Raw genomic sequence first — 461,373 nt, forward strand, 5'->3', positions numbered from 1 at the left:
CAAAGCCTAAACCTATCCATAGCAAACCTTCTGGGCGCACAACGGTATCGAGGAAGTCTTTACCAGCATCCAAGCCTAAGCACGCCAGATAGAGTGATAAGCCCAACTTACGAAGCATGAGTGAGGCACTACGCGTCGTATAAGCAATGAAATGCAAACGAGGACCAAAGGCTCCAGCCAATATACCCATGATGATTGGACCACCAGCAATACCCAATCGGATTGGTGAGTCCATACCAGGAATGTTGAGAGGGATTGTTCCTAAAGCCAAACCAAGAAGCATTCCGAGGAAGATGACAGCAAGATTAGGTTCGTTAAGCGTCTTAACAGAGTTGCCCAAGAAGGTCTCTGCATGATCAATAGCCTCTGGTTGACCCACCAAGGTAAGGCGGTCACCATAACGAAGGACAAGGTCTTGCGTTGCCAACAGCTTGATATCAGCACGAATAACACGGCTCACATTGACATTATAAGCATCTCGCAAATGAAGTTGACCAAGCTTTTTACCATTTAACACACCGTTTGACAAGATGATAACACGGCTCTCCACCTTCGTATCAAGATGGTTCCAATCCACCTGTTCCTTATTCAAGTCGCGGTTAACCTGCTTTCCGAAGAGTATCTCCATAGCTGGAACTTCTTCGCGTTTGGACGCTACAAGCAGATTATCATTAGCTTGTAGGACCGTTGTACTCATCGGAACGATGACTTCATCACCACGCCAAATACGTGAGATAATAAACTTTCGATGTGTTCCTTTTGCTATCTCAGCGATTGTTTTACCATTAACGGCTGGATTAAGAACAACAAACTGTCCGATATAAGTATGATCGTCTTCTGCTCCCGAATGTACTACTAAGTCGGAAGGCTTCACAAAGAACTTACGAAGAAATATCATGGCAAAGATAACACCGACAACACCTAATGGATAAGTAACGGCTGTTGCCAATGCTGCCGGACCACCACTATGCCCCGCATGTTGCAATGCTTGCTGTGCTGCACCAAGTGCTGGCGTATTCGTTGTAGCACCACAAAGGATACCAACCATGCTTGACATCGGTACATTCATTGCATATGAGAGCACGACAGACATAATGGTTCCCAAGAAGATAACGCCTAAACTCCACAGATTAAACAAGGTTCCTTCATGTCGGAAAGAGCCAAAGAAGGTTGGTCCTACACTCAGTCCGAGTGTATAGACGAAGATAACCAATCCGAAAGTCTCACAGTAATTAAGCATCTGCTCATCTACCTGCAAGCCAAAACTACCCGCAGCAATACCAAAAAAGAATACAAAGGCAATACCAAGTGATATGCCTGCTACTCTAATCTTACCTAAGCCCAATCCCACTGTACAAACCAGCGAGAGGACCACGACTGCCTGTAGGGCAGAAGGAATGGCAAATAGTCCGTTAATCCAGTCCATAATTTATTGTTACAAGACACCAAGATACTTCTCCAAAGGGATTCCCCTGTTTTTGTCTTTGTTGTCTTTATTGAGATCTATCAGTTTATAAACGCCATCAATAGCCTTCTGTGTACTTGGAATTAACTCTTCACCGTCTAACAGATGACCAATGAGGATTGCCGAGAAGATATCACCCGTACCTGGGAAATGTACTGGTATCTCGGTATAAGGTAGTGTAAAATACTTATCTGTTGCATGGTTATAACCTACAACAGACGGTGTACCATCAACGAGAATAGAAGTAATCATTGCCGACTTTGTACCTATCAGTCGCAAACCATCCAGCAATCGTTTAGCTTCTTCGAAACTAACTCCCTTCTCATCATACTTACTTGATGTAAGATAACACGCTTCTGTGTAATTAGGGAAAGTAAGGTCGGCTACGCTAATCATCTCTCGCATAGAGTTGATTGTTGCAGCTGTCACACCATTATAGAGCTTTCCTTCATCACCCATAATCGGGTCTACAAAGATAGTCGTACCACGTTCAGCCTGCTCACGACAATAGTCTGCTACCAGTTTTGCCTGTCGTTCTGAAGCGATAAAGCCCGTCGCAATCGCATCAAAGCTAAAGCCAAGTTCCTTCCATACTGGGAATACGCCTTTGATATAGTCGGTTGTCTCAAGGATATTGAACTTACCATAGTCGAGCGTATTGGATACCAACGCTGTAGGGAGGTTATAAACGGGATGTCCCAAGTAGGACAATATAGGAAGCATGGCTGCCGTTGCAACCTTTCCGTATCCTGCTATGTCATTAACGAGGAGTATATGTTTCTTACTCATTATATCTTTCTTAATTGGACTACAAAGGTAGTGCAAACCACATGAACGGCAAAATAAAAACCAATAAATCACCATAATAAGTCTTGCTTTCCCTTTTCTGGCGTGGTCTCGATGCTGCGCACATGTGGTGCGGACGCCCCGCACACATCGTGCGGAGGGTTAACACGCACTGTGCGGAGGGTAAACAGCAATGAGAAGGAGGGTTATATCTATAGAAGATTATTAACAGTGAAAGGAGATAATAACCAGTAAGCGTATGAACATTGAAGCCACATGACACCACCGTTCATGGATTTTGGGACTCTTACACCTTATACTCTACAAATTATTCTCATGTAAATAATTTGTAAGCTAACACTTATAACAAGCCAAACTACCATTATATCAGCTTATTGCTGTCCGGTAAAAATAAACTGAAAGTTCTGTATCTCTTTATTCATCGGTGTTGCAGCCGTTTTACTTATCCAGGGGCTTGGTTTTTAGTTTTAAACTGTAAGCATTATAAAATGCGCTTATATTGACAAGGAAAGCCCTATAATAACCAAATAAATTAATGAAATCATAAGTTTAAGCCTATTTTATCTAACACAGATAACTCCAAAAAAGTTTTATCGGACACCAATAATATCAGCTATCATTTATGCGCAACAGAGTCACAATTCAGTCCTTTAAGGTATACGAAAACAACCCGCTACCATTGCTGGTAACGGGCTGTTATATATAATAAGGTGTAAAACCTTAGTTCTGACTATCTATTGATTAAGCCTCAACTGGATCCTCTGCAAGTTCCTTTGAATGCTTCTCAATCTTCTTACCCAATACGAGGTAAGCAACAGGAGATGCAATGAAGATTGAACTCAAAGTACCGATAATAATACCGATAATCATTGCAAATGAGAAACTACGGATGCTATCACCACCGAGGATGAAGATAGACACGAGCACGATCAATGTTGATACAGATGTATTGATAGTACGTGAGAGGGTCTGGTTGATAGAATCATTGAAGATCTTTTGGATATCAGCCTTTGCAAGATTATGCTTATGCTTACCCAAGTTCTCACGGATACGGTCGTAAACAACCACGGTATCGTTGATATCATAACCGATTACGGTCAAGATAGCACCGATGAAGGTCTGGTCTATCTCAAGTGAGAAACCAATCCAACCATAGCACAACGAGAAGCAACCGATAACGATTGTGGTATCGAGAACCAAACCAACGATTGAACCAACAGAGAAACCAATGTTGCGGAAACGCAAGAGGATATACAAGAAGATGAAGAAGATAGCCAACAATACGCTCATGATAGCATTATAAGTAATGCTCTTAGCGATTGAAGGACCAACCTTTGCACTCTGAATAATAGAGCCACCCTCACGAATATCTGGGTTCTTGAAGTTCTGTACACTTGCCTGACTAACAAAGCCACCCTTCTTCAATGCATTGTAAAGGATTGTCTCAGCCTTGTCATCCTCAGCAGGATTGTTAGAATCAATATTGTAGTTGGTTGATACACGAACAGTCTTACCATCTGTACCCAATGCAATAACAGTTGTTGTAGCAGGCTTACCTGCATTCTCACCAACAGTATTTACGAAGGCTCCTTGCATCACTTTACGAACGTCCTCTACATGGGTAGGCTTGTTTAATGTGACAACATAGTTGCGACCACCAGTGAAGTCAATACTGCGACTCAAGCCACGAACAGCAAAGCTGACGATACATACCAAGACAGCAACACCCCAAATAGTGAAGGTTGTCTTATACATGCTAAGGAAGTGATAGTTCTTACCCTGCATGAAGTTCTTAGAGAAGCCTGTTGTGAAAGTCTGATTCAACCACTTATCCTTGCTTACACGGTTCTCAAATACAAGACGTGTGAGGAATACTGCAGTGAAGAATGAGATAACGATACCAATGATCCAAGTTGTAGCGAAACCACGGATAGGACCAGTACCAGTCACAAGAAGGATAACACCTGTAATGAGTGATGTCAAGTTAGAGTCGAAGATAGCTGAGAAAGCATTTCCATAACCCTCATTCAAAGCCTGCTTCATACCCTTACCAAGTTTCAACTCCTCCTTAATACGCTCGTAGATAAGCACGTTAGCATCCACAGCTGTACCCAAGGTCAACACGATACCGGCAATACCTGGCATAGTCAATGCCGACTGGAAGGACGCTAAGACACCCAACGTGAAGAAGAGGTTGGCTATCAAAGCAAGGTTAGCCATCATACCAGGAATGAAGTTGTACATGACAATCATGTAAAGCATCAAGAGGACGAAAGCAATAGCAAAAGAGATAAGACCCTGCTCAATTGACTGTGCACCAAGTGTAGGACCTACGACTTCCTCCTGTACAATCTTCGCAGGAGCAGGCATACGACCTGACTTCAATGTGTTAGCCAAGTCCTTAGTATCCTCAATTGTGAAGTTACCAGAGATAGATGACTGACCACCAGCAATTTCACCGTCAACACGTGGAGCAGAATAAACAACGCCATCGAGTACGATTGCGATTGCCTTACCTACATTTGCCTTTGTCAAAGCAGCCCACTCACGAGCACCTTCAGAGTTCATTGTCATGCTAACCCTTGGACGACCATGCTCATCAAAATCGTCTTTAGCAGTTGTAACAACGTCACCCTCAAGGCGAGCACGGCCATCAGAAGTAGTAATCTTCAAAGCATAAAGACCATATACGTTCTTCTTATTGAGTCCGTCTTCTGGCTTAGCGCTCCAAAGAAGCTTCAAGTCGCTTGGCAAAATCTGCTTAGCAAGTGAACCATAAATCATCTTATTGATAGCAGCTGTATCACGAACGTTTGCATAACCTACGAGGCTAAGTGCATCACCAGGGATAGTCTGCAACATAGAGAGCAATGGGTGCATCTTCTTCAATGCTGCCATCTGAGCATCTTCGCCCTTTACAGCATTGTTCTTGTTGAGTGCAAACTTTGGAGTTGCAGCAGCCTTTGCCTGTACTTTCTTAGTAGAATCAGTAGCAGCAGTGTCAACCTTTGTCTCACCATTAGCCAAACGCTGATCGAGCTGAGTGAGATAAGGAGTTATTTCTTGGTTGTTATAAGTCTCCCAGAACTCAAGGTTAGCAGAACCCTGGAGGAGCTTACGCATACGCTCTGGCTCACGAATACCAGGCATTTCAACCATGAGTCGACCTTCCTGACCTTCCAACTTCTGGATATTTGGCTGTACAACACCATACTGGTCGATACGATTTGTTACGACATTGTATGAGTTATCGATGGCTGAAGCAACCTCTTCACGGAGTGCTTTCTCAACCTCTTCGTCTGTACTCTGTGTGCTAACCTTGCCTTTGAGCTGCTGTGTAGCGAAGATCTCAGCAAGCTTATGACCCGGAGCATCCTTGTGGAAAGCATCTACAAAGAGAGAGATAAAGTCCTTTGGACTATGCATCTCTTCCTGCTTTGCTGTTTCCAAAGCCTTCTGATAAGCAGCATCCTGCTTGTGATCTGCCAAGAAATCAACAACATCAGGTACCGAAATCTCGAGTACAACGTTCATACCGCCCTTCAAGTCAAGACCAAGACCGATCTGTGTTTCAAGGCATTTCTGGTAAGAGTAGAGCCCCAAATACTTTACAGAATCCTTATAATCCTGTTGCGCAATAGGGTCTTTAATCTTTGCTGCCTGACCATCATAGTAGCTTGTCGCTACTGAAAATGACAGGTAGAAGATACTTGCGAGCGTCAAGAGAATGGCTACGCAAATTACTAATCCTTTGTTTTGCATTTTATTTGATTGTTTTTAATTATTGTTTCGCTACACTTGATAGACGTGCAAAGATAAGCAAATTTTCACACTTTGGGAAATTTATACCTTATAAATGTGTGTTTTTTAAGGTTTTGGGCGGTATTTAAGCCAACAATAGATGGGATAATGGTCGGAAGTAGTCACACTATTGTCGACCTTTGCCCCATACGACTCAAAATCGTCGGAACGAAAGATATGGTCAATACGGAAGTACATCCCACTTTTATGATAGCTTATTCCAGGTCCGTTTCCACTCTCAACAAAGCAGTCATTCAGTTCTTTTGCGATGGTTCGATGTGTGTAACTTAACGGACTATCATTGAAGTCTCCACAGAGAATAACAGGCACTTTCTTATCAAGATATTTCTTAACATAACGTGCAACAGTCTCCGCTTGCGGTGCTCTACGTGCTGAAACGTCGCCTAACTTAGTGATTAAGTGGACTGATTGTCTTTTCGCTTCGCCAGTCTTCAGTTCACCTTTTACGAGTGTCTTAAACCCTTCTTTGTCGCCAGAGCTCAATCCATTACTCTCGAAATGATTATTCACAACGAGTGTATTAGTCCCTTTAATATCAAGCATATAAGCCACACTCTGATTACTACTTGAGCCATATGGGATAGTATCTTGCCAAAGGATTGGATACTTACTCAGCAATACCATGTAATCAGCACCAGGTGCTTTTTTAATCATCAACTTGAAATATGGGTAGTGTTTCTTCAGTGTTGAGTAGATATGATCTTTGTCTTCTAATGTCGCTTGTGCCTCTTGCAAACAGACAATATCTGCCTTACTCTTAACGATATAATCAACAATTGGATTCTTCTTAGCATCTGGCTCGCTCCATGAAGAGAACATAAAGACGTTATACGACAGTACTTTTATAGCGCCATGTGGCTTATCTTCTGGAATATTGAATGGTGAATACGTACGGATAGGACCATAACAGAGCAGGAAACCTAACAATGGCAACCAAATAGTACGTAATCGGAGAAAACACCAGACAACAAGGAATACAAAATTAAACACAAGGAGTATCGGAAAGCCCAGTCCTAAATTAGCCAACAAGGGATAATCAACAGGATTAAACCTACCTATATTTCCGACAAACAACATCAACAGAATCACTATGATATTGCCTACCAACAACATTCTATATGTAAGCTTCTTAAATTTGCTAAACATCTTAATTCAAAACATTCAGGTGGTCCCTACCCCTGTATTTTTTAAGCTTTACGAATAAAATAAATAGTTACCAAGTGGTTATATAACAAGCAGATAGACTTGAAGTTATAACAAGTTCCTATCCACTCATATTCTAACAAGTTGCTGATTAAGAACATTTTTGTTATAACCAACAACACATTTCTTTGTCAATCGACCAGCGACTTAACTTTTACTACTATCAAAGAGCTTTTGTTTCTCGTCTTTTGTCAAGCTATCGTAACCACTCTTACGAATCTTATCAAGGATGCGATCAACTTCTTCTTGCTGTTGTTTCTTCTGGGCATTGTAATCCCAATCACTTCTATTATTAGCATTATTGCTCTGAGAAGTGTTCGACCAAGACCCACTGTTGCCATTCGTAGCATTACGAGAATCACGCCCTCCACGTTGTTCCCACGTATTCTTCATACGATCAAAGAACTGATGTCCCCGATTCATGCCGAAGTCTCCATAACCAGAATACGGATGTTTCTTCCAATAACGGATAAGAATAAAACCAAAGAGCATACCACCTAAGTGTGCCAAATGCGCTACTCCATCATTGCTTGTGCCTATCGCAGAGAACAATTCTACAACGATTGAACCCATTACAATCCACTTTGCCTTAATAGGAACAGGGATAGGAATAATGAACATACGCTCTTCTGGGAATAGCATTCCGAAGGCAAGTAGTACACCATAGATGGCTCCAGAGGCACCAACAGTGTTCATCATATTCAGATAAACATTCATAGGAAGAACTGTAGTACCGATTTTTACAGATTCATATTGTGCCAATCCCTCTACAAGATAAGTTCCATATTGTGCCAACTCCTGACAGAGTCCTGCGCCAACACCACAGACAATGTAATAAAAAAGGAACTTTCTTGGACCCCATACATTCTCAACAACCATACCAAACATCCACAGCATAAACATGTTCATTAGGATATGTGTAAACCCACCATGCATGAACATATAAGTGAAGAACTGCCAGATACGGAAGTCAGAGGCTAAAAAGAAATGTAAGCCAAGAATATCATTCAAATCAATATTCAATCCTCTTAAAACGTATGTGGCTATGAACACCAGAATATTGATAATAAGAAGATTCTTTGTTACAACAGGTATATTTCGCATTTACGTTATGTCTTATTCTTTACAATATATCATTTAAACAATGCAAAATTACGAAAATCTCTCGGTATTAAGCAGAAAATAAGCGAGATAACGACTTTTTTTTTATAAAATTCTACATTTTTCCCATGATTTTATTTGTTTTATAAAAGGAAACAACTATATTTGCAACATAATCTTGTATATCACTCATAAAATTAATCAATAAATAAATCAAAATTATGAACAAAACAGAATTGATCGAGAAGATTGCAGCTAACGCTGAGGTAAGTAAGGCTGTCGCTAAGAAAGCTTTGGATGCTACTACAGAAGCTATTAAGGAAGCACTTGCTGCTGGTGATAAGGTACAACTCGTAGGTTTTGGTACTTTCGCTACAACTGAGCGCCCAGCTCACGAGGGTATTAATCCAAGATCAAAGGAGAAGATTAAGATTGCTGCTAAGAAGGTTGCTAAGTTCAAGGCTGGTGCTGAGTTAGCAGACGCAGTAAACAAATAATATGTAAAGATATTACATAATATATTAAGGCAAGCCATGGGTTTGCCTTTTTTGTTTTATAGGCTTGCCTTCTTGTTTTATGAAAGTCTAAAGAGCATCTTACCATAGCTTAAAAAGTCCTTCCGTTAATAGCATAGATTGGAAATAGATAAAGACTTATCCACTTGTATGGTATAATTATCCCAATTTAGATAACCTTACAAGCGGACATAAACTATAGGATAAAATGCAAATTGAGACTATGTCTATTCGTCTTCCATAAACATCCCATCCCTACATCTTTGATTTTTGTAAACTATTTTCACTCAACTCAAAACCAATACATGCTCTTTTGGCTTCTAAAAGACGCCTAATTGACTTGCAAAAGACGCCCTTTAAGACCCTTACTAACGCCCTCTTGAAGTCCAATTAAGCACCTTTTCTCACACCATTTTATAACCAGCTGATTTCCTGATGGTTACAAACCTGCTTTTTACACATGTTTTATCCTTATTTATAGATGTTTTATTTGAATTTATGTAATGATTTTTCAAATCCTTATCTACCTCTTCGAAGAGTTAAAAAGGAAAAAGGTCCTCCATGTCAGAAACATGATAATTGAATAGAAAGACCTTTTCCAATAACGAGTTAGATTGTATTTTCAATACCCTAAGGGTACACCCATGCAGCTATCCACTATAAAATACCCGTCTGTTTATTCCCTTCATGCTGCACTTTCTTATCAATCTCTTTATAGCTTTTACCCTTTGATAACTTCCAACTGAACCTGAGAGTTATCATGTTACCCAAGTCTCTGCTACGATAAATATACTCTTTATGGAGATTTTCATTCAGTACTTTACCACGCTGTATAGCGGGATGCTGCTGGAAAGGATGCTGCATAAAGAGTGACAAACTACACGTTTTCCACCTGTAACTAACGCCCAAATAGACTGCTGGACCATTCCTTCCCTCATGCTCTCCTTCAACAAATTTCCAACCATTATCGGCATATCCCGTGAGTGTCCAGCGTCCAAGATAAGCCTGAACATTACCACCATAGTTGTAACTTGTAAGATGATGACGGTACAGACTACTGATGTTAAAGAATCGATTGATAACTCCGAAAAGTGTTACAGACAAACGCTCTGGCACTACATCATACCTCACATAATTCTGTACAACAAACATCATGATATTACCAATGTTCTGTTGTGAATAAAGAAACTCATCTGTTGCCGTACGTTCATACACACTCATATTGCTCCCAAGGTCACGTCGATACTCCATATTCATCCCACAGCCCACACGTTTACCATTATAACTGACATCAATAATGTTCTTAAGGACCCGAGAAGGTTGCAAATTAGGATTTCCAACCTTCCATTCACGGCTATTTTCTCTGACTTTTGCATCGCTCACCATAGCGTGTGAAGACACACGACGATAGGTTTCAAAGCTGTAACTTGCATTTAATCCTGCCAAAATCTCGTAACTCAACGTAAGTTTTGGACGAAAGGTCCAGTAGTCAAAGATATAGTTTTCTTGCGAATAGGTCTTATTAGCAACCCCAACACCTGCCGAATAGCCTATTCGTTTCCACCGTCCTTTCATCTCAGAGAATAGATAAAGTTCTCCTCTCCGCATCTTGTTAAGAGCAGAGACATCGCCAGTATATTCATTATTCGTAAACGACACCGAGTGTTCCAAACCTGCAGAAAGGGTGAAAGGCTTGAGTTTATTCTCATAAATAGCTTCACTCTCCAGCGACCAAGTACGCCCATTTACCTCATAGGCATAATCTCCTTCTTCTCCATTATATCCTTGCTTGTCCGTATAAATACTCGAACCAACAACGTTAGCTGTAATACTCTGATGTTTACCAAGCTGATGAAAGAAGTAAAGGTCAAGTGTAGGGGCGAAACTACTTGCCACATCAATCGTCCGAAAAGACTTTTCTATCGTTCCATCCCGATACACAAAATCAGCATAATTACCAGGCGTATTGCCTCCTCCCACTGACAGATTCGCTTGGAAAACATACGTAGCCGAGTCTGCAAGACTGTACTTTATCTCAAACTGATAACCAAAACGACGACTTCTGCCAGCGGTCTGATTACGTGAAACAAGATAATGACTACCGTTGTTCAAGGTATAGTCAGCCGATTCTGAAGACCGAAAACCACGATGGTCTTTATAAGAAGAATTGAAGGTTAAAGCCAGTTCTGAATTCTTATGATTGAGCTTTGCATAGACCGTATTATCACCATTCAACGTTGTGACAGCATTCGATAAGTCAGCCCCAAGCACGTAACCAGTGGTGTTACGCTTCGTCCGAATATCAATAACATAGCCTATTCCGTCACCATATCTGACTCCCGGATTATCGATGAAATCGATGTTTTTTACAAGTTTTGGGTCCAGTGAAAGTAGGTCTTCTTTACTTGCCAAGCTTCCATTCAGCCTAAGTTGAACACTTCCATTATTCGTCAAAGGCACAATGGTACGCATCACCTCGTCTACTCTGATGCGTGGAAGAGACAGCTTTCCAAGCAGACTATAACCGTCCGTTGCTGCTTCTCGTTGTGCATCAGACGGTACAATCAGCAGCCCATCTATCTTTTTCGTCACTCGTGCAGCCTCAACTGTCACCTCTTTCATCTCTACACTCTTTGCCGTCTTATCGCTTTCTTTCTCATTCTGGGCACCAACTGGCAGTGCAAGAAAGCATAGCAACAGTAACCATAAACCTTTTCTCATAGTCTTTGTTTTTTGCTACAAAGATAGAATCCACCTACTATTAGGGCAAAATTAGTTACTGACAATTACCTGACAATAGCTAATTGAGGTCTGGTAAACAAGAAAAAGCACAACAAAAAACTACTCAATAACCCCCTACTAGGCATAATATTCCAATAAAGAATGCCTAAGATATATATTTTAAAGATGACACCTATTCCATTTAGAAAGACTATCCGACATTTTCTTTGAAGATGAATCAGAAGCCAATCGGTAGCCATCACCCCTGTCAGCCACAATCTTTAATCCGCAACGCTCACTGACAATAGGCTTCAAACGACGGATAAGCGTGTAGAGAGTTTCGCTTGCATCGGGTTTCTTGGGCCAAAGCGTTTCACAGATAACTGCCTTCGACAACTTTCTATCAGTTGCATTGATAAACAGCTCCATCAGTTGCTGTTGCATCGGAGTAAAGGCTATTTTCTCCCCATGCCAGTCACGAAAACTATGATCAGAAGCGGCATATACCATCCTACCCAGCACCAATCTGCCTGCGCGATGACGACGAAAATACACGATAGATACAGTCATCCAAACCAAGGCTAACAATAGGAAAGCAAAGGGTAAACGCTGATCTGACAAGCCCCATACCGTAGCGAAGGAACAATCAGCATAACTTTGGAATAAAAGCGAATGACCAGCCGACTGCCACCTCATCTGTCTACTGCACAGCGAATGACTATCTTCACCCAACGCATATGACACAAACGAACGACGTCTAAGGTCGGCTATCTGTAAATATTGCCGATAACTTTGTATGGTATCGGGCGTAATCCACGCCTCACGTTTCCCAGCGAGTGTCTTCGACAAAGCCTGATTCATATCCTGTACAATAGCCGTTTCAGCACAGTGATAGCTGGCAAAGCCAGCCCATACTGCCGAGCAGACGAGTAGTAAAAATATGATAACTGACGATATAGGTCTCATAGACTTGTATAAAACAAAGTGATAGAATGTTCCAAACTATAGTATGTTACAAAGATAGTATTTTCTCTCATGAACACCAAAAAGAATGGAAGAAATATCATATAAAGTAAGATTAAACCGAGTGTTATTTGCTGCGCAATGACGGTAAATGCGTAAAATTATACAGCAAAATTTGTGCATTAGACTAAAAAACACTATCTTTGCATCCGCAATTGTCCTATGGTGTAATGGTAGCACTACAGTTTTTGGTTCTGTCAGTGGTGGTTCGAATCCGCCTGGGACAACACAGAAAATCCGCGGATTCTTTATGATTCTGCGGATTTTTTAGTATCAGCTAATTCCTAAATTATAATTATAATGATTGAGCAACTATCTAAACTTCGTAAATCACTTTTGTTTATTGCAGCCTTTTTACTGACATCATTGCACATGACTGCTACCAATCGTGACTCATTAGCACTGACACCTCCAATGGGTTTTATGACCTGGAACAAATATAAGGAGGACATCAACGAACAGCTTATTCGACAAATTGCTGATAAGATGGCGGCTGATGGCTATGCTGAAGCTGGATATAAATACATCTTCATTGATGATGCATGGCAGGGAGGACGCGACAAACGCAATAATATCATACCAGACCCAAAGAAGTTCCCAAGCGGAATAAAGGCACTTGCCGACTATGTTCACTCAAAGGGTTTACTACTCGGTATCTACTCTGATGCCGCTCAGCTCACTTGTGCAGGCTACACTGCCAGCTACGGTTTTGAGGAACAAGATGCCAAGACCTTTGCTGAATGGGGAATAGACTATCTAAAATACGACTACTGCCACGCACCTTCTGACAGTGCCGTTGCCCACGAACGCTATAAGAAGATGGCTGATGCACTACAGAATTCAGGTCGTAAGATTGCCTTGGGTGTCTGCGAATGGGGACAGCTGAACCCTGAGTTGTGGGCTCGTCAGGCTGGCGGTTCGCTCTGGCGTGTGAGCTTTGATGTGCGTGATATGTGGAAAGACATCGTGAAGCAGGGAGGTATGGGTATCATTGATATCATTAACATTACCGAACCACTTTATAAATACGCAGGACCAGGTCACTGGCTCGACATGGATATGCTCGTCGTTGGACTTGACGGAAAGGGTGGACCATCAAGCGATTTAGGTGGTGTAGGCTGTACTTATACTGAATATCAGACCCAGATGTCAATGTGGTGCATGTTTGCTTCGCCTTTAGCAGTGAGCCACGACATCTTGAACGAGAACGCTGAAACACGTCGCATCCTCCTCAATAAGGAGATTATTGCCATCAACCAAGACGCCCTTGGCGAGGCAGCCCATAGAGTTGACTTCCCTGGTGCATGCCGTGTGTACCTCAGAAACCTAAGCGGAAACCGTCAGGCAATTGCCATCATGAATCCTTCAGACACTCCTCAGCGTGTTCAGTTGCCACTTTCTATCCTCGGCAATGCGAAGGAATACAATTTCAGAGACGTATGGGAGCACAAGACAACACGTCAACGTAAGGCTTGGCAAGCCACCTTACAACCGCATGAGACAAAGGTTTTTACGGTTACAACACGATAATCCGCAAAATCATTTGTAAAGAAAAGCATTAAAGATAACATCTTTTTATCCCCAACAACTGGCACAGCATATTCCTGCTGTGCCAGTTTTGTATTCCAATAACACCCTCTTTGTATCATTCTTAGCTATTATTTCACATCGTGTTATTGGTCCGCACCAATGGTGCGAACGGCAAACACCAATGGTGTGGATGCTTAGCACCAATAGTGCGGAGAATAAAACATCTTGCAATTTGTTGTTAGTATAGAAGTAACTTCCGCCTACATCGAGTTACGATTACCCTTTTCGGTAATCACTCCCCTCTCCTTTCGGAGAGGGGTTGGGGGTGAGGCTTCTCTTTCTTTTGGTAGGGTCGGGGGTGAGGCTTTTTATTTAATTTCCCCTATTCATTTGCCAATATCATACTTTTTGTCTATATTTGTACTTTGTAACAAATACAAATTAGATAAATTCAGCAAAAAAATGAAAGCTATAGAGATTCTTTTTCCTGTCTTCTTTATGATGTTCCTCGGTTGGTTGAGTCACAGAAGAGGTTGGGTAACAGCAGGACAGAACGAAGGAGCAAAGTCATTGGTATTTAATATTCTTTTCCCACTGCTCGTCTTTCACGTGCTTGTAAAAGCAGAGTTATCGACGAATTTCATTTATGAGATTCTCTTTTTAGATGCCGCTTGGATTCTTGTCTATCTGATAGGTAAGAGCATAGCAAAGCCCATTAGTGGTCGTTATGCCCAATTAGCACCCTTCCTACTGATGACTTGTGAGGGAGGCAGCGTTGCCCTACCCCTTTATATCGCATTGGTAGGAGCAGAACACGCAGTGAATATCATCACTTTTGACGTTGCTGGTATCCTCATCAACTTTGGACTTGTGCCAGCACTCATCACGCGACAGACATCAAGGGATGTGGCTTTCCTTCCTATGGCAAAACGAATTATTACAGCACCATTCATCGTTGCCGTTATCGTGGGTATTCTCGTTAATATGTCGGGCTTGTACCAATGGCTGATAGAGAACGAACTTCACAGAATCTATGACGGTACGATGAACATGGCAATGACACCTATTGCGAGCATTATCCTCTTCACCCTCGGCTATGGTTTCCACCTACGGGCAGCACAGCTCAAGCCGCTTTTGGCATTGACAGTGGTGCGCCTTCTATTGTGTGGGGCTATCATAGGAGCCTTCTTCTTGCTGTTCCCCGAATTGATGGCAGTGAAAATATTCCTTGTTGGCGTATTACTTTACTTTGCTTGTCCGACGGGATTCCCCGTACCGCTACAGATAGAAAGCCTATGCAAGGATGAGGATGACAAAAGCTTTATGTCGGCTTTCATCTCTATCTTTATCGTGGTGGCAATGATTGTTTACACATTGATTACATTGCTATTGATATAAATTTAAGGAGTTAAGGAGTGAAAGGGGATAAGACTATAGTTTTAATAGTAATATAAATAATGGAGTTAAGGAGTAAAAGAACATGAACGATAACGTAAAAAGTCCGTGGCCAGGACCAGCGGGAATGATACCCGTAACAAGTGGCAAAGCAGATGATGCAAATGTATTTAACCGCAATTACTTGGATTCTATCCATGTGGAGATGCGTGTTATTGATGCCATTGAGCCAATATTGAAGACAGTTATCTTCGGCGAAGAGTTCGATTCACCAATTATGATGCCTGCCTTCTCACATCTGAATAAGGTGTTGAAAGACGGCAAGAAACCAATGTTAGAGTATGCGCGTGCTGCCAAAAAGCTGAATACAGTTAACTGGGTGGGTATGGAACCTAACGAGGAATATGCTGAAATCGCAGCTGAAGGAGCAAGAACAGTGAGAATCATTAAGCCATTTGCTGACCATAATATTATTTTGGACGAGATTCAGTTTGCTATCAAACACGGTGCGATAGCTGTCGGCGTAGACATTGACCACGTTCCTGGTACAGACGGGCGGTATGATGTTGTAGACGGTATTCCACTTGGTCCTGTCATGCTTTCCGACCTCAAAGAATACGTGAAGGCTGCAGGCTCAGTTCCATTCGTTGCCAAAGGTGTACTCTCTGTGCAGGATGCCTTGAAGTGTAAGGAGGCTGGCTGTGCAGCGATTGTAATCTCTCATCACCACGGACGTATTCCTTTCGGTGTTGCTCCCGTGATGGTTCTGCCTAAGATTAAGGCAGCATTAGAGGGAAGTGGCATCGCAATCTTCGTTGACTGTGGTATTGATACCGGTTATGATGCTTACAAAGCACTTGCATTAGGGGCTGATGCGGTTGCTGTGGGCAGAGGAATTCTTAAGCCATTGCTGCAACAAGGAGCAGAAGGAGTTGAGGAGAAGGTACAAAAAATGAACGAACAACTTTCAGAGCTGATGATGTACACCTGCGTGAAAGATACTCGTTCATTCGATGCGTCTGTGCTTTACATCTAAGAAAATAGCATCTATAGGAACTGCTTAGTATTCCTATAGATGCTATTTTAATCTTAATGCGTAGCCTGATAATAACGGTTACGACTAAGAGAACTTGTCACATTCAAGTTGGTTGATGGGTCAGATATTGTTATACCAGAATAAGTCTGGATAGGTATTACATCTCCACTACGACTACGAATAGCGGTATAATATGATGTTGTATTGCCTTTCTCAGGAACAAGGAGGTTGAGTTGTTGATTAAATCTCGTCAACAGTTGTGGTTCGTTCTGCGCAAGTTTACGCACGTAATCGCCCATATCATAGAATATTGAAGGGATGTAACCATCCATACTCTGAATGTCACTCTCCACAACGGTTGCGAGAGGACTTGATGCGTTTATCTCCTTCATGATGTTAAGCATGCCCTCAACCTGCGAACAATCGATTACACTAATAGTACCATAAGGATAAGGAGTATTCCCATACTTGTAGTTACTATAGAAGTTGATGAAGTTAGTACAGATACTATGATAATCTGGATTCACCTTTGAGAGTTCATTCCACAGCAGTTTATAAGGCATACCATAAGCCATAATCTCCGTTGGACTACCAATGATATGGTGCGTTGCATTACAGAGTTCGTAGGCTACTTCGATACCTGTCATATTACAGTCGTCAAAGAGTATGTACTGGAACTTACCAATACCAGAGTCTTCTATACCCTTGTCGAATTCTGAAATATTCGTCTGATAAGCATCACCACCCAACCAACGCGTTGGAGGTCCAGGCTTACCAGCATTTTTATTAAGTCCGAAAGGTGAGGCTACAGAACGATTAAGGCGTGTGCTTGGCTTGGCAGGTATCCATCCCATACCATGACAACCGACTATCATTGAGTAATGCTTAGCTGGTGCTTCTTGTTTAACTCGCTTCAACAGGGTTGTTATCCACTCTGCAGAATTCAGCTTTAAGCCAGCTAATTTATTGTTGTAGATAGCAACGGTATCGTCTACACAGCTTCCATTCTTATACTGAACATTAATCAGAGCACCCTTATTCACCTTCGTAGAGATAAATATCATAAGTCTCTTGTTGCCAAGTCCACCTTGGTTAACAATCGCACTCTTTATGTCTTGTATATTGGTGAGGAAGTAGCTATAAAGCCCAGAATCGGTATCACTAACACCCGACCATGGCATATAAACAAAGATAGTATTCTCTACCTCGGTACCTGGTTGAGGTATTGGTTCTGGGTCTTCACTGCTACAAGAGGCAAAAAAAACAAGCATTGCCAGCTGTAAAAATAGGAAGATTTTCTTCATAATGAATCTTTTTAGCCCCATGAATATTATGTAGGAATTCAAGGGGAGTGGTTAATTAAAAAGCCTTGCAACGCCACAATGGACGTAGTAAGGCTTTTCATAGTTATGTATTGATAGTTTGTGAAAACTTATTTCACAATAATCAGAGAGTAATTCTTCTTACCTTTCTGTACGAGGAGATACTTACCATCAATAAGGTCCTCAGCTGTTACTGGCTGGTCAAAAGCTGCGAGTTTTTCCTTGTTGAGCGCTACGCCACCGCCCTTAACGAGCTTACGCATCTCACTCTTGCTTGGGAATATCTGCATACCTTCCTGATTGAAGACATCAACTGCAGGCTGACCAAGTACGTCCTTTGATACCTCGTAATGTGGAACATCCTTGAAGACATCAGTAAAGGTCTGCTCGTCTAACTGCAACAAGTTCTCCTTTGTACTCTTACCAAAGAGGATGTTAGAGGCTGCTATCGCCATATCAAGGTCTTCCTGAGAGTGAACCATACGGGTAACTTCCTCTGCAAGACGGTACTGAAGTGTACGACGACCTGGGTCTTGACGATGCTCTTCAATAAGATTATCGATAACATCCTTCTCCAAAGAAGTAAAGATCTTTATATACTTCTCGGCATCATCATCACTAACATTCAACCAGAACTGATAGAAGGCATATGGTGTTGTACGGTTGCGATCGAGCCATATATTACCGCTTTCGGTCTTACCAAACTTCTTACCATCCGCCTTTGTTATTAGTGGACAAGTAAGGCAATATGTCTCAGTTTCGTTACCTAAAGTACGACGGATAAGCTCTGTACCAGTAGTCATATTACCCCACTGGTCATTACCACCCAACTGCAACTTAACACCAAACTTCTCAAAAAGATAGAGGAAATCGTAACCCTGCAGAAGTTGATAGGTGAACTCAGTAAAGCTAAGTCCATCGTGACTCTCGCCACTCAAGCGCTTCTTCACACTATCCTTAGCCATCATGTAGTTGACAGTGATGTGCTTACCAACCAATCGAGCGAAGTCAAGGAAGGTGAAGTCCTTCATCCAGTCATAGTTATTAACCATCTCAGCCTTGTTTGGCTCGTTACCATCGAAGTCAAGGAACTTACTTACCTGCTTCTTGATAGCCTCTTGGTTATGGTAAAGTGTTTCTGTATCAAGGAGGTTACGCTCCTGACTCTTACCAGAAGGGTCACCAATCATACCCGTAGCACCACCAACGAGGAGGTAAGGCTTGTGTCCACAACGCTGCAAATGACGCAACATCATGATACCACAAAGGTGACCGATGTGCAATGAGTCAGCTGTTGGGTCAGTACCCAAGTAAGCTGAAACCATCTCTTTCTGAAGCATTTCCTCAGTACCTGGCATCATTTGAGCCAGCATACCACGCCAACGGAGTTCTTCTACAAAGTTCTTCATCTATATCTTTATACTTTAAGGAGTCAAGGGATAGAAGACTTTAAAAGCGTTCTGCCCTATCTTCATAAGCCTCAACTCTGTATTAATATTCTATTGTGAGCATCGTTAGGGCACTGGGTCATAACCACTACCGCCCCACGGATTGCATCTTAATATACGCCAAATTGTAAGTGCCAAACCCTTAAAAGGTCCATGCTTTAGGATAGCTTGTCTACCATACTCCGAACAAGTAGGAGTGAAGCGACAAGAAGGTGGCGTAAAAGGAGATATGAACTGGCGATAAAAGAGTATCGGAAGTATCAACAGCCATGATAAAACACGTGTGAAAAGACGCCATAGCTTGGCAAATACATTTTGAGATTGCTGCTCACATGGCATACTCTCGTTTCTCTCCTTCTCATCCATCATATCCGTTCTCCTATTCTTTGAAGCAGGTTACAGACCCGCTGTTCAATTGTAACAGAATCTATCAATTCGTTTGAAAGCCATATAAAAGCTATCAACAACTGCTTATCTGTTTGTTCATTCACACGGAGCGTGACAAAACTCTTGTGCTTACGATAAGCCTCACGTACCTGCCGTTTCACCCTATTGCGCTTTACGGCACGTTTGAAATGCTTCTTCGGAACACTGACTAACACCTGTACATTTGGCTCCTCAGCCGTTTTATCCGACACAGAAGTCTCTGACTTACTATCAATCAGTCTATATACAGCCTTCAAAGGGAATGCTGTCATCGCATGACTTCCACCAGTTCCAAAGAGCGTATCTATGAGCTTCTTGCTACATAGACGTTCTCCTTTTCTTAGTCTTTCTTCATGCTTTTCCATTCCTTATCAGCCTTTATTTACCGTATGTCCGGTACTGATGTCGGCTCCTTCCCCATCCTTTCAGATGAGGCAGAAGCCGTTATATTATTTATTCTTCTTCTCTTTCTCCAAGAAAGCACGCAATGCACCTGTCATAGAAGGATACTCCTGAGATGGAGCCTGAAGGTCAAGTCTTAATCCTTGTGCCTCAACTTCCTTCGCTGTAGCAGGACCAAAGGCAGCTATCTTTATGTCTCCCTGCTCAAAGTTAGGGATATTCTCTTTCAGAGCCTTTACTCCTGTTGGGCTAAAGAAGACAAGCATATCATAATCAAAGTTCTTAACTTCTTCCTCTGTTAAGCCATTGCTCACCGTACGATACATCACACATTCCTTGTGCTTGAGCTTATTTGCATCCAACAACTCGCTCAGAGCCTCCGTATGTACAGAACTCTGCGGAACAAGGTACTTCTCAGTCTTATGCTTAGTCATTGTAGGGATAAGACTATCAATCTTTCCCGTATTACCAAAGAACACCTTACGTTTGCGGTACTGAACATACTTCTGGATATAAAGAGCAATCGTTTCAATCACACAGAAATACTTCATATCCTCTGGGATAGTGACACGCATTTCCTTAGCGAGATTAAAATAATTGTCTACAGCATGACGAGAAGTAAATACCACAGCGGTATAATCCAACAGGTTTATCTTCTGCTGACGGAACTCTTTCGCTGAGAGTCCTTCCACTTTAAAAAATGGTCTGAAAACCAGTTCCACTCCCAAGTCTTCCGTTATGTCGTAATATGGCGACTTATCGCTTGACGGCTTTGGCTGTGAAACCAAGATCTTTTTTATCATCGTGTCCTAAAAGTTTATTATCAAATAGTTATCTGTAATGAACAAAACGCCCCACAATACCATCAACGGCATCAATTCGAGCGCACAAAAGTACAAAATTATTTGCAGACTGGCACCCATTCTCTTAAAAAAGATACTGTAACTCTTATAAAAAGCAAGCATTTTGACGCATAACATAACAATTAGTGTATAAATCAATGCTGTATGGAGTGACAAAGAGAAGTAAACCAGCAAGAGTACTATCGGGAACAATAAGACTCCTTCCAAAGAGGAAAGAAACACCTGTGTTCGCCTCCATTGTCCATTATTTTTCCTATCAAAGAACACCCAGTTTACGAATCCATAGACCAAATACTTGAATAGGAAATAAGCGACAAACACGCCAAAAAAGCATCCTATCGCTCCAAGTTGTGTATCATTCGGAAGCCTACCGCCCCCTAAATTTCGCGCAAATAAATAATAGAGAATACTTCCTAACAAAGAGGTTTGTGCTATCAAGATAGTCTGAAAGCGCATCTCTTCATTCGTTTCAATAGCCAACTCCTTACTGCGACTTACACGAAAGAAACTCTTTATCTGTCGTTCTATGAAATTTCTCGATAGAGAAAACGCCACCATCGCCATCACAAAACAACCTAAGAGCATTGCTGCAATAACATTATCATTGCTTACAGCATAAGGAGCAAGAACGCCCAAAACTCCATCAGCATGATTGTTTCCTCGTTCTAACTTGAAAAACTTATTCCCTTTAAAGTAGCCTTCTTCTGCAAATTTGAAGTCCGTCAGCTGAAACTTCTTCTGTTTTTTAGGGCGCAACAAGATAGACGAGTCAGTTTTCTGACCCGCCTTACCCTCAGAATCGACATTCGCCTTCTTCCCTGCTGCCAATGTTGACTTTAGCAATAGAGAAGGGCGAACAATGGAATCAGTTGTCGGCATTATCTATTAGAGTCCGAATGTCTTTTTAATATCCTCTACTCGATCGAGCTTTTCCCATGTGAAAAGTTCAACATCAACTGTCTTCTTCTCATGATAACGACTTTCAAAGGTCTTCTTAACAACCTCATTCTGACGCCCCATATGACCATAAGCAGCTGTCTCCAGATACATTGGCTGACGAAGTTTCAGTATCTTCTCAATAGCCTTTGGACGAAGATCAAACAGTTTCTTCACCATCTCAGCTATCTCACCATCAGTAGCCTTCACATGTGAACGACCATAGGTATTCACATAAACACTAACAGGCTCGGCAACACCAATGGCATAAGCCAACTGTACGAGAATCTCATCGCTCAAACCAGCTGCCACCATATTCTTTGCAATATAGCGTGCTGCATAGGCTGCAGAACGGTCTACCTTACTTGAGTCCTTACCAGAGAAGGCACCACCACCATGACCGCCTTTACCGCCATAAGTATCAACGATAATCTTACGACCAGTCAAACCAGTATCACCATGAGGACCACCAATCACGAACTTACCCGTTGGATTGACAAGATACTTGATATTATCGTTGAACAAGGCAAGTACTTTCTCCGATGTTATCTGTGCCTTTACGCGTGGCATAAGAATCTCAAGTACATCCTTATGAATCTGCTCAACCATCTCTTTATCAGCCTTCAACTGTGCCTCACGTGAGTCGTCAGCAGGCTTGATAAAGTCGTCGTGCTGTGTTGAAACAACAATAGTGTCAATTCGCTGTGGGATATTGTCATCGCTATACTCCACTGTCACCTGACTCTTTGAGTCTGGACGGAGATAAGTCATCTGCTTACCTTCCTTGCGGATGTCAGCCAACGTGGTCATAAGGAGGTGTGCCAAGTCGAGTGTCACAGGCATATAATTGTCTGTCTCGTTACATGCATAACCAAACATCATACCCTGATCACCAGCTCCCTGATTCTCAGCATCACCATTGTCAACACCACGGTTGATATCATCACTCTGCTCATGAATAGCAGAAAGAACACCGCAGCTATTGCCATCAAACTGATACTCAGCCTTTGTATAACCGATTTTGTTAATTGTCCTACGAGCAATTGTCTGAAGGTCAACATATTCCTTAGACCTTACCTCACCCATAATCACTACCTGACCTGTAGTATTAAAGGTTTCTATAGCGCAACGTGCATCCTCGTCGTAAGCCAAGAACTGGTCGAGCAATGCGTCGCTTATCTGGTCGGCAACCTTATCTGGGTGTCCCTCAGATACTGATTCCGATGAAAACAAATATGCCATATATTTATCTACTTTTTATGTTTGTATTTACTATTAACTCTCTGTTTAAGAGTGCAAAGTTACTGCAACTTAGCGGGATAACAAAATAAATAGGTAAGATTTATACATTATTGGGTGATAGATGATGGGTGATGGGCGGTGAATGTTGGGTGATGATGAGCAGTAGTATTCGGTGTTAAAAGGTGAATGATGAAGAAAATACAATCAAAGATTACCCTTTCAAAATCCACTTTATTTGAGAAGTCAATAATTACATCGGAGCTATTTTAGTATTATTGTCGCATAATTTGCGACGATATAAACCTTAAATCGTCGCATAAAATGGTTCTTCTGTTAAATATGTGGACGCTTTTCGTATTGCTTTAACAGAAGAACCATAGCTACTCATTAAACAAAAACATGGCTACGACAGTCAACTATCTATCCTATTATTATCCTCTGTTATTGAAAATATTTTCGTTTTAAGACTTCAAAAATATGCAGACAAGGGCTTGAAAAATCATTACATAATCTCAAATAAGACATCAAAAAATAACAGCAAAACCACATATAAGAGGCAGGTTTGCAATCAACAGAGTATCAATTAGTTACCAAATAACAAAATAAAAGGTGCTTAATTGGACTTCAAAAGGGCGTTAGTAAGAGCCTTAAAGGGCATCTTTTGCAACCCAAAAGGGCGTCTTTTAGAAGCCAAAAGAGCATGTATTGGGTTTGATCTGTACGAAAATAATTTACAAATATAATTTAACAAGGGAATAAGCAGGTTGTAGATGACAAATAGACATCGCACCTAATTACATTTATTATATAGTTACCCCCCTTATAAAACCATCTTATTGGAGGTAAGCTTACCATGTATGTGGATTAATCTCATTCTATTAACAATCTATACATTTAACGGAAGAGCCAAATATTGGGTGGTAATGAACAGTAGATATTAGGTGTTAAATGATGGAGGATGACGAATATAGCTATCCTACATTTCTTCTCCAAGAACGTCGCAAAATATGCGTTATTTGAGAATTTATTTGGAGTTTCGGCATTATTTAAGTATTTTTGTCGCATAATTTGCGACGATATGAGACACAAATCGCCGCATAAATGATATAATAAGGATGATGTATATACACGAAAGAGACAATTGGACTGACTTCCGTTGGGACACTTCAAAGGTGGAACTACTCCAAGAAGAGGTATTCCGTAAACAGGGTTTGCTTTATGGGAGATTGGCTTCACTGGGCTTTGACAGCAAAATACATGCTATGGCAGAGAACCTTACTTATGATATAGTGTATTCTTCAGAAGTTGAAGGCATCCGCCTCAACGTGGATCAGGTCCGTTCTTCCATAGCAAGAAAACTTGGGATTGAGAACGTAAAACAGACTGCACCATCTCACTATGTTGACTCTGTTGTCAACGTAATGCTCGAAGCTGTACAGCATTATGACATGATTCTCACAAAAGAAAGATTATATGCTTGGCAAGCTGCATTCTTCCCTTCTGGCTACAGTGAAGGTAGCCAGATAGAGATTGGACAGTACCGAACAAACGAGGAGCATATAGTCAGTGGAATATTTGGACGCGAGAAAATTCACTATATTGCTCCTTCTCCAGACCGTATTGAAGAAGAAATGCAAAAGTTCCTCAGATGGTTTAATAAAGAAGAACCTGTAAGTAGTGTCATACGTTCCGCCATTGCTCATTTTTGGTTTGTAAGCGTTCATCCATTTGAGGATGGAAACGGACGATTAGCACGTATTCTTTCAGATATGCTCTTGGCACGCGGCGAGAAAAGTAGGTTCCGTTTCTACAATATTTCATCACAGATAAACAAGGATAAGAAGCACTACTACGACATTCTCGAACGAATGCAGCGTGGAGATGGCGACGTTACGGAGTGGTTAGTGTGGTATATGCAGAAATTGGTGGATGCACTTGACGAAGCTGGTGCCACCGTCACAACAATCTTAAACAAGAGCTTCTTCTGGCAGAAAGCATCGGTTGTGCCTATGACAGAACGACAAACACAAATGCTCAATCTATTTCTTGACGGCTATGAGGCAAAGATAACATCAAGGACATGGGCAACGTTAGCAAAATGTTCGAAGGACACTGCCATTCGTGACATCCAAGATCTGGTTGACAAGAATATCCTTGTAGAAAGTATACCTGGCGCAAAACGACCAAGCTATTCCATCGTTTATGACAAAGAAGATTTAACTCAATTCTTCACGGATGTGAACATAACAGAGGAAAATGGCGTACCATATCTTCATGCATTATTTAAGGCTAAGAAGCCTATACGCGAAAGAATTACAAAGCTTGATGCTGACCGTTACCTGAAAGGTGATTTGTTATTGAATGATTTGCTCAATAAATACTGTTCGTATATGGTTGCCGACAATAAAGACTGATGACTCTCTATCTATGCAAATGAAGTATATAAATACAAAGGAAGATGATAGTTCCGTGTGCATAAAAAGTAGACATCGTAAAATCGATAGGTTCTACAAGCATTTTATCGACTAAAGAAAGAGAGTCCATTTGCCAGAAATGACAAATGGACTCTCTTTCTTTTAAATGATAAAAAGCTATCTCCTACAAATTCTTTTCATGAAGAAAAAGATTTATTTACATGAAGAGAAATATTTATTTTCACGACAATAAATATTTATTTTCATGAAAATAATTCGCAGTTGATAGTCTATTGAATGAAAAAGGACCCATGAGAGTCCTTTTTCATACACAGAATACGTATTATTTCGCTGGTGTCATCACCACTTCGGCATGGTTACCTGCTGCCAAGATTTGCTTCAAATGAGCAGCAAGCTTAGCTGGAGTGATAGCCTCAATGGTCTTTTTGTAGTTAGTATGAAAGTCTACACCTGTCATAATATAAGTATAGAGAACACTCATCCATGCGCCATTATTCTTAGCAGCAAGGTCTGCATTCTTCAGCATCAAGTCTTTAACTTTCTGAACCTTGTCGGCATCCATCTTGACAGTGTTGTCATTCATACCCTCAGCAAGGAGCTTAACAGCAAGCTCAGCCTTCTCTGGATCCATCGGACAGTAGCTCTGAACAATAGCGACAGCCTTGTTACCAAGACGGCGTAACCTGCCGCTTGCGCTTACAGAATAAGCTGCGCTGGCATCTTCACGAATGCTCTTCAAGTAAACCATTGAGAGCACCTGAGCTGCAGCATCAGTAAGAACGTCGTTCTCAAGCGTGTAAGCCATTGGCGCATGCCACATCTCGAAGGCAATCGCTTTTGGTGTTTCAGATTTATTTGTGAACTTACTAACGACCTTACCATTCACATAGCTTGGCACTTCCTTCCAATTCTCAACTTTACCCTTAGGCAGACATGCAATGTACTTCTCAATCAATGGACGGAGTGTAGCCTCATCAAAGTTACCTACGAAGTAGTAAACGAACTGACCAGGATTAGCAAAACGCTCCTTCCAAATCTGTAAGATACGGTCGTAATTAACGTTCTTCAATGTGTTCAATGTCATTGGAGCGAAACGTGCTTCGTGACCATAAATAGTCAAACTGAGCGAATCGCCGAATACGCTCTCAGGTGAGAGGTCCTTGTTCTTCAGTGCCAACTCCATTTGTGCCATCAATGCCTTGTAAGAATCTTCGTCCTTAGCAATATTGGTGAAGTTGAGGTAAAGCAACTGCATCATCGTCTCAATGTCCTTTGGAACACATGAACCAGCTACTGTCTGATAGTAGTTTGACATGCTGCAGCCCATTGAGGCCTGCTTACCAGAGAGTGCCTTCTGCAATTCCTGACGTGAGAAATTACCCAAACCACTGTAACCGAGGACAGCATCAAAGAGTTGTAAGTTGCTAAAGTCAGCCTTACCATAGAGCCCCTTACCGCCCTTCGCAGAAGCTTGGAACTGAATTTCATTGTCCTTGAAGTCGGTCTTCTTCAGAATAACACGTGCGCCATTGCTCAGTGTCAACTCCTTATAACCAAGTACCTTATTCTCCTTCTCACTGACAATCTTACCAGCCTTAGGGAGTTTCTTCTCATCGAGCAGTGGCTCCTGCTTTACGTTGTCAACGTATGGCTCAATCTTCTCAGCACGTACAGTACTGATTGTCTGTGCCATCTGAGCCTCTGTTGGGTAAGTAGCACCAGCCTTCTCCTGTGCAAAGATATAAGCTACGAAGTTACTATCCTTATCCGTGATGAGTTCCTGTGCATACTTATTGATAACGTCAACGTTCAATGCAGGCATCTCAACCAACTGCTTCATAATCTGATAATCATCCTCCTTGCTTGGGATTGGTTCGTTAGCAAGATAGTGATCACGGAGCTCATCGCCATACTGTGCATTCTTAATCTTATTACGGTTTACGTAAGCCGACTCAATTTGAGAGAGGTATTCAGCCTTCATACGGTCGTACTCGCCTGCTGTAAAGCCATACTGACGAACGCGCTGTGCCTCACGATAGATAGCTGCAAGTGCTTCGAGGTCCTTGCCTTCCTTTGCATCAGCTGCCATATTGAAGGCTGCCTTTGGCTTAGAAAGCATGTAATCGCCATCGTAAGAATAAGCACCAGTGAAAGGACAGTCAGCCTTCTGAGCCAACTCAGAGAGTCGCTGATTGAGCATCATGGTAATGATGTTCTTTGCATAAGAGTCTACATAGTAGTACATATCGCCCTTCTGTGCGTCAGGGAAGGCGTCATGCTTCATACTGAAACCAACCTGACTGTAAGGCATCTCCTTATCTTTACCAAACACGTAGATAGCGTCCTTGGTGTCTGGCACAGCCTCTTCTACAACCTGTGCAGCATTGGCAGGAACAGTAGCGTTTGCCCAAAGCTTCTTAATCTCATTCTCAGTGTGGTCTACATCAATATCACCTACAACGATGATACACTGATTATCTGGACGATACCACTTCTTATAATAATCGCGGAGGTCCTGATAAGGGAACTTGTCAACAATGCTCATCAAACCTATTGGCATACGATGACCATACTTTGAGTTAGGATAGAACTTTGGCAACACGTCATCATAGATTCGCATCACTGGTGTACGGCGCAGCTGCCACTCCTGATGAATAACACCACGTTCCTTATCTATCTCCTTGTCAGCAAGTGTCAAGCCGTTTGACCAGTCCTTAAGAATCAACAGACAAGAGTCGAGTGCTGTCTGACGAGCAGTAGGTACGTCGCAAATACGATAGACAGTCTGGTCAATACTGGTGTAAGCATTCAAGTTGCTACCGAACTCAACACCGAGTGAACGGGTGAATTCGAGGAGCGTTGAGTCAGGGAAATGCTCTGAACCATTGAATGCCATGTGCTCAAGGAAGTGAGCCAAACCACGCTGATTATCGTTCTCTTGAATAGAACCAACACGTTGTGCAATGTAGAAGTTAGCTACATGCTCTGGCCATTCGTTGTGAAGGATGTAGTAAGTTAAGCCATTGCTGAGCTTACCTTGTCTTACGTTCTTATTCACAGGGATAGGTCCCATCTGCTGTGCAGAGACCATTCCAGTGACAAAGAGTAAGACGATTAAGAATAAATGTTTGATTTTCATCTTAAACGTTGTTTGTAATTTAATATTAGTTTTATGGCGCAAAGATACATAAAAATCCGTTACGCAATCCGATTTTTTTATTTTTTATATATTGACAAACCCAAATCGTTCATTAGAGCCTAAACATATTTTGTTTTATTATCGAGCAGATTGTTTGGTTTTGGAACGCAGGCGTAGCGGGCTACGTCAAGTTACAAAGACACACAAGATGCCGATAAGAAAATAAAAGATGTTAGGAAACAATACCATAGTAATAAGAACAATACATATTGTGATCTAATGATCGATTTAGGTTAAAGTATCAATAAAGATTATTCTGTCAATAAGTCCATCTGCTGATGCTCGTTATACTGGATATTACGAGGGTGATGTTCGAGTATTTCTTGTCGTAGTGTAGAGGTATCAATATGCGTGTAAATCTCTGTTGTTCCGATACTTTCGTGTCCCAACATTGCCTGAATTGCACGCAAGTCGGCACCACCTTCGAGCAAGGAAGTGGCAAAGGAGTGGCGAAGGGTATGTGGGGAAATTGTTTTCTTAATACCAGCTTCAACCGCATATCGCTTAATCATGATAAGAATCATCGTACGAGTCAGGTGCTGTCCACGACGATTTAGGAAGACATAATCCTCCTCTCCGGGTTTGATTTTCATCACATTACGATCGGCAAACCAATAGTTTAGCTCGTCTAAAGCACGCGGTGAGATTGGAACCAAGCGTTCCTTCGAACCTTTACCCATCACTCGGATATACTGTTCTTCAATATATAGGTTGGAAAGTTTTAGGTTGGTGAGCTCCGACACACGCAGTCCACAAGAGAACAAGACTTCGATAATGGCACGATTGCGATGTCCTTCCCATTTTGATAGGTCTATCGCTTGCTCTAAGAGGTCTACTTCAGCCGTGGAAAGAACCTCTGGTAGGTGGTCAGGTTGCTTTGGTGACTCTAACAACTCAGTCGGATCTACTTCTAAATAACCATCAATAACGAGGAAACGATAGAACTGGCGCACCCCACTGAGAATGCGTGCCAAAGAGCGAGGACCAATACCAAGGTCGGAGATAAAGGCTGCAAAGTATTCTAAATCTTCTAACTTCACATCCAACACATCGACCTGTTCCACAGCAAGATAGCGAAAGAGCTTATCCACATCACGCATATAAGCATCCAACGTATTCGCCGAGTAGCCTTTCTCTAACTTCAGATAACGGCGGTAACGGCTGACAATATCCTTTGAATTCTTGTCTGTTTCCATTTAATTTCTTATTTTTGCATACTGCAATTTATATGCAAAGATACATCAAAAAACGATATTTGAGAAGAAAGAGATATGAAAGTAATCATTATTAATGGTCCCAACTTGAACCTGTTAGGGGTGCGTGAACCTGAGATATATGGTAGTCTGTCTATGGACACCTTCCTTTCACAACTGCGTGAAAGCTATCCTAACTGTACTATTGACTATTATCAAAGTAATGTTGAGGGCGAACTCATCAACAAACTACAGGAGACTGGCTTCTCATATGATGGCATTATCCTCAATGCTGGGGCTTATACACATACAAGTATTGCGCTTTTAGATTGCATTCGCTCTCTACAAACGCCAGTGATTGAAGTACATATCAGCAATGTTAACGACCGCGAGGACTTCCGTCGCCACTCTATGATTGCCCCAGCCTGCAAGGGAACTATTCAGGGCTTTGGTCTTAACAGCTACAGATTGGCTATAGAAGCATTGTCGCTCCTATAACCTTTCAACACTCATCATCCCCATTATAACCCATGCCAACAACCAACACCTATACTTCTCTCACTGACGAAGCGGGCTGCGATGCCTATCTTGCCTCGCATATTGATCCAGAAGGCGATTATCTTTATCGTCTTTATCGTGCCACAAATATTCATACTATTCACGGACGTATGGCAAGCGGACACCTGCAAGGTCGTCTCTTGAAGATGCTTGTACAGATGATACGTCCTAAGAATATCCTCGAAGTGGGTACTTTCAGTGGATACTCGGCTATCTGTATGGCGGAGGGATTGGAGGAAGATGGCAAACTCTATACCTTTGAAATCAATGACGAGATGGAAGATTTCACCCGTCCTTGGATTGAAGGGTCGCCTGTTGCCGACAAGATTGACTTCCGTATCGGTGACGCTGCAGAAGAGGCTCCGAAGTTGGGGATTCTATTTGATATGGCTTTCGTTGATGGTGACAAGCGCAATTATACGGAGGTATATGAGAAACTGCTACCTATCATCCGTTCTGGTGGCTATATCCTCGCTGACAACACACTGTGGGATTGGCACGTCATCGACCCAGCCTACGACCACGACCAACAAACGATTGGCATCCGCCGTTTCAATGACTTTATTGCTAAAGACGACCGAATCGAAAAGGTTATTCTCCCATTACGCGATGGGTTAACGCTGATTAGGAAGAAATAAAAGCTACACCCAAAAGCCTCACCCCCAACCCCTCTCCAAAAGGAGAGGGGAGTGATCACCGCAAAGGGATAACCTTAACGATTTTATAATCCATTCGTCGCATTTGGTTTCATAACCGATAGCAATGTGGTTAGCCCTCAACACCACTGGTGCTTACCATCCGCACCACACGTGCGGGGCGTTCGCACCACATGTGCAGAGCCTCAACACCAAACATCCAAAGCCCAACTTCCATCCCCAAACATCCGCATTTCATCACCACCCAACACCCATTATCCAACACCCAACACCTAACAGCCAGCATAAAAGTTTGTGTTTTTTTCAAACTTTCAGTACCTTTGCAGGATAAAACAATAAATAGATAAGACAATGCAAGAGACAAGACAAAACCGCATATCACGTCTCCTTCAGAAGGAGTTAGCAAGTATTTTCCAAACACAGACACGCATGATGCATGGTGTTTTGGTTAGTGTAACACGCGTAAAGGTGAGCCCAGACCTCAGTATCTGTACCGCCTACCTCAGTATTTTCCCATCTGAAAAGGGAGACGAAATACTGAAAAACATCAATGCCAATGAGAAGACTATCCGCTATGACTTAGGTCAGCGCGTGCATAATCAGCTGCGTATCATCCCTGAACTCCGCTTCTTCATTGACGACTCCCTCGACTATTTGGAGCGTATTGATGAGTTACTAAAGAAGTAGGAGGTGGGTGATGGGTGTTGAATGTTGGGTGTTGATGAATTGTTGATAAGTATTAAGAGGTTGGTGTTAACGATTAGTAGATAGGTACCAAAGCCTATTCAGAAACTCACCACCCCCATTTATCAATTCATCAACACCCAACATTCAACACCCATCACCCTACACACCCATCATTCAACACCTAACACCCTACCCATCATCACCCAACATTCAACACCCAACACCCATCATGAACTTCCCTTTTTACATTGCCCGCCGTTACCTCTTTTCAAAGAAGAGTACACATGCTATTAACGTTATCAGCCTCATCTCCGTACTCGGTGTGTCTGTAGCAACAATGGCATTGGTCGTTGTATTGAGCGGATTTAATGGATTCTCAGACCTTGTAGCGTCCTTTTTTACCAACTTCGATCCACAAATAAAGATTGAAGCAGCAAAGGGTAAGGCTATGTCGGCTAACGCCCCCTTACTTTTAAAGGTTAAAAAACTACCTTCAGTAGAGGTGGCTACAGAATGTGTAGAGGACCAAGCATTGGCTATTTATCACGACAAACAAGCCATGGTCAATGTGAAGGGTGTGGAGGATAACTTCGATTCGCTGACACATATCAGCAATATTCTATATGGTGAGGGTGACTTTAGACTTCATACAGCCAATCTACAATATGGGGTTCTCGGTATTAGATTGGCACAAGACCTCGGTACTGGAGTTGCATGGCCAGACTACTTACACATCTATGCGCCCCAGCGTGAAGGACAGTATGATGCTTCTAATCCTACAGATGCCTTCGTAAAAGACTCATTGATATCTCCGGGAGTACTCTTCCAAGTAAAGCAGATGAAGTATGACAAGGGTTATATCATTACCTCTCTCGACTTTGCACGTCGTATCTTCAACCGACAGGGAGAAATGACTTCTCTTGAGTTACGCATGAAACTGGGTGTCGACATTGACAAGGCAAAGGACGAAATACAAACCCTTCTCGGTGATAAATATAAGGTATTAGATCGCTATGAGCAGCAAGCTGACACGTTTAATATCATGCGTATAGAGAAGCTCTTTGCCTATATCTTCCTCACGTTTATCCTTATGGTGGCGTGCTTTAACATCATTGGTTCACTCTCTATGCTCATCATCGACAAGAAGAATGACGTCATCACCCTGCGTAACCTCGGTGCAACAGATAGTCAGATACGTCGTATCTTCCTCTTTGAAGGTAGAATGATTTCTGCTGCTGGTGCTGTTATCGGTATTGTGCTCGGCTTATTACTTTGCTGGTTACAGCAGACATACGGTCTTGTACAGCTCGGTGATCAAGCAGGAAACTTTGTTGTCAATGCCTATCCTATTAGCGTTCATCCAGAAGATATCATCACAATCTTCCTCACAGTTATCCTTGTTGGCTGGCTTTCTGTGTGGTATCCCGTACGTTATATGAGTCGTAAACTGACGAGGGATTAGACCATCCCTCGCCTATCGACTAACAACTATAAACCTAAACAACATGACTGAAAACCTAAACGACAAAATTATCATCTATCAAAGTGAAGATGGTAAGACCCAACTTGATGTGAAGTTGGAAGGAGAAACGGTATGGCTTACGCAGGCTCAGATGGTAGAACTATTTCAAACAAGCAAGCAGAATGTAAGCCTACACATCAACAATATCTACAAAGAAGGTGAACTGGAGAAAGAGGCAACTGTCAAGGATTACTTGACAGTTCAATCAGAAGGGGCAAGAACCATCCATCGCAGGGTAAATTACTATAATCTCGACATGATTATATCTGTGGGATATCGAGTAAATACGAAGAGGGGTATCCGTTTCCGCCAATGGGCAAACTCTGTTCTCAAGCAATATCTTGTCAAAGGCTATGCTATCAATGAGGATATTCGCAAACATCAGATTGCAGAATTGCGCCAACTCATACAAGTCTTAGGCAGAACTATCCAGCAACAACCTGCAAAGACGACGGACGAAAGCAATGCACTCTTTGATGTTGTAGTGGACTATACCTACGCACTCGACACACTCGACAACTATGATTACCAGCGACTCCATATCGCCAAGACTACCAAAGAAGAACCCTTCCATGCCACATATGAGAATGCTATGCACGAGATAGATATACTTCGACAGAAGTTTGGTGGTTCTGTACTCTTTGGTAATGAGAAGGATGAGTCCTTCAAAAGTTCTATCGGACAAATCTATCAGACCTTCGATGGCACAGAACTTTATCCGAGTGTGGAGGAGAAAGCGGCTATGCTTCTCTATCTTGTCACCAAGAACCACTCTTTCAGTGATGGTAACAAGCGCATTGCAGCCACTCTCTTCCTATGGTTTATGAACAACAATGCCATCCTCTATCATCCCGATGGCACCAAACGAATTGCTGACAACACACTCGTTGCCCTCACTCTCATGATTGCCGAGAACAAAACAGAGGAAAAGGATATAATGGTAAAGGTAGTGGTGAACCTTATCAACCAAGCCAATTAACCTGCATTGCTATAAACTTTTCGTAGACAGATAGTAGTATTTCGGAAAATAATTCATATATTTGTCGTGAATATAATGAACAAAGTATGTCAAGAGAGGAAACAAATCAAATACGCTACATCGTCGCTTTAATAGCAGAGTTTGCCAAAAAGTTTAATCTTGGTCAGCGACAGGCATACAATTACCTTAAGCGTTTTAAGGGAATAGACTACTTGATGTCCTTTTATGATGTTCTGCACACACAGTCCTTTGAGGATGCTATTCATGACATTTCTATCATCTGTCAGAGGAATGGCGGTGCACTAAAATGATAAAGCCTATGATTCTCTATCATGGTTCTAATGTTGATATTGACAAGATTGATCTTACAAAGTCCAAACCATACAAGGACTTTGGCAAAGGCTTTTATCTGTCAGCCGATAAGCAGCAGGCACAACGCATGGCAGAACAAAGAACATCAATCTTACTTGAAGGAAAGCCTACACTCAATAAATACCAATTTGATGAGACAATACTTGATGATAACAGCTTAAAGATTCTGCGCTTTGAAAAATACAGCAAGGAATGGGCTAATTTTGTTCTTAAGAACAGAGACATCAACATAGAACAACCTTGCCATAACTATGATATTGTTTATGGACCTATCGCTGATGATGGTGTAACCTTTCAACTACGACGATATAAAACAGGGATGATAAGTCTGGAACAACTCGTCAACGAACTGAAGTACTCACAAGGTATAACATTTCAATATTACTTCGGAACTGAATTAGCAATATCAAAACTAAAGAAATTATGAAACTAACTGATGAACAGATTGATATGATGAAAGAGGATGTATGTGCAGAACTTATAGCCTTATTGATGAAAGACAGACATTGTACTATGCCCGAAGCAATTGATATGCTCTATAACTCTGACACTTACAGCCGTATTCAGGACCAATCAACAGGATTGTATTATCAAAGTCCGGGCTATACATACGCTTTTCTACAACAGGAATTATTGACGGGTGACTATCGAAGGGAAATGTTCTAAAAGAAACACAGAACAAAGCGAAGCTATGATATAAAGCTAATTGCTGACTTTTTCACCCTAAACTAATAAAATTATAGTATAGAAACATATCACTGAAAAAATAAATTTATATATTTGCAACAGAGAACAAAAGCACAAGCCAATGAGTTGACAAGAATGTGCCAATTACTAATTATAACACAAAAACGGGACAATGAAAAAGACTATTACAATCGCACTTCTTACTGCAGCAGTAATAGGTGCAACATCTTTTTTTTCATCATGCAGTAACAAAAACGATGATGACTGGATTATTGATCGCCGGCCAGATCCTGTAACAATTGACCTTTCAAAGGTATTCACTAATGGCATGCCTAAAGAGGTGGACAGTATGACTATCCAAACAGATGAAAGAGGATTAGTTACAAGTATTAAGACTAAGGATGAAATGGTATCTTTCAAATACATTAATACAAAAACACGTGCTATTGTAATCCCAAATGTCTTCATGAAAGTAGAACGTAATGGGAAAGCAACAGTCTATATAATGTATCTGAACAACAACGGTTTTGTTAGAGGATGCATGATAGAGCAAAAGGAAAATACAAAGGAAGATACATGGAGGTTCACTTATAACGATAATGACCAACTAATTAATATAATCCATTCAGCAGATGACTACAAAAAATTTACTTTGACTTATAAAGATAGCAACATCTCTGAAATAGAGACAAAAACTATCGTCTCACAAACAACAACAAGAAAAAAAGATACTTGCAAAGTTGCTTATACGTCAACTGCCACCCCTACTCCTATAGTGAACAAGGGTAACATTATGCTCTTCAATACAACGTTTGGTATTGACATTGGCGCAATGAAATACGCCTACTATGCAGGATTGCTTGGAAAAGCAACTAAGAACTTGCCTCTACAGCTTATTGATAAGAACGGCAACAAAAACAACTTTACGTGGACTGTCAATAGTAATGGTTTCCCAACTGCAATGACAAGCGGTAGCCATCAATACAAGTTCGTGTGGTAAAAAAATATTTTATATCATTACATATATTTATCATCCCCCTTCTATAAAGTACACTCGGAAAGTAAATCAATAGGGGGTTACTTTCAAACCATAGCTCTCAGACCATACCCCACGCTGGTCTGAGAGCTTTTCTTTTACCCTTTTACCTACCCATCCCAAATCTACACCCACGCAAAATAGCACAAATACACAGATTACTACATAGCTTATACTTGCCAAGCAACCATTGAAACAGTATCTTTGCAGCATGAATCACGAATTATTTTCATGAAAAGAAATATTTTTCTTCATGAAAAGAAAGATTTATTTTCACGTAAATAATTTCTTTCTTTCGTGAAAAGAATTCTGCCTAAGCTAAAAGTATGTGATTATAGAGACTCGTTTCACACACTAACGGCTCACGAAAAAGATGATTATTAACCCTTATTACAAACGTAAAGCTATGACTGTAAATTACAAACTATTAAGAACAAGCGGTAAACTCGCACAACGTAAAGCACTAAGAATCGTACCTATCAAGAAAGATGTCACGGGAATAGAGAGAATCTGTCAGCATATCCAACAAGCAACAACGCTTACAACAGCCGACATTCTCGGGACTATCGCTGCATTAAAAACAGAATTAGCAGAGGAGCTAAAAAGTGGGAATACAGTCCATCTACTGGGCATTGGATTCTTCTCGCTTGCCCTTAAAGGCGACATGTACGAAGACCCTAAGACGCATCGTCACCATCTCCGTAATGTTGCTGTGCGCAAAATTAGATTCCGCCCCGATAAGGATTTTCACGAAGCGTTAGGAAAGATGATTTTTGAAAACAAAACCTACAAAGACGGTACATCCACACTTCCTATAAAATCAGCCGTTAACGCTGCACTAAAAGAGTTGTTTGAAGAGAGTCCGATAATCACTGTTAACGACCTCCGTCGCCGTCTGAACCTTTCTACAACCTACGCCTATCAACTTACAGCACAGTTAGAACGTGAAAAGAAAATCATTAACATCGGTTCACGTTATCGCAAAATCTACAGAAAGGCATAGAACGAAAAACCGTAGACGGACGACATCCGTCGTGCCGTATAAAGTAATCTGAAAGGTAGAAAATATCTTCCGAATACTTTGTTTTTCAGAAGAAAAATATTATTTTTGTAGAAATATAAAAACTGACAGTCTATGCCTGCAACAGCGCAACTAACACTTAACGGTCATCATTATGACATTGAACTGCTCAACCAGAGTTTTTACCTATCCACAGGCTGGAATGGTCACCCCAGAAATACCTTGCCTGGTGACGGACAGCTGTGTATACAGATGAATACGCCTGCTGACAACTTCATTCTGGAATTGATGATGAAGACTGAAGAGACTCCCCTTGCTGAGGGACAATTAGAAATATATGATGCAAAGAGCGATATGCCTGTTCGCCAGATTAAGTTTAGTAAAGCGTACATCACAGAATTTCGAGAGACGTTCAACCTACTCGATGATGACAGGATGACTACTTACGTGAAAATATCTCCGATGGAGATGACAATCAACAAAAGAATCAAGATTGAGAGGAGACTATTCTGGCTTTGGTCTAAGGCTTTACAGGAACCTATGAAGATGGCAGAAGTAGTAGCCGATACAGATGTGCACCTCAACGATGCCTACTGGATAAAACCAGATGGGGAGAAATGCAGAGAGTTTCCTATTGGAGAAGTTGTAAAACTCTATTTAGTTCTTGGTAATTACAACGTAGGGCAAACTGTCCAGTTCGACTTTGAGGAAGAGACCGACGAAGGGGTATACCATGCCTCATGTTCGGGAGAAACTAATGACAATGGGATGATTATTATAGAGGATTTTGAATTTAAAAGGAAAGAATAAAAGATGGCTATAATTAAAGTTACATCACCACAAGCAGTTGGAAGCGTGAAGTTGAAAGTAACAGGCAGACCTAAACTGATCTTGGTAAATGGGCATTGGAATAGATTGTTGAACCTTGTTAATATGTCACCAGGGGAAGATAGTGAGAATTACTGGATTTATTTTCTTGGCGGCGGAAATATATTAAAAGAATTTATAGAAAATGCACAAAAATATTTCAAAGATAATAATTATCAAGACAAACCTTTCTATGTCGATGGAAGTTCTCTTTTGGGTGGTGATCAGAGCGGAAATGATAGAAAAATAAAAGGATATAAATTTGCAATGCAACATATAGCAGCAATAACAAAAGGGGTGGGAAACGAAAAGTTTTATTTTATTTCTCATAGTGAAGGGGCTGCATACGCTGCAGGCATGGCAAAGGCACTTATAGAGAAAGGTTACAAAGTTGGTGAGTCTGTCATGTTATCTGCAGATGAAGGTGACGAGTTTACTGTTGAAGGAAACTATCCCTGCTATCAGATAACTGCAGGATATATTGAAGAAGAAGAATATCTACTTTCCTATATAAGCCCAATTCACCCATCTACAATCAAAAAACCTAAACGAAAGTTTCACATAGATCCCATTGTAGGCGATCACAGAATACAGGGAGTAAACAGATATGGAGTGTATATCAGCTTTAACACAAAGTTTGAAACAGTACATGGGTCTACTATTGATGTTCAAATATTTAATATCCTTAAGAGGCTTAAAAAACTAAAAGTAATTCCTCAAAAGCTAAAAGGGAAAACAGTGTACATGATAGCTGATGGAAATATTATCTGGCATAAGATAGACAACACAGTTGTAGTTAATAAAAACATAGACATATATTAAGTATGGAAAAGGAAAGAAAAACTAAAACAAGGAAGAGAATTATCCTTCAGATTCTAATGTGGACCTGTATTCTATTCTCTGTGGGTACTTGTACACGTTATATTCTGTGGGTCTCATTGCATAGAGCTAAGCCCAACAACCAGCCAGAGTATTCAGCAAAAGAAGAATGTTATTTCAAGGAGTTGGAGAAAAAGGATAATTGGAAGTCTCCAAGTAGATACCTTTATAATATTGATAAAAAAGGAAAAGCATTAGTCAGTGACTCTGTTTTTTTGAACACCCCCTATGCATATTCTCTTCGTATTGAGATAAAAGACTCCACAACATTCTTTTCGTTACCGAGTAAAACTGGAGATACAATTGCCTTATATTTATATAATCATGTAGTTGACAGAAATCCTGAACTACAGAGAATTATCATTGGTTTCTCTTATATTGAACGAATAGACGAACGAGCAAGTATTGGACACTCACGAACAGAAGAGTATGCAGTTCGTGGGAAAAGGCTTGTAAAATTAAAATACGATATGGAGTAAAATCATCAGCTAACAAAGAAACATATACATATTCCAAAAGTTCCATGCTGAAAAACTCGTTTTATCTGGCATAAGATAGACAACACATTTGTAGTTAATAAGAACATAGATATATATTAAGTATGGAAAAGAAAAGAAGTATAAAGACAAAGAACATTTTACGGTTTGCAATATGGATATTGATTCTTTCCTTTGTGGTTATTTGTGTATGCTATCTTTCATGGGCTGCACTATTCCGACCTATGCCAGGGAATCAGCCGGAGTTATCTGTCAAAGAAAAAAAATACTTCAATGAAATGGAAGGAAAAGAGGGGTGGGATTACGTGCGTAGGAGCGTATACAATATAAATAAAAGCGGTGAATCATTACATCAACGTTTAGTTGATTTGGATAAAGATTACGCTTATATGTTTCGTACAAAAATAAATGATTCCATAACATTCTTTTCTTTACCAAATAAAACAGAAGACACTATTGCATTGCATCTATATAATCACATAATCCACAAAAGTCCTCGATTAAAGAAAATTATAATAATATTCAATTATGAAGAAGATTTAAACGAACGAGCAAGTATTGGACACTCACGAACAGAAGAATATGCAGTTCGTGGAAAAAGGCTTGTAAAATTAAAACACGATATGGAGTGAAATCATCAGCTAACAAAGAAATATATACATATTCCAAAAGTTCCATGCTGAAAAACTCGTTTTATCTGGCATAAGATAGACAACACAGTTGTAGTTAATAAAAACATAGACATATATTAAGTATGGAAAAGGAAAGAAAAACTAAAACAAGGAAGAGAATTATCCTTCAGATTGTAATGTGGACCTGTATTCTCATCTCTGTGGGCACTTGCACACGTTATATTCTGTGGGTCTTGCCGCGTAGCCCTAAACCTAATAACCAACCAAAGTATTCATCAAAAGAAGAATCTTATTTCAAGGAGTTGGAGAAAAGGAATAATTGGAAGAATCCAGATAGATACATCTATAATATAAATGAAAAAGGAGAACCTTTGCCCAATGATTCTGTTTTTCTTAACAAAGATTATACATATTCCCTTGGTATAAAGATAGAAGACTCTACAACTTTCTTTTCCTTACCTACTAAAATAGAAGACACTATAGCCTTATATTTATATAATCATGTGGTTGAAAGAACACCAGAACTGCAGAAAATAAAAATAATATTCAACTATGAAGAAGATTTAGATGAACGGGCAAGCATAGGACATTCTCGCAAAAGTGAATATGCAGTTCGTGGAAAAAGGCTTGTAAAATTAAAACACGATATGGAGTGAAATCATCAGCTAACAAAGAAATATATACATATTCCAAAAGTTCCATGCTGAAAAACTCGTTTTATTGGGCATAAGATTAACAACACATTTGTAGTTAATAAGAACATAGATATATATTAAGTATGGAAAAGAAAAGAAGTATAAAGACAAAAAACATTTTGCGAGTTGTAATATGGATATTGATTCTTTCCTTTGTGGTTATTTGTGTATCCTATCTTTCATGGGCTGCACTATTCCGACCCGTACCAGGGAATCAGCCGGAGCTATCTGTCAAGGAAAAAGAGTACTTCAATAAAATGGAAGGAAAAGAGGGATGGGAGTACGTGCGTAGGAACGTATACAATATAGATAAAAGCGGTGAGTCATTACATCAACGTTTGGTTAATTTGAATAAAAATTATGCCTATATGCTTTGTGTAGAAATAGAGGATTCTGTAACTTTCTATTCTTTACCAAGTAAAACAGAAGATACCATAGCATTGCATCTATATAACCATGTGATTGGAAGGACTCCTAAACTAAAGAAAATAGTAATATTATTCGAGTATGAAGAATGGTTAAACGAACGTTCAAGTTTAGGACATTCTCGCAAAAGTGAATATGCAGTCCGTGGGAAAAAACTTGTTAAATTAAAACACGATACAGAGTAATATATTCAGTTAAAAGATAAATATATTCCAAGGGTTCCGTACTGAAAAGTTCGTTTTAACTGGTATAAGACTGGCAACACAGTTGTAGTTAATAAGAACATAGATATATATTAAGTATGGAAAAGAAAAGAAGTATAAAGACAAAGAACATTTTGCGAGTTGTAATATGGATATTGATTCTTTCCTTTGTGGTTATTTGTGTATCCTATCTTTCATGGGCTGCACTATTCCGACCTGTGCCAGGGAATCAGCCAGAGCTATCTACTAAGGAGAAAGAGTACTTCAATGAAATGGAAGGAAAAGAGGGGTGGGATTACGTGCAAAGAAGCATATATAATATAGAGGTAAACGGAGATCCCTCAAATCAGCATTTAATTAATCTGAATAAAAATTATGCCTATATGTTTCATACAAAAATAGAAGACTCCGCAACTTTCTACTCTTTACCTATTAAGATTGAGGACACAATTACCTTGCATTTATATAATCACATTATCCACAAAAGCCCTCGATTAAAGAGAATTGTAATTGATTTCTCTTATGTAGAACGGTTAGGAGATGGTGCAAGTATAGGACACTCACGAACAGAAGAGTATGCTGTCCATGGTAAAAGGCTTGTTAAATTAAAGCATGATACAGAGTAATATCTTCAGTTAAAAAATATATGTTCCGAGAATTCTGTGCTGAAAAGTCTGTTTTACATGGCATAACATTGTAGTTAATAAGAACATAGACATATATTAAGTATGGAAAAGAAAAGAAAAACAAGGAAGAGATTTATCCTTCAAATTGTAATATGGAGCTGTATTCTCCTCTCTGTGGGTACTTGCACACGTTATATTCTGTGGGTCTCATTGCATAGAGCTAAGCCCAACAACCAGCCAAAGTATTCATCAAAAGAAGAATCTTATTTCAAGGAGTTGGAGAAAAGGAATAATTGGAAAAATCCAGATAGATACATCTATAATATAAATGAAAAAGGAGAACCTTTGCCCAATGATTCTGTTTTATTTAATAAGATCTATGCATATTCATTCGGTGTTGATATTGAGGATTCTACAACATTTTTTTCATTACCAGCAAACACAGAAGACACTATTGCCTTGTATTTATATAATCATGTGATTGACAGAACACCTCAACTACGAAGAATAGAAATAATATTCAATTATGAAGAAGATTTAGATGAACGGGCAAGCATAGGACATTCTCGCAAAAGTGAATATGCAGTTCGTGGAAAAAGGCTTGTAAAATTAAAACACGATATGGAGTGAAATCATCAGCTAACAAAGAAATATATACATATTCCAAAAGTTCCATGCTGAAAAACTCGTTTTATCTGGCATAAGATTGACAACACATTTGTAGTTAATAAGAACGTAGATACATATTAGGTATGAAAAAGAAAAGAAGTATAAAGACAAAGAACATTTTACGAGTTGTAATATGGATATTGATTCTTTCCTTTGTGGTTATTTGTGTATGCTATCTTTCATGTGCTGCACTATTCCGACCAGCGTCAGGGAATCAGCCAGAGCTATCTGTCAAGGAGAAAGAGTACTTCAATGAAATGGAAGGAAAAGAGGGATGGGATTACGTGCGTAGGAACATATACAATATAGATAAAAGCGGTGAATCATTACATCAACGTTTGGTTAATTTGAATAAAAATTATGCCTATATGCTTTGTGTAGAAATAGAGGATTCTGTAACTTTCTATTCTTTACCAAGTAAAACAGAAGATACCATAGCATTGCATCTATATAACCATGTGATTGGAAGGACTCCTAAACTGAAGAAAATAGTAATATTATTCGAGTATGAAGAATGGTTAAACGAACGTTCAAGTTTAGGACATTCTCGCAAAAGTGAGTATGCAGTCCGTGGAAAAAGGCTTGTGAAATTAAAACACGATATGGAGTAAAATCATCAGCTAACAAAGAAATATATACATGTTCCAAAAGTTCCATGCTGAAAAACTCGTTTTATCTGGTATAAGATTGACAACACATTTGTAGTTAATAAGAACATAGATATATATTAAGTATGGAAAAGAAAAGAAGATAAAGAACTAAATACTTCGCATAAACACACAAAAAAGCCATTCCCAACCCTTTTCAGAGCATAGGAATGGCTTTTATTTATTGAGTAGTCCTCAGACTATTTTTATCCAATCCACTTCACGTAAGCGAAGTCCTGACGGTGTGGCAGGAGATCGTTCTTAGGACACATACGGACAGCGTACTTGTAAGCACCTGCTTCTGTTGCATCGAAAGTAGCCTCAAAAGTATAGTGATTACCCTCAGTCTTCACCATCTTGAATGGGATTACCTTGTGGATGTTAACGTCATCAACTGGTGCATTCTTCAAGAATACAAGCTCAAGACCTACAGCATTGTTCAAGCCCTGCTCGTCGATAACGTAAGTAACCTTAATCTTATGACCTGTAGAAATGTCCTGCAGTGCATCCTCGTCCTTAGAAACAACATAGATGCTGTCCCAACGCTCTGCTACAGACTCCTTCCAAAGAGCAATCTCCTTAGCAAGTTTATTGTCATTAGCCTCGAGCTTATGAGAACGCTTAGCCTGACTCTCATAGAACTTGTCATAGTAGTCATCAAGCTGACGCTTCATTGTATAGTGAGGAGCGATAGTTGCAATAGAGTTCTTTACAACCTTAACCCAATCCTCTGAGTAGCCATCTTGATTCTTATTGAAGTAAAGAGGAGCAATCTCATTCTCGAGAAGACCATAGATTGTAGCTGCATCAAGTTGGTCCTGATAGCCCTGATTCTGATAGGTACGCTTCTCTGGCAATGCCCATCCAGCTCCCTCGCGGTAGCCTTCAACCCACCAGCCATCAAGTACTGAGAGGTTAACAACACCGTTCATTTCTGCCTTCTCACCAGATGTACCACTTGCCTCGAGTGGACGAGTTGGTGTATTCATCCAGATATCAACACCAGAAACGAGACGACGAGCCAACTGCATATCGTAATCCTCAAGGAAGATAATCTTACCGAGGAACTGTGGCATACGTGAAATCTCAAAGATACGCTTGATAAGTCCCTGTCCTGCACCATCAGCTGGGTGAGCCTTACCTGAGAAGAAGAACAGAACAGGACGCTCTGGGTTATTTACAATCTTCTCCAAACGCTCAAGGTCAGTGAAGAGCAAGTGTGCACGCTTATACGTTGCAAAGCGACGGCAGAAACCAATCATCAATGCGTTAGGGTTGATACGCTCAAGGATAGAAACCACCTTAGCTGGATCACCCTGGTTGCGGAGCCACTGCTTGGTGAACTTATCACGGATATACTTGATAAGTTTCTGCTTCAATGCCATACGTGTCTCCCAGATTTCTGAATCAGGAACATTATAGATTGCATGCCAGATAGACTCGTTACTCTGGTCGCTCATGAAGCTTTCATCGAAGTACTTATCGTAAACCTTACGCCACTCTGTTGCGGTCCATGTTGGGAGGTGTACACCATTGGTTACATAACCTACAGCATTCTCCTCTGGGAAGTAACCCTTCCACAATGGAGCAAACATCTTCTGACTTACCCAACCGTGAAGCTTTGACACACCATTGACCTCCTGACAGGTGTTACAAGCGAAGGTACTCATACAGAAACGCTCGCTGTGATCATCAGGATTGGTACGCCCCATACCGATGAACTCATCCCACGAGATACCAAGTTTAGCAGGATAATCACCCATATACTTGCCGAAGAGTTCCTCGTCGAAGTAGTCGTGACCTGCTGGTACAGGAGTATGAACGGTATAAAGTGATGAGGCACGTACAAGCTCCATAGCTTGATTAAATGTCAAGCCACTCTCAATGTAGTCGCAAAGACGCTGGAGGTTGCAAAGTGCTGCATGACCTTCATTGCAGTGATAGATATCCTTCTTGATACCCAATTTCTTCAAAGTAAGAATACCACCGATACCGAGCAGAATCTCTTGCTTCAAACGGTTCTCCCAGTCACCACCATAGAGAGAGTGAGTGATAGGACGGTCGAACTCAGAGTTCATATCGTTGTCTGTATCGAGCAAGTAAAGCTTAATACGTCCAACGTTTACACGCCATACAAGTGCGTGTACCATATAGTTGCGGTAAGGTACATCAACAACAACCTGATTGCCGTTCTCATCGAGCTCACGCTCAATAGGAAGAGAGTTGAAGTTTTGTGCATCATACTTAGCAATCTGCTGGCCATCCATAGAAAGACTCTGTGTGAAGTAGCCAAAGCGATAGAGGAAACCTACAGCACAGAAGTCTACGTTAGAGTCAGAAGCCTCCTTAATGTAGTCACCTGCCAAGATACCAAGACCACCAGAATAAATCTTCAAAGCCTGGTTAAGACCAAACTCCATACAGAAGTAAGCAACAGAAGCACGTTTCTTATTAGGCTTAACGTCAATATAAGTACGGAACTTCTTATAGACATCACTCACCTGCTTCATCAGCTTTTTGTCCTTTACAATAGCTTCCTTACGGTCATAGCTAAGACGCTCAAGGAGCTGGACAGGATTATGTCCAACCTCTTCATAGAGTTCCTCATCAAGAGCTTTGAACATGTTGCGTGCTTCGTAATTCCATGCCCACCACATATTGTGAGCAAGCTCATCAAGACATGCCAGTTCCTTTGGCAGAGTTGACTTTACAGTTACCTCTTTCCACTGAGGTTCGTTGGAATAATCTGATTTAATTTTCATAACTTATTATAGTTTTGACTGTTATTTCGTTATTTTGTTACTAAGCAGTTATCACTTGTTTCTTGCAGCTGCTTTCTTTAATGCTATGTCGTAAGCCTGCTCATAATAGATGATAAACTCACTCCAAAGAGCCTTACGAGAGAGCTTCTCGGCATTTGAACGACACTTGTTCACCTCCGTCTTCGTAAAGCAAGAGTAACGGGCTATGGTATCCTTAATACCATCAGCTACCTCTGAATAATTATAATCTGTACGATGTAATACTTTCACACCATCTTCTATCTCGCTATATTTTCCCTTCTCTGTATTTGCCCACAAACCGAAACCAGCAAGGTCGGTTGTAATACAAGGTACCTTAAAGGCTATTGACTCTAATGGTGTATAGCCCCATGGCTCATAGTATGAAGGATAGACACAGAGGTCATTGCCCAACACAAGGTCATAATAGCTCATATTCATAATACCATCATCTCCTGTCAGATAGCAAGGCAAGAGGATGACCTTCACCTTATCTCCCTTTGCATTGTTTATACCGAGAGAACTGAGCATATTAAGTACATTGTCATGGTCCATATTGTGGAGCCAGTGCGTAAGTACAGGCTTCTCCAATGGTGTGTCAAACTGTTTACCACTGTTGAGACGCTCCACAAGGTCCTGACGTGGACCCGCTACCCAGCCTGGAACCTCAATGAAGGCTACAACCTGCTTCTTCAAGTTCTCATCATAACGCAAGCGGTTCATTGATTCTATGAACACATCAATACCTTTATTGCGGAACTCATATCGTCCGCTGGTTGATACGATTAACGCATCATCTTGTATATCGTCACCTGTCAACGCATTGGCAACATCAAGCAAACGCTTACGCGCTGCCTTGCGCTTCTTTGTGAAGGTTGTACCCTTTGGTACAAAGTCGTTCTCAAAACCATTTGGGAGAACCAAATCAACTGGTTTATCAAGTAACTCTTTACATTCTGTTGCAGTGATGTCACTCACAGTCGTGAAGCAATCAACATAATACGCAGTCTGCTTCTCAATGGAATGCTTACTCTCCATATTCAACTCTGAAGCCATCTGATCACCATTATATGCCCAGAGATATTCGTACAAGGGCTTGTTATTACCCGCTATACTACGCCCAATACCCGTTGCGTGAGTAGTAAAGATAGATGCTATCTGTGGCAAACGATGCTGTAATACAAGTGCGGAAAAGCCTGTTTGCCATTCGTTTGCATGGAAGACAACCTTATCTTTCTCACTAAGATAGAATCTATAGAAACTCTCTACGACAAGTGCCGTAGCATAAGCAAACATTGCTGATTCATCATAATCGCCGTAAGCATGAAGACTATCAACACGATAATACTCCCAAAGCTTACCATAGAATTCTTCCTTATGATCAAAGCATGACTGAAAATCAACGAGCATAGCAATTGGCTCACCAGGAATATCCCAACGACCTACCTTTACCGATAGACCCTCAGAGGCGGCTTTCTGCTGCCATTCAGCAAATAGCTTCTTATCCTCCTTAAAGTAAGGGGACGGTGTCTCTTGCCAGCAGTCAGGACCAAGGAAGATAACATGATCCTTTATCTTTTCTTGTAATGTCTTTGCACGAGTAGAAAGTACTGTATAAATTCCTCCGACCTTATTACATACTTCCCAGCTGGTCTCAAAAATATAATCTGGAAACAACATCTTCTCCTTTAAAATATTTGATACATACCGCTACAAAGGTAATACAAAATAAGTAAAGCAACAATTTAATCCGTACATTTTTAAAGAATTCATAGTATTAATTAATTAAAATCATTAACTTTGCAACTAACCAACATTCATAGACATGAAACAAAAGATTGTACTGACAATAATGGCTATGTTGGCTTTCTCAACCAACATATCAGCTCAAAGTAACTTATCCACTACAAAGACAGAAACTTCTTCTTCAAAAACAGGAAAGATAGCACAGAAAAATGACTCTATCTTTAAAGCGCATCTTGTGAATGATGAATTTCAAGTGTGGATGGATATTGATTTCTATCATAACAATATTACCGTACCACGACAAGAGATATTCGGAGAGGTTCCAGGCTACTTTGGTGCAGTACGTGATACTCGTAAGTGGATTATCTCTGATGCTACCATAAAAGGGAGAAAGGCTATCTTAACCATCATCAATGACTATGGTAGTGAAGATCTCAAAGCCGAACTAAAGCATAATTCAAATGGTACCTACACGCTAACAAAACTTGATGGTAGCACGATGAAGATTGTGGTTAATAATAAATGGGTGAAGATTCCTAAGGATTTAATCTTCTATTGTAAATAATCACGGTTCTCAGGACTATACAAGTAGACCCTACTAATGACAAATTGGTGCTCATTAGTAGGGTCTTCTTTTATATTTGATTTCCAAATGTTATCCTTATAAACTATTTTAATTAGTTAGAATAGTCCTATCAACCACTTAAACATGTCAATTAGTAAAGTCCACGTCCATTCCGTAACGCCTATCAATAACCTAAAGACAAAATAAATAATTACACTAAGAATGATAATAAGAAAAGTTGTTAGCAATGCTTTCGACCTCACCTGACATATTGTTTTCTTATCTCCTTCTACATAGCGTGTAATTAAATCTAAGTTCTTTACGTGTGCTTTGCTAAAAAAATCTATAGCATCACCAATAAAAAAAGGAATACTTCCCAACAATATATCTACTAAATAGTTATAGATAACAGCCAATGTAAGCGGAATTGACTTGACTTTAAACAAAGTAACGTATATAAACGGCAAACCAAAAATAGATGAAACAAGATCTCCTACTGATGGTACTAAACCTAAGAGTGCATCTAAGAAATATTTATCGGCTAAAGTTGTTACTGTACTAATAAACTTATAAGCCTTTGATGCTTTTAAATTTCGAATTTCTTTCTCCCTTCTTTGTCGGCGAACTTCTTCTTTACGATTAGCATCACCACCCTTATCAAGAGAATCTCTATCATCAATAAGAGAGTAAGAGTCATTCAATACAATCTCTCCATCTTGTTGCCCTAAAGTCTTATGAGCATCATAATTCAACTCATTCTCTAATATATTCTTTCCTTCCATCCTAAATCAATAAATAAAAAACAAATTATAATAACCTAAAAACTATAACGCTTAAACACATAAAATATTATCATAAGAGCTTTAATCAATAAAAACACCTTTTTACTGCTCAAAAATAAATTTGAAATGTAATAAAAGAGCCAGTTAACAACTAATTTTAGTTTTACTTTTACTTGCTTCCATTTTTAATACTTCGTAAAATTATCTATTACCAAACAAATTAAGAAGCAAATATGGATGACGGTAGTGACAGCAAATAACAAATTAAATAAAATAATTACCCCACTAAATTCAAGCGACTAAATACCACTTTTAAGTCATATTTGCCTTATATACCCAATTATTGCTGTCCGATAAAACCTCCATATACTGCAATATCCTCTCTCAATCCTGCTGAAATAGGCATGATTAGTTCTAATTTCAAATTCCAAGCCCCCTAGAATAATGACAACTCTTCTGGTGGGGCTTTTACTTGGGTAATCAATCTATCCCAGTCTCTATGTGGCTGCTCAAAGAAACTTTGTATTGCGACATAACTCATAAGTAAAATTCTTATCATTGTTGCCAAGCCTGAGAAGCTCCAAGGTCTCTTTATTTTGTTCTTCACTAGGGTTATAAGCAGATTGGCTATAAGCGTAATCCATATTTGTATTTTTATAGCATTCGCACTCTCTCCATAGAAGTATCTTAGCGGGAAATTCTGTTTTATTTGTTTAAATAAGGTTTCTATTTGCCATCGTCTCTTATAGATAGCTATAATATCTTCTGCCGACATCTGAAAATCATTGGTCAGCAGTGATATGAATCTGATTTTCCCTTTCTTGGTCTTATCCTGATATGTGATTTTTCTTGCTTTATGGTAAATATCTTTTCCTTTGTATGCTTATGGAAGAGAATGGTTTCTACGCGTACAACTCCATAATCTGTAGTCATCTGGTAATCCGTATCAGCAATCCTTTCAAAGCTAAGATTATTTTTCATCTTAGTTACATATATAACGCCTCTTTGAGTCAGTTCAGAGAACTTTTCATAGTTTATATAGGCTCTGTCAAAAGCAATCAGTTCCTCATTGGCGTATCGTTCTGGGATAAGTGCAAATTGATCATGACTAGCTGCAGATGTGAACTTGATATCGCTTGGAACATTCTCATTGGCAAATATCTCTGTATGTACTTTTATTCCACCCTTCTTCTTACCAGTTTTGGGATTACGTCCTACTCCTTTAAAGACCAGGTTAGAAAACAGACTGATTGTCGTAGAATCTATTATCTTTAGATTCTTCAGCCATTTGGGCTGTCCACAATTTCGGCTGTCCGAGTAAAGTTCATGGCGATATTTCTCATATAAGTTCATATAGATCGAACCGAATATCTCGGAATCTCGGCGTTTGTTTGCATCTGACAAGGTACTTCGACAAGGAAAATGCTTTAAACCAAGATGATTAAAGCGATTAACATTAGCAAAGAGAGAGGCCTTTATCTCACGCAGAGAGTCTAAACGCATCATTACTGCATAAAGCATGACGACAAGATGATGCCATGCATCAAACTTCTTTATATAGTGTTCACCTCCCTGAGCTTGGCTCAGAGAGAGAATTTTATCACGATTAAAATAGTTTAACAGTTGAACATATAGTGGCTGTCCGATAAAATGTGTACTTTTGTTCATCTTATTTCATTGTTTTATTTTGACAACTACAAAGGAAATAAGAAGGGCTGAATGTGCAAAACAATCAGCCCGTTTTTTTTATTATTCTGAATTAAAAAGATATGAACGCAAAAAAAGTTTTATCGGACACCAATAATACCCAATTAGCCCTATTTACCTATTAGGGTAATAAGCCCTATTAGCCTAATTAGCCCTATCCGCCCTATAAGCCTTATTAGCCCAATATAATATTGCAGCTTCAGTCCTACCAACACTTCATCAATACCTAACATCCAACACCCATCACCCAACAACAAAAAGAGCCTTGAAGATTTCTCTTCAAGGCTCTCGTAAAAGGAGGCGGCCACCTACTCTCCCGCATTGCATTGCAGTACCATCGGCGCAAACGGGCTTAACTTCTCTGTTCGGAATGGGAAGAGGTGGGACCCCGCCGCAATAACCACCTGATATTTCTTTCGGATGACTTTACTTAAAGTTACATATACTTTGCGTATATCTCTTAAGTTTTCGTTCTCAAGTAGACAAGATTTAATTTCTCTACTGATAGTTGTCAGCCGTATAAGGTGACGTATTTCCACAAGCAAAACATGATAGAACTTTTCTCCTTCAAGAAGAATACACAGCTCAAAGTCTGAGTCACCGGTCCCCGCACTCCAGACTCTGGAGGCGGGAGACCCGAAGAAAGTTTCGGGCAATTAGTAGTGCTCGGCTTTGACGTCACCGTCTTTACACCTACACCCTATCAACGTCATCGTCTATGACGACCCTTATGAGGAGTTCTCATCTTGCGGCTGGCTTCGCACTTAGATGCTTTCAGCGCTTATCCAATCCAGACTCAGATACCCAGCGGTGCACCTGGCGGCACAACTGGTAAACCGGAGGTCTGTCCAACACGGTCCTCTCGTACTAGTGTCAGCACCACGCAAAACTCCAACGCCCACGATAGATAGAGACCGAACTGTCTCACGACGTTCTGAACCCAGCTCGCGTGCCACTTTAATGGGCGAACAGCCCAACCCTTGGGACCTTCTCCAGCCCCAGGATGTGACGAGCCGACATCGAGGTGCCAAACCACCCCGTCGATATGAGCTCTTGGGGGGGATCAGCCTGTTATCCCCGGAGTACCTTTTATCCTTTGAGCGACGGAGTTTCCATACACGTCCGCCGGATCACTATGCCCCAGTTTCCTGCCTGCTCGGCATGTCTGCCTCCCAGTCAAGCGCCCTTATGCCATTGCACTCTATAAGGCCGGTTACCAATCGGCCCGAGGGCACCTTTGGAAGCCTCCGTTACGCTTTTGGAGGCGACCACCCCAGTCAAACTACCCACCAAGCAGTGTCCGCACCTCAGGCGCGTTAGACCTCAGACAGCCAAAGGGCCGTATTTCAAGGATGGCTCCACGAATGCTGGCGCACCCGATTCAAAGCCTCCGGCCTATCCTACACATCGGATGACCAAGGTCAATGCTAAGCTGTAGTAAAGGTTCACGGGGTCTTTTCGTCCCATCGCGGGTAATCGGCATCTTCACCGATACTACAATTTCACTGAGCTCATGGTTGAGACAGCGTCCAGATCATTACACCATTCGTGCAGGTCGGAACTTACCCGACAAGGAATTTCGCTACCTTAGGACCGTTATAGTTACGGCCGCCGTTTACCGGGGCTTCAATTCAATGCTTCCCATTGCTGGTGACATCTCCTCTTAACCTTCCGGCACCGGGCAGGTGTCAGGCTGTATACCTCATCTTTCGAGTTTGCACAGCCCTGTGTTTTTGTTAAACAGTTGCCTGGACCGATTCTCTGCGCCTCATATTGCTATGAGGACCCCTTATCCCGAAGTTACGGGGTCAATTTGCCTAGTTCCTTAACCATGAATCTCTCAACGCCTTAGTATATTCTACCCGACCACGTGTGTCCGTTTGCGGTACGGGTCGCACATACATTAAGTTTAGCGGATTTTCTCGGAAGTATGATTACCTGCACTCAAGTTATCCCGAAGGATTACCTGTACTTTCATGGTTCAACTCGGAAGGTGGATTTGCCTGCCTCCCTCATAGCCTACGCACTTAAACGCCCTATTCCGTCAGGGCGCGGCAGTGTCACTGCTCCGTCTCCACATCACTGTATATGCGAGTTGCGGAATATTAACCGCATCTGCCATCGCCTTCGCCGTTCGGCTGAGACTTAGGACCCGACTAACCCCGGGCTGATTGGCATCGCCCGGGAAACCTCGGTCTTTCGGCGAAAGGGAATCTCACCCTTTTTATCGTTACTTATACCTACATTTGCTTTTCCATAAACTCCAGGATCGGTTACCCTCACCATTCAACGCCAATGGAATGCTCCCCTACCGATACTTTTAATATACATTACTATCCCGCGCCTTCGGTATCTGACTTATACCCGATTATTATCCATGCCCGGACCCTCGACTAGTGAGCTGTTACGCACTCTTTGAATGAATGGCTGCTTCCAAGCCAACATCCTAGCTGTCACGGGGACCAGACTTCGTTAGACTAACTTAGACAGAATTTCGGGACCTTAGACGGCGGTCTGGATTCTTCTCCTCTCGGGGACGGACCTTAGCACCCGCCCCTTACTGCACGACTGCAGTCCATAAGCATTCGGAGTTCGTCAGGTCTCGATAGGCGGTGAAGCCCTCTTGACCTATCGGTCGCTCTACCTCTTATGGAGATCGTCGCACGCGGCACCTAAATGCCTTTCGGGGAGTACGAGCTATCTCCAAGTTTGATTGGCCTTTCACTCCTACACTCACCTCATCGGGAAGCTTTTCAACGCTTATCCGTGCGGTCCTCCATCCGGTGTTACCCGGACTTCAACCTGGGCAAGTGTAGATCACTTGGTTTCGCGTCTACCCCATCTGACTCGACGCCCTTTTCAGGCTCGCTTTCACTGCGGATGCGCGTCTCATGACGCTTATCCTTGCCAGACATGGTAACTCGTAGGTTCATTATGCAAAAGGCACGCCGTCACCGCTTACGCGGCTCCGACCGCTTGTAGGCGCATGGTTTCAGGAACTATTTCACTCTCCTCATCGGAGTGCTTTTCACCTTTCCTTCACAGTACTCGTTCACTATCGGTCTCACGGGAGTATTTAGCCTTACCGGATGGTCCCGGCGGATTCGCGCAGAATTTCACGTGTTCCGCGTTACTCAGGATACCACTACGTCTCGTCATGCTTCGAATACGGGATTATCACCCTCTATGATTGTTCTTTCCAGAACATTCTTCTCACAATCTAAGTACGACAGCGTGGTCCTACAACCCCTGCTAAGCGTTGCCACAAAGCAGGTTTAGGCTCCTCCCCGTTCGCTCGCCACTACTAGGGGAATCATTATTTATTTTCTCTTCCTAAAGGTACTAAGATGTTTCAGTTCCCTTCGTTCGCCTCACTACGTCTGTAGTGATAACAGGTCTTCAACCTGTTGGGTTGTCCCATTCGGAAATCCTTGGATCAAAGGTTATTTGCACCTACCCAAGGCTTATCGCAGCTTATCACGTCCTTCATCGCCTCCGTGAGCCAAGGCATCCGCCATGCGCCCTTTCTTACTTTCTTCGCCTTCTATGTAATTGCTTACAGAGAATGTAGCTCATACTTTCAGCTGTTGTGTGATTCTAAAGAATTTGAAGTTGTTTCTTCAATAATTAGAATACTAATTCTTCCTTTTTAAAGAAAGAATAGTTCTACATTACAGTCTTGCTTGTGTCAATATGTCAAAGATCTTGTGCTGTTGTTCTGTGTGTTCTGAGGCAATGCCTCAGAAGCATAGAACAGCGAAGTGGAGAATAACGGATTCGAACCGTTGACCCCCTGCGTGCAAAGCAGGTGCTCTAGCCAACTGAGCTAATCCCCCCAAGGGATAGAGAAAGTATCAAAGCACTTTAAGTCTGTCACACATGGCTTAGCGCCAATGTGTAGTCCCAGGCAGACTTGAACTGCCGACCTCCACATTATCAGTGTGGCGCTCTAACCAACTGAGCTATAGGACTGAGTTGGAAGAAAGCACTGCGGCTTCTCATGCCAGACTTCCTTTCTCTTATTCTTAAAACAGTGTCAGTGAGTACAAGAAGAAAAATGAACCAAAGGTTCTTTTATTTGCTTGATTACCGTTAACTTGTTGACTTGTATACTTAAATACTTATCAACTAAATCAACGAATAAGCGAACTCTCCAGAAAGGAGGTGTTCCAGCCGCACCTTCCGGTACGGCTACCTTGTTACGACTTAGCCCCAATCACCAGTTTTGCCCTAGGCCGATCCTTGCGGTCACGGACTTCAGGCACCCCCGGCTTTCATGGCTTGACGGGCGGTGTGTACAAGGCCCGGGAACGTATTCACCGCGCCATGGCTGATGCGCGATTACTAGCGAATCCAGCTTCGTGGGGTCGGGTTGCAGACCCCAGTCCGAACTGGGACCGGCTTTCAAGATTTGATGCAATTTGCATTACACCATCCCTCTGTACCGGCCATTGTAACACGTGTGTAGCCCCGGACGTAAGGGCCGTGCTGATTTGACGTCATCCCCACCTTCCTCACACCTTACGGTGGCAGTGTCTCCAGAGTGCCCAGCATAACCTGATGGCAACTGAAGAGAGGGGTTGCGCTCGTTATGGCACTTAAGCCGACACCTCACGGCACGAGCTGACGACAACCATGCAGCACCTTCACAGAGACCCCGAAGGGCGTCATTATCTCTAAATCCTTCCTCTGCAATTCAAGCCCGGGTAAGGTTCCTCGCGTATCATCGAATTAAACCACATGTTCCTCCGCTTGTGCGGGCCCCCGTCAATTCCTTTGAGTTTCACCGTTGCCGGCGTACTCCCCAGGTGGGATGCTTAATGCTTTCGCTTAGCCGCTGATACCAGGTACCAACAGCGGGCATCCATCGTTTACTGTGCGGACTACCAGGGTATCTAATCCTGTTTGATACCCGCACCTTCGAGCTTAAGCGTCAGTTGCGCTCCCGTCAGCTGCCTTCGCAATCGGAGTTCTTCGTCATATCTAAGCATTTCACCGCTACACGACGAATTCCGCCAACGTTGTGCGTACTCAAGGAAACCAGTATGCGCTGCAAGTCAGACGTTGAGCGTCTACATTTCACAACACACTTAATATCCAGCCTACGCTCCCTTTAAACCCAATAAATCCGGATAACGCCTGGACCTTCCGTATTACCGCGGCTGCTGGCACGGAATTAGCCGGTCCTTATTCGTATGGTACCTGCAAATAGGGACACGTCCCTAACTTTATCCCCATACAAAAGCAGTTTACAACCCATAGGGCCGTCATCCTGCACGCTACTTGGCTGGTTCAGACTTACGTCCATTGACCAATATTCCTCACTGCTGCCTCCCGTAGGAGTTTGGACCGTGTCTCAGTTCCAATGTGGGGGACCTTCCTCTCAGAACCCCTACTGATCGTTGCCTTGGTGGGCCGTTACCCCGCCAACAAGCTAATCAGACGCATCCCCATCCATTACCGATAAATCTTTACTTCAAATCTGATGCCGTCATCGAAGACTATGCGGTATTAGTCTGCCTTTCGGCAGGTTATCCCACAGTAATGGGAAGGTTGGATACGCGTTACTCACCCGTGCGCCGGTCGACGTCCAAAGAGTGCAAGCACTCAATGCCGTTTCCCCTCGACTTGCATGTGTTAAGCCTGTAGCTAGCGTTCATCCTGAGCCAGGATCAAACTCTCCATTGTAAAATATGTGTTGGTGATAAGTGATGGGTGATAAATGATAATGGATACCAATATTTCCCAAGCACTCCACCGAGTAACCTCTGTTTCAGAACGCTTATCCTAAAAGTATCAAGTAAAAAGCACCTTTTCTTTTGTTCCTTAATTGTTTTGAGACGATGTCTCAAAAGTAGGAACAACGAATTGATCGGTTCATTTCTTTTACCCATCCATTTGATATAAAACCAAACAGACGCTTCTTGTACTACTTCTCTGTTTATGTAAATCTTTTCAAAGAACTCTTTCTTAAATGCTTTAAGTAACTTGCCAGGTGGCTTGTTTTGTAAATCGAGTGCAAAGGTATACAGAATTTCCGTTACCACCAAATGTTTTGAAGATTATTTTTCAAGAAATGAACTTTTTTTATTTAAAATTGATCCAAATCAACTGATTTGTTTAAAATTGATTATTTTTGTACCCTAAAATAAGATTAAAAAAGTATGAGACATAAAAAGGAGATTGTTGAGATTGGAGAGCACACTTGCATCCTACATAGCGAAGAAAACGCAAAGTTTTTCATTATTCAGCCTGTTGATAGTAATGATACAGCGGAGTTGGAGCGACAAATCACCTACATAGAAGACAACTCACAGGCATCTTTCATTCATATTGCCATTCGCATAAATAAATGGAATGCCGAGCTAACCCCTTGGCCTGCTCCCCCTGTATTTGGAAAGGTTCCCTTTGGTGATGGCGCTCATTCCACCTTATTATATATAATAGAACAACTTATCCCAACCTTAAAGACACAATTTTCTTTAGAACTCAATAAAAGCAATACCATCTTAGGAGGATATTCATTAGCAGGCCTTTTTAGCCTTTGGGCAGGTTACCAACAGAATGTTCCTTTCCGTGGAATTGTCTCAGCATCCCCCTCTGCATGGTATACAGGTTGGTTAGACTATGCCAACTCTCACCAGCCACAAGTAGAACATGCATATCTAAGCCTTGGCGACAAAGAAGAGAAAACAAAAACAAAATTGATGTCAACTATCAATAAAGACATCCTTCGCCAAGAACAAATATTCAAAGATAAAGGTGTCAATTGTAAGATGGAATGGAATGAAGGCAACCATTTCCAAGACAACGGAGTCAGAATTGCAAAAGGATTTGTTTGGTTGATGCACCAATAAAAACACTGACCATTCCCTTCAAAAGAGAGAATAGTCAGTGAAAAGGGCTAATGAAAAGTCATTTCTCAACTTCAAAGCCAAATATAATTCAATCCAACTTACAGAAGTTACTTAATCCCTGCAAGGCGTCTTGCCTCAGGCGAAAGGAACTTTCCTATCTTCTTATAAGGAACAGTAAAGGTAGGCATTCCGATAGCATAAGCACCAATCTCATAGAATCCATAGACAAACACCACACCCTCTGGAGAAAGATAAACACCACTCCCCGGTAATGGGATAATCCCATTTTCAATAAAGAGTTCGTCCATATCTGTCTTAACACGACTTTCAACATTACCTTCACCATCAGCCTCAACACATCTCCTAAAATAACTTTCAACACCAGCTCTAAGGATAGGTTGAAGTGATTTAACATCCTTCGGATTCAATACATTCCGCAGCATAACACCCGTCTTCTTGTCGAAAGTAGCCCCATATTCTGAAGCCATTCCATGCGCACCACCCGAATATGTGTAAAAAGTAGAATAGTACGTAACATAACGATCCGTTTCATTTAGCTTCATTACAAACATAGAAATTGCTGGCTTCCAATCCACTTCTGGGTCGTCAATTTCATCTAAAGTTTTGCTTATACTCTTATAAGCATTCTTAGCATAGTAGTTTATCATTCCCTTACCATCTGCAAAATTGCTATAAGGTTTAGACTCTACGTCCTCATCACTATAGCTATCTCCAACCCATACCATCTCAGACGAGAGGTAAGCACGGAGAGAATCGACCAGCGGTTGAGGACCAGACACAGGGAAGGAATAAGCAAGATCAACGTCAACCTTCTCTGTACTATAAGACTTACCAATAGAATCAACCACCAATGGTACGTCTTTCTTTTTTACAACAGAGTCAGCTATCAAAGAAGGAGAAGTCACAGAGTCCCTCACTTTCTCCGCAGCTGATGCCTTCTCACCTTTGCATCCAGCCATAGTAGTAATAAACAAAAGAGATGCTAAAAGGAATGAAAAATTTTTATTATTCATATCAACTAATGCTTGTTAAGAGACAACAAAAATAGTCATTTCCCCTATTATTTGGAAAACATTTCCTACTTTTGTTGTATAAGGAAAGTAACGAAGCACATTCTATAGACTTCACCCACCGAAAAAAAGCCCATAGAACATGCTCTTAAAAAGCTATAGAAAAGATGAAGATTAGTATTGTAGGGACAGGGATGATAGCTACAGAAGTTATCTCACTGCTCAAGACAGAAGTCAAAGGGATAGAAATCACCAGTATATTCTCACATAGCAATGAGGAAAAAGCAGAACTTCTTGCGAAGATGAATCATATTGGACGTATATATACCGACTATGCTCAATTGCTAAAAGAAGACAAAGCTGACTTCGTTTATATCGCTTTAGTCAACAATGCCCATTACGAATTTACGCGTATGGCATTAGAGGCTGGTAGGAATGTAATTGTAGAAAAGCCTTTCACTCTCACGGTTGCCGAAGCAGAAGAGATTGCAGCAATGGCACGAGAAAGAAAGCTCTACCTCTTTGAAGCTATCTCTCCACTCCATACACCTAACTTCCGTATGGTCAAAGATAGCCTAAAGAAGATAGGTCCTATCCACTTTGTGCAGTGTAATTTCTCACAATATTCAAGTAAGTTCGAACGCTATTTACAGGGTGATATTGCCCCTGCATTCAACCCTGAATTAGGAGGTGGTGCACTGAACGACCTCAATGTCTACAATATCAATATTGTCATCGGTCTTTTCGGACAACCTACCGCAACACAATATTTTGCCAACCGTGGTCACAATGGTATTGATACCTCAGGTGTAATGGTACTCTCCTACCCTACAATGACGGCAACCTGTACAGCTGCAAAGGACTCCAGTAGCCCATCTTTTATCCTCATACAAGGAGAAAAGGGATGGATACATATCCCAACACCAGCTAACGAGTTTGGTAGTGTGGAGATGATGAAACAAGGAAAGCTAACCAGCTATCGTCGTAACGCCTATGAAAGTCGCCTTGCCCATGAGTTTATCGACTTCAAGGATGTATGGGAGAAGAAGGATTATAAACAAATGGAGGCATGGCTGGATAGGTCAGTAGAAGTGATGAGGGTGCTAAGGTAAAAAAAGCCTCACCCCAAAACAGCCTCACCCCCAACCCCTCTCCGAAAGGAGAGGGGAGTAATTACCGAAGAGGGAAAATAGGTTGAACTACTTCAGGGAAGGATGTTTTATAAAATTATAAAATCAAAAAGGACACTCAATAACTGAGCATCTTTTTTTATATCCTTATTGTGTATTACTTCAATGCTTGCTCAAGATCGGCAATGATGTCCTCTACGTTTTCAATACCCACTGAAAGGCGGATTAAGTCAGGTGCAATACCAGCCTCACGAAGTTGTTCATCTGTCAACTGACGATGAGTGTGGCTCGCTGGATGCAGCACACAAGTACGTGCATCAGCCACATGCGTTACGATAGAAACGAAATCAAGACGATCCATAAACTTGATGGCGTCTTCTCGTGAACCTTTCAAACCAAAGGCTATGACACCACATGAACCATTTGGAAGATACTTCTGTCCTAACGCGTAATACTTATCGGAAGGAAGACCACAATAGTTCACCCATGCCACCTTCTCATTCTTTTCCAACCACTCAGCTACTTTCTGTGCATTATCACAATGCTGCCTCATACGAAGATGCAAGGTCTCAAGACCAATATTAAGCAGATATGAATTCTGCGGTGCAGGAATACTTCCAAGGTCTCTCATCAACTGAGTAACGAGCTTCGTTATATATGCCAATTTACCAAACGACTTCGTATAAACAAGTCCATGATAACTCTCATCAGGAGTTGTCAATCCTTGGAACTTCTCACTATATGCTTCCCAATCAAAGTTACCAGAATCGACAACAACACCACCAACCTGTGAGGCATGTCCATCCATATACTTTGTCGTAGAATGAGTGACGATATCACAACCCCAATCAAAAGGACGACAGTTGATTGGTGTAGCAAATGTATTGTCAACTATCAGTGGTACACCATGCTTATGAGCTATTCCTGCAAAGCGTTCGATGTCAAACACCTTACCTCCTGGGTTAGAAATCGTCTCACCAAAGAAACATTTTGTATTTGGTTGAAAGGCTGCCACAATCTTTTCATCATCCCACTCAGGATCAATGAAGGTACACTCAATGCCCAACTTCTTCAGTGTTACACCAAAGAGATTATACGTTCCGCCATAGATTGTGTTAGAAGTCACTAAATGGTCGCCTGCTCCACAAATATTAATGATAGCATAGAAGTTAGCAGCCTGACCCGAAGAAGTCAATACAGCACCAACGCCACCTTCAAGGGCTGCAATCTTCTTGGCTACAGCATCATTGGTAGGATTTGCCAAACGAGTATAGAAATAACCGCTATCCTCCAAGTCGAACAAACGTGCCATCTGCTCACTGGTCTCATATCTAAAAGTTGTACTCTGATAAATTGGTAGCTGCTGAGGTTCACCTTTCTTAGGTTGCCAGCCACCATGAATACATATAGTTTCAAGATTCCTTTTCATATCATTATTTGCTTTATTGTTTTTATTCTTGAGTTCGATTGCAAAGATATAACAAAACCATTTACTATCAAAATTTACTGTATAATTCAGAAAAATATACTATCTTTACCCCATATTTCAAACAAACAGTAGAATAATATTCTGCAAAAACAAAATATATCGAAATGAACAACAATGAGACTTTAGATGAAACCGACCGTAAAATACTACGTATTCTACAGCGCAATTCTGATCTTACGGTAAAAGAATTAGCTGCAAAACTCCACCTTTCAACCTCACCCACGTTTGAGCGACAGAAGCGATTGGAGCGTGATGGCTATATAGAAAGATACATGGCGGTTGTGAATCCTCATAAGGTTGGCAATGGTATTATGGTATTATGTAATATCAGACTGAAACAACACTCTCAAGAACTCATACAAGAGTTTATGAACGTTGTGCAGAATCTTGAGGAAATAACAGAGTGTTATAACACCAGTGGCGACTACGATTTTCTTATTAAAGTCTATGCGCGTGACATGAAAAGCTATCAACAATTCATGCTCAACACCCTTGGAACAATTAATTGTATAGGAAGTTTACATAGTATCTTTATCATTGACGAAACAAAGAACACACATGGAGTTCCTATCTCTATGCTTTGAGTTGTGAGGAGTTAATGGCTTATCGAAATCGGCAATGATGTCCTTAACTGGTCTTTCGGTCCCTAATAGTTATCGTGCGGACGCTCCGCACATGTTGTGTTGATGGTGAACACATGTTGTGCGAATGGCGAACACCAAATGTGTTGAAGATTAAATGAACTGCTCTATGTGGTTAATGAAAGTGCAACCGAATGTTAGAACCCGTCAAGTGGTGATACTATAAGCATTCAAGAGATGGAAGTCATGATATAGTAAAGGCAAGGACACACATTGATGCCCCTGCCTTTATCTTGTTTAATCATACTCAAAATTTTATGCGTCTTGCTGTCGAACACCCATACGAGCCTCAACAACATTGACTACATAGTCGCCTAATTTCTCGCACTCCTGAATGATGTCCATGTACATTGTTCCTACTGCATAGGTGTACTTATGGTCGTTCACATCGTTGATATTCTGCGAGCGTAACTGGTTGCGGTAGTTGTTAATCTCGGTCTCAATATTGAACGAACGGTTCACATCGTTGTCCTGACGGTGACCAACAAGAATACGATTCATCTGTGTCAGAGCATCGTCTGTCAACTCAAACATCTGGTGCATGTGGTCATACTGCTCCTGTGTGAAGTCTTCCTTACTATTGACAAGACGGCTGCAAGTACGAGCAATATTATAACAAGCATCTCCGATACTCTCCAACTCAGAGATTTCACGAAGCATAGAGCGCACCTTCTCCTTGGTTTCATCACTCAGGTGAGCATTAGAAACTTGGTCGAGATACTTCGCAATCTCTATCTCCATATTATCAGAAATACCTTCATACTTCTCAATACGACTATAGAGTTTGGTGAATTTATCTGTATCTTTCTCGCCAAGTAGCTCACGAACCATACCGAACATACGCTGAATACGCTCAGCAAACGACTTTATCTCCTTTGAAGCCTCAAGCACAGAAAGTTCTGGAGTCTTCATGATACCAACCTGAATAAAGTGCAGACGGAACTCGTCTTCGTCCTTGTTTGCCTTTGGTTTGATAATAATGCAGACAAGCTTCTCTAAATACTTGATTGGTCCAACGAGGATAGCTGTGTTGGCAAGGTTGAATGTGGTATGGAAAGCAGCAAGCACAAAACTTAGTTTGGCAGCATTAGCCGCAAAACCAGGCGCGCCCTTTGGCATATTTACATCATAACCCACCCAATCGCATACCATATTGATAAAAGGATGGAAAACACATAATACCCAGAGAACACCAAAGACATTGAACACCATGTGAGCCATAGCAGCTCGGCGAGCCTGCGTGTTTGCAGTCAAAGCAGCAAGGTTTGAGGTTACTGTCGTACCGATATTTTCACCCATTACGAGTGCAATACCCTGGTAAATAGGCAATACTCCCGTTGAACAAAGAATCATCGTGATAGCCATAATGGCTGCAGAACTCTGCACACACATGGTCAGCACACTACCAATAAGTAGGAAAACGATAGTTGTGATGAAGCTTTGTGGGTCGAAATGACTAAAGAAATCGAGTACAGCCTGATTGTGCGCAAGGTCCATATCGATACCTGTCTGACGTAGGGTTCCCAATCCCAAGAACATAAATGAGATACCAAAGAGGAAGTCACCAATGAGTTTACGTCTCTTAGAGTAGATCAGTACGATACCAATAAAGAATGCTGGCCATACAAAATCAGTAATGTTAAACGAGAAACCAGCCGACATAATCCATGCCGTCAGCGTCGTTCCAATGTTCGCTCCCATGATAACAGAGATGGCTTGCACCAATGTTAGCAATCCAGCATTCACAAAACTGACTGTCATTACAGTAGTTGCAGTTGACGACTGTACGGCAGCTGTGATGAATGTACCCGTAAGAATACCCGTAAAACGATTAGTTGTCATTGCACCAAGGATGTGGCGCAACTGCGGACCTGCCATTTTCTGCAGTGCCTCACTCATTGCCTTCATACCGAACATCAGCAAAGCTAATGCACCAATGAGCTTAAAGAAAATCCAAATCGACATATAATAACTTAATTTGTGATGTCTGTTTCTTGGATATTTGCAAAACTTTCCCTAACTTTACAATCCTATTTACCAAAGGACAATATTGTTCCCTGACATAATTTTAACCATCAATGATTATGAGACAAGTACTGCATATCCGTTGCAAAAATAATAAAAAAACTCAAGAAGTCCCAATTGGAAGTACACTTTCTGACATTTATGAAGAAATTAATCTTCAAATGCCTTATGGACCAGTGAGTGCAAAAGTGAATAATAAGGTGGAAGGACTCCATTATCGTGTCTATCATAATAAGGATGTAGAGTTCCTCGATTTGCTTACTCCATCAGGTATTCGCACTTACACCCGCTCGCTCTTCTTAGTGCTTTGCAAGGCTGTTCACGACCTTTATACGGGTAGTCAAGTGGTCATAGATATTCCTGTTTCAAATGGTTACTACTGTAACTTGCAGCTCGGACATGAGATTACAACAGAGGATGTTGACCGCATCCGTACACGAATGCAGGAGATTATTGATGCTAAGATGCCTATTCAACGTTACGAAACAACGACTGAAGAGGCTGTTAAGATGTTCACAGAATTAGGCGATATACAAAAGGCTAAGCTCCTTAAAAGCAGCGGCAGCCTTTATTGTGTCTATTATGTGCTTGAGGATTATAAGGATTATTACTATGGTTCGATGCTTACCAACACGAGCCAACTTCATCTCTTTGGTTTGGAGCCTTACTTTGATGGAGTCCTCTTGCGTATCCCTTCCACACAAGACCCATCTAAATTAGGTGAATTGATACGCCAAGATAAGATGTTCGAGGTGTTCAAGGAGCATCATAGATGGCAGAGTATCTTAGGTATTAAGACTGTAGGTGACTTCAACGAGGCGGTAAAGAATGGACAGGCAACCGACCTTATCAATGTCAGTGAGGCACTGCAAGAAAAGAAGATATCGCAGATTGCCGACACAATTGCTGCACGAAAAGAGATAAAGGTAGTACTCATAGCTGGTCCATCATCAAGCGGTAAGACAACTTTCTGCAAACGTCTTTCTGTCCAACTATTAGCAAGTGGTGTGAAACCTGTACAGATATCCTTAGATGATTACTTCGTTAACAGGGCGGAAACACCGAAAGACGAGAATGGAGAACTTGATTATGAGAGTATCTATGCACTGAATATTCCACTTATCAACGAGCAATTCAATGCTCTTTTCCGTGGTGAAGAGGTGGAATTACCAAAGTATAATTTCCAAACTGGAATGAGTGAAAAGAGCGGTAAAAAGCTGCATCTTGGAGAGAATAACATACTACTTGTGGAAGGTATTCACGCACTCAACCCAGCACTGACAGAGCAGATTGCAGACGATAAGAAGTTTAAAATCTACGCATCTGCCCTCACTACAATCCTGTTAGACGACCATAACTATATCCCAACAACCGACAATCGTCTGCTTCGTCGTATTGTTCGCGATTACAAGTATCGTGGTTGTTCTGCACAAGAAACCATTCACCGCTGGCCAAGTGTGCGTGCTGGTGAGAACAAGTGGATTTTCCCTTATCAAGAGCAGGCAGATGTAATGTTCAATACAGCAATGCTTTTTGAGCTTGCTGTCATCAAACCGCAAGCGGAAGAGGTGTTGGAACAAGTGCCAGAGAACTGTGAGGAATATGCTGAAGCCTATCGTCTGCGCAAGTTCCTCAAGTATTTTGCGCCTCTACCTTTCCGCAATCTCCCTCCAACCTCCCTACTAAGAGAGTTTTTAGGAGGCAGTTCGTTTAAGTATTAAAGGGGGCTATTGACTATTAGTAGCTGATTTACCAATAGTAAACACAGCAACCATCAGAAAGCATTAAACCTCTTCCAAAATAACAAACAAGGAAAAAACAATGAAACATATAGTCGCTTTACTCATAACTCTCTGCTTACTTTCGATAGAAACCAAGGCACAGCAGACACTTTCCTTTCCCGATGTTGATGCCATTGGATATAGTGCAAATTCCGCTTCCATAGAACTGTATACAGCTATCGGACATAACCAGTACTGCACGAGAAGCCTGCGTACTAACAAGAAGTATGTAGATTTGGAAGGAGACTCAGATATGAAACTCGTCTATTGGGACTGTACAGAGGAGGATAATCATGTAACGAAGGAGCAGATTCTCTCTGATAAAAAAACTTTCCTCAATGTTAACGACCTGCCATCTACCTCATTGAATGATTATATCGGAAAGATATTCTACATCGATGAGAAGGGAACATGGAGGCGTGAGCATGAGAAAACATCGCTTATCCTGAAGTTCCTCAACCAAGGAACAGCCTCTATACAGGAAGTGTATTATGGTATTGAAGATGATCCCTATAATCGCCGTGCTGCCTCAACCACTCTTCCTGAATCCATGAAGACATGGCGTGTAAGCAGAGCAGACTTTTACACCCCACTGACACTGAAGTTTAAAGACAATAAAGAGATAGTTGTCCTCACTTCCATATGGGGTCAAGACTTTGATTATCTACTTATTCCAAGCAACGACAAAGATATTCTTATTAAGAATTCATCAGACCGTCCCATTGTCAATATTACAGAGGCTACAGAGAAATACGCCGACACAAAGTCACATGATTTCACCCAATACTTTATCAAATTCTACTATGGTCTAAGGAAAACTGAAAACAACAAAGTTCAGTTAATAAACCGATTAGGCGAGAACGTACTGGGAGAAGACTATGACCATATTAGCTACGCTGACCGCTTTATCATCGCCCAGACGAAAGACAAGATAGATGTCTTCAATCTATATTTGAATAAACTCAATCTTGGTAAGGTCAAAGTAGTAAGAGAGGTACCAAGGAGTGTCTACGGACGTATCGAGGTGCTGAACGATGAAGGTGCTGCCTATTATGACGAATTTCAACAAAAGGCATCCAAGCCTATCCGTAGAATCTTAGGTGTATGCGGCACTGTAAGTCACTGGTCATATGACATAGTCAATGAAAAGGGCGTATATATGATGCAAAAAACCAGCACCGGACCGGGTTGGGGATACCAAGAAAAGGTTAAGTTTATCTTAACTGACTGCCAGCCTGGCGACTCTGTTTCAATTATTGACGGAAGTAAGAACTTCAGCTATAATGCAAACTATGGCATCAATGGTGAGATTGAGATTAATCCTTCCTTAATCAAGGTTGGAAGAAATGGGAAATTCGGTATCCTGCGTTACGATTATGACTTTGACAAGAACATACAACCAAAGATTGTGGCAAACAAACCAGACAATTATCCTTTGGAGTTACATTACTATCCAACGCAGAAGATCAAAGGAAAAGTCTTACTGCCCATCGAGAATGATTCAATAGTCATGCAGCAAGACGGTATGATATTATTCTATAAAGATGGGAAAATCGGTATCGTCGAACGGGATAAATCCCCTGTATTTGAAGAGCTGACACAGCAGACCAAGTCGTTCTATTACTTCAGAAAGGACGGTAAAGAAGGCTGGATTGACAGGGAAACTGACACCGAGTACTTCAAGGAATAATAACGAAAACAGCATATAAGCTCTTTAAAATAAAGTAAACATTCCTGTTTAAAAGCCAATCTTGAAGGGTGAAAAAGTAAAAGAATAAAAAGGTGAAAACCAAGGTTCTGAACCTTAAGAATTACCATTTGCCGAATTATTTTCACGAAAAGAAGAATTTATTTTCATGAAAATAAATATTTTTCTTCATGAAAAGAAATATTTTTTTCATGAAAATAATTTGCAAGAGAGGGCTTATCATAGACTAAAAGACTACCAGAACTTTTGTAAACAAACTTCGTGTAATGCTTTAAAGTGTGTCAAAACAAAGGGCAAATCAGGCTTTTAATTTTCGAGAAAGAGTGGAGTTCTTTGGCAAGGGCATATCAACTTGACAAGAAAGAAATAACAAAAGGACAGCTATTCCGTGTATAGTGAATCGCATCACTGGTACAACACTGGAATAACTGTCCTTTGTTTTGTTAATATTTACAGGCAGATAGAAGTATCCACCACTCACACCATGCTAATTTCAGCGGGTTGCCTTTAACAGAGTTGGGACTGAAAGAACCTGCACCTTATCGGTCAAGTTTCCACGTAACACCGTCCTTGGTGTCCTTAACTTGGAAGCCAGCCTCAGCGAGAGCATCACGAATCTGGTCGCTAACAGCCCAATTCTTCTCTGCTTTCGCCTTTGCACGGAGGTCGAGAACCATATCGACAACCTTGCCGTAAGCCTCCTCACGAGCATCGTTATTGGCTCCACGCTCATTCTGAAGACCAAGGATATCAAAGGCAAAGAGCTGCATTGCCTCAGTAAGTTCCTTAAGGTCGTCGACTGAAATCTGTGCCTTATGGTCAATGAGGATGTTCACCAAGTGGCAAGCCTCAAAGAGAGTTGAGATGACAGCAGGGGTCATCAAGTCGTCGTTCATTGCATCATAGCACTTCTGACGGAAGCCTGCAACAAACTTCTTTGTATTCTCGTCTGACGCTGCAGCAGGCTGAATGCGTGCCAAATCCTCAATCCCATTCATCAAACGCTCGTAACCCTTCTCAGCAGCCTGTAGTGCCTCGTTAGAGAAGTCAACAGTTCCACGATAGTGAGCAGAGAGAATGAAGAAACGAATCGTCATTGGAGAGTAAGCCTGTGTGAGCGTGTCATGCTCGCCAGTAAAGAACTGCTCAAGCGTAATGAAGTTGCCAAGAGACTTGCCCATCTTCTGTCCGTTGATGGTAATCATATTGTTGTGCATCCAATACTTCACCATTTCATCACCTTGTGAGGCTACAGCTTGCGCAATCTCGCACTCATGGTGAGGGAAAATAAGGTCCATACCGCCACCGTGGATATCGAAGTGATCGCCCAAATACTTGCGTCCCATCGCTGTACACTCGCAGTGCCAACCAGGGAAACCATCGCTCCAAGGAGATGGCCAACGCATGATATGCTCTGGCATAGCACGTTTCCAAAGGGCAAAGTCAATCTGATTACGCTTCTCACCAACGCCTGCCAACTCACGAGAATTGTTTATCATGTCAGTGATATTACGACCAGAAAGAACGCCATAGTGATGGTCTTTATCGTATTTCTCTACATCGAAGTAGATACTTCCATTGCTTTCATAGGCATAGCCGTTGGCAAGAATCTGTTTTACTAACTCTTCCTGCTCTATGATATGACCAGTTGCATGTGGTTCGATGCTTGGTGGAAGAACGTTGAGCGAACGCATAGCATCGTGATAGCGGTTGGTATAGTGCTGCGCAATCTCCATTGGTTCCAACTGCTCAAGACGTGCCTTCTTCTCAATCTTGTCATCACCCTCGTCAGCATCATGCTCCAAATGGCCCACGTCCGTGATGTTACGAACATAACGAACCTTGTACCCTATGTGTTTAAGATAGCGGAAAAGAATATCAAAGGTGATAGCAGGACGTGCATGTCCGAGGTGTGGATCGCCATAAACAGTTGGTCCACAGACATACATTCCTACGTTAGGAGCTGCAATCGGTTGGAAGAGTTCCTTCTTACGATGCAGTGTATTGTAAATTACTAAGTCTTGCATAATGCCGTTGTTTATATCTTAATGATGCAAAATTACAAAATAATTATCATCTACACCACTGTTGTTCTAACTTTTTATAACCTACACGAATTACCAAACTTAATGGGTCTGATAGGCATAATCAAGCTAAAAAGAGTAATAAAAGGATGTTATTAAACACCTTATTCATCAAAACCTATTGGACGAAACTGATGCTGTTCCTCGCTATAGACATAGCCTGCTTCACGCAAGTTGGCTTTGAGTTTCTCTATATCTTCATTGAAATTGTAACAAAGTGACTCTAAAGAATCAAACTCTTCATCACGTAGTAGCATATTAACACTGCTTACTAATATTGCTGGGTCTTTTGGTAAATACTCCATAATTACTATTTATTGAAAACAAAAGGGCTACTTCATGGATTCCCCTAAGAACTGGAGAGGCAAGAGGTCCTTTACACTATTGATAACATATATGCCTGCCGTACCATAAAGAAGGATACGAATAGGCTGTTTATAACGGTCTTCTATTTCTAAAATAACTTGTCGACAGGCTCCACAAGGCACTATCGGGTCTCGCATCAAACCATACTCATTGGCTGCAGCAATGGCAAGTGTGGTCACTGCTTGGTCTGGATAGACAGACTGAGCAGCAAAGATTGCTGAGCGTTCAGCACATAAGCCTGATGGAAAAGCAGCATTCTCCTGATTGGCTCCAATAACTTCTGTACCGTTAGCAAGCAACAACGCTGCGCCAACACGGAAGCGGCTATAAGGAGAATAACTATTACCAGTTGCCTCCACAGCTCTTTGAATAAGGTGCTGATCAGCCTCCGAGAGTTCATCTTGTTGGCAAAAACCAATCTTGATGCTTATGTCTATTGTTTTCATTGTTGATATTTATTATTGATGGTGAGGGTTATTAGGCTAATTGGACTAATTAGCCTAATAGGGCTAATAAGGCAAATAAGCCTAATGCCTTTAATTAGCAATCAGCTCATAACAGCCGATATCTGGTTTACTATCACGCTGCTTACCATCATGATCAGTTGCAAAACGAGTATCGCCAAGGGAAAGTCCTGTATTAATAGCAGGATACTTCTCACCTTTTTCAGCCTTCTTTAGATGGAAATCGTACTTCTGTTTGTCGCCATCTACGAGTAAAAACTGCTTTGAGCCACCATCTGGATAATCCTTACTATTCTCCCAAATGACGTCTGTGAAGTTTGCTAACAAAGCCGTTTCCTTAGGTTTTGGCGTACGAAGAATACAATTATAGAAGTGATAATTAGCTGTCACACCCTCCTTGTTATTAGCCATAAGCACATCATCAGCATAGCCTGTCACAAGCGAGTTGACAACGTGGAAGGTCTGAAGAGGATAATCCTTGTTGTCAATATGGTTGCCAAAACTCAACGCCGCACCACGATTACTATCGAAAGGATAGAACTGTGCGAAGGTACAATGCGTCAAAGTAACCTCACCACCCACAAAGGATGCACAGTCCATCAGCGTGTTAGAGAACTGAGAGTTATAAGCAACAACCTTACTGTTTATCGCTTGTAAGCCATAGCCTTGACAGTTATGAACAGTAGAGTTAGCAATCGTCAACTTCGTACGAGTCGCTGTTGCCGTATCACAGAAAATACCATTATAAGTCGAATGGATATCCGTATGCGTAAGAACATTATCGTAACTATCCTTATGAAAGCGCACTCCCTGCCACTGACCACTAACCCTGTCGTAAGGAAGATACTTAAACATCTTATCCAATCGGTCGCCACGCAGTGTCACAGGATTGTCTGCTGTGCCTTCACAACGCAGTGTTCCGTAAACATCAAGGGCAGCCTTCTGAGAGAAGTACACGGTTGTTCCAGCAGGAATTGTCAGTGTAGCACCAGCTTCTACCTTCAATGTATCTTGGAAAACAATCGGTTTTGTACTGGTCAAAGTAGTATTAGATGTAATCTTGCGACCCTTTACCAACTCTGCATCCCAGCTGTAGACACGTAAGTTTACCTTCTGTTGTACACCACTTTCGAGCGTAAACAAAAGATTATCAACGACCTCTTGCGGTGTTGCAGCATTATTAAAAGGTGATGTCATCTCAACGAATACCTGAATACTATCCTTGTTGCGTACTTCCAAATCGCCTACTCGATAGCCATTAGCAGCCGAGAGTTCCACACCATCTACATTCACACGGAAACCCGTTTGATTACCTTGTGCCAGACGTACATTGGTTAATCGCAATCCATCACCCGACTTATTATACACCCAGAAAATCTTAGTAGATGTCGGAACGTTGGAGAAAGTGGTGTCAAGTCGTAGTGTGTCAGTTGAGAAAGAGAGCAGATTGCTCCGTGATGTTGTGAAAGTATCATCATCAGAGCAGGCTGCCATGATTATGACAACTGACATAAAAAACAATATAGATAACTTTTTCATCTTTTACTTTTTGTTCTTATCTAACGACTCAACAGGCTGTTTTATTGTCCGTTTCGAGCTTATTCCAAGTCTACATGCTCCACATTAACCTGCTCATGCAGGAAGATGCGTGCCGTTTCTTTGAACTTTTCGGGGTTTTCTGTGGTGTAATACTTCACTGTAGCATTCTTCGTACAACGTGCATCCATGTCTGGATGGCGACGGAAATAGTCTTGCAGACTCTCCGCTACATACTCTCCTTGTGGTACGATACGCACCCCACGTGGCACATGCTTCAATATCTTCGGCATGAGAATAGGATAATGCGTACAACCAAGGATGAGCGTATCAATCTCTGGATCAAGTCGCATGATATGGTCGATACGCTTCTTTACGAAGTAATCAGCACCGGGACTGTCTGCTTCATTGTTCTCAATGATTGGCACCCACAGCGGACAAGGAACACCCGTTACCTTTACATCCCCCCACAGCTTTTGTATTTCAAGGTTATAACTATCACTCTTAATAGTTCCTTCAGTTGCCAACACACCTACATGTCGTGAGTGGGTAAGCTTGCCAATTACCTCTGCCGTAGGGCGAATTACACCCAACACGCGCCTATCTGGGTCAAGATTGGGCAAGTCATTCTGCTGAATCGTACGGAGCGCTTTGGCAGATGCGGTGTTACAACCTAAGATAACCAACTGGCAACCGAGCTCGAAGAGTTTCATCACAGCCTGACGTGTGAACTGATAGACAACATCAAAGGAGCGTGAACCATATGGAGCACGCGCATTATCGCCCAAATAAAGATAGTCATACTCTGGGAGCAGCTGACGAATACCATGCAGAATGGTTAGTCCACCATACCCAGAATCAAAAATACCGATAGGTCCCGGCTGTTTAGAATACTTTGTCATTAGTCTTTTTAAATACAATTAATCGTCGTCCGATATCACCACATACAGAGTGGTGCGGACGCTCCGCACATCCTGTGCGGATGCCCAGCACGCTTTGTGCTAAGCATCAACACCACCCATGCAAAGCCTTTTCTGCGGGTAAAGTCTTTTATTTCAAAGCAGCTATCAAAGCCTCTGTAACATCTTCTCCCATCGCTGTATTAACGAATGGGACACTATTGTTATCTGCATTCAGAATGAAAGCGTAACCGCTTTCCTTTCCCATCTGACGTACAGCGTTGTTTAACTTTGCGTGAACAGGTGCATAGATATCTTCTTCAGCCTTCTTCAACAGACGCTCAGACTCCTTACGAAAGGCGATGTTGCGGTCCATCAATTCCTCTAACTCTGCCTGACGCTTGCGAAGAATAGATGGTTCCAACTTGCGCTGTACGTCGAGGAAGTCTTCATAACGGCTATTGAAATCCTCTACAGAACGCTTTGTCTCGGCATCATACTTTGCCTTAAGGTCGTTATAACTGCGTGTAGCTGTGGCATAGTCAGCCATTGCATGAAGCACCTTATCATAGCTAAAGTATGCAAACTTAAATGCTGGAACACTCTGTTGTGCCATTGCCAAGAGCGGCAAAAGCATGAAAACAAAGGAAAAGAATAGTTTTTTCATTATCTCTTTTATTATCTCTTCAATATATAAACAAAAATGAGGTCATCGCAAGAACATATATCCGTGCGGTGACCTCACCCTTTTATCTCCTCAGAAACAGTGTTAGTTAGTTAATTGGAAAAGCTCTTTTCCGACCCCTTCGACTGTCTTTTCTAAATTCTTTTCATGAAGAAAAATATTTTTTTTCACGTAAATAAATTCTTCTTGTCATGAAAATAATTCCGAGTTATCGTAATGACAGACTCTCAAAGACGAGCCATAACAGGAATACTTGCCTATCTCAAAAACTTAAAAAACCGCTAAATCAAGGAGAATCAACTACGGGGCAAAGGCACCCGCAATGTATTACTTCATCTTAGCCAACTGAGCCTTTACCTCTGCAGTGATATCCTTGCTGAGTGCCTCGTTGATATACAATGGCTGACCAGCTGCCTTCTCCATGATGTAAACATAGTTACCTGCCTTAGCAACAGCAGCGATAGCGTTACGAACCTTCTCAAGAACAGGACCGAGCTGCTTCTGCTGCTCCTCATTGAAAGCCTTCTGGTTGTCCTGAGCAGTCTGCTGGATCTTGTTGTACATATCCTGCAAGCTCTTCTCGGTCTCAGCCTGCTTTGTAGCGTTCATTGTGCTCTTAGACTTGTCATAAGCCTCTGCCTGACGCTGCAACTCTGACTGCATGTCTTCAATCTGCTTCTGATACTCCTTACCCTTAGCTTCCAACTTACTCTGAACAGCTGTAGCCTCTGGCAGTGACTGGAGGAGAGCCTGTGAGTCAAGGTGACCAAACTTCTGTGCAAACAATGTCATTGGTGCGCAAAGCATCAACATCAAAAATAACTTCTTCATTTCTTTTTATTGTTTAATTGTTTATTAATTTACTTTTTATCTGCGGTGATAGTATTTCTAACTCACCCAGTGTGACTATAATTTCTATAGTAGATAGGCTTCCTAAGATGGTTAGTTTACTTAGCACAAAGACTACTTACTGATAAGAATATCCCAACTTCTGCAGTACCTCATTACTGATATCCACCTTTGGTGAACCATAGATAATACCAGCGGCATTGCTTGAACGGTCGATAACTAAACTATAACCGCGCTGGTCAGAGATATCCTTTACTGCGTTATAAATCTCGTCCTGTATAGGAGTAATCAGACTGGTACGCTTCTTGAAGAGCTCGCCTTCTGGACCGAAGTACTTACGCTTGAGGTCGGATGCCTGCTTTTCCTTAGCCATAATCGCCTCTTGTCTCTTCTTTTTCTGGTCCTGAGAAAGGAAGACTACCTCATTCTGATAATTCTTATACATGGTAGAAGCCTCTGTGTTGAGTGCTTCAACCTCAGCCTGCCACTTCTTACTTACCTGATTCAACTGCTCGTTTGCACGCTCATAAGCTGGCACATTCTTGAGGATATACTCCATATCAATCAGTGCAAACTTCTGTGCTGAAGCCATTAAAGGCATAAGAGTAAACACACAAAGAGGTAAAACGTATCGCAATACACTCTTAAACATATTCTTCTTCATCTCTTTTAATTCACAATTCATAATTCACAATTCACAATTATGATTACCGATACTCACTTAGTTTATTGCTGCAAACAACTCGTTCACTCGTCAACTTGTCAACTCGTCAACTAAACTAAAACTCCTGTCCAAGGATAAAGTGGAACTGGCTGCCACCCTTTGTACCAAATACCTTGTCGAAGCCATAAGCCCAGTCGATACCCATCATACCCACCATTGGTAGGAATATACGAACACCAAGACCAGCAGAACGTTTCATATCAAATGGATTGAACTTACTTGTCTCTGTCCATGCGTTACCAGCCTCAACGAATCCAAGACCATAAATGGTTGTATTACCCAAGAGGAATGGATAACGAAGCTCCAATGACATACGGCTGTAAGCATAACCCTCAGCACCACGAGGAGTAAGTGAACCGTTCTCGTAACCACGAAGACCGATTGTTTCCTCAGCGTAACCAGTAGTATATCCACTCATACCATCACCACCCATGTAGTAGGTTTCAAACGGACTTTTCTTGTTTTTATTGTAACTACCCAACAAACCAAACTCAACACGAGTCATCAAGACGAAGCATTTCTGACCGCTTGTAAGGGCTGTAAAGGTGCGAGCCTTGAACTTCCACTTGTGATATTCTATCCAACGATACTTCTCCTGCTGCTCTTGCAAGAAGGTTGGAGAGTTGCTGTCTTTTGCCAAGTTTGCATAGTCCTTACCGTCCCACTTAGACCAAGGTGGAGTAATGGTCAATGATACTGAGAAGTCAGAACCACGGCGTGGGAAGAGTTGGTTGTCAGTTGACGTACGATTAAGTGCGATGTTGAGATTCAAGTTGTTCGCTGAACCATTCGACATAATGAAGTAACGCCAATTACGCAACATGTAGCGCTGATACTGTAGCTGGAGTGATAAGGTGAAATAGTCATCAGGCCAGCTCAAGCGCTTACCCCAACCAGCATAGATACTAAAGAGTTTCACATACTTGTCTGGGTCATAATAGTTCTCGTAGCTATTGTAATTATAGTTACCATAACCGTAACGATAGTTGTTATAGTTATTCATGTAACCACTGTTATAATAGTTGCTTGATACGTCTGTCTGCTTTGAATATGACATACCCACATTGAATTGGATAGGACGTTTACCTCCCAACCAGTTGGTTGAGTATTGAGCATTGTATGACTGGTAGTAAGTACCGTTGGTCTGTGCACCCAATGAAAGTGTCTCACCATCACCGATAGGCATAATACCACGATGTTCGCGGTTCCTATGGAAGAGGTTTGCCATTGAGAAGTTATTCAACTTCAAACCGACACGACCGATAACACCCGTCTGACCCCAACCAAGTGAAAGTTCAACCTGGTCGTTTGATTTCTGCTTGAGGTTATAATTGATGTCAACAGTTCCGTCCTCATAGTTTGGCTCTGGTACTGGGTTAATAGCCTCTGGGTCGAAGTGTCCCATAGAAGCCAACTCACGTGCAGAACGCTGAAGTGCTTCCTTAGAGAAGAGGTCGCCTGGCTTTGTACGCAACTCACGACGAACAACATTCTCGTAAAGGCGGTCGTTACCATTAATCTTCACACGGTTAATATGTGCCTGCTGTCCTTCAACGATACGCATCTCAAGGTCGATAGAGTCACCGACAATATTCACCTCTGTTGGTTGAAGGTTATAGAAGAGGTAGCCATTGTTCCAATAAGCATTGCCCACAGCATCCTCATCCTGTGAAAGACGCTTGTTCAAATAGGTTTGGTTATATACGTCACCTTTCTTCATATCGAGCAAACGAGACAGATAGTCGGTTGAGTAAACAGTATTACCTACCCATTTGATGTTACGGATATAATATTTCTTACCCTCATCTACCTTTACATAGATATCTACATGCTTTGGATCAACGTTCCATACACTATCTTTCAGAATGATAGCATCACGATATCCATATTCGTTATACTTCGTGATAAGGTTCTTCTTATCCTCAGCCCAACGCTCTGGAGTGAACTTCTTTGACTTTAAAAGATTAGAAAGCTTACCAGCCTCATGGGTTTTAGCAAAGGCACCCTTGCTAAACAGGGTTCCTTTAATCTTCTTTTCACCCAACTGGTTGTCGCCATCAATCGTAATCGTACGCACCTTCAGCTTCTCCTTCTTATCTACATCGATATCAAGGATAACCTGATTCTTAGCTGCTACATCGTCACGCTGACGGATGAAGACCTCAGCATTCTTATAACCCTTGTCTTCAAAGTACTTCTTTGCAAGTATCTTCGCACGGTCAATCATGTTAGGCGTAATCTGTCCACCCTTCAAGAGACCGAGTTTCTTTTCCATATCCTCACGCTCTGTCTTCTTCAGTCCATTATAGTTAATGGTAGAAATACGAGGACGTGGTGCGAGGTGTATCTTCAAATAGATATTATCTCCCACAATAGAGTCAGCCGAAATGGAAACATCTGAGAAGAGTCCATGCTTCCAGTAACGCTTCACAGCATCTGTGATAGCCGTACCCGGAACCTCCAACTCCTGTCCAACAGTGAGTCCTGAGATACCAGTGAGGACATAATCCTCGTAGCCCTCGATACCAGTAACCGTCAGTCCTGCCAACTTGTAAGTCTTAGGAGTACCTGAATAAGTGATGTCTGGGTTTACAATCTTCTGCTGTGCACTCATTGTGAGCGAAACTCCAGAGAGTGCAAGGAGCATTAACACCTTATTTATTTTAGTCATCTATCGCGTAACTTAATTGTTTTCGTTTTCTTCTACTTGTTTCTCTGTCTTTCCAAAGCGACGTTGTCTGCTCTGGAAACTCACAATGGCTTTCTGCAAGTCCTGCTCATCAAAGTCAGGCCAATAGGTATCACAGAAGTACAGCTCAGAGTAAGCTATCTGCCATAAGAGGTAATTTGAGATGCGAAGCTCACCACCCGTTCTAATCAAGAGGTCTGGGTCAGGCATAAAGTTTGTCTCTAAATGCTCGCTAATCACCTCTTCTGTAATCGTTTCTGGGCGCAAAGGTTCAGAGCTGTTAGCCTGATGCTCTGCGACAATCTCCCTCATTGCTTTGGCTATCTCCCAACGTGCACTGTAGCTAAGCGCCACAACCATTGTCATTGCAGAGTTCTTTGCGGTATGCTCTTCAGTCTCACACAACTTCTTCTGCACTTCTTCTGGCAGACGTGCCATGTCACCAATAACACGGAAACGCACATTATTCTTCACGAAGATTTCATCTTCCAAAGACGTAAGCACAAGTCCCATCAACGCTGCAATCTCATCCGTAGGACGATTCCAGTTCTCTGTTGAGAAGGTATAGAGCGTGAGAAACTTCACACCCAATCGTACACATTCTGATGTTATGCGACGAACGGTATCTACTCCTGCCTGATGTCCGTAGGAGCGTGGCTTATTGCGTTCGGTTGCCCAACGTCCATTACCATCCATTGTGATGGCAATATGCTGGGGTATTCGTGTCATATCTAATTCTTCTGCCATATCTTTTGAAGAGATAAACCTATGTTTTGTTCTGTACAGCACTTACGTCTGCACGCTTTAGACATTACCTATATTATAATAGGTGGAAACTAACTTCCCTTACTCGTCCTCGTTATGACAAGTCTTACACTTTGCCATGAAACTATAAGAGAACGTCAGTTGTAGGGTTGAATAGCTGTCTGTATTCTTAAAGAGTCCACTACTCTTAATGCTGTAAGGGTCTTTCTGTCCGTCTAACTCATCGCTGAGCGAGAAGTGTAATGCCCATTCCAATCCTACGTTCATTCGTTCATTTACCTTATACTTCACACCCAATCCGATTGGGAGATTCGCAGTGAGCACCGACTTTCGGTCGCCACCCTTAATATTAACGTAGGTGGTACCCAATCCTATCATTGCATAAGGCGACAAACGCTGTGCACCACGATAGTCACGACCGGTACCATACGGCAGGAAGTTATATTCGTATGCAAAGCCTACATCAACCAATGAATTGTCAAATGTATAGGGAGCTGAGGCAAAACGTGGATAGTAAGTCTTGACATCAGCCGACGAACCTTTCATCTTTCCAAACGATACGTTCATCTTTAATCCCATATAAGGACTGAGATTATATCTTGCCAGCACCGTTCCCATCGGCTGTAGGTCTTTGAACAACGACTCATTAAAGTCGCCTAAGTAACCCATCATACCGACACCGGTACCTATCTCCATCTTATACTCCGGATCCGACTGCGCCCATAGAGGCGTAGCAGCAAGGAAAAGGAGGAGGTTGATGAAGATACGTTTCATTGTTGTCCTGTTTGAATAGCTTATTCAGCCAATCGACTAAGGTTCAATGCCCAGCCTACTCGATTGAGTCTACCACGCCAAACCTTTGTACCACTGATTACCCAGAGGTATTCGTCGCTATCAACTGTTGCTGCAAAAGTCGTTGCAGCCTGTACACCTGTTGGATAAGTGAAGCTCTTATCACTCTTCCATGTGATACCCCCATCACGAGAGAGAAGCATAGAAGCCAACTTACCACTACTATTAAGACCTAATGCAAGGGCTGCCTTATCATAGTTTACAACAGAAAGGCTCTTGTAAAGAGGAAGTTGGAACTTATCCGCATTACTCTCTACATAGCTCCACTGCTCATTCTGACGATAAGAAAGCTTCGTCCATGCAGCATTCTTTGTACCATTTGACAGTGTACCAACAAGCAGTATGCGATACAAGTCAGATGAAACTGCTGTAAGTGAAGAACCAATATTGCTTACTGGGAGTAGTGATGCGTTGCTATCTAATGACTCGTTAGTCCAAGTAACACCATTGTTCTTTGAAGCCAACAACATACCTGACGTTGAAAGAGCAAACAACTCTGCTGGTGACGCTGCCACCAACTGCTTCAAACTGCTGTTTGTAGCCACTGTAGTCCAGCTGCTGCCGTCTGTAGAGCTATAAACCGTACCATTGTCGATGACGAAAAACTTAGCACCCTGCACAGCCACACTCTTATAAGCATTTGCTGTAAAAGTCTTGCTGAGCTTTGTCCAGCTGTTGCCATTGTCCTTTGACGCTGCATAAACAACAGTCTGACTACCATTTGTTCCGAAGACAAACACCTTACTACCCGCACTCACAGCCTTCATTGTTGTGAACGAAGCGAAATTGCTGTTTGACTGCAGTGCCTGCCAGCTAAACACATTACCCCTCTGCTTATGAACATTCACAGAAACCTTATAATCTCTGTACTCACTTCCCTTGTTTGAATAAACACGGAAAACGCGTGGGGTACTAAAATTGATGGAATCATTGTTGCGGTAATAAGTGAACTTCTCGTCAGTTGTTGACTTGATAACAATAGTACCGCTATTCTTTGCCACAACCTTTGCCAACGCACTGGCTGGATTCGTACCATATGGCAAAGAATCAGGGTTATAAATCAAACCCTGAGCCTGATCAATATAGAACTTAACTTTAGCAGCATTGAACTTGCCTGTATAAGTACTATCCTTGCCATTCTTAGCAATGGTATCACGCACTTGTTTCAACTGTCCCAAAGAAAAGCTCAATATAGCCGTGTCTTTGTAACTTACGCTGGTTTTCTCGTCGTCGTCCTTAAGACAAGAAGTCATTGTCAAAGTAGCCATCATTAAAGCTACGAGAATATATATCTTATTACGCATCAGATACTAATAATTGAATTTAGCTGCAAATTTAATCAGAATTCTTCAGAATCAACGTCTTTAACGAGGTTAATTATGTAAAATATCGAAAATAACTGCGTTTTTTTAAGTTTGTTTAGTAAGTATTGCCAAAGTAACGATAAACTTGAAGAAAAATGACCAATAAATCACATCTGATAAGATTCTGCTATCTTCCTTACCTTCACATGAACTTCTCAACTGACACTATTGTCTTTCCACACGCCTTTTCTCGACTTAAAACCTTATCCCTCTTCAACTTTTCTGCGCCTTTGATTGTCTACTTATTTTACATTACATCACACCACCATTTGCCCTCATTGCGGAAAAAATCGTATAAGAAGCAAAAAAGACCCTAACAATACTGAGAAGTGTTTTTTATTTGTTACTTTTGCTGATATAATAACTAAAAATATGAATACATCAAAGAAGATAACAGTACAGAGTACAGAAATATCTGTGCTGATAGGAAATGAGAGCGACTACATTTGCCTAACAGATATGGCACATTTCAAAGACAAAGAAAGGACGGATTATGTCATACAGAACTGGTTACGCACAAGAAGCACAATAGAATATTTGGGAGCATGGGAACAGCTTTACAACCCTAATTTTAATCCCACCGAATTCGATGGGTTTAGAAATAGCGCAGGATTAAACTCATTTACTCTAACGGCAAAGCAATGGATACAAAAGACAAATGCGATAGGTATTATGTCTAAGGCTGGCAGGTATGGTGGAACTTACGCACACAAGGATATAGCCTTTAATTTTGGCATGTGGCTAAGTCCTACATTCCAACTTTATATTGTAAAGGAATACCAGCGGTTAAAAGAACAAGAGAGCAATCCGCTTTCATTAGAGTGGAACGCAAAGCGAATACTATCCAAAACCAATTATACACTTCATACCGATGCTATTAAAAACGTGATTATTCCTAAGATGGACATTAAGGATATCAAGCAAGGAATTATCTATGCAACCGAAGCTGATATGTTAAATATCATTCTTTTTGGTTGTAAAGCAAAAGAATGGGCTCAAGCGAACCCGAATTTGGCATCTAAAGGAATAAATATTAGAGAAACTGCAAGCATCAACCAGTTAGTAGTATTATCTAATATGGAATCTGCTAATTCTGAAATGATAAAACAAGGGGTATCAAGAAAGCAACGTTTTGAGATTCTCCATAAAATGGCAAAAGAACAGTTAAAGGTACTTGACACGAATAATATAGAACAAAAATTTAGAAAAATATTACCTGATAGCACAAAGAAAATAGAGTAATTAGTATCGAAATAGTTTACACATTTAAGGAATTATATTCGCCTTAATAGTCTACTGCTACTCAAATAAAAATCTATCGTAGCTCATTCTACTTCTTTCAGTCAACGTAATGATGCTTCGCACATCTTGTACGGACGTCCCGCACAGGTCGTGCGGAGGCTGAACACGAGTGGTGCGGAGTACTTAACACATTCGCCACCATATCCATAAGAATCTGAACAATTAGATGAGAACAATTAAGCAAGTCTACTACATGATAAACCATATTGAAAAGCAGAGAGAAGTGAGGGGGCTGAATGTCTATAATAAGAAATGATAGCAGAGATTTTCTGTCTGAAAATTCAGTCATAACCAAGGGTGATAACTTTTCCAAAACAAAGTTTGCTGTCACTCCTGTCACTCAAAACCACCACTTAACTCATTAACAATCAGCACAATTACACGAAGTGTTAAAAGTGACAGCAAAACAAAATTAAAATTACTGTAGTAATAGTACGTTATATTTCTACCTAAAATTAGCGGTCTTACTGTTCTCTATTACAGAAGGACAAACAAAAACTCCCACCCGTATTGCTACGGATGGGAGTCATTATTATCTATTCAGAAATATTCCGAAAGGATTAGAGCTGTGGACCAGCTGCTACGAGAGCCTTACCAGCCTCGTTATTCTCGTACTTCTTGAAGTTCTTGATGAAACGCTCTGCGAGGTCCTTAGCCCTCTTATCCCACTCAGCTGCATCAGCGTAAGTGTCACGTGGATCGAGGATATCAGTTGCAACACCTTCGAGCTTTGTAGGAACAGTGAAGTCGAAGTAAGGAATCTGCTTTGTTGGAGCAGCGTCGATTGAGTGGTTCAAGATAGCGTCGATGATACCACGAGTATCGCGGATAGAGATACGCTTGCCTGTACCATTCCAACCAGTGTTAACCAAGTAAGCCTTAGCGCCACTCTGCTGCATCTTCTTAACCAACTCCTCAGCATACTTTGTTGGGTGGAGTTCCAAGAATGCCTGACCGAAGCAAGCAGAGAATGTTGGAGTAGGCTCAGTGATACCACGCTCTGTACCAGCCAACTTAGCTGTGAAACCAGAGAGGAAGTAGTACTTAGTCTGCTCTGGAGTCAAGATAGATACTGGAGGCAATACACCGAATGCATCAGCTGAAAGGAAGATAACCTGCTTAGCAGCTGGACCCTGAGACTCAGGACGCTGGATGTTCTTAATGTGGTAGATTGGGTAAGATACACGAGTGTTCTCTGTTACGCTCTTATCAGCGAAGTCAATCTTACCATTCTCGTCAACTGTTACGTTCTCGAGGAGAGCGTCACGTGTGATAGCGCCATAGATGTCTGGCTCAGACTCCTTGTCAAGGTTGATAACCTTAGCATAGCAACCACCCTCGTAGTTGAAGATACCCTTGTCATCCCATCCGTGCTCGTCATCACCGATGAGCTTACGCTTTGGATCGGTAGAAAGAGTAGTTTTACCAGTACCAGAAAGACCGAAGAAGATAGCTGTGTTCTCACCGTTCATGTCAGTGTTAGCAGAGCAGTGCATAGAAGCCATACCCTTCAATGGCAAGAAGTAGTTCATCATAGAGAACATACCCTTCTTCATCTCACCACCATACCATGTGTTAACGATTACCTGCTCCTTAGTTGTTACGTTGAACATAACGCAAGTCTCTGAATGAAGACCGAGCTCCTTCCAGTTCTCAACCTTAGCCTTAGAAGCGTTGTAAACGATGAAGTCTGGCTCCTGATCGAAGTCTGCCTCTGACTTTGGACGGATGAACATGTTTGTTACAAAGTGAGCCTGCCAAGCAACCTCAACGATGAAACGAATCTTCATACGTGTATCCTTGTGAGTACCGCAGAAACCATCAACTACGAAAAGACGCTTGTTAGAAAGTTCCTTCTTAGCGATGTCCTTAACAGCTGTCCAAGCTTCCTTAGAAGCACGGTGGTTGTCGTTATGGTATTCCTCAGAATCCCACCATACTGTATCGTGAGAGTTCTCATCATCAACGATGAACTTATCCTTAGGAGAACGACCAGTGTAGATACCAGTCATTACGTTTACTGCACCAAGCTCAGTCTCCTGACCTCTTTCATAGCCCTGAAGACTCTCTTTTGTTTCTTCATTGAACAATACTTCGTAAGAAGGATTGTAAAGTACTTCTGTTGTACCTGTAATACCGTACTTCTCAAGTACGCTCTTATCAAACTTTGCCATTTCTTATAAATGTATTTAGTTGAAAATTGATTTGTTCACTGTTTTTATGTCCTATTTATTAAGACACCGCAAAGGTAATATATTTATTAAATTCACACAAAAAATACCGAAGAAAAAGTATCAAAGTATTTGCTTAGAAGGTTAAAGAAATAAAAAAAACAAGAAGCATGGCTATATTTGCAAATCAGACTTTGCAAAACCTCAGATTTATTTCTTAATTTTGCCGAAATTTTGCAGAGCAAGTTGCTAACTTGCTTATCTATAACACCTAAGACTTAAAATGGACATCATTAATTTTTCAGAGCAGAACTCTATTATCAATCAGTATTTAGCAGAAATCCGTGATAAGGATTATCAGAAGAATCGTTTGCTCTTCCGCAACAATGTTATTCGTATCGGAGAGTTCGAAGCTTTTGAAATTTCTAAAACACTGAACTACGAACCAAAGGATGTTGTTACTCCATTAGGTACGGCTCAGGTTAATGTACCAACTGACAAGATTGTTTTGGCTACTATTTTCCGTGCTGGATTGCCTTTCCATAACGGTTTCCTTAACATATTCGACCATGCTGGTAATGCTTTCGTTAGTGCTTATCGAGAATATACGGATGCTGAACATCATGAGGTAGGTATTCACGTTGAATATCTTGCCACACCAGACATCAACGGTAAGACACTTATCATCGCTGACCCAATGTTGGCTACTGGTGGTTCTATGGAGTTAGGCTACAAGGCTATCCTTTCAAAGGGAACTCCTCGTCATGTGCATGTTGCTTGTCTTTTGGCTACACCAGAAGGTATCGCACATATCCGCAAAACCTTCCCTGAAGACTCAACAACCATCTGGTGTGCAGCAATTGACGAAGGATTGAACGAACATAAGTACATTGTTCCTGGCTTCGGTGATGCTGGTGACTTGTGCTATGGTGAGAAGTTATAAATTACTCCATATACAACAAAGGACGATAAAAGTGAGATGCTTTTATCGTCCTTTGTTTTTTTATTCATTTCCTTCATCGTTATATCTTAGAGGCAATATGCCTTCTATAAACATCCAAGTGCGATTTCTGTAAGACTTCACTAATATGATTCATACGCTGTTTCTGACTCATATCAGTATCGTTTTGTGTCTCATCCTCCTGCATCATAATACGACCATTGCCCTCAACAGGTAAGAACTCATACCACTCCACGGGTACATCATGCCATGAACCGTCACCACCATACTTACTAATATAAGACATACGACGTTCTGAACGGAAGCCATAAGCTGTCACGTTAATCAGCGTACTGCCATCGCCCTGTTCCGCAGAAGAAGTCTTCATGATACAAGGAGTCACACAATCAGGATGCTGGAAATTCTCCTGTCCCCAGAAGTTAGCCAATGCTTCATGTTCCCAGAACGAACTCTTCTGTTCCATATCATGTCCGTAGATATCCTTCTGTGGACGTATCTGCTGATACATCGGTACACACAACAAGGGTGCAAAACTAAAGTAGATAGCACGGAAGTATCTCTCATTGATTTCGTAAAAGTCTTTTTTAGCCTTCTCAAAGTCAAAACTGCGATACTGAGCAGGGTTCATATCAAGGTCTAACACTTGTAGATGTTCTGGCATGATAGTGTTTATCATGTAATGCTTATCAAAATCAAAGTCATCACCATAGCCCTCTTTCTCGTCCATCAACAGTGCCATCAGACTCTGTTGTGCCAATGGTGTGAAGAGTAAAGCATATTGCTGATTGTTATTACGATTACTTGTATTGAACGCAACCTCAAACTCTTCATTCGTCAACATCGCAAAGTCACCATTCTCAAGGTTGCGTGCTTTACGCCTCAACATAAACCGATCCCACTTATAACGTAACGAACCTTCTTTTCCTGCCAGCTCACTTGGCTTACGATAGAAGGTCAAGTCGGGTGCTGCTGTATTACCATAGATAAGCCTTGTACGCTCAAAATAATTAGGATAAGGCGCTGTTACACTGGCATGTAAAGTTTCTGAGTGAGACACAGTACGTGGCTTTCCATCAGGACCCGTCTCTGTTGTTGTCCAGAAAATGGTTTTCTGACCGTGATAAGTCTTCTCTCCCATCTCCATCTTTCGTGTTCGACAGATGACGAAAGGATTACCATTAATAAGTCCAGAATGGGAATAAAGCACAGAACGCTCGGTATTAAAAGAGTCATTCCATCCGTATGTTTTACGAAGGTCTGCCAGTCGTTGTGTCGTAAAATAAGGATCGAACTCCAGTCTGGGTACCGTCTTCGACATCATACGCGTAAAGACATCCCAGTCGTAAAGCCTATTCAGAGCAGCCATCTGATTCCATGCTTGCTCCTTTAAAGTCTTCACCTTATTGTCTAAATCGTTGTGCTGAGTACGTAAAGACTTCAATTTTGGATGTACCTTGAGTAATAGAAAGACAAGCAGTAAGGCTGCCACTCCACCTATCATCAAGAGGTATTCCATTGGAAACTCATTCCATTTCACATAAACAACAGCACCACCTGCCACCACAGCTATCCACAGAATGACGCATAGGATAGTCCACATCGTGATACGACCAGACACATCCGTGAGTTGCTTCTCACCTGCATAGATTTGTCGACACGTCTCACGATTAGCCTCAACATCAACCTGCGCCTCGTCAGCAAGTGCGTTAAAGGTTTCATCAGCCACCTTCTTGAACTTATCTTTGAAGGTGCTGATGTATTCGTTTAGTGGATCATATATATCCTCTACCATTTACTTCTGTAGTCTTAGAAGAACTTACCTCTTGCAGCCTCTCGTGTTTCTGCTGTTGCAGTGAATGGTATGCGTGTTGTATAACCCTGCTGAGCAGCAACAATCATCTTTGTTGGCCAAGAGAAGATATCAGTATTCCATTGTGTCACACGACTGTTATAAACAGTACGGGCTGCCGTAATCTCACGCTGCAAGTAGTTATTCTGCTGCATCGCATCAGCAATGGCATTGTGTGCTTTCAACTCTGGATAAGCCTCAACCTGTGGAAAGAGTCGACCGAAGGCTGTATTTACTTGTGCATTCACATCACTTCTATTTCCCTCATTCACACTACCACTACGAAGGGCTGCAACGGCTTTCATCACATCTTTATCAAGATCGATAGCACGTTCTACCAATCCAACTACGTTCTGCAGTATCTGTACGCGCTGTTCCAAATAGTTATCAATATTAGACGCCTCAGCCTGAATACGCTGTTCTAACTTCTGGAAATAATTGCGAGCTGATATCTTCATAAAGATAAAGATAACACCTGGAAGGATTCCCACCAAACAGCCTACAACACCTACAAGCAATGGATTTGTCATCGTACTACCCAATAACAGCACAAACAACAATACCAACACTGGACCAACTACCCACAAAGCAATCTGAAAGAGGGTTGAACCAAAACCAACTTCAACAGGAAGTTGCTTGTCTATTACATGCACATCACGGCCAGCATCATTAACTGGTCCTGTCACTTCGTCTAATGAATTTGCCATAGCTTAAATCGTTCTTTGTTTTCAATAATATCTATTTTTAGGCTTCAAAGATACATTTTTTTCTTAAAGAGAGCAAATCTATACTCTTTATCTTCCCTTTTATGAAGACTTGATGACGATTTATAGTATCTATTAGCATAATTCCTTTGTATGATAAAGGACCTCACAAAGATAGGGCGTGTGTCAAAATAGACATATCCTCTTTGTTGACAAGAAGGTTAACCCTTTTTGACGGAAGGGTCAACCCTTTTTGACGATTAAGTTTTAGGAATTTAAAAGAGAGGATGTGTCTATTTTGATACACTCTCACATCTTTATGGTTTAAGTTCTTTCAGAACATTATTTTTACTTACAATAGTCTATCAGATTACGTCCCCATGCTGGCTGTAGACCATTCTGCTTTTCCTTGCTAAACAACTCTTTGATTGTCTCTAAATCCTTTGGACTATTCATACTTGGCTGTCCGGTCTGCTTACTCATATTCTCAAAGAACATGTAAAGAAGAATACGAGGACGAGGATTAGATGGGTTAATACCAATAGCTGACTTGTAATAACAGATTGCATCAATGTAATAAAGTTTACCATTCACTGATGGATTCTGTGTGATGAGTGCTGCATAATAAAAACCCTTCAACGTAAACTGTTCTGAACGATCAACTCCCTTTTTTGTCTGCAATGCCTCAAGGTCAGCCTTCACCGCATCTAAGAATAAGGAGGAATAATCACTCTGTGGAGAGCGAGCAGCATACTGAAGGGCATAGAACACACGATAATAGGTGGGGAGCCAAGCATCAGGATACTGAGTTTCCATACGCTTCAATTCATCCATTCCCTTTACAATAGATGTAGCTTCGTCTGCCTTGACGTTACTTAAAGTGGTTTTTAACTGTGCTTCGAACTGATTGTTGTTCTGTGCATTCATACTGGTTGCGCACATAAGGGCAACGATAACGGCGATTTTAGAAACTAAAGTTTTCATACGCTTTGATTTTAATAAGTGAAACAATGATTTCTGTTGCAAATGTATCAAAGCTTTTGATTGCCTCCAAATAATAGGGACAGACAGCAAAAAAGTGGTTTAAATAACTATCAAGCCCGCTGAAATACTATCTTTTGGGACGAATAACTAATACGCTTAGTTCGTTGGATAGTTAAGAGCATGATGTGATATTTCTGACTAAAGTAAGAAGACACGCACTACTCATTATTACAAGAATAATTTTACTTTTAGTTTGCTGTTACTTTTAACACTTCGCATAATCCTACTGTAAATTAGCAAGTTAAGTCATTATGACGCATGACAGGAATGACAGGAAACTCAATTATAAAGGAATATCTATAGAGAAAAAGATAAGATGAAGATGGAATATTGACAATACTACATGGCACTTGACCTGATATATACCAGCCCAAGTGCCATATTTTGAATAGACACCTACATCTTTAATTCTCAGGTAAACCTATTTCTGGATTGAATTTTACAGAGACTTTTCTATTCTGAACAATATTTACTTGTCCATTATATGCAATATTAGATTCATCATATTTCATATTTGGGTTAGCATAGTACACCTTTAGTTTATAATTACCAGGAGGCAATTTACTCATCTTAAAACGAACATCATATTTGCAAATACAATCGGCAAGTGCATCAAGTACATTATGGTACACGACAAGGGTAATTTGATTATCTTGATTAGCGATATTCACATAAATCTTTCTTACGGAACAGTTGGCTTTCAAATCTTCCAGTAGACACTGGGCTATACCGTCTTTGTCCAACTCTATACTTAATTTTGCTGGAATAGCATTGTTTTCTGCATAGAAGTCAGGACGTGTATCTGTCGGAGAGATGCTTAACTTACAATTAGAATTTGCAACATCATAAATTCTTAATGGCTCAAGAGATACCTTCTCAGAGGAACATGCAGATAATCCACAGAAAAGGATTAGGCTGTAAAATACTTTTTTCATAATTACAAGGATTTTATATGTTGATATTTATATAAACGTAATTACAAGTTATTTCTTGCTTATATTATTACGTATTTCTGTTATTGCTGAAATCCGCAATAAAGACATACATTTTATGGATAGTGTTTACTATTCAATCAACTTCCCGTGTTTTTTGAGTATTGAGAGAAACTCTCCCCATTCTGCCGCTCTTTTTTCTTTTGCTTTTTGAATGGCCTTGTTCTCTTTAACATATTGACTATTGTCCTCAATATTGCGTGGGTAACAGTCACTCAGATAAAACTTGCCAGATTCTGAAACTAATGATAAGTCTGTGAAGATTTGACTATTGAAAGATGACACAAACGTTGAGATATGGAGTAGAACCTTACCATACGAATGTATTTCTATGTTACGATAAATGGGAAAGAGCAGACTTGTCGGCTCAAAATCTTGAAAAATAATCTCACGGGTCTGCGCGTTGAAAGACTTGATGTTGTCAAGTGTAAAGAGATAGGGGCTTGAAGCGGCTCTTGTCATTCGGGCTGTCCCTATAGCAAACAATTCCGTTTTCGATGCTTGCACTGTGGGAGTTGAAGCAGACTCATCTTCATTGCTGCAACCAATAAACAGCAACGAGAAAATGAACGCCTGTAATACACAAAAGTACCTTTTCATAATTTGTTGGATTTAATTAGTTATTATAATATTTGGTCGTCAATTATGTTCATATACTTCTTTATTTCTGCCATTAAGGAATAAACATGCTTGACACTTTCCAAGCAAAAGGCATGATTATCCTCGCATCTGTTTTCAACCATATCGGCAAACGCTTGAATTTCCGAGAAGAACCCTTGTGACACAATTTGGTTATTCCCAATAGTTGGGACAAAGTTGTTTCTTCCGTAGAGACAAATTATTGCTCCATTGTTTGGAAAGACTTTCTCCAACGGAATCCCTAACAATGCTGAGCGTCTCGGCATGAAATCAAGTCGCTCCATGTTTTCCAACACATAAAGTCCTTTATCTGTACTGATATTTAGCTGTTCCTGTGCTTCTTTCCAAGAATAATCTGTTGATAGTTCCAACATACCTGTTATATCTTGGTGCTCCAATACAAGAAACAAAGTTTGGGCACCATCTCTACTGCGAATGACATCCAAGCTCTTTATCTTTGCCTCTCCAAAAAGGAATATTACATAGTCAAGAGGATGGATGAATAGGTCAAGTAAAGTATCTCCTTCAGGGTATAATCCTGTCAGATAGCGATAATGATAATGCCGTTTGCCGTCACCTTTCAATCGTTTTTTCAATACTTGAGTGGCAGGGGCAAAACGCCTTTGCAGTCCGACAACGATATGTTGTGAGCCATATAGCATGATAGTATCGATCAAAGACTTTAATTCTCTTTCATTCTCACAGGGTGGTTTCTCTATAAATAAGGACTTTCCTGCTTTTATAGTTTCGGTTGCAATCTGAAAGTGTGAATGAGGATTAGCTGCCACAAAAACACCAGAAACAGTATCATCAAGCAGTATATCCTGTAAAGAAGTTGTTCCTTTGACTCCTTTATACTTTTGAGAAATCAGTTCGGCTTTCTTCTCTGAGGTACAGCAGATATATTTCAGTGGTAACTGAAGATACTGTATGACGGGCAGAAGGTTGTTTGCACAATGATTGCCAAACCCAACAAGAGCATACTGTTGCGTGTAAGTATGATTCAACTCTCTCATACTGCGTATATACTTGTATCTGCCTATGATGTTATCTAAATATCCCATTTTAGCTTTGCTTTTATTCGTTTGAAATGTTTATTATAGGTAGTTTGCCTGTTGATGGTCCATTGATATTTCCCATAAAACAACTCTATCAATCGTTTGGGGATTATCTTTTCTATATTTCTTAACAGGATAATGTCATATTTTCGGTGATAGTTGATCCAACATTGATTGCATTCTTTGGAGTACTGACATTGAATTTTGCACGTATTCCTTGAATTGAATATCTCATCGAGTGTATTCTCGTGAATATTACCCAAGATTACATCTAAATTCTGGCATAAGGGGACATCCCCATTAGAATGTATGACCAATTCACTGAATATGCTATGACACCGTAACTTCAGTCTTTTATTCTTCCACTCGTCATACAAAGCTACAAAGTCAAAGTTCTCATATGTTTGATGTATGGAAGAGGGTATCTGGCTGATGAAATCCGCATCATTGGATTCTATTAAATCTTTGGTTGTGTCGAAGAATGACATTGTGCTGTAAATGCCAATACGTACATCAATGTTATATTGTTTAGCACAATCTATGACATGCCTCATATCCTCAAACGAGTTCCATGGAGAAAGACAAAACATTAGGGAGATAGGTACGATGTCTTTACATGCCTCTATAACCTTAATCACTTTGTCATACCCATCTCTCCCACGCATATAACGATAGGTTTCTATATTGCCGTCAAGTGATATGTATAAATGTTTGGGATGATGATTCTTTACAGCAGAAATTACCTTGTTCGTTGCAAGGCAGTTGGACAGCAATGTATAATTAGGATGGTTAGTATCAAACCATTCTAATATATTGTCTGCTTCGGGATGGAGGATAAACTCACCTCCTTCCAAACCTACTATCGTGCTTTTTGTTACACATTTACTATTCATTATTCTGCTAATATCAACCAGACTTAGATTTTCTGTAGGTTTTTTCCAAATGGAACAGTGTTTGCAACGAGACTGACAACTTGTTGTGGAATATATCATTAGAGAGGTAAGTTCCTTATGCTGTCTGCGTACTACATTGTTGACAAATACCATTCCATTGTGGATGTAGTCATAAATACTGTACATTTTTTTAAGTTTTGTCTTTTATTGTTAAGAGCAGAAAACCACGAAAAGACTGCACAATATTTATGACTTTTTATCTATTTATTTCATTTACCAAGTAAGCCGTAATCCGAATGGTACGGTAATGATAAACGGATGCTCTGTACGGTAAGTTTCGAGACTACTACCATTTCTAAAATAATAGAACATATTTGGTTCTATATACAGGCTGAAAGGTTTGAATAGCTTGTACTGCACACCGGCACCTAAGTTTACAGACCACTGATAACGTGGCTTGATGTCACCCTTTAACGTGTAGGACGAGTCAGACGTTATGATATACTTCTTATCAAGTGAACTGTGAACTGGCATCTCGAATGTCACTCCACCGGTCGTATAGGCATTGAATCGTCCCTTGCTCCATATACGATAGGTCAATCGCAACGGTATGCCCACATAATCAATCTTCTGGGTCTTCAACAAGGTCGCACCATGAAACTCACTCTCAAAATCAGACTTCATTCTTGTGTAAGTCAATCCCGTGCCAAAAGTCCAATGGGAACTTAGTTGCTTGTTGAGCGACAAACTAAAGGTTTTGGGGCGGTAGTGGTACGCCTTCTCACCTAAAGACGCATTGCCCTCTGTTGCATTATTCAGTGCAATCCATGACATTTTTGCCCTCTCTACAGAATCCATCAGCGCATTGTTCCTGACTAAATAATTTACATAATCATCCCAGGTATATAGTTTGGCAGCCGCACCGCCGTTAGCATAATCTACCACCGAGAGATAGTTCAAATTAGACATAGCTCCATTGGCTCCAGCATTGGAGGAATAGCCGAAGTTGAATGTCCACGGGTATTTCTTCTTATGGTTTACATCGAGGTTCATGTTTCCATTCGATGCCAACATTTTATCTTCTGAAATTTGTGGAATACGGAGCACGGAGTCGTCTATACTGATTTCACCAGTAGCCAAATACTTTGGCAAGGAATCTACATGGAAGAATACTGGCTGCTGCTCTGATTCAACACTGTCTGTTATGATCTGTGAAGAAATATCTTCAGTAGGAATAGTCTTTTTTACCAAAACACGCCTATCATTTCCAATAGCGCTTGAAGGTATAGAATACCTTGGCTGCCCATTCTTTTGAGAAGCAGCTCCATTTTGTTGAACTCGTTTTGGAAAGTTATGATGAGTATCTAAAGCCGTTGAACTATTATCAGATGTATCAACGAACTTGTCCCTCGTTACGAAATAGATATAGACAGGTATCAGGATGGGAAGCAAGAATAGCATCCAATACTTAATCAATATGACACGTAGCATTTTCTTTGCCCGAGCCAACTGCGAAGAAGAACTATGTGGATTGATACCAAGCAGATCCCCTATTTCCTTATGTGAAAGACCGTCCAACACTGAGAGTTTGAATATTTCTCGGTTCCCCTCTGGTAACAGTTCTATCGCTGACAGCAACAACTCCAGCTCTATATTCTTTTCTTTATCGTCTTCTTCGCTCAACACATCTTTCCCCAGACTGGATAAAAGAATATTACTTTTTTCTGTACTTTGTAGGAACCTCAACGAAAGGTTTCTCACAATCGTTATCATCCATCCTTCCAATTTTGAGTTGTCCTTCAGCGAATTAATAGAGGTAAAAATGATGATAAAAGCATCGTGTAAAATATCTTCTGCCGTACTTTCATCTTCCACATAGTGCAGGCATATTCTCTTTAATCTGTCGGAATATGCCTTATATAAATTTCCGAGAGCCTCACGTTCTCCCTGTTTACATGCGTCTATATTAACATCTATTTTCATAGATATACCATACCTTTTTATTAAAAGGAGCACGTTTTGCTTAAAAGACTGCACGGATTTAGGAACTTTTTTTTCGAGAAACTTAGAAAAATATTTAAAAGATATGACTAAAAACCTCTTTTTAATAGCTGTTTCGTTATCTAAAAGAGATAGTTGCAACCTTGATTTATAGAAAACACTTCATGCCGTATCGCAACACCTACAACAAGCGAAAATAACGTATCTTTCCCATATTTCTAATTTCTTTGAAGTATTTTTTAGTTTAGATTTATCATTACATTCGATTTCAGAATATCACCTTACAAAGGTAAGAATATAATAGCAAACAGTATGTTTTTATGGGAAGATTACCAGTATTTTTTTTATAGTAACTCTATATAAAATGGATAAACCAAATTTTATCCACGTTTATTACCTAATAATAAAATAAAAATGTTAATTTTGTAGCGTGTTGCTTCAGAAACACAATGACATCGTTGAAAAAATAAGAGGCGTTATGCTTATCTTGTAAAACTCAATATTTTAGAACTTGTAAAACTCAATATTTTAGAATAGGTGGCAAAATTGAATCATTATAATTGAGAGTACATAATTGCTTAAAATATGACAAAAGAAGAATTATTGCTATGGGGAGAGAAAACGGTTCAGCTGTATAATAAGATAGCAGACGAACGTGGTAGAGAAAAGACTCCTGCATTCTATACTCAATCTAACTTAAACAAAATTATAGGAGTAAATTCTGTTGATATTTTAATAGCAGGTATTAACCCTGGTTCTGGCGGAACTTACCAACAAATGATTGAGAATCCAAACTGGGGAATAAGCTCGGCTACAGGGATGACAGCAGAACAACTTATATCAGGGAACTTCGGTAGAGACCCCCAGTATGGGAATTGTACAAACTGGAGTCGTCATCATACTTGGCGTTATTTTATGAATTTAAAGAGATTCTTTAAAGATGTTGAGGAACCTAATATTCTTGACGACGAAAGAAGATTTGTCCTGACGAATGCCACTTTTTTCAACACTGTTAAGGAGAAAGAACTGAACCAATCACTATTAAAGACTACGTTTCCACAGACTATAGATTTAGTCAGAAGAGTTAAGCCTAAGATGATTGTATGGTTAAGTGGTAGGAATGCGTTCAACAGATTAGCTTCGATTTCGATAGATGGCTTTTCTTTCAAGTATGATAAGACACGTAATCCGATAATGGCGCGTATATATATGGGTACATTCAATGGTATACCATGTTTTGGGATTCCCCACCCTGGAGCGTTCCTAACTACAGAAGAAAGGACTTTAATTGCAAAATTCTTTTCTTATGTCTTTAATTATAAAAGTATTGACGAGATAGACCTTAATAACTTGGAGTCTTTCTGTATAAATGAAATTCAAGCATATCATAAGCGTTTAAAAGAGAAGAAACCTGCTTCTATAAAAAATAATATTGATGTAAAAAGTATAGAACATTCTATCCTCGAAAGGAAGAAAACCTATATTTACAATAATGGAAATAGGATACGCAAAGATGAAAATGCCCAATATGGAATTACAATTGCTAAGAATTGTATTTTTGTTCGGCAAGCTTATGAAGATAAATATAAAACTCCTCAAATCAACCCAAAAGATAGTGTTGTCATAGAAAAGCTAAAAGAAAGAGGTTATGAAAGCGGTAAAGGATGGCTTGGCTATCGAAAACTTACGGAATTTGGTAGTACTGAGAAAGAAATAGAACAGAATGTTATAAAGGAAATAAATGTCCTATTTGAGTTGTTAGATGTCTAATGTCTTATACCAGATTTACTTCACATCGTTTTAACATTTAACAAGTTAAGTCATCATAACGAATGACAGCAATGACAGGAAACTCAATTATAAAAGAATTACCTTACGATAGGCAGAAAAGAATAGAGTAGACAACCTCTATATAAATGTTAAAGAAAATAATAGCTTCGTCATTTCTAATGATTTTTCATACCTTTGAACTTATATTTTAAAAGCCACAATAATGGGTCTATTCAACTATTCAAGTAAACTATCCGACGAACAATTACGCCGCATCTCCCTAAGTGCACAATATCAAGGACAGCAGGGAGGAGACCATTTTACACTTTCATCTAAGATTGGTTCACGTGCAAAAGTACTCCTCGAACAAGGATGGGGTATCACAAATCGACAAGAATTATGCGATACGATAGAAGAATTACTCGGACGTTGCCGTTCACTTGATATTGCTGTTATAAAAGAAGAAATGATGGCAGAGATACAAGAAGACAGCGGGATCAACACCGAGGTACGACGTATATGGTCTATGGCAAGTATTGTCGATAAACATTATATTACACGAGTTGGAGATTTAAGTGACTTGCTTAATATGCTAACCAACTATATTGCAGCACAAGATAGTCTACTTGCTAATGAACTGATTACCTCATGGGATACTATAACAGAAAAAGATGTTATAGGATGGGATATAGGGCGCACAGCCTATCTCGTGCGTGTTGGTGTGGAAATGAAATACCTCAACTCTGACGAGGCATGGGATTATCTGGAAAAAGCTTACCAAAGAGCCATCAGCACATTCGACACATGGGAGGAGTTCGGACACTCCTATATCATCGGACGTTGTTGTTGGACTTCTCATCCAGAGGAGCGTGATGTCTTAGGCTTTTGTAACGTAGTGAAATGGCTTATGAAACATCCCGAGAGCCCATGGATAAAAGTTAAGTTGAAATAATTTATTAATAACATATTAAATCATTAAGATTATGGATCAAAGTATTTTTCCGTTCATTCTCATATTCATTGCAATGATCGTCATTGCCTTTTCGCTAATTTTCTATGTCCGTAGAAAAGGGAAGAATAGTAAGGGAGTCTACACAGCAAAGGCAATGGAGTTCATCACCAAGAAATATCCTTCTATCAATACAAGCAATATCAAGTGTGTAGAATTTTATATTCCTAAGGGGAGTTTAGGACAGATAGACCCAGCAATTATTGCCTATAATGATGAGGACATGTATATAATATCCGCTCTCGCTCAACCTATACCAGGCTTCTACAGAATCAAATCTAATGAGCAAGCTGAATGGGATATGTTCTATTATCCTATGACAAGCATAGAGCAGGCTGGCTTTGATGAAAAGCAGAAACACTTCTTTCTCGTTATTAAAGGAGAATCAATTAAACTGAAAATCAGGAAAAGAAATACCTTCCAAGAGGATCAGCAGGAAGAGATAAATGACTTCTTTGCAACAATATCACAAGCATTACAGAAGAACACAGCATTGAACGTATAATCCTATCGGGACACGTCAATAAAACACTGAAGGGTGCATAAAAGCAATATAAAGTCTTTTATGTGCCTTTTTTTGAATTCTTCCGTTAAATGTGTGAATGCTTTTCGGGTCTTCAGGATTTTGGAGTGATAAGATTTACCACTTAAGGTTAGGTCTCTGACGAAATGTCACACGGAGTAAAGGAGAGGACGAAGGATTATAAAACAAAGTAGTGGAAGGCACGGAGGCACCGTCGGTGCATAGAGCGACGAAGTTTGTTTGCACACTTTTTTAGTAACTTTATACCCAAAGCATTTATCCCAAAAGTTATCAAGAATCTGTACGCTACACCTCCGTCGCTCATTGTGCCGTCGGCACCTCCGTGACATTGCGTTTACCTCCGTTCCCTTCGTGACTCCGTGTACCTATTACATAAGACTTTTAGTTTATCACTCCAGATTTCGGAAGAACCTGCTTTTCGTATAGCTTTGACGGAAGAACAGAAGTTGCTCATTTGAGAAAAACATAGCTGAGTCTCTCAGGTGTCTACTCTATTATCATCCTACGACAACAGGAAATCTTCTCATCTTAACACTTCAAAAATACAGACTGCGTGTTGAAAAATCATTACATATTATCAAACAAAACAGCTATAAATAAGGACAATAACATGGATAAAAAGTAGGTTTGTAACCAACAGGAAATCAATTGGTTATAAAGCAGTAAAGGAAAAGGTGCTTAATTGGACTTCAAAAGGGCGCTAATTGGACCTCAAAAGGGCACCTATTGCAAGTCAATTAATTATAAAATTGTATCTAATTGAAAATAAAGAAGTTACCTTATTGGTATAACTAAACAGGTAACGATTTGGAAACGAGCGAGCTACTTCAAGTTGCTGTTTTCTACCTAACAAAGAACGCTTGTTATTCTATCTGCAAAGATAATACTTTGTTACCGAATAACAAGCGTTCTTGATGAAAAACACACATAATTTTACCAGCTTGAATGAAACAAGTGGTTGGACTTATAGTTTCTACTTACAAATCTAAAACTTTTCGCCTTGTAATGCTATCCAGTTTGAACATTCTGAGGAAATAGTCCTTTTTAGATTTGCATTAAGCATCTTACATACGTTCTTTATTATATTATGGACATCCTCCTTGGTGGTATTTCTCTTTAGTAATGTGGTATTCGGCAAATAACACCTCGTGCCATTATTACCTATGATTATATCCTTAAAACCATACTCTTCAATTAATGTATTCCTAACTTCGGTATGTCTGCTATCTATATCGTAGGTTAACAGCACATTGTATGTTCTTTCCATATTGTTTGTATTAATAATTAATAAATTCTTATTGTCAACTAGCAAATAATGTGCCAACAATGAAAGTATTGCTATTCAAATTTTCTACAGCCTTCGTCCTTTCTTTTTCCTATTGGCTTGGTATCTGAGCTTACGTTGCCATGCGGTCTCGGCATAGTCCTCGCCATGTGTCATTGGCGTAATCATTCCACCTACTCCCTCCACCAATTCATCGGCTGCGCTGATAGCTGTATCTGCCACCGCTCTTATAGCCTGTGCGATTTGTGGAGTATCCTCCGTTGCTCGTGGGCTGTATGAAAGTCTTGGGGGTACGAGTTGATAGCCAGCATCCTTAGTATCTGTATGCTCTGACGATTTGCGTATTACTTGGGCAGATACATTCGTCTCGGCTTTCTGACTTGCCTCGAAATTCTTTTGCAAGGAATGGTAGCCAAACTCCCTGCCCACTTCCGATGCCTTGAAAGATTGTCCGCCAAATGAGAACTTCAAACCATAGACCTTGCCCTGCTTGTTCTTCATGCGCTCAATGGTGATGCTGTTCTTGTTCAACTCGTAAAGGAACATGGAATGCCCCGTGATACCTGTATCTTTATACTTCTCAAGCAAGGCATAACAAATCTTCTGCACCTGCTGCTTTGTTTGTTCTCTTGTAGGGTTAGTCTTTGCCTTTTGGTGTTTCCTTTCCGCCTTGACCTCTTTTGCAATAGTCAAACCTTTCTCCCTACTGATTCCCTCCGCCACCTTTGCTGCCCTGTTGCTCACAAAGGTGGTATCATAGACTTCTCCGTACAGACTGATGCGGTTGGCGATGATGTGAATGTGCCTATTATCAGTATCCTTGTGCGTTACTGCCACCCATTGGTGGTTGTCAAGTCCCATTCGCTTGGCAAACAGATGGGCTATTCCCATAAGCTCGGATACAGGCAGCTTTTTCTCGTCCTGCGGTGCAATGCCTATTTCGATACGGAGAAACTTGTTCCTGCAACGGCTGTTATAGTCGTTGACCACTTTCATTTCCTCATAGATTGTCTTTGGTTCCCTGCTGCAAAGATTGTGGAAGGCAAGCCGATAGCCGAGCTTGCCCTCTCTGAAGATATAGTCCAGAGCCGTGCTGCCGTGTGCTATCGCCTTACATTTTCCTATCATTTCTTGTTAGATTTAAGACCTTATATACCTCATCGTCCACACGAAAATGCGGGTCGTAAAATCGCTTAAATGCTTCTTTGGCACATAGCGAGAGGTTCTTTGTGATATGTAGCCAATCTTCGTCCTTGACCTTGATGAGATTGGAAACCTGCCCATAGAACCTTCCTGTATGCTGGAGGATGGCAATGGCTTCCCTCTCATTGTCTGTCATCTTGGGAACGGCAGTCACTTCTCCGTTAAGGAGTATCTCACGACAGTAATCGGAGAACTTCCGCCCCGCACTTTCCGCCTTTGACTTGATACGCTGCTTTTCCTCTAAGGTACATCTTACTTTGATGAACTCTGTCTTGTTCATCTTCTGTTCTTCCTTATCCTGTTGCTGCCATTTGGCAGCTTTTCCCTTGTATCTGCTCATATAAGCTTCTTTGAAAGTTAATCATTATAGATGATTCATTGTCTCTTAATTCTTGAATACTGACCGATGAGAACGGAGTGATTACGGTCTAATCTCCCCGACAGTCTGACGAGGGGAGCAAGAGCAGTTTGTGGGTACAAACTGACGTCTTGCAATGCTACCGAACAAACCATTTACGCTTAAAACGTTTTATAGCCTAAAAACGAATGCCGTGTATTCTGTGTTTAACTGTGTTCGTGGTGTTCTCATCATTCAGATGTCTGCTTGCTAAAAATATGATGTCATATTTGCCCAAATATGACGTCTCATTTACGAGATATGACATCATATTTTAATGCGATAGTAGGATTAGAGCGGGAAATAAATCTTTTGAAATTCATCCCTCGCCCCCTTCCTGCGGTTTATAACCTTCTCCATTTCTCTATATCTTCACCATATTCCTCCAGATGCTGACGAACGATGTTCTCCACAAAGCTTGAAAGGTTGCTGCCCCTGTCGCCTAACCTACGCACAATGAAGTCGGCACGCTCCTGTGTATCCCTACTCAGATAGACTGCCTTACGGTTGTTTAACTTGGTCGGCACAAGATAGGCTTGCTTGTAGGCTTCGAGTGTTTTCTTTCTCATCTTGGCACTGATACGTCTTTGAACAGTTGCACTCTCAGTGTTCCGTGCAGGCTCGGAGTGCATGGTATTCTCTGTGTCCTGCTTGTTTGTTGGTCTTTCTCTTTCAGGAACTGCAGTCGCTTCTTGTGAAGTAGATTCGTTCTCTGTTTCATCTTCCACACCCAAGAACCATGAAAGGTCTTTGTCACTCATCATAGTTTCCTTTTCCATTTCTATTTCATTTTAAGTTTGACTTGTTTTGATTTCTTGTTTTGTCCTGTAATTGATATGTGTGTCTGTTCCTGCGCTTTCCGTTTCTGCTGCTCACGGACACGGCTGACATGAAAATCGTTGAGATCCTTGAAGTCTTTGTAATGTATGTTCATGTCCTCAACATGGAAGCCTGTCTTTATGAAATCTTGAACAGCCCTCCGTCCTGCTTCATCATTGTCAAGGAAGGCGCGGATATTGGTGAGGTGTCGGTCATTCAAATAGCGGATAGTCCTTGCCACGTTGCTCACGGAGTTCATCACAAGGCAGTGGTTGGTAATCTCTTCTTTCATCGAAAGGAAGGAGAGGAAGTCCATGAAGCCTTCAAAGATACATACAGGTTCCGCTCTGTCCGTGAATATCGGAGTAATGTCCTTCGGTGCTATCGTTCCCTTGAACGTCTTGTCGTCCCGAAGCTCATAGCTGCCAGAGAGATTGGCAAAGCCAATGGCTTGATAGCGCCTGCCCCTTACCTCATAGCAGATACATTTGAGGAAAGGTCTTGCCCTGTTAAGGTCGATGCAGCGCTTATCGGCAAGATAGGCCTCTAAGTGAGAAGGCAAGGTGTCTGATACCTCTATCAGTTTCCTTGCCCCACTTGGCTGCCATGGCGTGACTGGACTGGTATCGATGTCTGACTTCTCTTTTGAAAGACCGTACGCTGCATCAAGGGAAGCGTTCTGTCCCAAACGGCGGATGGCTTCCGATAGCGTGCATCCCTCCATACGCATACAGAGGTCGATGATACTTCCGCCCCTACCTTCGCCATAATCTATCCAAAGGTTCTTCTCTGTGTCCACCTTAAAACTCGGATGCGTTTCCTCCCTGAGCGGTGAACGGTACATGGCATAGGTAGGTGTTTTGCGGACAGGTTTGATACCTTTCCTTTCGAGATACTCCACGATGGGGTATCGCTTGATACGTGATAAATCTTCTTCTTTCATTGTTTTGATACATTAATGGGTTGAATGATAATTATTTATGTTTGTCTGTTTTTATGGTTTTACCTTTTCCAAAGTTTTTCCCCTCCAAACTTTTTCATCTTTCTTCTTACTACACACTATTCTGTGATAAGTGATTGATAATCAGTATTACTTTGTAGTATAAGACAATACTACACATTCTACTACATTTGGCTACTACAAGTTTGAAGGAGCGGGCAGGGCAAGATTTTCCTAATCTTGTAGACATAGATGGGGCTACCACCGTTTCTTCGTTTGCTCACCTTTATGTATCCTGCTTTCTTCAAGGCTTCGCCCATCCGCTTGGCAACAAGTGGTTGGTGGGTATAAATACCCAAATAGGTGAGTATCTCCGTAGTGGTCATTAACGAATAACTTTCATCCTCCGTTGGCTTTTCAAAACAACGCAACAAAAGCTCCATCTCTGCAGTTTGTACTTGAAAGTCCTCACTCTCTCTGTATAGTTCGGCAATCTCATCATCATCAAACCAATAGCGAAAACCTGACTTTAACAGGGCTTTGGCTTCCGCATAAACATTGTTCATCGAGATCGCTTTTGCTCTCTCAATATCTATGGAAAGCACTTCAAAGGGCAGGAAGCGTCTGCTTCCTGTAGGGTCTGTAAGAAAGTCATTGCCGTTCACTGATGCCACAAAGCTTGACAAGTGGGGATGCTCCTCTACATACTTGTCGTAGGGCATGCGGTATTTGACCATCGGGCAGGTAATGAGGTTCTTCAGTTCGTTCTCATCCCGTTTGTTGAGGGCTTTGAGTTGGTCGTCGATGTTCACTATGAGGTTCTGTCCTATATAGGTGAGCGTGTCCTTCTCCTGCGGATATATCTTGCCTGTGTAGCTATAGCCATGCAATGCAGGTGGGCAGAGCAAATTCAAGAATGTAGTTTTGAACTTTCCCTGCTCGCCCGTCAGCACAAGGCAGGTGTGGTTACAGCACTCACGGTCGTCCATCGCATTGGCGACCACCGCCACAAGCCACTTGGTGAGATATTGTAACCACTTGTCAGAGTTGCGCACGACTACGCAACTTGCCAAGTGGGGAATGGCTTTCAGTGAAAAGGGAGAAATGCTACTTACATCCACCAATGGCAATCCCTTGAAATACTCCTGTATGGGGTTGATGCGTGGAGAGAAGCTGCTCTCGATGATAGAGTATAGATTTTCTGATGAGGTTATTATCCCGATGTCGTTGTCTATCTCCCTTCGGAGCGTGTTGATTTCATAGCGACCCACTTTTGAGAAATGAGCATCGTTCTTGCTTCGGTATTCGGTTCTTCCCAATACAGTGTTGTATCTGAACTCATAGCGAGAGGACAGATAGATTTCTATCTCACCGTTTTTTGAGGAAGTCTTTTTTCGCTTGGGCATATTGTTTCCTCCCTCCGATTTGCTTTTATCTGCATTCTTCTTCATTATATGCTTGGTTTGGTTTCTAAGAGTGAAGTTATGAAGAGAACTGGAAAGTTCCAAGCATTCAAAGAGTGCTTGCATGATGTTGCGTTCATTCGCAATAAAGTTCGCACGTTTTTTTGAGGAGACAGGAAAAGAAATGACTGATTTAAGCCCGAATTAAGTCAAAACAGGGGATAAAATAATAAGGAAAGACAGAGGTAGAAGTGTACCCTTTGCACACGTTTGCAGTATTCTGCACCGATATTGCAAACAATAGAATCCGCGCAGAAATAGGGTAGCGTTTGTCCATACTAAGAGTGTTACAAGGTGTCTCTTGAACGAAGAATGATTGAATAGGACATACACCGCCCTATCTTTGTTTCAAACGGACGGCGAAAGAAGAAAACAGGGAAAGAATGTGCAAACAGCTGCCGATAAAATGCGTTAGCTTTTCCTTCAACTTCCCGATGTTTCCCTGCTGTTCCCTGCTGCTTTGAAGTATGACAAACTCATTATACTTTTGCAGGCATAAACGTGCGATGAAACGCAGAACAGACAAAGGTGTTGTCAATACCAATAAGACAGAATTACAAACAAAACAATAATAAAACTATGGGATATTTTATCATTACGGATTCAAATTGGACAAGGCTCAGGAATGAGATTCTCAGCCTTGCCGAGACCTGCCACAAGGCATTCGGGGAACAGAGCAAGCATACCGATTGGCTGCACAATGGTGATGTATGCAAGTTGCTCAACATCAGCAAGCGCACATTGCAGCACTACCGGGATACAGGTGTACTTCCATTCTCTCAAATCGGGCATAAGTGCTATTACAGGCGTGAGGATGTGGAGCTATTGCTCCAAACTAAATCGGAGAAATCAAAAACGGACAAATCCATGAATAACAAATAAGGCGAAAGAACTATGGAACAAGTAAGAGATTTGAACATGGAGGCAGACGATATGCAGGTGGTGCTGTCCGCACTAAAAGGGGTAAGTAAGCGGATTAAGGAAGTGGCAAAGACACACAAACCGCTCTTTGGCGGTGAGCACTTTCTCACGAGTAAAGAGGTGTGCGAAAGGCTGTACATCAGCCCTCGCACCTTGCAGGACTATCGGGATAGGGGAATTATCCCCTACACCCAGTTCGCAGGAAAAATCCTCTATAAGGCCTCAGATTTGGAAAAGATGCTAAAAGATAATTATAGGGAACAGAAACAAGTGCCTTAGGATATTTAGATTACATTTCAAAAGTTAAACTAATAGCTTATGATTTCACAAGTACCCTGCAAGAAGGAAGCAGCTATTCCTATGGATTTGGAAACCATAAGATGCTTTCACATAGAATCATTAACAACTTAGACTTGCGACTATAGCATAGGATTACTACTTATATTTTTCTGAGATACAGAAAAAAAAACGATTTTCCCAAAAAATAACGATATTATTTGCATGTATCAGATATTGTTCGTAATTTTGCAAACAACAAACAATGATACATATAGAATAATGGAAGATAAACTGCACACAACAAATCTGGAACAGATAGCTCATTTTGCCAAAGCAATGGGACATCCAACGAGGATGGCAATTCTTGCTTTCTTGGCAAAACAAGATAGTTGCTTCTTCGGTGATATTCACGAAGAACTACCTATTGCCAAAGCAACCGTTTCGCAGCATTTGAAGGAATTGAAAGAAGCCGGCTTAATCCAGGGTGAAGTGGAAGCGCCCAAAGTTAAATATTGTATCAACAAGGATAATTGGCAAGCTGCGAAGAAGATGTTTGCAGATTTCTTTGCGCAACCCTGCAATAATAAGGGCTGTCGTAGGTGATTTTTTTTGAAAAATATGTTCGTAGTTTTGCGAATGACTAACAACAAAATATAAAAAGGTATGAAAAAGTGTTTATTTTTAATCGTGGCATGTTTCACCTTTATCTTTTGCAACATGAATGCAAAGGACGGAACAGACGCCCAGGCTCTAAAAAAGACGACGGTAAAGGATTATGTAGAAGTGTTGTATTTTCATGGGAAACAGCGCTGTGCCACATGTATGGCTATCGAAAGCAACACTAAAGCTACAATGAAAAAGAACTTCGCTGACCAGATAAAAAAAGGCAAGGTGACTTTTAAGGTAATAGACATCAGCAAAAAGGAAAATGAGAAGATAGCAGAAAAGTATGAGGTAACATGGTCTTCACTATTTATCGTTAGACATAAGAATGGAAAGGAAACATACAAGAATATGACTGAATTTGCTTTTGCTAATGCACGCAAATCACCAGATGTATTTAGGGCTGGTGTCGTAAAATCCGTAAATGAAATGCTGAGATAATGGTGGATATGGATTGGTTACAGACATTGCTGGATAACAGTTCCACGCCTATACTGACAGCATTTCTGCTCGGACTACTGACAGCACTTTCACCTTGTCCGTTAGCAACGAACATAGCAGCTATAGGGTTTATCGGAAGAGATATTGAAAACAGGAAGCGCATATTCCGAAATGGCCTGCTTTATACGCTGGGGCGAATTCTTTCATACACCCTACTTGGTGTAATACTGATTACTATTCTGAAAGAAGGTTCCAGTATGTTCGGCATACAAAAGACAATAGGAACGTGGGGGGAGCTTATACTTGGACCTCTTCTACTCGTGATAGGCCTGTTCATGCTTTGGGGAGATAAACTCAACCTCCCCAAGTTTGGATTCACTGGAAATCCGGAAGGTCTTGCCAGGAAAGGCGGCTGGGGTGCTCTGATGATAGGGGTTCTGTTCGCCCTGGCTTTCTGTCCCACCAGTGGCGTGTTCTACTTCGGCATGCTGATACCGATGTCTGCCACGACCTCGGCAGGCTATCTTCTACCCATGATATTTGCTGTCGCTACGGCTATACCGGTACTTGCTGTTGCATGGGTTCTCGCCTTCAGCGTACAACAAATGGGAAATTTTTACGGAAAGATACAGAAAGTGCAAAAATGGGCGAACCTTATTGTAGGCGTGGTATTCATCATCATCGGCATATATTATTGCTGGATAATGTATTTGTAAAATGAATTTAATAACAATAGTATTTTTACTAATATGGAAATAAAAGTTTTAGGGCCGGGTTGTGCCAAATGTAAATCAACCTACAATGTAATTGAAAAGGTACTTAAAGAGAACGACATCGATGCAAAACTCACCAAGGTGGACGACATCATGGAAATGATGAATTACAATATCATGACATCGCCAGCCGTTGTCATTGACGAAGTGGTAAAATTGAAGGGGAAGGTACCGACAGAAAGTGAAGTAAAGGAACTTCTGGGCATCTGATTGACAGAATATGTTTAACCACGAGCGGCAGAAACAACCATTATGGTACCTGCCGCTTTTTTTCAAGAACATTGTTCGTATTTAAGCGAACAAAAAAAGACTTCTATGATACAAGAATTTGCAGACAGGCTTGTTTACGGACTGCTCGGACTAAGTGCCGACACACCGATAGGAATTGCCGTAAACTTTTTCTTTTATGATACGATAAAAATACTTATCCTTTTGTTCTTCATCAGCGTATTGATGGGAATTATCAACGCCTACTTCCCAATTAAAGTAATGGGGGTGAATGTAATCGACTGATTACTAATAAAAAGCAGTATATATAATCTGATAAGGTGAACGACTAAGAAACGAGCGAGTTTCTTTCCCTTTCTTTATTCTGCAAAGTCTCAAAGAACTCTCTGTTTGATGTTGCAAAGATAGCGATATAATTCATATAAGCAAAGTATTTACGTTGTTTTTTCAATGAAAATCAACCTTAGACATTTCTAATTCTATAAAATCGCCATTTTAAGGTATTGCATATATCTATGAACAATGGTAATTTTGCAAAATGATAATCAAAAGAATTCTTTTAATCTTCATCATTCTACTTCTGCTGTTTCCCACTGCTAATGCTACTATTTTGAATTTAGTTGTGGGTGATACTATATACCCTACTCGAAAACATGTTTCTTCATTACATAAAACGATAGAACTCGATGAAGTTCAAGTTATTGGACAGCGGAAATTGTTTTCCATAAGAAAAGACACCACGTTTATCAATACTGATTGCCTTCGAGTAAGGAAAGGTGCTAACTTGGAAGACTTAATCAGGAATATTCCGGGCATGGAATACGACAAGGCGAACAGGCAACTATCATTCAAAGGAAAGTCATTGAACGGCGTAAACATCAATGGCGAGACCTTTATGGGCAACGACATTATCGCAGCGTTGGAGAATATGCCAACCGATGCAGTGGAACTACTGAAACTGTATGACATGCTCAGCGCATTGGAGAAAATGACGGGAGTAGATGATGGTGCCGACAATTATGTGCTGGACATCAAGACCAAATCTACCTACAATGGCAGCCTGACAGGAACACTAACGGCTGAACACGGCAATCGCGACAGACGCAGGGATGAGGTACAGGGCAATCTATTCAATGCCGATGGCGAAAACACCTCGCTGACTTTGCGCTCTGACAATCTTAGTAATATGAACATTGGGGGAAACAATTTCCAAAACATATTGTCGGGCAATATCGTGAAGAAATTTGGTAAGAAAATTACGCTCAATGCAAGCCTCTCACTCAATGCCTTCCACAATGGAAGCGAGAATCATGACTATGATGAGCAATATCTTTCATCGGGAACAAAATATCGGGAATCAATGCTGCTTTCCTTGAGCAAGAATCACAGTAATGCCGCAAACATAAATCTGCAGTATAACATAGACAAAAAGACTTTGCTGAATATAAGTGCAAATGGAAACTTCGGACGGTCAGACAACCTGACTGACAACACAACATACCTATATGAGCGCAATACGGCTGCGGACACGCTGACCTCGGGAACGCTGCGAAATAACACAAAAAGCAATGGAAAGAATTACCATGTATCTGCCGACCTCACACGGCGGATTGGCAAGGCTGGGGCATCATTTACCGTGAAGGCGACACTTGGCGGTAACTCGAATGAAACTAATAATACCAGCCTTTCACTGACGAAATTCCACCACCTGCGCAACGCTGTGGGCGGAGATTCACTACTGTTGCGCAATCTTTGCCAACAACTGCCCACCCTGCGCAACGAAAGCAGAATATCATTGCAATATACCCATCCTTTTGGCAAACAGTTGAAATTGCAGACAGGGTACGGACTGCATCACGAAGAGGATAGAAACACAAGCAACACTTACGACTATACTATACCGAATAGACCATACATAGATAGCCTAAGTTATGAGAACACACTATCTATATGTGGGCAGGAACTCACCCTGAGAATGGATTATAAGGGTAAGCAATGGAAGATAAACAGTGGCATTGATGTAGACCACCCGACTTTGAACTACGAAGGATGAAATTTTTCAGGGACAACTTCCAGCATTTCCAAAAAACAGTTTAACCATTGACTTGGAGACAAACAAACAATTTGAGCATTAAGGTTTAAACCGAATTTTTCCGAAATTGACCTGACCTGACTTTTCCTGAAAATCGACTTTAAAGCTGTTTTTACAGATAAATCAGGTTTCTCTAACAGACAGGAAATAAATGCTAAGTATTTGGCTTTAAACTTAAAATCAAAAAATAAGTGTTTTCTTTTAATGTTTAACAGGGCTGATTTGACAGTTGGCGGTGGCAAGAAACTTTCAGGACCTACCTCATAGACAAGTTTCAAATCAAAAAAAGTATGATAGAAAACGGTATATGGATTGTAAAGCTTCCTCGAAAATAACTTTTGTGTAGGTTCTAATTGAAGGATAATGGAACCTCCCAGAAAATTTCCAAGACTCTCAAACATCAGGATTTTGAAAATATCGGAAGTAATGCCATAAGGAATATTTGACACCACTTTGAAAGGAAATTTCGGAACTGCAAAATTCCTAAAATCACAACCGACAACTTGAACATTTCGGGCATCAGAAAATAATTTTCGTAAATGTTCAACCAAAGCTGTGTCGTTTTCAATAGCAACAACATTGTTGGCGATTTTTAATAAATGAACAGTAAGAAACCCCTTGCCTGCCCCAATATCTAAAACCGTATCCTGATTACTTATATTTGCTTGTCTTATTGCATCTTTTATTAGCACTTTATCAATAGTAAAGTGCTGACCCGTAAAACGAACGGGCAATTTCTTTTTTGTCATTAGTAACTTCTTACAGGTGAATACTTCTTGAGTTCAACTTATAAATGCAACTTTTTGGGTGCGGATAATAAGCAATAAAAACATTTATTTTTCAGAGAGGAAAGAGAGACAATGTCCCCCTTTCTCTCACTCTGAATGGATAAAGTTTGCTATCTTTGCTTTAATTGTCCGTCCAAAGAAAAAAAAGTTGCAGATGAGCAAACATATAACCGAGGAACAAAGGTATGCAATTTTCTATGATGTTGCAAATACCGATGAGCAAAAAAGCAATAGCGGAAGCTATCGGAGTAGATAAAAGCACTGTTTACAGGGAGATAAAGCGCAATTGCGACGCCCGAAGTGGTAGCTATAGCATGGAGCTTGCCCAGCGAAAAGCAGACAGGCGCAAGCAGCAAAAACATCGCAAGGAAGTGCTTACACCGGCAATGAGAAAACGGATAATAAAGCTGTTGAAGAAAGGATTCAGCCCGGAGCAGATTGTCGGCAGGAGCCGCTTGGAGGGAATTGCGATGGTATCTCACGAAACGATATATCGCTGGATTTGGGAGGATAAGCGGCGGGGTGGCAAACTGCACAAATATCTTCGCAGACAAGGTCGCAGGTATGCCAAACGTGGTTCTAAAAATGCAGGGCGAGGATTTATCCCAGGCAGGGTGGATATTGATGAGCGTCCCGAGATAGTGGAACTGAAGGAGAGATTTGGTGATTTAGAGATAGATACAATTATTGGTAAGAACCACAAAGGTGCCATTCTTACCATTAACGACAGAGCAACAAGCAGGGTCTGGATACGCAAGTTGTCGGGAAAAGAAGCCATCCCGGTAGCTAAGATTGCAGTATGGGCACTGCGGAAAGTGAAAAACTTAATACACACAATTACGGCTGACAATGGAAAGGAGTTTGCAAAGCACGAGGAAATTGCGCAAAAATTGGAAATAAAATTCTATTTTTGCAAACCATACCACTCATGGGAACGTGGTGCCAATGAAAACACCAACGGGCTTATCAGGCAGTATATCCCAAAGGGTAAGGACTTTAGTGAAGTAACCAACAAACAGATTAAGTGGATTGAAAATAAACTCAATAATCGACCTCGTAAAAGACTTGGATACCTCACGCCAAACGAAAAATTTAAACAAATTATTAATCAGAATTCTGTTGCATTTGCAAGTTGAATTCAGCTTATAATAAGAAAGGAGATGAAGAATTTACTTCCCAACAGGACATTTTATTCCCTAAAGTGTTTGATGTTGATGGCATGCGAGTTTTTATTTATTGGAAACTTCCACATCCTGTGGAAAAGCTCTATCCATATGTTGATTACAAAATACGGAAAATTTCAAAAGATACGTTAGTTATAGGGGATTATACAGACTTTGTGTTTGTTAATGGTCATGGTAATGCCCCAAATCGGGAATTGTCAAAATAAAAAAATAATAAATGTGGGGTAATACTCCAAATCGGGAGTTATTGAAATAATTATCTGATTATCAATGTACTTTCCAAAAGATAAAGTATTAGGGCAGAGTGGAAAAATCGTTGAAACTGGTCCTATGTAATCGTTCAAAGTGACCCTTTTGTATCATCCAAAGAGGGATTGGACATTCGCGGTACGATACGAGTATGGGTGTTATGATTTATCAGCATTCATTCTTCTCTACTCCCAAAGGATTTTGTCAGTTGTACTGCTTGCTGTTGTAGTCTGATGAGAATTTGGGAATAGGTTTCGAGTTTGCCGAGCAGTTGTTGAGCAGTGGCAACAGAATGATAAGTATTGAGGACTTTCACGACTTCGTTGTACAGAACTCCTATCTTATGAGCCAAGGCAACGATTTCTGAGAGTTTCTCCAAGTAAGGTTCTTTTGCAGGGTCTTGGGTGATGACCTTAAAAGATTCACCAAGAAGCCTTGCTCGGACAAAGTCGCTCTTTGTCTTTGCTCCCGACTTGCGATAGAGTCTGATAAGTTTCTGCTGGTCTTCGGAATTAGGTATTCTGATGTGCCATCTGTCCCATCGTGGGCAGGTGGCACATCTGCCGTCTGGCTTCTTTTGTTTTTGCTTCTTCATTGCTTTCTAATCACGACTTTGGAGTGATTTAATCCCCTTTCGGGGCAAGGGTCTTTGTGGTACAAATGGCAATTTGTGGTACAAAGACACACCTTGCTGATGTAGAAAATGGGATTATAAGCCCCTGCTGTGTTACTGCATTCATTGAATACAGTAACTCGGCGTAGGCTTGCATTCGAGGAATGCAGTAATTCAGAGTTTCCTCCATCTTTCCACATCTTCCTTGTATTGGTCGAGGTGTTCCCGCAGTACCTGTTCGACATATCCCGAAACGCTCGCTCCATGCTCACCGATTCTCCGCACCACGAAGTCTAACTTTCGTTGGGTTTCCTCTGATACATACACGGCTTTGCGGTGGCTGTTGCGAAAGGGCTGGAGATATTTCCCCTGAAACTCGGATAATTGCTTTCTGTCCTTTGTTTTTCCCATTCTTTGATGAAATTCTTCGGTAGAAGTAGCCCTTTCTGTTGGCGACAACGCTGTTTCTTGATAGGACGGTTGAGAAAAATCCTTGTTACTCTCCTTGTCATTTTGTTCCTCAACTTTATCAACAGGCTCAAACCTTCTCTTTTCCTCTTCATAATCGAAGGGCTGGTCAAAATCGGGTAACTCTTCGGGCTTGCGGAGCTTAACGCCATAATTTCCCATATCTCTAATGGCTTGTTCCAAGCGTTGTTTCCTTTTTTCATCTATTCTTGCCATAATTTCTTGGGTATCGGGTTATAGTGTTTTTCAAGCATGGCTTGTATGTCGCTCTGCTTGTAGAGTATCTTCCCTCCGATTTTGTAGAAAGGAAGCGTTCCTGAGTTTCTGTACTCTTGGAGCGTGCGTGTGCTGAGCCGTAATTGGCTGCAAACCTCCTCACCCGAAAGGTAAACCTCACCATTCAGCATCGGACGGGCGGTAGAGCAATACCGCTCCAACTTCTTCAAAGTGCCTTCCATCAGTTGTGAAAACAACTGCATCTGAGGGTCTTCCCGCGTAATGATTTCATTCTCTGCCATAATTCATTCATTCTTTGATTTCAATCCTTGACTGCATTCAGCATTTCACAGATGTCGGTCTGTTTGTAATAACACTTATGTCCAATCATGGAGAAAGGGATTTTGCCCGTATCTCGGTATGATTGTAGGGTACGCTTGCTGATGCCTAAACGCTTGCACACGGCTTCGTTGTCGAGCCATTGCTCGGTCTTGGGAGGATTACCGATGAGTTTTTCCACACGATGGATAAAGTCTGCAAATTCGGAGCGATGTCGCTCCCACGCTTTGCGGTCGATGATAATGAGTTTCATTGCCTTAATTTTGTTTTGATTACTTTATTGTTACTCAGCAAACAAACTGTTATGCAGTCCATTGCCGTACTTCTCGGGTGCAAAAGTAACCCCTCGGAAGCACCACTGCAAGAAATGAGGATAAGCAGGGAAATAGAGAGAAAGCAATAGAAAAACAAAGGAAATCCGTCTGTGTTATTGCGGTAATGAGATGAGGTGCCGGCTCGTTCCTTTTATTATCTTGTTGTTTTATCGATAATTCGATAGTTCGACAAATCGAGATGTCGAAGTGTCGATAGATAGTTTTATCGATAGATTATTTTGACGATATATAGTTTTGACAACAGATAGTCATGACAACAAATTGTACAAACAATAGATTGTCCGTATTATCGTCAGTCCTATCTGTTGTTAGTTGTTACGCCTTGCGTCCAAAGAGCCTGAGTATGCCGTATTCTTGTCGTGCCTATACTCTCTACGGCAGCCCAGCCCTGCAAGGTTGGGAGAGATGAATACGACCGCATGGATATAGAAAATGGCAATACCACCTTGAAACAGAGAAATCCTGCGGTGGAGATTCTTCTCTCCATCCGCAGGACTCGACCTTGTCAGGGCAGACAGGCTGCCGTTGTACCTTTGCACGATAAGAAACGGCATCAGGAACTTTGCGTGCGCCGCCTTTGCCTACAACGCCTTCAGGCTTGCTTCCTCCGTCAGTCTGACCGTTGGCAGATTGTTGCTCTCGATGAGCAGCACTATCGTGCCTGTCAGTTCGGTGTAAAGACGGCCGTATTGCTCGTCAGAAGCCAATGTGTCCGTCAAACCGAACTTGTCGAATGTGGCTTGAACAGCCTTGTTCGACAACAGTATAGGTACGAGTTTCTCTGGGAGCGGTGCAGGAAGTTCCCTTTCAAACTCGTTTTCCAACACGGATATAAGCGTATCGTACTTGGAAAAGTGCAAGCCTTGATACAATGCCTCGCTTGCCATGCTCTCCGCTTCAATGTGTGTAAAGCCTTGTGCTACAGCATCGCAGTAAACTGTGAGAGCCATATCTGCCCGTGCAGTGATAAACTCCGTATCTTGCAACTTTTCGGGGTGATGCTCACTCATGTAACTTCTTAACTTCAATCGGAAGTAGGAAAGTTCCTTTTTGTTCTTCTGTTTCATTGTTTTTCTTGTTAAAAAGTTGGACTTCTTTTTTTTGAATCATTCATTACGGCTGTTACATCCCAATTATGGGACTTGACTTTTTCGGTGTTCTTGACGGACACAGCCGTAAGGCTTTACGCAGTACCCTTGTATGCTCACTACCCATCAGGGGTTGCATTTCCTTGGCAATCTTGCTCTTGGTCACCCGTGCATAAATCTCGGTCGTGGAGATGAAGCGATGCCCCAGCATCTTGCTCACCGTCTCTATCGGAAGTCCGTTCTCCAGACAGATGGTCGTGGCAAAGGTGTGCCGTGCGGTGTGCGAGGTCGCTTGAGTATGCGGTAGCAGTCCTGCCTTAATACATATCTCCTGAATAGTTCTATTGAAATTACTGTTGCTGGGAAACTCTCGAAAGAAAAGCCCCTCCCTTCGTCCGTGGCTCACAATGGCGAGTATTTTCTCGGCAACGGGCAGCAACGGGACAATACTTCTGTTCTGTGTCTTTGTTCGACAGAGCGATATGTACCTACGCCCATCCCCGAATGTATAAACATCGTCCATTCGGAGTTTCTTTAAGTCTGAGAATGCCAGCCCCGTGAAACATCCCAAGAGGAAAATAAGTCTGCAATGGTTATCTGTCGAGCGGTGCGGACGGTAAGCCAAGAGTTTTTGCAGGTCGTCCGCCGTAAGTGCATTGCGCTCGTAGGTAGGCGTTTCTATGTCTATGAGTTCAAAAGGGTCTTCACGAACGTATCGCTCCTGCAATGCCTTGCGAATGACCTGATGCAAGTGGCGTAGGCGGTTGCCGACACTGCTTTCCTTGTTTCCCAAGTCCCGAAGCATAAAAAGGCGATAGTCCTCAAGCAAAGTCTTGTCCACCTCTGTGGGCATACAGTCTGCCCTGTCCCTTACTTGCAGGAAATGAACAAAACTCTTGTAGCTGTCCTTAAAAGCCCTGACAGTTGCCTTGCTTAATGTTCTGCCCTGCAATTCCTCCTTGTATTCACAAACGGATTGATATAGCTCCGTAAGTGTTGGCATGGGGCGACTTTGCTGCATATAACGCTCCTTGAGGTATTCCGCCGTGATATAGTTTTCTTCCCTTAATGTACGTTCATAGAGTGAATGCAAGCACTCTTCTATTGAGTTCAGTTGCAGATTGATGCCGCTTGAATTACCTGTTGTCGCCTTGATGCACCCTTTTCGGGCAAGCCACTCGTCGGGGGAAGTTTGCAACTGCGTGGAAAACGATGAGGACGTTCCATTACAGGTGATACGGCAACGGATTACGCATAGTCCGTCTTCATTGGTCTTGCTTCTATCTATGTAGAATAGTATGGCAAATGTACTTTTCATTGTTCTGCGGTTTTAGTTGGTCAGTTGATAATGTGCGAGTTGTGGAAGTATTTTCTCTATGTCCAGAAAGACACGCTCGGGAGATGTCTCCGCATACACTTGCGTGGTTTTGATTTGACTGTGTCCGAGCATTTTGGAAACGCTCTCAATGGACACGCCCTCCGACAGTGTCATCTGAGATGCGAAGGTATGCCGTGCCATGTGATAGGTCAGCGTTTTCTGAATACCGCAAAGCCGTGCTATCTTTTTGAGGTGTATGTTTACCGTGTCGCATCCGGGTATGGGCAGCAGATACCCCTTGGGCGGTTCGTGTCGGAAAGCCCTCGTGTGAATGCCCCGATAACGCTCGATAATGGCAGTGGCTTCGGGAAGTAGGGGGATGTGGCACACGTTGCCCGTCTTTATTCTCGGCTTGCGTATCCAAGTCATTCCCGCTTCGTGAAAGACGTGCTGCTCCGTCAAGTGATACACGTCGGTATAGGAAAGCCCCGTCAGGCAGGAGAAAAGGAACATATCCCTCGACACTTTTTCATAGCCTTGCAATTTATCTTCTCCCAAGGCTGCGATAAGACCTACCTCCTCCCTTGTGATGTAACGTGGAGTACCCACTTCCCAACGAATGGAATGGTTGATGAAGGGATAGGTGTCAATGATGTGCCGTTTATGCAGGTCTTTGAGCAAGGAAGCCAGCATGGAGAGATAGCCAGCCGAAGTGTTGAGCTTGAATCCCTTTTCTTTGGCGAAGTAGTCCTCCAAGTCTTTGATAAAGGCGATGTCGGCTTTCTGCACGGGAATATCCTCCACACGGTAGCGATACCTGACGAAGTTTGCCAGATGCTTGTGAAAGAGCAACAGGCATTTTAGTCTGCGTTCGCTGCGGTCTATGCCCACACGCTCACGGAAGCGGTCGATATACTCGTCTGTATGATGCAGCAGTCCTTGTGACTCACTGTTCAGTCCGAATACAAGCTCCCGTACTCGCTCTGCCGTGATGGGAGCATCGGATTTACCCGAAAGAGACTCATAAACCTTGTGTATGCTCACCTGAAGGCGGTCAAGTTCCTTGTTTACCGATACGGCTTCGGCACTCTTGCCCAGCAGTCGGTTTTTGCGACTGTCCCACAAACGAGGAGTACACGAGCATTTGCAACTGAACTGTACCATAGAGCGTCCTGCGCTGATGCGTCCCATGATGGGACTTTTTCCGTTTTTGTCCTGCGTACCTCTCTTGAGGTAGAAAAGCAGCTTGAATTTTTCTTTTTCCATTGTTTTTTACTTGCAAAATTACACTTCTTTGAGGAACTTTGAACGATGCAAAACATTGATAATGAAAGAGAAAACACCGTTTTAGTTACCACTTTCAGCCGTCCTTTTCCTTTCATCGTTTTTCGAACGATTTGGTAACTGAACTCCCTCCTTTTCGCTCCCTTTTCTGCCTGTTTCCTATGATGCAACCCTAAGAAGAAACAAGCAATATCCGCTGTATTTCAGTCAGATATGAGTTTTATGCCATTTTCTGCTTTCTACTCCCATACTTCCTTATAGAACGTTTGAGAAAATATCTGGTTACACACAATATGTACGGATTGCAGTACTTGCTGGCTTCCATATTCGGAGCGGTCACTCCTTTCTGTTCATGTTCTTCCATTCCTCTGTTTATCGGATTTGTAAAGGGCGGCATTCCTTTGGGCGTAACATTCGCATTTCTTATCACATCACCGTTGGTAAACGAGGTGGCTGTTGCCATGTTCCTTGGCTCCTTCGGATTGAAGGTGACTCTTATCTACGTCATCAGCGGCATTCTGTTAGGAGTAATAGGCGGTATAGTACTCGGTCGCATGCGCCTTGCTCCTTATCTGAGTGACTGGGTAAAGCAGATGCAGGCAAATTCATCCGCTCAGGCAGGGGAATGGGAAAAAGACCATACCACCTTTACCAAGAGGCTTCCCACTATTATCCGTGATGCATGGAAAATTGTCAGTGGTGTACTTATATATATTCTGATAGGTATAGGTATCGGTGCTTTCATGCATGGCTTTGTTCCTGAAGGATTCTTTGAGCAATACATGTCAAAAGACAACTGGTATGCAGTTCCTTTGTCTGTTATACTTGCCGTACCGATGTATGCTAATGCCGCAGGTATCGTCCCAGTAATCGAGGTATTTGTAGCGAAAGGCATTCCCATCGGAACGGCGATAGCCTTCATGATGGCTGTCGTTGGTCTTTCCTTGCCAGAGGCAACACTGCTCAAGAAAGTAATGACATGGAGACTTATCGGCATATTCTTCGGCACTGTGACGTTTTTCATCATCTTGTCCGGCTATCTGTTTAATTATATTCTATAATATGTAGAAGCTCCTTCCAAAAAGCATTCAAACTATATAGTAAGTCAAATCCCCAAATTTAAAAATAAAAAGATGAAAGTATTGATTCTTTGTACAGGAAACAGCTGCCGTAGCCAAATGGCTCATGGCTTTCTACAGTCATTCGACAAAAATATAGAAGTGTATTCTGGTGGAACGGTACCAGCGAAACAGGTAAACGCCAAGGCGGTGGAAGTAATGAAAGAAGCCAGAATAAACATTGCCTCACATGTCCCAACACATGTTAACACCTATCTTGACAAGGAATGGGATTACGTAATAACCGTTTGCGGTGGTGCAAACGAAAGTTGTCCTATGTTTACAGGTAAAGTAAGAAACAGGCTGCATATAGGGTTTGACGATCCCTCGGAAGCAACCGGAAGTCCCGAGTTTATTAACAGTGAGTTCCATCGGGTACGGGATGAAATTAAAGCCTGTTTCTATGACTTTTACCTGAACGAATTAAAACCACAATTAAAATAAATAGATATTGTTATGGAAAAGAAACAAGGAATTGGATTTTTTGAAAAATACCTGACTGTCTGGGTTGCCTTGTGCATCATTATTGGAATTGCCGTGGGACAATGGCTTCCGGCAATTCCGCAAACATTAAGCAAATTTGAATATGCCAACGTGTCTATACCCGTGGCAATCCTGATTTGGTTAATGATTTATCCGATGATGCTAAAAGTAGATTTTCAAAGTGTTAAGAATGTCGGCAAGCGTCCGAAAGGAATAATAGTCACTGGCGTTACAAATTGGCTGATAAAGCCATTTACCATGTTTGGAATTGCTTATTTGTTCTTCTATGTGGTTTTCAAAGCCTTTATACCTGCCGGATTAGCCGAAGAATATCTAGCCGGGGCGGTATTATTGGGGGCTGCACCTTGTACAGCTATGGTGTTCGTGTGGAGTTACCTTACTAAAGGGGATGCCGCTTATACACTGGTACAAGTGGCTGTGAACGATTTAATCATATTGGTAGCGTTTGCCCCTATCGTTGCTTTCTTGCTGGGAGTTGGCGGCGTATCTATCCCATGGGACACTCTGTTGCTATCCGTAGGGCTCTTTATTGTGATACCACTTGCGGCTGGGGTCATTACTCGAATAATGGTTATCCGCCGCAAAGGTGTGGAGTATTTCAACAATATATTTATTAAGAAATTTAATAATTACATGGTAGGTGGGTTGCTATTAACACTTATTATCCTGTTTTCATTTCAAGGAGAAACGATACTGAACAATCCCCTGCATATCTTATTGATTGCTGTTCCGCTTGTGTTGCAAACGGTTCTGATATTTTTCGTTGCTTACGGTTGGTCGAAATGGTGGAAATTACCCCATGATGTTGCCGCACCTGCCGGAATGATTGGGGCAAGTAATTTCTTTGAATTGGCGGTTGCTGTAGCTATTTCTCTTTTTGGTTTACAATCTGGGGCTGCATTGGCTACGGTGGTGGGCGTGTTGGTCGAAGTTCCGGTGATGTTGATGTTAGTAAGGATTGCCAATAACACACGACATAATTTCACAGAGACATATCATTCTTAGAGGCAATTGCATAATAAGAAGATATAATAAAGGTAAGATACCTAAATATTATGCCCCCAAAGGGCTAAACGGCTCTCAGTTATTCCCATATAAGATAGAATGTAGTCATAGGGTAGTAATTTTCATTTCTTGTTCTAACTACATTATAACCCTTTTTCTTTCACTGCCTTATCTCTTGTTGTAGTAAGTAGTAGGATAATATCGGTGAAAGAAAAAGGAAATCAATACAGATTATCAGTTATCCGTGCTGCCAAGCAGAAATATCGGTGTTATCACGGATGCAGGTTTCTGCAACCTCTCACAGAGATACTTCCTGAACAAATGCGCTTCTGTGCTGTCCAACTGAAAAGACAGGGCAATGATGATAGGAAGCGGATAGAGCGGAGCATAACCTTTTAGTTGTTCGTTTACATAAATATCATCCTCACCTGCACTCCTTTCATCGGGATGCAGGTTAGAAAATCTCATCAACGCTTGCAGTCTATGGTTAAGTTTACTCCACGTTACACCGAAGAACTTCGCAAGTTCTCCCTCCGTCATGGTTATGTCTCCGTTTCCTTTTCTGACAACCTGCATATTGCTGCCCCAATCAAAGATACTGCGATGACAGGCAGTGTTTGTTACGGCTTTTAAGTTATCGTTTGCTTTCATGCCGTTTCCTCCATTTTATAGATTGATACCTCCGAAGGTTCACAAGCCTCTCTCTCCATAGTTTCTTTATCCTTTGCCGATTGTTTGGCAATAAGCCTGTCCATATCCTCCGAAATCTTGTTGTCCGTTACCTGCGCATAAATCTGCGTGCTTGATATGGAAGCGTGCCCCATCATCTTGGCTATACTCTCAATAGGTATTCCTGCACTTAGGCTCATCGTACCGAAGGTATGCCTTGCAACATGGTACGACAATCTCTGTCTGATACCGCAAGCCTTGCCAACAATACTCAGTCTGCCGTCTATCACGCTCCGGCTGCACTCACGGGGAAAGATATGTTTTTTACCTTTTTCTTTCACCGTCTGCTGTTCTTCATTCCCTTTCTGCTCTTCCAGACAATGGCGGATAATAGCCTCTGCTATCGGGTGCAATGGTACGACAAACTCAACCTTTGTCTTCTGACGCTCCTTGCGGATATACTTCCGCCCATCCGCTGCCGTTTGGATATGCCTGTATTCCAAATTTTCCATATCAGCGATAGCCATACCTGTGAAGCAGGAGAAGACGAACATCAGCCGTGCCAATTCCGATTCTCTGTCGTTCATCGTCATTGCCATGAGTTTCATTACATCGCCCTTTTGCAAGAAGCGTATCTTCTTTTCCTCCTTCTCATACTTGGCGTTCTCAAAGGAATTGCAGCGGATAATCCTGCTGCTCACCGCACGAAACATCAGTCGGCTCAGCCAACAGAGATTGGTATTGACAGTCGATGCTTTCAGCCCACGCTTTTTTAGGAAGAAACGGTATTCCTCGAACAAACTCTCCGTAATGGTGACGATAGATATGTCTTGTACTCCTTTGTTTTCGATAAAATCTCGGAGATTTTTATCAGAATAGTAAAGGTTCAGATAAGTCCCCTCTGCCCTTGACTTTCCAACGCTTTCCTTGACGGCTTGCAGTTCCGCTTTGCTCATTGCAAGGAGCGTGGTGGGGTTAGTGGCAATGCCTTGCAAACTGTTCTTGATAAGTTCCACACTTACCACTCCGTCCCTCGTCAGTATGTCCCGATAGGTTTTTTCTACCAATTCCCTGAACTCATTGATTCTTTGGTTGGTCTTCCTATTGGTTGTCAAACCCTGTTTGGAGTTCCACTCGGCAGGCTGGCACTCTTCGCCTGTGGTAATGGCTGTGTTCTTTCCGTCTATGGTGATACGGCAAAGAATGGCGGTATTGCCGTCTGCCTTAGTTTTCTGTCTGTTGATATAGAACAGTATCTTGAATGTACTTCTCATAATGATTTTAGTTTTAATATGTCTATTGCTAAATACTCATCTGCATATCCTCCGTGAAAGAAAGAAAACGATTAAACTCCTCAAAGAGTTTTTGGGGTGTAACCTTTGCATAGCGTTCAGTCATGCTTATGTTCGAATGTCCCAGCATCTTGCTCACCGTTTCTATTGGCACTCCTTGCTCAAGCGTGATAAGCGTGGCAAAGGTGTGTCTTGCCGTATGTGTGGTAAAGGGAAACGATATGCCTGCACGAAGCCGCAGGGCTTTCAAACAGATCTGATAGTTCTTGTACTTGATACAGGGGAGTAATGTTTCCCTTCCATCGCTGTGGAGCTTCTCCATCAGCCTTATGGCTTCGGGCAGCAGTTTGACACGACAAGGCACACCTGTCTTGTGGCGGTTGAACTTCAGCCAAAGGCTACCCTCGTCGTCACGCACAAGATGGGACTTGTCCAGTTCCATCAAATCACAATAAGCAGCACCTGTATAACAGGCAAAGAGGAAAATATCCCTTGCAGTTTCCATTTCCTCCTCCAAGTCCTCAAAGTTGAGAGCCTTCAATTTGTCTAATGCTTCCTTGTCCAATGCTTTGGGCAGTCTCTTGTCGCCCTTGCTAATTTTGGCTTTGTCAAATAGAAGTACATCAGCCAATCCCTCACGGTAAGCCAACCTGCATACCGTCTTCAAATGCGTGGCTGCATTATAGAATGTGCTTTCTTGAAAACCGCACTCACCTAAGAAATACTGCCCAAACTCATAGATAAAGTTCTCTGTGAGCTGTGAGAAAGCCAAGTCTGTCACCTTGTATTTCCGTTGAATAAACTTCTGCAAATGAATTCGGGTAGAGTGATAGCCGTGTATGGCTCCTTCCTTGATGTCTATACCAACATGGCTTTCCTTCTCCTTAATGAGCATATCCAGCCTTTCAATGAGCATGCATCGTGTCTGTACGCTCCCTTGGAACAGCTCTTTCACATCGGCTGCATCAAATAGGCAACCTTTGGATAGCAGAGATTGATAAGCCGACTGAACAGACAACAGCAGATTTTCCAATTTACCGTTTATCTCCACCGCCTCACGACTCTTACCATCCATTCTGCTCTCTCGTGGATTCCACAAGTCGGGGTTGCAGGAGAGTTTACAACTGAACTGTGCAATACTCCTTCCAAGTGTAATACGCCCCATGATGGGAGCCTTGCCCGACTTGTCAAGACCGCTCTTTTTGAGGTAGAGCAACACCTTCATTTTCTCTTGTTTCATACGCTTTAATTTTTATGGGCAAAGTTACCCGAATTAAAGCGTTCCTCACTTATGCAGAAAACTGCCGACCGCAGCAACAGCCACACGAGCGAAAATAATTCAGTTACTAAAGTTTCCCACCCCTCTATTTCATGGGTATTTCAACCAAACTGCTTTGCGAATACCCATGAACGTGAGCCGTTAACACTTGTCTAAAATATGTTTACGGTTGTGAGCTTTTCTTGTTGCCTGTCTTCCAATGCTTGGACCATAATCTCAAAGTTGTTCCGCATTGCTGAGTCGGTGACTATTAACTGCCCTATCTCACTAACAGAGAACCCAAGAACGTCACAAAGAGCAGCAAGCAATCTCTCTATGCAATTCAGCACACGATGCCATAACGTAAGTGCCATGACATCATCTTCCATGTCAGCAAACAATTCACCCATGGTCTCATACTCTGACATCCGTTTTTCTAACGACATCACGATATATGTAATGTAGCAGAGCGTTGCATCAGCAATCTGACCATCAAAGTCTCTCCCCATGTATGAGCCGAGTCCGAGATGTCCTTTTGTCTCCTTGTTGACCACTTCAATGTTCCATCGTATCTGGTATAACTCGAAGGCACGCACAAAGCTCATCGATAGATCCGTACTAAGCATGATGTTCCAAGTCTGTCGACGCCCATATTTAATCAGGTATATCCTGACTGGTATATTCCCCAGACAGCCCCTCAACTCAATGTACTGACACTTGTACTTCCGGCAGCATTTGGTACGTCTTGCATACATTGCTACGAGCTCAGCAGCATTGTGTCGCTTATTCTCCACAAAGTACTTTGTCTTTCCCATCTTTGCAAGACCAATGTAGTGTATAGCTCCGTTGCCTACTCTCCTGATTTCCTCAATGAACTTCTCACAGGCAAACCAACTATCCGCCAAGGCATAATGGGGATGAATACCTCTCTTCCACATGCGCTGGAGCATCCTTATGGCGGAGTCCATCTTGCTCATACCGCATTCTTGATTCCGCTCATACGCTGGGCTCTCTTTCATGCGTCTCTTGGAGAATCTGCTGCGGAGTGCCTTCTTGCCAAGTCCGCCGTCCCCTTTCTTTCCTAATTCCTCATGGATGGAGAAGTCGAACGGCAGAGAGGACTTACCATCGAAGAACAGGCACAAAAGAAGCTTGTAGCCTAAGACATAGTTCATTCGTACATGGTCGAAAACCTTGGTAATATGCTCAAACTTCCTACCAGTCTTTTCCAAGGTTGTATCGTCAAATATAACACAGGAGTTCTCGCTCTCTGTCTGAATGCCATTCTTACGGAGAATGCATTCAAAACGAAGAACAGTATAGCTAAGCAAACGACGCCAATTCATTGCCTGCCTGACCATCATACGATAATAGCAGTTCTTTCCAGTGGTGAGAAGATGGTAGAAATTCTTCTTGTATATGGAGTGTATCGTCTCACCATTAATACGGAAAAGACAAAGGGAAAGAATCTGTTGAACAGCAGAGATACCATCGTGTTTCTCCAAAGAAAGCCTACAGAGCAGACGTCCAAAACCAAATTTTGAGAAAAGTGAGAGAATATCGCTACTCATCTTACTTTTAACACTTAAAAGCTTGGATATCTCGCTTAAATTGTCTAATTTTGCATCCATAACAGTTACTCTTTAATTTGTTGATAATCAATGTAATAAAGCACTACAAAGTTACCAATAATTATTGAGAAACTGTTATTTTAAGCCAACTTTTTGAGGGTGGGAAACTTTAGTTCAGTTACCGAACATTACTTCATCGTTACCTATGACGAAATCGGGTAACGCTTTGGTAACTGAACTTCTGCCTAAATCTGCATATTCCTACTCTTTACGAATTGTGCAGTATTATGCAAATAACTCCATTTCTTGCTCATTATCAGTCAGTTTACACCAACTTCTACTTTTCTTCCTTTTCAAGGATTAGTTGCACTTCAATTAGGCGTCTTTTAGAACCCAAAAGAGCATGGATTAATTTCGAGGTGCATGAAAATAGTTTACAAATATCTATTGATAAGGGAATAAGCTGTTTGTAAAAAATAGAAAAACATGCTAATGGATAGATATTAACCAACGAAGTGGCGGAGGCCGGGAACAAAGGTGCGGGAGACTGGAATGAAGTCATCACAACCTGAAAGACGAAGTTGATAACCGTTGGAATTGCCTTTTGCAGAAGATATGTTATTGATATTCACAAGGAAGGAACGGTGACACTGAAAGATATTATCGTAAGGGAGGTCATCTTTCAAGGCTGTCAACGTAGAACGAAGTTCGGTTTTTTGTATCTTACCTTCTTTTAGATAACATACGCAGACATTGTTTTTTCGGGCTTCAATATAGAGTAGATTGTTGATAGGTAAGGTAAGATCGGTTCCACGCAGGTTCTGATCATGCAGCGTGATAAGGATATCCTCCTGCTCATCCGTAGTCTTCTTTATCATTTCTTCCAGTCTACTATTCAACATACGGTTATAGTTTACCAACGTAAAAATAGCCGTAACGATTACCCAAACAAGGAAAGTCCAATAAAAGAATATACTGAATAGCCGCCATGTTAATGGCATCTGGAAGAAGAAAGCAGCATAGAGCGTCATAGAGATTGCTATTGCCAACTCAATAGCAATACTATAAAGAATTATATAACCATTGGTGATTGGGACATTTTTTCGTAATGGTCTTTTGAAGAAAAGGAAAGCACAAAGCCATTGAACGAAGATAGTCATGACACCAAAACCAAGACACATCAGGAATGTATTACCCCGATACTGGCTGATTCCAAAGGGTTGTAGGAGGTAAAGAAACAAAAAAATGCCAACTCCTAACGCAACACTCGTGCGCCAGGAAGTGGCATTTGTCTGTATCGTACACCTGCTATGTAGAAATGAGGTTAGTCTACTCATGATGTCTTAAATGGTTGGTTGTCCACAAAGTTACATCTTTTCCTCTTTTCGTGCAAGTGTATTTCGTCTTAAAATTTTACTCTTTTACTTCCCAAATATCGTTGGTTTCGAGCATCTCCATAAAGGTATGGTAATGCTTCTGCGCCTTCACCTCTTCTATCTGCTGATTGACAGCAGCGTCATAGGTAGGAGCCTCAACGTCACGGATAACTCCGAGGGCTACAGGGAAGCCGTCTTCGTTGCTCATCATTGCGAGTTTCAGCTGTAAGGTATTATCCTGACTGTGAGCATCATGTACGAGGATATCATCGCGAGTAATACCATTCTCACCGATTTTAACCACCTTCAAGCCAAAGCCTTCTTGTACAAGTCCAAACTCTTGGTTGGGACCGAAGATCAATGGTTCGCCATGCTTGACATAGATAGCATTCTCCTTACGACCTTGTGAGGTATAGACTGAGTTGTGACAACCATCGTTGAAGATAACACAGTTTTGTAAAATCTCACACACGGCAGCACCCTTATGCAGATAAGCAGCCTTGAGAATTTCAATTGTCTCGGTATTATCGCTGGCAACACTACGTGCAAAGAAGTTGCCACGCGCACCGAAACAGAGTTCTGCTGGGCGGAATGGGTCTTCCGTAGTACCATAAGGACTTGACTTAGAGACGAAGCCACGTGGACTGGTTGGTGAATACTGTCCCTTCGTTAGACCGTAGATACGGTTGTTCAGAAGAATCATATTCAAATCCACATTACGACGCATCGCATGGATAAAGTGGTTACCACCGATAGCAAGTGCGTCACCATCGCCCGAAACCTGCCAGATGGTAAGGTTTGGGTTGGTCACCTTTGCCCCAGTAGAGATGGCTGCTGCACGACCATGAATGGTCTGCATAGCGTATGTATTAGCATAATAAGGTAATCGGCTTGAGCATCCGATACCACTGATAACGGCTGTTTCATAAGGTGGAACACCTAACTCTGCCATTGCTTTCTGCAAGCTGGCAAGGAAGAAATGGTCGCCACAGCCAGGACACCAACGTGGTTGTCCCTTCTTAAAATCTTGTGCTGTATATTGATTCATGACTTTTATTTTAATTCAGAATTCACTGTTTGTAATTCACAATTCAGAATTCATAATTCACAATTATGATTACTTCTATTCGCTTGGGGCTATTAACAAGCATCTTGTCAACTCGTAAACTCGTCAACTTGTAAACTCATTAAATCCTTAATTATGATTACTTCTATTCGCTTAGAGTTATTAACAAGCAACTTGCTAACTCGTTAACTCGTCTACTTGTAAACTCATTAAATCCTTAATTATGATTACTTCTATTCGCTTAGCTCTTAACAAGCAACTTGTAAACTCGTTAACTCGTCAACATGTAAACTCATTAACTCATCTACATGTAAACTTCCCAACGTCGCAAGCAACTTGTAAACTCGTCTACTTGTAAACTCGTCAACTATTCTACTCAAGTATCTTCGTATAGAAAGTACCGGTTTCCTCCTTTGGTAGTGGAGCCTTGAGAAGTTTCTCAAAAGTAGTAACCAACTCCGTGACAACGAATGGTTGTCCCTTAACTTGGTTATACTGATAAGGAGCGAAGTGGTTGATACGAATACGCAAGAGGGCTGCAAGCTGACCAAGATTTTGTTCTGCAACAACGACTTTCATGTAACGACTAAGCACTTCTGCAGTGTTCTTTGGCAATGGGTTCACATACTTGAACTGTGCCAAAGCAACCTTATTTCCCTTTCTACGCAATTCCTTCATTGCAGAATAGAGATGACCGTAAGTACTACCGAAGCCAACAATAAGCAAGTCGGCATCTTCCTCGTCGCCTTGAACAACCAAATCAGGTACAGGAATACGTGCCACCTTGTTCCAACGAAGGTGGTCCATCTTGTCATGGTTCTCTGGATCGGTTGAGATAGCACCTGTCTCACCATCTTTCTCCAAACCACCAAGGATGTGTGTATAGCCCTCCGTGCCAGGGATAGCCCAGTAACGTGCTAATGTCTTAGGGTCACGTTTGTATGGAGTGTACTTATACTTCTGGTCTTCTGTGACGTAATGTGGATGGATTTCAGGCAAATCTTCGATGTTTGGAAGCTTCCAAGCAGAAGAACCATTAGCAATGAATGCATCGGTAAGGAGCACTACTGGCGTCATATGTTCCAATGCTATCTTACAAGCATTATAGGCTGCATCGAAGCAGTCTGTAGGACTTGTCGCTGCAATGACAGGCATTGGACTCTCACCATTACGACCATAAAGCACCTGCAAGAGGTCGGTCTGCTCACTCTTCGTAGGCATACCCGTTGACGGACCACCACGCTGTACGTCGATAATCACCAATGGAAGTTCATCAATAAGTGCAAGGTTCATTGCCTCACTCTTCAAACAGATACCCGGACCAGAGGTTGAAGTAGCAGCCAAAGCACCAGCGAAAGCAGCACCAATAGCCGATGCACAACCAGCAATCTCGTCCTCACACTGTACCGTTGTCACACCCATTGACTTATGCTTTGACAACTCATGTAAGATATCTGTTGCAGGCGTGATAGGATAAGAACCTAAGAAAAGACGCAAGCCAGCACGCTCAGCCGCAGCCATCAGACCATAAGCAGTAGCCTTATTACCTGTAATATCCATATAACGGCCAGGCTGTTTCACTGTTGACTCAATACGATAGGTATTAGGAACAGAAGCATGTACGTTATGACCATAGTCATATCCTGCACGTACTACCTTTATATTCGCCTCTGCAATGGCTGGTTTCTTCTTAAACTTTGTCTCAAGATAGTTGTTTACCAACTCTAAGTCACGACTGAAAAGCCAGCAGACAAGACCCAAGGCAAACATATTACGGCACTTTAGCATAGACTTATTATCCATGCCAGTATCAGCCAAACAGTCCTTCACCATCTTTGTTATCGGACAAGCCACTACCCGATCAGGGTCGATACCCATCTCGCCTAAATAGTCATCACTGCGGAATTCAGCCTTCTGAAGGTCACGCTGTCCGAATGAATCAGTGTCGATAATGATTGTACTGTTAGGCTTACAATGCTTATACTGCATCTTCAACGCAGCGGCATTCATTGCTACAAGAACGTCACAGAGGTCACCAGGCGTATAAACCTTGCCCGCACCGATATGAACCTGGAATCCACTCACACCTGTCAAGGAGCCTTGCGGGGCACGGATGTCAGCCGGATAGTCTGGGAAAGTAGACACACCATTGCCGACTGTAGCCGAGACAGTGGTGAAAATATTACCCGCAAGCTGCATACCATCACCTGAGTCACCAGAAAAGTGCACTACAACACTGTCGAGTTCTTTCACTTCGATTTGTTCTTCCATAGATTATTTCTTGTTTATGTTAGTAAATCGTTTCTGTATTTCTTAGCTTTTCCACCATAGCGGTAAAGCTTATTTAACAAACTTCTTACCATTAAGAACATAGATTCCCTTTGGCAATTCGCTCTCATGAGTCCCTATCTTAGCACCCTGCAACGAATAAATATCATCGCTTTCAGTACTTTCCTGTATCTTTGTCATTGGGACACTGATACTCATAGGGATATGCTTCTCCTTTTGATAGACACGTATCCAATCGACGCGCATCTCGTAGGTATGGTTGACATCTGCCTTTTTTGCCCATGAACCATTGCCCACTGACTGATTGAGAATCAGGTAGAAATTAGACTTATCAAACGGCCATTGCTCCTGACTATCATTCTGTTTCTTATATTGGAACACGCGCTTACCATCAGCAAAGAAGGTCAGCACGTCCTCTTCCCACTCTACGGCATAGGTATGATAACGATTCATCGACATCCAAAGATTGCCAGAATGTGGCTCATTTCCATGACTTTGTGTCCACGCAGAGTGCACGGTTGCATAACAACGCTGCTCATTATCAATCTGCTCAAAGATATCAATCTCACCGCCTTTCGGCCATCCAAACTTTGACTTTGGCATCATCCAGATAGCAGGGAAATTACCTATAAAAGGATTAACCATTGCCCGACACTCTACACGACCAAAGCGAAAGGTGAAACTCTGACTGGTTTCGATACCGCCTGAAAGCATTTCCACATCATCTTTTGACCTATCAGAATTAGGAATGGCACGCAAAACGAGATTACCATCCTTCATAAAAGCGACCTCAGGAGAGTTGCTCAAGAAGCGTGCCCATGTCACTTGGGGACGGCGCGTACAGTATCTCCACACCTTTGTATTAGGCAAGGTGCCATCCGGCTCATTAAACTCATCATGGAAGACAAGTGTATATTCTGAGCCCGGTGTTTCTGCATCCGCTGGCAATGGCTCAACACCATCAGCCAACTTGACTCCCTGTGCAAAGGATACTATGGAAAACAATGCCATTGTAAGCACTGCAAGCAATCTCTTGTTGTTCTTCTTTTGTGACATGATTTTATGAAGATTCTATCTGAAGCGGTACGATCTGAAAAGCATAGAATCATCCTATAGCACAGATGAAAACATAAGGAATTTGACATAACATAGGTCTACATTTCCCCACGTTGCTTTCTCGACTTTCCGTTTTTTAGATTATCTTTTGTTTACGTTAGTGTATTCTGAGGACAAAAGTGCGAAATATTATTGAGAAAACAAAATCTTTTGAGGAGAAAAAATATATTTTTATATCTTACAAGTAAAAAGCATCCAGAAATCAACCCTCCATTCACTTAAAAACAATAAAAAGCATATAAAATGCCAACTCATATTGTAGATTATCTTTATCAACCACCTTATCATTTCATCAACACCTAACATTAAACACCCAACACCCACCAATCAATACTTCAAAGATTCAAGATAATGTTTTGAAAAACCATTACATATTTTCAAATAAAACATCCGTATATAATGACAAATACACGTATAGAAAGCAGGTTTGTAACAAACACGGAATCAGTTAGTTATAAAGTAGTACAATAAAAGGTGCTTAATTGGATTCCAAGAGGGCGTTAATAGGACCTCAAAAGGGCACCTTTTGCAAGCCTATTAGGCGTCTTTAAGAAGCCAAAAGAGCATATATTGGTTTTAAACCGTACGAAAATAATTTACAAGAACCAATAAAATGGGAATAAATTGTTGATAGAAGACGGATAGACATAGTACTTATTTACAATCTATACATCAACAGAAGAACCTTATTAATCCTCTCCTGCCCTATTATTGATGGTTAATAAGCCCCAAATCAACACCTTATTATACAAGTAATATCAGAGTTTTATTGTAACTTTGCAATACTTTCCACAAATGAAAGCTTACAACAATAAAACAAGACATGGTCAAAGCCGTTGTTAAGGCTATCCTCAAAAGGGAAAAGGATTTGTAGAATAGCTTTCTTTTGATGAAGGAAATTGGACAAATAAAGAAACAGAAGAGAAATGATATTACTGAGCTTCGATACAGAAGAGTTTGATGTACCACGTGAACATGGGGTAGACTTCTCCCTTGAAGAGGGTATGAAGGTATCCATTGAGGGTACGAATCGCATCCTCGACATACTGAAGGCGAATAACGTCTGTGCTACCTTCTTCTGCACTGGCAACTTTGCAGAACTGGCACCAGAGGTCATGGAGCGTATTAAGAACGAAGGTCACGAGGTCGCTTGCCATGGTGTTGACCATTGGCAACCTAAGCCTGAGGACGTTTTCCGCTCTAAGGAAATCATCGAACGTATAACTGGTGTGAAGGTTGCGGGCTATCGTCAGCCACGTATGTTCCCTGTATCGGATGAGGATATAGAGAAGGCTGGCTACCTTTATAACTCTTCTTTGAATCCTGCTTTTATACCGGGTCGATATATGCACCTCACCACTCCACGTACATGGTTTATGCAAGGTAAGGTAATGCAGATACCTGCCAGCGTTAGTCCACACCTACGTATTCCGCTCTTTTGGTTGTCTATGCATAACTTCCCAGAGTGGTTCTATCTTCGTTTGGTACGGCAGGTATTGCGCCACGATGGCTATTTCGTGACCTATTTCCACCCATGGGAGTTCTATGATCTAAAGTCACATCCAGAGTTCAAGATGCCTTTTATCATCAAGAACCACAGTGGACACGAATTGGAACAGCGACTCGACCGCTTTATCAAAGCAATGAAAGCAGACAAGCAGGAGTTTATTACCTACGTAGACTTTGTCAACAGACAGAAGAAATAAGTTCGATTTCCGATCTGAACAGCAGACAGCAGGCTAAGAAACACTCCCTATAAACACCCCAACAAGCAGAATATAAGATATGATAAAACTTGCAACGGTCTCTCCTTGTTACAACGAGGAAGAGGTTTTAGAACAGTCGGCAGCACAGCTCATGGAGCTATTCGACGAACTCATCAGTCAAGGAAAGATTTCCGATGACTCGATGATTGTGTTTGTCAATGACGGAAGCCGTGACCGAACATGGGAGATTATCCAACAGCTCCACAGCCAGCATCCACGTATAAAGGGTATCAACCTCGCTCATAACGTGGGGCATCAAAATGCTATCATGGCTGGTATGATGACGGCAAAAGACTGGGCTGATGCTGTTATCACACTCGATGCCGACTTGCAAGACGACTATCAGAAATGTATTCCGCAGATGGTTGACGCCTTTGAGGAAGGCAATGAGATTGTCTATGGGGTGAAGGTTTCGCGCAAAGCCGACCCAATCTTGAAGCGTATGTCTGCACAGGCATTCTATCATCTACAAGAGAAGATGGGCGTGAACAGTATCTTTAACCATGCCGACTTCCGTCTGATGAGCCGTCAGTCCTTAGAGATACTCTCTGGATATAAGGAACGTAACCTCTATCTGCGTGGTCTCATCCCTTCTATCGGACTCAAGTCTACGACTGTTGACGACCGTATCAGCGAACGTAAAGCTGGTACTTCTAAATATACTTTGCGCAAGATGCTTAGCTTGGCATTGGATGGTATCACGTCATTCTCCGTGAAACCTATCTATTATGTTATCTATCTTGGTATCGCCTTCTTGTTCGTCACCTTGTGCATAGGTATCTACGTTATCCACGCTTTCGTCAATCATACAGAAGTAGCGGGCTGGGCTTCACTCATTCTTAGTATCTGGCTCGTGGGTGCTATGCTGATGATTTCTATCGGTGCGGTGGGAGTTTATATTGCCAAAATATATGAAGAGGTAAAACAGCGTCCACTTTATAACATCAGTCAAATACTCGATTAATCCCTTCTCACATGGTGATACGCATAAAAGAGCTTTGGCAACGCTGGAGAAAAGACTTCTGGCGACTCTTCCGTTTTGGTATAACAGGCACTATATGTTCGCTTATCCATTATGGAATCTATTGTCTCTTTCTACTCTTTACGAATACAACTATAGCTTATACAGCTGGTTACGGAGTAGGACTCCTTTGTAACTATGGACTTACAACCTACTTTACTTTTAAGGGAAAACCGTCAAAAAATAATGTTGCTGGCTTCGTTGGTAGCCACATACTCAACTATCTTTTAGAGATAGGATTGCTCCATATCTTCCTATGGTTAGGTGTCAGCAAATGGCTGTCGCCTATCCTTGTGATGGTGATAGTTGTTCCTATCAACTTCGTTTTATTACGACTTGTATTCGTGAAAGGGAAGAAGGAGCATGGGTGATGGGTGTTGAATGATGGGTGTTAATGGTTTGCAAGATTCGTATTAGGCATCCACACCATTGGTGTTAAGCATCCGCACGAGTGGTGCGGAGCGTTCGCACGAGTGGTGCTAAGCAGTAACACAGCAATAAAAAAGGGAAGAAAAAACTCATCCCCAAGCTCTTTATGATAAGAAAAGGGCTTGGGGATGATGCTTTATACCTTATTATACACTTCAAGAATCTGAGAAGCTACATCTTGATTTTCGAATCGTTTTACGTAGCGTTGACTCTTGCAGACTATCTCCTTACGATGCTCTATCGCTGAAAGGATAGCAGCGGCATTACCGTCGACATCGTCTGGACCTACATAAAGGCAATCAGGACCACCCGCTTCTTCCAAACAACTACCCGCAGCAGCTACGACTGGCAATCCGCTTTGTATGGCTTCGATAATTGGAATACCAAAACCTTCATAACGAGAAGGATAGATAAAAGCCTCAGCTTGATTATAAATAGCTGCGAGAAGGTCGTTGGGAACGCCCTGCAAGAAGTGTATGCGATTGCCAATTCCTAAACGTTTGATTTCTGCATCGAGCTTTTTCTGATACTTGGTCTGCCGTCCTACGATAACAAGATGTAAGTCGGAAGGTAGCTTTGCCATAGTACGAATACCCAAAAGAATGTTCTTTCGCACTTCTACCGTTCCTACATTCAAAATGTAACGTTGTGGAAGTTGATACTTACGACGAGCTTCCTCTATCAGTTCGGGGCTGACCGACTGACTGAACCGAGTGCTGCAACTCTGGTAGACAAGGTCTATCTTGTCCTCTGGAAAGTCACCATAATATAAGATGTCACGCTTCGTACATTCGCTAATTGCAATGATACGGCTTGCCTCGCGTAGTGTCTGATAGAACTTCCGCTTATAGAAGAAAACGTCAATAGCGGGATAGAACTCTGGATGACGTAGGAAGATAAGGTCGTGAACAGTGACAACTCCAGGGATTCCTGCTGCTGCCAAGCCTGAAGGCAGTTCACCCGAAAGACCGTGATAAAGTTCTACTCCATCTGCTTTTAGGTCCTTTACTACCCCTTTCACACGCCACCAGTCACGCTGCAGACGAAAACGAAGGTGGTCGGGATAGCAGAATTGTACGTTATCTCGTAGCTCAACTTGATTACGCAGGTCGTCACGTCCAGCATCAGGAGCATAGAGTCGTAAGTTTGTGTCAGGCATCAACGGGGCAAGGTCGTTGATGAGCGTACGCCCATAGCTACCTAATCCGGTACCATTTCTTACGATACGCTTAGCATCATAACCTATTATCTTCTTATTCATGAGCATCGGCCTTTTCTATTGGGGTGTAATCCTTTGTGCATAACTCATAACAAAGCCACAGCCAAAGAATACTGATTGGTAACGCACGGAGAGCATATTGCTTGATATATGCTTCTCGAATAAACTTTGGGAAGATGTCGCTACTACCCATACCAGAGAGCAGGAAGACAAATATCAGCAGTGCTATCGCCCACTTTCCACGCTTCCAAGGAACAGCGGTGTACCATATACAAACGCCTAACAAGGCTATCACATATCCGCTGGCTTCGCTACCTGTACTGAAAAGAATAACAAATAAAAGGACTGAAGCAAGTATTGTCTCACGGAAGGCAAGGTTCTTATACTGTGAGAAACGCAGGTAAGGAAGGGCAAAGAGCATCATTCCAGGCAGAATCAGCCATAGGTCTGAATAGTTCATACAACCTGTTGTACGACGAACAAGACCTAAAAGTGAGATATTCTGCTGTATAGAACCAAGGTTTTCTGCATTCTTTTCCACTAAACAAGTGAACCATTCGTGGTATTGTCCTATGACATACGAAGGTGAACTGATAAGCATTGGCGCACAAAAGAGTACGACTGACCATATTGCAAGCCACATCAAGAAACGCAACTTATGTCGAGAGAATAAGAAGAAAGCTAATCCTACGATGCCATATAGCTTGACCAACGTACCTAAAACGATGAAGAAAGCCGCCCAACCGTCCTTCTCTTTCTCAATAAAGAAGAAAGAAGAGAGAATCATTGCTGCCACAGCAATATTGAACTGCTGCATAAAGAGGGCCGTAGGGAGCGTTATTCCGCAGAACCAAAGTATGAATATCTTTTGTTGTTCACGTAGTCCTGAACGGATAATAGCTAAATATAGCCACGCTGTTAGGAACAATAACCACAGCAACATACCCGCCCAAAGAGGCAGAATAGCAAAAGGTGCGATGACAAGAGAGAACACCGGACCATAATGATTCACATCCCCATATTCCGCAGGATAGGCTGCATAGAGTGAAGTTTGGTTCACTGTGTGCCAATAAACACCACGGAAGATTAGGAAGTTATTAAAACTTCGTTTATACTTCAGCATTCCCGCGAGGGCAATGATAAACCATAAGCCCATCAAGAACCATCGGTTAGAAAACAGGGGATAGTTTATGAATTGTTTTATTTTATCCTTCATTACTTTTACTTCTTAGGAAACAGACAAGGGATATTCCTTTTCAACCATCTATTAAACTTCTCCACTGGGGTTCGTTTCCAGCTATGAGCACAATAATGTATGGCGTATGAAGCTGGTGTTGCCTCATACTTATTGCCTGCAAAGATTTCCGAACGGAATACCATCATATTATCTTCAAGCGGTTGGTCCTTATCCAAGTACTTGAAACCGTACTTTTCCATTACTCTTGCATAGACAAATGGAGAGATTACCCCCTTACAAACTAATCTTGGACCTTCTGGATAAATAAACTCACGCTTTTCATAGTCATCCAAGACATCTTTCACAAATTGACAGCCAGCCTCAGAACCCATCACTGCAGCCTGAATCTGTATTCCAGAGACGAAACCATCTTTAATACGATTGCCTTCGTCATCAATCATATCCATTGCACCCGTCATCTCTATCTGCTTTGGATGGTATTCCAAAGAGGTGAAGAAGTTATAGTTAAGGAATTCATCAAACGACTTCAAGACCTTCACATCAGAGTCAAGATAGATGCCACCCTCAGTGTAAAGCGCATACATACGGATATAATCAGCTGCAAAAGCCCACTTACGTTGCTCGAAAGCTTCACGTACATAAGTTGGAGCTTTTGACATATCAAAGTTCTCGGTGTTCCATAACTTTATCTCATAGTCGGGCAACACCTTCTTCCAAGTGTCCATACACTTCTGTATCTTGTCAGGATATGGGTCGTTACTGAGCCAGCAGTAATGAATAACTTTGGGTATCATAACTATAATGCTTATTTATTGATTACTTGTTTTTTTTCAATTGGTATAATGCAAATGTACAGAAAAAAATTGTATCTTTGCCCATAAGATGGAAAAAAAAGAGATATCAGTTGTTATCAATACCTACAATGCAGAGAAATTCCTGCAACGTGTACTTGATTCTGTTAAGGGCTTTGATGAGATAGTTATTTGCGATATGGAGAGTACTGACCATACCGTGGAGATTGCTCAACGTGCCGGATGTAAGGTTGTCACCTTCCCAAAAGGTAATCATACCTGCGTCGAACCAGCTCGAAACTTTGCCTTACAGAGTGCTAAAGGTCCGTGGCTACTCGTCGTTGATGCCGACGAATTGGTGACACCAGAACTGAGAATCTATCTATATCAACATATCAATAAACCTAATTGCGCGAAAGGTCTTTATATTCCAAGGCAGAACCGATTTATGAACACTCCTAAAAAAGGTTTTTCAAAGGATTATCAGTTACGCTTCTTTATTCGTGAAGGAACCTTTTGGCCTCCACTTATACATACCATTCCACAAGTACAGGGAAAAGTAGAGTACATTGACAACCATCTTTACAATGTAAAACTGCTCCACCTTGCAGAAAACTATTTGGCTGATATGTTAGAGAAATGCAATCGATACACCACTAACGAAGTCCTTAAGAAGAAAGGGAAGAACTATGGAGTTGGTGCATTACTTTTCCGTCCTTTCTGGCGTTTCTTCAAGTCCTACTTTATGAATGGAGAGATAAGAAATGGTGTCACTGGCTTCATTGATAGTGTGATGACAGGCTTTTATCAGTTTATGATTGTTGCGAAAATAATAGAATCAAAGATAAAGAAACAGACAGAAGATGAATAGAAATAAACAAAAAACTTATACAAATAGAGGGTGTAAGCATAAAAAGCATACACCCTTTATTTGTAACTAAACCTTATTTCTCCTGTACTAAAGAAAAAAAATAATTATAACTCTTATTTCATACAGTTGTAAAGTTCATAGAAGAAAATTAAGGCAACAAGTGATATCTGAATAATATTGACAGACAAATCGATTATGAGAATAACTCGACTTTCTTTCTACTACGATTAAAGGAGAATACAGCTGTCCCTCCTACTATGTGCTTGAACAGTTTTAAGCTCTTACAAAGCAATGTATAACGCACATAGTACTTAAAACCTAACATTTTATATGGAGAAGGAAGTTCTATGGTTCGAATTTCGTCTGATACCTTCTTCAATAATTTTTGTTTAAAGTCATTATCATAGGGAGAGCGCACAATATCTTTTAGTCCCTTCACTAACGAGTAAATATAAGCAGCATTAAATTGAGAGATATTATCTTGCAGAAAAGAGGATTCTTTAACCAACTTATAACGAGTTATAGTAGCTTCTATATAGTCTGTTATGTTCTGTTTCATATTACTATGAAGACAACTATAGGCATATTGCCTATAATGATAGAGTGGTGTATGTAACAGAACAACTCTATTTGCCTGGAACATCCAGGCAAACAAAGTAGCATAATCTTCAAATGCGCGATAAGGAGCAAACCGTTCTTGAGCAATATCTCTTCGAATAAGCATTGACCACAGATAACTTGTTATCTTGTCCTGAAAAGTCAAAAATAAAGCATCTTTTCTATTTAAGACAATTACATCATCATCATCCTTACTTCGCATAATGGTCTTTTGAGGATATTCTTCATAGTAATCGGACACAACAATATCTGCCTCCTGTTCCTTTGCTGTCTTGTATAATCGTTCTAACCAGCATGGCTCCACCCAGTCATCACTATCAGCAAATGCTAAATACTCACCAGTAGCCATATCCATAGCTTGGTTACGAGCAGAAGCAACACCCCCATTGGCTTTATGAAAGACACGTATTCTATTATCTTTATGAGCATAACGATCGCAGATTTCTGCTGAACCATCCGTGCTACCATCGTCTATCAACAACAATTCCCAGTCACAGTATGTCTGATTAAGAATAGAGTTTATAAGTTTTTCTAAGTATCTCTCACTTTGAAAAACAGGTGTTATTATACTTATCATCGTTTTTTATTATTTTAAGATGAATGAAAATAATCAAATTAAAGAATATATCAACGAAACAGTTTTGCAAAGTAAACCAGTCTAAGAAAGTTGCGGGCTGCCGTAAGTCGCTCAGCCTTCTTTTGATAGGTTGGTATAGCTTCTATCTGGTCAACGTTTGCACTATAATAAGTACTGTCCGAAACAGACGTATCTAAGAGGTTCTTACCCATCTTGAAATACTTAGTATTGCGGAAAGCAAAAGGAGCTAACGTTGCTAAGATATCATCATGACTTCCCCATCGATTAGTTAGCTTGTTATAAGCCTCCTTGCGTAGGTAAGGTGGGAGGTAGACATAGAGCGGAACGGAATGTTCATACCGCTTATCAATTACATCATGATTAAGAATAACTCGCACGTTATGGTCACCTGTGATAACAAGTATCGTATTCTTTGCTGCTGCAGAGGCTTTGAAGCGATTGAGGAAGTCGTTCAGTGCTTTGTTATAATAGCGGAATCCAGTGAGATACTTATCCAAGACCTTACGATTATGCTCTGCAAAACACTTCTTACCGTAGAAAGAATCGGGCAAAGGAGGAAGTTTCAAGTCCTTTGGGAACTCAAAAGGTGGATGATTTGTCGTCGTCATCACTGCAATCATCTGCCGTTTCTTTGATGGCTTATTTAACTTATCTAACAACGCTTGGAAGAGGTATTCATCATAAACACCAATACTATTATAAGTCGCATGAGGATAGTCCTTCAAAATGAAGAACTTATCATAGACTGCATCAAACTGCTGGTGAGGCAATGCTTCAGCACAGTTCTCCCACGCAGCATCCATTCCTGACATGAATGTTGTTGTGTAATTGCTGGCTTTGAAAGGTAAGGCAATTGATGTAGGAAGTGTCTTGAATCGATAAGCCGAGGCAAAGAAGCGTGGGAAAGGGGTAGAAACATAGAGGTTTTCAAGCGAAGCTACTGTACCATTCTGCACTGATTGGAAGTTACGGAAGAGTAGGTCTTCCTTGAAATGACGCTCTAAACCGAAATACATCTCCGCATTCTTTTGTTGGAGATTGAACAGATAATTGCTCCAACTCTCACTATAAATGATTACAATATTCGGTTGAGGCTGTTTCAAGCTGTCACCTACTTCCTCAAAGAGAGCATGCTGCAGTGCTCTTAGTGTGTCGTTATTCGCCATCTTCACCTTTCCGTCTGTATATAAATCCAAGGCTTCCTGCAAACTCTTGAACTTATATTCATGCAGTAAGTCGTCTGTCTTTGCTATCTTGAAAGCGTTGTTCTTCTCTTTATAAGCCTTTTTCAACATATAAATAGCATTTGGAACAAGGTCGTTCAGCAGTTTCTGGTTTGACACAAACGTGTCTTCTATCTGTAAAGGGAAGCGCCAGACTGACCCACGCAGACCGATGACTAAAAAGGTTAAATATAATAGGATGGTAGCTGATAGTTTAGTAATCTCGAAACGTGAAAGTCGCTGTCTGCTTGTCGAATGGAGAGGGTGACGAGAGGAAGACTTGCTCAACTCAATTCTACGGATAAGTAGAAGGACTGGTGAAAGAATAAGAAGAAAAGCTATAGCCTCATAGACACAGTGATATTCTTCCCATATAGTTTGAATCAAACCCATTGGTCCTTCGTTGAAGAAATCAAAGAAGGTGATATTGATATGGCTATTGAAATTGTCATAAAAGCCTATATCAATGCCGCTAATCGCCAGTAAAAGAGTGCTGATAATAGAGAAATAAAGCCTACGGAAACGACTTAACACGCATTCTGTCCATGATTTTCTAATGGCTGCAAAGATGAAAGTTAGAACCGTAGGAAGTAATAACACGTAGCATACTACTTGCAAATCAAAGCGAAAGACATTGAAGAGTAAGTGAGGAAAAACAGCCAAATTATTGCTGATAATACTCATCGGGACGAACGCAATAGCAAAGCAAATGCGTACGAAGAATAGGATAACAAGGATTACAGCGGAATGCTTTATTAGGTATGTTAAGTTCTTATACATTATTTCTTTTGGTTTATTTTGAATTTATGATAGGATAATTTCGGTAAGAATAGAGCGTCGATAGTCATTGTTTTCACTGTCATCTCTACGTCTAAAGTGCCTCATGAATAATCCCTCTCTATAGTTTAAAATCATTTTTCTTCACGATAAGAAATATTTATTTTCATGAAAAGAAATAATTATTTTCATGAAGAAAAATATTTTTTTTCATGAAAAAAATTCGCACTTGACACGCTGTTAGAATGGGCAGACACATAGAAAGGTTGAGAAAACATGGTCTTAACTGCTGTAAAAGAACTGTTTAGGGGGGTATTAAACATGATGTCTTTCAATACAACTTGTATCATGTGGCTGGTTTATCTTTTATGATTATGATGTGAGAAGAACAGCAGGATTGTATCCTTTCTGTTATGGTTTTCTAACGTTCTGAGCCCTCTCTCCGCTTTAGTCAATTGTGGAGAGATGTAGCTCTGTTATGTTCACGTGGTTTAGTAAATCATTTCCTTGCCCTCACGTAGACGTACCTTACCATCAATCTCCTCAAAATATTCATCAAAGCGAGCGCGTGTACGCTTCCAACGGTTGTGACTCCAGAGATAAATCTCTGGTTGATGACGAATTGACTGCTCAAGCTCTTTGAAGTAGAGGTCGGTGATTTCATAATCTGGTAGTCCTTTGGTCTCTTCACGAATGATGCGGAACTCACAGTTATAATGCCCACGACGCGTACGGGTCACATCACCATAGACGAAGACCTGGCTCATGTGTTTAACGATTCTTTCCCCTCCCGTGAGTACAGGGGTCTCCTGATTCATAAACTGAACCCAATGATGAATGCTCCACCAAAATGGTGCTTGGTCCGATATATAGCCCACAACAAGTGGTTTACCATTGCGCCCAAATTGTATAATTTTACGTAATGACTCTTGCATCGGAATACAAAGTGCACCCTGACGCTCGCGCACGAACTTGAAAAGACGGTCAAAGTATTCATTTTCCAATGGGTGATAAAGCTGACAGCATAAAGTGTTATTTACCCAGTAGGGGAGTGAAGTAATCCATTCCCAATTACCTAAATGTCCTAAGTAAACAGCAGCTGATTTGCCTTCAGAAAGCACTCTGTTCAGTTCTTCTGTACCTGTAAAGGTCATACGCTTCATCAGTTGCATCTTACTCATTGTCATCAACTTTAGTGTTTCAGCAATGTAATCACAGAACCAGCGATAGAAGCCTTGCTCAATTTGACGAAGTTCGTCATCTGTTTTCTCTGGGAAGCTGTTCTTGAGGTTCGTCCATATCACCTTGTGGCGATACTTCACTACTCGTGACATTAGCAGATAAAGGCCATCGGAGAGTAGATACAGCACTGGAAAAGGAAGTAGAGCTACCAGGTACCAGAAGCCGTAAGCGATGATGTAAAGGGTCTTATTGAGGGCTCTTTTCATTGATCTTCAGGGTTATTAATCGTTGGGTGCATCTTATCGTGTACCATACGATACATATACTGATAGATGATAGCTTTCAGTTCTCGTTCCATCTTTGTCTGCTCAGGCACGTGTCCGAGAAGATTGTGCTTCATCAGTGCATCGGTTACTCGATAGATAGCTTTTGTCTGTTTACCGTCCCATTGGAGTACATAACCATACTTAATGTATTGATAGATACCGTTCAGATAATTGACAGCCCAAGTCTCCTTCGCTGGTGTATGTAGTAGGTCTTTACCGAAAGCGAGGTATGGTGTTGCGTTATAGCCAATGTGAAAGAGTAGTGTTGGCATAATGTCAATCTGTTGTGCCACACCATCTACACGTCCTGGCTTTATCTCTCCAGATGGGTCATATATAATAATAGGTGAACAGAAGCCACCTATGTCGGTCTTATACTGCTCATGATCGCTCTGGTTGGTATGGTCGCTTGTTAGGACGAAGATAGTATTCTTAAACCAAGGTTGCTTGCTTGCAGACTCGAAGAACTTGCCTATCGCCATGTCGGTATAGCGGATGCACTTTTGAATAGGGAGGTGTTCCTCCTTATAGATGTTCTTATATTTCTCCGGAACAACAAATGGGTCGTGACTTGAAACAGTAAAGAGAGCCGTCATAAAAGGCTGTTTCATTTCGCCCATCTTCGCACAGTAATACTGCAAGAAAGGTTCGTCCCAGATGCCCCAGTTACCATCGAAGTCCTTATCCCCACCAAAGCGAGGGTCTTCGTCATAGTCTTGTCGACCATAGTAGTGCTGAAATCCAATCTTATTAGCAAATGCAAGGAACCCCATAGAACCACGATTGGCACCATGAAAGAAGGCTGTTTGATAGCCCCATTTACTAAGGAGTCCAGGCATACCAGTGTAGTTGTTCATTGAAGCGGGGGTGAGAATGAAGGGTTCTCCAAAGCGAGGAATACTGCAGAGTATTGATGGCATGCCATCAATACTCTTACGTCCGTTACAGTAAGAGAAGCGATAAACGAGGCTTTTATCAATGAGTTTGTCAACATTTGGTGTATACCCCTTGTATTTACCATCGAAGAAATCGCGGTTAAAGGCTCCTATATACTCACGTCCAAAACTCTCGACAATGAGAATAACAATGTTCTTCTTATTGGGAAGGCGTACGCCTGAAGCAGGATTAGGCTCCTTGTACTGCATCCAATAAACAGGGTCGTAGACCTCACGGGCAGCTGCCAAAGAGGGGAAGTAATCAGGAACGGAGAAGTCGGACTTGCCTATCGTGCGGATGAGTGCAAAGGGGGTGTTGAGCACCAAGGCGCAGTCAGTAGGACGTTCTACGTACTGGTTGGCGTTGCTGATGGTTATCGGACGCACACCCGACTGTAGTCCACCTCGACAACCAGCCACTGTAAGGACGGCAGCAACGGCAAAGCATATGAATAGTTGTGCTGCATAAACCAACCGTTGACGCAGACTCTGATAGCTGCGGTAGTCAGTACGTGGCATAACATACAGCTTATTGGCAAGCCACAGGATAAGAATAAAAATAAGGAAAAGGTACCAATGTGTAATAGCATTGTGGAACAAGATGCCAGCAATGTTGTTTTCATTATCGAACTCACGGAACACAGTGGTTGTTGTGCGGCGTAATGTGAAAGGAAAATACACAGAGTCGGCAAGGTTTATAGCAAGTGAAAGTGCATTGACAACCATGAATACCCACTTACAAAGCCTGTGATAGGCTTGGTTTTCCTTCCTCCATAGCGGTAAAAGCATCATCACGATGTAGAGAATATGCGTATAAAGGATGGCTGTTGTATCAAAGAGAAGACTTCCTCTTACCCACATCCAGAGCGAAGAAGCACTAAGACCATCAATGAAATAACTGTAATTGACAAAGAAGTATGTCAATCGTGCCACAAAGAAAATGGCATACGCCAATAGCAAGTTGAACACTAATGCTATTGGCGAACCAAATGTTGTTTTTAATAATCCCTTCATATCTTTCAATCCTGTTAGGCCTTTATATCTCCTGCATATCATGCAGTTTCTTATAGTAGCCTTCGATATCCATAAGTTCATCGTGCGTACCTCGCTCTACAATCTCACCTTCATGCAGCACGCAAATCTCATCGCTATTCTTGATAGTAGATAGGCGATGCGCCACAGCTATGGTCGTACGCGTCTTCATAAGCTTATAAAGGGCATCCTGTACAAGGCGTTCGCTCTCTGTATCGAGGGCTGATGTTGCTTCATCGAGGATGAGGATTGGTGGGTTCTTAAGGATAGCGCGGGCAATACTCACACGCTGACGCTGTCCGCCAGAGAGGCGTCCACCTCGGTCACCGATGTTTGTGTCATATCCTCGCTCACTATGCATGATAAACTCATGAGCATTGGCAATCTTCGCAGCTTCGACTATTGCCTCGTCTGTAGCATTGACACCGAAAGAGATGTTATTCTTGAAACTATCGTTGAAGAGGATTGCCTCTTGGTTTACATTACCAATAAGCTGGCGAAGGTCGTGTACTCCTAAATCCTTAATATTGATTCCGTCAATGAGAATCTCACCTTCCTGCACATCGTAGTAACGTGGGATGAGGTCGAGCAAGGTAGACTTTCCGCTACCGCTCTGTCCTACCAAGGCAACAGTCTTACCCTTTGGAATAACGAGGTTGATATCCTTCAATACCCAATGGAGTTCTGGCTTGCCCTCATCGTCCTTACCATCTGTATAAGCAAAGCTGACATGTCGGAACTCAATCTCATGTTCGAAGCTATCAATATGCACTGGTTTCTCAGGGTCATTTATCTTTACTTCTGCCTGTAGAATTTTGTCAATACGATCCATTGAAGCAAGTCCCTTAGGAATGTTATAGCCTGCGCGGGAGAATTCCTTCAATGGATTGAGAATGCTATAGAGAATAACAAGATAGTAGATGAAGGTTGGACCGCTGATAATTGGTGATTCACCCAAGACAAGGGTACCACCAAACCAAAGTACGACAACTATCATGACCGTTCCAAGGAACTCACTCATCGGATGCGCTAACTGCTGACGAATGTTCACACGCATGATGTCGCTGCGGTATTCTGAGTTGATCTTATCAAAGCGTTCGTTCATCATTCCTTCAGCACAGAAGGCTTTGATGACTCTTAATCCGCCTAAAGTCTCTTCCACCTGACTCATCGTATCACTCCACAACTTCTGTGCTGTCATACTGTTCTGCTTTAGCTTTCTACCAACAAAGCCCATAAACCATCCGAAGATAGGTACGAAAATGAGCGTGAAGAGTGTCAACTGCCAAGAGATAACAAGTAGTGTGGTAAAGTAAATGATGATAAGAACAGGGTTCTTAAAGAGCATGTCGATAGATGACATAATAGAGTTGTCAACCTCTTGGACGTCACCACTCATACGAGCGATGATATCTCCCTTTCTTCCCTCACTGAAGAAGCCAAGAGAAAGGGATGTAATCTTCTCATAGAGTTGGTTGCGAATATCACGGACAACGCCTGTTCGGATAGGAATGATTGATGCAGAAGAAAGGAAATAGGCACCAGTCTTTAGGAAAGTCATAAAGGCAAGAATCAAACCGATAGCCAACAGGACGGTTGTTGGTCCCCAACTGGTGATATATATCTGCGTGTAATAATCTGCATTGTTCGATAGTACCTCCTTGAAAGAGCCTTCGCTCCAAGACATTGCACGCGTTGCTCCCGTTCCAGCATCTACCTTAAAAAGAATCTGAAGGAGTGGGATAAGGGTTGCAAAGGAGAATATATTGAGAAAGGCTGACAATATATTAAAAATAATTGACAGCACAAGATACTTCTTATAGGGTGGTATGAACCTGCGTAAAACTTGTATGAATTCCTTCATCAACTAATCTTCTTATCTGTTTATCAATTTTGCAAATATAGCTATAAATAGTAAAACCGCAAAATTGTTTTGCGGTTTTATCTTTTTATATAAACTATATTTACACTTCTTCTCCAAAGAGTGTAGCACTGGTTGAGCCTGTAATGCGTACGCGGACCGTCTCACCAATATGATGATTGCCACGTGGCATGACTACAGCCTTGTTCTGTGGAGTACGTCCCATCAGCTGTTCACGACTACGTTTTCCAAAGCGTTCGATGAGGATATCAAACTCTTTGCCCTCGTCTTTCTTGTTCTGTTCGGCAGAGATTTCGGTCTGAAGGCGAATCAACTCATTCAAACGACGAATCTTCTCTTCCTCTGATACATTATCAGGGAGGTGCTTTGCAGCATAAGTACCTGGTCGTTCAGAGTACTTGAACATAAAGGCTGAATCGAAACCTACCTCTCGCATCAATGAAAGTGTTTGCTGGAAGTCTTCTTCTGACTCATTATGATAACCGATGAAGATGTCAGTTGTCAATCCACAATCAGGAACAAGACGACGAATAGCAGCCACTTTCTCAAGGTAGTCCTCACGAGTATATTTACGATTCATCACCTTCAGCACGCTATTACTACCGCTCTGTGCAGGGAAGTGGATATGATTACAGAGGTTTGGTTCGGTAGCTACCGCCTCAATGATATCCTCTGTCATATCTTCTGGGTTAGAAGTCGTGAAGCGCACACGCATATCTGGTACGCTCTGTGCCACCTTATGCAACAATTCTGCAAAGGAAACGCCATTCTCTGGACGCTTGCCATTAGGCAACAAGCCGTATGAATTGACATTCTGACCTAAGAGTGTAACCTCCTTAAAGCCCTTGTCGTGCAAGTCTTTAACCTCTTTCAAGATACTCTCTACATCACGAGAACGCTCACGACCACGTGTGAAAGGTACGATACAATAGTGACAGAAGTTATTGCAACCACGCATGATACTAACAAAGCCTGACACTCTATTGCCACCAATACGCTGTGGGATAACATCACGATAGGTTTCAGTGGTAGAGAGTTCGATATCCAAAGCATTCGTACCGTTCTCACACTGTGCTATCATATCAGGCAAGTTAAGATAGGAGTCTGGTCCACACACAAGGTTGGCATGGTGATTTTGAATTAAGTCGTCTCTTACTCGTTCTGCCATACATCCTAACACGCCCAAGATAAGGTCGCGCCCTTTCTTCTGTTCAGCGTGCAAAGCCTCTAAACGATTGTATATCTTGTTCTCTGCGTTCTCACGTACAGAACAGGTATTAAGGAAGATAGCGTCTGCTTCATCCTCATTCTCACATACGTCATAGCCTGCCATCTTCATGACTGAAGCCACGACCTCAGAGTCTGCCACATTCATTTGGCAGCCGTATGTCTCAATATATAGTTTCTTCATTCTGTTGTTATCTCGAAAAATTTAGCATGCAAAGATACTAAATTTATCGCATACAACCGAAAAACGTTCTGACTATTTGAGTCTTATGGCGTGCTAACACGGTCTTTTTATCTAATTAAGTCGCTTGATAAACATTTCTCATACAAGTTGAACCATTGATATTTTATTCATTTTATCATGATGATTATGACGCGTCTTACTTATATTCAACCAATGTGTTAAGGCTCAACACGAGTGGTGCGAAGGCTTAGCACAGATGGTGCGGAGGGATGAACATCCTACAGTATATCACCAACATAGGTGCAACTTATTATCAAGAAGGGCTATACAAACGGCATTTAGGTTGATCAGATAGTAAGATTTGCAAAACTTACAAACTCGTTTACGCCCTTTATCGGATATTTTCCGTACCTTTGCAGACCGATTAGACACATTCACAATAAATAAAGGATAGCTACAGGTCAGTGAAAGCATAGAGATAAGTAGGCTAAAGGTTACTGATAAACTCAATGTCTGATAACTGTCTGGTAATGAAAATAAAACAATGAACAAGAATACAAATGATTTTGAGATAATGGCACCTGTAGGCTCACGAGAGTCACTCGCAGCTGCCATCAATGCCGGAGCTAACTCTGTTTACTTCGGTATCGGAAAGCTGAATATGCGTTCACATTCAGCTAACCACTTCACCATCGACGACCTTAAAGAGATTGCCGAGACTTGTAACGCAAAGGGAATACAGACTTATCTGACTGTAAACACTGTCATCTATGGCGAGGATATTGAGACAATGCACGAGATTATCGATGCTGCTAAGGCTGCAAATATCACCGCTGTCATCGCCAGTGACGTTGCTGTAATGATGTATTGCCGTCAAGTGGGGGTTGAGGTTCACCTCTCAACACAGCTGAATATCTCTAATATTGACGCCCTGAAGTTCTACGCTCAGTTTGCTGATGTTGCCGTATTGGCACGCGAGCTGAATATGGATCAGGTGAAGGAGATACACGAACAGATTATCAAACAGAATATCTGTGGTCCAAAGGGGCAGCCTATTCGTATCGAGATGTTCTGCCATGGTGCGTTCTGTATGGCGATTTCTGGCAAGTGTTATATGAGTCTTCACGATTCTAACCGCTCTGCTAATCGTGGTGCTTGCACCCAGATATGCCGCCGTAGCTATACGGTTACAGACAATGAGACGGGCAATCAGTTAGAGATTGACAACAAATACATTATGAGTCCTAAGGACTTAAAGAGTGTTCGCTTCATTGATAAGATGATGGATGCGGGTGTACGTGTGTTCAAGATTGAGGGGCGTGCACGTGGACCAGAGTATGTTCACACCGTTGTTAGCTGCTACAAGGAGGCTATCGAGAGCGTACTCGATGGTACCTTCACCGAAGAAAAGAAGGACCAGTGGGACGAGAGACTCTCAACAGTCTTCAACCGTGGCTTCTGGGATGGCTACTATCAAGGTCAGAAGATGGGCGAATGGACAAAAGATTATGGCAATAAGGCTACCGAAAAGAAGGTACTCATCGGTAAGGTGATAAAGTATTTCTCTCGTCTTGGTGTGGCTGAGGTGGCTGTTGAGGCTAACACCTTCGTAAAGGGAGAGAAGCTTCTTATCACTGGTAACAGCACTGGCGCTATGTTCCTCAATGCTGAAGAGATTCGTTACGACCTCAACCCTGTTGATAAAGCAGAACAAGGTTGGCGCGTTTCTATCCCTGTTCCTGATAAGGTGCGCCCAAATGATAAACTGTTTAAGCTGGTAACAAAGTAAATTTGAGTGAACGAGTAGACAAGTAGACGAGTAGACAAGTGGACAAGTTACTTGCTTATATAACTCTACTCACAGAAGTTTTCATAATTCTGAATAGAACAAAACATTTATACAATGACAATAAACGAAGCACAAGATGCGGTAATTAGTGAGTTCGAGGACTTCACTGATTGGATGGATAAATACCAAATGCTCATTGACTTGGGTAACGAGTTGGAGCCATTAGAGGAGCAGTATAAGAACGAGCAGAACCTTATTGATGGTTGTCAGAGCCGTGTATGGCTGCAGTGTGACAACGTAGATGGTAAACTTATCTTCACTGCTGACTCTGATGCACTCATCACAAAGGGTATCATTGCCCTTCTGATACGTGTATTGAGTAATCATACTCCACAAGAGATTATCGATGCTGACCTGTATTTCATTGACAAGATAGGTCTCCGCCAGCATCTCTCACCTACACGTAGCAACGGCTTACTGTCTATGGTGACAAAGATTAAGGCGTACGCTGTAGGGTTTAGTTTGCAGTAAGAAAGCCTCCCCCAACCCCTCCGAAAGGAGGGGAGTGCAGATAATAAAGGGATAATAATACAGGGATGCTTTGTTGAGATATCTATAATATTTAGCATATATCCCTATTCTATAATAATATTCTACAACTATAACCCACACACAAGCTAAGACTCCTCCCCCTTCGGGGAAGTTAAATGGGGTTCTACAAGCTAATATTCCTCTCTTCGGCGAGGTTAGGTGGAACTTCACAAGCTAAGACTCCTCCCCTTTCGGGGAGGTCGGGTGGGGCTTTTCCTTATGAGAAAACTACGCACAATCGAAATGAATAGGCTTTCCCTTGAAGAATTCAAGGAAGCTGATAAACTGCCACTCATCGTTGTGTTAGACGATGTGCGGTCGTTACATAATGTGGGAAGTGTCTTCCGTTCGGCTGATGCTTTCCGCGTGGAAGCTGTCTATCTATGCGGTATTACCGCCACACCTCCTAACGCAGAGATTCATAAGACCGCACTCGGTGGTGAGGACTCAGTTGACTGGCGTTACTTTGAACGTACAGAAGATGCTATCGAAGAACTCCATCATCAAGGTGTATTCGTGTATAGCGTAGAACAAGTGGAAGGCTCAACAAAGCTGCAGGAGCTCAACACAGAGAACCCAACCAACCATCAACACCCAACACCCAACACCCAACACCCAGTCATCCACTACGCTATCGTGCTGGGCAACGAGGTGAAAGGTGTAAAGCAAAGTGTCGTGGACATGAGTGACGGCTGTCTTGAAATTCCACAGTTCGGCACCAAACACTCACTGAATGTAAGTGTAACAACTGGTATTGTCATTTGGGAGTTTGCGCGTCAGCTACTTATAAAGTAGGTTTCAAACAACTGACAACATAAGATATTGGGGGCAAATATGCCCCCTTTTTAATTTTAAATCACATGAAAATAGCCTGCATAAGTGGGAATAAAGCAGTAGTAGAGTTCACCTTCTGCGAATTATTTTCATGAAGAAAAATAATTATTTACGTGAAAAGAAATATTTATTTTCATGAAGAAAAAGAATTATTTTCATGAAAATAAATTATAAGCCTTGCAATGTTTGACCGCTTATTATTGTGAATAGGGTTTGTTAATACGCATACTTACACTACACTTCATGGTGTATAAATCCTTAAAATCATATTTTTACAAGCAATCTTCTTGCTTTTTTTTCAAATATTACATACCTTTGTGAAATCGAAATCAATGTAGAAGGATGGTATCATATTAAAGCTATGATATCTAAAAACGACCTAACTTAAAACTAAAAACGAATGGATTATGAAGAAGGTATTATTGTATCTACTTGCTTTACCAGTGATTATGTTGCTATTGGCAAGCTGTCATTCTGAAGAAGACGACTTTATTGATAAGCCAGATCCTAAGAGTTTGATTATTAAAGGGGTTGCTAAAACGCCAGATGGACAGCCAATTCCTAACATAGAATTGAAGTTGGACTACACGATTATGTCTGCTCTTTATTCTATTAAGGTTTATCATAAGGCCAAAGCAACGACGGATAAGGATGGTAACTACATAATGTTTTTCAACTTAAACGACAAAGAATTAAAGTCTTTAACCACTTATTCACCTGAAGAAGGCTTCGTATACCATCTACAGATGACGTTGGATTTGAGTAAGTTGGATGACAAAGTGTATCTATTACCTACTGATATCACAGCAGTACGTCCGTTGAGTGAGAGGAAGCTCTTCTATGATGCTTATGGAATGCCAGGTCGTTTACAGCAAGGACAGGTGTATGAACAGAATATATTGATCCCTCGCAAGCAGCTTGCAAAGGTAAGGATAGAAACGAATGGAGCTATTAACGAGAAGGATAGCTTTGCCATTTGTAATAAAGTCAGGTATGGTATAGAGAGCCAAATACCGAATGGGTTTAATGGAGAAAGAGGTTATCTAATGTTTTACCAACCCATAAAACTGAAGAATACACATAGTCAGACGGTGCAGATCTCATGTGCTGCTGAGGAAGACAGTAAGCTTAGTTTGTATCGTCTACCAGATGGAGAGTTTAATTATAAGGAGTATTCTTCGGAGGTTGAGGTCCCTGTGATGCAGGCAGGAGGTGAGTTGATACTTAGAACGCATTAGGCTTATTCTGTGGCTGTTAAGTCTTAGTAGGGCTACTCTCGTGGGTATAGAAACAAAAATAGGGGCTGAGTGCTCAGTCCCTATCACCTTGTTTTATATTTGTCTTAAATAGCTCGAAGCACCACAGCAATGGTCTTCATACGCACATAGTTCTCACTTAAGAACATAAAACCATGGTAGCGATTGGCTGTTCCCCAACTATTCTTGCAGAGGAAGAAGCGTCGACCATGTTGGTCGTGAGCCAATCCAACGATTTCCATGACATGATCATCGGTTGTACGATGCGCTTCAAAAGAAGTCTGTCGACGCTCGGCAGTCACCTTTTTGTCTTCATTTTTCAACACAGCAAAGCCATTTCCAAATAAGAAACCAGGCTCTGATATGTCACCTTCCCAGCACACAGGATGTCCTGCTCGTAGACTCTGAACAATGCGATTCATCATCGTGTCGAGTGGAACATTGAGGAAAGTGTCATGAAAGTAATTATCAGGTACTTCCAAAGGGAAGCGTTGTCCGTATGGATGATGTGTGAAACTGGTTAGTGCTACGTACTCATCATCAGTGCATACGCTATGTGCAAACTCTAATGGAGTGTATAATGCGCCTAATATAAAGACCTGTTTAGGTAGCGGACCGATATACTTATCCAATAGTTTCTCCGCATCATTGCCCTTATCCAACTTACGACAAAGAACGTTATAGTCCATATCTGGCTTATGACGATACGCATCATAATGCTGCAAACCATAGGTTTGTATAAGGTCGAGTGCCATAGTACACATGCCACGCGTTGTGATATCAGCCTCCTTCTGAACGACCTTATTAGGGAGTAAATGACGACGATTTGCCTGCTCACTAAGATACATACGTGCCACATAGTCAGGACTTAGGTTTATAGAATCACCCCGTATAATATGCTCTGTCTCAAGGGTTGCAAGCATGCCATAGACCCAGCAGAGCGAACTCAACCCTTGACCCTTCACTGGAGTAGTAGGAAGACGCAAGTCGACAGTGAACTTCTCTTCTGGAAAAGAGATGTTACTCCGTTGCTGCCCACAGCTTACTAACACTAAACATGCCAAGAATATAAAGATACTTTTCTTCATTCTTCAATTCAATATTACCGTTTCTGTCTTGCACTTGGTTGTAGATAATGCTGCATTATCCCATAACCAGCACTAAAAACAATCGCTAAGTTAACTATAGAACATTTGTCTTAACTCCTCTCACTCCCTTTCACTCCTTAACTCCTTAACATCATCTCTTGCTCAATACTCCACCATCTTGGTCCAAGCCTCAGCCACTTCCTTGTCTAATGGTGGGACAACAGCAGGGATAGAGAAGGTCCAAACGCTGTTCTTCTCTTTCTTAATACGTTTGAGTTCGCTCTCAGTAATGGTCATACGGTCCGACACATAAAACTCACTCCAGACGTCAATTCGCTCGTCATCGTCCTCTCCACGGTAGTGAGCAAAGAAGGTTTGATGCTTCTGTGAGGCAAGGAGAAGATTGTTAGAGAGGTAACTCTCGCTCTCATCATACTGAGTCATCCGAGCCACGATACCATACATACGCAGCTGACTCATGTCTATTTCGTGCTTTGGTTGACCAACGAGTTCGTCCATCTCAAGGGTTGTCACAACCTCTATCTTCCCATTAATCTTCCGCTTTTCCTTGCTTATCTTACCGCATTTATCAGCCCATCGGTACACATCTCCATTGTTACGAGTGGAGTATTCCTCGCTGTCAATACTCTTAAGGAGCGTCTGCCGTTCCAGATTAGGGAGTGAAATGCGCACAAAGGTATCATCACCATTGGCTTTCGGAGCCTTACGACGACGTTCACCAAGAAACTTTCGTTCAACAAAAGGCGATCCTTTCTTCCCTTCTGAAGCCTCAATAGCAGTGTCAGAAAGCGGTATATAAAACTCCATCATACCGTCAATAAAATAGCTAAGCATGGAGTTTGTGCTCTGATAGACACGATAATAGCCTTTCAGACGAGTGTATTGTCGTTCCTGCGCCTGCGTATTCACGACCGCAAGAATGAGTATTATGGAAAGCAAGAAACTACGTTTAAACATTTCTTTTTGTGTTTATATGAATACAAATCATAGGTATTCCTTCAAGATTCCCCACACGGCTATGATATGACAAATACTACCTGCAAGGACGAAGAAGTGGAATACTGTATGCATATACTTACGTTTGTTGAGCGAATAAAACAATGCACCAGTGATATACATGACTCCTTCTGCAAAGATCCAGACGAGCGATTGCGTTTCCAAAGCATCGACTAATGGCTTGAAGGCGACCAATACTGATAGCCCCATACCGATGAATGTCAACGTTTCTAAGTTACTATGGTCACGCAGTTTACGGAAGGATGAGATGGTGCCGAGTATCGCACAGAGCCATACAAAGGCAAACAAACCCCAGCCCCAAGCACCTTGATTGCGCAAGGCTATCAGTGTTATGGGCGAATAAGAGCCTGCGATATGCCAATAAATGGCTGCATGGTCCCACTTTCGCAAGCGTTCTTTCCATACAGAATGAGCAGAGAGGGCATGATAGACAGTCGATGTGATATAACTGAAAAGCATCCCGACAAGATATAATATCACACCCGCTGTTGCCCAACCAGACCGCTCCTTAGAGCACCAAACAAGGAAAATCGTACCGAACACTACGCCCAGTACGATTCCTCCACTATGACTCCATGAGTTCCATAGTTCCTCTTTGTGTGAAAAGAATATCTTTCGTCTCACCTTGATAACTACTTTCTTCTGCGGCTCTTGCTACCACGCTTGCTGCTCTTTCGGTCGTTCTTCCTATTTACAGCATACTCAGCAGCGGTCTGCTTTGCCTTTAATGGGCGACCATCATCAAGTGCGAAGTCGAGTTGTCTACGCTCTAAATCAGCCTTAGCCACCTGTATGCGGATAGGATCACCAAGTTGGTAGACGTGGTGACGACGACGACCAACGAGACAATAGTTCTTCTCGTCGAAGTCGTAGTAGTCATCATCGAGGTCACGCATTGGTATCATACCCTCGCAATGGTTCTCGTCTATCTCCGCATAGATACCGAAACTCTGAATACCAGATATGTGTGCATCATAGCATTCACCGATATGCTCGCTCATAAACTCAACCATCTTATACTTGATAGAGTCACGTTCTGCATTCTGTGCAACGAGTTCCATGTCTGAACAATGCTCACAAAGTTCCTCGTAATGGTCCTTATTAGCCGAGCGACCACCGTTCTGGTAGCGTGTTATCAAGCGATGAACCATCGTGTCAGGATAACGACGAATAGGCGAAGTGAAGTGGGTGTAGTAATCAAAAGCAAGTCCGAAGTGACCGATGTTATGCGTAGTATACTTCGCCTTCATCATCGAACGGAGTGCAATCGTCTGTATCACCTTCTCTTCACGTTTGCCTTGTACCTCGTCCATCAACTTGTTCAACGCACGAGCAGTGGCACCCTTGGTGCTGGCAGACTTGAGTTTATAACCAAACTTAGCTGTAAATTCACGCAAGTTCTCGAACTTCTGTGGGTCAGGATTGTCATGAACACGATAAGGAAGGGTCTTTGCTTTCTTGCCTTTCTTCACGATTCCAACGCTTTCTGCTACTGTCTTATTAGCCAAGAGCATAAACTCTTCAATCAACTTGTTGGCATCCTTTGATCGTTTAAAGTAACAACGGATTGGCTTACCCTTCTCATCAATGTCGAAGTGGAGCTCTTCTGAATCGAACTTCACACTTCCTGCCTTCATACGACGACCACGAATCAACTTTGCAAGACGGTCGAGTGTAATGATTTGCTCGGCATTCTCGCCTTTATATCCTGCCTTTCCTGGATTTGGAGCAGGCTCGCCTGTACCATCAATAACACCGTTGTCTTCCAATATCTGCTGTGCCTCTTCGTAGGCATAACGACGATTTGACTTGATAACCGTGTGCACAATGCGGTAAGCCTTTACGTTTGCTTCATCGTCAAGGTTGAATATACAACTGAAAGCAAGCTTCTCTTCATCTGGACGGAGCGAACAGATAAAGTTACAAAGACGCTCTGGAAGCATCGGAATAGTGCGGTCTACGAGATAAACTGACGTCGCACGCTGTTGGGCTTCACGGTCGATAATATCGCCTTCTTTGACATAATGTGACACATCCGCAATATGTACGCCCACTTCCCACAGTCCACTCTCTAACTTTCGGATAGAAAGTGCATCGTCAAAGTCCTTCGCGTCACGTGGATCAATCGTACAAGTCCATACGTCACGGAAGTCTTCACGTTCCGCATAGTCCTGTGCTGTGATCTCAGCACTTATCTTCTCGGCAGCATCCTCGACACGTTTAGGATACTTATAAGGCAAGCCATACTGTGCAAGGATGGTGTTCATCTCTACATCATTGTCACCAGCTTCACCCAAGACGTCCACCACTTCGCCCACAAGGTTCTTATGGTCGGCATCAGGCCACTTCGTTATCTTCACCAAAGCACGGTCATCTGTCTTTCCTCCCTTTAGTTTCTTCTTAGGAATAAGAATATCGTGAATAAAGAGATTCTCCTGTGTTACAAGAAAGGCAATGTCCTTCTCGACACGCAACCTTCCTACGAAGGTGTCTTTCTTCCGTTGCAGTATCGCGATGACCATTGCCTCTTTTATATGATTCTGACGGCGTGCCATGAACTGAACTCTCACTTGGTCGCCATTCAAAGCCGCCATAGAATTACGCTCAGAGACAAAGACTGGTGTACCACCATCCTCTGGCAGGAATGTATTCTTACCATTCGCCTTGCGGATAAAGGTACCTTCCTGCACCTGTCCTTTGGTATTCAACGTGTAAGCACTCTCTCCAACCTTTGACAGGAAGTCGTCCCACGCCAATTCCTCCATCACATCTATCGCCAACATTTTGGCTGGATGGGTGGTCAACTTGAGTGCATGAAATATCTGTTTAAAGCTAAATGTCTCGTCGGGTTGTGTCTGAAAGAAACTCATGAGTTTCTCTGCAAGCTGCTTCTTAGTCAATCGCTTGCTGCTTTTCTTTTCTTTCCTCATAGTGGAATTAGTTGTTTTGAACTCAAGTAAAGGTTATCCTAAGCAGTCTTAAAAGCCATCGGACACCATTGTCCGAGGGCTTCGGACAAGTCGTCCGAAATAGCCGTAGCATGTGTCCGGTAGACCGAGACAAAACGGTTTGATACTTAGTTGCAATGCTGTTCATTACATACAAAACATCTAAAAACCGAAACTTGAGTTTTGTTATTTTCCACAAAGTAACGAAAAAGTTTGTATCTTTGCAAACGTTTGCAACGAAATTTTTAATGAAAAAGATACTTATAACAGGCGCATCGGGCTTCATTGGCTCCTTTATCGTGGAGGAAGCACTGCGCAGGGGTATGGAAACTTGGGCGGTAGTACGCCGTACTTCCTCACGAGAATACCTCCAGGATGAGCGGATTCATTTCATAGAATTAGACTTCTCATCTGTCGATAAACTAAAAGAACAGCTCTCTGGACATCAGTTTGACTATGTTGTTCATGCCGCTGGTGTAACAAAATGCTTGAATAAGGAGGATTTCTTCCGCGTCAATCGGGATGGTACGCGCAACTTTGTAGAGGCTCTTCAAGCACTTAATCAGCCTTTGGAGCGTTTTGTTTTCCTATCAAGTCTTAGTATCTTTGGCGCTATCAGAGAGCAACAACCTTATAAAGAGATAGAGCCAACAGATACTCCACAGCCTAACACAGCCTACGGTAAGAGTAAGTTGGAGGCTGAACAGCTGTTGCCTTCGTCCTTTCCTTATATCATCTTGCGCCCAACTGGCGTTTATGGACCACGTGAGAAGGATTACTTCCTGATGGCGAAGAGCATTAAGGGGCATAGCGACTTCGCTGTTGGTTATAAGCAGCAGGATATTACCTTTGTATATGTTAAGGACGTGGTGCAGGCTACCTTCCTTGCACTTGACCACGGAAAGATAGGCAGTGCCTACTTCCTAAGTGATGGAAAGGTCTACCAGAGCACTACTTTCAGCGACCTTATCCACGAGGAGTTAGGCCGTCCTTGGTGGATTCGTATCACAGCTCCGATATGGGTATTACGTGTTGTCACGTTCTTTGGCGACCTTATCGGACATGCGACAGGTAAGATTTCGGCTTTAAACAACGACAAATACCAGATTCTAAAGCAGCGTAACTGGCGTTGTAACATCCGTCCCGCGATTGAAGAGTTAGGCTATAAGCCTGAATATGACCTCAAACGAGGCGTGAAAGAGACAATTGAATGGTATAAAAAAGAAGGCTGGCTGTAATTTAGCTAATTATTATTAGCCTTATTGGCCCAATTAGGCTAATAAGGCTAATAGGCCTAATAAGCCCAATAACAACAAACAATGAAACAATTCATCATAGACTTATTTAAATTAGAAAAGAAGCCCGTAAAGGGTCTTATGGCATACGAATGGGTGGTAATGGCTTACTTAGTGCTGACACTCATCGTCATCTTCTTTATGTACACCACCATTAACAACCCGCAGGCAATGATCTTCGGTCGTCTACGCATCGTCGCTTTGACGGCTGCTATGTGGGTGGTTTATCGCTTAGCTCCCTGTAGGGCGACTCACTTCCTACGTGTTGGCGTACAGTTAGGACTACTTGCTTGGTGGTATCCTGACACCTTTGAAATCAATAGACACCTGCCCAACCTCGACCATCTCTTTGCGCAATGGGAGCAAGACCTCTTTGGTTGTCAGCCAGCCCTACTCTTCTCAAAGGCTTTGCCGGGACATCTCTTCAGCGAGTTGTTCGACATGGGCTATGCTGCCTACTATCCAATGATAGCCGCAACGGCTGTTTATTACTTCGGGTGGTACTATAAGGAGTTTAATAGAGCTACCTTTATCATCCTCTCTTCCTTCTTTATTTATTACATCGTATTCATCTTCGTGCCTGTAACAGGACCTACCTTCTATTACAAGGCAATTGGTTTACAGAACGTGACAGCGGGTATCTTCCCTAATGTTCACGACTACTTCAACCATCATCAGGAGTGTTTACCAAGCCCAGGATATACTGACGGCATCTTCTATCACCTCGTTGAGGATGCTAAGGCAGCTGGTGAGCGTCCTACTGCAGCCTTTCCAAGCTCACACGTTGGTGTCAGCACCATCTGTATGTTACTCCTTTGGCACGATCGCAACTATAAACTTTTAGCTATCCTTGCACCTTTCTATCTTCTGCTTTGCTGTGCCACTGTTTATATCCAAGCGCATTATCTCATTGATGCCATCGCTGGTTTCATCACTGCAGTTATCCTCTTTGCCATCCTCCTACGCATATCACGTAAGATGATAACGGCGTAATGCTACACTATGGATAAGGAATAAGACTATAATAAAGTCGATTAAAGGCGTCAAGCCAATAGTTTCTTCGTATAAGAAAAGTATGTAATACGATAAAAACTATTGACTTGACGCCTTTTATTTTATGCCTTCTCTGATTTTTAAAACATCATTTTTCGTTGAAACCACTTGGCAAACACAGGATCAGTAATAGCCAACTCCATCCCACGCTTTTCTATCAAGTCACGATCAAAGAGTGCTTTCTGCAATCGGCTGATATTCGAGTAACTCCCCAATTGATATTTCTCTCGTATCTTTGCAAGTCCAAAGTTTTTCGTTACACCAGAGCATAAGGCACGTAGAAAGTTAAGTTGATACTCCGAGAGGGGTTCAACCATCTGCATAAAGAGTACCTCATTTGTCGCTAAGAGGTCATCTGTTGCCTGTTTGATATCGATCTCATCCACAGTCTCTCCTTCCTCCTTCTGTGTATAAACGAGCCAAGATAACTGCTGAACATAGGCTGAATAGTTGTCGGTGAAGCTGCATATCTCCTCCGCAAGGGCTGAACTGATAGTCCTCTTACCATCTGCAAAATGACTGACAATATACTCCACCCACTCAGCCGATGGTATCTTGCCGAGTACTATCAAGTCGCCAAACTGATAGAAAGGCATACTGCGGTGTAGAAAGATGCTACTCATCAAGTGATGCTTACTACCGAAAAGACAGTAAGATACGTGCTTCTGATGTTGCCATACACTCCTTAATCGTGCCTGTACATGCTTGCTATCGGTCATTTCACCTATCTGTTGGAACTCATCAATACAGACAACAATCTGCTTTCCTTTCTTTATAGCAATCTTTTCAACCATCTCAAGCACTTCTTCTGGCGTATGTGTCTTCGGAGTTATACCCAAAGAAATAGCAAAATCACTATTCGGTTCGGGACTAAATGATATCTTTGGCGTAAGTCTATACAAGAACTCCTTTGCCTCCTCGAGCCACATACTCTGCTTTGATGCCGTCTGCTTCAGTACTTCTGATGCCAAACGGTTGTAAAAGTCATATTCGCTCTTACAACCAAAGATGTCTAAATAAATCGTTATAATATCTTCTGACTTCATCTTTTCACACACACGCATCACCAAGGAGGTCTTTCCCAGTCGACGAGGAGACATCAGAATGGTATTGATACCACCTCTGAAATTATTCATCAATCGGTTTGTTTCCACTTCTCTTCCTATGAAGTTATAATCGGAAACAGCTACTCCATAAACAAATTTCTTGCACATAACGATTACGTTTTAGCTTGTCTTACGACTGCAAATATAGTAATAAAATAGCAATCACACAAGTTTGTGTGACACAAACTTGTGTGACACAAACTTATGTGACAAATAACACGCTTACAAACAAGCATTTATAAGATACAAGGAAAAAGCGATATCAAAAACACCTTGATATCGCTTCTTTTTTTATGCTCTTTTTACGTAGAATAAACATGTGGGAAAACAACATTCTACGCATGTTTATCCTACAGAAAGGCCGCAACTACGAATTCTTTTCATGAGCGAAAAGAATTATTTTCACGATAAGAAATATTTTTCTTCATGATAAGAAATATTTATTTTCATGAAAATAATTCGGAAATAGGACTACATACCAGTGCCAGCACCCATTCCAACACCATTCATTTGTTGGTCATTCTTCTTCTCTTGGAAGTCATTTGAAATATTACTCTTGTGTGTTTGGAACTGCTTTTTAGTGTTTCCAAAGTTCCAAGTGAGGGTTAATGCCACGTGTTGTGCTGGTATCGTGATATTCATGTGGTTCTCAAAATTAGCACCATGGCTGTATTGCTTGATGTGCATCTTTCCAGTCAAAGGTACAAAGTACATAAAACTAAGGTTGAGTTTGTCCTTAATAAAACTCTTTGAGAGGGTTGATGTGAACATATTAAAACCTCCATTATGTCCCTGCAATAAGTATTTCTTTGTCAGTCCACCCATAAACACACTCCAATTTATCTTCCATGGGAAGGTTTGTTGTACGCCCAAGAATGCACTTGCTTGCCAGCCGTGGTTGTATTCGCCCAACTGCTGGGAACGAATATCTCCATAATCAAAGCTTCCATTGAGCATGATACGTGTCTTAGGGGTGACAGCATAGTTCATAAATGTGCTGAAATTGGTCCAACGGCTACGTACGATATTGCCGTAGGTAGTATTCAATACAGTTCCGTTCATAAACGAATACTGCTCAATTTGATTGTTGGCAAAAGCTTCACCGAGTGTCATGTTCATCATAAACTTCGGTGTAAAGTAATTGAATACTAAGCTAACGTTGTGGCTCTTTTCAACCGATAGGTCTGGATTACCATAACTCAAGACCGTTGGGTTAGAACGATCAATGTATGGGTTGAGGTAACTAACGCCCGGGCGGCTGATACGCATGTTATAATTCAAGCCTAAATTGACACCACCAGAGATATTATAGGTGAAGCTGGCAGAGGGAACAAGACTTCCATAATTCTTCTTGAAGTCGGAACCAGAACCAACGATAAAGTGCACCTTCTCCCACGTGTGCTCATAACGTAAACCTGCCTTTGCTCCAAATTTACCCATAGTTGCACTGTACTCAGCATACTCAGCCAAGATACTCTGTGTGTTCTTGTAGTTCACACTGTTAGCAGCATTATAGACTTCAGTGCCTCCTGTGATGTCATAGAACTTAGAATCAGACGAGTTGCGATGAGAGATAAACTTCAAACCAGTACTCAATGTCTGCCCTTTTCCTAATGGAGTCGTAAAGTCAACCTGCACAGTATGCTCCGTTCCACGTGTCTTTGCTGTTGAATAAAGGTCGGATAAAGGAATCGTCACACCTGCTGGCAAAGCATCATAAATACGTCGGTTATTGTTCTCCGCAGGGGAAGTTGTGAAGAGATAACTTAGTGTTAGGCTGCTTGTACGTTCTTTATTGAAAAAGCGTTGATAGTCTACACTTCCATTAAATGACTTGTTTTTATTCTCCATCGTCATCTCGTTGCCATACGTAAAGCCAGTACCATAGGCTCCACCAGAGAAGGTTGTCGTAGGGTGACCATCGTTCTTCATCGCGTAACCAGTCAAACCGAACGTAGCACCAATATTACTCACCGAATCGAGTTCATAGCCTAAGCTGATGTTAGCCATCGTAAAATTGATTTTTGTATTGCCCTTTTGCCAATAGGACATAGCAGACCCATCAGACGAAGTACGGCGCATTTCGGTTTCTGTTCCGTTTGACTTGAATTTCGCTCCCATGACATTGGCACTGTAGGTGAGCTTTCCCTGCTGTCCACTAAAGAAGGTTGTGGTGCGAGAACCATTGTTGCCTAAGGTAAGAGCTACACTGCCATTATATCCGTTCATCTTTGCCTTACTCTTTCCATCACCAGTGTTCATAATGATATTCAGCACACCACCGACACCCTCTGCATCATATTTTGCACCAGGGTTTGTGACTACTTCGATAGATTTCACAGCCGAAGCAGGCATTGCTTTGAATATCTGTGAGGGATTAGAAGAGAACATTACGTTAGGTTTTCCGTCCACATAGACCTTGAAGGAACCTTGTCCATTGACAGTAATATTATCCTGTCCATCCACTGTTACCATCGGAACCTTACGCAACATATCAAGTACGGTGTTTGTCTTGACATCGTTATCACTCTGAACATCGTAGGTCATCTTGTCGGTTTCCATCTTTACCAGCGGCTTTTGTGCCACAACCTCGACATCTTTCAACTGCTTTGTATCGTCTTGTACAAGGAGATTTCCAAGGTTGATAGTACCACCTGTTGCCGTAAGTTGTACCTTACGCAGAATTTCCTTACGTCCCATTGAAGTAAAAGAAACGAGATAACTGCCCTGTCCTGTTACCTTTTGAGAGAACTTTCCGTCCTTTTCTGTCACCGACATAGCCACTGGTGTTTCGCTTTTCTTACCTTTGTAGACTCTGATAGTGGCGTATGGTTCGCCCTCATGGGTCAAAGAATCGAGTAATACACCCGATATAGTTGAGGTCTGACCATGTGCGGTTATGGCAATAGCCATCATACCCAAAGTAACGATTAATCTATTAATTTTCATATTCTCTATGTTTTTACGGCTGAAAAGATGATATAGATGTAATATATAAGGTTGTTTCCCATTACGACAAACAATATCAATAAAATCATTATCAATCACCTAAGCAGTAGTGTTTTACTATCTAATCTATGTGCGCATTATACAATGCAAAACTAACAAAAATAATCTGATAGCACAAGTTTAAAAGTAAAAAAACAACTTAAAATAGGATTCTTTCTTATTATTTCTATGATATACAATAACTATACTAACAACGTATTACATCGTGTTTAACCCTCCGCACCATTGGTGCTAACCCTCCGCACCACTCGTGCTAACCCTCCGCACATTATGTGCGGGATATCAACACGAAGATTGAAAAGCATTAAGAAGAATCATTATTGGCGTGGTAAGAGATATAATAAGCCGTTAATGACCAACTTCGTAAAGATAGACATTTGCCCAATAGTACAAAAAGAAGATGATTACCAAGCCCCGATAATCTTGTCATCAAGGCTTGATAATCATCTTGGAAAGTATTTTCTTACTTCAAACAAACCAACTGGATAGCAAAGCCACCACTCTTAGCCAAGTGCAAGTTGAGTACAGTTTCGTTGTTAACCACCTGCTGTTCGATCGTCATAGAGTAAGGATTCTTATCGTATTCAGCATCAGGACCATCCTTATAGATGATAGCCTTGTAGCTTGTTCCGGGTGAAAGGAAGTCGAGTTTCAACTTGATATCACGTGCATTCTCGTCACTCATACCTCCAACAAACCAGTTCTCACTGTCGCGATCCTTACGTACAGTAACAATATACTTCCCTATCTCCGCCATTGGAATCACAGTCTTTTGCCAGTTAGAAGGCATCGCCTCGATGAAAGCGAAGGCTGGTTGGTCCTTGTAGTTTTCGATTTCGTCGGCTGCCATCTGCCATGGCGTGTAAATAACAACATACTCAGCCAACTGCTTAGCAAGTGTTGTGTGTGGGTGCGTATTAGGGAAAACCTTACCTTCAAGATTAAAGATACCTGGTGTGAAGTCTATCGGTCCAGCTAATTGACGAGTGAAAGGAATTACACAAAGATGGTAAGGAGGATTGCCACCATTGCCGTCCCAAGCATTCCACTCTTGTCCTCTTACACCCTCACTGGCGATAAGGTTTGGATAAGTACGCTGTAAACCGGTTGGCATAGCAGGCTCATGATTAACCACCATAATGTGGTGGCGGGCTGCAGCCTCTATCACCTTGCGATAGTGACGCACACCATATTGAGAGTGCTGGTGCTCCTTATCGTCCATTAGATTATTGACATAACCCGTCTTAACAGCCTTAATGCCCATCTTCTCATAAAGAGAGAAGGCTTCTTCTAACTGGTTCTCATAGTTCTTTGCAGCACCACCTGTCTCGTTGTGAGCGATGAGTGAGACACCCTTTGACAGTGCATACTTCTGCAATCCCTCAAAGTCATAATCAGGATAAGCCTTTGTGAAGTTGAATTTATCACCTTCCTTACCCCAGTCGTTTTCCCATCCATAGTTCCAACCTTCAACCAATACGCCCTTGAAACCATGCTGTGCAGCAAAGTCAATGTAGCGTTTTGTATTCTCGGTTGTGGCACCATGCTTAGGACCGGGAGCCCACGTTGCTGTCTGCATGTGGTAAGACCACCATACACCGACGTACTTTCCTGTTGTAATCCATGATGTATCCTTAATCTTACAAGGGTCGTTGAGGTTCAACATGACACGGTTTGTAATCAAACCGCCCACCTTATTCTCCACTGACAACATACGCCAAGGACTGACGAAAGGAGCTTTTGCACGTACCAAGTCGCCATTTGACCATGGAACCAACTCAGCCTTCAATCTTACATTCCCCTCTTTTGTCTCTACAGGCTTAACGTTCAGCGAAGAATAATCTGTCAGATTCGCCTCATGAAGCATCATATAAAGGTCTGGTTTCGCCTCGATAGTAACCGGAGTGCATACCTTTCCCTTCTTACTCAAGTTGTCCTTTGTCCACAGTCCCTCATAGTAACCAGCATCATAAGGCAATGTCCAAGCCTCTGGATCGCCCTTAAAGTAGAATTCTGTAGTCTCATCCATGATGACAAAGTCCTTCAACTGCTTTTGCTCTGGGAATACATAACGGAAGCCCATACCATCGTCAAAGATACGGAAGACGATATTCAGCTGTCGCTGCTGTCCTTTCTTCTGTACCAACTTCATAGTCAACTCGTTATAATGGTTGCGCACATCGACTTCTTCTCCCCATGGTTGGCGCCACGTTTCGTCCTTTGTAGCTCTTGCAAAAGCCACAACACGGAAGTCACTATCAAGACTTCCATCTTTCAGTTTCATTCCCAAAGCTGAAGGGAGAAGGATTACTTCGCCACCACGACGCAAAGAATAATAAGGTCGTCCAGCATTATCAACACCCACTGTCAGCGTCAGATTGCCCGAAGGTGAACTTACCGTAGCTTCCTGCTTTGCCATCATTGCCATTGGAAGGAGTGCAAAGCACAGCACTAAAAAGAGATTTTTAAAACGTTCTGTTTTCATTTATTGAGATTTTAATAATATTAATTCTTACCATTAACAGCATCAAGTAAGGCTTTCGCCTCACCTGTCTTCAATTGTACAAGGGCGTTATATGCCTCCTTTACCTTCGCATTATTAGGTTGTGCAACACGTGCTTGATACCAGCGATAGATAAGTTCTAAGTCGGCTTGCTGATAGCTTACGCCGGTGAACTTCTGCAACATGAGGAGGTATTTATACCCATACTCCAAGGTTGGTTCGATAGTAGTTCCCTCGCCATAGTCGTTCCATGTGCTTATTTGCAGATACTTCAGACCTGCCTGTCGGGCTGCATCAAGCTGTCGCTGGAACAACGCTCCGTTCTCAGCATTGTAGGTTTGATAACCTGTACCGCCCTCACCTTCTTTGTAATAGTCCCAGAAACCAGGCATAGCACCACCTACAAAGCACTTATAACCCTTAGCTATAGCATAGTTAGGATTAGGATTCACCCATGTATAAACACCTTGTGCATTGTCTGAATAAGTAGCATTATTGACACTACCCATCTTTCCTTCCAGTACAAGGAACATTGGTTTTGTAGTGAGGATAGAGAAACTACGATACCAGTCTTTTGGCGATTCCATCTGAATAGGACCGAAGTCTAATAACAATGGACGACCCTCAACTTTCACATAACTATCATCTTTAAAGAAGTTCTCAGCTAAATAACGTAAGTCCTGACGTACTGTTCCAACCTTATCTGTCACTCCTTCGAGTGTTCTGTCTTCATAAACGACACTCATCTTGAGCCCTGCACGTTTCAAAGCACGGAAGAGTGCTTCAGTATTCGACTTATGTAAGGCGATAGAATTATCACTATTAACGCCATACCAGTCGACCATTACACCGTCTAAGCCGGCATATTTCATCAGCAAACACTGATAATCCAACACAGCCTCATCGCCACTTGCATAAGGACCCGTCTGTGGATAATAGTGTGAAGCTATCTGTCTTTTGCCATTAGCATCGGTCTTGTTAGGGTCACAGTTCTTCATTGTCCAGTGGTAACCCCACTTTCCTTCGTTCTTAGGGTTGGATGTGGTCGTCTCAAACCAAGGCATATAATGTGCATACACCTGCATAGTGTTTGACTTCGTAACGGCAACAGGCACGACTTGCGTAGTCTGCTGACTGCCTTCAGGCTTCTTAGGTGCACCCTCATAGCTGTCTGCACAAGACGCAAAAAGCAATCCTGAGACAGCTGCAATTGTAAATACTAATTTCAACTTCATCTTGTTTAATGTTCTCTTAGCTGACTTTCCTATTCCCAAAGCTGGTGCAGAAAGATTCCTACTTCTTATATTGATACCGCTATCCTACTTTCTGCTGCTATGCAAAAGCTATCCTTTCGTAAGTACAAAGATAAACTTTAAATACCATAAAGAAGAACTTCAACCACATAAAGAGGCATCTTTCTCGAATTATTTTCATGAAGAAAAAGAATTATTTTCATGATAATAAATATTTCTTTTCACGATGAAAAATGTTTTTTTTCATGAAAGTAATTTGCCACAGACAGCTTTTCTATAGGAGAAAGTCATGTTATTAACTTGATATTACATGGGTTGTTGCATCATAAAAGGGGCTGTTTTCTTAGAAGTAAGTAGGTCCTTTCATTCTGTTTAAAACCTATCGAATAAAGCCTTTAAAACCCAATGGCAACTGCATGGACCTAAAATTCCTGCCGTACCATTGGGCATCTTTATAACACTAAACCCATCAAAAATTAACTTTCGTAGCCAGGATTCTGCTTTAAGTTAGGGTTCTTGCTCAACTCCTCTTGTGGAATTGGATAGATACCTGTATGCTTGTCGGCAGGATCGGCTGGCTTCTCCCACCACGCTTTGAAGTAAGTTCCAAAGCGGATGTTGGTTGTACGGCGCAAATTCTCAAATACAAACTCGTGCTTCCACTCTGTGTCAAGATCGTCGAGGGTGAGCGTTGTGAGGTCGTCAAGGCCTGCACGCTTGCGAATCTGATTGATATAAGTGAGTGCTGTTGAGGTGTAACCCAAACGGAAGTTACACTCTGCTTGCATCATTAAAATCTCTGCATAGCGCATTAGTACCCAGTCGTTGTCGCGCTCCCAAGAGTCATTAGCACTCCATTCGTACTTGTTCAGACGTGCACCAGCATTCTTAGCGGCATCAGTAAAGTTATCTATCTCCTCCGTATAGTTCAATGGTGAGCCATCATCCATCAGTACTTCAGAACCATCCTTAGCACTATATTGCTGACCGATGAGCAGACTTTGGCGACGTACATCCTTCGCATCGAATGATGAGTAGAGTCCAGGCTGTGCGCAGATACCGTTACCACACCACTGATAAACGCCAGCTGGATCGAAAGCCAACTTCTGATTATAGTGGTAGGTCATACTTGCAAGATAGTTACCTACGGTTCCCTGCTTGTGATCGTAAGGTATTGCAAAGATGATTTCAGGAGATTTCTCATTCTGAATAGCGAAACTTGCCTTATAATTTGCAGTCAGCGAATAGCCTTGAACCTTATTACAAGCATCAAGACAGTCCTGCCAACGAGCCGTACCAGTAAACACCTCGGCATTGAGATAGAGTCGTGCCAAGAGCGTATTGGCTACGTTCTGGGTAAAACGACCGTAGGTAATGCCAGAAGGCAAGAGTGGGATAATCTCCTTAAGTTCCTTCTCAATGAAGGCAAAGACATCCTTACGCGGAGTATTTGTTGGGAGTTCCTTCTGCGTGAAGTCGGTCACAACAGGTACGTTTCCAAAGCAGTCGAGCAGGTTGTAATAGTAGTAAGCACGCAAGCCACGCAACTCTGCCTCCACTTTCTGCTTATCCTCTGTGGTCAGTCCACTCTGTTCTACCTGATAGATGATGGCATTCACCTTTGAAACACCTGTGAAGTTATATCGCCAAACAGAGAGGATACCAGAGTTCTTAGCGTCCCAGTTGTGGCGTTGGAACTGCTGATAGCGACCACCATCATACCAGTCTGTACCACGGGTTGGGATACATGCTTCATCACTTGAGCACTCCTGTGTGAAGAAGACATACTCACAAGTAGGATAACAGATGATACCTGCACCCTCAGGAGTACCTGAACCATAGCCTCGGAGAGTAGCGTAAGCACCTCCAACGATAGTTGCTACCTCAGAAGAAGTCTTGCCATAGTCATCCTGCGACACCTTATCGTAAAGTTGTTCGTTAAGGTCAGTACAGGAAGCCATTGCTAAGAGCAGTCCTACTCCTAACCAAGTCTTCCGTCCAGGAAGGATATTTGATATGCTAATATTCAATCGTTTCATAATAATTATGTTCTTATAATGTTGAATGTTACGGTAAGATTAGAAGCCAATGTTCACACCCAATGAGAAAGTGCGTGGTCGTGGATAACTGTTGAAGAAGTCAATACCAGGTGAGTTCAGTACGTTATCTGGTACACTTACTTCTGGATCGATACCCTTATAGCCTGTAATACAGAAGAGGTTTTCGCCTGTCACATAGAAACGTAGACGACTAAGACCCATCTTCTTCACTGCATTCATCGGAACAGAATAACCCAAAGTGATAGACTGTAGACGGAAGAAATCACCATTCTCTATGAAGTAATCAGAGAAAGTTGGATTATCAGTAATACCGCTCTTCATGAAGTCGTCGAGGGTGTTCTGTGATGGGAAGCGTGTTGGATCATACATCACCATGCGGCTAACATTCAGTACCTTCTGTCCGAACATACCATAAGCAGCTACGCTTGCATCGAAGTCACGCCATGTTGCATTGAGTGAAAGACCAAGGTTCCACTTAGGCATTGCTGAGCCTAAATAGCCTTCTTTCACCTTTCCATTCTCGTCTTTCTCAAGCATATACTTGCCGTCGTCTGAGATTCCTGTGCAATGAGGACCCCAGAAGGCACCTGCTGGAAAGCCCTCTTTGATGACCTGTGCGTAGGTGTTTGACATACCACGAACACTGTGCAATGGACCTGCTTGAAGTCCTACTGCCTGATATTGGTCGTTAGAAAGCTTCGTAATCTCCTGGTGGTTGTAGGCAAGAGAGAGGTTAGCATCAAGTGTCCAATCCTTCGTACGGACTGCTTTATAACCCAAAGTAAGCTCAAATCCCTTGTTTACTAAGTCACCAACATTCGCCAACATCGTACCCACAAGGTATGGAGGTTGTGGCACTGGATAAGTCCAAAGGAGGTCGGAAGTCTTCTTATAGTAAAGTTCTAACGTACCATTCAATCTATTGTATAGAGAGAAATCAACACCAAGGTTCCACTGTGCTGTTGACTCCCATTTGAGGTCAGGGTTAGGGTTTTGAATCTGTGTGTAGGAGTTCTTCCATGTTCCCGTAGTCCCATCGTAGTAGGCAGAACCTGCTGCAGAGAGGATAGAAAGCGACTTATATTCGCCAATACCATTCTGATTACCAGTCACACCGAAGCCTGCACGAAGCTTTAAGTTGTCGAGCCACTCACGTGTTGAAGCCATGAAAGGTTCTTCAGAGATACGCCAAGCCAAAGAAAGAGAAGGGAATACGCCCCACTTATGGTGCTGACCGAAGCGAGAAGAACCATCATTACGCAGCGTAGCAGTAAGCATATAGCAGTCCATCAGGCTGTAGTTCACACGACCAAAGAACGAAATGAGTTTTGATTCACCCTTATAAGAACCCACATCTCCCTGTCTGTGGTCTGTTCCTGCACCTAAGTTGTTATATCCGAAAGCATCAGAATCAAAGCCAGAGCGTGTTGAGCTGAAGCCTTCATAGGTGTTATCGAGGTAAGAATAACCACCCATAAGATTCAAATGGTGGATGTCTGCGAACTTTTTATCGTATGTTAAGTAAAGTTCTAACTGCTTATTTGTATAGTCATCATAGATTCTTTGACCCCATCCATGCTCACTCTGTCCCTCCATTCGAGCGTAAGTAGGCTTGTATAAGCCCGACTTAACAGAGTTGAATTCATAGGATGTATTGACCGTAGCAACCAATCCTTCGAGGAGAGAAAGCTCTGCCTTCAAGTAGCCTAAGAAGCGATGACGTTTGTGATCTTCAGTTCTGTTATTGTTTAACTCAACTGGATTCTCAGTGTTAGTACCATTGAATTGAGCATAACTGCCGTCTTGATTATAGACAGGGAAGGTTGGTTGAAGGTTAGTCATGCGTTCAAAGATACGGTTATCGACTGGATGCCAACTGTCAAAGTTGGTATTGATGCCCTCATCCAAGCGTAAACGACCATTCATTCCAGTCTGATAAGCAGAGAGAGAACCAGCAAGTCGGTTCATAGTATTGTTCTTAATGACACCTTCATTATTGTTATAAGTGAAGCTGGCACGGTATCCATGCTTCTTCTTTGACGATGAGAAGTTGATATTATGCCCATGAGAGATAGCCGTACGCATAAGTTCTTTCTGCCAGTCGGTGCTTGCTCCGAAGTCTAAAGCACTCATATTACCTGTTGAACGAACATAACTACGCCACTGATTTGCCGATAGTAAGTCGAGTGTTTTGGCTGCAGAAGCTAAGGCAACATAGCCATTATACTGAACAGTATTCACCTCAGTGTCTGAACCTTGACGATTGGTAGTGATGATGATAACACCATTTGCACCACGAGAACCATAGATAGCCGCAGCAGAGGCGTCCTTAAGAATATCCATGCTGACAATCTCTGAAGGTTGAACAGAGTTGATATCAACACCTGGAATACCATCTACAACAACCAACGGACCATTACTTGCCGACAAAGACGTACCACCACGAAGACGGATAGAAGCACCAGACTCAACAGCTCCAGAGCTTTGTACGATAGAAAGACCAGCCACCTTACCCTGCAACAACTGCTCAGTAGAGGTGATAACACCCTGTTTCATATCCTTAGAATTGACTGAGGCAATGGCACCCGTAAGGTCGCTCTTGCGCATCTTACCGTATCCGACGCCCACGATAGTCACCTCATCAAGTGTCTTGGCATCCTCTTCCATCACGATTTTCAAGCCTTTTCCTGCCTGCACATTACGACTTGTATAGCCTACATAGGTGATTTCTAGCATATCACCTTGTCGGCACTGGATAGTGAAATTACCATCAATATCAGTGATAGCACCCACCTTACCGCCTACAACACTCACCGAAGCGCCAATAAGTGGCTCATGACCGCTATCAGATACCGTACCAGTAGCAGTGAAGTCCTGTGCTGATACCTGACTACAGAACATCATCAACGCAAAGAGGATGAGTCTCGATAGTTTATTTTTTATTGTTAGTTTCATAGATTTTAATGCTTTTATGGATTGAATAAGACGAGGAATCATTCTCTCCTCTTCCGTTATTAATCAGCCACAACGAGCGGTATTGTTGATGTAACAACCGTCTTATCGTGCTGATCCTTTACTGTTACCTTCAGTTCAGAAGCTTCCACACCCTGCAACTCCTTGTTCAAGTCGAGTGTTGCCTCACGCTTATCGCGCACGCCAGGCATAGTACCAGTAATCGTCTTTGTACCTGCCACGATAGTATATTTCAAGTCACCAGCCGTACGCTCATTGTATTCACGCGTCAACGTAAGGATGTCCTTACTGCTTAGACGTGTTGGGAAATAAGAGAAAACAGGGTCTGGATAAGGAGTAGCCGTACCAGCCTTCTGCTTTTGATCACCACTATTCACACCCCACTGGTTAGCTCCTGCAGCATCCTTAATGACCTTTATGATAAGATAAGTCATATTTTCAAGCTGAAAAGCTGCCTTTTCATCGGGATCAGCAAGGATGGTTGGCTTGTCTGCCTGCCCTGCATCTTGTGGGTTATAAGCATAGTATTCACTTGGAACACCTACATTCCAAACGTACAAACCATTAGAAAGTTTCTTCAAACCAGTCTTTGCCAACACTGCAGGACGCCATACATCCAAGGTCTGTTGTACGGTCCAATCGTTCAAACCTGAGTGTGCAGCAAACTCTACGAAGTCGGCATCTTTTGCCAATTCTGTCAATGTCTTCTCACCTAACTTATAGACATCAGGATTGAAAACTACCGTCAAAGGCTCGTCTAAGGTGAACTTATCGGTGAAACCCTTATCTTTCTTGCCACTGAAGAAACGGATTCCATCACCTGATTTCTTAAACTCCTTGAACTCAGAACGGCTGTCAGGAGCTGCGAAAACACCCGACCATATACTACCATCTTTCGTCTTCAGACGCTGCCAAAAGCCTGGCCATGCATCATCTTCAAACTTTGAAACATCGCTGTTAAAGTACTGTGTTGGTACCATTGTCTTCTTATAGATGTTGTTACCAACGTATTCCAACTTCGCAAAGTCAGACGAATTGCCACCATGACCAGCATCTGGCTCAGTTGGCTGCCATGCCCATAGATAGAGGTCAACACCCTCCTGAAAACCGACATCAGTCAAATCATAATAGAAAGTAACCTCTTCATCAGCCGTGAAGACAGCAGGAACTGTCCAGCACTTTGGTGCCTTCGGTAGTTCTACACCATCAGCAAACAATGCCAAGGGGAACAAGCACATCAATGCAAATAATATCTTCTTCATATTGATTCTGTTATTTTAGGGGAGTTAGGAAGTAATAAAGTAAGATGGTAACTTATAGGAAAGTCCTACAAAAAGAAGACTTTGAAACTTTGATAAGCCCAAGAGAATAAGTACTGAAACTTCCACGCTCCGAAATTACTTAACCGCCTGTGTCAAATTGTAAGTGTAAGAAACAAAAGGCTGGCCGTTTGTCTTGCGTGTCAAACGATATTCCAGTGTCTTCGTATTACCCGGCACAGCCGTTACAGTGAGTGCAGTCTCAGCCTTTCCGTCATTGAGAAGGAGCCGACTTGGCGTGTTATCACTCTTTGTGAAATTGTAATCCATCTTCCATGTGCCACTTGTAGGCAACAAGAGTGGTGCACTACCTTCTACCGTGAAGGTTGATGGATTACCAGCCTCATCTTGGTTTAGATTGATGACAAACGTGTCAAAATCGAGTAGGTCTGTCAATGTCTTTGTACGAGCATTCGCCTCATCAGTCTGCACAACAGAATTAACAACCCACTTACCGCCAATCTTTTCACTTAGCGTTATCGGTGCTGTAAAACTTCCGTCATCAACTGTAGAACATCCCGTGAACGCCATTGCCGTAGAAAAGAGTAGTCCAATAGCGAACAAATTACCTCTGATTGTTCTCATAGTGAATCTTGTTTTTAGTTATTGAAAATTTATTTTTGTTGATTATTTCTTTATTGGCAAAGTTAGTTACTAAAGTTTCCCACCCCTCTATTTCATGGGTATTTCAACCAAACTGCTTTGCGAATACCCATGAACGTGAGCCGTTAACACTTGTCTAAAATATGTTTACGGTTGTGAGCTTTTCTTGTTGCCTGTCTTCCAATGCTTGGACCATAATCTCAAAGTTGTTCCGCATTGCTGAGTCGGTGACTATTAACTGCCCTATCTCACTAACAGAGAACCCAAGAACGTCACAAAGAGCAGCAAGCAATCTCTCTATGCAATTCAGCACACGATGCCATAACGTAAGTGCCATGACATCATCTTCCATGTCAGCAAACAATTCACCCATGGTCTCATACTCTGACATCCGTTTTTCTAACGACATCACGATATATGTAATGTAGCAGAGCGTTGCATCAGCAATCTGACCATCAAAGTCTCTCCCCATGTATGAGCCGAGTCCGAGATGTCCTTTTGTCTCCTTGTTGACCACTTCAATGTTCCATCGTATCTGGTATAACTCGAAGGCACGCACAAAGCTCATCGATAGATCCGTACTAAGCATGATGTTCCAAGTCTGTCGACGCCCATATTTAATCAGGTATATCCTGACTGGTATATTCCCCAGACAGCCCCTCAACTCAATGTACTGACACTTGTACTTCCGGCAGCATTTGGTACGTCTTGCATACATTGCTACGAGCTCAGCAGCATTGTGTCGCTTATTCTCCACAAAGTACTTTGTCTTTCCCATCTTTGCAAGACCAATGTAGTGTATAGCTCCGTTGCCTACTCTCCTGATTTCCTCAATGAACTTCTCACAGGCAAACCAACTATCCGCCAAGGCATAATGGGGATGAATACCTCTCTTCCACATGCGCTGGAGCATCCTTATGGCGGAGTCCATCTTGCTCATACCGCATTCTTGATTCCGCTCATACGCTGGGCTCTCTTTCATGCGTCTCTTGGAGAATCTGCTGCGGAGTGCCTTCTTGCCAAGTCCGCCGTCCCCTTTCTTTCCTAATTCCTCATGGATGGAGAAGTCGAACGGCAGAGAGGACTTACCATCGAAGAACAGGCACAAAAGAAGCTTGTAGCCTAAGACATAGTTCATTCGTACATGGTCGAAAACCTTGGTAATATGCTCAAACTTCCTACCAGTCTTTTCCAAGGTTGTATCGTCAAATATAACACAGGAGTTCTCGCTCTCTGTCTGAATGCCATTCTTACGGAGAATGCATTCAAAACGAAGAACAGTATAGCTAAGCAAACGACGCCAATTCATTGCCTGCCTGACCATCATACGATAATAGCAGTTCTTTCCAGTGGTGAGAAGATGGTAGAAATTCTTCTTGTATATGGAGTGTATCGTCTCACCATTAATACGGAAAAGACAAAGGGAAAGAATCTGTTGAACAGCAGAGATACCATCGTGTTTCTCCAAAGAAAGCCTACAGAGCAGACGTCCAAAACCAAATTTTGAGAAAAGTGAGAGAATATCGCTACTCATCTTACTTTTAACACTTAAAAGCTTGGATATCTCGCTTAAATTGTCTAATTTTGCATCCATAACAGTTACTCTTTAATTTGTTGATAATCAATGTAATAAAGCACTACAAAGTTACCAATAATTATTGAGAAACTGTTATTTTAAGCCAACTTTTTGAGGGTGGGAAACTTTAGTTAGTTATCATTATTCATAAAGTAAAGAAAACTGATGATTGTATAAACATAAATCGACTATAAATTTCATAAACTACTGATAATCAATACCCATTTATCATCCTAAAGTATAAATAATATAACTTGAATATTACGCTTTTGGACCTTTTAAAGCATCAAAACGACAAATTTTCAGCTAAAAGGGATGCAATTATTAACATTTAATCCAATTCGGTCATTAGAGCCTAAACATATTTTGTTTTATTATCGAGCAGATTGTTTGACTTTGGAACGCAGGTGTAGCGGGCTACGTCAAGTTACAAAGACTAACAGGATGTCGATAAGAAAATAAAAGATGTTAGGCAACAATACCATAGTAAGAAGAATTATACATATTGTGGTCTAATGACTGATTTGGGTTTAATACACTCGACTATTTATCCTATTATCCTCCTCCGACATAGAAAATCTTTTCATTTTAAGACTTCAAAAATCTACAGACAAGGATTTGAAAAATCATTACATAAATTCTAATAAAACAGCTATAAACAAGGATAAAATCACGCTTAAAAAGCAAGTCTGCAACCAACAGTAAATCAATTAGTTATAAAGTAGTAAAGCAAAAGGTGCTTAATTGGACTTCAAAAGAGCGTTAGTAAGCCTCTTAAAGGGCACCTTTTGCAAGCCTATTAGGCGTCTTTAAGAAGCCAAAAGAGCATGTATTGGTTTTGAAGTGTACGAAAATAGTTTACAAACTTCAAGTAATAAGGGAATAAGAAGTTAGTAAAAGGCGGATAAACATTGTATCAATTGAAACCTATCTTGTAGTTTATCCCCTTTTGTAAGATCATCTAATTTAGGATGACCATAGTATGCAAGTGGATTAGTCTTTATCTATTTCCAATCTATGGATTTAACGGAAGAACCATAAAAAGCCTGTTCTGTAAATCTCGAAACCATAATTTGCAGAATAGAAAATAAAAAGATAGAGCCTGTCTCACGACAAGCTCTATCTTCTTTAATTAACTTATAAAATGCGTCTAATTAAATCTATATTACTTAAATTACCCAAATAACAAATATATATACCAAATATCATTCTGAAGTTTGCACTTCGTTATACTAAACCTAACTTTAATCCATTAAACTGTTTGTTCTGCATTACACAGAATAAAGAAACCTAATGATTCTATATTACAGGTGAAAACACCAAGATTTATCATCATTTCCGAAAGCGAAATTACGAAAAAAAATGTTTATGAAGACTACTTTTAGGAGCTTGTCATTTACAAATATAAAGAAAACAGAGGGTAATAAGTAAGATTACAGCACATAAACAGCTAATAATCAGCAACTTTAATTTAATTAACTACAGCCTATAATATAACATTGTTATTTGAAGGTAAAAATACAATAAAAGCCGTATTCACCCATTACTATCCATAGATTTTATTTGTATTAAGTTCAATTAATAAATTTGTAACACACTGATAATCAGCAAAGTAATTTTTACTACCCTTTTATATACTTGGAATTGGCTTTTTTAACTTTACTTTCTTGTATGAAAACTCTATTTTTGTCATCACAAATCTAATCTCAAGAACTCATTTTATAAAAACAAAATCAAGTAATATGATGAAGAAAAAGTTATTAATCGCTCTGACACTTCTATTGTCTGGTACGATGGTGTCAAAGGCATCTTACGCTGATGACTGGAATATCCCGTCAGCTGATGCTAAGGGACGAGTGGGTGCTTTGATGCCTTACACACGTTACGACGCTGAGACAGCAACGCTTGGAGGAGGCGCAACATTGAAGACTTCTCCTACTTGGTCTCGTAAGGAGATAGCTTCGCAGGCTTCCCGTCAGTCGTATGTTGACCTTCCTTCTAATGGTTCCTACGCCGAGTGGACTATGAAGGGAGATGCTAATGGTGTGACATTACGCTTTACAATGCCTGATTCTCCTGACGGAATGGGATTGAATGGTTCGTTGGATGTCTATGTAAATGATAAGAAGGTGCAGACAGTCAATCTGACGTCTTATTATATGTATCAGTACTTTGCTGGTGGTAATCCAACTGATAAAAGTGACGGTGGAACAGCTTGTTTTGCCTTTGATGAGACCCACTTCCTTCTGAATAAGGCACTCCGAGCAGGCGATAGAATCCGCATTCAGAGTTCTGGTGCCAATGGTTATGACTATGGAGTAGACTTCATTGAGACCGAGGTTGTACCTGAAGAGATAGAATGCCCTGCTGGTGCGGTGAACGTTACAGATGCAAAATACCGCAAGTATGTCAAAGGAAAAGATTATCTCAAGGCTTTTGAAGAAGCTTTGAAGGATGCTGATGCAGGCTCAAAGGTGCTTTATATTCCTGCTGGAACATTCGAATTGAGTGGTATCTGGTACATCTTTGGATCCGACGTAAAGATTACTGGTGCTGGTATGTGGTATACCAACCTTAAGTTTACGAACCCTAATCCATTCGGAGGAGGTATCTCTGGCGGTAATGGCTCACACGGACCAGATGACTATTGCAGTAATGTTGAGATTTGTAACCTATACCTCAACTCTAATCTGAGGAGTCGTCATAACCAGCAAGCAGTGTATAAATGCTTCATGGATGTCTTCAAGGGCGGAAGTGTTATCCATCATGTATGGGAAGATCACTTTGAGTGTGGCTTCTGGATAGGCGATTACAACGGTAAAGTAGATTATAGCAATGATCTGAAGATTATCAGCTGTCGTATCCGTAATAACTTCGCTGACGGTGTGAACTTCTGCCAAGGAACATCTAATGCAACGGTTTATAACTGCAGTGTTCGTAACAACGGAGATGATGGTTTGGCAATGTGGAACGATCATACAATAGGTGCTGTAGACGAAAAGAACAACACCTTCGCTTACAATACCATTGAACTTATCTGGCGTGCAGGCGGTATTGCCCTCTATGGTGGTGATGGTCATAAAATCTATAACAACTATATTGCTGATATGTTCATGGCTGCGGGTATTCATCTGAATGATGTATTCCCTGGTCCAAAGTATACAAATACACAGAAGATTAGCTTTGATAACAACATACTCGTGCGCTGTGGTACCAACGATGACAGCTGGCATGAGGACTTAGCTGCCATTGATATCAAAGGTGGTGTACGTAATATAGTCTTCAATAATACGAAGATTTATGACTCTCCTTTCGATGCTATCCGTGTTATGTCAGGCCCAACAGGTATTGAATTTAAGAACACAGAGATTCTTGGTGCTTCTCTTGCAGGACAGACAACAAAGTATTCTACATGGGAACACTCTACTGGTGCGATTCGTTTAGACGTCGATGGCGTGAAGTTTAGCAATGGTATTAAGATTGCAAACGTTAGCGAGGACAAGATTAAGAACAATCAGACATGGCCTGTATGGACTGATAATAACAAGGCACGTGCGGCAGCTATCGGTTATGAATACCTGAGTGACGCTACGTATAAGGTACCTGATTTCCCAGAAGCAGACACAAGTCAGCAGGGAGGTATCGTCAATCCGCTGGAAGGTATCAAGGGATATGATGTCGCTTTACGAGGTTTACGTTGGGAGAATGCCGAAGGTAGTACTGTACTAAAGGAAGGAGACGATGTTACCTTTAAGTTTGCTCTTCAGAATGTAAGCAATGTCGACATTCCTGCTGGTGTAAATATCGGTGTGAAGGTGACTGTCGACGGACAGGAGAGTTACGTCACTGCAAGCTATAAGAATGGACTGAAAGCAAAGCAGATCGTCATCCTTACAACTCAATCAGCATGGAAAGCAACGGCTGGAGGACACACTGTAAAGGCTGAAGCTGACTATCGTAACAAACTTACTGATGAGTTAACAAGAGACAACAACACCCGTGAGAAGAAGTTTAATGTAGCTGAAAAGGATGACAACGGAGACTATACTCCTGTCACAGGAGGCTATGACCTCGTTGTTACAAAGGTTGCCTTCGACAAGAAAACCATTAATCCAGGCGATGAAGTACGCTTCACTGCGACGATTGTTAATACAGGTGATAGAGACGTACCAGCAGGTACAAAGCTCGGTGTTCAGTTCCAGATTGATGGCAATACCAGTGTTATCACATGGAACGATAAGCACTATGGCGGTCTGAAGTCACATCAGAAGATTACACTTTCAGCAACTGGTGGTACGAACGGAAAGAGTACTTGGACAGCTACAAATGGTGTTCACACACTCACAGCATGGGTAAATGACACTCATGATTATAGAGATGAGGTGAATGGCAGTGACGACGCTAATAAGAAGAGTATTGAATTGAAGATTCCATTGGGTGCTATCAGATTCTTCTCAGCAGGTGAAGTCAATTCTCCAGACGACTTGAATAACCTCAACCAGACCAACCGTATCGAAGGTTTGTCAGGTAAGACAGCTGTGGATGAAGCCTACTATGACCTACAAGGAAATAAGGTTTCAACATCCAAGGAGAATCTAAAACCAGGTCTTTATATCCATAAGGGAAAGAAATTTATCGTAAGATAATGTCATAGCTACCTATGGGGAGTAATCTAATGAAAACTCACCCATAGAACATAAAAGTATCGGCTGGATAGAAGTTCCAGTCGATATTTTTTTGTAGTTATTAATAAAAGTTTTATTTTTGCAAGTAGATTGGATGACAAAAAACATCTGATTACCAATAAACAATACCTCAGATGAATACGCTTATGAAGATATATCTGTCATTATTATTTCTTATTATCCCCTTATTCAGTGCTGCGAATAATGAGAAATGGGAAGAACGGCTACACCAACTCGACCAAAGTTTAGAAAAGAAAAAACTTTATGAACATAAAAAACTTGAGAAAATCAAACGATTAAAGGACCGTTTGAAAACGATTCCAGCGAAGGATAGATTCGAAATAGACCGACAGTTATTCAAAGAATATTCATCTTATCAATATGATTCTGCCTACGCCTATGCTAATCATCTCCTTTCCGAAGCACGCAGATTGAAGAATCCTAACTATGAAGTTGAAGCATATTGCGACTTAGTATTCTGTCTTTTGTCTGCAGGATTATATACAGAGGCTTTCAACGAACTACATTCTATCCAAACGGAAGGGACTACTCCCAACACAAGAAAGCTTTATTACACCATGGCATCACGCCTTTACTATGACGTATCTGTCTATACACGCACTGAACCCTACCAGAGTCAATACGTGAAACAAGCAGGTATATATACCGATTCCCTACTTCATTATCTCCCAGCAGGCTCAACAGAATGGCTCTATGCGGTAGGAATGAAACAGATGAAGGAACGGAAATACGAGGCTTCTCTTGATACTTTCAAACAGTTCTTACAGAAGAAGGGAGTGGATTTGCACCACAAAGCCATTGTTACATCTTGTATTGGCTGGATTTATCTCTTTCTAAAGGAGAATGACTTGGCAATGGATTATCTTGCACAGGCAGCCATATATGACAACGAAGGAGTGGTCAGAGAGACTACTGCCCTTTGTACATTGGCTAATCTTCTCTATAAAGAAGGAGACATACAGCACGCTACGGAGTATGTAAGAGAGTCGCTCGCAAACGCTAACTTCTATGGAGCAAGACAGCGTGTGATTGAGGTTAGCAGCGTATTACCTATCATCGAACAGGATAGATACAAGATAATGCAGGGACAACGCAATGCTATTGCTATGACTGCAATAATCTTCATCCTCTTTGTCATTGGCTTGTTGATGGCAGGATGGTTTATCCGTAGGCAAATGATAAAGCTGAAGAAGGCACAAGCACTTATCGCACGACGCAACCAACAGTTAGAAGTTAAGAACGAACAGTTGGAGGAGGTGAATAAAATCAAGGATGAATATATTGGTAGGTCATTCTATATCAACTCAGAATATATCAATAAAGTCGAGAAACTTTATCGTTCCATTGACCGCAAGATATCTATGCATCGATTTGAAGACTTGCGTTCTTCATTAAAAGAGAGTGAATTAGGAGAAGAGAGAAAGTCGATGTTTGTGGATTTTGATGAGACTTTCTTGAAGCTTTTCCCCCATTTCATCGAACGATACAACGAACTCTTTGACGAACCAGATCAGAAGCCACTCGATAAGAAACAACTTACAACCGAGATGCGTATCTTTGCTCTTATCCGATTGGGTATCACTGATTCTGAACGTATCGCTACCTTCCTCAACTACTCTGTACACACCATTAACACCTATAAAACACGTGTAAAAAACCGTTCACACGTTGATAATGATAAGTTTGAACGGCTTATCATGGAGATATAAAAAGCTACTCGAAGGCTTTTAAACCCAATCAGTCATTAACCACAATGTGTATTGTAATCTAATGACTGATTGGGGTTAAACACTTCGAAAATATACAGACAAGGGTTTGAAAAATCATTACATAATTTCAAATAAAACATCTATAAATAACGGCAAAAGTACATACAAAAAACAGATTTGTAACCATAAGGAAATCAATTAGTTATAAAGTAGTAAGGTAAAAGGTGCTTAATTGGATTTCAAAAGGGCGTTAGTAAGAGTCTTAAAGGGCACCTTTAGCAAGTCAATTGGGCGTCTTTTAGGAGCCAAAAGAGCAGCTTTTAAAAATCAAGATGTGAAAAATTATGACAAAGTAATAGGCTATTAGCCCTATTGGGCTTATTGGGCTTATTAGCCTAATTAGATCAATTAGCCTTATTAGGTTTATTAGGCTAATAGAAATAATTAGGCTTATTAGCCTTAAATAGTACCTTATTAGATACTAACAAAAAAGCAACAGGCGTTTACAGAAAATGATGAATGTGATAGGTATTATCACTTACCATCGGCTGTAAACGCCTGTCTTATTAATTCTTTTACCGCTATTTATTAATTTTCAAAAGCCTCTGCCTCAGCAGCAGCGATAATAGCTTCGCGGTCAATAGACTTAGAATGAGAAATATCAGAGAGGTCAAAATCCTCATTGTTAGCCTTCTTTTCTTCCTCAACAGAGGAATCTGTTAGTTCTTCTTTCACTTCATCAGCAGCCGATGATTTCTCATCAAAGACCTCTGTTTGGAAAGGATTCTCATGCTTCTCAACCTTTGGTTCAGAACCTTCAATGAAGTTCATGTCCTGTGAAGTCTCAGGAACATTGAGCACTGGTTCTTCTTCCATCTTTGTACGGTTTGCTTTGGCGGCAAAAACCTCATCTATAAACTGGGGCTCACGACGCAAACGCTGGAGCGTAAGTTTGGAAGCCTCTTGCTGGCTTTCCTTCTTAGAATAACCGTGTCCTTCTCCACATGGAATACCCTCCATAATCACTTGGAAATGGAAAGTGGGACTACCCTGTTTATCTTTTTGGTTTTCAATCAGCTTGAACTCCATATTGACCTTGTTCTTCTGGCTCCACTCGATGAGTTTTGACTTGAAGTTCACCTCCTTGTAAGCAACCTTATCAATATTAATAAGCTTCCCAAGGACTTGTTGCTTCATAAACTTCATACAAGCATTGTAGCCATGATCAAGATAGAGAGCGCCTACGAGTGCCTCAAAAGCATTACCACCCAGATAACTGTTATGCGAAGACGTCTGCCCGTTAGAGAGAATCAACTGTCCGATTCCCATCTCTTTTGCCAGGCGGTTTAGCGTATCGCGTTGTACTATCTTTGAACGAGTATTGGTCAGGAAACCTTCACGCTTTCCTGGAAAGTGCTCATAAACAATGTCACCGACAATGGCATCGAGAATAGCATCACCAAGAAACTCAAGGCGTTCGTTGTTTATTGGCTTACCCTTTGCGTTACGACGCGCTACGCTCTTGTGCAAGAGTGCAGTCTTATAATAACTGATATCGTGAGGAATAATGCCGATAATTTGGTACAAAGACAAATAAAGCTCCTTCTCCTTGCGGAAAGGGAGCTTTATTCTATCAATTATATTATTCAGCATACTTCTTGAATACAACACAAGCATTGTGACCACCGAAACCGAAGGTGTTGCTAAGTGCAGCACGTACCTCACGTTTCTGTGCCTTGTTGAACGTAAAGTTCAAGTTGTAATCCAATTCAGGATCCTTATCATCTTCCTCATGGTTGATAGTTGGAGGAACGATATCTTCCTTCACAGACATGACACAAGCCAAAGCCTCTACAGCACCAGCTGCACCGAGGAGATGACCTGTCATACTCTTTGTAGAAGAGATATTCAACTTGTAAGCAGCATCACCAAACAAAGCCTTGATAGCCTTTGCCTCTGAAATATCACCTACAGGAGTTGATGTACCGTGAACGTTGATATAGTCGATATCCTCTGGCTTCAAACCTGCATCCTCAAGTGCTGCCTTCATAACGAGCTTAGCACCAAGACCCTCTGGGTGAGAAGCAGTGATATGATGAGCGTCAGCTGACTCGCCTTCACCAACCATCTCTGCGTAAATCTTAGCACCACGAGCCTTTGCATGCTCCAACTCCTCAAGGATAAGACAACCAGCACCCTCACCCATTACGAAGCCATCGCGGCTTGCAGAGAATGGACGTGAAGCGTGCTCTGGATCATCATTGCGTGTAGAAAGTGCATGCATAGCATTGAAACCACCTACACCACAAGCGCAAATAGCAGCCTCAGCACCACCACTAACGATAATATCAGCCTTCCCAAGACGAATCTGGTTGAATGCTGAAGCCAAAGCGTTAGTTGAAGAAGCACAAGCAGATGTTGTTGTATAGTTAGGACCGTGGAATCCATACAGCATACTAATCTGTCCAGAAGCGATATCTGCAATCATCTTCGGAATGAAGAAAGGATTGAACTTAGGACCATTCTCTGGATGCTGTGCGTAATAACTCACCTCATCTTCGAATGTCTTAATACCACCAATACCTACACCGTAGATTACACCTACGCGGTTCTTGTCAACCTTCTCTAAGTCGATGTTAGCGTCCTTAACACCCTGAATAGCACTAATCATAGCCAACTGAGTGTAGCGGTCGAGCTTACGAGCCTCCTTACGGTCAATGTAATCATTGATGTTAAGGTCTTTTACCTCACAAGCAAACTTCGTCTTGAACTGGGTTGTATCGAAATGTGTAATAGGAGCAGCACCACTCTTACCTGCCAGCATGTTCTGCCAAGTCTCCTCTGGAGTGTTACCCAATGGAGTAACGGCGCCAAGACCTGTTACAACTACTCTTTTTAATTCCATGCGTGAAATATAAATTAAAAAAGTAAAGTTAAAAAAAAAGCCAAGCAAAGACATACGCTTTGCTTGGTACTTTTATCTTGAGTAAACCTTACTTAGCGTTCTCCTCGATGTAAGAGATAGCGTCGCCTACTGTAGAGATCTTCTCAGCCTTATCGTCTGGAATAGAAATACCGAACTCCTTCTCGAACTCCATGATGAGCTCTACTGTATCCAAAGAGTCAGCACCGAGGTCGTTTGTGAAACTTGCCTCTGGTTTTACCTCAGCCTCATCAACGCCGAGCTTCTCTACGATAATAGCCTTTACTTTTGATTCAATTTCTGACATAATTGTAAGTTTTAAAATGTTTAATATTGATTTCCAAATTCAAAATGCGCTGCAAAGGAACTGTTTTTTTTCCATGTGTGCAAGTTTTTTTATTAAAAATACACTATCTATTGCACAAACCATATAGCTTTGTGCATGTTTTTGGGCGTTTTTACACTTAATTGTACGATAAATCAAATAATTATATCGGATTATTCAAAACTTTATTTATGCCACTACGTGGAATTAAACTGATTTTATAAACTACTACACCTTATTATTATTAAGACGAAAATACAATAATGTTGTTTATTGTCACTCATCATGCGTATTCTATCCGACATAGTAAAACACTCTTAATTGCCTTTTACAGTTTAAGCATAGTTTACTTTTTGCAAGCTTATAAAGCATCCGCACCATTGGTGTTAAGCGTTCGCACCATACGTGCTAAGCATCCGCACCATATGTGCTGAACCTCCGTACGATGATTAAAAGGTTAATTATAACTCGTCCACAAATATGGAATTGAAGTCTACATAAATATCATTAGTGTGGAGGAAGTTTTATCCTCTCCTATTCCGAATGAAGCGATGAAAATGGATTTCATTTATAGATAGTTAGTACGTTATGATGATTTTCCTGTCACTTCTGTCACTATCTATAAGCTTATAAACACCTAATTTACAATTAGTTAATACTAATTGTTAAAATGACAGCAACCGAAATATAAACTTATTGTATAGATATGTGGCATATTCAGAGGAGCTTATAAGCGCATGAAATCCACTTAGAAGGGATATTCCTTATCGCATCTTGTCTGTCTTTATGACTTGACATAGCCGCTACTCCTACATTGTAAAGACAGACAAGCTACTCAATAAGAAAATAAAATATGTTTAGGCACTCATGACTGATTTGGGATTAAGCGATTAACAATGAAAAACAAGAGTTTTTATTTTGTCCTTTAAGGAATTTACTTTATATTTGCAGAATAAACAGAAAAATAAAAACCGAATGTCATTTACAAAACATTGTAACGAGATTTTCAATCAGGCAATCCGTGATTATCATATTACGGACAACGTAGATACGCCGATTAACAACCCTTACGACAGAGATTCCATTGAAAACCGTCTCTATCTGAAATGCTGGATTGACACAGTACAGTGGCACTTCGAGGACCTTATCCGCGACCCACATATCAACCCAGACGAAGGAATGAGTCTCAAGCATCGTATTGACCGCTCTAACCAGGACCGTACAGACCTTGTTGAGCAGATTGACTCGTATTTCCGTCAGCTCTACTCTGACGTGACTCCACTCCCAGAAGCGACTATCAACACCGAGAGTCCAGCATGGGCAGTTGACCGTCTGTCTATCCTTGCATTGAAGATTTATCACATGAAGGAGCAGACTGAGCGCAAGGATGCTTCAGCTGAGCACATTAAGAAATGTAAGTCTAAGCTGAATATCCTCCTCGAACAACAGAAGGACCTCAGTCTTGCCATCGACCAATTGCTCGATGACATTGAACATGGCCGTAAGTACATGAAGGTTTATCGTCAGATGAAAATGTACAACGACCCTGCTACCAATCCGATTCTTTACAACAAGAAATAATATGATGCCCCTCCCACTCTGCATAGGGAGGGGTGTAATTACTCGCTCAGAGTAAACATCAATGCGCTTTATTAGTTATTGAATAAGCATATCTTATTGCTTATCTTTATCAATCATAACCTTTTTCCTCTATTCTTTATCCTGCTTATTCATTTCTGTTAGCCTATGAAAACCCCACATATTCTTATCATCCGATTCTCTGCTATGGGCGACATTGCTATGACAGTTCCCATCGTTTATTCGTTTGCAAAGCAGTATCCAGATGTGAGAATAAGTGTGCTTTCTCGTCCTTTTGCACAGCCATTCTTTCAGCATTTAACACCAAATGTCGACTTTATGGCTGCCGATTTGAAAGAAGAATATAAAGGTTTTAGAGGACTTAACGCACTTTACCGTCGGTTGGTAGCAAAGCAATTTACAGCTGTAGCCGATTTCCATAACGTGCTTCGAACCCGTTTCCTTCGCTTACGTTTCCTTCTCGATGGCAAATCTGTGGCACATATCAATAAGCATAAGCAAGGAAAGAAGCTACTCTGTCGGGAAGAAAATAAGGTTTTCATACAGCAGCCTACCTCTTTTCAAAACTATGCTGACGTACTCGAAGCATTAGGCTATCCTATTAAACCTGAATTTACGAGTATCTTCCCAGCTGAAGGTGGCGACTTACAGCTTCTCCCTAATATAATAGGTGTAAAGCAACCATCGGAACGATGGATAGGTATAGCACCATTTGCAGCCCATGCAGGTAAGATGTATCCACAGGAAAAGATGGAACTTGTGGTGCGAAAACTTACTGAGAAACATCCTTCTTGGCGTATCTTCCTCTTTGGTGGTGGTAAACAAGAAATAGAAGTATTGAACCAATGGGCAGCACAATATCCACAATGTCTCTGCGTTGCTAACGTCCTTAAAGGACTCGAAAAGGAACTCATCCTTATGAGTCATCTCGACACTATGGTCTCAATGGATAGTGCTAACATGCACCTTGCTTCCCTCACTGGTACACGCGTGGTAAGTGTATGGGGCGCAACCCACCCTTATTGTGGCTTTATGGGTTGGCAACAGAAGGAAGAAGATGCTGTTCAAATCAATACACTCTCTTGTCGTCCTTGCTCTGTCTTTGGTAACAAACCCTGCCATCGGGGTGACTTCGCTTGTATGAATAATATTCTTCCAGAAGAGATTATTCAGCGTATTGAAGAGGGATTGCTGTAGGAATAGAATATAGAAAGATTTTAAAGAATAAAGATATAAAACTTCAACACCATAAAAGTATGAAACAAACTGCACTCTTCTTCGTCTTTCTTCTTACCCTCCTATCCTCCTGTTGTAATAAGACTTGTCAAAAATCAACAGACAATAATCCATTAGACAGTCTTGTTCTTGTTGACACCACAGAGATGAAATCAGCCTTTTTGGGATGTATTCATCGTTTTATTAAGCAATATCCTAAGGATAGTACGTTTATTCTTAAATGTGGATATGGATATGAAGACCACGGTGTTTATACAAATGGGGTCTATATCAACAGTGACGTTTTTGTTATCCAACCAGCTTATTACGATATGTTTATGGGTGGAGAATGGTCTATTGATGATATGTATCCTTCACATTATTTCAAGATAGACAACCGTATCGTCTTCCTCTGCTCACGTTCAGATTCCTTTATGAAGCAGGAGAAATACCGGAAAGCCTACCATCAGATAGTGTCTGATAGTCTACGTGTACACTATGAGGATTTTGCTTTTATCCTTGTTGAACACAAAGACAATAAGGCTACATTGTTATCAAGTGACGAAATGAGAAAGCGAAAGATTAGTCCTATCAGTGGTTTTAGAACAGTTGTCAAGTTCAAAGCTCCAAAGCTTACGGATGAATCATCAAAAGATGAATAAGCTTATCAAGGAACAATAAGGGGTATTTTTTAGGTTCTTCCGTTAAATGCGTAGATTGTTAATAGAATGAGATTCATCCACATACATGGTATAATTACCTCCAATAAGATGGTTTTATAAAGGGGAATAAACTACATGATAAACGTAATAAGGTACAATGTCTTTCTGTATTCTACAAACAACTTATTCCCTTATTACGTGAAGTTTGTAAACTATTTTCGTGCAGTTCAAAACCAATACATGCTCTTTTGGCTTCTAAAAGACGCCCAATTAGCTTGCAAAAGGTGCCCTTTAAGACCCTTACTAACGCCCTTTTGAAGTCCAATTAAGCACCTTTCATCATACCGTTTTATAACTAATTGATTTACTGTTGGTTACAAAATTGCTTCTTATATGTGTTTTTGGCGTTAGTTATAGAAGATTACTTTGAAATTATGTAATGATTTTTCAAATCTTTATCTGCGTATTTTCGAAGTCTAAAAATAAATGATTTTCAATGAAAAAGGATGATAATCGGATAGAATGTTGACTGTCTTAGCCAAGTTTTTGTTTAATGAGTAGCTATGGTTCATACGCTAAAGCAATACGAAAAGCGTCCACATATTTAACGGAAGAGCCATTTTTTAATACAATTATAGCTTTAAAAAGCTATCAAGCGGCTTACTTTTCTCCTTACTTTATCTATCTTTATTCTTCTAATCATTGTCTTTAGCGATATTATGTTTATGAGAATAAGTCGCAATCAATAGACAATCGAAAATAAAGAAAAGATAACAAAAATAATAAATCAGGTTTTAGGAGAAAAGTGATAGGCATTTATTTCGTTTAATAAAACCATAAACTATAATTTTAAATACCAAAATAAGTGCTTTTTGTAAGCAATAAATAAAGATTTTGAACAGCTGAGAATATTTCAATTTTAAACAAAAAATAGCACTTAATTCTTTTCCATTTTGGATAACAATTAAAAGTTAGAAAGTTCTCAAAATATTCCGTTTTGGATAACTATCATATCATTTTTTTTTCTTAACTTTGTCCATACAAAAACCCGCTAAAAGGCGTAAGTTACTAATAATATGTTACTTATACGTAAATAAGTAAGTCTCAATAACGAATTGAAGTAGTACAAAATAGAAAACTTTATAAAAGAAGTAATGAATATAACAAAACGTAATGGAGAAGTAGAAGTCTATAATAACGAAAAGATTTCAATAGCCATTAAAAAGAGTTTTATCAGCACCGGAAAGGATATTTCAGACAGTGAGATAGCCGGAATGGTAAGCGAAGTAGAGCAGTTCATCAAAGAGAACCCTGAACTGCGCACTGTGGAGGATATCCAGAACCGTGTAGAGAAGTGTCTTATGGCACATGGTCATTACGATGAAGCGAAGAATTATATTCTCTTCCGCTATCAGCGTAATGAGCAGCGACAAGCTATTAATTACATTGTGTGGACTGCTGACGATCGTGAGCTGGCTGATGTATTGCACAGTGTAGCACGAGAATACCGAGAGCGTTCTTATAGTATGGTGACTCTTCAGGAGAAGTTCTCAAGTTTCACTAAGCCTGGTATGTCACAGAAAGACTCAATTGATGCACTTATCAAGGCTGCTGTAGAATTGACAACACCAGAGGCTCCAGCATGGGAGATGATTTCAGCACGTATTCTTTCTTATCGTTCTGAGAAGAAAATCACCCGTTTGGAGGAAGAGTTGGGACTCAAGACCTTCTATCGTAAGGTTAAATATATGACCGAAGAAGGACTTTATGGTGATTATATTCTTCAGAACTATAGTGAAGAAGAAATCAACGAGGCTGCTACTTTCATTGATCCTGAACGTAATAAACTCCTTAATTATTCAGGTCTTGATCTACTTCTAAAGCGTTATGTTATAAAGAATTACACTGGTAAAGTGATTGAACGTGTACAGGAAATGTTCCTTGGAATCGCACTTCATCTTGCTATGCCAGAGAAAGAAGACCGTCTTACATGGGTACGTCGCATCTATGACTTACTCAGTAAGTTGGAAGTAACGATGGCAACCCCTACCCTCTCTAATTCTCGTAAGTCAAGTCATCAGCTTTCAAGTTGCTTCATTGACACCGTACCAGATAGTTTGGATGGTATCTATCGTAGCTTGGACAACTTCTCACAGGTGAGCAAGTTTGGCGGTGGTATGGGTATGTACTTCGGTAAGGTACGTGCTACAGGTGGTAATATCCGTGGTTTTAAGGGCGTAGCAGGTGGTGTTATCCGTTGGATGAGACTTGTTAATGACACTGCTGTAGCTGTTGATCAGTTAGGTATGCGCCAAGGTGCTGTAGCCGTTTACTTAGATGTATGGCACAAAGACCTACCAGAATTCTTGCAACTTCGTACCAACAACGGTGACGATCGTATGAAGGCACACGACATCTTCCCAGCAATTTGCTATCCAGACTTATTCTGGAAGATGGCAGAAGAAGACCTGAATCAGAACTGGTCGCTCTTCTGTCCTAACGAGATTATGCGTATCAAGGGTTACTGTCTTGAGGATTGTTATGGCGAAGAGTGGGAACGTAAGTACCTTGATTGTGTGAATGATCAGCGTCTTTCACGTCGTGTTATTAGCATTAAGGATATTGTTAGATTGGTTCTTCGTTCTGCTGTTGAGACCGGAACACCATTTACATTCAACCGTGACACAGTAAACAGAGCTAATCCTAACGCTCATAAGGGAATGATTTACTGCTCTAATCTCTGTACTGAGATTGCTCAGAACATGGCTCCAATTGAGACAGTATCTAAGGAAGTAGAGACAAAGGATGGTGATACTGTTGTTGTTACAACTACTCGTCCAGGTGAGTTTGTAGTATGTAACTTGGCAAGTTTGTCACTTGGTAGACTTCCATTGGAGGATGAGGAAAAGATGAAAGAAAAGGTGGCAACCGTTGTTCGTGCACTCGACAACGTTATCAACCTTAACTTCTATCCTGTTCCTTATGCACAGCTTACCAACCAGCGTTATCGTTCAATTGGCTTGGGTATTAGTGGTTATCACCATGCTCTTGCTAAACGTCGCATCAAGTGGGAGAGTGAGGAGCATCTGCAGTTTATGGATAAGGTGTTCGAGACTATCAACCGAGCAGCTATTCTTGCCAGCTCAAACCTTGCTAAGGAGAAAGGAAGCTATCAGTTCTTTGAAGGAAGTGACTGGCAAACGGGTGCTTACTTTGATAAGCGTGGTTATGATAGTGCTGAATGGCAGGATGTTCGTAAGACAGTTGCCTTGCAGGGTATGCGCAATGCTTATCTTCTTGCAGTCGCACCAACCAGCAGTACAAGTATTATTGCAGGTACAACAGCCGGCTTAGACCCAATTATGAAGCGTTTCTTCTTAGAAGAGAAGAAAGGAAGTATGCTTCCACGTGTTGCTCCTGAGCTTTCAGATGAGACCTACTGGATGTATAAGAGTGCTTATCTTATCAACCAAAAATGGAGTGTTCGTGCTTCTGGTGTACGTCAGCGTCATATCGACCAGGCACAGAGTATGAACCTCTATATCACCAATGACTTCACAATGCGCCAGATTCTCGACCTTTACTTACTTGCTTGGAAAGAGGGTGTTAAGACTATCTACTATGTGCGTAGTAAGTCATTAGAGGTGGAAGAGTGTGAGAGCTGCTCATCATAATAATTCAGAATTCACAATTCATAATTCAGAATTATGATTACCTCTCTTGCTAAATATTAGAAGAATGATAGAGTAAATAAATAAGAAATAATGGACAATCAATTAAAACGTAATACCTTATTCAATCCTTCAGGCGATATAGAATTGCGCTTGAGACGAATGATTGGTGGCAATACTACTAATTTGAATGACTTCAATAATATGAAGTATTCATGGGTAAGTGACTGGTACAGACAGGCAATGAATAACTTTTGGATTCCAGAAGAAATCAATCTTTCACAAGACTTTAAGGACTATCCACGTCTTGAAAAGGCTGAACGTACAGCCTATGATAAAATTCTGAGCTTCCTTGTTTTCCTTGATTCGCTTCAGAGCAATAACCTCCCAACCCTTAGTGAGTATATCACTGCAAACGAGGTAAACCTATGTCTGCATATTCAGGCATTCCAAGAGTGTATCCATAGTCAGAGTTATAGCTACATGCTCGACACTATCTGTAGTCCTGAAGAGCGTAACGACATTCTTTATCAGTGGAAGACCGATGAGCACCTCTTGAACCGTAATAAGTTTATTGGCGACTGTTACAATGAGTTCCATGAGAAAAGAGATAAGTTCAGCTTGATGAAAACACTCATTGCTAACTTCATCCTTGAAGGTATTTACTTCTATAGCGGATTTATGTTCTTCTATAATCTCAGCCGAAATGGTAAGATGTCGGGTTCTGCACAGGAGATTCGCTATATCAACCGAGATGAGAATACGCATCTATGGTTGTTCCGTAGCATTATTCTTGAGCTGAAGAAAGAGGAGCCTGATATGTTTACTCCAGAGAAGATAAAGGTTTATGAGGATATGATGCGTGAGGGTGTACGTCAGGAGATAGCATGGGGTCAATACGTTATCGGCAACGATGTGCAGGGTCTTAACGCTCAGATGGTATCTGATTACATCCGTTATTTGGGTAATCTTCGCTGGTCTGGACTTGGCTTCGGTTTCCTCTATGACGACAACCAAAAGGAACCAGAGAACATGAAGTGGGTTGGTCAGTATTCAAATGCTAATATGGTAAAGACCGACTTCTTCGAAGCTAAGAGTACAGCTTATGCCAAGAGTACTGCATTAATTGATGACTTGTAAGTTTAATTCATAATTAATTCAGAATTCATAATTCACATTTCATAATTATGATTACCTATTTTGGCTGTTATGAAAGGGAAAATCCTAAATATAACATTAGCTATGAAGAGTAGTCTTAATTCATAATTGATAATTCACAATTCATAATTATGATTACTTATTTTGGGTGTTATGAAGGGAAAATCCTAAAGATAATAATACCTATGAATAGTAATTTTGATTCTGAATTGTGAATTTCTTTTTATCCAAAGTACGAACTATAACCATGAAAGACATCAACTATATTCTCTTTACTTTTGGTATTTTGTCTCTTCAATAATCATAAGTTGCTTTACAATTACCAATCTATTGCAACGTAATTAACACATAACACCATTAATGTTAACCCTCCGCACACTATGTGCGGAGCATCAACACAACGTTTAAAGATGACATATAGACTAATTAGAGCTATTATAATACATCGTAAAACACGAATGATTCCTTTATAAGGGAACATTTACTAAACAATATTTATACAGATATTGAACTAATAACTGTTGATAATTCTGTGGAAAACTATGTTGATAACTATTTTATAACTCTGTGGATATCCACACAAGAACAGAAGAAGAAGCTTCTATGTGGATATCCACAAGGTTATTAATGCAGTTTTAGAGAAGTTTTACACAACTTTCATATCAAAAAAGATATAAACTTATTATCTTTGCATCAATTGTGGATAATGTGGATAACTCATCATAATACCTGAATATCAAACGATAGAAATGAGGATAACTTGTTAATAAAGTAACCTCTAAGTTTGATAACTATTCTGGCAAGAAAATGGTTAAAAAGTTCTGCACTAATCCACAGCCTATCATACTAAAACATTCTTTTTTCTTTTAAAAGAGAAATAAAGAATAATATTAAAGTTGAACGGATAAAACGGAGAATATGAAAAAGTTGAAGATTTATATAGTTTGTCTCTTTGCGATGATTGCCGTCAGTGCCACCGCACAGTGTACATTCCGTAATACGGCTTTTAGCAGTGGAGAGTACCTTACCTACAACCTTTATTATAACTGGAAGTTTATTTGGGTAAAGGCAGGTACAGCTTCTTGGTACACAGTTTCCTCTACTTATAAGGGTATTCCGGCTTATCGTGCTTCGTTGACGACACGTGGTAATGGTAAGCTTGATGATTACTTTATATTACGAGACACATTACTTACTTATAATTCAAAGCAGATGGAGCCACTCTACTTCCGTAAGGGAGCAAGGGAAGGAAAGCGATATACGGTGGATGAGATATTCTATACTTATCCAAATGGTAGGTGTAAGCTACGCCAACATAGAATCAACAACGAAGGAAAACATCAATGGATGGAGAATACATACGATGATTGTTGTTTCGATATGATGAGTATCTTCCTTCGTGCACGTAGTTTCAATCCAGAGAACTGGAAGAAAGGTGAGGTGGTGAAGTTCCCTATCGTAGATGGAAACAGCCGCCATGCCGCTCGTATAGTTTATGGTGGTAAGGAGAATATCAAGGCCGACAATAATCATAAGTATCGTTGTTTGCGTCTCACCTATTATGAATATGAGGATGAGAAATGGCGCGAAATAGCTAATTTCTATGTAACGGACGACAGCAACCATATCCCTGTTCGTCTTGATATGAGTTTGAAGTTTGGTTCAGCAAAGGCTTTCCTTGTTTCTATGAAGGGAATTAATAGTCCGATTACATCAGAGATAAAATAGCAAAAAGTAAGGTAAGTTCTTATCTTATATATAAAGAATAAGGGCTTATAACGTACGATATAAAACTATTCCTTATACTTATAGGGGTATAACGTAACACAGGCGTTATGCCCCTATAATCGTATGATAGAGATAAGATTGACTTCATATGTATTCCACCTTATTTCCACTTCTTCTCGCTTATATCGAATTAATTATGTAATTTTGCAGAAAATAAGCAGCATACGATAAAGAGAAAGGAAACTTCCTTTGCGCTCGTTAGCTTTATTTTTGTACAAAAGAAATAAACGTTTATTTAAGATATGGCATTAAAATGTGGTATAGTAGGACTGCCAAACGTAGGTAAGTCTACACTTTTCAACTGCTTGAGCAGTGCCAAAGCACAAGCAGCTAATTTCCCTTTCTGTACGATTGAGCCGAACCTTGGCGTAATTACCGTTCCAGACGAGCGTTTGAATAAGCTCGCTGAGATTGTTCATCCGGGACGAATCGTACCTGCTACCTGTGAGATTGTCGACATCGCAGGACTTGTTAAGGGTGCTTCAAAGGGCGAAGGATTGGGCAACAAGTTCCTTGGTAATATCCGTGAGTGTGATGCTATCATTCATGTAATCCGCTGTTTCGAGGACGATAACGTGGTACGTGAGGGTGGTATGGCAGTCAACCCGATTGAAGATAAGGAGATTATCGATACAGAGTTGCAGCTCAAAGACCTTGAAACCATCGAGGCACAGCTTGCTAAACAGCAGAAAGTTGCTGCTGCAGGCAATAAAGATGCTAAGGTAATGGTATCTGTCTTGGAGGCTTATAAGGAAGTGTTAGAGCAGGGTAAGAATGCTCGTAGCGTTGAGTTTGAAAGTAAAGAAGAACAGCAAGCAGCGCACGACCTCTTCCTCCTGACAACAAAACCTGTACTTTACGTTTGCAATGTAGACGAATCAAGTGCGAAGACAGGTAATGAATACAGTCAGATGATTGAGAAGATTGCTGCTGAGGAAGGTGCTGAAGCAATGATCATCGCGGCTAAGACAGAGGAAGATATCGCTTCTTTGGAGAGTTATGAGGACAAGAAAATGTTCCTTGACGAGCTTGGATTGGAAGAGAGTGGTGTGAGCCGACTTATCAATAAAGCATATCATCTGCTCAATCTCCAGACCTTCATCACCGCTGGTGAGATGGAGGTAAAGGCATGGACCTTCCATAAAGGATGGAAAGCACCACAATGTGCGGGAGTTATCCATACCGACTTTGAGAAGGGATTCATCCGTGCAGAGGTCATCAAGTACGACGATTACATCAAATATGGTTCTGAGGCAGCTATTCGTGAGGCTGGTAAACTCGGTATCGAAGGTAAGGAGTACGTTGTACAAGACGGTGACATCATGCACTTTAGATTTAATGTATAGCCCCTATTTAACCCCTCTCTGCTCAGAGAGGGGATAATTATTGGTGCTATCTTCACTTTTAATAGCATAACTATGAACAATCTACTTTATATTGCATGGCAGCCAAGTGAAGTGATTTTCCAGCTTGGTTCCCTTCCTATTCGTTGGTATGGCATGTGCTGGCTGGTAGGTCTTGCTTTGGGATTCTTTATGATGCAGTGGCTTTTTAAGCGTCATAAATTTCCTCCATCACAGTTTGATCCACTCTTCCTCTATGTCTTCTTTGGCGTATTGCTTGGTGCCCGCTTGGGTCATTGTCTCTTTTATGAGCCAGAGGAGTTCCTCACTTCTTGGAAAGGAATCATGACTATCTTTATTCCTATTCGTGAAATGGCTGACGGTTCATGGAAGTATGTGGGTTATCAAGGACTTGCATCGCATGGTGGAGTGGCTGGATTACTGATTGCCCTCTTCCTTTATATTCGCAGGACGAAGATGAATACGTGGGTAGTACTTGACTTCTTCGGTATCGTATCAGGTATCACAGCTTGTTTTATTCGCCTTGGAAACCTGATGAATTCAGAGATTATTGGTAAGGTAACAGACGTTCCTTGGGCTTTTATCTTCTATAATGTAGACGATAAACCACGCCATCCAGGACAGCTCTATGAGGCAATAGCCTACTTAATTATCTTCCTTTTTATTTACTTCATATATAGGAAATATCCTAAGAAAGTGGGTACAGGACTTTATTTCGGACTCTGTCTTACACTTATCTTCACCTTCCGTTTCTTCATTGAATACACTAAGGAGATACAGGAAGCATTTGAGGCAGGTCTACCAATCGATATGGGACAGATATTAAGTATTCCTCTTATTGCCCTCGGTGTATGGTCAATTCTACGCTCAAGAGGAAAAGAAGGAAAACTAACATAACTCGCTTTCGACTACGAATTACGCTAATTGCACGAATATTCATTGATTAGGGATATTCGTGCAATTCGTTTTATGAATAGTAATTAGTTGAAGTTTGTAAACTATTTTTATGCGGTTCAAAACCAATACATACTCTTTTAGCTTCTAAAAGACGCCCTTTTGGCTTGCAAAAGGTGCTCTTTAAGACCCTTACTAACGCCCTTTTAAAGTCCAATTAAGCACCTTTTACTTTGCTGTTTTATAACTAATTGATTTCCTGTTGATTACAAACCTACTTTTTGTATGTGGTTTTATCGTCCTTTATAGATGTTTTACTCGAAATTATGTAATGATTTTTCAAACCATTATCTGCATATTTTCGAAGTCTTAAATGAAATGTTTTTCCTGAAACATTGTGGTCTAATGACCGATTTGGATTTAATGAGTAACTTCGGTTCTTCCGTTAAAGCGATACGAAAAGCGTCCACACATTTAACGGAAGAACCTTTTTCTTCCTTATAATTGTTTTATTTATTTGTAATTCTTCTTGTAACATCTTCTAAATACTGATAAAAAAGTGGAGCTGAAACATTGTTTATTTTTCCTTCTTTATATACGCTATTGCATATATACAATAAGTCATCAATGTTTCCATGTAGTTCCATAATCCTTCTTGTAAGATTATTTGTGGCAAACATACGCTTCATGAAAATGGCAGAAAGTTGAGCTGGTAGTTTATATACCCATAATTCATTTCTGTAGTATTTCATATTAATACCACGTGAAGCAGCTATTTTTGTTGTCTCACGAATAGTTTTAATTGTAGTTGCCAATAGCTTTAGAGAATTCATAAGTTTATGAACTGATGCTATACTGTCATTTATGTCTCCATTTTTACCTATGACAGAGATAACTGCAGCGTTGATAGCCATATGTATCCATATCCATTCCAACATGTCATAAGGTTTTTCAAGTTTGATGTTAGTGGACTTAAATAGATTAGAAATAGCCTCATAATTTGATATGGTTGTCTTATTTTTAGACTCTATCATGAAATGATCGAATAAACAACAATCAAGTTCAGCTTTAGTAGCAAGCTCTTCTTTTTTTATTTTTATGCAACCTCCAGCAACGGGAAAGCCTAAGATATAATCATATCCTTGCATAATTTTATCAAGATATTGCTTGTCATACCATAGATTACAGCATAAGAGTATTGTGCCTTTGAATGCTTCTTTTCGTAGTATCTCCATCACATTGGCAATCTTCCCTTGTGAGATACTTACGAAAATCATGTCATATTCTTTCTTTGAATGTGGATTTACTGTATATTCTTTTTTGACTTGAATACCCTTTGATGATTCTCTTCCATCTAATAATGTAACTTCAATATTGCTTATATATTCCTTATTACTTCCTTCCCGAATGTAATGTTCAACATTGTGTCCAGCCTCTTTAAACACAGAAGCATAAGTTGTTCCGATAACTCCTAATCCTATAATTAATATATCCATGTTTGTGTTTATTTTAGACAAAGGTAATTAATTATTTGGGCTTTCCTCCTTATTTTTGTAATTTTGTAAGTCTAAGGATAAAATAGAAACAGACTTAATAAGGAAGTAAAAGATATGGCAAAAGATGATAAGGGACTTACCCCGATGATGAAACAGTTCTTCTCAATGAAGGCACAACATCCTGGTGCATTGATGCTCTTTAGGTGTGGCGACTTCTATGAGACGTATGGTGAGGATGCTGTGGAGTCAGCAAGAATACTCGGTATTACCCTTACACGTCGTAACAATGGTGGTAACGGCGACTCGATAGAGATGGCTGGTTTCCCACATCATGCCCTTGATACTTATCTTCCTAAGCTTATTCGTGCTGGAAAGCGTGTGGCTATCTGCGACCAATTAGAAGATCCAAAGAAGAAACGCGAGGAAATCAAAGGCAAGAAGTGTCTGTCGGCTATGGACAAGATGGTGAAGCGTGGTATCACAGAACTTGTCACTCCAGGTGTAGCCATGAGCGATAACGTATTGAACTATAAGGAAAATAACTTCCTTGCTGCGGTACATTTCGGTAAAGGGTCATGTGGTGTCAGTTTCTTAGACATATCTACAGGAGAGTTCCTGACAGGTGAAGGCACCTTTGATTACGTCGAAAAACTATTGGGTAACTTCCAACCAAAGGAGGTACTCTTCGACCGTGCAAAGAAACAAGACTTTGAACGCTACTTTGGTACACGCCTTTGTACGTTCGAGATGGACGATTGGGTGTTTACTGATCAGACGGCTCGACAGAAGCTATTAAAGCATTTTGGAACAAAGAACTTAAAGGGTTTCGGTGTCGACCATCTGAATAATGGCGTCGTTGCAGCAGGTGCTATTCTGCAGTATTTAGAGATAACACAGCACACACAAATCAATCATATCACTTCTTTGGCACGTATCGAAGAAGATAAATACGTGCGTATGGACCGTTTTACCATCCGTTCTTTGGAGTTGATTGCCCCAATGAATGAGGATGGTTCATCGCTTTTGAATGTCATTGACAATACGATTACGCCAATGGGCGGACGTATGTTGCGCCGTTGGATGGTCTTCCCACTGAAAGATGAAAAGCCTATCAATGAGCGTTTAGACGTGGTTGATTATCTCTTCCGAGAGCCAGACTTCCGCGAATGTATCAATGAACAGTTCCATCGCATTGGCGACTTAGAGCGTATTATATCAAAGGTAGCTGTCGGTCGTGTGTCACCTCGTGAGGTAGTGCAGCTGAAGAATGCCCTTATGGCTATCCAACCCGTCAAGACAGCTTGCCTTTATGCAAAGAGCGATACGCTGAAGAGGATTGGAGAACAGCTGAACCTCTGTGAGTCTTTACGTGATAGAATAGAGAAAGAGATACAGCCTGACCCTCCACAGTTAGTCAATAAAGGTGACGTGATAGCCTTAGGTTTTAACCAAGAACTCGATGATTTGCGTTCTATTCGTGATAATGGAAAGCAGTATCTGTTAGAGATTCAAGAGAAGGAGATTGCTCAGACGGGTATTACTTCATTGAAGATAGGATTTAATAACGTGTTCGGCTATTACTTGGAGGTGCGTAATACCTTTAAAGATAAGGTGCCTGAGAATTGGATTCGTAAGCAAACATTAGCGCAGGCAGAGCGTTATATCACCCCTGAACTTAAAGAATACGAGGAGAAGATACTTGGTGCGGATGAGAAGATATTGGCTTTGGAGACTCAGCTTTATATGGAGTTGATACAGGATATGCAGGAGTTTATTCCGCAGATACAAATCAATGCAAATCTCATTGCTCATCTCGACTGTCTTCTTTCGTTTATGAAAGTATCGCAGTTGCAGCGTTATGTACGCCCAGTAGTGGACGATTCGGAGGTTATAGACATTAAACAGGGTCGCCATCCAGTGATTGAAACACAGTTACCGATAGGTGAACAATATGTGCCTAATGATGTATTGCTTGATACGGAACACCAACAGATCATGATGATTACGGGTCCGAATATGGCAGGTAAGTCTGCTTTGTTGCGTCAGACAGCCCTCATCGTATTGTTAGCACAGATAGGTTGCTTTGTTCCTGCTGAACGAGCACGCATCGGAATGGTGGATAAAATCTTCACACGTGTGGGTGCTTCGGATAACATTTCATTAGGAGAATCAACCTTTATGGTTGAGATGACGGAGGCTTCAAACATTCTTAATAACGTTACTTCACGCTCTTTAGTGCTCTTTGATGAGTTAGGACGTGGTACAAGTACCTACGATGGAATTAGCATTGCATGGGCGATTGTAGAGTATCTGCACGAACATTCGCGTGCACAAGCACGTACCCTCTTTGCTACACACTACCATGAATTGAACGAGATGGAGAAGAATTTCCCTCGTATCAAGAACTTCAACGTCTCTGTAAAGGAAGTGGATGGAAAGATAATCTTCGTTCGTAAGTTAGAGAAAGGTGGTAGTGAGCATTCCTTTGGTATTCATGTGGCAGAGATAGCGGGTATGCCTCGTTCTATTGTTAAGCGTGCAAACATTATACTTAAGGAGCTTGAGAAAGATAACTCACAGGTGGGTAGTGTCGGTAAGGCTGCCGTTGAGCGTCTTGATCAGAGCAGAGAAGGTGTTCAACTCTCCTTCTTCCAACTCGATGATCCCGTCCTCACACAGATTCGTGACGAAATCCTCGGTCTTGATGTCAATAACCTTACACCTGTTGAAGCCCTCAACAAGCTGAATGATATTAAGAAGATATTGAAAGGGTAAGGCTTAATCAATCTATCAAATACCTGCCAATTCTTGCAAGTTCTTCAAGAACTTGCAAGAATTGGTACTTTCAAATAATGGTTGAAAGATTAGGTTGATAAGAAGAAAAAGAGCATAAAAAAGACAAGGTAACAAAGTGAACAACTCAGTTTGTTCTTTTGTTACCTTGTCTTTTTATCATGTCATAGAAATAAGATTTTTGCTTTTTCTAATCCAACTTAGTTATTCTGATAATGCTCACAACTGTACAATACTGCGAAGTAGTATTAAGTTAATGTATATGCAAAAACATTTTTAATTCTATTTTGCTGTCACTTTTAACATTTAAGACTAATTGCTTATTTTCCAGATATATATGTGTTATATAATACTGACAGATGTGACAGGAAAAATGATTATAGTCTGCAAAGCTAAGAGTTATTTCTCATGCCGCTTAATGTTGTTGCTGTCTCATCCTTTGTGTGCTACTCTGTAGTTTTTACTTATTCTCTTTCCTACTTTGCGCGCTGTGATTCTGTATCACGGTTGTCATGATAGGTACGATGAACCTGTTTGCCACCAAATGACCATGTAGCACGAAGTCCGATATATCGAGAATGATTATCAAATTGGTTCGTGTTAGTATATTCTTGATAGAATATGGTATTTCGATTGATATTCTGATGGAAGGGATCGCTAATAGTAAGACTTATTTTCAAGCGGTCATTCAGGCAGCTGTATTTAAGACTCATCCGCAGGTAAGCATGAGGATCACTTTGAGTTTGTGCAAAATACTCTCGGAACCAGTGACGATAGCTAACCTCGCCAATGAGTGTCTTCTGATGGTTGAACATAAAAGAGAGTGAACCTTCAGCACGCTTACCCCATCCATGTATCTGTAACACGTCCGTTTGGTAATCGGAGTGAGAATCATAGTAATATACTTCTCCTCCTATGTTAAGGTTCAGCCATGTCAGGACATTGCGGTTATAATTAACATAGATACCTGTCTTTTCATGGCGCAATCCGTCATAAGGACCAGTTACCTGACTTCCATTTTCGAGGAATTGGGTTCTCCAGCCCATCTCTCCTTTGCCATGATTGTTGTAGAGAACGGCATAAAGTCCTTTTCCGTTACTATAATTTATCTCCACGTTGCGGGTGTAGGCAGCTGTGAGGTAAGGGTTTCCCGTCATGTAATCAGTGGTGGAGGTATAGATGCGGAAAGGATTGAGGTCATTGAAATTAGGTCGTTCTATTCCCCAATTAGCGGCAAGTGCCAGATTCTGATTATCTTTTAATTGCCAGTTGAGGTGCAGAGTGGGATAGAAACGTCCGTAATGACTACGACTGATCTGTCTTTGTGTAAGCTGGTTGCTTTCCGTCCATGTATGTTCGTAGCGTAATCCAGCTTGTAGCTGAAGTTTTTCTGTGAGTAGTTTCTTTGCTGATAAATAGGCAGCGAGGGTTCGTTCCTTATACAAGAATTCATTACTTTCATCTGCATTGTATCTCCACTGTCCGTTGGCAAGGTTCTCCAGCATCAGACTTGTCTTATTGCGGATGGCTGAGAAAGATGCCCCAGTCTCCATATAGAGATGCTTGAAGGGAAGGGAAAAATCAAGTTTTAAGGCATTTATCTTGTAATTTGCCTTGCTTTTATTGCGTAGTGATTCAGTCATTCCGTTTGTTACCGATACGTTCTCGCTTTGTGTGGGAGCATTGCTGTTGAAGAAATTATAGTTCACACTGACTGTCTTCTCCAATGAGTCGAGCTTGTATTCTGCATACAGTGTCGTACTTATGTTGTTGTTCCAGACAGCAGGGGAATGGGCTGTCGTAAATGTTGTGTCCCTGTTAATTGAGATAAACGTGTGATTGGTAGAGGTGTGATTGGCATAGAATGATGTCATAACACCCAGTTCCATGCGCTTGTTAGCATGATATTTCACGATGGCATCAGCATTATACGACGGCCAAGGGGATATGGTCCGCTTTCTTGTACTGCGCTGGTGCCCATCTTTGAAGTCATAGACAGAATATGAGTTGTTGATTACTTTATCCAAAGACATTCCCAGACCAGTGGACAGCTCAAATTTCCTGCTGGCATAGTTGAGGTTTATATCTTGGAAATACCTCCCACGGTACTGTCGTTGTATTTCCTCACTGATACTCCCACTCCACCCTTTTGACTGGTCACGTTTCATGACGATGTTTATGTATCCCGCATTGGCTTCTGCCTTATATTTTGCAGGTGGAATAGTTATCACCTCTATACGCTCAATATCTTCTGCCTTCAGGCTGCGGAGTTTTGCCTTTACAGCATCGGCAGTCATTTCAAGGATATGTCCATCAAGCATGATATGGGTAATGCCCTTACCTACGATGCTGACACTTTCGTCACTGACATTTAGCATTGGTACACGCCCCATCACTTCTATACCATTCATCCCCTTGGAGAAAGGGTCATTACTGACGAGATATTGCAGTCGGTCAACATCATTTTTAATAACCCGACGCATCCCTTTTACCGTCACAGACTTTAGTGTATATGGGTCAGTCTTCATACGGATAGTACCGATATTGCCGACATTAATCAGCTTATAGTAAGTAGCAAATCCAACGAAAGAAACCCGTAGTAAGACCTTCCGTTGACTACATGGTATGACAAAGTCTCCCCCGTTATTGGTCACTCCGCCATTGATGAAACTGGAATCCGATGGATTCAACAAAGCTACATTGGCAAACGGTACAGGCTGGTTGTGCTGATCAACAATGTGTCCGATGACCTTTGTAGGTACTTTTTGTGTACATTCTACGAAGATAAGGCTATCACTGACGGTCATGCGCATGGGATAGAAACCCAATACCTCCCGTATTGCTTCGGGGACGGTGCGGTTACGTAGGTTTACAGTGACTGTAAAATCCTCTAATTCATTATAAATGAAGTTGATTGTGTACCGCTGACTGGCATTGTCAATATCAGTCAGCACATGTGGTAGGGATGTCTTATTATAGTTTCTGGTAATATGCTGCGCCTGTACAACACAAGCAATCAGCAGCAGTATACCAAGAAAGAGATGCTTTCTCATAGTGTTTTAGTCTATGGTGATTGTACTGTCAGCCAAAGTTAGCTGTACTTTCTCAAACATGTTTAGTGTCTCTACTGCGTGTTCCACACTTTGGTCTCTGTTCCAAAGAAAGCGTAAACGCAGCTGTCCTGCTTCTGGGTTACGACAGACAGTCTTTGTCCCATAGTAATCTGATATTTCCTGGACAATGTCCTGTAACATAACATTATCAAACTGTTTGGGAGGAAGTATCTCCCCGACTTTCTTTTCTTTCAGCTTGCTGTATGTGACAGTTGTGCGTGTAGAGCCTTTTTCCTGTAATGTTTTTGTATGAGTCATATTGTTTGTGATTGCAACCTCTGAATCAGTTGCCAACCGTTTTTTACTACCTTTGACAATGCTAACCGCAGCTACGGCAATTCCCGATACAGTGAGAATACCGATGACTACTGCAGCTACCTGTCTGTAATAACGGTGTACAGGTTTGGAGGTAGATTTCTTTTCCATCAACTTGTGCCATTCCTCTTCTATGATTTCATCTGTCAGTTTATCGGAAGTCCGTCTATACTCGTATGCACTGGTAGTGTCTGATATAAGCTGATACGTTTGCCTCAACTCATCATCACGCAACAGTTCATTAAGCTGTTCATCAGTATATTGGTCAGGATGCTCCGTCATGTCAAGCAACCTTTCCATCTGTCCGTAATTATCTTTCTTCATTTCTGGTTAGGATTAAATTGTTCTTTCATCTTCTTAATTGCCTGTGCTAAGTGCTTGTATACGGCAGCTTCACTGATGCCAGTTTGTTCTGCAATGGCTTTATAAGATAGTCTCTGATCAAAGCGTAGACGGAAGACTGTGCGCGTCTGTGATGTCAGCTTACTATCTGCAAATGCCAATAATGCCATGTATCGATCAGTCTGGTGCTGTACGTGCGATAAGTCAGGTTCTGTTTCTGTTTCTGTTGTCAACAGCTTATTAACACGCTCTCTCAACTGTTTCTGTCTGATGATATCTAAACACTGATTGCGTACACTTACAAGCAGATAGCCACTTGTTCCTTTCTTAGGCAGGTGAGTATTGTCACGGAATAATCGTGCAAATACCTCACTCACGGCATCTTTTGCCTCATCAGAATCGTACAGCATTGCTACTGCCAGTCTGAACATTACACCGTAGTGCATTCGGAACAGGTGCTCAATGGTTTCTTCTTTTGACATAGATATCTATTCGTTTTTATCTGTTCTCATCTTTATAACGAATGAGGAAGGATTTTCCCAACCCCTTAATACAATAAATTGTCTTAAAAGTTGGAAAAGACCTTATTAATTGCTTGTTTTAAGCTCCTAAGCTTTTACTGAAAAACTCTTAAGTTTTTACTGAAAAGCTCTTAAGCTTTTACTAAAAAGCTCCAGACAACCCAGCGAATAAGTCCTATCGTACCCAACCGCTGGGTGTAAAATATCTATTTGTTGGGTATAACAATTCTTTAATTGCTACTATAGTTCATTGGGTTTAAGGGAAGAATAAAAGGTTTAAAAAACAGAGTAACATAGGAACAAGCAATAAGTTCTTATGTTACCCTGTACTTTGTTTATATGTTACTCTGTCTTTATTCTTCTTTACTCTGTCTCTTTTTTAAGTTCATCAATCTGTTGGATAATATCGGAATTAATGCGTTGCATACGAAGATATAACCATATACCGATGGCTACTCCGACGATTAAGCCAATACCACCGCCAACAATCATACCATGAAACATTGATGTATGGTCTCCTCCATTCGCAGCACCTGAACCATAGTATGTCTCGATAAAGAACCAAGGAGTCCATATAGTCATTATGATTGTGCCACATAAGAAGGACCTTTTGCGTAATTTCTTCATCCTTTGCATTTGTAAGGAAGCCGCTATGAGGTCGCCATTCAGGAACTCCTTCTTATTAACATGGTTGATATAAGCATCGAAACAAACAGTGAAAGTCATAACGAGTACGGTAAATCCGTAGAACCACCACGACGTGTTAAACAGTATCCGAACTTCATTGTAAGCGTAATAAGTAAATAGTAACACTAAGAATGACACCCATGTGTACTTCTTCATAAACGACATCTTATTGAGCATTGACTGTCTGATAAGTTTATCGTTGACGAGTGTTTGATTGTCAAGTTTATTCTTGAGGATGTCCAACTGCTGACGCATTTCCTCAAACTCTGTATGCTTTGTTTCCATTGTAGTTTTCTTTTTAATGTGATTGTTAAGCTTTGTAGGGTATTGGGCTAATTGGACCAATTGCCCTAATAGGGCTAATAAGACCAATAAGACTAATCCCATTCATTAATGGTTACTCCCCTACTCCTTTGTTGTTTCACTCGTTTTCTTCAGTTTCTCTTTGATTCTGAATAGTCTTACGGAGACATTCTTCGTACTGATACCGACGATTTCGCCAATCTCTTCATAGCTCATATTCTCCAACCAAAGGAGGATGATAGCTCGGTCGAAAGGACCTAACTGGCTGATACGACGGTTAAGTTGCTGTATCTGTCGGCTGTCATCATCACTATCCGTAAAGGGATTGATGTTCATCGTAAGTGGAATCGTTTTCCGTTTCCGTTTCTTTCGGTCACAAGAGATGCAAGTGTTGAGGCTGATACGATAGATCCACGTGCGTACATCGCTTTCTCCCCGGAAGTTCTGCAGACCCTTCCAAAGGTTTATCAATACCTCTTGAAAGAGGTCGTTCACCTCATCTTCATCCTTTGAGAACATATAGCACACGGTGTAGATGGTGCTTTTATGTTCTCTCACGATGCGTGAGAAGTCTTGTTCATTTTGTAGGTTGTCCATCTGTTGATAGGTTGATTTTTGCTCATTAGACGCACGTAGTAAATGAAAAACTACACGATAGAGATAAAATTTTTATTTATCGTGTGCAAAAGTATTGTTTTATGAGGATAAATACAAGTCCTCGAAGGCTTTATTTAGTAAAGAAGATAGACTTGTTTTCAGCATTCAAAATATTAGATTACTTGATTTCTAATGATTTATAACCGTTTTACCAAGGCTCAACAAATATTTTACAGTTATAATTTAATAGTTGAAAAATTTTGCTGTTTTAATTATAATATCTATCTTTGCCAAAGATAGGAACGTCTGAAAGAATTAGAAGTAGTTTCCGGCGTATTCGCTGGAGTTTGATACGAAGTATCGTCACTATCGTTAACGAAGGTTCACGATAAGAGTAATTCCCTTACAGCGTTCCTATTTTTTTTGTTTTTAATAAGTGCACTATGGCAACTAAAACAGTAAATGCAAGAAACTATACAAAGGCTGATTTTGAGAATAAGCTGCGTTATTTGAATGATCCACAAGAACTTGCTAAGCTACTGAACGAACTGAGCGAGCCTTATCCCTATTATGTTTTTCGTGCGAAACAACTAAGTTTTTTAGCTGATACCAATAATATCAATCGACGCTGTAAGACTTTCCTACTTCGCAAAAAGCATGGTGGCTATCGTGAGATTACCGCACCGAAAGGGGCACTTCATGATATCCTGCATGCGTTGAATATAGTTCTTCAGACCTATGACGAGCCTACTCCTTGGGCGTTTGGCTTTGTCTGTGGTCGTTCTGTGGTTGATAATGCACGTCCACATGTGGGAAAACGTTATATTCTGAACCTTGATTTAAAGGATTTCTTCCCCACTATTACACGCCAGCAGGTGGCTGACTGTCTGACGGCAGAGCCTTTTGGCTTCTCGTCATTGGCTGCAAAACTCGTTTCAGGACTGGCTACTGTGCGCACAAAGAACAATGAAGAAGTATTAGCACAGGGCTTTGCAACATCGCCAACGCTGTCGAACTTTATTTGTCGGGAGATGGATAAGGAGATAGCGAGCATAGCTACTGCACAAGGCATCACCTTTACCCGTTATGCTGATGACCTCACTTTCAGTTCTGATACAGATATTCTTCGTCCACAGGGAGAGCTTGTACAACAGGTAAAGGCTATTGTTGAGCGTTATGGTTTCCGACTGAATGAAGAGAAAACCCACCTACAACGCCGTGGAAGACGGCAGGAGGTAACAGGCTTAATGGTAACTGAAAAGGTGAATGTAAGCCGCCGTTACGTGCGTGAAATTCGTTCCTTGCTGTATATCTGGGAGCGTTACGGTTATGAAGATGCCTGTCAGGCAGCGTGGAAGAGCTACAGGCAGCAGCATGGAAAGACAAAGGGACATCAGCATTGCGTACCTCTTAATGCTGTTCTGAGGGGTAAACTGAACTACATGAAGATGGTGCGTGGAGCCGATGACCCACTCTATCAGCGTTTTGTTAGTCGTTATACTTCTTTGCAACAACGAAGTAAGGGAGATATAAAAGAGGTGGCATATAAGGCTTATATGGGTAAGTATCTTTCTAATTCAACAGAAGATAGGATGACAAGTGCTGACGTTTTGCCAAATGACAACACATCATCACATCAGCTCGGAGCTACAAGCAGCAATCCTTATGACCCAAGAAAAAAGAGCAAACGCATTCTTAACTTTATAGTGATGGTGATTATATTGCTTGCTATTATACTCATCAAATTGTTTTTAAAATCACTTCTGTAAGCAGTAAAAAGTAAGTTAATAAGTAGCGTAATTCTCATCTTTCGTCATGTAGATGACTGCCTTTTGCGAATTATTTTCATGAAAAGAAATATTTATTTTCATGAAAATAATTCGCTGTTTACTTAATCTTATCAACTGGTAGGATTACTTCTCCCAATGGAATCATGGCATTGAAGAGGCTTATATACTGATAATTAGGAATGTCTGAAACCATGATTTCACGCTCTTGAAGCAGTCCACAGTCGAGCAGTCGTTGGCGCATCGTACCGCGAAGAAGTGGCGTAGAGGGTGTAAACCATTGTTCTCCATCATAGAGTGCAATGTTAGTATAGGATGTATCTGTAAGGTGATTGTTGCGAACAATAAGTATTTCGTCGCAGTCACCTTGCTGTTTTTTTAGTTCGTTAAGTGCCGAGCGGTCAGTACTCTTGTAGGGATAGCTAATATTGTTGTCGTAGACAAGGTGTAAAGAGTTGATTTCCTTACATATATAAGGAGTACAGGTGATGTCGTGGATGCCCTCTTTATCATAGACAAAGCGTAGCTTTGAGCATTCCATCGGTAAGCTAACAGCCTTTAGAAGGTCAGCTATATGCAGCGGTTCTGTCAGTCCTAACATCTCTTTACGTGTACGGTTCATTCGCTGTTCGTGGTAGGCAAGATTGCAGACACAGCCGTCTATTACCCTTATTGTCTCAATATATTGGCACATAAACCTTTTCTATCACCTCTTTATATTCGTCATCGTTATTGCTTTGAGCCGTAATGCCGCCCCCAGCCTTATAATGGAACTGTCCGTCTTTATCCTGATCAATAAAGCGAATCATCACCGCACTGTCTACTTGTCCTTTGCTATAACAACCCATCACACCCGTATAAAAGTCTCTTTCATAGCCCTCAGCCTCATCGATTATCTCCATGGTACGTGGCTTAGGAGCACCCGTAATAGAGCCAGCAGGGAGTAAACGGAAGAGCAGTGTACCGACGTTCTCACGATAGTCTGTAGGGAGTTGACCTGTAATCTCTGAACTTGTCTGCAGGATTTCACCCTTGTTTGTTGTCAGATGGTCGATATAACGATAGCGTTTCACCTGCACTTGCTCTGCTATGATACTCAAGTCGTTGCGGATAAGGTCGACGATGGTAGCGTGTTCGGCTGCTTCTTTCTTATTTTCCATCAGTTCCTTTTCGGCTTCAGGACGTGTTGCATCAATCGTACCCTTCATTGGGAAGGAACTGATAAGTCCTTCTTTATTGATACGAACGAATATTTCTGGAGAGAAACAAACGAACTTCTCTTTCATCCAACAGCGATATAACGCCTTTGAACGCATGAAGATATCGTGCAAGGAAAGATTTGTACGGACAGGAATCTTGCATGTCAAGTTGGCTAAATAACTGTCGCCTTCACGCTCTCTTTGCTTGACAAGGTTGATACGCTGTTCATAGTCATCTCTTGTGAGTGGTTCGGTATACCATTCCACAGCCTCATTGCTGTAGCTTTCTCCCTCAGGGATATTAGAAAGGCTTGGGAAAGCAAAAAGCAATTCGTGTGGATTGATGTCCGCATACTCCTCTACATATGCACCATCAGCTTTATAATTGATGATAAAGATAAAGTCTTTACCTTCCTTAGCTAACGTGTTCATCCGCTGAATGGCACGTTCACGGTCGTATAGTATCATATTCTTTTGTTGCAAGCAGATGAGGTGTTTTGTCTCTTTGTTTATCTTTCTCCAATCTTGAAAATATCCTTTGGCTCAAATACTCCTGACTTCTCTGTTTTTGCAAGTTCAATCATACAACGCGCAACGACTTCTGTCTTCATAGGTCGTTGGCTCTGTAAGAGTCCTATTTGATTGAGGAATTGCAGTATAGAAACAGACAGTTTCTCAGAACTTCTTGTCGTATTCTTACGAATTAATGCAGGTGGACGGAGTATGGAGATATGCTGGAAAGGAAGCTGTTTGATAGCTTCTTCTAATTCACCTTTCATCTTTGTATAGAAGAAATGTGAGTTAGCATTAGCCATAGCTGTGGACACCAAGACAAAAGAAGGTACTCCCTGCTCTGCTGCTATCTTAGCGAAATTGTATTGATAGGTATAATCTATCTTGTATTGATTCTCCTTTGAGCCAGCCGCTTTGCGCGTTGTACCCATGCAAGAGAATATGACATCGCCTTGTACGGAGAGTCTCCACTTATCCGACTGGTCGAAGTCTACGATATGTGTTGTTACCTTTTCGTTGTTTATGCCTGGGTCTCTTCTGACGAAGATAGCTATTTGTTCGATAGTATCATCATTGATAAGCTCTTGGACAAGGTCTTTACCTATTGCACCAGTAGCTCCTAATATTATTGCTCTCATTGAGGGGATTGGGTGATGGGTGTTGAATGTTGGGTGTTAATGATATGTGGGAATGGGGTGTTGGAGGTGAAACATACATTATTATTATGGCTTAATAATAATCTTGAGGTGGTAAACCTCTGGTGTAATACGCTGTTCGATGTGATACCTATCAGGGTAAATCAGCTCTAAACGGCGGTACATATTCTCTAATCCGATACCCTTTCCACTCTTGTCTGTGTCGTTTTTTGGATAGTTACTGTTCTCACAGAGAAAGACTATCTTACCGTTATCTTCTGTGATAGATATGTGGATAAACGATGGTTTATTGGCACTTATACCATGCTTAAAGGCATTCTCAACAGGTGTTAGGAATACCAATGGCGCAATGAGTAGTTGTGTGTTATGGATGATGAATTGGCTCTTTATCTCTACATTGCTGCCTGACCGTAGCGTCATCAGATTGATATAGTTCTTGATAAAGGCTATCTCACCATTCAGACTCACCTCCTTAGGCTGTGTCTCATAGAGTGCGTAGCGTAGAAGTTCAGACAGTTGACCGATTGCCTTTTGGGCATTATTCGGGCTTGTCTGGGTGAGTGAGGCTATGTTATTGAGCGTATTGAAGAGGAAGTGTGGGTTTAGCTGGTTCTTCAGCCATGCCAATTCGGCTTCCGTCATCTTCTGTTTCTCCTCTCTAAGCTGTCTTCTGAGCGTACTATGGCGGATATAGTAACGCACAAAGATAGCCGCAACGACCATTGCATAGTTGAGAATCATCCACATCACACCAAACTGATAGAAGCCTATTCGTATAGGTGCGTTGGGTAAATCAGCATTATAAATGCTGAAGATATGATGATTCCAAAGGACGATAAACAGCAGATTGATTACCCAGAAGGCCCAGTGCTTTATCTTATTCTTTGCTTCAAAGAGATAAGGAACAAGCACATAGAAGTTCGCCATGAAGACAATCAGTAACAAGAAAAGTACGAAGGCATTGACACACATGGACTCCTTGGCGGCATTGACATCATGTTCAAGTAGCATAATGACCAATGACCAGATAGATACAAGGAGTGCATAAATGCCTACCTGTGCGCCAAGAACGGACAGGTTATAGCGACTCAGGCAATACTTCTTTATATCCTCCAATACCTTCATGCTGCAAAGATAGTCTTTTATAAGGAAAGAAGCAAGCAGAATCTATACTACATTTTTACTTTTTCTTGTTTTAACACAGAAATGTAATTATCGGTAAATCAGGGCTTTATAAGGGTAGATTGTCTCGCTTGTTAGGCAAATAAGTCTAATTGGTACATTCTTTCAAGGTGATTAATCGCCTTTTTATGCCTAATTATCCAAACTCTATTTGCTATTTACCCCTAATCATTAAGCCCCAAATCTATCCTCTCCTCTTATCAAAAGTATGATTTATTGTAGAGGAGTTAGCCCTCCGCACCATTGGTGCTTACGGTCCGCACGTATGGTGCTAAGCATGAACACCACTCGTGCGGAGTATCAACACCACAGTAGGATACCACAAAAAAGAGGCGTTCCTGCCGTTGGGATGATAACGAAAGACACCGATGTTGAATTACATCTATTGAGTCCTATTCGCTGATTTAAGCCTTATTCTGATCAGCCTTGATTAAGGCAAGCAATCGCTCGACCGCTTCCTCCTCTGGGATATTGTGCTCAACGCATACCTGTTTGCGGTAGAGGCTCACCTTCTTTGGACCTGCACCCACATATCCATAGTCTGCATCAGCCATCTCACCGGGTCCATTCACGATACAGCCCATGATTCCTACCTTCAGTCCTGTCATTCCCTTGGTAGCTTCTTTGATGCGAGCAATCGTCGTACGAAGGTCGTAGAGTGTACGACCACAGCCCGGACAAGAGATGTATTCGGTCTTCACCATGCGCAATCTACCTGCTTGAAGAATACCGAAAGCCGTTTGTTCAATATCCTCTTGTGAGAGGTTGCCATTGTTCATCAGCCAGATACCATCGGTAAGTCCGTCCATCATGAGTGCACCCATATCTGCTGCAGCCTCTAATTGGAACTTCTCTTTAGCCGTAGTTGTCTCAGCCTGTTGGCTGTTACTGCTTTCTTCCTTCTCTTCGGTAGTTGAATGCTGATACATCTGGGCGAAGATGATAGGGTTCTTTACCCCTGCTATCATCAGTTGATGTGCCAATGCACGCTGGTCACCAAGGCGGTTCTGATGGCTTGTCATACATACCACAACCACCTCTGGATGTGTTTTCAGACAAGCAAGGAACTCCTCTGAAGGTGTACCAAACTTCAAGACGAGGAACTTAACATCACTGTTTATCGCACTGATGAAAGGCATTCCCGTCACAGGGAAGATAGGATAGACGTTCTCTAAGGACTGCTTACCACTGTTGGCAATGTCCATATAAGCGTCATAATCAAGGATATACTTCTGTTTCTTTGCCCTTTTCTCAGGCAATTCACCCTGTACATAGATATAGTCTGGCTTTGGTAGCTCTGGTGATGACACCTCGGCAGTAGCTTGGTCAGCCTTTCGAGTGGCAATAACAACAGGGACATTCTCGCCACCGATGTTGCCTGCAGCCACTGTCTCACGTCGGTTAGGATGGAGATAATCAAAGTCAGCATACTGTTCAGCAGGGATGAGAAGATGTTTCTCGTGTCGACGGATATACCATGTAAGGTGTTTAGCCACTGGAATCTCGCACTCTGGCTCTTCACTCAGTGATACACGGATCGTGTCACCAAGCCCATCAGCGAGCAAAGCACCAATACCTACGGCACTCTTAATGCGTCCGTCTTCACCTTCACCAGCCTCGGTAACACCAAGGTGGAGCGGATACTGCATACCTTCCTTGTCCATCTCAGCCACAAGAAGGCGTACGGAACGAACCATAACAACCGTATTTGAGGATTTGATAGAGATGATAATGTCATGGAAGTCATACTTACGGAAGATGCGTAGGAACTCCATGCAGCTCTCTACAATACCTTCTGGTGTATCGCCATAACGGTTGCGAATACGGTCAGAGAGGCTACCATGGTTGACACCAATACGTACAGCGGTGTGGTTCTCCTTACATATATTGATGAAAGGAATCAGTCTGTCCTCAATCTTCTGTAGCTCTTGCGCATATTCCTCATCGGTATACTCCAGCTTTTTGAACGTACGAGCAGGGTCGACATAGTTACCCGGATTGATACGAACCTTCTCTGCATAGAGTGCAGCAACGTCTGCTACATTCGCATTGAAGTGAACATCCGCACAGAGCGGAGCCATATAATTGTCTGCACGTAGTTGTGCATTGATATTCTTTAAGTTCTCTGCCTCACGCTTTCCCTGCGTTGTGAGGCGTACAAGTTCTCCTCCTGCATCAATGATACGCTTAGCTTGTGCAACGCTTCCTTCGGTATCATCGGTGGAAGTCGTTGTCATTGATTGTACGCGTACAGGGTTCTCTCCACCAATGTTGAGTGCACCAACATGCGTGACAGAGGTTTTCCTTCTTTCAAAGTTGAATAAATCTATCATGTTCTATTTGGATAATGGGGTACCTCCCCAAGCCCTTTTGGGATGATGAAAAACCTCCCTACGCCCCTCTAAGAGAGGGGTTATAGTAAGAGGTAATAAGTGGTAACGACCTTTACCCTAATTGTTTCCCATTGTTACTCCACCTTTTTGAGGGGTTAGGGACGGTCTTAGCACTTAAACTTATAATCCTTTAGTTCAGCTAACTCCTTGTTAGCCTTCTCTATCTTCTTTCCTAATGAAGCCTTCCAGTTGTCAATCTTCTTTGCAATAGCCTCATCACCGAGTGCTATCATCTCAGCTGCAAGGATGGCAGCATTCTGTGCTCCATTGACGCCAACAGTAGCAACTGGAATGCCAGGAGGCATCTGAACGATAGAAAGTAAGGCATCAAGACCATCGAGCATACCCTTAATTGGCACGCCAATGACTGGAAGTGGTGTTGAAGCAGCGATAACACCGGGTAGAGCAGCAGCCATACCAGCCGCAGCAATGATAACTTTTACGCCACGACCTTTTGCTTCCTTGGCAAAAGTCTCTACTGCGTCAGGTGTACGATGAGCTGAGAGTGCATTCACTTCAAAAGGAATCTCTTGCTCTTCCAACCACTTACAAGCTTTTTCCATTACGGGTAAATCGCTTGTTGAACCCATGATAATACTAACTAATGGCTTCATATTCTTTATGTATTAAGTTTATTTTCGTTGTTTGTTTTATGTGTATTTATTCTTAAGACAGATGTAATTTCCTGTCAGTTTATTCTTTATTCTTTGGCAATCAGTGGACTTTTCTACTGCTATTGATTCTATACAACGATGATTGTAATGAATGAACAGATGATTCCTAAGAAGAAACCCGATGCCACTTGCTCCAATGAATGTTGCCTGAGAATCATTCTACTGCTACCTACAAAGCCTGAAACGATGAGTGTAAGACAAAGCCACCACATCGGATTGAAGTTGAATAGCAGTGAAAAAGCTATCAAAGAACCTGTCACACCACCGATAGCTGCCGTATGTGTAGATATCTTCCACCACACGTTGATGATAGCACAGAGAATCTGAATAATCAATGCTACCATAAGTATTGACGTCAGCATGTGAGGCAGGTGTAGGATGTTCATGATATAGAAGCACGTGAAGTAGCAAAGAATAGAAATCACATAAGGAACCATTCTTCGCTCTCGTTGCCCTAACTGAATCAATGTCCAGCCGTGGTATTGGCGGTAAAGGTGGATGAGTAAGGTAGGGATAAGCACTGTAAAAGCGTAAACCAAAAAGACATACGACAGCTTTGCCTGCCATGGGAACATACTTAGATAGCTAAAAGTAAAGATAGCTAATATGCCCACAACGGGTAAATAGAATGGTGTGAGAACCATACTCACAACTCTTGCTGTTAATATAATGTTCTTTTCGTTCATACTTTAACACCTAACACCTAACATCCAACACCTAATTACATCACTCCTTCCTCAGTCTTGCCACAGGTAATCCGAGTTGTTCGCGGTACTTGGCAACGGTGCGACGGGCTATTGGGAAGCCCTTTTCTTTCATCACTTTAGCAAGTGCATCATCACTGAGTGGCTTACGTTTGTCTTCTTTGTCGATTACTTCTTTGAGTGCCAACTTGATTTTACGAGTAGACATTTCCTCGCCATCTTCCGTTGTATAGCTATCAGTGAAGAAGAAACGCAGAGGGAATGTACCCCAACGTGTCTGTGCATACTTGATGTTGCTCACTCGTGATATGGTAGAGATATCCAGTCCTGTACGGTCGGCAATATCTTTAAGAATCATTGGTTTGAGGTCAGCCTCATCTCCATCTTGGAAGAATTTCCGTTGAATATCGATGATAGCCTTCATCGTCACTTGTAATGTATGACGTCTTTGCTTTACCGCTTCGATAAATCCTTGTGCCTTTTCCACCTTCTCTTTGGCATAAAGCAACGCCTCCTTCTCCTGTCGGTTCATATTAGCTTTGTTGTTGCGGTAGGTCTCCATCATATCATTGAAGGCCTGCGAAACGTGCAACTCTGGTAGATTGCCGTGGTTTAAGCTGAAAGTAACCGTACCATCATCCTCTGTGTCGACGATAAAGTCAGGTGTTATCTGTTGCAGGTTACGTCCTTGTGTCTCACCCATAGACGACCCCGGCTTCGGATTTAACTTACGAATCTCACGCTGAAGCGCCTCTACTTGAAGGTCAGACAGCGACAGTGCGCTTTGAATCTTATCCCAATGCTTCTTTTTGAAAGCGTCGAAATGATGCGAAAGGATATTGTAGATGTATTTATACAGATGACTATCTTTCTCCCATTCACCATTCTCTACCTTACGGTCTATCTGCAACAAGAGACATTCTTGCAAGTCTCTTGCACCGATACCAGCTGGGTCAAAGTCCTGCAGAATCTTCAGTACCTCTTCTAATTCCTTAGTAGACGCGTCAATCCCATAGTAGATAGCCAACTCATCGCTGATACTATCGAGGTCTTTTCGTAATAGTCCGTCATCATCAAGACTACCGATAAGATACTCCAAGATACTCTTCTGCCGCTCGGTAAGCTCTCTCTCGCCCACCTGCTCATTGAGTTTATCGATGAAAGAAGTCGTGTCTCCATACACAATCTCCTCATATTCAGCATTATTTCGTTGCTGTCTTGAATCGTATGTAGGAAGATCATCATCCGAACGCATACGCTCCAATGCCGAGTCGAGCGCATCTTGTCGCTCTTCTCGTTCCTGAAGTGTGTCGAAATCATCGTCTTCTGAATGCTCTACAGTATCGTTGTTATCAATGCTATCAGTCTCTTCTCCGCCTGCTTCTAAGGCAGGATTATCGTCGAGTTCAGCATTAACACTTTCCTCTAATTCTGTCAGTGGCATCTCCAACAACTTTACTTGCAGCATCTGCTGTTGTGAGAGACGCTGCACCTGTTGTTGTTTCTGGGTCTGAATTTGTACTTGTTCCTGTGCCATTGTTTACCTGAATTGTGCTACAAAAGTACTAAAAAACAAGTATAATCAAGTGAAATATTCCTTTAATTGTGCTGCTAAGGCAGAAAGTTTCTCTGGGTTATCATTTCCATAGCGGTTCCATACCTCCTGACATGGCATTAATAAGGGCGATATCAGAAGGTCGTCACGGTTCAGATAGGGGTCACAGAATTGGAACACATCCATCACCTCTACAATCATTTGTGGCTTTATCTTCATCAGCTTAGCAAGGTCTATCACCTCAGGTGTCTCCGCTGCCATCGTAATAGGAGTAAGACGGAAATAGAGGTCGAGAATCATAATGAGCATAAAAGGCTTCAGCTCTGTAGCCCCTTCCACTGGAAGGAAGTCATGTTCAAAGGTTTCGCGCACCTTCACACCATCATAGAACTCCCTTGGCTGGCCAAACCCCTTCATCGAACGCAGTTTCTTTACGTCTTTGTTCAGCTTTCTTGTGTTCTCTCCATACGTCTCCCAAATCAGATTAATGATGGGCATATCACGATGTCGCAACTTAAAAAGCTGTTCATAGAGGTTCTTTGGTGGTATGTGTAGTTCCAAACTGAGATCTACCAACGCACGTGAATACATCGGTTTCATTCCCTCTGGCTTTTTAAGATAAAGCTGTAGGAGTAGTAGCCAATAGTCATCAGACCATAAAGGATGTGTTGCCATAAGCGTAAAATATCCACTCTTGCTCCTCTCTTTCGAGTAGAGAAGAAGGAGAAATACTTGTCTAAAGGGTATCTATATTTGTCTTTCGCAAAGATACTCCTTTTTTATTATAATGGCAAAAGAAAGTGGCAGAAAGTTAATGGGTTAACGTGTAAACGAGTTGATAAGTTGTTTGTGGCATATAAATAGGCTCGAGTGTATTTGTTTATAGGTATAAATACGATTTAAATTGGGCATAAAACAGGTGTGTTAAGTTGCCGTTTTATTTCCTAATTTCCCCTTGTGAGCCTACCAATAGTTACTTGTTTCCAAATTATTTTCATGAAAAAAAATATTTTTCTTCACGTAAAAAAATATTTCTTTTCACGTAAATAAATGTTTTTCTTCATGAAAATAATTCGCTTTTGATGAGTATTTTGACCCTTAAAAGAGGGTCTATCTAATGATTTTCTATGCTAAAATGGGTGATTAAAAACCATTCTTTGGACTTAAATTTACGACATTCATCAAGCCAAATAACGTATGTTATACAGTCCTAACGACCTGTTTCTACTTCTTTTCTCCACCCACTAAGTCATCATTCTGAATGCTTCGTTCAGCCTTCTTGACGCTTGCTTTTAACTTACCAAAGTTCCATGAAAGACGGATTCCAAAGCATTTAGGTTTCATAACGGAGCGTTCATAACCAGTATAATCGCCTCGAACGATACGATAAGTACTTGATCTTTCTTTGATGAAAGGCGATTCTGCTGATAAAGATACTGTTAGCTTGTCTTTAAAAAAGCGACGTGTCAAGGTGAAATCATAGTAGAACCAATGCCCCTCAATGGCATACGGATCATAAATTCGGTTGCCATATTCACCTCCAATACTGGTTGTCAACGTTAATTCCCAAGGTATTTTCTGCTCCCAATTAAAGTAGATACCACCACCGCATCCGCTGTTCTTGGTAGAAGGTGTGGGCAAGGTGATTCGGGCATAACGCATGGAAGCGTTGAGTGTAAACGATGTTCCGGTGAAAGGAGTCCATTCTGTGTAAGATGAAATACCGAACACTTTACTCTTCAGTACGTTCTGATAAGTAGAAACATCTTTGCGATTTTGTTCATACAAGATACGACCTATACCATTGTTGGTAAATGAATAATAGGGACTTAATTGCAAAGTAAGTTTTGAAGCAACCAACATATACACAAGTTGTAGCTTTTGATTGCGACTGCTTCCTAAGTTTGCATTACCGAAAGAGACTTCTGTTGGTGTGCTAATGATGGCTGGATTGAGATAGCCGATGCCGGGTCTGTTGATGCTGGTATTATAGCTAAACTTCAGTGTTTGACCGTCGCTAATCTTGTATTGTAGGCTTGCTGATGGTACCCAGTCATTGAGATTAGCATGGTAATCGGCATTACTACCATCGGGATAGGACGCTTTCATGCGAGTAAACTCATATCTCAAACCTGCACGAGCAGCCCATTTGCCAGCGGTGAAGATATATGAGAGGTAGGCAGCAGCCACTTGTGCGTTATGCTTGAACTTACTTTCCATGTCAGGAGTAGTCCCTTGATAGTCCATTAATGACGTACTGTTGTTGTAACGAAGGATATATTTCGTTCCGCTTTCTAACTTATGGTGCTTTCCAAAGGGGCGTACATAGTCAATCTGGAAAGTATGTTCTGTGAAGCGTTCACGGGTATTCTGGTCGTAACTTGTATAGCTGACAGGGAAGTTAACCATGTTGTTATACATCTGACGGAAGATGGTGTGTGGTCGTGTAGCTGCCAACATATAAGAAAGCGTCAGGATTTCTCCATCTAAATGAGTCTTATGTTGATAATCCAAACGTCCTCCAATGTTAAGATGAGAATAGCCCGGAGTAGTCATATTATTGTCGAATTTGTAAATCAACTGGCTGTTCTTGTCCCATCGTTCATTCGTGCTTTGTGTGTTGGCATCGACTTTATAGCCAAAAAAATTGGTCGATGCGGTCAGCAAGTTGAGTGAGTCAACCTCATAACTGGCACTGATATTACCGAAATGTATTGTTGCTGCAGTACTATTAATCCCATATTCACGTTTTTGCTCGCCCGTCTTTACGTAGTCGTAAACCTCCTCTCTATTATTTTCTGTTTGTTTTCTGCTTTGGTTCATGTAGTTATAATTGACGGTTGTCGTGAGCTTTCCCACCTTTGTTGTTAGATAAGTACCAAGCCTTACAGAGCCGTGAGTGTTGACATCAGAGTTCACATTGCCTGATATTCCTTGTAGTTTAGTATTGCTCATCATGACGATGTTGAGGATAGCTGTAGTCCCTTCAGCATCATACTTGGCACCGGGATCAGTGATAACCTCAATCCTTTTGATCGTAGAAGCAGGTATTGCCTTGAGAATATCCTTAAGGTTCTGCCCTGAAAGACTTGGGTCAGGATGTCCGTTCCTATACACCTTAAAACTTGTAGAGCCTTGAACCCTGATGTTTTCTTGTCCGTCAACGGTGACAAGGGGTATTTTCTTGAGTATTTCTAAGGTCGTCTTCGTCTGTGCAGTCTTGTCATGCTGCACGTCATAGGTTAGCTTGTCAATATCATTCTTGATAAGCTGGCGCCTTTGTGCTACGACGACTTCCTCCAACTTCTGTGTCTTTGTTGAGTCTGTTTTGGTTGTGTTCTGGGCTGATAGGGCTGTTGCAGAGATGCAAGCAGTGAGTAATAGTATTGATTTATTCCACATAGTCAAAGCGTTAAGTTTATAGTTATCAATATGATGCAAATATATGTTTTTTCTTAATAAGTTGCAATTTATTTCAAAAGTATTTTTACATTCTTGTCCTTATGTTCCGTAGTTTAATCCTTTTTAGTGCTTTTTTCTCTATAAATATGCATGAAGATTACAATGTAGAAAAGCACACAGTGTTTGGTTAGAAAACAGATTGTCAAACGGAATGAACCCTCCTTTTAATAGGTTGATTAATAGTGGTTTGATAAGATTTTGTCTATACCTATTTATCAATAGAACCTTACCAATGGTTTAATGTAACATCAAATCCCCCTATTCCTACCCTTAACTACTGACGTGTTAAGGCTTAGCACAAGTGGTGTTAAGCCTCCGCACCAATGGTGCGAACGCTTCGCACGTGTGGTGCGGAGGAGTGAAAGTCATGCGATGTGTAGTTAAGATAAGAGCAGTTTATTGTTATAAAGGGCTTATTCTACCCTAAGTAAACAAAGTTTATTATACTATTTCGTTCTATAATTCCCATCGAAACGAAGTGTTTTACGGAAACTTTTTGTAAATTTGCACATTAGTTATAATAGAAATAAGAATGGAATACAACTTCATAGACATTGAGAAGAAATGGCAACAGAAGTGGGTTGAGAATAAGACCTACAAAGTTGTTGAGGACGAGAACAAGCAGAAGTTCTATGTACTTAATATGTTCCCTTATCCATCAGGAGCCGGATTGCACGTTGGACACCCATTGGGTTATATTGCAAGTGACATCTATGCACGCTATAAGCGACTGAAGGGTTTCAACGTGTTGAACCCTATGGGATATGATGCTTACGGACTTCCTGCTGAGCAGTATGCCATTCAGACGGGTCAGCATCCACAGCTGACAACCGACACGAACATAGCTCGTTACCGTGAGCAGTTGGATAAGATAGGTTTCAGTTTTGACTGGGATCGTGAGGTACGCACCTGTGACCCACGTTATTATCACTGGACACAGTGGGCTTTCGAGCGTATGTTCGAGTCTTATTATGACTATACAGAACAGAAGGCAATGCCTATAAAGGACCTTGTTCGCCACTTTGAGGAAGAAGGAACACTGAACCTTAATGTCGCACAGAGCGAGGAACTGATTTTCTCAGCACGTGACTGGTCGAGCATGGACGAGCAGGAACAGCAGGAGAAGTTGATGAACTATCGTATAGCTTACCTCGGTGAGACGATGGTAAACTGGTGTCCGGGACTCGGAACAGTGCTTGCCAATGACGAGGTTGTCAATGGTGTGAGCGAGCGTGGAGGCTATCCTGTCGTACAGAAGTTGATGAAGCAGTGGTGTCTTCGTGTGTCTGCTTATTCACAGCGATTGCTTGATGGATTGGAGACTGTCAACTGGTCTGACTCTATTAAAGAGACACAGAAGAATTGGATTGGACGTTCTGAGGGTACAGAGGTTGAATTCAAATACCAGACTCCAGTAGCAGGTGGAGAGGTAAAGGAGGGTCATTTCACTATCTTTACAACGCGTGCTGATACGATGTTCGGTGTTAGTTTCATGGTATTGGCACCAGAGTCAGAACTCGTTGCAGAGCTTACTTCAGAGGCTCAGAAGGCTGAGGTAGAGGAGTATTTGGCGTATGTAAAGAAGCGCACAGAGTTGGAGCGCATGTCAGATCGTAAGGTGACAGGTGTCTTCTCAGGCTCATACGGTATCAACCCATTCACTGGTGAGCAGATTCCTATTTGGATTTCAGAGTATGTTTTGGCTGGATATGGAACAGGAGCGATTATGGCTGTGCCTGCTCATGACAGTCGTGACTATGCCTTTGCAAAGCATTTCAACCTCCCAATCATCCCATTGATTGAGGGTGCTGATGTCTCTGAAGAGAGCTTTGATGCAAAGCAAGGAATCGTAATGAACTCTCCTGCGGAAGGTAAAGAGAGTATGGACGGTTTCTCTCTTAATGGTCTTACGGTGAAGGAAGCTATTGCCAAGACCAAGCAGTTTGTTACTGAGAAGGGTATCGGTCGTGTAAAGGTTAACTATCGTCTGCGTGATGCTATCTTCTCACGCCAGCGTTACTGGGGAGAACCATTCCCAGTCTATTACAAGCAGGGAATGCCTTACATGATTCCAGAGGAGTGTTTGCCTCTCGAACTACCTGAAATCGACAAGTACGAACCAACAGAAAGCGGCGAACCACCATTGGGTCGTGCAAAGGTTTGGGCTTGGAACGAGGCAGAACGTAAGGTTGTTGAGAAGTCATTGGTTGACGATAAGACTGTATTCCCATTGGAGTTGAATACAATGCCAGGCTTTGCAGGTAGCTCAGCATACTATCTTCGTTACATGGACCCACACAATGACGAGGCACTTGTGGGCAAAAAGGCAGACGAGTATTGGCAGAATGTAGACCTTTATGTCGGTGGTACTGAACATGCAACAGGTCACTTGATTTACAGTCGTTTCTGGAATAAGTTCCTCTTTGATATTGGTATTAGCTGTAAAGAGGAACCATACGAGAAGTTGGTGAACCAAGGAATGATTCAAGGACGCTCTAACTTCGTTTATCGTATCAACTCTGACGACCACTCAAAGGCACCAGTCTTTGTCAGCTTAGGTCAGAAAGATAAGTACGATACTACTCCTATCCATGTTGATGTCAATATCGTTCATGCTGATGTATTGGATGTTGAGGCTTTCAAGGCATGGCGTCCAGAGTATAACAATGCTGAATTTATCTTCGAAGATGGCACATCATCATCTGATTTCATCAACACCCAAAATTCATCACCCGCCACCTATAAATGCGGTTGGGCGGTAGAGAAGATGTCTAAGTCAATGTTCAACGTTGTCAATCCAGATGTGATTGTTGAGCAATATGGTGCAGATACTCTCCGTCTTTACGAAATGTTCTTAGGTCCTGTAGAGGCAAGTAAGCCTTGGGATACGAATGGTATCGATGGTTGTTTCCGTTTCTTGAAGAAGTTCTGGAAGCTTTATCAGCAGGAACTCAACGATGATGCGCCTTCAAAGGATTCATTGAAGAGCGTTCACAAGCTTATCAAGAAGGTGACAGGCGATATTGAGCAGTTCTCTTACAACACAGCTGTTTCTGCGTTTATGATTTGCGTCAACGAACTCGGACAGCAGAAGTGTGCTAATCGTGAACTATTGAAGAAGATGGTTATCGTCATCGCTCCATTCGCACCTCACATGGCTGAAGAGCTGTGGGAGCAGTTGGGTGGTGAGACAAAGAGTGTCTTCGATGCTGAATGGCCTGAATGGGATGAGTCTTATCTCGTAGAGAATGAGGTGCAGCTGACAGTATCTTTCAATGGTAAGGCACGTTTCCAGATGACCTTCCCTGCTGATGCAACGAAGGAAGATATTGAGAAGAAGGCTTTAGAAGACGAACGAAGCCAGCACTATATCGACGGTAAGACAATCGTAAAGATTATCGTTGTGCCGAAGAAGATTATCAATATCGTTTGCAAATAACTATTCAATAAACCATAGAAGAGGCTGTATGGAAACAGGGTTGCAGGTTTGTTTCTCTGACAGCGGTAATCTCCAACGGAAAGGAAGTCCGTATGTTAGTATCCACTACAGTCGTGTTGCGATACAGCCTCTTCGTCTTAACCATTCTAAGAGCCTATGACCATTGATCAACAACTCATCCGATCCGAAGCCAAAGATTACTTTTTCTTGACCGTTGGCTTAATTATTTACGCTGCTGCCTTTACCGTCTTTCTAATGCCTTATGAGATAGTAACGGGTGGAGTGACGGGTATGTCTGCCGTAATCTACTATGCTACGGGTTTTAAGATTGAGAATACTTACATGATTATCAACATTTCGTTGTTGATAGTTGCTTTGAAGATATTGGGCTTTAAGTTCCTGATGAAGACCATCTATGCTATCTTTGCCCTTTATTTCCTATTGATTTTTGCGCAGGATCTGATGCCTAAGGATGCTGCAGGACACATGGTGAAGATGCTCGGTGAAGACCAAGCTTTTATGTCATTGATTATTGGTTGTAGCCTTACAGGTACGGGATTGGCAATCGTCTTCTTAAATAATGGAAGTACGGGTGGTACGGATATCATTGCTGCCTGTGTCAATAAGTATCATGATATCTCGTTGGGACAGGTCTTAATGGGCGTTGACATCTTGATTGTGGGTAGCTGTTTGTTCTTCCCTCAGTTTGGTGATGTCATGGAACGCTTGCATAAGATGGTCTTTGGTTACTGTACGATGTTCATCGAGTGTTTTATGTTAGACCACGTGATGAATATGAGACGCGAGTCAGTACAGTTCATGATCTTCTCTTGGAAACATGAGGAAATAGCCAAAGCGATTGTTGAGGAGACCGAGCATGCGCTGACTATCCTTGACGGACATGGTTGGTACACTGGTAATGATATGAAGGTTATCTGCTTGTTGGCAAAGCGTAACGAGAGTAAAACTATCTTCCGTATCATCAAGATGGTCGACCCAACAGCCTTTGTAAGCCAGAGTTCGGTTATCGGTGTCTATGGTGAAGGCTTCGATCAGATAAAGATTAAGGCTAAAAAGGAAATGAAAAAGCAGGAAAAGAAGTTGGCTGAAGCCATGAAAAAGCCTGCGAATGAACAGAAATAAATAGGCAGTAGGGCTGTGTTCCACATGCTATACCACAGGGACACATGACTCGTGTGTTCAATGGCTGTAAGCTTTTGCGAGCACATGAGTGGTGGGTCCCTGTCGTGTTGACAAGGGGCTTGATGTGATAACATAGTTTTTTCATAGTAAGGAAAGGATTTACGAAGATGAAAATAGTATTTGCAACAAATAATAAACACAAGTTAGAAGAGATTAAGGACATCCTTGGAAAGGACTTTGAAATCGTTTCTTTGGCTGAGATTGGCTGTCATGAGGATATCCCTGAGACTGGAGCAACACTGGAGGAGAATGCACGTCAGAAGTCTTCTTACGTCGTTGAACACTACGGTCAGAACTGTTTTGCTGACGATACTGGACTTGAGGTGGAGGCGCTCGGTGGTGAACCCGGTGTACATTCAGCTCGTTATGCAAAGGGAACTGACCACGATAGCGAGGCGAATATGCGTAAGCTATTGGCAAACTTAGAAGGGAAAGCCAATCGTAAAGCCTACTTTCGCACCATTATCTCACTCATCATTGATGGTGTAGAACATCAGTTTGAGGGTAAGGTAGAGGGTAGAATCGCTACCGAGAATCATGGAACAGAGGGTTTCGGATATGACCCTATCTTCATTCCAGAGGGTTATGACAAGAGCTTTGCAGAACTTGGTGAGGAGATAAAGAACCAGATTTCTCATCGTGCAAGGGCTGTAAAGAAGTTGGCGGAATACTTGGGAAAGCTGAAAGGATAAAAGAGTAAAAAGGTTAAAGGGGCTTTTTAAGGGGGAAAGAAGTAACAAAGTAAAACCGTTAAACCCCCCTTTTCGATTTCTATAAATACCCTTTCCGAATTATTTTCATGAAGAAAAACATTTCTTTTCATGAAGAAAAATATTTTTTTTCACGACAAAAAGAAATTCTTTTCATGAAAATAATTTGAGGAAGACAGTTCCTTTATCCTGCCTTTTGGCTGATAATAACGGCTGAAAGGGCTGCTTTTTTTAGCTTGATAAGCCCCGATTCGAAGCAAATTAGCTTATGCATTGCCTGTTTGACATAAAGAATATAACTATTTAATATCTGCTATGTTGTCTATTCTTCTTCCTGTTTATAACTGTAATTGTGAAGCTTTGGTGACAGAGTTACATCGGCAGTGCGTGGAATGTGGTACTGAATTTGAGATTATTGTAGCTGATGATTGCTCTTCTGTGGCAAGCTATATAGAGCATAACTTGCGTATAGAGAGGTTGGAAGGTGTCCGTTATATAACAAGAAAACAGAACGTTGGGCGTTCAGCTATCCGTAATTTCCTTATTTCGCAAGCACAAGGAGAGTGGCTTCTCTTCATAGATGGAGATTTAACATTAGACAATTCACACTTTATTCGTCGTTATCTGCAGGCTAAAAGCAATGTTGTTGTAGGTGGAATAAGGATAGGAGGAGATCTAAACAGGTGGAAAAATAACCTCAGATACCGCTATGAGAAGGCGTATGAACAGCAGAATACACCGCAAGATAGGCAGTGTCATGCTACAAAACACTTTCGTACGACAAACTTCTTAGCACATAAAGACATCATGATGGAACATTCTTTTGATGAGAATTTCGTCCAATACGGCTATGAAGATGTACTCTTTGGTAAGTCACTTGCCATGGATCATATAGCAATCACGCATATCGATAACCCCATAACACTTGATTTCTTTGAATCAAACAGTGAGTTCTTGGATAAAACTGAACAGTCTCTTCGTACACTATATACCTTCCGTAACCAACTGAAAGGTTATTCCCAACTGCTTGAAACTGCTGAGAAAATAAAGAAACTGCACCTACAAAAGCTGGTTAATGCAGCTTATTTCCTTGTAGGACAACGCATAAAGAAACATCTTCAAGGCAATAATCCCAGTATTTTCTTGTTTAATGTATACAAACTGATGTATTATATCCATCACGAAAAGAATACTCTATGACAATAAAACGATATCTCTTAGTTGCGGCTTTCATCTTGTTAGCTTACTGTAATGCCCTTGCTGGCGGTGTTGGAACATGGAAGAATTATCTTGCCTACAGTGATGTACAGTGGGTTGAAGAAGGAAGTAACAAGTTGTATGTACTTGCTTCCAATAGCCTTTATACCTATAACAAGAACGACCAGAGTATAAAGACCTACGATAAAGTCAATGGTTTGAGCGATTCGGATATCCGTTTCATTGCTTGGAATAAGACAGCTCGTCGGTTGGTTATCCTCTATTCGAATAATAATATCGACCTATTGGACGATAGAGGGAATGTTACCAATGTACCAGATTACTATTTAAAGACAACAATGGCAGATAAAACCGTCAATGGTATTGATATGTCTGGCGTTTATTGTTATCTCTCTACAGGTTTTGGACTTGTAAAACTCAATGTTGCTAAAGCAGAGATAAGCGACAGTTATAACCTTTCTTTCCCTGTCAATTACAGCTATATTGAGGGCGGTTATATCTATGCTGCCAGCCAAAGTAACGGACTATATCGTGCTGCCTTGTCTGCTAATCTCCTCGATAGAAATAACTGGACGAACGTAGGAACTTATGTAGAGCGTCCAAGAACAGCAGATGCAGCACTATTGGCACAGGCTAAAACGCTTAATCCTGGCGGTCCAAAGCGCAACACCTTTGTATGGACTACCTTCCTTAATAACCGTCTTTATGGTACTGGAGGTATCTACAATCCGACCGTTAATAACTGGGAGAATCCAGGTATTGTACAGGTGTTACAGGGTGATGATTGGGACTTCTTCGAAGACAATCTTTCTACTCGTACGGGTTATCCTTATATAGGAACAAAGGCGGTAGCAATAGACCCTCGCAATAGTAATCATGTGTATGTAGGAGCACGAACAGGCCTCTATGAGTTTATGTCTGGTAAGATGGTAGCCTTCTATAACAAGGACAATAGCATCCTGCAAGGAGCTATGGACAGAGGCAGAGAACTGGGTAATGATTATGTACTTGTCTACGGATTGGCTTACGATAGAGAGGGGAATCTATGGGTACTCAATAACCAAACGAAGAAAGAAAACCTAATTCGTGTGTCGAAAGATGGGCAGATGACATCCTTCAGTAAGCCTGAACTGATGAAAGATGGTATAGGACTCTCAGGCTTATCACAGATGCGCTTGGACAGTCGCAACCTCCTTTGGTTTTGCAATGATTACTGGATACAGCCGGGACTCTTCTCTTATGACCCTAAGAATGATAAGCTCAAAGCTTATACTCGCTTTGTGAATGAGGATGGTTCTAACGTAGATATTACAGCTGTTCACTGCTGGGCAGAGGACTTAGACCATAATATTTGGGTGGGAACAACAGCTGGTCCGATGCTTCTTCAACGCTCTCAAATGAACGAACAGGATAACTATCGCTTTGTACAAGTTAAGGTTCCGCGTAACGATGGAACCAATCTTGCAGACTATCTTCTCGCTGGTCTTGATATTACTGCTATGGCAGTTGATGGCGGAGGGCGCAAGTGGTTTGGTACAAAAGGCAATGGTGTCTACCTCATTAGTGCGGATAATATGACACAGTTGCAGTATTTTACGACTACAAATAGTCATCTGCTGTCTAACAACATTCAATCTATTTCTATCAATGACGTAACTGGTGAGGTGTTCTTTGCTACTGATAATGGTCTCTGTTCATATATGAGTGATGCTACAAAGGCTGTAGACTCACCTAATGATGAGACCACATACGCCTATCCAAACCCAGTAAAACCGGGTTATACAGGACCTATTACGATTGTTGGTTTATCGCTGAATGTCAATGTGAAGATTGTAACAACAAATGGAGTTCTTGTCGCTGAAGGTACCAGTAATGGTGGCTCTTTCGTCTGGGATGGCAAGGATAAGAACGGAAAACGTGTTGCATCAGGCGTTTATATGGTACAGACTGCCGATGAAAACGGTGACAATGGAACTGTTTGTAAGGTTGCTGTAGTTAATTAATTGAGGCAATGAAGACACAGGTAGGACGTAATCCAATCTTTTGGATACTACTGACAGCTCCGTTGGCATTGCAGTTGCTTTGTCAACTCCAGCCTACTTTTGACGACTGGACGTACTATACCATACCGCAGACGGAGCCTCTTACGTTTCAAAGTCTACTTCCTGATGGCAATTATTGGCGCCCTTTTGATGTACTCTTTGGGTATCTTCTCGGACTTAATTACCGACTTTTTCCCTTCTTAAACCATCTTCTCATTCTATTGGGACATATCCTCAACACATGGTTGGTCTATAGGATTCTGCAATGGTTTAGGGTTAGTACGTTGTCACGCAGCCTGTCCGTCGTTTTCTTTTATTTGTCGTCAGGCACCTTGGGGGCGGTCTTGAATATTGATTCCCTAAACCAAGTCTATTCGCTTCTATGGGGACTTCTTGCCTTATATAGCTACATCAGTCTGTCTGGTTATCGAAAGTTTATGCTGTGGTTGTTGTGCGCTTTGCTTTCGGTCTTTGCTAAAGAGTCGGGCTACATTTGGTTTGTTTTCCCACCCTTCATCGTATGGAGTATAGGAAAAGAACGTTTCAATTATGTTATCAGACATCTTCTTTGCGCCTGCCTTGTATTTGTTTTCTATCTTGTTAGCCGTTTCATACTGACTGATAGCTTTCATATGGAGAACAATGCGTACATGATTTTTACTGCAAAACAGCTATTGCGTAATCTTGGCGTACTGTTAGGAGTGACCTTCTATCCTATTGATTACGCCAGTCTTATTCATCCACAGCATCGTCATCTTGTTGTTGTTATCATCACAGGACTCCTTCCCCTACCCTTTCTTTGGCTTCTACTGCGTTCTTTTAAGCTACAGAAAACACTCGTAGTGCTGCTTTTATCCTTCTTTATTGGGGCTTTTGTCAATTTGATGACAATCTTCTCTGCGATGCACTGTTATGCTGTCTTGCCCTTTGTTACATTGATGATAGCCCTACTCTGTGAACGAATCAAGAACAAGAAGGTATTGATGGTCTCAGCATTGCTCTATCTTTTGACAGCCTCCTTCACCCTACTCCATCACGGCTATGCCTCTTTTCTATCAGGTAAGATGGGCGAACAGATGGCAAAGAGCATTGTCAGTCAATGCGACCGACCAGTAAACAAGGTGATGGTGATACATTTAGACAAAGGAGAAACAAAGTATTCTTCCTTCTGGGTGATTCCTTTCGAGGCTTTTGGTTGGGGTTATTCCGTTCTTCAACAGACAGGTTATCAATGGCCTAAGACCATTATTAACGAAGAGATAACAAACAGAAAGCAGTTGAAAGCTTTGCTTCTAAAGGCAGAGAAAGCCAGCTGCGATGGTGTATGGTATGCTGAAGATGACCAAGTAAAACGGATGAAATGAAAGAAAAGATAGCTGAAATCTCTTTTCTCCATGTGTTCGCTACTCTCTTGGTAGTACTCGGGCACTCTTTTTATCAGACAAATAGTCTGATAGTTGATTGGATGTATCAGTTCCATGTACCCCTTTTCTTCTTCGTATCAGGCTATCTTTTCAATGTCTCAGTAAACGGAAAACCGCTACAACCTCATATATTTCTAAGTCGTAAAGCAGTTCGCTTGCTGCTTCCTTACTTTGCTTTGAGTACTCTACTCTTTGTTCCAAAGGTTCTTTTATCGCAGTTTATGGTGCGCCCGATACAAGCCAGTTGGAGCGAATACGTGTTGATGCTCATCTATCCTTACCGCAATGTTAACGGTTCCTATTGGTTTTTACCCACTTTATTCTTGCTCTTTGTTTTTGCAGTGATTGCCCTTTTCTTTTTGCAGCGACTGCAACATAGAACTTCGCTTACTGTTACTACTCTTTTACTTACTCTACTTGCTCTGGCAAATATCTCCCTCCCTTTCTCCCACGATACACTTTTTAATGTCGTTGGAGTAATTCATTATGCTTTTTATTTTGCCTTAGGTTACTTTGTATCCAGCTTTGGTTTGATGCGCTTTCTCGATAAAGGGAAAACAGCCATCTTAGTCTTCCTATTTACGTTTGTAGTATCAATTATCGGTCTACGCGTAAATAAAAGCCCTCTTATGGATTTATTCTTTGCAACGGGTGGTATTCTTATGTCAGTTGCTTTGTCACGCTTATACGCAAAATATGGGCTTCGTTTCCTCAATCACCTCTCTCCTGCTTCTTATACTATCTATCTTTATCATGGAATCTTTCAAGCATTGAGTTTACAAATACTCATGCGATTCACCCATTTTGATATAGGTTTTTATATTATCCTTGCTTTTCTATCAGGCGTTTATGGGTCTTTCTTGGTCTATAAGCTGCTTTATCGTTGTCGTAACAGCCGTTTGGGTCGAACCTTGGCATTGATTTCTGGTATTTCTGTTTCTTAGTAGATAGTAGGCTATATTGGCTGAAAAGTAGTCTTAATAAGCTTTTAGAAGATTCTTTCTTCCCATTTTCAACTGATGTTTTCTTGCTCAGCACATGTCGTGTTGACGGTCCGCACCAATGGTGCTGATGGTTCGCACCAATGGTGCGGAGCGTTATCTATTACGAAATTGATATAATAAAAGCACCCTCATCAATCCTAACCTTAAGACGGTAGGGGATAGATGAGGGTGCTTGTCGTATGGATAGGTTTTACTAAACCTGTTCTTTCGTTTCCTTTGTTTCTACTGACCCGAATTGAGAAGCTCGTCAGGTAGTGAGATGTCAAGACTGCGAGCGCGTTCGGCATTACGTCTCTTTATCTTTCGTTGCGCATCAGCCTTCTGCTTTGTTATGGCTGCAGGCTTCTGCTTGTAGAGTGGGAGTAGACGTGGATTCCACGTTCCCTGTACATCACGCTTAGCCTTACACTCGATAGCCTTCGGGTAATAATAAACGGCTTCGGGCTGTCGTTGGGTTGCATAATCACCCGTATCCCATTTTCCGTTGTCGTTATCATCGACGATAAGGCGTAGATAGTAGTTGCCCGGCTTGATGTAATGGAAGGTTGCTTGGTTGTTCTTTGCGTACGCCTCTTTCACTGGTTTGTCGCTTTCATTAAGCAACTGCAACAAGCAGTTCTTACCTTCCATGTTCTGTAAGGTCATTATTAGCGTACCATACTCGTCAATTGATGGGATACGAACACCCTGCTTATACTTTGCAGAAACCTTACCATAGATGTCTGTAAAGGCTGCAGAATCAACCTCAACACTGTATTCATGTCCTGGGTCCCATGCACTTACCAACTTCAAAGAGCGCGGTTTTCCAGGTTCAGCACCGAAATTATACTTCGCTCGATACCATAAGGAGTCTATCTTTTCGTAAAGATGTATCTTGGACGTATCCGTCTTTGCAATTGGGGTAGGGAGTTCGAATGTTGGGTTTTGGTCAGGATCCATTTGGGAAGGAACATTATATCTGACCTCCAAAGGTGTGACAGGCATTGTCGTTTCAAACGCTTTTCCACGTTCTTTTGCCTTCTCTTGTTTTTTAACCCATTTGTCGTATTCCTCCTGCTGGCGCTTTAAACGCTTCGCGTAAGGCACCTTTGAGAGTATCTCTAACGTATCTGTCTTAGGGACAAGCTTACCTGCACTGTCCGTCATGTTATAAAGCATCTGCATTCGCAGTGTGTCTTGGTTGACGAGGGCAGTATCACGCAGCCAGTAGATAATCGTATCTTGGTTCAGACTTGGCTCTGTTATAAACGCATCTTTATCGTTAAAATTGAGTCCTGTTATCTGTGGAAGGTCGGCGTCACCATAGCTGAAAAAGAGCGTAAAGTGGTTTGGTTCCTTGCGTTCAGACTTGAGGAAGTAGCGGTCTGTTTGTGTAGGTGTAAAGGAATTCAGCACCACATCATCTGGTAGGAAGTGGGTGTAAGGCACCTGTTTGATATCCTTGATGTGCAAGGAGTCAATCCATAGCGTGTCTTGTTGTATGTCTGGCTTCCATGATGGCATGATGACTTCGGGCGTGAAAGCCAACTTCTCACTCTTCTGATTGTACATATAGTTGCCGTCCATGTCCTGTAGTGCATAGATACGATAGTCACCCTTGGCAACACCTCGTATGCTGAAATGACCACGACTGTCGGTACGTGAGACACGAAGCATTGGTTGTTTCTGGAAAGCTGTATCGTTCTGATTGCTGTAAAGGCCCACGAGAATACCCTTTACTGGCTCTAAATTCTCAGCTTCTAACACATAACCAGCCACTTCAAGTGTATCGATATGGTCGCCAGTAGAGAAGCTATAGGTGTAGTTTCCTAATGGGTTACCCTCGTTGTTATCCGTGATAGCGTCAGAGAAGTCGATGGTATAGGTGGTGTTAGGCTGCAACTTGTCTTGTAAACTTACTGTGATTCGCTTACCAGTAGCCTTAATTTCAGGGGCTTCAATCTGTGGGGGAGAGACAACAACCTTCTCTGATGCATTCTCCAACTTGATAAACTCGTTGAAATAGATATTCACCTTCTTACTGTTTACGTCGGTTGCTCGTTCAGTAGGGGAGGCACCTAACACTCTTGGTGGCGTCTCATCGTACCATCCACCATCAGGTTGTCCCATCTTGGCACATGAAGAAAGAACAATAACTAAGAGTGTAAAAAGGTAGAATGGTAAAACACGTTGTTGGTAAAACACCGAAAGGCAATGGCTGACCTTAGCTGAAAAGCCATCCTTTCCACCCATTACTCCTTGGCAATATCTTTGTCTTATCTTCTTCATATCGCTGTTTTACTTTTTTACCCTTTTACTTTTTTATCCTTTAAAGGTGGTTTATTCTTTTACCGTCTTCCGTCCTTACTGGTTCATACTCAGCAATTCTTCTAAGTTGTTACGGCTGTTTGAAAGGCGTGGAATCTTGTGTTGACCACCGAGTTTACCCTTTATCTTGAGCCAGTCATTGAAGAGGTCTTTGCGTGCAACAATAATCTCAAGTGGCTGAAGAGTAATGTTATGGAAGCGTTTTGCCTCATAATCAGAGTTGACTTCCTGTAGTTTATCATCGAGAACCTTAGCAAACTCCTCAAGTGAAGATGGATCCTTTGCAAACTCAATGAGCCACTGATGACGACATTTAGCCTTCGCATCCATATACATTGGGGCTGCGGTGTAGTCAGATATCTGTGCACCAGTAGCCTTGCAGGCTGCTTCAAGTCCCTTTTCAGCATTGTCCATGATAAGTTCTTCACCAAAGGCATTGATGAAATACTTGGTTCTACCCGTGATAACAAACTTATAAGGATTAGTCGAAGTAAACTGCATTGTGTCTCCAATCTCATATCTCCAAAGGCCGCAGGCAGTACTGATAAGCATTGCATAGTTGCGTCCTATCTCCACACCTGACAATGGAACGATATTCGGATGTTCGCTCTCAAACTCGTCCATAGGTAAGAACTCGTAGAACACTCCATAGTCGAGCATAAGCGACATACTGCTGTCTGTCGGGTCGTCTTGTATTCCAAAGAAGCCCTCAGAAGCGTTGTAAGTCTCCATATAGTTCATGCCCTGCTTGGTAATGAGCTGTTCATACTGTTCACGATAGGGCGTAAAAGCAATACCACCATGGAAGAATACCTCTAAATTTGGCCATACCTCCTCTAAATGTTTCTTACCACTTAGTTCCATTACACGCACCAATACAGAGAGCATCCACGATGGAACGCCTGATATATTAGTGATATTTTGGTTCAGTGTTTCGTGTGCAATTCGGTCGCGTTTTACCTCAAAGTCGCTCAGTAGGGCAGTACTTTTCTTAGGTACGCGACATAGATTTATGAGTGGATTAATATTCTCTATGAGGATGGCACTGAGGTCACCAACAAGCGAATTATACAGGTTATAATTTGGAGAATGACTACCACCTAAGATGAGGCCCTTACCGTTGAAGAGTCTACTTTCTGGATGATTGCTAAGGTAGTAAGCGATAACATCCTTACCACCTTGATAATGAATTGTCTGTAATCCCTCGTGAGAAACAGGAATAAACTTACTCTTATCGTTGGTTGTACCTGATGACTTGGCATACCATCTAACCTGTCCCGGCCATAGAATATTACGTTCTCCGTGGCGCATACGGTCGATGTCACTCTTCAGTTCTTCGTATGTGTTGACTGGAATATTCTGTACAAAGTCCTCGTATGACTTAATCGTTGAGAACAGGTGTTTACGACCGTATTCGGTGTCTTTCGCCCGCTCAACGAGGTATTGCATGACTTCCCGCTGGATAGCCTCTCCATCCGTGACGTAGCGTTCAAGCTCCCTGCGACGCGGCTGGAAGTACAATTTGTTTACTATCTTAGTAAGACTCATTCAAATTTCTCTGGTTGATTAAATTGCAAAATTACGCCAAAAAAGCTAAATGGATAGCCTTTTTCTATATTTTAACACTGCTTTAAAGCCCTTGAAAGCCTCTTTTTCAGTATTCTCTACATGATAGATGATGGATTCTTTCACCCTCTTTTGACTTCTACTTTTAGCCCCCTTTCTAAATTATTTTCGTGAAAATAAATATTTCTTTTCATGAAAATAATTCTTTCTTTTCATGAAAATAATTCTTTCTTTTCATGAAAATAATTCTTTTTCTTCATGTAAGTAATTCGCTCAGAAGGGTAGGGTAGTTGTTTACTCATACTTTTTACCAACTTTGCAGCTCATCTCTTCGATTTCTATTTGCCGTTATTAGCCTCTTTATTTATGCTTTATAAAGTTGGAATCTACCCCCGTTTTCGTACTCTTTGTTTAATTATAGTTTATTTAATATTAAATTATAGTCTATAAAATGAGTATCAATTAAATTCCTATATACCCTTATCCCTTTTTCTATCTGCACTCCCCTCCCTTCGGAGGGGTTGGGGGAGGCTTTGGGGTGGAAGCTATTTTGTTTTATATATTTAATGTGCTTCCAACCAGTTCTTGCCCCATCCGGCATCAGCTATCAATGGGACATTCAGTGGATAAGCGTTCTGCATCTCCTCGATAACAATGCGTTCCACCTGTTCACGCTCCTCAGGGAAGACGGAGAAGTTAAGTTCATCATGCACTTGGAGAATCATCTTTGAGCGAATACCTTCTTTCTTAAAGCGTTCCCAGATACGAACCATTGCCACCTTGATGATATCTGCCTCTGTTCCTTGTATTGGAGCATTGATGGCGTTACGCTCGGCAAAACCACGTACAGTAGCATTACGGCTGTTGATATCAGCAAGATAGCGACGACGATGGAAGAGTGTTTCGGCATAACCCTTGGCTCTTGCCACTTCTTTTGCATGTTCCATATAAGCTTGTACCTTTGGGAATGTGCGGAAATAGCCCTCTATCAGCTCTTTAGCTTCACCATTTGGAATGTCCATACGCTGGGCAAGTCCATAGGTAGTAATACCATATATAATACCGAAGTTGGCTTGTTTAGCTTTCTTTCGCTGTGCGTCAGTCACCTTATCTATATCTACATGCCATATCTTTGCAGCTGTTGCACGGTGGATATCATGACCCTCACGGAAAGCCTCCATCATATTCTCGTCTTCAGAAAGATGTGCCATAATACGCAACTCAATCTGACTATAATCTGCAGAAAAGAACAGACAGCCTTCTTCTGGAATGAAACACTTACGTATCTCCTTACCATCATCCGTGCGTACAGGAATATTCTGCAAGTTAGGATCACTCGAAGAGAGTCGTCCAGTGGCTGTAAGTGCCTGATTAAACGATGTGTGAATATGTCCAGTACGTGGATTAATCAGCTTTGGAAGGGCATCTATATAAGTGCTAAGAAGCTTCTTCATACCTCTGTAATTGAGGATGTTACGTACGATAGGACTCTTGCTTTCAAGGCTCTGCAGCACCTCTTCACTTGTAACATACTGTCCTGTCTTTGTCTTCTTAGGCTTATCCATAATTTGCAACTTGCCAAAGAGGATGTCACCGACTTGCTTTGGGCTTGAGATATTGAATTCTTCTCCAGCCTCCTTATATATTTCCTGCTCGTATTGTTTCATACGTTCAGTGAATATCTTTGACGTATCTTGCAGTGCTTCAGTGTCTAAGCATACGCCATTTAGCTCCATATCAGCTAATACACGTACCAAAGGCATCTCTATATTCCAGAAGAGTTCTTCCACTCCAAGCTCCTTTAAACGTGGTTCAAGTACGTTTTTCAGACGCAAAGTGATGTCGGCATCCTCTGCAGCATACTCATAGATGTCAGTAGGGGAGAGGTCGCGCATATTCTTCTGCTTCTTTCCTTTCGGACCGAGTAGTTCTTCAATGTGAATGGTTTGATAGCTGAGTAGTGTCTCAGCCATGTAGTCCATATTATGATGTAGTTCTGGTTGGATGAGGTAGTGGGCTATCATCGTGTCGAACATCTTACCCTGTAGTGTCACTCCATATCTGGTTAACACTTCATAGTCATACTTAATGTTCTGTCCGATTTTCATTATTTTGTCGCTTTCATACAGCGGTTTGAATATCTGAACGATTTTTAACGCCTCTTCATAGTTAGCTGGTACGGCAACATAAAAAGCCTTCTTTTCTTCAACCGAGAAGCTCAAACCAACCAATTCAGCACTAATTGCATCCGTAGAAGTGGTTTCTGTGTCTATACTAACAAACTCTTTTGTAATAAAAAAGTCACAAAGCTGACGTAATTCTTCCTCATTCTCAACGAGTTTGTATTCATGTTGGGTTGTTTTTATACTCTCAAATTTCGCATTTTTCGGCTCATCTGACTCGTTGGTCGTGTTTTCTGCAAATAAATCAAGCTGATTATTGTCGGTTTTTGGCTTTGATTCATCTTTGTTAAGAAACTTGTTAATAAGTGTCTTAAACTCTAATTCCTCAAATATCGCACGCAATTTGGTCTCGTCAGGTTGTTCAACCTTGAGTTCATCCAAGTCAAGTTCCATTGGAACGTCTGTTCGAATCGTTGCGAGGAACTTTGACATTTTAATATCCTCTACGGCATTCTCAACTTTCTCACGTAGTTTACCCTTAATCTCGTCAGTATGTTGAAGCATATTGTCAATGCTTCCAAACTGATTGATTAACTTGGCTGCGGTTTTCTCTCCAACACCAGGACAACCCGGAAAGTTATCTGCTGAGTCGCCCATCAATGCCAAGAGGTCGATGACTTGGGCTGGGGTAGAGATGCCATACTTTTCTCCTACCTCTTTTTCTCCTAATATCTCGTAACCGCCACCATGACGAGGACGATACATAAAGACGTTAGGACCAATGAGTTGACCATAGTCTTTATCGGGTGTAAGCATAAAAGTATCGATTCCATCGGCTCCAAAGCGAGTTGCTATAGTACCGATAATATCATCTGCTTCGAAGCCATATACCTGTAGAATAGGAATATGCATCGCCTCAAGCACTTGCTTGATAAGTGGAACAGAAAGCTTGATATCTTCTGGTGTTTCCTCTCGTTGCGCCTTGTATTCGGGGAAGGCGTCATGGCGAAAAGTCTTTCCATGATCGAATGCTACACCAATATGCGTTGGCTTTTCCTTTGTAAGAACCTCGTTCAGGGTGTTGCAAAAGCCCATAACAGCAGATGTATTCAAGCCCTTAGAGTTGATACGTGGACTTTTGATAAATGCGTAGTATGAACGATAGATGAGCGCATAAGCGTCAATAAGGAAGAGTTTTGCCATAACTAATTATTCTATTTTTAGCTGTAAAATTACTAATTTTCTTCCATAATCTCCGATAAAATGAGTAAATTTGTATCAAATTTAAAGTCAAAAATGGATACTCTTTCACTCATAAAACAGCCGATTGAGACAGAATTAGGCGATTTCATCGACCTTTTTAATCATGCTCTCGACCACGAAGATGGCTTGTTGCGTACGGTTTTGAACCATATCAAGCAACAAGCAGGGAAGCGTATGCGTCCTATTCTCATCCTTCTGATGGCTAAGAACTTTGGTAAGGTTTCTGAAGCAACACAGCATGCGGCTGTGGGATTGGAACTTTTACATACGGCTTCACTTGTGCATGACGATGTCGTTGATGAAGCGGCTGCTCGCAGAGGGCAGGCGAGTGTGAATGCTGATTATGATAATAAGGTGGCTGTATTAGTGGGTGATTACGTGCTTTCAACTGCCTTACTTCATGTTAGTTACACGCACTCAGAGATTATTGTGCGCTATCTTGCAGAGTTAGGTCGTACGTTGAGTGATGGTGAAATTCTTCAGTTGTGGAATATTCAGAATAAAGAAATCACCGAAGAGGTTTACTATAAAATTATTGAACGTAAGACAGCTGCGCTCTTTGAATCGTGTGCTGCTATTGGTGCTGAGTCGGCTAATGCAAGCGATGAGGAGGTTGAAGCGGCAAGACTCTTTGGTAAACATCTCGGAATTGTCTTCCAAATTCGTGATGATATCTTCGATTATTATGACTCTGAGGCTGAAATTGGTAAGCCAACGGGTAACGATATGGCTGAAGGAAAGCTCACTTTACCAATCATTTATGCGTTGAATTCGACAAAAAATGAGGAAATGCTTGCTTTGGCTCATAAGGTGAAAGCACACGAGGTGACACGCGAAGATATCGATAAATTGGTAGAATTTGCTAAGGTAACTGGTGGTATTGAATATGCTGAACGTCGTATGTGGGACTTTCATGCCGAAGCACAGACTTTCCTTGATAAGTATGTTAAGGATGATAGTATTCGTTCTGCTCTCCAGACTTACCTTGATTATGTAATTAAAAGGAAGAAGTAATTGCACTTGTTTAGTGCAAAAAACTCCCTTTTCATCGTGAGATTGATTAATTTTTGTGATGATAACGACAGTTTCTCTTTATGATGATGGTTTATCCATCACATAAGGAGAAACTCTTTTTTATGTCTTTTATTGACTTATTCTTTATCAATGGCATGCGTTGTTATGTTACATATTACTTGTGTTAAGGCTTAGCACTAATCGTGCGGAGCGTCCGCACATATGGTGCGGATGCCCCGCACCATATGTGTTTATGGTGTTTTACTTCACAATAATACTATCTATAGGTTATCTTTTGCCCTTATAACGATGGCTTCTGACCATAAGTTGATTGATTTATAGGTACCATGTACGTACTGTTTATCTTATTGTTTTGGATTACTTATAGTTTTATGTGACTACAAGAGATATTTTCCTGTGCTTATTTAGTTTATATTTGTGTGTTTTTCTTGCTGTTTATTGTATTTCTGAAAATTGTCTTTTCTTGCCTTTTTAATGAGGTGTTTCGTAAATATAATCTATATAACATTTAAAAATAGATTATATTATGAGGTTTATTTAAAATTGTCTTTCTTTGAAAGAACAATAAATGAGAGATGTTTTCAAGTGTAGATACGGAAAAAGGGACATACAAAGTGTATGCCCCTTATAGGTTACTTTTGTTTTATTTTATCAGTTTCAGCGTTTTAATTTTTTGTTACTGTTGGCTGAAAAGTTTAGAAGAACTTAGACTCTGTACCAATGATTTCACTTAGCAAGAGGTTGGTAAGACGGCTTGTACCCATGCGGAACCAGTAGTTTGTGAGCCATTTCTCGCCTAAGACCTCTTTAACAATGGTATAGTAGATTACTGCATCCATGACAGTGTTGATACCGCCAGCAGGCTTTAAACCAATCTGTATACCTGTCTTATCATAGTACTCCTTGATAGCCTGACACATTACATATACAGACTCTGGTGTTGCGCTAATCTTCTCCTTACCTGTACTTGTCTTTATATAGTCGGCTCCTGCGTACATAGAGAGCAGGGATGCGGTCTTGATAGCACTTGCATTGCCAAGATCGCCAGTCTCAAGAATCACCTTCATAGGAACGTCTCCACACACTTGTTTAAGTTCGTTGATGGTGTCACATACGCCTTCGTAATCGCCTGAAAGGAACTTACCTACAGGCATAACGATGTCAATATGAGTAGCTCCGTCCTTGATTGCAAGTGCTGTCTCGATGGTTTTCACCTCCAAGAAGGTCTGTGAAGAAGGGAAGTTGCCTGTTACATTTGTAATGTCAACACCGTCTACTTCAAGACTGTCTGCCATCAACTTTGTGAAGCATGGGTAAGCGCAGAGAGCTGCAACATGCGGTAAATCAGGATATTCAGAGTCAAAACGGTTTACTTTCTCAACCATTTCTAATACCTTTTCTTCTGTGTCTGTTGTGCTAAGCGTAGTAAGCTCAACGCTGCCTAAGAGGAATTTCTTTACTTCAAGGTTGTCGTTCTCTGATACTTTTTCCGCAATAATCTTTGTTACGGCAGCCTTAACTTCCTCGTCAGTGATGTTGAGATTGTACTGTGATAAGGCTTGTTCGTACTCGCTTTTTTCGACGATTCCAACGGCTTTTTGTGCCTGGATGTCTTTTGAAACAGTGTCTTTAATTGTTCCCATGATTTGTTTTTATTATATTGTTTGTTTTTATTTCTTTGTAGAGTGAGGGTAGGGGAGGAGCATACTTTTATTCTATACCACTTTTGTTGTCTATTTCTAAGTGTGAAGCATGGTCTTTTTCTGCTGTCATTTTACCCTCTATTTTCCTCCAAAATATCTCTTGTTTGAACATTATAGATTATTTTGTATTATTAAATAGCTTATTTTAATTTAGGATTGTTCTTGTGTCTATCCTTGTCGCGCTTGGTTTTCTTGTCAAAACTCTTCTGTAGTTCATCTGTGAGATTGACGCCAGTTTGGTTGGCAAGGCAGAGTAGAACCCATAGGACATCAGCCATTTCTTCTCCTAAATTGGCTTTCTCACCCTCCTTAAAGCTCTGGTCTCCGTAAGTACGAGCCATTACACGAGCTAATTCTCCTACCTCTTCTGTGAGGCAAGCCATATTGGTTAGTTCTCTAAAATAGCGTACACCGTTTTCTTTTATCCATTTGTCAACGGCTTGTTGTGCTTCTTCTATTGTCATTGTTTCCGTTTTCCTTATTTGATTGTTACATGTTAAACGTAGGTTATTTGCAGCTAAAAAGTCTATATATGGTTATAGGCTTTGATAGCTTTAATGATAAAATATCATCGATTTAATCGCTGTTTTTGGTTGTTTATCAGGTTTCTAAGTACTTTAAAAGTGTTCTGTAAGGATGATTGATATGAACGTTATGTCGTCTATTCCTTATTCTTTGTATCCATACAGATTGTTACTGGACCATCATTGAGGAGTTCTACTTTCATGTCTGCACCGAACTCTCCTGTGCCTACTGGTTTCCCCATAGCTTCGCTTAGAGCGTCACAGAAACGATTATAGAGAGGAATAGAGAGTTCGTGTGGGGCTGCATGAATCCAGCTTGGACGGTTCCCTTTCTTATAGCTTGCCATAAGTGTAAACTGTGAAACAACGAGAATTTCGCCATTAATATCCATGATGCTGCGGTTCATTACGCCCATTTCATCGTCGAAAATACGCAAACCTATGATCTTCTTTACCAACCAGTTGATATCTTCTTCAGTATCGTCTTTACCAATACCTAATAGGATAAGGTATCCTGTACCAATAGAAGACTTTTCTTGCTGATTGATAGTAACAGAGGCATGGCTAACACGTTGTATTACAATTCTCATATCGCAAATGTACAATATTTATTTTAATTAGTTACTGATTAGCGTGGAAATAATTATAGACAATAGTTGCTTTGCTTGCTCCTATTACTTCTGTAAGTTCTTGTAAATCAGCTTCTTTTATGTGTTTCACAGTCTTCAGCTTCTTTAAAAGTGCATCTTTTGTCTTTGGTCCGATACCTTTTATATCGTCTAACTCGCTGTGTAGCTGTGTCTTAGAGCGTTTGTCTCGATGGAAAGATATAGCATAACGATGCACTTCGTCCTGTATTTGGGTAAGAACTTTGAAGAGTTCGCCCTTGATGTCGAGTGCTATTGTCTGCTGTGGGAAGCCGAAAAGAAGCTCGTTTGTGCGGTGACGATCGTCTTTGGCAAGTCCTGCAATTGGAATACTGAGGTGGAGTTCGTCTTCAACAACTTCTCTTACAACCTCCATTTGACCCTTTCCACCGTCGGTAATTATGAGATCGGGTAGGGGAGTTCCTTCTTCTTGCATACGGCTGTAACGTCGTCTTACCACCTCCTGCATGGACGCATAGTCATCAGGACCTACTACAGTCTTGATGTTGTATTTGCGATAATCCTTCTTAGATGGCTTCATTCCTTTATATACTATGCAGCCAGCAACAGCGTCAGAACCAGAGATATTTGAATTATCGAAGCACTCTATGTGGTAAGGAAGCTTCGATAACTTCAGTTTGTCTTGGAGTTCTCGCATTAATCGCGTCTGTTTTTGTTCTGGATTTAGCTTTTCTGTCTGTTTTAATCGGTCGAACTTATACTGTTTAGCATTCATCTCAGAGAGTTCTAATAGATGATGTTTATCACCACGTTGTGGTATGAAGAATTCAGCACCCTTTACTTTAAAATCAAGTTCAAAAGGTACGATAATCTCTTTTGCGGTGCTATTAAAGCGTTCACGTATCTCTGGAATAGCCTCATTTAACAACTCTTGATCGGATTCATCGAGTTTTCTTTTGTATTCATAAGTAAAGCTTTGATTGATTGCACCATTAGTTACATGGATATAATTAATAAACGCATTCTTTCTTGTATCATCACTTACAATAGTGAAAACATCAACATCTGTAATCGTATGACTTACGATTTCGCTCTTTGCTGCGAAGTTATCGAGCGCTAAATAACGCTGTTTACATAATTCAGCTTCCTCAAATCGCAATTCCTCCGCATATTTCTCCATTTCCTGTTTTAGGAGTTTCTGCACATCACGAGTATTCCCTTTTAATATTTCTCGTGCTTGTTTTATTGCTTCTTGATAATCTTCATAACTCTGTTTATTGATACATGGTGCTCCACAGTTATGTAAATGATACTCTAAGCAAGGCTTATATTTCCCCTGTTCGATACCTTCTTTCGTAATAGGGAAGCGACAAGTGCGCGGTTTGTATACCTTCTTAATGATATCAAGAATCGCATACATACTCCCAATATGGCTATATGGCCCATAAAAAGCACCATAACGTTTATTGATAGTACGTGTTTTGAATATACGTGGGAAATACTCATTCGTTACGCAAATACTTGGGTAAGTCTTACCATCTTTGAGCAATACGTTGTATTTAGGCTTGTATTGCTTGATTAGTTGATTTTCTATAAGAAGTGCATCTTCTTCTGTTTTGACTACAGAATATGAAATATCATAAATCTTAGAAACCAACACCTTTGTTTTAAAACGGTCAACCTCTTTATGGAAGTAGGACGACACACGTCTTTTAAGGTTCTTCGCCTTGCCAACATAGATGATTGTTTTCTCATTATCATAGAACTGATATGTGCCTGGTTTCTCAGGCATATTGAGAACAATGTTCTTAAGATAAGCAGTTCGCTTCAAGTTATCTTCTTTATTCATTTTGCGTAACTCCTTTGTATAAAGGGCTTTTAAAGCGTTTTGTTTCACGTGGAACACGAACGGTGCTTTGCGTTAGCACATATGGTGCTTCACGTCAGCACATATGGTGCTAAGGCTTGGCACGATCGTTGGTGATCAAATCTTGATATCGTAGTGACGGTTTACAAGCCTCGATAATGTACTTTTAAAGAAAAGAGGAGCGACCCTTTGTGTGGGTTACTCCTCTTCTTTTTATATTCATTTCATTTCCTCTTTCTCATATAAAAAGGGTAGGGAGGAAAGGTTCCTGTCACAGTCTTGCTGATTAGAATTGGAGTAAAGAAGTAATTTCAATATCCTTATCGAACTGGTCACGACTGTTAGGAAATTCCGAATGGAGTTCGATAATGAAGTTGCAATACACCTTTTTAGGATTAAACTTCTTAACAAGGTCACATGCAGCCTTCATCGTTCCACCAGTTGCAAGGAGGTCATCATGGAGCAAAACAACGTCATTTTCGTTGATAGCATCCTTATGAATCTCGATGGTGTCTATACCATATTCCTTCTGATAACTTTCCTGAATGGTCTCACAAGGAAGCTTACCAGGCTTACGGCAAAGTACGATACCAGCACCCAAACGGGTGGCAACGGCAGAAGACATGACGAAGCCACGACTCTCGATACCCACAATCTTGGTTACACCCTTACCTTTGTAGAGATCAACCATCTCATCAGTAATTTCCTGAAGAGCTTCAGGTGACTTGAATAGGGTAGTCACATCACGAAAGTTAACACCCTTAATAGGCCAATCCGGGATACATCTCAGGTTGTCTAATAATAGTTTTTTATTCATTTTCAGTTTGTTATATAGTTTTGTTTTATGCTATCGTTTCACGTGAAACAGGCATGTTTTTAACCTTTAGGCGTGCTCCTTTTATCCACGTGTTAGGACTTATTTGTCCAAAGAAAGTTATCTTCCCATGAGGACAAGCAGCACATTAATGTCGCTTGGGCTCACTCCTGGAATACGACTTGCTTGCGCGAGCGTCTCCGGTTGAATCTGTTCTAACTTCTGTCGGCACTCTGTAGAGAGGTCGTGTAGTTCACTATACTTGAAGTGTCCTTTGATTTTAATGTCTTCAAGACGACGCATTTTCTCAGCAAATACACGCTCACGATCGATATAGCCTTTGTACTTTAGCTTGATTTCAGCAGCCTCAGCAATCTCTTCTTTACGGTTAGGCGAAGCCTCGATAGCCTCTTTAAGGCTTGGAATAACAGCCGAAAGGTTCTCGAAGTTGACCTGTGGACGTGCTACAAGGTCAACTATCTTCGTTGCTCCCTTGATAGGAGATGTACCCAAATGCTCCAAGAAACCGTTTACAACTTCAGGCTTAACCGAAGTGTTGTTACAGAAGTCAAGAATACGATTGATATGCTCCTTCTTTTGCATCCACCAGTCATAACGGTCCTGTTTAGCTATACCTATGTTATAAGCACGCTCCGTCAGTCGCGCATCTGCATCGTCTTGGCGTAAGAGAATACGGTATTCTGCACGCGAAGTAAACATACGATAAGGTTCATCAACGCCCTTTGTAGTAAGGTCATCAATCAACACACCGATGTAACTCTCGTCTCTATTCATCACAAAAGGATCCTTACCTGCACAGAGTAGGGCAGCATTAATACCCGCTACTAAGCCTTGTCCGCCAGCTTCCTCGTATCCAGTCGTACCGTTCACCTGCCCAGCAAAGAACAAACCTTCGATTACTTTCGACTCCAAAGACTGTTTTAGCTGTGTTGGATCAAAGTAATCATACTCGATTGCATAGCCAGGACGATAGATTTTAGCGTCACGTAGGGCTGGAATCTTGTGTATAGCCTCTAATTGAACCTCCCAAGGCATACTTGAAGAGAAGCCATTCAGATACATCTCATTCGTGTCAACACCCTCTGGTTCGAGGAAGAGAGGATGGCTATTCTTGTCAGGGAAGGTGACGAGTTTCGTCTCAATCGAAGGACAATAGCGTGGTCCTGTACTCTGAATCTGTCCATTGAATAGAGGAGAATCAGCCACTCCACGTCGCAACACCTCATGTGCTTCCTCGTTCGTGTTACACGTCCAGCATGGCAACTGTGGTAGATGACGATGCGGACCATAGAAAGAGAACTGATGATAGTCGGTCTCTCCCGGTTGTGGTTCCATCTCATCAAAGTGTACCGAACGTCGGTCAATGCGCACAGGGGTACCCGTCTTCATGCGATCAGCACGAATCCCATGGCGCGTAATGCTCTCCGTAAAGTTGTGAACAGCAGGTTCTGCACATCGTCCACCCTCCACCTTTCGCTTACCGATATGCATCAGTCCGTTGAGGAAGGTTCCCGCAGTGATAATCACTGTACGTGCATAGATGTCAATACCCCATATCGTTTTGATACCCAACACCTTACCATTCTCTACCAACAACTCGTCGGCTTGATCCTGAAAGATGTCGAGATTGTCCGTATGGTCGAGTATTGTGCGCCATTCCCAGATAAATTTACCACGGTCACACTGTGCTCGTGGACTCCAAACAGCAGGTCCCTTTGATCGGTTCAGCATATGAAACTGAATCGCTGTAGCATCGGTAACCAGTCCCATATAGCCTCCAAGAGCGTCTATCTCTCTGACTATCTGACCTTTGGCTATACCTCCGACGGCAGGATTACAGCTCATCTGACCGATTTTATTCATATCCATTGTTACCAAACAAGTGTTTGCACCCAAGTTGGCAGCTGCTGTAGCAGCCTCACAACCTGCGTGTCCACCGCCGATAACAAGTACATCATACTTGAATTTCATCGTCTTTTTACAAAAGTATAGGGGCATAATACCCCTAATTTATAACGACACAAAATTAAGAAATAAAATCGAATTATACCTATATAATAGAAAGAAAAGTTCCTCTCTTAATTTCCCTTTTCTCTTAGTTTAGTAGCCAAGTGATGCCCAATCCAATGTTACTATATCGTGAGAACTCGTTGAAAGATATGTCGTAGTAAGTGTTTAGGTGCAGTCGTGGTGAAACCTTATAATCCATTCCGACTTCACTCATAAAGTTGAAGTGGCTGTCATGTCCTGGTTTTGCCCAGTCGTCCTGTCGCTTTGAGTTGTATCGGTTATAGCTTTCTACGAAGAAGCTCCACTTGTCAGTAGGCTGATAAGTGAGGTTAGCACCAAAGAAAAGGTCAGGACTTTCTGTATCTCCATCCCATTCACCTCCCAAGTCATAACCCAATGTAAACTTACTACTCAATTCGTTTTCGAATAAGAGGTGAGCTTGAATACCTACATGTTTGGGAAGGTAGTGTGCATTACTACCACCAGGAATGAGTATTGTACCCATAAAGGAAACCTTTGGAATCACCTTTCCACCCTCATAAACCTTGATTTTCGTACCAATAGCGGCATTCGCAATACCCCCAAAATTCCCTTCAGGCGTATGGGTTATACATTCATCAATCTGTAGTCTTACCTCCGCTTGTGGAGTCAGTCCAAGACGAAACAAAGATGTGTTGATAGTGAAAGTACGTGCGTGTCCACCGTTTCTTCTGTCCCATTCAAGTACGATACCAGTTTCCCAATCAATCTTTCCTGGTTTCATGATGTCGACACCAGTCGTAGCACCAGGGGCATCTGGAGAGAAATCTTCAGTGTCTTGTGCCATTGAATTTGCAGAGACGAACGTAAGGAGAGATAAACATAAAGTTCTCCTTAAACCACTTCTAAGATAGGCTATCATAGTCTTCTTTCTTTCTAATAATGTTGTTGTTTGTTTTAATGTGGATTACAGTCCCCTATTCGTAATCTTATCTTTTTACCCTCATCTTTCTATAGGGGAATGTTATATCAGCTACAAAGATACGCATTAATCGTTTGAAAATGCGTATTTTATGGTTAAAGTCTTCCTTATCTGTGAAAACCAATGGCGTTTTGCTATCTTTTTTACGACTGATAGCTACTCATTCCACCCCCTTTCTATTGTCGTACTGATACTCCGCACATGATGTGCTAACGCTCCGCACATATTGTGCTAACGCCTCGCACGTGTGGTGCGGAGGCTCCGCACCCTATAAAGAGAGGCTCGTGTCGATGGATGAAATTCAACTTGTAAAAAGCAGTTGATGCTTCATAGTTATACAGGTTGGCATTCTTTGTTTATAAAGATAATATGTACCTTTGCATGTTCGGAGATAATAATCAGCATATGAAGCTAAATAATACGATAGAAGAAGGAAACGAAGAACGTACAGCCTTGGGCATTCTGCTCACGATAAGTTTTTGTCATCTGTTAGATGACACAATGCATTCGATGCTCCCAGCAATTTACCCGATGTTGAAAGATGAGTTTGGATTATCCTTCTTTCAAGTTGGAATCATAACGTTAGTACTACAGCTAACCTCTTCCATCATCCAACCCTTCGTCGGACTCTATGCCGATAAGCATCATGGTTGGTGGCAATTGCCTGTGAGTATGGTGTTCACGCTTATAGGAATCTTTATGCTTTCGTATGCCGATAGTTTCCTTGTCATCTTATTATCTGTATCATTGTTCGGCTTAGGCTCTTCTATATTCCATCCGCAAGGTTCGCAAGTGGCACAGCAAGCCTCTGGTGGACGCAATGGTTTAGCACAGAGTATTTTCCAGGTAGGAGGCAATGGTGGCTTTGCAGCAGGACCATTGTTTGCAGCCCTGATAGTGATACCAGTCGGCTTGAGTGGTGTACGCTGGTTTGCGTTTATAGCCCTTCTTTTAGCCGTTATACTGATTTATATAGGAAAATGGCATGTAAAACAATTAAAGGTCGTTCGTAAACGGAGTAGGGCAAGATGGACAACAGCAAAGGCATATACACGTAATCAGATTTATGGATTTGTATTTATCCTTTTCGTGTTGATGTTCTCCAAGAACTTTTATACAGAGAGTATGGTCAGCTATTTCACCTTCTTTCTGATAGAGAAGTTCGGGGTATCTATTCAAACTTCCCAATTCTGCCTGTTTGTTTTCTTAGCAGCAGAAGTTGTCGGAACCCTTCTTGGAGGCTGGATAGGCGACCGCTACGGGCGTAAATACGTGATATGGTTCTCTATCTTTGGGGCAGCACCATTCACAATCATGCTCCCTTATGTGGGTAGTCTTGCTGGAACAATTATCTTATCAGCCATCATTGGGCTCATTATAGCATCAGCCTTTTCTGCAATATTGGTTTATGCAACCGACCTCATGCCTAATCATATCGGTACGATAGCCGGTATCTTCTATGGACTTTCATTTGGTCTTGGCGGTCTTGGAAGTACCTTCTTTGGATGGTTAGCCGACCAGACGAGTATTCTCTTTGTCTTTAAAGTAAGTACATTACTCCCATTATTAGGTATTATAGCCGTCTATTTGCCAAAGATGAAGCGTGAGTAAGCTACATGTTTGATTATAGTCTTGTCATTAATAAATTTATTTTCTGCGTAATGGAGGACTATATTAGGCAATGAAAAAAGGCAAAGAGCAGTTTGGAAAGACTATAGTTAGAGGTTCATCCTTTAGCTAAAGAAATCCCTATTCTTTGCTTTTTGCTATCAGTTAATAGATGAAATTCATTTTAATTCCTTATCTTTGCAAATAGAATCCCTTTTCCTTAGAAAGGGAAGCAATCATATTACTATTTAATCCTTGGCTTGTTTAATACGAAAGTATATGGGCAGGGCGGATACCAAATATTAAAAACCTACATGAAACAAAAGAAACTTTTAGTGACCTTCGCTTTGGGCATGTGTGCCCTTACGGCAGCTCATGCACAGGATAATGACTTCGATTTAGGCAGTCAGCGTTCGGAAGTGCAGTTAGTTAATCCTGTTCCTGGTAAGAAGATTGACCATCAGGGACTCGTTATTAATCCTACACCACGTTACGTGAAACTGACAGGTGAGGGAACAGTAGACATCAGTGGTGGTGTTAAACTTGACCAACCGCAGCCTGCTCGTAAGCAGAGTTGGGACTATTGGACTGACCTTAACTTCCTTTCTCGTGCTGATAAGGGTCTTCCAATGAAGATACAATTAGTGAAGATACCTGTGCTTTTGAAAGATGGAGAGCAGAGTGGGGCCGATGTAGACGGTGCTTACACACTAAGAATCACCAAGAAAGGAATCACACTTCTGGCTGATTATGACTTAGGAGTATTCTATGGTATACAGACTTTGCGCCAAATTATGGAGAACCCATCCGTAGAAGGCGGTAAGAAACTACCTTGTTTGGAAATCAATGATGCACCAGTATTTGCCTATCGTGGTGTTGTGGAGGGTTTCTATGGTACACCATGGTCGCACGCAGTACGCCTTTCATTGATTGACTTCTATGGTAAGTACAAGATGAATACTTATATCTATGGACCAAAGGATGACCCTTATCACAGTTCTCCTAACTGGCGTCTGCCTTATCCAGAGAATGAGATGAAGGACATCAAGGAACTTGTTGCAGCCTGCAAGAAGAACCGTGTAGACTTCGTTTGGGCTATTCATCCAGGTAAGGATATCAAGTGGAACGAGGAAGACTATCAGAATCTTATGCACAAACTTGACCTCATGTATCAAGCTGGTGTGAAGTCATTTGCTATCTTCTTTGATGATATCTCAGGCGAGGGAACCAACCCTAACCGACAAGTTGAGCTGTTGAATCGTTTGACAAAGGAGTTTGTAAAGGCAAAGGGTGACGTTGCTCCGCTGATTATTTGTCCTACAGACTATTCTAAGTTGTGGGCAAAGGCAGACGAGAACGGGCCATTGAGCATCTATGGTAAGACCCTCGACCCATCTGTACGTGTGTTCTGGACAGGCGATGTTGTTTGTAGCGATGTGACAAAGAGTACACTCGATTGGGTGGATAGTCGCATCAAGCGTCCTGCTTTCTTCTGGTGGAACTATGCTGTAACGGACTATGTACGCAATATTGTATTGCAGGGTCCGGTTTATGGATTGGAGACATCGCTCACCGATCAGGATATGTGTGGTCTTGTCAGCAACCCAATGGAGCATGGAGAAGCATCAAAACTCTCTCTTTATAGTGTAGCTGATTATACATGGAATCCATCTGATTATAACCCAATCGACAGCTGGGAGCGTGGCTTGGAGGTGATGATGCCACGTGCAAAGGAGGCTTACCGCACCTTCGCTATCCATTCTGCCGATACGGAGACAGGCTATCGTCGTGACGAATCTTGGGAAACAGAGACCTTCCGTTTAGCTGATTACACCAAGGAAAAGCGTGATAAACTCTATCAGGAGTTCGAACGTGTGGCTAAAGCACCTGCTGAGATTGAGGCTGGTTGCACTGATAATCTCTTGATGAAGGAGCTAAAGCCTTGGCTTACAGAGTTTGCTAAGTTAGGCGAACGTGGTAAGAACGCTATCGAATTGATGGATCTCTATCGTAGTGGTGACAACTTGAAGTTCTGGAGTAAGTATGTTAAGAGCCGTATGTCTGCAGAAGATAAGAAAGCTTACGAGGCTCATAAGTCGGGAACTATGAAGTTGCAGCCATTCTACGACTTCGCTATGGACGACCTCGGTGATGCTTTCTATGAGAAGCTTTCAGGCGAAAAGGCATTCACACTACGTGGTATCGGTTCTTATAAGAATCTTAAGACAACTCAAGCTGGTTTGATGTTCGATGGCGATAGCATAACACATTACACCTCTGGTGAAGCACAGAAGGCTGGTGACTGGATGGGTGTAGCCCTCCCTGAACCAATGTCTGTACGTGAAGTGCATATCCTTCAGGGGCGTAACTCTACTGATGATTGCGACTTCTACGACCATGCAGCACTTGAATATTCTGTTGACGGCAAGACATGGAATACCATGTTGGGCGATATGAAGAACCAGTATGACATTCTTTGGCAGGGCGAACCAGTGCAAGCACGTTATATTCGTTTGCGTCGTCTTGACTCAGACCGTAAGAACTGGGCTTCTATTCGTTCGTTCGTAGTGGTACCTGCTGGTGCAGCTTCGCTTGAGTTTGAGAATTCTAAGGCTGGAGCAAACGATGTTCTTCTTGCGTTCGACCATCAGCCTGGTACATCTTTCAAGAATACAGGTGCTGTTTCGTTCGAGGTACCAAGTGGTATGACTTCTTACACCTTCATGCTTTCATTGCCAGAGGGTGGTTCTGTTCGCGTTTGCCAGTATGATAAGCGTAACAAGCTGAAGGCTGAGTTCACTTCTAATGAGCCTTTCTTCACTGTTGATGTGGCAAAGAAAGTAACGCGTATGGAGTTGATTGGTAAGGCAGAAGTGTTCGAGATTATTCCGAAGAAGTAAGGTGTTGAGGAATTAGATTACTGTATTAAGTAATATAAATATTAAAATAACGAGAGGGTATAAAAGTGGAATTACTTTTTATACCCTCTCGTTTTACGTTATGACTTTTGGTTCTTCAGTTAAATGTGTGAACGCTTTTCGTATTGCTTTAACGGAAGAATCGAAGTTACTCATTAAACAAAAAACATGGCTAAGACAGTCAACTTTCTGTCCTCTTATCATCCTATGACATTGAAAATCATTTCTTTTTAGACTTCAAAAATATGTAGATAGAAGTTTGAAAAATCATTACATAATTTCAAAGAAAACATCTATAATTAACGGTAAAAACACATATAAGAAGCAGGTTTGCAATCAACAGAGAATCAATTAGTTACCAAATGGTAAAATAAAAGGTGCTTTATTGGACTTCAAAAGGGCGTTAGTAAGGGTCTTAAAGGGCATCTTTTGCAAGTCAATTGGGCGTCTTTTAGAAGCCAAAAGAGCATGTATTGGTTTTGAGCTGTGTGAAAATAGTTTACAAGATTCGGCTAATGAGGGAATAATCTGTTTGTATAAGACAGATATACATTGTAGCTAATTACACTTGTCATATAGTTTATTCCTCTTTATAAAACCAACTAATTGGGGGTAATCATTCCGTTTATGTGGATTAATCTCATTCTACTAAGAATCTGCGCATTAAACGGATGAACCTGATTTTTTGTATTTGATAGGTGATATAATATTGATTACCGATATTATTAATAGTGCGCCACCTTCTATAACCGTAGTTGTGTCTTTACTGTACAAGCCTATTATTATGGCGAGTGCAGACATCACGATATCAAAGATGTTTTGTGTTCTATTACCAGTAAATACTTTTAAAATGTCCTGTGTCTTACTTTTCGTACATCCCCAGATACAGAAAACAATCAATATAAGGGTAAAAGCAGATAGTATGTAAACAAGGCTGTCTTGTTGGATATGAGTTATTACCAAGCATAATATAATAACCATTCTCATAGCCCAAGGTAAGAAATAGATAGGTTTACTCATACTTTGAATCTTATAGTTTATGATTAAAAAGTTATTTGTTCCTTGCAAAGATAGTTGTTTTCATTTAAAAAGAAAGTAAGTGTGGGTGAAAAAAATAGGAAAATCGTTGTAAGATAATGATATAGTAGTTCTTGTTCCTTTTAAAATATTTACTTCTCTACTTATTCCCAAGGTAAGAACGAAAAGGAATTGACGGACAATGTGAGATTAAAAGTTGCTTGTTGAAAGACAACAAATAAATTACAATAGGGATAGGCGATGGCGTCTGTCCCTATTGTTTGTAATAGGTTCGAGTGAATGATAATCTAAGAAATGAGGTGATGAAGCCCGAATTCATTTCTTTACGTTAAAGGTTAACACTGAACCTTTCTTCAAGATAACCCTTCGATTGGAATTGTCACTAAACAATGGAATGTCCTTGGTGCAAGTCAACGTTAGGATTTCTCCGGTCTTAGTCTTCTTATATTGATGCCTTAAGTTTTTTATATGCGAATCACAGGCACCATCATAATCGTTTATATGATAATCTTCTTTATTGATAGTCAGATATAATACGTCTGCATAAGCATAGGTACTGTATTGTACGCTTACGCCGTTAAAATGAGCGTTATAAACCTTATAGGATTTGTCGCACACGTCATCTTCGTCAGGTTCAATAGTGAAGTCTGCTTTTGAAGCTTTCCCCTTGACAGCTATTGTCTTACCCGCAACGATATGGAGGTTGGCATAAGCGTTCATAGATAGCTCTATCTCGCTTTTACTGTTGTTGAATATTGACCTCAAAAAAGCTGGTCTGCTCTTGTAGTCCAGATTGTTATCTTGAGCATTGGCAACCATGCAGGACAATACAAGTAATAAGCTTAAAATAATCTTTTTCATTGCTTAATTCTTTAATATTGATACATTCATTCATTAGAATTCTGTGAATGTTTGAGTTCAATAAATGTTTTTCGTTACCTTTGTTTGCGAATAGTAGCTGTTTTGTTGCTGTTCTTATAAAGTAGCATTGATATCGCTGCAAATGTAGATAATAGTTTTTAAATAAACAAACGTTGGATAGATTTTAGATAGGTTGACTTAGTTTTCGGTACTTTCTAACAACAAGTTGCCTCCATTTTGGTAACATACAGCAAGATATTTAGCCTTCCGCACCATTGGTGCTAACGCTCCGCACCATTGGTGCTTACCAATCGCACGGTACGTGCTGAGTACTAACACATCGGCTAAAGATGGGAAGAGAGGGTCTTAATAACACATAGTAATATGCTAATAGATCACTAATATGGGAAGGGTATATCAGCCATTACTAATCTTTTTGCTCCACTTCACTGATGAATTAAAATAACTATACAACACCGAAAGTTTTTGTTTAACTTTCGAGGTTTGTGCGTCTTCTAAAACTATCCTCATTTATTAGGATAGGCTAAGCCTCCTTATTTTAAGTCTAAATACTATACATTTTGTTTAAAATACTTTGATAAATCATTAAAATATAGTATTTTTGCAACGCATTATGTATGTACTCATACCAACATCTTGGTATCTAATTTAATGAACAATAATTACGAGAGGGAGGCTGAATACAGTCTTCTCGCTACATTCATTTAGGAATAATAATTCTAACAATTTAAATATTTAAAATCAAAACATTTATGTGGTTAATCAATTCATCTATTGGTAGAAAGGTGATTATGTCAGTTACTGGCATGGCCCTGATCCTATTCATGACGTTCCACTGCTGTATGAATCTTGTTGCGCTCTTCTCAGGAGAGGCTTACAACATGATTTGTGAGCTGTTGGGTGCCAACTGGTATGCAGTAGCAGCTACTGCTGGTCTTGGTGCATTGGCAGTTTGTCACATTGTTTATGCGTTCATCCTTACAGCGCAGAACCGCCGTGCACGTGGTGACAATCGTTATGCTGTTACAGAGAAGCCTGCAACTGTAGAGTGGGCAAGCCAGAACATGCTTGTTCTCGGTCTCATCGTGTTGCTCGGTCTTGGACTTCACTTCTTTAACTTCTGGTACAACATGATGTTTGCAGAGCTTACAGGTATGCATGTTCAGATTCCACCAAGTCATGGTTTTGAGTACATCCAGGTAACATTTGCTAATTCAGTTTACGTAGTTCTCTATGTTATTTGGATTGTAGCATTGTGGTTCCACCTCTCTCACGGTTTCTGGAGTGCTATGCAAACAGTTGGTGTCAACGGTAAAGTATGGTTCAACCGTTGGAAGACCATTGGTAACATTTATGTTACGCTGTTGATGCTTTGCTTCCTCATTGTAGTGCTTGCATTTGCTTTCCATTGTGCACCAAGCCTTTGCTGTGCTGCATAATTAAGTATCTAAGTTGAAAATTTAATTCAAAACAATCATGACAAAGATATTAGATTCCAAAATACCAGCAGGTCCTGTAGCCGAGAAGTGGACTAACTACAAGGCACATCAGCGTTTGGTTAACCCAAAGAATAAACTGAAACTGGATGTTATCGTTGTTGGTACAGGTCTGGCTGGTGCCAGTGCTGCCGCTTCTCTCGGTGAGATGGGCTTCAACGTATATAACTTCTGCATCCAAGACTCACCACGTCGTGCACACTCTATCGCTGCACAGGGTGGTATCAATGCTGCAAAGAACTATCAGAATGATGGTGACTCAGTTTACCGTCTTTTCTACGATACAGTAAAGGGTGGTGACTATCGTGCTCGTGAGGCTAACGTTTATCGTTTGGCTGAGGTTTCAAACGACATCATCGATCAGTGCGTTGCACAGGGAGTTCCATTCGCTCGTGAGTATGGTGGTATGCTTGCTAACCGTTCTTTCGGTGGTGCACAGGTAAGCCGTACTTTCTATGCAAAGGGTCAGACCGGTCAGCAGTTGTTGCTCGGTGCTTACTCTTCATTGAGTGCACAGGTTGCTACAGGTAAGGTAAAGCTCTATACTCGTTATGAGATGGAGGACGTAGTTATCGTTGACGGTCACGCTCGTGGTATCATTGCTAAGAACCTTGTGACTGGTAAATTAGAGCGTTTCACAGCTAATGCTGTTGTTATCGCTACTGGTGGTTATGGTAACGCATACTTCCTTTCAACCAACGCTATGGGTTGTAACTGTACAGCCGCTATCCAGTGCTACCGTAAGGGTGCTTACATGGCTAACCCTTCTTACGTTCAGATTCACCCAACTTGTATCCCTGTACACGGCGACAAGCAGTCTAAGCTGACCCTTATGTCAGAGTCTCTGCGTAATGATGGCCGTATCTGGGTTCCTAAGAAGCTCGAAGATGCAAAGGCATTGCAGGCAGGAACAAAGAAGGGATCTGATATTCCAGAGGAAGATCGCGACTATTACTTGGAGCGTCGTTACCCAGCATTCGGTAACCTCGTACCTCGTGACGTTGCATCACGTGCTGCTAAGGAGCGTTGCGACCATGGTTTCGGTGTTAACAACACTGGTCTTGCTGTGTTCCTCGACTTCTCTGAGTCTATCAACCGCCTTGGTATCGATACAATTCTTCAGCGTTATGGTAACCTCTTCGATATGTATGAGGAGATTACAGACGTTAATCCAGGCGAACTCGCTAATGAGATTAACGGCGTGAAGTACTATAATCCAATGATGATCTTCCCTGCTATCCACTACACAATGGGTGGTATCTGGGTTGACTATGAGCTGATGACAACCGTTCCTGGTCTGTTTGCTATTGGTGAGTGTAACTTCTCTGACCATGGTGCTAACCGTCTTGGTGCTTCTGCTTTGATGCAGGGTCTTGCTGATGGTTACTTCGTATTGCCATATACTATTCAGAACTACCTTGCTGATCAGGCACTCTGGGCAAAGGTTCCAACCGACCGTCCTGAGTTTGATGAGGCAGATAAGGCTGTTATGGCTGAGACAGATCGTTTGATGGGTATTCAGGGTAAGCGTTCTGTTGACTCTCTCCACAAGGAGCTTGGTCATATCATGTGGGAGTATGTAGGTATGGGTCGTACCAAGGAAGGTCTTGAGGAAGGTCTTAAGCAGTTGAAGGCTCTCCGCGAGGAATTCAACTCTAATCTCTTTATTCCAGGTAAGAAGGAAGGCTTGAACGTCGAACTTGATAAGGCAATTCACCTCCGTGACTTCATCCTTATGGGTGAGCTCGTAGCTTATGATGCATTGCATCGTGAGGAGAGTTGTGGTGGTCACTTCCGTGAGGAGCACCAGACAGAGGAAGGTGAGGCTAAGCGTGACGACGAGAACTTCTTCTATGTTGGCTGTTGGGAGTATCAGGGTGATGACACCAAGAGCCCAGAGCTTATCAAGGAACCTCTCGAGTATGAGGCAATCAAGGTACAAACACGTAATTATAAAAACTAGTTGACGAGTTGACGGGAGGACAAGTTGACAAGTTGTTAGCTTGTTCTGCCTTAAACATATTCCATTAGTATAATACAGACAATATACAAGATGTAATACAAACAAGGTCGATGAATACTCACAAGGATTTGATCGTCTGGCAGAAAGCAATGGAACTTGTCTTAGAAGTATATAAGGCAACAAAGACATATCCACGGGAAGAATTATTTGGATTAGCTTCCCAAATGCGTAGAGCCGTTGTATCAATTCCCTCGAACATAGCAGAAGGCTATGGCAGAATCCATACTCGTGAAACTGAGAGATTCCTTAGTATAGCATTAGGTTCTGCGTGTGAGTTAGAAACTCAATTGATTCTATCGAAAGACTTAGGGTATATCTCGACAGAACTTGCACAGCAACTATGCGATAAGACCCAAGGCATAATTAGGATGCTAACGTCTTTGATTAAGACTCTGAACAAATAACTTGTTTACTTCACAACTTGTTTACTTGTCAACTAAAACATAACACAATGGCAAAGAATATATCATTCACAATTAAGTATTGGAAGCAGAATGGTCCACAGGATCAGGGTCATTTCGATACACATGAGATGAAGAATATCCCAGATGACACCTCATTCCTTGAGATGCTTGACATCCTTAATGAGGAGTTGATTGCTGCTGGTGATGAACCATTCGTCTTCGATCACGACTGCCGCGAGGGTATTTGCGGTATGTGTTCACTCTATATCAATGGTACTCCACATGGTAAGACTGAGCGTGGTGCAACAACCTGTCAGCTTTATATGCGCCGTTTCAACGATGGTGATGTTATCACTGTTGAGCCATGGCGTTCAGCTGGTTTCCCAGTAATCAAGGACTGTATGGTAGACCGTACAGCATTCGATAAGATTATTCAGGCTGGTGGTTACACATCAATCCGTACTGGTCAGGCACAGGATGCTAACGCTATTCTTATCTCTAAGGACAATGCTGATGAGGCTATGGACTGTGCAACATGTATCGGTTGTGGTGCTTGTGTAGCTGCATGTAAGAATGGTTCTGCTATGCTCTTCGTTTCATCTAAGGTTAGCCAGTTGGCTCTCTTGCCACAGGGTAAGCCTGAGGCTGCTAAGCGTGCTAAGGCAATGGTTGCTAAGATGGATGAAGTTGGCTTCGGTAACTGTACTAACACACGTGCTTGCGAGGCTGTTTGTCCTAAGAACGAGAAGATTGCTAACATCGCTCGTTTGAACCGTGAGTTCATCAAGGCAAAGTTTGCTGATTAATCATAAGCAACAGGTAGTAGCCCTATAGACTACTACCAAGCTTATTCAATCATAGGAAATCCCATAGCTCTGATATATGAGTTATGGGATTTTTGTTTATATGTCCCAGTTAAGTTAGTATACGATACTTTATGATTTGAACCTCTTTTATATCCTTTGACCTTTGAGGTTTGACCTTTGAACTTTATGATTTTACTTTCACCGACTACGAATTACGCTAATTACTCGAATCCTTATCGCAACGTAATTCGTTTAATCAGTAGTCACAGATCGATAGTTTACGAGTTTAGAAGTTGATGAGTAGACTTATTATTTGTATCGATAAATAACAGCTAATTTAATAGATAAGGATTTGAAAAATAATTACATTGTATCGAGTAAAACCTCTATAAATAACGAAAAAAACACATATAAAAAGAAAGTTTGCAATCAACAGAGAATCAATTAGTTATCAAGTAGTAAAATAAAAGGTGCTTAATTGGACTTCAAAAGGGCGTTAGTTAGCCTTCAAAAGGGCACCTTTTGCAAGTCAATTAGGCGTCTTTTAGAAGCTAAAAGAGCATGTCTTGATTTTGAGTTATTGGAAAATTATTTACAAATATCGGCAGTGTGGAAGTATGCTGTTTGTAGAAGACGGATAGAAATCATATCAATTCGCATCTTATCTTGTATTTTATCCCTCTTTGTAAGACCATCTAATTTGGGAAAATCATACCATACAGGTATATAAGTCATTATTTTATTTTAATCTATTTATTTAATGTAGGAAGCTATTATCTTTGTGAAAGTAGTTCTGAAAGTACATGTTATGTCGCTGTAAGAGAATTGTTAAGCATAGAATAAGACATGCTTTGATGCCTATAAAGAAGACATTTTGAAGTGGGGTAGAACGGCTTGTAGCCATCGTGACACGAGAATAAAGTATCGAAAGTAATAGAGTTAATGCTTTTCCTCTTATTCTTCTTTTACTCTTTTTCCCTTTCAAAGCTATGCTTCAGCATTTTACCTTTTTACTCTTTTACCCTTGAATATCTGTCTTATCTCGTTTTTTTTTACTACTTTTGTACACAAAAGACGTAAAGACAATTAAAACCTACGAATATCAATGAGTGAGAACAAACTTTCCACTAACGAACAGGCACAGACTGCCGATGCTCCAGTAAAGGTCAGTTATACTGAATATAAAGTTATTCCATCACAGGGATATTGTATGATTGTGAAGTGTCGTAAGGGCGACCAGGCAGTCGTATTGAAGACTCTAAAGGAAGAATACCGTGAGCGTGTGTTGCTTCGTAATGCATTGAAGCGTGAGTTTAAACAGTGCCAACGACTCAATCACTCTGGTATTGTTCGCTATCAAGGGTTGGTTGAGGTTGATGGTTACGGACTTTGTATAGAGGAAGAGTATGTTGAAGGACGTACTTTACAGGCTTATCTCAAGGAAAATCATACTGACGATGAGAAGATAGCAATTATCAATCAGATTGCTGATGCACTGCGTTATGCGCATCAGCAAGGGATCATTCATCGTAATTTGAAGCCTTCAAATGTGCTTGTTACAACACAGGGTGACTATGTAAAACTCATTGATTTCAGTGTTCTTTCACCTGAAGATGTTAAGCCAACAGCTGATACAATACGCTTTATGGCACCAGAGATGAAGGATGAGACGTTGACTGCAGACGCTACAGCCGATATCTATTCGCTCGGTACTATTATGAAAGTGATGGGTTTGACGTTAGCTTACAGCGAGGTAATCAAGCGTTGTTGTGCTTTCAAGCGAAGCGATCGTTATAGCAATGTTGATAAACTCTTTGCTGATTTGAACAATGAAGGCTCTTCGTTCAGTATGCCAAAGATTGGTAAAGGTACTGTTGTCTTAGGCTTGATAATTGCAGTTGTTATTGGAATCGGTGTGTTGCTTTATAACTATGGCGGTGCATTGATTGACCAAGTAGGTAAGATTGATGTGTCATCTGTCTTTAGCTCTGATGCTGAAACGGCTCCAGAAGATACAGTGAAGGTGAATACAGCAGAGCAATCTGACAGTCTTTCTACTGAAGCTGAGGCTCCTGCAACAGGTAAGCTTGCCTTTATGAATAGGATGAAGCCAGCCCTTTACAAGGACCTTGACAATATCTTTGAGAAGAACTCTGCAGATAAAACAAAGTTGTCAAAGGCTATCAAAATCTATTATCGTGGATTGATTCAAGCTAACGATACACTCGATAATGAGCAGCGTGCTGAGGTAGATCGTGTATTTGGCGATTATGTAAAGCAGAAGAAGGCTGCATTAAACTAATAAGATATAAACGCTATAGAGGTAAGGACTAAGTCATGTAGATATGATGTTTGACTTACTCAGTGATAGTGTTTACAGAAGGCAGGGGCAGAGGCTGTGCTTTCTTTCCGAACCTTGAGAGGGCGCGAGAGGAAGACAGTGTCTGCCCTTGTTAGCTTTCGTTGGTCGGTTTAAGTGTTTTAATTAACGAATGATTGATAATTTCTACAGCTGCTATTCGTGTCTGGCTGTAGAATATGTAATGAATAAAAAGAATGAAACGAGTCTTTTATCTGCTATTTGCAGCCATATTCTTTGCTTGTAGTATGCACGCACAGACACCAACGATGAGTCGTCGGCAGGCTGCTGGTCGGTCAATGGAGCAGCAGGGGTTGGTAAATATAAAGCATGTAGTACCTTCTATCAAGGTGGCTTTGATGTATGCTCGTACGGATAACTTCTGTAATCGTGTACTCTATCATGACCTTCGTGATGCCTATGTATTACCTGCTTGTGCAGAAGCATTGCGTAAAGCGCAGGCGGAGTTGAAGCGTCGTCGTCCTGATTTGAGCCTTTGTATCTTCGATGCCACACGACCGATGAGCGTACAGCAGACGATGTGGGACGCAGTGAAAGATACCCCAAAGTATTTTTATGTATCTAATCCTGCGCACGGAGGAGGTATGCATAACTATGGAATGGCTGTAGATATTAGTATCTGCAAGGCCTCATGGAATGATGCTACATGGCGTGATGGTGCCACCCGTTGCTTGATAGATACGATTCCAATGGGTGTGAAGGTAGACCACATGGGTATAGCCAGTCATATTGATAAAGAGAATGACCTCGTTGCTCGTCGTCTTATCTCTCGTGAGGCATTAGCCAACCGCAGACTCCTTCGTGAGGTGATGAGTGCTGCTGGTTTCATGCCTTTACGTACCGAGTGGTGGCACTTCAACCTTTGTACAAGGGCTTGGGCAAAGCAGAATTTGAGGGTGGTGAGGTAAAAAGGAAGAAAACCACAGCTCGCTTCCTCTACCAAGTAGCCCCTCCCCCTTGCCCCTCCCCCAAAGGGAGGGGAGTGAATACCGAGATACTCCGATGTTAAATGGAAAGCAAGAAGATATGAGGAAGGGTAATGTGAATAGATAAGAAGGGTATATGCAAGAATCCTTAAACACGATATAAGACTCTTTAGTTAAGGTGTTGGAGTATTTAATAGGATAAAAGTATAGGCAGATAAGATGAATAAAACGGACAAAATTAAGCAAGAGGAATTTCCTTTGCCACGATATGTGCAGGAAGTTTTGAGCAAACATAACATTTCACTCCCCTCCCTTTGGGGGAGGGGTAAGGGGGAGGGGCTGCTCGGTAGTCTTTCTGTCTTAGCCCTCCAATCCCACCGCTACCCCGATATTGATATGCCCTTCCTGCTCGACCAGTTGGCAGGATGGCAAACTGCACGCACGAAACTGCCGTCGTGGGCAGCGAAGGAGGACATCATTTACCCACCGCATCTATCGATGGAACAGTGTTCAAGTGAGCAGACTGCGGAATATAAGGCACGATTGGTTGCACGCCTTGTAGGGGTAGAGAACTTCGTTTCTTCTGACCTAAATAACGATTATAGCAGACCTTCTGCAGGAGAAGAAACTACTCCTACGCAGCAAGATAATCATGTTCAGAACAGTTTTGAAGGGTCGTTCTGTGACCTAACAGGCGGCTTTGGCGTTGATTTCTCCTTTATAGCACGCAGCTTCAAACGTGCTATTTATGTCGAACAGCAGGAGAACTTGTGCGAATTGGCACGTCATAACTTCCACGCTTTAGGCTTAACACAAGCTGAAGTAGTGAATACCGATGGTACAGCTTACCTCCATCAGCTCGACCATGTGTCTGTTTTATTCCTCGATCCAGCGCGTCGTAATGAACAAGGAGGTAAGACAGTGCTCATAAGTGATTGTGCACCCGATGTCTTGGCATTGGAAGAAGAACTCTTAGAGAAGGCTGATACGGTTGTTATAAAGCTGTCGCCAATGCTCGATTGGCATCGTGCTGTGGACGAACTCAATCGTTTGGGCAATGTTGTTCGTGAGGTACATATCGTCTCTGTACGCAATGAATGTAAGGAATTACTGTTAGTTTTGCAGAGAACGAAAGGTGAAACAGATGATAAGACGGCTACGGAAAAAGCCTTACAGGTATTCTGTGTGAATGATAATAACATCGTTTCTTATTCTCTCGATGAGGCTTTAATCGTATCGCAGCGACTTCTTACGGCTGTTCCAGAGGCTGGGCAGTATCTCTATGAGCCCAATGCTTCATTGATGAAAGCAGGCTGTTTTGCTTTGCTTACTGCCCGTTATCCACTTTCAGCACTCAGTCTTAATTCTCATCTTTTTGTCTCAGAGGAGTCTATCCATGATTTTCCAGGTCGTCAGTTTGAGATAGCAGCTGTTTCATCGTTCAATAAGAAGGAGCTACGACGTCGTTTATCGGGGATAGACAAAGCCAATCTTGCCGTGCGCAACTTCCCTATGAGTGTTGCTGAACTACGTAAAAGGTTAAAGATAAAAGAGGGAGGAGACATCTACCTCTTTGCAACCACGGATGCAGAAAGCAATCATCTCCTCTTCGTTTGTAAGAAAACAGCGATGTTAACAAGAAAGTAGAAGGTACCATGAAGTGCTATCTATCATTATAATAAATGGTTATTGAGGTTTCAGTGAATGCTTAAGAACTATTTGATAAATGATGTTTTGCAAGTATGTTAAGCATAAACTGGAGTTGTATAGACGTCAAGCACGTGTGGTGCGGACGCTCAGCACATATGGTGCGGACGCCTAACACGAGTCCTTATGACTGAGTAGTAGGGTAGTGATAGTCAATAAAAAGGAGCGTAAATTTGCCAATCTACCTTTTTTTTAGTACTTTTGCACGTTTAAGATTAGGAAAATAACGAAATTAAAAGATTCTAAATGTCATCAGTTCAGATAAAGAGAGTAGAGACGAAGAAAGACCTAAAAGCTTTCATCGAGTGTCATTATGACCTCTACGAGGGTAATCAATATGATGCCCCAAACCTCTATAGCGATGAGTTGAATACGTTGTCAAAAGACAAGAATGCTGCTTTTGACTTCTGCGAAGCTGAGTATTTCCTCGCCTTGAAGGAGGAAAAGGTGGTGGGGCGTGTAGCTGCCATCATCAATAATAAGGCAAACGAAAAGTGGGGCAAGAAGGATGTTCGCTTCGGCTGGATAGACTTCATTGACGATATAGAAGTGACAAAAGCTCTGTTGAAAGCTGTTGAAGACTACGGTAGAGAGAAGGGCATGACCTCTGTTGTTGGTCCACTCGGTTTCACAGATATGGATCCAGAGGGTATGTTGACATGGGGCTTTGATCAGCTCGGAACAATGGCAACTATCTATAACTACGATTATTATCCAAAGCACATGGAGAAACTTGGTGGCTGGGAAAAGGATAATGACTATGTCGAATATCGTCTTGATGTCCCAGAGACAGCTCCAGAGAAATACACAAAGATTGCAGAGATGGTGGAGAAACGATATAATCTCCATGTGCGTAAACTGACCAAGAAGGAAATCTTCGAGGGTGGTTATGGCAAGAAACTCTTTGACTTAATCAATGTGACTTATGCTAATTTGTATGGCTTCTCTGAGTTAACTGATCGCCAGATAGACCAGTATGTAAAGATGTACTTCCCACTTGCCGACCTCGATCTCATTACAGTTATTGAGGATGGCAATAAGGATAACCAGTTAGTTGGTCTTGCAATCACAATCCCATCACTAACACGTGCCTTGCAGAAGTGCCACCGTGGACGTCTTTTCCCATTCGGATGGTGGCATTTACTACGTGCAATAAAGTTCCATAAGACGGAGGTTGTAGACCTTCTCCTTATTGGTGTCCTACCAGAGTACCGCTCAAAGGGAGCTAATTCCCTTGTCTTTGCTGACCTCATTCCACGTTATGTGAAGTACGGCTTCAAGTGGGGTGAAACGCACGTGGAGATGGAAACCAACGAAAGCGTACAGAGTCAGTGGGGTCCATTAGACCCAATTATGCACAAGAAGCGTAGGTGCTATAGGAAAGCTATTGGGTGATGGGTGATGAGTATTGGGTGTTGATGGACAGCTTTAACATGTGTTCTTTCTATATTTTCACGTGTTTCTTCTATATTAACACCTAACACTAAGACACTTAAGGACTATTAGAATGTAAAAGGATGTACCTATGGAATTGTTTTATTACAGGCGTTTAGATGTTTATAAGGACGCTAAGCAGTTGGCTATTAATGTCAATGAAGCCTTAAAATCATTTCCAAAAGAAGAACGATATGCGTTGACAAATCAATTGCAGCGTGCTTCTACATCTGTTATGTTTAATATTGCAGAAGGCTTTGGACGCTATGGTAGTAAGGAGAGGATACATTTTCTTGATATAGCAAATGGTTCTTTAATGGAGGTTTCGAGCCAAATAGAATTGGCAGAAGCCTATCATTACATCTCTACAACACAGCGGGAAGAATTCGATAGCCAAATCCTTTGTATCGTAAAACAGCTCGCAGGATTGAGAAAATCCCTGCTTCAGTCTTCCAACTCCTCATCCCCTTTCAGTAAGTAGACATTTTTGATATCTCTCAATTAGTTTCAACACCTAACCCCCAACACCTACTCCCCAACATTATCAATTCATTAACACCCAATACTCAACACCAAACACCCAACAATGGATAATTCATCAACACCCAACACTCAACACCCAACACCCGTTTCTTACACCGACGATAATATCCGACACCTATCGGATATGGAGCATGTGCGTACCCGTCCGGGTATGTATATTGGTCGTTTGGGCGATGGAAAGTTGCCTGAAGATGGTATTTATGTACTCTTGAAGGAGGTAATTGATAACTCTATTGACGAGTTTAAGATGAATGCTGGTGACCGTATTGAGATTGATGTGGAGGATAATCTGCGTGTTAGTGTGCGCGACTATGGTCGTGGTATTCCACAAGGTAAGCTTGTTGAGGCTGTGTCTGTACTGAATACGGGTGGTAAGTATGACTCTAAAGCGTTTAAGAAGAGTGTTGGTTTGAATGGTGTCGGTGTGAAAGCTGTTAATGCACTAAGTTCACATTTTGAGGTAAAGAGCTTCCGCGACGGTAAGGTGCGTGAACTATCGTTTGAGAAAGGTAACCTCCAAAGCGACAAAACAAAGAAGTCTGCGGACGAGAATGGTACCTATATCTACTTTGAACCAGATGCAACGCTATTCAAAAATTATAGCTTCCATGATGATATAGTAGAGGAGATGCTCCGTAACTATACCTATCTAAACACCGGATTGACGATTATGTACAATGGTCGTCGTATACTTAGTCGACATGGTTTGAAGGACCTTTTGACTGATAATATGACTGTTGATCCATTGTATCCGATTGTTCACATGAAGGGAGAGGATATTGAGATTGCTTTCACACATACCAATCAATATGGCGAGGAGTATTACTCTTTCGTGAATGGTCAGCATACAACGCAGGGCGGTACACATCAGACAGCCTTCAAGGAGCATATTGCCAAGACAATAAAAGAGTTCTTCGGCAAGTATGAGTATGGTGACATTCGTAACGGATTGGTGGCTGCTATCGCTGTAAACGTTGAAGAACCAGTATTTGAGTCACAAACAAAGATTAAGTTAGGTTCCACACAGATGTCGCCTGATGGTGAGTCTATCAATAAGTATGTGGGCGACTTTATCAAGACAAACGTTGACAACTACCTTCATATTCATAAAGAAGACTTCACCGATATACTTGAGAATAAAATCAAGGAGACCGAGCGAGAGCGTAAGGCAATGGCTGGTGTAACGAAGTTAGCACGTGAGAGAGCGAAGAAAGCCAACCTCCATAACCGTAAGTTGCGTGACTGTCGTGTACACTATTGTGACGTGAAGAACGATCGAAAGGAGGAGAGTTCTATCTTTATAACAGAGGGAGATTCAGCCAGCGGAAGTATTACTAAGAGTCGTGATGTCAACACACAAGCGGTCTTCTCATTGCGTGGAAAGCCGCTTAACTGCTTTGGTCTGACGAAGAAGGTAGTGTATGAGAATGAGGAGTTCAATCTCCTTCAGGCTGCGCTCGACATTGAAGACGGACTCGATTCGCTTAGATATAACAAGGTAATTGTCGCAACGGATGCCGATGTTGACGGTATGCACATCCGTTTGTTGATAATAACTTTCTTCCTTCAGTTCTTCCCAGAGCTGATAAAGAAAGGACACGTATATGTCCTTCAGACACCGCTTTTCCGTGTTCGTAACCGTCGAACAAAGATAAAGAACAAAGAGGTAATTGCCGAAGCGGACGCTCGTCGTGTGAAAGGAGAGAAAAAGAACGACTTTATTACACGTTATTGTTACTCTGAGGAGGAGCGTGTAGCAGCTATCAACGAGCTTGGTCCAGACCCAGAAATCACTCGATTCAAAGGTCTTGGTGAGATCTCTCCTGACGAATTTGCCCATTTCATCGGTCCAGATATGCGTTTAGAGCAAGTTACTTTGCATAAGAATGACCAGGTAGCCAAACTCTTGGAGTATTATATGGGTAAGAACACGATGGAACGTCAGAACTTTATTATTGACAACCTCGTGATTGAAGAGGATTTGCCAGAAGAGCAATGAGAGATGTAAAAGAGCTTCTCATGATATGGATTGACTATCATTAATTATCCAAAGAACCGTTGATAGGGACTTTCAAATCAGTCGACTGATTTTTTAAAACACTCGACTAATTTTTAAAATCAGTCGAGTGTTCTGTTAAAGGAGTATAGAGTTCTATCAGAATAATCAGTCTGTACGTTACGTAATTGTCACAAACAGGATATTAAACAAGCAATATCAGTCAATAAATTCAACGAGATAGAAGGGCAAACGAAGGGACTCAAATGACAGTCTCATTAGTTGTCTTTCAAAGAAAATAGAGTTTCATTAAAATATAATATTAGTCTATGAAAAGGTATATCTATCTTTCACTCCTTTGCTTCTTTAGCTTTTTACCATTGTCAGCGCAGCTTAAGAGCGACTCACCCTTGCGTAAGTTGCAGATAGCAGAGATGGCTATCACTAACTTCTATGTGGACTCTGTGAACGAGCAGAAGTTAGTCGAGGATGGTATTAGGGGTATGCTCGAGAAACTCGACCCCCATTCTACCTACACGGATGCGAAGGAAACCAAGGCAATGAACGAACCATTGCAAGGCGACTTTGAGGGTATTGGTGTACAGTTCAATATGATTGAAGATACACTTGTCGTTATCCAGCCTGTTGTCAACGGACCATCTCAGAAGGTGGGAATCCTTGCTGGCGACCGTATCATCAGTGTAAACGACTCTACTATCGCTGGTGTGAAGATGGCACGTATCGATATCATGAAGATGCTTCGTGGTAAGAAGGGAACGAAGGTGAAGTTAGGTGTTGTACGCCGTGGTGTGAAAGGGGTGTTGACCTTTGTCGTTACACGCGCTAAGATACCAGTTCATACTATCAATGCCTCTTATATGATTCGTCCTAATGTGGGCTATATCCGAATCGAGAGCTTCGGTATGAAGACCCATGACGAGTTCATGTCGGCTGTTGATTCACTGAAAAAGAAAGGCATGAAGACCCTCCTTCTCGACCTACAAGACAATGGTGGCGGTTATCTTCAGTCGGCTGTTCAGATATCAAATGAGTTCCTTAAGAACAATGACATGATTGTTTACACCGAAGGACGACGCGCTCGTCGCCAGAATTTTAAGGCTATTGGCAACGGACGACTGCAGGATGTAAAGGTTTATGTATTGGTAAACGAACTCTCTGCTTCGGCTGCAGAGATTGTCACTGGTGCTATTCAAGATAATGATCGTGGAACGGTTGTGGGCCGTAGAACCTTTGGTAAGGGACTTGTACAGCGTCCGCTTGACCTCCCTGATGGTAGTATGATTCGTCTGACAATAGCCCATTACTATACGCCAAGTGGTCGTTGTATTCAGAAACCTTACACAAAGGGCGACCTGAAGGATTATGAAATGGATATTGAGAAACGCCTGAAACATGGTGAACTAACCAATCCTGATAGTATTCACTTTGATACTTCTCAGAAGTTCTACACACTTCGTAACCATCGAGTAGTATATGGTGGTGGCGGTATTATGCCCGATTACTTCGTGCCTTTAGATACAACTAAATACACGAAATATCATCGTCTCTTGGCTGCAAAGAACATCATTATGAATGCTTATCTGAAGTATGTTGATGCAAACAGAACAACTCTGAAAGGACTTTATAAGTCATTTGACACCTTCAATAAGAATTACGTAGTACCACAATCATTGCTTGACACGATTATAGCAGAGGGCAAGAAAGAGAAGGTGGAACCAAAGGATAAGGCAGAACTAACGGCTACCATGCCTTATATCAAAGTTCAATTAAAAGCACTCGTAGCACGCGATTTGTGGGATATGAACGAATACTACCGCGTTTGGAACGAGCAGAGTGACATTGTGAATAAGGCCATTAAACTTTGTACAGCACCTAATACGGACAGGAGTCTGTAATTGATGTCTTAATCAAAAAGCGATATAAAAGACATTACAGGCTTCTATCTTGAAGAGAAGAACGTATGTAATAAGAAAAAGCGGCATGTGTGGTTTGACAAAGCCATACGTGCCGTTTTCTGTAAATTCACATATTCTCTGCCCTAATTTTACGTGTATTTCTATTCCTACTTGTTTCCCGCTATTTACAAATGCATGGGAATAAGAAAGGAAAGGCGACTGGGATTTGAAGCTATTCAGCCATCTGGAGGATTGTTCATTACCATAAAGAGTCCTTTTCCATTCCCTCTTTCATTCTTTCTTTGATACTCTCCATTGCTGTGGTGTCATGCCTTCCAGTGCTGAAAAGAGGTGAGAGAAATTGCTGACCGATGAGAAGCCGCAGGTCTGAGCAGCCTCTGTAATACTGAGCGAGGGCTCATCAATTAGCATCTGTTTGGCTTCATTCAGGCGCAGTTGGGACAGCCAAGTACCGAAAGGCATATTCAGCTCCATGTTGAGATACTGTGAGAGATAGGTGCGATTGGTATGCAGTTGCAGTGCTACTTCGTTGAGCGTTAGCTGCGTCTTCATGTATCGTTTCTTCTTTATCCACTGTTGGATCTCTTCTTCTATCTTCCTTTTTCTCTTCTGCCTCCCTGATAGTACTACCGCTTGTTGTGCCAGTGTGTTCTTTTCAAAATGCATGGCATAGTTGAGAATAGAGACAAAAAGATGGCAAAAGAAGATGACAAAGTTGAATAGTAGTAATATGGCAATCTTTTTACTGACGACCATGACTGCAATACCCAGCACTCCAGTGACAACACCCCAATACATGGGTAGTCGTAACCACAGTATGAAAGCTTGGACAGAAGGGGGGTGCCTTTGTGTCTCCACCCGCTTGTTAAGCGATCTTCTCATCAAAAGACTAAGGGTGAATGTCTCAACGAGAAAAACGACAGAAGCAATGACAAGGATGACAATGCGAACTCTGTCGTTGCCAAATCCTCCTCCCCATAGGGTTATGATGCAGGCTATAACGGGGATGAAATTACGTTCCATGTGTTCTGACTTGATTTCTTCTTCGCTGATAATAGCGGTGAAAGCCATGATAAAAAGAGTAAGGGCAGGGAAAAGTACGCCTATGGTGATGGCAATAGAATAGTAAGAAGAAAGTTCTCTGAGTTGAAAGTACCAGTGGATGAAGCTGAGGATAGCGACCATCAGCAGTCCTGTGGCAATGGCATAACGAGCCTGTCGGTAGCGACGTTTGGCAGGAGTATGGGGAAAGATAATGAAGAATAGGTTCAAGGCAAAGATGCACGCAACGATTGCCAGATAAAGTAGCAGGTAGTTATAGATACTATTGAAAAGCAAACTGTTCATTTTGTTCCCTCCTTATTAGTCTGATTGATCCGTTTTCTTGTGTCGAGTTTGCCTACGCCATCTTATGGGTGAAAGTCCCTCATGTGCCTTGAAGTAATGGCTGAAAGCGGATGACGATGTGAAGCCTGTAGCCTCAGCAACTTGCTCCATGCTCATGATGGCATTGGATGCCAGCAAAGTCTTAGCTTGCTTAAGGCGGATTTGTCCTATCCATTCACTAAAGGTTAGGTTCAGATAGGTATTGAGGTAAAGTGAGAGGTAGGTGCGGTTGGTTCCTAACTGACGAGAAACATCATTGATGGTTATGTTCTTCGTCAGGGCAGCAGGTGTCTTTTGCCAGCGTAGGGTACATCGCTGGAGTTTCTCTATGGTACCTTTATCAAGCCGTACATTCTTCTGCGGAAGTGTGATATTCAATACGACAAAATTGGCATTGAACATATAGTTAGTGAATGACAAGAACATATAGATAATAGAAAGGAGGCAGAGTGCCTTGTAGATTTCAATGCCCCAGTGAGGGAGAATAGACGGAATATAACAGGGGAATCCCAGTGCAATGACAAGCGTTACCGAACGTGCGAGCCAGGCGATAGACTGCTTGAAATTGTCAGCATAGAAGTTAGCCATCTTTTGTTGCGCCTTTCGGTAGTAGCTGTAGAAACGGATTCCCAAAAGAATAACCATTGTTAAGAGAACCACCGTTACAGTTATATGGCTGATCAGTCTGAATGTTCCACCTATGATAGCTCCGATGCAGAGGAAAGAAAGACAGCCAGCAAGGAAGATGACATTGTGGAGTACTCTTTTTCGAGTAATGTAATCAGGTTGGACAAACGGCAGGTAGATCATAGAAAGGAGCACCGTAACAATAAGATACAAGCTTAGGCTAATGGTCTCTGGATAGGGAATGCTGTAGATTTCTTCCTCCTTCAGCCAATACAAGAACGGCTCCATGGCAAAGATTAGGAAGTTGATGGCAAGCAGTTGACGTGCCCTCGTATATAGTTGGTAAGCTGGTTTCTTCTGCTTTTGGAGTACAAGGAGACAGATGCCGAATGTGACGAGTGTTGTCCATTCTGCAAACAGAATACTTTTCAAGAGGTCTATTTGTTGGTTCATCATTATACTTTAGACGGTTGGATCCTCGCTTCTAGTCAGCCGATTGGCTGCCCGCCACTGGCTGGTTCTACTACTGAAACCCGACTGACTGGCTATCTCGTCTTGACTGGCTTCTGGGTGTTCGCTGGCATACTGGGCTGCATATTCCAATCGTAGTCGGTTGATGTAGTTATAGAATCCACCGAACTCCTGCTTGAAAACCTTTGATACATAAGTCCGACCATAATCAGTCTGTGATGCTACGTGGGCAAGTGTTAGGTGAGGATTGAGGAAGCCTTTCTTCTGCTCCACAATCTCAAGAATGTCCGCCTTTATCTGGTTTACCTTCGCTGCGCTAATACCTTCCGTATTCTCAGGCTCTATATCTTCAGGTGATGGGATGAGGTTATTTCGTCTTATGTATTGCGATATAACTTCATCCATCTTTCGCATTGCCTCGGCATTGCTGCGGTTGGGATGGAGGGAGGCGAGCAATATGATGATATGCCAACCACTGAGCAGAAAATCAATCCAGGCTTTAAGTAATCGGCTGTCTGTGAAAAGAACAATCCATCCCGTCAGTGTGTAAGCCAGCGGCTGCCAGAGTACATAATTGGCAAACCGTACTGGGAACTCCTCCTCGTTGGAGTAGTTGTCTTGGTTGTATTCATTGGTCTTGCGATAAAGCCAGAAGGTAGAATAAACAAGATAGGCAAACAGGGATGCGCCTACTCCTATACAGACGTAGGCAATCTGACCACTTTGGTGTTCTGACAACTTCTTCGGAATGATGCTTAGGGCAAAGAGCAACAAGATAATCAGTACTGGAATCGATGCCATCAGTCGCAACCTATATTTCTCCCGCTTATAGCCAGAAGGATCAAAGTACTTGTGAAACAGTATGATCCATGTCGTCGGTATGAAGAGAATCGCATAGAACTTTGCCAGCATCCAAGTCTCTGTACGCATCGGATTGAGTACGTAAGGAAATAGAGCGATAGAGAAAAGAAGAAAGAAAATGCTTATTTTTCGTGCTGGGAAGAACTTGTCTGCGTATTTTGCATAGGGAGAGCACACGTGCCCCCATCTTATTGCTGCAAAGAAGACGCAGGAGAGGATAAAGGAGAAGCAGCCCAAAGAATATATCAGGATGTTGCTCATGAATAGGTGTTATTATTTATGTAAAAACAGATGTAAAGGCAGACAATATGCCCTTTTTGTTGTCTGTAGCACTGCAAAGTTAGTAAAAAGAAACGATAAATTACCTCTTTCGTTGTTTAGTTTTAATCCTAAAGTATATTTCTATTTAGGCTATCATTCTTTAGTCATCATACTTAATTATGGTATAACTTCTATGTTTCTCAAACGTACACACTATACTTATTTTGTTTCTCCAAGTACTTTGGAGAGGTTCTCCAAAGCACTTGTAATAGTTGTACAAAAGCCTTGGAGAAATAAAGAAAGACATTTGTATTGACCTTTCGAGATAAAACTTAAGGTTCTTCCGTTAAATGCGTAGATTGTTAATAGAATGAGATTAATCCACATACATGGTATGATTACCTTCAATTAGATGGTTTTACAAAGGGGGATAAACTACATAATAAACGTCATTAGGTGTGATGTCTATCTGTCTTCTACAAACAACTTATCCCCATGCCATAGATTTTTGTAAACTATTTTCACGCAGCTCTATACTAATACATGCTATTTGGGCTTCCAAAAGGCGCCAAATTGGCTTGCAAAAGATGCCCTTTAAGACCCTTACTAACGCCCTTTTGAAGTCCACTTAAGCACCTTTTACGTTACCACTTTATAACTAACTGGTATCTTGTTGGTTACAAGCCCACCCTTTTTATGTGCTTTTAGCCTTATTGATAAAAGTTTTATGTAATATTATGTAAATACTTTTCAAGGAATTGTCATTGGATTTTCGAGTATTAAAAAGAAAAAAACTGGTTCGGAGGATGAGAAAAGAATAGATAGTTGATAGTCTTGGCTATGTCTTTGTTAAATGAGTACGTTATGTTCTGCCGTTAACACTATACAAAAAGTATCCACACATTTAACGGAAGAACCAAACTTAATTCCTCAACACTCTATTAGTTGAACTTGTAACTACCCTTTTTGAGGAGCTTCATGTGTCCTGTTCCGTTACTATTTTGTATTGATTGTAGCAATTTTTGTACACTTTGAACGCTTCAAATTAGTATTTTTGATTCCATGGATAGTTGAATGTCCGTTAATATATGCACAGACGCATATTAATGATAGCCACAGAGTCTATCGTTTGTAAAGTTATTTGGCGACATTAAGTTGTTTTTTTATTTTTGTGAAAGCAACTATTGAGACCAAGAGACATTTTACGTATCAACTCCACACAATATATATCAGATTAATATAAGTATTTATGAACTTAAAGAAAAGAATTATGAAGCACCTGTCTTTATCATTAAAAGGGAGAGGGCGGCGGCTGATTCTGATTCAGCGGACAATGGTATTATTGATGCTATTTGCCTCTTTCTCGGTTTCCAAAGCACAAAACGTGACTATAAGTCCCCAGTCTGGGAAGTTGGTTGCAGGTTTGACCTATGAAAATGAAGTTGGATTCCAACATGGTTGGAGTTCGTTGTGGCGGCATAATCAGTTGCCACTAACACTGACTGTTTCCGACAAGACGGAACTGGTGGAAGGGGGACAGCTGAAGGATCCAGCAGGTAACATCTCTTTAGATAACCAACAAGGAATGTATGTTGTGATGGGTGGAAAGAACGTTACAACCTGTATGAACATCTCTCTGCCCAAGGGCTTTCGCTTTACTCGTTATCGCATCGTTCTGATGAATAATCTTAATGGTAAAACGGTCAATACCATGCAGATTAAAGGCATGAATAAAGTTATGTACGAAACAGATGAAAAGTTTAATCAGAGTATTCCGAAAGCAAAAACAGACGTAATGGGATCATACAATGATTCCAAAGAGTATGTTATTGAGCGAACCAGTAAGGATGATGCCGATATGGGTAACAACCTTTATTTTTATTTCTGGAGGCAGTGGGACGAGTTCTATGGTGTGACTATCAAGTCATGCGAGCTTTACTTCACCGCTGAAGGACCATTTCAGGCAAACGTAGCTCCAGGTTCACCTTCTATGATTATCAAGGATGGTGTTAATATGGTGGATGTTCCTTTTGCTACCAGTAAGCTGGACTTAGGAGAAATAAAGCCAAACAAAAAAAGCGGTGTGACCTATTTTAGTTACGACTATCGTAATGTCAGGGAACTTATGGCGAACAATCATTTCTATCAGCAGGATGCTGTCACAAGCGACAAGAAACTGCCAGCAACAGCTAATACTGGTGACATCCAGGCACTAAACAATGACGGAAAACTCTATTATGCCGTTGGTAATAACACCTATTATATTGAGACACCCACTTCAACCAAGTCGCAGGATGAAAAAGACATTCCGCTGGGCTATCGCATTACGAGTGCCAAAATCAAATATCACTATGGTACGGCTGCAAATTCTAGTAGTGTTCCTTACAATGATGGCTTCTATATTACGGCAAAAGGAGGAACCTTTGGTTTGAAGACATACTATCTTCAGCCAGATGGTAAGTGGAATGAGAACAGACCAGTAGTCTGGACAATGACTGGTGAAGGTAGTGGTAAACTCTACAGTGGGGGCAGTTATCTGTATACTCATTATGCAAACAAGACGTATTACCTGTATCCGACAAACAGTCCTACGAAGGCTTCGGTATTTCAGAAGATTGGTGATCGTATCAGGAGAGTTGTTGATGGTAAGACTTTGTATCTCTCTATGCCTGACAGAAAGGGCAATGCCCAGCTGCAAGACAAGAGCAATGCTTTTGCCACATACTCACAGGCAAATGGAATAGTAGACAATCCAGCCTTCACTCCTTCACCTTATACTTTAAAGGTATATGCTACCGACAAGAACACCCCTTATAAAACTATTAAAGTAACCGAAGGGGCTGACGGAACCATTGAGATACCCAATCTAAACAACGATGCTGTCAAGTTTGAGGTGTCTGGTCTGGCTTCTGGTTCAAAAGCTCTCGTTACCTTTGAACTAACCCTTGAAGCACTGGATCCATTCATCAACTCTATTGACATCATCTGCCATTCGTTGAAAGCAAACGGTCCTACGCTAATGCAACAGTTCACATCCAACGATTTCCAAGTATCAGGTGGTAAGTTTCTTTTCTATGTGCCAAAGGATTTCATGGGTGATACAGAGAGATGTAAGTTCACGTTTGAGAACCTATACAGTAAGTATGGAGACAACACTTATCCCGGTGGAACACGCCATGCACGCTACTACTTCGCCAAGTCAGACTATTACAACAGCTTCGGTGATGGAAAGCAGTATATGGCTACGGGTATGGAAGAAGCCGACAAGAAAGTGAGCACTAAGATGTGCGGTGACAAACCTTTCAAGTATAGCAACATTGATGAACTGAACAACAATAATACCAGTTCGAGCCCGACAACACTCAAGGAGTACCCTTATTCTGAGTCACTTTATAGAGAACAGGGCGGAACATTCACCAGCAACATTGAAGTTGCCATCAATAAGTCCAAGGAATGTTACCTTTTCACGGGAGATGAAACACGATGGAACATAGCACCGACCACTGCATTGGAGCATCGCTACTATGCCTATTACCTCATGGACATCAAGCTCATTGTTAAGGACTACAAGGCGCAGTGTGAATTGACAAAGATCTATGACCATACTTGCTACAACCTTGAAGGCAAAGATACAGATAAGCCTATGTATGGTGGCAGATTCGTTGCCCTTGATGCGCAGACAAATCAAAAGATACCTACAGGCAATGCTTACCTAACTGTTCCGATGATGGAGAAGGCTCTCACGGAAGCACTTGCTGCTAAGCATGCTACGGGATATGAGGTACTATATCTTGACTATACTGACCTTTATTCTGTCCATATTCCAGAGAAGAAAGAGATGGATCGCATGAAGGGACTGCTGAACCCGAACTGCTTAATCTACTTCCCAGAGCGTTCCAATTACAATGAGGATAACTATGTGCAGAAGACGAAGAGTGGAGACTACCATGCCTGCAAGAACATCGTTATTACTGACAGGCAACCATTCTTTGCTCCATACAAGATTACTGTTCCGAGGGAGAATTATGCAATCTATCAACGAGAGATCACTATCCCAAAGAATGGTAAGGTAGCGAATGCTTCAATTATCCTGCCGTTCACGCTCTCGTTGACAAATGGCATACACACCAATGCCACTGCGGATGCCTGCTCGTTCGAGGTGTTGAGAATGCACGAGGAAGACTGCCTGTTCCTGTCAGATCCCGAGACTGCTTCGTCCCGTAACTATTACGCATCGGCAAAGTTCGATCGTGTTGAGGGTAGCAGTACCGAAGCTAACGTACCATACATGGTCAAGGTAATCAATGCACCTACCGATGAAAAGATTTCCTTCATTGCCACACAATATGGTGCGGATGTGATGGCATCTGAGGACAAACTGGAAACTTCAGGCTACACCTATTCGGGTGAAAAGGCAACAGGCAAGATTGCAGGCAATGCTTATCAGTTCAGCAACTGCGGTTCTTATGCAGGCATGAAGGTAGACAGAAACACAAAGAACGTATTCTACTTCTCTGGGAACATGTTCCTTAGTTCTAAGAATCTTCTCCTAATGTATCCGTCAGTTTACGTTTATCCTTTCCGTGCATGCTACCTCTACAACAGAAGTAGTCAGGGAGCAAAGGAGATGATAGGCTTTGATGTTATAACTGATTATGACGGTATGACAACAGGTATCTCCGACCTTACCCATGAGCCAGATCTTGCTGTCCAGACGGGCAGGGGACACATTATGGCAACGGCTGCAAAGTCCGTACATTTCAGTATCCACAATGCAAACGGAATGAAGGTCGAGACTGTGACACTCAATGCTGGTGAAAGTAGAACGATAGAACTACCAGCAGGACTCTATCTTATCAATGGTACAAAGGTTATTGTAAACTAAATAATTCAATGTTATGAAACGAACGTATATTCCGCCTAAGACTTGGGAAACTCTGGTAGCATCCGAACTCCTTCTCACTGTAGGTAGTGGAAGTAGCAATGACCATGCTGATAGCAAAAAGAATCCTTTTTGGTCTGAAGGATATGAAGAAGATGAATCTCTCAATTCATCTTGGTCGAGAGTAAGAGGCGTCTGGGAAGACTAATTGTCAGAGATTACAAACTTTGGTCTTGACAAATATTGAGATCGAAGTACCTTTCGGGCAAAGATTTCAGACAGAGGTTGTATTCTTTTAATTTAGAATCTGACACTTTAGTCAGATTAAAGTACTCTATATAAGATTTAAGGAAAGCGACACGCATGGTTCTTTGAAACCATACGTGTCGCTTTCTAGTATTTTATGTATCTTCTTTTTAGAAGCTAAGTGTGTAATATTTTATATTGCTGTCCAGTAAAAATAAACTGAAAGCTCTGTATCCCTTTATCCATCGGTGTTGCAGCCGTTTTACTTATCCATGGGCTTGGTTTTCAGTTTTAAACTGTAAGCATTATAAAATGTGCTTATTTTAACAAGGGAGACCCTATAATAACCAAATAAATTAATGAAATCATAAGTTTAAGCCTATTTTATTTAACACAGATAACTCCCAAAAGTTTTATCGGACACCAATAAATATTTTACTATCGAAACAAGGGCTGATAGAGCAGAAATAATTATATGGTGCAGCCTTTCTGCAATTATGCTGAACTATGGGAGTACAATACAGGATGGCTGGTATAACGATAGACTACCTATTTCTCGGTCTGCATTCTCTTGAGAAGTGCAAGCGCCTTGTTCTCGTTTTCTTCCATAATCTCACGCTCTCCAGGACCCTTGTCATTGATACCACAGAGGTGAAGGATACCATGAATGATAACTCGGTGAAGCTCATCCTCATATGACTTCTTGAAAAGTTCGGCATTAGAGCGGACTGTATCAAGTGAGATAACAAGGTCGCCATTGAGCACATCATCCTCATCATAGTCGAAAGTAATGATGTCCGTGTAATAATCATGTCCAAGATACTCGTTGTTTACTTCGAGAATCTTCTCATCATCTACGAACATATAACCAATTTCTCCAACCTTTCTACCATGCGTTGCAGCAACAGCTTTAATCCAACGAGAAATCTCTCGTTTCTTGATTTTAGGCATCTTAACGCCTTCAGCACTATATGTTATCATCGTGTCTATGTTTTATCGATGAGGCTTGTGCGCCTCTGTCTAATCGTTAATATCCCTTTGGCAAGAACTCAGTGATGTCTCTTCCAAAGTTTTTCAGTTCTCTTACAACGCTTGAACTGATACTTTCAAATTGTGGTTCAGCGTAGAAAAAGATGGTTTCAATAGAACTCAAGCGTCGGTTGATATCAGCTTGTTCGCGCTCATATTCAAAGTCTTTTATACTACGTACACCCTTAATGATATATTCGGCGCCCTCTCTTCGTGCAAAGTCGATGGTGAGGTCGCAGTATGCCTTTACTTCAATCTTTGCCTCGTCAGCATAGAGTCGTGCTATGCGCTCGGTCCGTTCCTCCGCACTGAGCATGCACTTCTTCCGCTCATTGATACCAACACCAATCACAACCTTGTCAAAGAGTGGCAAGGAGCGGCGTACAATAGCGTCATGTCCTATTGTAAATGGATCAAAGCTTCCAACGAATATACCTATTTTCATTTGATTTTACCTTCTATATATTCCAAAGGAGTTACAACACTTATCTCACTGGTAGCAAAATCTTTCTTGTTTCTTGTGACAATGATATCAGCATTTGCATTAAGAGCAGCAAAGTATTGCATTGCATCTTCAAAATCATTCCAATTAGCAGTGATAGTAGCATCTATTGCAGGTGCTCCCATACCGATAATTTCAAAACAATCTCTAATAGCAGAGAATGTTGCTATAAAGCCCCTATTCCCTAAGGATTTTCTTTCGATATAACAAGCATTTACAACTGATAGGTCACTCAACAAAAGTTCGTCTCCATTGTTAATAACCATACTTGCCACTTTCAGTGCATTCTGTGTGAACTCACCTCTTGCCTCAAGAAGATCTATGATAATATTGGTATCTAAGAAGATTCTCATAAGTGTTTTGTTCTTAGATACTCTTCTTTTGCTTATTTCCAGCTTTCTAAATGACTGTTTGGCAGTTTACCAGCGATGGATTGAAGCAACTCTATTGCTTTTTTCCTTTTCTCTGGTGTGTTTAAGTCTGGCTTTTTATCGTTCTCTGTATGAGAGTTGATTTGACTTATAGTCCATCCCATCTTTTGTGCTAACATCTCCAAGAAGGCGTTGTCTGCACTTGGAATATTTATGGTCCTATTCATAATTATACCTCCTTATTTTCTGCAAAAGTACTCTATTTCTGTTATATAACCAAAAAAGCTGGGGGATTATTTCCCACCAGCTATTCCTTGAATATCCTGTAGAGAGATATTACCAAGTAGGTTGATAATTGTAATTTCATTGCGTTCTATGGCGAGTAGGGCAAACTCATTCTTTCCATTCGGGTAATGCCGCTCGTAGATAGTAGTATGTTCGCCCCCCTCATTGACTTGCATTACAATCGAATACTTTTGTTGATTGAAGATGTTTTGGGCAGACTTCTTGATAGAAGGAATCAGTGAAGGACGCTCGCAGGAGAGTATCTGCAGATAATCGAGACGGCCTGCAACCTTGCTGATATCCTTGTTACCTGCTTTCACATTGCCCATCATTCGCATCATATTATGTGATATGTAGACAGTGGAGACACCATCTGTTTCGCTGTATTTTTCGAACAATGCCTTTTGGGCAAATGCCGTTATACAGGCTATCATAGTCATACAAAGCGTTAAAATAATTCTCTTCATAATCTAATCCCTTGTTTTATTAGTGATGTTCTCGGTAGCGTCAATACCCTTATTGAGCGTCTTTGAGAATTTCATCAGTGCTTTTGACGTTTCGGCGTAAGCGTCTTTAGCGTTAGTATAGGTATCCTGTTCAGTTTGTGGAGACTTATTCTCGTTTTGGTAAACGATAGCTCCTGCAGCAAAGAGAAGCAACAAACTGGCTGCTATCCCTACTACCCAGCGCAGGTTGATATGCCTTATCGCACGACGATTAGTGACTTCTAAGGTGTTCCACTGGCTAATCTGGCGACTGAGTCGCTCTTCCATCCCTGCTGGTGTAGGGCATTCTGATGACTGAAGAGCCGTAAAGAAGAAGCGTTCCTCCGTCAAACTGGCATCGATATCACTGCCGTTGAAGTAGGTGCGCAGCGTCTTCTCCTCCTCTTCGGTGGTCATCCCATCGTAGTATCGGTCAAGTAAACGCTTTATTTCTTCAGTCTTTATCATATCTCATTGCTTTTATCTGTTCTCTAATCTTCTTTCGGGCACGGCTGAGAATACTTCTTATATTCACCTCCGTAAGCCCTGTTTCGATGCTGATTTCCTCAAAACTGCGCTCTTCTATGTCGCGCATCAGCATGATTCTTGCCTGTGGCTCGGGCAGATGGGTAATCAACTGCCTTACGCGTTGGTATTCGTCAGCTTCCTCTAATTGCTTACTTATGTTCTGTGAGGAGCTTACTTGCAGACTTCCCACGTCTTTGTCGACTTCTTGAAGGTGTCTTGCTCTCATCTTGTCATAGAAGATTCTGCGTAGTACTGTTATACTATAAGCCTCGGGATTGTCCACCTTTTCTATTTTATCACGCTGCATCCAGAGTTTTAGGAAGGTTTCTTGCACCATATCCTCAGCAGCTTGAGCGTTGCTCATCAGCCTATATGCCACCGAAAAGAGTTTCCGATGGCAGGGTAGGAATAGCTGTTTAAAATCGCTTGCTTGCATAGGCAGATGTGCGCTTTAGACAATAATCGGCTATGATGTAAGGTTGTCCGCCCTATAACTTATAGCTTTTCAGATTCTTCTTGTTGGTACTTTCTTTCACAACAGAGTCGACATCGTTAGGACTTATCTTACCCTTAATCCGCACAATGGCACCATCTTGTTTGTCAATAGCAAGGATGAGCACTTCACGAATGCACCCTTTCTTTTCTTTGAGGTAAACATAATTAGTCTCATCTGCCTGCTTATTGTAGATGATTGGCGTATATCCCTTAGGATGGAAGGTCTGAACCGTGTTTCTAAAACGACTTTTTACAATCGAATCACAGTCGTCAAAGACAAGTATACGAAAGGATGACACCGCTTTCAGAGCCTTGGAATCGTCCGAATGGCTTTTAGCAAGCACCTTCAAGAACGACATTAAGGCAGGTGTTATATGAAGGTGAATAACGTTTTTCTCGTGCCTATATTGCTCAATCAGCCCTTTTACGCTCTGCGCTGAGGCTGATAATGTACTGAGAGCAAGGATGCTTATGATGATAAACCGTTTCATAATGTGTCTTTGTTTACTTGGTTTGTGACTTTACGACATCATCTATATTAGAAGGATTGATATGTCCTACGATATTGATGAGTGAGCAGTCTTCTTTGTCCATAGCGAAGACAACAAGGCTCTGCACTTCCTTCTCGTTGCCTTTAATGAAGATTCTGACCTTTTCGCCGTCCTCATTTGCCTTCACCATAGGTTCATATCCCTGTGTTTCCAGCTTACTGATACGGTTGTATAAGCCGTCTTTAATCTTTTGATTAGCCTTCTCGAAAGTTAAAATTTGCAGTCCGTCGATTTGCTCAGCGAGTGCATTAGCAGTCTCGTCGTCGGCAGCCTTCAATCCAAGCTTTATGAGTGTCTTAGGCAAGTTGACGTAAGTGACGTTGTTTCCACTCTTAAACTCTTTGATAATAGACTCTACCTCATCATTTATTGGTTGTGTGATGAGCGTCGTTGGGTTGGCTTTTACGGTGCAGCTTGAGCATAGAATAGCTACAGCGAATGCGATAGTAAAGATTGTTGTTCTCATTGTCTTGATAATTAATTAGGTTGGTGATTCAGTTTCTGTTCACATCTATAAAGACGGAAGATAGGACAGATTTGTGGCAAAGAAATGTCTTTTTTTTCAGTATTAGCTACTTTTATGGTATTAAGATCCTATGCTAAAAGATGATAACAACCGCCAGCCATAGCTCTAATAACCCCTTTCATTTCCAGCGTAAAGAGGATTCCTGTGAGCCTTGCGATAGGAATATTCGCTTGAATCGACAAGAGATTAATCTGCAAGTCATTGTTTTTAGCGAGCACGCGAACGATAGCTTCCTCTTCTGAAGACAAATCAGGGAAAAGCGTTCGTTCAATTCCTCGTTGTTGTGCCTGCTCCAATTTGATAGCATCATCCCATCCCATCGCCTTCACAAAGTCTGTTGCTGATGTGATGAGAGCTGCACCATTGTCACGAATAAGGTTATTACAGCCCTCGCTATAATCCGAATGAACAGCGCCAGGGAAGGCAAATACTTCCCGTCCATAGCTACGAGCGATACTGCAGGTGATAAGTCCTCCACCCTTCGCAGCCGATTCTACGAGGATAGTTGCATCAGCACAACCTGCCACGATACGGTTACGTTGTACGAAGTTGCGGGCAACGGGCTGCGTATGCGTGGTATATTCCGACAGTAATCCACCTTGTTTAATCATCTTTAAAGCTGTATCTCTGTGTCCACGAGGGTAGATATCATCGAGTCCATGAGCCAATACTCCTACAGTTTCAAAGCCATTCTCCAAGGCTGCTCGATGTGCATGGATATCTACTCCGTAAGCCAGTCCACTTAGGATGAGTACATCTGGGCAAAGTGCTTTTAGTTCTCTGACAAACGAACGGATAATATCTTGCCCGTAGGTGGTGCAGTGTCGTGTACCGATAATATTGATAACGTGTCGATTGTTAAGGTCTGCATTACCGAGATAATAGAGTAGGATAGGAGCATCTGGACACTCCTTGAGCCGCTGTGGATAGCGTTCATCATTCATACAGATAGGCTCAATGTTATGCAGACGGTCGTATTCCAATTCTTGTTCAGCCCATTCTCTCAGGCTGTCAACATCTTTCAGTGCTTGTATGAGATGCGTTGAGGCTTCAGGAAGAATCTCTCTGATGTCTCTTTTATGTTCTATGACAGCCGTGGCAGAGCCAGCTCGCTTGTAAAGTTCAGCCAATTCGCTGAGGTTAAAGCGAGTAAGTCGGGTTAGTAAGATTGAGTTTAAGGATTCCATGGTGTAGGTAATGATCAGTAGTAGCTCCCTACCTTCCTTAGAAGAGAGGAAGGTTTAGGGAGTAGATAGACTTTTACAATACTCTTGCAAACGCTTCGTCATATTCCTTGCTACTGCCCAATCTACCATTAATGAGTGTCACAAGGTCTACATCTGCATGGAAACAGAGGCGTTCGTCACTGGCACGGAAGAGGTCGTGAGAGAACACCCAGCGTAGTCCATTCTTCTTTAATGACATGCGTGAGATAATCTCGTCGTCGCAGGTAAATGGCACTTTATAAGTGAGTTGCATACGTGCTACAACGGCGTCAACGCCTTTTTCGTGAAGTTCAGAGAAGCTAACGCCTAATGATTTGAGGAATCTATGGCGTGTATGCTCGGTGTAATGCAGGTAGTTTGCATTGTTAACGATACCTTGGATGTCGCACTCATAGTCGCGAACATCCAGTCTTGTCTCAAAGATGTATTTCTTCTTTTCCATAATCTATTTTGTTTTTAGGATTTTATTGAGCTTATTAGGCCTATTAGCCTTATATGCCCCATTAGCCTAATTATCCCAATTCTCTTAACCCTTTAATTGATGAATTCCCCTTCAGATACTCATAACCAATCCTACAGCGGAGGCAGTCTTTTCGGTCACAATACTCCTTCTTTAGTTGTATAAGGGCTTGCGAATCACCCGCAGTCTCTACCATTAGCCCCACTTCCTTCCACATTCTAACGATGTGATTCTCCTCTGCTTTCAAGGTTTCGAGGAAGTCGAAGGCACGTTCACAGTACTTTTCCGAGTTCTTATGTTTGCCGTATGCGAAGAGGATAGGCGCAACGGTGTTGATAATCTGTAGATTCAACGATGCTGCTGATAGTTTCTTCTCGCTCTTTGCACTCTCTTCACCAAAGACATAATGTGTCTCCCAGTAGTGTGTCACCTGTGTTGCCAAGAGTTCTCTCACCTGCTTAACGCTCTCACACTCCAACAACTGAGACAATCCTGCCCGCTGTTCATAGTAGAGGTGAGCGAGCTGTGCGATACGGATATGCGGAAAGTTCTGCGGCCGTAGGCGGAGGAATCGCCATTGATTGGCATCCATTGCTTGTAGTCCAAACTTATGTGCTAAGTACTGATATTCGCTTTTCAGCTCTGTGAGATAGCTGTCGTTCAGTGCCTGCTGTTGATATCGTTCTGGGATAGCTGCTATATCTAACAATCCAGCTTGCCCCAAGAAGAGAGCTTCAATCTGCATGAGATTGTCCCGATGATGTGCCACGCTCTGCAAAGGAATTAGCTTAGCCCATGTCTCGAAAGCGTCTCCATTGATGCCGAAACCATAGTTGCGAGCAAGTGTAACGAAGTAGGCTGCTTCCCAAGAGCCGTCACAGTCCTTCACTCGTTGGGCTATCGCCTCTGTCTTCTGTTCCAACCTTTCAGTCTGTAAGGCACTCATCCACGAATGAACCATTAGTTTTGAAAGACTCGGAATGATACGATAACAAGCCGGATATTCGTCTGTTGTGAGTAGTTCTTCGTAATGTTCTCGCACAGCCGTCGGCACTTGCAGTCGCATCTGTGGCGGATAATCGCCCCTTCGTGTCTTAACATCAACGTCGATAGACTCAGCCACGTGCAGGATAACATTGTTATAGTTCGGGTCGCGGTCGTGTCTGTGTAGAAACCAATCGGAGGCACGGTCGTGTATCTCCACATTCCCCACCCACAGCGTACCGCCTATCTTCACCTTTGCATTGAAGAAGTCAGGCCCAGCGTTGTGATTATGTAGTCCAGTGTCAATGACCTCCACCTCTTGTCCGTCAGTGGTTTTAAGTCCCGTCAACGGAAACAGCTTATGTTTCCATACGTAGTGGATGAGTTGTTCCATAAAAGATTCTTGGTTTGTAACAGTACGCAAATATACAAAGAAAATGATAAAACTAATAGTATTATCTGTGTATTTTTCTTATTATTTTGTACTACAGTTTCTCACTTCTTAGTACTCCGCACCAGTGGTGTTAAGCCTTCGCACTATTGGTGTTGAGCCTCCGCACCAGACGTGCGGGGCGTCAACACATCAATAGAAAATGAGAAGATAGGTTGCATCTTGCCTATTGCTCTATACGTAAAAGTCATCTGTTGACTTGTCAATACCTTATTTAAAAATACGTGAACTTATTTTGTATTATGCCGTAAATCAGCTACCTTTGCAATGTTTTAATTCAGATTAATTATGAAAATAGCATTGATAGGCTATGGCAAGATGGGGCATATGATAGAACAGATAGCCCTTGAGCGTGGCCACGAAATCGTAAGTATTATTGATGTAGACAATATAGAGGACTTTGATTCTCCTGCATTTGCATCGGCTGATGTAGCTATTGAATTTACGAATCCTACGGCTGCTTTTGCCAATTATCAGCGTGCCTTTGCACACAATGTGAAGGTTGTTAGCGGCTCTACGGGCTGGATGCAGGACCATAAGGCAGAGGTTGAGCGTATGTGTACGGAAGGTGGACAGACCTTGTTCTGGGCAAGTAACTTCTCTATTGGCGTTGCTATTTTCTCAGCTGTCAACCGTTATTTGGCAAAGATAATGAATGGTTTCCCACAGTATAACGTTGAGATGGAGGAGGTACACCATGTGCACAAACTCGATGCACCATCTGGAACAGCCATAACCCTTGCAGAAGAGATTATCAAAGACCTCGATCGGAAAGATAAGTGGGTTAAAGGCTTCCAACACGCTGCCGATGGTACGGAGTCAGGTAGTAACAAGGTTGCTCCTAACGAACTTCCTATTGCCTCTATTCGACGTGATGAAGTGCCTGGTATTCATAGCATCAGTTATGACTCAGAGGCAGACAAGATTACCATTACTCACAATGCTCACAGCCGTAAAGGCTTTGCATTGGGTGCCGTCTTAGCAGCTGAATATACCAAAGAGCATACCGGATTGCTTACTACAAGCGATTTATTTAAGTTTTAATGTTGGGTGTTAAGTGGTAGGTGTTGGGTGTTGATGGTTACTAATAATACTTTATAATAAAGCTGAAGGTAACGCACAATAGAGGAGACAGTTCTTCGTAACACCCTTTCACCAACTGATATTTAATAACAAACATACCGACATAATTCATTATTCAACATTTATCACCACAATATATAGTATGATAGACAAAGAGAAAGTAGCCCTGAATCCTAAGAAGCAATGGGCAAAGTTTATTTGTGTTCTTGTTCTCTACCTCCTTTTCCTGTTCTGGGTAAAGAGTTGGTGGGGATTATTAGTCGTTCCATTTATCTATGACGTATATATCACAAAGAAGATTCGTTGGAAGTGGTGGGAGGACTCTGAGGGTCCTATCCGCTTCGTTATGGGATGGGTAGATGCACTGGTATTTGCATTGGTAGCAGTCTATTTCATCAATCTGTTCTTCTTCCAGAACTACGTTATCCCTTCTTCTTCCCTTGAGAAGTCACTCCTTACGGGCGATTACCTCTTTGTTTCGAAGGTAAGTTATGGTCCTCGTATTCCTGAGACACCATTGACAATGCCGCTGACACAGCACACTTTACCAATTATCAATACTAAGAGCTATATCTCTTGGCCACATTGGGACTATCGTCGTGTGAAGGGTTTGGGTAAGGTACAGCTCAATGATATCGTTGTATTCAACTTCCCTGCAGGTGATACTATCATGAGTGAGCCTGCTTATCAGGGCAATGACTACTACCATGATGTCTATACATTGGGTACGAACTTCCTCGCACAACAGAATCCTAATATCAATCTGTCGGCGATGAACACACTCCAACAGCGTGCTTTTTTTGATAAGGCATACGCTACGGGTAGAGCTTATATTGTGAGAAATGTAGGTACCTACGGAGCGTTGGATTGGCGTCCTACTGACCGTCGTGAGAACTATGTGAAGCGTTGTGTAGGTCTTCCTGGACAGACCTTGCAGATTAAGGACAAGATTGTTTATGTTGACGGAAAGGCAAATAAAGAGCCAGAGAAAGTCGAATATACCTATTTTATTAAGTTTAAAAACATCGCTGTTTCTGATTTCATAGGAGAACGTTACGACGAACTTCGTAAGGATTTAGAAATCAGTGATGAGGATGTACAGACGCTCAGTCTTCTGAAAGGATATGACTTGAGCCAAGGTAAAGTGCTTAATAAGGATATTCTGTCTTATGATGGTTATATGCCATTGACAAAACGAGCCGTTGCTGAGCTGAAGCGTCAGGGGCTTGTACAGTCTATCCGTCCGGTAACAGATAGAGATCTCTACTCTGGTCCGTATTATCCACTCAATGGTTTTACTGGCTGGACACGCGATAACTATGGTCCTATTTGGATTCCAGCAAAGGGTAAGTCGATTAAGTTGACATTAGAGAACCTCCCTGTTTATGAGCGTTGTATCAAGGTATATGAGGGCAACGACTTACAGGTTAAGAATGGAAAGATATATATCAACGGTAAACTATCTAATAGCTACACCTTTAAGATGGACTATTACTGGATGATGGGTGATAACCGTCATAACTCTGCTGACAGCCGTTTTTGGGGCTTTGTGCCAGAGGATCATGTCGTTGGTAAGCCAATCTTCATCTGGTGGTCAAGTGATCCAGACCGCAAGGGCTTTAGAGGAATCCGTTGGCACAGACTGTTTAACTGGGTGGATAATATAAAGTAGGTGCCTCAAAGGACCTTCCCAAGCCCCTCCAAAGGAGGGGATGTGCAAGTTACCAATGTTTGGTAAACGTTACACATCCCCTCCTTTTTTGTCATTGTTCAATCATATTATACGTAAAACTGTTATGGCATATTCTGACAATAACAACATCTTCAGTTCTAATAATAGCAACATCAGTAACTTAACATCCTCTCCTTCTGAGGGACTTGGTGAGGTCTTGCTCTCCTCTGCTTACTTTGCGCCCATTCAATGGTATCAGAAACTGAATCGCTATGACAGCTGTCTGATAGAGCAACACGATAACTTTGTTAAGCAGACCTATCGTAATCGTTGTGTAATCGCTTCTGCAAATGGTCCACAAACCCTCTCTATTCCTGTAGAGAAGTTTGAGAGTCTGAAGTGTCCGATGAAGGATGTGCGTATCAGCGACCACGATAACTGGCGTCACCAGCACTGGAACGCATTGCTGTCGTCTTATGGTGAGAGTCCGTTCTTTGAATATTATGAAGACGATATACGCCCATTCTTCGAGCGAAAATGGACGTATCTCTATGATTTCAACTGGGAGATAACGCTGAAAATGTGCGAACTCATCGACATTATGCCTTGTATGCGTCGCACAGATGCCTATCTGATGGATATTCCCGATGGAACCCTTGATTTCAGAGAGATAATCCGTCCGAAACGACCGGGCGTTGATACCGACTTTGTACCTCGTCGTTATTATCAAGTTTATCAACAGAAGTTTGGCTTCCTGCCTAACCTTAGTATTCTTGATTTGCTTTTCAACGAGGGTAATGAGAGTGTACTATACTTATAAGAGGTCGTAAATGCAGTGTTTCTTAGGCTGTAATAATCCCTTTTTATCTCTCTTCTCAATTCTTTAAAAGGTATGTTTTGCGAATTATTTCCATGAAAAAAAGAAATTATTTACGTGAAAAGAAATATTTATTTTCATGAAGAAAAATATTTATTTTCATGAAAATAATTCAATAAAGGCGTAGAGTAGTTGTCTTAGAACAGCTCTACGCCTTTTGTTTTTAGCCTTTTCAGCGTTTTATTTTGTACCTTCTTAAAACAAAATAGAGGGGAGCTTGGATTATAACTGTCCAGCCTCAACCTGCAAGACAATGCGCTCTACAAGTCTGTCAGCTCCATTTGGCTCGTAGCGTTTCTTCAAACTACTACCGAAAGCCCAGGCAAAGGCTTGATAGAAACCTGCTCGCACAGGACCGAGGAAAGCCTGTACCAGTTCGTAGGAAGTCGAATTACACTCTCGGTCGATAAGCTTGATAAGCAACTTACCTTGGGTGAATGTTAGCTTCTTCATACGTGGCTTATAGGTGTTCCAGATTTCTTTCTCCACCTTCTTCATGTGTTCGTCACGCTCTTTCTTAGTAGGAATAGTCTCAAGATAAGCACCTGTTTCCAGAATAATCTGGTTACACTCCTTGGCGATTGGAAGTACCTTTTTGATGTTATAAACCAATCGATAGTAGGCTGTTTCCTGCGATTTATTCTTGAATTCAAGTGGTGGGAAGACGTAAACCTTGCTCGTTCTGACATATTGAATGCTGTCAGCGCCTACCTTTGCCTTACCGATGTGAACCATAGGCACAAACGTCGGAGAGTCCATATCTACCACACGATCCTCGGGGTTGATATGGTCTTGCGCTGTTGCAGCTGTAGAAAGCAATAGTAGCGTTCCAAGTGTGAAAAGCAATCGTTTACTCATAACTGATTCATAATCCAACTTCTCGTTGGGTACAGTTTATTTTCTGCAAAAGTAGCGATTATTTCTGAAGTGTGTTAGGAATTTAATAATAATTTGTCATTTGCCCTCATTAATTGTCTTTATATATTGATTTTAGTCCCGATAAAGGCAACTACTCCATGACTATCTTTGGGTTATGAGATAGGATAGAAAACTATACTTTTTGTCGTATTTATAGGACTTATCCTATGCTTTTACATATCAATATGTCAGCTTTATATCATCTTGATTTCATATACTCCTTTCTTTAGCTTGCTTTATGACGCTAAAGAAAGTTAAACGCCTTATATTTATGTAGGGTATTTGTAAAAGCTATCAATATTTTTTCTACTTTTGTGAAACAAACCATAGCGCAGAACATAACACTTTTGGAAGCGGTTTATTACGCTCGTTGTAGCTGGCTTACTTCGGTTTAACCTGTAACGTGAAGTTTCTGGAGTGTGACTACATTCTGTGTCAGTTTATTTTATCGTCAGAGTTTATCCTTAAAAAAGAACGAAATAAAACATATATCATGATGAAGAAGACACTACTATGTAGCTGCCTATTTGCATTTTCTTTGGGTGTACAGGCGCAAGATAACCATGGGTATGGGGTAGACGACTGTCAGTTTAAGTCACTTGCAGAAGAGGTGGCACACTTAAAGAAAAGCAACGATATGTTTAATGTCTATATTAACTATGCTGCCAGTGTACAGGCTGTATCGGATGAAAGACATGAATGGAGTGCAGGCTTTAAGAATAAACACCTTCGTCTTGAAGTCAAGGGTAATCTAACAGATAAGCTCTACTACCGTTTTTGCTATCGTTTGAACAAGTCGAATGTGGCAAGTAGTGAGGATAACTTTGCGCGATCAACTGATGTTATGATGATGGGTTATAAGTTTTCTGATAAGCTTTCGGTTGAAGCAGGTAAGATCTTTCAGCCTTTTGGCGGTTTTGAAGTGGATGAAAATCCTGTCTATATCTATGAGTTCTCTGACTTAACGGGAGGGCTGGAGTGCTATTTAGGAGGCGCTGTAGTAGCTTATAAACCTATTCCTACTCAAGAGATTGTCGTCGGTGTGACGAATGCGCATAATGATAAGTTTGCTGATGTGTATGGTGATAATTCCATAGCAATCGAAGGTGATGGTACACATAGTAGGAGATTGGAGAAGTCGCGCATCCCACTTGGTTATAGTTTGGCTTGGAATGGTAGTTTCTTAAACGATAAAATCCTCACCCGATGGTCATGGGGAATAGAGTCTGAGGCACGGCATAAGCATAGTCGTATGCTCATTTTTGGACAGAAATTGAACTTAGAACGACTGCAATGGTACTTCGATTATATGTCGCAGAACGATGGCGTCGACCGCTTAGGCTTAGCATCAGACGAGCTGAGGGGCTTTTTCCCAAGTAGTGGAAATGATGTGTGGATGAGTGATATACATTATAATTCATTTATAACAAAGCTCAATTGGCAGTTTGTTCCACGTTGGAATCTGATGTTTAAGGGTATGTATGAGACGGCAAGTGTCACAAAGATTGACCGTTTTAAGGACTTCCGTAAGAGCTATGGCTATGTTGGCAGTGTGGAGTATTATCCTATTAAGGGGCAAGACCTGCGTATCTTCTTAGCCTATGTGGGTAAGAAAGTTACTTATAAGGAGGGTGTTGGCTTGGATAAGTATAATACTAATCGCATCGAGTTGGGCTTTAAGTACAGAATCAAAGCTTATTAAAAGTAGGAAAAGAAAAGGATAGGAAAGATACTGAGGGGTGTAGAAGGGGTTGGAACTCTTCACGAAAAAAAGTAAGTATACGCGCTATAAGTCGGATAGAAAAGTCAGATAATTGTCGTAGAAACTTCATGAATCAGTGTTTTGAAACATCCTAATACATAAAAGAAAATAAATCATTCTCTTCTCGTTAGTGAAAGAGATCAACGCTAACTTTATCAAAATAGAATCATGGAAGAAAAGAAATTTCGTGTAGAAAGCGACCTCTTAGGTGAGCTTCAAGTTCCAGAAGAGGCTTATTATGGTGTGCAGACACAGCGTGCCATCAACAACTATCACATTTCACGCAAGCGTATGTGTGATTATCCAGACTATGTTGTTGCGATTGCTTACGTCAAATTGGCTGCTGTAGAAACCAACCGTCAGCTCGGTGAAATCAGTGATGAAGTGGCTGATGCGATGGCACAAGCATGCCGTGAGCTTATTGATGGTAAGATGCACGAGAACTTTGTGACCGATATGGTACAAGGAGGTGCGGGCACATCTGTTAACATGAATGCCAATGAGGTGATTGCCAACCGTGCTTGTGAGATTATGGGTCACAAGAAAGGTGAGTTCCAGTACTGCTCTCCTAACGATCATGCTAACTGCGGTCAGTCAACGAATGATGTTTATCCAACTACCATTCGTCTGACACTTATCCTACTGAATAAGAAACTTGTGACTTCTTTGAGCGAACTCATTGCTGCTTTCCGTAGAAAGGGTGAGGAGTTTAAGCACGTTATTAAGATGGGTCGTACACAGCTTCAAGATGCTGTCCCTATGACAAGTGGTCAGGAGTTTAATGCCTTTGCCAATACATTGGAAGAAGAGATTGCCAACCTTAATCGTAACGCTGCACTCTTGCATGAAATCAATATGGGTGGTACTGCTATTGGAACGGGTCTGAATGCTGCTCCTGGCTTCCCAAAGATTTGTGCTGAAAAGCTAAGCGAATTGACTGGTATGGACTTCATTGCAGGTGCCGACCTTGTTGAGGCTACCCCTGATACCGGTGCTTACGTAAGCTATTCAAGTGCTTTGAAGCGTTTGGCTGTTAAGCTTTCTAAGATTTGTAACGACCTTCGTTTGTTGGCTTCTGGTCCTCGTTGCGGTCTGAACGAAATCAATCTCCCACCGATGGCACCGGGTTCAAGTATCATGCCGGGTAAGGTGAACCCTGTTATTCCAGAGGTAACCAACCAGACTTGTTTCAAAGTTATTGGTAATGATACAACCGTTATGATTGCTGCTGAGGCTGGACAGCTGCAGCTGAACGTGATGGAACCAATCATTACAGAGTGTCTTATTGAAGACCTTACTTGGTTGCCAAATGCTATGGACACGCTGCGTGAGAAGTGTATTGACGGTATCACGGTGAATAAGGACCGCTGTCTCGAGATGGTGAAACACTCTATCGGTATTGTTACAGCACTCAACCCATACATCGGATATAAGAATAGCACGAAGATTGCTAAGGAAGCTCTTGCAACAGGTGGCTCTGTTTATGACCTTGTACTTGAACATAAGTTGCTTTCTAAGGAGAAACTTGATGCTATCTTGTCACCAGAGCATATGCTTGCACCAGAGGCAAGAGTGAAGTAAAAAAGCTTTTTATGTTCGTGTTGATAAGCAGTAAAATGCTGCTTTTCGCATACTAACTATAATGAAGATGCTGTATCCACACGTTGGATATGGCATCTTTCTTTTTATGGTGGCTGTGGTAATTGCCTAATATCCCACTGATATGATGTTCTCTACAACTTAAAACCACTGTGTTCTATTGTCCCTTTTCTCCTTATAGATATGCTTTGACGTTTTTCATGATGAAAAAGAATTGAATTAGATGTGGAGAATCCCCCCTTTTCTTTGCTCTATCTTGTAGAGTTTTGTATCGTTCTGTTTGTCCTAATTTTTCACATATTAAATTTTAAAAGACCACCAAATGGCTTGTAAATAACGCCCTTTTGGCTTGCAAAAGATGCTCTTTAGCAACGTTACTAACGCCCTTTTGAACCCTTATTAAGCACCTTTTAAAATCTACCTTTGTAACTATTTGATAATAAACGACTTGTAAAAGGACTACAATAACTCGCTTTTAAGCTGTTTTCCCACCTTTTCTTTGAATATTTTGTCAATATATTTCTTTGCCTTTTTGCGTAAATTCCACATGGAGTCAGAGATTATGGAGGTTTTATTCTACCATGATAGGAACATCAAATATCATTTGAGTTCTTGTAACTCTTGATATACTTCCCTTTCTCAAAGTAATGAAAACTTGCGTAGTTCAGTTCTTTGTCTGTATGTCCGGTCAAGGGAAAATAGAATTGTTCAACGTATTTTGCCCTCCATTTAGTCGGGAACTGCTTTGTATCAATCATCAGCATAGGGAATGTAGTATGCTTTTGTTTGAAAATGTCATCATATATATTCGATATGACAAGGACGTTAATTCCCTTGTCTTTGCATTGAGATACTAAGGCTGCAGGTGACACACAATAGGTAGAATGACAGAAAGGAGTATAATTATATAGCAATACTTTATCGTGTGTTTCGATATATTGTTTTACCTGATTAAGGCTGACTTTATATACTTTTGAGAAGTCATGAATGTCATCAATGTTTTCTTCAAGCGTTATAACTCTCTCCTTTTGTGCATCTGATAGATGGGAATAGCCTGAGGTTAAGCCTGCAATTTGGCATGATGTCAGTCCCAAGAGTATTAAAGCTGATAGAAATAAATGTTTCATAAGGTAGATTTAATTATTCAATAAAATGTGCTACAAAGATAAGGATAAATCATTAGATTATGCAGAAAACCTACCTAACAAGTTCTTTTAATACCACTTCTTGTTCTCTATAGAAGCTCTTTTCATCGGCTTCTGATACAGGGTTAATCTCCTCTAAACTCGCAGCAAGGTTCTGCATCTCCCATGTAATGGAATAGCCTAACTGCTTACGCATGGCAATACATTTATCTAATTCGTAGCGGGCGCGGGCTTTGTCCTTTCTGAAGAGTAAGCCAGCAAGGGTAAAACGCATACGTTGGCGGAACTTTTCCTCTCGTTGTACGGAGATAGCTTTACAGAGAAGTGCAATCTTGTAGCGTTCGTCATCAATGAGTTCTGACAGTTCATAAAAAAGATAGGACTGTCGATGGTTCTTGATAAGGTGGGTGTAAATATTGATAGCCTTATCTTTTTTGCCCATAATTCGATAGACCATCGCTTTGTAACGTTGGTTGTGCATATTGTAAGGACTATGCTTTAGGGCTTCAGCTAATATCGGTGCAGCCTTTAAAGCCATGTCAACAGTAGGCTTACTTTCCACTTCCTTAAATACTTTTCCTACGATACGCATTCCTATTGAGGGAATAGGATGACCGTTGCCTTGCTCCATTGTCCAGTCTTCATCTGTCAGACGGGTGATACCCCATTGTGAGATGAAGTCGAGCATAGAGAATCCTGGATGATGATCGAAGACCAATAGTGAGGCACGCATTAAGGCGCTTTGTCCCTTAAGGTCCTTGTCGTCCATCGTCGGATAGAGTCTTAGCAAACTCTTGAATATCTTATATGCCTCTTCTAACTGACGTTGTTGATAGCGAAGCTTCATCATGTCTACACCTACCCAGAACATAGCTATGGTCGTGTAGTGTCCCTTGTGTACAGCATACATCGGTAGAATGGCAGCGTATGCCTCCTCCGTACGTCCCTGCTTGCGCAGCATAAAGATGTCTCTTATCTCCATCTTTCCAAAATTAAAGAAAGCAGACGCCAAAGCCGAAACAACAGGTTCGTCTTTTAGCGTCTGCTTTTTATTTAATAATTTTCCTTTTCAACCTCAGTTATTACTGATTTGTGACCGTCAAACTTCCAGATGTATCAGGGTTTGGTTTACAAGCCACATTGTTATGTGTCTCGTATTCAAGGATGAAGAAGTTCATCCATGGGCATACATAACCTTCCTTAGAATTGATTTGTGCAGATGGTTCATAATTGGTATTGTCCTTTCTGCGAATCTGAAGCGCAAGTCGTTTATAGTCGAAGTACGTGATTCCCTCGCCCCAGAACTCTATGCGTTTCTGTACCATCAGTTCTTTTATGAAGTCCTCCATAGTGGTGACATTATTTGCCTGATAAGAGTTATCGGTGTAACGATAAGTGTTCATAAAGTTTTTCAGAGCCGTGACACCTGCTGCAACACCATCAAGGTGGGCTGTAGCTTCAATGTCGATAAATACCATTTCTTCCATGCGCATCAAAGGAAGACTGATGAATTGTCCCTCTTGAGTATCAGTGATATTACCCTTTGCAGGACGGAACTTGATGTTAGCATAGGCTGGTAGCTGCTTCCAAGCTTCCTCGTCTAAGAGGGTCAACCTTTCCTTCTTAGTGCCAATGGTGATAGAATCATATTTCTCGTAACCCTCATGTGTACCAGCAGCGGTCGGATCAATCCATGAATAATGGCGCCAGTCACCTTCCGGCATCTTATCATAGAGCGCACTACCAATCATACGAGTAGCACCGTATGCGCCAGCAAGTCCCCAAGTAGTCTCTGATGACATGGTGCTGGTGAAGGTATAGTAGATATAGCTAATTTGCTCACGTGTGGTATAACCTAACTTCCACATCCATGCTTGGTTTTCCTTGTTGAAGCCGTCTTGTGTGCTATGCCACTGTGCTTCGGTAACAGGACTGTAACCACTGGCAGCCTTACGAGCATAGGTGCGTGCCTTCTCATAGCACTCACGAGCTGTGGTTATACCTAACTTATCATACTCAATGCTTGCAGAGTCTTCTGCTGCTATGGCTGTGTTAAGGTCTGCACTACTCTGATCAAAACGACTTGCCATTTCCATCCAAAGGCGTGCCTTGAGTCCATAGACTACACTAAGGTTAGGCAAGTTCTTGTCGGGACGTGTATAATTAGCCAGATACTCCTCGGCATGGTTGAGGTCAGTAAGGATAAAGCGATACATCTTATAGAACGGAGCACGTGGATTGTGGCGTTGCATTTCTTTCGTTGTCTTTTCGGTAACGATAGGAACAGTGAGCCCCCATATCCCATTTTTTGTCGCCTTATCATCCAAACTTGCAATGCCAGTCTTCTTGAATTCGAACTGACGAGCTATGTCAAGATAAGCCATTGCACGATAAGCCAGAGCTATACCTAAGTAGTTTTTAGAGGTTGGTGAGGCTGTGGCAGGATCTACTACACTTGTTACGTTGTTACAGGTAGCAATGAAATCGTAGTAAAAACGATAGGTGTAATAAGCCTTGAAACGGGTGTTGACACCACTTTCCACTGTCGTCCAATAGCTATAGTTACTACTATAAACAGGGAAATCACTTCCTAAGACATCCCTATAGTGCATCTGACAAGGATAACCCCAGTCGTTGATAGGGTCACCAGAACCCCAAGAGTCAAAGGTTATCATATAAGAAAGGATACCATTGATAAGTCCTTCTTGTGAAGAAGGCATCTTTCTTACTTGGTCAGAAGTTAATACTTCCGACGGTTCAATGCTATCGATACAAGAAGTAAAGCCAAAGGTAATAGCAACGATAGCCAACGTTATGATGTGATTTGATATTAAGCGTTTCATAATGACGTACTATTAATGTAAGAAGATGGTTAGAATGTTAGTTTAATACCACCAGAGATGGTTCTCGTTGGGCTATAGATGGATGTACTACTACCTCCTGAGAAGGAACCACGTGGGTCGAATCCCTTACGCTTACTCCAAAAGTATACGTTGTCAGCAGCCACATAGATGCGTACATTCTCCAATCCAATCTTGCTTACCCATAGCTTAGGTAGGGTGTAGCCAAGGTTGATATTCTGTAAGCTTAGATAGCTACCGCTGATGAGGAAACGGTCGCAGAGAGAACTAACGCTTGGGTCGTCGTATTGCCAACGTGGGATATTGCTGTTTGGATTGTCTACTGACCATGCATTGAGAACGTCTTTATGGATAGTTGCTCCTCCTAAGGTACCACTCGGTGGACCCATAAAACCTGCGTAACCACTGTCGTATGAAAGTCCTCCTAACGAATAAGCGAAGGAGATAGAGAAGTCGAAACCATACGCATTCAGCGTTGTTCCAAAGCCACCATAGAGGTCTGGGTGTGGACTTCCGCATGAGTAATAACTCGCATTACCATATACATCTGTCTTCTTAAGTGTTCCATCGGTATCAGTGTAGTACCACATAGCCTTTCCTTCATTAGAAACACCTGCATAACGAGGCATATACCACTCGTAAATAGGGAGTCCCTCGGCATAGAGTCTATCACCACTACTATAGCCAGGATGCCCATCTACAACGAGATCAGCTTTGAGGACGTCAGCGAGTTTGATGATTTCATTCTTGTAAGTAGTTGCATTCACGTTGACATCCCATGAGATATTTTTAGTTTTTAAGACGGTAGCAGAGAGATCAACCTCCACACCCTTGTTCGTCATATCACCGATATTGTCGTACGTTCCTTTGTAACCAGCAGAGTAAGGAGCAAAGACAAAGCAGAGCATATCAGTTGTTTTCTTATAGAAATACTCAATACTACCACGCAAACGGCTATTGAACAATTCAAAATCGAAGCCTGCATTGAAGTTGTTATTGGTCTCCCAAGTAATATTAGGGTTACCCTTTTCAGACAGAACTAATCCAACCTTATTGTTCGTATTTACGATACTATACGTATCAAGATAGTGGAAATCACCAATATTATCATTACCTTGCTGACCGAAAGAAGCCTTTAGTTTTAACATATTCAACCATTTGAAAGGCTTCATGAAAGGCTCTTTCGTAATAGTCCAAGCACCACCAAAGGAGTAGAAGTTACCCCAACGATGATGAGGATCAAAGCGACTGGAGGCGTCACGACGGAAAGAAAGACTTCCAAAGTACTTCTGATCGTAGTCGTATTGACCACGGAAGAAGAAACCTTCAGACTCATATTCACTATTACCAGACTCTCCTGTGTTATCCATCTTTATTGCTCCAGCAAGAGTTTGGTTGGTAAAGTAGGATGCCATACCAAGTTTTGTACCCCACAAGCTTTCGTAGTTGTAGCGATAGAACTCATGACCAAGGAGCAATTCCATGTGATGATGACCAAAGTCATGGTTGTAATTCACGAGTTGTTGGAAGTTATAAGAGAAGGTTTGATCACTTGTTCTGGTCACAACACCCGTTGGATAAGCCGTATGACTGTATCCATAGAAAGGTTGTTTCGTCTCAGTTGCACGTGAGTTGTTGACGGTCACCGTACCATTAAGGGTAATCTTCAATCCCTCAAGAGGCATGATATTCGCATAGCCATAGAGCGAATACATATTAACTTTCGAACTATTCGTATTCAGAGCATTCTCTTGTAATGGGTTGATGTTAGGTAACGTAGGACGTCTTAGTCCAATAACAGCACCATTACCATAGTCATACATCTGTCCATTCTCATCTGTCATGATGTTCCCTTGCTCATCACGAATGAAGGCAGGATAGATAGGTGCAACATTATTCAACTGATAGAAAAGACCATTATCATCCGATGGTATCACATGGTATTTAGCCCGAGAGAAGTTCATGTTTGTACCCACCTTCAACCATTTGCGTGCTTCATAGTCCGCTTTGGCACGAACGGTAATACGTTCAAAGTCTGAATGATATGCCACACCTTCATTGTTTAAGTAACCCAAAGAAAGGTAGTATTGCATCTTATCGCTACCTCCAGTCAGGTTTATATCATACTCTTTGCGTAATCCGTTACGAAAGGCAAGGCTCTTCCAATCGTCTGGTAGGATAGTATAACGTTTACCATTATGCTCAATAACACGTCCTAATGTGGCATGTGGATTCATACGACCATCTTCCCCAATGAGCTGTTCTCCGTTTGGAACAGTAAATATTGGATATCCCAATCCACCCGCTGCACCAGGTGCAACGAGTTGTTTGTTAGCCTCAATAGTAGCTTGAGCAGGGGTCAATCCGAGTCCTTTCAGTTGATAATTATACAGTGCATTATAGTAAACCTCATAGTATTTAACAGGATCATCGATAGTCTCATAGTAGCGTTTAATACGACTATTCGTACCCCATCTCATATCAACAGAAATATGTGCATTACCAACTTGTGCATGTTTTGTTGTCACCATGATAACACCATTGGCTCCTCGTGCTCCATAGAGTGCAGTAGAAGACGCATCTTTCAATACGGTTACAGATGCCACATCGGCAGGGTTAAGATTGTTCCAACCGCCATCGTAAGGTGCACCATCTACTATAATCAGAGGGCTTTGTCCTGCGCTAATACTACTAAAGCCACGTACACGGATAGAAGGGGTTGAACCAGGTTCTCCGCTGTTGTCTATAATCTGAACACCGGCAGCCTCACCTTTCAAACTACTCATTACGTTATTGACCTGCTTATGTTCAATCTTTTTAGAGTCAACAATGGCAGCAGAGCCTGTAAAAGCCGAACGCTTTTGTTCACCGAAGGCAGTTACAACCACCTCGTCTAACGCAGAGTTGTCGTTAATCATCGTAATCTTCATTGTCGGTTTGGCAGGACCAGTGAAGGTTTTCATACCGACATAAGATACTTCCAACTTAGCACCAGGCTTGATATTGGCGAGTGTAAACTTACCGTCCATGTCTGTTGCTGTAATCAGTTTGCTGTCACCGACTACCTGAACCGTTGCACCGATAATCGTTTCACCTGTTTCGTCGACAACAACACCCGAAGCAGTGAATACTTGTTGGGCAAAGCTGACGATTGCCGACAGCATAAATAAGGTAGAAAATAAGAGTCTTTTCATATTCATAAGTCTGGTCTTTATGTTATTTTCAAGTAAGGTAGTATGTAATAGATAATTATGTCGCAAATATAACTAAAAGTTTCAAACAATCAAATAAAATCATGGAAATAATTTAAAAAAATAATATTTAGTGTCCTTTAGGCTTGTAAGTGTTATTCTTACAAGGAAACTATTAGATGTGGATGTCATCTTTTTACATGGTTAACCCAAATCGGTCATTAGACCACAATATGTATAATTCTTATTATTATGGTATTGTTTCCTAACATGTTTTATTTTCTTATCGGCATCTTGTGTGTCTTTGTAACTTGACGTAGCCCGCTACGCCTGCGTTACAAATCCAAACAATCTGCTCGATAATAAAACAAAATATGTTTAGCCTCTAATGACCGATTTGGGTTAATAAGAGATTGTTTCCATTGCAATGTATTTTATTCTTTAGTCTTATTGTTCGATAATAAAGCAAAATATGTTGAGGCACTAATAATCGATTTGGGTTAAATTAAAGGTTATATGAGAAAATAACATTACCTTTGCCATAGAAACAAACAATCAAGGTGATATGAAATATCTATTGGTATCAGATATCCACGGATGTCTGCCAGCACTGGAGAAGGTGCTACAATTCTATGATCGCGAGCATTGTGACATGCTTTGCATACTTGGAGACATACTTAATTATGGTCCACGTAACTCTATCCCAGAGGGAATAGATGCTAAGGGGATAGTGGAAGCACTAAATAAACGTGCAAATAACATCGTAGCAGTACGTGGAAACTGTGATGCAGAAGTTGATCAGATGCTACTTGATTTCCCTATGATGTCCGACTATTTGATGTTAGTTGATGAGGGACGAAAGATATTCCTAACACATGGACATATCTATAACAAATCCACAATGCCAAAAGGTCATTTCGATGCGATTGTTTATGGGCATACACATCTTTGGGAACTCACCCAGCAGCAGGGTACGCTTGTTTGCAATCTCGGCTCTATCACTTTCCCAAAAGGTGGGAATGTGCCTACCTTCATGACCTATGAGCATGGTGTCTTCACAGCTTACACGCTTGACGGAACACCGCTAAAGCAGGAAAGAATTTAGGGAGAACTTATTAGCCTGATTAGCCTTATTGGGCTAATTAGGCTAATAGGGTCAATTAGCCTAACAAACAATAACCACCTAATTCCCTCCTTATATCAGTCCTTTCTTTCCAAAGAATAGCTTTGAGATGCCCGTGACATCCATCAACCATGTTATGCCAAACGAGCCTGCAATGGCAAATACCACACTTACCACAAGGAAGAACATTCCCGTCGGCTCCACACGAAGCAGCAACGGCTGATAGAATTTGGCAAGAATTGTGAAGATAGGAGAGAAGAGTAAGAGCGGTAAAGTGTTACGTCCGATAAAGAGAAAGAGGTCGCGCAGTGGTTGAGGAATCCCTAACTGATAAATCCACAACAGCGAACCGATAACTAAAAACACCAAACATGCACCTGCAAAAGATGCCTTATCGTAATGGGTTGGGTCGATGCACCATACTACTAAAAGTCCTAATGTCCACCAATGTGCAGGGAAAGCCAGACGGAAATTGCCCACCGCTTGGCGCACAATAGCACCTACAAGGAAGTAGGCTGCATTGGCTATTGAGAGGAGTCCGCAGCCGTAAGAGAGCAACCAAAGGAACAGAGCAAAGAGCGTAAACCTACCTAACAGCACTTGATTTTCCAAGCTCATCATTTTGATAGGCAGTAGTGGTTTCTCTTGTTTCAATACTGATGAAAAACGCCCTTTAGGTCTTCTGAATGCGATATAATAGAAGATACCGCAAATCATCAAGGTATGTAGGTACCAATAAGGTCCCATCGGATGAAGGAAGATATGGTCAATCAGTACTCCTGCCGTTAAGTGGTCAATGTGTTCACGGATAGGAAGTAGTGAAGCCATTACGGTATAGCCGCTCTCCATCACAGCGTATGGAATGAAAATCCAAAGCATAGTTTTCCCCAAAGCAGCCCACGACTTATTCACATTAAACAGATAACCCGACACTAACAGGAAGCCCGGCATGTGGAACGTATAGACCAACTGTTTAGCAACAGGGTAGGTGTCGCCGATATAGGTAAGGTGGAAGGCAATCATCAACGTGATGAAGACGAACTTGAGAAAGTCCAGTTCTTCTATCCTTGCCTTAGGTTTATGCATTTGAATAATCATGGCGACAAAGTTAGGAAATTAGTAGGACACTTCAAAAAGATGTAGTTGTAAAAGAATAATTAGCCTCTTAAATTTCGAGATTTAATAGGTGTTAGCAATTTATTATCATCCTCTGACAAAGAAAACTTTTTCATTTAATACTTCGAAAATCTATAGATAAAGGTTTGAAAAATCATTACATAAATCCGAGTAAAACACCTACAAATAATGATAAAAACACGTATGAAAAGCGAGTTTGTAACAGTCAGGGAATCAGTTGGTTATAAAACTGCATAAGAAAAGGTGCTTAGCTGGACTCCAAAAGGGCGTTAGTAAGGGTCTTAAAGGGCGTCTTTTGCAAGTCAATTAGGCGTCTTTTAGAAGCCAAAAGAGCATGTATTGGTTTTGAATTGTTTGAAAATAGTTTACAAATATCGATGCGAAAGGGGACAATTAAAAGAAAAACTCCATTGCATTGTTCGTTGTGAACGTTTGCAATGGAGTATCTTTTAATCGAATAATCCCGGTTGTAGAGGATTGTCTTGATATGCGTTTCGTCCGAGATGGTCGTAAGCAAGTTGTGTTGCCACACGTCCACGAGGGGTTCGTTTGATAAAACCTTCCATAATAAGGAAAGGTTCGTAAACCTCCTCCACCGTACCAGAATCCTCACCGATAGCAGTGGCAATGGTTGAAACACCTACTGGACCGCCACGGAACTTATCGATAATGGTGAGTAGAATCTTGTTATCTATCTCGTCCAAACCATATTTGTCAATGTTCAACGACTGTAGTGACATCGTAGCGATTTCGGGTGTGATAGTACCATTACCCTTCACCTGTGCGAAGTCGCGTACACGGCGGAGTAGGGCGTTACAGATACGTGGCGTACCACGTGAGCGACGCGCAATTTCATCCGCAGCTTCGTCCACGATAGGCACTTTTAATAGGGTTGCCGAACGCTTGATAATGCGCTTTAAAGTCTCTGGATCATAATACTCCAAATGGAGATTAATACCAAAGCGAGCACGGAGAGGAGCTGTGAGCAGTCCGCTTCGTGTCGTTGCACCAACGAGTGTGAATGGGTTGAGGTCAATCTGGATAGAACGTGCAGACGGTCCCTTATCAATCATAATGTCAATACGGTAGTCCTCCATCGCAGAGTAAAGATACTCCTCTACGACAGGAGAAAGGCGGTGTATCTCGTCAATAAACAAGACGTCGTTAGGCTCTAAGGAGGTGAGGATGCCCGCAAGGTCACCCGGCTTGTCGAGTACCGGACCAGAGGTAATCTTGAAACCAACGCCCAATTCGTTAGCGATAATATTGCTCAACGTCGTCTTACCCAATCCCGGAGGACCGTGTAAGAGGGTGTGGTCGAGCGGTTCGCCACGGAACTTAGCGGCTTCAACAAAGACGCTGAGGTTTTCGACCACCTTCGACTGTCCGCTGAAATCATTAAATTTCAGAGGGCGCAGAGCGTTTTCGAAATCCTTCTCAACCGAGTTCAGCCTTTCTTCATGTATGTCAAAATCTTCTGGCATATTGCTAATTTTCTGCAAAAAGATGCAAGTGGAAGAGTGTGTAGATAATGTCTTTGCACATGGTTAATATATCCGTCAAATGCAGTCTTTTATGGATATATGTGTTGTGCTTCCCTATGAATTGCCGTCTACGACTCTTCTTCTACACCCTCAGGGTATATATTATTTTCTGCAAAGGTACTCTATTTTTTCTGTGCAAGTGCTTTGTTTCGGAAAATTTATCTAAATTTGTAGCGTCATTTCACTCATATCCTTAAATGTATGATTAACAATATTAATAAGAAAGTCCTTTATCGGGAAATCTTAGACTATGTAATGATAGCCGTAGGTATGCTGTCCTACGCTATCGGTTGGATGGTTTTTCTACTACCTAATCACATCGGTAATGGTGGCGTAGCTGGTCTTGCTTCCATTTTGAATTGGGGTCAAGGAATCCCTGTTGCTAACACTTATTTTGTCCTAAACGCAATTCTATTAGCCATTGCACTGAAGGTTTTAGGCTTAAAGTTCTGTATCCGTACTATCTATGGCGTTGTGATGCTGACGGTTATCACAAAGGTTATGGGTTCAGTATTCCCACATCCAGGACTCTTACATGATGAGCCTTTTATGGCAGCAATCATCGGTGCATCGTTTTGTGGTGTTGGATTAGCTTTTGGACTCTCCTATAATGGTAGCTCTGGTGGCTCGGATATCGTCGCAGCGATAGTCAATAAATACCGTGATATTTCTCTTGGACGTGTTATCTTGTTAGTGGATATGACTATCGTAACGGGAAGTTATCTTGTTCTACGTAGTTGGGAGCAGGTTATCTATGGTTATGTAAACTTGATTATCACCTCTTTTGTACTTGACCAAGTTATCAACTCCAGTCGTCGTTCGGTACAGTTCCTTATCATTTCGGAGCGTTATAAAGAGATTTGTGATATGATATCGCAAGACCAACCCCATCGTACCAGTACGATAATCGATGCAAAGGGCTATTATACGGGTAGCGATATAAAGATTGTTATCGTAGTAACTCGCCAACGTGAAGCGTCATATGTCTATCGTATGATTGATGATATCGACCCAGATGCCTTCGTAACACAGAGTCAGGTAATGGGTGTCTTTGGTAAGGGATTCGATAAGTTTAAGGTGAAGAAGAAGTCATCTAATAAGAATAAGCCGAAGGCTACTAATCTGCCTAAGCAATAAAGAGAACAAAGCCGGCTGACACGTGGTTGCGTGTTAGCCGGCTTTGCTTTGTGAGTATTCGGCTTATTAGCCTTATAAGGCCTATTAGCCCAATAAGTCTTATTGCTCTCTTAGCTTTTACTTCATCTTTAGTGCCGCCTTGATACCAGCCTCAACGTCTTTCATATCGGCTGTTGGTTCAAAACGATCGATGACGTGTCCCTGTCTGTCAATGAGGAACTTTGTGAAGTTCCATTTGATACTTGGATCTTTGGCGTAGTCTGGGTTCTCTGCGCGGAACTTCTCATCGAGAAACTTTCCGATGTTGTTATTCATGTCAAAGCCCTTGAATGGCTGTTGAGCCTTTAGGTAAGTGTAAAGCGGTGATTCGTTACGACCATTGACATTAATCTTTGCAAACTGTGGGAAAGTCGTACCATAGTTGCCTGTACAGAAAGTGTGAATGTCACGGAAAGAGCCTGGAGCCTGTGCGCCAAACTGATTACAAGGGAAGTCAAGGATGACAAGTCCTAGGTTCTTATAGGTTTCATAGAGTTTTTGTAATGCCTCATACTGTGGTGTAAATCCACATTTTGTCGCTGTATTAACGATGAGCAGAACCTTACCCTTATAGTCCTTCAACTTGACGGTATGCTCGTTTCCGTCCTTTACACTAAACTTGTAAACATTCTTCTGAGCCATGATTGGCAATGTCATGAGGGCTAAGAAGAGGAGTGATAATAGTTTCTTCATTTGTTTCTTTATTAATATATGCTTTCGTTTTTGCCCCTATGAGAATTTAGGGAATGAAAACTTGGTAGTTTATATGTTCTCTGTTTATTATGAATAGGATTTTATTTCTGTGTGGGAATGCGATGTAATCAGTTCCTTATGATGCTATAATCAGCTTTTTACAATAGCTTAATCAACTCTTTCATACCTTCGCTTGCACCCTTTTTTATATGCGTTAATCGTCCAGAAGCATGTGCGGGCGTATCGTCAGGGTCAATCAGATAGATAGGAGTCCCTGGTCGGGTGTATTGCACAAGACCCGCAGCAGGGTAAACAACCAGCGACGTTCCGATGATAATAAGGATGTCTGCCTGTGCCACAACCTCTGCAGCAGGCTCAATCATTGGGACCGATTCGCCGAAAAAGACAATGAAAGGGCGCAATAGACTACCGTCTTCAGCCAATGCTCCAGGGGCTACTTCGCAGTTGTCTTTAGGTAGTTCCTGTATGTATCGGCTGTCGTAAGGAGTCTTACTTGAGCATACCTTTGTCAGTTCTCCATGTAGATGGATAACCTTTAAAGACCCTGCTTTCTCGTGAAGGTCGTCAACATTTTGCGTAATCACCGTCACATCATAGTCTTTCTCAAGTTCCTTGATAAGGCGATGACCCTCGTTAGGCTTGGCTGCATAGAGCTTTTTGCGTAGATTGTTGTAGAAGTTGTTGACGAGTGTGGGGTTGGCTATCCAGCCTTCGTGCGTTGCTACCTGTTCAACAGGATAATCCTCCCATAATCCATCATTGCCGCGAAAGGTCTTGAAGCCACTCTCTACGGACATTCCAGCACCTGTTAAGAATACGATTTTCTTCATACGTCTGTCTTTTATGAGTTGAGGCTTGAAGGAGATAGACGAGGTTATAGGCATTAATTTCAAAACACTTGCAAATAGAGTTTTGGACAAATGAAGTACTAATAATCTACTTCTTGTTTTTTGTCGATACCTTTAACTTGCACAGTAATCCTCCATTCTCTTTGACAAATTTAGTAATTTTAATCCGATTAATGCAAAACTATACCTTAAAAATAGTATCTTTGCACATTAATTATTAATAATATTAAGAACGATAATGGATAAATTAAGCTATGCACTGGGAATCGGTATCGGTTCACAGCTCGCAGGAATGGGCGCAAAGGAACTGAATATTGACGACTTCGCACAGGCTATTAAGGATGTTATTTCAGGTTCAGAACTGAAAGTTGACAATGCAGAAGCACAGACTCTCGTACAAAACTTCTTCCAAGAGCAGGAGGCTAAGCAGCAGGCTGCAGCCGCTGAGGCTGGTAAGGTAGCAAAGGCTGCTGGTGAGGCTTTCCTTGCAGAGAACGGTAAGAAGGATGGTGTTGTAACCTTACCATCAGGTTTGCAGTATCAGGTGTTGAAAGAAGGCAATGGTAAGAAGCCTTCAGCTACAGACCAGGTAGTATGTCATTATGAGGGAACACTGATTGATGGTACTGTTTTCGACAGTTCTTATCAGCGCAATCAGCCAGCTACTTTCGGCTTGAATCAGGTTATCGCAGGTTGGACAGAGGGTGTACAGCTTATGCAGGAAGGTGCTAAGTATCGCTTCTTCATCCCTTATAACCTTGCATATGGTGAGCGTGGTGCTGGTGCACAGATACCTCCATTCGCAGCACTTATATTCGACGTAGAGTTGATTGAGGTAAAGTAAGAAAGGTGTATAGGCGATAATAGACTGCAATATACGTCCTCTATCGCCTACGCTAACAATATTGCTTAAGAAACTAAACAATTAAAATAATGAAGAAAATTTATTTTTTAGCCGCTATGGCTATCGCAGCTGCAGGCTTCACAGCTTGTGGTAACTCAGCTCCAAAGGAGGATTTGAAGTCTGATGTTGACTCTTTGAGCTATGCTTTCGGTATTGATCAGGGTCAGAGTGTTAAGCAGTATCTCCAGCAGATGCAGATTGATACAGCTTACATCGATGAGTTTATCAAGGGTATGAACGATGGTGCGCAGAATGCTGATGATAAGAAGCGTGCCGCTTACAATGCTGGTATCGGCGTAGGTATGCAGATGAACATGGTTATCAAGAATCAGATTAACCGTCAGATCTTTGGTGAAGACTCTACAAAGTCTGTTTCTTTGGCTAATTTCCTCGCTGGTTTCGCAGCAAGTGCAAAGGGTCATGGTCAGAAGATGACTGTAGAGCAGGCTCGTGAAGTTGAGCAGAAGACTTCAAAGGCTATTCAGATGAAGGCCGCTGAGAAGACTTATGGTGCTAATAAGAAGAAGAGTGACGCTTACATGGCAGCCAACGCTAAGAAGGAAGGTGTGAAGACTATCGGTCAGGGTGTACAGGTTAAGGAACTCAAGGCTGGCTCTGGTGCTACACCAAAGGCTTCTGATGTTGTTAAGATTAACTATGTAGGTAAGACTATCGATGGTAAGGTTTTCGATCAGCGTGATGGTGCAACAATGCCTGTAGGTGGTGTTATCCCAGGTTTCACAGAGGCTTTGACAAAGATGCCTGTTGGTGCTAAGTGGGAGATTACAATTCCTTATACAGCTGGTTATGGTGCTGAACAGCCAAGTCCAGACCTCAAGCCATTCTCAACACTTATCTTTACTGTTGAGTTACTCGGTATCGAGAAGGCTCCAGAAGGTCAGCCAGGTATGCCTCAGGGTATGTCTGCTATGCCACAGGGTAAGCCAGGTATGTAATCAACTAAGGTTTGATAATGGTTCGATGAGTCTTCCTTTCTTATATGGAAGAGCATCAGCTGTAATCCATTTTCACGATGATAGCGAATTATTTTCATGAAAGAAAATCTTTATTGTCGTGAAAATAAATATTTATTCTCATGAAAGTAATTCTTTATTTTCATGAGAATAATTCAGTAATGATACTCTTGTCTTATAGGAAGGGAAGACACATACATACTTCTTAAAGCTTAGTAATATACTTCTTAAAGCTTGGTAATCATCGAATCTACATCCTTTTAATATAGAAAAACCTGTTCTTTAAAAACGACAAAACAATGAAGAAACTTTTAATGCTGGCTCTGCTCGTTGCAGCAGGTTCAGTCTTTAATACTGCAAGTGCGCAGAGTAAGAAGAAAGGAAAGCAGAATGCGAAGTGTTCTGTAGAATGTAAAGAAGGTGCAGTAGTACTGACTTCACCTTCTGATACATTGAGCTATGCTGCAGGTATGTCTATGACACGTGGCTTGGACGACTATCTTGCAAATCAGTTTGGTGTTACTCCTGCACAGATGCCAGACTTCCTGCGTGGCTTGCGTCAGGGTATTGCTAATCGCAAAGACTCTGCTTTTGCTGCTTATGTAGCAGGATTGCTCATCAGTTCACAAGTAGACAAGACCATGTTGCCTAATATTGCATCTAAGTTCGAAGGCACATCGGCTCCAATTAACCCAGATTTGCTTTATAAGGGCTTTGTTGCAGCTTTGGCAAAGGATTCTACTGTCCTCAAGCAGGCTACTGCTGAGCAAATCTTCGAGAAGAAAGAAGTAGAGTTGAAAGCACAGAAAGATGCTGAGATAAAGGCTAAGAATGAAGCTTACTTGGAAGAAAACAAGAAGAAGGAGGGCGTTGCAACATTAGCTGATGGTCTTCAGTATCGTATCATTAAGAAGGGTGATGGAGCTATTCCAACAGCAGATGACCGTGTCCAGGTTATCTATGAGGGTAAGACCATTGACGGAAAGGTATTCGATGCAACTTCACGTCATGGCGTAGAGTTCGATACCTTCAATGTTGGTGGACTCATTAAGGGTTGGACTGAGGCGTTGCAGATGATGCCTGTAGGCTCAAAGTGGGAGATTGTTATCCCACAAAACCTCGCGTATGGTGAGCGTGGTGCAGGTCGTGACATCGGTCCTTTCTCAACACTTATCTTCACTCTTGAGTTGAAAGGCATTGAGGCAGCACCTGAAAAGGAGTCAAAGACAATTGATGCTGCAAAGCTCGTTCCAGCCAAGAAAGCTCCTGTTCAGAAGGCAAAGAAGAATGTAAAAAAGTAAGATAAAAGCAGTGAAATACTGTTCTCTTGCTTAAAATAAAAACAAAATGCGCCCAAGTGGCGCATTTTTTATGTCATTTTGTTGTCTGTTCCATAATTATTCCCTACTTTTGCTCATCATCAATTAAAGTTTTAGAAACATAGAATTAAGAAATAATATCAACCGTAGAACATGGAAAAAGTAGATCGTTTGGACAAGAAAATATTGGGTATCCTCTCGCAGAATGCTCGTATGCCTTTTAAAGATGTTGCTGCCCAGTGTGGCGTTTCACGTGCAGCTATTCACCAGCGCGTACAACATCTCATAGAGCATGGAGTCATAACAGGTAGTGGTTTCGACGTTAATCCTAAGAGTTTAGGCTATACAACCTGTACCTATGTGGGACTAAATCTCGAGCGTGGCTCTATGTATAAGAAGGTTGTTGAACGTATCAGTGCTATTCCAGAGGTGGTTGAATGTCATTTTACAACAGGTCCTTATACAATGCTTGTGAAGCTTTATGCAAAAGACAACGAGCAGTTGATGGACCTTCTTAACAACCAGTTGCAAGGTATCTCTGGTGTCGTATCAACCGAAACACTTATTTCTCTTGAGCAAAGTATCAAGCGTGAGATCCCTATAGCAGAAGAATTGCTCTAAAGAAGTCAACGACAAACCAATCTTTTAAAAAAGAATAAGAATGCAATACGATCTTCAGTCACATCTCGATAAGGTGTATTCAACTTTCCCTGAAGCAAAGCGTAAGCCTATAATTGGTATCACTACCAATTATATGAATGGTGATGCTGCGTTAAGGAATGTCTATTATAAGCAGGTGGTAGCTGCGGGCGGAGTCCCAATGCTTATTCCTCCTGTGGCTGATAAGGATGTGCTTATTAACACCCTCGACCATCTTGACGGTCTTCTCCTTACAGGTGGTGCTGATATCAATCCTCTGTGGCTTGGCGAGGAGCCTTCTCCTAAACTTAATAATATCAATGCTGAGCGTGATTTACCCGAACTGATGCTTATCCGTTTGGCGTTTAATCGTCAGTTGCCTATCCTTGGTATCTGCCGTGGAGCGCAAGCCCTTGCTGTCGCTTTAGGTGGAAAGATACAGCAAGATATCTATGATGAATATATAAGAGAGGAGGAAACGGTTGAAAAGAAACTGAGCAAAGACAAAACGGTAACAACCTATCGTGCTGCTACATTAAAGCATTCACAGGACGCTGAACGCTGTGAAGCTACGCATAGCGTGACCCTTAACAAGTCATCTGTCCTCTATGCGCTCTATAAGGAAGAGCGTCTTATGGTCAATAGCTTCCACCATCAGGCAGTGAAAGACGCTGGAAAGCACTTCCGTGTGACAGCACTTTCACCTGATGGAGTGATTGAAGCCATTGAGAGTAGCGAGTTCAAGCCTATCATGGGAGTGCAATGGCATCCCGAATGGATGGGTGAAGAGGGAGGAAAAATCTTCCAGTGGCTGGTTGGACAATCTAATAACTTCTACCTTGCTAAGCAACTTCATCAGCGCATCTTGACGCTTGATACACACTGTGATACGCCTATGTTCTTCCCACAAGGCGTCAACTTCGATCAGCGTGACTCACGTATTCTCTACGATCTCCATAAGATGACGGAGGGAAGGCAGGATGCTGTGACGATGGCTGCTTACCTTCCACAACCGAAGATAGGTGAGTCTTTCTCGTCAAAGATTGATGTTGAAGGTTTGAAACGCTATAATCCTCACCTCGTTGAGACATTGAATCATCTCTCACCAGCTGTCTATGCCAACCTTATCTTCGACAAAATAGAGGAAATTGTTAAGCAGAACCAACGCTATATCAGTATTGCTCGTACACCTTCCGACCTTTACGAAGATAAGCGCAAGGGACGTAAGAGTATTATGTTTGCTATTGAGAACGGTCTTGCTTTGGAGCATAAGCTTGAGAATGTAAAGCACTTTGCACAGCGTGGTGTGACCTATATAACCCTTTGTCATAATGGTGATAACGATATTTGCGACTCTGCACGAGGTTGCAACACCCACGGAGGAGTAAGTAAGTTTGGCGAAGAGGTCATCAAGGAGATGAACCGTAACGGTATTATGGTCGACTTAAGCCACGGCGGAGAGAAGAGTTTTTATGATGCGTTGGAGATTAGTACGATGCCAATCGTATGTAGTCATTCTAATAGCAAAGCACTCTGTGACGTTCCTCGCAACCTTACCGATGATCAGATGCGAGCGTTGGCAAAGAAGGGCGGTGTGGCTCATATCACAATGTACCAAGGCTTCTTGAAGAAGGGTAGTGAGGCAACAGTGATGGATGCGATAGCCCATCTTGAGCATGCTATCAACATTATGGGTATCGATCATGTAGGTATTGGTACCGATTTTGATGGTGACGGAACCGTACGCGGTATGGCTGATGCGAGCGAAATGATCAACTTCACCCTTCATCTATTGCGTCGTAAGTATAGCGAAAGAGATATTGAAAAGATATGGGGAGGCAACTGGCTGCGTGTAATGGCGCAGGTACAGAGCGTTAGAAAATAAGTAGAAAGAAGGTTTCTCACCAACCCTTTGGGATAGAGTGGGAGAGGATAAGAAAACAATCAATAATGAAAACGAATATAAAAATCTTTTTCGGCTGCCTCTTGGCAGTATCCCTCGCAACCGTAGCCTATGGATGTAAGGGGAAAGCAAGCAACACTGATAATGGTGCTGACACTGTGGCTACAGCAAAACCAGTCGGTCCTACGTTTAATGCCGACTCTGCATACGCCTTTACAGCAGCACAGTGTGACTTCGGACCACGTGTGATGAACTCTGCAGCACATGATAAGTGTGGCAAGTGGATAGTAGAGAAATTCAAGGAGTATGGCTGTGATGTACAGGAGCAGAAAGCCGATCTAAAAGCCTATGACGGTACGGTCTTGAAGTCAACTAATATCATTGCACGTTTTAATCCAGAAGCAAAGAAGCGTATCTTAATCTGTGCGCACTGGGATAGTCGTCCTTGGGCAGACAATGATCCAGACTCTACTAACCACAAGAAGCCTGTTATGGCTGCGAATGATGGTGCCAGTGGAGTGGCTGTAATGCTTGAGTTAGCACGTCAGTTGCAGGCTGATAAGAAGTTAAAAGTAGGTGTTGACTTCGTATGCTTTGATGCTGAAGACTGGGGAATACCACGTTGGGAGACTCGATATCAAGACGATGGCGACTCTTGGGCATTAGGTGCACAATACTACGCAAAGAACTTCCCAACGGCTGTTAAGCCTGAGTTCGGTATTCTTCTCGATATGGTAGGAGGCGAAGGTGCTCAGTTCTATCGTGAGGGAATGTCTATTCAGTTTGCTTCTGATGTCGTAAACCGTGTGTGGGAGGCTGCAAAGGGAGCAGGTTTCGGCTCTTACTTCCCTGATGCTGTTGGTGGCATGGTTACCGACGATCATGTTCCAGTGAACCAGTTTGCAGGTATTCCTACTATTGATATCATTCCTTACTATCCTGATTGTCAGCAAAGCTCTTTCGGCCCAACATGGCATACAGTCAATGACACTATGGAACATATCGATAAGAATACGTTGTTAGCAGTTGGTCAGACCGTCATACAGGTATTGTATACGCTGTAAAATATAAAGTCTCATATAAAGAGGATGTGTTTAAAACAGATACATCCTCTTTTTTGTTTTTGTCCCTTTTTGACGCTCTGACCATGATATAAAAAAAATAGTAGGCATACTATTCCGCACAAAGTGTTTTTATTTTATAACTTCAAAAGTATGGATAAGGTCTTGAAAAATAATTACATAATTTCAAATAAAACATCTATAAATAACGGTAAAAATACAAAAGAGAAGCGGATTTGTAACCAACAGGAAATCAGTTTGTTATAAAGGAGTAATTAAAAAGATGCTTAATTGGACTTCAAAAGGGCGTTAGTAACGTTGCTAAAGGGCACCTTTTGCAAGCCAATTGGGCGTCTTTAAGAAGCCAAAAGAGCATGTATTGGAAGTGAAGTGTATGAAAATAGTTTACAAAAAGCGATCGTGAAAAGATGAATCCGATTATGGGCAGAAACTCTTGCAACCATAATCGGAATTTATTTGGATTGATATTGTGAATCCTATTTCAGACGTTTAGATACGCTTTAACGACTGTTTAACGCCAGAGATAAGTAAGCCCATTTCCGCAGCATTCAGTCCTCTAATTAAGACGTTAGGCTCTCTATACTCCACAGCGTAGTTGGATAAAGCGGGTACACAATGAAAGAAAGGTAAGTCAACCACCTCACCTTTCTTTGTCGTACTTACAAATGTAAGACGAATGTCAGAGAAGTTTTCTTCTTTGTTTTTATATAACTCATTGGGATACATTGGTAGAATGGTATTAACTCCCTCTGTTATAACAAAATTCAAAAGCTTTTCTTTTCCCTCTTTTTCATAACATTGTGGCTCTGCCACATAAGCCTTCGACCATAGGTCAGCCTCCCCTGTCCCTTCTTCATCTAAGAGACATTGTTCATTTTGCTGCGCCTTACGCTTATTCTTGTTAAAGAAATCGAATATACCCATATAGTCTTGCTGTTACTATCTTTATTCGCAAAGTGACTAATTATGTAATAAAAGTAATCGGAAATAGATAAAATTCTATCCCAAAAAGACGTTTGCAAAGATAAAAACTTCGTACAACATAAACACAATTACGTATGTTAAAAAGATTAAACTGTATATACAAATCGGTTTAATCATCGATAAAACATCTAAAAACGGGGCTTAATAAATGTTGTTTTGGTAGTGCTTTCGATAATATCCTACAGCTTATTATCGACAAAACAGATAGAAACACGGAGGCTAACAACATCTTTTTAGTTTATTATGCTGTAGGTTCACACAGAAATGTTTATCTTTGCATTGGGAAAGAATGGTGCCATTGTGGGGCTGTCTGTCCCCACTTCTGATTCATAACAGACATATTAAAACAGTTATAAAAAGCGATAAATGGCACTGAACTATATTTGGATAGGATTCTTCGTAATAGCATTTGTCTTCGGAATTATCTCTCTGTTGATGGGCGATACAACGATATTCGAGAAGATGATGAACTCTACCTTTGATTCATCTAAGAATGCTTTTGAAACATCAATAGGCTTAACAGGAGTCTTGACACTGTGGTTAGGAATCATGAAGATTGGTGAGAAAGCTGGTGTTGTCAATGTTCTTGCACGTATGCTCAGCCCTTTCTTCTCAAAACTCTTCCCTGATATTCCTAAGAATCACCCTGTTATGGGTTCTATCTTTATGAATATAGCATCGAACATGTTAGGACTTGATAATGCAGCTACGCCTACAGGACTGAAGGCGATGGCGCAGATGCAAGAGCTGAACACAAAGAAAGACACGGCAACTAACCCGATGATAATGTTCTTAGTATTGAATACTTCGGGTCTGACGCTCATCCCTACGACCATTCTTGGCTATCGAAGCATGAACGGTGCAGCACAACCTATGGATGTGTTTATCCCAATTCTGTTGGCAACAACGGTAGCAACGATAGCTGGTATTTTCATTACGGCAGCTTGGCAACGTATCAATATTTTCCACCCGACATTGTTTTTGGGGCTTGTTGGTATTATAGGCTTTGTTGGATTGTTAATTTGGGGATTCGGACAGATGGATAAGCAGATGACGAATACGGTGTCATCTGTTGCCTCTAACTTGATTGTCATGTCGATAATCATCCTTTTCATCGTTGTGGCGTTGTTACGGAAAGTGAACGTTTATGACGCTTTCATCGAAGGAGCGAAGGATGGATTCCAAACCGCAGTACGTATCATTCCTTATTTAGTAGCTATCCTTGTGGCTGTAGGAGTGTTCCGTGCTTCGGGTGCAATGGACCTTTTGATACAGGGAATTAAGTGGTGTGTGGAGCAGTGCGGACTTGACACAAGATTCGTAGATGCACTCCCAACTGCTTTTATGAAGCCGCTTTCTGGTAGTGGTGCACGTGGTCTTATGTTGGAATCAATGAAAACTTTTGGTGTTGACTCATTCGTTGGCAGATTGAGTTGTATCTTCCAAGGTTCAACAGATACGACTTTCTATATCTTAGCGGTTTACTTCGGAAGCATCGGTATAAGGTATACACGTCATGCATTAGCTTGTGGATTATTGGCTGATTTAGTTGGTGTAATTGCCGCAATCGCAATCTGCTATATATTCTTTTAGGAGATCATTGAATCTATTAAGCTATTGGGCTATTAGCCCTATAAGCCTTATTAGCCTAATAAGGCAAATAAGCTAAACTACAATACAACAATGGCAAATTTAAAATCACTTGCAAAAGACACTGCTATCTACGGAATGAGCAGTATCATCGGAAGGTTCTTAAACTACCTTCTTGTACCCCTCTATACAGCGAAAATTAGTGCGGCGAGCGGTGGCTATGGTGTTATCACAAACATCTATGCTTATACTGCGTTGCTGTTGGTCGTTTTGACTTATGGAATGGAGACGACTTTCTTCCGTTATGCCAATAAGACTGACCAAGATCCGAAGAAGGTTTACTCTACTACTTTGTCTTTGGTAGGGCTTTCTTCACTGCTATTTATAGCAATGGTCTTCGTCTTCCTGCAGCCTATCTGTGACTTTATGGGTTACTCGGAACATCCCTCATATGTGTGGGTTATGGCTGTCACGGTAGCGATTGATGCCTTTCAGGCTATCCCTTTTGCCTATCTCAGATACAAGAAACGCCCAATTAAGTTTGCTACTTTCAAACTGTTATTCATTGCTTTGAACATCATTTTGAATCTTGTTTACTATCTTATCCTTGACGGACATGAGGTGGGTTATGCCTTCTATATCAACCTTGTATGTACAACGACTATCACCTTCTGCTTCTGGAAAGAGCTAAAAGATGGCTTCTTTGCAGGCGGTAAGCTGCTTGATATGCCTTTGGCAAAGAAGATGTTGTCCTATACTTGGCCAATTCTTTTCCTTGGTATAGCTGGTATTCTTAATCAGACGGCAGGTTATATCATCTTCCCATACGTCTACAAGGACAATGATGCGCATACACAATTGGGTATCTTCGGTGCTGCAAGTAAGATAGCAATGATTATGTCGATGATTACGCAGGCTTTCCGCTATGCCTATGAGCCATTCGTCTTTGGTAAGGCACGCGACAAAGACAATAAGGAAACCTATGCGAGGGCTATGAAGTTCTTTATTATCTTTACGCTTCTTGCCTTCTTGGTGGTAATGGGGTATATGGATATTCTGCGCCATATCATCGGTCGTGACTACTGGGTAGGATTGAAGGTTGTGCCTATCGTGATGGCAGGAGGTATCATGACAGGTGTTTACTTCAACCTTAGTTTCTGGTATAAACTCATTGATAAGACGATTTGGGGTGCCTATTTCTCAGGTATCGGATGTGCTGTAATCATCGGAATCAACGTGATTTTCGTACCAAAATATGGTTATATCGCTTGTGCTTGGGCAGGTTTCATGGGTAATGCAACGGCAATGGTGCTCTCTTATCTTGTCGGTCAGCGTAAGTATCCGATAAACTATCCATTGAAGAGTATCTTTGTTTATCTTCTGATAGCGGGTCTCTTCTTTGCCGTTATCACCTATACTAACGCCAATCTTCCTGTTCCTGCAGCCTTGGGAATCAATACATTGGTTATCATTCTCTTTATAGCTCACGTGCTTTATCACGACTTTCCACTGCAAAAATTACGCAGTCGGTTTGCAAAGAAATAAACAAGTATCATTTAATCAATAATATCATTATGAAGAAATCGACTTTACTTATTGCCGGACTTCTCGCATTGGGTAGTACATCCATGCACGCCGACGAGGGTATGTGGACGCTCTATAACTTGCCAGATGCCGTCTACGAACAAATGGTAGCTGAGGGATTCCAGTTGCCACGCAACATGCTTTATGGCGCACCTAACGCTATTAGCAATTCTGTTATCAACTTCTCTGGCTTCTGCTCAGGTGTTGTTGTATCACCAAATGGTCTTGTCTTCACTAATCATCACTGTGGATTCAGCGCAATTAATGCCCTTTCCACCGTTGAACATGATTATATGAAGGATGGTTTCTATGCAAAAAGCTATGCAGAGGAACTCCCAAGCAAGGACTTGTTTGTGTCTTTTATGAAGAAGCAGGAGGATATTACTCCTCGTGTTAATAAGCTTATTGCAGGTAAGAATGCTGAACAGACAGAGGCGATTATCGATTCTCTTACAAATCATTTGACCGATTCTATCAAGACCATTGATAAGACTTTGCATATCAGTGTTGATGCTTTCTACGAGGGAAATAAGTATTATGCCACTACATATCAGGACTTCCAAGACGTACGTTTGGTGTTCACAGTACCAAAGAGTATGGGTAAGTTCGGTGGTGAAACAGATAACTGGATGTGGCCACGACAGACAAGTGACTTCTCTGTGTTCCGTATTTATGCCGATCCTAAGACCAACGGACCAGCTGCCTACTCAAAGGATAATGTGCCTTATAAGCCAGCTAACTGGGCTCCTGTAAGTCTTCAGGGCTACAAGGATAAGGATTTTGCAATGACAATTGGCTATCCTGGCTCTACTAATCGTTACTTGTCTTCGTTCGGTATACAGCAGCGTCGAGACATTGAAAACACTGTTCGTGTACAAGTTCGTGATATCAAGCTCGCTATTATGAAGAAGTACATGGATAAGAACGAGAAGACTCGTCTCCAATATGAGAACAAGTACGTTACATCAGCTAACTACTGGAAGAACTCTATTGGTATGAATAAATGTATTGATTCCATCGGTTTGATTCGTCAGAAGGCTGAATATGAGGCTAAGATACAGAGATGGTTGGATGAAAAGGCCGTGAAGGACCCTGCTGTAAATGTTGATCTCAAGAAGTTAAGCAACCTTTATAAGGAGAGTGCTGAGCCTGCTTTGGTTCAAGCTTACTGGAACGAGTCATTCTGGAAGGTGTCTGAATTGATTCAGAGAGCCTTGGATATCACCCGTGGTGCTATCGAACCACAGGGGCCTAAGGATGATGAATCAGCACAGTATATACAGTTTAAGGACAATAGTAGCGACTGGAACTTAGCCCTTGATAAGGAAATGACAGCTGCTATGTTGAAGAATTATGCTGAACACGTACCTGCTGCGTATCGTCCAGAAGTATTTAATGTTATCAAAACAAAGTTTGGTAACAATTATAAGAAGTACACTGACTGGCTCTATGCAAATAGTAAACTACTTGTTAAGGACCATAAGTTCTATAATGATGAGAAGACACTCAACGACCCAGGTATACAGCTTGGAGTAGAACTCGTGATGCTCTATCAGCAAGTTATGACCAACTATGTTAGCAAGATAGAAGCTATCGAGCAGGAAGAGAAGAAGCTTTGCGAGGCAAAGGTACAGATGGAGATGGATATGCCACATTACAGTGACGCTAACTTCACGATGCGTATGTCTTATGGTCAGGTCGGTGGTTATATGATTGGTGGCTTTGACAGCAACTACTACACAACTGCTGAGAGTCTTGTTGAGAAGATGAAGTTAGGTAAGAAACTTGAGGATTACAAGGTTGAGCCTATCATGATGGAGCTTATGAGTGCTAAGGACTTCGGTCGTTATGCTGATAAGACAACAGGTAAGATGCAGCTTTGCTTCCTTACTAACAATGATATCACTGGTGGTAACTCAGGTTCTCCAATGTTTGATGGTAAGGGTCGCCTTATTGGTCTTGCTTTCGATGGTAACTGGGATAGCCTTTCAAGTGATATCAACTTCGATCGCAAGCTCGCACGTTGTATTGGTGTTGACATCCGTTTCGTCCTCTACTTGATGGATAAGTGGGGTCACGCTGACCGTCTCTTGAAGGAAATTAACCCACAGTAAGGGTTACTCCTAATATATTAAAATAGGTATGTTCAAGAATGAACATACCTATTTTTCTTTTGAAAAGTAGTATCTTTATGGGTATATTATCAGCTTATTGACTTTTACTGTAAGCATCCTATATTTTTATTTAGATAATAACGAAAAGGGTAATCATTAATATTATTACCAAGAATACATAAGAAAACAGCCCTAACTGATATTCTTTCTTTGTCAGTAATGCCTCTTGTTCTTTCATCTTTCGTTCGGGAAACATACGAAACATTAAGAGGTATAAGGGAACGACAATAACTGCACCTATTAGGTAATCCCCTCCTTTTGAGCCTGTATGCCAAAATTTTAATACACTCTGCATATTTAATAAAGCAATTATTATAAAGAAACAAAGTGTAAACAGTGCGAGAAGGTTTGTCAAGGTAGCAAAATAAGGAATGCTTCTGTTAGACCCTCTCATATTAAAACGGTATAAACTGGCTATGATTTTGTACATAGTTATTGCTGGTAAACTGAGAAACTGCTTTCGTATGAGTGATACCTCACGATATACGATACCGGTAATAGCCTTCTCTCTTCCCCCTTTTAGTTATCGTGTTGAGGCTCCGCACTACTCGTGCTGATGCTCCGCACGAATGGTGCTAATGCTCCGCACGAATGGTGCTGAGGGTTAACACCACTCATGAAGATAGCAATGCGCTATACAATATATGATTGATGTATAGCCAATTTATCGAAAACCTCTCCAATGTTATACGCTAAGTCTCCCTCCCCTTTGGGGAGGGTCGGGGTGGGGTATTTACTTCTTTGGTTTGCGTCTTGCCCATCCTTCTTCAGAGAAGTCTGGTTCATCGCCCTTTAGCTTAGCTGGACTGGATTTCATAAGTTCCTTCCAATCATCTTTCTTGAACTTATGCTGGCCTCCGAAAGGATTCTCATCATACTGGCGACGACCACGGCCTTTGCGCTCACGAGCGTCCTGACGACCTTCGCCACGGCTGCCGTAACCACCACGGCCGCCTGCAGAGCGACCATTGCCACTGGCTGAACGACCATTAGACGAATGACCGTGACCACCTTCTTCTGCATCGTTACAACGCACCTTACGACCTTTATAGGTAGCACCGTCCAGTGACTGCATCACCTTCTGAGCGTCCTGCTCTGGCACTTCGATGTAGCTTTGTTTAGCAAGGAGGTCGATATGTCCTACAGCCTGCTTACCATGCACATTCTTATTGATGAACTGCATCACCTCACCCGGATAGAAACCATCTGCCTTACCGAGATTGATAAAGAGTCGCTTATAACCACTCTCCGCCTTACGTGGACCACGGTTGCGACTTCCTCTGCCTTCACCTCTTGTGCCACGGCTATCCTCACGTGCACTACGTGACGATGGCTTCTCAATCTCCTGAGCATTCTTATAATAGTCAAGGAAGCGACCAAAGGTTGCAGAAACAATCTTCTTGATGACAACCTCCTTATCGATATACTCGAATTGTCGGTTGATATCCTTCATATAAGGTGCAATCTGGTCCTCATCAACGTCTGTCTTCAGGATGTCATCCATTGTCTTAAACAGCTGCTTCTTGCAGATTTCCTCTGGTGAAGGCAGTGTTCCGTCAACAAAGTCCTTACTGATTTCGCGTTCAATATTACGTACCTTATACTTCTCACGTGAGTGAATAATCGAGATTGAAGTACCCTTCTTTCCTGCACGACCCGTACGGCCAGAACGGTGGGTGTAGTTCTCGATATCATCAGGGAGACCATAGTTGATAACGTGTGTCAAGTCGTTCACATCCAATCCACGTGCTGCAACGTCTGTAGCGACGAGAATCTGTGTGAGATGTGAGCGGAACTTCTGCATCGTAAGGTCACGCTGCTGCTGCGAGAGGTCGCCATGCAACGCCTCTGCATTGTATCCGTCCTTAATCAACTTGTCAGCAATCTCCTGTGTCTCAACCTTTGTACGGCAGAATACAATCGCATAAATCTTTGGATAGAAGTCAACCAATCGCTTCAAGGCAAGGTACTTGTCGCGTGCATTCACCATATAATAAATATGGTTTACACTCTCAGCACCCTCGTTACGGCTACCCACTACAATCTCTTTATAGTCATGTAGATAACCCTTTGCAACGCGCTCTACCTCACGACTCATCGTAGCCGAGAACAACAATGTGTTACGATCTTCAGGTACACCGGTCAATATCTCAGTGATACTCTCTTGGAAACCCATGTTCAACATCTCGTCAGCCTCGTCCAAAACAACGTTTCTAACCTTGTCAAGACGAGCCTTACCACGGTGCATAAGGTCAATCAGTCGGCCCGGTGTAGCCACGATAATCTGTACACCATGACGCAACTGGCGAATCTGTGTATCGATAGATGCACCACCATAGACAGCTGCGATATGCAAATGAGGGATATACTTACTGAATTCCTTTAGGTCATCGGCAATCTGCAAGCAAAGTTCACGCGTAGGACTAAGCACGATAGCCTGCGTCTCCTTGCTGCTTGTATCAATACGTTGCAGCAAAGGCAAACCGAATGCAGCCGTCTTACCCGTACCAGTCTGTGCCAGTGCGATGACGTCGTTACGATTACCAAGTAAATAAGGGATTACTTCTTCCTGTACAGGCATTGGATGTTCAAATCCAAGCTCACTAATGGCGCGACGAATCTCTTCGCTCACACCTAACTCTTCAAATGTCTTCAAATTCGTTTGTTTATTATTTATTATCCTATATAAAAGGTAAGCTCACCACCAAACGAACCCACTAAAAAGACACTTGCCTGCGACGGGCTTCAACCAGTCAGTACGCAGACTCTCAGGTGGTATGTTACCTTTAATTGGCTGCAAAGGTACGTTAAGAAGTTGAGATGAGCAAATAAAACTCTTTATAAATCAACGGAATGGAAGAAAAAGAAGGATATAGGGTAGAGGAGGCGATGAGAATTCTAAAAAAAAGTTGATAGATTTTAGTATTTTATCATAAGCTATTAAAAAATACTACGAAAACACCTGTACTGTTATAAAGTCTAAAAGTGTCATCGAATATTCGTGAATTACATTTTTTTTATGTGTTTTTTTTGTAACTTTGCAATGTCAAATAGAAAAATAGTCGTTATTAAAGTTAATTATTTGAGTTAGTACAAGGACACAAAACTTACGTGAGTAAGTTTGATGTTAAATGAAAGGTTTCGCAGTGATGCGAAGCCTTTCTTCTTTTATTCTATATGTAAAGAGGGGACTTCTGTTAAATGCATGGATTGGAAATAGTGTCAAAGCTTACGCATTGGCGTGGTGTGGATATGCTCAAATTAGATGGTTTTACAAATGGAAAAACTGCAAGATAATATGCAATTCGATATTATCTCTATCCGTAATCTTCAAATATCTTATTCTCACTTTATAGCTGCATGTAAATTATTTTCATTTGACTCAAAACCAATACATGCTCTTTTGGCTTCTTAAAGACGCTTAATAGACTTGTAAAAGGTGCCCTTTAGGACCCTTACTAACGCCCTTTTGAAGTCCAATTAAGCACCTTTTACTTTGCTGTTTTATAACCAATTGATTTTCTGTCGGTTATAAGCTTGTCTTTTATTCATGTTTTTATCGTTATTTATAGTTGTTTTGCTTGAGGTTTTGTAATGATTTTTCTGCGCCTTGTCTGTGATTTTGCAGTATTAAACTGAAGGAGTTTTCTATGGCAGAAGATAATCATAGAATAGATCGCTGAGTGTCTTAGCAATGTTGTTTGTTTAATGAGTAACTTCGTTTCTTCCGTTAAGACTATACGAAGTACAATCTACACATTGAACGGAAAATGACCTCCAAAAATGATAAAAGGAGATTAAAAGGAAAAGAAAAGCAAGTTAAGCGATTTAACATCTGATAATTAGCAGACCTAAAATAAATTCGTTTTTATTTGGGTGTTACATATATAATAGGTAAATTTGCACGGATTAATTTTTTCGGGACGCGTGAGAAGGTAAACGTCAAGGCATTCGAGCCTATAAAGAGTTACCACTTTTGGTTCCCAAAGATGTTGGTCAAAACAATAAGTATTTTAAAATTTTAGATGAACGTAATTACGAAAACAGTTCAGTTGCCAGATGGAAGAACCATCTCAATTGAAACCGGAAAGGTTGCAAAGCAGGCCGATGGTGCAGCAGTTCTCCGCATGGGTAACACAGTACTTCTCGCCACTGTTTGTGCAGCTAAAGAGGCAGTTCCGGGAACAGACTTCATGCCTTTGCAAGTTGATTATCGCGAGCAGTATGCTGCCGCAGGTCGTTACCCAGGTGGTTTCACCAAGCGCGAAGGCAAAGCCAATGACGACGAAATCCTAACATCACGCCTTGTGGACCGTGTTCTTCGTCCACTTTTCCCATCAGATTATCACTGTGAAGTTTATGTACAGGTAATGTTGCTGTCTGCTGACGGCGTTGATCAGCCTGATGCACTTGCTGGTTTGGCAGCTTCTGCATCGCTTGCAGCTTCAGATATTCCAATCGAGCATACTACTTCAGAGGTTCGTGTTGCACGTGTTAACGGCGAGTACGTTATCAACCCAACTTTCGAGCAGATGAAGGAAGCTGATATGGACCTCATGGTTGGTGCTACCAAGGACAATATCATGATGGTAGAGGGTGAGATGGACGAGGTTTCTGAGCAGGATCTCATCGGTGCTTTGAAGGCTGCACACGAGGCAATCAAGCCTATGTGTGAAATGCAGGAAGAGCTTTCAAAGGCTTGCGGTACAGATGTTAAGCGTGCATACGAAGATGAAGTCAATGATGAGGAGTTGCGTGAGGAACTCCGCAAGGCTACATACGACGCTTGCTACGCTCAGGCTCAGAGCGGTGACGATGATAAGAAGCACCGTGAGGAGACTTATGACAAGATTAAGTCTGATTTCACCGAGGCTTATGACGCAGCTCACACAGACCTTTCAGAAGACGACCTCGAAGAAAAACACACTCTTATTGACCGTTACTTTGCTGATGTTCAGCGTGACTCAATGCGCCGTAGCGTACTTGATACGGGTAAGCGTATGGACGGTCGTGCAACAGATGAGATTCGTCCTATTTGGTGCGAGATTGATACACTACCAATGCCACACGGAAGTTCTCTCTTCCAGCGTGGTGAAACAATGTCTCTCTCTACTTGTACTCTCGGTACAAAGATGGACGAGAAGATGGTTGATAACGTTTTGGAGAAGAGCTACCAGCGCTTCCTCCTTCACTATAACTTCCCTCCATTCTGTACAGGTGAGGCTAAGGCTCAGCGAGGTGTAGGCCGTCGCGAGATTGGTCATGGTCATCTTGCATGGCGTGGTTTGAAGGGTCAGATTCCTGCTGACTTCCCTTACACTGTTCGTTTGGTAAGTCAGATTCTCGAATCTAATGGTTCTTCTTCTATGGCAACCGTATGTGCAGGTACACTTGCATTGATGGATGCAGGTGTTCCAATGAAGAAACCAGTGTCAGGTATCGCTATGGGTCTTATCAAGAACCCAGGAGAAGATAAGTATGCTGTACTGAGTGACATCCTCGGTGATGAGGACCACTTGGGCGATATGGACTTCAAGACAACTGGTACCAAGGACGGTTTGACAGCAACTCAGATGGATATCAAGTGTGATGGTTTGTCATTCGAAATTCTTGAGAAGGCGCTTATGCAGGCAAAGGCTGCTCGTGAGCACATCCTCAACATCATGACTGAGACTATTGCAGAGCCACGTGCTGAGATGAAACCACAGGTTCCACGTATCGTTCAGTTGGAGATTCCTAAGGAGTTCATCGGTGCTGTTATCGGTCCTGGTGGTAAGATTATCCAGCAGATGCAGGAGGAAACAGGTGCTACTATCACTATCGAGGAGACTGATGGTGTTGGTAAGGTACAGGTTTCTGCACCTAATAAGGATTCAATCGACGCTGCTTTGGGTAAGATTAAGGCAATCGTTGCCGTTCCAGAGATTGGTGAGGTTTACGAGGGTACAGTACGTTCTATCATGCCATATGGCTGCTTCGTAGAGATTCTACCAGGTAAGGACGGCTTGCTTCACATCTCAGAAATCGACTGGAAGCGTCTTGAGACTGTTGAAGAGGCAGGTATCAAGGAAGGCGATAAGATAAAGGTTAAACTCCTCGAGATTGACCCTAAGACAGGTAAATACAAACTTTCACGCCGCGTTTTGCTTGAGAAACCAGAGGGATATGTTGAGCCACAGCGTCGTCCACGTGGTGATCGTCGTCCTCGTCGTGACGGTGAGCGTCGCTTTGATGAGCGTCGTCCACGTCGTGAGAACAATGAATCTGAGAACAACGATTAATCGTTTGTTATAGTACTATAATCCCCCAGAAGCAGCCTATAAGCTTACTGGGGGATTTATTTCTCTATCTACAAAGCCAAGTAGAGTCTAAACCTAATTCTATTGGATGTATTGATCAACTATATGATTATCATTTAGTTATTAAACCAATAAATTTACCGATTGGACAAGGTATACGTGTAGTACCCATGAAAATAAAATAAAACTTGCACGATAAATATAAATAAAGGTTAAAACATTCTTGTTTTTAATTCTAAATACAATATCTTTGCACCGCGAGAGTTAAAATAGAGTTTACAATATAAAACTAAAATGATTATGAAAAAGATTATGTTTTTGGTAGCTGCTTGTGCAGCTATGGTAGCTTGTAACAATGGCAAGACTACTGCAAACAACGAGGGTGCAGATTCTGCAGTTCAGGATTCAGCTGCTGCTGGCGACTCTGCTGTTTACGAGGGTTTGACACCTGCAGCTGATGTTGCTGGTATCAAGTATCGTGTTGCTTTGGCAAAGGATTCATCAAATGGTTTCAGCGTATCTGAGTCTTACATGAAGTCTGCTTCTGAGGCTGATACTGTTTACAACTATACAGGTAAATATCAGGTTGTAGAGAAGGACGTTAAGGGTAAGAAAAATACTTACTACCAGTTCGAGTTGGGTAAGGACAACAAGACCAACTTCCTCGTAGTAAACGATTCTACACTTCGTCTTGTTAACTCTGACTTCGAGGAGCCAGCAGTTAATACAAAGGATATGAACTACGACTTGAAGTTGAAGTAAGAAGAATCTGTAAACAAAACATTAATATAAAAGGGCTTGCCAAGGGTTTATACCTTGTGCAAGCCCTTTTTCTGTAGGGTAGGGATGATTCGTCTTTATCATGTAATGAATACTTCTCTTCGGTTGTATGGCTCTTTTCTAATGGTATGTAGCGTTTATTATGAGAAATGATAAGAACGTGTTTAGGCTTTCTCACCATTGGTGTTAATGCTCCGCACGATGTGTGCTAAGCCTCCGCACCATTGGTGCGGAGCGTTAACACGAATGGTGATGATGAGAATATCGATACTTTCTCATTGTTTATTTCCAGAGTAAACGCTAATGATTGGACAGCGAGCGATGCTTATCAAGACTGCATAAAACGCCTGATATGATTTTGATACTCCTTATAGAAACAAAAATAGGGACACGTCTGTGCCCCTATTTGATATTGTAATTTAGCAAGAATGAATCTTATCTTCTTGCCATGAAGAAACTTGTACCAGCCTGCATCTGACGAACCTCATATACACCATTTGCATCAAGTGTAACGTCTGCTGTCAAACCATTGTTGAGGAAAGCCTTTACAGAACCATCACCATTGAAGTGAATAATCTTCTGCTCCTTACCCTCAGCATTCATGTACCATGTGTTCTCCTGCTTGTTGTAAGTGAAGTAGAATACGCTACCATCTGGCTTTGTAATCTGATAACCATTCTCGAGATACTTTACAGCATAAATCAAACCATCGTCACCCTTGATGTTGCGTGTTTTACCAACGCGGTTAGCAACAGGATTATCACCTGTCCAGAATTCAATACTGTTGAGTACGAGTGCATCAGCAGCACTACAGAATGCGTAGGCAGGAGAAATTACGAGGAAGATAATCTCATTGAGGAACTTAGATTTTGTAGCGTGCTTGTTCCACTTTGCGAGTTTGTTGAACAAAGCAAATGAACCTACACATGAACTCATGAGTGTTGCGCCAAGCAAGAGGGCAACCATAGACTTGATTCCTTTTGTTTTCATAACTTTCAAATTAGTTTATTTGGTGAATATTAATCTATTATTACTAAGCGGTTTAATTTATGTCTACAAAAATAATACTCTTATTTTTATTAAGAGATAATTTTATTTTATGATATTGAATGTTTGGTGTTTTTAACTTGATAAGTTAATGTTTTTGACATAACAAACGCTTTTGTTAACGCTTTTTCAATCCCGAATCGGTTATTAGAGCCTAAACATATTTTGTTTTATTATCGATCACCTTGGCTGTCTTTTGGGCGTAGGCGTAGCGGGCTACGTCAAGTTAAAAAGGCAGACAAGTTGGCGATAAGAAAATAAAAAATATTAGGAAACAATGCTATAGTTATAAAAACAATATATATTGTGGTCTAATAACCTATTCGGGTTTAAATTGTGTGGAGGTCGATTTACCAATTACTCGACAGAGCTTCATCACTTCTTCCTCGAAGGTTTCTTTGTTAATGGCTTTCCCCTTTAGGACAGAGCGATAGTTATAGATGGTCTGTGGAGAGTAGAACAACAGGTCGGCTATCTCGGCACTTTCCTTTACGCCTAATCGGATAAGTGCCATAATGCGCTGTTCTGTTGTGAGTTCATCGGTGCTTTTGTTCTGAATCTGCCCTTCTGGTAAGAGTAGGCTGTTTAACTCCTCAGTAAAGTCTGGATAGAGATCGAGGAATGCCTTATCAAAACGAGAGAGGAAAGTGGCTGCGTCTTCTTCTGATAATCGTTCTGATGAAAGCTGACTAAGCAGTTCTGTTATTTGATTGGCTTTAATCTTTCTTTTAACCAATGTCTGTTGTTTCTTGAGTCGGGTAATATACTTTGCACAAAGGTCAATATACAATTTTGCTAATCTCTCGCGTTTGCGGTTGGTATCAACAAGTAACGCATTGAGGCCGTGTAGCTGTGTATTCAACTCTTTTTGTTGGGTGTTCAGTTCAGAAAGTTGGTTGTTATTCTTTTGTAATTCTTGTTGCTGAAGACTAAGGCGTTTGGTTTGTTTAACGATATAAAAGACTGCGGAAAGCAGAAAGAGTAGGAGTAGCGAGATAGCTATGATGGCTGTCATCTGCACCTTGTTGCGCTGGTTAAGCGTCTGCTGGTAGCTACTGACAATCACTGGTAGCTTACTTGAAATCTCAATGATGCGGAGCCTGTTATTATAGAAATGGGCATCCTCGAGTGCTGTCTGAATATATTGTTGTGCAAGGTCAAGCTCATCTTTGTTGTGTTCAAAGATGTACATTGCAAGATTTTGGAGGGCAAAGTTCTCCATCGTGCAGTTCTCTATATCTGCAATACTCGACAATAAAAGGAACTCTTCCTGCTTTTCAGTATTTCCCTCGTTGCCATAACTACCAGAGAGAGCAAAGCATGACATGGCATAGAATCGGGAATTTTGGGGTAACTGCTTTATGGCTTTGATGTAATGAGCACGTGCTGCTTGTGGATTATTCAATACAAAAACAGCGTATTCACCGAGGTAATACTCGTGATTTTTACCGGTTTCATCGCAAAAAGGCATCGCCTTCTTAAGATACTCTTGCGCCTTTAATCGGTGTGTTGGCGTATAGGTCTTATCGTTACAGAAGTCTGCCCAATAGGTATGAATACGGAAGAGAGAGATGTAATATTCAAAGTGTTGTGCCTTGTCAAGAACGGTTGTGTCCACCTGTTCTATTTCATGAATAGCCTCATTATATAAGCCACCAATGGATAATAGCTCTGCCTTACTGATGGTATTACTATTGTAATAGTAGGTGTTCTGCGTCTCTTTTGCAAGTTTGATACCTTTGTTTAGGTATGTCATTGCAGAGTCAAATTGGAAAACATAGTATTCTTCAAATAGCTGTTCGTAGGTCTGTAGACGTTTAAGCGTATTCTCACTGGTTGTGAGATTCTTCTTTAGTCGGTTGATATCTTTATTCTTATTGTCGATAAGTGCCTTACGCTGCTCCAATAAATTGTCTAACTTTTGTCGTAGCTGTTGTGTCTTACTACCAGCAGATAATGTTGTTGGCAGTAACAAGAAGAGTATATATAATAAGCTTCTTTTCATCGTTTAATTACTATTGAGTACAAAGATAATACTTTACTCGGAAATAGAGGATGTCTACTTCAAGAAATTATTATTATTATTTAAAATGTTGATAATAAGTTATTTGTGATTAATAGCAACATAAGTTCATCTACTTGAGTACTACTATTGACGGTTACTTCAACTCTTTTTTACTATCTTTGCATAAAATCAAATAATTACTCTTACAATCTTTAAATAGAAATTATAATCATTTTTATACTTTAACAAAACAATGAAGAAAACCAATATTGCCCTTATTGGGCTACTAATGGGGTGGGCAAGCATTGCGAATGCGCAGACTGTAAAGTCTCCTAACGGTAATGTTGCAGTTACTTTCTCATTAACAGGGAATGGAGTGCCTACTTATGAGATGACTTATAAGGGTAAGGCTGTTGTAAAGCCTTCGCACTTAGGTTTGGAATTAGCTAAGAACAAACATGCCAGTAAGGGCATGAACGAAACCAGTCTTATGGATGGTTTCGAGAAGACAGCTACCAAGACTACAACGTTCGATGAGACTTGGAAGCCTGTTTGGGGTGAGACTGCTACCATTCGTAACCACTACAATGAGTTGGAAGTAGACCTCAATCAGCCAAGCAGCAAGCGTAACATTGTTATCCGTTTCCGTGTTTATGACGATGGAATGGGCCTTCGTTACGAATTCCCACAACAGCCAGAATTGAACTACTTTGTTATAAAGGATGAGCATACACAGTTTGCTATGGCTGGCGATCATACAGCTTGGTGGCTTCCTGGAGACTATGATACACAGGAGCAGGAGACACAAGAATCAAAGCTTTCTGAAATCCGTAAGCGTTTCCACGATGCTGTAAACTGGGACAACTCATCTGTTTCTGTATTCTCAGAGACGGGTGTTCAGACCTCTTTACAGATGAAGTCTAATGATGGTTTGTACATTAATATTCACGAGGCAGCATGTGCAAACTATGCTACAATGCACTTGAATCTGGATGATAAAACAATGACCTTCGAGTCATGGCTTACTCCTGACGCTACTGGTTTGAAGGGATTCATGCAGACTCCCTGCGAAACTCCTTGGCGTACGGTGATGGTTAGCGATGATGCACGTGATATGCTTGCTAATAACCTCATCCTCAATCTTAACGAACCTTGTAAGATTGAAGACACGTCATGGATTCATCCAACTAAGTACTGTGGCGTTTGGTGGGAGATGATTGCAGGTGGTAAGTCTTGGGCTTATACTGATGAATTTAGTTCAGTGAAGCTTGGTCAAACTGATTATGCCCATGCAAAGCCTAACGGACATCACCCTGCTAACACCGCAAATGTAAAGAAATACATCGACTTTGCTGCTGCTAACGGCTTAGATCAAGTGTTGGTAGAAGGTTGGAACATCGGTTGGGAAGACTGGTTCGGTCACTGGAAAGACTATGTATTCGACTTTGTTACTCCTTATCCAGACTTTGATTTGAAAGGCTTGAATGAGTATGCACACTCTAAGGGGGTTAAGTTGATGATGCATCATGAGACTTCTTCAAGTACACAGAACTATGAGCGTCACATGGAAGATGCCTTTAATTTGATGAATAAGTATGGTTATGACGCAGTGAAGACTGGTTATGTAGGTGACATTATTCCACGTGGTGACCACCACTATTCACAGTCAATGAACAACCATTATCTCCATGTTATTAAGGAAGCTGCTAAGCATCATATTATGGTGAATGGACATGAAGCAACTCGTCCTACGGGTCTTTGTCGTACATGGCCTAACCTTGTAGGTAACGAGTCAGCACGTGGAACAGAGTATGAAGCATTCGGTGGTAGCGATCCTAACCACACTGTTATCCTCCCATTTACTCGTCTTCAGGGCGGACCAATGGATTATACTCCTGGTATTCTTGAGACTCAACTCTCTACATGGTGCAATAATAAGAGCTATGTTCACACAACCCTCGTAGGTCAACTTGCGCTTTATCTAACAATGTATAGTCCACTTCAGATGGCTGCCGACCTTCCAGAGAACTATCAGAAGTATAATGATGCTTTCCAGTTCATTAAGGATGTTGCTTGCGACTGGGATGATAGCCATTATCTTGAGGCAGAGCCAGCACGTTATATCACTGTTGCCCGTAAGGCAAAAGGCACTAACAACTGGTTCGTTGGAGGAAAGACTGGTCTTGCACCACACCTTAGTGTTCTTAAACTCGACTTCCTTGATAAGGGTCGTAAGTATGAGGCAACCATCTACGCAGATGCAAAAGATGCTGATTACGAGAAGAATCCAAAGGCTTACACCATTACTAAGCGCACTGTCAAGAAGGGTGATGTCCTCAAGCTTCAGCAGGTTCGCGGAGGTGGTTTTGCTATCAGCTTGAAAGCACTTTAAGCCATTAAGTTTTATCGGTATTAACCGATATCAATATAGTATAAGATAGAAGTGCCGCAGAGAAGCGTGATTGCTCAGAAATTCAAAGGGTTATATCCTTTGAAAGATGGCTACGTTTCTCTGCGGATATTCTATCTCTTACACGAAGCGTCTTACTTACTTACTTACTTACTTACTCATCGTGCGACATTCCAGCATCTTGTTTGTTGGTCTGTCGCACATTTTCTTTCTTTTCATTCTTAGTTGTGAGAAGCAATTATATGTCTATTCATAAGCATGTTTTCCCATCTTCTACAAGCAACTTATTCCCTTATTAATTGATCTCTTGTAAACTATTTTCGCAAGGCTCAAAACCAATACATGCTCTTTTGGCTTCTAAAAGACGCCTAATTGACTTGCAAAAGGTGCCCTTTTGAGGTCTAAGTAACGCCCTTTTGAAATCCAATTAAGCACCTTTAATTTTGCTGTTCTATAACAAACTGATTTTCTGCTGGTTAACAATCTGCTTTTTATACGGGTTTTTGCCTTTGTTTTTAGATGTTTTATTCTAATTCGTGTAATGAATTTTCATGGTCTTTTTTATGTTTTTGAAGTATTAAAAAGAAAAGGGATTCTATGTCAGAAGATGATAAAAGGATAGACGGCTGATAGTCTTTGCTATGTTTTTGTTTAATGTTTAGTGTTCTTTCCATTGAGCGCTTCTATTGTGCTTTAACATCATCTAATCGTCATTTTGAATCCGGTTTTTCCTTTTTAAAGAAGTAGTTTCAATTTATTTTCACGACAAGAAGTCGAGGAGGAGTGGTACATTAGGATAAGAAAGAGGGTGAACAGAAGAGGGGTTAATAAAGAATTGTAATAATAATAACCTATAAACAATATAATAATAATCTATTTTTATGAATAAAAAGAACTTTCCCTATTGGTCTAATAGCTACGAACCAATAGGGGAAGGGAATACATTTAGTTCTCAAGAGTAGGGGACTGAATGTTTATTTTGCCTTCAAAATCAAACGGAGGCTTTGCTTATAATTAATATAGTTCCATACCCAGTTGAGCAGAATAAACGTCTTATTCTTTACACCAAGGATAGAGCGAAGGTGAACAACGAGCCACAACGCCCAAGCAGGGAAACCTCCAAACTTCTTTCCAGAGATTTCGGCTACGGCATGGTTACGACCAATAGTTGCCATTACACCGAGATTTTTGTATTTGAAAGGCTTTAGTTCTTTCCCTTTCGACATTGCTTTAAAATTCTTTGCTACTGTCTTTGCTTGCTGCATAGCAACCTGCGCTAACTGTGGATGACCGAGTGGATATTCCTCATCACCCTCGACAAGACTCACATCACCAATAGCATAGACATCTTTTACACCTTTCACACGACAAAAACGATCTGTTAAGAACCTACCAGCATGACCAATACTCTCTGCGGGAAAACCCTCGACGGTGTTTGCACAGATTCCACTCACCCAGATAACGGTCTGTGTAGGAATCTCTAAGCCAGCACTGGTTTTCAGAATACCATCTTTGTATTCAGTAGCAAACTGAGGCTGACGGATATGAACATGCAACTCCTTTAAATCACGTTCTGCTCGCTTTGATGATACTGGGTCCATAGCTGATAGCAGACGGTCAACAGCATTTACAAGGTAGATATGCATCTGTGAAGAGTCAAGGTCGGGGTAATCACGAGCAATGATGTTCTTCTTCATTTCTGCCACAGCACCTGCAATCTCTACACCTGAAGCACCACCACCAACAACGACAATATTCATTAAAGCTTGTTTGCGTGCTGGGTCTTCTTCTGTTAGAGCAAGTTCAAGATTACGGAGAATAGTGTTACGAAGTTTCATAGCCTCACTAACCGATTTCATCGGGAGGGTCGTTGCTTCGATATCCTTATTACCAAAGAAGTTTGTCTTTGCGCCAAACGCCATTACAAGATAGTCGTAATCTATCTCACCTACAGTCGTATTGATTATCTTTTTATCCGTATTCACCGACTCTACCTTTGCCATACGGAAGAAAAAGTCCTTTTTACCTTGGAAGAGTCGACGGAAAGGAAAGGAGATACTACTTGGTTCAAGACCACCCGAAGCCACCTGATAAATCAATGGAGGGAACTGATGATAGTTATTCTTATCTACCAATACTACTTGATAGTCACCGTCTACTAATTTGAAGGCTAATTCCAAACCTCCTAATCCACCACCAACAATAACGATTCTCTTTTTGTCAGTGTGTTCAATGTTTGCTTTCATTATCCTGCTTTTATTTATGTTTGTTTTCTTTTATATGTCTGTTTCCTTTTCTTTCTTACAGAGAAAATCGTGCCAGAGGTATTCTTTGCTAAGGGAAAAGTTATTCCGTTTATATATAAATCAGTTTTGTAAGTCGTTCTTCTGGGAAGAGTTCGCGTGCAACAGCTTGCACCTCTTCAGCGGTGATAGCGTCAATATTGCGATAAAGTGCTGATATATCTTTCTTCCAACCATAGTGGAGAAAACCTTTAGCGAAGTCTAAAGCAAGGTTCTCTCGGTTGTCACAAGCTATGCCAATCTGTCCTTTAATCTGCTGTTTAGCTATAGACAACTCGTCATCTGTCAATGGAATGTCGATGAAATGGTCAAGTTCTGCACGTACAAGGCGCATACATTCGTCCAAATCATCTGCGTCGCAGCCAAAGTAAATGCTCCAAATACCTGTTAAAGAATAGCTCACTATAGAGCTTTCTACCGTATAAACGAGTCCACGCCGTTCACGAAGTGCAAGATTCAACCGGGCACTCATACCAGGTCCACCTAAGATGTTATTAAGTAGATAAAGTGCCATACGTCTTTTATCATGTATGCTATAGGCACGATTACCAATCATCACGTGGGCTTGGTGAGTATGCTTATCTATCTTAACTGTCTGTGGCTGATATTCACTCAATGCAGGAAGCGGAGTTTCTATTGGCTTTTCAGTTTCACCCTTTATTCTTACTTTCGAGTGATTTTCCTTCTCTAAAAGGCTAAGTAGATTATCAAAATCCACATCACCATAGGCAAAAAACACCGAATTCATCGGTTGGTAGTGCTTCTGAGTGAAACGAAGTGCATCCTCGGCAGTAAACTTCCTGACACGCTCTGCCGTACCAAGGATACTATGTCCTAAAGGATGTCCACGGAAGATGATATTTTCAAACTCATCATATATCAACTCTGCTGGACTATCGTTATAAGACTCGATTTCATCGCAAATAACTTCTACCTCCTTGTTAATCTCTTTTTGTGGATAGATACTGTGAAAAACAATATCTGTCAGTAGGTCTATCGCTCGGGGAAGATGGTCCTTCAGAATAGCTGAATAATAAACCGTATTGGTCTTGGTGGTGAAAGCATTGAGATCGCCTCCTACTTGCTCAAGACATTGAATAACATCAATTGCTGTTCGGCGAGTAGTACCTTTGAAGGTAACATGTTCGCAGAAATGAGCAATACCCTCCTCGTCAGGTAGTTCGTTAGCTGTCCCGACGTTGAGTTGATACCCACAATAGACCACTGGTGAGGTCGTTGAAAGGGTAATGATGCGCAGTCCATTCTCTAAGACTGCAGTCTGATATCTTGTCATAGGGTGCAAAATTAAGAAAAAAGAATGAAAACTAATAGACTTTAATAGACAAAGAAAAAAGAACTCGATTCATTTTGTGTTCCGCCTAAATTTCTGTATATTTGCACAACTAAAGCGAGAAACAACATAATTCACAATAAAATGCGGAAAGTTATAGGTATCGGTGAAACCGTCTTAGACATCATCTTTAAGGATAATAAACCAGTTGAGGCAGTTCCAGGTGGATCTACCTTTAACGCCATTACGTCGTTAGGACGCTGCGGAGTCAACACATCGTTTATCTCTGAGGCGGGTAATGACCATGTTGGAAAATATATTATCGACTTCTTGAAGGACAATGGTGTGAATGCTGATAACATTTCAACCTTCCCTGATTCTAAGTCACCTGTATCACTCGCTTTCCTTAATGAGAAGAATGATGCTGAGTATATCTTCTATAAAGATCACCCACACGTTCAATTAGATTTCACATTCCCTGATATACAGCCCGATGATATTGTGCTTTTTAGTTCCTTCTATGCGGTGAATCCAGTGATTCGTCCGCAGGTGGTAGGATTACTTGATTATGCACGTTCACGTGGTGCAATCATCTACTACGATGTTAACTTCCGTCCTGCACATAAGGATGATGTTATTAAGATTACCCCTAATTTGATAGAAAATCTTGATTATGCGGATATCGTACGTGGTAGTTTGGAGGACTTTGCAACGATTTATAAAAAAGAAGATGCTGATAAGGTCTATAATGCGGAGATTTCTTTTTATTGCAAGCAGTTTATCTATACACAGGGAAGTCAGCCTGTTGAAGTGCGCAGTGGTAAGGAATTGAAGAAGTCCTATCCTGTTCTCGACACGAATGTTGTCAGTACAATCGGAGCTGGTGACAACTTTAATGCAGGTTTCATCTTCGGTATGTTGAAACATGGTATCACTCGTGCTGATCTCGAAAGAGGGCTGACAGAAGAGCAATGGGACAAACTTATCAACTATGCCTTGGCGTTCTCTGCAGACTGCTGCAAGGACATCTTCAACTATGTAAGCAAGGACTTTGGTGAGAAGATGAAGGAGGAGGCTTTGTAATAAGCCTTATTAGCCCAATAAACCCAATTGGTCTAATAAGCCCAATATGCTTAACAAAAGAAACTACATAAATTCAAAAATAAAATGATAGAAATTGCCAATAAAGTTTATTACGTAGGAGTTAACGATCGTAATAAGAACCTTTTTGAAGGATTATGGCCACTGCCTTATGGTGTTACCTACAATTCTTATCTCATTGATGATGAGAAGGTTTGCCTTATTGATACAGTAGAAGTAGACTTCTTTACACAGTTTATTGAGAGACTTCGTGAGGTGTTGGGCGACCGACAGATTGATTACTTAGTCATCAACCACATGGAGCCTGACCACTCTGGTTCAATAGGTTTACTGCGTAAATATTATCCTAATATCCAAGTTATCGGTAATAAGAAAACCTTTGATATGATGTCAGGATTCTATGGTGTCAAGGATAATACGTTAGAGGTTAAGAATGGTGAGGAGTTGAGCTTAGGTAATCATACCTTACAGTTCTTTATGACTCCAATGGTTCACTGGCCAGAGACAATGATGACACTCTGTAAAGGTGAGGTCAGCTACCTCTTTACAGGTGATGCGTTCGGCTGTTTTGGTGCATTAAATGGCGGTCTCATCGATCAAGAGATTGATACTGATTGGTGTTGGTTAGAGATGGTTCGCTACTATTCTAACATCGTTGGAAAGTACGGAACACCTGTTCAGAACGCGTTGAAGAAGCTTGCGGGTATTCATATTGATTATATCTGCTCTACTCACGGACCAGTATGGCATAAGTATGTTGACAAGGTTATCGGACTGTATGACCGTATGTCTAAGTACGAAACAGAGCCTGGTTTGGTGATTTGCTATGGTACAATGTATGGCAATACAGAGCGTATGGCAGAACAGATTGCACGTTCAGCATCGCTTGCTGGTGTGAAGAATATTCGTTTGTACAATGTTTCTAAGACACACCACAGCTATATTCTCCAAGACATCTTCCGCTTCCGTGGCTTGATTGTTGGTGCTCCTACCTATAATGCAGGACTCTATCACGAGATGGATGTACTCTTGCAGGAGGTTGCTAATCGCGATATCAAGAACCATCTTATTGGTTGGTTTGGTTCTTACTCTTGGGCTTCAAAGGCTGTTGCTGCCATTGGCGAATGGAATGAGAACCATCTCCACTTTGAAAAAGTGGGTGAGCCAGTAGAGATGAAGCAGGCGCTGACACCTGAAATAAAAGAAGAATGCAACCGCTTAGGACGCGAAATGGCTGCAAAACTTTTAGAAGAATAAAATGAATATAGCAGTATTTTGTTCTGCAAACAATAACATTGCTCCCGACTACTTCCGTGCTGCGGAAGAGTTGGGACGATGGATTGGAGAGAATGGACATATGCTTGTTTATGGTGGAGCCAACAGTGGATTGATGGAGTGTATTGGTAAAGCTGTACATGAAGCTGGTGGACGTACTATCGGAGTTATCCCTCGTATCTTAGAAGAAGGACGTAGAGTTAGCGACTATGTAGATGTAGAGATTCCTTGCGAAGACCTTACTGATCGCAAGGCAATCATCATGGAACGCTCTGATGAGTTCTATGCTTTACCAGGTGGTATCGGAACAATTGATGAAATTTTCACTGTTGCAGCCTCTGCTTCTATTGGTTATCATCATAAGAAGGTTACCTTAGTCAACGTGCAGGGCTTTTGGGATAGTCTTATTGCCCTGCTAAATGACCAACAAGAAAAAGGTATGATGCGTGGTAGACTCCACGATTATATAGAGATTAAGAGTATAGACGACTTTTAACCCGAATCTCTAATTTTGCAACATGAATTGCAAACTTAGAGATTTGTCTTTAATACGTAACTATTTTTCAAAGGATTATTTCGTTGAGACGCATTGATATAAAAACGAAACATAAATAAACAATAGACGTGTTCATTTCATATTCTTCAACAAAAAATGAATACGTTTACAATACCTTACAGTTATTTTGCACTCTACCTGAGCCACAAAGCATGTAAATATGCGGTGAATAGTGTAATTTTGCAGCCGAAGGTTAGCTAATGATTAGATTTAAGAATTATAACAGGATAGCTTTACAAGATTGTTTAAGCATCCCTGTTTAATATCAAGCTACCTTTATCTAATTAAATAACATGAGTGGCATAAGGCTACTTTTAAACAAAATCAACATGAAAACAGCAGGACTAATACTTTGTGGATTGTGTTTAGGACTCTCTAACCTATCTGCACAAGTAACACAGAATGCCGTACCGTCCATGGCTGGTTGGAATTACTATGGTGGCGATGAGTTTAATGGAGACAAGATTGACGAATCTAAATGGGGTGTCTATGGTGATCCAAAGTATAATTATAAGTTTGATGATTACGGTAATACAGAGGGGCAGGGAGGTGTTCAGTATTATCGTGCCGATATGATAAGGGTAAGAAATGGAGTTGCCAATATTACTGCATCACGTGAACCGCTTTTAACAGGACGTCGTCCTGACGCTAAAAAAGACCCAGCTGGGACCGACTATAAAGTAAAGGTACAACCACCTTTTAAACCTAAACACGACTTTGGAAAATACGGTTGGTGGTCTGGTGCTCTCTCCAGTCGTAATGCTAACGGAGCAGACTTGGTGAATGGTAAAGGATTAGAACATGGAACTTACTATCCTCTTTACTCACGTATAGAGGTAAAGGATAAGATTCCATATGAGTTTGGAACTTGGATGGCACTATGGCTTCGTCACTGTAATGGAGCAAGTACATTTGAGATTGATTTACAAGAGTTTTTTGTTAATGAGGACCGAAAAGATGCAATGAAAGAGAAAGGCTTTTATCTGCATCAAACTACCCATGGCATGGACTACAATGCTGGTTGGAAAAACGGAGGACTAAATAATACTTATAACCATAATGACTATGGAGATCGTGTAAGAGAGATTGACTTCGATCCAGGAAAAGACTTCCATGTCTATGGTGCACAGATTGACCCAGAGCCAGGTGATCCAATGCACTTAGTTGTAACTTTCCTCTTAGATGGAAGAGTTAGATCTGTTTTCCGTACAAAGGATAATCGATATAAATCAAACAATTCGAAGTATCCATATCGTTATAATACACTCTTAGCACAAAACCTCTCAAAGTATGGAGAGGACCGTGTTTGGGACGTTGCCATTACAGGACAAGTAGGTGGTAAGGCGTGGAAGGCTAATACAGAAATACTACCAAGTATGTATCCATATAGGTACGAGTCATACGTCAAATAACACTGTTACAGGTATTGCTATAGACAAGATAGACTCCGCGAATCAAAATGATGGTACTGTCTATTCTATCAATGGAATGAAAGTAAGAGATGTGAACGATAAAGGAAAATTAAATCCTGGAATCTACATTATTAATGGTAAGAAGGTTCTGGTAAAATAAATTAGTAACCTGAACTCGGGATAAGTATCATATCACTCTTCTGTTTGGTTTAGTACAACGGCTCTTTAGACTCAATCTTTTGATTGAGCCTAAAGATAATAATAAAACAGATTACTTTAGAATAATGTATGCTGTCCCGAATGTTGCTCTATAGCAAAGTCTATGTTCACTGCTGGCTTCTTCTCAAAGAAGCTGTAGGCTGCAATAGCAGAGAGAACATTCATTGCGAAATTAAATATGCTTCTATGCCTTGAATGCACTAATTGAGCTACATTCTTTAGCTCATCATTGATAGTCTCTATTACAGATCTTTTCCTTAGAAGAAGTCTATCATAAAGTGGCATTAGTTTGTTTTTCATGTTACTCCTAATGCCAGTAACTAAATTTATTCCATCATTGAACAATCGCTCAAATAATCCTTGAGAAATGTACCCTTTGTCTGCAAACAATTTACCAAATACATTGTCTGTCAACCTGTTAAATACATTTTCGTCTCGGTCATCAACATTTGCTTTAGTGAGCATAAAGTTTAGAATCTCACCTCTTTCATTACAGATAAGATGTAGTTTGAATCCAAAATACCATCCCATTGTACTCTTACCCCTTGTTGCATAATTTCTAAAAACCTTATTGCGACAAATACGTTTATTATGGCAAACTGGAATACAAGTTGAGTCAATAAAACTAATACCAGTACACCTCCCAAAACAACATATCTGCAGGAACATCATCATCTCTACAGAGACTCTTGCCTCTAATTCAAGAAAACGATTATAAGACAATTGATTTGGAAATAAATCTGCTAAATGCTCTTTTACGAAAAAGGTATAATAGTGACGAAAATTACGATAGGAATTAAAGTGGAAGCAAATTAATATCGTTATGATTTCAGACTTACTCATACGCCACCTGCGATGGCGATGACATCCTTTATTCTTTTCTGAGAGACCTATTTTATCAGTTTCTAACTCAAATTCTTTGCAAAAGTCATCTGCAATACAGAAAATTTCAGTAATTTTGTCCTTGGTAATCATTGTTATATTTATTGTAATTGATTGATTTTCAACTATAAAGTTACAAAAATATAATGAGATTACCAACTTTTTGCAGACTTTTCTTATCCCGAGTTCAGGTTAGTAGATAACAAAACTACGAGCAAGGTATCTATAACATGGTGCTATGGATTATCTTGCTACGTTAGAAAAGTATTCTGAAACCCTGATGTTATACATCAAATAGACTGTTACATTGTAATTACCAAATGTTGATAATATCGTGAAAGAGGGTAGATGAATACAAAAATATAAGGGGCTTGTATCAATGTTGTCATTTGATATAAGCCCTTTTTGCATCCAATTATTTATAGAGGTACTTGGTTCATAAGTGTTACTCTTATTTGATTAATCTCGATGAAATCGATAGATTTTTATCAAAAAGAGATGAAATAATAGTCTGTTAAGCCCTCTATGCACATATATCTCAGCGTTTCTTTAAAAAGTAGATTTGAGTTTAAGATACGGCTATAAGTAATCAATGTTATCTCTTTTTAGTGGCTGGAGGAAGTTTTGTTTAAGTATAGTGAATTTGATAATATTTGACGATATTTGCTTTGCAGTTTTATCATTTTACGTTACCTTTGCAAGGAAGATAAGATAAAAACGTAATATCTATTAAACAATGAAGCATAAAATCGGAAACATTTTGGCGGCAGGCTTTGCGATTATTGGACTCGCTGCACTGGCAAGTTGTGCGGGAGAAAAGTTCCATGTGACAGGTTCTATTGCAAATGCCAAGGACTCTTTGCTCTATTTTGAGCATAATGGACTCAATGGATTTTCTACTGTTGACTCTGTTAAACTCGATGAAAAGGGCGATTTTTCGTTCTCAGGTGATAAGGTGGATAATCCAGAGTTCTATCGACTTCGCATAGCTGGACAGATTATCAATATTGGTATTGATTCTACAGAGACAGTCGATGTGAAGGCTACTTATCCGCAGATGGCTACCGATTATAGTGTGAAGGGTTCCTATGAGAATGAGAAAATCAAGGAATTAGCACTGAAGCAAATTGACTTACAAGCACGTTGCCAGTCTATTCTTGCAGAACGTCCTGATCTTGCTGATTCAATTATCACAGTATTGATGAGCGACTATAAGCAGGATGTATCACGCAATTATATCTTTAAGGAGCCTATGCGCGCTTATAGCTATTTTGCTTTATTCCAGTATATTGTAATTGGTAATCAAGCGCATTTGATATTTGACCCATCAAGAGACGTTGCTGACAATAAGGTGTTTGGTGCCGTTGCAACCAGTTGGGACACCTATTATCCAGGTTCGGAGCGTACGCAGAATCTCCATAATATCACGATTAAGGGGATGAAGGATGAGCGCATTGTGAAGGCACAGAACAAGCCTGTGGAGATAGAGGCTAAGGAATTAGGTGTTGTCGACCTTCCATTACGTGACAACCGTGGTGTAGAACGCCATCTTACTGATTTGAAAGGTAAGGTTGTTCTGCTCGACTTCCATGTCTTTGCAGCAAAGGGTTCTACAGAATACATTATGCAGCTGCGCGAACTTTACAATAAGTATCATGACCGCGGATTAGAAATCTATATGGTTTCATTAGACGATAATGCTCACTTCTGGAAGGAGCAGGTGGCTAATCTGCCATGGATAAACGTTTATGATGACACTGGTATCAGTCAAGCTTATACCGCTCCTGCGCAGTCTTTCCCAATCATTTATCTCATTGATAGAGGTAACAATATTGTGAAGAACCCATCACAGATTAAGAATCTTGAGCAGGAGATTGAGCGTTTGTTATAAGAATCAGACATGAATCTTCTATGAGCTAAGCTGAGAATACTTCGGCATAAAGAAATTAGGTTATTGATATAGAATCTCTATCTCAATAACCTAATTTCTTTTTTATTTAGTTTGCTGTCACTTTTAACACTTCTCGTAACCTCTTGTTAAGTAATCATATGCAAGAGTTATTGGAGTGACAGGAGTGACAGCAACTTTTATTTCATGTTTTTACACGTCACACACTAACCTCTAAAGCTGTTAGTATCCCCAGTACGCTTGGTCAATGGTTGTCTCTACAGCCTGCTCTATATCGTCACTAAGGTTACAGAAGAAGTCTATACCAGTTCGATTCTGTAACTCCTGGATTGTGATATACTCGCTTTTACTATTATTGTAATGGGGCGACCAAATACCGAGGGCACGATAGGTGTTGGTTTTCTTGTCGTAAGCAAGTAGTGCCATATAGAAGAACTTTGGTACGATTCCATTGAAATGAAGTGACTTGCCGGATGATTCCTTCTGTGCCATCTCTTCCAAATCGGTTTGATTACAGATATACTCATCCTTGTCAATAGTGGCAGCCTTCACGATATAGAGCGTATCACATCGTCCCGCCCACGCACGTACCTTCTCTTCAAGCTTCCCCCATACACCACCATTGTGCCCTTGTATCTGTGGTTGCATATTCGTTAGATAGAAGGTTTGCTTGTTCTGAGCGGCAGAATAGAGCCTATCACCAGATGGGCAGAGGTGTCCACGGCTAAAGCCACTCCCTCTGTAGTCGTCAGGCGAGGTTTGTTCATTTGCTGGTATCTCTGGGTCTTGTTGGAAGGTATTTTGTCTCTTTACGTTCTTCTGCAGGAGAACATCATACAGTTCATAGCAGGTCCAACGGTTTGCTTTGAGTTTAGCGTCCCATTCGATAGAGTAGTTACGCAGCTTTCCAAGGTTCGCCTCAGTAGTGTAATGTGTCACTTCATACGTCTTGTTGCTTCCTTGATAGAAACGTGGGAACTCCAATCGCCAACCCTCGCGGTTCTTTTGTAGGTCGTCGGCAGTGTTACGATTGGAATTGTTACCTATTGGCTCGGGGTTAGGTGTGACGGTCTCGGTGATGGTGTAGTCGATTTGAGAGAAGAGGAAGTCCTCTGAAACAGTCTTTCCCTTAGGGTAGACCTTTATCCCCACGCCCTCAATCACACGTGTACTATCTATCGTCTCACCCATGACGTAGGTATGCACCTCGCCCAGTTTGGTAGTAATCGTGATGGTTTGTTTCTTATTTTGTGCTATAGTCGTTATGCTAAGGAGCAACAACAGTGAAGTGATAATATTCTGTTTCATCTTTAATCCTCCTTATTTTTAGCAATAATATTCATAATCATCGGTGTTTTATATGTTTTCTTCATAACGTTGTGTTCCTTCTTATTTGATAATCAGTTTATGTCCATTCACGATGTACACTCCCTTTGGTAGGTTAGTGAGCGTACTACCCACGTATTGACCATTGAGGTTATATACCTTCATCACCTTGTTTGTAAGCATATAAGGGCGTGTGATAGCATCTGATGTAGACGAAAATGAGATCTTAACAGTCGCTGTTGCTGGTACATGATAGTAGGCATGTAAACCTTTCAGAAGATTTGCCTTGTTGTCAGCATTTAGTGGATAGTTGAGACTTTCATCTGTAGAGAGATAACGTTCAGTCTTATCCAAGGCGAGAGTTTTTGGACTATAAACAGCCACGAAACTGTATTGTCCATCGTTTGATGTCACTGTCTCAGGCTTTGTCGCCTTGAGTGTTATTCCTTCAAAGGTTGGGTGCTCTATGTTCCACTTGATGAGGTAGGGCTTACCTGCTGCTATTTGGGTTTGCTTATCATCAAATATCATGGTATTGTCTTCTACCTGTTTGGTGAATGTTGCTATCTTCGCACTGGCTAAGTCTTTCTTTTCAATGTCGAAAGGAACGGCAAAAGTGTTCCAATGGTCTGCTGAGAACGTACGCTTTAGACGGACAGCTGCGTCCGTAATATCGCTTTGAGGCAATACAAAAGTCTTCTCTTCGTCGATAACAAAGGTGATAGGTCGATGGTTATTCAAGTAGATTGGGTTGATTTCCTTCCTTTCACTATTCGGAACTATTGGTGTCCGATAAAACTTTTTTTGCGTTCATATCTTTTTAATTCAGAATAATAAAAAAAACGGGCTGATTGTTTTGCACATTCAGCCCTTCTTATTTCCTTTGTAGTTGTCAAAATAAAACAATGAAATAAGATGAACAAAAGTACACATTTTATCGGACAGCCACTATATGTTCAACTGTTAAACTATTTTAATCGTGATAAAATTCTCTCTCTGAGCCAAGCTCAGGGAGGTGAACACTATATAAAGAAGTTTGATGCATGGCATCATCTTGTCGTCATGCTTTATGCAGTAATGATGCGTTTAGACTCTCTGCGTGAGATAAAGGCCTCTCTCTTTGCTAATGTTAATCGCTTTAATCATCTTGGTTTAAAGCATTTTCCTTGTCGAAGTACCTTGTCAGATGCAAACAAACGCCGAGATTCCGAGATATTCGGTTCGATCTATATGAACTTATATGAGAAATATCGCCATGAACTTTACTCGGACAGCCGAAATTGTGGACAGCCCAAATGGCTGAAGAATCTAAAGATAATAGATTCTACGACAATCAGTCTGTTTTCTAACCTGGTCTTTAAAGGAGTAGGACGTAATCCCAAAACTGGTAAGAAGAAGGGTGGAATAAAAGTACATACAGAGATATTTGCCAATGAGAATGTTCCAAGCGATATCAAGTTCACATCTGCAGCTAGTCATGATCAATTTGCACTTATCCCAGAACGATACGCCAATGAGGAACTGATTGCTTTTGACAGAGCCTATATAAACTATGAAAAGTTCTCTGAACTGACTCAAAGAGGCGTTATATATGTAACTAAGATGAAAAATAATCTTAGCTTTGAAAGGATTGCTGATACGGATTACCAGATGACTACAGATTATGGAGTTGTACGCGTAGAAACCATTCTCTTCCATAAGCATACAAAGGAAAAAGATATTTACCATAAAGCAAGAAAAATCACATATCAGGATAAGACCAAGAAAGGGAAAATCAGATTCATATCACTGCTGACCAATGATTTTCAGATGTCGGCAGAAGATATTATAGCTATCTATAAGAGACGATGGCAAATAGAAACCTTATTTAAACAAATAAAACAGAATTTCCCGCTAAGATACTTCTATGGAGAGAGTGCGAATGCTATAAAAATACAAATATGGATTACGCTTATAGCCAATCTGCTTATAACCCTAGTGAAGAACAAAATAAAGAGACCTTGGAGCTTCTCAGGCTTGGCAACAATGATAAGAATTTTACTTATGAGTTATGTCGCAATACAAAGTTTCTTTGAGCAGCCACATAGAGACTGGGATAGATTGATTACCCAAGTAAAAGCCCCACCAGAAGAGTTGTCATTATTCTAGGGGGCTTGGAATTTGAAATTAGAACTAATCATGCCTATTTCAGCAGGATTGAGAGAGGATATTGCAGTATATGGAGGTTTTATCGGACAGCAATAATTCGGAACAGCGATTCCCGCAAGGTCAATGATAGCCCCTTTATACGGTGCAGTGTATTTCTCGTTACTACCAAAGCGGTTGTTGATGACAATACCATCTTGCGTGGTGAGGGCATCATCGACAAGTGTCTGGTCCTTCAAGCATACCCAATCAGCAGTGTTATCAAGATAATTTTTTGCTTTAATCTCCTTTGGTTGGACAGCTTGTTCAGTAACAGGTGCTGCAATGACAAGCAGTGAGGTGTTAGTCACATTAGGAATAGCTTTAAAGCATGGGACACCATTTTCCACAACATACTCACCTGTAATCTGTCCTGCTATGTGCTGATTGCTAACGAAAGGTACGTTTGGATTGATACCATAGAAGCATACCGCACCCGTCGTGTCACGTACGTATGCCTCCTGTGTGCTGCCTGTTCCGAATACATAGAGGACACGTGCCATACTACCCTCATTGCCATCGGTAAGGGTGAGGGTAGCCTTAGTTCCACTTGCCAAGGTCTTGAGTTCTTTGATACTGTTCACCTTTGCAATAGGTTTCTTTGGCTGCATCGCTGAATAATTGACAGTTATCGTATTGATATTATTCGTTGCAGATGCTTTAAAAGTCACTGAATTAATCACAGAATTATCGTTTGTCCATGACAAACCATTTAGTGCTCCGCTGTTACATGTGCTTTTCAAGTTACCAGTAAAAAATAATACTTGTAATCTGTTTCCCTGCTGGTACGCTAAGAGTAAGCTCACTATTTGCATAGAAACGTAACTCTATATTGCCTTTAGAGTTCCATATTCGTGTAGGCGTTGAGGCATTGTTTTTCTTTTACGTTAAGGTTACATCTTGGAGTAAATAGCCTTTGTCGGATAGGTCTGTACCCTTTTTGGGATTAGTTTTTTTATTCCTAAAGCGTGGAGTCCTCCGTCAGGAGTGAAATCGAAGGTGATTGTGTCAGCACAAACTCGTAATGGCAAAGCCAATATAAGTGTTAGTACTAAGATGTGTAAAAAATGTTTCATGCTTTTTTATAAATAGTATGTTGGTTTTTAATTGTTACTACCTACGAGTTAAACGCTAAAGGATAAACTTCAAATGGTTATATTGCAAAGTTAATGTTTTTTATTGGAAAAAGCCGTTAAGAAGGTGGGTTTGTTCCTTGAAAGCTACTTTCAATAGATAAGATAGATGAGGTTTATCGTTACGCAAAAGCTCTTTGTAGGGGATAAGGGATATATAAAGCTTTTCAATCTAAGTATGGTTCGCCTCCATCTTAGTAATGTTTCGTCTGGTATGAGGCGTTCGCACCATTGGTGTTTACCATCCGCACCATATGTGCTGGGCACCCGCATCATAATAGAAAAGGGTGTTATAATTAAAAAAATGCCGTTATAATTAGAAGTAAAAAGCTCTATCTTGATTGATTTGGGTTTTAAAAAAAAGGCTGAAACCCAATGAAGCATTTCAGCCTTTAGTCTTTATTATCAATAAGAGATGATAGCATGATTAGGTGTTTATGTCTTTTCCTATATGATGAGGATAATGCTAAAATACTATGCTTCAATTATCTCATGCCTTCACAATCATACAAACTGCGTATGCAGCCATACCATCTTCACGACCAACGAAGCCCATGCGCTCGGAAGTGGTAGCTTTAATAGATACGGCATCGATATCGCAACCAATAATATCAGACAGACATTTGCACATAGCAGGGATATGTGGGTTTATCTTTGGACGCTCGGCACATACCGTAGCATCGATGTTTCCTACTCGATAACCCTTTGTTGCTAAGAGGTCAATGGTCTTGCGAAGAATAACCTTTGAGTCCATATCGAGCGTATCAGCAGAGGTGTCGGGGAAATGATAACCAATATCGCGCATATTAGCAGCACCGAGTAGGGCATCACAGATAGCGTGAATGAGTACGTCAGCATCACTGTGTCCAAGGAGTCCAAGGGTATGCTCAATTTTGATACCACCTAAATACAGGTCGCGTCCTTCAACGAGTTTGTGTACGTCGTATCCCATTCCGACACGGAAGGATGGGATGGGTTGAGTAGAATCGGTCATATTCTTATATAAGGAGAACCTTCCTAATATCCTGCAAAGGAGGGGAATATCTTTACTAAAAGATAAGCAGAAGGTTGGTTGAGAGTTAATGCTAAATAATTAATGAATAAGATAAGAAGTGGATAACTAAGTCTGTTCTAATAGTTTCCCATAAGGTTCTCCCCTCCTTTGGAGGGGCTGGGGGAGGTCTTTACCTCCTCTTAAACAAATCTTTTATACCATCCATGTCAAATGAGAGAGAGAAACGGAGGGTCTGATCAAGTGGGTTGTTCTTAGCCGTTGCAATAACATATCCGGCATCCAGTGAGAAGACATTCATCTTGAAGCCTGCACCGACAGTGAAGTACTTGCGGTTACCTTTGTTCTCGCTTTCGTGGTGATAACCAGCACGGAGTGAGAACTTATCATTATAAGTATATTCTGCACCTAAGCTCCACTGAATCTCCTGCAATTCCTCAGAAGCACCATTAGGCGCATCACCGAAGCTCTTGAAGATACCTGAGATAGAAGATACGTCATAGTATTCCTTCTGAAGACGGTTATCATAGTCTACTTGTGTTTCATCAGCTTTGCGCTTTGGATAGGTAGGGACTAATAACTTATTAGCATCAGCAGCAATGGTAAAACGGTTGAATTCATCGATAGGAATCATCAACGAAGCACCTAAACGAAGGTTGGTTGGGATGAACTCAGAGCGATTATCACCACCGAAGGTAATCTTCGAACCAATGTTAGAGATATTCATACCTAAACCCAACTGGCACTCACGCTCACCTATATTGATATAGTTCTGATAATAGCAAGACAAGTCGGCTGCAAAGGCAGAACCTGGTGCGGTATCATCTGTATAATTATAGGTAAGGTCTGAGTATATCCAACGTACAGCTGCACCTAATGAGAAATGCTCACTCAACATCAGAGAGTAGGCTACGTCCATTGACATCTCATAAGGGTTAATGGTCATGTTAGATCCGTCAGTCATCTGTACTTCACCCAAAGAGAAGTAGCGCATAGAAGCTGAGACTGCACTGTAATCACCGATACGATAGTAACCAGCAAGATAAGCCAAGTCGATGTCGCTCACCAACTGGCGAAGCCAAGGAGTGTAGTTTAGGGAAACACCAGCACGAGAAATATTAAAAGGATATTTTGCAGGATTCCAATACTGTGAGTTCACATCTGGGTCGGTGGCAGCACCAACATCACCCATACCTGCAGCACGTGCATCAGGAGCGATAGTCTGTGAGGTAACAGATGTGTTGACTGGATTAAAAATATCTTTCTTATCCTGAGCAAAAACGGTAGATGAGGCAAATACCGTCAGTGAGAGGATGGCTATACGAAGCTTATTAATCATTCTATTTTAATTGGATTGCTTATTAAATGTTGCTATATGGATTGAAACGTTCTTCTTCTGTTATTTATTGTCTAATATAATCAGTTTCTTAGCTTTCGACACCTTTGTAGCACCATTGCTACTGAGGCGTACTCGATAGAGGTAAACACCTGTTTGGAGTTTTGCCCCATTCTCAACGGTAAGGTCCCAGTTGGCTGTAATGGCATTGCCCGATGCAACACCAGTCTCACTGCGGTGCCATAGGAGGCGGCCGCTCATATCGAATACTTCTATGTCAACATCGACATCTGAACCAATATAGTTGTGCGTAACAATGAATGTCGTCTCTGTCGTGGCAGGATTCTTAGAGGCATTGACACTATATATTTCTGGTGCCAGTCCTTTTACAACCTTGAACTGTAATGTAACGGTTGAAGGGTTGTTCTGTATGTCCCACGCACGGAACTGCAGAGTGTGTGGTCCCTCAGAAAGCTCTGGCAGACTAAAGCCTGTTGTTCCTGATGTATAGCTACCGAAGTCATATCGGAAGTTATCATTCAGAATATAGGTCTGCGTCAACTTGCCGTCGATGGTCAGCTGCATGTTATGTCCGATACCATTACCAGAAGCGTTGATACCATCTTTATCCGTTATCTGTGCAAAGAAGTAAGGGGTACTATTGACCTCACCACCATTGACAAATGAAGGAGAATTGAGATAAGCATAGATTGATGGACCAATAGAGTCGTTGTATACAATCTCTGAACCATCAATCGTGAAGCCCTCTTCATGTCCTTGTGCCATGAGGGTGTGGCTGTCGTTAATGGCAGATAGATTCATCAAGCCTGTTCCTGCTGCATAGTTGATGTCACGTGGTACGGCAAAGGTGAATGTAAACTCACCATTCTTGATACTGTCTGTACCATTGTATAGCACCTTCTGGCGGTCATAATATTGGAAAGCACTTGCGGATGTATCCTCTTGCTTCTTACAAGTGATAAGTTCTTTTGTATCACGTACGGTAGCAGTGAGTAGTCCCTTGAAGTCACCTTGCTTACTACCGTTCTTTGCTATACAACCTTTGACAGTTACAACGGAGCCACCTTTGAGTACAACAGAACCTGTCGTACTTGGCGTTTGTCCATTGATTGTCTCCACTTTTACCTCTAATGTTGGGAGGTTCAGTGAGAGAGCTGGGTCGCCTAATAAAGCATATTGCAGTTTATTTGGTGTGAGGTCGCTGTTAGAATTAATCAACTCACATTTAGCTAAACGCTGTGCTTCGCCCACCGTTGTTGGCTTTCCATTGGTAAAACTCAGTACATGCTTGAGGAAGGCGGTGTTGATAGCCTTGTTATAGTATGCATATACCGTACGAGTAGTACCCCAGAAAGCAACAGAGCCACCCTTCTTGTTTAGCATTGCTGCTTCACCGATAGTTGGGATAGTACCATCGTATGGCATAATATCACAGCTGGCGGTAATCCAAAGTGGTAGATTAGCGTTGGTAAAGTTGGCATAGTCGTTGAGACGGAGTACTGCTTCATGAGAGATCTGGTCTTCCTTTCCGTGACCAGCATAATCCATGATAAGTGCACCTTGTGCCTGTTGCTGCTTGATAATAGCACTTACCTCAGGGTAGGTGTTACCAGTTGCAGACGATACACGGGTGTAAGCATCCCACATCACCTTCTTTACTTGATAGTCAGGATAGGTCGACATAATGGTTTCTGCGGTCTCATTGATATCGTGCATGTGGAGATTATTGTTTCCATCATCACCCATGAACATGATAACATTCTCCCAGCTTCCGCCATTCTTGTTCTCAGCATAGCCGATTGTCTTATCGACTAATACCTTTGCATCTGAAATCTCTGTCACTGGAAAGCGCCCAACTCCAAGGTCTTCTTTGTCACGTCTTAACAAGTCTCCACCTTCTCCATCATCCATCAACGTAAACCAACCATCATTGACATAGCAATCGGTCTCGCTGAATGAGTTTTCACTCTCGTAGGCAAGAAGATAATCATCAGGGTTAAGGTTACGACAAGCACTGGTAACCATACGGTTGTCCCATACGCAGTCGCCAAAGAGTAGGAGCGACTGTGGAAGATTGTTACTGGTAGCACGGTCGTAAAGCATTTTCATATAACGGCGGTAAGCCATTGCATCAGGTGTCCCACTGGAGAATTCATTATAGAGTTCGTCTGCAGGAACAATACGCACAGAAATATTATCATGTGTCCGATGGAAGTCGGCTAAGCGTTCTGCCTGGGCTAATAACTTCTGACTTGTAGGGATGATAATCACCATGTTGACTGGTTCGTCAGCATGATGGTCTTGATTGGTTATGTTGTAAACATACTCAGGGGCTGGGAAAGAAGCCTTTAAAGAAGGTGCTGGCGATGGTGTTGGGTAGGTCATGATAAGGTAGTCAAGACGTGCTGGACCACCTGATATGGTTGTTAATTTAATACTGTCGACAGCATGAAGCGTGTTAAGCGTATAGGTTCTGACTTCTTCATAACCTTTGTCAAAGGACTCTTGAGGTGTAACTCTTATGTCGCCAAGATGTTGACCATTTGCTTCTACCTTTACAATAGAAGTATAGGTACCTGTTGTTACTGCAACTGTGAGTTTTGCGCTCGTAGCACGTGCTTTGTTAGCTAAGGTGAAAACTTCACCTTCGTTTAGTTTTAAAGGAGTCTCTTCAAAGAGGTTTCGTCCTCCATGATACCAACTGAAATTATCTACCTCATGCAGACTATGATAATCGTCTGCAGACGGATAGAAACTGTTGAGGAAGGTCGTGCTGTCTGCAACGGTTGCATGAGCACTATTATTATCCTCGGTCAGGAAGTAATAACCATAGTTAGAATAAGGGTTGCGGATTCTCTTTACCGATGTGTTGCTTTCCCAACTAACAGGACCACGAGCATAGAAGAGCCGTCTACCATTACTATTATAGGTTGGCACCTCTTTTAAATCATCAAATGAAGTGATGTCGTCAGCTGTAAGAACCTCCTTCTCCAAGTTTCCACCATAGCCATAGATTTTGACTTTGTCAATATTAGAGAAGCCGGCACGACGGATTAGATCATTGGTCAACTGATAGACACCATTAGCAGGAACACGTATCTTTGCCCACTTACCACTTGCAAGAACGGAATGTGCAGCGTAGCGATTTGAGACAGTAGATACCGATATGCCACCAGTACGAGTCTCAACACCTTTTGTCTTCTTCGTCGTTGTTTTCTTGGGACGAGATGTAAGCGCTATCATGAAACTGACGAGGAACTGCTTCTTTCCATTGCGCTGAACGATAGGCATTAGAGATATCTCTAATACACCACGCTTACGTTCCACAGTCATCTGCTGATGTATCTCTGGTAATGCAGGAGGGACAACACTTGTCAATGCATTGTAGCGTTCAATGTCTGCCTTGCTCATGTCCATAAACTCAGGATAGCGTATCTCCAATTCGTAGGTAGAATCAGCGTACTGTTCACCAACAGGGATTGCATAACGGAAATGTGGCAATAGCGAGTCTATTGTCACATCTTGAACTGTTAGGTTGAAAAATCTTTGCTGTTGAGCTGATAGTTTCATACAACCCAACAGAAGTATAAGGCAGAGTATTGCTGAACGTTTCATTAACAGCTTGTTGATTCCTTTCGTCATTTTATTGATGTATTCCTTCTTAAGTTTTTTGTCAGTTATTCCCTCTGTTCGGTTGATTATTTGAGTTCCTTAATTGGAGAGTATAGAAATCTATATCGTAATCGTTTAGAAGTCTTTCACTTACTCTCCTTAGTTTACTTGCAATTAAAGTCGAGAACCTTTCTCTCTTCAATGTATCCTTCCAGATGGTCATTGATATGTACAGGTCCACAACCTGATGGACAGCCTGTATAGATGATGTCGCCAGTCTTGAGGGTAAAGTAGCGACTAATGTAACTGATGATTTCATCTACTTTGTATAGCATGTCAGTTGTACATCCTTCCTGAACCGTCTGTCCATTGATATCAAGGTGGAAGCGGAGTCGTTGTACATCAAGGAATTTGTCCTTTGATACCCATTCTCCTAAAGCTGCCGAGCCATCAAAACCTTTGCAGAGGTCCCATGGTAGTCCTTGCGCTCTTAGTTTTTGTTGTAATTTGCGAGCTGTGAAGTCAATACCAACTGTCACAGCATCGTAATATCTATGAGCGAAGCGCTCTGAGATGGTCTTCCCCAATCGACAGATACGTACCACGAGTTCCGTTTCATATTCAATCGTTCCCAAGTCATCGGGAATGAAGAAAGGCTTTTTATCTTTCAGTAGGGCAGAGTCTGCCTTAGTGAAGATAACTGGTCCTTCCTTTTTAGATAACGTTTCGTTTAGCGATTTATTATGTTCGGCATAATTCATGCCGACTGCAAAGATTTTCATTGTTGGTAGTTTTAGGAAATTATTGGGCTTATTGGCCCAATTAGCCCAATTAACCCAATTAGTCTTATTAGCCCAATTAGCCTAATAAGCCCTAACTTCTAATAAAAGAGAGTTGCAGAAGCCTAATGGCTATCCTGCAACTCCCATATCTTTCTTCTTAAGAAGCTCTGTGATTACTCTGCAGAGAGAGTGAAGCGCTTGTAAGCAACAATCTTAAGATCCTTGCTCTGAGCCTTAAGCCACTCGCTAACGCTCTGCTTGTCGCCATCACCGAACTGAAACTCCTGATCAACGAGACAGTTCTCCTTGAAGAACTTGTTCAGACGACCCTTAGCGATGTTCTGAATCATATCCTCGTTGAGGTTTGCAGCCTTCTCAGCAGCAACAGTGTTGCGAATCTCGATAGCCTTGTCAGCCTCCTCACGTGTCAACCAACCCTTCTTGATGTTAGACTCGATGTGGTCTTCACTGTCAACGAGGTTAGCGTTGATACCTGCCTTCTTGATAGCAGCAACAACAGCCTTCTCAATCTGCTCTTCCTTAGTCTTTTCAACAGCAACCTTGAACTCCTCGTCCTTAACAGACTGTGGAATAGATGCCTCGTCAAGAGCTACAGGCTTCATAGCTGCAACCTGCATAGCTACCTTGTGACCAGCATCCTCATTGTTCTCATTGAGCTGAACGATAGTTGCGAGAGTGTGCTTGTTCATGTGGTCATAAACAGACAAGTTCTCACCCTCAAGGAAGTTGTAGCCGTCGAGCTCCATCTTCTCACCAGTAACACCAGAACGCTGCTGAACTGCAGTAGCAGCATCCTCGCCATTAGCGAGCTTAAGTGCCTTAACCTCATCAAGGCTCTTGCACTTGTTAGCAACAGCAGCGTCCAGAATCTCCTGAACGAGGGCGATGAAGTCCTGACCATTAGCAACGAAGTCTGTCTCACACTTGATAGCAACCATAGCAGCAAAACCATCTACCTGCTTAACGAGTACACAACCGTTTGATGTCTCACGGTCAGAACGCTTAGCAGCGATAGCCAAACCACGCTCACGGATCAATTCCTTTGCCTTTTCGTAATCGCCTTCAGCCTCTGTGAGTGCCTTCTTTACGTCAGCCAGACCTGCGCCAGTCATAGCGCGGAGCTTCTTGATATCTTCAATAGATACAGCCATTTTTTTGTTTTCCTTTCTAATATTATTAAATATTGTGGGCGTTGATGAGGGATAATAAACTTCACGTATTATAAATAATATAGAAGCTCATTAGCACTCACCAGCGCCCACTATGTTTCTTTTAATTACTCAGCAGCTGGTGCCTCGTTCTCAGCCTTTGGAGCCTCTTCTGCCTTACGAGCAGCACGCTTTGGCTTAGCCTCAGCAGCCTCTTCAGCCTGCTCTGCAGCAGCCTTCTCGTCAGCCTTCTCAGCCTTACGCTCCTCAAGACCCTCTGCGATAGCACCGCAGCAAGCAGCGAGGATAGTCTCTACTGAATCCTTAGCATCATCATTAGCTGGAATGATATAGTCGATGTTCTTTGGATCAGAGTTGGTATCAACGATACCGAATACAGGAATGCCGAGACGGTTAGCCTCCTTAACAGCGATGTGCTCCTTCATTACGTCTACAACGAAGAGTGCAGATGGCAAACGAGTCAAGTCTGAGATAGAACCGAGGTTCTTCTCGAGCTTAGCACGCTGACGTGAAATCTGCAAAAGCTCACGCTTAGAGAGGTTAGAGAATGTACCGTCGTTCATCAACTTGTCGATGTTCGTCATTTTCTTCACAGCCTTACGGATGGTTGGGAAGTTGGTCAGCATACCGCCAGCCCAACGCTCGTTTACGTATGGCATGTTAACAGCTGCAGCCTTCTCAGCTACAACTTCCTTAGCCTGTTTTTTAGTAGCGACGAACAAAATCTTCTTACCACTCTTAGCGATACCCTTGAGTGCCTCTGCTGCCTCGTCTACCTTAGCTACAGTCTTGTGAAGATCGATGATGTGGATACCATTGCGCTCCATGAAGATGTAAGGAGCCATAGCTGGATTCCACTTACGACGGAGGTGGCCAAAGTGACATCCTGCCTCCAATAACTGGTCAAAATTTGTTCTTGACATTTTGTTTGTTTTTACTTGTTTACTTTCTTTTTAATTCTTTCTTGGCGAATGAGCTTCACCACGCTTTGTTAGAATCAACTGACGGGTAGTCCCCCGATAAGGAATCGCGTCAGTTTAGATACTAAACCTTTTCTTTACCTTTGAACTTTGAGATTTGAGGTTTGAACTTTTACCTTTAAACTTGAGCTTTTTCTTTCTGTTTTGCTTTATTCTTTTATCGAATAAAACATATCATAAAGTTCAAAGTTCAATATTCAAATTTCAATGACAAAGAAAATATTAACGCTTACTGAACTGGAAGTGAGCACGAGCCTTTGGCTGACCAGGCTTCTTACGCTCAACAGTACGACTGTCGCGTGTCAGGAATCCCTGGTCCTTAAGTGCTTTCTTATCTTCAGCGTTAACCTTAACCAATGCACGAGCGATAGCAAGACGCAGTGCCTGGCTCTGACCAGTAAAGCCACCACCATCGAGGTTGGCCTTAATGTCATACTGACCTTCTACACCGAGCAACTGCAGTGGCTGCTTAACCACGTACTGCAGGATAGCTGATGGGAAGAATTCAGTTAAATCTTTCTTGTTGATTGTGATCTTACCGGTACCCTCTGAGAGGTAAACACGCGCTACAGCGCTCTTACGGCGACCAATTGCATTAATTACTTCCATCTTTCTCCTTATTATTTATACTGGTTAATATCAATTGCCTTTGGCTTCTGTGCCTCGAGACCGTTGAGCTCTGTACCTTCGATAACATAGAGGTTATCCAACAGATGACGACCTAAAGGACCCTTTGGTAACATACCCTTAACAGCATGACGAATCATCTTATCAATACCGTTCTTACGAGTACGAAGCTGTGCAGGTGTGTTGAAACGCTGACCACCAGGGTAACCAGTATAACGTGTGTAAACCTTATCAGTCTCCTTCTTACCAGAGAATACAACCTTAGCTGCATTGATAATGATTACGTTGTCACCACAATCTACGTGTGGGGTGAAAGTTGGCTTGTACTTTCCGCGAAGAAGCTTAGCTACTTTAGAGCAAAGACGACCTACAACCTGATCGCTCGCGTCAATAACGACCCACTCTTTCTTAGCTGTTTCCTTGTTTACGGAAATAGTCTTGTAACTTAAAGTGTCCATTCTAAAAAATTAATAATTTTACTACTAAAAAACGTTTTCTATTTTTACGACTGTGCTTGACCTAACCATGCTGCCCGGCCAAAGACAACACTATTAACACGTATCGTATGGGGTTCTAAGAAAATCCCCCTTAATAATCGGACTGCAAAGGTACTTATTTTCAACCTTATATAATTGTTTTGGATAGTAAGATTATATGTAGTTTATGATTATTTAACTAAAATACTCGCTCGTTTGAGTCTGTTATTGTGTTTCTCCAAGGTTTTGTTTAATGTTGTTCTTGCATCTTACCTTATAATATTTGACGTTCTAAATGTTTGAACTTCTGCCTTACTAAACAGTCAAAATATTGGTCTTATCTCCCTGCGAATGTTTTTAAAAACTTAAAAACAAAGCGGGGAAGTCAAAAATGGTAAAAAAGATAGAGGTTTATCATAGTTTTATTTATTTTTGCAGCGCTATAAAGCTACTTCTTATATCTTAAAAGAAGGGAATAAGTCTGTGGCTTATTATATTATAAATAGGTGAAACATAAAACATAAACAAATATAACAGATTAAACAAAGATGAATTTTAAATCTATTTTATTAGGTGCGGCTTTGACCGTTAGTCCTGTGTTCGGCTTTGCCGACAGTAATATCAAGATGGTTGTCGGAACCTATACTGATGCTGGTAGTCAGGGGTTATATTCTTTCTCTTTCGACCAGTCTACAGGTAAGGCATCGGGTATCACTTCGTTAAAGGTTGACAATCCTTCTTATTTTACTTTCAGTAAGGATGGTCGTAATATCTATGCTGTTAGCGAGAAGAATAATGCGACAGCTGTTCTTAATAGTATTGGTTACGACCCTGTAAACGGTACTTTTGCTTTTAAGAATTCACAGCTGACACATGGTGGCGATCCTTGTTATGTGTCTACAGATGGCAAGATTGCACTTACAGCTAACTACTCTGGTGGTACTATTTCAGTCTTCCCAATTCTTAAGAATGGAACACTCGATAAGTCTTTGTTGCAGTTGGGTAGTGTGAAGGGTGGTCCTAACCGTTCACGTCAGAACACACCTCATGCACATTGTGTTATCTTTGCACCCGATGGTTATATCCTTACAACCGACTTCAGTGGCGACCGTATTCTTTGTTTCTCTTATAACAAGCGTGATAAGAAGTTAGAGGATCATGATATTGCTGCTCATGTAAAACCAGGCTCTGGTCCACGTCATCTTGTTTTCTCTCCTAATGGTAGATACGCTTATCTTATGAACGAGTTGTCTGGTAAGGTGATTGTGTATAGTTATAGCGACGGTAAGTTAAAGGAACTTCAGTCTATTGCTGCTGATAATGCTAACGCACGTGGTGGTGCTGATATCCATGTCAGTCCTGATGGAATGTTTGTTTATGCCAGCACACGTCTGAAGGGTGATGGTATTACTATCTTCCGTGTAGGCAATAAGGGTACCTTGACTCGTGTGGGTGCGCAGCTTACTGGTAAACATCCACGTAACTTTGCTATCACACCAAATGGCAACTTCCTGCTCGTTGCTTGTCGTGATGATAACTCAATACAGGTTTACTCACGTGATAAGGATACGGGCTTGCTTAAGAATACTCATCAGGATATTGTCCTTAGTCACCCTGTTTGCGTGAAGTTCTATCCGGAGAAGTAAGGTGTTTAGAAATAAAAGGATTTATAAGGGGTTAATGGAGTTTTATCTATTAGCCCTTTTTATTTAAATCGTTTTTTATAAAATGTTTGGTTTTAAAACTCTCTAACATGCTTATAGTAAATGTATTTTTGATATAGATGGAAATAATAGAAGAACACACGACACTCTCTTTATAAAAAGGAAAAGGTTGATTTGAACTAAACAGTTTAAGAGAAACAAAACAGCCTCTCAAACTCGTGTCTGAGAGGCTGTAATATATAATTTAAAAGTCTGTCTACTCTGCTACTGGACGAACACCGTATGCATTAGCATAAGAACCATAGTCGTCAGCGGCGTCATTTGGAGGAGGGAAAAATGTTTTTATTGCACCATTCGTTAGTGATGTACGTAAACCATAACCAGGTTTACCATTTTCTTTAAGCGTTGAAACAGACTGCGAGTAGAGACCATTAGTACCATTGCTTGATATTGATCCATTGGCACCTACTCGTGCATCACCAGCCTGGAAGTAGATATCCTTATTGTTGTCTGCAAGGAAGGTATATCCGTTATTCCACTCTGCACCTGTCAGGCTGAATCCCTCGAATGGTTCTTCCGTTAAAAGCACAGATTGGAAATAGAATAAGACTTATACACTTCCTTAGTACGACTATCCCAAATTAGATGGTTTTATAAAGGGGATAAACTATAAGGTTAAATTCAAATTGATACTATATCTATCCATTGTCTACAAATTGTTTATTCCCTTATTGATTGATGTTTGTAAACTATTTTCAAGTAGATCGAAATCAATAAATGCTTTTTTGGCTTCCAAAAGACGGCTAATTGAGTTGCAAAAGATGCTCTTTTGAGGGCTTACTAACGCCCTTTTGAAGTCCAAGTAAGCATCTTTTATCTTGGTACTTTATAATCATTTGATTCTCTGCTGGTTACAAACTTGCTTTTTATGCGTGTTTTTATCCTTATTTATAGATGTTTTATTCGAAATTATGTAATGATTTTTCGGGCTGTTGTCTGAAATTTCATCGTATTAACCCCAAGTCGGTCATTAGACCACAAAATGTATATTTCTTATTATTATGGTATTGTTTCCTAACATCTTTTATGTTCTTATTGGCATCTTGTCTGTCTTTGTAACTTGATGTAACCCACTGTGCTTATGTTCCAGAAACAAACAATCAGCTCGGTAATAAAACAAAATATGTTTAGGCTCTAATGAGCGATTTGGGTTAAAATGAAACAGTTGCCTATGTCAGATAATGATAATAAAATAGATAGTTTGATAGTCTTGGCTATGTTTTTATTTAATGAATCATTGCTGTTCTTCCGTTAAAGCTATACGTAAAAAGTCTACGCATTTAACGGAAAATCTCATAGGAAGATACAAAGACGTTTCAGGACTATCTGTCGTTATTTATTTGTTCGCATAATAACGTCTTGATTCCTTGCAAATACAAAAGAAAGAATGTATCTTTGCTGCAATAAACCTGTATTATACATAATCTTTTTTGATATTTATGCAGATGAAGCAATGGTTATACATTCTATTTTTTACTTTGTTGTTTTCAGCTTGTTCAGATAACAATACAAAGAAATATGTTATCGGTGTGTCTCAGTGTTCAGAAGATATCTGGCGTGATAAGCTCAACAACGAACTTGTGATGAGTACCTATCAGCATGATGATGTAATACTGAAATTTGCTTCAGCTAATGATAATGATAGGTTACAGAAACAACAGATTGAACAGTTTATAAAGGAAGGAGTCAACCTTCTTATTGTATCACCCAATCAGATTCATACGATTTCATCGGTCATCGATAAAGCATACGATGCAGGAATCCCTGTTATCCTCTTCGATCGTAAGACCGATTCAAAAAAGTATACAGCCTTTATAGGAGCTGATAACTATGAGGCTGGATACGAAATAGGCTATTTCATCGGGCAGCAGTTAGATGGTAAAGGAAATATAGCTGAGATTTGTGGATTACAAGCATCATCGCCCGCTATAGAACGTAATCGTGGTTTTATGGATGCACTAAAGGATTATTCTGGGATAAAAGTGATTGCTCGTAAGCATGGAGATTGGGTGAAAGAGAGCGGCGTAATGGCTATGGACAGTGTACTCTCACAAACAAAAGAGCCTATCCAATACGTCTTTGCACAAAATGACCGTATGGCTTTAGGTGCTTTGCAATCTATAAAGAAGCATAAGGTTAAGGGAATTAGAATAGTTGGAATAGATGCTCTTCCTGTACCAGGAGGAGGTATGGAGAAGGTTCGTGATGGTAATTTAGAAGCTTCTTATATCTATCCTACCCGAGGCGATTCAGTTATGCAACTCGCATTGAATATCCTTGAGAAGAAGCCTTATAAGCGTGATAACTATCTAAAAGGTGCATTGGTAACAAAGGCAAACGCTAATGTTCTACTTATGCAGAATGAAGAGATGAATAAGCAAACAGCTCGTCTCAATGCACTTCATGGGAAAGTGGATACTTATTTGGTGCAATATAATCATCAAAAGATGTATATTGTGCTTTTTAGTATCATCCTTTTCTTGCTGATAGGTATTATGGTTTATATCTATCGAACTATCCTTATGAAGCGAAGAATAGAAGAAGATGCCAACAAAGCAAAACTTCAGTTTTTCACAAATATAAGTCATGAATTGCGTACACCACTTACGTTGATAGCTGATCCTGTGAACTATATCATCCATGATGATAACCTTAATTCACAACAACGAAGTATGCTTCAGATAGTACAGCGTAATGTGCTTGTCCTAACACAATTGGTCAGTGAGATTCTTGACTTCCGTAAGGTGCAGAATGGTAAGATGGAACTACGCCTCTCCGACTTTAATCTTTCGGAAAGTATGAAACAATGGATCATGCTTTTCAGTGCCTCTGCACAGAAGAAGCATATTGCCATTAGTATGAATGCTCCTGATGCGGTTATGCTCAGAGCAGATCAAGATAAGATAGAGCGAATCTGTTATAATCTTCTTAGTAATGCCCTAAAATATACGTCTGAAGGTGGAGAAATCACTCTGACAGCTAAAGAAGAGAATGGACGTGTTATGATAAGTGTGGCAGATAATGGTTGTGGTATTTCAAGTGATGAGCTTCCTTATATTTTTGATCGTTTCTATCAAGCAAAGAATGCTGGACGTGGTACGGGTATTGGGTTGGCTATTGTGAAAGCTTTCACAGAATTGCATCACGGAGAGGTAAGTGCTACAAGTATAGAGGGAAAAGGAAGTACCTTTACTATTCATATTCCTGTTAGACAGAAAGGAGAGGTAACTAAGCATCCTACAGAGAAAATAGAACAATTGATTGAGCCATCATCCGCACAGGAAGTTCCGAATCAAGCTCGTCATATAGACGAACTTATACAGCCTTATCAAACAGATAAACCTGAGGTGTTAATCATTGATGATAATGTCGATATTCGCACTTATTTAAGGTCGGTACTATCCGAAAAGTATAATGTGAGTGAAGCCGCTGATGGAAAAGCCGGTTTAGAACTTGCACGGAAAATAGTTCCAGATATAGTGTTGTCGGACATTATGATGCCTGTGATGGACGGATTAGCGTTTTGTCAACAGCTGAAAACGGATAAAGCTATCAGTCATATACCTGTCATTTTACTGACAGCACGTAGTCTTGATGAGCAACGTGCTGAGGGGTATGAGCATGGTGCAGATGCTTATTTGTCCAAACCATTCTCGCTTCGTCTACTTTTTTCACGTATTGATAATCTTATTCAAAGTAGGAAGAAACTTAGTAAGTTATTCTCAAATAGTGATGAAAATGATGCTTTTGAAAAGTTGTCCAATGAAACAGATAAGACTTTTGCAGCACAATTGCGCAAGATAATTCAAGACAACCTTAGTGATAATGAGTTTAATGTAGAGCGAATAGGCGATGAAATCGGCCTTTCTCGTGTGCAGCTTTATCGGAAAGTGAAGGCTCTTACTGGATATTCTCCTGTAGAAATGCTTCGTAAAGCCCGTCTCACTCGTGCCCGCCATTTGCTTCGAACAACGGAAAAGACCGTGTCAGAAGTGGCTTATGCTGTTGGTTTTTCTACGCCCAGCTATTTTTCAAAGTGCTATAAAGACGAGTTCGGGGAGAGTCCCAAGAAGTGATTTGTACGCAGTTTCTCTTTGAAGAGAATAAAAAGGGCCCTTTTCTTATAAATCGTTCATTTGCTATAAGGATTTCGTTTAGGTAACATTTGTTGTATGTAAGGAACGATTATTTTATAAGCTTTCTCCTTGTTGATAGTAATTTTGTGGCAGAAATTTTATAAATCCAGAATTACTAACATCAATCATTTTCTAAATGGAAAGCCTAAGGAAAATTATTTCGAGTGCAGTATTGCTTATGTTCTGTTCGCTTATATATGCTCAGAACAAGGTAACTGTCAGTGGTACAATTGTTGACGAGACTGGTTCTCCTGTCGTTGGTGCCACAATAATGGAGAAAGGTACAGCCAATGGAACGGTAACTGACATTGACGGTAACTTTAGTTTAAGTACAAATGAGGGTGCACCTCTCACAATCTCTTACATTGGTTATTCTACTATTGAAGCCAAGGCTGCAGCTAAGATGAATATACAGCTGAAGCAAGAAGCCAATGAATTGAACGAAGTCATCGTAACTGGTTATACAACTCAGCGTAAGGCAGACCTTACTGGTGCCGTATCAGTTGTGAAGACTGATGCTGTCAAGACATCTCCAGATGCTGATCCAATGAAGGCACTTCAGGGACGTGTGGCTGGTATGACTATCACAGACACCGGTTCGCCGTCAAGTACTGCAACAATTCGTATCCGTGGCATCGGATCATTCAACTCTTCTCAGGATCCTCTTTTTATTGTAGATGGTGTGCCAATGACAAACGGTATCAATACACTTAACTCTAACGATATCGAGAGCATGCAGGTTCTGAAGGATGCTGCTTCAGCAAGTATCTATGGTTCACGTGCTGCTAATGGCGTTATTATCATTACAACAAAACAGGGAAAGAAGGCTGACAAAATAAAAGTAGACTTTACAGCTAATCTTACTGCTCAGTTCTATACAAAGCAGTCAAAGATGAAACTTCTTGACACTAAGGGTTATGCTACCGCAATGGCTCAAGCTGCACTTAATGATGGTATAGATCCTGTAGCGTACGCAAGCAACTATGGCCTGAACCTCAATGCTGCAGAAGGTGTGGGAATCAGGGTATGGAATCCTACAACAAATCAGTATGTAAACTATACTATAAATGGTCTCTATGGCGGTTTTATCAATACTAAGCGTACCATGATGTTCTCAGATACTGATTGGGTCAGAGAAATTTCTCGCACAGGTTTCTCCCGTAATTACAGCGTATCTATCTCTTCTGCTACAGATAAGTTAACATCGATGCTCTCTTTGGGCTATAAGAAAAATGATGGTATCCTGAAGTACACAAACTTCTCAAGTATTCAAGCTCGTATGAATAACTCGTACAGACTCAATAACATCCTCAAAGTTGGTGAGAACTTCACTATAAGCTACAACAAACAGGTTGATGGTGCTCCTATGGAGAATGCCCTGAAGATAAGCCCAATAGTACCTGTCTATGAAAAGAACGGTGTTACATTTGGTGGTCCTGTTGGTGGTATGAGCGACCGACAGAATCCTATGCGCGAACTGTATCATAATAAGGATAATCATCTTGACTATTGGCATGTATTCGGAAATATGTATGTTGACATTACCCCTGTCAAGGGGCTGTTGTTTCGCTCAAATTTTGGAGTCGACTATACTACATCATTCATTAATGCACTGACGCATACCTTTGCATCAGATGTTGTGAATAACAATACAGCACGAACCGACCTTGGTCAGACCAACAATACTAATTACACATGGTCTAACACTCTGAACTATCTCTTTGATATAAAGAATGCTCATCATTTCAATGTACTTCTTGGTTCAGAAATCAATAAGCAAACTTATCTTGATTTTCATGCTATTTCTGAGGGATATGCTCTGGAGTCAGTGGAATATATGTACCCAAATGCAGCAACTGGTACAGCTCGTAACACTGGTGCAATGGTTGGATACCGTCTGGCTTCATTCTTTGGTAAGGTTGACTATAACTACAACGACTTGCTTCTTGCATCTTTCACACTACGTCATGACGGTTCAAGCCGTTTTGGAAAGAACAACCGTTGGGGTAATTTCCCTGCAGCATCACTGGGTTTCCGTATCTCACAGCTACTTAAAAAAGACTGGCTTGACGACCTGAAGTTTCGTCTTTCTTGGGGTAAGACCGGCAATCAAGGAATTGACAATAATGCACACTATGGCTTGTATGTTGCCGACTATGGTCTTGAGCGTACTACATCAACAGCCTACGACCTCAATCTTGCAGGTAGTGGCACCTTCCCATCAGGCTATCGTGCAATACAGACAGCTAATGAGAACTTGAAGTGGGAGACAACCACACAATATAATATAGGTATTGACTATAGTCTGTTCCGCAGCAGTCTTTATGGAACAGCTGATTTCTATATCAAGAACATTACAGACATGCTTATCAACCCAGGATACCTTGCAGCAAAGGGAGAGGGTGGAAGCCAGTGGCAGAACGGACCATCGCTTCGCGACTGGGGTATGGAACTTACCTTAGGTTACCGTAAGAACTTTTCTAATGGCTTAGGCATCGATATTAATAGTAACATTGATTTCTTCCGTAATCGTGTTACATCTCTTCCAAAGACAACAACAGGTGCTTATGCACACACTTCAAAGCAGAATATTGTTGAGGCAAAAAAACCTTATGGTAGTATTGTAGGCTATGTTGTTGACGGACTCTTCCAAAACCATATGGAGGTTTATGCGTCAGGTCAGCCTAACGCTCGTGTAGGTGGTCTGAAATATGCTGACCTGAATGGGGATGGACGTATCAATCAGGATGACCAGACATGGATTATGAATCCCGTACCTGCATTCTCTTATGGTCTGAATGTTGCGGTGAGTTACAAGAACTTTGATATCAGTATGTTTTGGCAAGGTGTAGCCGATCAGGATATCTACAACAATCAGAAATTCCAAACAGATTTCTGGAGTATAACTGATGCAGGTTCAAACAAGGGAAACCGTATGCTTAATGCATGGACATCCGATAATACTGATTCTTCAATCCCAGCTTTGACAACTAACAATACTGCTGACGAAGGTCGTGTTTCTACGTATTATGTTGAGAACGGTTCTTACCTGAAGCTCCGCACACTGCAACTTGGGTATAACGTTCCTGAGAAGTTTATCTCAAAGTTCAAGATGTCCAGCCTCAGAGCATATATCTCAGGTCAGAATCTTCTGACACTCAAGAGTTCCAGTCTGACATGTTCAGATCCAGAGAATCCAAGCTGGGCTTATCCATTGGCCACATCTATTTCGTTTGGTCTGCAGGTAGGATTCTAAAGATAAAACGATATGTTCATCATAAAAGTTTATAACAATGAAAACAATCATATATAATAATATCAAAAAGGCTTGTATGACTCTTTGCCTGGTTGGTTCCTTGGCAAGTTGTAACGATTATCTGGAGTATAAGCCAACAGCTGTTGTCGATGAGCAGCAGGCATTCCAAAACCCAGACGAGATGGTGAATAGTGCCTATGCCATGCTGGGTGATGACTGGTATGGATACCCTTTCAATCTCTGGACATATGGTGATGTGGCTTCTGATGATGCTCTTAAGGGTGGTTCAGGAACCACAGATACAGATTATCATCAGGTGGAGGTATTCACAACTCTTACCCCTACATTAGGACATCTTGACGAGTTGTGGTATCATCTCTATATTGCTGTCAGCCGTTGTAATCGTGCTCTCGTGGCACTGCAGGATAATGGTGAGGCGAAACTCGGTGCTGAGACAACAAAACAGCGTATTGCTGAGGTAAAGTTCCTTCGTGCTCATTTCTATTTCAAACTTAAGATGGTGTTCAATAAAGTGCCTTGGATTGACGAGGATGCTTATCGTAATAACAGTCAGGAGCAAATTAAGAATGATGAGTACACAGCAGAACAGCTATGGGAGAAAATTATTGCTGACTTTAAGGAGGCTTATGATGTTCTTCCAGCAACGCAGTCTCAGGGCGGACGTGTCAATAAAGTTGCTGCCGCCGCTTATCTTGCAAAATGTTATCTTGAGAAAGGATGGGGTGACGGCTACGAGGGTAGCACTGGTGCCAACTTTGTCAATAAGGAGGATATGAAGAAGGTTGTTGAATACACTGATGTAGTGAAGAGCTCACAATATGGCTATCTTGAGGACTATGGTGACATATTCCTTCCAGAGCATCACAACAGTAAGGAAAGTATATTTGCAGTACAACATTCTGATTACGAGGATGACCACACAACTTACGGACGTGGCAACTGGTCAAATCTTCTTAATGGTGTATGGGGTATATGGTCATGCGGATGGGATTTCCATAAGCCATCACAGAACTTCGTAAATGCTTTCAAAACTCACAACGGACTTCCACAGTTTAATGACTATGCGGATGAAAATGCCCACCCAGTAAATGGAGCACCATCTTCTCAAAAATGGGATCCAAGATTGTTCCACACAGTGGGTATGCCTTCATTCCCTTATAAGTACGAGGGAGCCTACACTCTGACAACTGCGAACTCACGTACGCCTAACACCTATGGTTATTATTGCTCTATGAAAGAGGTTCCGCAGCGTTCAAAGGGGGAGACATACAACAGCCCATGGCAGTCTTTCGCAATGAATGACTATGTAATTCGCTATACCCAGTCAATGCTCGACCGCGCTGAGGCTCTTATCGAATTAGACCGTTTTGTTGAGGCACGCCAGATTATCAACGATATCCGTCAACGTGCAGCCAACTCCATCAATAAGCATATCTCTTATGCCGCTAATCAGTGTGAGATAAGTCTCTATCCTGATACATACTTCCAGAATAAGGAGAAGGCACGTTTGTGTCTGCGCTGGGAGCGTCGTCTGGAGATGGGTATGGAGCATGAACGTTTCTTTGATCTCCGCCGCTGGGGTCTTCTCTCAACAACTCTCAACAATTACTTTAAGAAGGAGCAGAATGATGAATACAATGGACAGAAGTATGCGCAGTATTATAAGGGTGCACACTTCACGCCAGGCAAGAACGAGTACTTCCCTGTACCTTATCCACAGTTGTATTACATCCCAGGACTTTACTCTCAGAACAGAGGATACTAAGTTAGAGAAAAGAAGTAAAATAGACAGAAATTATGAAAAAGATATCAATCATATTAACGGTATTGGTTGCGCTTATCTTTACTGCTTGTCAGGACAAGGATATCGAAAGAGCTCCAATGCTTCTTCAGTCTATCAATGCTGAAGAGATAACAGGTAATCTTACAGGTGATGACTACACATGGACATGGCCACAGCTAACACCAGGCCAGTCAATGTATGTTATGGTTTATGAAGGAAGTACATTGCTTTCTTCGGAGACTGTGACTGGCAACAGTTTTACGCACAAGAGTGTTCAGACCAACGTTCCTTTTGTTTATGTCTTCAAAGTCAGCGACGGTGATAATGTCTCTTCTGGTGTAGTAAAGAATTATACACGTGAGGGTGCAACACAGATTACAGGTCTTTCTATGTCACAGGTTGAGAAGGGACGTGGATATGACGCTGCCATCACATGGAATAAAACTACTGATGCCACATCCATCGACTTAATAGCTACCAATGGTACACGGACTATTCATGAGACCCTCTCAGGTTCTGTTTATAGCTATACAATTCCTAACGTAGTATATGGCGACACATGGAACGTTACTCTGCGTGCTATCAACGATAAAGGAACCTCAATGGCAACAACGTCAAGCCTGAAGATCGGTAAGACGGCTATCGCATTCCTCAGTATATATGCTACGCCAGAGGAACTCATTGCTAATGGTGACGATGACGAAGCGTCTGCATGGCTGTGGCTTCATAAAACATATCCTAACGCACAGTTCGTTTATTTCGGTAATATTAAGTCGGCTACCGACATGGAGCCTTATCGTGTGGCATTTTGGTTGCGTGACCTTGAGCAAGGTACAGAGGATGATGTATGGAGTCTTCCAGCGGTTGTGAATTCTGCAACACCTTACATCTCAGAATGGTACAAAAATGGTGGAAATATACTGCTCTGGCAGCATGCAACAGCTTACCTCACTAACCTTGGTCGCTTTGAGCAAAGCCTATTCCGAGGAAATGACCATACTATCGGTATTGGACGTGGTGGTATCAATAATGATAACTGGAGTATGGGTGCATGTTTGAACATCGAAGGAAGTCTCATAGACTTCACTACTCACCCTATCTATAAGGGGATCCCAGTACGTATTTCTAACGGCATTAAACTCATTGATATGAAGGGACCTGGATGGACAGAGGATCATAACTGTCTATACTTCAACATCCCTTCTGTACTGTCTGGCATAGCTAATGACAAACTCTCTGCCTATACTACAATAACAGAGACTTACGGCATATATCCTCTTGGCGTATGGGATTCGCAAATAAGGTCAGTTTCACAACTCAATGTCTGGGAATGCCGTCAGGGCAACAGCGACTTCAAGGGTACAGCAATCTGTATCGGTAATGGTGGTTGCGAATTCTCTATGCGTAATGCTGATGGCTCTGCAGATGTAAGTGCCCATCCAAAGAACAACGTCAACCAGGAGTCAATCCTCAAGTTGGCTAAGAATAGTATCGAATATCTCAAAACTCGCTAACAAAACATTCTATATCAAAAGTTATGAAACAAATACTTATAACAACTTTGCTTATACTCATGGGATGCGTCTCGTCGGTAGCCCAGAGTCAGGTACAAGTTCTTAGTGAGCGCCATGCTATGCAGCGTATCTCTGGGCAGAAGAATTATCTTATGTTGCCTGTCGAAGAGGCCGAAGAAGGGGCACATGTAAAGATAATTTATAATAACAAAATTGTCAAGGAATTCAATGTTCGTCTTGCTGTCAACAAGGTGGACTATTATGTGCCTGTTGACATTTCAGTAATTAATGGTAAGGATGCACTCATTGACGTGGACTTTGGGGATGGCCGCAACAGAAGACATAGTGATATAAAGAACTATGTATGCTGGACAAAGATTGATTATACAGATAAGATAGATACGGCCAATCGTGAGACACGCTGGCGTCCTATATATCATCATACCCCTACATACGGATGGATGAACGACCCTAATGGTATGTTTTATAAGGATGGCGTGTGGAATCTCTACTTCCAATATAACCCTTATGGCTCAACATGGGAGAATATGACATGGGGACATTCCACGTCTACTGACCTTGTGAACTGGACATATCAGGGCGATGTAATAGAGCCTGATGCTTTAGGTACAATATTTTCTGGTTCTTCTGTAGTTGATTATAAAAACACTGCTGGATTTGGAGAAGGGGCCATCATCTCTTATTACACCTCTGCAGGTCAATCACAGACTCAGAGTATGGCATATAGTGTTGACAATGGTATGACTTTCAAGAAGTATTCTGATAATCCTATATTGACAAGTAATCTTCCTGATTTCCGTGACCCAAAGGTTCTTTGGAATGATGAGGCTTCTCACTGGAATCTTATTCTTGCAGCTGGACAGCAGATGAATATATATAGCTCAAAGAACTTAAAAGACTGGAAGTTTGAGAGCTCTTTTGGAGAGGGATATGGTAATCATGGAGGTGTTTGGGAATGTCCTGACCTCTTGAAGATGGGAGACAAGTGGCTCCTTATTTGTAATATCAATCCTGGTGGACCTTTTGGTGGAAGTGCAACTCAATACTTTGTTGGTTCATTTGATGGTCATAAGTTTACTTGCGAATCAAAACCTGAGGTGACAAAGTGGATGGATTACGGAAAAGACCATTATGCAACAGTTTCTTTCAGCAATGCTCCAGACGGTAGAATCGTTGTTCTTCCTTGGATGAGTAACTGGCAGTATGCTAATCAGGTGCCTACACAACAGTATCGTTCTGCCAATGGTTTGCCACGAGAACTCAGTCTCTTCACTTATGAGGGAGAAGACTATGTTTGCGTAAAGCCATCTCCTGAGGTATTTGCAGCCTTTGAGCAGAAACCTACAGGAAGTCTTCAGTCTGCTGCTTATCTTGAAGTTACAAATATAAAGAGTAATGCTTCTATCGTACTCAGCAATGATAAAGGCGAGAAGGTGGCGATGGTTTATGATGAAAAGAACAGAACGTTCTCTATGGATCGAACAGAAAGTGGTTTGACAGACTTCAACAATGACTTCAAAGCAAAAACCACAGCACCTACCTATGGAACTATAAAGAAACTTCAGATTTTCGTAGACAATAGTAGCATCGAAGCTTTTGATGCTGACGGAAAGATGTCAATGACCAATCTTGTGTTCCCTAACAAGCCTTATGACAAGATCCTTGCTAAGGGCTGTAAGGTAAAGGTATATAACTTGAAGAAATAAATAATAGCACGAGTTAAGATTTAAGATTTCGTTCATTTACCGCAAAATAAACTCTTATAGTAACATTTGTTGCGGTCAATGAACGGAATTTAAAACGTGTTTCTTGCGTAAAAACTTAACTTTGTAATCGATATTAAGACAATCACTTTACACAAAACTAAAAATTTTAAAGATTATGTCGAAAACCAATAAGCTCGCTCTCTTGCCCGTAATGCTTTGTTTTTTTGCGATGGGTTTCGTTGACTTGGTAGGTATTGCCTCCAACTACGTAAAGAACGACTTGCAGCTGTCGGATTCTACAGCGAATGTCTTTCCGTCCCTTGTTTTCTTCTGGTTCCTTATCTTTTCCGTACCAACAGGTATGTTGATGAATAAGATAGGACGTAAGAAGACGGTACTTATAAGTCTTGTCGTTACCTTATTCTCTCTTCTCTTGCTGGTTTTCGGCGAGTCATACGGCTTAATGCTCGTATCGTTCTCATTGCTTGGAATAGGCAATGCATTGATGCAAACATCGTTGAATCCGCTGGTTTCAACGGTGATGAAAGGTGGAAATTTGGCGTCAACACTTACTTTCGGACAGTTTGTTAAGGCTATAGCGTCTTTTATGGCTCCTTATCTCGCTATATGGGGAGCGCAAGCAAGCATTCCAGGCTTTGGTCTCGGATGGCGTGTTCTTTTCCCAATTTATTTGATTATAGGCACACTTGCTACGCTGTTACTCTTCTCAACGCCTATAGAAGAAGAACCTATTGAAGGCAAAGCAAGCTCTTTTGCAGAATGTTTCAGCCTATTGGGTAAACCTATTGTGTTACTTAGTTTCTTAGGTATTATGTGTCACGTTGGTATTGATGTTGGTACAAACACAACGGCACCAAAGATTCTGATGGAGCGTTTAGGTATGTCATTGAATGAAGCTGCTTTTGCAACAAGCCTATACTTCATCTTCCGTACTATTGGATGTCTTACAGGTTCGTTCTTCCTTCGTGTGATGAATAATAAGTTTTTCTTTATTATTTCGGTTACGATGATGGCACTTGCTATGTGTGGAATGGCTGTGGGAACGTCAAAGACTGTACTGTTTGTGGCGATTGCTCTTGTTGGTTATGGTAACAGTAATGTCTTCTCAATGGTCTTTGCACGTGCTTTACAGAGTGTTCCAGATAAGCAGAACGAAGTGAGTGGATTGATGATTATGGGACTTTTCGGTGGTACTATCTTCCCTCTCTTGATGGGATTTGCCAGCGATGGGTTCGGTCAAGTGGGAGCCGTTATTGTAATGGCGATAGGTGTACTCTACCTTTTTTCGTATATTCCAAAAATGAATAATAAATAAAACAGATATGAAACAGTTGATCGTTGGCCTCGGAGAGGCATTATGGGATTGTCTTCCTGAAGGAAGAAAGCTGGGTGGCGCACCTGCAAACTTTGCTTATCATACAGGACAGTTTGGGTATGATTCGTTGGCTATTAGTGCTGTCGGAAATGACGTCTTGGGTAAGGAAACCCTCGATGAATTCGGTAAAAAAGGTGTAAAGTACTTGATGCCAGAGGTGGATTATCAGACGGGAACGGTGCAGGTAGAACTTGACAGTGAAGGTATACCTACCTATGACATCAAGGAGGGAGTAGCTTGGGATAACATACCGTTTACTCCCGAGGTTGAAGAAGCAGCCAAGAACTGTCGTGCTGTATGCTTTGGCTCACTTGCACAGCGTAGTAGTGTAAGCCGCCAGACAATACAGAAATTCCTCGAAGCAACGCCAAAGGATTGTCTCAAGATATTCGATATCAATCTTCGTCAGAATTTCTATACAAAGGAGATTATCACTAATTCGCTCCAGCATGCCAATATCCTCAAGATTAATGATGAGGAACTTGTGTTGATTGGTCGTCTTTTCGGTTATCCAGGTCTTGATATAGAGAATAAGTGTTGGCTGCTTTTAGGAAAGTATCACCTTGATATGCTCGTGCTGACTTGTGGTGTCAACGGTTCGTATGTCTTTGCGCCAAACCTCAAGTCGTTCCAAGAAACGCCAGCGGTTGAGGTTGCTGATACCGTGGGGGCAGGTGATTCCTTTACGGGTGCTTTCACTTCAGCCATCCTTGCAGGCATGCCAATTACCGATGCTCATAAGTTAGCAGTGGAAGTTAGTGCGTATGTCTGCACGCAGAATGGTGCTATGCCAAAACTCCCTAAGGAACTATTAGATAGAATTAAGTAATTTATTCCTTTCTCGGATACGTGATATTGTTTCCGTGTGGGAAATATTTATTTATCGTACGTATCTTAACAGGCAAGGGATAAGTGGCATTTAGATAAAGTACATGGTCCGAATTGATTGAGTGAAGGATAACTTTTCTCGATTAATTCGGGCTTTTTAGTGTGCCAGTCTTAGAGTTCTTAATATGTAATTTATGCTCTCCTTTTCTATTAAATACCCCTCCTTTCGAATTATTTTCATGAAAATAAATCTTTTTTTTTCATGAAGATAAATATTTCTTTTCACGTAAATAATTATTTTTCTTCATGAAAGTAATTCGTAGTGAGTGTCAGCTTGTAGCTGTTTTTGTTGGAAATATATAATAAAAAATGGGATAGTATCAGCATGAAGCAGATACAATCCCATTTGATAAGCTAATCAATAGTAAAGAAGCTGGTTTTAATCTTCCCAGGTATTAGTTGAGTTTTGCTCGGTGAATGGATTCGCCTTGCTTCCTGCAACACCAGGACCACCAGTTTGAATGTCTGATTGTTCTTTTTCATTTTGGCTGCCTGCACTACCAATACTTGCTGAGTCATTTGTTTTGCTGTTACATATAAACTTCTCAGTAATAACGGCATGAATATCCGTCATTGGCTTTATATATTTTGTTTTCATCATGACTTTTCTTTGTTTAACGAACGATGTACTTCTTTCCATTAACGATGTAAACTCCCTGTGGCAATGCTTTCAGGTTAATTGTGCCTTGCTGTACGAGTTGTCCCGTAATGGTATAGACCTTTCCCTGCTGCATGTCGCGTATTGCTGGCATAACAGGAAGCGTGTCAATAGCAGTTGTTTGCCCGTCAATGCTTTCTAAATAATAGCTGACTGATGGCTTCGCATTCGCACCATTGTCCTTATTCATCAAGACGCAAGCCGTGTAAGGAGTCCATGTTCCGCTGTTAGATGCTATCCACTTGTAAAAACCATTCTTATAGGTGCTCTCATTATCGCCTGAATAGTAATAATAAGAATACTGCTGCAGGTACTTGTTCTTGTCATAATTACCAATAAAAGTATAGGTGACGCCATCAGCAGTATTTACAACCTTTTGAGCATCCAAGCTTTCCTTTTTCTCTTCTTGTTTCTTGATACCCACGATGGTTGTTTTCACACCCGTCTGCGTCCCCTTGTGCAGGGAAGGGTGAATCATGTAAGGATGGTGAGCCTTTGTCTCTGTTACAGGCTGCTTAAATTTCAGTGTGATAATCTTGTCACGATTAGACTTTGTGACAACATCTACACCAGAGAACTCTACAACCTCAACTTTTGAACCGTATGCACTCTTGAGCTGCTGGGCTGTCATGTCAAATGGCAGACACATTGTGTACCACTTGCCGTCTACACGTTTGTCGTCATCCCATGTGTCATCTTTTTTGTTCTCACCAACCAAGGCGAAGTTCTTCCAGCCTGCATAGTCACCATGTTGTACAGTGTATTTTCCATCTTCCTTAGTAGGCCAAATTTCACCATTCTCTGCCAGCATACTGTTAGTTGTACCGCCAGGCGTGCGTGAATGCTCGTTTACATAGTCTTTTTTAGCTTCTTTGGGGTAATGCAGCATTGCCAGTGGACTATCAGACCCAGATTTTTTGTAAAACTCTCGCTTCAAAGGTGTTGTGCCACTTGGATTCGTATAACTGAATGATGCAGATGCTTGCTCGTAAAAAGCTTGGTTTTCAGCTTTTGTTTTCGTGCCTAATACATATACATCTGTAAGTGCTTTGTTGTCTTGGAAAGCGTGTGCCTTAATTTTCTCAACACTTGCAGGAATCGTAATTGTTTTCAGATTCTCGCACACGAAAGCATTTTCCTCAATTACCTTCAGCGTGTTAGGTAGGTGGATGGCTTCAATTGCTGCGCCAGAGAATGCACCATTACGGATATATTCAACTCCTTCTGGCAACACAATATCCTTTAAGGCTGAACAGCCAGTGAAAGCCTGGGTACCAATTTCTTTCCAACCATAGCCAAAGTCAACAGATGTGAGATTTGTACAACCCCCAAATACTTGTTGCTTTATTTTGCTGTTGCCATTAGGGTTAACTTCACCAAGTTTAATAGTCTTTAGGGATTGTGGAAACGCCTGAACGCCTACATCAACGCTGCGTTCTGCATTGTCAGGAATGATTACATTTTCTATTTTGCATGAACCATAATTAAGGCAAGCTTGTGGTATCTCTTTAGTTGTACGAGGGAAGGTGATAGTCTTCAGCTTGTCCATATACTTTAGATTGACCAGTTTGCCGTCATTCGTTAAGTTTGCGAACTCAAGGTCGAGTGTGTTTAAGTTGGGGAAGTTGTTTTCAGTGTCGGCCATACCACAAATACGCTCTAAGTCCTCATTGCTCATAGTTATTCCAGTTTTGGTTACAACTTTCAGCTTCGTGGTAGTCAGATAATCTTTTATTAGATCTGATGGCGTGTACTCGGCATATCGTCCTGATACTGGTGTGAACTCTTTGTTAATGTCGCCAGATGCTTCGAGCGTGAAGACCACCGTCCCGTCAGTTTCTTGGGTTACATTTAGCTTTGCCCATGTTGCCTGCAATGTAATGATTGACAGAGCCAACATTAAGATTAATCTTTTCATTTCTTTTTGTCTGTTTTTTTAATATTTATAAGTTATTTAGATCCCATAAATTATTCCGCAAGTTTCGGCATGAAACTGCAGATTGTTGTTGTTTGATTGAATGTTTGCTGCGAATAGTTGCTTGAAGTTAATTTGTAATATATTTAATTTTCTGCAAAAGTATTATTATTATTTAATACATTGAGTTTTACCCCTCCTATATTTAGTATAACTTAACATAAGTTACTTTTAATTTTAGCAAAAGTAATAAAAGGCAACAATAAGTCTTTTGAAAAGCCAATAAGAGGCACATTCTGATTTGCGTTTTCATTTTTTTTTATGTAAGTTTGCAGACCCATAGACATTACTACACGATGAAATCGGGGAAGACAAGCATCAAGAACTTAAAGTATAACGTATCATTATATGAAACCAAACCTAACAAAGACACTTCTGCCCATAGCTGCATTGACTTGTGGACAAGTTGCGATGGCGGCACAGAAAGCGCGGCAACGCCCTAACATCATCTACATTATGTGTGATGATATGGGTTATGGCGACCTTGGTTGCTATGGACAGCAGTACATTCTTACACCGAATATTGACAGTATGGCAAAGGAGGGTATGCGCTTTACACAAGCGTATGCGGGTGCACCAGTGAGTGCTCCATCGCGTGCTTGCTTTATGACAGGGCAACACTCCGGGCATACGGAAGTAAGAGGAAACAAGGAATATTGGGCACCAAGCAAGCCTGTCTATTATGGGAAAAACCGCGATTTCAGCGTTGTTGGACAGCATCCTTACGACCCAGAGCATGTCATCCTACCTGAAATCATGAAAGACAATGGCTACCGTACGGGTATGTTCGGTAAGTGGGCTGGTGGTTATGAAGGCTCTAAGTCAACTCCAGATAAGCGTGGGGTGGATGAGTTTTATGGTTATATCTGTCAGTTCCAAGCACATCTTTATTACCCAAACTTCCTCAATGAATATAGCAGAGAGCGTGGAGACAGTGCGGTAAAGCGTGTAGTAATGCAGAATAATATTGACTATCCGATGTTTGGTGAGCAGTATGCACAACGTAAAGACTACTCAGCCGACCTCATACATCAGCACGCTTTGAGTTGGCTGAAGCGACAAAGCAAGGGCAAACCATTCTTTGGTATCTTCACTTATACGCTTCCTCATGCAGAGCTAACACAACCCAACGACTCCCTCGTGGCTTTCTATAAAAAGAAGTTCTTTGAAGATAAGACTTGGGGAGGGCAGGAAGGCTCACGATATAACGCCGTAGAGCATACCCATGCACAGTTTGCTGCGATGATAACTCGCCTTGATGCGTATGTTGGAGAGATCCTTCGTACCTTAGATGAGCAAGGACTTGCAGAAAATACACTCGTCATCTTCACCAGTGACAATGGGCCTCATGAGGAGGGTGGAGCCGACCCAACCTTCTTCAATCGTGATGGTAAGCTGCGAGGACTTAAACGCCAGTGTTACGAGGGAGGAATTCGTATTCCGTTTATTGCCCGTTGGAAGGGACGTGTTAAGGAAGGAGTGACCAATGACTTGCCGTTTGCATTCTACGACTTGATGCCAACTTTCTGTGATGTGGCAGGTGTACGCAACTTCCCAAAACGCTATATTAATAAGAAAAAGGCTATCGATTATTTCGATGGAATCTCTATTTTCCCAACCTTGATGAGCGATGAAAAGGCACAAAAATGCCACCCACACCTTTATTGGGAGTTTGCTGAGACCAATCAGATTGGTGTCCGTATGGGAGATTGGAAGCTCATTGTTATCCGTGGTGTGCCACATCTTTACAACCTTGCAACAGACCTTCACGAAGATAAGGACGTAGCACAGGAACATCCAGAACTTGTTGATCAGATGGTAAAGATTATCTATCAAGAGCATGTTGACAATCCGTTATTCCCGATTACAATGCCGATGGAAAGGGGGAAATAAGGCTTAAACAACTAAAAACTATTCTATATGAATCAAAACATTACAAAGGCAATCTTGCCATTGGCGGCACTGTCGTGTGTCCACGGTAAGATGCTTGCGCAGGATGCGACACGGCCTAACATCCTTTACATCATGTGTGACGACCACGCTATGCAGGCTATTAGTGCATATGGTAGTCCTATCTCGAAGTTAGCTCCTACACCAAACATCGATCGTTTGGCACAACGAGGAATGCTCTTTCGCAACTGTTTCGTGGAAAACTCATTGTCAACGCCAAGCCGTGCTTGCTTGATGACAGGACTCTACAGCCACCAGAATGGGCAAAGACAGTTGGCTGAGGGTATCGACACTACAAAGACTTTCGTTCCAGAACTGATGCAGAAGGCTGGTTACGAGACTGGAATCGTAGGTAAATGGCACATGATGTGTCGCCCGAAGGGCTTCGATTACTATTATATCCTCGATGGTCAGGGAAAGTACTATAATCCAAATTTCTGCACAACAGGCAACTACGGCAAGTATAAACAGGAGATGGGGTATGCAACAACACTGACCACACAGCATGCGATAGAGTTTCTTGACCATCGACAGAAGGACAAGCCCTTCTGCTTGTATGTGCATCATAAGGCACCACATCGCAGTTGGTTTGCCGAGCCAAAGCATATCGGAATGTATGATGGGGTAGACTTCCCATTGCCAAAAACCTTCTGGGATAACTATGAGAATCGCGGTTCGGCAGCTAAAACACAGAAGATGAATATTGAGAAAGATATGGAGTTAATCTTAGACTTCAAGATTCCAGAGCTTCTCGATACATCAGACGTGGAGAGTATGGCTTCTTATGCAGGTTTGATGGGCGAACTTGGTCGTATGACAGCAGCACAAAGAATGGCATGGGATAAGTATTATATGCCAAGAAACCGCCGTTTCATCGAGGCGAAACTCTCAGGAAAAGACCTCGCAGTGTGGAAGTATCAGAATTATATTCGTGATTATATGTCTGTCATTGCTTCGGTAGATGAGAGTGTCGGTCAGCTGTTAGATTATCTTAAGGCACATGACTTGGATAAGAATACTGTGGTTATCTATACCTCAGATCAAGGCTTCTATATGGGCGAGCATGGATGGTTTGATAAGCGATTCATGTATGAGGAGTCTTTACACACCCCACTTATCATTAGCTACCCAGGTCATATCAAAGAAGGAGTAGAGAATACTGATATGGTACAGAATATCGACTTTGCACCGACTTTCCTTGCTTATGCCGGTGTACAACAACCAAAGGAGATGACAGGTAAGCCACTGCAGCCGCTGCTTGCAGGTAATAAGCCAAAGAACTGGCGTAAAGATTTGTATTATCACTACTACGACTATCCTACTTATCACCTTGTTCGTAAGCATGATGGTGTACGTAATGATCGCTACAAACTTATCTATTTCTATGGTAAGGGCGGTATGCGTGCCGTGGAGGAGAATAAGTATCAGAAGATTCCGGGTACGAGTGAGTATAACTGTCTGAAGTATTTGAATGCTACACACTACTTCAACGATGATGCTGATGTAAGCTATTACGAACTTTACGACCTGCAGAATGACCCTGACGAGTTGAATAATATCTACGGAAAGAAGGGTACGGAGAAGGTAACAAAGCAGCTGATGAAGCGTTTGAATAATTATCGTAAAGAACTGAAAATAGATGAATACTAAATAGCCTTTTTGCTTGGTTCGTTAAGAACTTATAAGTGTTAATGGTATGATAGAGGGTCAAGTCAATTCTTTCCTTAGTGTGATTTTAGGAAAAGATTGACTTGACTCTCTTTTTGATTTGTTACTATTGGAGAAGAAAGTACAAACGTCTTTATTGTTGTATCATAACAATAAAGGTGTATTTAGCCTGTGGAAGCCTTCTTTTTAGCCGTGAATTAGGGAGATATTTATGCTCCGCACCAATGGTGCGGAGGCTTAACACCAATGGTGCGGAGGGCTAACACGAATGGTGCGGAGCATTAACTTGTCGAGTTTCTATCACCTTCAGAGGATAAACTAAGGGCAAAGAAAAAGGATGCACAGCTTGTGCATCCCTTTGTTATATAGTAGGTAAACAGTTCAGAGACCAATGAATTAACCCTAATCGGTCATTAGACCACAATATGTATAATTCTTCTTACTCTGGTATTGTTTCCTAACATCTTTTATTTTCTTATCGGCATCTTGTGTGTCTTTGTAACTTGACGTAGCCCGCTACGCCTGCGTTCCAAAGCCAAACAATCTGCTCGATAATAAAACAAAATATGTTTAGCCTCTAATGACGGATTGGGGTTAAATAGATTTTACCTTTGTGAAGGATAAGGTTAGAGCAGTTTTAGAAGCTCTTCAACCATGCCTTCAAGTCCATCATCATCTCCTCATGATAGCGGAAGCCAATCTTGCTACCCCAACCGTGACCGCCACCAGGATAAACGTGGAGCGAACCACGAACGTCATTGCGGTACAACTCGGTGTAGAAGTTTACACCATTAGCTGGTGGAACAGTATCGTCGTCGTCGCTGAGTGCAATGAAAGTGCGTGGAGTCACACGGCTTACGTTCATGTCAGCACTGTATTTCTTCTCGTCACGCTTGCTTGGATTTTTACCAAGGAAGTTCGTACGACTTCTGTCGTGTCCGTAACCTTCCATCATTGAGATAACTGGATAGAAGAGAATTTGGAAGTTAGGCTTTGCCTCACCCTGACTTCTTGTTGCGATAGTTGCAGCGAGGTGGCCACCAGCAGAGAATCCCATGATACCAACATCATTACGATTAATCTTCCAGCTTGTTGCATTCAAGCGTACAAGTTTCATAGCCTGTTCAGCGTCAGACACTGGAACTTCTGGCTGACCATGTGGCATACGATACTTCAAAACGATAGCTGCAATACCTTGGTTCTGGAAGAATTCTCCCCAATCGTAGCCCTCTTTCTCCATAGAAAGGGTCTCGTATGCACCACCCGGACAGATAACTACGGCACGACCAGTAGCTTGTTTCTCCATAGGAAGGAATACGCGAACCTTGGCAGAGTCGTTTGGATCACCATTATCGTAAGGTGGACGTCCATTATAAAGTTTAACGTCGAAGACACTTTGAGCCGACATTGTCATAGTGGCAGTGGCCAACCCCATTACGAAGAAAAGTTTTTTAAAATTCATTCTATTCTCAGTTTATTTGTTTTGTTCGTTTATCCCCTCTCTTTTTCTATGATATTTGGGTAGATAATTGATTTACAGAAAACAACACGTTACTGTAACAAGAAGAGGAATAAATCGTGTGATTTTGAACATGTAGTTGCAAAGTTAACAAAAAGATACGATTTCAATAGTAGATGTTTAGAGTTTTTAGTATATTTGCAAGCAGAAATAATAAAAGGTATGGAGTATAAACGAATTTTAATAATTTCGTGTGGCTGTTAACAACTACCTTTTAGTTAGCTTTTTAAATGGTTACATCAATGTTCAAGAACAATATACAATCTCAAGATGCACGTATTAGATAAATTTCGGTATTGCCCCGTATGTGGAAGTAAACACTTTGTTGAACAGAATGAAAAAAGCAAACGCTGCGAGAGCTGTGGCTTTGAGTATTTCTTAAATCCAAGTTCTGCAGTCGCAGCATTTATCCTGAATGAGCAAGGAGAACTGCTTGTTACACGTAGGAAGTTTGAGCCTGGACGTGGAACATTGGACCTTCCTGGTGGTTTTTGTGATATCGGGGAGACGATTGGCGAGGCACTGATACGTGAGGTAAGAGAGGAAACTAACCTGACAGTCAAGGAAAAACATTACTTCTGTTCGCTTCCGAATAAGTATCGGTATAGTGATTTTGATGTTCCAACACTTGATGTCTTTTTTGTTTGTAAGGTAGAGGATGAAACTGTATTAAAGGCTGCTGACGATGTAGAAGAAGCAATGTGGCTTCCTTTGTCAGAGGTTCACACAGAGCAGTTTGGGCTCCGTTCTATCCGTCAGGCACTATATGATTTCCTACAAATGGAGTCGAAAAACTTAAAAAAGTAGAAATTTTGCCTATTATATAAGGTGTAAGCAAAAAGTTTAAGTACTTTTGCGTCCTTGAAAAAATGTACAAGATTGATTATGCAAGAAAACTTGGTAATAGTAGAGAGCCCGGCAAAGGCTAAGACCATAGAGAAGTTTCTCGGTAAGGATTATAAGGTGATGTCGTCTTATGGACATATCCGTGACTTGAAGAAAAAGGAACTTAGTATTGACCTCGACACGTTAAATCCTGACTACGAAATCCCTGATGAGAAGAAGAAAGTAGTCAGTGAACTGAAGAAGAGTGCAAAAGCTGCCGATAAGGTTTGGTTAGCTTCCGATGAGGACCGCGAGGGAGAAGCTATCAGCTGGCACCTTTGTGAGGTGCTGGGATTGGATGAGGATAAAACGAATCGTATTGTTTTCCATGAGATTACCAAGCCAGCTATATTGAAAGCTATCGAGTCACCACGTCGTTTGGATATGAATCTTGTGAACGCACAGCAGGCTCGTCGTGTACTCGACCGCTTGGTTGGCTTCCGTCTTTCACCAGTGTTGTGGCGCAAAGTAAAGCCTGCTTTGAGTGCAGGACGTGTGCAGAGCGTAGCCGTTAGATTGATTGTTGAGCGTGAACGTGAGATACAAAACTTCAATTCAGAGCCTTACTACCGTTTGAATGCAGTCTTTGCTGTGACCAGTGAGGATGGTTCAAAGAATGAAGTGAAGGCAGAGTTGAACAAGCGTTTTAAGACACATGAGGAAGCATTAGCGTTCCTTGAACTGTGTAAGACTTCAAAATTCAAGGTCTCATCGATTGCTAAGAAGCCTTTGAAGCGTACTCCAGCTCCTCCATTTACCACCTCAACCCTCCAGCAGGAAGCTGCAAGAAAGCTCGGATTTACCGTAAGTCAGACGATGATGGTTGCCCAAAGATTGTACGAGGCGGGTCGTATAACTTACATGCGTACTGATAGTGTGAATCTTTCAGCATTCGCTATCGAGGGCTGTAAGACAGAGATTGAGCGACTCTATGGCGAAGATTATGGTAAAGTAAGAAAGTATCAGACGCATAGTAAGGGTGCTCAAGAAGCGCACGAGGCTATCCGTCCAACTTATATCGATAATGTTTCTATCGAAGGAACAAGCCAGGAAAAGCGTCTGTATGACCTTATTTGGAAACGTACGATTGCATCACAGATGGCGGATGCAAAGATAGAAAAGACCACAGTAAATATATCACTTGAGTCAGAAGAAGCCAAGAATACTACCGATTTACAGTTTATTGCGAATGGTGAGGTAGTAGCTTTCGAAGGTTTCTTGAAGGTATATCACGAGTCAACTGACGATGACGAAAACAGTGAGGAGTTCTCACATGCACTCCCAGTAATGCATGAAGGCGAAGAGTTGGAACGTCGTGAAATCGTGTCAACAGAGCGTTATTCACAGGGACCAAACCGCTATACGGAAGCAAGTCTTGTGCGTAAACTTGAAGAACTTGGTATCGGTCGCCCTTCAACTTACGCCCCAACAATCTCAACGATTCAGCAGCGTGAATACGTGCAGAAGGGAGATCGCAAGGGTGAAGAACGTAAGTATGCAGTTGACTCATTGCTTGGTTTGAAGATTACCTCTAAAACAAAGAAGGAGATGGCAGGTGCTGATAAGGGTAAACTTATCCCAACCGACATCGGTATTGTTGTAAACGACTTCCTTATGGGTAACTTCCCTGACATTATGGATTACAACTTCACGGCTAAGATTGAGCAGGAGTTCGATAAGATAGCAGAGGGAAAAGCAGAGTGGAATAAGGAGATGAAAACCTTCTACCAGAGCTTTGAACCAGAAGTAGAGAAGGTGATGAATGCTCGTTCTGAACATAAAGCAGGTGAACGTGAACTGGGTGTTGACCCAGCAACAGGCAAACCTGTATTTGTAAAGATTGGTCGTTTCGGTCCAGTGGTACAGATTGGTAGTGCTGATGATGAGGACAAACCACGTTTCTCACAGCTCCCTTCTGATAAGAGTATGGAAACCATTACTCTTGATGAGGCTTTGGAATTGTTTAAGTTGCCACGCAATCTTGGTCAGTTCGAGGGTACAGATGTCGTGATTGGTGCAGGTCGTTTTGGTCCTTACGTGCTTCACGATAAGAAGTATACATCGCTGCCAAAGGAGGAAGACCCACTCACCATCAGTCTTGATGCAGCTATCAATCTTATTCAGAAGAAGCGTTTGCAGGATGCACAGCGTCACTTAAAGACCTTCGAGGAAGATGCTAAGATGGAGGTGATGAACGGTCGTTACGGTCCTTATATTGCTTATGATGGAAAGAACTACCGTATGCCAAAAACCCTTCATGATAAGGCTGCCGAACTTACTTATGAGCAGTGTATGGATATCGTAAAGAATGCTCCGGAACCAAAGCGTAAGAAGTAATTGAATATAGACTCACCTATAAGGGAAAGGAAGACATCCACCACGTAGTCTGATGATAACAGACTATAGGGTGGATGATAAATATATCGTGAGTATGACAGAGCATACAGAAGAATATAATCCGCTTCGCATTATTCTCATTGGTTATATGGGTGCGGGCAAGACGACCGTAGGCAGAGCCTTGTCAAAGGAGTTGAACATCCCGTTCTACGACTTAGATTGGTACATAGAGAGCCGAATGCGTAAGACGGTGAAGCAAATCTTCGATGAAAGGGGAGAGGAAGGCTTCCGTATGATAGAGCAGTCAATGCTTCACGAAGTGGCTGAATTTGAGAATGTCATTATCTCTTGTGGGGGTGGAACTCCATGTTTCTTTGATAATATGGAGTATATGAATGGACAGGCTGAGACGGTCTATTTGAAAGCAGAGACTGATGTTCTGTACAAGCATCTGCTGATGGGGAAGTCCGTACGCCCCCTCTTACTCAATAAGACAGCTGATGAAGTAAACCTGTTTATTCGTGAACACCTGAAGCATCGTGAGCCTTTTTACACAAAGGCAAAGCACGTTCTTGACGTGAGTCTTATGGATAGTTACGACAAGATACAGATTTCGGTTAATCAACTTTGCCAACTATTAAAGTTGAATAAAGCCAACAGTCTGAAATAAAATAGCTATTAATAGATAGTTAGAAACCAAATGCTCAAAGCAAATAATTGATTAATTCAATATTATATATAGGGACAGAAGAAGAGAAATGAAAAAGTGGACGATTGAAGATTCTCAAGAGTTGTACAACATCTCAGGGTGGGGTACATCTTACTTTGGTATTAACGAATCGGGTGATGTGTATGTAACACCTTGTAAGGACAATACACAAGTTGACTTACGTGACGTTATGGACGAACTCGCCTTGCGTGATGTGACACCTCCAGTGTTGCTCCGTTTCCCGGATATTCTCGATAACCGTATCGAGAAAACATCCTCTTGCTTTGAGAAAGCAAGGAAGGAATATGACTTCAAAGCAGAGAACTTCATCATCTATCCTATTAAGGTAAACCAGATGCAGCCGGTAGTTGAGGAGATTATCTCCCATGGACGTAAGTTCAACTTGGGCTTGGAAGCAGGCTCAAAGCCTGAGTTGCACGCTGTGATTGCCGTACAGTGTCAGAGCGATTCGCTCATTATCTGTAACGGATATAAGGATCAGAGCTATATTGAACTGGCTCTGTTAGCACAGAAGATGGGTAAGCGTATCTTCATTGTAGTGGAGAAACTCAATGAAATCGACCTTATTGCACGTGCTGCAAAGAAGTTGAATGTAAAGCCAAACCTTGGTATTCGTATCAAACTTGCTTCAAGTGGTTCTGGTAAGTGGGCTGATAGTGGTGGCGACGCTTCTAAGTTTGGTCTTACTTCTTCTGAACTCTTGCAGGCTTTAGAGACGCTTGATAACAAGGGATTGCACGATTGTTTGCATCTTATCCACTTCCATATAGGTTCACAGATTACGAAGATTCGTCGTATTCAGACAGCTCTCAACGAGGCTGCACAGTATTATGTGAACCTCAGAAAGATGGGTTATAACGTTGATTTCGTTGACTGTGGCGGTGGTTTAGGTGTCGACTACGATGGTACCCGTTCTGCAAGTAGCGAGAGTTCTGTCAACTATAGCATTCAAGAATATGTCAACGACTGCGTCTATACCTTTGTTGATGCAGCCAATAAGAATGATATTCCACATCCAAACATCATTACTGAAAGCGGTAGAAGTCTTTCTGCTCATCACTCTGTCCTCGTGATTGATGTGCTTGAAACTGCCTCTCTGCCTGAGATGTCAGAGGATTTTGAGGCAAAGGATACCGACCATCAGTTGGTAAAAGACCTCTACGATATCTGGGATAATCTTGATTCTCGTAACATGTTAGAGGACTGGCACGATGCTGAGCAGATTCGTGAGGAGGCGTTAGAGTTGTTCTCTCATGGCTTAGTAGACCTAAAGACACGTGCTGAGATTGAGGCAATGTATTGGAGTGTATGCCATGAAATCAACAATTTGGCAAAGAATATGAAGCATGTGCCTGATGAGTTGCGCAATATGGATAAGCTTCTTGCAGATAAATATTTCTGTAACTTCTCTCTCTTCCAGTCTCTTCCAGACAGTTGGGCTATTGATCAACTCTTCCCAGTAATGCCGATCCAACGACTCAATGAGCGTCCATCACGTAACGCTACATTGCAAGATATCACCTGTGATAGCGACGGTAAGATTTCAAACTTCGTTGCAATGGGTCGCAGTAGTCACGTTCTTCCTATCCACGCATTAAAGAAGAATGAGCCTTATTACCTCGGTGTCTTCCTTGTTGGAGCTTATCAAGAGATTTTAGGTGATATGCACAACCTCTTTGGTGATACCAATGCCGTACATGTTTCAGTAAAGGATGGCAGCTATCATATCGATCAGATCTTTGATGGTGAGACGGTAGAAGAGGTATTGGAGTATGTTCAGTACAATCCAAAGAAGCTCGTTCGTCAACTCGAAATATGGGTGACAAAGAGTGTAAAGCAGGGTAAGATTTCACTTGAGGAGGGTAAAGAGTTCCTTAGTAACTACCGCAGCGGACTCTACGGTTATACCTATTTGGAGTAAACTAAAATTCTCTTAGAAGAGTAGGGTAGCTGTAGTTATATCATAGAATTATCATTGACAATCTGTAGGGGCGCATAGCTCGTGCGTCAACCATGAACATTTCGTTTCGGATGCATGTGCTGTGCGTCCCTACGTTTATTAATACAGAGCGTCAAAATATGGTGTTTAAGTAAGTTATAAGGTATGTCTACCCTGCTGTTTATCCTCGTTCTTTCTAAAAGAAGCGTGCTTTTAACGAATTATTTTCATGAAAATAAATATTTTTCTTCACGAAAATAAATATTTTTCTTCATGATAATAAATAATTTTTTTCATGAAAATAATTCAGAGTAAGTGGACTTCAACGTGAGAAAGAATACTAAATAATGACTTTATTTACACATGATAGTATCCTTAAAGAGGGTTATGAGAGTTGATGAATAGCCGAATTAAGGGCTTATCAGTTAAGTGTTTATAGAGTAGTAAAGGTCAATAACAATCAATAATCATAATTCTAACGTAGAGATGAGAACGCCTTTCGAATAATGGTAGGTTAAGGAAGTAAACACAATTACGAGTCTGGAGTTATGTATTATGAGTTAAACGAATGGATATACTATCGCAAGACATAATGTATTTACCAGGTGTGGGGCCACATCGTAAGGAGATTCTGGGCAAAGAACTTGGAATCCATACTTATCGTGACCTACTGGAATACTTCCCTTACAAATATGTTGACCGTACAAAGTTATATCTTATTTCAGAGCTTTCGCAAGATATGCCGTTTGTGCAAATCAAAGGAAGAATCCTCAGTTTTGAGGAAACTGAGATGGGAAAACGTAAGAAACGTATCGTTGCACACTTCACCGATGGACATGGCGTCTGTGATATTGTATGGTTTAATGGTACGAAGTATATCTATCAGAACTATCAAGTAAACAAGGAATATATTATCTTTGGCAAGCCTACCTTCTTTAATGGTAGGTTTCAGTTTACGCATCCTGACATTGATGATGCTTCTCAGTTGCAGCTCAATGACATGGGTATGCAACCCTTCTATGTCACAACAGAGAAGATGAAGAAGGCTGGTATCACTTCACGTGCTGTGGAGAAACTGACAAAGATGTTGATTAGTAAGCTTACTGAACCTTTAGAAGAGACACTCCCACCCTTCATTACAACCCATTTGCATCTCATCTCACGGGATGCTGCTATGCGCAAGATTCATTATCCAAAGTCGGTTGATGACACCCAGCGCGCCCGTGTACGTTTGAAGTTTGAAGAACTCTTCTACGTACAACTTAACATTCTTCGCTATGCCAGCGACCATCGTCGCAAATACCGAGGCTATATATTCAATAGGATTGGAGCACAGTTTAATTGGTTCTACTCCCATAACCTGCCTTTTGAACTTACTGGAGCGCAGAAAAGAGTGATGCATGAGATACGTGCAGACATGGCAAGCGGACGACAGATGAATCGTTTGTTACAGGGCGATGTAGGCTCAGGAAAGACCCTTGTAGCGCTGATGTCTATGCTTATTGCTATCGACAACGGCTATCAGGCTTGTATGATGGCACCTACGGAGATACTTGCAGAACAACATCTCCAGACGATTAAGGAATTTCTCAAGGGAATGAACTTGCGTGTAGAACTGTTGACGGGTATCGTGAAGGGCAAGAAACGACAAGAAGTATTAGATGGACTCATCGACGGTTCTATTAATATTGTTGTAGGAACGCACGCCATTATAGAGGATAAAGTGCAGTTCCAGCACCTCGGTATGGCTGTTGTCGACGAGCAACACCGCTTCGGTGTGGAGCAACGCGCTAAGCTATGGAGTAAGAGTGAGAATCCCCCACACGTATTGGTGATGACAGCTACGCCTATACCACGTACGCTTGCGATGACCATCTATGGCGACCTTGATGTCTCTATCATCGACGAGTTGCCACCAGGACGTAAGCCAATACAGACGATTCACAAGTATGATGACCAAATGGCGAGCCTTTATAGTGGCATAAGACAGCAGATCAACTTAGGGCGCCAAGTGTATATCGTCTATCCACTCATCAAGGAAAGCGAGCGTATGGACCTTAAAAACCTTGAGGATGGCTTTGAGGCTATGCAAGATATCTTCCCTGAATTCCAGCTAAGTAAGATTCATGGAAAGATGAAGGATAAGGAAAAAGAAGCTGAGATGCAGAAGTTTGTCAGTGGACAAACACAGATACTCGTTGCCACAACAGTGATAGAGGTAGGTGTAAACGTGCCTAATGCAAGCGTAATGGTTATTCTCGATGCTCAGCGTTTTGGGCTTTCTCAACTCCATCAGCTGCGTGGTCGTGTTGGTCGTGGTGCAGAACAGAGTTATTGTATCCTTGTTACCAACCACAAACTAACCAAGGAAACCAGAAAACGTATTGATATTATGTGCGATACAAATGATGGTTTTGAAATTGCAGAAGCCGACCTTAAGTTGCGTGGACCTGGTGATCTGGAAGGTACACAGCAAAGTGGTATAGCCTTCGATCTTAAAATTGCCGATATAGCACGTGATGGACAGATTGTTCAAATGGCACGAGAAGAGGCACAAAAGATTATCGACGACGATCCAACATGTAAAAAAATAGAATATAACATGCTTTGGGAGAGACTTAAAGCGTTAAGAAAGACTAATATAAACTGGGCTGCTATTTCATAGAAAACAACACCATAAAATTGGCTTCAAACGCCCTGTTTTAGCGACTTGACATAAATCATGTGGAGGCGAAAATACGTATTATTTCTTTGTTAAACAGGCTAAAAAAATAGCTAAGGTGCAATTTATTCTATATTTTTTCGTTATCTTTGCGAAGTCTTTCGGTAAAAATTTACGTGCTTTCAGAAGTTCATTAACGATTTAACCGTTAGAAAGGGATATGAAAATCTGTCCCGGTGCCTATAGGCATCTGAGTTTGAAACAAAATAACTTAATTATGACTTTTAAGAAAATAGTTAGGACTTTTGCTCTAACATCTCTCTTAACTTTGACAGCCCATTCAGCAAATGCCCAAGACTTGCTTGCCCGTCAAGCACCAATCGACCGACGTGCTAAAGCATTAGACACAATGGTTATTAATCGTCTTCGCGAAGCTGAGGAAATCGAAGAGCCTTCATCTGAGCTCTATAACGATTGGAATAACAATTATGCACACCGTGGAGGTAACCTCCCAGATGTATACAAGATTGATCTTCGTGACTTCCATATGCCAACACCAAGCCGTGTGATTACAAGTAACTTCGGACGCCGTTGGGGTCGTCGTCACCAAGGATTGGATATTAAAGTGTATATTGGCGATACTATTCGTGCAGCCTTCTCTGGTAAGGTTCGTGTAGTAAAATACGATGGAAACGGATATGGTAAGTACATTGTTATCCGCCATAATAATGGACTTGAAACCATTTATGGTCACCTTTCAAAGCAAATAGTAAGTCCAAACCAGACTGTTCGTGCTGGGCAGCCTATCGGATTAGGTGGTAATACTGGTCGTTCTACAGGTTCTCACCTTCACTTCGAAACTCGTTTGGCAGGTGTGGCTTTGAATCCAGCACTTTTCTTCGACTTTGCTAACCAAGATGTTACTGGCGACTACTATGTATTCCATCGCAACACTGTAGCGCAAGAGTCAGAGCGTGCAACAGCCGCTCGTGGTACTTCTTCAAGCCTTGGTTACTCTCGTGAGAACATTCAGGGCAAAGGCTACCAAAGCCATAGTTCACGTCAGGAAAGAAACTACAACACTGATTTCTCAAGTCATACTCCACGTAATGAGGCAAGTGCTGATAATGGAAAGATTTTCTATCACAAGGTTGCTAATGGTGAAACCTTAGAAACGATAGCCAAACAACATGGCATCAGTATCGAACAGTTGTGCCGTCAGAACCGCATAGGCAGATTGACGCGAGTATCAGAAGGACAGCTACTCTCGATTACGAAGTAAACATTTAACCCATTATACAAACAGCTCCGATGGACATAGTCTATCGGAGCTGTTTTCGTTTATTGTTCTTTCCTTCTATAAAGAATGAAGGAAAAGAGGATAAAGAGCGATATCGTATCAGCTCAAAGCAAGTTTACTTCCCGAACACTTGATTCATTACATTAGCAGGTGGGCGCTGATTCTCCAGCTCGTTCTTCATAAAATCCATATAAGGCGCTACATGCTCGAAGAACTGATAATACCCCTTGCAGAGATAGTTAAGTCCAGGATTGCCGTAACAATCGCGAATAAAACGATTCTTCGGACACTCTCCATGGCAAGCAAACTGATACTTGCACTCCTTACACTGTTGTGGAAGAAGTCTATACTTCATCTTGGAAAAGTCCTTCTGTCGGTCGCTATTCATCATCTCATAGATGGTATGCTGTGACAAGTTGCCAAGTTTATGTTCTGGATAAACGAAGTGATCACACGAATAAACGTCACCATTATACTCCATAACACCTGCATGACCACACTCTTTAGCCATGGTACAAATACCTGGTGGAACGCCAACCCAATTCGCTAAAGTGGCATCAAAGAGCTGTATATAATATTCGCCTACATCATGGTGTACCCACTCATCGAAGATAGTACAGAGGAAATTACCCCATTGCTCAGCCGTCACAGAGAAGTCGGTTAGCTCGCCACCTTCCTGCATTCCTGGTGCTAAGGTTAGCCCATCTGTACGCTTAATAATACGCTCTACGATAGGTGTAAACTGTATATAACGGCAGCCAATCTCCTTAAAGAAGTGATAAAAGTCTAACGGATAGTCTGCATTAAAGTCGTTGACAACGGCGAGTGCATTCCACTCAACCCCATGCTTATTCAATAAGTCTATACCTTTCATCACCTGATGGAAGGAAGGCTTACCCATTGCGTTGCGGCGATACTCGTCATGGAACTCTTGTGGACCGTCAATAGAGACACCCACAAGGAAGTTGTTTTCCTTGAAGAAACGACACCACTCATCGTTTAGTAGAATACCATTTGTCTGAATGCTATTGTCTATCTGACGACCACGAGCGTAATAACGCTGCAGTTCCAACGCACGACGATAGAACGAGATAGGACGCATCAGTGTCTCACCGCCATGCCATGTGAAGAGGACTTGTGGTGTTGTCTGCGCCTCGATGTATTCCTTGATGAATTTCTCAAGTAAGGCATCGGTAATAACATGATTCTTATTATCGTCATATAGCTTGCTCTTCTCCAAGTAATAACAATACTTACACCGCAGGTTACAAAGCGAACCAGCTGGCTTAAGCATGATATACATGGGATGACTAAAGGGAACAATGGTATTCATAATAATCTTGTTTCGGGTGGCAAAGGTAGTCAATTATTTACTAATGGCAAAACATTCCAGATCACTTATTAAACCCTTGCCGGTCATTGACTCATGAACTCTCTTATCAGAGTTGGTAGATATGACTTCGTATAGTCGTATTTTGCAGGGTATTTAGGGGCTAATACCAATGGTGTTTACCAACCGCACCATACGTGCTAAGCCTTAACACGATATGTGCGAAGCATCCGCACATCATGTGCGGAGCAATTACGCAGTAATAAAAAGCGGAAAGAAGACTTCATTAAACTTGTTATAATATGTCGTGATGGTAATATAACTGGTTCTTCCGAAATATGGAATGATAAACTAAAACTCTCATATAATAAGGCACACGGAGTCACGGAGGGACGGAGGTAACGCAATGTTACGGAGGTGCCGACGGCACAAAGAGCGACGGAGGTGTAGCGTACAGATTCTTGATAACTATTTTGGGATAAACGCTTTGTATATAAATTGCTAATAGAATTGACAATCAAACTCCTTAGCTCTATGCACCGACGGTGCCTCTGTGACTTTCATAGCTTTGTTTTAATAATCCTCTGTACTCTCCTTTTCTCCGTGTAACATTTCCTCAGAAACCTAACCTTAAGTGGCAAAACTTATCACTCCAAAATCATGAAGACCCATATAACTAACTGATAGAAGGACTTGTTTACGGAATAAGAGAAATAAAAAAATGTTCCAAGACTATTGACCACAAAGGGTCTTAGCCTTGGAACACGCCATATATAGTGTGAAACGAAATCTTACTTAGAGGTTGTCGTGTCTGGTTTAAAGGAGTCTGAGATTCCTTTACCTAATTTCTTAAAGAACTTCTTGCCATCGGCACCAATCTTACGGGTTACCTCTCCCATAGTCCTGGTTTCACGTTTAATCACCTTACTCATGCCACGTGAGAAAGTCTTAAAGCCGTCTCTAACCTCCGTTTCGCCAGATTCATCGTTGTCTGGTAGCGGTGCATAGGTTGAGTTATTACTATTTGCATTGCCATTGTTGGAAGTCTTAGGCTTTGATACATTAGAAGAATTCGCAGCCTTTGAATTGCGATTGGCTTGCTTCGCTGCAGCCTGCTTATTTGCTCTTACCATGCCTGGTGATGCTCCAGCAATACCACTATACTCTGTTTGCGCTGATACCGAGAGGCATAGCAGCAACAAAGCTACTAACATTTTAATTCTCATTCTTTCCATTTTCGTACGTTTTATTAGGTGAAGAGGACAGAGCATGAACTTGCTCTAAACATCCCCATAATAATACTACTTACTGATAAAACGATTTTATAGCGCAGAAATTGCCGCCCTTAACAATCAATAGGACGTATTAAGGGCATTTAAACCAAAGGTAGACTACCTATTTTATTAAACTACGTACGGCAAACCATGCATGAAGGAGGACTGTCTGAATCAGTCCATAGTGCTTACACATCACATCAAAACGCTCTCGGAGCGACTCTTTGTGATGACGGGTTGTTTGTCCTTCTCGTACATAATTTGCTACAACGGCATGGATATTGCGTAAAAGGAGTTGCTGACGTTCGCCCTCTTTCATGACACGTATACACCAATCTACATCTGCTGAATAGCGATAAGTCGTATCATATAATAGTGAGCGAGCGATGTCTAAGCGAGCATAAAATGCTTGATGGCATACTAACATACCATAACGGAAAGAACGCCATGTGAGTCGTTCTGATGGACTTAGCCTGCGGTGGCTAATAAAGTTGCCCTTTTCGTCAATGATGTCTGTATCGCCAAAGAGGACGGCAGGGAGTTCCTCGCCATCTCCAACAACAGCAGCAAGTACCACCTTGTCTAATGTATCGGGATTAGGGAAGCGGTCACCTGCATTCATAAAGACAATATAATCGCCGGTAGCCTGTTGTAAGCCTTTATTCATTGCGTCATAAAGTCCTTCGTCTGGCTCGCTTTGAATACGTACGACATGCTCATTCTCAGCCTCGTTAGACAGCTGCTGATAGGCTTTGGCAATCTCTAAAGTGTTGTCTGTTGAAGCCCCATCAATGATGATATGTTCGACATGGGGATAGTCCTGCATGAGCACACTGTCAAGTGTCGGTTGCAGAACCGAAGCTGCATTATAGGTTATAGTGACTACTGAAAATGTGATCATAATCGGAAATTCTTATAGGCGAGTGCCTCATTATATACTTCAAGATATTGCATTGCGACGCTACGTTGTGAATAACAACGCAGTACTTTCCCCACAGCTGCTTCTGAAAGTGCTGTGTAGTCGGACTCATCAAGCACCCAGTGTATGCCCTTGGCAAGGTCGTCTGCATTACGTTCTGCCGCTACATAGCCATTCTTACAATGGTCTATCATCTCTGGTATTCCTCCAACCTTAAAGCCTATTGAAGGTACACCACATGCCATTGCTTCCATAATCGTATTTGGAAGGTTGTCTTCAAGCGATGGTAGGACAAAGACATTAGCGGCATTATAGACATCACAGATTCGTTGTTGGTCTGTCACATAACCAATAGGATAAACTGGTAAAGCAAGTTTTCCTTCGAGTTCTTCAGCGTGTCCTCCGAGAATAGCTATGCCTGTGTTGTCCTTCATCTCAGGATGTTCGGCAACCATTTTGTCGATAGCATCAATGAAATAGTCCATTCCCTTACGTTGGTCAGTGACACGTTGAGAAACGAAGAGTATAAGTCGCTTGTCCTCTGGGAGCTGTAATTGCTGTCGAGCTTTTTGTTTGTCTTGTGGCTCAAAGATGTGTGTGTCAATAGGATTTGGAATACTTCTAACGCTGATTCCACGTAAGAGTCCACTCCGTTTTGCTTGTCGTGCGAGCCATTGACTGCAAGTAACAAACCACATGTTACCATGATGATAGACGGCTTTCTTACGCTTCCACACCTTTGAAGACAAATCATTCGAACTACCTCTACCAGGGAGAAGCGGACAGTTTCCGCAACCATTCTCGTAACGATAGCAACCATGCGCATAATGGCAGATACCAGATGCAGGCCAAAGGTCGTGCATAGTCCATACAACAGGCTTACCAGAGCATAAGATTTTTTTGATACTATTCAATGAGAGCATACCCTGATTAATCCAAGAAAGATGAATAACATCAGCTTCCTTGAACTCGCGTAGCTTTGTAATATCGGTTCCAGAGTTGGCTATATCTATCTCAAAGAGATGGTTTCGAGAGAAATGAAGGTTCCAGAAAACACAGAAACGCTCCCATAGTAGGTGCCACTGATTCCTCCACTCGTGCCCAAGACTGACCACGGTGATGTCGTCCGTCAATTTATCACGTACCAACATCTTTGCCTTCACTCCGCTGTTATTCAGAGCATCTTTGAGTCGGTTGGCTGCAACTGCAGCACCACCTGTTTTCTCACTGGTATTTACAATCAGTATTCTCATTGATATATCATTTGCAGCAAAGTTACAAGAAAACAGATAAAGAGCCAAGAAAAGTAACCAAATATTGATTGTTTGCGCACACAAAGAATTGATATGTATCAAGAAAAGACAGTTTTCAGCATAAAAGTCAATACAAATATTGCACAATACTTGAAAACATTCTAACTTTGCATTGTCAAAAGGTTAATAGATTGTTTAGGTTAGTAGTAATAGATTTAGGTTTTTAGTTATTTTATTAAGGTAAAAGTTTAACGATTGATCAAGGATGACAAAGGTGACCGTGAGGTTCCCTTTCATTTGAAAAGATTTCTTAGTTAAACATACTAATAACGCCGAAGCTCGTTGAGAGTCTCGGCGTTTTTCTTCTTTAAACATTGCCCTTTGAACATTGAACGATGATCTTTGAACATTGAACTTTGAGCTTTGACCTTTGTCTTTAAGCGTCATCAGTAATCATAATTATGCCCTTTGAACATAAAACTTTGAGCTTTGAACCTTGTCTTTAAGCATCATCAGTAATCATAATTATGAATTTTGAATTATGAATTCTGAATTATATATGAATTGTGATTTATGAATTAAGCTCCGTTTTCTGGTATAAGAAGAGCCGACACTCATAAGGAGTATCGGCTCTTCTACGTTAGTATGTTATGAAAAATTTGAGAGAATTGAGACTTCACAGCCTCGAGTTGTTTTACTTAAAATGATTATTTTATAGAGAAAGCATAGAAATTGTCTTACTTTGTGATGGTTGATACAGGTGACTGTACCTTATGTTGTAAGGTATCGCTCACTACCGAGTCGGCCTTAGCAACAGATGGACCCTCCTGAGGTTTGTCAACAGCTGCGGTGCTTGGACTTACCTGATGTACATCACCATCAGAGAAAGCAACCTGCATTGCATTACCTAAGGTAAGGAAGATTGCTACCACAGCAGCTGCCTTGAAGAGTGGCATAAGACGGTGGCGCATTGTTATTACACGTGCCTTTACTGGCTCGTCTTCCTGTATTAGTCCGAGGACTCTCTGGTCAAAGTCATCGCCCAAGCCGTCCATCTCCTTCTCATTCTGCTCATAAACGAACAGAGAACGATAAGGCAGCAACGCAGCTGGAATGTCCTCCTGTGAGAAGAACATACGCAAGATTTCCTCTTCTTGGAGAGAAGTCTCGCAACGCCAGTAGCGTTCCAGTAATTGTTCGATGTACTTATAATCCATAATTGTCTAATTTCAAGTATTTTTGTTTGACCGTTTGGCGAGCTCTAAAGATGTTAACTTTCACTTGCTCTTCGCTGATTTCGAGTATTTCAGCAATCTCTTTGTATGACTTTCCTTCAAAATCTCTTAGCTGCATGCAGCCTCTTTGTTTCTCTGGAAGAGCGTCTACAATTTGTTTAACGAGACTGATTTTGTCCTCTTCAATCATTCGGTCTTGAGGGTTAGATGAAGTGAGAGGCTCAGCAACTTTCACATCTTCCAAAGAATCATTGTTGTTTTCCTTCTTTTTGATGCGGTCGAGCGAGAGGTTTCGACATACGGTGAGGCTAAATGCTTCGATAGAATCGATGTTTTCCCACTCGTATCGGCGGTTCCAAACCTTTATCAGTGTGTCCTGAACGATGTCCTCAGCCTCAGCTCTGTTGAGCGTGATACGGAGTGCAAGCCGGAAGAGTTCATTCTTCAACGGCAACACATCGTTACGGAAACTGACTTTTTTCATCTTCTCTCTGTTTAAATGACGCTTATCTCTGGGGGAAAGTTACAAGCATGGGGTAAAAAATGCTGTTATTTAACTTTCATTAAGATGTTAGATGTTGTTTTTTTGTTGCTTATTATTGCTCTTTTATTTGGCTTTGAGGCTTATTATAAGGGCTTTGTCGTGATCTAATTTTATGATGTTAAAGGAATTTCTTTCATGAAAAGAAATATTTTTCTTCATGACAAGAAATCTTTTTTTTTCATGAAAATAAATTCTTCTTCTCGTGAAAATAATTCCGAAATAACGCCCTTTATATTCTTCATCTCTATGCTTTACACATCTTGGTTGTGCTGTTTATCAGTCTTAAACATCATCTTTACACTTCCACTCTTTCGTCTTTCTTATCCAATAACTCCATCAAACTCAGTAATCATAATTATGAATTATGAATTATGAATTTTGAATTAATAATAGTAATCATAATTATGAATTGTGAATTAAAAGAGCCTCTGCCACTTTCAAGTCGAATGGGGTTGTAATCTTAATGTTCTCGCGATTTCCTTCCACCATTGTTACCACTTGTCCGAGTCGTTCAACAACGCTCGCATCATCGGTAAAATCGGCACTTTCTTCTTGTTCGTATGCTTTTTTGATGAGTTGGATATCAAAGACCTGTGGCGTTTGTACGGCTTTATAATTGCTACGCTGTACGTTTCTTCCGCTTGGAGAGTCACCGATAAAACGCAGAGTGTCAGTAACTGGTAATACAGGAATGACCGCTTTTGACGTCTGAGCAGTATCAAAACAACGTGCAATGGTCTCACAAGAGACGAAAGGACGCACCCCATCATGGATGCCAACAAGTCCAATAGCATCTGTAGGAATCATCGAAATGCCATTCTTACATGACTGAAAGCGACTTGCACCACCATCAGCTAACTGGTACTCCTCATCGAAATGATACTGCTCACATAGTTCCTTCCAATATGTTTGTTGCTCTTTCGGTAGGACGAGGATAACTTTCAAATCCTTATCGTAGGCATGAAAGCGACTGATTGTGTGCATGAGGACAGGTTTCCCACCGACAGGAAGAAACTGTTTGGGTATGTCTGCTCCCATTCGCAATCCCTTTCCGCCAGCGACGATGATGGCATATTTTGATGTTTTAGACGTCACAATTCTATGCTATGAATATGGTTTATGAATTGAGAAGACGGTCGTAAATCATACCCTTCTTTATCTCTTCCACCTTCTCAGCAGGTAAGAAATAGCTTAGAAGCTGATATCCGTATGGGAAAGAAGCAGCAGGACCGGCACCAGTTGTTACGTTTCCGTCTTCCTGAACAAGTGCTCCTGTGTATTCAGCATCCTCACCTAAGTAGCTTTCCATACCTGGATAGATTGTTGCTTTCTTACCTTTCAACAAGCCAACAGATGCCAATACCAATGGAGCAGCACAGATAGCAGCAACGCGTTTACCCTTTTCAAACTGCTCTTTGAGGGCTTTACGAACGCCTTCGTGCTCGTTCAAGTTTTTTGAACCAGGCATACCGCCAGGCAACATCAGTAAGTCCGCATCCGAGAAGTCGGTTATGTTCTCAAAAAGGAGGTCGGCTTTAACCACTACACCATGTGATGATTCAACGAGATTACTACCTGTAATACTAACCATCTTCACCTCTACGCCTCCACGTCGTAGGATATCAACAGGCGCCAAAGCCTCAACTTCTTCAAAGCCATTAGCGAGAAACTCATATACCTTAGCCATAATTATTTTATTTTTACGTAATAAATCCAATTAAAATCTTTACTTTTGCAAATGAATTGTGTCTGCAAATATACTAAATATTCATGGTATTGTGTGGCTTGTAAGACTAAAAGAATTAAAAAAGGCATGTTTTTATGGCAGAAAAGAAACTTAGTTTTGCTATCTTCGGCAATGCTTCTAAAGCTTTTGACTCGCTTCAGATAACAGAAATCTTAGACTATCTGAGGGAGCATGAAGCTGATGTATATATTGAACAGAACTTTTATAATAGCCTACAAAAAGAACTTAAGAAGTCGATTTCTATAGCGGGTGTATTCGAGGGGGTAAACTTTGATGTTGATTATGTCATTTCCTTAGGTGGCGATGGTACTTTTCTAAAGGCAGCAAGTAAGGTTGGTCCCAAGCAAATACCTATCATTGGCGTGAATATGGGACGGTTAGGTTTCCTCGCAAATGTTGCTCCGGAAGAAATTAAAGACGTACTTTATAATGTCTTTGAAGGAAGATATGAGATCGAGGAACGTGCTGTTATCCAACTTGAAGCAGATGGGAAAGCTCTCGAGAACTGTCCTTTTGCCTTGAACGATATTGCGATTTTGAAACGTGATAATGCTGCGATGATATCGATAAAGGCAAGTGTTAATGGCGAATTTTTGGTAACTTATTTGGCAGACGGACTCGTTATCAGTACGCCAACAGGCTCAACAGCTTACTCATTGTCAGTTGGTGGTCCGATTATCGTACCTCAATCAGGCATTTTAAGTATGACTCCTGTAGCACCACATAGTCTGAATATTCGTCCAATCGTTATCAGTGATGAGGCTGAGATAAAGTTGGAAGTAAAGAGCCGAAGCCACAACTTCCTTGCAGCTGTGGACGGAAGGTCAGAGAAACTCAGTGAGGGAGTAACGCTAACGATAAAGAAGGCACCGCATAAGGTGCGTATCGTGAAGGTCTATGGGCAGCGTTTCTTCTCAACACTACGTGAGAAGTTGATGTGGGGAGCTGATACACGCCAGTTTTAGGAAGGCTGATTGTTGGCGAGAAAGGCAGTGAATAGCTTACCATACAGTTTAGTTTTCCTATTCAAACCATCCTTATTGGCTATGCTAACCCAGCTGAAAAGTCTATCATTCCCACACCTTCAATAAAATTAAAAATAAAAGGTAATAATGCTAAGCAAGATAAAGAAACTCTTTCAAATCCCTGAAACGCGTTACACAAGCAAGGAGATATTCCGCTGGTTGTGGAATGCGTGGCGTGGTAATCGTAAGCAGGCGGTGCTGAATGCTTTGATAGGTATTCTCAGCGTAGTCGTTTCTTTGGCAACTGTTTGGGCTGTTCAACATGCCATTGATGTGGCTTCTCATGTCATAGAGGGCAGTATTTATACCGCAGTGAGCATCATGGGAGCGTTGATACTCTGTGATTTCGCGTTGAGTATAGCCTCTGTATGGGTAAAGAACCTGTTAGGTATCAAGGCGCAGAACCGTATGCAACAGCGAATGCTCGACCGTATTTTGCGTTCGGAGTGGCATGGAAAAGAGCGTCATCACAGTGGTGACGTACTTAATCGATTGGAATTTGATGTTGCCAATGTGGTAAGTTTCCTCACCGAGACGATACCAAGTTCAGTCTCAACATTGGCTATGTTCCTCGGTGCTTTCTTCTATTTGATGTCGATGGACTGGCGTCTTGCCATTATCATTGTCGTTATGATTCCACTATTTGTCCTCATCAGCAAGGTGTATGTACGTCAGATGAGACGACTGACACGTGAAGTTCGCGACTCAGATTCAAAGGTTCAGAGTGTTTTGCAAGAAACGATTCAGCACAGAATGCTCATCAAGACACTTGAAAGTGATGAGATGATTGTTGGAAAGTTAGAGGGAACACAACACGAGTTGCGTCGTAAGGTAGTGCGAAGAACAAAGTTTTCTGTATTCTCAAACCTTGTTTTGAACTTTGGGTTTGCCTTTGGTTATCTTGTTGCTTTCACGTGGGCAGCCCTCCGCATGTCGGCTCATTCGCTGACTTTTGGCGGTATGACAGCCTTCTTACAGTTGGTAAATAAGATTCAAAATCCTGCTCGTCAATTAACGAAATTAGTACCTGCGTTTGTCTCAGTATTCACTGCTGCCGAGCGATTAATGGAGTTAGAGGAGAATCCTTTAGAGGAACAAGGCGAGCCGATAGAGGTGGCTGGACCTTGTGGTATTCGTTTAAGCCATGTTGACTATCGTTATGATGATGCCGAACGTGAGATATTGAAGGACCTTGACTTCGACTTTTATCCTGGCTCTTGTACGGCTATTCTTGGTGAGACAGGTGCTGGAAAGACAACGCTTGTACGTATGCTCCTTGCCTTATTGAAACCAAATAAGGGTTCTGTAGAGATTTATAACGAAAAAGAAAGCAGAGAGTTGACACCGCTCATGCGTACCAATTTCGTCTATGTCCCTCAAGGTAACACACTTCTTAGCGGTACAATCCGTGAGAACCTACTACTCGGTAAGGTCGATGCAACGGAAGAAGAGATGATTGCAGTACTTAAGAAGAGCTGTGCTGACTTTGTTTTCCATCTTCCTTTGGGACTCGATACGCTCTGTTCAGAGCAGGGAGGAGGACTCAGTGAAGGACAGGCACAACGCATTGCCATAGCTCGTTCGTTACTGCGTGACCGTAGTATCATGATATTTGATGAGGCAACGTCAGCCCTTGACCCACAGACAGAGCGCGACCTCTTGAAGAATATACTCTCCAATCACGATAAAACGGTGATTTTTATCACCCATCGTCCAGCTGTTGTTGACTATTGCGACCAGACGTTGACCATAGAAAAAATACAATAATGTATTTGCGTTATTCAAAATAAGGTCGTATATTTGCAACATGACTGAAAACTGAAAGGAGACCTAAAAACTGCAAATTCCAATCTTATTAGTGGAAGAAAGATAAAGAAAATAGAATAAAATTAGATATGAAAAGAATTCTTTTAGCTGTTGTCAGTGTATTTCTTATGGCCGCACCAGTGGCTTTTGCACAAACAACAAACGTTGAACAAACTAAGGATTTAGATGCTAAGTATGCTACGAACATGCTCAAGCCGGGCACACGTGCGCCTGAGTTTAAGTTGAAGACATACGATGCTAAGGAAATAAAATTGAGTCAGTATCGTGGTAGTTACGTGGTATTGGATTTCTGGGCAAGCTGGTGTCCAGACTGTCGTCGTGATATTCCTGCCATGAAGGCGCTTTACGAGCAGTTCCGCGATTATGGAGTGCAGTTTGTTGGTATCTCTTTCGATACCGATCGCGAGGTTTGGGCACAGACTTATTGGGGCAAGTATCAGATGCACTGGACACAGGTGAGCGAACTAAAGAAATTCAGAAAGAATACTGTTATCGACAAGTTGTATAAGATTGATTGGATTCCTTCAATGTATCTCGTTGATCCAGAGGGCAAGATTGTCATGGGAACGGTGGAGATAGGTAAGCTGAAAGCGAAGTTAGAATCTCTTCCGCTGACTCCACAGGTTAGTAAGACAGAGGTGCTCCCAACCTTTGAAGGCGGTCAGGAGGCTATAAATAACTATTTTGCACAGAGTCAGCGTCGTAGCATTCAGTCATTCCGTTCAAAGGTACAGGCTGAGATGACCGTTGTTTTCAATGTTGAGATGGATGGCACTGTTACTGGTGCTCGTGTCGTTGACGTAAAGAATGTGAAGGGCACAAGCAAGCACTTCATGAAGATGGATGCTGAGAAACAGAAGCGGGTGTTGAACAACTGCGTTGAATACTACAAAGAGCAGGCTGTTCGTCTTACGAATAATATGCCTAAGTGGAACCCTGCTACGCAGAATGGTCGCCCTGTAAAGAGCAAGACAACAGTGAATATTGTTTTCCAGTAATAGGCGGATTGGACAACAATTAAGTTCTAAATAAGATGTACAAGGCTGTCCTAACGAGGGCAGCCTTGTGCTTTTTATTCCTTGAAAAATGCTCTTTTTGATTCTGCTTCAGTCTCATCTTTCATCGTGTTAGTACTCCGCACCATTGGTGCTAACCCTCCGCACGCTATGTGCTAAGCACTAACACGTATAGAAGAGATGGGTAAGACGAACTTTTGTTGACCAATGTTTGGAAATATTGCTGTCTGGTAAAAATAAACTGAAAGTTCTGTATCTCTTTACCCATCGGTGTTACAGCCGTTTTACTTATCCAGGGGCTTGGTTTTCAGTTTCAAACTGTAAGCATTATAAAATGTGCTTATATTGACAAGGAAAGCCCTATAATAACCAGATAAATTAATGAAATCATAAGTTTAAGTCTATTTTAACTAACACAGATAAATCCAAAAAAATTTTATCGGACACCAATAGTTTGGAAACAAGAATATTAATGCTTACTTTTGTGAAAAGTACATAAAGGAAAGGTTATAGTTGATAGTTGCACCGTTTTACTGTGTCTTACATTTCGATATAGTTAGTAGGATAGATTGATAGCGGTTGACTTTTTAATCTTTGGAAGAATGAATAAGTTATTATGGTTATGTGGAATAATTGCCTTTGCAGTCGTCAGTTGTACAGAAGGTAATCGAGGTAGTATCAAGAAAAAGGATACACTCAGTGCGTATGACTCCGTTCTTATTGGACGTGATCCCGGCTTTAGTTGCGGTCTTACGGAGGTTTATTGGATGTTATATAAGAATGGAAGTGTAACGAAATGTACGCGATCAATATTTGCATCTGACGATGGTAAAGACACTGTCAGAACTGTTCGTTTTAGTGATGACAGTGCTCGTCGTGTACAAGAACTTGTTGATGATATGTTCGTCAAGGGTACTGTAAAGGACATTGTGGCGGTAAAAGGTAACGAACATTGCAGTGATATGGGTGGTCTATACATCTATATTTACTATCATGGAAAGACCGTTCGATATGAATATAACTGGGGACAAACAGGTGTAAAATACTCTTCCGAGTTCAATGAACTTATGAATCTGTTAAAGGTGCATGATGCTGAATAGGGAGAAAGACGTATAAAAGCAGCGAGAAGAGCATTAGGACTTTCTCATTGTTGTGTCTATATACGAGTTATGCATCCTATTTATGCTCAGTAGATTAGGTTAATTTGGATAAAAATAATAGTAGGCTGTGAAAGTTTCTTTGAATTATTTGTAACTATCCGATAAAAAATGTACTTTTGTGTTCAGTAAGTTAAAACTCTAAAAGAAGGAAGACGAGTGCTAAAATTATATAGTGTAACGAACTTTTAGATAGCTTTTTAAAATATAAAGACAATCTTAATCATTAACTACTAACGATAAAGTAATTATGAGAACTCTGCTATTATGTGTTATTGCGTTGTGCTCTCAGGTGATGAGTATGACTGCTCAGGTGACAGGAAGAATAGAGTATCCTCACCGTGCTGACTATGAAGATCAGGTCGTGTTGCCTGTGGATGACAAGGGACTGGTCATTCAGTCGTTTGCTAAGGACAGCAAAGAGTGTAAGCGTTACTTCAAGACAGAATTTTATTCAACTGCAATGAAGCTGATAAGTACCGATTCAATATTGATTGATAAGGGTATGTATTTCTATTCAGATGTGGTTGAGAGTGGTGTGCTTTATACTGTTTTGCGCCAGAAGGATGGTTCGTTTATGATCGTTGCTTTCAATCCTGCAACACATAAAATAACCACAACGGATGGTGAATACACCCGTAAAGGGTCGATGAGAAATCTCGTTATTGCGAATGGATCAGTCGTTTTCAGTTCAACACAGAAGAAATTAGACCGCATTGGTATCATTGATTTGAAGACGGGTAACTGTCGATTTACTGATATTCACTTCCCAAAAGTGAAGGATAAGAATATCTTTGTGCTTGAAAATACCGTGATAGACAATACTATCTATGCGTTGGTAGGAGTAGAGACCGACGTCTATCTGCTTCGTCTGGATATGCAGGGCAATCAGTTAGGAGCAAACAATCTTACGGCTGATATTGCTGAACGAATCATCTCGGCATCAGTCTCAAAGGCTGGAAACAAGTTCTTTGTTACAGGAACTTACTCAAAGTCGAAGAAAGGTGGGGCGGAAGGTATCTTCTTCTCAGAGCTGAAAGACGATAGATTTAATAATATTAAGTTCTACAACTTTTTGAAGCTAAAGAACTTTACGGAGTACATGAGCGACCGTAAGCAGGCAAAGATTGAACGTAAAAAAGAAAAGGCTGAGAAGGCTGGTAAGGAATATTCGCTGAAGTATCTGATGGCTTCTCACCGCATTATGACGGATGGTAAGGATTATTTCTACCTTGGCGAGGCTTATTATCCTGTTTATTATACAACTTGGATTGGTAATACGGCGGTGACAACCTTTGCTGGTTATAACTATACGCACGCTGTTCTTGCAAAGTTTGATGCAGAAGGCAATCTGCTTTGGGACGAATGCTTCCCAATGGAGCCACGTATAATGCCGATGTATGTGAAGCGTTTTGTGTCAGCAAGTCTGAAGGGAAAGAATGTCAACCTGCTCTTTGCTGATAAGAACAGACTGGTATCAAAGCTCTTTAGAAATGCGGATGGAAATGTGATTCAAGACCGTACGTCGGAGATTATAGAAACGGATAACGAAGACGAAGACGTTAAGAAGATGCGTTATTCTAACTCTCAGCACTGGTATGGAGATAACTTCCTCGTCTATGGAACGCAGGTGGTGAAGAATTCTAAGACTGGTGAACGTCGTAAAGTATTTGCTGTTACAAAGTATACAATAAAGTAACCAAGTTATGTAGATGATGAGAAATATTGATAAATACCGTCTCTATCAATGTCTTTTACTGCTTGGCTGTCTGCTTTGTGTTCCGCATAGTGTACAGGCACAGGCGTGGGACGGAGAAGGAGATATTAAAGTTTATGCTGGTTATGCCAATGTTGGGGGTAAGGCGGGCTTTGAGATTGGCAGTGATTATGCGCTCAGTGACTTTATATCAATAGGCGGACAGATAACTTATGTCAATGTGAAAAAGCACGATGAGGGGCATAATAATTTCTTATTGGGCTATGATCTCAGCCTAACGGGTAACTATCATTGGGCTGAAGTGCTGAAACTACCATCGGTACTGGATATTTATAGTGGTGTTTCCGTCGGCTTACGAACAGTTGGTTTGCAGGCAGGTGTGCGCTATAACTTCAGTGAGACATTCGGACTCTATGGGCAGGTGCGGCAGAATCTCTTCAAGACGTTTGGCGATGATGTGGAACATGGGCGCGTCTATCAAGGCAAAACTGCTCTCTCTGTGGGTCTGACTGTTACGTTTTAAAGCTATTTATCCACTACTGTTTTGTGATGATTTGAATGTCAGAGTAGTGAAGTTCGTGTGTAAATAAACAATAAAGGCTATCGGAAACTCCGATAGCCTTTATTGGATGATAATAGTCTTTTTATTGATACTGACGGTGTCTGGCAATAATGTCTTTCGCTGGAATGCTAACAATATTACCGTTTTCATCACAATTGATGACAGGCTCATTTTTGGCAGCTTTCTCTTTTAACAAGATTCGTTCTGACTCGATAAACCCTTCTTCAATAGTTTTTAAATAGGCTTCTATTTCTTTATTTGACATAACTTCTTATCTTTCTAAATTTTACTTCATTACTAATTCTGGTTCTTATACTATTTCCTCCAAAAGCAATACGCTCTTTAGGCTGTATGCTATTATCATATATTGACCATATATCAACCTTATTCATAAACAAGTTAAATAGATACTATTGACGCAAAGATAATCTTTTCTTATGAATAAAACAAGTCAGTTGTCTTTTTATTAATAGGTCATTTCTTTTTTGTTCTCTTCTTATTTGTGTCTAAAATCGATAGTGTTTGTAATAAGTTCTTGGTATGTTTGAAGGTAATATTTACTCAATAAGGAAGAAAAATAAAGGTTCTTCCGTTAAATGTGTGGATACTTCTCGTATAGATTTAACGGAAAAAACAAATCTCACCATTAAACAAATATATAGCCAAGACTGTAAAACTACTTATTTTACTATCATCCTCCGACACAGAAAGCCCTTTTGTCATAATCTTTTGAAGATGTAGATAGGGTTTTGAAAAATAATTACATAATGTCGAGTAAAACATCTATAAGTAAGGATAAAAACACGTGTAAAAAGTGGGTTTGTAACCAACAGTGAATCAGTTGGTTATAAAGTAGTAAAGGAAAAGTGCTTGAATGGACTTCAAAAGGGCGTTAGTTGGACTTCAAAAGGGCACCTTTTGCAAGCCAATTAGGCGTCTTTTAGAAGCAAAAAGAGCATGTATAGAATCCGAGTCGTGTGAAAATAGTTTACAAATACCATCGATGTGATAATAGGTTGCTTGTAGAAGACTGATAGACATAGTGTCAATATAGATTTAAGCTTGTTGTTTATCCTTCTTTGTAAGTCCAACTAATTTGTAATAGTGATACCCTACAAGAGTATAATCCTTTATTATATTTCCAATCAATGCATTTAACAGAAGAACCAAAATAAAGGCAATAGCCACCAAAGATAGTAGGTAGCTATTGCCTATATATTGTGTGTATGAAAAGTTTTTGTGCTATTTTCTAATGCGTAAGCAACAATTAAATAATCCTTCTAACTTGCAGGGGGATTTAGAAACTGAGTACCATTGCTTGTCGTTGTGTCAAAGGTATATTCTTTGTGAGGTCTACGGTAGCACCTGTAAGGACATCGGTTGCAGTGGTATGTGAACCAATTACTTCGGCATAGCGGGCTACATCGACTTGGTTGTCAGCTTTCTTACCATTGAGGATGGTGAGGACTGTCTTGCCATTATGTTGACGAGCAAGAACGTAAACACCATGCTGAGGAATGAATTGTGTCTGAGAACCATTGATGATTACATCGTTGTTCTGTCGCCAATGGAGTAGGCGGCTGGTCCAATCAAACATAGCATTCTCGGCTTTGGTACGACCTTCATTTGTGAACTTATTGACCTTATCGCCTGGGAAACCACCAGGGAAGTCTTGTCGCACATTGCCATCTGTTTCCGTTTTCGTACCGTTCATCAGAATCTCCGTACCATAATAGAGCTGTGGAATACGCTTCATTGTCAGCAAGAGAGCGTACGCCTGCTTTAAAGCTGTTGAGTCCTTGCCATTGCCAAGGTAGCGGTCAGTATCGTGATTCTCAATGAATGCCATCACAGAAGATGGGTCAGTATAGAGGTAATCATAGCAGAGAGAGTTGTAAATGCGGTTCCATCCCTTCCACCAATCATCTGTTTCCTCGTTCTTTGCCTGCGAAAGACGATCGAAGAAGGCGAAGTCCATCACCGTTTTTAGATTGCTGTTAATGTCAGAGAGTTTGCTGTCTTTCTGCCAAGCTGCCGTATAAGCAGGTTCTGTTACCCATGTTTCGCCAACGGTGTTGAAGTTAGGATATTCCTTGTTGAGGACCTTCATCCAATCAGCCATGGCTTGTCGGTCTGCGTAGGGATAAGTATCCATACGGATTCCATCGATACCTACGGTTTCAATCCACCAAATAGAATTCTGAATCAGATACTTAATAACGTGTGGATTGCGCTGGTTGAGGTCAGGCATAGAGGGTACAAACCATCCGTCAACAGTCTCTTTCATATCCACTTTGCTGGCGTATGGGTCGAGGACAGGAGTAAGCTTGTAGCTTGTTTGCAGCCCATAGTTAGGACTATTAAACCAATCCTTTGATGGATAGTCTTTGATTGTCTTGCCGTTTTCATCAATGCGTGTATGCTTAGCCCATGGATGATAGTCTCCGCAATGGTTGAAAATCATATCCATAACCACCTTTAATCCCTTCTTATGACATTCGTCAACGAGGGCTTTATACTCCTCATTCGTACCGAAGCGAGGGTCAACACGATAGTAGTCGGTTGTAGCATAGCCGTGATAAGTACTGTGTTTGCCACCATCGGCAGGGCGATCATTCTCCAATACTGGCGTCAACCAGAGGGCAGTAACACCAAGGTTAGTGAAGTAATCGAGGTGTTGGCGGAGTCCTTCAAGGTCGCCACCGTGTCGAAGACTTGGCTCATTGCGGTCGCATAGTTGGTCTTCCATCCCTTTGATTACGTCGTTCTTTGGATTACCATTAGCGAAACGATCGGGCATCAGCATATACAGAACATCCGATATATCGAAGCCTTTGCGGTCTGCTCCTGCCATCTCACGTGCCTTTAGTTGGAACTTCTTAGTTGTCTTTTTACCGTTCTTATTAGAGAAGGTAAGGGTTACCTCACCCGGTTTCGCACCTTTTAAGTTAAGATAAACAAGGAGATAATTAGGTGAATCGAGGCGTACGAGCGAGTCAATCTTTACATTAGGGTAGTCCGTTGTAACGTCTGCAAACTTGATATCCTTGCCATATACCATCAGCTGTAACGTTGGGTCCTGCATGTCAGCAAACCAGTTGGTAGGGTCAATGCGGGTAACGTTGGGTGCAGCAGTGCGGTTATTGGCTTTCTTAGGACTTGCCGTACTATTATGGGCGGTCATAGGGCTTGATAAGAGAAGTAAGAATAAAAGAATCTTCCAGCCCTTTTGGAAGAGTGGAAGATTAGGATAGTTGGTTATTTCTTTGAGATTCATTATTAGGTAATTTGTTCTGCTGTGGTGTTGGAATTATTGGGCTAATTAGGCTAATTTGACCAATAAGCCCAATATCCTTAACAGCTATTAATAATCTGCTGAATGGTTAGCAATTCTCCTTTTTGGGGAGAAGTGGGGAAGGGCATAGCACTTTAATCATGCAAGATAAGGGCTGACTGGGCATCAACCATCACCTCACCACCTTCCATTTTGCCTAATCCAGCTTCGTTAATTTCACCATTAGCACATACAATCGTATACTGACCCTTAGGGATGTTGACAGTGCGAAGTTCCTTGTTAGCATTGAGGATGACGTAGATGTTCTTCCACTTATCACCACCAGCATGGTCTTTTAGACGGAAGGCAACCAAGCAGTCCTGTACAGGAAGGAACTCAAGGTGCTTGCGAACGAGGTCGGCTTTGCCCAATCGGAAGGCTGGATGTGCCTTGCGAAGGTTGATGAGTCCACTGTAATAATTGAATACCTGCGGATAAGTCTTGAGGTTATTCCAATCGAGATGGTTGATACTATCAGGTGAATTAAATGAGTTATGCACCCCTTTCTTGTTGCGAAGCATCTCCTCACCAGAGAGCATGAAAGGTACACCTTGTGATGTGAAGATAGCCGTTTGGGCAAGTTCATTTAGACGAATCAGCTCATTCTCATCGTATTCTGTCTCTGGAATAGATGCTTTCAGACGGTCAACAAGGCACAAGTCGTCGTGACAACTGACATAAGAAATCATCTGAGTAGGCTCAATGGCATAAGGTTTCTTAGAATAGTTTACCTTTGAGTAGTCTACCTGCGGGTGGTCAATCATACCTGCAATACCCGCCTTCAAGCTCTCTTCCAAGCCTGTAACGCCACCAAGCATACCAGGCTTATGGTCGTTAGAGAAGGGTCCACGCAAGGCATCACGGATGTCATCAGAGAAGGCTGCAATGCCCGGCATCTGTGGAACTGCTGCCTTCATCGCTAACTTCTCAAGTGGATAAGCACACGTACCAGCACTCCATCCCTCGCCATAGACAAATATCTCTGGGTCGATAGCATTGAATTCACGACGAATATCATTCATGGTTTGAATGTCATGCACACCCATAAGGTCTACACGGAAACCGTCAATATGATATTCATTTACCCAATACTTCATTGATTCCAACATATACTCGCGCATCAAAGGGCGCTCACTTGCCGTCTCATTGCCACACCCTGTGCCATCAGATGGTGTACCATCAGCCTTGTATCGGTAGTAAGCCTTAGGATAAGTACGCTCAAAGTTACTATTTGTAAGGTCGAAAGTATGGTTGTAAACAACGTCAAGGATAACTCTGATACCCGCCTTGTGCAATGCTTGTACCATCTGCTTGAACTCCATAATACGGCGTGTAGGCAGGTTAGCATCGTATGAGTAGCTACCTTCTGGTACGTTATAGTTCAATGGGTCATAGCCCCAATTATACTGTGGCACGTCCGGTTTGGATTCATCTATCGAAGCAAAGTCGAACGAAGGGAGGATATGCACAGCGTTAATACCCAACTTCTTTAAGTGATCAATAGCCTTCTGCTCAGTTAAGGCAAGGTATTTACCCTTGTGCATCAAGCCCGATGAAGGATCAATAGAGAAGTCACGGTGATGTAACTCATAGATAATGAGGTCTGCCGGACTCTTAGTTGGTACACGACGATCGCTTTCCCAGCCTGTTGGGTTGGTCTCTTTCATATCAACAACGGCACCACGACCGCCATTACAGCCTACCGCTTTGGCAAAGACACCTGGAGTCTCTCCGTGTCCGATATCGAAGGTATAGAACTTACCTTTGAGGTCTCCCTTCACAGTAGCCGTCCAAGTATTGTCGCCACTCGGTGCAAGTTTCACCTTCTTATAGGCTTTTCCACCTCGTCCTGCCTCATAAAGGCGAAGCGTTGGTTTAGAAGGGGCATTGAGGCGGAAGGTTGTCTCACTCGGAGAATAGGACATCTCGTTGAATCGCTGCTGTGCAACAACGTTCTGTGAGAGTATGAAAGCAGTTACAGATGCTGCAAGGTTGTATTTTAATTTCATTGGGTGTTGAATGTTGGGTGTTGGGTGTTGAATGATGGGTGATGATGAATTGGGTGATGAATGTTAGGTGTTGGGTGATGAATTTTAGGTGATGATGGGTTGTTATAACAATTTACAATAGCCATCATCACCTATTCTTTTTATCGACCCGCCTGATAGATAAGGTCTGTTATCTGCTCATTGAAAGCCTTATTCTTCATCAAGTCCTCAATGCTAACGTGCATACGGTAACGCCAGTAATGCTTTGGATTAGACGGAACATTGATACGCTCAGCATTAGGGTCAGCCAAACGCAATTCCTCGTCGATGCTCATCCAATCCTGAATACCGAGGATACAGAGCATACTTGGTGATGTAAGGTGACGGCTTACGATGTCTCTTGCCAACCAACCTGGTAATGGGTGAGGTGCTGGACCACCACGATGTAACATACTATTGAAGTAATCCTGCGCACGTTCCCAGTCTTCATCCCACCACTGACGTAGCGTTGCCATGTCGTGAGTTGAGATGGTGCTGACACTGCGGTAAGGGTTCTCACTAAGATGACCAAAGCGCACCTTTGGATCCTTTGGCATACTCTGAATCTCAAGACTGAGAATACGTAGCTCATTCATCACCCATGCCACGCAATCAGGAACCATTCCCAAGTCCTCTGCACAGACAAGCATACGAGTCGCATTCACCAACTTCGGCAGTTTCTTCATCGCCTCCTGATACCAGAACTGGTTATTACGACGATAGTAGTAATCGTTGTAAAGCTTATTGAATATCGCCTTATCGCTATCGTAGAGACTCTCGTAAATAAAGTCGAACTGTACGCTGATACGTGGATGGAAGCGGTTTGGATCCTTATGGTCACGAACGAAAAGTACATTACTAATCAAAGCATAGAGTCCATCACGCAGCCAGATGTCAACATCAGAGTTCTTACCAGCAAAGGCTTTCTCAACCTTTCGCTGTGTATCATACGCTGGACGCATCTTGTATCTGTCACCCCATACGTGTTCCACATACTTCTGTCTTACCTCATCGGCATGCTCACGGAAGATGCGGTCGAGTACCCAATCAGCAATGAATGGCTCGGTGAAGAGTTCTTCCTGCCAGTGTAGACCGTAGCCTTCAATCTCCTCACGGCTCATACCGAGAGCTGGAGAGAACTGACCGAGCAGTCCGTGTACTGAATGAATAGGAATCTCCCAGATACGGAAGAAGCCGAGTACGTGGTCGATACGATAAGCATCAAAGTACTGTGCCATGTTCTGGAAGCGGTTTACCCACCACTGACAACCATCCTTTATCATCTCGTCCCAGTTGTAAGTAGGGAACCCCCAGTTCTGACCATTCACAGAGAAGTCATCAGGTGGAGCACCTGCCTGACCATTAAGGTTGAAGTAACGTGGCTCTGTCCATACATCACAGCCATAGCGATTAACACCGATAGGAATGTCACCCTTGAGGATAATCTTATGAGCCTGTGCATATTCGTGTACCGCCTTCAGCTGACTGCTCAGCACGAACTGTACGTAATAGAAGAAAGCCACCTCCTTGTAAGCCTTGTCCTTAGGATTAGACAAAGCCTTGCGGTCAGCCTCATCCCATTGTTTATGGTCTGGCCAGTGAGAGAAGTCGGCTGTTCCGAACTTATCTCTCATATAAGAATACTGTGCGTAAGGCACGAGCCAACTCTCTGTCTCAGCAAAGAATGTCTTGAAAGCACTGCTTTCGAGCACCTTTCCACCCTCTTGTTCAAAAAGCAGATGGAGATATTCATTCTTCGCATCGTTCACACGCTCATAGTCAATCTGAGGTAGTGCGTTAAGCTCTTTACGTAGTTTCTCGAACTTCTCACTCTGCTTCTTGTCCTTCAACGCAGGTAATACCGTAAGGTCGACATACTGTGGATGGAGGGCAAAGATAGAAATACAGCTATATGGATAAGAGTCTGTCCACGTGTGTGTGATAGTTGTATCGTTGATAGGGAGAATCTGCAGCGCACGCTGGTTGGTCATGCTCACCCAGTCAACCATCTTCTTCAGATCGCCAAAGTCGCCGATACCGAAGCTTGTTTCCGAACGAAGTGAGAATACTGGTACCAATGTTCCAGCAACGCGAACGGCAGGAAGTGGGAAAGCAGCCTCTGTCAACTCATAAACAACAACGTCGCCTTCATCCATTGTTGGCAATAGTAAGGTACGATTATCGCTGTACTCCCATACAAGATTCTCATTGCTCTCATTGCTCTTGACGAAGAACTTTACTTCAAGTTGGTCGCCAACAAGTTTGGTAGCATCTAAGGTATAGCTCCACTCGTTGATATTATGCTGTACCATCTTCAGTGCCTTCTTCACGTTCCAAGCACCCAAAGCAGGCTCAGCACCTACGAGGAAAAGCTCATCCGTTGCACCTAACTGTGGCGCACGCACCTTCAGTGTGACAGCTTTGTTATAGTTATTGAGTTTACCCTTCACTAACTTCTTGCCAGCAACACAATCGGTGATAGCAGAAGTATAGAGATAAGCATTGTCTGGAATATCACTCCAGTGGTCGTAAACACGATAGTTAAGACTGCGTTCTGTGTCAAAGTCAAGGCGATGGTTCATGATACCCCATTCTTTTCGCTGTTCGTTATCTCCACAAAGAATGCTGTAGAAATATTCGATATGCGTTCCTGGTTTTGCATCCTTCTTCACTTCCACCTCCCAGTGGTAGCCGTCAGATGTGCGCATTCTGTACTGTGAGGCCTCTACAGCCCCGTTGTGTTGACCTGTGATAATATTCAGGACAAGGTCTTGTCCATAGTAGGTCTGGTAGTTTATGTGAAACTGTATGTTCATAGAGTTGGGTAGTTATTTTTCGTCAAAGATAATAATATTAATCAGAAAAAGCAATACCCTTTTACATGATTTATATCAATTCTTGCGCAATCGTTTGCATATTGCAGAATTGGCGATAATTCACGGCTAATCAACTAACGCTCTATAAGTATAGATAAAACCTTATTTTCGAGGCTCTCTAACGCTACTTTGCTTTTGTGTTAGTGCTTAGCACCAATGGTTCGCACGCTCAACACCAATGGTGCGGGGCTGCAACACAGTCGTTAGACACGGTAAACGAATTTTGAGTTTAGGACTATATGACTTGTAAACTGGGAATAGCAAGCTGGTAAGAGGATGTTTGTTAGCTTATGTTAGCTATTTATTTGTATAGGAAAGAATGCTCTATTGAGATTGATTTCTCAGTGGTTTATCATTTCTTTTCATGGTGATAAATATTTATTTACGTGAGAAGAAATATTTATTTTCATGAAGAAAAATATTTCTTTTCATGAAAATAACTTGTTGGTGAGGATAGAGTGGTAGTAAGTTGTAGGTAGAAAAGGTTTATTTTGTTGAGCGATAAGAGGTGTAAAAAACGTTTGAAGAAAAGCAAAGGGTGTACTGAAACGCTTTTCAGCACACCCTTAAATTCAGAGAGATTATAAAAAAGTTATGTTACCCTTGTTCTGCAGGACGGCGTACCTTTATAATTCCAACGGACATTGCACCGAGGAAGAGGGAAACGCCTGCTACAATCATCATATTACTTTGTACGGAACCAACCATCTGAAGGAGTACTCCGCCAATTGCCGCAGCGATAATTTGTGGAATACAGATGGTACCGTTGAACAATCCGAGATAAGTTCCCAAGTGACCATAACCCTCGAGCGCATTTGTCACCAAGGTAAATGGCATTGCCAATATGGCTGCCCAAGCACATCCGATGAGGATGAATGGGATGAACATTACATATTGATTGTGGATGAAGGCTGCGAGGACAAAGCCTGCTGCACCTAAGATAAGTGAGAAGGAGTATGCGAGTTTGGTGTTCTTGAACTGTGGAAGAACCATTGCCCAAGCCACTGAACCAATCGCCTGAATGGCAAAGAGAATACCTACCCAGTTGCCTGCTTCCTGATATCCCTTTGTCATTGTTGCATCATGTGCAAGCATATCCACGCCCCAACAGTTAGCTGCTACGGTTCCATTGGTGTAAGTCCACATATACATAAAGGCGAACCAGCAGAAGAACTGTACCAAACCAACTTTCCAGAAGGTAGGTGGTGCAACCTTTAATAAGGTGAAGACATTAGACTTTGAAGTATCATCTTTCTTCTCTACTGAATGGTATTCGGCATAAACCTTTGGTGGCATCTCCTTTACCTTGGCTGTGGTATAGATAACACAGAGGATGAGGATGGCTGCACCGATATAGAAAGAATAGACCACTGAGTCTGGAACAACACCCGACGGAGCTTGATTGGAGATACCTAAGAAAGTGAAGAAGAATGGGAAGACATAGCCTGCGATGGAGCCAGCATTGCAGAGGAAACTCTGAATAGAGTAGGCGAGTGTCTTCTGTTTCTCGTTGACCATATCGCCCACCAACATCTTAAAGGGTTGCATGGCCATATTGATACTTGTGTCGAGGAACATCAATGAGACAAGTCCAAACACCATAGCCGTTGAGACAGCCATACCTAAAGAGCCCGCATTCGGCAGCAGACACATCACGAGGACGGCAGCGGCTGCACCTACGAAGAGGTAAGGGATGCGACGTCCGAAGCGTGTCCACGTCATGTCAGAGAGTGTTCCTACAATCGGCTGTACGACAATACCCATCAATGGAGGGAGTATCCAGAAGTAACTAAGATTGTGAGGGTCAGCACCTAATGTCGCAAAGATGCGTGAGATGTTGGCACTCTGCAGCGCGTACGCAATTTGCACTCCAAAGAATCCAAAGCTGAGATTCCAAAGTTGCCAGAAGCTTAAGTTAGGTTTTTGTTTCATTGTTATGTTAGTTTTTGTGCTCCCTAAGTCCCTCTTAAGAGGGAGTGCGAAGCTTGTGTTGTTTATTTTCTTTTGAAGAGAGGGCTATTAGGCTTATTGGGCTAATTAGGCTCATAAACCCAATTTTGTCCTCAGCACTCCCCTCCTTCGGAGGGGTTGGGGGAGGTCTCCTTACCTCGTAGTCCCTCTAATAATCAGTTTTGTTCTCACGACACGTTTCTCTACTCGATTTTTAGGAAGTTTTCCTTCTACCTGATCGATGAGGATACTTGCAGCCTCTTCACCTACGCGTACTCCCCGTTGTTCTACAGTTGTCAGCATTGGGTCGCAGGCTATAGCTCGTTGTCCGTTAGTGAAACCGCAGATAGAGACATCTTCTGGCACACGGAACCCTAATCGTTTGCAGGAATAAAGAATACCGATAGCCGTGTCATCATTGACGGCAAAGAAGGCATCTGGTGGTTCGGGAAGTCGCATTACACTTGGCGTGATAAGCTCGGCATCTGATCTGTTGTCGCAGTTCTTTATCAGTTGCTCGTTAGGGTGCATACCATTCTTCAGTAAGGCATCAAGATATCCATTATAACGATTCTTTGCGATTTGCATTGTTAACGAAGTGCCGTAATATGCAATACGCTTGCAACCAGTATTAATAAGGTGTGTGACGGCAGAGAAAGCACCCATATAGTCATCAACAACTACTCGACTTGCATTTACACCCGTACTGATACGATCGTAGAAAACCAAAGGCATACTCTTATCTATGAGTGTTTGGAAATGGTCGTATTTGGTAGTATTCTTCGCTTGAGAAACGATGATGCCACAAACTTTACTCTCCGAAAATGCTCGACAGATTTTCACTTCGTCCTCATAGTTCTCTCGGCTCTGTGCAATCATAATTCGATAGCCACGTGAAGAAGCCTCTTCTTCGATACCAGAAAGAATAGATGAGAAGTAGAAATGATCAAGCTGTGGAATGATAACACCGATAACCTTAATCGGTTGTACCTTACTTTTGCGCAGGCTCTCTGCAAGGATGTTTGGGTAGAAGTTATGTTCTTGTGCATACTTCTTTATTGCCTCACGTTTTTCTGCAGAGATGCGAGGGCTGTCTTTGAGCGCACGAGAGACCGTAGCGACCGAAACACCAAGGTCTCGGGCTATATCCTTCATTGTTATGTTGGTTGAGTCACTCATGCGATTTAGCTTTGTCTTTAGTCTGCTAATGGTTTTATAACGCAAATATACATATTTTCTATAACTTCTTTGACCTATATCAATTTATTTATCTCTTATTTATCTGTGCAATCGTTTGCACTATTTAAAATACAAATTCAAAGCAAAAATAGTATAAAGTAGCTTAAACTCAACTATCTTTGCAGCAGAAAAAGCCTACAAAAAGGTATTAATCTATCTTTTGATCGAACTAAACGAATATTACTTTAATCAATTTATAAATTACTTTAACAATAACAAAGATGAAGCAGGTAAAATGCAAATTTCCTGTTAGGATATTGACTCTATTGTTGGGTCTATTCCTTTCAGTCAGTGCCTTTGCGCAGTCTACGATTACTGGACAGGTGAAGGATGCTACTGGTGAGCCAGTCATTGGTGCTTCTGTCCTTATCAATGGGACAAGTAATGGTACAGTGACCGACCTTGATGGTAACTTCTCTATCAGCGTACAGCCGGGTGCTACTTTGACAATCTCTTACATTGGTTTCCAGAAACAACAGGTAGCTGCAGCCAATGGTATGGTAATTACACTTCAGGAAGACCAAGCACAGCAGATGAATGAGGTTGTTGTTATTGGTTACGGTGCTGTTAAGAAGAGTGACCTTACGGGTTCTGTGACAGCCTTGAAACCTGATAGCAAGAATAAGGGTCTTGTTGTTAATGCACAGGACATGCTTGCTGGTAAGGTTGCCGGTGTGAGTGTAACGAGCGATGGTGGTACTCCTGGTGGCGGTGCTAACATTCGTATTCGTGGTGGTTCTTCTTTGAACGCATCTAACAATCCATTGATTGTGATTGATGGTGTGGCTATGGACCAGACAGGTATTAAGGGTGTAAGCAATCCTTTGTCACTTGTAAACCCACAGGATATTGAGTCTTTCAACGTTTTGAAGGATGCTTCCGCTACTGCAATCTATGGTTCTCGTGGTTCAAATGGTGTTATCATCATTACAACAAAGAAAGGACGTCGTGGTTTACAGGTTTCTTATAATGGTAGCTTTACTGTTAGTAGAAATTCAAAGAATCTTGATGTGTTGTCTGCTGATGAGTATCGTAGCCTTATTGCAAAGAAGTTTGGAACAGATCTTTATACACTCGACTCAAATGGTAATAAGGTTCCAACAGCTTATTCACGTCTTGGTAGTGCTAATACTAACTGGCAGAACGAAATCTTCCGTACAGCGCTTAGCCATGACCACAACGTAGCTGTTTCTGGTCAGGTTGGTGACTGGTTGCCTTATCGTGTTAGTGCAGGCTACACAAATCAGCAGGGTATCATCAAGACTTCTAACTTTGAGCGTTTCACTGGAGCGTTAACATTGAGCCCTTCTTTCTTGAATGACCACTTGAAGGTTACGTTGAATGCTAAGGGAATGTGGACAAAGAATCGCTACGCTGATGGTGAGGCTATCAAGGCAGCACGTCAGTTTGACCCAACACAGCCAGTCTATGCGTCTGGTTATGATAACTTCGGTGGCTACTATCAGTGGCTTGATGATGGTACAGCGCTCAATGATAGCAGTTGGCCAAAGACCTATTATTTATTGGCAACAAAGAACCCTGTGTCTATTCTTAACCTAAAGAACGACCGTGCTATCAGCCGCGACTTCCTTGGTAGTGCCGATGTTGATTATAAAGTTCATGGCTTTGAAGACCTCCGTTTCCACGTTACTGCAGGTGTTGATGTTGCTAAGGGACGTCAGGTAACAGATGTTGATCCAGCCTCTCCACAGGCTATCTATTATGGTTCTTATGGATGGGAATCACAGTTGAAACGTAACATGCAGCTCTCTGCTTATGCTCAGTACTACCACGATTTCAATGATAAAGCAAAGAATCACTTCGATATCATGGCTGGTTATGAGTGGGCACACTTCTGGCACAACACGAATAATGCTTATTGGAGTTACTATCCAACTACAAACGGTGATGCAACTCTTGCTGGCAAACAACGCAATTATGCACCTTATTACTATGCAACAGAGAACTATCTTGTATCCTTCTTCGGCCGTGCAAACTGGTCTTTGATGGACGGTCGTTATATGGTAACAGCAACCGTACGTAATGATGGTTCTTCACGTTTCAAGGAGCATTGGGCAACGTTCCCATCATTCGCTTTTGCATGGCGTATCAATGAAGAGAATCTTTTCAAGCAGATTGACTGGTTGTCAGACTTGAAACTTCGTCTTAGCTGGGGTATGACTGGTCAGCAGGAAGGTATCGGCGACTATAATTACTTCGCTATATACGAAATGAATACAGGTAATGAATCTACCTATCCAATTGCTGGTAATGGTTCTTTGGCTCGTCCAAAGGCATACGATCCAAACTTGAAGTGGGAGACAACTACCTCTTATAATGTAGGACTTGATTGGGGTATTCTCAAGCAGCGCCTCACAGGTAGCGTTGATTGGTACTACCGTAAGACCACCGACTTGCTCAATAGTGCAACCGTACCAGCAGGTGCTAACTTCCGTAATCAAGTAATGAGCAACATTGGTTCTATGTATAATATGGGTGTTGAAACAAGTCTCCACTGGTTGGCAGTGAACGCTAAGGACTTCAACTGGACAATGGATTACAACTTCACCTATAACTATAATAAGATTACGAACCTCAATGGTGGTAGCGATCCAAACTATTTCGTACCAACAGGAGGTATCTCTGCTGGTACTGGTGGTAACATCCAGGCACAGCATGTAGGTAATGCTGTTAACTCTTTCCACGTATTCCAGCAGGCATATGATAAGAATGGCAAGCCGTTGGAGGGTGTAGTTGTCGACCGCAACAGCGATGGTAAGATTACCGATGCAGATAAGTACTACTACAAGGCACCTGCAGCACCAGTAACGATGGGCTTTGCTTCTCGTTTCGAGTATCGTAATTGGGACCTCGGTTTCGCACTCCGTGCAAGTCTTGGCAACTATGTTTACAATGATGCTTTTGCAAGTACTTCTAATATGTCTAACTCAGAAATATTTGTAAAGAGCAAGTTCCTTGTGAACCGTCCTACGGATGTAGTAGCAGACAACTGGTTGTCAACCGAGACTACATCTACTCAGACAGACTACTGGGTACAGAATGCTTCTTTCTTGAAGATGGATAACATAACTTTGGGTTATAGCTTCGCTAATCTTCTCAAGCAGGGTTCATGGAATGGAATCACTGGTCGTATTTATGGAACTGTGAATAACGTGTTCTGCCTTACTAAGTATAAAGGTCTCGACCCAGAGGTGTTCAATGGTATTGACAACAACCTCTATCCACGTCCAATCTCATTCATCTTGGGTTTGAACCTGAATTTCTAAATCTATAAAAGAGTAAAGACAATGAATACTAAATTCAAATATATATTCTCTACAGCAGCACTTTTGCTGTCAGTAGGGTTCACCTCTTGTACAGGCGATTTGGATGTAAAACCAATTGATCCAAACCTTAATACAAAGGAAAATACGTCGCCAGAAAGCGCATTCAATAAGTGCTATGCTCATATTGCTATGGCTGGTAACGGTGGAGCTAATGGTGATAGCGATGTTGATGGTATCGATGGTGGAACCAGTGGTTACGTACGTCAGCTGTTCAACTCACAGGAGTTAACCACCGATGAGGCTATCTGCGCATGGGGTGATGAGGGTATTGCTAACATGAACTTCGATAGTTATGACGCTTCACATCCAATGTTGAAGGGTTTTTACTATCGTCTTTATGCGGGTATCACCTATTGCAATCAGTATCTTGCAGACTTCGGTGACTACAACGCAACGATGTCAGCAGAGGTTCGTTTCATCCGTGCTTTGAATTATTACTATCTCTTGGACGGATGGGGTAATGTTCCTTTCACAACAGCAATATCTTCTGCTAAGCCAGCTCGCATCCAGCGTGCAGACCTTTATAAGTGGCTTATTGACGAATTGAAGAACGAGGTTGAGCCTAAACTGAACGATGCAAGTCCAAAGACTTCAGCCACTACTGGTTATGGTCGTGTCGACAAAGCTGCTGCTTGGATGCTCTTGGCTCGTCTTTATATGAATGCTGAGGTTTATACAGGTACTGCTGATTGGGCTAATGCTAAGTTATATGCAAAGAAGGTTATCGACTCTCCTTATAAGCTCTACACAACCAAGAAGGGTCAGTGGAGTGCTTATCAGCAACTCTTTATGGGCGATAATGGTGAGAATGGTGCTTCTGTTGAGGCTATCTTCCCTATCCTTCAGGATGGTTTGAAGACAACTTCATATGGTACAACCCTCTACCTTATGGCTGGTTCTAACGATAACAGCGAGCATATCAAGAGTGCTGCTATTGCTGGTAACAGCACAACTGGCGGTTGGGCTGGTAACCGTATGCGTCCAGACCTCGTATTGAAGTTCTTCCCAAATAACGATGCTCCTAATGTTGCTGCATACGCTATGCCAGCAGCAGCTGATGACGATCGTGCCCTCTTCGATGGTGAAGGTCGTAATGTAAGCAATGGTGACGATGAGAAGGGTGTAAAGGTATTTACCAACGGATTCTCTGTTTGTAAGTTTAATAACTTCAAGACGGACGGCAGTGCAGGTCATAACTCGCTCTTCCCAGATGCCGACTTCTTCCTTATGCGTGCTGCTGAGGCTTACTTAATGTATGCAGAGGCTGATGCACGTCAGAACAATGGAACGACAACTGCACAGGGAACTGCTTATATCAATGCGCTCCGTACGCGTGCTAATGCTACTACTCAGACCGCTTATTCACTCCGTCAGATCTGTGACGAGTGGAGCCGTGAGTTCTACTTCGAAGGCTTGCGTCGTACAACACTTATCCGTTTCGGTTACTTCGGTGGTAATGTTAATTACAACTGGAGTTGGAAGGGTGGTGTGAAGAGTGGTCGTAACTTCGACTCTCACCTCAATCTCTTCCCAATTCCGACAAGTGATATGGTTGCTAATAGCAACTTGATTCAGAATACTGGGTATTAATTAAGGTGTTGTCAATGGCTGAAAAGTCTGATGAAAACTGAGATTGAACCTCTCGGAAATCATCTACGGCAAATTCTTTTCATGAAAATAAATATTTTTCTTCATGAAAATAAATATTTCCACTCGTGAAAATAATTATTTCTTTTCATGGAAAGAATTCGCCGACAAGACTCTATATAACCCACATCATGGTTAGAAAGTATGTTCTTGAGACCCATAAGACATTGAAAAGACGTACTATTGAATAATAGAAAGTAAACGATTAAAGAATAATCAATATGAAATCAATAATTAAGTCATCGTTGCTGTTGTGTGCAGGTGTGGCACTGTTCTCTGCCTGCGACAAGGACTTGGACAACAATCCAGTTCTTCAGTCACCAAAGACATTCGTTCTGAACACACCAGCTTACGCTGCACAAACAATAGATTTAAAGGTTGCTGAGAGCCTGAAGTTCACATGGTCGCAGCCTGAATATGGTTTCCCTGTAGCTGCTGAATATGGTATGCAGTTCTCAACTACCAACACTTGGACAAAGTCTGTGGACGCTGTTGTTGATATGGATGCTGAACGTGGTAACTATGCTGCTGTTGGTTCGCCAACAGGTACAGCTTCTACCTCTGTTCCTGCAGCCGACCTTGCTACTGCCATTGAGAAGATGGAACGCTACGAGGAGAATGCTGTTCCTGCAACGCAGGAACTCTATGCACGTGTTTACTCATTAGTAAATGGTGATACAATCTACTCTAACCCTGTAAAGATGAGTGTTGCTCCTTATTATGTTGAACTCTCTGACGCCCCTGTTGAGACTTGGTATCTCGTCGGTGGTTCGTTCGGTGATGGCTCTTGGGGTAATAGTCAGGTGGTTCCATTGTTGCCAATGGAAGGTCAGGAGTATGATAAGAAGACAGGTAAGGGTGTTATTTCTTGGACTGGTTATCTGTCAACAGCAGGCTTCAAGCTGAAGAAAAACCCAGAGAATTGGGATGCTGGTCAGGTTGGACAGGGTTCAAGCTTTGGTGATTTTGTTTATAACGATGGTGGTTCTTCTGATATCAAAGTGCCAACAGCTGGTTATTATACCATTACTTTTGATACCAAGAATACGAAGCTGAAGATAGAGAAGTACACGGGTGCTGCACCAACTGTTTATAATTCTATGGCTCTTCCCGGTAAGCATGACAGCTGGAATGCTGCTGGAACAGCAATGACTGCACAGACAACTGTTGTAGAAAATCATGATTGGAAGACTACTGTAACCTTCGCTGAGAAGTCTACTGGTGCTGATGGTGAGGGCTGTAAGTTCGCTGCTAACGGTACTTGGGACGTAAACTGGGGTTCTGAAGCATTCCCATACGGTGTTGCAACGAAGGGCGGTAAGAACGTTCGCAATGGTAAGGGTACTTACATTGTTTACTTCAATGACATCACTGGTCAGTACTCTTTCGTAAAGCAGTAATTTATTAAAGATGATAATAGAGGGTGTGTCAGCAGGCACAATTAGTATGACACACCCTTATCACATAACAAGAAGAATCGAAATGAAGAAATTATTAATCATGGCAAGTGCCGCATTGCTCCTTGCTTCTTGCGGTAGCGATGAATATGAAGCATGGACTGCACCACAGAGTAACAGCGCAGAGACAGTTAGTACGGTTACGTTTAATGTAAGTCAAGCAGCTGCCATCGACTTCAATACTGCAACAGCAGACTCTGTTCAGCTATTTGTTCCAAAGGTGGTATCAAAAGATTCAGTTGTTTCTCAGACCCTGACAGCTGTACTTTCTTATAATAACAAGACAGCAACCCTTAACGCAAGTAAAGAGGGTAAGGTGAAGAGTTCAGAACTTGTTTCTGCCGTAGAGAACCTCTATGGTAAGAATGGCGACCTGCATCAGGTAGCTGTTACAGTGACAGATAAAGTAAAGTTGCTTCGTGGTGAGGGTTTCAGTCTTTCACAGAGCGTAACTGCAAATGTGACTTGTGTTGCCCCAGCTTTCACTCAGTATCTTTATATGTCAGGTGATGCTAACGGCTGGTCATTCAGCAATCCGCTTTATAGCGCAGCTGCTGATGGTAAGTACACAGGCTTTATGTATCTCAACCAGAACGGCTTTAAGTTTGCAACTAAGCAGGATTGGAGCGGTACTGACTATGGTACTGGTCTCGTAGAGAAGGGTAGCAATATCGTGATGACTGAGCCAGCAGGATTCTATAAGGTTGATGTTGACCTCACGTCACAGGCACTTACCTACACAGCTATTAGTCGTGTTGGTGTTATTGGTTCTGCAACAGCAGGTGGCTGGAGCAGCGATCAAGCAATGACCTACAATGCTACTGAGAAGTGTTGGGAGATAAAGGGCATCACATTGACCGCTGGTGAGATGAAGTTCCGCGCTAACAATGATTGGGTATTAGACTGGGGTGGCTCATTGACTGATATTACTTTCAAGGGTGGTAACATCAATGTTGCAGCTGGTAAGTATAATATTAAGCTCTATCTCTTGTGTGATACGAAGTCGCATTGTACAATGGAGACAGCTCCTTAATTACTTGAATTTAGATAAAATGATAAGAGTGTGCCGATATGATGTCGACACACTCTTTCTTTTTTTATAATATTTGAAAGGAAGGTATAGTTAGTAAGGGATTATCTTTTTTTATTGGCAAACGTGCAAACGATTGCATTCTAAAATACTTAGATACACAGTTGTTTGCGAATATTGTGTTTGGTAAATCATTATCTTTGTACACATAGACTGTAAACAACTAAAAACGAAATCTATATGAAACGTAAACTCGTGTTTTTATATGCCTTAGTATTTTCCCTTTGTGCCATGTCACAGGGTTGGCCTACTAATTATGGTGGTGTAATGCTACAAGGTTTTTATTGGGATTCGTTCGACGATTCGCAGTGGACTGTGCTGGAGAAGAAAGCTAATGACTTCTCTGGTTATTTCGATCTTGTATGGGTTCCGCAGAGTGGCAAGGCTGCTGCAACGAAGTCGATGGGTTATGATCCACTCTATTACTTCAATCAGAACTCATCGTTCGGTACGGAGGCGGAGTTGAGGAGTATGATTACTACCTTTAAAAATAAGCAGATTGGTACGATTGCCGATGTGGTTATCAATCACCATGGAACGAATAATGGATGGTTTGGTTTCCCTGCAGAAGTTTATAAGGGAGTAACTTATCAAAACCTTTCTACGGATGTTTGTGCTGATGATGACGGTGGAGCGGCTGCTACAGAAGCAAGAAAAACGGGCACTCAACTTAGTCAGAACAATGACGATGGAGAAGGTTGGGGCGGTATGCGCGACCTTGATCACAAGAGTAGTAACGTACAGAAGATTGTTAAGGCATACGAAAATTACTTGCTTAATGACCTTGGTTATGCTGGCTTCCGTTATGATATGGTGAAGGGATTTGCCGCTTCTCATGTTGGTAATTATAATACAGCGGCTAACGTTACTTATTCTGTAGGTGAGTATTGGGACGGCAATGCGAATACCGTAAAGGCGTGGATTGATGCCACAGGAAAACGTAGTGCAGCCTTTGACTTTGCTTTCCGCTATGCTGTTCGTGATGCTATTAATCAGAATGATTGGCGTGTTCTTAATGATACAAGACTTACGGGGCTTAATATAGATAATGGTGCTTATAAGCAATATGCCGTAACCTTTGTTGAAAATCATGATGTTCAAGACAGAGGAACGACAAGTGGTTACAGCCCAGACCCTATCCGTAAGGATACGTTAGCAGCCAATGCTTATCTTTTGGCAATGCCTGGAACACCTTGTGTTTTCTATACTCATTATCTTGCTTATCCAAAGGAAATAAAGGCAATGATTGATGCCCGTAAGTTGGCTGGGGTAACGAATACGAGCAGTTATCAGAACTATCGTTCTTCTACTGGCTATTATGCGAATGTTGTTACGGGTAAGAACGGAAAACTTTTGGTGGTTGTGGGTAGCAATGCTAACCAACTAATAGTTCCTACTTCACGTTATACTAAGTTGTTGAGTGGTTATCACTACGCTTATTATTTGACTAATGATGCAGAGACCCCTTGGGTTGATAAGGCGAGTGGTCAGTATGAAGTAGAGAACTTAAAGGTTAAACTAACAGCAGTGTCTACCAATGCGGGAGCTAAACTTGTTTATACAACGAATGGTACAGAGCCAACGGCAAGTAGTGCGCAGGTGGCTTCTGGAACGGAAATAACCCTTCCTGAGGGTGAAACAACCTTGAAAGTGGCATTGTTGGCAGGTGGTGTAGTGGGTAAGGTTATCACTCGCAGCTATAAGGTTACGGCTCCAGTCCCTTACACGCCAGAGACAATTCGTGTTTATGTGAATACTGATCAGGTGAATTGGAGCATCTACGTGAATTATCATTCATGGGGTGGTACGCACACAGCAACGGCATGGCCAGGCGATAAGGTTACTACAACTGCAACGATAAATGGCAAGACTTGGTTCTATAAGGACTATACGCTCACAAAAGCTGATGACTATGTGAACTTTGTGTTTAGTATTGGTAGCGCAGCAAATGCCAGTGATAATCAAAGTTTAGACATTGAACGCGTGAAGAAAACGTCTTACTTTGTTATCTCATCAACAAAGGAAAATGGTAAATATACTGTCAATAATGTAACGGAAACAGTAATGGGTATTGAGGGAGTTGAGATAGATGCTAAACAGAGTAAGGTCGATAAGTTTTATTACACACTCTCTGGTCAGCGACTCACAGGTAAGCCTTCACAGCGTGGCGTTTATATCCATGCAGGCAAGAAGATAGTTGTAAAGTAAGTACAGCTATCAGATAAAAAGAAAAAAGCATACATTTTTCTATGTAATATCCTATATTTAGAGGTGTATAAACTTTGAGAAAGTAAGTCTTCTTATCACATTAAGTAGACTTACTTTTTGTTTTATATGGTTTTTCTAACGTCATATGGCACTTCTTTATATGATGAGTTCTTTGGTGTTTAGCCCTCCGCACATCGTGTGCTCATGGTTCGCACCATTGGTGTTAGGCGTTAACACCATTGGTGTTAGGCATCTTTACGATGGTAAAAGATGGTGGGATAGGGTAGAGTTGATAAAGTTTTGATTGCTAATAAGGTAAGATATTCTGTAAATACAAGGCAATCATAGAGGTGAGGAAGTATTAAAGAATGTAAATTTTGTAATGTTTACAAGTGGAAAGTTTGTTTCTTTCGGAAAATAGATATATCTTTGCAGACATAAAACATTAAGAAATAATTTATTATGTCAAAGCGAAACGAATTATATAAGTGTTCAGAGAGTGGTCAGATCGTTGAAGTATTATTAGGCGGTGAGTGTGGTGTTGCTGGTATGGAGCATGTAGTTGAGAATACTACTGATGCTGCTACTGAGAAGCACGTACCAGTTGTTGAGAAGATTGAAGGTGGTTACCGTGTAACTGTTGGTGAGGTTGAGCACCCAATGACAGAGGCACACTCTATCCTTTGGATTGAGTTGGTAACTAACAACAATGAGGTTCTCCGCAAGTATCTCGAGCCAACAGACCGTCCAGTAGCTGAGTTTAAGACTGATGCAACTGAGGTTTACGCACGTGAGTACTGCAACCTTCACGGTCTCTGGCGTTCAAAGTAAGTACAACTTTACAAGCTGACATATAATATTGGGTGTATGAGTCTTCTTAAAAAGGAGAGCATACACCCTTTTTCTTTTCTGTCTTCCTATACTTTCTGTTATTATATTAAGCCTAATATGCCCCATTAGGGTAATTAATCTTTTTCTCACATCTTGCTACAGAACAAATATAGCGGTTTGTTGTTATTAATTTTTTGTAAAAATACGTATAATATTTTCTCCTTTAAAAATATTATGCGTATTTTGCAATTCAATATAAAATTATTTGAAGAGTTCTCAATTTCCTCCTTATTTTCAATTATACCTGTAATTAGATAGATAATGTTAGCTGTTAATAGATAGCATAAATACTATTAGTAGTGAGATAGCTATACGTGTGACAATTGATAGGTAAGTGAAAAATGGTGTGATTTTCAAAACTAAAAATACGATTCTAAAGAATTGTGATATAATTTAATATATATAAAGATATATGGGATATTGGGAAGATGTTCAATTACATGCCGAGAAAGGTGATGTAAAAATGTTGGAAACAAGAAAATATCGTTGTGAGCAGACTGTTGTAACAAGGTTTAATGAAATGCCTGTCAGCACAGTAGAGACAAAGACCGATTACACTTTGCAGGGAGCGGTAGATATGGAGGGACGTCAAGCATTTCTTTTAACAATTGGTGAAAATCATCTGTCTATATTTCCAGAACAGTTCAGCAGTGCTTTTGAGATGGTTGAAGATTTAGAGAAGATCAAATCAAATGTGGTTTTTGCAATTGATCCAGCCAACGGGCATATGATGAGATTTCTCAATCATTCTGAAATTGTTGATAATTGGAATAAGTATAAGAAGGAGATGACGACCAAGTACGACTTTGTAACTGATTCTGATACGAGGAAGTCTATGGAGGAGTTTATCTCCATTGTTGACAGGGGCATACAGAACCATGATACGCTTTTGAAAGAGTATGAGATGAAACTACCTCATTCCATTTTGTTTGATGAGTACCTTGTTGCTCCTGTAAGTTATTCTCCCTCTTTTGACGTGAAGTATAGTTCTCCTCTCTTTGAGAATATGCCGTTTGCTTTTCGAGTGAATCAAAAGGTTAGTAACGAAACGCCTTCTTTGATACAATTATCAAGGACAGGAACAGATGTTAAAGGAATTGATAGCATTCAGGAGGCAGCAAAGAAAATCTATGATAGAAAGTTTAAACCTTTTGTTCAATATGATTTCTCAGCCTATAACCTCTCTTATAACGCACAGATGTCTATTGCTCCGTCTACAAGGTGTTTACTTGAAGCAGATGTGTCTATCTGTGAAGAGGTTGAGAACAATGCAGAGCTGACTATAAGTTTTAAAATGCGTAAAATAAAATAATTATGGCACAATCCTATATAAGACAAGGTACTTGCATCGTATGTTCCAATATGACATGTGGCGTGCCCCGTAAGTTAGGTGTTTCTCGCAAGAAGTGTACGGTAATTAATGGTAGCAGTACGCAGCCGATACTGAATGTTGATGATAAGAAAGTTTCAGAGTGTTTTGACTGCAAGAATCCAGAGAGTTTCTGGGGAGGATTGGTAGCACTTTGTGTTGGTATCTGCATTGGTATTGCTATTGGTGCAGCAATCGTTGCGACAGGAGGTGCAGCAGCTGTGGCTATGGCAGCATATGCAGCTGCAAAATGTGCTATTGTAGTAACACTCGCAGTGGCAGCTGTCAGCGTTGTGGCTTATACGGCAACACATGATTGTGATGCATCTCTTCAAGGGATATGGAAGTTAATGCATGATTCTGTGCTGTTAAATGGAAAGTCAGCTCTTTTAAATCAATCTGTTTTAGATTGTCCTCAAAAAGGTAAAATATTAATTATCTTAAACGAGAACGCTGCATCGGAAGCAGCAAAACTGATATCCATGTACAATAATCGTGAGGTTTATATTCAATGGGGAACACAGCTTTTGGAGGGATGTATTACAGGTTTAGCTGCGCAATTGACAGGTGGTGTAGGGTATGGTGATATGGCTGTAGAAGTTGGAACCTATATCCTATCTGAAAGTACGGGAGGAGTATTCGGTAAAGTAAAAAGTGGCAGTGATACATATGACGCTATTTCGGAAGGTAAAAGTGCGTATAATGAGGTCGGTAATAAAACAAGACAAGTCAATGAGTCTACAAGTCGGATAAATCAATATGAAGGCGTATTAAATGATAGGACGAATGCCCGGAATGCAAGTATTCCGAATAGGGGGCAACAAGCTGCAAGAACCCGACAGAGTCAGGCGCAAAGAGGATTGAATATAGAAAGGGCAAGAAATCAGGATTTGAATAAAAAACTTGATGCTGCCAAAAAAGGTGTTCGTAATGCTGCAATTAATTTTGGAGCTACGGTGACTAATGCCATTATTGATCTTATTTCTGATGAGTTAAAGAAACAATGTGGTAAAAACGTGGAAGCAGAAGTTACAAATATACAACTTAATAATGACACAGGCAGTAATCAGAATACTTCCTTTATGGGAATTATATCCTCTAAATAATTTATTATGAATATGAAAACTAATAAGTATCATCTTATTGGCACTATGGCAGCCTTTGCTATTTTCCCTGTGATTACGTATTTGTTTTTCAGAGGAAATGGCGATGCGTATGGCTATGCAGATAAGTATATTGCCGACAGTAAAATTGTTAAGATTATAATTCCTCGGAGCCGTAGGGTGTTATCAGACTCTTTTGTAACCGAGTTCAGTCGGCGATCAAAACATCAATCTTTTGTTCAAATGGTCTTTTATAGCAAGGAATATAAAAAATACGTTTCTGTGTACTCTTTCGCAGGAATAGAAATGGATGATTTTTCTGATATTGGTAAGGATCGAGTCAGCTTTGCCTTTCAGAGTGGTGATACATATTTATTCTATGCGAATAAGCAGCAGTGGAATGATAAGCATTTTGGTACAAAGGAAATGCCGATGCCTTTGTTTTATAAAGAGAGTGTTGAAACTAAATTTCATGATAAAGGATTGTATGATAAAATCAACCCCGATATTTTGCGTCAGTATGTAGAGTTATATCTTACTCGTATTCTTCCTTCTGACGAGTTCGATCGGCTATATAAGGATAAGGATTAATATCAAGTAATCTATCTTATATGAAGACTAATAAGTATCATCTTATTGGCACTATGGCAGCTTTTGCCATTTTTCCTGTGATTACGTTTTTGTTTTTCAGAGGAAATGGTGATGCGTATGGCTATGCAGATAAGTATATTGCCGACAGTAAAATCGTTAAGATTACAATTCCTGAAGACAATGATGTGTTGTATGATTCTTTTGTAACCGAGTTCAGTCGGCGATCAAAACATCAATCTTTTGTTCAAATGGTCTTTTATAGCAAGGAATATAAAAAATACGTTTCTGTATATTCGTTCTCAGGAATAGAAATGGATGGTTTTTCCGATATTGGTGAGAATCGAGTTTTGATGGATTTTCAAGGAGGTGATACATATTTATTCTATGCGAATAAACAGCAGTGGAATGATAAGCAGTATGGTACAAAGGAAATGCCGATGCCTTTGTTTTATAAAGATAGTTTAGATCCTGATTATGATGATAGTGATAAGCTCTTTGGTGTAATTAATCCCGATATTTTGCGTCAGTATGTAGAGTTATATCTCACTCATATTCTTCCTTCTGATGAGTTTGATCGGCTGTATAAGGATAAGGATTAATATCAAGTAATCTATCTTGTGTGAAAACTAATATGTATTATTAAAATAGAGTTTCCTGTCACTGATATCATCTGTTATATATGTTAACTTCTTAGTTTACAGTGTTTTTTGCGAAATGTTAAAATGACAGCAAACTAAATCAAAAGTGTTTTTGTAGTAAGAAAAGTAGTTCTCTTATTATTTTAGTAGCCTTCAAATATCTACAGCTCAGCTTGTTCCTACTTATTTTCTACTAAACTCTTTATTTTTTGCTATGCTCTGCGCCTTCTGTGGAAATTATATAAAACAAAAAAGGAATTACTTTCGTAATTCCTTTTGATGCGCTCCAGGATGGGCTTGAACCAACGACCCCCTGATTAACAGTCAGGTGCTCTAACCAACTGAGCTACTGAAGCAGTTTGTATCGCTTATTTCTTGTAAGCGGTTGCAAAGGTAGTATGTTTCTTTGAAACTGCCAAATGTTTTTGAAGAAAATTTCAAGAAAATCGTAATTTTCTTTATTTTCGTTGTTATTAAGGCGTATTTTCCATTATAATAATGTACTTTTGTCCCGTTATAAGAACATTAAACAACAAACAGATATAATATATAATGAGAAAATTGTTTTTGGCTTTCGGACTCTGGTTGCTAACTTTCAGTGGGTCTGTTATGGCACAAAGCACTGCGGAGAAGGAGCATAACTTCAATGTCGCAAAGAATCTTGAGACTTTTTCGGCTATTTACAAGTATCTTGACTTGATGTATGTTGATAGCCTTAATGCCGACGAGGTAATCGGGACGGGTATCAATTACATGCTCCGTTCGCTCGACCCTTATACAATTTATTACCCAGAGGAGAAGGTGAAAGACCTCGACTTGATGATTTCGGGTAAGTATGCAGGTGTTGGTGCATTGATTCGTTATAATTTCTTATTGAAGAATACGGTGATTGATGAGCCATACGAAAATATGCCTGCTGCGGAAGTTGGTTTGAAGAAGGGTGATGTCATCCTTGCTATTGGCGATTCGTCAATGGTGGGTAAGGATGTTGCATGCGTCAGCAATCATCTACGTGGCGATGCTGGTACAACCTTTATCCTGACTATTCAGCGTCCGTCAGTGAATAAGAAGATGAAGTTTAAGATTACTCGTCGTTCTATTCAGCTCCCTGCCGTACCTTATTATGGTGTGCAGGATGGTGGAGTGGGATATCTGAATCTTAACTCTTTCACAACGGGATGTGCTAAGGATGTACGTCGTGCCTTCCTTGATATGAAGAAACAGGGTATGACCTCACTTGTTTTTGATCTCCGTAACAATGGTGGTGGTAGTTTGCAAGAGGCGGTTAACATCGTAAATATGTTTGTACCGAAAGGGATTACACTGGTGAAGACGGTGGGTAAGATGGAACGTGCAAACAAAGAGTATAAGACGACAGTTGAACCTATCGACACCGTTATGCCGATTGTTGTGTTGGTGAATGATGAGACTGCGAGTGCCAGTGAGATTACCAGTGGTAGTCTGCAAGACCTTGATCGTGCGGTAGTTCTCGGTACACGAACCTATGGTAAGGGTCTTGTACAGGTGTCAATGGATCTTCCTTATAATGGAAATTTAAAACTAACGTCAAGTAAGTATTATATTCCAAGTGGGCGTTGCATACAGGCAATCAACTATAAGCATGCAAATGGCGGATATACTGAGCATGTACCAGACTCGCTAACACATGTGTTCCACACGGCAAACGGACGTGAGGTGCGTGATGGTGGTGGTATCAAGCCAGATGTTGAGGTGCGTCCAGACTCTCTACCAAACATTGCTTTTTATCTTGCTTCTTCTGGACGCGATTCAACAGAGGTAATGTGGAATTGGGAGTTGCAGTATTTGAAGAAGCATCCTACTATTGGTCCTGCAAAGACATTTGTCATTTCAGATGCTGACTTTGAAGACTTCAAGCAAGCAGTGTTGAAGAGTGGTTTCAAGTATGACCGTGAGAGTAAGAAATACTTGGAGAATCTTGTGAAATTAGCTAAGTTCGAAGGCTATTATGATGATGCGAAAGGTGAGTTTGATGCCTTAGAGAAGAAGTTGAATCATAATCTTGCTAAAGACCTTGATTATAACAAGCAAACCCTGAAGAAAGTGTTGACGAGCGACCTTGTTTCAGCTTATTATTACCAAAAAGGCTCTTTAGAGAATAGCCTGCAGTTCGATAAGCAATGGAAAAAGGCTGTGGAAATCTTGAAGAATCCAGTAGAGTATAAGAAACTTTTGCAGCCCGTTGTTGGTCAGCCTTTGGTTAAGCTCGAACCAGCAAGCAATGTTGCTGCTGATAAAAAGCAGAAGTCAAAGGCGAAATAAAGGGAACTTTTTAATAAAAGGGATAAGGCTTATGAGTTCAATTGGAACTTATAAGCCTTATTCTTATATAGTCATTTTGTATGGTTGTTTATGGGTTACTTGTCATGTTGATGAATTGCTTTTTGATAGACAATTCTCTTTTTATATGAAATATTTTCTTTTATAGGGATTGACTTACATGTCTTTTTTCTTTATCTTTGCCCTGTGGGAACCTTACTTGCTTGTTATTCAGTGCCAAAGCAAGTGGAGGATGAATGTGAGAACGAGACTTGGAAAAGTTGTTTTAAAGTGCTTGCTTCGCTTATAACAGTTTGTGCTATAAATTTGATGAATATGAAAAAGAAGATTCTACTCTTATGTTTGTTGTTTTCGTGGGTTGGAGTTTTTGCACAGAAACCTATGGAAGGAGTGTGGATGGGTAAGTTGAATCTTGGTCCACAATTGTTGACTATTGTGTTACATGTGAATTGTGATGCACAAGGAGAGGTTGAATGTACGCTCGATAGTCCTGATCAAGGGGCAAAGGGGATAGCGGTAGAAACAGATTACTGCTCGTCTGATTCTATCAGTGTAAGCCTCGCAAGTTTGGCTCTCAGCTATCAAGGAAAATTGAAAGGGGACGAGATAGTCGGTACTTTTACCCAGGGGCAACCCTTTCCATTAACCTTGAAACGAGGAGAGGAGAAACTAAATCGTCCGCAGAACCCTGTAGCTCCCTATCCATATAAGACAGAAGAAGTGACATTTAAAAATGTGACAGATAAGGCAACACTTGTTGGGACACTCTCATACCCTATTGGTTATAAGAAAGGACAGACCCCTGTTGTGTTGATGGTTACTGGGAGTGGGCAGGAGAACAGAGATGAAGAAATCTTCGATCATAAGCCTTTCCTTGTTATAGCAGACTATCTGGCACGGAATGGTGTAGCCACTTTGCGTTATGATGACCGTGGTTTTGGTAAATCAACAGGCGGAGATGTGGAACATGCTACGACGCTTGATTTTATGCGAGATGCAATGAGTGGTGTTGAATTTCTGCGTGCGTCAAAGCTTTTTGGTAAGGTTGGCGTACTCGGACATAGTGAAGGAGGCTCTATAGCTTTCATGTTGGGAGCGAAAGGGAAAGTAGATTTCGTTATTAGTATGGCTAGTGTTGGCGTGAAAGGAGACACAGCTTTGACAGCACAAACAAATAAGATACTCGAACTAACAGGGCAGTCAATGCGTTTCTCTACGCATCAGTATCGTATGAATGCCATTATAAAGAGGTCACCTTGGTTGAACTTCTTTATTGATTATGACCCATCTGCGGATATCTCAAAGACGCTTTGTCCTGTTATGGCTATTAATGGGAATCGTGATGTTCAGGTGATATCGTCGCTTAATCTTACAGGAATTAAGGCTCATCTAAAGAATAATCCCAAAAACGTTATCAAAGAATATCCATCTCTTAACCATCTTTTCCAACACTGTAAGACCGGAAATATTTCGGAATATAGGATGATTGAAGAAACAATCTCGCCAGAAGTCTTGGAAGATATCGTTCGTTTTATCAAACAATAAATACAGAATTCGCAGTTTATTTAGAATTGATAAGTGGTGATATGTGCTTATATACAGTTGATTTAGTGGTCTTTATATGTGTAGTTCCTATCTTTTAGTTATCTAAAAAAAGGTTTGCATAGAATTATTTTCATGAAAGGAAGAATTTATTTTCATGAAAAAAATATTTTTCTTCACGAAAAGAAATATTTTCTTTCATGAAAGAATTTAGAATTCGAAGATTTCTTAGGGGAAGAAAGACCTTGGATATATTTCATCTAAATCGCTTATAAGCAGATAAAAAAGCCGTAAAACATTTGGAATGTGGCGAAAATATTTGTAACTTTGCAAACGTTCAGAGGAATGAGGGGCTTTTAATAGTCCCTCATTTTTCATATTAAAACACTTATGATAGATAAAAACGTTGTAAAAAGTCTTGTTGACGAGTGGCTGGAAGGTAAGGAGTACTTCCTGGTTGACATTCAAATCAGTTCTGACGATAAGATTGTCGTTGAGATTGATCATGCCGATGGCGTGTGGATTGAAGATTGTGTAGAGTTGAGCAAGTATATCGAAGATCGTCTCTCACGTGATGAAGAGGATTACGAACTTGAGGTAGGTTCTGCAGGATTGGGTCAGCCTTTCAAAGTTCCTCAGCAGTATCAGAACTTCATTGGTAAAGAAGTTGAGGTGCTCGGTAAGGACGGAAAGAAAGTCAAAGGCATATTGAAGAGCGTTGATGGTAACGACTTTGTTGTTGCAGTCAATGAGAAGGTACAAGTGGAAGGTAAGAAACGTCCAGTGAAGATGGACGTAGACCATGCGTACAAGATGGATGAAGTAAAATATACAAAATACATAATAAGTTTCAAGTAAAGCTATGGCAGCAAGAAAAATAGAAGAAGAACGTCCGAATATGATCGAGACCTTCAAGGAGTTTAAAGACACCAAGAGCATCGATCGTACTACATTGGTGAGCGTTTTGGAGGAGAGCTTCCGCAATGTACTCGCTAAAATTTTTGGTAGTGACGAAAACTTCGACGTGATTGTAAACCCTGATAAGGGCGACTTCGAGATTCACCGTAACCGTGTGGTTGTGGCTGATGGTGAGGTTGAGGATGAGAATAAGGAAATAAGCCTTACAGATGCACGTAAGATAGAGGCAGACTATGAAGTAGGTGAGGATGTAAGTGAGGAAGTTGACTTCAATAAGTTCGGTCGCCGTGCTATCTTGAACCTTCGTCAGACATTGGCTTCTAAGATTCTTGAGCTGGAGCATGACTCTCTCTATAACAAGTATAAGGACCGTGTTGGTCAGATTATCTCTGGTGAGGTTTATCAGACTTGGAAGCGTGAGGTTCTGCTTGTTGACGAAGAGAATAATGAGTTGATTCTCCCTAAGGGTGAGCAGATTCCACGTGATCAGTATCGTAAGGGCGAGACTGTTCGTGCGGTGATTCATCGTGTTGACAATGAGAATAACAATCCAAAGATTATCCTCTCACGTACTGCTCCAGAGTTCCTTGAGCGTCTGCTTGAGGCTGAGGTGCCTGAAATCAATGATGGTTTGATAGCTATTCGTAAGATTGCTCGTATGCCTGGTGAGCGTGCAAAGATTGCAGTTGAGAGCTTTGATGAGCGTATCGACCCAGTAGGCGCTTGTGTTGGTGTACGTGGTAGTCGTGTTCATGGTATCGTTCGTGAACTTTGCAACGAGAATCTCGACGTTATCAACTGGACTGCAAATACAAAACTCTTTATTCAGCGTGCGCTCGCTCCTGCAAAGGTGAGCAGCTTGACTGTTGATGAGGAGAATAAGAAGGCTGAGGTTTACTTGCAGCCAGAGGAGGTAAGTCTTGCGATTGGTCGTGGTGGTATGAACATCAAGTTGGCAAGTATGCTGACAGGTTATACCATCGACGTATTCCGTGAACTTGACGAACAGAATGCAGAGGAGGATATTTACTTGGATGAGTTCTCTGATGAAATCGATCAGTGGGTTATCGATGCCATTAAGGGTATCGGACTTGACACAGCGCGCCAGGTACTCAACGCTCCACGTGAGATGCTGATTGAAAAGGCAGACTTGGAGGTAGAGACTGTTGATAGCGTGTTGAACGTATTGAGATCAGAGTTTGAACAGTAAAAGGTGATTGGTTGGTGGGTGATGGCTGTTGACTGAAAGCTAACGGGTGTGACTATTCAGCAACTCCATGTTCGGAACCCCTCTCTACCAAAAGGCATATCAACAACCAACACCCTACACCGAAAAATAAAGTTAATGAGCATCAGATTAAACAAAGCAATTCGTGAATTGAATATAGGACTCCAAACGGCAGTGGAGTTCTTAGAGAAGAAGCCAGAGTTAGGCGAGGTGAAGAACGAGCTTAACTTCAAGCTAAGCGAGGGTCAGTATAAAGCTCTCGTAGATGCCTTCAATAATGATAAGGAGGTAAAGAAGGACGCTGCTAAGCTTTTGCAGAAGAAGACTAAAGAAAAGAAAAGCGCTGCAGAACATAAAGGCGAAGCAGTCATGAAGGCTGAGCGTCAGCAGTATAAACCAGTCGGAAAGATAGACCTTGATCAGCTGAATAAGCCAGCTGCAAAGAAAGCTGCTGCTCCTGTTGAGAACAAACCTACCCCTGCTGCTGCCGTAGAACCTGCAGAGGAGAAGAAAAAGGTAGAGAAACATGATGCAAGCAAGAAGCCTGCTGTAAATAAAGAAGAGGCTAAACCTGTTGCTCCAAAGGTTGAGAAACCTGTTGAGGTGAAGGCTGAACCTAAAAAGAATGAAACTCCTGTAGCTAAGGCTGAGGTAAAGGCTGAGCCTAAGGTGCAGGCTGAACCTGCAGCTACTAATACTCCAGCTGAACCTGCTACTACAGAGGAGAAGAAAGATAATGGCTTGTTCCAGACCAAGAATGAGAAGAAAATCTTAAATACACCTAAGGTGAATGTCTTAGGTAAGATTGACCTCAGCACTTTGAACCAGAGTACCCGCCCTAAGAAGAAGAGTAAGGAGGAACGCCGTAAAGAGCGTGAAGAGAAAGCTGGTCAGGGTAATGGTCAGGGTAAGAAGAAACGCGTTCGTATTAACAAGGAACGTGTTGATATCAATGCTGCCGCTAATCAGCAGCAGAACCAAAATGGTAAGAAAGGCAATAACCATAATGGCGGTGGCAACAAGAATGCAGGTAAGAAGAACCGCAATCGTAATCAGAAGCCTTTAGAGGTTGATGATGAGGCTGTAGCACGCCAGGTAAAGGAGACACTTGCACGTTTGACAAGCAAGAGTCAGAATAAGAAGGGTGCTAAATACCGTAAAGAGAAGCGTGATGCTGTTCAAGAACGTCTGAATGCAGAGGCTAAGGCAGAGCGCAAGGAAAGTAAGATATTGAAGTTGACAGAGTTTGTTACTGTTTCAGAGTTGGCAACAATGATGAATGTTCCTGTAACAAATGTCATCTCAACCTTGATGTCTGTAGGTATCATGGTGTCTATCAACCAGCGTCTTGATGCAGAGACTATCAACCTCGTTGCTGATGAGTTCGACTTCAAGACAGAGTATGTTAGTGCTGAAGTACAGGAAGCTGTTAGTGAAGAGGAGGATGATGAGAACGATCTCGTATCACGTGCTCCAATCGTGACAGTCATGGGTCATGTTGACCATGGTAAGACTTCTTTGCTCGACCATATCCGTAATACGAATGTGATTGCTGGTGAGGCAGGTGGTATTACCCAGCACATCGGTGCTTATGGTGTGACACTTGAGAATGGACGCAAGGTTACCTTCCTTGATACTCCGGGTCACGAAGCATTTACTGCTATGCGTGCTCGTGGTGCACAGGTTACTGATATTGTGATTATCATCATTGCTGCAGACGACTCTGTGATGCCTACTACTAAGGAGGCTATTGCTCATGCACAGGCAGCAGGTGTTCCTATGGTCTTTGCAATCAATAAGATTGATAAGCCAGGAGCTAACCCTGATAAGATTCGTGAAGACTTGTCACAAATGAATCTGCTCGTGGAAGAGTGGGGTGGTAAGTATCAGTGTCAGGAAATCAGTGCTAAGAAGGGAATTGGAGTGAACGAACTTCTTGATAAAGTTCTTCTTGAGGCTGATATGATGGATCTCAAAGCTAACCCTAACCGTAAGGCTACAGGTACTATCATTGAGTCTTCACTTGATAAGGGTCGTGGTTATGTAAGTACGGTTCTTGTATCTAATGGTACATTGAAGATTGGTGATAATGTTATCGCTGGTACTTCATGGGGTCGTATCAAGGCTATGTTCAATGAGCGTAACCAGCGTATCGAAAGTGCTGGACCAGCAGAGCCTGCAATCATCCTCGGTCTGAATGGTGCACCAACAGCTGGTGATACCTTCCATGTTATGGAGACAGAGCAGGAGGCACGTGAGATAGCAAACAAGCGTGAGCAGTTGCAGCGTGAGCAAGGCTTGCGTACACAGACTCGTCTTACCCTGTCTGATATCTCTCACCGAATCGCTCGTGGTGAGTTCCATGAGATGAATATCATTGTGAAGGGTGATACTGATGGATCTATCGAGGCATTGTCCGACTCATTCATCAAACTGTCAACTGAGAAGGTTAATGTTAACGTTATCAGTAAGGCTGTAGGTCAGATTTCAGAGAACGATGTTATGTTGGCATCAGCTTCAGACGCTGTTATCGTCGGCTTCCAGGTTCGTCCTTCTGCTGATGCACGCCGTTTGGCTGACCGTGAGGGTGTAGAAATCAATACTTACTCTGTCATCTATGATGCTATCGACGATGTTAAGTCAACGATGGTGGGTATGCTTGACAAGGTGAAGAAGGAGATTGTCACTGGTCAGTTTGAGGTTAAACAGGTCTTCAAGATTTCCAAGGTTGGAACTGTTGCCGGTGGTATGGTTACTGAAGGTAAGGTTCACAGCAAGGATAAGGGTCGCGTAGTCCGTGACGGAATCGTTATCCATACAGCTCCTATTGATGCTTTGAAGCGTTATAAGGACGATGTGAAGGAGGTCGCTACAGGACTTGAATGTGGTATTTCACTTGTCAATTACAATGATTTACAGGTGGGTGATATCATCGAAACCTTCACGGAGATTGAGGTTGAACAGAAATTGTAACAATATAAAAAACCGTCTTTTCTCCATTAAAGGAGTAAAGACGGTTTTTTCTTCATGGTAACAAATGTTGCCATTGGTCTTTGTGGCATACATATTGTATGTTCACAGAGTGTATATAAGTATTGAGAATAGAGTCGGTGGAAACTAAGAACTTATTGTTGGATGAATAGGAACGATAGGTTTAAATGAATCAAACAATAGGTATAGGAAAGACAGATAGTGTATTTGGATGGGCTAAACGTTAGAGGTAACGAAGCATACTGAAAAAGTAAGTATTCTCTTTAACCCTTCTAACTCCCTCTAACTCTTTTGACTCCTGAGTATTCTCCCTCTCTTTAATCACAAAAAACAAATGTCTGAGAACAAGAATAATGAATTTGTAAAGAAGGTCGCAGAGCAGAAGTATGAGTTCGGCTTTACGACTGATGTACATACGGAGGTCATTCCGAAGGGTCTGAACGAAGATGTCGTTCGACTTATTTCGCAGAAGAAAGGGGAACCAGAGTGGCTCCTCGATTTTCGTTTGAAGGCTTTCCGTTACTGGCAGACACTCCCTATACCAACGTGGGGACACTTGCATTTGCCAGAGTTGCATCTACAGGATATCTCCTATTATGCTGATCCATTGGCGAAGAAGCCTAAGAACAAGGAGATTGATCCAGAGTTAGAGAAGACTTTCGATAAGTTAGGTATTCCTTTGGAAGAGCGTCTTGCTTTGAGTGGTACGGCAGTTGATGCTATTATGGACTCCGTGTCAGTGAAGACAACCTTTAAGAAGCAGTTGGCTGAGAAGGGGATTATCTTCTGTTCTATCGGTGAGGCGGTTCAGGAACACCCAGACTTGGTGCGTAAATACCTTGGTAGTGTTGTTCCTTATCGTGACAACTATTCTGCAGCACTCAACTCTGCGGTCTTTAGTGATGGTTCCTTTGTATATATCCCTAAGGGCGTTCGTTGTCCAATGGAACTTAGTTCGTATTTCCGTATCAATGCGGTTAATACAGGTCAGTTTGAACGTACATTGATTGTAGCTGATGATGATTCGTATGTTAGCTATCTTGAGGGCTGTACTGCTCCTATGCGTGACGAGAATCAGTTGCATGCAGCAGTAGTTGAAATCGTTGTCTTGGACAATGCAGAAGTAAAATACTCTACTGTTCAGAACTGGTATCCAGGTGATGAAAATGGTAAGGGTGGTGTCTTGAACCTTGTTACAAAGCGTGGCGAACTACGTGGAGTAAACTCAAAGCTGTCATGGACACAGGTAGAGACGGGTTCGGCTATTACTTGGAAATATCCTTCTTGTGTATTGAAGGGTGATAACTCACAGGCAGAATTTTATTCTGTTGCTGTGACAAACAACTACCAAGAGGCTGATACTGGTACGAAGATGATACACATGGGTAAGAATACCAAGAGTACAATCATCTCTAAGGGTATCTCTGCTGGTCATAGTCAGAACTCTTATCGTGGTTTGGTACGTGCTACAGCCAATGCTGAGAACGCCCGCAACTATTCAAGTTGTGACTCTCTTCTCTTAGGTTCTGACTGCGGTGCTCACACATTCCCTTATATGGACATCCACAATGATACAGCCATTGTAGAGCATGAGGCTACTACTTCTAAGATTAGTGAAGACCAGCTTTTCTATTGCAATCAGCGTGGTATTCCTACTGAAGATGCTGTTGGTTTGATCGTCAATGGATATGCTAAGGATGTACTCAATAAGCTTCCAATGGAGTTTGCGGTTGAGGCACAAAAACTACTCTCTGTAACACTTGAAGGAACGGTAGGATAATATAACTGAATATACAACATGCGAAAGGTCATTCTTATCACGTCTGGCTTGCTGCTAACAACAATGCTTCAAGCCCAGTCATGGCAAATAAAGCCGTGGCAGAAATATTTGATTGATGAGCAAGTGAAGCAGGATACAGCGATTACATGCCAGTCTGTGATGGGGTTACCGTATACACCCAAGCCCTTTGACACTCGTCTCTATCGTACAGTTACGGGCTCGGAGATGATAGGTAACTTACCACCTTATAAGAAGAAATCAAAGTCTTTCTTTGGTAAAGATGCCTATTCGTCTTCGCTCCTTGAAGAGCAAATAGAGCAAGAGAGAGTCGAAAAGATGGCTCGTGGTGAGTATCACTTCTCTGATTTCATATTCGATACGTTGTTAGATGTTGTTAATTCATTTTTAGTGAAGGATAATTAAAGCAAAGATAATATGTTAGAAGTAAGAAACCTGCATGCAACCATCGCAGGTAAAGAAATATTAAGAGGCATCAACCTCACAATTAAAGATGGTGAGATTCATGCTATTATGGGTCCTAATGGCTCTGGTAAGTCAACACTGAGTGCAGTACTTACAGGTAATCCTCTCTATGAGGTAACTGATGGTATGGCATTGTTTAATGGCAAGAATCTCTTGGAGATGAAGCCTGAGGACCGCTCTCATGAGGGACTCTTCTTGTCTTTCCAGTATCCAGTAGAGATACCTGGCGTAAGTATGACTAACTTCATGAAGGCTGCTATCAATGCAAAGCGTGCCTATGAGGGATTAGAGCCAATGAAGGCTGCAGAGTTTATGGCACTCATGCGTGAGAAGCGCCAGTTAGTTGGTATGGACTCAACACTCTCTCGCCGTAGTGTAAACGAGGGTTTCTCTGGTGGTGAGAAGAAGCGCAACGAGATTTTCCAAATGGCAATGTTGGAGCCAAAGCTTAGTATTCTTGATGAGACAGACTCTGGTCTTGACGTTGATGCTATGCGTATCGTGGCTGAGGGTGTAAATAAGATGCACAATGAAACGACTTCAGCTATTGTTATTACGCACTATGAACGTCTGTTAGATATGATTAAGCCAGATGTTATCCATGTGCTTTATAAGGGTCGTATCGTGAAGACTGCAGGTCCTGAACTTGCAAAGGAGATAGAACAGCGCGGATATGATTGGATTAAGGAAGAGGTTGACGCAGAGGAATAATCGGTGGCTTAAGAGTGTCTTGTAGTTCTAATAAAAATAGTATTACGAGTGGCATTAGTCCCGCTATCCTTTAGATAAAACCTCCAAAAAGAAATTACAATGCAAAGCGAAAAACAATATATAGACCTCTATACAGAGGCGCAGCAACTCATCAAAGAGCATGCTGCACCTGTGCTCAATGAGGTACGCGATAAGGCTTTTGAAGACTTCCGTCGACAGGGCTTTCCTACCAAGAAGGTGGAACGCTATAAGTACACGGATATGCAGAAGCTCTTTGAACCTGATTATGGATTGAATCTCAACCGTCTTGAGATTCCTGTTAATCCTTATGATACCTTCAAGTGCGATGTTCCAAATCTCAGCACTTCTCTTTATTTCATAGTGAATGATCAGTTCTACAGTAAGTCACTTCCAAAGGCAAAGCTTAATGATGGTGTCATTGTTGACAGCTTGAATCATGTAGCAACTGAGCGTCCTGAGTTGGTTGCAAAGTATTATGGTCGTCTTGCCAATACTGAGGCTGATGCGATAACAGCTTTGAATACAATGCTTGCACAAGATGGTCTTTTTATCTATGTGCCTAAGAATGTACAGCTTGAGCGTACCATACAAGTAATCAATATCCTTCGTTCAGATGTTGACTTGATGGTCAATCGTCGAGTACTCATTGTTCTTGAAGAAGGTGCTAAGGCGCAGTTCCTCTTCTGTGATCATGCTGCTGACGACCGTAACTTCCTTGCTACACAGGTAATCGAAGCCTACGTAGGAGCGAATGCCAATCTTGAGTTGAACTGTCTTGAGGAAACGCATGCAAAGAATGTACGCGTGTCGAATGTATATATCGAGCAGCAGCGTGATTCACGTGCAAGCCACAATGTCATTACATTGCATAATGGAGTTACTCGCAATATGCTCGACCTTGTTTTCAAGGGAGAGGGTAGCGAATGTTTCTGTAATGGTTGTGTGATAGCTGATAAGAGTCAGCATGTTGACAACAATACGCTTATCGACCATCAAGTACCTCATTGCACCAGTAACGAACTTTACAAGTACGTACTTGATGATAATGCAGTTGGTGCTTTCGCAGGTCGTGTGCTTGTTCGCAAGGGTGCGCAGAAGACGCTTTCACAGGAGAATAACCGTAACCTTTGTGCCAGCAAGACAGCCCGAATGTTCACCCAGCCAATGCTTGAGATTTATGCTGATGATGTTCAGTGTAATCATGGTTCAACAGTTGGACAACTTAATGATGCTGCGCTCTTCTACATGCAGCAGCGTGGTATTGATAAGAAAGAAGCAAAGCTCCTCCTTGAGTTTGCCTTTATCAATGAGGTAATTGATAAGATGGAGCTTGAACCATTGCGCGACCGTCTCCACCATTTGGTAGAGAAGCGTTTCCGTGGTGAGCTTGATAAGTGTGAAGGTTGCGATTTGTGTAAGTAATTTGGTATTAGGCTAATTGGGCTTATTAGCCTTATTAGCCCAATAAGCCCAATAAGCCTTATAAGCCCAAAAGCCCAATAAAAGATGTACGATATTACGAAAGTTCGGGAATCCTTCCCAATTCTCTCCCGCACCGTCTATAGTAAACCCCTGATTTATCTTGACAATGGTGCCACCACACAGAAACCGCTCTGTGTGTTGGATGCTATGCAGGAAGAATACCTCAATGTAAATGCCAATGTGCACCGTGGTGTACACTGGATGTCACAACAGGCTACCGACTTGCACGAGGCAGCACGTGAGACAGTGCGGAAGTTTATCAATGCTCGTTCAACAACTGAGATTGTCTTCACACGTGGTACGACAGAGAGTTTGAATCTCGTTGCTTCCAGTTTTGTAGAAGGTTGTATGAAGGAGGGTGATGAAGTGATAGTTTCTACCATGGAGCATCACTCAAACATTGTGCCTTGGCAGTTGCAGGAACAGCGCAAGGGAATTGTGCTAAAGGTTATTCCAATGACCGATGAGGGTGAACTTCTGCTTGAAGAATACGAGAAACTCTTCACCGAACGTACAAAACTTGTTAGTGTAACGCAGGTCAGCAATGTTCTTGGCACCATCAATCCTGTAAAGAAGATGATTCGTATCGCCCATGAACACGGTGTGCCAGTAGTAGTGGATGGTGCGCAAAGCGTTCCTCACTTTGCCGTTGACGTGCAAGACTTAGATTGCGACTTCCTCGCTTTTAGTGGTCATAAGGTGTATGGTCCGACAGGTGTGGGCGTTCTTTATGGTAAAGAAGAGTGGCTCGACCGACTACCTCCATATCAAGGTGGTGGTGAGATGATAGAGCGTGTTAGCTTTGAGAAGACAACTTTCGAGCGCCCCCCTTTGAAGTTTGAGGCTGGAACACCTGATTATATTGCAACGCATGGACTTGCAACTGCCCTCGATTATGTTACTTCCTTGGGGATGGATAATATCCTTGCTCACGAGCAGGACCTCACACGTTATGCCCTTCAGCAGTTCCGTGAGATAGAGGGTATGCACATCTATGGACATCGTAATGACAGCGGTGATGCCGTTATCAGCTTTAATGTCGGTGATATTCACCACATGGACCTTGGTACATTGCTCGACCAGTTAGGTATTGCTGTCCGTACAGGTCATCATTGTGCACAACCTTTGATGGATCGTCTTGGTATCCTTGGTACTGTTCGTGCCTCCTTCGGTTTGTATAACACTCGTGAAGAAGTGGATGCTTTGGTAGCAGGTATCAAGCGTATTGCAATGATGTTTTAAGGAAATAAGTAGATTCAAACAGGCGTTTATATGCGTTTCATTACGCTTATGAACGCCTGTTTGCTTGCAGATATACAAGGTATATACCGAGGTCCTTATCCCTTCTTGCACTTATAAAGGCTGAAGACAAACCAAGTAAGGAAGACACCCTGCAATAGTAATGATGAAACAATCGGGAATATAGTCAGAATTAAAGCCAACTGAGCTTGCGTGATATAGGAAGCCTGCTTGCTACTCACTTCCCGTTCGAGGACAGAGCTGTAATAATTACGTAGCCACTCCACTGGAGTTTGGAACCATGCAGCTGCGTCTGTGAAGAAACGACTAAGCTCGTTGTATGATGCGTTACGCTCTGTAAGAATCAATTCTTTTTTCATATTCTTTGTTCTTTAATTGTTGCTATATATAAATGATGTGTAAAACATTCTTTGGTTTACGTTTGCAAAAGTAGTTGTGTGTCGTGCAAGGAATGTTCACTCTTCAAAAAATATTTGTTATATAAGATTAAAACGAAAGGTTCTTTAACTTTTAAAACCTATTAGTTATGCTGAAAAGTCATTATTATGAAGGCCTAATAGAGGCTGGTTGCGACGAAGCAGGCAGAGGATGCCTTGCTGGAAGTGTCTATGCTGCAGCCGTTATCCTACCACCCGATTATCAGAATGAGTTGTTAAATGACTCAAAGAAGCTGACGGCAAAGAAGCGTTATGCACTTCGTGAAGAAATTGAGCGAGATGCTATTGCATGGGCAGTGGGTATCGTTACGCCTGAAGAGATAGATAAGATAAATATTCTCAACGCCTCTTTCTTGGCTATGCATCGAGCGTTGGACCAGTTGAGTGTACGTCCAGAAGCGGTTATCGTTGATGGTAATCGTTTTAAGCCTTACCAAGATCTACCTTCAACAACCATAGTTAAAGGAGATGGGAAGTATCTTTCTATTGCAGCTGCCTCAATCCTTGCCAAGACTTATCGTGACGACTATATGCTCTCCTTGGCTGAGGAATATCCGCAGTACGACTGGCAGTCAAACATGGGTTATCCAACGAAGAAGCATCGTCAGGCTATTCTTGAATATGGTATTACACCTTATCATCGCAAAAGTTACAACCTGTTGGGTGATGGGCAACTCTCTTTTGACTTTTAAGCCTAATTGAGTATAAGTTTCTAAACTGGTATTGTAGTATAGTCAAGCACCTTGTCTATCATTGTAACGCAAGCATAGTGGACTAACATCAAGTTACAAAGACAGACAAGATGCTGATAAGAACCTACAATCTGTTAGGTACCTATATTATAGTGGGGTTTGTCTTATGATTCAATTTGAGTGAAGTCTGTTTTTAACACCATCCTTCTCAAAGATTTGATTTGTAACTTTTCTTTACATACCTTCGATAGGATAACTTTACATTCTTTGTAGTTCTATCATTGTAAATGTAAGGTTAAGTTCTTATTATTTTATATATTGTTTATGTTGTCTTGTAAACAATTCCCTAATAAAGATATTCTTTATACCTTATAATATGCTATAAGGATTCTTTCTTTCTGTTTTTGAACCTCAATCAGTCATTAGAGGCTAAACATATGTCGTTGCGCACATGTGGTGCGAAGGGTCAGCACCAACCGTGTTAAGTCTTAGCACCGATGGTGCGGAGTGCTAAACACCTTGTAATATGTCAGTTGTCTGTGCGCAACTCATTATTAGAAAAGGCTTATTTTATTGTTAGTAAGCAGGTTTGTTAAGTTATTTTCGTCTTCTAAAAATCGGGTGATATTGCTCGTTTGGAGTAATATTAATAATCGTTATAACGATTTAATGGTAGATTTAGCTTTAAAGTTACTTTATCTCTCTATACTTAATTATATTTTAATCTTTAATAAGGAATGGAAGTGTAGTGCTTACAATATGCTGTTTTATGTGCCGTTATAAATAATAATTAATTTATTTTCATGCAATAATATGTCGTTTCGTAAAAATGAAACATTAATAAATGTGAAAATATTAATTAAAATTTCATTTTCACTTGGAACTTTAAAAGCTGTACACTATCTTTGTGAAGTGTTAAAAAATATCTGTACCCTGATTGTATGCAATTTGTAATACCTTACGTATTAATAGTGTGAGTCTGAAATAGTTTATTTATTATATTAATTAAAGAGAGAATTTATGGAAAAAAGACTAATGATGTTTTTAGTCGGCTTATTCCTAAGTTTAGGAACAGCCCTGGCGCAAACAGAGATTAGCGGAACTGTAGTCTCTACAGATGATGGACAGCCTGTAGTAGGTGCGTCTATCCTCGTGTCTGGTACACAGACGGGTACTGTAACAGATGTTGATGGTAAGTTCCGTCTCTCAGCACCTGCAGGTGTTAAGTTGATTGTGTCTTATGTTGGAATGAAAACAAAGACTGTTACTGCAACAAACAACATGAAAGTGAGCTTAACCCCTGATGACAAGAACCTTGATGAGGTCGTAATTGTTGCCTATGGTACTGCTAAGCGTCAATCAATTACGGGTTCTGTAGCTGTTGTAGACTCTAAGAAAATCTCCAATCGTATTAGTACTACGGTAACGGGTGCATTGGAAGGTTCTGCCCCTGGTGTACAGGTAAATAACTCTTATGGCGAGCCTGGTACTACGCCAAAGATTCACATTCGTGGTGTGGGAACGTTAGTTAAAGATGCTGATCAGCCTCTTTATATCGTTGATGGTACTCCATTTGAAGGCAATATTGCTGAGTTAAATCCAAGCGACATCGAGTCTATGTCTGTTTTGAAGGACGCTTCTTCTGCAGCGCTCTATGGTAACCGTGCGGCTAATGGCGTTGTCTTGATTACAACAAAGAAGGCTAAGTTTACTACTAAGCCAAACATTACTTTGAAGATGGATCAGGGTGTCTACAGACGTGGTATTGCAGAGTATGACCGTTTAGGTCCGAATGAGTGGATGGAGGCTTCTTGGAGGGCGATGAAGAATTATGCTCTCTCAGGTGGTATCGCTTCTACAGATGCTGCAGCTGGAACTTATGCAACCCAGCACTTGGTGCCTGATTATGTGAAGCGTAATATCTATGATGGAGCCGATGATGCTCTCTTTGATGCAAATGGCAAGTTGACTGCTGCTATGCGTGCTGGTTATGATGATCTTGATTGGCAGAAGGCTGTTGAGCGCACTGGTCACCGTCAGGAATATAACCTCTCTGCAGCTGTAGCAAGTGATAAGTATAATATCTATTCTTCTGCTGGTTATCTGAATGAGCAGGGTTATACTTTGAACTCAGGCTATGAGCGTTTTACTGGTCGTATTAATACACAATATACAGCCAACAAGTGGCTCGAATTAGGTTTGAACCTCTCTGGTACTTCTTCTGTAAGAAGCTATAATTCAAGTGCTAAAGAAACTTTCTATGCTAATCCATTCTATGTAACTCGTTACATGGCTCCGGTTTATCCTGTTTATTTGCATAATGCTGATGGTACTTATGCTTTGGATGCAAATGGTAACAAGCAGTATGATACTACGTCTGAGTATCTTGACAACCGTAACCTCCCTTATGAGATGACGATGGATATGGACCGCACACGTAGAAACGTATTGGATGGTTTGTTGTATACAAAAATCAGTTTGCCATATGGTTTCTCTTTGACAGGAAAAGTAGACTTGAACCATGCTAATGAAAATCGTCAGACCTATAACAACCCTGTTATCGGTGATGGTGCTTCTAACAATGGTCGTCTGACTGAGCGTTCTTACCAGTATATCTCCTACACAGGACAGGAACTCTTGAACTGGGATCATAACTTTGATCTTCACCATGTTGACGTTCTCCTCGGACATGAGAACTATAGCTGGAACAATAAATATGCTCGTGTGATGAATACAAACGCAGCTATCGAAGGTTTGCGTGCGTTGAGTAACTTCGTATTAAACTCTGATACGGAAGGCTATTTTGAGGATTATAGAACTGAGTCTTATCTTGGTCGTCTGCGTTACAACTATGATGAGAAGTACTTCTTTGACTTCTCTCTCCGTCGCGATGGTTCTTCTAAGTTCCATAAAGATAAGCGTTGGGGTAACTTCTTCTCTGCTGGTGTAAACTGGAACATTAAGAAAGAAAACTTCATGAAGGATGTGAAGTGGGTTGATGCTTTACGCGCTCGTGTTTCATATGGTGAGGTAGGTAACGATGCTGCTGTTAATTTCTATGGTTATCAGGCACTTTATTACATTACTAAGAATGGTGGTAACCCTGCTTTGGTACGTCAGAAGTTATCAGCTCTCGACTTGAAGTGGGAGACAACACAGACTTTCGACTTTGGCGTTGAGGGTACGCTCTTTGATCGTTTGAACTTCAGCTTGGGTTATTTTGATAAGCGTTCTAAGGACTTGCTCTTCGAGGTTCGTTTCCCATTATCAGCAGGTTCTTTCTTCGCTAATGATGCTATTCAGAACCTTACACAGTATCAGAATATCGGTACTATCTCTAACCGTGGCTTCGAAATCATGTTAGGTGGTGATGTTGTACGTTCTAAGGATTGGACATGGAACCTCTCTTTGGATGCTACTACATTGAAGAATAAGGTGCTTAAGTTGCCTAAGGGTGAAGATATCTTGCATGGTCAGCAGAACTATTCTGAGGGTCACTCTGCTTATGAGTGGTACACCTATCACTTTGTAGGTGTTGATCAGATGACGGGTAAGTCTCTCTATGATCTTGATCCAAAGCTGGAAGCTACTGCATCTGCTGCTGGTAATCTTGTTGAAATCAATGGAACAAAGTACACGACATCTACTGCTCAGGCAATCCGTAAGTGGGCGGGTACGGCACTCCCTTCTGTTTATGGTTCATTCAGTTCTAACCTTCGTTGGAAGGACTTGAGCTTGTCTATGTTGATGACTTATAGCCTTGGTGGTAAGACCATGGACGGTTCTTATAGAGCTTTGATGTCTACTGGTTCGGCTTCATCAGCATCTGCACTTCATAAGGATGCACTTAATTCTTGGAATGGTGTTCCTGCAGGTATGACAGCTACATCTGCTAATCGTATCGACCCTAATGGTACACCTATCCTTGACTTCAACGGAAGTGTTGATAACAATGCGCTTAGTGACCGTTGGTTGACAAGTTCTTCTTATTTCATCATGAAGAATATCATGCTCACTTACCGTTTACCAAAGGCATTGGTTACAAAGTGGGGTCTTGGTGGTATTGCTGTAAAGGCTGGTGTTGAGAACCTCTTCACACTCACAAGTCGTAAGGGTTTGAACCCACAGTATAGCTTTAATGGTGACAGTGACGATACTTATGTATCTGCACGTGTGTTCAACTTCGGTTTGACAGTCGATCTCTAATATTGTAGAATTTAAAAAGGGAATAATATGAAATATTCAATAAATAAATTCACCGCAGGGGCTTTACTTGCTGTAGCTGCAATGACAGCATCTTGCTCCAGTGATTATCTCAATGTATCACCAGCAGAGTCGGCTGAGCCTTCTGCAGCATATGCTAATACAAGCAATGCGCGTAACACCTTGAATGGTATAGCAAAGTCGATGACCGTACAGCAGTACTACTATGGTCAGGGATTCGCAGGTGAAAATGCGATAATGCGTCTCTATGAGAATCTTCCAAGTCAGAATTATAACTATAACCGTTATGCTTCTGGTTGGGCACCTATCCATAACCAAGATTATCACTATAGGTCTACTACTAAGTATGATTCTTATGCGTGGGCATACTATTTTCAGATTATTAACAATGCAAATGCACTCCTTGCTAACATTGATAATGCCACTGGTTCTGATGCGGATAGGAAGTTTATCAAGGCTTCGGCATTGACTTTCCGTGCATATGCTTATGAGAAGTTAGTACATTACTACTGCTATCGTTGGCAGGATAGTAACAATGGTGCTTCTCAGGGATTGCCATTGCGCCTTGACACTTCTACGGGTCATTTGAAGGCTTCTACGCTTGCTGAGACTTATGCTCAGATTTATAAGGACTGTCAGGATGCGATTACACTCTTCACTGAGAGTGGTGTGATGCGTTCAACAGCCGAGTGTTGGATTCCTGATATTAATACTGCCCATGCTGTTTATGCACGTGCTGCTTTAACTCGTCAGGATTATGCTACTGCTTTGGCACAGGCTAAGTTGGCACAGATTAACCGTCCTTTGATGACAGGTGATGCATATGCAGCTGGTTTTTATAAGCCAAACGATGAGTGGATTCTCGGTAGTTATGGTGATGCAAGTGAACAGAACTGGTATTGGGCATTTGGTGTACAGGGTGCTTGTAATGGTCACTATGCAAGTACGCAGAGTACTGGTGCTGGTACTATTGGTCATGAGTTGATTACTCGTATCCCTAATAACGATGCTCGTAAGCAGCTCTTTATTACTGCAGATAAGTTCCGCAGCATTGATATTACTAAAGATGCACAGGTAAATCAGACCTATGGCATCATAGGTTTGGGTGATGAAGGTGTTTTGGCACAGGCCGACTCTATCGTTAAAAAGCATCAGATTGCTGGTCTCTCTGCAGCTTACGCTTCTGGTTATATCTATTTGGATGGGCAGATGAAGTTCTGGGTAACTGCACAGCCAGGTGTTAGTTATGTTCCTTTCATCCGTTCAAGTGAGATGGTTCTTATCGAGGCTGAGGCTAATTACTTCTTGGGTAACACTGCTGATGCACAGGCAGCATTGGTAAAACTGAATGCTACCACAGGTCGTAACTCAAGCTACACCTGTACAAAGACTGGTACTGATCTCTTTAATGAAATCAAGGATTACCGTGAGGTTGAACTTTGGGGTGAAGGCTTTGCATGGAGTGATTACAAGCGTTGGAACATTCCTATTGTTCGCCACTCATTTGCTCAAGGTGGTAATGCACACGCAGCTGTTGCAAAAACAATCGCTGTAGACTACGGAAATAAGTGGACTTGGGTGGTTCCACAGAACGAGATCGACTATAATGATCTTTTGAATAACGAGTAAACCATAGCTTGGTATAATAATAAAAAGGCAGGTAGAACGTGTTTCTTTCTGCCTTTTTTATGTTATCTATATTTTATTAGACTCATTTGGTTTTTCAAGTGATATGGCAGTTATTCTTTATTGTATTTTTGCTGTCACTACTGTCACATAAAGTGTTTTTCTAACTTGTTAGTTACCAGTAGTATTATGTGAAATGTTAAAAGTGACAGCAAATCAATATAAAAGTATTCTTGTAAAAAGCATAATAATCTTGTGTTTGTCAAGGAGCCTTTATCTGTCAATATTGGAAGAAAATCTTATTATAGACGGAAATGTTTGTGGACTAAGTTATATTAGATTATGACCAAAGATAAAAAACGTTGCACAGGTTAATAAAAGTGTTGTTTCTGCGTTATATATTATATTTCTATTCATTGTAAGAATGAGGTTTGATAAACTAAAGAAACAGTTAGAACTGTTGATTCTATTGTCTGATGGACGCAATTATACGGTTGAAGAACTGTGTGAGCGGATGAATTTGTCGCGTAGGAATTTCTATTACCTACTCGACTTCATCAAGCATGCAGGTTTTATCGTATTTAAGAATCAGGGCTATTATCATATTGATCGTCGCTCTCCTTTCTTCACACAGCTGTTACAAACGATTCAGTTTACAGATAAGGATGTGAAGACGATACATAGTGTACTGACAATGGCTGGTAATGATAGTGAGATGGTGAACCAGCTAAGGCAGAAGTTAGAAAGTTCTTATAATTTCTCTGTGTCAGCTGAGTCGCCTATTCGTCGCCAAATGGAGAGTAACTTAAAACTGTTACGCAAGGCTATGGTAGAGAAGAAGACGGTTCGGTTAATTGGTTATTCAAGTCCACATAGTCATTCTGTTAAGGATCGTCTTGTAGAGCCTTTCCTTTTATTGCATAATAATGAGGATGTACGCTGTCATGAATTGGTGTCAAAACAAAATAAGACATTTAAGATTTCTCGCATGACGAGTGTGGAGATATTAGATACATCGTGGTTACATGAAGACAAGCATAGGCAGGTGTTTACGGATATCTTTATGTTTAGTAGTGAGGAACGATATCGTGTGAAGTTACGTTTAGGACAGTTATCCCACAATCTCTTTAAGGAAGAATACCCACAAGGGGCGCATTATATTACTCCGAATGCGGATGGCTCGTGGCTTTTAGATATAGAAGTATGTGATTATCGTGGTTTAGGTCGTTTCGTTCTCGGACTCTTTAAAGATATAGAAATCATAGAGGGTGATGGTTTTAAGGCATATCTGAGAGCGGAAATAGAAAGTCTTATTGATTCGTCAAACCAACTATTGCAGAAGTAGGAAAATCATTCTTTATTTTATTATTCATAACAAAACATCATTATTTATCATCAACCTTTCATCAATAGAAATATGTTCTCTTTTAGTTAGAGGTAGTGCGAGAGGCTTGGGAGGTTTAAAATTCAGGACAATGTTTACACGTAAGATTTTATTCGTTTTATTGTTTTTTATCACATTCAACGCTTATGCACAGCAAGAGCGTTGGGTAGGTACATGGGCTTGTGCGCCACAGACAGTCGATAAGGGTTTTATGCCTTATAATAACCAGATGACGAATCGCTCCGTACGACAGGTTGTGAAGGTGAGTATCGGTGGGCCTGTTATTCGTTTGCAGTTGAGTAATGAACTGTCTTCTGAGCCTGTTGAGATTACCAGTGTTTATATTGCAAAGGCTGGAGAAGGGTCAGAGATACAGAAGAATTCAGCTAAGTATCTCCGTTTTAATAATAAACGTCGGGTAACGATACCTGCTGGTAAGGCTGCCTTTTCAGATGCGTTGAAATTCGATTTACAACCATTGGAGCGTTTGTCAATTACGATTAACTATCTTAAAGCACCAAAAGAACCTACTGTTCACATGGGTTCGCGTACTACATCTTATATATTA

Annotated in this window: 344 protein-coding genes, 4 tRNA genes, 3 rRNA genes and 4 pseudogenes (2 of these 355 cut by a window edge); 167 read left to right on the forward strand and 188 right to left on the reverse strand. The window is 41.5% G+C overall.

The features are described from left to right. From FIU21_RS11220 to FIU21_RS11240, 5 genes are all read right to left on the reverse strand, one after another. Positions 1–1,426: the 5' portion of a putative transporter gene (locus FIU21_RS11220; protein WP_004361017.1), read on the reverse strand. Its footprint begins 236 nt before the window's first position; the window shows 1,426 of its 1,662 coding nt (coding positions 1–1,426); the start codon lies at positions 1,424–1,426; its stop codon lies off the left edge, out of view. A 9-nt stretch (positions 1,427–1,435) separates the two neighbouring features. After that, the gene (locus FIU21_RS11225; RefSeq protein WP_004361019.1) at positions 1,436–2,254 is read right to left on the reverse strand and encodes a pyridoxamine kinase; all 819 of its coding nucleotides are present in this window, start codon (positions 2,252–2,254) and stop codon (positions 1,436–1,438) included. 759 nt (positions 2,255–3,013) lie between these two features. Further along, positions 3,014–6,034: a protein translocase subunit SecDF gene (gene secDF, locus FIU21_RS11230; RefSeq protein WP_004361021.1), complete on the reverse strand. Its 3,021-nt coding sequence runs from the start codon at positions 6,032–6,034 to the stop codon at positions 3,014–3,016. Positions 6,035–6,139: 105 nt separating this feature from the next. After that, positions 6,140–7,240, reverse strand: a complete 1,101-nt coding sequence (locus FIU21_RS11235) for an endonuclease/exonuclease/phosphatase family protein (RefSeq protein ID WP_004361022.1) — start codon at positions 7,238–7,240, stop codon at positions 6,140–6,142. Between the two features lie 204 nt (positions 7,241–7,444). After that, a complete protein-coding gene (locus tag FIU21_RS11240) occupies positions 7,445–8,401 on the reverse strand; it encodes a rhomboid family intramembrane serine protease (protein WP_004361024.1) in 957 nt (318 codons plus the stop codon). A 218-nt stretch (positions 8,402–8,619) separates the two neighbouring features. Here FIU21_RS11240 and FIU21_RS11245 point away from each other — a divergent pair, with 218 nt between their 5' ends. After that, the gene (locus FIU21_RS11245; protein ID WP_004361026.1) at positions 8,620–8,895 is read left to right on the forward strand and encodes an HU family DNA-binding protein; all 276 of its coding nucleotides are present in this window, start codon (positions 8,620–8,622) and stop codon (positions 8,893–8,895) included. 675 nt (positions 8,896–9,570) lie between these two features. Here the strand turns inward: FIU21_RS11245 and FIU21_RS11250 are convergent. Both FIU21_RS11250 and FIU21_RS11255 read right to left on the reverse strand, forming a co-directional pair. After that, on the reverse strand, positions 9,571–11,634 hold the full coding sequence (locus tag FIU21_RS11250) for a TonB-dependent receptor (protein WP_004361029.1): 2,064 nt from the start codon (positions 11,632–11,634) through the stop codon (positions 9,571–9,573). A 180-nt stretch (positions 11,635–11,814) separates the two neighbouring features. Further along, entirely contained in the window at positions 11,815–12,600 is a 786-nt protein-coding gene (locus tag FIU21_RS11255; RefSeq protein WP_004361031.1) for a winged helix-turn-helix domain-containing protein, read from the reverse strand. 213 nt (positions 12,601–12,813) lie between these two features. On the opposite strand from FIU21_RS11255, the gene FIU21_RS11260 reads away from it, so the two are divergent. From FIU21_RS11260 to FIU21_RS11275, 4 genes are all read left to right on the forward strand, one after another. After that, a tRNA-Gln gene (locus tag FIU21_RS11260) sits at positions 12,814–12,884 on the forward strand. Between the two features lie 73 nt (positions 12,885–12,957). After that, the gene (locus FIU21_RS11265) at positions 12,958–14,187 is read left to right on the forward strand and encodes a glycoside hydrolase family 27 protein (protein WP_004361033.1); all 1,230 of its coding nucleotides are present in this window, start codon (positions 12,958–12,960) and stop codon (positions 14,185–14,187) included. 462 nt (positions 14,188–14,649) lie between these two features. Beyond that, on the forward strand, positions 14,650–15,585 hold the full coding sequence (locus FIU21_RS11270) for an AEC family transporter (RefSeq protein ID WP_004361035.1): 936 nt from the start codon (positions 14,650–14,652) through the stop codon (positions 15,583–15,585). Between the two features lie 82 nt (positions 15,586–15,667). Continuing rightward, on the forward strand, positions 15,668–16,618 hold the full coding sequence (locus FIU21_RS11275; protein ID WP_004361037.1) for an FMN-dependent dehydrogenase: 951 nt from the start codon (positions 15,668–15,670) through the stop codon (positions 16,616–16,618). Positions 16,619–16,671: 53 nt separating this feature from the next. On the opposite strand, the gene FIU21_RS11280 is transcribed toward FIU21_RS11275, so the two are convergent. From FIU21_RS11280 to metK, 7 genes are all read right to left on the reverse strand, one after another. After that, the gene (locus FIU21_RS11280) at positions 16,672–17,922 is read right to left on the reverse strand and encodes a clostripain-related cysteine peptidase (RefSeq protein WP_004361039.1); all 1,251 of its coding nucleotides are present in this window, start codon (positions 17,920–17,922) and stop codon (positions 16,672–16,674) included. Positions 17,923–18,050: 128 nt separating this feature from the next. Next, positions 18,051–19,349, reverse strand: coding sequence for a tyrosine--tRNA ligase (gene tyrS / locus FIU21_RS11285; RefSeq protein WP_004361041.1), 1,299 nt, complete (start codon positions 19,347–19,349; stop codon positions 18,051–18,053). A gap of 105 nt (positions 19,350–19,454) precedes the next feature. Then, positions 19,455–19,754 carry a membrane protein insertion efficiency factor YidD gene (gene yidD / locus FIU21_RS11290; protein WP_036886720.1) on the reverse strand — a complete coding sequence of 100 codons (300 nt, stop codon included), beginning with the start codon at positions 19,752–19,754 and terminating at the stop codon, positions 19,455–19,457. Beyond that, on the reverse strand, positions 19,754–20,179 hold the full coding sequence (gene rnpA / locus FIU21_RS11295; protein ID WP_004361045.1) for a ribonuclease P protein component: 426 nt from the start codon (positions 20,177–20,179) through the stop codon (positions 19,754–19,756). The genes yidD and rnpA overlap by 1 nt, the downstream gene beginning before the upstream one ends. 84 nt (positions 20,180–20,263) lie before the next feature. Next, positions 20,264–21,019 carry a uroporphyrinogen-III synthase gene (locus tag FIU21_RS11300; protein WP_004361046.1) on the reverse strand — a complete coding sequence of 252 codons (756 nt, stop codon included), beginning with the start codon at positions 21,017–21,019 and terminating at the stop codon, positions 20,264–20,266. 6 nt (positions 21,020–21,025) lie between these two features. Further along, on the reverse strand, positions 21,026–21,958 hold the full coding sequence (locus tag FIU21_RS11305; RefSeq protein ID WP_036886710.1) for a DUF4271 domain-containing protein: 933 nt from the start codon (positions 21,956–21,958) through the stop codon (positions 21,026–21,028). Positions 21,959–21,964: 6 nt separating this feature from the next. Further along, the gene (gene metK, locus FIU21_RS11310; protein WP_004361050.1) at positions 21,965–23,257 is read right to left on the reverse strand and encodes a methionine adenosyltransferase; all 1,293 of its coding nucleotides are present in this window, start codon (positions 23,255–23,257) and stop codon (positions 21,965–21,967) included. 1,118 nt (positions 23,258–24,375) lie between these two features. Between metK and FIU21_RS11315 the strand changes: the two genes are divergently transcribed. Further along, positions 24,376–25,671 (forward strand): Fic family protein, encoded by a 1,296-nt coding sequence (locus FIU21_RS11315; RefSeq protein WP_004361051.1) that lies wholly within the window; start codon positions 24,376–24,378, stop codon positions 25,669–25,671. 343 nt (positions 25,672–26,014) lie between these two features. On the opposite strand, the gene FIU21_RS11320 is transcribed toward FIU21_RS11315, so the two are convergent. Both FIU21_RS11320 and xerA read right to left on the reverse strand, forming a co-directional pair. Continuing rightward, positions 26,015–28,831 carry a M16 family metallopeptidase gene (locus tag FIU21_RS11320; RefSeq protein ID WP_004361052.1) on the reverse strand — a complete coding sequence of 939 codons (2,817 nt, stop codon included), beginning with the start codon at positions 28,829–28,831 and terminating at the stop codon, positions 26,015–26,017. Positions 28,832–29,142: 311 nt separating this feature from the next. Then, on the reverse strand, positions 29,143–30,087 hold the full coding sequence (gene xerA, locus FIU21_RS11325; RefSeq protein WP_004361053.1) for a site-specific tyrosine recombinase/integron integrase: 945 nt from the start codon (positions 30,085–30,087) through the stop codon (positions 29,143–29,145). A gap of 75 nt (positions 30,088–30,162) precedes the next feature. On the opposite strand from xerA, the gene aroQ reads away from it, so the two are divergent. Both aroQ and FIU21_RS11335 read left to right on the forward strand, forming a co-directional pair. Continuing rightward, the gene (gene aroQ, locus FIU21_RS11330) at positions 30,163–30,582 is read left to right on the forward strand and encodes a type II 3-dehydroquinate dehydratase (protein WP_004361054.1); all 420 of its coding nucleotides are present in this window, start codon (positions 30,163–30,165) and stop codon (positions 30,580–30,582) included. Between the two features lie 32 nt (positions 30,583–30,614). Next, on the forward strand, positions 30,615–31,280 hold the full coding sequence (locus FIU21_RS11335) for an O-methyltransferase (RefSeq protein ID WP_004361055.1): 666 nt from the start codon (positions 30,615–30,617) through the stop codon (positions 31,278–31,280). Positions 31,281–31,410: 130 nt separating this feature from the next. On the opposite strand, the gene FIU21_RS11340 is transcribed toward FIU21_RS11335, so the two are convergent. Next, a complete protein-coding gene (locus FIU21_RS11340) occupies positions 31,411–31,584 on the reverse strand; it encodes a hypothetical protein (protein ID WP_155812519.1) in 174 nt (57 codons plus the stop codon). Between the two features lie 65 nt (positions 31,585–31,649). On the opposite strand from FIU21_RS11340, the gene rbfA reads away from it, so the two are divergent. From rbfA to FIU21_RS11425, 17 genes are all read left to right on the forward strand, one after another. After that, positions 31,650–31,985, forward strand: a complete 336-nt coding sequence (rbfA, locus tag FIU21_RS11345) for a 30S ribosome-binding factor RbfA (RefSeq protein WP_004361056.1) — start codon at positions 31,650–31,652, stop codon at positions 31,983–31,985. A 229-nt stretch (positions 31,986–32,214) separates the two neighbouring features. Further along, positions 32,215–33,447, forward strand: a complete 1,233-nt coding sequence (locus tag FIU21_RS11350) for an FtsX-like permease family protein (RefSeq protein WP_004361057.1) — start codon at positions 32,215–32,217, stop codon at positions 33,445–33,447. A 43-nt stretch (positions 33,448–33,490) separates the two neighbouring features. After that, complete coding sequence (locus tag FIU21_RS11355; protein ID WP_004361058.1) at positions 33,491–34,486, forward strand: virulence RhuM family protein/type II toxin-antitoxin system death-on-curing family toxin; 996 nt, start codon at positions 33,491–33,493, stop codon at positions 34,484–34,486. An 86-nt stretch (positions 34,487–34,572) separates the two neighbouring features. Then, on the forward strand, positions 34,573–34,797 hold the full coding sequence (locus FIU21_RS11360) for a DUF3791 domain-containing protein (RefSeq protein ID WP_004361059.1): 225 nt from the start codon (positions 34,573–34,575) through the stop codon (positions 34,795–34,797). Positions 34,798–34,805: 8 nt separating this feature from the next. Further along, positions 34,806–35,285 (forward strand): DUF3990 domain-containing protein, encoded by a 480-nt coding sequence (locus FIU21_RS11365; RefSeq protein WP_036886721.1) that lies wholly within the window; start codon positions 34,806–34,808, stop codon positions 35,283–35,285. Continuing rightward, entirely contained in the window at positions 35,282–35,524 is a 243-nt protein-coding gene (locus FIU21_RS11370) for a hypothetical protein (RefSeq protein WP_004361061.1), read from the forward strand. Before FIU21_RS11365 ends, FIU21_RS11370 begins: the two co-directional genes overlap by 4 nt. Positions 35,525–35,717: 193 nt before the next feature. Then, positions 35,718–36,545: a DUF4595 domain-containing protein gene (locus FIU21_RS11375; protein WP_004361062.1), complete on the forward strand. Its 828-nt coding sequence runs from the start codon at positions 35,718–35,720 to the stop codon at positions 36,543–36,545. A 409-nt stretch (positions 36,546–36,954) separates the two neighbouring features. Next, positions 36,955–37,584, forward strand: a complete 630-nt coding sequence (locus FIU21_RS11380; protein WP_455657077.1) for an HU family DNA-binding protein — start codon at positions 36,955–36,957, stop codon at positions 37,582–37,584. A 132-nt stretch (positions 37,585–37,716) separates the two neighbouring features. Then, a complete protein-coding gene (gene tssD / locus FIU21_RS11385) occupies positions 37,717–38,412 on the forward strand; it encodes a type VI secretion system tube protein TssD (protein ID WP_004361064.1) in 696 nt (231 codons plus the stop codon). A gap of 3 nt (positions 38,413–38,415) precedes the next feature. Further along, positions 38,416–39,291, forward strand: coding sequence for a hypothetical protein (locus FIU21_RS11390; protein WP_004361065.1), 876 nt, complete (start codon positions 38,416–38,418; stop codon positions 39,289–39,291). Positions 39,292–39,293: 2 nt separating this feature from the next. Then, entirely contained in the window at positions 39,294–39,827 is a 534-nt protein-coding gene (locus FIU21_RS11395; protein WP_004361066.1) for a hypothetical protein, read from the forward strand. Between the two features lie 122 nt (positions 39,828–39,949). Continuing rightward, a complete protein-coding gene (locus tag FIU21_RS11400) occupies positions 39,950–40,477 on the forward strand; it encodes a hypothetical protein (RefSeq protein WP_172891396.1) in 528 nt (175 codons plus the stop codon). A 122-nt stretch (positions 40,478–40,599) separates the two neighbouring features. Further along, positions 40,600–41,133 carry a hypothetical protein gene (locus FIU21_RS11405; protein WP_004361067.1) on the forward strand — a complete coding sequence of 178 codons (534 nt, stop codon included), beginning with the start codon at positions 40,600–40,602 and terminating at the stop codon, positions 41,131–41,133. Between the two features lie 122 nt (positions 41,134–41,255). Then, on the forward strand, positions 41,256–41,783 hold the full coding sequence (locus FIU21_RS11410) for a hypothetical protein (protein WP_004361068.1): 528 nt from the start codon (positions 41,256–41,258) through the stop codon (positions 41,781–41,783). Positions 41,784–41,899: 116 nt separating this feature from the next. After that, positions 41,900–42,427: a hypothetical protein gene (locus tag FIU21_RS11415; RefSeq protein ID WP_004361069.1), complete on the forward strand. Its 528-nt coding sequence runs from the start codon at positions 41,900–41,902 to the stop codon at positions 42,425–42,427. Between the two features lie 102 nt (positions 42,428–42,529). Then, positions 42,530–43,057, forward strand: coding sequence for a hypothetical protein (locus FIU21_RS11420; protein ID WP_004361070.1), 528 nt, complete (start codon positions 42,530–42,532; stop codon positions 43,055–43,057). Positions 43,058–43,179: 122 nt separating this feature from the next. Next, positions 43,180–43,707: a hypothetical protein gene (locus tag FIU21_RS11425; RefSeq protein WP_004361071.1), complete on the forward strand. Its 528-nt coding sequence runs from the start codon at positions 43,180–43,182 to the stop codon at positions 43,705–43,707. 242 nt (positions 43,708–43,949) lie between these two features. On the opposite strand, the gene glgP is transcribed toward FIU21_RS11425, so the two are convergent. Both glgP and FIU21_RS11435 read right to left on the reverse strand, forming a co-directional pair. Next, entirely contained in the window at positions 43,950–46,505 is a 2,556-nt protein-coding gene (gene glgP, locus FIU21_RS11430; RefSeq protein ID WP_004361072.1) for an alpha-glucan family phosphorylase, read from the reverse strand. Between the two features lie 51 nt (positions 46,506–46,556). Continuing rightward, on the reverse strand, positions 46,557–48,203 hold the full coding sequence (locus tag FIU21_RS11435; RefSeq protein WP_004361073.1) for a glycogen/starch synthase: 1,647 nt from the start codon (positions 48,201–48,203) through the stop codon (positions 46,557–46,559). A gap of 145 nt (positions 48,204–48,348) precedes the next feature. On the opposite strand from FIU21_RS11435, the gene FIU21_RS11440 reads away from it, so the two are divergent. Further along, a complete protein-coding gene (locus FIU21_RS11440; protein WP_004361074.1) occupies positions 48,349–48,834 on the forward strand; it encodes a hypothetical protein in 486 nt (161 codons plus the stop codon). 116 nt (positions 48,835–48,950) lie between these two features. On the opposite strand, the gene FIU21_RS11445 is transcribed toward FIU21_RS11440, so the two are convergent. The 7 genes and pseudogenes from FIU21_RS11445 to FIU21_RS11475 form a co-directional block, all read right to left on the reverse strand. Then, positions 48,951–49,616, reverse strand: coding sequence for a DUF4112 domain-containing protein (locus FIU21_RS11445; protein WP_155812520.1), 666 nt, complete (start codon positions 49,614–49,616; stop codon positions 48,951–48,953). Between the two features lie 436 nt (positions 49,617–50,052). Further along, a pseudogene (locus FIU21_RS11450) lies at positions 50,053–51,284 on the reverse strand (IS4 family transposase). Positions 51,285–51,618: 334 nt separating this feature from the next. Beyond that, positions 51,619–51,731 (reverse strand): 5S ribosomal RNA (rrf, locus tag FIU21_RS11455). 229 nt (positions 51,732–51,960) lie between these two features. Continuing rightward, a 23S ribosomal RNA gene (locus FIU21_RS11460) occupies positions 51,961–54,861 on the reverse strand. A 224-nt stretch (positions 54,862–55,085) separates the two neighbouring features. Then, positions 55,086–55,159, reverse strand: a tRNA-Ala gene (locus tag FIU21_RS11465). 62 nt (positions 55,160–55,221) lie between these two features. Then, positions 55,222–55,295, reverse strand: a tRNA-Ile gene (locus FIU21_RS11470). 185 nt (positions 55,296–55,480) lie between these two features. Then, positions 55,481–57,011, reverse strand: a 16S ribosomal RNA gene (locus FIU21_RS11475). Together the 16S, 23S and 5S rRNA genes with 2 tRNA genes alongside form the textbook arrangement of a ribosomal RNA operon. Before the next feature lie 476 nt (positions 57,012–57,487). Here FIU21_RS11475 and FIU21_RS11480 point away from each other — a divergent pair. Then, positions 57,488–58,180 (forward strand): alpha/beta hydrolase, encoded by a 693-nt coding sequence (locus FIU21_RS11480; protein WP_004359100.1) that lies wholly within the window; start codon positions 57,488–57,490, stop codon positions 58,178–58,180. Positions 58,181–58,287: 107 nt separating this feature from the next. On the opposite strand, the gene FIU21_RS11485 is transcribed toward FIU21_RS11480, so the two are convergent. Continuing rightward, positions 58,288–59,214 carry a DUF3298 and DUF4163 domain-containing protein gene (locus FIU21_RS11485; protein ID WP_036885759.1) on the reverse strand — a complete coding sequence of 309 codons (927 nt, stop codon included), beginning with the start codon at positions 59,212–59,214 and terminating at the stop codon, positions 58,288–58,290. Positions 59,215–59,378: 164 nt separating this feature from the next. Between FIU21_RS11485 and FIU21_RS11490 the strand changes: the two genes are divergently transcribed. Continuing rightward, positions 59,379–60,323, forward strand: a complete 945-nt coding sequence (locus tag FIU21_RS11490) for a Gfo/Idh/MocA family protein (protein ID WP_004359098.1) — start codon at positions 59,379–59,381, stop codon at positions 60,321–60,323. A 175-nt stretch (positions 60,324–60,498) separates the two neighbouring features. On the opposite strand, the gene FIU21_RS11495 is transcribed toward FIU21_RS11490, so the two are convergent. After that, entirely contained in the window at positions 60,499–61,770 is a 1,272-nt protein-coding gene (locus FIU21_RS11495; RefSeq protein WP_004359097.1) for an O-acetylhomoserine aminocarboxypropyltransferase/cysteine synthase family protein, read from the reverse strand. A 164-nt stretch (positions 61,771–61,934) separates the two neighbouring features. Between FIU21_RS11495 and FIU21_RS11500 the strand changes: the two genes are divergently transcribed. Then, a complete protein-coding gene (locus FIU21_RS11500) occupies positions 61,935–62,414 on the forward strand; it encodes an Lrp/AsnC family transcriptional regulator (RefSeq protein WP_004359096.1) in 480 nt (159 codons plus the stop codon). Positions 62,415–62,726: 312 nt separating this feature from the next. Here the strand turns inward: FIU21_RS11500 and FIU21_RS11505 are convergent, their stop codons facing one another. Continuing rightward, the gene (locus FIU21_RS11505; protein ID WP_004359095.1) at positions 62,727–64,436 is read right to left on the reverse strand and encodes a Na/Pi cotransporter family protein; all 1,710 of its coding nucleotides are present in this window, start codon (positions 64,434–64,436) and stop codon (positions 62,727–62,729) included. A gap of 113 nt (positions 64,437–64,549) precedes the next feature. Here FIU21_RS11505 and FIU21_RS11510 point away from each other — a divergent pair, with 113 nt between their 5' ends. Together FIU21_RS11510 and FIU21_RS11515 are read left to right on the forward strand one after the other, a co-directional pair. After that, positions 64,550–66,217: a nucleoside kinase gene (locus tag FIU21_RS11510; protein ID WP_004359094.1), complete on the forward strand. Its 1,668-nt coding sequence runs from the start codon at positions 64,550–64,552 to the stop codon at positions 66,215–66,217. 100 nt (positions 66,218–66,317) lie between these two features. Next, a complete protein-coding gene (locus FIU21_RS11515) occupies positions 66,318–67,967 on the forward strand; it encodes a hypothetical protein (RefSeq protein ID WP_036885758.1) in 1,650 nt (549 codons plus the stop codon). 557 nt (positions 67,968–68,524) lie between these two features. Here the strand turns inward: FIU21_RS11515 and cysS are convergent. The 12 genes from cysS to FIU21_RS11575 form a co-directional block, all read right to left on the reverse strand. Continuing rightward, positions 68,525–70,012, reverse strand: a complete 1,488-nt coding sequence (gene cysS / locus FIU21_RS11520) for a cysteine--tRNA ligase (protein WP_004359092.1) — start codon at positions 70,010–70,012, stop codon at positions 68,525–68,527. 161 nt (positions 70,013–70,173) lie between these two features. Beyond that, positions 70,174–70,374, reverse strand: coding sequence for a DUF4250 domain-containing protein (locus FIU21_RS11525; protein ID WP_004359091.1), 201 nt, complete (start codon positions 70,372–70,374; stop codon positions 70,174–70,176). A gap of 27 nt (positions 70,375–70,401) precedes the next feature. After that, entirely contained in the window at positions 70,402–70,881 is a 480-nt protein-coding gene (locus FIU21_RS11530; protein WP_004359090.1) for a cytidine deaminase, read from the reverse strand. A 90-nt stretch (positions 70,882–70,971) separates the two neighbouring features. Continuing rightward, positions 70,972–72,438, reverse strand: coding sequence for a hypothetical protein (locus tag FIU21_RS11535; protein WP_004359089.1), 1,467 nt, complete (start codon positions 72,436–72,438; stop codon positions 70,972–70,974). Between the two features lie 59 nt (positions 72,439–72,497). Beyond that, positions 72,498–73,337 (reverse strand): glutamate racemase, encoded by an 840-nt coding sequence (murI, locus tag FIU21_RS11540; protein ID WP_004359088.1) that lies wholly within the window; start codon positions 73,335–73,337, stop codon positions 72,498–72,500. A 148-nt stretch (positions 73,338–73,485) separates the two neighbouring features. After that, on the reverse strand, positions 73,486–74,001 hold the full coding sequence (locus FIU21_RS11545; protein ID WP_004359087.1) for an OmpH/Skp family outer membrane protein: 516 nt from the start codon (positions 73,999–74,001) through the stop codon (positions 73,486–73,488). Positions 74,002–74,346: 345 nt separating this feature from the next. After that, on the reverse strand, positions 74,347–74,850 hold the full coding sequence (locus tag FIU21_RS11550; RefSeq protein WP_004359086.1) for an OmpH/Skp family outer membrane protein: 504 nt from the start codon (positions 74,848–74,850) through the stop codon (positions 74,347–74,349). A 136-nt stretch (positions 74,851–74,986) separates the two neighbouring features. Beyond that, on the reverse strand, positions 74,987–75,469 hold the full coding sequence (locus FIU21_RS11555) for an OmpH/Skp family outer membrane protein (RefSeq protein ID WP_373273052.1): 483 nt from the start codon (positions 75,467–75,469) through the stop codon (positions 74,987–74,989). A gap of 178 nt (positions 75,470–75,647) precedes the next feature. After that, entirely contained in the window at positions 75,648–78,263 is a 2,616-nt protein-coding gene (locus FIU21_RS11560) for a BamA/OMP85 family outer membrane protein (protein ID WP_004359084.1), read from the reverse strand. A 12-nt stretch (positions 78,264–78,275) separates the two neighbouring features. Continuing rightward, on the reverse strand, positions 78,276–79,028 hold the full coding sequence (locus FIU21_RS11565; protein ID WP_004359083.1) for an isoprenyl transferase: 753 nt from the start codon (positions 79,026–79,028) through the stop codon (positions 78,276–78,278). A gap of 99 nt (positions 79,029–79,127) precedes the next feature. Next, positions 79,128–79,820 carry a type IX secretion system protein PorG gene (gene porG, locus FIU21_RS11570; protein ID WP_004359082.1) on the reverse strand — a complete coding sequence of 231 codons (693 nt, stop codon included), beginning with the start codon at positions 79,818–79,820 and terminating at the stop codon, positions 79,128–79,130. A gap of 20 nt (positions 79,821–79,840) precedes the next feature. After that, a complete protein-coding gene (locus FIU21_RS11575) occupies positions 79,841–81,202 on the reverse strand; it encodes a DUF6242 domain-containing protein (protein WP_004359081.1) in 1,362 nt (453 codons plus the stop codon). Between the two features lie 432 nt (positions 81,203–81,634). Between FIU21_RS11575 and FIU21_RS11580 the strand changes: the two genes are divergently transcribed. Beyond that, positions 81,635–82,504, forward strand: coding sequence for a KilA-N domain-containing protein (locus FIU21_RS11580; RefSeq protein ID WP_004359080.1), 870 nt, complete (start codon positions 81,635–81,637; stop codon positions 82,502–82,504). 620 nt (positions 82,505–83,124) lie between these two features. Here FIU21_RS11580 and pckA read toward each other — a convergent pair. Beyond that, complete coding sequence (gene pckA, locus FIU21_RS11585) at positions 83,125–84,738, reverse strand: phosphoenolpyruvate carboxykinase (ATP) (RefSeq protein WP_004359079.1); 1,614 nt, start codon at positions 84,736–84,738, stop codon at positions 83,125–83,127. Between the two features lie 280 nt (positions 84,739–85,018). On the opposite strand from pckA, the gene upp reads away from it, so the two are divergent. Further along, positions 85,019–85,678 carry a uracil phosphoribosyltransferase gene (gene upp / locus FIU21_RS11590; protein ID WP_004359078.1) on the forward strand — a complete coding sequence of 220 codons (660 nt, stop codon included), beginning with the start codon at positions 85,019–85,021 and terminating at the stop codon, positions 85,676–85,678. A gap of 79 nt (positions 85,679–85,757) precedes the next feature. Here upp and FIU21_RS11595 read toward each other — a convergent pair whose 3' ends face one another. The 8 genes from FIU21_RS11595 to FIU21_RS11630 form a co-directional block, all read right to left on the reverse strand. Further along, a complete protein-coding gene (locus FIU21_RS11595) occupies positions 85,758–87,488 on the reverse strand; it encodes an MAG1210 family protein (protein WP_004359077.1) in 1,731 nt (576 codons plus the stop codon). A gap of 14 nt (positions 87,489–87,502) precedes the next feature. Continuing rightward, on the reverse strand, positions 87,503–88,252 hold the full coding sequence (locus FIU21_RS11600; protein WP_004359076.1) for a LemA family protein: 750 nt from the start codon (positions 88,250–88,252) through the stop codon (positions 87,503–87,505). A gap of 345 nt (positions 88,253–88,597) precedes the next feature. Beyond that, complete coding sequence (locus FIU21_RS11605; RefSeq protein WP_004359075.1) at positions 88,598–89,233, reverse strand: hypothetical protein; 636 nt, start codon at positions 89,231–89,233, stop codon at positions 88,598–88,600. A 464-nt stretch (positions 89,234–89,697) separates the two neighbouring features. Next, positions 89,698–90,228 carry a hypothetical protein gene (locus FIU21_RS11610; RefSeq protein WP_004359074.1) on the reverse strand — a complete coding sequence of 177 codons (531 nt, stop codon included), beginning with the start codon at positions 90,226–90,228 and terminating at the stop codon, positions 89,698–89,700. Positions 90,229–90,357: 129 nt separating this feature from the next. Continuing rightward, positions 90,358–90,885, reverse strand: coding sequence for a hypothetical protein (locus tag FIU21_RS11615; protein ID WP_007367232.1), 528 nt, complete (start codon positions 90,883–90,885; stop codon positions 90,358–90,360). Positions 90,886–90,908: 23 nt separating this feature from the next. Next, the gene (locus FIU21_RS11620) at positions 90,909–91,988 is read right to left on the reverse strand and encodes a Gfo/Idh/MocA family protein (protein ID WP_004359072.1); all 1,080 of its coding nucleotides are present in this window, start codon (positions 91,986–91,988) and stop codon (positions 90,909–90,911) included. Next, positions 91,976–93,061 carry a radical SAM/SPASM domain-containing protein gene (locus FIU21_RS11625; RefSeq protein ID WP_036885757.1) on the reverse strand — a complete coding sequence of 362 codons (1,086 nt, stop codon included), beginning with the start codon at positions 93,059–93,061 and terminating at the stop codon, positions 91,976–91,978. The genes FIU21_RS11620 and FIU21_RS11625 overlap by 13 nt, the downstream gene beginning before the upstream one ends. Positions 93,062–93,148: 87 nt before the next feature. Continuing rightward, positions 93,149–94,858 (reverse strand): sigma-70 family RNA polymerase sigma factor, encoded by a 1,710-nt coding sequence (locus tag FIU21_RS11630; RefSeq protein ID WP_004359070.1) that lies wholly within the window; start codon positions 94,856–94,858, stop codon positions 93,149–93,151. A 603-nt stretch (positions 94,859–95,461) separates the two neighbouring features. Here FIU21_RS11630 and FIU21_RS11635 point away from each other — a divergent pair. From FIU21_RS11635 to FIU21_RS11645, 3 genes are all read left to right on the forward strand, one after another. Next, the gene (locus FIU21_RS11635; RefSeq protein ID WP_004359069.1) at positions 95,462–96,646 is read left to right on the forward strand and encodes a hypothetical protein; all 1,185 of its coding nucleotides are present in this window, start codon (positions 95,462–95,464) and stop codon (positions 96,644–96,646) included. Positions 96,647–96,869: 223 nt separating this feature from the next. Continuing rightward, on the forward strand, positions 96,870–97,598 hold the full coding sequence (locus tag FIU21_RS11640) for a DUF1266 domain-containing protein (protein ID WP_004359068.1): 729 nt from the start codon (positions 96,870–96,872) through the stop codon (positions 97,596–97,598). Between the two features lie 31 nt (positions 97,599–97,629). Further along, entirely contained in the window at positions 97,630–98,160 is a 531-nt protein-coding gene (locus FIU21_RS11645) for a hypothetical protein (RefSeq protein WP_036885756.1), read from the forward strand. A 1,390-nt stretch (positions 98,161–99,550) separates the two neighbouring features. Here FIU21_RS11645 and FIU21_RS11650 read toward each other — a convergent pair. The 5 genes from FIU21_RS11650 to FIU21_RS11670 all read right to left on the reverse strand — a co-directional run bounded on the left by FIU21_RS11650 (position 99,551) and on the right by FIU21_RS11670 (position 104,372). Further along, the gene (locus FIU21_RS11650; RefSeq protein ID WP_023926015.1) at positions 99,551–100,612 is read right to left on the reverse strand and encodes a relaxase/mobilization nuclease domain-containing protein; all 1,062 of its coding nucleotides are present in this window, start codon (positions 100,610–100,612) and stop codon (positions 99,551–99,553) included. Beyond that, positions 100,596–101,027 (reverse strand): plasmid mobilization protein, encoded by a 432-nt coding sequence (locus FIU21_RS11655; RefSeq protein ID WP_004359060.1) that lies wholly within the window; start codon positions 101,025–101,027, stop codon positions 100,596–100,598. The genes FIU21_RS11650 and FIU21_RS11655 overlap by 17 nt, the downstream gene beginning before the upstream one ends. A gap of 401 nt (positions 101,028–101,428) precedes the next feature. Continuing rightward, positions 101,429–101,863 (reverse strand): DUF3408 domain-containing protein, encoded by a 435-nt coding sequence (locus FIU21_RS11660; RefSeq protein ID WP_004359058.1) that lies wholly within the window; start codon positions 101,861–101,863, stop codon positions 101,429–101,431. Between the two features lie 2 nt (positions 101,864–101,865). Further along, entirely contained in the window at positions 101,866–102,846 is a 981-nt protein-coding gene (locus FIU21_RS11665; protein ID WP_004359056.1) for a toprim domain-containing protein, read from the reverse strand. A 182-nt stretch (positions 102,847–103,028) separates the two neighbouring features. Then, positions 103,029–104,372: a virulence-associated E family protein gene (locus tag FIU21_RS11670; RefSeq protein ID WP_302051685.1), complete on the reverse strand. Its 1,344-nt coding sequence runs from the start codon at positions 104,370–104,372 to the stop codon at positions 103,029–103,031. 513 nt (positions 104,373–104,885) lie between these two features. Between FIU21_RS11670 and FIU21_RS11675 the strand changes: the two genes are divergently transcribed. The 8 genes and pseudogenes from FIU21_RS11675 to FIU21_RS11710 all read left to right on the forward strand — a co-directional run bounded on the left by FIU21_RS11675 (position 104,886) and on the right by FIU21_RS11710 (position 109,664). After that, positions 104,886–105,188 carry a helix-turn-helix domain-containing protein gene (locus tag FIU21_RS11675; RefSeq protein WP_004364954.1) on the forward strand — a complete coding sequence of 101 codons (303 nt, stop codon included), beginning with the start codon at positions 104,886–104,888 and terminating at the stop codon, positions 105,186–105,188. A gap of 12 nt (positions 105,189–105,200) precedes the next feature. Continuing rightward, the gene (locus FIU21_RS11680; RefSeq protein WP_004359048.1) at positions 105,201–105,506 is read left to right on the forward strand and encodes a helix-turn-helix domain-containing protein; all 306 of its coding nucleotides are present in this window, start codon (positions 105,201–105,203) and stop codon (positions 105,504–105,506) included. Between the two features lie 279 nt (positions 105,507–105,785). After that, positions 105,786–106,109, forward strand: coding sequence for an ArsR/SmtB family transcription factor (locus FIU21_RS11685; RefSeq protein ID WP_028899680.1), 324 nt, complete (start codon positions 105,786–105,788; stop codon positions 106,107–106,109). 60 nt (positions 106,110–106,169) lie between these two features. After that, on the forward strand, positions 106,170–106,610 hold the full coding sequence (locus FIU21_RS11690; protein WP_004359044.1) for a nitrophenyl compound nitroreductase subunit ArsF family protein: 441 nt from the start codon (positions 106,170–106,172) through the stop codon (positions 106,608–106,610). An 8-nt stretch (positions 106,611–106,618) separates the two neighbouring features. Further along, the gene (locus FIU21_RS11695) at positions 106,619–107,326 is read left to right on the forward strand and encodes an aromatic aminobenezylarsenical efflux permease ArsG family transporter (RefSeq protein WP_004359042.1); all 708 of its coding nucleotides are present in this window, start codon (positions 106,619–106,621) and stop codon (positions 107,324–107,326) included. A 33-nt stretch (positions 107,327–107,359) separates the two neighbouring features. Further along, positions 107,360–107,593, forward strand: a complete 234-nt coding sequence (locus tag FIU21_RS11700; RefSeq protein WP_004359040.1) for a thioredoxin family protein — start codon at positions 107,360–107,362, stop codon at positions 107,591–107,593. A gap of 105 nt (positions 107,594–107,698) precedes the next feature. Continuing rightward, positions 107,699–107,869 (forward strand): annotated as a pseudogene (locus FIU21_RS11705) (permease); the annotation flags it as partial. Positions 107,870–108,149: 280 nt separating this feature from the next. Next, positions 108,150–109,664 (forward strand): TonB-dependent receptor, encoded by a 1,515-nt coding sequence (locus FIU21_RS11710; protein ID WP_172891397.1) that lies wholly within the window; start codon positions 108,150–108,152, stop codon positions 109,662–109,664. On the opposite strand, the gene erm(F) is transcribed toward FIU21_RS11710, so the two are convergent. Then, entirely contained in the window at positions 109,652–110,452 is an 801-nt protein-coding gene (gene erm(F) / locus FIU21_RS11715) for a 23S rRNA (adenine(2058)-N(6))-methyltransferase Erm(F) (protein WP_004359035.1), read from the reverse strand. The two genes, FIU21_RS11710 and erm(F), sit on opposite strands and share 13 nt — an antisense overlap. A 193-nt stretch (positions 110,453–110,645) precedes the next feature. On the opposite strand from erm(F), the pseudogene FIU21_RS11720 reads away from it, so the two are divergent. Both FIU21_RS11720 and FIU21_RS11725 read left to right on the forward strand, forming a co-directional pair. Then, positions 110,646–111,627: pseudogene (locus FIU21_RS11720) on the forward strand (IS30-like element IS4351 family transposase). Then, on the forward strand, positions 111,624–111,881 hold the full coding sequence (locus FIU21_RS11725) for a hypothetical protein (protein WP_004359029.1): 258 nt from the start codon (positions 111,624–111,626) through the stop codon (positions 111,879–111,881). The pseudogene FIU21_RS11720 and the gene FIU21_RS11725 overlap by 4 nt, the downstream one beginning before the upstream one ends. A 218-nt stretch (positions 111,882–112,099) precedes the next feature. On the opposite strand, the gene FIU21_RS11730 is transcribed toward FIU21_RS11725, so the two are convergent. The 8 genes from FIU21_RS11730 to FIU21_RS11765 all read right to left on the reverse strand — a co-directional run bounded on the left by FIU21_RS11730 (position 112,100) and on the right by FIU21_RS11765 (position 117,567). Next, on the reverse strand, positions 112,100–112,519 hold the full coding sequence (locus tag FIU21_RS11730) for a plasmid mobilization protein (RefSeq protein WP_004359027.1): 420 nt from the start codon (positions 112,517–112,519) through the stop codon (positions 112,100–112,102). A 192-nt stretch (positions 112,520–112,711) separates the two neighbouring features. Then, entirely contained in the window at positions 112,712–113,221 is a 510-nt protein-coding gene (locus FIU21_RS11735; protein WP_004359024.1) for a DUF3408 domain-containing protein, read from the reverse strand. Further along, positions 113,209–113,523 (reverse strand): helix-turn-helix domain-containing protein, encoded by a 315-nt coding sequence (locus FIU21_RS11740; RefSeq protein WP_004359023.1) that lies wholly within the window; start codon positions 113,521–113,523, stop codon positions 113,209–113,211. The genes FIU21_RS11735 and FIU21_RS11740 overlap by 13 nt, the downstream gene beginning before the upstream one ends. Before the next feature lie 20 nt (positions 113,524–113,543). Next, on the reverse strand, positions 113,544–113,813 hold the full coding sequence (locus FIU21_RS11745) for a helix-turn-helix domain-containing protein (protein WP_004359021.1): 270 nt from the start codon (positions 113,811–113,813) through the stop codon (positions 113,544–113,546). Between the two features lie 390 nt (positions 113,814–114,203). Continuing rightward, on the reverse strand, positions 114,204–114,434 hold the full coding sequence (locus FIU21_RS11750; RefSeq protein ID WP_147331687.1) for a hypothetical protein: 231 nt from the start codon (positions 114,432–114,434) through the stop codon (positions 114,204–114,206). 42 nt (positions 114,435–114,476) lie between these two features. Next, complete coding sequence (locus FIU21_RS11755; protein ID WP_004359020.1) at positions 114,477–114,962, reverse strand: DUF1896 domain-containing protein; 486 nt, start codon at positions 114,960–114,962, stop codon at positions 114,477–114,479. A 55-nt stretch (positions 114,963–115,017) separates the two neighbouring features. Further along, a complete protein-coding gene (locus FIU21_RS11760; protein WP_036885754.1) occupies positions 115,018–116,301 on the reverse strand; it encodes a site-specific integrase in 1,284 nt (427 codons plus the stop codon). A 12-nt stretch (positions 116,302–116,313) separates the two neighbouring features. Beyond that, positions 116,314–117,567, reverse strand: a complete 1,254-nt coding sequence (locus FIU21_RS11765) for a site-specific integrase (protein WP_004359018.1) — start codon at positions 117,565–117,567, stop codon at positions 116,314–116,316. Between the two features lie 266 nt (positions 117,568–117,833). Here FIU21_RS11765 and FIU21_RS11770 point away from each other — a divergent pair. The 3 genes and pseudogenes from FIU21_RS11770 to arsB form a co-directional block, all read left to right on the forward strand. After that, positions 117,834–118,646 (forward strand): annotated as a pseudogene (locus FIU21_RS11770) (permease); the annotation flags it as partial. A 72-nt stretch (positions 118,647–118,718) separates the two neighbouring features. Continuing rightward, positions 118,719–119,147, forward strand: coding sequence for an arsenate reductase ArsC (locus FIU21_RS11775; protein ID WP_004365217.1), 429 nt, complete (start codon positions 118,719–118,721; stop codon positions 119,145–119,147). Positions 119,148–119,159: 12 nt separating this feature from the next. After that, positions 119,160–120,212 (forward strand): ACR3 family arsenite efflux transporter, encoded by a 1,053-nt coding sequence (gene arsB, locus FIU21_RS11780; protein ID WP_004359015.1) that lies wholly within the window; start codon positions 119,160–119,162, stop codon positions 120,210–120,212. 234 nt (positions 120,213–120,446) lie between these two features. Here the strand turns inward: arsB and FIU21_RS11785 are convergent, their stop codons facing one another. The 8 genes from FIU21_RS11785 to FIU21_RS11820 form a co-directional block, all read right to left on the reverse strand. Continuing rightward, positions 120,447–120,863 (reverse strand): hypothetical protein, encoded by a 417-nt coding sequence (locus tag FIU21_RS11785; protein WP_004359014.1) that lies wholly within the window; start codon positions 120,861–120,863, stop codon positions 120,447–120,449. Beyond that, entirely contained in the window at positions 120,860–122,155 is a 1,296-nt protein-coding gene (locus tag FIU21_RS11790; protein WP_004359013.1) for a site-specific integrase, read from the reverse strand. Before FIU21_RS11790 ends, FIU21_RS11785 begins: the two co-directional genes overlap by 4 nt. 28 nt (positions 122,156–122,183) lie before the next feature. After that, positions 122,184–123,413 (reverse strand): site-specific integrase, encoded by a 1,230-nt coding sequence (locus tag FIU21_RS11795; protein ID WP_004359012.1) that lies wholly within the window; start codon positions 123,411–123,413, stop codon positions 122,184–122,186. Between the two features lie 191 nt (positions 123,414–123,604). Continuing rightward, positions 123,605–125,062 (reverse strand): IS4 family transposase, encoded by a 1,458-nt coding sequence (locus tag FIU21_RS11800; RefSeq protein WP_172891275.1) that lies wholly within the window; start codon positions 125,060–125,062, stop codon positions 123,605–123,607. A 443-nt stretch (positions 125,063–125,505) separates the two neighbouring features. Further along, complete coding sequence (locus tag FIU21_RS11805) at positions 125,506–126,339, reverse strand: LytTR family DNA-binding domain-containing protein (protein ID WP_004359011.1); 834 nt, start codon at positions 126,337–126,339, stop codon at positions 125,506–125,508. 76 nt (positions 126,340–126,415) lie between these two features. Continuing rightward, positions 126,416–127,426 carry a 2-oxoacid:ferredoxin oxidoreductase subunit beta gene (locus FIU21_RS11810; protein ID WP_004359010.1) on the reverse strand — a complete coding sequence of 337 codons (1,011 nt, stop codon included), beginning with the start codon at positions 127,424–127,426 and terminating at the stop codon, positions 126,416–126,418. 390 nt (positions 127,427–127,816) lie between these two features. Continuing rightward, positions 127,817–129,715, reverse strand: coding sequence for a 2-oxoacid:acceptor oxidoreductase subunit alpha (locus FIU21_RS11815; protein ID WP_004359009.1), 1,899 nt, complete (start codon positions 129,713–129,715; stop codon positions 127,817–127,819). Between the two features lie 69 nt (positions 129,716–129,784). Further along, positions 129,785–130,789 (reverse strand): glycoside hydrolase family 16 protein, encoded by a 1,005-nt coding sequence (locus FIU21_RS11820; RefSeq protein ID WP_036885753.1) that lies wholly within the window; start codon positions 130,787–130,789, stop codon positions 129,785–129,787. A gap of 986 nt (positions 130,790–131,775) precedes the next feature. Here FIU21_RS11820 and FIU21_RS11825 point away from each other — a divergent pair. From FIU21_RS11825 to FIU21_RS11835, 3 genes are all read left to right on the forward strand, one after another. After that, entirely contained in the window at positions 131,776–132,555 is a 780-nt protein-coding gene (locus tag FIU21_RS11825; protein ID WP_004359007.1) for a polysaccharide deacetylase family protein, read from the forward strand. 79 nt (positions 132,556–132,634) lie between these two features. Beyond that, positions 132,635–133,579, forward strand: a complete 945-nt coding sequence (locus FIU21_RS11830; RefSeq protein WP_004359006.1) for a glycosyltransferase family 2 protein — start codon at positions 132,635–132,637, stop codon at positions 133,577–133,579. Positions 133,580–133,590: 11 nt separating this feature from the next. Beyond that, on the forward strand, positions 133,591–134,007 hold the full coding sequence (locus FIU21_RS11835; RefSeq protein ID WP_004359005.1) for a GtrA family protein: 417 nt from the start codon (positions 133,591–133,593) through the stop codon (positions 134,005–134,007). A 194-nt stretch (positions 134,008–134,201) separates the two neighbouring features. Here FIU21_RS11835 and FIU21_RS11840 read toward each other — a convergent pair whose 3' ends face one another. From FIU21_RS11840 to FIU21_RS11850, 3 genes are read right to left on the reverse strand one after another with little or no spacing between them, the layout of a single operon-like run. Next, positions 134,202–135,326 carry a glycosyltransferase family 4 protein gene (locus FIU21_RS11840; RefSeq protein WP_036885784.1) on the reverse strand — a complete coding sequence of 375 codons (1,125 nt, stop codon included), beginning with the start codon at positions 135,324–135,326 and terminating at the stop codon, positions 134,202–134,204. Continuing rightward, positions 135,319–136,500, reverse strand: coding sequence for a glycosyltransferase family 87 protein (locus FIU21_RS11845; protein WP_004359003.1), 1,182 nt, complete (start codon positions 136,498–136,500; stop codon positions 135,319–135,321). Before FIU21_RS11845 ends, FIU21_RS11840 begins: the two co-directional genes overlap by 8 nt. A 5-nt stretch (positions 136,501–136,505) precedes the next feature. Further along, positions 136,506–137,276 (reverse strand): glycosyltransferase family 32 protein, encoded by a 771-nt coding sequence (locus tag FIU21_RS11850; RefSeq protein WP_004359002.1) that lies wholly within the window; start codon positions 137,274–137,276, stop codon positions 136,506–136,508. Positions 137,277–137,364: 88 nt separating this feature from the next. Between FIU21_RS11850 and FIU21_RS11855 the strand changes: the two genes are divergently transcribed. Beyond that, positions 137,365–138,144, forward strand: coding sequence for a glycosyltransferase family 2 protein (locus tag FIU21_RS11855; RefSeq protein WP_004359001.1), 780 nt, complete (start codon positions 137,365–137,367; stop codon positions 138,142–138,144). A 193-nt stretch (positions 138,145–138,337) separates the two neighbouring features. On the opposite strand, the gene FIU21_RS11860 is transcribed toward FIU21_RS11855, so the two are convergent. The 6 genes from FIU21_RS11860 to miaB all read right to left on the reverse strand — a co-directional run bounded on the left by FIU21_RS11860 (position 138,338) and on the right by miaB (position 148,128). After that, on the reverse strand, positions 138,338–139,339 hold the full coding sequence (locus FIU21_RS11860; RefSeq protein WP_004359000.1) for a glycosyltransferase family 2 protein: 1,002 nt from the start codon (positions 139,337–139,339) through the stop codon (positions 138,338–138,340). A 50-nt stretch (positions 139,340–139,389) separates the two neighbouring features. Continuing rightward, the gene (locus FIU21_RS11865) at positions 139,390–141,363 is read right to left on the reverse strand and encodes an LTA synthase family protein (protein ID WP_036885752.1); all 1,974 of its coding nucleotides are present in this window, start codon (positions 141,361–141,363) and stop codon (positions 139,390–139,392) included. Positions 141,364–141,851: 488 nt separating this feature from the next. Then, positions 141,852–142,808, reverse strand: coding sequence for a lysophospholipid acyltransferase family protein (locus tag FIU21_RS11870; protein ID WP_004358998.1), 957 nt, complete (start codon positions 142,806–142,808; stop codon positions 141,852–141,854). Continuing rightward, entirely contained in the window at positions 142,805–144,817 is a 2,013-nt protein-coding gene (locus FIU21_RS11875; protein WP_004358997.1) for an LTA synthase family protein, read from the reverse strand. The genes FIU21_RS11870 and FIU21_RS11875 overlap by 4 nt, the downstream gene beginning before the upstream one ends. A gap of 22 nt (positions 144,818–144,839) precedes the next feature. Continuing rightward, positions 144,840–146,699 (reverse strand): ABC transporter ATP-binding protein, encoded by a 1,860-nt coding sequence (locus FIU21_RS11880; RefSeq protein ID WP_004358996.1) that lies wholly within the window; start codon positions 146,697–146,699, stop codon positions 144,840–144,842. Positions 146,700–146,799: 100 nt separating this feature from the next. Beyond that, positions 146,800–148,128 (reverse strand): tRNA (N6-isopentenyl adenosine(37)-C2)-methylthiotransferase MiaB, encoded by a 1,329-nt coding sequence (gene miaB / locus FIU21_RS11885; RefSeq protein ID WP_004358995.1) that lies wholly within the window; start codon positions 148,126–148,128, stop codon positions 146,800–146,802. A 544-nt stretch (positions 148,129–148,672) separates the two neighbouring features. Here miaB and FIU21_RS11890 point away from each other — a divergent pair. The 4 genes from FIU21_RS11890 (at position 148,673) to FIU21_RS11905 (ending at position 152,580) form a co-directional block, all read left to right on the forward strand. Further along, the gene (locus tag FIU21_RS11890) at positions 148,673–149,917 is read left to right on the forward strand and encodes a peptidase U32 family protein (RefSeq protein WP_036861976.1); all 1,245 of its coding nucleotides are present in this window, start codon (positions 148,673–148,675) and stop codon (positions 149,915–149,917) included. A 114-nt stretch (positions 149,918–150,031) separates the two neighbouring features. Next, positions 150,032–150,448, forward strand: a complete 417-nt coding sequence (locus FIU21_RS11895) for a SufE family protein (RefSeq protein ID WP_004358993.1) — start codon at positions 150,032–150,034, stop codon at positions 150,446–150,448. Between the two features lie 279 nt (positions 150,449–150,727). Then, positions 150,728–151,303, forward strand: coding sequence for an RNA methyltransferase (locus FIU21_RS11900; protein WP_004358992.1), 576 nt, complete (start codon positions 150,728–150,730; stop codon positions 151,301–151,303). A gap of 446 nt (positions 151,304–151,749) precedes the next feature. Continuing rightward, positions 151,750–152,580: a hypothetical protein gene (locus FIU21_RS11905; protein ID WP_004358991.1), complete on the forward strand. Its 831-nt coding sequence runs from the start codon at positions 151,750–151,752 to the stop codon at positions 152,578–152,580. Positions 152,581–152,684: 104 nt separating this feature from the next. Here FIU21_RS11905 and FIU21_RS11910 read toward each other — a convergent pair whose 3' ends face one another. The 4 genes from FIU21_RS11910 to rnr all read right to left on the reverse strand — a co-directional run bounded on the left by FIU21_RS11910 (position 152,685) and on the right by rnr (position 157,654). Next, positions 152,685–153,686, reverse strand: coding sequence for a C1 family peptidase (locus tag FIU21_RS11910; RefSeq protein ID WP_004358990.1), 1,002 nt, complete (start codon positions 153,684–153,686; stop codon positions 152,685–152,687). A gap of 162 nt (positions 153,687–153,848) precedes the next feature. Next, complete coding sequence (locus tag FIU21_RS11915) at positions 153,849–154,664, reverse strand: hypothetical protein (protein ID WP_004358989.1); 816 nt, start codon at positions 154,662–154,664, stop codon at positions 153,849–153,851. Between the two features lie 27 nt (positions 154,665–154,691). Next, positions 154,692–155,348 carry a PAQR family membrane homeostasis protein TrhA gene (gene trhA / locus FIU21_RS11920; protein ID WP_004358988.1) on the reverse strand — a complete coding sequence of 219 codons (657 nt, stop codon included), beginning with the start codon at positions 155,346–155,348 and terminating at the stop codon, positions 154,692–154,694. Between the two features lie 8 nt (positions 155,349–155,356). After that, the gene (gene rnr, locus FIU21_RS11925; RefSeq protein WP_036885751.1) at positions 155,357–157,654 is read right to left on the reverse strand and encodes a ribonuclease R; all 2,298 of its coding nucleotides are present in this window, start codon (positions 157,652–157,654) and stop codon (positions 155,357–155,359) included. A 266-nt stretch (positions 157,655–157,920) separates the two neighbouring features. Here rnr and FIU21_RS11930 point away from each other — a divergent pair, with 266 nt between their 5' ends. Together FIU21_RS11930 and FIU21_RS11935 are read left to right on the forward strand one after the other, a co-directional pair. Beyond that, positions 157,921–158,910 (forward strand): NAD-dependent epimerase/dehydratase family protein, encoded by a 990-nt coding sequence (locus FIU21_RS11930; RefSeq protein ID WP_004358986.1) that lies wholly within the window; start codon positions 157,921–157,923, stop codon positions 158,908–158,910. Between the two features lie 81 nt (positions 158,911–158,991). Next, positions 158,992–159,960: a phosphatase PAP2 family protein gene (locus FIU21_RS11935; protein WP_004358985.1), complete on the forward strand. Its 969-nt coding sequence runs from the start codon at positions 158,992–158,994 to the stop codon at positions 159,958–159,960. Positions 159,961–160,100: 140 nt separating this feature from the next. On the opposite strand, the gene FIU21_RS11940 is transcribed toward FIU21_RS11935, so the two are convergent. The 9 genes from FIU21_RS11940 to FIU21_RS11980 form a co-directional block, all read right to left on the reverse strand. Beyond that, positions 160,101–161,234, reverse strand: coding sequence for an AAA family ATPase (locus FIU21_RS11940; RefSeq protein WP_004358984.1), 1,134 nt, complete (start codon positions 161,232–161,234; stop codon positions 160,101–160,103). 363 nt (positions 161,235–161,597) lie between these two features. Continuing rightward, positions 161,598–164,075, reverse strand: coding sequence for a TonB-dependent receptor (locus FIU21_RS11945; RefSeq protein ID WP_004358983.1), 2,478 nt, complete (start codon positions 164,073–164,075; stop codon positions 161,598–161,600). Positions 164,076–164,598: 523 nt separating this feature from the next. Further along, positions 164,599–166,620 (reverse strand): glycoside hydrolase family 97 protein, encoded by a 2,022-nt coding sequence (locus FIU21_RS11950; RefSeq protein WP_004358982.1) that lies wholly within the window; start codon positions 166,618–166,620, stop codon positions 164,599–164,601. Between the two features lie 20 nt (positions 166,621–166,640). Further along, positions 166,641–167,873 carry a glycoside hydrolase family 99 protein gene (locus tag FIU21_RS11955; protein WP_036885750.1) on the reverse strand — a complete coding sequence of 411 codons (1,233 nt, stop codon included), beginning with the start codon at positions 167,871–167,873 and terminating at the stop codon, positions 166,641–166,643. Between the two features lie 494 nt (positions 167,874–168,367). Beyond that, on the reverse strand, positions 168,368–169,930 hold the full coding sequence (locus tag FIU21_RS11960) for a RagB/SusD family nutrient uptake outer membrane protein (protein ID WP_004358980.1): 1,563 nt from the start codon (positions 169,928–169,930) through the stop codon (positions 168,368–168,370). A gap of 39 nt (positions 169,931–169,969) precedes the next feature. Beyond that, positions 169,970–172,906, reverse strand: a complete 2,937-nt coding sequence (locus tag FIU21_RS11965; protein WP_036885749.1) for a SusC/RagA family TonB-linked outer membrane protein — start codon at positions 172,904–172,906, stop codon at positions 169,970–169,972. A 59-nt stretch (positions 172,907–172,965) separates the two neighbouring features. After that, a complete protein-coding gene (locus FIU21_RS11970; protein ID WP_036885748.1) occupies positions 172,966–174,186 on the reverse strand; it encodes a hypothetical protein in 1,221 nt (406 codons plus the stop codon). 135 nt (positions 174,187–174,321) lie between these two features. Further along, positions 174,322–174,828, reverse strand: coding sequence for a DUF5004 domain-containing protein (locus FIU21_RS11975; RefSeq protein ID WP_004358977.1), 507 nt, complete (start codon positions 174,826–174,828; stop codon positions 174,322–174,324). A 154-nt stretch (positions 174,829–174,982) separates the two neighbouring features. After that, a complete protein-coding gene (locus FIU21_RS11980; RefSeq protein WP_172891275.1) occupies positions 174,983–176,440 on the reverse strand; it encodes an IS4 family transposase in 1,458 nt (485 codons plus the stop codon). 1,724 nt (positions 176,441–178,164) lie between these two features. On the opposite strand from FIU21_RS11980, the gene FIU21_RS11985 reads away from it, so the two are divergent. Together FIU21_RS11985 and susR are read left to right on the forward strand one after the other, a co-directional pair. After that, positions 178,165–181,068, forward strand: a complete 2,904-nt coding sequence (locus FIU21_RS11985) for a right-handed parallel beta-helix repeat-containing protein (RefSeq protein ID WP_004358976.1) — start codon at positions 178,165–178,167, stop codon at positions 181,066–181,068. Positions 181,069–181,241: 173 nt separating this feature from the next. After that, a complete protein-coding gene (susR, locus tag FIU21_RS11990) occupies positions 181,242–182,837 on the forward strand; it encodes a SusR family glycan utilization regulator (protein ID WP_004358975.1) in 1,596 nt (531 codons plus the stop codon). 588 nt (positions 182,838–183,425) lie between these two features. On the opposite strand, the gene rnc is transcribed toward susR, so the two are convergent. From rnc to FIU21_RS12005, 3 genes are all read right to left on the reverse strand, one after another. Then, positions 183,426–184,490, reverse strand: coding sequence for a ribonuclease III (gene rnc, locus FIU21_RS11995; RefSeq protein ID WP_004358974.1), 1,065 nt, complete (start codon positions 184,488–184,490; stop codon positions 183,426–183,428). After that, positions 184,480–185,742 carry a beta-ketoacyl-ACP synthase II gene (gene fabF, locus FIU21_RS12000; RefSeq protein ID WP_004358973.1) on the reverse strand — a complete coding sequence of 421 codons (1,263 nt, stop codon included), beginning with the start codon at positions 185,740–185,742 and terminating at the stop codon, positions 184,480–184,482. The genes rnc and fabF overlap by 11 nt, the downstream gene beginning before the upstream one ends. An 88-nt stretch (positions 185,743–185,830) precedes the next feature. Next, positions 185,831–186,067 (reverse strand): acyl carrier protein, encoded by a 237-nt coding sequence (locus tag FIU21_RS12005; protein WP_004358972.1) that lies wholly within the window; start codon positions 186,065–186,067, stop codon positions 185,831–185,833. A gap of 993 nt (positions 186,068–187,060) precedes the next feature. Here FIU21_RS12005 and FIU21_RS12010 point away from each other — a divergent pair. The 8 genes from FIU21_RS12010 (at position 187,061) to lgt (ending at position 198,439) form a co-directional block, all read left to right on the forward strand. Next, positions 187,061–187,666: a DUF4254 domain-containing protein gene (locus tag FIU21_RS12010; protein ID WP_004358971.1), complete on the forward strand. Its 606-nt coding sequence runs from the start codon at positions 187,061–187,063 to the stop codon at positions 187,664–187,666. A gap of 165 nt (positions 187,667–187,831) precedes the next feature. Then, on the forward strand, positions 187,832–188,881 hold the full coding sequence (locus FIU21_RS12015) for a glycosyltransferase family 9 protein (RefSeq protein ID WP_004358970.1): 1,050 nt from the start codon (positions 187,832–187,834) through the stop codon (positions 188,879–188,881). Positions 188,882–188,940: 59 nt separating this feature from the next. Next, positions 188,941–189,561, forward strand: a complete 621-nt coding sequence (locus FIU21_RS12020; RefSeq protein ID WP_004358969.1) for a hypothetical protein — start codon at positions 188,941–188,943, stop codon at positions 189,559–189,561. A gap of 1,154 nt (positions 189,562–190,715) precedes the next feature. After that, positions 190,716–193,235 carry a ribonucleoside-diphosphate reductase subunit alpha gene (locus FIU21_RS12025; protein WP_004358968.1) on the forward strand — a complete coding sequence of 840 codons (2,520 nt, stop codon included), beginning with the start codon at positions 190,716–190,718 and terminating at the stop codon, positions 193,233–193,235. 90 nt (positions 193,236–193,325) lie between these two features. Continuing rightward, entirely contained in the window at positions 193,326–194,372 is a 1,047-nt protein-coding gene (locus FIU21_RS12030) for a ribonucleotide-diphosphate reductase subunit beta (protein WP_004358967.1), read from the forward strand. 936 nt (positions 194,373–195,308) lie between these two features. Then, the gene (locus tag FIU21_RS12035; protein WP_004358966.1) at positions 195,309–196,118 is read left to right on the forward strand and encodes a DUF3108 domain-containing protein; all 810 of its coding nucleotides are present in this window, start codon (positions 195,309–195,311) and stop codon (positions 196,116–196,118) included. A gap of 302 nt (positions 196,119–196,420) precedes the next feature. Beyond that, entirely contained in the window at positions 196,421–197,524 is a 1,104-nt protein-coding gene (gene ychF, locus FIU21_RS12040) for a redox-regulated ATPase YchF (protein WP_004358965.1), read from the forward strand. A 72-nt stretch (positions 197,525–197,596) separates the two neighbouring features. Next, positions 197,597–198,439, forward strand: a complete 843-nt coding sequence (lgt, locus tag FIU21_RS12045) for a prolipoprotein diacylglyceryl transferase (RefSeq protein WP_004358964.1) — start codon at positions 197,597–197,599, stop codon at positions 198,437–198,439. A 506-nt stretch (positions 198,440–198,945) separates the two neighbouring features. Here lgt and FIU21_RS12050 read toward each other — a convergent pair. Then, positions 198,946–199,932: a ketopantoate reductase family protein gene (locus tag FIU21_RS12050; RefSeq protein ID WP_004358963.1), complete on the reverse strand. Its 987-nt coding sequence runs from the start codon at positions 199,930–199,932 to the stop codon at positions 198,946–198,948. 114 nt (positions 199,933–200,046) lie between these two features. Between FIU21_RS12050 and mutS the strand changes: the two genes are divergently transcribed. After that, a complete protein-coding gene (mutS, locus tag FIU21_RS12055; RefSeq protein WP_004358960.1) occupies positions 200,047–202,707 on the forward strand; it encodes a DNA mismatch repair protein MutS in 2,661 nt (886 codons plus the stop codon). 494 nt (positions 202,708–203,201) lie between these two features. On the opposite strand, the gene FIU21_RS12060 is transcribed toward mutS, so the two are convergent. From FIU21_RS12060 to FIU21_RS12080, 5 genes are all read right to left on the reverse strand, one after another. Further along, positions 203,202–205,778, reverse strand: a complete 2,577-nt coding sequence (locus FIU21_RS12060; RefSeq protein WP_004358958.1) for an outer membrane beta-barrel family protein — start codon at positions 205,776–205,778, stop codon at positions 203,202–203,204. 6 nt (positions 205,779–205,784) lie between these two features. Beyond that, positions 205,785–206,477 carry a DUF4974 domain-containing protein gene (locus FIU21_RS12065; RefSeq protein WP_004358956.1) on the reverse strand — a complete coding sequence of 231 codons (693 nt, stop codon included), beginning with the start codon at positions 206,475–206,477 and terminating at the stop codon, positions 205,785–205,787. Then, positions 206,474–206,977: an RNA polymerase sigma factor gene (locus tag FIU21_RS12070; RefSeq protein ID WP_004358954.1), complete on the reverse strand. Its 504-nt coding sequence runs from the start codon at positions 206,975–206,977 to the stop codon at positions 206,474–206,476. The genes FIU21_RS12065 and FIU21_RS12070 overlap by 4 nt, the downstream gene beginning before the upstream one ends. A 402-nt stretch (positions 206,978–207,379) precedes the next feature. Then, positions 207,380–207,988, reverse strand: a complete 609-nt coding sequence (locus FIU21_RS12075) for a hypothetical protein (RefSeq protein WP_036885781.1) — start codon at positions 207,986–207,988, stop codon at positions 207,380–207,382. A 120-nt stretch (positions 207,989–208,108) separates the two neighbouring features. Next, complete coding sequence (locus FIU21_RS12080; RefSeq protein WP_004358947.1) at positions 208,109–208,603, reverse strand: RNA polymerase sigma factor; 495 nt, start codon at positions 208,601–208,603, stop codon at positions 208,109–208,111. 443 nt (positions 208,604–209,046) lie between these two features. On the opposite strand from FIU21_RS12080, the gene FIU21_RS12085 reads away from it, so the two are divergent. Next, positions 209,047–210,372, forward strand: coding sequence for a reverse transcriptase family protein (locus FIU21_RS12085; protein ID WP_004358945.1), 1,326 nt, complete (start codon positions 209,047–209,049; stop codon positions 210,370–210,372). Between the two features lie 118 nt (positions 210,373–210,490). On the opposite strand, the gene FIU21_RS12090 is transcribed toward FIU21_RS12085, so the two are convergent. The 10 genes from FIU21_RS12090 to FIU21_RS12135 form a co-directional block, all read right to left on the reverse strand. Then, entirely contained in the window at positions 210,491–211,084 is a 594-nt protein-coding gene (locus tag FIU21_RS12090) for an aminotransferase class IV (protein WP_004358943.1), read from the reverse strand. Further along, positions 211,068–212,057, reverse strand: coding sequence for an aminodeoxychorismate synthase component I (locus FIU21_RS12095; protein ID WP_004358942.1), 990 nt, complete (start codon positions 212,055–212,057; stop codon positions 211,068–211,070). Before FIU21_RS12095 ends, FIU21_RS12090 begins: the two co-directional genes overlap by 17 nt. Before the next feature lie 41 nt (positions 212,058–212,098). Further along, positions 212,099–212,740: an NAD(P)H-binding protein gene (locus tag FIU21_RS12100; protein WP_004358939.1), complete on the reverse strand. Its 642-nt coding sequence runs from the start codon at positions 212,738–212,740 to the stop codon at positions 212,099–212,101. Between the two features lie 84 nt (positions 212,741–212,824). Next, the gene (locus tag FIU21_RS12105) at positions 212,825–213,883 is read right to left on the reverse strand and encodes a sensor histidine kinase (protein ID WP_013264633.1); all 1,059 of its coding nucleotides are present in this window, start codon (positions 213,881–213,883) and stop codon (positions 212,825–212,827) included. Positions 213,884–214,344: 461 nt separating this feature from the next. Further along, positions 214,345–216,273, reverse strand: coding sequence for a 4-hydroxy-3-methylbut-2-en-1-yl diphosphate synthase (locus FIU21_RS12110; RefSeq protein ID WP_004358935.1), 1,929 nt, complete (start codon positions 216,271–216,273; stop codon positions 214,345–214,347). A 167-nt stretch (positions 216,274–216,440) separates the two neighbouring features. Then, a complete protein-coding gene (gene purE / locus FIU21_RS12115) occupies positions 216,441–216,947 on the reverse strand; it encodes a 5-(carboxyamino)imidazole ribonucleotide mutase (RefSeq protein ID WP_004358933.1) in 507 nt (168 codons plus the stop codon). Positions 216,948–217,075: 128 nt separating this feature from the next. Further along, positions 217,076–217,693, reverse strand: a complete 618-nt coding sequence (locus tag FIU21_RS12120) for a hypothetical protein (RefSeq protein WP_004358931.1) — start codon at positions 217,691–217,693, stop codon at positions 217,076–217,078. A gap of 40 nt (positions 217,694–217,733) precedes the next feature. Further along, positions 217,734–219,248 carry an RNA polymerase factor sigma-54 gene (gene rpoN, locus FIU21_RS12125; RefSeq protein WP_036885747.1) on the reverse strand — a complete coding sequence of 505 codons (1,515 nt, stop codon included), beginning with the start codon at positions 219,246–219,248 and terminating at the stop codon, positions 217,734–217,736. Positions 219,249–219,293: 45 nt separating this feature from the next. Then, positions 219,294–219,941, reverse strand: a complete 648-nt coding sequence (locus FIU21_RS12130; RefSeq protein WP_004358927.1) for a hypothetical protein — start codon at positions 219,939–219,941, stop codon at positions 219,294–219,296. Positions 219,942–220,490: 549 nt separating this feature from the next. Further along, positions 220,491–222,668, reverse strand: a complete 2,178-nt coding sequence (locus tag FIU21_RS12135) for an outer membrane beta-barrel family protein (protein WP_050759729.1) — start codon at positions 222,666–222,668, stop codon at positions 220,491–220,493. 592 nt (positions 222,669–223,260) lie between these two features. Between FIU21_RS12135 and FIU21_RS12140 the strand changes: the two genes are divergently transcribed. From FIU21_RS12140 to FIU21_RS12170, 8 genes are all read left to right on the forward strand, one after another. Beyond that, positions 223,261–226,167, forward strand: coding sequence for a leucine--tRNA ligase (locus tag FIU21_RS12140; protein WP_004358923.1), 2,907 nt, complete (start codon positions 223,261–223,263; stop codon positions 226,165–226,167). A 28-nt stretch (positions 226,168–226,195) separates the two neighbouring features. Further along, positions 226,196–226,327 (forward strand): hypothetical protein, encoded by a 132-nt coding sequence (locus tag FIU21_RS13430; protein ID WP_257880692.1) that lies wholly within the window; start codon positions 226,196–226,198, stop codon positions 226,325–226,327. Then, entirely contained in the window at positions 226,324–227,310 is a 987-nt protein-coding gene (locus FIU21_RS12145) for a YitT family protein (protein WP_004358922.1), read from the forward strand. Before FIU21_RS13430 ends, FIU21_RS12145 begins: the two co-directional genes overlap by 4 nt. Before the next feature lie 167 nt (positions 227,311–227,477). Then, on the forward strand, positions 227,478–228,062 hold the full coding sequence (locus tag FIU21_RS12150) for a non-canonical purine NTP diphosphatase (protein ID WP_004358920.1): 585 nt from the start codon (positions 227,478–227,480) through the stop codon (positions 228,060–228,062). A gap of 333 nt (positions 228,063–228,395) precedes the next feature. Next, complete coding sequence (locus FIU21_RS12155) at positions 228,396–229,280, forward strand: glycosyltransferase family 2 protein (protein WP_004358918.1); 885 nt, start codon at positions 228,396–228,398, stop codon at positions 229,278–229,280. Continuing rightward, complete coding sequence (gene porZ / locus FIU21_RS12160; protein WP_004358916.1) at positions 229,277–231,301, forward strand: type IX secretion system anionic LPS delivery protein PorZ; 2,025 nt, start codon at positions 229,277–229,279, stop codon at positions 231,299–231,301. The genes FIU21_RS12155 and porZ overlap by 4 nt, the downstream gene beginning before the upstream one ends. An 8-nt stretch (positions 231,302–231,309) precedes the next feature. Then, positions 231,310–232,704: a hypothetical protein gene (locus FIU21_RS12165; RefSeq protein ID WP_036885746.1), complete on the forward strand. Its 1,395-nt coding sequence runs from the start codon at positions 231,310–231,312 to the stop codon at positions 232,702–232,704. Continuing rightward, positions 232,701–233,708 carry an acyltransferase family protein gene (locus FIU21_RS12170; protein ID WP_004358911.1) on the forward strand — a complete coding sequence of 336 codons (1,008 nt, stop codon included), beginning with the start codon at positions 232,701–232,703 and terminating at the stop codon, positions 233,706–233,708. The genes FIU21_RS12165 and FIU21_RS12170 overlap by 4 nt, the downstream gene beginning before the upstream one ends. A gap of 282 nt (positions 233,709–233,990) precedes the next feature. Here FIU21_RS12170 and FIU21_RS12175 read toward each other — a convergent pair whose 3' ends face one another. From FIU21_RS12175 to polA, 3 genes are all read right to left on the reverse strand, one after another. Next, positions 233,991–236,036: an Ig-like domain-containing protein gene (locus FIU21_RS12175; RefSeq protein WP_036885745.1), complete on the reverse strand. Its 2,046-nt coding sequence runs from the start codon at positions 236,034–236,036 to the stop codon at positions 233,991–233,993. A gap of 75 nt (positions 236,037–236,111) precedes the next feature. After that, on the reverse strand, positions 236,112–237,623 hold the full coding sequence (locus FIU21_RS12180; RefSeq protein WP_004358909.1) for a GH3 auxin-responsive promoter family protein: 1,512 nt from the start codon (positions 237,621–237,623) through the stop codon (positions 236,112–236,114). Between the two features lie 581 nt (positions 237,624–238,204). Then, on the reverse strand, positions 238,205–240,967 hold the full coding sequence (gene polA / locus FIU21_RS12185) for a DNA polymerase I (RefSeq protein WP_004358908.1): 2,763 nt from the start codon (positions 240,965–240,967) through the stop codon (positions 238,205–238,207). A gap of 93 nt (positions 240,968–241,060) precedes the next feature. Between polA and FIU21_RS12190 the strand changes: the two genes are divergently transcribed. Continuing rightward, positions 241,061–242,041: a polyprenyl synthetase family protein gene (locus FIU21_RS12190; RefSeq protein ID WP_004358907.1), complete on the forward strand. Its 981-nt coding sequence runs from the start codon at positions 241,061–241,063 to the stop codon at positions 242,039–242,041. A gap of 716 nt (positions 242,042–242,757) precedes the next feature. On the opposite strand, the gene deoC is transcribed toward FIU21_RS12190, so the two are convergent. The 7 genes from deoC to FIU21_RS12225 form a co-directional block, all read right to left on the reverse strand. After that, positions 242,758–243,705 (reverse strand): deoxyribose-phosphate aldolase, encoded by a 948-nt coding sequence (gene deoC, locus FIU21_RS12195; RefSeq protein ID WP_004358906.1) that lies wholly within the window; start codon positions 243,703–243,705, stop codon positions 242,758–242,760. A gap of 200 nt (positions 243,706–243,905) precedes the next feature. After that, positions 243,906–244,229 (reverse strand): nucleotide pyrophosphohydrolase, encoded by a 324-nt coding sequence (locus tag FIU21_RS12200; protein WP_004358905.1) that lies wholly within the window; start codon positions 244,227–244,229, stop codon positions 243,906–243,908. Positions 244,230–244,426: 197 nt separating this feature from the next. Continuing rightward, complete coding sequence (dtd, locus tag FIU21_RS12205; protein WP_004358904.1) at positions 244,427–244,879, reverse strand: D-aminoacyl-tRNA deacylase; 453 nt, start codon at positions 244,877–244,879, stop codon at positions 244,427–244,429. Between the two features lie 31 nt (positions 244,880–244,910). After that, positions 244,911–246,746: an excinuclease ABC subunit UvrC gene (gene uvrC, locus FIU21_RS12210; protein WP_004358903.1), complete on the reverse strand. Its 1,836-nt coding sequence runs from the start codon at positions 246,744–246,746 to the stop codon at positions 244,911–244,913. 304 nt (positions 246,747–247,050) lie between these two features. Then, complete coding sequence (locus FIU21_RS12215; protein WP_004358902.1) at positions 247,051–247,581, reverse strand: adenine phosphoribosyltransferase; 531 nt, start codon at positions 247,579–247,581, stop codon at positions 247,051–247,053. 117 nt (positions 247,582–247,698) lie between these two features. Beyond that, positions 247,699–249,570, reverse strand: a complete 1,872-nt coding sequence (gene mnmG, locus FIU21_RS12220) for a tRNA uridine-5-carboxymethylaminomethyl(34) synthesis enzyme MnmG (RefSeq protein ID WP_172891398.1) — start codon at positions 249,568–249,570, stop codon at positions 247,699–247,701. 124 nt (positions 249,571–249,694) lie between these two features. After that, positions 249,695–250,435: a transporter gene (locus tag FIU21_RS12225; protein ID WP_004358900.1), complete on the reverse strand. Its 741-nt coding sequence runs from the start codon at positions 250,433–250,435 to the stop codon at positions 249,695–249,697. A gap of 516 nt (positions 250,436–250,951) precedes the next feature. Here FIU21_RS12225 and FIU21_RS12230 point away from each other — a divergent pair. Beyond that, entirely contained in the window at positions 250,952–252,181 is a 1,230-nt protein-coding gene (locus tag FIU21_RS12230; protein ID WP_004358899.1) for an MFS transporter, read from the forward strand. A 311-nt stretch (positions 252,182–252,492) separates the two neighbouring features. After that, the gene (locus tag FIU21_RS12235) at positions 252,493–255,078 is read left to right on the forward strand and encodes a glycoside hydrolase family 84 protein (RefSeq protein WP_004358898.1); all 2,586 of its coding nucleotides are present in this window, start codon (positions 252,493–252,495) and stop codon (positions 255,076–255,078) included. Positions 255,079–255,759: 681 nt separating this feature from the next. On the opposite strand, the gene FIU21_RS12240 is transcribed toward FIU21_RS12235, so the two are convergent. Next, positions 255,760–256,116: a hypothetical protein gene (locus tag FIU21_RS12240; protein ID WP_172891399.1), complete on the reverse strand. Its 357-nt coding sequence runs from the start codon at positions 256,114–256,116 to the stop codon at positions 255,760–255,762. A 333-nt stretch (positions 256,117–256,449) separates the two neighbouring features. Then, positions 256,450–256,995: a hypothetical protein gene (locus tag FIU21_RS12245; RefSeq protein ID WP_231291300.1), complete on the reverse strand. Its 546-nt coding sequence runs from the start codon at positions 256,993–256,995 to the stop codon at positions 256,450–256,452. A gap of 773 nt (positions 256,996–257,768) precedes the next feature. Here FIU21_RS12245 and FIU21_RS12250 point away from each other — a divergent pair. From FIU21_RS12250 to FIU21_RS12300, 11 genes are all read left to right on the forward strand, one after another. After that, positions 257,769–258,455 (forward strand): succinate dehydrogenase/fumarate reductase cytochrome b subunit, encoded by a 687-nt coding sequence (locus FIU21_RS12250; RefSeq protein ID WP_004358896.1) that lies wholly within the window; start codon positions 257,769–257,771, stop codon positions 258,453–258,455. A gap of 37 nt (positions 258,456–258,492) precedes the next feature. Beyond that, complete coding sequence (locus FIU21_RS12255) at positions 258,493–260,475, forward strand: fumarate reductase/succinate dehydrogenase flavoprotein subunit (RefSeq protein WP_004358895.1); 1,983 nt, start codon at positions 258,493–258,495, stop codon at positions 260,473–260,475. Positions 260,476–260,585: 110 nt separating this feature from the next. Then, the gene (locus tag FIU21_RS12260) at positions 260,586–260,939 is read left to right on the forward strand and encodes a four helix bundle protein (RefSeq protein WP_004358894.1); all 354 of its coding nucleotides are present in this window, start codon (positions 260,586–260,588) and stop codon (positions 260,937–260,939) included. Positions 260,940–260,986: 47 nt separating this feature from the next. Continuing rightward, the gene (locus FIU21_RS12265; protein ID WP_004358893.1) at positions 260,987–261,745 is read left to right on the forward strand and encodes a succinate dehydrogenase/fumarate reductase iron-sulfur subunit; all 759 of its coding nucleotides are present in this window, start codon (positions 260,987–260,989) and stop codon (positions 261,743–261,745) included. Positions 261,746–262,850: 1,105 nt separating this feature from the next. Then, positions 262,851–264,047 carry a serine/threonine protein kinase gene (locus FIU21_RS12270; protein WP_004358892.1) on the forward strand — a complete coding sequence of 399 codons (1,197 nt, stop codon included), beginning with the start codon at positions 262,851–262,853 and terminating at the stop codon, positions 264,045–264,047. Positions 264,048–264,301: 254 nt separating this feature from the next. Next, complete coding sequence (locus FIU21_RS12275) at positions 264,302–265,033, forward strand: M15 family metallopeptidase (protein ID WP_036885742.1); 732 nt, start codon at positions 264,302–264,304, stop codon at positions 265,031–265,033. Positions 265,034–265,270: 237 nt separating this feature from the next. Next, positions 265,271–266,698: a THUMP-like domain-containing protein gene (locus tag FIU21_RS12280; RefSeq protein ID WP_036885741.1), complete on the forward strand. Its 1,428-nt coding sequence runs from the start codon at positions 265,271–265,273 to the stop codon at positions 266,696–266,698. A 306-nt stretch (positions 266,699–267,004) separates the two neighbouring features. Continuing rightward, positions 267,005–268,153, forward strand: coding sequence for a hypothetical protein (locus FIU21_RS12285; protein WP_004358889.1), 1,149 nt, complete (start codon positions 267,005–267,007; stop codon positions 268,151–268,153). A gap of 130 nt (positions 268,154–268,283) precedes the next feature. Next, positions 268,284–268,673 (forward strand): four helix bundle protein, encoded by a 390-nt coding sequence (locus tag FIU21_RS12290; protein WP_004358888.1) that lies wholly within the window; start codon positions 268,284–268,286, stop codon positions 268,671–268,673. 105 nt (positions 268,674–268,778) lie between these two features. Next, the gene (locus tag FIU21_RS12295) at positions 268,779–270,734 is read left to right on the forward strand and encodes a DNA topoisomerase IV subunit B (protein WP_036885740.1); all 1,956 of its coding nucleotides are present in this window, start codon (positions 268,779–268,781) and stop codon (positions 270,732–270,734) included. Between the two features lie 326 nt (positions 270,735–271,060). Further along, positions 271,061–272,647 (forward strand): S41 family peptidase, encoded by a 1,587-nt coding sequence (locus FIU21_RS12300; RefSeq protein WP_004358886.1) that lies wholly within the window; start codon positions 271,061–271,063, stop codon positions 272,645–272,647. 291 nt (positions 272,648–272,938) lie between these two features. Here the strand turns inward: FIU21_RS12300 and FIU21_RS12305 are convergent, their stop codons facing one another. From FIU21_RS12305 to FIU21_RS12315, 3 genes are read right to left on the reverse strand one after another with little or no spacing between them, the layout of a single operon-like run. Beyond that, a complete protein-coding gene (locus FIU21_RS12305; protein WP_004358885.1) occupies positions 272,939–274,015 on the reverse strand; it encodes a helix-turn-helix transcriptional regulator in 1,077 nt (358 codons plus the stop codon). A 15-nt stretch (positions 274,016–274,030) separates the two neighbouring features. Beyond that, on the reverse strand, positions 274,031–275,137 hold the full coding sequence (locus FIU21_RS12310) for a helix-turn-helix domain-containing protein (RefSeq protein ID WP_172891400.1): 1,107 nt from the start codon (positions 275,135–275,137) through the stop codon (positions 274,031–274,033). A 6-nt stretch (positions 275,138–275,143) separates the two neighbouring features. Next, on the reverse strand, positions 275,144–276,274 hold the full coding sequence (locus FIU21_RS12315) for a helix-turn-helix transcriptional regulator (RefSeq protein ID WP_172891401.1): 1,131 nt from the start codon (positions 276,272–276,274) through the stop codon (positions 275,144–275,146). 1,249 nt (positions 276,275–277,523) lie between these two features. On the opposite strand from FIU21_RS12315, the gene FIU21_RS12320 reads away from it, so the two are divergent. Beyond that, complete coding sequence (locus tag FIU21_RS12320) at positions 277,524–281,159, forward strand: hypothetical protein (protein ID WP_004358882.1); 3,636 nt, start codon at positions 277,524–277,526, stop codon at positions 281,157–281,159. A gap of 13 nt (positions 281,160–281,172) precedes the next feature. Beyond that, positions 281,173–281,364 carry a hypothetical protein gene (locus tag FIU21_RS12325; RefSeq protein WP_004358881.1) on the forward strand — a complete coding sequence of 64 codons (192 nt, stop codon included), beginning with the start codon at positions 281,173–281,175 and terminating at the stop codon, positions 281,362–281,364. Positions 281,365–281,951: 587 nt separating this feature from the next. Here FIU21_RS12325 and ybeY read toward each other — a convergent pair. The 12 genes from ybeY to FIU21_RS12385 all read right to left on the reverse strand — a co-directional run bounded on the left by ybeY (position 281,952) and on the right by FIU21_RS12385 (position 289,238). Then, complete coding sequence (ybeY, locus tag FIU21_RS12330; protein WP_004358880.1) at positions 281,952–282,383, reverse strand: rRNA maturation RNase YbeY; 432 nt, start codon at positions 282,381–282,383, stop codon at positions 281,952–281,954. A gap of 46 nt (positions 282,384–282,429) precedes the next feature. After that, positions 282,430–282,876 (reverse strand): pantetheine-phosphate adenylyltransferase, encoded by a 447-nt coding sequence (gene coaD / locus FIU21_RS12335; RefSeq protein WP_004358879.1) that lies wholly within the window; start codon positions 282,874–282,876, stop codon positions 282,430–282,432. Continuing rightward, positions 282,873–283,286 (reverse strand): type II toxin-antitoxin system VapC family toxin, encoded by a 414-nt coding sequence (locus FIU21_RS12340; RefSeq protein ID WP_004358878.1) that lies wholly within the window; start codon positions 283,284–283,286, stop codon positions 282,873–282,875. The genes coaD and FIU21_RS12340 overlap by 4 nt, the downstream gene beginning before the upstream one ends. Positions 283,287–283,318: 32 nt before the next feature. Continuing rightward, the gene (locus FIU21_RS12345; protein ID WP_004358877.1) at positions 283,319–283,531 is read right to left on the reverse strand and encodes a hypothetical protein; all 213 of its coding nucleotides are present in this window, start codon (positions 283,529–283,531) and stop codon (positions 283,319–283,321) included. A 66-nt stretch (positions 283,532–283,597) separates the two neighbouring features. Further along, positions 283,598–284,056 carry a DUF4252 domain-containing protein gene (locus tag FIU21_RS12350; RefSeq protein ID WP_004358876.1) on the reverse strand — a complete coding sequence of 153 codons (459 nt, stop codon included), beginning with the start codon at positions 284,054–284,056 and terminating at the stop codon, positions 283,598–283,600. A gap of 3 nt (positions 284,057–284,059) precedes the next feature. Beyond that, positions 284,060–284,542: a PG0215 family putative anti-sigma factor gene (locus tag FIU21_RS12355; protein ID WP_004358875.1), complete on the reverse strand. Its 483-nt coding sequence runs from the start codon at positions 284,540–284,542 to the stop codon at positions 284,060–284,062. Further along, the gene (locus tag FIU21_RS12360) at positions 284,529–285,038 is read right to left on the reverse strand and encodes a GFO_1088 family ECF-type sigma factor (protein WP_004358874.1); all 510 of its coding nucleotides are present in this window, start codon (positions 285,036–285,038) and stop codon (positions 284,529–284,531) included. Before FIU21_RS12360 ends, FIU21_RS12355 begins: the two co-directional genes overlap by 14 nt. 52 nt (positions 285,039–285,090) lie before the next feature. Further along, on the reverse strand, positions 285,091–285,588 hold the full coding sequence (locus FIU21_RS12365) for a DUF4252 domain-containing protein (RefSeq protein ID WP_004358873.1): 498 nt from the start codon (positions 285,586–285,588) through the stop codon (positions 285,091–285,093). A gap of 13 nt (positions 285,589–285,601) precedes the next feature. Then, a complete protein-coding gene (locus FIU21_RS12370) occupies positions 285,602–286,114 on the reverse strand; it encodes a DUF4252 domain-containing protein (RefSeq protein WP_004358872.1) in 513 nt (170 codons plus the stop codon). A gap of 128 nt (positions 286,115–286,242) precedes the next feature. Further along, entirely contained in the window at positions 286,243–287,361 is a 1,119-nt protein-coding gene (gene dprA, locus FIU21_RS12375) for a DNA-processing protein DprA (RefSeq protein WP_004358871.1), read from the reverse strand. A 73-nt stretch (positions 287,362–287,434) separates the two neighbouring features. Further along, entirely contained in the window at positions 287,435–287,842 is a 408-nt protein-coding gene (locus tag FIU21_RS12380) for an acyl-CoA thioesterase (protein ID WP_004358870.1), read from the reverse strand. 70 nt (positions 287,843–287,912) lie between these two features. Continuing rightward, positions 287,913–289,238: a DUF2851 family protein gene (locus tag FIU21_RS12385; protein ID WP_036885736.1), complete on the reverse strand. Its 1,326-nt coding sequence runs from the start codon at positions 289,236–289,238 to the stop codon at positions 287,913–287,915. 345 nt (positions 289,239–289,583) lie between these two features. Between FIU21_RS12385 and dapB the strand changes: the two genes are divergently transcribed. The 3 genes from dapB (at position 289,584) to FIU21_RS12400 (ending at position 292,870) form a co-directional block, all read left to right on the forward strand. After that, positions 289,584–290,339 (forward strand): 4-hydroxy-tetrahydrodipicolinate reductase, encoded by a 756-nt coding sequence (gene dapB / locus FIU21_RS12390; protein ID WP_004358868.1) that lies wholly within the window; start codon positions 289,584–289,586, stop codon positions 290,337–290,339. A gap of 181 nt (positions 290,340–290,520) precedes the next feature. Beyond that, positions 290,521–292,050 carry a S26 family signal peptidase gene (locus tag FIU21_RS12395; RefSeq protein WP_004358867.1) on the forward strand — a complete coding sequence of 510 codons (1,530 nt, stop codon included), beginning with the start codon at positions 290,521–290,523 and terminating at the stop codon, positions 292,048–292,050. Positions 292,051–292,174: 124 nt separating this feature from the next. After that, positions 292,175–292,870: a WbqC family protein gene (locus FIU21_RS12400; RefSeq protein WP_004358866.1), complete on the forward strand. Its 696-nt coding sequence runs from the start codon at positions 292,175–292,177 to the stop codon at positions 292,868–292,870. A gap of 279 nt (positions 292,871–293,149) precedes the next feature. Here FIU21_RS12400 and FIU21_RS12405 read toward each other — a convergent pair whose 3' ends face one another. Then, on the reverse strand, positions 293,150–293,785 hold the full coding sequence (locus FIU21_RS12405) for a DUF4294 domain-containing protein (RefSeq protein ID WP_013264107.1): 636 nt from the start codon (positions 293,783–293,785) through the stop codon (positions 293,150–293,152). A gap of 556 nt (positions 293,786–294,341) precedes the next feature. Between FIU21_RS12405 and FIU21_RS12410 the strand changes: the two genes are divergently transcribed. Both FIU21_RS12410 and aspA read left to right on the forward strand, forming a co-directional pair. After that, positions 294,342–295,547 (forward strand): porin, encoded by a 1,206-nt coding sequence (locus FIU21_RS12410; RefSeq protein WP_036885778.1) that lies wholly within the window; start codon positions 294,342–294,344, stop codon positions 295,545–295,547. A gap of 228 nt (positions 295,548–295,775) precedes the next feature. Continuing rightward, on the forward strand, positions 295,776–297,188 hold the full coding sequence (aspA, locus tag FIU21_RS12415) for an aspartate ammonia-lyase (RefSeq protein WP_004358863.1): 1,413 nt from the start codon (positions 295,776–295,778) through the stop codon (positions 297,186–297,188). A 611-nt stretch (positions 297,189–297,799) separates the two neighbouring features. Here aspA and FIU21_RS12420 read toward each other — a convergent pair. The 4 genes from FIU21_RS12420 to FIU21_RS12435 all read right to left on the reverse strand — a co-directional run bounded on the left by FIU21_RS12420 (position 297,800) and on the right by FIU21_RS12435 (position 304,412). Then, positions 297,800–298,333, reverse strand: coding sequence for a hypothetical protein (locus FIU21_RS12420; protein ID WP_004358862.1), 534 nt, complete (start codon positions 298,331–298,333; stop codon positions 297,800–297,802). Between the two features lie 70 nt (positions 298,334–298,403). Next, a complete protein-coding gene (locus FIU21_RS12425) occupies positions 298,404–299,333 on the reverse strand; it encodes a DUF7017 domain-containing protein (RefSeq protein ID WP_004358861.1) in 930 nt (309 codons plus the stop codon). A gap of 100 nt (positions 299,334–299,433) precedes the next feature. Further along, entirely contained in the window at positions 299,434–301,194 is a 1,761-nt protein-coding gene (locus FIU21_RS12430; RefSeq protein ID WP_036885735.1) for a RagB/SusD family nutrient uptake outer membrane protein, read from the reverse strand. Between the two features lie 29 nt (positions 301,195–301,223). Then, a complete protein-coding gene (locus tag FIU21_RS12435; protein WP_036885734.1) occupies positions 301,224–304,412 on the reverse strand; it encodes a SusC/RagA family TonB-linked outer membrane protein in 3,189 nt (1,062 codons plus the stop codon). A 556-nt stretch (positions 304,413–304,968) separates the two neighbouring features. Here FIU21_RS12435 and yfcE point away from each other — a divergent pair. Further along, positions 304,969–305,508 (forward strand): phosphodiesterase, encoded by a 540-nt coding sequence (gene yfcE, locus FIU21_RS12440; RefSeq protein ID WP_004358858.1) that lies wholly within the window; start codon positions 304,969–304,971, stop codon positions 305,506–305,508. Positions 305,509–305,598: 90 nt separating this feature from the next. Here the strand turns inward: yfcE and FIU21_RS12445 are convergent, their stop codons facing one another. Together FIU21_RS12445 and ruvB are read right to left on the reverse strand one after the other, a co-directional pair. Then, a complete protein-coding gene (locus FIU21_RS12445; RefSeq protein ID WP_036885733.1) occupies positions 305,599–306,624 on the reverse strand; it encodes an acyltransferase family protein in 1,026 nt (341 codons plus the stop codon). A 488-nt stretch (positions 306,625–307,112) separates the two neighbouring features. Then, positions 307,113–308,147, reverse strand: a complete 1,035-nt coding sequence (gene ruvB / locus FIU21_RS12450; protein ID WP_004358856.1) for a Holliday junction branch migration DNA helicase RuvB — start codon at positions 308,145–308,147, stop codon at positions 307,113–307,115. 261 nt (positions 308,148–308,408) lie between these two features. Between ruvB and FIU21_RS12455 the strand changes: the two genes are divergently transcribed. After that, the gene (locus FIU21_RS12455) at positions 308,409–309,344 is read left to right on the forward strand and encodes a YitT family protein (RefSeq protein ID WP_004358854.1); all 936 of its coding nucleotides are present in this window, start codon (positions 308,409–308,411) and stop codon (positions 309,342–309,344) included. Positions 309,345–309,461: 117 nt separating this feature from the next. Here the strand turns inward: FIU21_RS12455 and FIU21_RS12460 are convergent, their stop codons facing one another. Beyond that, positions 309,462–310,076 (reverse strand): glutathione peroxidase, encoded by a 615-nt coding sequence (locus tag FIU21_RS12460; RefSeq protein WP_036885732.1) that lies wholly within the window; start codon positions 310,074–310,076, stop codon positions 309,462–309,464. Positions 310,077–310,234: 158 nt separating this feature from the next. Further along, positions 310,235–310,927 carry an SIR2 family NAD-dependent protein deacylase gene (locus tag FIU21_RS12465; RefSeq protein ID WP_004358850.1) on the reverse strand — a complete coding sequence of 231 codons (693 nt, stop codon included), beginning with the start codon at positions 310,925–310,927 and terminating at the stop codon, positions 310,235–310,237. A 256-nt stretch (positions 310,928–311,183) separates the two neighbouring features. Here FIU21_RS12465 and bamJ (FIU21_RS12470) point away from each other — a divergent pair, with 256 nt between their 5' ends. The 6 genes from bamJ (FIU21_RS12470) (at position 311,184) to FIU21_RS12495 (ending at position 317,748) form a co-directional block, all read left to right on the forward strand. Further along, positions 311,184–311,789: a BamJ family beta-barrel-assembly machinery protein gene (bamJ, locus tag FIU21_RS12470; RefSeq protein ID WP_004358848.1), complete on the forward strand. Its 606-nt coding sequence runs from the start codon at positions 311,184–311,186 to the stop codon at positions 311,787–311,789. Positions 311,790–311,878: 89 nt separating this feature from the next. After that, positions 311,879–312,805: an FKBP-type peptidyl-prolyl cis-trans isomerase gene (locus FIU21_RS12475; RefSeq protein WP_036885731.1), complete on the forward strand. Its 927-nt coding sequence runs from the start codon at positions 311,879–311,881 to the stop codon at positions 312,803–312,805. A gap of 317 nt (positions 312,806–313,122) precedes the next feature. Beyond that, positions 313,123–314,124 (forward strand): BamJ family beta-barrel-assembly machinery protein, encoded by a 1,002-nt coding sequence (gene bamJ, locus FIU21_RS12480; protein WP_036885730.1) that lies wholly within the window; start codon positions 313,123–313,125, stop codon positions 314,122–314,124. 171 nt (positions 314,125–314,295) lie between these two features. Continuing rightward, positions 314,296–314,763, forward strand: coding sequence for an Lrp/AsnC family transcriptional regulator (locus FIU21_RS12485; protein WP_004358842.1), 468 nt, complete (start codon positions 314,296–314,298; stop codon positions 314,761–314,763). A gap of 40 nt (positions 314,764–314,803) precedes the next feature. After that, positions 314,804–316,666, forward strand: a complete 1,863-nt coding sequence (locus tag FIU21_RS12490) for a fused gamma-glutamyl-gamma-aminobutyrate hydrolase/peptidase (protein WP_004358840.1) — start codon at positions 314,804–314,806, stop codon at positions 316,664–316,666. A gap of 65 nt (positions 316,667–316,731) precedes the next feature. Continuing rightward, on the forward strand, positions 316,732–317,748 hold the full coding sequence (locus FIU21_RS12495; RefSeq protein ID WP_004358838.1) for a M28 family peptidase: 1,017 nt from the start codon (positions 316,732–316,734) through the stop codon (positions 317,746–317,748). A 507-nt stretch (positions 317,749–318,255) separates the two neighbouring features. On the opposite strand, the gene FIU21_RS12500 is transcribed toward FIU21_RS12495, so the two are convergent. Continuing rightward, positions 318,256–318,690 (reverse strand): DUF4299 family protein, encoded by a 435-nt coding sequence (locus FIU21_RS12500; protein WP_004358836.1) that lies wholly within the window; start codon positions 318,688–318,690, stop codon positions 318,256–318,258. Positions 318,691–319,116: 426 nt separating this feature from the next. Between FIU21_RS12500 and FIU21_RS12505 the strand changes: the two genes are divergently transcribed. The 3 genes from FIU21_RS12505 (at position 319,117) to FIU21_RS12515 (ending at position 324,038) form a co-directional block, all read left to right on the forward strand. Continuing rightward, positions 319,117–320,343, forward strand: a complete 1,227-nt coding sequence (locus FIU21_RS12505) for a nucleoside recognition domain-containing protein (RefSeq protein ID WP_004358832.1) — start codon at positions 319,117–319,119, stop codon at positions 320,341–320,343. Between the two features lie 90 nt (positions 320,344–320,433). Then, complete coding sequence (locus FIU21_RS12510) at positions 320,434–321,885, forward strand: oligosaccharide flippase family protein (protein WP_004358830.1); 1,452 nt, start codon at positions 320,434–320,436, stop codon at positions 321,883–321,885. A 29-nt stretch (positions 321,886–321,914) separates the two neighbouring features. Continuing rightward, positions 321,915–324,038 (forward strand): S46 family peptidase, encoded by a 2,124-nt coding sequence (locus FIU21_RS12515; RefSeq protein ID WP_004358828.1) that lies wholly within the window; start codon positions 321,915–321,917, stop codon positions 324,036–324,038. 793 nt (positions 324,039–324,831) lie between these two features. Here the strand turns inward: FIU21_RS12515 and FIU21_RS12520 are convergent. Next, positions 324,832–326,754, reverse strand: coding sequence for a DEAD/DEAH box helicase (locus tag FIU21_RS12520; protein WP_004358823.1), 1,923 nt, complete (start codon positions 326,752–326,754; stop codon positions 324,832–324,834). Positions 326,755–328,123: 1,369 nt separating this feature from the next. Between FIU21_RS12520 and pnp the strand changes: the two genes are divergently transcribed. Together pnp and FIU21_RS12530 are read left to right on the forward strand one after the other, a co-directional pair. Then, positions 328,124–330,379 (forward strand): polyribonucleotide nucleotidyltransferase, encoded by a 2,256-nt coding sequence (pnp, locus tag FIU21_RS12525; protein WP_036885728.1) that lies wholly within the window; start codon positions 328,124–328,126, stop codon positions 330,377–330,379. 318 nt (positions 330,380–330,697) lie between these two features. Further along, positions 330,698–331,159, forward strand: coding sequence for a copper resistance protein NlpE N-terminal domain-containing protein (locus FIU21_RS12530; protein WP_036885777.1), 462 nt, complete (start codon positions 330,698–330,700; stop codon positions 331,157–331,159). 453 nt (positions 331,160–331,612) lie between these two features. On the opposite strand, the gene FIU21_RS12535 is transcribed toward FIU21_RS12530, so the two are convergent. Then, positions 331,613–332,167: a DUF3332 domain-containing protein gene (locus FIU21_RS12535; protein ID WP_004358816.1), complete on the reverse strand. Its 555-nt coding sequence runs from the start codon at positions 332,165–332,167 to the stop codon at positions 331,613–331,615. A gap of 376 nt (positions 332,168–332,543) precedes the next feature. Then, positions 332,544–334,229 (reverse strand): SusR-related protein, encoded by a 1,686-nt coding sequence (locus FIU21_RS12540; RefSeq protein ID WP_036885727.1) that lies wholly within the window; start codon positions 334,227–334,229, stop codon positions 332,544–332,546. A 253-nt stretch (positions 334,230–334,482) separates the two neighbouring features. Between FIU21_RS12540 and FIU21_RS12545 the strand changes: the two genes are divergently transcribed. Next, positions 334,483–336,621, forward strand: a complete 2,139-nt coding sequence (locus tag FIU21_RS12545) for a glycoside hydrolase family 97 protein (protein ID WP_004358812.1) — start codon at positions 334,483–334,485, stop codon at positions 336,619–336,621. A 992-nt stretch (positions 336,622–337,613) separates the two neighbouring features. Here the strand turns inward: FIU21_RS12545 and FIU21_RS12550 are convergent. Further along, on the reverse strand, positions 337,614–338,885 hold the full coding sequence (locus tag FIU21_RS12550; RefSeq protein WP_004358810.1) for an NAD(P)/FAD-dependent oxidoreductase: 1,272 nt from the start codon (positions 338,883–338,885) through the stop codon (positions 337,614–337,616). Between the two features lie 109 nt (positions 338,886–338,994). Beyond that, on the reverse strand, positions 338,995–340,236 hold the full coding sequence (locus tag FIU21_RS12555) for a M16 family metallopeptidase (RefSeq protein WP_004358809.1): 1,242 nt from the start codon (positions 340,234–340,236) through the stop codon (positions 338,995–338,997). A 141-nt stretch (positions 340,237–340,377) separates the two neighbouring features. On the opposite strand from FIU21_RS12555, the gene FIU21_RS12560 reads away from it, so the two are divergent. From FIU21_RS12560 to FIU21_RS12575, 4 genes are all read left to right on the forward strand, one after another. Beyond that, positions 340,378–341,316: a carbohydrate kinase family protein gene (locus FIU21_RS12560; protein WP_004358807.1), complete on the forward strand. Its 939-nt coding sequence runs from the start codon at positions 340,378–340,380 to the stop codon at positions 341,314–341,316. A gap of 84 nt (positions 341,317–341,400) precedes the next feature. Next, positions 341,401–342,591: an FprA family A-type flavoprotein gene (locus FIU21_RS12565; RefSeq protein ID WP_004358805.1), complete on the forward strand. Its 1,191-nt coding sequence runs from the start codon at positions 341,401–341,403 to the stop codon at positions 342,589–342,591. A 1-nt stretch (position 342,592) separates the two neighbouring features. Beyond that, positions 342,593–343,105, forward strand: a complete 513-nt coding sequence (locus tag FIU21_RS12570; RefSeq protein WP_004358803.1) for an LOG family protein — start codon at positions 342,593–342,595, stop codon at positions 343,103–343,105. A 389-nt stretch (positions 343,106–343,494) separates the two neighbouring features. Beyond that, complete coding sequence (locus FIU21_RS12575) at positions 343,495–344,577, forward strand: glycoside hydrolase family 16 protein (RefSeq protein ID WP_231291299.1); 1,083 nt, start codon at positions 343,495–343,497, stop codon at positions 344,575–344,577. Between the two features lie 276 nt (positions 344,578–344,853). Here FIU21_RS12575 and FIU21_RS12580 read toward each other — a convergent pair whose 3' ends face one another. Then, positions 344,854–345,771 carry an IS982 family transposase gene (locus tag FIU21_RS12580; protein ID WP_172891402.1) on the reverse strand — a complete coding sequence of 306 codons (918 nt, stop codon included), beginning with the start codon at positions 345,769–345,771 and terminating at the stop codon, positions 344,854–344,856. A 643-nt stretch (positions 345,772–346,414) separates the two neighbouring features. Here FIU21_RS12580 and FIU21_RS12585 point away from each other — a divergent pair. After that, positions 346,415–347,569, forward strand: coding sequence for a TlpA disulfide reductase family protein (locus tag FIU21_RS12585; protein ID WP_004358797.1), 1,155 nt, complete (start codon positions 346,415–346,417; stop codon positions 347,567–347,569). 240 nt (positions 347,570–347,809) lie between these two features. On the opposite strand, the gene FIU21_RS12590 is transcribed toward FIU21_RS12585, so the two are convergent. Together FIU21_RS12590 and FIU21_RS12595 are read right to left on the reverse strand one after the other, a co-directional pair. Then, the gene (locus FIU21_RS12590; RefSeq protein WP_036885726.1) at positions 347,810–348,895 is read right to left on the reverse strand and encodes a DNA/RNA non-specific endonuclease; all 1,086 of its coding nucleotides are present in this window, start codon (positions 348,893–348,895) and stop codon (positions 347,810–347,812) included. An 81-nt stretch (positions 348,896–348,976) separates the two neighbouring features. Further along, positions 348,977–349,654, reverse strand: a complete 678-nt coding sequence (locus FIU21_RS12595; RefSeq protein ID WP_004358795.1) for a hypothetical protein — start codon at positions 349,652–349,654, stop codon at positions 348,977–348,979. 174 nt (positions 349,655–349,828) lie between these two features. On the opposite strand from FIU21_RS12595, the gene FIU21_RS12600 reads away from it, so the two are divergent. Continuing rightward, positions 349,829–351,061, forward strand: a complete 1,233-nt coding sequence (locus tag FIU21_RS12600) for an IS4 family transposase (protein WP_172891309.1) — start codon at positions 349,829–349,831, stop codon at positions 351,059–351,061. Here the strand turns inward: FIU21_RS12600 and FIU21_RS12605 are convergent. The 10 genes from FIU21_RS12605 to rplM form a co-directional block, all read right to left on the reverse strand. Beyond that, on the reverse strand, positions 351,058–351,768 hold the full coding sequence (locus FIU21_RS12605; protein WP_172891403.1) for a hypothetical protein: 711 nt from the start codon (positions 351,766–351,768) through the stop codon (positions 351,058–351,060). The genes FIU21_RS12600 and FIU21_RS12605 overlap by 4 nt on opposite strands. 222 nt (positions 351,769–351,990) lie before the next feature. Next, complete coding sequence (locus FIU21_RS12610) at positions 351,991–352,173, reverse strand: hypothetical protein (RefSeq protein WP_172891404.1); 183 nt, start codon at positions 352,171–352,173, stop codon at positions 351,991–351,993. Positions 352,174–352,720: 547 nt separating this feature from the next. Further along, positions 352,721–353,224, reverse strand: coding sequence for a 2-C-methyl-D-erythritol 2,4-cyclodiphosphate synthase (gene ispF / locus FIU21_RS12615; protein ID WP_004358794.1), 504 nt, complete (start codon positions 353,222–353,224; stop codon positions 352,721–352,723). 190 nt (positions 353,225–353,414) lie between these two features. After that, complete coding sequence (porV, locus tag FIU21_RS12620) at positions 353,415–354,581, reverse strand: type IX secretion system outer membrane channel protein PorV (protein WP_004358793.1); 1,167 nt, start codon at positions 354,579–354,581, stop codon at positions 353,415–353,417. A 60-nt stretch (positions 354,582–354,641) separates the two neighbouring features. Beyond that, positions 354,642–358,214: a type IX secretion system sortase PorU gene (gene porU / locus FIU21_RS12625; RefSeq protein ID WP_036885775.1), complete on the reverse strand. Its 3,573-nt coding sequence runs from the start codon at positions 358,212–358,214 to the stop codon at positions 354,642–354,644. 161 nt (positions 358,215–358,375) lie between these two features. Beyond that, entirely contained in the window at positions 358,376–358,993 is a 618-nt protein-coding gene (locus FIU21_RS12630) for a fumarylacetoacetate hydrolase family protein (RefSeq protein ID WP_004358791.1), read from the reverse strand. Positions 358,994–359,166: 173 nt separating this feature from the next. Next, complete coding sequence (gene tsf, locus FIU21_RS12635; protein ID WP_004358790.1) at positions 359,167–360,165, reverse strand: translation elongation factor Ts; 999 nt, start codon at positions 360,163–360,165, stop codon at positions 359,167–359,169. A gap of 125 nt (positions 360,166–360,290) precedes the next feature. After that, a complete protein-coding gene (gene rpsB / locus FIU21_RS12640) occupies positions 360,291–361,106 on the reverse strand; it encodes a 30S ribosomal protein S2 (protein ID WP_004358789.1) in 816 nt (271 codons plus the stop codon). A gap of 279 nt (positions 361,107–361,385) precedes the next feature. Then, positions 361,386–361,772 (reverse strand): 30S ribosomal protein S9, encoded by a 387-nt coding sequence (gene rpsI, locus FIU21_RS12645; protein WP_004358788.1) that lies wholly within the window; start codon positions 361,770–361,772, stop codon positions 361,386–361,388. Between the two features lie 11 nt (positions 361,773–361,783). Further along, on the reverse strand, positions 361,784–362,248 hold the full coding sequence (gene rplM, locus FIU21_RS12650) for a 50S ribosomal protein L13 (protein WP_004358787.1): 465 nt from the start codon (positions 362,246–362,248) through the stop codon (positions 361,784–361,786). Between the two features lie 566 nt (positions 362,249–362,814). Here rplM and FIU21_RS12655 point away from each other — a divergent pair. Continuing rightward, positions 362,815–363,912, forward strand: a complete 1,098-nt coding sequence (locus tag FIU21_RS12655; RefSeq protein ID WP_004358786.1) for a lactonase family protein — start codon at positions 362,815–362,817, stop codon at positions 363,910–363,912. Positions 363,913–364,186: 274 nt separating this feature from the next. Here FIU21_RS12655 and FIU21_RS12660 read toward each other — a convergent pair whose 3' ends face one another. Next, on the reverse strand, positions 364,187–364,519 hold the full coding sequence (locus tag FIU21_RS12660; RefSeq protein ID WP_036885724.1) for a hypothetical protein: 333 nt from the start codon (positions 364,517–364,519) through the stop codon (positions 364,187–364,189). Between the two features lie 910 nt (positions 364,520–365,429). On the opposite strand from FIU21_RS12660, the gene FIU21_RS12665 reads away from it, so the two are divergent. The 7 genes from FIU21_RS12665 (at position 365,430) to FIU21_RS12695 (ending at position 378,652) form a co-directional block, all read left to right on the forward strand. Further along, positions 365,430–368,066 (forward strand): hybrid sensor histidine kinase/response regulator transcription factor, encoded by a 2,637-nt coding sequence (locus tag FIU21_RS12665; protein WP_004358785.1) that lies wholly within the window; start codon positions 365,430–365,432, stop codon positions 368,064–368,066. Positions 368,067–368,262: 196 nt separating this feature from the next. Next, complete coding sequence (locus tag FIU21_RS12670) at positions 368,263–371,382, forward strand: SusC/RagA family TonB-linked outer membrane protein (protein ID WP_004358784.1); 3,120 nt, start codon at positions 368,263–368,265, stop codon at positions 371,380–371,382. Positions 371,383–371,419: 37 nt separating this feature from the next. Next, positions 371,420–373,168, forward strand: coding sequence for a RagB/SusD family nutrient uptake outer membrane protein (locus FIU21_RS12675; RefSeq protein ID WP_172891405.1), 1,749 nt, complete (start codon positions 371,420–371,422; stop codon positions 373,166–373,168). Positions 373,169–373,200: 32 nt separating this feature from the next. Then, complete coding sequence (locus tag FIU21_RS12680; protein ID WP_004358782.1) at positions 373,201–374,700, forward strand: DUF4960 domain-containing protein; 1,500 nt, start codon at positions 373,201–373,203, stop codon at positions 374,698–374,700. A gap of 59 nt (positions 374,701–374,759) precedes the next feature. Continuing rightward, positions 374,760–376,427, forward strand: a complete 1,668-nt coding sequence (locus tag FIU21_RS12685) for a glycoside hydrolase family 32 protein (RefSeq protein WP_172891418.1) — start codon at positions 374,760–374,762, stop codon at positions 376,425–376,427. 175 nt (positions 376,428–376,602) lie between these two features. Then, positions 376,603–377,763, forward strand: coding sequence for an MFS transporter (locus FIU21_RS12690; protein WP_004358780.1), 1,161 nt, complete (start codon positions 376,603–376,605; stop codon positions 377,761–377,763). 7 nt (positions 377,764–377,770) lie between these two features. Next, on the forward strand, positions 377,771–378,652 hold the full coding sequence (locus tag FIU21_RS12695; RefSeq protein ID WP_004358779.1) for a carbohydrate kinase family protein: 882 nt from the start codon (positions 377,771–377,773) through the stop codon (positions 378,650–378,652). Between the two features lie 438 nt (positions 378,653–379,090). On the opposite strand, the gene FIU21_RS12700 is transcribed toward FIU21_RS12695, so the two are convergent. After that, complete coding sequence (locus FIU21_RS12700) at positions 379,091–379,312, reverse strand: hypothetical protein (protein ID WP_004358778.1); 222 nt, start codon at positions 379,310–379,312, stop codon at positions 379,091–379,093. 13 nt (positions 379,313–379,325) lie between these two features. Further along, positions 379,326–381,287, reverse strand: coding sequence for a leucine-rich repeat domain-containing protein (locus FIU21_RS12705; protein WP_004358777.1), 1,962 nt, complete (start codon positions 381,285–381,287; stop codon positions 379,326–379,328). A 468-nt stretch (positions 381,288–381,755) separates the two neighbouring features. Between FIU21_RS12705 and FIU21_RS12710 the strand changes: the two genes are divergently transcribed. Beyond that, positions 381,756–383,237, forward strand: a complete 1,482-nt coding sequence (locus FIU21_RS12710) for an arylsulfatase (RefSeq protein ID WP_455657073.1) — start codon at positions 381,756–381,758, stop codon at positions 383,235–383,237. A gap of 27 nt (positions 383,238–383,264) precedes the next feature. Beyond that, complete coding sequence (locus FIU21_RS12715; RefSeq protein ID WP_172891406.1) at positions 383,265–384,944, forward strand: sulfatase family protein; 1,680 nt, start codon at positions 383,265–383,267, stop codon at positions 384,942–384,944. 655 nt (positions 384,945–385,599) lie between these two features. Here the strand turns inward: FIU21_RS12715 and FIU21_RS12720 are convergent. Further along, on the reverse strand, positions 385,600–386,424 hold the full coding sequence (locus tag FIU21_RS12720) for an alpha/beta hydrolase (protein ID WP_004358774.1): 825 nt from the start codon (positions 386,422–386,424) through the stop codon (positions 385,600–385,602). 327 nt (positions 386,425–386,751) lie between these two features. Between FIU21_RS12720 and FIU21_RS12725 the strand changes: the two genes are divergently transcribed. From FIU21_RS12725 to FIU21_RS12750, 6 genes are all read left to right on the forward strand, one after another. After that, complete coding sequence (locus tag FIU21_RS12725; RefSeq protein WP_004358773.1) at positions 386,752–387,288, forward strand: NUDIX domain-containing protein; 537 nt, start codon at positions 386,752–386,754, stop codon at positions 387,286–387,288. A 78-nt stretch (positions 387,289–387,366) separates the two neighbouring features. Further along, positions 387,367–389,703, forward strand: a complete 2,337-nt coding sequence (gene topA / locus FIU21_RS12730; protein WP_036885723.1) for a type I DNA topoisomerase — start codon at positions 387,367–387,369, stop codon at positions 389,701–389,703. Positions 389,704–389,797: 94 nt separating this feature from the next. Next, complete coding sequence (locus FIU21_RS12735) at positions 389,798–390,373, forward strand: shikimate kinase (protein ID WP_036885771.1); 576 nt, start codon at positions 389,798–389,800, stop codon at positions 390,371–390,373. Between the two features lie 88 nt (positions 390,374–390,461). Next, complete coding sequence (gene speA / locus FIU21_RS12740; RefSeq protein WP_004358770.1) at positions 390,462–392,354, forward strand: biosynthetic arginine decarboxylase; 1,893 nt, start codon at positions 390,462–390,464, stop codon at positions 392,352–392,354. 586 nt (positions 392,355–392,940) lie between these two features. Next, on the forward strand, positions 392,941–395,037 hold the full coding sequence (gene recG / locus FIU21_RS12745) for an ATP-dependent DNA helicase RecG (protein WP_004358769.1): 2,097 nt from the start codon (positions 392,941–392,943) through the stop codon (positions 395,035–395,037). Between the two features lie 274 nt (positions 395,038–395,311). After that, on the forward strand, positions 395,312–396,316 hold the full coding sequence (locus FIU21_RS12750; RefSeq protein ID WP_036885722.1) for a peptidoglycan DD-metalloendopeptidase family protein: 1,005 nt from the start codon (positions 395,312–395,314) through the stop codon (positions 396,314–396,316). A 133-nt stretch (positions 396,317–396,449) separates the two neighbouring features. Here FIU21_RS12750 and FIU21_RS12755 read toward each other — a convergent pair whose 3' ends face one another. From FIU21_RS12755 to FIU21_RS12790, 8 genes are all read right to left on the reverse strand, one after another. Continuing rightward, the gene (locus tag FIU21_RS12755) at positions 396,450–397,667 is read right to left on the reverse strand and encodes an anaerobic sulfatase-maturation protein (RefSeq protein WP_004358767.1); all 1,218 of its coding nucleotides are present in this window, start codon (positions 397,665–397,667) and stop codon (positions 396,450–396,452) included. Between the two features lie 788 nt (positions 397,668–398,455). Next, positions 398,456–398,899 (reverse strand): hypothetical protein, encoded by a 444-nt coding sequence (locus FIU21_RS12760; protein ID WP_036885721.1) that lies wholly within the window; start codon positions 398,897–398,899, stop codon positions 398,456–398,458. Between the two features lie 160 nt (positions 398,900–399,059). Further along, a complete protein-coding gene (locus tag FIU21_RS12765; RefSeq protein WP_172891407.1) occupies positions 399,060–399,839 on the reverse strand; it encodes a glycosyltransferase family 2 protein in 780 nt (259 codons plus the stop codon). Next, a complete protein-coding gene (locus tag FIU21_RS12770; protein WP_004358764.1) occupies positions 399,836–401,110 on the reverse strand; it encodes a glycosyltransferase family 4 protein in 1,275 nt (424 codons plus the stop codon). Before FIU21_RS12770 ends, FIU21_RS12765 begins: the two co-directional genes overlap by 4 nt. A gap of 737 nt (positions 401,111–401,847) precedes the next feature. Beyond that, the gene (locus FIU21_RS12775; protein ID WP_004358763.1) at positions 401,848–402,327 is read right to left on the reverse strand and encodes a PG0215 family putative anti-sigma factor; all 480 of its coding nucleotides are present in this window, start codon (positions 402,325–402,327) and stop codon (positions 401,848–401,850) included. Continuing rightward, the gene (locus FIU21_RS12780) at positions 402,317–402,829 is read right to left on the reverse strand and encodes a GFO_1088 family ECF-type sigma factor (RefSeq protein ID WP_004358762.1); all 513 of its coding nucleotides are present in this window, start codon (positions 402,827–402,829) and stop codon (positions 402,317–402,319) included. The genes FIU21_RS12775 and FIU21_RS12780 overlap by 11 nt, the downstream gene beginning before the upstream one ends. Before the next feature lie 462 nt (positions 402,830–403,291). Next, complete coding sequence (locus FIU21_RS12785; RefSeq protein ID WP_004358761.1) at positions 403,292–403,927, reverse strand: 2-C-methyl-D-erythritol 4-phosphate cytidylyltransferase; 636 nt, start codon at positions 403,925–403,927, stop codon at positions 403,292–403,294. 79 nt (positions 403,928–404,006) lie between these two features. Next, the gene (locus FIU21_RS12790) at positions 404,007–404,576 is read right to left on the reverse strand and encodes a DJ-1 family glyoxalase III (protein WP_004358760.1); all 570 of its coding nucleotides are present in this window, start codon (positions 404,574–404,576) and stop codon (positions 404,007–404,009) included. A 134-nt stretch (positions 404,577–404,710) separates the two neighbouring features. On the opposite strand from FIU21_RS12790, the gene FIU21_RS12795 reads away from it, so the two are divergent. The 6 genes from FIU21_RS12795 (at position 404,711) to FIU21_RS12820 (ending at position 411,901) form a co-directional block, all read left to right on the forward strand. Further along, positions 404,711–405,601 carry an NAD kinase gene (locus FIU21_RS12795; protein ID WP_004358759.1) on the forward strand — a complete coding sequence of 297 codons (891 nt, stop codon included), beginning with the start codon at positions 404,711–404,713 and terminating at the stop codon, positions 405,599–405,601. A gap of 147 nt (positions 405,602–405,748) precedes the next feature. Continuing rightward, the gene (locus FIU21_RS12800; protein ID WP_004358758.1) at positions 405,749–407,428 is read left to right on the forward strand and encodes an ABC transporter ATP-binding protein; all 1,680 of its coding nucleotides are present in this window, start codon (positions 405,749–405,751) and stop codon (positions 407,426–407,428) included. 128 nt (positions 407,429–407,556) lie between these two features. Beyond that, on the forward strand, positions 407,557–408,486 hold the full coding sequence (locus tag FIU21_RS12805; RefSeq protein ID WP_004358757.1) for a redoxin domain-containing protein: 930 nt from the start codon (positions 407,557–407,559) through the stop codon (positions 408,484–408,486). 620 nt (positions 408,487–409,106) lie between these two features. Next, positions 409,107–409,604, forward strand: a complete 498-nt coding sequence (locus tag FIU21_RS12810) for a hypothetical protein (RefSeq protein WP_036885717.1) — start codon at positions 409,107–409,109, stop codon at positions 409,602–409,604. A 307-nt stretch (positions 409,605–409,911) separates the two neighbouring features. Then, positions 409,912–411,360 (forward strand): hypothetical protein, encoded by a 1,449-nt coding sequence (locus tag FIU21_RS12815; RefSeq protein WP_036885716.1) that lies wholly within the window; start codon positions 409,912–409,914, stop codon positions 411,358–411,360. A gap of 13 nt (positions 411,361–411,373) precedes the next feature. Beyond that, positions 411,374–411,901 carry a DUF6646 family protein gene (locus FIU21_RS12820; protein ID WP_004358754.1) on the forward strand — a complete coding sequence of 176 codons (528 nt, stop codon included), beginning with the start codon at positions 411,374–411,376 and terminating at the stop codon, positions 411,899–411,901. Between the two features lie 121 nt (positions 411,902–412,022). Here FIU21_RS12820 and FIU21_RS12825 read toward each other — a convergent pair whose 3' ends face one another. From FIU21_RS12825 to FIU21_RS12850, 6 genes are all read right to left on the reverse strand, one after another. Beyond that, entirely contained in the window at positions 412,023–412,205 is a 183-nt protein-coding gene (locus FIU21_RS12825; protein ID WP_004358753.1) for a DUF8506 family protein, read from the reverse strand. A gap of 1,032 nt (positions 412,206–413,237) precedes the next feature. Further along, a complete protein-coding gene (locus FIU21_RS12830) occupies positions 413,238–415,217 on the reverse strand; it encodes a glycoside hydrolase family 13 protein (RefSeq protein ID WP_172891408.1) in 1,980 nt (659 codons plus the stop codon). Between the two features lie 152 nt (positions 415,218–415,369). Continuing rightward, positions 415,370–417,283 carry a type I pullulanase gene (gene pulA, locus FIU21_RS12835; protein ID WP_004358751.1) on the reverse strand — a complete coding sequence of 638 codons (1,914 nt, stop codon included), beginning with the start codon at positions 417,281–417,283 and terminating at the stop codon, positions 415,370–415,372. Between the two features lie 140 nt (positions 417,284–417,423). Next, a complete protein-coding gene (locus tag FIU21_RS12840) occupies positions 417,424–420,117 on the reverse strand; it encodes a 4-alpha-glucanotransferase (protein ID WP_004358749.1) in 2,694 nt (897 codons plus the stop codon). 657 nt (positions 420,118–420,774) lie between these two features. After that, entirely contained in the window at positions 420,775–422,109 is a 1,335-nt protein-coding gene (locus FIU21_RS12845) for an SLC45 family MFS transporter (RefSeq protein ID WP_004358748.1), read from the reverse strand. Positions 422,110–422,280: 171 nt separating this feature from the next. Continuing rightward, positions 422,281–423,306 carry a LacI family DNA-binding transcriptional regulator gene (locus FIU21_RS12850; RefSeq protein WP_036885715.1) on the reverse strand — a complete coding sequence of 342 codons (1,026 nt, stop codon included), beginning with the start codon at positions 423,304–423,306 and terminating at the stop codon, positions 422,281–422,283. A gap of 281 nt (positions 423,307–423,587) precedes the next feature. Between FIU21_RS12850 and FIU21_RS12855 the strand changes: the two genes are divergently transcribed. The 10 genes from FIU21_RS12855 (at position 423,588) to FIU21_RS12900 (ending at position 437,668) form a co-directional block, all read left to right on the forward strand. Then, entirely contained in the window at positions 423,588–426,653 is a 3,066-nt protein-coding gene (locus tag FIU21_RS12855; protein ID WP_036885714.1) for a SusC/RagA family TonB-linked outer membrane protein, read from the forward strand. A 21-nt stretch (positions 426,654–426,674) separates the two neighbouring features. Next, the gene (locus FIU21_RS12860; protein WP_004358743.1) at positions 426,675–428,303 is read left to right on the forward strand and encodes a RagB/SusD family nutrient uptake outer membrane protein; all 1,629 of its coding nucleotides are present in this window, start codon (positions 426,675–426,677) and stop codon (positions 428,301–428,303) included. Between the two features lie 278 nt (positions 428,304–428,581). After that, on the forward strand, positions 428,582–429,760 hold the full coding sequence (locus FIU21_RS12865; protein WP_004358740.1) for a SusE domain-containing protein: 1,179 nt from the start codon (positions 428,582–428,584) through the stop codon (positions 429,758–429,760). A gap of 82 nt (positions 429,761–429,842) precedes the next feature. Then, a complete protein-coding gene (locus FIU21_RS12870; RefSeq protein ID WP_004358738.1) occupies positions 429,843–430,850 on the forward strand; it encodes an Outer membrane protein SusF domain-containing protein in 1,008 nt (335 codons plus the stop codon). A 237-nt stretch (positions 430,851–431,087) separates the two neighbouring features. Further along, complete coding sequence (locus tag FIU21_RS12875; RefSeq protein ID WP_036885713.1) at positions 431,088–433,115, forward strand: alpha-amylase family glycosyl hydrolase; 2,028 nt, start codon at positions 431,088–431,090, stop codon at positions 433,113–433,115. 462 nt (positions 433,116–433,577) lie between these two features. Next, a complete protein-coding gene (locus FIU21_RS12880; protein ID WP_004358734.1) occupies positions 433,578–433,946 on the forward strand; it encodes a desulfoferrodoxin family protein in 369 nt (122 codons plus the stop codon). Positions 433,947–434,418: 472 nt separating this feature from the next. Continuing rightward, positions 434,419–435,318 (forward strand): hypothetical protein, encoded by a 900-nt coding sequence (locus FIU21_RS12885; RefSeq protein ID WP_004358732.1) that lies wholly within the window; start codon positions 434,419–434,421, stop codon positions 435,316–435,318. 2 nt (positions 435,319–435,320) lie between these two features. Further along, entirely contained in the window at positions 435,321–436,481 is a 1,161-nt protein-coding gene (locus FIU21_RS12890) for a DUF4280 domain-containing protein (RefSeq protein ID WP_004358730.1), read from the forward strand. 12 nt (positions 436,482–436,493) lie between these two features. After that, entirely contained in the window at positions 436,494–437,069 is a 576-nt protein-coding gene (locus tag FIU21_RS12895; protein ID WP_155812473.1) for a DUF8188 family protein, read from the forward strand. A gap of 20 nt (positions 437,070–437,089) precedes the next feature. Beyond that, positions 437,090–437,668, forward strand: coding sequence for a DUF8188 family protein (locus FIU21_RS12900; RefSeq protein WP_004358725.1), 579 nt, complete (start codon positions 437,090–437,092; stop codon positions 437,666–437,668). Between the two features lie 321 nt (positions 437,669–437,989). On the opposite strand, the gene FIU21_RS12905 is transcribed toward FIU21_RS12900, so the two are convergent. Then, positions 437,990–438,063, reverse strand: a tRNA-Asn gene (locus FIU21_RS12905). Positions 438,064–438,259: 196 nt separating this feature from the next. On the opposite strand from FIU21_RS12905, the gene FIU21_RS12910 reads away from it, so the two are divergent. From FIU21_RS12910 to FIU21_RS12955, 10 genes are all read left to right on the forward strand, one after another. After that, the gene (locus FIU21_RS12910; RefSeq protein WP_004358723.1) at positions 438,260–440,008 is read left to right on the forward strand and encodes a S41 family peptidase; all 1,749 of its coding nucleotides are present in this window, start codon (positions 438,260–438,262) and stop codon (positions 440,006–440,008) included. Between the two features lie 333 nt (positions 440,009–440,341). Further along, positions 440,342–441,571, forward strand: coding sequence for an alpha/beta hydrolase family protein (locus tag FIU21_RS12915; protein ID WP_036885766.1), 1,230 nt, complete (start codon positions 440,342–440,344; stop codon positions 441,569–441,571). Positions 441,572–441,958: 387 nt separating this feature from the next. Next, complete coding sequence (gene rimP, locus FIU21_RS12920) at positions 441,959–442,426, forward strand: ribosome assembly cofactor RimP (RefSeq protein WP_004358718.1); 468 nt, start codon at positions 441,959–441,961, stop codon at positions 442,424–442,426. Between the two features lie 4 nt (positions 442,427–442,430). Next, on the forward strand, positions 442,431–443,696 hold the full coding sequence (gene nusA / locus FIU21_RS12925; protein ID WP_004358716.1) for a transcription termination factor NusA: 1,266 nt from the start codon (positions 442,431–442,433) through the stop codon (positions 443,694–443,696). A gap of 135 nt (positions 443,697–443,831) precedes the next feature. Further along, positions 443,832–446,687, forward strand: a complete 2,856-nt coding sequence (infB, locus tag FIU21_RS12930; RefSeq protein WP_036885712.1) for a translation initiation factor IF-2 — start codon at positions 443,832–443,834, stop codon at positions 446,685–446,687. Positions 446,688–447,039: 352 nt separating this feature from the next. Next, positions 447,040–448,485 carry a Fe-S cluster assembly protein SufB gene (gene sufB / locus FIU21_RS12935; RefSeq protein WP_036885711.1) on the forward strand — a complete coding sequence of 482 codons (1,446 nt, stop codon included), beginning with the start codon at positions 447,040–447,042 and terminating at the stop codon, positions 448,483–448,485. 18 nt (positions 448,486–448,503) lie between these two features. Next, positions 448,504–448,908 carry a hypothetical protein gene (locus FIU21_RS12940; RefSeq protein ID WP_036885710.1) on the forward strand — a complete coding sequence of 135 codons (405 nt, stop codon included), beginning with the start codon at positions 448,504–448,506 and terminating at the stop codon, positions 448,906–448,908. A 12-nt stretch (positions 448,909–448,920) separates the two neighbouring features. After that, positions 448,921–449,679 (forward strand): Fe-S cluster assembly ATPase SufC, encoded by a 759-nt coding sequence (gene sufC / locus FIU21_RS12945; RefSeq protein ID WP_004358708.1) that lies wholly within the window; start codon positions 448,921–448,923, stop codon positions 449,677–449,679. A gap of 99 nt (positions 449,680–449,778) precedes the next feature. Then, entirely contained in the window at positions 449,779–451,122 is a 1,344-nt protein-coding gene (sufD, locus tag FIU21_RS12950; RefSeq protein WP_004358706.1) for a Fe-S cluster assembly protein SufD, read from the forward strand. Positions 451,123–451,206: 84 nt separating this feature from the next. Beyond that, the gene (locus FIU21_RS12955; protein WP_004358703.1) at positions 451,207–452,424 is read left to right on the forward strand and encodes an aminotransferase class V-fold PLP-dependent enzyme; all 1,218 of its coding nucleotides are present in this window, start codon (positions 451,207–451,209) and stop codon (positions 452,422–452,424) included. A gap of 95 nt (positions 452,425–452,519) precedes the next feature. Here the strand turns inward: FIU21_RS12955 and FIU21_RS12960 are convergent, their stop codons facing one another. Then, positions 452,520–452,801, reverse strand: a complete 282-nt coding sequence (locus FIU21_RS12960) for a hypothetical protein (RefSeq protein ID WP_004358701.1) — start codon at positions 452,799–452,801, stop codon at positions 452,520–452,522. A gap of 167 nt (positions 452,802–452,968) precedes the next feature. Here FIU21_RS12960 and rnhB point away from each other — a divergent pair, with 167 nt between their 5' ends. The 5 genes from rnhB to FIU21_RS12985 all read left to right on the forward strand — a co-directional run. Further along, the gene (gene rnhB, locus FIU21_RS12965; protein ID WP_004358699.1) at positions 452,969–453,571 is read left to right on the forward strand and encodes a ribonuclease HII; all 603 of its coding nucleotides are present in this window, start codon (positions 452,969–452,971) and stop codon (positions 453,569–453,571) included. A gap of 1,020 nt (positions 453,572–454,591) precedes the next feature. Beyond that, on the forward strand, positions 454,592–457,777 hold the full coding sequence (locus FIU21_RS12970) for a SusC/RagA family TonB-linked outer membrane protein (protein ID WP_004358697.1): 3,186 nt from the start codon (positions 454,592–454,594) through the stop codon (positions 457,775–457,777). A 27-nt stretch (positions 457,778–457,804) separates the two neighbouring features. After that, entirely contained in the window at positions 457,805–459,424 is a 1,620-nt protein-coding gene (locus tag FIU21_RS12975; RefSeq protein WP_004358695.1) for a RagB/SusD family nutrient uptake outer membrane protein, read from the forward strand. Between the two features lie 421 nt (positions 459,425–459,845). Next, positions 459,846–460,766 (forward strand): helix-turn-helix transcriptional regulator, encoded by a 921-nt coding sequence (locus FIU21_RS12980; RefSeq protein ID WP_004358693.1) that lies wholly within the window; start codon positions 459,846–459,848, stop codon positions 460,764–460,766. Positions 460,767–460,896: 130 nt separating this feature from the next. Continuing rightward, positions 460,897–461,373, forward strand: the start of a protein-coding gene (locus FIU21_RS12985) for an SGNH/GDSL hydrolase family protein (RefSeq protein ID WP_036885709.1). It continues 765 nt past the right edge of the window; the window shows 477 of its 1,242 coding nt (coding positions 1–477); the start codon lies at positions 460,897–460,899; the stop codon falls past the right edge of the window.

The sequence above is a fragment of the Prevotella melaninogenica genome, assembly GCF_013267595.1.
GTDB lineage: Bacteria > Bacteroidota > Bacteroidia > Bacteroidales > Bacteroidaceae > Prevotella > Prevotella melaninogenica_D.

What these genes read in the sequence shown, in the direction of transcription:
- FIU21_RS11225 (WP_004361019.1), bottom strand. Translation starts at nt 2,254, where the DNA reads ATGAGTAAGAAACATATACTCCTCGTTAATGACATAGCAGGATACGGA.
- secDF (WP_004361021.1), bottom strand. Translation starts at nt 6,034, where the DNA reads ATGCAAAACAAAGGATTAGTAATTTGCGTAGCCATTCTCTTGACGCTC.
- FIU21_RS11235 (WP_004361022.1), bottom strand. Translation starts at nt 7,240, where the DNA reads ATGTTTAGCAAATTTAAGAAGCTTACATATAGAATGTTGTTGGTAGGC.
- FIU21_RS11240 (WP_004361024.1), bottom strand. Translation starts at nt 8,401, where the DNA reads ATGCGAAATATACCTGTTGTAACAAAGAATCTTCTTATTATCAATATT.
- FIU21_RS11245 (WP_004361026.1), top strand. Translation starts at nt 8,620, where the DNA reads ATGAACAAAACAGAATTGATCGAGAAGATTGCAGCTAACGCTGAGGTA.
- FIU21_RS11250 (WP_004361029.1), bottom strand. Translation starts at nt 11,634, where the DNA reads ATGAGAAAAGGTTTATGGTTACTGTTGCTATGCTTTCTTGCACTGCCA.
- FIU21_RS11255 (WP_004361031.1), bottom strand. Translation starts at nt 12,600, where the DNA reads ATGAGACCTATATCGTCAGTTATCATATTTTTACTACTCGTCTGCTCG.
- FIU21_RS11265 (WP_004361033.1), top strand. Translation starts at nt 12,958, where the DNA reads ATGATTGAGCAACTATCTAAACTTCGTAAATCACTTTTGTTTATTGCA.
- FIU21_RS11270 (WP_004361035.1), top strand. Translation starts at nt 14,650, where the DNA reads ATGAAAGCTATAGAGATTCTTTTTCCTGTCTTCTTTATGATGTTCCTC.
- FIU21_RS11275 (WP_004361037.1), top strand. Translation starts at nt 15,668, where the DNA reads ATGAACGATAACGTAAAAAGTCCGTGGCCAGGACCAGCGGGAATGATA.
- FIU21_RS11280 (WP_004361039.1), bottom strand. Translation starts at nt 17,922, where the DNA reads ATGAAGAAAATCTTCCTATTTTTACAGCTGGCAATGCTTGTTTTTTTT.
- tyrS (WP_004361041.1), bottom strand. Translation starts at nt 19,349, where the DNA reads ATGAAGAACTTTGTAGAAGAACTCCGTTGGCGTGGTATGCTGGCTCAA.
- yidD (WP_036886720.1), bottom strand. Translation starts at nt 19,754, where the DNA reads ATGGATGAGAAGGAGAGAAACGAGAGTATGCCATGTGAGCAGCAATCT.
- rnpA (WP_004361045.1), bottom strand. Translation starts at nt 20,179, where the DNA reads ATGGAAAAGCATGAAGAAAGACTAAGAAAAGGAGAACGTCTATGTAGC.
- FIU21_RS11300 (WP_004361046.1), bottom strand. Translation starts at nt 21,019, where the DNA reads ATGATAAAAAAGATCTTGGTTTCACAGCCAAAGCCGTCAAGCGATAAG.
- FIU21_RS11305 (WP_036886710.1), bottom strand. Translation starts at nt 21,958, where the DNA reads ATGCCGACAACTGATTCCATTGTTCGCCCTTCTCTATTGCTAAAGTCA.
- metK (WP_004361050.1), bottom strand. Translation starts at nt 23,257, where the DNA reads ATGGCATATTTGTTTTCATCGGAATCAGTATCTGAGGGACACCCAGAT.
- FIU21_RS11315 (WP_004361051.1), top strand. Translation starts at nt 24,376, where the DNA reads ATGTATATACACGAAAGAGACAATTGGACTGACTTCCGTTGGGACACT.
- FIU21_RS11320 (WP_004361052.1), bottom strand. Translation starts at nt 28,831, where the DNA reads ATGAAAATCAAACATTTATTCTTAATCGTCTTACTCTTTGTCACTGGA.
- xerA (WP_004361053.1), bottom strand. Translation starts at nt 30,087, where the DNA reads ATGGAAACAGACAAGAATTCAAAGGATATTGTCAGCCGTTACCGCCGT.
- aroQ (WP_004361054.1), top strand. Translation starts at nt 30,163, where the DNA reads ATGAAAGTAATCATTATTAATGGTCCCAACTTGAACCTGTTAGGGGTG.
- FIU21_RS11335 (WP_004361055.1), top strand. Translation starts at nt 30,615, where the DNA reads ATGCCAACAACCAACACCTATACTTCTCTCACTGACGAAGCGGGCTGC.
- FIU21_RS11340 (WP_155812519.1), bottom strand. Translation starts at nt 31,584, where the DNA reads ATGCTGGCTGTTAGGTGTTGGGTGTTGGATAATGGGTGTTGGGTGGTG.
- rbfA (WP_004361056.1), top strand. Translation starts at nt 31,650, where the DNA reads ATGCAAGAGACAAGACAAAACCGCATATCACGTCTCCTTCAGAAGGAG.
- FIU21_RS11350 (WP_004361057.1), top strand. Translation starts at nt 32,215, where the DNA reads ATGAACTTCCCTTTTTACATTGCCCGCCGTTACCTCTTTTCAAAGAAG.
- FIU21_RS11355 (WP_004361058.1), top strand. Translation starts at nt 33,491, where the DNA reads ATGACTGAAAACCTAAACGACAAAATTATCATCTATCAAAGTGAAGAT.
- FIU21_RS11360 (WP_004361059.1), top strand. Translation starts at nt 34,573, where the DNA reads ATGTCAAGAGAGGAAACAAATCAAATACGCTACATCGTCGCTTTAATA.
- FIU21_RS11365 (WP_036886721.1), top strand. Translation starts at nt 34,806, where the DNA reads ATGATTCTCTATCATGGTTCTAATGTTGATATTGACAAGATTGATCTT.
- FIU21_RS11370 (WP_004361061.1), top strand. Translation starts at nt 35,282, where the DNA reads ATGAAACTAACTGATGAACAGATTGATATGATGAAAGAGGATGTATGT.
- FIU21_RS11375 (WP_004361062.1), top strand. Translation starts at nt 35,718, where the DNA reads ATGAAAAAGACTATTACAATCGCACTTCTTACTGCAGCAGTAATAGGT.
- FIU21_RS11380 (WP_455657077.1), top strand. Translation starts at nt 36,955, where the DNA reads ATGATTATTAACCCTTATTACAAACGTAAAGCTATGACTGTAAATTAC.
- tssD (WP_004361064.1), top strand. Translation starts at nt 37,717, where the DNA reads ATGCCTGCAACAGCGCAACTAACACTTAACGGTCATCATTATGACATT.
- FIU21_RS11390 (WP_004361065.1), top strand. Translation starts at nt 38,416, where the DNA reads ATGGCTATAATTAAAGTTACATCACCACAAGCAGTTGGAAGCGTGAAG.
- FIU21_RS11395 (WP_004361066.1), top strand. Translation starts at nt 39,294, where the DNA reads ATGGAAAAGGAAAGAAAAACTAAAACAAGGAAGAGAATTATCCTTCAG.
- FIU21_RS11400 (WP_172891396.1), top strand. Translation starts at nt 39,950, where the DNA reads ATGGAAAAGAAAAGAAGTATAAAGACAAAGAACATTTTACGGTTTGCA.
- FIU21_RS11405 (WP_004361067.1), top strand. Translation starts at nt 40,600, where the DNA reads ATGGAAAAGGAAAGAAAAACTAAAACAAGGAAGAGAATTATCCTTCAG.
- FIU21_RS11410 (WP_004361068.1), top strand. Translation starts at nt 41,256, where the DNA reads ATGGAAAAGAAAAGAAGTATAAAGACAAAAAACATTTTGCGAGTTGTA.
- FIU21_RS11415 (WP_004361069.1), top strand. Translation starts at nt 41,900, where the DNA reads ATGGAAAAGAAAAGAAGTATAAAGACAAAGAACATTTTGCGAGTTGTA.
- FIU21_RS11420 (WP_004361070.1), top strand. Translation starts at nt 42,530, where the DNA reads ATGGAAAAGAAAAGAAAAACAAGGAAGAGATTTATCCTTCAAATTGTA.
- FIU21_RS11425 (WP_004361071.1), top strand. Translation starts at nt 43,180, where the DNA reads ATGAAAAAGAAAAGAAGTATAAAGACAAAGAACATTTTACGAGTTGTA.
- glgP (WP_004361072.1), bottom strand. Translation starts at nt 46,505, where the DNA reads ATGAAAATTAAATCAGATTATTCCAACGAACCTCAGTGGAAAGAGGTA.
- FIU21_RS11435 (WP_004361073.1), bottom strand. Translation starts at nt 48,203, where the DNA reads ATGTTGTTTCCAGATTATATTTTTGAGACCAGCTGGGAAGTATGTAAT.
- FIU21_RS11440 (WP_004361074.1), top strand. Translation starts at nt 48,349, where the DNA reads ATGAAACAAAAGATTGTACTGACAATAATGGCTATGTTGGCTTTCTCA.
- FIU21_RS11445 (WP_155812520.1), bottom strand. Translation starts at nt 49,616, where the DNA reads ATGGAAGGAAAGAATATATTAGAGAATGAGTTGAATTATGATGCTCAT.
- FIU21_RS11480 (WP_004359100.1), top strand. Translation starts at nt 57,488, where the DNA reads ATGAGACATAAAAAGGAGATTGTTGAGATTGGAGAGCACACTTGCATC.
- FIU21_RS11485 (WP_036885759.1), bottom strand. Translation starts at nt 59,214, where the DNA reads ATGAATAATAAAAATTTTTCATTCCTTTTAGCATCTCTTTTGTTTATT.
- FIU21_RS11490 (WP_004359098.1), top strand. Translation starts at nt 59,379, where the DNA reads ATGAAGATTAGTATTGTAGGGACAGGGATGATAGCTACAGAAGTTATC.
- FIU21_RS11495 (WP_004359097.1), bottom strand. Translation starts at nt 61,770, where the DNA reads ATGAAAAGGAATCTTGAAACTATATGTATTCATGGTGGCTGGCAACCT.
- FIU21_RS11500 (WP_004359096.1), top strand. Translation starts at nt 61,935, where the DNA reads ATGAACAACAATGAGACTTTAGATGAAACCGACCGTAAAATACTACGT.
- FIU21_RS11505 (WP_004359095.1), bottom strand. Translation starts at nt 64,436, where the DNA reads ATGTCGATTTGGATTTTCTTTAAGCTCATTGGTGCATTAGCTTTGCTG.
- FIU21_RS11510 (WP_004359094.1), top strand. Translation starts at nt 64,550, where the DNA reads ATGATTATGAGACAAGTACTGCATATCCGTTGCAAAAATAATAAAAAA.
- FIU21_RS11515 (WP_036885758.1), top strand. Translation starts at nt 66,318, where the DNA reads ATGAAACATATAGTCGCTTTACTCATAACTCTCTGCTTACTTTCGATA.
- cysS (WP_004359092.1), bottom strand. Translation starts at nt 70,012, where the DNA reads ATGCAAGACTTAGTAATTTACAATACACTGCATCGTAAGAAGGAACTC.
- FIU21_RS11525 (WP_004359091.1), bottom strand. Translation starts at nt 70,374, where the DNA reads ATGGAGTATTTACCAAAAGACCCAGCAATATTAGTAAGCAGTGTTAAT.
- FIU21_RS11530 (WP_004359090.1), bottom strand. Translation starts at nt 70,881, where the DNA reads ATGAAAACAATAGACATAAGCATCAAGATTGGTTTTTGCCAACAAGAT.
- FIU21_RS11535 (WP_004359089.1), bottom strand. Translation starts at nt 72,438, where the DNA reads ATGAAAAAGTTATCTATATTGTTTTTTATGTCAGTTGTCATAATCATG.
- murI (WP_004359088.1), bottom strand. Translation starts at nt 73,337, where the DNA reads ATGACAAAGTATTCTAAACAGCCGGGACCTATCGGTATTTTTGATTCT.
- FIU21_RS11545 (WP_004359087.1), bottom strand. Translation starts at nt 74,001, where the DNA reads ATGAAAAAACTATTCTTTTCCTTTGTTTTCATGCTTTTGCCGCTCTTG.
- FIU21_RS11550 (WP_004359086.1), bottom strand. Translation starts at nt 74,850, where the DNA reads ATGAAGAAGTTATTTTTGATGTTGATGCTTTGCGCACCAATGACATTG.
- FIU21_RS11555 (WP_373273052.1), bottom strand. Translation starts at nt 75,469, where the DNA reads ATGCCTTTAATGGCTTCAGCACAGAAGTTTGCACTGATTGATATGGAG.
- FIU21_RS11560 (WP_004359084.1), bottom strand. Translation starts at nt 78,263, where the DNA reads ATGACTAAAATAAATAAGGTGTTAATGCTCCTTGCACTCTCTGGAGTT.
- FIU21_RS11565 (WP_004359083.1), bottom strand. Translation starts at nt 79,028, where the DNA reads ATGGCAGAAGAATTAGATATGACACGAATACCCCAGCATATTGCCATC.
- porG (WP_004359082.1), bottom strand. Translation starts at nt 79,820, where the DNA reads ATGAAACGTATCTTCATCAACCTCCTCCTTTTCCTTGCTGCTACGCCT.
- FIU21_RS11575 (WP_004359081.1), bottom strand. Translation starts at nt 81,202, where the DNA reads ATGCGTAATAAGATATATATTCTCGTAGCTTTAATGATGGCTACTTTG.
- FIU21_RS11580 (WP_004359080.1), top strand. Translation starts at nt 81,635, where the DNA reads ATGAATACATCAAAGAAGATAACAGTACAGAGTACAGAAATATCTGTG.
- pckA (WP_004359079.1), bottom strand. Translation starts at nt 84,738, where the DNA reads ATGGCAAAGTTTGATAAGAGCGTACTTGAGAAGTACGGTATTACAGGT.
- upp (WP_004359078.1), top strand. Translation starts at nt 85,019, where the DNA reads ATGGACATCATTAATTTTTCAGAGCAGAACTCTATTATCAATCAGTAT.
- FIU21_RS11595 (WP_004359077.1), bottom strand. Translation starts at nt 87,488, where the DNA reads ATGGTAGAGGATATATATGATCCACTAAACGAATACATCAGCACCTTC.
- FIU21_RS11600 (WP_004359076.1), bottom strand. Translation starts at nt 88,252, where the DNA reads ATGGCAAATTCATTAGACGAAGTGACAGGACCAGTTAATGATGCTGGC.
- FIU21_RS11605 (WP_004359075.1), bottom strand. Translation starts at nt 89,233, where the DNA reads ATGAAAACTTTAGTTTCTAAAATCGCCGTTATCGTTGCCCTTATGTGC.
- FIU21_RS11610 (WP_004359074.1), bottom strand. Translation starts at nt 90,228, where the DNA reads ATGAAAAAAGTATTTTACAGCCTAATCCTTTTCTGTGGATTATCTGCA.
- FIU21_RS11615 (WP_007367232.1), bottom strand. Translation starts at nt 90,885, where the DNA reads ATGAAAAGGTACTTTTGTGTATTACAGGCGTTCATTTTCTCGTTGCTG.
- FIU21_RS11620 (WP_004359072.1), bottom strand. Translation starts at nt 91,988, where the DNA reads ATGGGATATTTAGATAACATCATAGGCAGATACAAGTATATACGCAGT.
- FIU21_RS11625 (WP_036885757.1), bottom strand. Translation starts at nt 93,061, where the DNA reads ATGTACAGTATTTATGACTACATCCACAATGGAATGGTATTTGTCAAC.
- FIU21_RS11630 (WP_004359070.1), bottom strand. Translation starts at nt 94,858, where the DNA reads ATGAAAATAGATGTTAATATAGACGCATGTAAACAGGGAGAACGTGAG.
- FIU21_RS11635 (WP_004359069.1), top strand. Translation starts at nt 95,462, where the DNA reads ATGACAAAAGAAGAATTATTGCTATGGGGAGAGAAAACGGTTCAGCTG.
- FIU21_RS11640 (WP_004359068.1), top strand. Translation starts at nt 96,870, where the DNA reads ATGGGTCTATTCAACTATTCAAGTAAACTATCCGACGAACAATTACGC.
- FIU21_RS11645 (WP_036885756.1), top strand. Translation starts at nt 97,630, where the DNA reads ATGGATCAAAGTATTTTTCCGTTCATTCTCATATTCATTGCAATGATC.
- FIU21_RS11650 (WP_023926015.1), bottom strand. Translation starts at nt 100,612, where the DNA reads ATGATAGGAAAATGTAAGGCGATAGCACACGGCAGCACGGCTCTGGAC.
- FIU21_RS11655 (WP_004359060.1), bottom strand. Translation starts at nt 101,027, where the DNA reads ATGAGCAGATACAAGGGAAAAGCTGCCAAATGGCAGCAACAGGATAAG.
- FIU21_RS11660 (WP_004359058.1), bottom strand. Translation starts at nt 101,863, where the DNA reads ATGGAAAAGGAAACTATGATGAGTGACAAAGACCTTTCATGGTTCTTG.
- FIU21_RS11665 (WP_004359056.1), bottom strand. Translation starts at nt 102,846, where the DNA reads ATGAAAGAAGAAGATTTATCACGTATCAAGCGATACCCCATCGTGGAG.
- FIU21_RS11670 (WP_302051685.1), bottom strand. Translation starts at nt 104,372, where the DNA reads ATGCAAGCACTCTTTGAATGCTTGGAACTTTCCAGTTCTCTTCATAAC.
- FIU21_RS11675 (WP_004364954.1), top strand. Translation starts at nt 104,886, where the DNA reads ATGGGATATTTTATCATTACGGATTCAAATTGGACAAGGCTCAGGAAT.
- FIU21_RS11680 (WP_004359048.1), top strand. Translation starts at nt 105,201, where the DNA reads ATGGAACAAGTAAGAGATTTGAACATGGAGGCAGACGATATGCAGGTG.
- FIU21_RS11685 (WP_028899680.1), top strand. Translation starts at nt 105,786, where the DNA reads ATGGAAGATAAACTGCACACAACAAATCTGGAACAGATAGCTCATTTT.
- FIU21_RS11690 (WP_004359044.1), top strand. Translation starts at nt 106,170, where the DNA reads ATGAAAAAGTGTTTATTTTTAATCGTGGCATGTTTCACCTTTATCTTT.
- FIU21_RS11695 (WP_004359042.1), top strand. Translation starts at nt 106,619, where the DNA reads ATGGATTGGTTACAGACATTGCTGGATAACAGTTCCACGCCTATACTG.
- FIU21_RS11700 (WP_004359040.1), top strand. Translation starts at nt 107,360, where the DNA reads ATGGAAATAAAAGTTTTAGGGCCGGGTTGTGCCAAATGTAAATCAACC.
- FIU21_RS11710 (WP_172891397.1), top strand. Translation starts at nt 108,150, where the DNA reads ATGATAATCAAAAGAATTCTTTTAATCTTCATCATTCTACTTCTGCTG.
- FIU21_RS11730 (WP_004359027.1), bottom strand. Translation starts at nt 112,519, where the DNA reads ATGAAGAAGCAAAAACAAAAGAAGCCAGACGGCAGATGTGCCACCTGC.
- FIU21_RS11735 (WP_004359024.1), bottom strand. Translation starts at nt 113,221, where the DNA reads ATGGCAAGAATAGATGAAAAAAGGAAACAACGCTTGGAACAAGCCATT.
- FIU21_RS11740 (WP_004359023.1), bottom strand. Translation starts at nt 113,523, where the DNA reads ATGGCAGAGAATGAAATCATTACGCGGGAAGACCCTCAGATGCAGTTG.
- FIU21_RS11745 (WP_004359021.1), bottom strand. Translation starts at nt 113,813, where the DNA reads ATGAAACTCATTATCATCGACCGCAAAGCGTGGGAGCGACATCGCTCC.
- FIU21_RS11755 (WP_004359020.1), bottom strand. Translation starts at nt 114,962, where the DNA reads ATGAAACAGAAGAACAAAAAGGAACTTTCCTACTTCCGATTGAAGTTA.
- FIU21_RS11760 (WP_036885754.1), bottom strand. Translation starts at nt 116,301, where the DNA reads ATGAAAAGTACATTTGCCATACTATTCTACATAGATAGAAGCAAGACC.
- FIU21_RS11765 (WP_004359018.1), bottom strand. Translation starts at nt 117,567, where the DNA reads ATGGAAAAAGAAAAATTCAAGCTGCTTTTCTACCTCAAGAGAGGTACG.
- FIU21_RS11775 (WP_004365217.1), top strand. Translation starts at nt 118,719, where the DNA reads ATGAAAGTATTGATTCTTTGTACAGGAAACAGCTGCCGTAGCCAAATG.
- arsB (WP_004359015.1), top strand. Translation starts at nt 119,160, where the DNA reads ATGGAAAAGAAACAAGGAATTGGATTTTTTGAAAAATACCTGACTGTC.
- FIU21_RS11785 (WP_004359014.1), bottom strand. Translation starts at nt 120,863, where the DNA reads ATGAAAGCAAACGATAACTTAAAAGCCGTAACAAACACTGCCTGTCAT.
- FIU21_RS11790 (WP_004359013.1), bottom strand. Translation starts at nt 122,155, where the DNA reads ATGAGAAGTACATTCAAGATACTGTTCTATATCAACAGACAGAAAACT.
- FIU21_RS11795 (WP_004359012.1), bottom strand. Translation starts at nt 123,413, where the DNA reads ATGAAACAAGAGAAAATGAAGGTGTTGCTCTACCTCAAAAAGAGCGGT.
- FIU21_RS11800 (WP_172891275.1), bottom strand. Translation starts at nt 125,062, where the DNA reads ATGGATGCAAAATTAGACAATTTAAGCGAGATATCCAAGCTTTTAAGT.
- FIU21_RS11805 (WP_004359011.1), bottom strand. Translation starts at nt 126,339, where the DNA reads ATGAGTAGACTAACCTCATTTCTACATAGCAGGTGTACGATACAGACA.
- FIU21_RS11810 (WP_004359010.1), bottom strand. Translation starts at nt 127,426, where the DNA reads ATGAATCAATATACAGCACAAGATTTTAAGAAGGGACAACCACGTTGG.
- FIU21_RS11815 (WP_004359009.1), bottom strand. Translation starts at nt 129,715, where the DNA reads ATGGAAGAACAAATCGAAGTGAAAGAACTCGACAGTGTTGTAGTGCAC.
- FIU21_RS11820 (WP_036885753.1), bottom strand. Translation starts at nt 130,789, where the DNA reads ATGTCACAAAAGAAGAACAACAAGAGATTGCTTGCAGTGCTTACAATG.
- FIU21_RS11825 (WP_004359007.1), top strand. Translation starts at nt 131,776, where the DNA reads ATGATATTACTGAGCTTCGATACAGAAGAGTTTGATGTACCACGTGAA.
- FIU21_RS11830 (WP_004359006.1), top strand. Translation starts at nt 132,635, where the DNA reads ATGATAAAACTTGCAACGGTCTCTCCTTGTTACAACGAGGAAGAGGTT.
- FIU21_RS11835 (WP_004359005.1), top strand. Translation starts at nt 133,591, where the DNA reads ATGGTGATACGCATAAAAGAGCTTTGGCAACGCTGGAGAAAAGACTTC.
- FIU21_RS11840 (WP_036885784.1), bottom strand. Translation starts at nt 135,326, where the DNA reads ATGAATAAGAAGATAATAGGTTATGATGCTAAGCGTATCGTAAGAAAT.
- FIU21_RS11845 (WP_004359003.1), bottom strand. Translation starts at nt 136,500, where the DNA reads ATGAAGGATAAAATAAAACAATTCATAAACTATCCCCTGTTTTCTAAC.
- FIU21_RS11850 (WP_004359002.1), bottom strand. Translation starts at nt 137,276, where the DNA reads ATGATACCCAAAGTTATTCATTACTGCTGGCTCAGTAACGACCCATAT.
- FIU21_RS11855 (WP_004359001.1), top strand. Translation starts at nt 137,365, where the DNA reads ATGGAAAAAAAAGAGATATCAGTTGTTATCAATACCTACAATGCAGAG.
- FIU21_RS11860 (WP_004359000.1), bottom strand. Translation starts at nt 139,339, where the DNA reads ATGATAAGTATAATAACACCTGTTTTTCAAAGTGAGAGATACTTAGAA.
- FIU21_RS11865 (WP_036885752.1), bottom strand. Translation starts at nt 141,363, where the DNA reads ATGTATAAGAACTTAACATACCTAATAAAGCATTCCGCTGTAATCCTT.
- FIU21_RS11870 (WP_004358998.1), bottom strand. Translation starts at nt 142,808, where the DNA reads ATGAAAAGAGCCCTCAATAAGACCCTTTACATCATCGCTTACGGCTTC.
- FIU21_RS11875 (WP_004358997.1), bottom strand. Translation starts at nt 144,817, where the DNA reads ATGAAGGGATTATTAAAAACAACATTTGGTTCGCCAATAGCATTAGTG.
- FIU21_RS11880 (WP_004358996.1), bottom strand. Translation starts at nt 146,699, where the DNA reads ATGAAGGAATTCATACAAGTTTTACGCAGGTTCATACCACCCTATAAG.
- miaB (WP_004358995.1), bottom strand. Translation starts at nt 148,128, where the DNA reads ATGAAGAAACTATATATTGAGACATACGGCTGCCAAATGAATGTGGCA.
- FIU21_RS11890 (WP_036861976.1), top strand. Translation starts at nt 148,673, where the DNA reads ATGAACAAGAATACAAATGATTTTGAGATAATGGCACCTGTAGGCTCA.
- FIU21_RS11895 (WP_004358993.1), top strand. Translation starts at nt 150,032, where the DNA reads ATGACAATAAACGAAGCACAAGATGCGGTAATTAGTGAGTTCGAGGAC.
- FIU21_RS11900 (WP_004358992.1), top strand. Translation starts at nt 150,728, where the DNA reads ATGAGAAAACTACGCACAATCGAAATGAATAGGCTTTCCCTTGAAGAA.
- FIU21_RS11905 (WP_004358991.1), top strand. Translation starts at nt 151,750, where the DNA reads ATGAAGAAGGTATTATTGTATCTACTTGCTTTACCAGTGATTATGTTG.
- FIU21_RS11910 (WP_004358990.1), bottom strand. Translation starts at nt 153,686, where the DNA reads ATGAAGAAAAGTATCTTTATATTCTTGGCATGTTTAGTGTTAGTAAGC.
- FIU21_RS11915 (WP_004358989.1), bottom strand. Translation starts at nt 154,664, where the DNA reads ATGTTTAAACGTAGTTTCTTGCTTTCCATAATACTCATTCTTGCGGTC.
- rnr (WP_036885751.1), bottom strand. Translation starts at nt 157,654, where the DNA reads ATGAGGAAAGAAAAGAAAAGCAGCAAGCGATTGACTAAGAAGCAGCTT.
- FIU21_RS11930 (WP_004358986.1), top strand. Translation starts at nt 157,921, where the DNA reads ATGAAAAAGATACTTATAACAGGCGCATCGGGCTTCATTGGCTCCTTT.
- FIU21_RS11935 (WP_004358985.1), top strand. Translation starts at nt 158,992, where the DNA reads ATGAAACAATTCATCATAGACTTATTTAAATTAGAAAAGAAGCCCGTA.
- FIU21_RS11940 (WP_004358984.1), bottom strand. Translation starts at nt 161,234, where the DNA reads ATGTGCAAGAAATTTGTTTATGGAGTAGCTGTTTCCGATTATAACTTC.
- FIU21_RS11945 (WP_004358983.1), bottom strand. Translation starts at nt 164,075, where the DNA reads ATGAAAATTAATAGATTAATCGTTACTTTGGGTATGATGGCTATTGCC.
- FIU21_RS11950 (WP_004358982.1), bottom strand. Translation starts at nt 166,620, where the DNA reads ATGAAAACAGAACGTTTTAAAAATCTCTTTTTAGTGCTGTGCTTTGCA.
- FIU21_RS11955 (WP_036885750.1), bottom strand. Translation starts at nt 167,873, where the DNA reads ATGAAGTTGAAATTAGTATTTACAATTGCAGCTGTCTCAGGATTGCTT.
- FIU21_RS11960 (WP_004358980.1), bottom strand. Translation starts at nt 169,930, where the DNA reads ATGAAACGATTGAATATTAGCATATCAAATATCCTTCCTGGACGGAAG.
- FIU21_RS11965 (WP_036885749.1), bottom strand. Translation starts at nt 172,906, where the DNA reads ATGAAACTAACAATAAAAAATAAACTATCGAGACTCATCCTCTTTGCG.
- FIU21_RS11970 (WP_036885748.1), bottom strand. Translation starts at nt 174,186, where the DNA reads ATGAAGAAGATATTATTTGCATTGATGTGCTTGTTCCCCTTGGCATTG.
- FIU21_RS11975 (WP_004358977.1), bottom strand. Translation starts at nt 174,828, where the DNA reads ATGAGAACAATCAGAGGTAATTTGTTCGCTATTGGACTACTCTTTTCT.
- FIU21_RS11980 (WP_172891275.1), bottom strand. Translation starts at nt 176,440, where the DNA reads ATGGATGCAAAATTAGACAATTTAAGCGAGATATCCAAGCTTTTAAGT.
- FIU21_RS11985 (WP_004358976.1), top strand. Translation starts at nt 178,165, where the DNA reads ATGATGAAGAAAAAGTTATTAATCGCTCTGACACTTCTATTGTCTGGT.
- susR (WP_004358975.1), top strand. Translation starts at nt 181,242, where the DNA reads ATGAATACGCTTATGAAGATATATCTGTCATTATTATTTCTTATTATC.
- rnc (WP_004358974.1), bottom strand. Translation starts at nt 184,490, where the DNA reads ATGCTGAATAATATAATTGATAGAATAAAGCTCCCTTTCCGCAAGGAG.
- fabF (WP_004358973.1), bottom strand. Translation starts at nt 185,742, where the DNA reads ATGGAATTAAAAAGAGTAGTTGTAACAGGTCTTGGCGCCGTTACTCCA.
- FIU21_RS12005 (WP_004358972.1), bottom strand. Translation starts at nt 186,067, where the DNA reads ATGTCAGAAATTGAATCAAAAGTAAAGGCTATTATCGTAGAGAAGCTC.
- FIU21_RS12010 (WP_004358971.1), top strand. Translation starts at nt 187,061, where the DNA reads ATGTCATTTACAAAACATTGTAACGAGATTTTCAATCAGGCAATCCGT.
- FIU21_RS12015 (WP_004358970.1), top strand. Translation starts at nt 187,832, where the DNA reads ATGAAAACCCCACATATTCTTATCATCCGATTCTCTGCTATGGGCGAC.
- FIU21_RS12020 (WP_004358969.1), top strand. Translation starts at nt 188,941, where the DNA reads ATGAAACAAACTGCACTCTTCTTCGTCTTTCTTCTTACCCTCCTATCC.
- FIU21_RS12025 (WP_004358968.1), top strand. Translation starts at nt 190,716, where the DNA reads ATGAATATAACAAAACGTAATGGAGAAGTAGAAGTCTATAATAACGAA.
- FIU21_RS12030 (WP_004358967.1), top strand. Translation starts at nt 193,326, where the DNA reads ATGGACAATCAATTAAAACGTAATACCTTATTCAATCCTTCAGGCGAT.
- FIU21_RS12035 (WP_004358966.1), top strand. Translation starts at nt 195,309, where the DNA reads ATGAAAAAGTTGAAGATTTATATAGTTTGTCTCTTTGCGATGATTGCC.
- ychF (WP_004358965.1), top strand. Translation starts at nt 196,421, where the DNA reads ATGGCATTAAAATGTGGTATAGTAGGACTGCCAAACGTAGGTAAGTCT.
- lgt (WP_004358964.1), top strand. Translation starts at nt 197,597, where the DNA reads ATGAACAATCTACTTTATATTGCATGGCAGCCAAGTGAAGTGATTTTC.
- FIU21_RS12050 (WP_004358963.1), bottom strand. Translation starts at nt 199,932, where the DNA reads ATGGATATATTAATTATAGGATTAGGAGTTATCGGAACAACTTATGCT.
- mutS (WP_004358960.1), top strand. Translation starts at nt 200,047, where the DNA reads ATGGCAAAAGATGATAAGGGACTTACCCCGATGATGAAACAGTTCTTC.
- FIU21_RS12060 (WP_004358958.1), bottom strand. Translation starts at nt 205,778, where the DNA reads ATGAGAAAGCATCTCTTTCTTGGTATACTGCTGCTGATTGCTTGTGTT.
- FIU21_RS12065 (WP_004358956.1), bottom strand. Translation starts at nt 206,477, where the DNA reads ATGAAGAAAGATAATTACGGACAGATGGAAAGGTTGCTTGACATGACG.
- FIU21_RS12070 (WP_004358954.1), bottom strand. Translation starts at nt 206,977, where the DNA reads ATGTCAAAAGAAGAAACCATTGAGCACCTGTTCCGAATGCACTACGGT.
- FIU21_RS12075 (WP_036885781.1), bottom strand. Translation starts at nt 207,988, where the DNA reads ATGGAAACAAAGCATACAGAGTTTGAGGAAATGCGTCAGCAGTTGGAC.
- FIU21_RS12080 (WP_004358947.1), bottom strand. Translation starts at nt 208,603, where the DNA reads ATGGACAACCTACAAAATGAACAAGACTTCTCACGCATCGTGAGAGAA.
- FIU21_RS12085 (WP_004358945.1), top strand. Translation starts at nt 209,047, where the DNA reads ATGGCAACTAAAACAGTAAATGCAAGAAACTATACAAAGGCTGATTTT.
- FIU21_RS12090 (WP_004358943.1), bottom strand. Translation starts at nt 211,084, where the DNA reads ATGTGCCAATATATTGAGACAATAAGGGTAATAGACGGCTGTGTCTGC.
- FIU21_RS12095 (WP_004358942.1), bottom strand. Translation starts at nt 212,057, where the DNA reads ATGATACTATACGACCGTGAACGTGCCATTCAGCGGATGAACACGTTA.
- FIU21_RS12100 (WP_004358939.1), bottom strand. Translation starts at nt 212,740, where the DNA reads ATGAGAGCAATAATATTAGGAGCTACTGGTGCAATAGGTAAAGACCTT.
- FIU21_RS12105 (WP_013264633.1), bottom strand. Translation starts at nt 213,883, where the DNA reads ATGAAGGTATTGGAGGATATAAAGAAGTATTGCCTGAGTCGCTATAAC.
- FIU21_RS12110 (WP_004358935.1), bottom strand. Translation starts at nt 216,273, where the DNA reads ATGATAGATTTATTCAACTTTGAAAGAAGGAAAACCTCTGTCACGCAT.
- purE (WP_004358933.1), bottom strand. Translation starts at nt 216,947, where the DNA reads ATGAAGCCATTAGTTAGTATTATCATGGGTTCAACAAGCGATTTACCC.
- FIU21_RS12120 (WP_004358931.1), bottom strand. Translation starts at nt 217,693, where the DNA reads ATGAACGAAAAGAACATTATATTAACAGCAAGAGTTGTGAGTATGGTT.
- rpoN (WP_036885747.1), bottom strand. Translation starts at nt 219,248, where the DNA reads ATGGCACAGGAACAAGTACAAATTCAGACCCAGAAACAACAACAGGTG.
- FIU21_RS12130 (WP_004358927.1), bottom strand. Translation starts at nt 219,941, where the DNA reads ATGGCAACACATCCTTTATGGTCTGATGACTATTGGCTACTACTCCTA.
- FIU21_RS12135 (WP_050759729.1), bottom strand. Translation starts at nt 222,668, where the DNA reads ATGTGGAATAAATCAATACTATTACTCACTGCTTGCATCTCTGCAACA.
- FIU21_RS12140 (WP_004358923.1), top strand. Translation starts at nt 223,261, where the DNA reads ATGGAATACAACTTCATAGACATTGAGAAGAAATGGCAACAGAAGTGG.
- FIU21_RS13430 (WP_257880692.1), top strand. Translation starts at nt 226,196, where the DNA reads ATGGAAACAGGGTTGCAGGTTTGTTTCTCTGACAGCGGTAATCTCCAA.
- FIU21_RS12145 (WP_004358922.1), top strand. Translation starts at nt 226,324, where the DNA reads ATGACCATTGATCAACAACTCATCCGATCCGAAGCCAAAGATTACTTT.
- FIU21_RS12150 (WP_004358920.1), top strand. Translation starts at nt 227,478, where the DNA reads ATGAAAATAGTATTTGCAACAAATAATAAACACAAGTTAGAAGAGATT.
- FIU21_RS12155 (WP_004358918.1), top strand. Translation starts at nt 228,396, where the DNA reads ATGTTGTCTATTCTTCTTCCTGTTTATAACTGTAATTGTGAAGCTTTG.
- porZ (WP_004358916.1), top strand. Translation starts at nt 229,277, where the DNA reads ATGACAATAAAACGATATCTCTTAGTTGCGGCTTTCATCTTGTTAGCT.
- FIU21_RS12165 (WP_036885746.1), top strand. Translation starts at nt 231,310, where the DNA reads ATGAAGACACAGGTAGGACGTAATCCAATCTTTTGGATACTACTGACA.
- FIU21_RS12170 (WP_004358911.1), top strand. Translation starts at nt 232,701, where the DNA reads ATGAAAGAAAAGATAGCTGAAATCTCTTTTCTCCATGTGTTCGCTACT.
- FIU21_RS12175 (WP_036885745.1), bottom strand. Translation starts at nt 236,036, where the DNA reads ATGAAGAAGATAAGACAAAGATATTGCCAAGGAGTAATGGGTGGAAAG.
- FIU21_RS12180 (WP_004358909.1), bottom strand. Translation starts at nt 237,623, where the DNA reads ATGAGTCTTACTAAGATAGTAAACAAATTGTACTTCCAGCCGCGTCGC.
- polA (WP_004358908.1), bottom strand. Translation starts at nt 240,967, where the DNA reads ATGGCAAAACTCTTCCTTATTGACGCTTATGCGCTCATCTATCGTTCA.
- FIU21_RS12190 (WP_004358907.1), top strand. Translation starts at nt 241,061, where the DNA reads ATGGATACTCTTTCACTCATAAAACAGCCGATTGAGACAGAATTAGGC.
- deoC (WP_004358906.1), bottom strand. Translation starts at nt 243,705, where the DNA reads ATGGGAACAATTAAAGACACTGTTTCAAAAGACATCCAGGCACAAAAA.
- FIU21_RS12200 (WP_004358905.1), bottom strand. Translation starts at nt 244,229, where the DNA reads ATGACAATAGAAGAAGCACAACAAGCCGTTGACAAATGGATAAAAGAA.
- dtd (WP_004358904.1), bottom strand. Translation starts at nt 244,879, where the DNA reads ATGAGAATTGTAATACAACGTGTTAGCCATGCCTCTGTTACTATCAAT.
- uvrC (WP_004358903.1), bottom strand. Translation starts at nt 246,746, where the DNA reads ATGAATAAAGAAGATAACTTGAAGCGAACTGCTTATCTTAAGAACATT.
- FIU21_RS12215 (WP_004358902.1), bottom strand. Translation starts at nt 247,581, where the DNA reads ATGAATAAAAAACTATTATTAGACAACCTGAGATGTATCCCGGATTGG.
- mnmG (WP_172891398.1), bottom strand. Translation starts at nt 249,570, where the DNA reads ATGAAATTCAAGTATGATGTACTTGTTATCGGCGGTGGACACGCAGGT.
- FIU21_RS12225 (WP_004358900.1), bottom strand. Translation starts at nt 250,435, where the DNA reads ATGGCACAAGACACTGAAGATTTCTCTCCAGATGCCCCTGGTGCTACG.
- FIU21_RS12230 (WP_004358899.1), top strand. Translation starts at nt 250,952, where the DNA reads ATGTTCGGAGATAATAATCAGCATATGAAGCTAAATAATACGATAGAA.
- FIU21_RS12235 (WP_004358898.1), top strand. Translation starts at nt 252,493, where the DNA reads ATGAAACAAAAGAAACTTTTAGTGACCTTCGCTTTGGGCATGTGTGCC.
- FIU21_RS12240 (WP_172891399.1), bottom strand. Translation starts at nt 256,116, where the DNA reads ATGAGTAAACCTATCTATTTCTTACCTTGGGCTATGAGAATGGTTATT.
- FIU21_RS12245 (WP_231291300.1), bottom strand. Translation starts at nt 256,995, where the DNA reads ATGAAAAAGATTATTTTAAGCTTATTACTTGTATTGTCCTGCATGGTT.
- FIU21_RS12250 (WP_004358896.1), top strand. Translation starts at nt 257,769, where the DNA reads ATGTGGTTAATCAATTCATCTATTGGTAGAAAGGTGATTATGTCAGTT.
- FIU21_RS12255 (WP_004358895.1), top strand. Translation starts at nt 258,493, where the DNA reads ATGACAAAGATATTAGATTCCAAAATACCAGCAGGTCCTGTAGCCGAG.
- FIU21_RS12260 (WP_004358894.1), top strand. Translation starts at nt 260,586, where the DNA reads ATGAATACTCACAAGGATTTGATCGTCTGGCAGAAAGCAATGGAACTT.
- FIU21_RS12265 (WP_004358893.1), top strand. Translation starts at nt 260,987, where the DNA reads ATGGCAAAGAATATATCATTCACAATTAAGTATTGGAAGCAGAATGGT.
- FIU21_RS12270 (WP_004358892.1), top strand. Translation starts at nt 262,851, where the DNA reads ATGAGTGAGAACAAACTTTCCACTAACGAACAGGCACAGACTGCCGAT.
- FIU21_RS12275 (WP_036885742.1), top strand. Translation starts at nt 264,302, where the DNA reads ATGAAACGAGTCTTTTATCTGCTATTTGCAGCCATATTCTTTGCTTGT.
- FIU21_RS12280 (WP_036885741.1), top strand. Translation starts at nt 265,271, where the DNA reads ATGAATAAAACGGACAAAATTAAGCAAGAGGAATTTCCTTTGCCACGA.
- FIU21_RS12285 (WP_004358889.1), top strand. Translation starts at nt 267,005, where the DNA reads ATGTCATCAGTTCAGATAAAGAGAGTAGAGACGAAGAAAGACCTAAAA.
- FIU21_RS12290 (WP_004358888.1), top strand. Translation starts at nt 268,284, where the DNA reads ATGGAATTGTTTTATTACAGGCGTTTAGATGTTTATAAGGACGCTAAG.
- FIU21_RS12295 (WP_036885740.1), top strand. Translation starts at nt 268,779, where the DNA reads ATGGATAATTCATCAACACCCAACACTCAACACCCAACACCCGTTTCT.
- FIU21_RS12300 (WP_004358886.1), top strand. Translation starts at nt 271,061, where the DNA reads ATGAAAAGGTATATCTATCTTTCACTCCTTTGCTTCTTTAGCTTTTTA.
- FIU21_RS12305 (WP_004358885.1), bottom strand. Translation starts at nt 274,015, where the DNA reads ATGAACAGTTTGCTTTTCAATAGTATCTATAACTACCTGCTACTTTAT.
- FIU21_RS12310 (WP_172891400.1), bottom strand. Translation starts at nt 275,137, where the DNA reads ATGATGAACCAACAAATAGACCTCTTGAAAAGTATTCTGTTTGCAGAA.
- FIU21_RS12315 (WP_172891401.1), bottom strand. Translation starts at nt 276,274, where the DNA reads ATGAGCAACATCCTGATATATTCTTTGGGCTGCTTCTCCTTTATCCTC.
- FIU21_RS12320 (WP_004358882.1), top strand. Translation starts at nt 277,524, where the DNA reads ATGAACTTAAAGAAAAGAATTATGAAGCACCTGTCTTTATCATTAAAA.
- FIU21_RS12325 (WP_004358881.1), top strand. Translation starts at nt 281,173, where the DNA reads ATGAAACGAACGTATATTCCGCCTAAGACTTGGGAAACTCTGGTAGCA.
- ybeY (WP_004358880.1), bottom strand. Translation starts at nt 282,383, where the DNA reads ATGATAACATATAGTGCTGAAGGCGTTAAGATGCCTAAAATCAAGAAA.
- coaD (WP_004358879.1), bottom strand. Translation starts at nt 282,876, where the DNA reads ATGAAAATAGGTATATTCGTTGGAAGCTTTGATCCATTTACAATAGGA.
- FIU21_RS12340 (WP_004358878.1), bottom strand. Translation starts at nt 283,286, where the DNA reads ATGAGAATCTTCTTAGATACCAATATTATCATAGATCTTCTTGAGGCA.
- FIU21_RS12345 (WP_004358877.1), bottom strand. Translation starts at nt 283,531, where the DNA reads ATGAATAGGACCATAAATATTCCAAGTGCAGACAACGCCTTCTTGGAG.
- FIU21_RS12350 (WP_004358876.1), bottom strand. Translation starts at nt 284,056, where the DNA reads ATGAAGAGAATTATTTTAACGCTTTGTATGACTATGATAGCCTGTATA.
- FIU21_RS12355 (WP_004358875.1), bottom strand. Translation starts at nt 284,542, where the DNA reads ATGATAAAGACTGAAGAAATAAAGCGTTTACTTGACCGATACTACGAT.
- FIU21_RS12360 (WP_004358874.1), bottom strand. Translation starts at nt 285,038, where the DNA reads ATGCAAGCAAGCGATTTTAAACAGCTATTCCTACCCTGCCATCGGAAA.
- FIU21_RS12365 (WP_004358873.1), bottom strand. Translation starts at nt 285,588, where the DNA reads ATGAAACGGTTTATCATCATAAGCATCCTTGCTCTCAGTACATTATCA.
- FIU21_RS12370 (WP_004358872.1), bottom strand. Translation starts at nt 286,114, where the DNA reads ATGAGAACAACAATCTTTACTATCGCATTCGCTGTAGCTATTCTATGC.
- dprA (WP_004358871.1), bottom strand. Translation starts at nt 287,361, where the DNA reads ATGGAATCCTTAAACTCAATCTTACTAACCCGACTTACTCGCTTTAAC.
- FIU21_RS12380 (WP_004358870.1), bottom strand. Translation starts at nt 287,842, where the DNA reads ATGGAAAAGAAGAAATACATCTTTGAGACAAGACTGGATGTTCGCGAC.
- FIU21_RS12385 (WP_036885736.1), bottom strand. Translation starts at nt 289,238, where the DNA reads ATGGAACAACTCATCCACTACGTATGGAAACATAAGCTGTTTCCGTTG.
- dapB (WP_004358868.1), top strand. Translation starts at nt 289,584, where the DNA reads ATGAAAATAGCATTGATAGGCTATGGCAAGATGGGGCATATGATAGAA.
- FIU21_RS12395 (WP_004358867.1), top strand. Translation starts at nt 290,521, where the DNA reads ATGATAGACAAAGAGAAAGTAGCCCTGAATCCTAAGAAGCAATGGGCA.
- FIU21_RS12400 (WP_004358866.1), top strand. Translation starts at nt 292,175, where the DNA reads ATGGCATATTCTGACAATAACAACATCTTCAGTTCTAATAATAGCAAC.
- FIU21_RS12405 (WP_013264107.1), bottom strand. Translation starts at nt 293,785, where the DNA reads ATGAGTAAACGATTGCTTTTCACACTTGGAACGCTACTATTGCTTTCT.
- FIU21_RS12410 (WP_036885778.1), top strand. Translation starts at nt 294,342, where the DNA reads ATGAAGAAGACACTACTATGTAGCTGCCTATTTGCATTTTCTTTGGGT.
- aspA (WP_004358863.1), top strand. Translation starts at nt 295,776, where the DNA reads ATGGAAGAAAAGAAATTTCGTGTAGAAAGCGACCTCTTAGGTGAGCTT.
- FIU21_RS12420 (WP_004358862.1), bottom strand. Translation starts at nt 298,333, where the DNA reads ATGAAACATTTATTTCTATCAGCTTTAATACTCTTGGGACTGACATCA.
- FIU21_RS12425 (WP_004358861.1), bottom strand. Translation starts at nt 299,333, where the DNA reads ATGGAGATAAGAGACATCTTTATGCTGCGCAAGCAGGGACGTACGGAG.
- FIU21_RS12430 (WP_036885735.1), bottom strand. Translation starts at nt 301,194, where the DNA reads ATGAAACGCTTAATATCAAATCACATCATAACGTTGGCTATCGTTGCT.
- FIU21_RS12435 (WP_036885734.1), bottom strand. Translation starts at nt 304,412, where the DNA reads ATGAATATGAAAAGACTCTTATTTTCTACCTTATTTATGCTGTCGGCA.
- yfcE (WP_004358858.1), top strand. Translation starts at nt 304,969, where the DNA reads ATGAAATATCTATTGGTATCAGATATCCACGGATGTCTGCCAGCACTG.
- FIU21_RS12445 (WP_036885733.1), bottom strand. Translation starts at nt 306,624, where the DNA reads ATGATTATTCAAATGCATAAACCTAAGGCAAGGATAGAAGAACTGGAC.
- ruvB (WP_004358856.1), bottom strand. Translation starts at nt 308,147, where the DNA reads ATGCCAGAAGATTTTGACATACATGAAGAAAGGCTGAACTCGGTTGAG.
- FIU21_RS12455 (WP_004358854.1), top strand. Translation starts at nt 308,409, where the DNA reads ATGATTAACAATATTAATAAGAAAGTCCTTTATCGGGAAATCTTAGAC.
- FIU21_RS12460 (WP_036885732.1), bottom strand. Translation starts at nt 310,076, where the DNA reads ATGAAGAAACTATTATCACTCCTCTTCTTAGCCCTCATGACATTGCCA.
- FIU21_RS12465 (WP_004358850.1), bottom strand. Translation starts at nt 310,927, where the DNA reads ATGAAGAAAATCGTATTCTTAACAGGTGCTGGAATGTCCGTAGAGAGT.
- bamJ (WP_004358848.1), top strand. Translation starts at nt 311,184, where the DNA reads ATGGATAAATTAAGCTATGCACTGGGAATCGGTATCGGTTCACAGCTC.
- FIU21_RS12475 (WP_036885731.1), top strand. Translation starts at nt 311,879, where the DNA reads ATGAAGAAAATTTATTTTTTAGCCGCTATGGCTATCGCAGCTGCAGGC.
- bamJ (WP_036885730.1), top strand. Translation starts at nt 313,123, where the DNA reads ATGAAGAAACTTTTAATGCTGGCTCTGCTCGTTGCAGCAGGTTCAGTC.
- FIU21_RS12485 (WP_004358842.1), top strand. Translation starts at nt 314,296, where the DNA reads ATGGAAAAAGTAGATCGTTTGGACAAGAAAATATTGGGTATCCTCTCG.
- FIU21_RS12490 (WP_004358840.1), top strand. Translation starts at nt 314,804, where the DNA reads ATGCAATACGATCTTCAGTCACATCTCGATAAGGTGTATTCAACTTTC.
- FIU21_RS12495 (WP_004358838.1), top strand. Translation starts at nt 316,732, where the DNA reads ATGAAAACGAATATAAAAATCTTTTTCGGCTGCCTCTTGGCAGTATCC.
- FIU21_RS12500 (WP_004358836.1), bottom strand. Translation starts at nt 318,690, where the DNA reads ATGGGTATATTCGATTTCTTTAACAAGAATAAGCGTAAGGCGCAGCAA.
- FIU21_RS12505 (WP_004358832.1), top strand. Translation starts at nt 319,117, where the DNA reads ATGGCACTGAACTATATTTGGATAGGATTCTTCGTAATAGCATTTGTC.
- FIU21_RS12510 (WP_004358830.1), top strand. Translation starts at nt 320,434, where the DNA reads ATGGCAAATTTAAAATCACTTGCAAAAGACACTGCTATCTACGGAATG.
- FIU21_RS12515 (WP_004358828.1), top strand. Translation starts at nt 321,915, where the DNA reads ATGAAGAAATCGACTTTACTTATTGCCGGACTTCTCGCATTGGGTAGT.
- pnp (WP_036885728.1), top strand. Translation starts at nt 328,124, where the DNA reads ATGAACGTAATTACGAAAACAGTTCAGTTGCCAGATGGAAGAACCATC.
- FIU21_RS12530 (WP_036885777.1), top strand. Translation starts at nt 330,698, where the DNA reads ATGAAAAAGATTATGTTTTTGGTAGCTGCTTGTGCAGCTATGGTAGCT.
- FIU21_RS12535 (WP_004358816.1), bottom strand. Translation starts at nt 332,167, where the DNA reads ATGAAAACAAAAGGAATCAAGTCTATGGTTGCCCTCTTGCTTGGCGCA.
- FIU21_RS12540 (WP_036885727.1), bottom strand. Translation starts at nt 334,229, where the DNA reads ATGAAAAGAAGCTTATTATATATACTCTTCTTGTTACTGCCAACAACA.
- FIU21_RS12545 (WP_004358812.1), top strand. Translation starts at nt 334,483, where the DNA reads ATGAAGAAAACCAATATTGCCCTTATTGGGCTACTAATGGGGTGGGCA.
- FIU21_RS12550 (WP_004358810.1), bottom strand. Translation starts at nt 338,885, where the DNA reads ATGAAAGCAAACATTGAACACACTGACAAAAAGAGAATCGTTATTGTT.
- FIU21_RS12555 (WP_004358809.1), bottom strand. Translation starts at nt 340,236, where the DNA reads ATGACAAGATATCAGACTGCAGTCTTAGAGAATGGACTGCGCATCATT.
- FIU21_RS12560 (WP_004358807.1), top strand. Translation starts at nt 340,378, where the DNA reads ATGCGGAAAGTTATAGGTATCGGTGAAACCGTCTTAGACATCATCTTT.
- FIU21_RS12565 (WP_004358805.1), top strand. Translation starts at nt 341,401, where the DNA reads ATGATAGAAATTGCCAATAAAGTTTATTACGTAGGAGTTAACGATCGT.
- FIU21_RS12570 (WP_004358803.1), top strand. Translation starts at nt 342,593, where the DNA reads ATGAATATAGCAGTATTTTGTTCTGCAAACAATAACATTGCTCCCGAC.
- FIU21_RS12575 (WP_231291299.1), top strand. Translation starts at nt 343,495, where the DNA reads ATGAAAACAGCAGGACTAATACTTTGTGGATTGTGTTTAGGACTCTCT.
- FIU21_RS12580 (WP_172891402.1), bottom strand. Translation starts at nt 345,771, where the DNA reads ATGATTACCAAGGACAAAATTACTGAAATTTTCTGTATTGCAGATGAC.
- FIU21_RS12585 (WP_004358797.1), top strand. Translation starts at nt 346,415, where the DNA reads ATGAAGCATAAAATCGGAAACATTTTGGCGGCAGGCTTTGCGATTATT.
- FIU21_RS12590 (WP_036885726.1), bottom strand. Translation starts at nt 348,895, where the DNA reads ATGAAACAGAATATTATCACTTCACTGTTGTTGCTCCTTAGCATAACG.
- FIU21_RS12600 (WP_172891309.1), top strand. Translation starts at nt 349,829, where the DNA reads ATGAACAAAAGTACACATTTTATCGGACAGCCACTATATGTTCAACTG.
- FIU21_RS12610 (WP_172891404.1), bottom strand. Translation starts at nt 352,173, where the DNA reads ATGAAACATTTTTTACACATCTTAGTACTAACACTTATATTGGCTTTG.
- ispF (WP_004358794.1), bottom strand. Translation starts at nt 353,224, where the DNA reads ATGACCGATTCTACTCAACCCATCCCATCCTTCCGTGTCGGAATGGGA.
- porV (WP_004358793.1), bottom strand. Translation starts at nt 354,581, where the DNA reads ATGATTAATAAGCTTCGTATAGCCATCCTCTCACTGACGGTATTTGCC.
- porU (WP_036885775.1), bottom strand. Translation starts at nt 358,214, where the DNA reads ATGAAACGTTCAGCAATACTCTGCCTTATACTTCTGTTGGGTTGTATG.
- FIU21_RS12630 (WP_004358791.1), bottom strand. Translation starts at nt 358,993, where the DNA reads ATGAAAATCTTTGCAGTCGGCATGAATTATGCCGAACATAATAAATCG.
- tsf (WP_004358790.1), bottom strand. Translation starts at nt 360,165, where the DNA reads ATGGCTGTATCTATTGAAGATATCAAGAAGCTCCGCGCTATGACTGGC.
- rpsB (WP_004358789.1), bottom strand. Translation starts at nt 361,106, where the DNA reads ATGTCAAGAACAAATTTTGACCAGTTATTGGAGGCAGGATGTCACTTT.
- rpsI (WP_004358788.1), bottom strand. Translation starts at nt 361,772, where the DNA reads ATGGAAGTAATTAATGCAATTGGTCGCCGTAAGAGCGCTGTAGCGCGT.
- rplM (WP_004358787.1), bottom strand. Translation starts at nt 362,248, where the DNA reads ATGGACACTTTAAGTTACAAGACTATTTCCGTAAACAAGGAAACAGCT.
- FIU21_RS12655 (WP_004358786.1), top strand. Translation starts at nt 362,815, where the DNA reads ATGAATTTTAAATCTATTTTATTAGGTGCGGCTTTGACCGTTAGTCCT.
- FIU21_RS12665 (WP_004358785.1), top strand. Translation starts at nt 365,430, where the DNA reads ATGCAGATGAAGCAATGGTTATACATTCTATTTTTTACTTTGTTGTTT.
- FIU21_RS12670 (WP_004358784.1), top strand. Translation starts at nt 368,263, where the DNA reads ATGGAAAGCCTAAGGAAAATTATTTCGAGTGCAGTATTGCTTATGTTC.
- FIU21_RS12675 (WP_172891405.1), top strand. Translation starts at nt 371,420, where the DNA reads ATGAAAACAATCATATATAATAATATCAAAAAGGCTTGTATGACTCTT.
- FIU21_RS12680 (WP_004358782.1), top strand. Translation starts at nt 373,201, where the DNA reads ATGAAAAAGATATCAATCATATTAACGGTATTGGTTGCGCTTATCTTT.
- FIU21_RS12685 (WP_172891418.1), top strand. Translation starts at nt 374,760, where the DNA reads ATGGGATGCGTCTCGTCGGTAGCCCAGAGTCAGGTACAAGTTCTTAGT.
- FIU21_RS12690 (WP_004358780.1), top strand. Translation starts at nt 376,603, where the DNA reads ATGTCGAAAACCAATAAGCTCGCTCTCTTGCCCGTAATGCTTTGTTTT.
- FIU21_RS12695 (WP_004358779.1), top strand. Translation starts at nt 377,771, where the DNA reads ATGAAACAGTTGATCGTTGGCCTCGGAGAGGCATTATGGGATTGTCTT.
- FIU21_RS12700 (WP_004358778.1), bottom strand. Translation starts at nt 379,312, where the DNA reads ATGATGAAAACAAAATATATAAAGCCAATGACGGATATTCATGCCGTT.
- FIU21_RS12705 (WP_004358777.1), bottom strand. Translation starts at nt 381,287, where the DNA reads ATGAAAAGATTAATCTTAATGTTGGCTCTGTCAATCATTACATTGCAG.
- FIU21_RS12710 (WP_455657073.1), top strand. Translation starts at nt 381,756, where the DNA reads ATGGCGGCACAGAAAGCGCGGCAACGCCCTAACATCATCTACATTATG.
- FIU21_RS12715 (WP_172891406.1), top strand. Translation starts at nt 383,265, where the DNA reads ATGAATCAAAACATTACAAAGGCAATCTTGCCATTGGCGGCACTGTCG.
- FIU21_RS12720 (WP_004358774.1), bottom strand. Translation starts at nt 386,424, where the DNA reads ATGAATTTTAAAAAACTTTTCTTCGTAATGGGGTTGGCCACTGCCACT.
- FIU21_RS12725 (WP_004358773.1), top strand. Translation starts at nt 386,752, where the DNA reads ATGCACGTATTAGATAAATTTCGGTATTGCCCCGTATGTGGAAGTAAA.
- topA (WP_036885723.1), top strand. Translation starts at nt 387,367, where the DNA reads ATGCAAGAAAACTTGGTAATAGTAGAGAGCCCGGCAAAGGCTAAGACC.
- FIU21_RS12735 (WP_036885771.1), top strand. Translation starts at nt 389,798, where the DNA reads ATGACAGAGCATACAGAAGAATATAATCCGCTTCGCATTATTCTCATT.
- speA (WP_004358770.1), top strand. Translation starts at nt 390,462, where the DNA reads ATGAAAAAGTGGACGATTGAAGATTCTCAAGAGTTGTACAACATCTCA.
- recG (WP_004358769.1), top strand. Translation starts at nt 392,941, where the DNA reads ATGGATATACTATCGCAAGACATAATGTATTTACCAGGTGTGGGGCCA.
- FIU21_RS12750 (WP_036885722.1), top strand. Translation starts at nt 395,312, where the DNA reads ATGACTTTTAAGAAAATAGTTAGGACTTTTGCTCTAACATCTCTCTTA.
- FIU21_RS12755 (WP_004358767.1), bottom strand. Translation starts at nt 397,667, where the DNA reads ATGAATACCATTGTTCCCTTTAGTCATCCCATGTATATCATGCTTAAG.
- FIU21_RS12760 (WP_036885721.1), bottom strand. Translation starts at nt 398,899, where the DNA reads ATGGAAAGAATGAGAATTAAAATGTTAGTAGCTTTGTTGCTGCTATGC.
- FIU21_RS12765 (WP_172891407.1), bottom strand. Translation starts at nt 399,839, where the DNA reads ATGATCACATTTTCAGTAGTCACTATAACCTATAATGCAGCTTCGGTT.
- FIU21_RS12770 (WP_004358764.1), bottom strand. Translation starts at nt 401,110, where the DNA reads ATGAGAATACTGATTGTAAATACCAGTGAGAAAACAGGTGGTGCTGCA.
- FIU21_RS12775 (WP_004358763.1), bottom strand. Translation starts at nt 402,327, where the DNA reads ATGGATTATAAGTACATCGAACAATTACTGGAACGCTACTGGCGTTGC.
- FIU21_RS12780 (WP_004358762.1), bottom strand. Translation starts at nt 402,829, where the DNA reads ATGAAAAAAGTCAGTTTCCGTAACGATGTGTTGCCGTTGAAGAATGAA.
- FIU21_RS12785 (WP_004358761.1), bottom strand. Translation starts at nt 403,927, where the DNA reads ATGGGAGCAGACATACCCAAACAGTTTCTTCCTGTCGGTGGGAAACCT.
- FIU21_RS12790 (WP_004358760.1), bottom strand. Translation starts at nt 404,576, where the DNA reads ATGGCTAAGGTATATGAGTTTCTCGCTAATGGCTTTGAAGAAGTTGAG.
- FIU21_RS12795 (WP_004358759.1), top strand. Translation starts at nt 404,711, where the DNA reads ATGGCAGAAAAGAAACTTAGTTTTGCTATCTTCGGCAATGCTTCTAAA.
- FIU21_RS12800 (WP_004358758.1), top strand. Translation starts at nt 405,749, where the DNA reads ATGCTAAGCAAGATAAAGAAACTCTTTCAAATCCCTGAAACGCGTTAC.
- FIU21_RS12805 (WP_004358757.1), top strand. Translation starts at nt 407,557, where the DNA reads ATGAAAAGAATTCTTTTAGCTGTTGTCAGTGTATTTCTTATGGCCGCA.
- FIU21_RS12810 (WP_036885717.1), top strand. Translation starts at nt 409,107, where the DNA reads ATGAATAAGTTATTATGGTTATGTGGAATAATTGCCTTTGCAGTCGTC.
- FIU21_RS12815 (WP_036885716.1), top strand. Translation starts at nt 409,912, where the DNA reads ATGAGAACTCTGCTATTATGTGTTATTGCGTTGTGCTCTCAGGTGATG.
- FIU21_RS12820 (WP_004358754.1), top strand. Translation starts at nt 411,374, where the DNA reads ATGATGAGAAATATTGATAAATACCGTCTCTATCAATGTCTTTTACTG.
- FIU21_RS12825 (WP_004358753.1), bottom strand. Translation starts at nt 412,205, where the DNA reads ATGTCAAATAAAGAAATAGAAGCCTATTTAAAAACTATTGAAGAAGGG.
- FIU21_RS12830 (WP_172891408.1), bottom strand. Translation starts at nt 415,217, where the DNA reads ATGAATCTCAAAGAAATAACCAACTATCCTAATCTTCCACTCTTCCAA.
- pulA (WP_004358751.1), bottom strand. Translation starts at nt 417,283, where the DNA reads ATGAAATTAAAATACAACCTTGCAGCATCTGTAACTGCTTTCATACTC.
- FIU21_RS12840 (WP_004358749.1), bottom strand. Translation starts at nt 420,117, where the DNA reads ATGAACATACAGTTTCACATAAACTACCAGACCTACTATGGACAAGAC.
- FIU21_RS12845 (WP_004358748.1), bottom strand. Translation starts at nt 422,109, where the DNA reads ATGAAACAAAAACCTAACTTAAGCTTCTGGCAACTTTGGAATCTCAGC.
- FIU21_RS12850 (WP_036885715.1), bottom strand. Translation starts at nt 423,306, where the DNA reads ATGAGTGACTCAACCAACATAACAATGAAGGATATAGCCCGAGACCTT.
- FIU21_RS12855 (WP_036885714.1), top strand. Translation starts at nt 423,588, where the DNA reads ATGAAGCAGGTAAAATGCAAATTTCCTGTTAGGATATTGACTCTATTG.
- FIU21_RS12860 (WP_004358743.1), top strand. Translation starts at nt 426,675, where the DNA reads ATGAATACTAAATTCAAATATATATTCTCTACAGCAGCACTTTTGCTG.
- FIU21_RS12865 (WP_004358740.1), top strand. Translation starts at nt 428,582, where the DNA reads ATGAAATCAATAATTAAGTCATCGTTGCTGTTGTGTGCAGGTGTGGCA.
- FIU21_RS12870 (WP_004358738.1), top strand. Translation starts at nt 429,843, where the DNA reads ATGAAGAAATTATTAATCATGGCAAGTGCCGCATTGCTCCTTGCTTCT.
- FIU21_RS12875 (WP_036885713.1), top strand. Translation starts at nt 431,088, where the DNA reads ATGAAACGTAAACTCGTGTTTTTATATGCCTTAGTATTTTCCCTTTGT.
- FIU21_RS12880 (WP_004358734.1), top strand. Translation starts at nt 433,578, where the DNA reads ATGTCAAAGCGAAACGAATTATATAAGTGTTCAGAGAGTGGTCAGATC.
- FIU21_RS12885 (WP_004358732.1), top strand. Translation starts at nt 434,419, where the DNA reads ATGGGATATTGGGAAGATGTTCAATTACATGCCGAGAAAGGTGATGTA.
- FIU21_RS12890 (WP_004358730.1), top strand. Translation starts at nt 435,321, where the DNA reads ATGGCACAATCCTATATAAGACAAGGTACTTGCATCGTATGTTCCAAT.
- FIU21_RS12895 (WP_155812473.1), top strand. Translation starts at nt 436,494, where the DNA reads ATGAAAACTAATAAGTATCATCTTATTGGCACTATGGCAGCCTTTGCT.
- FIU21_RS12900 (WP_004358725.1), top strand. Translation starts at nt 437,090, where the DNA reads ATGAAGACTAATAAGTATCATCTTATTGGCACTATGGCAGCTTTTGCC.
- FIU21_RS12910 (WP_004358723.1), top strand. Translation starts at nt 438,260, where the DNA reads ATGAGAAAATTGTTTTTGGCTTTCGGACTCTGGTTGCTAACTTTCAGT.
- FIU21_RS12915 (WP_036885766.1), top strand. Translation starts at nt 440,342, where the DNA reads ATGAAAAAGAAGATTCTACTCTTATGTTTGTTGTTTTCGTGGGTTGGA.
- rimP (WP_004358718.1), top strand. Translation starts at nt 441,959, where the DNA reads ATGATAGATAAAAACGTTGTAAAAAGTCTTGTTGACGAGTGGCTGGAA.
- nusA (WP_004358716.1), top strand. Translation starts at nt 442,431, where the DNA reads ATGGCAGCAAGAAAAATAGAAGAAGAACGTCCGAATATGATCGAGACC.
- infB (WP_036885712.1), top strand. Translation starts at nt 443,832, where the DNA reads ATGAGCATCAGATTAAACAAAGCAATTCGTGAATTGAATATAGGACTC.
- sufB (WP_036885711.1), top strand. Translation starts at nt 447,040, where the DNA reads ATGTCTGAGAACAAGAATAATGAATTTGTAAAGAAGGTCGCAGAGCAG.
- FIU21_RS12940 (WP_036885710.1), top strand. Translation starts at nt 448,504, where the DNA reads ATGCGAAAGGTCATTCTTATCACGTCTGGCTTGCTGCTAACAACAATG.
- sufC (WP_004358708.1), top strand. Translation starts at nt 448,921, where the DNA reads ATGTTAGAAGTAAGAAACCTGCATGCAACCATCGCAGGTAAAGAAATA.
- sufD (WP_004358706.1), top strand. Translation starts at nt 449,779, where the DNA reads ATGCAAAGCGAAAAACAATATATAGACCTCTATACAGAGGCGCAGCAA.
- FIU21_RS12955 (WP_004358703.1), top strand. Translation starts at nt 451,207, where the DNA reads ATGTACGATATTACGAAAGTTCGGGAATCCTTCCCAATTCTCTCCCGC.
- FIU21_RS12960 (WP_004358701.1), bottom strand. Translation starts at nt 452,801, where the DNA reads ATGAAAAAAGAATTGATTCTTACAGAGCGTAACGCATCATACAACGAG.
- rnhB (WP_004358699.1), top strand. Translation starts at nt 452,969, where the DNA reads ATGCTGAAAAGTCATTATTATGAAGGCCTAATAGAGGCTGGTTGCGAC.
- FIU21_RS12970 (WP_004358697.1), top strand. Translation starts at nt 454,592, where the DNA reads ATGGAAAAAAGACTAATGATGTTTTTAGTCGGCTTATTCCTAAGTTTA.
- FIU21_RS12975 (WP_004358695.1), top strand. Translation starts at nt 457,805, where the DNA reads ATGAAATATTCAATAAATAAATTCACCGCAGGGGCTTTACTTGCTGTA.
- FIU21_RS12980 (WP_004358693.1), top strand. Translation starts at nt 459,846, where the DNA reads ATGAGGTTTGATAAACTAAAGAAACAGTTAGAACTGTTGATTCTATTG.